General features: G+C 45.1%; 341 protein-coding genes, 4 tRNA genes and 1 riboswitch (2 of these 346 running past the window's edge). Of the genes, 236 read left to right on the top strand and 109 right to left on the bottom strand.

The window, feature by feature from the left end:
• Window positions 1-885 carry the start of a carboxypeptidase-like regulatory domain-containing protein gene (locus GL182_RS12780; protein ID WP_163380051.1) on the bottom strand. The gene continues 1,497 nt to the left of window position 1, outside the view, so only the first 885 of its 2,382 coding nucleotides appear in the window; its start codon is at window positions 883-885; its stop codon lies beyond the left edge, outside the window.
• Between the two features lie 176 nt (window positions 886-1,061).
• On the opposite strand from GL182_RS12780, the gene GL182_RS12775 reads away from it, so the two are divergent.
• Entirely contained in the window at window positions 1,062-1,448 is a 387-nt protein-coding gene (locus tag GL182_RS12775) for a DUF2784 family protein (RefSeq protein ID WP_163380050.1), read from the top strand.
• 621 nt (window positions 1,449-2,069) lie between these two features.
• Here the strand turns inward: GL182_RS12775 and GL182_RS12770 are convergent.
• The 4 genes from GL182_RS12770 to GL182_RS12755 all read right to left on the bottom strand — a co-directional run bounded on the left by GL182_RS12770 (window position 2,070) and on the right by GL182_RS12755 (window position 5,970).
• A complete protein-coding gene (locus GL182_RS12770; RefSeq protein ID WP_163380049.1) occupies window positions 2,070-2,918 on the bottom strand; it encodes a serine hydrolase in 849 nt (282 codons plus the stop codon).
• 13 nt (window positions 2,919-2,931) lie between these two features.
• Window positions 2,932-4,479: an AbgT family transporter gene (locus tag GL182_RS12765; protein WP_163380048.1), complete on the bottom strand. Its 1,548-nt coding sequence runs from the start codon at window positions 4,477-4,479 to the stop codon at window positions 2,932-2,934.
• Window positions 4,480-4,702: 223 nt separating this feature from the next.
• On the bottom strand, window positions 4,703-5,137 hold the full coding sequence (locus GL182_RS12760; protein WP_240469820.1) for a DUF3037 domain-containing protein: 435 nt from the start codon (window positions 5,135-5,137) through the stop codon (window positions 4,703-4,705).
• Complete coding sequence (locus tag GL182_RS12755; protein ID WP_163380047.1) at window positions 5,134-5,970, bottom strand: sulfurtransferase; 837 nt, start codon at window positions 5,968-5,970, stop codon at window positions 5,134-5,136. The genes GL182_RS12760 and GL182_RS12755 overlap by 4 nt, the downstream gene beginning before the upstream one ends.
• Window positions 5,971-6,300: 330 nt before the next feature.
• Between GL182_RS12755 and GL182_RS12750 the strand changes: the two genes are divergently transcribed.
• The 20 genes from GL182_RS12750 (at window position 6,301) to rplT (ending at window position 26,871) form a co-directional block, all read left to right on the top strand.
• Entirely contained in the window at window positions 6,301-7,707 is a 1,407-nt protein-coding gene (locus GL182_RS12750; protein ID WP_163380046.1) for an anthranilate synthase component I family protein, read from the top strand.
• A gap of 25 nt (window positions 7,708-7,732) precedes the next feature.
• Window positions 7,733-8,296: an anthranilate synthase component II gene (locus GL182_RS12745; protein ID WP_163380045.1), complete on the top strand. Its 564-nt coding sequence runs from the start codon at window positions 7,733-7,735 to the stop codon at window positions 8,294-8,296.
• 11 nt (window positions 8,297-8,307) lie between these two features.
• Window positions 8,308-9,318 carry an anthranilate phosphoribosyltransferase gene (gene trpD / locus GL182_RS12740; RefSeq protein ID WP_163380044.1) on the top strand — a complete coding sequence of 337 codons (1,011 nt, stop codon included), beginning with the start codon at window positions 8,308-8,310 and terminating at the stop codon, window positions 9,316-9,318.
• A 2-nt stretch (window positions 9,319-9,320) separates the two neighbouring features.
• A complete protein-coding gene (gene trpC, locus GL182_RS12735) occupies window positions 9,321-10,142 on the top strand; it encodes an indole-3-glycerol phosphate synthase TrpC (RefSeq protein WP_163380043.1) in 822 nt (273 codons plus the stop codon).
• Window positions 10,139-10,792, top strand: a complete 654-nt coding sequence (locus GL182_RS12730; protein WP_163380042.1) for a phosphoribosylanthranilate isomerase — start codon at window positions 10,139-10,141, stop codon at window positions 10,790-10,792. Before trpC ends, GL182_RS12730 begins: the two co-directional genes overlap by 4 nt.
• A 12-nt stretch (window positions 10,793-10,804) precedes the next feature.
• Window positions 10,805-11,983 (top strand): tryptophan synthase subunit beta, encoded by a 1,179-nt coding sequence (gene trpB / locus GL182_RS12725; protein WP_163380041.1) that lies wholly within the window; start codon window positions 10,805-10,807, stop codon window positions 11,981-11,983.
• Between the two features lie 6 nt (window positions 11,984-11,989).
• Entirely contained in the window at window positions 11,990-12,763 is a 774-nt protein-coding gene (gene trpA, locus GL182_RS12720) for a tryptophan synthase subunit alpha (protein WP_163380040.1), read from the top strand.
• The gene (gene aroF, locus GL182_RS12715) at window positions 12,760-13,779 is read left to right on the top strand and encodes a 3-deoxy-7-phosphoheptulonate synthase (RefSeq protein WP_163380039.1); all 1,020 of its coding nucleotides are present in this window, start codon (window positions 12,760-12,762) and stop codon (window positions 13,777-13,779) included. The genes trpA and aroF overlap by 4 nt, the downstream gene beginning before the upstream one ends.
• 127 nt (window positions 13,780-13,906) lie before the next feature.
• On the top strand, window positions 13,907-14,683 hold the full coding sequence (locus GL182_RS12710) for a phenylalanine 4-monooxygenase (protein ID WP_163380038.1): 777 nt from the start codon (window positions 13,907-13,909) through the stop codon (window positions 14,681-14,683).
• A 69-nt stretch (window positions 14,684-14,752) separates the two neighbouring features.
• The gene (locus tag GL182_RS12705) at window positions 14,753-16,339 is read left to right on the top strand and encodes a sialate O-acetylesterase (protein WP_163380037.1); all 1,587 of its coding nucleotides are present in this window, start codon (window positions 14,753-14,755) and stop codon (window positions 16,337-16,339) included.
• A gap of 96 nt (window positions 16,340-16,435) precedes the next feature.
• Window positions 16,436-16,939 carry a DNA topoisomerase IV gene (locus GL182_RS12700; protein ID WP_163380036.1) on the top strand — a complete coding sequence of 168 codons (504 nt, stop codon included), beginning with the start codon at window positions 16,436-16,438 and terminating at the stop codon, window positions 16,937-16,939.
• A gap of 13 nt (window positions 16,940-16,952) precedes the next feature.
• Entirely contained in the window at window positions 16,953-18,851 is a 1,899-nt protein-coding gene (locus GL182_RS12695; RefSeq protein ID WP_163380035.1) for a DNA topoisomerase IV subunit B, read from the top strand.
• Window positions 18,852-18,964: 113 nt separating this feature from the next.
• Complete coding sequence (locus tag GL182_RS12690) at window positions 18,965-19,588, top strand: SatD family protein (protein ID WP_163380034.1); 624 nt, start codon at window positions 18,965-18,967, stop codon at window positions 19,586-19,588.
• A gap of 322 nt (window positions 19,589-19,910) precedes the next feature.
• Window positions 19,911-22,520, top strand: a complete 2,610-nt coding sequence (locus GL182_RS12685) for a DNA gyrase/topoisomerase IV subunit A (RefSeq protein WP_163380033.1) — start codon at window positions 19,911-19,913, stop codon at window positions 22,518-22,520.
• Window positions 22,521-22,802: 282 nt separating this feature from the next.
• Complete coding sequence (locus tag GL182_RS12680; protein ID WP_163380032.1) at window positions 22,803-23,057, top strand: type II toxin-antitoxin system Phd/YefM family antitoxin; 255 nt, start codon at window positions 22,803-22,805, stop codon at window positions 23,055-23,057.
• Window positions 23,054-23,311 carry a Txe/YoeB family addiction module toxin gene (locus tag GL182_RS12675; RefSeq protein ID WP_163380031.1) on the top strand — a complete coding sequence of 86 codons (258 nt, stop codon included), beginning with the start codon at window positions 23,054-23,056 and terminating at the stop codon, window positions 23,309-23,311. Before GL182_RS12680 ends, GL182_RS12675 begins: the two co-directional genes overlap by 4 nt.
• Window positions 23,312-23,622: 311 nt before the next feature.
• Window positions 23,623-25,578 carry a threonine--tRNA ligase gene (gene thrS / locus GL182_RS12670; protein ID WP_163380030.1) on the top strand — a complete coding sequence of 652 codons (1,956 nt, stop codon included), beginning with the start codon at window positions 23,623-23,625 and terminating at the stop codon, window positions 25,576-25,578.
• A gap of 85 nt (window positions 25,579-25,663) precedes the next feature.
• Window positions 25,664-26,215: a translation initiation factor IF-3 gene (gene infC / locus GL182_RS12665; protein WP_163380029.1), complete on the top strand. Its 552-nt coding sequence runs from the start codon at window positions 25,664-25,666 to the stop codon at window positions 26,213-26,215.
• Window positions 26,216-26,236: 21 nt separating this feature from the next.
• Window positions 26,237-26,431, top strand: coding sequence for a 50S ribosomal protein L35 (rpmI, locus tag GL182_RS12660; RefSeq protein WP_073096640.1), 195 nt, complete (start codon window positions 26,237-26,239; stop codon window positions 26,429-26,431).
• A 95-nt stretch (window positions 26,432-26,526) separates the two neighbouring features.
• Complete coding sequence (gene rplT, locus GL182_RS12655) at window positions 26,527-26,871, top strand: 50S ribosomal protein L20 (RefSeq protein ID WP_163380028.1); 345 nt, start codon at window positions 26,527-26,529, stop codon at window positions 26,869-26,871.
• A 292-nt stretch (window positions 26,872-27,163) separates the two neighbouring features.
• Here rplT and GL182_RS12650 read toward each other — a convergent pair.
• Window positions 27,164-27,237, bottom strand: a tRNA-Met gene (locus tag GL182_RS12650).
• Window positions 27,238-27,329: 92 nt separating this feature from the next.
• Between GL182_RS12650 and GL182_RS12645 the strand changes: the two genes are divergently transcribed.
• The 7 genes from GL182_RS12645 to bshB1 all read left to right on the top strand — a co-directional run bounded on the left by GL182_RS12645 (window position 27,330) and on the right by bshB1 (window position 35,321).
• A complete protein-coding gene (locus GL182_RS12645) occupies window positions 27,330-27,731 on the top strand; it encodes an START-like domain-containing protein (protein ID WP_163380027.1) in 402 nt (133 codons plus the stop codon).
• A gap of 77 nt (window positions 27,732-27,808) precedes the next feature.
• On the top strand, window positions 27,809-29,704 hold the full coding sequence (locus GL182_RS12640) for an LptF/LptG family permease (protein WP_163380026.1): 1,896 nt from the start codon (window positions 27,809-27,811) through the stop codon (window positions 29,702-29,704).
• A 62-nt stretch (window positions 29,705-29,766) separates the two neighbouring features.
• A complete protein-coding gene (rpsO, locus tag GL182_RS12635) occupies window positions 29,767-30,042 on the top strand; it encodes a 30S ribosomal protein S15 (RefSeq protein ID WP_163380025.1) in 276 nt (91 codons plus the stop codon).
• A 103-nt stretch (window positions 30,043-30,145) separates the two neighbouring features.
• On the top strand, window positions 30,146-32,281 hold the full coding sequence (gene pnp, locus GL182_RS12630; protein WP_163380024.1) for a polyribonucleotide nucleotidyltransferase: 2,136 nt from the start codon (window positions 30,146-30,148) through the stop codon (window positions 32,279-32,281).
• A gap of 99 nt (window positions 32,282-32,380) precedes the next feature.
• Window positions 32,381-33,244: an RNA polymerase sigma factor RpoD/SigA gene (locus tag GL182_RS12625; protein ID WP_014021150.1), complete on the top strand. Its 864-nt coding sequence runs from the start codon at window positions 32,381-32,383 to the stop codon at window positions 33,242-33,244.
• A 154-nt stretch (window positions 33,245-33,398) separates the two neighbouring features.
• Window positions 33,399-34,337, top strand: a complete 939-nt coding sequence (gene trxB / locus GL182_RS12620; RefSeq protein ID WP_163380023.1) for a thioredoxin-disulfide reductase — start codon at window positions 33,399-33,401, stop codon at window positions 34,335-34,337.
• 267 nt (window positions 34,338-34,604) lie between these two features.
• The gene (bshB1, locus tag GL182_RS12615; RefSeq protein WP_163380022.1) at window positions 34,605-35,321 is read left to right on the top strand and encodes a bacillithiol biosynthesis deacetylase BshB1; all 717 of its coding nucleotides are present in this window, start codon (window positions 34,605-34,607) and stop codon (window positions 35,319-35,321) included.
• A 313-nt stretch (window positions 35,322-35,634) separates the two neighbouring features.
• On the opposite strand, the gene pdxH is transcribed toward bshB1, so the two are convergent.
• Entirely contained in the window at window positions 35,635-36,273 is a 639-nt protein-coding gene (pdxH, locus tag GL182_RS12610; RefSeq protein ID WP_163380021.1) for a pyridoxamine 5'-phosphate oxidase, read from the bottom strand.
• 96 nt (window positions 36,274-36,369) lie between these two features.
• Between pdxH and GL182_RS12605 the strand changes: the two genes are divergently transcribed.
• From GL182_RS12605 to GL182_RS12595, 3 genes are all read left to right on the top strand, one after another.
• Window positions 36,370-36,939 (top strand): YqgE/AlgH family protein, encoded by a 570-nt coding sequence (locus GL182_RS12605; RefSeq protein ID WP_163380020.1) that lies wholly within the window; start codon window positions 36,370-36,372, stop codon window positions 36,937-36,939.
• Window positions 36,940-36,997: 58 nt separating this feature from the next.
• Entirely contained in the window at window positions 36,998-38,881 is a 1,884-nt protein-coding gene (locus GL182_RS12600) for a DUF349 domain-containing protein (protein ID WP_163380019.1), read from the top strand.
• Window positions 38,882-39,030: 149 nt separating this feature from the next.
• A tRNA-Thr gene (locus GL182_RS12595) sits at window positions 39,031-39,103 on the top strand.
• Between the two features lie 133 nt (window positions 39,104-39,236).
• On the opposite strand, the gene GL182_RS12590 is transcribed toward GL182_RS12595, so the two are convergent.
• Complete coding sequence (locus tag GL182_RS12590) at window positions 39,237-40,625, bottom strand: glycine-rich domain-containing protein (protein WP_163380018.1); 1,389 nt, start codon at window positions 40,623-40,625, stop codon at window positions 39,237-39,239.
• Between the two features lie 533 nt (window positions 40,626-41,158).
• Entirely contained in the window at window positions 41,159-41,848 is a 690-nt protein-coding gene (locus GL182_RS12585) for a TVP38/TMEM64 family protein (protein ID WP_163380017.1), read from the bottom strand.
• A gap of 316 nt (window positions 41,849-42,164) precedes the next feature.
• Here GL182_RS12585 and GL182_RS12580 point away from each other — a divergent pair, with 316 nt between their 5' ends.
• Together GL182_RS12580 and GL182_RS12575 are read left to right on the top strand one after the other, a co-directional pair.
• The gene (locus GL182_RS12580) at window positions 42,165-43,463 is read left to right on the top strand and encodes a glycosyl hydrolase family 28 protein (protein ID WP_240469818.1); all 1,299 of its coding nucleotides are present in this window, start codon (window positions 42,165-42,167) and stop codon (window positions 43,461-43,463) included.
• A 151-nt stretch (window positions 43,464-43,614) separates the two neighbouring features.
• A complete protein-coding gene (locus GL182_RS12575) occupies window positions 43,615-44,940 on the top strand; it encodes an amidohydrolase family protein (RefSeq protein WP_163380016.1) in 1,326 nt (441 codons plus the stop codon).
• A gap of 278 nt (window positions 44,941-45,218) precedes the next feature.
• Here GL182_RS12575 and GL182_RS12570 read toward each other — a convergent pair whose 3' ends face one another.
• Window positions 45,219-45,626 (bottom strand): PIN domain-containing protein, encoded by a 408-nt coding sequence (locus GL182_RS12570; RefSeq protein ID WP_205603644.1) that lies wholly within the window; start codon window positions 45,624-45,626, stop codon window positions 45,219-45,221.
• The gene (locus GL182_RS12565) at window positions 45,607-45,798 is read right to left on the bottom strand and encodes a type II toxin-antitoxin system VapB family antitoxin (RefSeq protein WP_163380015.1); all 192 of its coding nucleotides are present in this window, start codon (window positions 45,796-45,798) and stop codon (window positions 45,607-45,609) included. The genes GL182_RS12570 and GL182_RS12565 overlap by 20 nt, the downstream gene beginning before the upstream one ends.
• Before the next feature lie 584 nt (window positions 45,799-46,382).
• On the opposite strand from GL182_RS12565, the gene ggt reads away from it, so the two are divergent.
• Both ggt and GL182_RS12555 read left to right on the top strand, forming a co-directional pair.
• A complete protein-coding gene (gene ggt / locus GL182_RS12560) occupies window positions 46,383-48,044 on the top strand; it encodes a gamma-glutamyltransferase (RefSeq protein WP_163380014.1) in 1,662 nt (553 codons plus the stop codon).
• 808 nt (window positions 48,045-48,852) lie between these two features.
• Window positions 48,853-49,848: a hypothetical protein gene (locus tag GL182_RS12555; protein ID WP_163380013.1), complete on the top strand. Its 996-nt coding sequence runs from the start codon at window positions 48,853-48,855 to the stop codon at window positions 49,846-49,848.
• 166 nt (window positions 49,849-50,014) lie between these two features.
• Here GL182_RS12555 and GL182_RS12550 read toward each other — a convergent pair whose 3' ends face one another.
• The 3 genes from GL182_RS12550 to GL182_RS12540 all read right to left on the bottom strand — a co-directional run bounded on the left by GL182_RS12550 (window position 50,015) and on the right by GL182_RS12540 (window position 51,501).
• Window positions 50,015-50,464 carry an SRPBCC domain-containing protein gene (locus tag GL182_RS12550; protein ID WP_163380012.1) on the bottom strand — a complete coding sequence of 150 codons (450 nt, stop codon included), beginning with the start codon at window positions 50,462-50,464 and terminating at the stop codon, window positions 50,015-50,017.
• Window positions 50,465-50,550: 86 nt separating this feature from the next.
• The gene (locus tag GL182_RS12545; protein WP_163380011.1) at window positions 50,551-51,123 is read right to left on the bottom strand and encodes a Crp/Fnr family transcriptional regulator; all 573 of its coding nucleotides are present in this window, start codon (window positions 51,121-51,123) and stop codon (window positions 50,551-50,553) included.
• A gap of 305 nt (window positions 51,124-51,428) precedes the next feature.
• Window positions 51,429-51,501 (bottom strand) — tRNA-Gln (locus GL182_RS12540).
• Between the two features lie 360 nt (window positions 51,502-51,861).
• Here GL182_RS12540 and GL182_RS12535 point away from each other — a divergent pair.
• The 11 genes from GL182_RS12535 (at window position 51,862) to GL182_RS12485 (ending at window position 64,936) form a co-directional block, all read left to right on the top strand.
• Window positions 51,862-54,615: a TonB-dependent receptor gene (locus tag GL182_RS12535; protein ID WP_163380010.1), complete on the top strand. Its 2,754-nt coding sequence runs from the start codon at window positions 51,862-51,864 to the stop codon at window positions 54,613-54,615.
• A 329-nt stretch (window positions 54,616-54,944) separates the two neighbouring features.
• Window positions 54,945-55,517, top strand: coding sequence for a uracil-DNA glycosylase family protein (locus GL182_RS12530; RefSeq protein ID WP_163380009.1), 573 nt, complete (start codon window positions 54,945-54,947; stop codon window positions 55,515-55,517).
• A 99-nt stretch (window positions 55,518-55,616) separates the two neighbouring features.
• Window positions 55,617-55,811 (top strand): hypothetical protein, encoded by a 195-nt coding sequence (locus GL182_RS12525; RefSeq protein ID WP_163380008.1) that lies wholly within the window; start codon window positions 55,617-55,619, stop codon window positions 55,809-55,811.
• A gap of 96 nt (window positions 55,812-55,907) precedes the next feature.
• Window positions 55,908-57,278: a Gfo/Idh/MocA family protein gene (locus GL182_RS12520; protein ID WP_163380007.1), complete on the top strand. Its 1,371-nt coding sequence runs from the start codon at window positions 55,908-55,910 to the stop codon at window positions 57,276-57,278.
• A 191-nt stretch (window positions 57,279-57,469) separates the two neighbouring features.
• Window positions 57,470-59,257, top strand: a complete 1,788-nt coding sequence (locus GL182_RS12515) for a hypothetical protein (protein ID WP_163380006.1) — start codon at window positions 57,470-57,472, stop codon at window positions 59,255-59,257.
• A gap of 78 nt (window positions 59,258-59,335) precedes the next feature.
• A complete protein-coding gene (locus tag GL182_RS12510) occupies window positions 59,336-60,466 on the top strand; it encodes a hypothetical protein (protein ID WP_163380005.1) in 1,131 nt (376 codons plus the stop codon).
• Between the two features lie 30 nt (window positions 60,467-60,496).
• Window positions 60,497-60,886, top strand: coding sequence for a hypothetical protein (locus tag GL182_RS12505; protein WP_163380004.1), 390 nt, complete (start codon window positions 60,497-60,499; stop codon window positions 60,884-60,886).
• A 334-nt stretch (window positions 60,887-61,220) separates the two neighbouring features.
• On the top strand, window positions 61,221-63,476 hold the full coding sequence (locus tag GL182_RS12500) for a TonB-dependent receptor domain-containing protein (RefSeq protein ID WP_163380003.1): 2,256 nt from the start codon (window positions 61,221-61,223) through the stop codon (window positions 63,474-63,476).
• Window positions 63,477-63,570: 94 nt separating this feature from the next.
• Window positions 63,571-64,059 carry a hemerythrin domain-containing protein gene (locus tag GL182_RS12495; RefSeq protein WP_163380002.1) on the top strand — a complete coding sequence of 163 codons (489 nt, stop codon included), beginning with the start codon at window positions 63,571-63,573 and terminating at the stop codon, window positions 64,057-64,059.
• A 7-nt stretch (window positions 64,060-64,066) separates the two neighbouring features.
• On the top strand, window positions 64,067-64,504 hold the full coding sequence (locus GL182_RS12490; RefSeq protein WP_163380001.1) for an RrF2 family transcriptional regulator: 438 nt from the start codon (window positions 64,067-64,069) through the stop codon (window positions 64,502-64,504).
• Between the two features lie 36 nt (window positions 64,505-64,540).
• Complete coding sequence (locus GL182_RS12485) at window positions 64,541-64,936, top strand: group III truncated hemoglobin (protein ID WP_163380000.1); 396 nt, start codon at window positions 64,541-64,543, stop codon at window positions 64,934-64,936.
• 7 nt (window positions 64,937-64,943) lie between these two features.
• Here GL182_RS12485 and GL182_RS12480 read toward each other — a convergent pair whose 3' ends face one another.
• The 3 genes from GL182_RS12480 to nirK are packed head-to-tail and all read right to left on the bottom strand — an operon-like array spanning window position 64,944 to window position 67,835.
• The gene (locus tag GL182_RS12480; RefSeq protein WP_163379999.1) at window positions 64,944-65,540 is read right to left on the bottom strand and encodes an SCO family protein; all 597 of its coding nucleotides are present in this window, start codon (window positions 65,538-65,540) and stop codon (window positions 64,944-64,946) included.
• A 43-nt stretch (window positions 65,541-65,583) separates the two neighbouring features.
• Window positions 65,584-66,357, bottom strand: a complete 774-nt coding sequence (locus GL182_RS12475) for a formylglycine-generating enzyme family protein (RefSeq protein WP_240469817.1) — start codon at window positions 66,355-66,357, stop codon at window positions 65,584-65,586.
• On the bottom strand, window positions 66,354-67,835 hold the full coding sequence (gene nirK, locus GL182_RS12470) for a copper-containing nitrite reductase (protein ID WP_163379998.1): 1,482 nt from the start codon (window positions 67,833-67,835) through the stop codon (window positions 66,354-66,356). Before nirK ends, GL182_RS12475 begins: the two co-directional genes overlap by 4 nt.
• Window positions 67,836-68,081: 246 nt before the next feature.
• Between nirK and GL182_RS12465 the strand changes: the two genes are divergently transcribed.
• Complete coding sequence (locus GL182_RS12465; protein WP_163379997.1) at window positions 68,082-68,711, top strand: hypothetical protein; 630 nt, start codon at window positions 68,082-68,084, stop codon at window positions 68,709-68,711.
• A gap of 2 nt (window positions 68,712-68,713) precedes the next feature.
• Here the strand turns inward: GL182_RS12465 and ccsA are convergent, their stop codons facing one another.
• The 9 genes from ccsA to GL182_RS12420 form a co-directional block, all read right to left on the bottom strand.
• Complete coding sequence (ccsA, locus tag GL182_RS12460) at window positions 68,714-71,836, bottom strand: cytochrome c biogenesis protein (RefSeq protein WP_163379996.1); 3,123 nt, start codon at window positions 71,834-71,836, stop codon at window positions 68,714-68,716.
• 197 nt (window positions 71,837-72,033) lie between these two features.
• Window positions 72,034-73,356 (bottom strand): alginate export family protein, encoded by a 1,323-nt coding sequence (locus GL182_RS12455; RefSeq protein WP_240469816.1) that lies wholly within the window; start codon window positions 73,354-73,356, stop codon window positions 72,034-72,036.
• Between the two features lie 82 nt (window positions 73,357-73,438).
• Complete coding sequence (nrfA, locus tag GL182_RS12450) at window positions 73,439-74,932, bottom strand: ammonia-forming cytochrome c nitrite reductase (protein ID WP_163379995.1); 1,494 nt, start codon at window positions 74,930-74,932, stop codon at window positions 73,439-73,441.
• A gap of 11 nt (window positions 74,933-74,943) precedes the next feature.
• Window positions 74,944-75,582: a cytochrome c nitrite reductase small subunit gene (gene nrfH / locus GL182_RS12445; RefSeq protein WP_163379994.1), complete on the bottom strand. Its 639-nt coding sequence runs from the start codon at window positions 75,580-75,582 to the stop codon at window positions 74,944-74,946.
• A gap of 659 nt (window positions 75,583-76,241) precedes the next feature.
• Window positions 76,242-77,354, bottom strand: coding sequence for an ATP-grasp domain-containing protein (locus GL182_RS12440; RefSeq protein ID WP_163379993.1), 1,113 nt, complete (start codon window positions 77,352-77,354; stop codon window positions 76,242-76,244).
• A gap of 110 nt (window positions 77,355-77,464) precedes the next feature.
• On the bottom strand, window positions 77,465-78,667 hold the full coding sequence (gene chrA / locus GL182_RS12435) for a chromate efflux transporter (protein ID WP_163379992.1): 1,203 nt from the start codon (window positions 78,665-78,667) through the stop codon (window positions 77,465-77,467).
• 8 nt (window positions 78,668-78,675) lie between these two features.
• Window positions 78,676-79,656, bottom strand: a complete 981-nt coding sequence (locus GL182_RS12430; RefSeq protein WP_163379991.1) for an isopenicillin N synthase family dioxygenase — start codon at window positions 79,654-79,656, stop codon at window positions 78,676-78,678.
• Window positions 79,657-79,823: 167 nt separating this feature from the next.
• On the bottom strand, window positions 79,824-80,510 hold the full coding sequence (gene recO, locus GL182_RS12425; RefSeq protein WP_163379990.1) for a DNA repair protein RecO: 687 nt from the start codon (window positions 80,508-80,510) through the stop codon (window positions 79,824-79,826).
• Between the two features lie 11 nt (window positions 80,511-80,521).
• Entirely contained in the window at window positions 80,522-81,106 is a 585-nt protein-coding gene (locus tag GL182_RS12420) for a thymidine kinase (protein ID WP_163379989.1), read from the bottom strand.
• Window positions 81,107-81,330: 224 nt separating this feature from the next.
• Between GL182_RS12420 and GL182_RS12415 the strand changes: the two genes are divergently transcribed.
• Together GL182_RS12415 and GL182_RS12410 are read left to right on the top strand one after the other, a co-directional pair.
• A complete protein-coding gene (locus GL182_RS12415) occupies window positions 81,331-82,407 on the top strand; it encodes a hypothetical protein (RefSeq protein WP_163379988.1) in 1,077 nt (358 codons plus the stop codon).
• Window positions 82,404-83,093, top strand: a complete 690-nt coding sequence (locus GL182_RS12410) for a hypothetical protein (RefSeq protein ID WP_240469815.1) — start codon at window positions 82,404-82,406, stop codon at window positions 83,091-83,093. Before GL182_RS12415 ends, GL182_RS12410 begins: the two co-directional genes overlap by 4 nt.
• Window positions 83,094-83,109: 16 nt before the next feature.
• On the opposite strand, the gene GL182_RS12405 is transcribed toward GL182_RS12410, so the two are convergent.
• Complete coding sequence (locus GL182_RS12405; RefSeq protein WP_240469814.1) at window positions 83,110-84,969, bottom strand: exo-alpha-sialidase; 1,860 nt, start codon at window positions 84,967-84,969, stop codon at window positions 83,110-83,112.
• A gap of 4 nt (window positions 84,970-84,973) precedes the next feature.
• On the bottom strand, window positions 84,974-86,071 hold the full coding sequence (locus GL182_RS12400) for an acyltransferase family protein (RefSeq protein WP_163379987.1): 1,098 nt from the start codon (window positions 86,069-86,071) through the stop codon (window positions 84,974-84,976).
• Between the two features lie 78 nt (window positions 86,072-86,149).
• Between GL182_RS12400 and GL182_RS12395 the strand changes: the two genes are divergently transcribed.
• The 3 genes from GL182_RS12395 to GL182_RS12385 all read left to right on the top strand — a co-directional run bounded on the left by GL182_RS12395 (window position 86,150) and on the right by GL182_RS12385 (window position 90,771).
• Window positions 86,150-88,777 (top strand): family 20 glycosylhydrolase, encoded by a 2,628-nt coding sequence (locus tag GL182_RS12395; RefSeq protein WP_163379986.1) that lies wholly within the window; start codon window positions 86,150-86,152, stop codon window positions 88,775-88,777.
• Between the two features lie 226 nt (window positions 88,778-89,003).
• Window positions 89,004-90,431, top strand: a complete 1,428-nt coding sequence (locus tag GL182_RS12390) for a sigma-54-dependent transcriptional regulator (protein WP_163379985.1) — start codon at window positions 89,004-89,006, stop codon at window positions 90,429-90,431.
• A 52-nt stretch (window positions 90,432-90,483) separates the two neighbouring features.
• Window positions 90,484-90,771, top strand: a complete 288-nt coding sequence (locus tag GL182_RS12385) for a DUF1989 domain-containing protein (protein WP_240469813.1) — start codon at window positions 90,484-90,486, stop codon at window positions 90,769-90,771.
• Between the two features lie 53 nt (window positions 90,772-90,824).
• On the opposite strand, the gene GL182_RS12380 is transcribed toward GL182_RS12385, so the two are convergent.
• Window positions 90,825-91,175: a hypothetical protein gene (locus GL182_RS12380; protein ID WP_163379984.1), complete on the bottom strand. Its 351-nt coding sequence runs from the start codon at window positions 91,173-91,175 to the stop codon at window positions 90,825-90,827.
• 431 nt (window positions 91,176-91,606) lie between these two features.
• Here GL182_RS12380 and GL182_RS12375 point away from each other — a divergent pair, with 431 nt between their 5' ends.
• The 18 genes from GL182_RS12375 (at window position 91,607) to GL182_RS12285 (ending at window position 121,972) form a co-directional block, all read left to right on the top strand.
• The gene (locus GL182_RS12375; protein ID WP_163379983.1) at window positions 91,607-92,134 is read left to right on the top strand and encodes an RNA polymerase sigma factor; all 528 of its coding nucleotides are present in this window, start codon (window positions 91,607-91,609) and stop codon (window positions 92,132-92,134) included.
• 584 nt (window positions 92,135-92,718) lie between these two features.
• Window positions 92,719-95,940, top strand: coding sequence for a SusC/RagA family TonB-linked outer membrane protein (locus GL182_RS12370; protein ID WP_163379982.1), 3,222 nt, complete (start codon window positions 92,719-92,721; stop codon window positions 95,938-95,940).
• A gap of 17 nt (window positions 95,941-95,957) precedes the next feature.
• The gene (locus tag GL182_RS12365; RefSeq protein ID WP_163379981.1) at window positions 95,958-97,430 is read left to right on the top strand and encodes a RagB/SusD family nutrient uptake outer membrane protein; all 1,473 of its coding nucleotides are present in this window, start codon (window positions 95,958-95,960) and stop codon (window positions 97,428-97,430) included.
• A 22-nt stretch (window positions 97,431-97,452) separates the two neighbouring features.
• A complete protein-coding gene (locus tag GL182_RS12360; protein WP_163379980.1) occupies window positions 97,453-98,586 on the top strand; it encodes a sialidase family protein in 1,134 nt (377 codons plus the stop codon).
• Window positions 98,587-98,593: 7 nt separating this feature from the next.
• On the top strand, window positions 98,594-99,535 hold the full coding sequence (locus GL182_RS12355) for a dihydrodipicolinate synthase family protein (RefSeq protein ID WP_163379979.1): 942 nt from the start codon (window positions 98,594-98,596) through the stop codon (window positions 99,533-99,535).
• A 175-nt stretch (window positions 99,536-99,710) separates the two neighbouring features.
• Window positions 99,711-100,721, top strand: a complete 1,011-nt coding sequence (locus GL182_RS12350; RefSeq protein WP_240469812.1) for a hypothetical protein — start codon at window positions 99,711-99,713, stop codon at window positions 100,719-100,721.
• Between the two features lie 136 nt (window positions 100,722-100,857).
• Window positions 100,858-102,039, top strand: coding sequence for a sialidase family protein (locus tag GL182_RS12345; protein ID WP_163379978.1), 1,182 nt, complete (start codon window positions 100,858-100,860; stop codon window positions 102,037-102,039).
• Between the two features lie 134 nt (window positions 102,040-102,173).
• On the top strand, window positions 102,174-103,565 hold the full coding sequence (locus tag GL182_RS12340; protein WP_163379977.1) for a DNA cytosine methyltransferase: 1,392 nt from the start codon (window positions 102,174-102,176) through the stop codon (window positions 103,563-103,565).
• Window positions 103,507-104,562, top strand: a complete 1,056-nt coding sequence (locus tag GL182_RS12335) for a hypothetical protein (protein ID WP_163379976.1) — start codon at window positions 103,507-103,509, stop codon at window positions 104,560-104,562. Before GL182_RS12340 ends, GL182_RS12335 begins: the two co-directional genes overlap by 59 nt.
• Window positions 104,563-104,618: 56 nt before the next feature.
• Window positions 104,619-106,034, top strand: coding sequence for a hypothetical protein (locus tag GL182_RS12330; protein WP_240469811.1), 1,416 nt, complete (start codon window positions 104,619-104,621; stop codon window positions 106,032-106,034).
• A 119-nt stretch (window positions 106,035-106,153) separates the two neighbouring features.
• Window positions 106,154-107,659, top strand: a complete 1,506-nt coding sequence (locus tag GL182_RS12325) for a hypothetical protein (RefSeq protein WP_205603643.1) — start codon at window positions 106,154-106,156, stop codon at window positions 107,657-107,659.
• Window positions 107,660-107,847: 188 nt separating this feature from the next.
• Window positions 107,848-110,064: a neutral/alkaline non-lysosomal ceramidase N-terminal domain-containing protein gene (locus GL182_RS12320; RefSeq protein WP_240469810.1), complete on the top strand. Its 2,217-nt coding sequence runs from the start codon at window positions 107,848-107,850 to the stop codon at window positions 110,062-110,064.
• Window positions 110,065-110,219: 155 nt separating this feature from the next.
• Entirely contained in the window at window positions 110,220-113,189 is a 2,970-nt protein-coding gene (locus tag GL182_RS12310; protein ID WP_163379974.1) for a PVC-type heme-binding CxxCH protein, read from the top strand.
• A gap of 202 nt (window positions 113,190-113,391) precedes the next feature.
• On the top strand, window positions 113,392-114,546 hold the full coding sequence (locus tag GL182_RS12305; RefSeq protein WP_163379973.1) for a hypothetical protein: 1,155 nt from the start codon (window positions 113,392-113,394) through the stop codon (window positions 114,544-114,546).
• A 1,019-nt stretch (window positions 114,547-115,565) separates the two neighbouring features.
• Window positions 115,566-116,753 carry a hypothetical protein gene (locus tag GL182_RS12300; protein WP_163379972.1) on the top strand — a complete coding sequence of 396 codons (1,188 nt, stop codon included), beginning with the start codon at window positions 115,566-115,568 and terminating at the stop codon, window positions 116,751-116,753.
• Between the two features lie 931 nt (window positions 116,754-117,684).
• Complete coding sequence (locus tag GL182_RS12295) at window positions 117,685-118,875, top strand: hypothetical protein (protein WP_240469809.1); 1,191 nt, start codon at window positions 117,685-117,687, stop codon at window positions 118,873-118,875.
• Between the two features lie 18 nt (window positions 118,876-118,893).
• Window positions 118,894-120,003: a DUF4221 family protein gene (locus GL182_RS12290; protein ID WP_163379971.1), complete on the top strand. Its 1,110-nt coding sequence runs from the start codon at window positions 118,894-118,896 to the stop codon at window positions 120,001-120,003.
• A gap of 826 nt (window positions 120,004-120,829) precedes the next feature.
• On the top strand, window positions 120,830-121,972 hold the full coding sequence (locus GL182_RS12285; protein WP_163379970.1) for a DUF4221 family protein: 1,143 nt from the start codon (window positions 120,830-120,832) through the stop codon (window positions 121,970-121,972).
• A gap of 519 nt (window positions 121,973-122,491) precedes the next feature.
• Here the strand turns inward: GL182_RS12285 and GL182_RS12280 are convergent.
• Window positions 122,492-123,370 carry an AraC family transcriptional regulator gene (locus tag GL182_RS12280; RefSeq protein WP_163379969.1) on the bottom strand — a complete coding sequence of 293 codons (879 nt, stop codon included), beginning with the start codon at window positions 123,368-123,370 and terminating at the stop codon, window positions 122,492-122,494.
• 558 nt (window positions 123,371-123,928) lie between these two features.
• Between GL182_RS12280 and GL182_RS12275 the strand changes: the two genes are divergently transcribed.
• The 21 genes from GL182_RS12275 to GL182_RS12175 all read left to right on the top strand — a co-directional run bounded on the left by GL182_RS12275 (window position 123,929) and on the right by GL182_RS12175 (window position 146,339).
• Window positions 123,929-124,897: a 3-hydroxyacyl-CoA dehydrogenase family protein gene (locus tag GL182_RS12275; protein WP_163379968.1), complete on the top strand. Its 969-nt coding sequence runs from the start codon at window positions 123,929-123,931 to the stop codon at window positions 124,895-124,897.
• A 5-nt stretch (window positions 124,898-124,902) separates the two neighbouring features.
• Window positions 124,903-126,213, top strand: a complete 1,311-nt coding sequence (locus tag GL182_RS12270) for an aspartate aminotransferase family protein (protein WP_163379967.1) — start codon at window positions 124,903-124,905, stop codon at window positions 126,211-126,213.
• 87 nt (window positions 126,214-126,300) lie between these two features.
• Window positions 126,301-127,227 carry a 3-hydroxyacyl-CoA dehydrogenase NAD-binding domain-containing protein gene (locus tag GL182_RS12265; protein WP_163379966.1) on the top strand — a complete coding sequence of 309 codons (927 nt, stop codon included), beginning with the start codon at window positions 126,301-126,303 and terminating at the stop codon, window positions 127,225-127,227.
• Between the two features lie 51 nt (window positions 127,228-127,278).
• Window positions 127,279-128,028, top strand: coding sequence for a phytanoyl-CoA dioxygenase family protein (locus GL182_RS12260; RefSeq protein ID WP_240469808.1), 750 nt, complete (start codon window positions 127,279-127,281; stop codon window positions 128,026-128,028).
• Complete coding sequence (locus tag GL182_RS12255) at window positions 128,028-130,532, top strand: sodium:solute symporter (RefSeq protein WP_163379965.1); 2,505 nt, start codon at window positions 128,028-128,030, stop codon at window positions 130,530-130,532. Before GL182_RS12260 ends, GL182_RS12255 begins: the two co-directional genes overlap by 1 nt.
• Before the next feature lie 11 nt (window positions 130,533-130,543).
• The gene (locus tag GL182_RS12250) at window positions 130,544-131,665 is read left to right on the top strand and encodes a sialidase family protein (RefSeq protein WP_163379964.1); all 1,122 of its coding nucleotides are present in this window, start codon (window positions 130,544-130,546) and stop codon (window positions 131,663-131,665) included.
• A gap of 32 nt (window positions 131,666-131,697) precedes the next feature.
• Window positions 131,698-134,028, top strand: coding sequence for an aminotransferase class III-fold pyridoxal phosphate-dependent enzyme (locus GL182_RS12245; RefSeq protein WP_163379963.1), 2,331 nt, complete (start codon window positions 131,698-131,700; stop codon window positions 134,026-134,028).
• Window positions 134,029-134,304: 276 nt separating this feature from the next.
• A complete protein-coding gene (locus GL182_RS12240; RefSeq protein ID WP_163379962.1) occupies window positions 134,305-134,985 on the top strand; it encodes an SAM-dependent methyltransferase in 681 nt (226 codons plus the stop codon).
• Between the two features lie 240 nt (window positions 134,986-135,225).
• Window positions 135,226-135,516, top strand: coding sequence for a nucleotidyltransferase family protein (locus GL182_RS12235; RefSeq protein WP_162417264.1), 291 nt, complete (start codon window positions 135,226-135,228; stop codon window positions 135,514-135,516).
• Window positions 135,517-135,867: a DUF86 domain-containing protein gene (locus GL182_RS12230; RefSeq protein WP_163379961.1), complete on the top strand. Its 351-nt coding sequence runs from the start codon at window positions 135,517-135,519 to the stop codon at window positions 135,865-135,867.
• A gap of 631 nt (window positions 135,868-136,498) precedes the next feature.
• Window positions 136,499-136,966, top strand: coding sequence for a DUF1569 domain-containing protein (locus tag GL182_RS12225; RefSeq protein WP_240469807.1), 468 nt, complete (start codon window positions 136,499-136,501; stop codon window positions 136,964-136,966).
• A gap of 173 nt (window positions 136,967-137,139) precedes the next feature.
• Window positions 137,140-138,423, top strand: coding sequence for an exo-alpha-sialidase (locus GL182_RS12220; protein WP_163379960.1), 1,284 nt, complete (start codon window positions 137,140-137,142; stop codon window positions 138,421-138,423).
• 62 nt (window positions 138,424-138,485) lie between these two features.
• A complete protein-coding gene (locus tag GL182_RS12215; protein WP_205603641.1) occupies window positions 138,486-138,956 on the top strand; it encodes a GyrI-like domain-containing protein in 471 nt (156 codons plus the stop codon).
• Window positions 138,957-139,140: 184 nt separating this feature from the next.
• Complete coding sequence (locus GL182_RS12210) at window positions 139,141-139,965, top strand: HpcH/HpaI aldolase family protein (protein WP_163379959.1); 825 nt, start codon at window positions 139,141-139,143, stop codon at window positions 139,963-139,965.
• Window positions 139,962-140,918, top strand: a complete 957-nt coding sequence (locus tag GL182_RS12205; protein WP_240469806.1) for an aldo/keto reductase — start codon at window positions 139,962-139,964, stop codon at window positions 140,916-140,918. The genes GL182_RS12210 and GL182_RS12205 overlap by 4 nt, the downstream gene beginning before the upstream one ends.
• 7 nt (window positions 140,919-140,925) lie before the next feature.
• On the top strand, window positions 140,926-141,846 hold the full coding sequence (locus tag GL182_RS12200; RefSeq protein ID WP_163379958.1) for a Gfo/Idh/MocA family oxidoreductase: 921 nt from the start codon (window positions 140,926-140,928) through the stop codon (window positions 141,844-141,846).
• Window position 141,847: 1 nt separating this feature from the next.
• Complete coding sequence (locus GL182_RS12195; protein WP_163379957.1) at window positions 141,848-142,624, top strand: SDR family oxidoreductase; 777 nt, start codon at window positions 141,848-141,850, stop codon at window positions 142,622-142,624.
• A gap of 20 nt (window positions 142,625-142,644) precedes the next feature.
• A complete protein-coding gene (locus GL182_RS12190; RefSeq protein WP_163379956.1) occupies window positions 142,645-143,424 on the top strand; it encodes an SDR family oxidoreductase in 780 nt (259 codons plus the stop codon).
• Window positions 143,425-143,454: 30 nt separating this feature from the next.
• Window positions 143,455-143,844, top strand: a complete 390-nt coding sequence (locus tag GL182_RS12185; RefSeq protein ID WP_163379955.1) for a RidA family protein — start codon at window positions 143,455-143,457, stop codon at window positions 143,842-143,844.
• Window positions 143,841-144,926, top strand: coding sequence for a dipeptidase (locus GL182_RS12180; protein ID WP_163379954.1), 1,086 nt, complete (start codon window positions 143,841-143,843; stop codon window positions 144,924-144,926). Before GL182_RS12185 ends, GL182_RS12180 begins: the two co-directional genes overlap by 4 nt.
• Before the next feature lie 42 nt (window positions 144,927-144,968).
• A complete protein-coding gene (locus tag GL182_RS12175) occupies window positions 144,969-146,339 on the top strand; it encodes a hypothetical protein (protein ID WP_163379953.1) in 1,371 nt (456 codons plus the stop codon).
• 40 nt (window positions 146,340-146,379) lie between these two features.
• On the opposite strand, the gene GL182_RS12170 is transcribed toward GL182_RS12175, so the two are convergent.
• Entirely contained in the window at window positions 146,380-146,805 is a 426-nt protein-coding gene (locus GL182_RS12170) for a c-type cytochrome (protein ID WP_240469805.1), read from the bottom strand.
• Between the two features lie 170 nt (window positions 146,806-146,975).
• Here GL182_RS12170 and GL182_RS12165 point away from each other — a divergent pair, with 170 nt between their 5' ends.
• The 8 genes from GL182_RS12165 (at window position 146,976) to GL182_RS12130 (ending at window position 160,106) form a co-directional block, all read left to right on the top strand.
• Complete coding sequence (locus GL182_RS12165; RefSeq protein ID WP_163379952.1) at window positions 146,976-148,271, top strand: amidohydrolase; 1,296 nt, start codon at window positions 146,976-146,978, stop codon at window positions 148,269-148,271.
• A 591-nt stretch (window positions 148,272-148,862) separates the two neighbouring features.
• The gene (locus tag GL182_RS12160) at window positions 148,863-152,033 is read left to right on the top strand and encodes a SusC/RagA family TonB-linked outer membrane protein (RefSeq protein ID WP_163379951.1); all 3,171 of its coding nucleotides are present in this window, start codon (window positions 148,863-148,865) and stop codon (window positions 152,031-152,033) included.
• A 14-nt stretch (window positions 152,034-152,047) separates the two neighbouring features.
• Window positions 152,048-153,814 carry a RagB/SusD family nutrient uptake outer membrane protein gene (locus GL182_RS12155; protein ID WP_163379950.1) on the top strand — a complete coding sequence of 589 codons (1,767 nt, stop codon included), beginning with the start codon at window positions 152,048-152,050 and terminating at the stop codon, window positions 153,812-153,814.
• Between the two features lie 135 nt (window positions 153,815-153,949).
• Entirely contained in the window at window positions 153,950-155,350 is a 1,401-nt protein-coding gene (locus tag GL182_RS12150; RefSeq protein WP_163379949.1) for a neutral/alkaline non-lysosomal ceramidase N-terminal domain-containing protein, read from the top strand.
• A gap of 24 nt (window positions 155,351-155,374) precedes the next feature.
• Window positions 155,375-156,781 (top strand): neutral/alkaline non-lysosomal ceramidase N-terminal domain-containing protein, encoded by a 1,407-nt coding sequence (locus tag GL182_RS12145; RefSeq protein ID WP_240469804.1) that lies wholly within the window; start codon window positions 155,375-155,377, stop codon window positions 156,779-156,781.
• Window positions 156,782-156,866: 85 nt separating this feature from the next.
• Complete coding sequence (locus tag GL182_RS12140) at window positions 156,867-158,132, top strand: hypothetical protein (RefSeq protein WP_240469803.1); 1,266 nt, start codon at window positions 156,867-156,869, stop codon at window positions 158,130-158,132.
• Window positions 158,133-159,086, top strand: coding sequence for a ribokinase (gene rbsK / locus GL182_RS12135; RefSeq protein WP_240469802.1), 954 nt, complete (start codon window positions 158,133-158,135; stop codon window positions 159,084-159,086).
• An 18-nt stretch (window positions 159,087-159,104) separates the two neighbouring features.
• On the top strand, window positions 159,105-160,106 hold the full coding sequence (locus GL182_RS12130) for a GRP family sugar transporter (RefSeq protein WP_163379947.1): 1,002 nt from the start codon (window positions 159,105-159,107) through the stop codon (window positions 160,104-160,106).
• 308 nt (window positions 160,107-160,414) lie between these two features.
• Here the strand turns inward: GL182_RS12130 and GL182_RS12125 are convergent, their stop codons facing one another.
• Window positions 160,415-161,473 carry a LacI family DNA-binding transcriptional regulator gene (locus GL182_RS12125; protein WP_163379946.1) on the bottom strand — a complete coding sequence of 353 codons (1,059 nt, stop codon included), beginning with the start codon at window positions 161,471-161,473 and terminating at the stop codon, window positions 160,415-160,417.
• A 463-nt stretch (window positions 161,474-161,936) separates the two neighbouring features.
• Entirely contained in the window at window positions 161,937-162,455 is a 519-nt protein-coding gene (locus tag GL182_RS12120; protein WP_163379945.1) for a DinB family protein, read from the bottom strand.
• Window positions 162,456-162,650: 195 nt separating this feature from the next.
• Here GL182_RS12120 and GL182_RS12115 point away from each other — a divergent pair, with 195 nt between their 5' ends.
• The 3 genes from GL182_RS12115 (at window position 162,651) to GL182_RS12105 (ending at window position 164,947) form a co-directional block, all read left to right on the top strand.
• On the top strand, window positions 162,651-163,262 hold the full coding sequence (locus GL182_RS12115; RefSeq protein ID WP_163379944.1) for an RNA polymerase sigma factor: 612 nt from the start codon (window positions 162,651-162,653) through the stop codon (window positions 163,260-163,262).
• Window positions 163,252-164,040, top strand: a complete 789-nt coding sequence (locus GL182_RS12110; protein WP_163379943.1) for a tetratricopeptide repeat protein — start codon at window positions 163,252-163,254, stop codon at window positions 164,038-164,040. The genes GL182_RS12115 and GL182_RS12110 overlap by 11 nt, the downstream gene beginning before the upstream one ends.
• Window positions 164,041-164,161: 121 nt before the next feature.
• Window positions 164,162-164,947, top strand: coding sequence for a hypothetical protein (locus tag GL182_RS12105; RefSeq protein WP_163379942.1), 786 nt, complete (start codon window positions 164,162-164,164; stop codon window positions 164,945-164,947).
• 33 nt (window positions 164,948-164,980) lie between these two features.
• On the opposite strand, the gene GL182_RS12100 is transcribed toward GL182_RS12105, so the two are convergent.
• Together GL182_RS12100 and GL182_RS12095 are read right to left on the bottom strand one after the other, a co-directional pair.
• On the bottom strand, window positions 164,981-167,722 hold the full coding sequence (locus GL182_RS12100) for a CHAT domain-containing protein (RefSeq protein WP_163379941.1): 2,742 nt from the start codon (window positions 167,720-167,722) through the stop codon (window positions 164,981-164,983).
• An 82-nt stretch (window positions 167,723-167,804) separates the two neighbouring features.
• Window positions 167,805-168,704, bottom strand: coding sequence for a hypothetical protein (locus GL182_RS12095; protein ID WP_163379940.1), 900 nt, complete (start codon window positions 168,702-168,704; stop codon window positions 167,805-167,807).
• Between the two features lie 199 nt (window positions 168,705-168,903).
• Between GL182_RS12095 and GL182_RS12090 the strand changes: the two genes are divergently transcribed.
• Window positions 168,904-169,827, top strand: coding sequence for a mechanosensitive ion channel family protein (locus tag GL182_RS12090; protein WP_163379939.1), 924 nt, complete (start codon window positions 168,904-168,906; stop codon window positions 169,825-169,827).
• 69 nt (window positions 169,828-169,896) lie between these two features.
• On the opposite strand, the gene GL182_RS12085 is transcribed toward GL182_RS12090, so the two are convergent.
• A complete protein-coding gene (locus GL182_RS12085; RefSeq protein ID WP_163379938.1) occupies window positions 169,897-170,097 on the bottom strand; it encodes a CsbD family protein in 201 nt (66 codons plus the stop codon).
• 79 nt (window positions 170,098-170,176) lie between these two features.
• On the opposite strand from GL182_RS12085, the gene GL182_RS12080 reads away from it, so the two are divergent.
• Together GL182_RS12080 and GL182_RS12075 are read left to right on the top strand one after the other, a co-directional pair.
• Window positions 170,177-171,256 carry an AI-2E family transporter gene (locus tag GL182_RS12080; protein ID WP_163379937.1) on the top strand — a complete coding sequence of 360 codons (1,080 nt, stop codon included), beginning with the start codon at window positions 170,177-170,179 and terminating at the stop codon, window positions 171,254-171,256.
• Window positions 171,253-172,185: a tetratricopeptide repeat protein gene (locus GL182_RS12075; RefSeq protein WP_163379936.1), complete on the top strand. Its 933-nt coding sequence runs from the start codon at window positions 171,253-171,255 to the stop codon at window positions 172,183-172,185. Before GL182_RS12080 ends, GL182_RS12075 begins: the two co-directional genes overlap by 4 nt.
• 157 nt (window positions 172,186-172,342) lie before the next feature.
• On the opposite strand, the gene GL182_RS12070 is transcribed toward GL182_RS12075, so the two are convergent.
• Together GL182_RS12070 and GL182_RS12065 are read right to left on the bottom strand one after the other, a co-directional pair.
• Complete coding sequence (locus GL182_RS12070; RefSeq protein WP_163379935.1) at window positions 172,343-174,607, bottom strand: aconitate hydratase; 2,265 nt, start codon at window positions 174,605-174,607, stop codon at window positions 172,343-172,345.
• Between the two features lie 121 nt (window positions 174,608-174,728).
• Window positions 174,729-175,793, bottom strand: coding sequence for an acyl-CoA reductase (locus GL182_RS12065; RefSeq protein ID WP_163379934.1), 1,065 nt, complete (start codon window positions 175,791-175,793; stop codon window positions 174,729-174,731).
• Between the two features lie 211 nt (window positions 175,794-176,004).
• On the opposite strand from GL182_RS12065, the gene GL182_RS12060 reads away from it, so the two are divergent.
• The 5 genes from GL182_RS12060 to cas6 all read left to right on the top strand — a co-directional run bounded on the left by GL182_RS12060 (window position 176,005) and on the right by cas6 (window position 180,209).
• Window positions 176,005-176,352, top strand: a complete 348-nt coding sequence (locus GL182_RS12060; protein ID WP_163379933.1) for a 4Fe-4S binding protein — start codon at window positions 176,005-176,007, stop codon at window positions 176,350-176,352.
• A 172-nt stretch (window positions 176,353-176,524) separates the two neighbouring features.
• Entirely contained in the window at window positions 176,525-176,875 is a 351-nt protein-coding gene (locus GL182_RS12055; RefSeq protein WP_163379932.1) for a DUF3276 family protein, read from the top strand.
• A gap of 129 nt (window positions 176,876-177,004) precedes the next feature.
• On the top strand, window positions 177,005-178,096 hold the full coding sequence (locus tag GL182_RS12050) for an AI-2E family transporter (protein ID WP_163379931.1): 1,092 nt from the start codon (window positions 177,005-177,007) through the stop codon (window positions 178,094-178,096).
• Between the two features lie 5 nt (window positions 178,097-178,101).
• Window positions 178,102-179,199 carry a redox-regulated ATPase YchF gene (gene ychF, locus GL182_RS12045; RefSeq protein WP_163379930.1) on the top strand — a complete coding sequence of 366 codons (1,098 nt, stop codon included), beginning with the start codon at window positions 178,102-178,104 and terminating at the stop codon, window positions 179,197-179,199.
• 110 nt (window positions 179,200-179,309) lie between these two features.
• Complete coding sequence (gene cas6, locus GL182_RS12040) at window positions 179,310-180,209, top strand: CRISPR-associated endoribonuclease Cas6 (RefSeq protein ID WP_163379929.1); 900 nt, start codon at window positions 179,310-179,312, stop codon at window positions 180,207-180,209.
• 48 nt (window positions 180,210-180,257) lie between these two features.
• On the opposite strand, the gene GL182_RS12035 is transcribed toward cas6, so the two are convergent.
• The 7 genes from GL182_RS12035 to GL182_RS12005 form a co-directional block, all read right to left on the bottom strand.
• Complete coding sequence (locus GL182_RS12035) at window positions 180,258-181,535, bottom strand: DUF5103 domain-containing protein (RefSeq protein WP_163379928.1); 1,278 nt, start codon at window positions 181,533-181,535, stop codon at window positions 180,258-180,260.
• A gap of 24 nt (window positions 181,536-181,559) precedes the next feature.
• Entirely contained in the window at window positions 181,560-183,485 is a 1,926-nt protein-coding gene (locus GL182_RS12030; protein ID WP_163379927.1) for an ABC-F family ATP-binding cassette domain-containing protein, read from the bottom strand.
• Between the two features lie 79 nt (window positions 183,486-183,564).
• Window positions 183,565-184,467 (bottom strand): aldose 1-epimerase family protein, encoded by a 903-nt coding sequence (locus tag GL182_RS12025; protein ID WP_240469801.1) that lies wholly within the window; start codon window positions 184,465-184,467, stop codon window positions 183,565-183,567.
• Window positions 184,468-184,542: 75 nt separating this feature from the next.
• A tRNA-Leu gene (locus GL182_RS12020) sits at window positions 184,543-184,624 on the bottom strand.
• Between the two features lie 371 nt (window positions 184,625-184,995).
• Complete coding sequence (locus tag GL182_RS12015) at window positions 184,996-185,457, bottom strand: GNAT family N-acetyltransferase (RefSeq protein ID WP_163379926.1); 462 nt, start codon at window positions 185,455-185,457, stop codon at window positions 184,996-184,998.
• Window positions 185,458-185,510: 53 nt separating this feature from the next.
• Complete coding sequence (locus GL182_RS12010) at window positions 185,511-185,996, bottom strand: methylated-DNA--[protein]-cysteine S-methyltransferase (protein ID WP_163379925.1); 486 nt, start codon at window positions 185,994-185,996, stop codon at window positions 185,511-185,513.
• Window positions 185,997-186,264: 268 nt separating this feature from the next.
• Window positions 186,265-186,960 (bottom strand): XRE family transcriptional regulator, encoded by a 696-nt coding sequence (locus GL182_RS12005; protein ID WP_163379924.1) that lies wholly within the window; start codon window positions 186,958-186,960, stop codon window positions 186,265-186,267.
• A gap of 89 nt (window positions 186,961-187,049) precedes the next feature.
• Here GL182_RS12005 and dinB point away from each other — a divergent pair, with 89 nt between their 5' ends.
• Window positions 187,050-188,267: a DNA polymerase IV gene (gene dinB / locus GL182_RS12000; protein WP_163379923.1), complete on the top strand. Its 1,218-nt coding sequence runs from the start codon at window positions 187,050-187,052 to the stop codon at window positions 188,265-188,267.
• Between the two features lie 58 nt (window positions 188,268-188,325).
• Here dinB and GL182_RS11995 read toward each other — a convergent pair whose 3' ends face one another.
• From GL182_RS11995 to GL182_RS11980, 4 genes are all read right to left on the bottom strand, one after another.
• Window positions 188,326-189,759: an NADP-dependent isocitrate dehydrogenase gene (locus GL182_RS11995; RefSeq protein ID WP_163379922.1), complete on the bottom strand. Its 1,434-nt coding sequence runs from the start codon at window positions 189,757-189,759 to the stop codon at window positions 188,326-188,328.
• A gap of 111 nt (window positions 189,760-189,870) precedes the next feature.
• A complete protein-coding gene (locus GL182_RS11990; protein WP_163379921.1) occupies window positions 189,871-190,923 on the bottom strand; it encodes a 2-oxoacid:ferredoxin oxidoreductase subunit beta in 1,053 nt (350 codons plus the stop codon).
• Window positions 190,898-192,763 (bottom strand): 2-oxoacid:acceptor oxidoreductase subunit alpha, encoded by a 1,866-nt coding sequence (locus tag GL182_RS11985; protein WP_163379920.1) that lies wholly within the window; start codon window positions 192,761-192,763, stop codon window positions 190,898-190,900. The genes GL182_RS11990 and GL182_RS11985 overlap by 26 nt, the downstream gene beginning before the upstream one ends.
• Entirely contained in the window at window positions 192,760-194,541 is a 1,782-nt protein-coding gene (locus GL182_RS11980; protein WP_163379919.1) for an FAD-dependent oxidoreductase, read from the bottom strand. Before GL182_RS11980 ends, GL182_RS11985 begins: the two co-directional genes overlap by 4 nt.
• Before the next feature lie 302 nt (window positions 194,542-194,843).
• Here GL182_RS11980 and GL182_RS11975 point away from each other — a divergent pair, with 302 nt between their 5' ends.
• The gene (locus tag GL182_RS11975) at window positions 194,844-195,488 is read left to right on the top strand and encodes a SprT family zinc-dependent metalloprotease (RefSeq protein WP_163379918.1); all 645 of its coding nucleotides are present in this window, start codon (window positions 194,844-194,846) and stop codon (window positions 195,486-195,488) included.
• On the opposite strand, the gene GL182_RS11970 is transcribed toward GL182_RS11975, so the two are convergent.
• From GL182_RS11970 to GL182_RS11960, 3 genes are read right to left on the bottom strand one after another with little or no spacing between them, the layout of a single operon-like run.
• The gene (locus GL182_RS11970; protein ID WP_163379917.1) at window positions 195,485-196,834 is read right to left on the bottom strand and encodes a DNA recombination protein RmuC; all 1,350 of its coding nucleotides are present in this window, start codon (window positions 196,832-196,834) and stop codon (window positions 195,485-195,487) included. The genes GL182_RS11975 and GL182_RS11970 overlap by 4 nt on opposite strands.
• Before the next feature lie 19 nt (window positions 196,835-196,853).
• Window positions 196,854-197,636: a 23S rRNA (guanosine(2251)-2'-O)-methyltransferase RlmB gene (gene rlmB / locus GL182_RS11965; RefSeq protein ID WP_163379916.1), complete on the bottom strand. Its 783-nt coding sequence runs from the start codon at window positions 197,634-197,636 to the stop codon at window positions 196,854-196,856.
• Window positions 197,609-198,832, bottom strand: coding sequence for a GWxTD domain-containing protein (locus GL182_RS11960; RefSeq protein ID WP_240469800.1), 1,224 nt, complete (start codon window positions 198,830-198,832; stop codon window positions 197,609-197,611). Before GL182_RS11960 ends, rlmB begins: the two co-directional genes overlap by 28 nt.
• Window positions 198,833-198,907: 75 nt before the next feature.
• Here GL182_RS11960 and GL182_RS11955 point away from each other — a divergent pair, with 75 nt between their 5' ends.
• Window positions 198,908-199,687 carry a class I SAM-dependent methyltransferase gene (locus GL182_RS11955; protein WP_163379914.1) on the top strand — a complete coding sequence of 260 codons (780 nt, stop codon included), beginning with the start codon at window positions 198,908-198,910 and terminating at the stop codon, window positions 199,685-199,687.
• Between the two features lie 139 nt (window positions 199,688-199,826).
• Here GL182_RS11955 and GL182_RS11950 read toward each other — a convergent pair whose 3' ends face one another.
• Window positions 199,827-202,793: a DUF2723 domain-containing protein gene (locus tag GL182_RS11950; protein ID WP_163379913.1), complete on the bottom strand. Its 2,967-nt coding sequence runs from the start codon at window positions 202,791-202,793 to the stop codon at window positions 199,827-199,829.
• A 384-nt stretch (window positions 202,794-203,177) separates the two neighbouring features.
• Between GL182_RS11950 and GL182_RS11945 the strand changes: the two genes are divergently transcribed.
• The 6 genes from GL182_RS11945 to GL182_RS11920 all read left to right on the top strand — a co-directional run bounded on the left by GL182_RS11945 (window position 203,178) and on the right by GL182_RS11920 (window position 209,198).
• Complete coding sequence (locus GL182_RS11945) at window positions 203,178-204,359, top strand: NAD(P)-dependent oxidoreductase (RefSeq protein ID WP_163379912.1); 1,182 nt, start codon at window positions 203,178-203,180, stop codon at window positions 204,357-204,359.
• 265 nt (window positions 204,360-204,624) lie between these two features.
• Window positions 204,625-205,764: a tol-pal system protein YbgF gene (locus GL182_RS11940; RefSeq protein WP_240469825.1), complete on the top strand. Its 1,140-nt coding sequence runs from the start codon at window positions 204,625-204,627 to the stop codon at window positions 205,762-205,764.
• A gap of 210 nt (window positions 205,765-205,974) precedes the next feature.
• On the top strand, window positions 205,975-206,457 hold the full coding sequence (locus GL182_RS11935) for an Lrp/AsnC family transcriptional regulator (protein WP_163379910.1): 483 nt from the start codon (window positions 205,975-205,977) through the stop codon (window positions 206,455-206,457).
• Between the two features lie 60 nt (window positions 206,458-206,517).
• Window positions 206,518-207,060 (top strand): NUDIX domain-containing protein, encoded by a 543-nt coding sequence (locus GL182_RS11930; protein WP_163379909.1) that lies wholly within the window; start codon window positions 206,518-206,520, stop codon window positions 207,058-207,060.
• A gap of 10 nt (window positions 207,061-207,070) precedes the next feature.
• On the top strand, window positions 207,071-208,435 hold the full coding sequence (locus tag GL182_RS11925; protein ID WP_163379908.1) for an MATE family efflux transporter: 1,365 nt from the start codon (window positions 207,071-207,073) through the stop codon (window positions 208,433-208,435).
• 31 nt (window positions 208,436-208,466) lie between these two features.
• On the top strand, window positions 208,467-209,198 hold the full coding sequence (locus GL182_RS11920; protein WP_163379907.1) for an SDR family NAD(P)-dependent oxidoreductase: 732 nt from the start codon (window positions 208,467-208,469) through the stop codon (window positions 209,196-209,198).
• Here the strand turns inward: GL182_RS11920 and GL182_RS11915 are convergent.
• A complete protein-coding gene (locus GL182_RS11915) occupies window positions 209,185-209,688 on the bottom strand; it encodes a SixA phosphatase family protein (RefSeq protein WP_163379906.1) in 504 nt (167 codons plus the stop codon). The two genes, GL182_RS11920 and GL182_RS11915, sit on opposite strands and share 14 nt — an antisense overlap.
• A 92-nt stretch (window positions 209,689-209,780) precedes the next feature.
• Between GL182_RS11915 and GL182_RS11910 the strand changes: the two genes are divergently transcribed.
• Entirely contained in the window at window positions 209,781-211,916 is a 2,136-nt protein-coding gene (locus GL182_RS11910; protein WP_163379905.1) for a PQQ-binding-like beta-propeller repeat protein, read from the top strand.
• A 3-nt stretch (window positions 211,917-211,919) separates the two neighbouring features.
• On the opposite strand, the gene GL182_RS11905 is transcribed toward GL182_RS11910, so the two are convergent.
• Window positions 211,920-213,383: a PhoPQ-activated pathogenicity-related family protein gene (locus GL182_RS11905; protein WP_163379904.1), complete on the bottom strand. Its 1,464-nt coding sequence runs from the start codon at window positions 213,381-213,383 to the stop codon at window positions 211,920-211,922.
• Between the two features lie 49 nt (window positions 213,384-213,432).
• Entirely contained in the window at window positions 213,433-214,761 is a 1,329-nt protein-coding gene (locus GL182_RS11900; protein WP_240469799.1) for a c-type cytochrome domain-containing protein, read from the bottom strand.
• On the opposite strand from GL182_RS11900, the gene GL182_RS24280 reads away from it, so the two are divergent.
• Complete coding sequence (locus tag GL182_RS24280; RefSeq protein ID WP_240469798.1) at window positions 214,746-214,934, top strand: hypothetical protein; 189 nt, start codon at window positions 214,746-214,748, stop codon at window positions 214,932-214,934. The two genes, GL182_RS11900 and GL182_RS24280, sit on opposite strands and share 16 nt — an antisense overlap.
• A gap of 69 nt (window positions 214,935-215,003) precedes the next feature.
• On the opposite strand, the gene GL182_RS11895 is transcribed toward GL182_RS24280, so the two are convergent.
• From GL182_RS11895 to sucD, 3 genes are all read right to left on the bottom strand, one after another.
• A complete protein-coding gene (locus tag GL182_RS11895) occupies window positions 215,004-216,389 on the bottom strand; it encodes a DUF1552 domain-containing protein (protein WP_163379902.1) in 1,386 nt (461 codons plus the stop codon).
• 80 nt (window positions 216,390-216,469) lie between these two features.
• The gene (locus tag GL182_RS11890; protein ID WP_163379901.1) at window positions 216,470-218,428 is read right to left on the bottom strand and encodes a DUF1592 domain-containing protein; all 1,959 of its coding nucleotides are present in this window, start codon (window positions 218,426-218,428) and stop codon (window positions 216,470-216,472) included.
• A 196-nt stretch (window positions 218,429-218,624) separates the two neighbouring features.
• On the bottom strand, window positions 218,625-219,506 hold the full coding sequence (sucD, locus tag GL182_RS11885) for a succinate--CoA ligase subunit alpha (RefSeq protein ID WP_163379900.1): 882 nt from the start codon (window positions 219,504-219,506) through the stop codon (window positions 218,625-218,627).
• Window positions 219,507-219,638: 132 nt separating this feature from the next.
• Between sucD and GL182_RS11880 the strand changes: the two genes are divergently transcribed.
• The 5 genes from GL182_RS11880 to GL182_RS11860 are packed head-to-tail and all read left to right on the top strand — an operon-like array spanning window position 219,639 to window position 226,596.
• Window positions 219,639-223,070, top strand: a complete 3,432-nt coding sequence (locus GL182_RS11880) for an ATP-binding protein (protein WP_163379899.1) — start codon at window positions 219,639-219,641, stop codon at window positions 223,068-223,070.
• A gap of 39 nt (window positions 223,071-223,109) precedes the next feature.
• Complete coding sequence (locus tag GL182_RS11875; RefSeq protein WP_163379898.1) at window positions 223,110-224,288, top strand: ATP-binding protein; 1,179 nt, start codon at window positions 223,110-223,112, stop codon at window positions 224,286-224,288.
• A gap of 6 nt (window positions 224,289-224,294) precedes the next feature.
• Window positions 224,295-224,933, top strand: a complete 639-nt coding sequence (locus GL182_RS11870) for an ABC transporter ATP-binding protein (RefSeq protein WP_163379897.1) — start codon at window positions 224,295-224,297, stop codon at window positions 224,931-224,933.
• On the top strand, window positions 224,930-226,156 hold the full coding sequence (locus GL182_RS11865) for an ABC transporter permease (RefSeq protein WP_163379896.1): 1,227 nt from the start codon (window positions 224,930-224,932) through the stop codon (window positions 226,154-226,156). The genes GL182_RS11870 and GL182_RS11865 overlap by 4 nt, the downstream gene beginning before the upstream one ends.
• Window positions 226,157-226,164: 8 nt before the next feature.
• A complete protein-coding gene (locus GL182_RS11860) occupies window positions 226,165-226,596 on the top strand; it encodes a hypothetical protein (RefSeq protein ID WP_163379895.1) in 432 nt (143 codons plus the stop codon).
• Between the two features lie 11 nt (window positions 226,597-226,607).
• Here GL182_RS11860 and GL182_RS11855 read toward each other — a convergent pair whose 3' ends face one another.
• Window positions 226,608-227,444, bottom strand: coding sequence for an aminotransferase class IV (locus GL182_RS11855; RefSeq protein ID WP_163379894.1), 837 nt, complete (start codon window positions 227,442-227,444; stop codon window positions 226,608-226,610).
• Between the two features lie 157 nt (window positions 227,445-227,601).
• Between GL182_RS11855 and GL182_RS11850 the strand changes: the two genes are divergently transcribed.
• Window positions 227,602-228,024: a hypothetical protein gene (locus GL182_RS11850; RefSeq protein WP_163379893.1), complete on the top strand. Its 423-nt coding sequence runs from the start codon at window positions 227,602-227,604 to the stop codon at window positions 228,022-228,024.
• On the opposite strand, the gene GL182_RS11845 is transcribed toward GL182_RS11850, so the two are convergent.
• The 3 genes from GL182_RS11845 to GL182_RS11835 are packed head-to-tail and all read right to left on the bottom strand — an operon-like array spanning window position 228,004 to window position 229,700.
• Window positions 228,004-228,441: a c-type cytochrome gene (locus GL182_RS11845; protein WP_240469797.1), complete on the bottom strand. Its 438-nt coding sequence runs from the start codon at window positions 228,439-228,441 to the stop codon at window positions 228,004-228,006. The genes GL182_RS11850 and GL182_RS11845 overlap by 21 nt on opposite strands.
• A gap of 10 nt (window positions 228,442-228,451) precedes the next feature.
• Window positions 228,452-229,129, bottom strand: a complete 678-nt coding sequence (locus tag GL182_RS11840; protein WP_163379891.1) for an SCO family protein — start codon at window positions 229,127-229,129, stop codon at window positions 228,452-228,454.
• Window positions 229,130-229,163: 34 nt separating this feature from the next.
• The gene (locus GL182_RS11835) at window positions 229,164-229,700 is read right to left on the bottom strand and encodes a CopD family protein (RefSeq protein WP_163379890.1); all 537 of its coding nucleotides are present in this window, start codon (window positions 229,698-229,700) and stop codon (window positions 229,164-229,166) included.
• Between the two features lie 49 nt (window positions 229,701-229,749).
• Between GL182_RS11835 and GL182_RS11830 the strand changes: the two genes are divergently transcribed.
• The 4 genes from GL182_RS11830 to GL182_RS24275 all read left to right on the top strand — a co-directional run bounded on the left by GL182_RS11830 (window position 229,750) and on the right by GL182_RS24275 (window position 232,057).
• Window positions 229,750-230,157, top strand: a complete 408-nt coding sequence (locus tag GL182_RS11830; RefSeq protein WP_163379889.1) for a hypothetical protein — start codon at window positions 229,750-229,752, stop codon at window positions 230,155-230,157.
• 3 nt (window positions 230,158-230,160) lie between these two features.
• Entirely contained in the window at window positions 230,161-231,150 is a 990-nt protein-coding gene (gene meaB, locus GL182_RS11825) for a methylmalonyl Co-A mutase-associated GTPase MeaB (RefSeq protein ID WP_240469796.1), read from the top strand.
• A gap of 231 nt (window positions 231,151-231,381) precedes the next feature.
• Complete coding sequence (locus GL182_RS11820; RefSeq protein ID WP_163379888.1) at window positions 231,382-231,624, top strand: UPF0175 family protein; 243 nt, start codon at window positions 231,382-231,384, stop codon at window positions 231,622-231,624.
• Between the two features lie 172 nt (window positions 231,625-231,796).
• A complete protein-coding gene (locus tag GL182_RS24275) occupies window positions 231,797-232,057 on the top strand; it encodes a DUF3368 domain-containing protein (RefSeq protein ID WP_240469795.1) in 261 nt (86 codons plus the stop codon).
• A gap of 28 nt (window positions 232,058-232,085) precedes the next feature.
• Here GL182_RS24275 and dnaA read toward each other — a convergent pair whose 3' ends face one another.
• Entirely contained in the window at window positions 232,086-233,510 is a 1,425-nt protein-coding gene (gene dnaA, locus GL182_RS11810; protein WP_163379887.1) for a chromosomal replication initiator protein DnaA, read from the bottom strand.
• A 286-nt stretch (window positions 233,511-233,796) separates the two neighbouring features.
• Here dnaA and scpA point away from each other — a divergent pair, with 286 nt between their 5' ends.
• The 4 genes from scpA to GL182_RS11790 all read left to right on the top strand — a co-directional run bounded on the left by scpA (window position 233,797) and on the right by GL182_RS11790 (window position 240,114).
• Window positions 233,797-236,919 carry a methylmalonyl-CoA mutase gene (scpA, locus tag GL182_RS11805; protein ID WP_205603640.1) on the top strand — a complete coding sequence of 1,041 codons (3,123 nt, stop codon included), beginning with the start codon at window positions 233,797-233,799 and terminating at the stop codon, window positions 236,917-236,919.
• A gap of 9 nt (window positions 236,920-236,928) precedes the next feature.
• The gene (locus GL182_RS11800; protein WP_163379886.1) at window positions 236,929-238,803 is read left to right on the top strand and encodes a TIGR00341 family protein; all 1,875 of its coding nucleotides are present in this window, start codon (window positions 236,929-236,931) and stop codon (window positions 238,801-238,803) included.
• A gap of 226 nt (window positions 238,804-239,029) precedes the next feature.
• Window positions 239,030-239,467 carry an OsmC family protein gene (locus GL182_RS11795; RefSeq protein WP_163379885.1) on the top strand — a complete coding sequence of 146 codons (438 nt, stop codon included), beginning with the start codon at window positions 239,030-239,032 and terminating at the stop codon, window positions 239,465-239,467.
• A 71-nt stretch (window positions 239,468-239,538) separates the two neighbouring features.
• The gene (locus GL182_RS11790) at window positions 239,539-240,114 is read left to right on the top strand and encodes a CPBP family intramembrane glutamic endopeptidase (protein ID WP_163379884.1); all 576 of its coding nucleotides are present in this window, start codon (window positions 239,539-239,541) and stop codon (window positions 240,112-240,114) included.
• Between the two features lie 385 nt (window positions 240,115-240,499).
• Here the strand turns inward: GL182_RS11790 and GL182_RS11785 are convergent, their stop codons facing one another.
• From GL182_RS11785 to GL182_RS11770, 4 genes are all read right to left on the bottom strand, one after another.
• On the bottom strand, window positions 240,500-242,401 hold the full coding sequence (locus tag GL182_RS11785) for a beta-N-acetylhexosaminidase (RefSeq protein WP_163379883.1): 1,902 nt from the start codon (window positions 242,399-242,401) through the stop codon (window positions 240,500-240,502).
• 162 nt (window positions 242,402-242,563) lie between these two features.
• Window positions 242,564-243,502, bottom strand: a complete 939-nt coding sequence (locus GL182_RS11780; protein WP_205603639.1) for a metallophosphoesterase — start codon at window positions 243,500-243,502, stop codon at window positions 242,564-242,566.
• Between the two features lie 3 nt (window positions 243,503-243,505).
• The gene (locus tag GL182_RS11775; RefSeq protein WP_163379882.1) at window positions 243,506-245,944 is read right to left on the bottom strand and encodes a GumC family protein; all 2,439 of its coding nucleotides are present in this window, start codon (window positions 245,942-245,944) and stop codon (window positions 243,506-243,508) included.
• A 3-nt stretch (window positions 245,945-245,947) separates the two neighbouring features.
• The gene (locus GL182_RS11770) at window positions 245,948-246,799 is read right to left on the bottom strand and encodes a polysaccharide biosynthesis/export family protein (RefSeq protein WP_240469794.1); all 852 of its coding nucleotides are present in this window, start codon (window positions 246,797-246,799) and stop codon (window positions 245,948-245,950) included.
• 570 nt (window positions 246,800-247,369) lie between these two features.
• Here GL182_RS11770 and GL182_RS11765 point away from each other — a divergent pair.
• From GL182_RS11765 to GL182_RS11680, 19 genes are all read left to right on the top strand, one after another.
• On the top strand, window positions 247,370-249,127 hold the full coding sequence (locus GL182_RS11765) for an SLC13 family permease (protein WP_163379881.1): 1,758 nt from the start codon (window positions 247,370-247,372) through the stop codon (window positions 249,125-249,127).
• Between the two features lie 22 nt (window positions 249,128-249,149).
• The gene (gene cysC / locus GL182_RS11760) at window positions 249,150-249,743 is read left to right on the top strand and encodes an adenylyl-sulfate kinase (protein ID WP_163379880.1); all 594 of its coding nucleotides are present in this window, start codon (window positions 249,150-249,152) and stop codon (window positions 249,741-249,743) included.
• A 2-nt stretch (window positions 249,744-249,745) separates the two neighbouring features.
• The gene (cysD, locus tag GL182_RS11755; RefSeq protein WP_163379879.1) at window positions 249,746-250,651 is read left to right on the top strand and encodes a sulfate adenylyltransferase subunit CysD; all 906 of its coding nucleotides are present in this window, start codon (window positions 249,746-249,748) and stop codon (window positions 250,649-250,651) included.
• Between the two features lie 190 nt (window positions 250,652-250,841).
• Window positions 250,842-250,973: a hypothetical protein gene (locus GL182_RS24400; protein WP_262889338.1), complete on the top strand. Its 132-nt coding sequence runs from the start codon at window positions 250,842-250,844 to the stop codon at window positions 250,971-250,973.
• Window positions 250,974-251,251: 278 nt separating this feature from the next.
• Complete coding sequence (gene cysN, locus GL182_RS11750) at window positions 251,252-252,511, top strand: sulfate adenylyltransferase subunit CysN (protein WP_163379878.1); 1,260 nt, start codon at window positions 251,252-251,254, stop codon at window positions 252,509-252,511.
• Window positions 252,512-252,820: 309 nt separating this feature from the next.
• Entirely contained in the window at window positions 252,821-253,579 is a 759-nt protein-coding gene (gene cysQ, locus GL182_RS11745; protein ID WP_205603638.1) for a 3'(2'),5'-bisphosphate nucleotidase CysQ, read from the top strand.
• A gap of 48 nt (window positions 253,580-253,627) precedes the next feature.
• Complete coding sequence (locus GL182_RS11740; protein WP_163379877.1) at window positions 253,628-254,902, top strand: UDP-N-acetylglucosamine 1-carboxyvinyltransferase; 1,275 nt, start codon at window positions 253,628-253,630, stop codon at window positions 254,900-254,902.
• Window positions 254,889-255,425, top strand: a complete 537-nt coding sequence (locus GL182_RS11735; RefSeq protein ID WP_163379876.1) for a serine O-acetyltransferase — start codon at window positions 254,889-254,891, stop codon at window positions 255,423-255,425. Before GL182_RS11740 ends, GL182_RS11735 begins: the two co-directional genes overlap by 14 nt.
• Window positions 255,422-256,714: a flippase gene (locus GL182_RS11730; protein WP_163379875.1), complete on the top strand. Its 1,293-nt coding sequence runs from the start codon at window positions 255,422-255,424 to the stop codon at window positions 256,712-256,714. The genes GL182_RS11735 and GL182_RS11730 overlap by 4 nt, the downstream gene beginning before the upstream one ends.
• An 11-nt stretch (window positions 256,715-256,725) precedes the next feature.
• The gene (gene murB / locus GL182_RS11725; protein ID WP_163379874.1) at window positions 256,726-257,583 is read left to right on the top strand and encodes a UDP-N-acetylmuramate dehydrogenase; all 858 of its coding nucleotides are present in this window, start codon (window positions 256,726-256,728) and stop codon (window positions 257,581-257,583) included.
• A gap of 3 nt (window positions 257,584-257,586) precedes the next feature.
• Complete coding sequence (locus tag GL182_RS11720) at window positions 257,587-258,624, top strand: glycosyltransferase family 2 protein (protein WP_163379873.1); 1,038 nt, start codon at window positions 257,587-257,589, stop codon at window positions 258,622-258,624.
• Window positions 258,608-259,843, top strand: coding sequence for an O-antigen ligase family protein (locus GL182_RS11715; RefSeq protein ID WP_163379872.1), 1,236 nt, complete (start codon window positions 258,608-258,610; stop codon window positions 259,841-259,843). The genes GL182_RS11720 and GL182_RS11715 overlap by 17 nt, the downstream gene beginning before the upstream one ends.
• Window positions 259,830-260,738 carry a sulfotransferase family protein gene (locus GL182_RS11710; protein WP_163379871.1) on the top strand — a complete coding sequence of 303 codons (909 nt, stop codon included), beginning with the start codon at window positions 259,830-259,832 and terminating at the stop codon, window positions 260,736-260,738. Before GL182_RS11715 ends, GL182_RS11710 begins: the two co-directional genes overlap by 14 nt.
• Window positions 260,739-260,755: 17 nt before the next feature.
• Entirely contained in the window at window positions 260,756-261,883 is a 1,128-nt protein-coding gene (locus GL182_RS11705; protein WP_163379870.1) for a glycosyltransferase family 4 protein, read from the top strand.
• A complete protein-coding gene (locus tag GL182_RS11700) occupies window positions 261,880-262,620 on the top strand; it encodes a sulfotransferase family 2 domain-containing protein (protein ID WP_163379869.1) in 741 nt (246 codons plus the stop codon). Before GL182_RS11705 ends, GL182_RS11700 begins: the two co-directional genes overlap by 4 nt.
• Window positions 262,620-263,657: a DUF354 domain-containing protein gene (locus tag GL182_RS11695; protein ID WP_163379868.1), complete on the top strand. Its 1,038-nt coding sequence runs from the start codon at window positions 262,620-262,622 to the stop codon at window positions 263,655-263,657. The genes GL182_RS11700 and GL182_RS11695 overlap by 1 nt, the downstream gene beginning before the upstream one ends.
• 2 nt (window positions 263,658-263,659) lie before the next feature.
• On the top strand, window positions 263,660-264,967 hold the full coding sequence (locus GL182_RS11690; RefSeq protein ID WP_163379867.1) for a UDP-glucose dehydrogenase family protein: 1,308 nt from the start codon (window positions 263,660-263,662) through the stop codon (window positions 264,965-264,967).
• Between the two features lie 1,242 nt (window positions 264,968-266,209).
• Complete coding sequence (locus tag GL182_RS11685) at window positions 266,210-266,461, top strand: hypothetical protein (protein WP_163379866.1); 252 nt, start codon at window positions 266,210-266,212, stop codon at window positions 266,459-266,461.
• Complete coding sequence (locus tag GL182_RS11680) at window positions 266,442-266,846, top strand: type II toxin-antitoxin system VapC family toxin (RefSeq protein ID WP_163379865.1); 405 nt, start codon at window positions 266,442-266,444, stop codon at window positions 266,844-266,846. Before GL182_RS11685 ends, GL182_RS11680 begins: the two co-directional genes overlap by 20 nt.
• Before the next feature lie 647 nt (window positions 266,847-267,493).
• On the opposite strand, the gene GL182_RS11675 is transcribed toward GL182_RS11680, so the two are convergent.
• The 3 genes from GL182_RS11675 to GL182_RS11665 all read right to left on the bottom strand — a co-directional run bounded on the left by GL182_RS11675 (window position 267,494) and on the right by GL182_RS11665 (window position 271,647).
• Complete coding sequence (locus GL182_RS11675; protein WP_163379864.1) at window positions 267,494-268,045, bottom strand: helix-turn-helix domain-containing protein; 552 nt, start codon at window positions 268,043-268,045, stop codon at window positions 267,494-267,496.
• A 12-nt stretch (window positions 268,046-268,057) separates the two neighbouring features.
• A complete protein-coding gene (locus tag GL182_RS11670) occupies window positions 268,058-268,399 on the bottom strand; it encodes a type II toxin-antitoxin system HigB family toxin (RefSeq protein ID WP_163379863.1) in 342 nt (113 codons plus the stop codon).
• A 1,523-nt stretch (window positions 268,400-269,922) separates the two neighbouring features.
• Window positions 269,923-271,647 carry a capsule assembly Wzi family protein gene (locus GL182_RS11665; protein WP_163379862.1) on the bottom strand — a complete coding sequence of 575 codons (1,725 nt, stop codon included), beginning with the start codon at window positions 271,645-271,647 and terminating at the stop codon, window positions 269,923-269,925.
• Between the two features lie 55 nt (window positions 271,648-271,702).
• Here GL182_RS11665 and GL182_RS11660 point away from each other — a divergent pair, with 55 nt between their 5' ends.
• Together GL182_RS11660 and GL182_RS24265 are read left to right on the top strand one after the other, a co-directional pair.
• On the top strand, window positions 271,703-273,637 hold the full coding sequence (locus GL182_RS11660; RefSeq protein ID WP_205603637.1) for a polysaccharide lyase family 8 super-sandwich domain-containing protein: 1,935 nt from the start codon (window positions 271,703-271,705) through the stop codon (window positions 273,635-273,637).
• 1,311 nt (window positions 273,638-274,948) lie between these two features.
• Complete coding sequence (locus GL182_RS24265) at window positions 274,949-296,890, top strand: PKD domain-containing protein (protein WP_163379860.1); 21,942 nt, start codon at window positions 274,949-274,951, stop codon at window positions 296,888-296,890.
• A 486-nt stretch (window positions 296,891-297,376) separates the two neighbouring features.
• Here the strand turns inward: GL182_RS24265 and GL182_RS11650 are convergent, their stop codons facing one another.
• Together GL182_RS11650 and GL182_RS11645 are read right to left on the bottom strand one after the other, a co-directional pair.
• Window positions 297,377-298,762 (bottom strand): undecaprenyl-phosphate glucose phosphotransferase, encoded by a 1,386-nt coding sequence (locus GL182_RS11650; protein WP_163379859.1) that lies wholly within the window; start codon window positions 298,760-298,762, stop codon window positions 297,377-297,379.
• A gap of 160 nt (window positions 298,763-298,922) precedes the next feature.
• Complete coding sequence (locus tag GL182_RS11645; protein WP_163379858.1) at window positions 298,923-299,102, bottom strand: hypothetical protein; 180 nt, start codon at window positions 299,100-299,102, stop codon at window positions 298,923-298,925.
• 123 nt (window positions 299,103-299,225) lie between these two features.
• Here GL182_RS11645 and GL182_RS11640 point away from each other — a divergent pair, with 123 nt between their 5' ends.
• Window positions 299,226-300,605, top strand: coding sequence for an exopolysaccharide biosynthesis polyprenyl glycosylphosphotransferase (locus GL182_RS11640; RefSeq protein ID WP_163379857.1), 1,380 nt, complete (start codon window positions 299,226-299,228; stop codon window positions 300,603-300,605).
• A 210-nt stretch (window positions 300,606-300,815) separates the two neighbouring features.
• Entirely contained in the window at window positions 300,816-302,213 is a 1,398-nt protein-coding gene (locus GL182_RS11635) for a UDP-glucose 6-dehydrogenase (protein WP_163379856.1), read from the top strand.
• Between the two features lie 66 nt (window positions 302,214-302,279).
• Here GL182_RS11635 and GL182_RS11630 read toward each other — a convergent pair whose 3' ends face one another.
• Both GL182_RS11630 and GL182_RS11625 read right to left on the bottom strand, forming a co-directional pair.
• Window positions 302,280-302,648 carry a BlaI/MecI/CopY family transcriptional regulator gene (locus GL182_RS11630; RefSeq protein WP_163379855.1) on the bottom strand — a complete coding sequence of 123 codons (369 nt, stop codon included), beginning with the start codon at window positions 302,646-302,648 and terminating at the stop codon, window positions 302,280-302,282.
• 176 nt (window positions 302,649-302,824) lie between these two features.
• Window positions 302,825-303,577, bottom strand: a complete 753-nt coding sequence (locus GL182_RS11625; RefSeq protein ID WP_163379854.1) for an acyl-CoA desaturase — start codon at window positions 303,575-303,577, stop codon at window positions 302,825-302,827.
• Window positions 303,578-303,758: 181 nt separating this feature from the next.
• Between GL182_RS11625 and GL182_RS11620 the strand changes: the two genes are divergently transcribed.
• The 4 genes from GL182_RS11620 to GL182_RS11605 all read left to right on the top strand — a co-directional run bounded on the left by GL182_RS11620 (window position 303,759) and on the right by GL182_RS11605 (window position 310,531).
• On the top strand, window positions 303,759-304,367 hold the full coding sequence (locus GL182_RS11620; RefSeq protein WP_163379853.1) for an RNA polymerase sigma factor: 609 nt from the start codon (window positions 303,759-303,761) through the stop codon (window positions 304,365-304,367).
• Window positions 304,368-304,492: 125 nt separating this feature from the next.
• Window positions 304,493-305,551, top strand: coding sequence for a FecR family protein (locus tag GL182_RS11615; protein ID WP_163379852.1), 1,059 nt, complete (start codon window positions 304,493-304,495; stop codon window positions 305,549-305,551).
• A gap of 128 nt (window positions 305,552-305,679) precedes the next feature.
• On the top strand, window positions 305,680-308,991 hold the full coding sequence (locus GL182_RS11610; protein ID WP_163379851.1) for a SusC/RagA family TonB-linked outer membrane protein: 3,312 nt from the start codon (window positions 305,680-305,682) through the stop codon (window positions 308,989-308,991).
• 25 nt (window positions 308,992-309,016) lie between these two features.
• Window positions 309,017-310,531, top strand: a complete 1,515-nt coding sequence (locus GL182_RS11605; protein ID WP_163379850.1) for a RagB/SusD family nutrient uptake outer membrane protein — start codon at window positions 309,017-309,019, stop codon at window positions 310,529-310,531.
• Between the two features lie 466 nt (window positions 310,532-310,997).
• Here the strand turns inward: GL182_RS11605 and GL182_RS11600 are convergent, their stop codons facing one another.
• Complete coding sequence (locus GL182_RS11600) at window positions 310,998-312,350, bottom strand: S41 family peptidase (RefSeq protein ID WP_240469793.1); 1,353 nt, start codon at window positions 312,348-312,350, stop codon at window positions 310,998-311,000.
• Between the two features lie 169 nt (window positions 312,351-312,519).
• Between GL182_RS11600 and GL182_RS11595 the strand changes: the two genes are divergently transcribed.
• Both GL182_RS11595 and GL182_RS11590 read left to right on the top strand, forming a co-directional pair.
• A complete protein-coding gene (locus tag GL182_RS11595) occupies window positions 312,520-313,176 on the top strand; it encodes a TetR/AcrR family transcriptional regulator (RefSeq protein ID WP_163379849.1) in 657 nt (218 codons plus the stop codon).
• A gap of 3 nt (window positions 313,177-313,179) precedes the next feature.
• Complete coding sequence (locus GL182_RS11590) at window positions 313,180-314,499, top strand: ABC1 kinase family protein (RefSeq protein ID WP_163379848.1); 1,320 nt, start codon at window positions 313,180-313,182, stop codon at window positions 314,497-314,499.
• Between the two features lie 22 nt (window positions 314,500-314,521).
• On the opposite strand, the gene GL182_RS11585 is transcribed toward GL182_RS11590, so the two are convergent.
• Complete coding sequence (locus GL182_RS11585; RefSeq protein ID WP_163379847.1) at window positions 314,522-315,589, bottom strand: serine hydrolase domain-containing protein; 1,068 nt, start codon at window positions 315,587-315,589, stop codon at window positions 314,522-314,524.
• 186 nt (window positions 315,590-315,775) lie between these two features.
• Between GL182_RS11585 and GL182_RS11580 the strand changes: the two genes are divergently transcribed.
• From GL182_RS11580 to GL182_RS11570, 3 genes are all read left to right on the top strand, one after another.
• The gene (locus GL182_RS11580) at window positions 315,776-317,356 is read left to right on the top strand and encodes a M81 family metallopeptidase (protein WP_163379846.1); all 1,581 of its coding nucleotides are present in this window, start codon (window positions 315,776-315,778) and stop codon (window positions 317,354-317,356) included.
• 216 nt (window positions 317,357-317,572) lie between these two features.
• On the top strand, window positions 317,573-318,145 hold the full coding sequence (locus GL182_RS11575) for a hypothetical protein (protein ID WP_163379845.1): 573 nt from the start codon (window positions 317,573-317,575) through the stop codon (window positions 318,143-318,145).
• On the top strand, window positions 318,145-318,828 hold the full coding sequence (locus GL182_RS11570; RefSeq protein ID WP_163379844.1) for a DUF2490 domain-containing protein: 684 nt from the start codon (window positions 318,145-318,147) through the stop codon (window positions 318,826-318,828). Before GL182_RS11575 ends, GL182_RS11570 begins: the two co-directional genes overlap by 1 nt.
• 52 nt (window positions 318,829-318,880) lie before the next feature.
• Here GL182_RS11570 and GL182_RS11565 read toward each other — a convergent pair whose 3' ends face one another.
• The gene (locus GL182_RS11565) at window positions 318,881-319,342 is read right to left on the bottom strand and encodes a hypothetical protein (protein WP_163379843.1); all 462 of its coding nucleotides are present in this window, start codon (window positions 319,340-319,342) and stop codon (window positions 318,881-318,883) included.
• A gap of 202 nt (window positions 319,343-319,544) precedes the next feature.
• Between GL182_RS11565 and GL182_RS11560 the strand changes: the two genes are divergently transcribed.
• Entirely contained in the window at window positions 319,545-319,748 is a 204-nt protein-coding gene (locus GL182_RS11560; RefSeq protein ID WP_163379716.1) for a hypothetical protein, read from the top strand.
• 56 nt (window positions 319,749-319,804) lie between these two features.
• Here the strand turns inward: GL182_RS11560 and GL182_RS11555 are convergent, their stop codons facing one another.
• Window positions 319,805-321,196, bottom strand: coding sequence for a transglutaminase-like domain-containing protein (locus GL182_RS11555; protein WP_163379842.1), 1,392 nt, complete (start codon window positions 321,194-321,196; stop codon window positions 319,805-319,807).
• Between the two features lie 269 nt (window positions 321,197-321,465).
• Between GL182_RS11555 and GL182_RS11550 the strand changes: the two genes are divergently transcribed.
• The 3 genes from GL182_RS11550 to xylA are packed head-to-tail and all read left to right on the top strand — an operon-like array spanning window position 321,466 to window position 325,978.
• A complete protein-coding gene (locus GL182_RS11550; protein ID WP_163379841.1) occupies window positions 321,466-323,109 on the top strand; it encodes a sodium/sugar symporter in 1,644 nt (547 codons plus the stop codon).
• Window positions 323,110-323,127: 18 nt separating this feature from the next.
• A complete protein-coding gene (locus GL182_RS11545; protein WP_163379840.1) occupies window positions 323,128-324,618 on the top strand; it encodes a xylulokinase in 1,491 nt (496 codons plus the stop codon).
• Between the two features lie 46 nt (window positions 324,619-324,664).
• A complete protein-coding gene (gene xylA, locus GL182_RS11540; RefSeq protein WP_163379839.1) occupies window positions 324,665-325,978 on the top strand; it encodes a xylose isomerase in 1,314 nt (437 codons plus the stop codon).
• A gap of 43 nt (window positions 325,979-326,021) precedes the next feature.
• Here xylA and GL182_RS11535 read toward each other — a convergent pair whose 3' ends face one another.
• Together GL182_RS11535 and GL182_RS11530 are read right to left on the bottom strand one after the other, a co-directional pair.
• Complete coding sequence (locus GL182_RS11535) at window positions 326,022-327,437, bottom strand: tagaturonate reductase (RefSeq protein WP_163379838.1); 1,416 nt, start codon at window positions 327,435-327,437, stop codon at window positions 326,022-326,024.
• 41 nt (window positions 327,438-327,478) lie between these two features.
• Window positions 327,479-328,504, bottom strand: a complete 1,026-nt coding sequence (locus tag GL182_RS11530) for a LacI family DNA-binding transcriptional regulator (RefSeq protein WP_163379837.1) — start codon at window positions 328,502-328,504, stop codon at window positions 327,479-327,481.
• Window positions 328,505-328,765: 261 nt separating this feature from the next.
• On the opposite strand from GL182_RS11530, the gene GL182_RS11525 reads away from it, so the two are divergent.
• The 6 genes from GL182_RS11525 (at window position 328,766) to GL182_RS11500 (ending at window position 337,235) form a co-directional block, all read left to right on the top strand.
• Entirely contained in the window at window positions 328,766-330,178 is a 1,413-nt protein-coding gene (locus tag GL182_RS11525; protein WP_163379836.1) for a putative oxidoreductase C-terminal domain-containing protein, read from the top strand.
• 31 nt (window positions 330,179-330,209) lie between these two features.
• A complete protein-coding gene (locus GL182_RS11520; RefSeq protein WP_163379835.1) occupies window positions 330,210-331,478 on the top strand; it encodes a prolyl oligopeptidase family serine peptidase in 1,269 nt (422 codons plus the stop codon).
• Window positions 331,479-331,489: 11 nt separating this feature from the next.
• Window positions 331,490-332,692, top strand: a complete 1,203-nt coding sequence (locus tag GL182_RS11515) for an alpha/beta hydrolase family protein (RefSeq protein ID WP_240469792.1) — start codon at window positions 331,490-331,492, stop codon at window positions 332,690-332,692.
• Window positions 332,693-332,697: 5 nt separating this feature from the next.
• Window positions 332,698-333,585 (top strand): sugar phosphate isomerase/epimerase family protein, encoded by an 888-nt coding sequence (locus tag GL182_RS11510; protein WP_163379834.1) that lies wholly within the window; start codon window positions 332,698-332,700, stop codon window positions 333,583-333,585.
• Between the two features lie 30 nt (window positions 333,586-333,615).
• Window positions 333,616-334,986 carry a Gfo/Idh/MocA family protein gene (locus GL182_RS11505; RefSeq protein WP_163379833.1) on the top strand — a complete coding sequence of 457 codons (1,371 nt, stop codon included), beginning with the start codon at window positions 333,616-333,618 and terminating at the stop codon, window positions 334,984-334,986.
• Between the two features lie 146 nt (window positions 334,987-335,132).
• Entirely contained in the window at window positions 335,133-337,235 is a 2,103-nt protein-coding gene (locus GL182_RS11500) for an alpha/beta hydrolase family protein (RefSeq protein WP_163379832.1), read from the top strand.
• Window positions 337,236-337,366: 131 nt separating this feature from the next.
• Here GL182_RS11500 and fbaA read toward each other — a convergent pair whose 3' ends face one another.
• Window positions 337,367-338,428, bottom strand: coding sequence for a class II fructose-bisphosphate aldolase (gene fbaA, locus GL182_RS11495; protein ID WP_163379831.1), 1,062 nt, complete (start codon window positions 338,426-338,428; stop codon window positions 337,367-337,369).
• A 197-nt stretch (window positions 338,429-338,625) separates the two neighbouring features.
• Here fbaA and GL182_RS11490 point away from each other — a divergent pair, with 197 nt between their 5' ends.
• Entirely contained in the window at window positions 338,626-339,483 is an 858-nt protein-coding gene (locus GL182_RS11490; protein WP_163379830.1) for an ABC transporter substrate-binding protein, read from the top strand.
• Between the two features lie 151 nt (window positions 339,484-339,634).
• On the opposite strand, the gene GL182_RS11485 is transcribed toward GL182_RS11490, so the two are convergent.
• Window positions 339,635-340,423 (bottom strand): NIPSNAP family protein, encoded by a 789-nt coding sequence (locus GL182_RS11485; RefSeq protein ID WP_163379829.1) that lies wholly within the window; start codon window positions 340,421-340,423, stop codon window positions 339,635-339,637.
• A 172-nt stretch (window positions 340,424-340,595) separates the two neighbouring features.
• Here GL182_RS11485 and GL182_RS11480 point away from each other — a divergent pair, with 172 nt between their 5' ends.
• The 3 genes from GL182_RS11480 to GL182_RS24455 all read left to right on the top strand — a co-directional run bounded on the left by GL182_RS11480 (window position 340,596) and on the right by GL182_RS24455 (window position 343,429).
• Window positions 340,596-341,543: a UDP-glucuronic acid decarboxylase family protein gene (locus tag GL182_RS11480; protein ID WP_163379828.1), complete on the top strand. Its 948-nt coding sequence runs from the start codon at window positions 340,596-340,598 to the stop codon at window positions 341,541-341,543.
• Between the two features lie 274 nt (window positions 341,544-341,817).
• Complete coding sequence (locus GL182_RS11475) at window positions 341,818-342,225, top strand: response regulator transcription factor (protein WP_163379827.1); 408 nt, start codon at window positions 341,818-341,820, stop codon at window positions 342,223-342,225.
• Complete coding sequence (locus GL182_RS24455; protein ID WP_163379826.1) at window positions 342,218-343,429, top strand: sugar transferase; 1,212 nt, start codon at window positions 342,218-342,220, stop codon at window positions 343,427-343,429. Before GL182_RS11475 ends, GL182_RS24455 begins: the two co-directional genes overlap by 8 nt.
• Here the strand turns inward: GL182_RS24455 and GL182_RS11465 are convergent.
• Window positions 343,411-344,649: a glycosyltransferase gene (locus tag GL182_RS11465; RefSeq protein ID WP_163379825.1), complete on the bottom strand. Its 1,239-nt coding sequence runs from the start codon at window positions 344,647-344,649 to the stop codon at window positions 343,411-343,413. The two genes, GL182_RS24455 and GL182_RS11465, sit on opposite strands and share 19 nt — an antisense overlap.
• Before the next feature lie 157 nt (window positions 344,650-344,806).
• Here GL182_RS11465 and GL182_RS11460 point away from each other — a divergent pair, with 157 nt between their 5' ends.
• Window positions 344,807-345,967 (top strand): glycosyltransferase, encoded by a 1,161-nt coding sequence (locus tag GL182_RS11460; protein WP_240469791.1) that lies wholly within the window; start codon window positions 344,807-344,809, stop codon window positions 345,965-345,967.
• A gap of 5 nt (window positions 345,968-345,972) precedes the next feature.
• On the opposite strand, the gene GL182_RS11455 is transcribed toward GL182_RS11460, so the two are convergent.
• Genes GL182_RS11455 through GL182_RS11430 form a run of 6 tightly spaced genes read right to left on the bottom strand, consistent with a single transcriptional unit; the run spans window position 345,973 to window position 353,625 of the window.
• The gene (locus GL182_RS11455) at window positions 345,973-347,307 is read right to left on the bottom strand and encodes an oligosaccharide flippase family protein (RefSeq protein ID WP_163379823.1); all 1,335 of its coding nucleotides are present in this window, start codon (window positions 347,305-347,307) and stop codon (window positions 345,973-345,975) included.
• Window positions 347,304-348,437 carry a glycosyltransferase family 4 protein gene (locus tag GL182_RS11450; protein WP_163379822.1) on the bottom strand — a complete coding sequence of 378 codons (1,134 nt, stop codon included), beginning with the start codon at window positions 348,435-348,437 and terminating at the stop codon, window positions 347,304-347,306. The genes GL182_RS11455 and GL182_RS11450 overlap by 4 nt, the downstream gene beginning before the upstream one ends.
• Window positions 348,434-349,348 carry a glycosyltransferase family 2 protein gene (locus GL182_RS11445; RefSeq protein WP_163379821.1) on the bottom strand — a complete coding sequence of 305 codons (915 nt, stop codon included), beginning with the start codon at window positions 349,346-349,348 and terminating at the stop codon, window positions 348,434-348,436. The genes GL182_RS11450 and GL182_RS11445 overlap by 4 nt, the downstream gene beginning before the upstream one ends.
• Complete coding sequence (locus GL182_RS11440; RefSeq protein WP_163379820.1) at window positions 349,341-350,771, bottom strand: O-antigen ligase family protein; 1,431 nt, start codon at window positions 350,769-350,771, stop codon at window positions 349,341-349,343. Before GL182_RS11440 ends, GL182_RS11445 begins: the two co-directional genes overlap by 8 nt.
• A 9-nt stretch (window positions 350,772-350,780) precedes the next feature.
• Complete coding sequence (locus tag GL182_RS11435; protein WP_163379819.1) at window positions 350,781-352,919, bottom strand: GumC family protein; 2,139 nt, start codon at window positions 352,917-352,919, stop codon at window positions 350,781-350,783.
• Window positions 352,909-353,625: a TolC family protein gene (locus tag GL182_RS11430; protein WP_240469790.1), complete on the bottom strand. Its 717-nt coding sequence runs from the start codon at window positions 353,623-353,625 to the stop codon at window positions 352,909-352,911. Before GL182_RS11430 ends, GL182_RS11435 begins: the two co-directional genes overlap by 11 nt.
• A gap of 213 nt (window positions 353,626-353,838) precedes the next feature.
• On the opposite strand from GL182_RS11430, the gene GL182_RS11425 reads away from it, so the two are divergent.
• Entirely contained in the window at window positions 353,839-354,495 is a 657-nt protein-coding gene (locus GL182_RS11425; RefSeq protein WP_163379817.1) for an acyltransferase, read from the top strand.
• Window positions 354,496-354,544: 49 nt separating this feature from the next.
• Window positions 354,545-355,243: a LytR/AlgR family response regulator transcription factor gene (locus GL182_RS11420; protein ID WP_163379816.1), complete on the top strand. Its 699-nt coding sequence runs from the start codon at window positions 354,545-354,547 to the stop codon at window positions 355,241-355,243.
• A 58-nt stretch (window positions 355,244-355,301) separates the two neighbouring features.
• Here GL182_RS11420 and GL182_RS11415 read toward each other — a convergent pair whose 3' ends face one another.
• Window positions 355,302-359,396 (bottom strand): PAS domain S-box protein, encoded by a 4,095-nt coding sequence (locus GL182_RS11415; RefSeq protein ID WP_163379815.1) that lies wholly within the window; start codon window positions 359,394-359,396, stop codon window positions 355,302-355,304.
• A 237-nt stretch (window positions 359,397-359,633) separates the two neighbouring features.
• Here GL182_RS11415 and GL182_RS11410 point away from each other — a divergent pair, with 237 nt between their 5' ends.
• The 22 genes from GL182_RS11410 (at window position 359,634) to GL182_RS11305 (ending at window position 387,834) form a co-directional block, all read left to right on the top strand.
• Window positions 359,634-360,803, top strand: coding sequence for a glycosyltransferase family 2 protein (locus GL182_RS11410; protein WP_163379814.1), 1,170 nt, complete (start codon window positions 359,634-359,636; stop codon window positions 360,801-360,803).
• Window positions 360,804-361,038: 235 nt separating this feature from the next.
• Complete coding sequence (locus tag GL182_RS11405) at window positions 361,039-361,815, top strand: cupin domain-containing protein (RefSeq protein WP_163379813.1); 777 nt, start codon at window positions 361,039-361,041, stop codon at window positions 361,813-361,815.
• Window positions 361,816-361,944: 129 nt separating this feature from the next.
• Complete coding sequence (locus GL182_RS11400; RefSeq protein ID WP_163379812.1) at window positions 361,945-362,535, top strand: RNA polymerase sigma factor; 591 nt, start codon at window positions 361,945-361,947, stop codon at window positions 362,533-362,535.
• Window positions 362,536-362,677: 142 nt separating this feature from the next.
• The gene (locus GL182_RS11395; protein ID WP_163379811.1) at window positions 362,678-363,664 is read left to right on the top strand and encodes a FecR family protein; all 987 of its coding nucleotides are present in this window, start codon (window positions 362,678-362,680) and stop codon (window positions 363,662-363,664) included.
• Between the two features lie 90 nt (window positions 363,665-363,754).
• On the top strand, window positions 363,755-367,078 hold the full coding sequence (locus GL182_RS11390; protein ID WP_163379810.1) for a SusC/RagA family TonB-linked outer membrane protein: 3,324 nt from the start codon (window positions 363,755-363,757) through the stop codon (window positions 367,076-367,078).
• Between the two features lie 13 nt (window positions 367,079-367,091).
• Window positions 367,092-368,771 (top strand): RagB/SusD family nutrient uptake outer membrane protein, encoded by a 1,680-nt coding sequence (locus tag GL182_RS11385; RefSeq protein ID WP_163379809.1) that lies wholly within the window; start codon window positions 367,092-367,094, stop codon window positions 368,769-368,771.
• Window positions 368,772-368,782: 11 nt separating this feature from the next.
• Window positions 368,783-370,588, top strand: coding sequence for an FAD-dependent oxidoreductase (locus GL182_RS11380; RefSeq protein ID WP_163379808.1), 1,806 nt, complete (start codon window positions 368,783-368,785; stop codon window positions 370,586-370,588).
• A gap of 97 nt (window positions 370,589-370,685) precedes the next feature.
• Window positions 370,686-372,293 carry an FAD-dependent oxidoreductase gene (locus GL182_RS11375; protein ID WP_240469789.1) on the top strand — a complete coding sequence of 536 codons (1,608 nt, stop codon included), beginning with the start codon at window positions 370,686-370,688 and terminating at the stop codon, window positions 372,291-372,293.
• Window positions 372,294-372,433: 140 nt separating this feature from the next.
• Window positions 372,434-374,143, top strand: a complete 1,710-nt coding sequence (locus GL182_RS11370; RefSeq protein WP_163379806.1) for an FAD-dependent oxidoreductase — start codon at window positions 372,434-372,436, stop codon at window positions 374,141-374,143.
• 66 nt (window positions 374,144-374,209) lie between these two features.
• Entirely contained in the window at window positions 374,210-374,452 is a 243-nt protein-coding gene (locus tag GL182_RS11365) for a hypothetical protein (RefSeq protein ID WP_163379805.1), read from the top strand.
• Window positions 374,427-374,663 carry an FAD-dependent oxidoreductase gene (locus GL182_RS11360; RefSeq protein ID WP_163379804.1) on the top strand — a complete coding sequence of 79 codons (237 nt, stop codon included), beginning with the start codon at window positions 374,427-374,429 and terminating at the stop codon, window positions 374,661-374,663. The genes GL182_RS11365 and GL182_RS11360 overlap by 26 nt, the downstream gene beginning before the upstream one ends.
• Before the next feature lie 11 nt (window positions 374,664-374,674).
• Complete coding sequence (locus GL182_RS11355; RefSeq protein WP_163379803.1) at window positions 374,675-376,072, top strand: Gfo/Idh/MocA family protein; 1,398 nt, start codon at window positions 374,675-374,677, stop codon at window positions 376,070-376,072.
• A gap of 39 nt (window positions 376,073-376,111) precedes the next feature.
• A complete protein-coding gene (locus GL182_RS11350; RefSeq protein WP_163379802.1) occupies window positions 376,112-376,855 on the top strand; it encodes a DUF1080 domain-containing protein in 744 nt (247 codons plus the stop codon).
• 79 nt (window positions 376,856-376,934) lie between these two features.
• Window positions 376,935-378,578, top strand: a complete 1,644-nt coding sequence (locus tag GL182_RS11345) for an FAD-dependent oxidoreductase (RefSeq protein ID WP_410492712.1) — start codon at window positions 376,935-376,937, stop codon at window positions 378,576-378,578.
• A gap of 5 nt (window positions 378,579-378,583) precedes the next feature.
• The gene (locus GL182_RS11340; protein WP_163379801.1) at window positions 378,584-380,362 is read left to right on the top strand and encodes an arylsulfatase; all 1,779 of its coding nucleotides are present in this window, start codon (window positions 378,584-378,586) and stop codon (window positions 380,360-380,362) included.
• Between the two features lie 15 nt (window positions 380,363-380,377).
• Entirely contained in the window at window positions 380,378-382,390 is a 2,013-nt protein-coding gene (locus GL182_RS11335; protein ID WP_163379800.1) for an FAD-dependent oxidoreductase, read from the top strand.
• Window positions 382,391-382,773: 383 nt separating this feature from the next.
• Window positions 382,774-384,600, top strand: coding sequence for a DUF885 domain-containing protein (locus GL182_RS11330; RefSeq protein ID WP_163379799.1), 1,827 nt, complete (start codon window positions 382,774-382,776; stop codon window positions 384,598-384,600).
• Between the two features lie 364 nt (window positions 384,601-384,964).
• On the top strand, window positions 384,965-385,288 hold the full coding sequence (locus GL182_RS11325) for a DUF1778 domain-containing protein (protein WP_163379798.1): 324 nt from the start codon (window positions 384,965-384,967) through the stop codon (window positions 385,286-385,288).
• 34 nt (window positions 385,289-385,322) lie between these two features.
• Window positions 385,323-385,742: a GNAT family N-acetyltransferase gene (locus GL182_RS11320; protein ID WP_163379797.1), complete on the top strand. Its 420-nt coding sequence runs from the start codon at window positions 385,323-385,325 to the stop codon at window positions 385,740-385,742.
• 530 nt (window positions 385,743-386,272) lie between these two features.
• On the top strand, window positions 386,273-386,665 hold the full coding sequence (locus GL182_RS11315; protein WP_163379796.1) for an SWIM zinc finger domain-containing protein: 393 nt from the start codon (window positions 386,273-386,275) through the stop codon (window positions 386,663-386,665).
• Window positions 386,666-386,834: 169 nt separating this feature from the next.
• Window positions 386,835-387,143 carry a hypothetical protein gene (locus GL182_RS11310; RefSeq protein WP_163379795.1) on the top strand — a complete coding sequence of 103 codons (309 nt, stop codon included), beginning with the start codon at window positions 386,835-386,837 and terminating at the stop codon, window positions 387,141-387,143.
• Between the two features lie 319 nt (window positions 387,144-387,462).
• On the top strand, window positions 387,463-387,834 hold the full coding sequence (locus GL182_RS11305; RefSeq protein ID WP_163379794.1) for a VOC family protein: 372 nt from the start codon (window positions 387,463-387,465) through the stop codon (window positions 387,832-387,834).
• Between the two features lie 201 nt (window positions 387,835-388,035).
• Here GL182_RS11305 and GL182_RS11300 read toward each other — a convergent pair whose 3' ends face one another.
• Window positions 388,036-389,403, bottom strand: a complete 1,368-nt coding sequence (locus GL182_RS11300) for a sulfatase-like hydrolase/transferase (protein WP_205603636.1) — start codon at window positions 389,401-389,403, stop codon at window positions 388,036-388,038.
• A gap of 83 nt (window positions 389,404-389,486) precedes the next feature.
• Between GL182_RS11300 and GL182_RS11295 the strand changes: the two genes are divergently transcribed.
• The 12 genes from GL182_RS11295 (at window position 389,487) to GL182_RS11240 (ending at window position 409,208) form a co-directional block, all read left to right on the top strand.
• Entirely contained in the window at window positions 389,487-389,828 is a 342-nt protein-coding gene (locus tag GL182_RS11295) for a SusD/RagB family nutrient-binding outer membrane lipoprotein (RefSeq protein WP_163379792.1), read from the top strand.
• Window positions 389,818-390,432, top strand: a complete 615-nt coding sequence (locus GL182_RS11290; RefSeq protein ID WP_163379791.1) for a SusD/RagB family nutrient-binding outer membrane lipoprotein — start codon at window positions 389,818-389,820, stop codon at window positions 390,430-390,432. Before GL182_RS11295 ends, GL182_RS11290 begins: the two co-directional genes overlap by 11 nt.
• Before the next feature lie 204 nt (window positions 390,433-390,636).
• Window positions 390,637-392,193: a sulfatase family protein gene (locus GL182_RS11285; RefSeq protein WP_163379790.1), complete on the top strand. Its 1,557-nt coding sequence runs from the start codon at window positions 390,637-390,639 to the stop codon at window positions 392,191-392,193.
• Between the two features lie 69 nt (window positions 392,194-392,262).
• The gene (locus GL182_RS11280; RefSeq protein ID WP_163379789.1) at window positions 392,263-393,687 is read left to right on the top strand and encodes a putative collagen-binding domain-containing protein; all 1,425 of its coding nucleotides are present in this window, start codon (window positions 392,263-392,265) and stop codon (window positions 393,685-393,687) included.
• Between the two features lie 67 nt (window positions 393,688-393,754).
• The gene (locus tag GL182_RS11275; protein ID WP_163379788.1) at window positions 393,755-395,674 is read left to right on the top strand and encodes a sulfatase-like hydrolase/transferase; all 1,920 of its coding nucleotides are present in this window, start codon (window positions 393,755-393,757) and stop codon (window positions 395,672-395,674) included.
• A gap of 395 nt (window positions 395,675-396,069) precedes the next feature.
• Complete coding sequence (locus GL182_RS11270) at window positions 396,070-397,170, top strand: PAS domain-containing sensor histidine kinase (protein ID WP_163379787.1); 1,101 nt, start codon at window positions 396,070-396,072, stop codon at window positions 397,168-397,170.
• Window positions 397,171-397,732: 562 nt separating this feature from the next.
• Entirely contained in the window at window positions 397,733-400,516 is a 2,784-nt protein-coding gene (locus tag GL182_RS11265; RefSeq protein WP_163379786.1) for a glycosyl hydrolase, read from the top strand.
• 10 nt (window positions 400,517-400,526) lie between these two features.
• The gene (locus GL182_RS11260) at window positions 400,527-402,005 is read left to right on the top strand and encodes a sulfatase (RefSeq protein WP_163379785.1); all 1,479 of its coding nucleotides are present in this window, start codon (window positions 400,527-400,529) and stop codon (window positions 402,003-402,005) included.
• Between the two features lie 78 nt (window positions 402,006-402,083).
• Window positions 402,084-403,688 (top strand): sulfatase, encoded by a 1,605-nt coding sequence (locus GL182_RS11255; protein WP_163379784.1) that lies wholly within the window; start codon window positions 402,084-402,086, stop codon window positions 403,686-403,688.
• Between the two features lie 10 nt (window positions 403,689-403,698).
• The gene (locus GL182_RS11250; RefSeq protein WP_163379783.1) at window positions 403,699-405,126 is read left to right on the top strand and encodes a sulfatase; all 1,428 of its coding nucleotides are present in this window, start codon (window positions 403,699-403,701) and stop codon (window positions 405,124-405,126) included.
• A gap of 142 nt (window positions 405,127-405,268) precedes the next feature.
• Window positions 405,269-407,116, top strand: a complete 1,848-nt coding sequence (locus tag GL182_RS11245; RefSeq protein ID WP_205603635.1) for a family 16 glycoside hydrolase — start codon at window positions 405,269-405,271, stop codon at window positions 407,114-407,116.
• Between the two features lie 49 nt (window positions 407,117-407,165).
• Window positions 407,166-409,208: a plastocyanin/azurin family copper-binding protein gene (locus GL182_RS11240; RefSeq protein WP_163379781.1), complete on the top strand. Its 2,043-nt coding sequence runs from the start codon at window positions 407,166-407,168 to the stop codon at window positions 409,206-409,208.
• A 390-nt stretch (window positions 409,209-409,598) separates the two neighbouring features.
• On the opposite strand, the gene GL182_RS11235 is transcribed toward GL182_RS11240, so the two are convergent.
• The 4 genes from GL182_RS11235 to GL182_RS11220 all read right to left on the bottom strand — a co-directional run bounded on the left by GL182_RS11235 (window position 409,599) and on the right by GL182_RS11220 (window position 414,906).
• Window positions 409,599-410,525, bottom strand: a complete 927-nt coding sequence (locus GL182_RS11235) for a DUF5996 family protein (RefSeq protein WP_163379780.1) — start codon at window positions 410,523-410,525, stop codon at window positions 409,599-409,601.
• A gap of 179 nt (window positions 410,526-410,704) precedes the next feature.
• Window positions 410,705-410,932 (bottom strand): hypothetical protein, encoded by a 228-nt coding sequence (locus tag GL182_RS11230; RefSeq protein ID WP_163379779.1) that lies wholly within the window; start codon window positions 410,930-410,932, stop codon window positions 410,705-410,707.
• A 208-nt stretch (window positions 410,933-411,140) separates the two neighbouring features.
• Window positions 411,141-412,424, bottom strand: coding sequence for a PepSY-associated TM helix domain-containing protein (locus tag GL182_RS11225; protein ID WP_163379778.1), 1,284 nt, complete (start codon window positions 412,422-412,424; stop codon window positions 411,141-411,143).
• A 16-nt stretch (window positions 412,425-412,440) separates the two neighbouring features.
• Entirely contained in the window at window positions 412,441-414,906 is a 2,466-nt protein-coding gene (locus tag GL182_RS11220; RefSeq protein ID WP_240469788.1) for a TonB-dependent receptor, read from the bottom strand.
• A gap of 554 nt (window positions 414,907-415,460) precedes the next feature.
• Between GL182_RS11220 and GL182_RS11215 the strand changes: the two genes are divergently transcribed.
• Window positions 415,461-416,381 carry a ThuA domain-containing protein gene (locus GL182_RS11215; RefSeq protein ID WP_163379777.1) on the top strand — a complete coding sequence of 307 codons (921 nt, stop codon included), beginning with the start codon at window positions 415,461-415,463 and terminating at the stop codon, window positions 416,379-416,381.
• 280 nt (window positions 416,382-416,661) lie between these two features.
• Here the strand turns inward: GL182_RS11215 and GL182_RS11210 are convergent, their stop codons facing one another.
• From GL182_RS11210 to topA, 3 genes are all read right to left on the bottom strand, one after another.
• A complete protein-coding gene (locus tag GL182_RS11210; protein WP_163379776.1) occupies window positions 416,662-417,120 on the bottom strand; it encodes a hypothetical protein in 459 nt (152 codons plus the stop codon).
• 16 nt (window positions 417,121-417,136) lie between these two features.
• On the bottom strand, window positions 417,137-417,379 hold the full coding sequence (locus GL182_RS11205) for a hypothetical protein (RefSeq protein WP_163379775.1): 243 nt from the start codon (window positions 417,377-417,379) through the stop codon (window positions 417,137-417,139).
• A 672-nt stretch (window positions 417,380-418,051) separates the two neighbouring features.
• Window positions 418,052-420,397, bottom strand: coding sequence for a type I DNA topoisomerase (gene topA, locus GL182_RS11200; RefSeq protein ID WP_163379774.1), 2,346 nt, complete (start codon window positions 420,395-420,397; stop codon window positions 418,052-418,054).
• Between the two features lie 168 nt (window positions 420,398-420,565).
• Here topA and GL182_RS11195 point away from each other — a divergent pair, with 168 nt between their 5' ends.
• The 5 genes from GL182_RS11195 to GL182_RS11175 all read left to right on the top strand — a co-directional run bounded on the left by GL182_RS11195 (window position 420,566) and on the right by GL182_RS11175 (window position 426,096).
• The gene (locus GL182_RS11195) at window positions 420,566-421,042 is read left to right on the top strand and encodes a SixA phosphatase family protein (protein WP_163379773.1); all 477 of its coding nucleotides are present in this window, start codon (window positions 420,566-420,568) and stop codon (window positions 421,040-421,042) included.
• Window positions 421,043-421,094: 52 nt separating this feature from the next.
• Window positions 421,095-422,168 (top strand): agmatinase family protein, encoded by a 1,074-nt coding sequence (locus GL182_RS11190; protein ID WP_163379772.1) that lies wholly within the window; start codon window positions 421,095-421,097, stop codon window positions 422,166-422,168.
• Window positions 422,169-422,296: 128 nt separating this feature from the next.
• The gene (locus GL182_RS11185; protein WP_163379771.1) at window positions 422,297-423,691 is read left to right on the top strand and encodes an MATE family efflux transporter; all 1,395 of its coding nucleotides are present in this window, start codon (window positions 422,297-422,299) and stop codon (window positions 423,689-423,691) included.
• A 118-nt stretch (window positions 423,692-423,809) separates the two neighbouring features.
• Window positions 423,810-425,369, top strand: coding sequence for an acyl CoA:acetate/3-ketoacid CoA transferase (locus GL182_RS11180; RefSeq protein ID WP_163379770.1), 1,560 nt, complete (start codon window positions 423,810-423,812; stop codon window positions 425,367-425,369).
• 7 nt (window positions 425,370-425,376) lie between these two features.
• A complete protein-coding gene (locus GL182_RS11175) occupies window positions 425,377-426,096 on the top strand; it encodes an enoyl-CoA hydratase/isomerase family protein (RefSeq protein ID WP_163379769.1) in 720 nt (239 codons plus the stop codon).
• 274 nt (window positions 426,097-426,370) lie between these two features.
• Here GL182_RS11175 and GL182_RS11170 read toward each other — a convergent pair whose 3' ends face one another.
• From GL182_RS11170 to GL182_RS11150, 5 genes are all read right to left on the bottom strand, one after another.
• Window positions 426,371-428,332: a CASTOR/POLLUX-related putative ion channel gene (locus GL182_RS11170; protein ID WP_163379768.1), complete on the bottom strand. Its 1,962-nt coding sequence runs from the start codon at window positions 428,330-428,332 to the stop codon at window positions 426,371-426,373.
• A 206-nt stretch (window positions 428,333-428,538) separates the two neighbouring features.
• A complete protein-coding gene (locus tag GL182_RS11165) occupies window positions 428,539-428,805 on the bottom strand; it encodes a Trm112 family protein (protein WP_163379767.1) in 267 nt (88 codons plus the stop codon).
• A complete protein-coding gene (locus GL182_RS11160) occupies window positions 428,783-429,451 on the bottom strand; it encodes a thiamine phosphate synthase (protein WP_163379766.1) in 669 nt (222 codons plus the stop codon). The genes GL182_RS11165 and GL182_RS11160 overlap by 23 nt, the downstream gene beginning before the upstream one ends.
• Window positions 429,448-430,518 carry an AIR synthase family protein gene (locus GL182_RS11155; protein ID WP_240469787.1) on the bottom strand — a complete coding sequence of 357 codons (1,071 nt, stop codon included), beginning with the start codon at window positions 430,516-430,518 and terminating at the stop codon, window positions 429,448-429,450. Before GL182_RS11155 ends, GL182_RS11160 begins: the two co-directional genes overlap by 4 nt.
• Complete coding sequence (locus tag GL182_RS11150) at window positions 430,505-431,227, bottom strand: class I SAM-dependent methyltransferase (protein WP_163379765.1); 723 nt, start codon at window positions 431,225-431,227, stop codon at window positions 430,505-430,507. The genes GL182_RS11155 and GL182_RS11150 overlap by 14 nt, the downstream gene beginning before the upstream one ends.
• Window positions 431,228-431,295: 68 nt before the next feature.
• A riboswitch (TPP riboswitch) is annotated at window positions 431,296-431,391 on the bottom strand.
• A 161-nt stretch (window positions 431,392-431,552) separates the two neighbouring features.
• Here GL182_RS11150 and GL182_RS11145 point away from each other — a divergent pair.
• A complete protein-coding gene (locus GL182_RS11145; RefSeq protein WP_163379764.1) occupies window positions 431,553-433,472 on the top strand; it encodes an FAD-binding protein in 1,920 nt (639 codons plus the stop codon).
• Here GL182_RS11145 and GL182_RS11140 read toward each other — a convergent pair.
• From GL182_RS11140 to GL182_RS11130, 3 genes are read right to left on the bottom strand one after another with little or no spacing between them, the layout of a single operon-like run.
• On the bottom strand, window positions 433,467-434,423 hold the full coding sequence (locus GL182_RS11140; protein ID WP_163379763.1) for a catalase: 957 nt from the start codon (window positions 434,421-434,423) through the stop codon (window positions 433,467-433,469). The genes GL182_RS11145 and GL182_RS11140 overlap by 6 nt on opposite strands.
• On the bottom strand, window positions 434,416-435,828 hold the full coding sequence (locus tag GL182_RS11135) for a Dyp-type peroxidase (RefSeq protein WP_163379762.1): 1,413 nt from the start codon (window positions 435,826-435,828) through the stop codon (window positions 434,416-434,418). Before GL182_RS11135 ends, GL182_RS11140 begins: the two co-directional genes overlap by 8 nt.
• A 2-nt stretch (window positions 435,829-435,830) precedes the next feature.
• Window positions 435,831-437,150, bottom strand: coding sequence for a peroxidase (locus GL182_RS11130; RefSeq protein WP_163379761.1), 1,320 nt, complete (start codon window positions 437,148-437,150; stop codon window positions 435,831-435,833).
• 186 nt (window positions 437,151-437,336) lie between these two features.
• Here GL182_RS11130 and GL182_RS11125 point away from each other — a divergent pair, with 186 nt between their 5' ends.
• The 4 genes from GL182_RS11125 to GL182_RS11110 all read left to right on the top strand — a co-directional run bounded on the left by GL182_RS11125 (window position 437,337) and on the right by GL182_RS11110 (window position 445,458).
• Window positions 437,337-438,287, top strand: coding sequence for a FecR family protein (locus tag GL182_RS11125; protein WP_163379760.1), 951 nt, complete (start codon window positions 437,337-437,339; stop codon window positions 438,285-438,287).
• A gap of 155 nt (window positions 438,288-438,442) precedes the next feature.
• Entirely contained in the window at window positions 438,443-441,931 is a 3,489-nt protein-coding gene (locus tag GL182_RS11120) for a SusC/RagA family TonB-linked outer membrane protein (RefSeq protein WP_163379759.1), read from the top strand.
• A gap of 17 nt (window positions 441,932-441,948) precedes the next feature.
• A complete protein-coding gene (locus tag GL182_RS11115) occupies window positions 441,949-443,481 on the top strand; it encodes a RagB/SusD family nutrient uptake outer membrane protein (protein ID WP_163379758.1) in 1,533 nt (510 codons plus the stop codon).
• A 384-nt stretch (window positions 443,482-443,865) separates the two neighbouring features.
• Window positions 443,866-445,458: a sulfatase gene (locus GL182_RS11110; protein WP_163379757.1), complete on the top strand. Its 1,593-nt coding sequence runs from the start codon at window positions 443,866-443,868 to the stop codon at window positions 445,456-445,458.
• A 106-nt stretch (window positions 445,459-445,564) separates the two neighbouring features.
• On the opposite strand, the gene GL182_RS11105 is transcribed toward GL182_RS11110, so the two are convergent.
• Both GL182_RS11105 and GL182_RS11100 read right to left on the bottom strand, forming a co-directional pair.
• Window positions 445,565-446,878: a glycosyltransferase gene (locus GL182_RS11105; protein ID WP_163379756.1), complete on the bottom strand. Its 1,314-nt coding sequence runs from the start codon at window positions 446,876-446,878 to the stop codon at window positions 445,565-445,567.
• Between the two features lie 11 nt (window positions 446,879-446,889).
• Window positions 446,890-447,495, bottom strand: coding sequence for a TetR/AcrR family transcriptional regulator (locus GL182_RS11100; protein ID WP_163379755.1), 606 nt, complete (start codon window positions 447,493-447,495; stop codon window positions 446,890-446,892).
• A 132-nt stretch (window positions 447,496-447,627) separates the two neighbouring features.
• Here GL182_RS11100 and GL182_RS11095 point away from each other — a divergent pair, with 132 nt between their 5' ends.
• The 7 genes from GL182_RS11095 to GL182_RS11065 all read left to right on the top strand — a co-directional run.
• On the top strand, window positions 447,628-449,502 hold the full coding sequence (locus GL182_RS11095) for a sulfatase-like hydrolase/transferase (RefSeq protein ID WP_163379754.1): 1,875 nt from the start codon (window positions 447,628-447,630) through the stop codon (window positions 449,500-449,502).
• Between the two features lie 4 nt (window positions 449,503-449,506).
• Window positions 449,507-451,717 carry a metallophosphoesterase family protein gene (locus GL182_RS11090; RefSeq protein ID WP_163379753.1) on the top strand — a complete coding sequence of 737 codons (2,211 nt, stop codon included), beginning with the start codon at window positions 449,507-449,509 and terminating at the stop codon, window positions 451,715-451,717.
• Window positions 451,717-454,431 carry a family 78 glycoside hydrolase catalytic domain gene (locus tag GL182_RS11085; RefSeq protein WP_163379752.1) on the top strand — a complete coding sequence of 905 codons (2,715 nt, stop codon included), beginning with the start codon at window positions 451,717-451,719 and terminating at the stop codon, window positions 454,429-454,431. The genes GL182_RS11090 and GL182_RS11085 overlap by 1 nt, the downstream gene beginning before the upstream one ends.
• Before the next feature lie 471 nt (window positions 454,432-454,902).
• On the top strand, window positions 454,903-455,763 hold the full coding sequence (locus GL182_RS11080) for a hypothetical protein (protein WP_163379751.1): 861 nt from the start codon (window positions 454,903-454,905) through the stop codon (window positions 455,761-455,763).
• 509 nt (window positions 455,764-456,272) lie between these two features.
• Window positions 456,273-456,884, top strand: a complete 612-nt coding sequence (locus GL182_RS11075) for an RNA polymerase sigma factor (protein ID WP_163379750.1) — start codon at window positions 456,273-456,275, stop codon at window positions 456,882-456,884.
• Window positions 456,885-457,701: 817 nt separating this feature from the next.
• Window positions 457,702-458,739 carry a FecR family protein gene (locus GL182_RS11070; protein ID WP_163379749.1) on the top strand — a complete coding sequence of 346 codons (1,038 nt, stop codon included), beginning with the start codon at window positions 457,702-457,704 and terminating at the stop codon, window positions 458,737-458,739.
• Between the two features lie 148 nt (window positions 458,740-458,887).
• A protein-coding gene (locus GL182_RS11065; protein ID WP_163379748.1) for a SusC/RagA family TonB-linked outer membrane protein crosses the window boundary here: on the top strand, window positions 458,888-461,373 show its 5' portion. The gene runs 880 nt beyond the window's last position; 2,486 of the gene's 3,366 nt are visible here — the first part of the coding sequence; the start codon lies at window positions 458,888-458,890; its stop codon lies beyond the right edge, outside the window.

Raw genomic sequence — 461,373 nt, 5'->3', positions numbered from 1 at the left:
CACTTCCTGCATCATGGCGATAGTTGAATAACGATAGTTTAACAGGTAAGATGCCCGCTTTCCTTCTACCAGAGGTCCTTCTGCACCCAGTTCAATTCCATTGAATCCCATTTGTACCAAATACTCCCTCCTGTAGGCATTTCCTTTCCTTAAATTAAGGTCAAATACTCCTGCCGTTGCATTTCCATACGCAGCAGGAAATGCACCCGTGATAAAATCACTTTTATCCAGGAGGTTGCTGTTCAGGATACTTACCGGTCCCCCCGTCGTGCCCATGGCTCCGAAATGGTTGGGATTGGGGATATCTACTCCCTCCAATCGCCACAATACACCTGTGGGTGAATTGCCCCGGATGATGATATCGTTTCGGGAATCATTGGCTCCACTCACACCGGCAAAATTTTGTGCCATACGGGCAGGGTCATTTCTGCTGCCGGCAAATCGATTGGTAGCCTCCATGTCAAATCCCCTGGCAGAAACAGTGGCCATTTCATTTTGTGCTTCCCGGGAGTCTCCCCTGGCCTGAACCACCACTTCCTCCATTTGTTCCAGGTTTTCCTGTAATTGTATGGTCAATACTACTTCCTTCCCGCTGGTAATGGGGATTTCCCGAAGAGTAGTAGATTCATATCCCAGAAAACTGACCCGAATTGTCGCCCTTCCAGCGGGTACCTGCTCCAGCATAAAGCCGCCCTCCAGATCCGTAGCGGTTCCTATCAGAGGGTCAGTATCCAGGATCCTAACCGAAGCACCGGGTAAAGGTGATTGACTTACCATATCCAGTACGGTTCCCCGTACTGTTTGGGTATACGCTTTTTTTTCCTGTGCAGTGGCCCAATGGCTCAGGCTCAACAGCATCATTAATGTAATCAGTTTGTGTCTCATGTCATTTGTGGTTATCATGCAGGCAAAGTAACGGCAGGAGCAGGCTGGGTGAAAATCAAGTTGGACAGACCCGTTTAGATCGGCGATGAATCCGTATATTTCCTGGATGATAGTATCAGGGAGATGTACTGCCCATTTCTGACAGTTCATTTGGTTTGAATAAATCGTAATAAAATATGTTAACCCTTGCTTCGACCTGGTTAATTACCGCTGATTACCTGTTTCTGGTGTTGCATACCACACTTATCGGCTTTAATTTGTTCGGTTGGATGGTGAGAAAGTGGTGTAAAATTCATTTACTGACGATTGGGCTTACTTTTTTGTCCTGGTTCCTGTTGGGGATCTGGTATGGATGGGGTTATTGTTTCCTAACCGATTGGCACTGGCAGGTTTTGAGGCAACTGGGGGAGAAAAATCTACCCAATTCCTATATCAGTTACCTGTTCAGTAGGTTTTTTGGAATGCTTCCTCCTGCCGCCTGGGTGGATTTCTTTACTGTTGCGCTTGCTCTGCTGGCTTTGATCGCTTCGGTTTGGGTTAATTTTTTTAAAACCAAAAGGTGAAAAAGTCTTTGGGTATCAGGAAGTCTAACCAGGGTTAGGTATTGGTTTTTCCGAATATCGGTAAAGACTCAAAAAGCCAAAAAATAGTTGTACCTGAGCAGAATAGGTTTATTCCACGAACAGGGAGCTGTAATGGCCCCTGATTTCAGGTTCATTGAATGAAAAGTGAGGTACCGGAGTTGGATTGATCCAGCAGTTAAAATTGCAATTAATTGCTAAGTACTGATAAACAAGCCTCCTGACAATTCCGACAAGCCTTGGCGCAATGCTGGCAGTGTGCATGCTCATGTTTTTCGCATTCATCGGCACATGCCCCACATAACCTGGTACAAAATTTCAGCAATTCATCCAGAGGACCGAAAGACATGGACATCAGCTTTGCTGTAGTACTGCAGGTTTCCGCACAGGCCCTGTCGGTCCGTATACAGTCCACCATGTGTGAAACATTATCTTCGTCCAAACATGCGTCAGCACAGTGATTACAAGCCATGGCACATTCGTTGAGGATTTTGACTAATTCAGAATTTTTCATGGTAAATACATTTTGAATTTGATTGTTATTAAGTTCAAAACCAAAAATCATGCCTTATTCAAAACCGAGATAAACCCAAAGACAGGCTTTTATCTGCCAAAATCCGTATAGGCTTTTAATGCAATCTTGCCAATGGCGGCCTCTGCCTCTTCCATTGATTGGAAATTTTCCACAAAAACAGACAATATTAATGGTTTATCTCCCAGTATCAAACCTGCGTCACCGCGCACATAATCCAGGGTTCCTGTTTTATGGGCTACAATTGTATCGGTTGGCAAGCGGCTAGGGATCGTACTATTGTCTGCACATCCTTTGAGCCAATGCATGATTTCCTCCTTTGATGCTTCCTTCAGCCATGCGCCATTCCAAAGATTCAAAAGTATTTCGTTGATTTCCTTTGGGCTGGTATAATTTTGTCTTCCCGCCTCAATGGCTTTAAAATCCATCATGAAGCGATTCAGTTGGGTGGCTTTATAACCATGCTTGCTAAGCCATTGTTGAATGTAGTCCATTCCAATTGTTCGAATTAGGATATTGGTTGCAGTGTTGTCGCTGATACGGATCATTTCTTCCGCCAGGTAACGAAAAGTAAGCCTGGAACCTTCCGGAAGGTGCTGCATTTCTCCTGCTCCTCCCACCTTATCAGATGCCTGCAGGGTATAAAGGGAATCCAGGTTGACCGCTTCATTTTCCACTTTCTCCATGAGGGCAATCAAAATGGGGATTTTGATGATGCTGGCAGATGGAATGCTTTTATCGGAATTTTGCTGGAAGAGGATATCTCCAGTTTCATTTTGAACCTGCAGGGAAATCTGCAGGTAATCCGGAAATTGCTCCATAAAATCGGGCCATTCCTCCTGGGCCTGGCAAAACAGGGCAAAACCCGGGAAACTCAGCAACAAGAAAAATAAGGATTTTATACCTGAGGAATTGATCATTATGAAGTAGGGGCTAAATGGCAGGATAGGTATAGGTAGATTGCAGGCCTAAAGGTATGCCTAAAGCCCAGTAAATTAACAGGAATACCGTCCAAATGAGCAGTAAGTACAAAGAATAGGGCAGCATCAGGGATACCAGCGTGCCTATACCGGTTTTCTTAACATATCGTTGACAGAAAATGACTACCAGGGGAAAATAGGGCAGTAAGGGGGTAATGATATTGGAAACCGAATCCCCTACCCGGTAGGCCGCTTGTGTAAGGTCTGGAGATATCCCCAACTGCATCAACATGGGGACAAAAATCGGACTGATCAAAGCCCATTTTGCAGAAGCGGAACCTACCAGAAGGTTTACAAAGGCACTTAAAAAAACAATGCCTACTACTGTCACCTGAGGAGGAAGCTGTAAACTTTGAAGAAAAGAAGCTCCTTTCAGGGCAGTCATTGAACCGATATTGGATTGGGTAAAGGCATCTATAAAGAGAGCACAGAAAAAAGCCATCACGATGTAATTTGCCATGCCTCCCATGGCTTTGCTCATGGAGGCGACCACATCTTTTGAATTTTTGTAATTGCCGGACATGAAACCAAAAATTATTCCGGGAACCCAAAAAACCAGGAAGATCAGTGGTACAATGGATTGCATCAGTGGTGCCGAAATAGAGGTTATTTCTCCCGATACATCCCGCAAGCTAGAGCCATCCGGATAAGCCCAGAAAAACAGCCCTGCCAGGCCCAGGAGCATCACTAGGCTGGCCATTTTAAAAGCTTTTCTTTCTTTCGTTTGCAAGGGTTCCATGGTAGGAACATCTGAAAGGTCCTGGTCTACCGGATTATTCCTGTTTAATCGTGGTTCAATGATACGATCTGTCAGGTACCAGCCCACTCCGATGACGACCACACTGGAAAGTCCCGTAAAAAAAATGTTATTTAAAGGGTTGAGGCTGATATTCGGATCAATGATCCTGGCTGCGGATTGGGTAAAGCCTTGCAGTAGCGGGTCTATAGCGGATGGAATAAAATTGGCACTGAAACCACCCGATACCCCCGCAAAAGTGGCTGCAATCCCTGCCAGGGGATGCCTCCCGGCTGCATAAAAAATGACTCCGCCCAGAGGAATTACCAGTACATATCCGGCATCAGCCGCTGTATGGCTGACGATAGCTACCAAAACCAATATAGGCGTTAGCAGGCTTTTTGGGGTAAAACCCAACAGGTACTTCAAACCGGCTGGAATAAATCCGGAATATTCTGCTACCCCCACACCCAACATGGCCAGCAATACTACACCCAAGGGAGGGAAACTGATGAAAACGGTGATCATACGGGACAGAAAATCCGCCATTTTTTCACCCGTCAGCAGGTTTTGAACAAATAGTTTTTCTCCCGTTCTGGGATCAAGTTCGCCAAAGTCTACCGGTGCCAGCAAAGCGGAAAGCAACCAGGTAAACAACAACAGGAATAAAAATAAAATGGCAGGGTCCGGGAGCTTGTTACCTGCTTTTTCAATAGCATTTAGGAAGCGATCCAGCAGGCTGTTTTTTTGTAAGTTATCGTTCATTTTCTGTTTTATAGAAAACCAAAAATAATAATCTGCGGCACATTTACCGGAGCCTGAGGTAAAAAATTATAAGATAATTCAATCAAGCCGGGTAAGCTATCCTGGTCTTGGAAAAAGGTAGTTCCCGCTAACCCTTGTTTTTTTCATAGTGACCAGAATAAAATTGAGAGGTTAGGTGTGCAGGTTATAAGTAGGGAATGAGTTATAAGCAGCGAATGATAAACTAATAAGTGCCGACGTAGTCCTCGAAAAGGGCTTTAAATGTTTCCTCCAAATTGGGCGAAAGGCCCGAATGTGGTCGGGAGGTTTGAATCATAGAACTTCTTACGGCTGTCAGCCAACGGAAACGTGAAGCGGTATTTTGCGAAGCAATGGGGCTGGCTGCTTTCTCACCTTTACAAATCCGGATAAAGGCATTCAAATGATCTTGTATGGTTTCCGGATCCGCATCCGGATCAAGGGCTTGCAATTTGGTTTTATCCAGGTGGGTGGAGCATTTTAAAAATTGTTGTTGTATGGAGCACAGGATTATTCCGACATTGATAAATTCCTCCTTCTCCACCCGGGGCACTACCCGGACGATGGCGTATTCATACAAGTGCTTTTCTGGCATTTTGTATTGCATGACCTGTACCGTTCGGAGTGCTAATTCATTCATTTTTCTGTGGCCATGGGACGGTTGTTCCTGGACCATTCACTCCAGGAGCCTACATATAATTTGGGGATTTCCATGCCTGCATGGGCTAAAGCAAGTAAAGTATGGCAGGCAGTTACTCCAGACCCACAATGAATGATGGTACGGTCGGCGGATTTTTCCAGTAGGGTTTCATATTTCTTTTTTAATACCTCAGCAGGTAAAAATTTCCCTGACTCATCCAGGTTTTCTGAAAATGGAATATTGACTGCGCCTGGAATATGGCCTGCTACCAGATCTATGGGTTCTGAAATACCCCGGTATCTATTGGTTTCCCGTACATCTATGACCATTTTATTATTGTTCTTAGTCGCTTTTTCTACCTCCTCCATATCTGCCAGAGGTAATTGCCAATCCTTTGCCGGATAGGGAGCAGTGGGTTTGGGACTTTCGTTTTGGTGACAGGTAGGAAGGCCAGCTTTTTCAGCCGCTGCTTTTCCACCATCCAATACCTGCACCTTGTCATGACCCAGGGCCTTAAGCATCCACCAAAACCGTGCAGCAGACATGCCCCCATTTTTGTCGTCATAGACCACTACATGGCTTTCAAGACCTATGCCCAATGCTCCAAGTGTTTTTCCGAATGCATCGGGTTCCGGAAGGGGATGGCGTCCTCCCGCTGAGGCATCCTCCCGGATATGAGACAACTGCTGGTTGAGATCTACGTGTAGGGCACCTTTGAGGTGCCCGGACAGGTACTTTTCCCGGTCAAAGCTGGCATCAATTAATACCAGATTTGGATCTCCCATTAAGTTTAGCAGTTCTTCGGCAGAGATTAGGGGTGCTTTTGATATCATAAAAGGAATAGTTTTAGGTGGTTAAAGGAATAAAAGCTCAAATATAAAGGCAAAAGCTTAGTATTTGCGGTAAATGTTGGAAAAAAGATGTTGCAGAACTCATTTGCTCCTGGAATTTTTCAGCCTTTAAAATAAATCAAAATAACTTTTGAAAATGAAGGGCCTTTTCTATATTTGCCTCAACTTATGAAAAAAACGATTCAAATCTGGTGGTGGCTTACTTACTTCTTTTAGAGGGAGCACAGCTAACCATTGCCCAAATTTGATAAAACAAATATACTTAGGCTTGCTGGACTCCCGGCAAGCCTTTTTTTATGCAAAACTCAGTCGATGAAACCAATTAAAATCAAAACCCGGTACAAAAAATTGCTGGCAGATACCATCACTCCGGTGAGTATTTACCTGCAAATTCGCGACAGGTATAACAATACCATCCTTCTGGAAAGTTCTGATTATCATGGCAATGAAAACAGCTATTCCTATATTTGCTGTGAACCTATGGCTTCTTTTTCTCTGATTAAAGGGGAAATAAGAACCTCGCTGCCAGGTCAGAAGACTTCCTTCAGAAAGCCTGACAAGGAGGAGAAAATAATGGACGCACTCAGGAGCTTTTCCAATAACTTTCAGGAGGATCAGCTAGATTTTAAATTCATCACCAATGGACTTTTTGGCTATATTCAGTATGATGCGGTCAATTATTTTGAGGATATCAGCCTTCGACACACCCAGGACTCGGAAGTTCCCTTGATCCACTATGCTGTTTATAAAAATATGATTGTGGTGGACCATTTCAAAAATGAATTACACATTTTTGAACATTATCTGGAGGGAGAACCTGGTGAATCCGGTATTCCCAAAATAGAAATGATCCTCAACAATAAAAACCTTCCAAGCTATGATTTCCAATTGGAGGGAGAGATAAGTTCCAACTACACCGATCCGGAATTTCTGGACATTCTGGCCCAGGGTAGGGACCATTGCTTCAGGGGAGATGTATTTCAGATCGTGCTTTCCCGCACCTTTTCTACCGGATTTAAGGGGGATGAATTCAATGTTTATAGGGCTTTACGTTCGATCAACCCTTCCCCTTACCTGTTTTATTTTGATTATGGCTCTCACAAAATTTTTGGCAGCAGCCCTGAAGCCCAAATCGTTGTCAAAGGAAGCAAGGCTACCATTTACCCCATTGCCGGGACGTTTAAACGAACCGGAAATGATGAGGCAGATGCCAAATTGGCTGTGAAGTTATATGATGATCCCAAAGAAAATTCAGAACATGTGATGTTGGTGGATCTGGCGAGAAATGACCTCAGTCGATCCTCCGTAAAGGTGAAGGTGGAGGTTTTTAAAGAAATCCAATATTACTCCCATGTCATTCACCTGGTTTCGAAGGTGACGGGAGAACTTCCCGAAGGGGCCAACCCCCTACAGCTGGTAGCCGATACTTTTCCTGCTGGTACCTTATCAGGAGCGCCTAAGTACCGGGCCATGGAATTGATCGATGGCCTGGAAAATTGTTCCCGAAAGTTTTATGGGGGTGCCATCGGGTTTTTAGGGTTCAATGGTGATTTCAACCATGCCATCCTGATCCGGTCTTTTGTGTCTGAAAATAACCGGCTTCGCTTTCAGGCCGGGGCGGGAGTGGTGGCCAAATCTTCCATCGAAAGTGAGTTGCAGGAAGTAAGCAACAAGTTGGAAGCCCTGAGAGTGGCCCTTAAGTCAGCAGAGGGCATTTAGATTTTTACAAGTAAACGATTAACCGATGAAAATACTGGTACTGGACAATTACGATTCTTTCACTTATAATCTGGTCTATATTATCCGGGATCTTGGCTATGCCCCGGATATCTACAGGAATGATAAAATAAGCCTGAAAGAAGTAGATAATTATGATAAAATATTGCTTTCTCCTGGCCCAGGGATTCCCTCCGAGGCAGGAATCATGCCGGAATTGATAAAGGAATATGCTCCATCTAAGGATATCCTCGGCATTTGCCTGGGCCATCAGGCCATTGGAGAGGCCTTTGGAGGAGGGCTGATCAACCTTACTGAGGTAGTACATGGAGTGGCTTCCAAAGTAAGGATACAACCAGACCCCTTGTTTGAAGGGGTTCCGGAGTTTTTTACCGTCGGCAGGTATCACAGTTGGGTCATAGATGAAACGCTGTTTCCGGCAGTATTAGAAGTGATTGCCAAAACACCGGATGGACAGATCATGGCAGTAAGACATAAAAAATACCGGGTGAAAGGCCTGCAGTTTCATCCGGAAAGCATCCTTACCGAACATGGGGTGCAGATTATCAAAAATTGGATTGAAGGAGCTTAAATCAAGTAGCAATGAAAGAGATACTGAATCACCTGATCGAGCATAAAACCCTCAGCAAGGAACAAGCCAAAGGGGTGCTGAAAGAAATGACTGCAGGAGAGGTGAATAATAGCCAAATGGCGGCCTTTCTTACCGTATTTATGATGCGCAGTGTGCGGGTGGAGGAGTTGATGGGTTTTAGGGAGGCCATGCTGGAGCGCTGCATTCCGGTAGAAATTCCTGAATATGATGCCATAGACCTCTGTGGAACAGGGGGCGATGGAAAGGATACCTTTAATATTTCCACCCTGGCTTCCTTTATCGTGGCAGGTGCAGGTCAGCCCGTAGCCAAACATGGCAATGTGGGCGTTTCTTCTGTATGTGGTTCCTCCAACCTGCTGGCTCATTTCGGATATGAGTTTACCAACGACGTAGATAAATTACGGAGCAGCCTGGATCGGGCAGGAATTTGCTTTCTTCATGCTCCCCTTTTCCACCCGGCCATGAAGCATATAGGTCCGGTGAGAAAGGAATTGGGCGTTAAGACCTTTTTCAATATGCTGGGACCCATGGTAAACCCCAGTTTCCCTAAAAAGCAGCTGGTGGGAGTTTTTAGCCTGGAATTGGCCAGGTTATATGGATACTTGTACCAAAACCATGATGTTCGGTTCAGTGTTTTGCATGCCCTGGATGGATATGATGAAATATCCCTGACAGCCGGCTTGAAATGGATTTCCAATCGGGGAGAGCAGGTCTTAAGTCCGGAAGACCTGGGGTTTGAGGTCATTTCTCCGGAGGCTATCAAGGGGGGAAGTACAGTAGAAGAATCTGCTAAAATATTTCTCCACATCCTGGAAGGAAAGGGTAGTGCCGAACAGGAGGCGGTGGTGATCGCCAACGCCGCAGCGGCTTTGCTTACCTCCAAACCGGAATGGACTTATGACAAGGCCAGGGAGACAGCCACAGAGTGCCTGAAAAACGGAAAGGCCTTAAAAGTATTTAAAGAATTGGTAGCCCCCAAAACATCCATAAATATCAGTTGAATATGAATATACTGGATAAAATCATTGCGTTTAAACAATCGGAAATAAAAGAAAGGAAAAGTCTGTACCCTGCCAAGCTACTGGAAAAAAGCCTTTTTTTTGACAGCCAGACGGTGTCGATGAAGCAATATGTGAGGGATCCCGAGAAAACCGGTATCATTGCCGAATTTAAAAGAAAGTCTCCCTCCAAAGGCTGGATCAATCCGACCGCCAGGGTGGAACAGGTTACCATCGGATACATGCAGGCCGGGGCTTCTGCCTTGTCGGTGTTGACAGACCAGGAGTTTTTTGGAGGATCGGAAGAAGACCTGAAGCAAGCCAGAAAATTCAACTATTGCCCCATACTTCGAAAGGACTTTATCGTGGATGAATACCAGCTTATTGAGTCGCGTTCCCTGGGCGCCGATTGCATCCTGCTAATTGCAGCGGCACTGGCTCCAAAGGAATTGTACCGACTGGCCAGGCTCGCCAGGGAGCTGGGTATGGAAGTATTACTGGAAGTGCATGACAAACAGGAACTGGAAGAAAGCCTCAACGAAAACGTTGATTTGGTTGGCGTGAATAATAGAAACCTGAAAACATTTGATGTCAATGTAGAAACTTCACTGGAATTGGTGGAAATAATACCAGGGGAATATGTAAAAATTTCAGAAAGTGGTCTTTCTGATCCGGCTACCCTGGTGCGCTTAAAGAAAGCAGGATTTGATGGCTTCCTTATTGGAGAGAATTTCATGAAAACCATCAGACCCCATCAGGCGGCCTACAATTTCATGCAGCATTTCAGGAAATTACTGGCAGAACAAACCAAAATCACAAAATCATGATCATCAAGGTCTGTGGCATGGCAGATAATGAAAACTTTGAAGGCCTGCAGGAAATAGGTTTGATCGACTGGGTGGGCATGATTTTTTATCCCCCATCCAGGCGGTATGTGCCTGGCTTTGGCCATGCTCCCGAGACCTATCAGAAGTGGAGCTTGCCTAAAGTCGGGGTATTTGTAAATGCCTCCTGCGATACCATTCAATCCACAGTAAAGGCTTATGGTTTGGGAAAGGTTCAGTTGCATGGGGATGAATTACCGCAGCAATTAGAGGAAATCAAACGTCAGCTGGATGTGGAATTGATCAAAGTGTTTCGCATTGGGGCGGACTGGTCATGGAAAGCGTTGGAACCTTACCTGCCCCATGTGGATTATTTTCTTTTTGATACCGACGGGCCCACTTTCGGAGGCACTGGTCACCGTTTCAATTGGGAATTATTGAAACAAAACCCGTTCAACAAACCGTTTTTGCTGAGTGGGGGAATTGGTATTGAACAGGTGGACGAAATACTGGAATTTTATCAATCCCTGCCGGCGATGGAAGGAATTGATATCAATTCCAGATTTGAAGTACGACCAGGGTTAAAAGACCTGAAATTGATTACTGAATTTACCCGGCAGCTTAGAAACAGAGCAATGAAAATAAAAAAATAGATGGAGACACCAATGATAAAAGTAGACGAAAATGGATTTTATGGGCAATTTGGGGGTGCTTTCATCCCTGAAATGCTTTATCCTAATATAGAGGAGCTTCGGGAAAATTACCAACCTATCATGGCTTCCCCAGCTTTTAAAGAAGAGTTTGACAGGCTTTTGAAGGATTATGTCGGCAGGCCGACACCATTGTTTCTTGCAAACCGGCTGTCCGAAAAATATGGGGCAAAGATTTACCTTAAAAGAGAGGACCTCTGTCATACCGGAGCCCATAAGATCAATAATACCGTTGGTCAGATAATTCTGGCAAAAAAATTAAATAAGAAGCGTATCATTGCGGAAACAGGGGCAGGACAGCATGGAGTAGCCACGGCTACTGTATGTGCCCTGATGGGGATGGAATGTACCGTTTATATGGGTGCGGTAGACATGGAAAGACAAAAGCCGAATGTGGAACGCATGCGGATATTGGGAGCGAAGGTGGTACCGGCCAATTCAGGCAGCAAGACCCTGAAGGATGCTACCAATGAAGCCATGCGCCAATGGATCAATAATCCCGTAGATACCCATTACATCATTGGATCTGTTGTGGGCCCGCATCCCTACCCGGAGATGGTGGCCAGGTTTCAGTCCGTCATTTCCGCAGAAATGAAAACCCAGCTAATGGAAAAGGAAGGCAGGGAAAATCCGGATCTGGTGATAGCCTGTGTAGGCGGAGGTAGCAATGCCGCCGGTGCATTTTACCATTATTACAATGAACCGAATGTAAGGTTAATTGCCGTGGAGGCGGCGGGTATGGGGGTGAGTTCTGGTAAGTCAGCGGCTACTACCTTGCTTGGAAAGCCTGGCATCCTTCATGGCAGCCGAACCTTGCTGATGCAGACAGCAGATGGTCAGGTAGTGGAGCCTCACAGCATCTCCGCAGGTCTGGACTATCCCGGTATCGGACCTGTTCATGCCCATCTGTTCGATTCCGGAAGGGGAGAGTTTGTAGCAGTGGAAGATGAGGATGCCATGCAGGCAGGCATAGAGGTAAGCCGTCTGGAAGGCATCATTCCAGCCATAGAATCTGCGCATGCCTTCCATGCCCTGAATCAGATCGAATACAAGTCCACGGATGTGATCGTGATCAACCTCTCAGGTAGAGGTGATAAAGATTTAGAAACTTACATCAAATGGGGAAACTATTAAACTGTTATGAACCGCATAGATAAATTATTTCAAAACAAGAAGGAGTCCATTTTATCCATCTATTTTACTGCCGGTTTCCCCCAACTGGAAGATACCTTGCCCATCATGGAAGCCATAGAAGCTGCCGGGGCGGATATCATTGAAATAGGGGTGCCCTATTCAGATCCCATTGCAGATGGCCCTACCATTCAGGAAAGCAATAACGTGGCGCTGAAAAATGGCATGACTCTTCATCTGTTGTTTGAGCAATTGGAAAAGATGAGGGAAAAGGTAAGTATTCCGGTGATACTGATGGGCTACCTGAATCCAGTTGTCCAGTATGGGATGGAGGATTTTTGTAAAAAATGCAAGGAAGTGGGAGTGGATGGACTTATTTTGCCCGACTTGCCCATGCAGCAATACCTGACCGAATACAAAAGCTGGTTTGATGCGCATGATTTGAGAAATACATTCCTGATTTCACCCCAAACCTCTGAAGCTCGAATCCGGCAGATTGATCAACATACAGATGGCTTCATTTATATGGTTTCTTCTGCCAGTATCACCGGCGCCAAAAAAGCCGTTTCTCCTGAGCAAATAGCCTATTTTGAGCGGATAAAGGCCATGGGGCTGAAAAACCCCAGGCTGATTGGCTTTGGTATTTCAGACAAGGCCTCCTTCAAGACTGCAGCGGCCCATTCGCATGGAGCCATCATTGGTAGCGCATTTATTCATGTACTCCGCGATTCGAAAGACTTGAAAAAAGACATTTACCACTATATTCAAAGTATCCTATCATGATTATTCAGCTAAATCAGGACATCAGTGCCCCCCAAAAGGAGACTTTAATGGAAAAAGTCAACCGGATGGGGTATAAAGTGACAGCAGTCAAAACCCAGGTGGGGGATTACCTGATTGGGATTGGCAAAGCGCCCTTCGATATCAGGAGAATAGGGGTGCTGGATGGGATTCAGGATATCCACATCGTTTCGGATGAATACAAATTGGTGTCCAAAAAATGGAAAGTAAAACCGACCAGAATCGATTTGGGTGACGGCATCGGTTTCGAAGACGGTGATATGGCCATTATTACCGGCCCTTGTTCCATCGAATCGGAGGAGCAGATTGCCAAAGTCATCGCTCACATGAAAGAAAACAAGATCACCATGATGCGTGGAGGGGTATTTAAACCCAGAAGCAGCCCCTATGCTTTCAGGGGGTTGGGAATGGATGGACTTAAATTGTGGTACAAACAGGCCAAAGCTGCAGGAATTAAAATTGTGACTGAAGTCATGCAGGTTTCGCAAATTGAGGAAATGCACGATTACGTGGATGTGTTTCAGGTAGGTGCCAGAAATACCCAGAATTTTAATTTGCTGGATGAATTGGGTAAAGTGGATAAGGCCGTATTGATCAAAAGGGGGATTTCCGGTACCATAGAAGAGCTCCTGCAATCGGCCGAGTATGTTTTTTCCGGTGGAAATGAAAAATTGATCCTCTGTGAAAGGGGAATTCGGACCTATGAAAAGGCCAGCCGGAATACACTGGACCTGAATGCTGTTCCCATCCTGAAATCTAAATCCCATTTGCCAGTGGTCGTGGACCCTTCACATGGGATAGGTATCAGGGAATTTGTTACACAAATGGCCCTGGCCGGGGTCATGGCAGGTGCAGATGGCATCATTTACGAGTCCCATGAAAACCCGGATAAGGCTTACTCCGATGGGCAGCAGACCTTGAATTTTGAGCAAAGTGCCCTTCTGGCCGATCAAATCAGAAAAACCTTTGCCCTGAGAAAAACTTTTGATTTGCTGTAGGGATTTATAAACCGGAGCCATTTTTTTCCGTTGATTTTTAAGGACGGTAGCAGAGATATTCCCGGAAAAGGCCCGAAGGTGGGGAGGGAGATTTTTATGCAAACCAGGAATTTGAAATGGAAAGAAAATGAATAAAAAAAATCCGGAGGAGGTTTTGTTGGATCCCAGGCTTAAAAAACTAAAACAAGTATATGATACCTATACTGAGGAAGATTTTCAGGTTTGGCGCATTCTTTACGAACGTCAGTATAAAAACCTGCCAGGTGCGGCCTCCGAAAAATTCATGAATGGCTTGCAAATGATTGGTTTTTCAGCAGACCATATTGCCAATTTTGAGGAGGCCAACAAAAGGTTGGCAGCTGTTACCGGATGGGCCATTCAGGTCGTTCCGGGATTGATTGATGATGACCTGTTTTTTAGCTTGTTGTATCACCAGCGTTTTCCCGCTTCTACCTGGCTGCGAAAAAAAGAAAACCTCGATTACCTGGAGGAGCCGGACATGTTTCATGATGCCTTTGCCCACCTGCCACTGCTGACCGATCCGGACTATACCCGGTTTTTAAAAGATCTGGCTGGGATTGCTCTCAGGTATATTGATAATCCATTGGCCATCGATCTGCTCTCAAGGATTTATTGGTACACCATTGAATTTGGGTTGATCCGTGAAAGGGGACAGCTGAGGATATATGGAGCGGGTATCCTTAGTTCAGCTGGGGAGACCAAGTTTTGCCTGTCTGACGAACCCCAGCACCTACCCTATGAAGTGGAGACGGTTTTGAATACACCTTACTGGAAAAATAAATTTCAGGACAGGTATTTTATCATTGAAGATTTTGAAGCTTTGTATACTTCCGTGCCCCTGATCGAAGAAAAACTGGCTGAGCTATTGGAAAAAGGTGAATAAATCCGGGGTATTTCGGGTCTTTTTATTTATTCTTGGGGATTCATGTTAAAGGCAAAAATTCACGGTACAATGAGCCCTACACTAAAGAAATATTTTCTCTTACCTCTGCTAATCCTTTTTTGGTGCCAGTTGCAAGCCCGGCAGGATATGGATATTTACCTGGCAATCGGCCAATCAAACATGGCCGGCAGGGCAGAAGTGAAGCCGGAGCTTGCAGATACATTAGCCGGAATTTTCCTGTTTTCCGGAACCGATTGGCTGCCTGCAGCCAATCCCCTGAATCTCTATTCGAGTATAAGAAAGGACAGCAGCATGCAAAAACTAAGTCCTGCCTATGGTTTTGCCCGAAAGATACATGAATACAAGCCCGAAAGAAAAACCGGCCTGCTGGTCAATGCCAAAGGTGGTAGTGCCATTGAGGAGTGGATGCCGGGATCTCATTTTTTTAATGAAATCGTTCAAAGGTCCAGGCAAGCAGCCGAACACGGCACCATAAAGGGGGTCATCTGGCACCAGGGAGAGTCCAATGTTGGAAGAGGAGACCAATACCTGGATCAGATCAGTCGTTTGATAGGGGCCTTGCGGGATAGTCTGGGCTTGCCTGATCTGCCATTTGTAGCCGGGCAGGTGTCGGAGGATAAAATAAGCAGAAAAAAATTCAATGAAATGATCCTTGCATTACCTGATAAAGTGCCCCATACCGCAGTGGTCATGAGCTATGGAACTACCACCTTTGATAGCACCCATTTTGATAGTCCCAGTCAAGTTTTGCTGGGAGAAAGGTACGCCGATAAAATGAAAACACTACTGGACGAAAACGCAGCAAACGAACGCTTTGCCTTCGGCATCATAGCCGACGTACAATATGCAGATGTAGCTACTGCAGGAAAGCGTAACTACCGGGGAACCCTGAGTATTCTCGAACAAACCATTCCCTTTCTGAATGCTCATGACCTGGAATTTTCAGTCAATCTGGGTGACCTGATAGACAGGGATTTTGCAAGTTTTGACAGGCCGCTGGCCATTTTGGAAAAGAGCCGGGCCCCTTTTCATCATGTTTGGGGAAACCATGACTTTTCAGTGGAGGACGAGCTCAAGCAGGAAGTGGGAAAAAGACTGGGGAATGAACAAGGCTATTATGCCTTTGAAAAGGGGAAGCTGGTGTTTCTGGTTTTGAATGGCATGGACATTAGCCTGGAGGGGCATCCCAAAGGGAGTGAAAGGTATAAAATGGCGGAGGCCCTGATGACCGAATTGGAGGCTTCAGGAGCAAATAATGCCAAGCCATGGAACGGTGCCATCGGAAAGGGTCAGCTGCAGTGGTTAATCACTCAGGTCAGGAATGCCGAAAAAGCAGGCAAAAAAGTGGTGGTGTTTTGCCACTACCCCTTATTGCCTGAAAATGGCCTTCACCTGCTCAATAGCCGGGAAATATTGGATGCCATAGGAGCGTCACCTGCACTCCTGGCCTGGTTTTCGGGGCACCATCATGAGGGGAATTATGTGCAGGATGACCATGGGGTCCACCACCTGACATTTGAAGGAATGGTGGAGGCGACAAGTCCTGCACTCGGTGCGGTGGTGACAGTTCATCCAAATAAATTAATCATCCATGGCATTGGCCACGAAGCAGATCGCATACTGGAATTCAGGTGATTAGTTTAATACCTGACCGGTCCTTCGAAAAGGCTCCCGAAATTTACCCTTTTGGTACTGGATTAATTTTTATATTAGCGGTCTAATTGAAAAATCATGTATACCCGTTTTGCCAAAGTGTTTTATTTTCTTTCCATAGGCTTATTCTTGTTCTTTTTGCTGTATGTGTACGCCGCTTTGCCTGAGTTTGCTACCTACGCTGTAAACGAAGCAGGAATGCCCTTAAAGCAAGTGAGCAGAGATGCCTTCTTTTATACCTCTGTAGTTTTCTTTTTGATTTTTAATGTGATGTTGATCATTCCGGCCAAGTTGATAGAAATGAAAATAAATGTTTCCCTGAAACGACTCTTCCCTGTGGGAGATCCCTACAGGGATAAAATGCTTGCCTGGATATATTCCTTTATCGGGATACTCAATGTAGCTTCTGCGGTCCTTGTTTTTTATATCCATAGCCTCAGCAATCAAAATGAAATCAGCAGTTCATCCTATAACTTCTTTTTTTACCTGGCTCCCCTATTGTTGTTGGTTTGGATAGCCGTACTTTTTTATCTTTTGGCCGGAAAAATGAAACAGGTGAAAACGGGTAATATTATTAGTTGAAAATCAGTATTTTATGGCAGCGAACGTTCAATATACAGAAGACAGTATCAAATCCCTGGATTGGAAAGAACATATCCGGCTCAGACCCGGCATGTATATTGGTAAATTGGGGGATGGCAGTGCCCAGGATGATGGTATTTATGTGCTGGTCAAGGAGATACTGGACAATAGTATAGACGAACACATGATGGGTCATGGCAAGACCATCGAAGTAAAAATCAGTGAGCACAAAGTAGAAATCAGGGATTATGGCCGGGGAATTCCCCTGGGGAAGGTGATTGATTGCGTGTCCAAAATCAATACCGGCGGCAAGTACGATTCCGGAGCTTTTCAAAAATCGGTGGGCCTGAATGGGGTTGGTACCAAGGCCGTGAACGCCCTTTCGGAAAATTTTATGGTACAGTCTTTCCGGGAAGGGGAGAGCAAAGTGGCCTTGTTTCAAAAAGGAGAGTTGGTGGAGGACCGAAAGGTCGAAAAGACCTCAGAAAGAAACGGGACAAAAATTGTTTTCTCACCCGATTCCACGGTGTTTAAAAACTACCATTTCATACCCGAATACCTTGAAAATCAGATTTGGAATTATGCTTTCCTGAACTCAGGCCTGACCATTAATTTCAATGGGGTCAAATTTTACTCTCAAAATGGCCTGCTCGATCTGCTTGACAGAAAAGTGGATGAGGATAGCCGCAGGTACCCCATCATTCATTTGAAAGGGACGGACATAGAAATAGCCCTTACCCACTCCAATCAGTACGGAGAGGAGTATTACTCTTTTGTAAACGGGCAATTCACCACCCAGGGAGGTACACACTTGTCTTCTTTTAGGGAATCTATTGTAAAATCGGTCAGGGAGTTTTTCAAGAAGGATTATGATGCTTCGGATATCCGGCAGAGCGTGGTGGCAGCCATCGCTGTAAGGGTGCAGGAGCCGGTGTTTGAGTCCCAGACCAAAACCAAACTGGGCTCTCATAGTGTTGGACCGGACGGGCCTACCTTGAGGACTTTTGTCAATGACTTTGTAAAGGTAGAACTCGACAACTACCTGCACAAGCACCCGGATACGGCCAATGCCCTGCTCAAAAGGATACTGCAATCGGAAAGGGAAAGAAAGGAAATCTCCGGTATCAAGAAGCTGGCCAATGAAAGGGCCAAAAAAGCCAACCTGCACAACAAAAAACTTCGGGACTGCAGGGTACATTACGATGACAATAAAGCAGATGCAGAGCTGAAGGATGGCACCATGCTGTTTATCACAGAGGGAGATTCAGCCTCAGGCTCCATTACCAAATCCCGGAATGTGCAGACCCAGGCCGTTTTTTCCTTGAGAGGGAAGCCTTTGAATTGCTACTCCATGACCAAAAAAGTGGTGTACGAGAATGAGGAATTCAACCTCCTGCAGCATGCGCTTAATATAGAAGATGGGATTGAGGGCTTGCGGTACCGGAAAATCGTAATTGCCACCGATGCCGATGTGGATGGCATGCACATTCGCCTGCTGATCATGACCTATTTCCTGCAGTTTTTTCCGGACCTGGTCAAAAATGGGCACCTGTACATTTTGGATACCCCTTTGTTTAGGGTCCGGAATAAAAAGGAAACCATTTATTGCTACACGGATGAGGAGCGGCAGCGGGCCATTCATAAATTGGGCAAAACAGCTGAAATCACCCGATTTAAGGGTTTGGGTGAAATTTCTCCCAGTGAATTTGGAGCCTTTATCGGGGAAGATATCCGCCTGGAGCCAATTATACTGAATAAGGAAACAAAGATCGCCGACCTGCTGGGATTCTATATGGGCAAAAATACCCCCAACCGGCAAACTTTCATCATCGATAACCTGAAAATAGAAAAAGACATCGTTTTTGATGATCCGGCGGTAAAGACAGTTGAAGAAGAGTCCGAGGCGGTCTGATGACAGGTTGTTGGTTTGAGAAATTGCTGATATTTATTTCACATTTTATGAAATAAATCCATTTATTTCACATTTTATGAAATGAATTCTATTTTTGTAAAAAGTGAAATGATATGAATTATGTTTTGATGGCCGATATTATTGGGAGCAGCGAGTTTTCCAACCTATCTAAATTAGCCAAAACATTTGCAGATTTAGTTAAAAAGTGTAATAATGTTAATGAAGAAGAATTGATTTCTCCACTGACCATTACCTTGGGAGATGAGTTTCAGGGAATAGCTAGAAGCGAGTGTTCATTATATAAAATTATCACCTGGTTAGAAGAAAACAAGTGGAGAGCGAATGAAGAATTACCCCTAAGGTACGCTGTTGAACTGGGAGAAATTGAAACAGAAATAAATACGGAAATAGCCCATGGCATGATGGGGCCTGCTTTGACTAAAGCGAGAGAAAGGTTGAATATGCTGAAGGATGAGGGTGACTTGCTTTCTATTGGAGGGGATATCGAGGATAAAGAGTTGAAGCAAATACATCTTAACCTCTACCTATCTTATTTGAGAAATTGGCATTGGAGAGATAGGGTTTTAATTTCTCACTTGCTGGAGTTGAAAGATTATAAGCTGGTAGCGGAAAAGCTAAAAAAAACCAGGTCATTGGTTTGGAAGAGAAATAAAAGTTTGGGTATGGATAATTACTTTAAATTAAAAAGGTCATTAGAAATCCTCTTGTGTCGATGAACTTTCTTTATTTGCTTCTAGCCATTTATTTGTCTTCCGAATTCTTAGCCTTTTGGGTATTTCTGATGCTCAGAAAGAAATTTATGCAAAGGGGTTTTTCCATTAGACCGATGATTTTGGGGATTTTAGAACGCTTATTTCTATATGTAGGTCTAATGCAGGGTTTTGGCCAATCCCTTATTTTGTTTGGGGCTTTAAAAATAGGTACAAGGCTGAAAAATGAAGAAGATAAAATATCCAATGATTATTTCCTGGTAGGAAATATTATTTCCGTTTTATTGGTATTTTCTACTATTGCTATTTGGAATTATTTGAATAAAACATGAGTGATAACGACATTAACCCCGATAAAGGGGACGAGAGCTTACACGATTCCATCCCCGTCACAGGGATGTACAAGGACTGGTTTCTGGATTATGCCTCCTATGTGATCCTGGAGCGGGCGGTTCCGGCCATAGAAGACGGGCTCAAACCTGTTCAGCGCCGGATCCTTCATGCCATGAAGGAGATGGATGACGGACGCTTTAACAAGGTGGCCAACATTATCGGGCAATCCATGCAATACCATCCCCATGGAGATGCTTCTATTGGAGATGCCATTGTGAACCTGGGGCAAAAGGATTTATTGATCGAAACGCAGGGTAACTGGGGAGATGTGCGTACCGGTGATGGAGCAGCGGCAGCCCGGTACATTGAGGCCAGGTTGTCCAAGTTTGCCCTGGAGGTGGTTTTCAATCCACAGACTACCGAATGGCAGCTGTCCTACGATGGAAGAAAAAAAGAACCCGTCACCCTTCCTGTAAAATTCCCCTTGCTGCTGGCCCAGGGTGTGGAAGGCATAGCCGTGGGCTTAAGTACCAAAATACTTCCCCACAATTTCTGCGAACTGATCGAAGGGTCCATACAAATACTCAAGGGAAAAAAAGCCAACCTGCTCCCTGATTTCAATACCGGGGGCCTGGCAGATTTCTCCGAGTACAATGAGGGGCTGCGGGGAGGAAGGGTAAAGGTCCGTGCCAAAATAGAGGAGGAAGACAGCAAGACCCTGCTGATCAAAGATATCCCCTATGGCACCACTACGAATTCACTGATTGAATCCATTATCAAAGCCAATGATAAAGGCAAGATCAAGATCAAAAAAGTAGTGGACAACACGGCCAAGGACGTGGAGATCATGGTTCAGCTGGCACCGGGGCAGTCACCCAACATGACCATTGATGCCTTGTATGCCTTTACTGATTGTGAGGTCAGCATTTCTCCCAATGCCTGTGTAATCATAGAGGAAAAACCCGTATTCCTGACCGTAAATGAAATCCTGGAATACAATACCAAACAGACCAAAGCCCTTCTGAACAGGGAGCTGGAAATCCGCAAGGGAGAGTTGATGGAAAAGCTGCTTTTTGCTTCTCTGGAAAAGATTTTTATAGAAAACAGGATTTACCGGGACATAGAAGAATGTGAGACCTGGGAGGCCGTCATAGAAACCATAGATAAGGGACTGGAGCCCTTTAAGCCGCAGTTTTACCGGGAAATCACCCGCGACGATATCATCCGGCTGACGGAGATCAAAATCAAGCGGATATCAAAATTTGATACTTTTAAGGCAGATGAACTGATGCGTAAGCTTCAGGAGGAGCTGGAAGAAGTAAACCACCACCTGGAAAACCTCACCGATTATGCCATACAGTATTATAAAAACCTGCTGAGCAAATATGGTAAAGGCAAGGAAAGGAAAACCGAAATCCGCACTTTTGACACCATTGCAGCCAATGTGGTGGCGGCCAACAATGCAAAACTGTATGTAAACCGGGCAGATGGCTTTATTGGATACGGCCTGAAAAAGGACGAGTTTGTCTGTGATTGCTCAGACCTGGATGACATCATTGTTTTCCGGAAGGATGGCGTTTGCCTGGTCTCCAGAATCCAGGACAAGGTATTTGTAGGCAAAGATATCATCCATGTGGCGGTATACCGGAAGGGAGATGAACGCATGGTGTATAACCTGGTGTACCTGGATGGGGCTTCCGGCAGGGCAATGATCAAAAGGTTTCAGGTCCTGAGTGTAACCCGGGACCGGGAATACCCGCTTACCAAAGGTACCAAAGGATCCAAAATATTGTATTTTACAGCCAATGCCAATGGAGAAGCCGAAATCATAACGGTTTACCTGACGGCCGGCAGCAAAGCCCGGATCAAGGTTTTCGATTTTGATTTTAAAGACATAGAAATCAAGGGAAGGGGAGCTCAGGGCAATATACTGACCAGGCATCCTGTCCGGAAAATTCAGCTTAAAATGGAAGGGGTTTCTACCTTGGGTGGACTGAACATCTATTATGACCCTTCTGTGGGCAGACTCAATACCGACGAGCGGGGTGAATTGGTGGGCAACTTCCTGGGGGATGACAAAATCATCGCTTTTTTCAAAGACGGCCATTATGAACTGACTAATTTTGAATTGACCAATCGATTTGATCAGGACAACCTGCTGTTGATTCAAAAATTCGATTCCGAAAGGGTGGTTTCAGCCATCTATTTTGATGGAGCCAGCAAGCAATATTTTATCAAAAGATTCCAGATAGAAACCTCAACCCTCAACAAGAAATTCAATTTTATTTCCGATCACAAAAATTCTCAGCTGACGGTAGTCACCACCGAAAAGCAGCCACAGGTAAAGGTGAAGCTGCAAAAGGGGAAAGAGATCGACGAAAATGTCTACGACATGGACATGCTGATTGATGTGAAGGGTTGGCGGTCAGTTGGCAACCGCCTGAGCAACCATACCGTAAAATCGATTCAACTGCTGGTGTCGGAAAAAAAGAAAACCGGGAATACCGATGAAAACCTTTCTGTTGGCTCCACCGTCAATTTTGACCTGAAGAAGAAAGACGAGGAAGACGATGATGAGGATAAGGAGCAGCTGGGCTTGTTTTAATATGCTTTTTCTTGCGGGGGTTGCGGTGGGTTTTTTCAGAGGTTAGCCACTTGATAAAACAGGTCTATGGATTTTCCTATCGTTGCGTTCTCTGCGTTTTCGTTGCGTTTGCTGCGAAAACTCAATCCCTCCAGTTTCTAGAATCAATACATCCGTATAAACCCAGGTTAACCAAATAGTATATTTTATCTGAATGTTGGCTCATTTGTCAAAAAAACATTCGCCTGGCAACCTGAAATTGTTATAATTGTACACTTTTATGTACATAAAAAATTAAAAAGCATGCTGACTACCACTTTATCCGACTTCAGGAAAAATATTAAAAAGTATCTGGACAGTGTTACAGGTAATTTTGAAACCTTGATTATTAACCGCGGCAAGGATACCGGGGTAGTAATCATTTCCTTGGAGGAGTACAATTCGCTTACAGCAACTCATCATGAATTATCCTCAAAGGCCAACGAAAAGAGGCTTGATGGGGCTATCTCCAAACTTAAATCAGGTTCCTCATTTGAAAAAGGCCTGATAGAGGAATGAAGTTAGTGTTCGTAGATGAACCCTGGGAAGACTACTTGTATTGGCAGCAGACGGATAAAAAAATGCTGAAGCGCATTAATTCCCTGATAAAGGATATTGCACGGAACCCATTTGACGGAATCGGTAAACCCGAGCCACTGAAATACAAATATTCCGGTTTTTGGTCCAGGAGGATTAATGGCGAACATCGACTGATTTATCAGGTGAAATCGGATGAAATTTTGATAGCAAAATGCAGGTTTCATTATGATTAAAAAAATGGGAGGGCATCCTAATTCAGCAATGATTTTGTTTTTCAGCTTTCCCGATTGTCACCCTGTTCTTCAGGCATGCTATTGATGGGCTATAGGCCGGAGCAGCCCTGGCGTGTCTTGGGGTTGTTTTATTTATGGGGTCATCCAGGCATCAGCAAAGACCAGCTAGATTCCAACCAATTCAGCTACCTTTATCCCAATCTCCGGGATAAGCCTGGCTTCCTCTTTTTTTTCCCCTCCCGAATGTGCATATTTGCAGTCCGTTAAAAACACCTGTTTGTAAAGGTGTAGGTTAAACAGAAAGCGAAAAAATGTCGAAATCCGAAAATGAAATCAATGTAACCTTTCCCGACCAGTCGGTCCGGGTTTTTGAAAAGGGAGTCACCGGCCTGGAAATCGCCATGAGCATCAGCGAGGGGCTGGCCCGAAATGTTCTCGCCGCAAAGGTTAACGGCGAAGTATGGGATGCCACCCGTTCGATAAACAAGGACGTCAGTATTTCCCTGCTTACCTGGAACGACAAGGAAGGAAAATCCACCTTTTGGCATTCCTCTGCCCACCTTTTGGCGGAGGCCCTGGAAGCCCTCTACCCCGGTATTAAATTTGGAATCGGCCCTCCGATAGCCCAGGGGTTTTACTATGACGTAGACTTTGGAGAGAAGACTTTGGAAGGGGCTGAATTGGAAAAAATAGAGGCCAAGATGGTGGAACTGGCCCGACAGAAAAACGCTTATGTCCGGCAGGAAATCTCCAAAGAGGAGGCCCTTAATTATTATCAAAACAAAGGTGATGAATACAAACTGGACCTGCTGGAAAGACTGGAGGATGGATCCATTACATTTTACAGGCAAGGAGAATTTACCGACCTCTGCCGGGGACCCCATATACCACACACCGGATTTGTAAAGGCGGTTAAGTTGCTCAATATCGCAGGAGCTTACTGGCGTGGGGATGAAAAGAACAAGATGCTTACCCGGATTTATGGGATTACCTTTCCCAAGGCCAAAGAGCTGAAGGAATACCTGGAAATGCTGGAAGAAGCTAAGAAAAGAGACCACCGCAAGCTGGGCAAGGAATTGGAACTGTTCACCTTTTCGGAAAAGGTAGGAATGGGCCTGCCCCTGTGGCTGCCCAAAGGCACCTTGCTTCGAGAGCGTCTGGTCAGTTTCCTGAAAAAAGAGCAGGATCATTCCGGTTATCAGCAGGTCATTACGCCGCATATCGGTCACAAGGCCCTGTACGAGACTTCCGGGCATTACGAGAAATACGGCAAGGACTCCTTTCAGCCGATCACCACCCCCCACGAGGGGGAGGAGTTTTTGCTGAAACCCATGAACTGTCCCCATCATTGTGAGATTTACAAAAGCAAGCCCCGGTCTTACAAGGACCTGCCGGTCAGGTATGCCGAATTTGGTACCGTATACCGGTACGAGCAAAGCGGGGAACTGCATGGATTGACCCGGGTGCGGGGGTTTACTCAGGATGATGCGCACATCTTTTGCCGGCAGGATCAGGTGAAAGAGGAATTTATCAAGGTCATCGATCTGGTTTTGTACGTATTCAAAGCCCTGGGTTTTGATGATTACACGGCCCAGATTTCGCTGCGGGATCCGGACAATATGGAGAAGTACATAGGAGAAGGGGAAGCATGGAACAAGGCAGAAGCAGCCATCATTGAAGCGGCTTCAGAAAAGGGGCTTCAGACGGTTACTGAACTGGGAGAAGCGGCTTTTTACGGACCCAAGCTAGACTTTATGGTCAAGGATGCTTTGGGAAGGAGCTGGCAGCTGGGCACCATTCAGGTAGATTACCAGTTGCCCGAACGTTTTGAACTGGAGTACACCGGTTCTGATAACCAAAAACACCGGCCTGTAATGATTCACCGGGCACCCTTTGGCTCACTGGAGCGTTTTGTAGCGGTACTGATTGAGCATTGTGCGGGGAATTTCCCGCTTTGGCTGGCCCCTGAGCAGTTGGTGATCCTGCCCATTTCCGAAAAATTTGCTTCCTATGCAGCCAGCGTCAAATCTTTGCTGGGAGACCATGGTATTTCAGGGGAAATTGACAATCGGGATGAGAAAATAGGCCGGAAGATCCGGGATGCAGAAGTGAAAAAGATTCCCTTCATGGTGATCGTAGGCGAAAAGGAGCAGGAAGAAAATGAGCTTTCTCTTCGTAAACATGGCGAAGGCGACATGGGAAGTTTCAAACTTCAGGATTTTGTGGCGTACTTTCAGGGAATCATCAGGGAATCATTGAATAAATAACAGTATAATAATTTGTTGATTTTTAATATTTAAAAAATTATTAGATATTTGCAGATTGAAACTTTAAACAACAACCATAACTATTTTGAGAGGAAAAAGAACGTATACTCCGAGACAAGAGGAACCATATAAGGTAAATTCAAAAATCAGGGCCAGAGAAGTCAGGGTTGTGGGGGATTTTGTAGAGGGGGGCAATGCGGTCATGGCGACGGATAAAGCCATTGCTCTTGCCGAAGAAAACGGACTTGATCTCGTTGAAATTTCTCCTTCCGCAGCACCACCTGTCTGTAAGGTGATTGATTATGCCAAGTTCAAGTACGAACAGAAGAAAAAGCAAAAAGAAATCAAATCCAATGCAGCCAAGACAGTAGTGAAGGAAATACGTTTTGGTCCCAATACGGATGACCATGACTTTGACTTCAAATTAAAGCATGCCATTGGTTTTCTGAAAGATGGGGCGAAAGTCAAGGCCTATGTTCATTTTGTGGGTCGTACCATTGTGTTTAAAGAGCGGGGTGAAATGCTACTGCTGAAATTTGCCCAGGCCCTGGAGGACTATGGACAAGTGGAGCAACTTCCCAAAATGGAAGGCAAGAGGATGAATATCTTTGTGTCTCCCAAAGCAGGTAAAAAATAATTTAACTAATCATATACGGTAATGCCAAAAGTAAAAACTAAGTCAAGTGCCAAGAAAAGGTTCAAGCTTTCTGCCACTGGAAAGATCAGAAGGAAGCATGCTTTCAAAAGCCACATCCTGACCAAGAAATCTACCAAAAGGAAGAGAAATCTTACCAAAATGGGAGAAGTCCATGAGACGGATGAAGGAAGAGTAAGAGCCATGCTCAGGATTTGATTCCCATCAAATTAAACAGGTTAAAAATTCACCAGACCTTTGGTTTATCAAGTCTTTAAAATAGAAAGCACCAAAAGTCAAAAACTAAAACAATCATGCCAAGATCGGTAAACGCAGTTGCTTCAAGAGCAAGGAGAAAAAAAGTATTAAAAGCTACTAAAGGTTACTTCGGAAGAGGTAAAAATGTATGGACAGTAGCCAAGAATAAATATGAAAAAGGCCTTCAGTATGCCTACAGGGACAGGAAGGTCAAGAAAAGAGAATTCAGGGCATTGTGGATCCAAAGGATCAACGCCGGTGCCAGACAATACGGCATCAGCTATTCCCAGTTTATGGGTATGTTGAAAAAATCAAGCATTGATTTGAACAGGAAAGTATTGGCCGATCTGGCCATGAATCATCCGGATGCCTTCAAAGCCATAGTAGAGAAGGTAAAATAAGGATTTTCTGCATGCTATAAATATAAAAGCCCTCTCAGGAGGGCTTTTTTTGTATTCCCTTTCGGACAATAAGCTTTACTTTTTTGAAATTTTCCTTATATTACTTTTCCTTTAGTCTTTTCAATGGGAATGTCTCAAAGAAAAGCTGTTTAGGTTTCATGTCCCTTGTACTAAAACAATAAGTAAAGAGGGCGAAGGATTCGTTATTTGATGCTTTCCTATGGGAAAATTAGAAGCAAACCCCATCATGGTCAATAAAAAAAGGTCTCCGATTGGAGACCTGTATGAAATGTAGCGAGGAGGGGAATTGAACCCCTGACCTCAGGGTTATGAATCCTGCGCTCTAACCATCTGAGCTACCTCGCCGAATGAGAATGCAAATATGTGAGGATAATCCTTGAATTGCAAATAATGGAGAACCTAAAAAAAGACTTTTTATAACCAGAATAACTAAGGCTATGGAGAAAATTAAATTTGTTGCGGATTACCAGATAAATACCTCCAAAAAGATCATTTATCCGTACCTAAGTACGGCCAGCGGTTTATCACAGTGGTTTGCAGACGATGTGGTTATCAATGAAGACAAGGTCTATAACTTTATATACGATGGAGAAAACCACTATGCCAAACCGGTTATCATGCGCACCAATCACCATGTCAAATTTGAGTTTTTCGACCCTTCTGTAGAGGAAGAGGAAAGTTCAGACAACCCCTTTATCGAATTCAAGCTGGAGGAAAATGAATTGACACAAACCTTTTATCTTCGTGTGATTGAGTATGGAGATGCCTATGATGAACAGGAGCAGCGCTCCATTTGGGAGGGCTTAATCGGAAGTCTCAAGGAAATAATCGGTGGATAAGCACTTTAGAATTATCATTTTTAACATAATATGTTCAATTTTGTTTCGTCTTTTAAATGAAGGGAAAAAGGCGTTTCATGAAAAAATTAGATAAACTGATCCTGGGTTCCTTTCTGGGGCCATTTTTACTCACTTTCATCGTAGTGGACTTTATCCTCCTCACGGTGAATATGCTCAAATATTTTGACGAAATATTTGGCAAGGACCTCCCTTTTATGGTTTATATGGAGTTGATTGGTTATTTTGTGATCAGTATCTCTCCCATGGCACTTCCCCTGGCTGTGTTGCTTTCTTCTTTGATGACTTTTGGTAACCTGGGAGAACATTTTGAATTGACGGCCATCAAAAGTAGTGGCATCTCCCTGCTCCGGGCCATGCTTCCTATCGGTATATTTGTCGTTTTTTTAACCGTCTTTGCCTATTTGTCCAATAACTATGTAGTTCCCAGGGTAAACTTAAAAACTTTCAGTTTGCTGTATGACATACGGATGAAGTCGCCTGCGCTCGATATCAAGGAGGGGGTGTTTTACAATGGCATACCGAATTACAGCATAAAGGTCAACCGCAAATTGGATGAGGTAAGGCTGGAAGAGGTACTCATCTATGACCATACACAGGGACAGGGAAACCTTCATGTGATCACCGCAGATTCTGGCAGGATGGAATCCTTTTTCAATGACAGGTACATGATGCTGACCTTATATAATGGAAACAGCTATCAGGAAGGTACCGGGCAAAGAGGGATCAAGGACAAGCCGGTGACTTTCAGCAGGACCAGGTTTGATAAAAACGAAATGGTATTCAGCCTGGACGCATTTGACATGAAAAGAACGCCTGAAAACCTTTGGTCCAACAGTAAATCCATCAAAAATATAGGTGAAATCAGGGTAGACCTGGATTCCATGGACCGGGAGCTTAACCATTGGTATTTTTTTAATTATGCCAATACCGAAGCCTCTTACAACTACTTTGGAAGGACCCGGAAGTTGACACCTCCCAAAGAGATCGTAGACAAAAAGAATGAGTCGGATTCACTGAAAAACTTAAAATATAAAGACGAATACGAAAACCCGGAAAACGGAAGGCCGGTAAATGAAAATGTAGCGACGAACAGAGATACAGTACGAAATGCCTCCGGCCAGGACAGTACTGATCAAAGCACTGCACCATCTGCTGATCCGGATACGACTTTATTGGCTTCAGGCGACACTATTTCTCCGACTGAAAACGGTGCTTCGGTGGATGCCATCGGAGACACACTCAGTAATAACCAGCCTGCTGCGGGGGAAGATTTGATCAGTGATGCTGAAATGAATGAAAGGGACAGCATCAATGACCTGGCTACCCAGCCCGATATGGGCAGGATCAATAAAAATGCAGGAATGGGTAAGGACAAGCCTGAGCCGGCTACCCTTACAGCGGAGCAAAAACAAAAGCTAGACTCCCTGAGGAATACCCCCAGGTACAGGACTTCGGAGGCCACTGTAGGGCTGACGGCTGCCAGAAACATCAAGAATAATTTTACCACCAACCGAACCCGGATTAATGAAGTACAACGCAATTACAGGGTTTTTAAGGTAGCCTGGTACCAGAAATATACCCAGTCTCTGGCCTGTTTTGTGATGTTTATGATAGGCGCTCCATTGGGTGCCATTATCAAAAAAGGAGGCTTGGGCATGCCGGTGTTGATGTCCATTATTTTCTTTATCATGTATTACATGTTGACCATTACTGGAGAAAAGTGGGCCAAAGAAGGCATGTCAGACACTTTTTTTGGTACCTTTTTTTCCAATCTGGCACTGATCCCATTTGGTTTGTTTTTCCTCAGGCAGGCCAGAAAAGATGCCCGGCTTTTTGAGCCGGATTTTTACCAGGCGATATGGGATAAAATAAAAAAAACCATGGTACGAAAGCAATCTCCTACAGCATCCCCCAAAGAGGCAGACAAAAAGTTAAAAGAAGAAGTTTTATAATTTCGAATAAAACAGCTACCTTTGTCTTTGTTTTAAAAAATTTACATCATATTTGACTAAGCATGTATTTAGCGAAAGAAGAGAAAGTAGAACTATTCAAGAATCATGGTCGGTTGAAGTCAGAACAAGATACAGGGTCTCCTGAATCACAAATTGCCCTGTTTACTTACAGGATTACGCATCTGACGGAACACTTAAAGACCAACAAAAAAGATCACTCATCACGAAAAGGTCTTTTGAAGCTGGTAGGTAAGAGAAGGCGATTGCTGAATTACCTGATAAAGACCGACATTGAGAGGTACCGGGCTATCATTGCAGACCTGGGTATCCGTAAATAACAACCACGTGGGGTTCCCTTTTATCAGGGAACCTTACTTTTTTGCTACCTTCTGTTATTAAACCTTACTTTTACAACTATACCTTATTCAGAATCAAAAATTTATGTTACCAAATTCAATTTCAAAAACCATCACCCTGGAAGATGGTAGGGAAATCATCATTGAAACAGGAGCCTTAGCCAAACAGGCAGATGGGGCAGTCATGGTAAAGATGGGTAAATCCATGTTGCTGGCTACCGTAGTTACCAAAAAAGAAGCGGGCGAAGGGGTGGATTTTCTGCCCATGTCTGTAGATTATCAGGAAAAATTTGCTGCCTCCGGAAAGATTCCGGGTGGATTTTTGAAGCGGGAAGGCAGGTTATCCGATTATGAAATACTGATCAGCCGTATGGTTGACCGGGCCATCAGGCCTATTTTCCCGGACGATTATCATGCCGATACCAATATTACCATCACCTTGATGTCCTCAGATGAGGAGGTCCTACCGGATTGTTTGGCAGGACTGGCTGCCTCTGCTGCATTGGCAGTATCAGATATTCCTTTCAACGGTCCCATATCTGAGGTGCGTGTGGCCAAAATAGACGGTTCACTCGTCATTAACCCCAAACCTGCCGACCTGGAAAGGGCCTCTATGGAACTTATCGTGGCCGGATCTGAAGAATTTATCCTGATGGTAGAAGGTGAAGGAGATGAAATCGCTGAGGATGAAATGGTAGAAGCCCTTCAGTTTGCTCATGAAGAACTGAAAAGGCACTGTCAGGTACAGAAGGAACTGACCAAATTGGTTGGAAAAGAAGTGAAAAGAGAATACAGCCACGAAGTCAATGATGAGGCCTTATTCGAAAAGATGAAATCGGAACTGTATGACAAGCTCTATGAGGTGGTCAGCCGGCAGATTGCCAATAAGCAGGAACGTTCTGAATTGACCAAAGCCATCAAAGAGGCCTTTGTGGAAAGTTTGGGAGAGGAGCATGAATACGATGAAGGGTTGATCAGCAGGTACTTTGGTAAAGTTCACAAAGAGGCCGCAAGAAATTTTACGCTGAAGGAGAAGAAAAGGCTGGATGGAAGAAACCCGGACGAAATCCGACCCATTTGGTCCGTGGTAGATTACTTGCCTTCCGCTCACGGATCAGCTGTTTTTACCAGAGGAGAAACCCAATCCATCACCACTTGTACCCTGGGTACGAAGCTGGACGAGCAAATGGTGGATGGAGCCGTACATTCCGGTTACAATAAATTTTATTTGCATTACAATTTCCCCGGATTTTCTACCGGAGAAGTAAAAATCAATCGGGGTCCTGGAAGAAGGGAAGTAGGCCATGGCAACCTGGCCATGAGGGCTTTGAAGAAAGTATTGCCCCCTGATGCCGAAAACCCCTACACCATACGGGTAGTGTCCGATATTCTTGAATCCAACGGTTCATCCTCCATGGCTACGGTTTGCGCCGGCTCCCTGGCATTGATGGATGCGGGAATTCCGATAAAAGCTCCGGTAACGGGTATAGCGATGGGAATGATTTCTGATGCCAAATCGGGAGATTATACCATCCTTTCTGATATCCTCGGTGATGAAGACCATTTGGGAGACATGGATTTTAAAGTGACGGGTACTGCAAAAGGTATTACTGCCTGTCAAATGGACCTTAAAGTAGAGGGACTCGATTATAATGTATTGAAAGAAGCTTTGTACCAGGCCAGAAAGGGACGGTTGCATATTTTGGATGAAATCAACAAAACTTTGGCCGAGCCAAGGGCAGAATTCAAGCCACATGCCCCAAGGTCTTTCAACATGCAAATACCTAAAGAGCTGATCGGAGCGGTCATAGGTCCGGGCGGTAAAGTAATCCAGGAAATTCAAAAAGATACTGGCGCTACCATTATCATTGAAGAAGTGGACAATGTGGGCCGTATCAATGTCTTTTCAAATAATCAGGATGCCATGGACAGTGCTGTTGCGAGGATAAGATCCATCGTGGCCCAACCTGAGATCGGAGAAGTATATACCGGAAAGGTTAAAAACATCATGCCTTTCGGAGCTTTCGTTGAATTCATGCCAGGCAAAGATGGTTTGTTGCATATTTCTGAGATCAAATGGGAGAGGCTCGAATCCATGGATGGAGTACTGGAATCTGGCGAGGAAATTGCTGTAAAACTCATTGATGTGGACAAGAAAACAGGCAAATTCAAGTTATCCAGAAAAGCTTTGTTGCCAAAACCAGAAAAAAAAGACAAATAAGCTGAAAGTTTTCTGAAAATTTAGAACAATTATTAAAAATTGAACTTATTTTCAGGAAACTTCTGTTATGAATGCGTTAAAAATAATAGATACAATTGAATGAGGCAGCTTAAAATCAGTAAACAGATTACCAACAGGGAGAGTCAATCCCTGGATAAATACCTTCAAGAGATAGGTAAGGTAGATCTATTGACAGCAGACGAGGAAGTGGTTTTGGCCAAAAGAATCAGAGAAGGGGATCAACTTGCCCTGGAGAAACTGACCAAAGCCAACTTGCGATTTGTTGTCTCTGTTGCCAAACAATATCAAAATCAGGGGTTATCTCTGGGGGATCTGATCAACGAGGGAAACCTGGGTCTGATCAAGGCCGCCCAGCGTTTTGATGAAACCCGTGGATTTAAATTCATCTCCTATGCAGTATGGTGGATCCGGCAGTCCATCCTTCAGGCTTTGGCGGAACAATCCAGAATTGTAAGGTTGCCTCTGAACAGGGTAGGATCTTTGAATAAGATCAGCAAAACCTTTTCTGAATTGGAGCAGAAGTTTGAGAGAGAACCCTCTCCTGAAGAGTTGGCTGAAGTGCTGGAAGTTACTGCCGGTGAGGTAGTAGACACCATGAAAATTTCCGGCAGACATGTGTCCATGGATGCACCCTTTGTGCAGGGGGAAGAAAACAGCCTCCTGGATGTACTGGAAAATGACGGGGAAATCAAACCTGACGATGGCTTGATGAATGACTCCCTGCGAAAAGAAGTGCAGCGGGCCCTTTCGACCCTGACCCAAAGAGAAGCAGATGTGATCACCCTTTATTTTGGACTGAATGGGGAACACGCCATGACGCTGGAAGAAATTGGAGAGAAATTTAACCTGACCCGTGAGCGGGTCAGGCAGATCAAGGAAAAGGCAATCAGGAGATTGAGACATACCAGCAGGAGTAAAACCCTGAAACCCTATCTGGGTTAAAACTTGCTGAAAAGCGAAATATTGAAAAGGGCAGGTCGCCCTTTTTTTATGTGTATGAAAATTTTATTGAAGTAAATTAAACTTTTTTGTTTTTATATTTTGTTAACATGCCATAACTATTTGAATTTTATAAAATTGATTAATACCTAAAGTAATGAGTCAGGAGACCGAAACAATAAAAGTCCTCATCATAGGGTCAGGACCCGCGGGATATACCGCCGCCATTTATGCATCCAGAGCCGGTTTATCACCGGTATTATATACGGGTATACAGCCCGGAGGGCAGCTTACCATTACCAATGATGTGGAAAATTATCCCGGCTACCCGGACGGGGTAATGGGCCCCCAGATGATGGAAGATTTCAGGAAACAGGCGGAGCGTTTTGGTACGGAAGTCAGGTATGGGGTGGTGACTCAGGTGGATTTCAGTCAGCGACCCTATAAAGTATTGGTGGATGACAGCAAATCCATTCAAGCCGAAACGGTGATCATCTCTACCGGAGCTTCTGCCAAATGGCTGGGGATAGAAAGTGAAACCAGGCTCAATGGAAAGGGCGTTTCTGCCTGTGCCGTTTGCGATGGCTTCTTCTTCAGAGGAAAGGATGTGGCTATCGTCGGGGGAGGGGATACTGCCTGTGAAGAGGCCAGTTACCTGGCAAATATTTGCAGTAAAGTGTACATGCTGGTAAGAAGAGATGAACTTAGGGCTTCCCAAATCATGCAAAAAAGGGTGATGAACAATCCTAAAATCGAAATCCTGTGGAACCATGAAACCGAAGAAATTCTAGGTGAAGAGGAGGTCAATGGCGTAAGGGTGAAAAATAACCAAACCGGAGAAGAAAAACTGCTGGATGTGGCCGCATTTTTTGTAGCCATAGGACATCAGCCCAATACCGATGTTTTTACAGGCCTGATAGATATGGATGAAAATGGGTACATACAAACCAAACCGGGCAGTACCAAGACAAATATTCCAGGCGTTTTTGCCTGCGGAGATGCTCAGGATCACGAATACCGACAGGCGGTAACTGCCGCTGGAACGGGCTGTATGGCCGCTCTGGATGCTGAAAGATTTCTTTCCGCACAGGAGTAGCCCGGCAAATAGCTAAAGTTGTCAAAGCCCTGTAGGCGGTGATTGATGGATCCTTAGATAAAGTTTCCTTCAGGAATACCCAGTAACCACAGGTCAGGTAAAGGAGTTGTGGCTTGTTTTAATTGCCGGTATTGCTCATGGATTGGATGGGGTTGTGGTAAACCAGAATACGCAATAACATGCCATCCAGTTCCCTTTTATTTTAAGAATGAGTAGCTAGAGCCTACCGTACCGGGCAGGTAAAAATGTACTTTTAAAGAATAATTTATGAAATTGGATATATTGGCCATTGCAGCCCATCCGGATGATGTGGAACTGTCTTGTAGCGGGACTTTAGCTTCCCATGTGGAAAAAGGGTATAAAGTAGGTATTCTTGACCTGACCCAGGGAGAGATGGGTACCAGGGGCACACCAGCCCTTCGGTTGGAAGAGGCTGAGCAGGCGGCAAAGATTATGGGCTTGAGTGCCCGTGAAAATTTGGGATTCAAAGATGTTTTTTTTGAAGATGATCAAGCCCACCAGGTAGCCATAGCCAGGATCATCAGGAAATACCGTCCCGAGATGGTACTGGCCAATGCCGTGAGTGACCGCCATCCGGATCATGGAAAGGGCGGAAGTATGGCATCTCATGCCTGCTTTATCAGTGGGCTGAGAAAGGTAGAAACTGAAATGGATGGCAAGCTACAGGAGGCATGGCGGCCCAAAGCCATTTACCATTACATCCAGAACAACTACATCGAACCCGATCTGGTGGTGGATATTTCTTCCCATTGGGAAACCAAAATCAACAGTATCCTGGCTTTCCAGTCCCAGTTTTACAATCCGGAGTCCAAGGAGCCGGAAAGTTTTATCTCCCGGCCCGACTTCCTGGATTTTATCGAGGCCAGAAGCCGGGAAATGGGCCATAAAATCAACGTGAAATATGGAGAGGGATTTACCGTAGAGCGTGTGGCCGGAGTAAAGAATCTTTTTGATTTGTTGTAAACGGTGTAGCATATTACACCGATTTATAATTGTAAAGACGTTTTTGAGGCCTTTTCAAGGGTGGTTCAATACGAAACACCTATTCAAGGTTTTTGGAAAACATGCCGATAGGCCATTTGTAATGGCCTATAGGACCCGTTTTGACTTTTTACATCACCGGAAATAACAGGGAGAAGTTACAAACTTCCCCTGGCACTAAACTTCAATATAGGTGTAGATGGCGACTATGACATTTTTTTCCTCATGGTAAGGCTACGAGCTGATAGCAATGTCAGTTCAAAAAGGACGCAGCTATGAGTTTTTTTGTTACACTTCAGGGTGCCAATCTTTCCATTTTCCATTGATTTTCGGAAGTAGAAAGCGTATACAGGATGCGGTCGTGCAGGCGTGCCGGCCGGCCTTGCCAAAACTCGATTTCAATCGCCATCAAACGGAATCCTCCCCAGGATTCCGGTCGTTTTAAGGTTTCCCTCTCAAACCTTTCCACGGTGAGGGCCAGATTTTTTTCCAAAAATTCCCGGTCAGGGATCACCTGGCTCTGAGGACTGACCCAGGCCCCAATCTGGCTTTCCTTCGGTCTGCTAAGGAAATATTCATCGGATTCCTCTGCCGGTATTTTTGAGACTTGCCCGGATATTCTTACCTGTCTTTCCAGTTCAGGCCAGAAAAATGTCAGGGAAGCAAAAGGATTTTCGGAGAGTTGCCTGCCTTTTTGACTGGTATAATTGGTAAAAAAAACGAAACCCTCGTCTACTCCCTTCAACAAAACAATCCTACCGGCAGGTTTCATGGCTTTATCTACCGTACAAAGGTGCATGGCTGTAGGTTCATTTACCTGTGCAGCGAGCGCATTGGACAACCATAACTTGAATTGTTCTAAAGGGTTGGGATCCATCCCTTTAATATCTAAAGTTTTAGAGGAATATTCCTGTCTTATGTCTGCTAATTTCATTTTTTCAAAATAAATCAGAAAATAAATTTAAGAATATAAATATATTGTATTTAAATTTTTTTCTTTTAAATTAAACCTTCATATAATTGATGATTGATGCATGCACCATCTAACATATCTCCCCAATCAGGAAGCCTGCTCATTTCAGAGCCTTTCCTACAGGATGAAAATTTCGTCCGATCGGTGGTGCTTTTGTGTGAAAACAACGAATTGGGCTCATTTGGTTTGGTATTGAACAAACTTTCTATCTTTAAACTGGATGAGTTGCTGGAAGGGTGTGAGTTGATGGACAAGGAGGTATATGTAGGTGGACCGGTGGAACAAAATACCCTTCATTTTATCTATCAGGGGGAGAAGCAGTTGGAAGATAGCGTTTCCCTGGGAGAAATGCTTTGGTGGGGAGGAAGTTTTACTGAACTGCTCGAAAAAAATAAACTGGGGCTGGTCGATATGACAGATTACCGGTTTTTTATTGGGTATTCGGGTTGGGAAAGTGGCCAATTGAAAGCAGAACTATCAGAGAACACCTGGATTGTCTGTGACAATGCCCAGGCAAAAAATATATTCAAATCCGAACCGGATGATTTGTGGCGGGTGATCTTGAAAAATATGGGAGGTGATTTTCAGGTTTTGGCAAATTATCCCATTGACCCAAGACTTAATTAGCCCAAAATTGCTACTTTTGTTCAGTATGGTTTGATTTACGCAGGAATACTACAATAATATGGATAAGGATAAAGAAATGTCCGAAAAAGAGGACAAGGTTACTGAAGACCTGGTGGACAAGCAGGAATCAGGAGTGCAAGCAGATGAGGATCAAAGAGAGGAAGCTACCGAAAAGACTCCGGTCAATGAGGCTGATGCTGAACAATCGGAAGAGGAGGATCAGGAGGAAGAAGGAGTTGATTATAACAATTACGACAAGCCACAATTGCTCAAGGCCCTGAAGGAAATTGTCAGCCAGCAGCATTTCATCAAAAGTGATGCCCTTGTTCAGGAAATCAAAAACCATTACGAAGAGTATTACCAAAAAGAAAAAGACCTGGCACTGCAGCAATTTATTGCTGAAGGCGGAGAGGAGGAAGGTTTCGATTACAGGGGATTGGATGAAGACAGGGAATTTTTCGCTACTTATCAGCAATTTAAGGATAAAAGACACCAGCAGATAAAGGAATTAGAGCGCTCCAAAGAAAAAAATGCCCAGGAGAAAAATCAGATTCTGGATCGCCTGAGGGGTCTGGTAGATGGTGAGGAAACTACCAATAGCATTGAGACCATAAAAAAAATCCAGGAAGAATGGAAGAGAATAGGTCCTGTTCCCCATAACCAAAACAAGAACCTCTGGGCATCCTACAATGCCCTGATGGACAGGTTTTATGATAACAGGAGCATTTACTTTGAGCTGAAAGAACTGGACCGGAAGAAGAACCTGGAAAGTAAACTGGAGCTATGTGAGAAAGCCGAAGCCCTGTCGGAGCAGGAAGATATCAAAGAAGCCATCAAATCACTCAATGACCTGCATGAAGATTTTAAACACATAGGCCCCGTTCCCAGAGAGGAGCAGGAGGCCTTATGGCAGCGATTCAAAGGAGCCTCGGATGCCATCTATAACAAAAGAAAAGCGTATTACGATAGCCAAAAGGAGGTTTTTAAAGCCAACCAGGATTTAAAAGTAAAATTGATAGAGAAGCTGGATGCCTTTAAAGCATTTAAGGCAGAAAAAATCCGGGATTGGAATACCAAAACCAAAGAAATACTGGCTATTCAAAAGGAATGGGAAGCCATCGGCCCGGTGCCCAGAGAATCCGGAAAGGAAATCAACAAAACATTCTGGGGGCTTTTCAAACAGTTTTTTCAACATAAAAACCAGTTTTTCAAAGAACTTGATGAGGTCAGGCATCAGAACAAGGAAAAGGCTGAAAAGCTGATTGCAGATGCGGAATCACACCTGGAAAGCACAGACTGGAAGGAAACTTCCAATCACCTGATCCAATTACAAAAAGAGTGGAAAGAGCTGGGGCCTCTGCCGGAAAAATTCAGAGACAGTTTGTATGGGAGGTTCAAAAAGGCCTGTGACACGTTTTTCGATAACCGTCGAAGTGCCAATAAGGAGACCAACAAAGCCTTTGAAGAAAACCTGGCGGCTAAGGAAGCGGTTTGTGCGCAGATAACAGCAGAAGCAGCGGATAAGGAGGGCAGCAGCCCCGAAAATCTGGAAGCCCTGATCCAGCAGTACAACGAGATAGGTTTTGTGCCCAGGAAAAACATGAAGGATATATCCGCTAAATTCAATGATGCTGTAAATACCTATCTCAGCCAATTGGATCTGGAAGGAGAAAGCAAAGATGATTTCCTTTTCAGGCTAAACCTGAACAAGCTGCAGGCGGATCCCAATAGCAACAAGGTGCTGAATAAGAAAGAGCATGGCATTAGGAAGCAAATTTCTGATCTTGAAAACAACATCACCCTTTGGCGAAACAACCTGGAGTTTTTTGCTTCCTCGAAAACGGCCGATAAATTGAAAGACCAGTTCGAGGAAAAAATTGACAAAGCAGAGCAGGAAGTGGATAAGTTGAAGAAAAAGCTGTCCATCATCCGGGAATTTTAATTTACTCATGCAGAGTAAAGTAAGTATTTTTTTTAAAATTATTGGGTGAAATTTTGAATTACTAATGGTATAAAATTATATTTGCACTCGCATTTGGGGAAAGCCATCATTCATATTCGCTTTTCCTTGCATGTGAGCATCCTATAAAAGCCTCCTTAGCTCAGCTGGTAGAGCAACTGACTTGTAATCAGTAGGTCGTTGGTTCGATCCCGACAGGAGGCTCTTGATTATCAGGCACTTATAAGAGCAATCTTGTAAGTGCCTTTTTTCATTTTAAAAGCATCTGCATCATCAATGATTTTTTACTTACTTCATTAACTTGTTAATGATTAATCTTCCAAAGCAGCATGTAGAATTATTCCTTTATCACCTTTAGGTACTCTACTTTCTGACCCCATTGGATTTCTATAACCATTAGTCCACCAGGAATTTTTGAGATAAGGCTTGCCAGTTGCTCATTCATTTCGTTTTCGGAATTGACCCTGATTGCTGGAGTGATCAGCTCTGGATGGATAATTCGAAAGGTGATTTGTTCATCGGTATACTGAGTTTTATTAACCAAAGAAATTTTTAGATGTTTCCCTAGCGTCGGATTGGGGTAAGCGCGCCACACGCCATTTGTTATCCCGACCTGTGAAATCTTTATTCCCACCGTTTTACTGTAGGTATAAGCGCCAGAAAAGTCTACCTGCTTTAATCTGTAATAGGCCATGCAGTCAAAAAGAGGGAGATTATCATCAGAAAAGCTGTAATCAGTGAGAAGATCGGAATAACCTACACTCTCTACTTTCCCAATTTTTTCAAAATGCTTTATATTATTAAGCGCACGCTCTACTTCGAAGTGTGAGTTTTCCCATTCCTTAAAAGTACCCCATGTAATAGTACCAATGCGCGTTTTTTCATCAAAGGATGCATTGATGTAGGAATATTCTACAGGAAGTATGATGAGGGTAGCAGAGATGATTACCAGTCCATTTCCGCCGTTCCCACCTCCGGTACCACCACCACCTCCACCGCCGCCGTTTGTGGCATTTGTTGCCGTTCCTGTAGCGCCATTTGTACCACCATCTACTCCAGAACCTTGGGTTTGGAACCGGCTAGAGCTGGCAGATCCTCCGCCACCCCCACCATATCCTAGTAATCCGGCTCCTCCATTCCCTCCGTTAGCTCTGGGCTGACCACGGTTACTTACAGTCCCATTAGATCCATTGCCAGAAGCTCCACCACCACCGCCACCTGCTCTCCTGTTACCACCAGCACTAGCTCCGGCTCCCCCTGGTCTTCCCATGCCTGATTGCTGTCCGCGTCCGCCATTTCCACCTTCACCACCTAGACCGGGGTTTGCGGTATGTGTATCAAAACGTGTAGGTGTTCCGGGGCTACCACCAACACCGTCAGTAATACTACCGGTTCCACCAGCACCAACCGTATAGTTAAATGAATTTTCAGGAGAGGTATCAATGGTAAAAGTCTTTACCTGGCCTCCTCCTCCGCCTCCTGCTCCTTGTCCTCTTCCGCCTCCACCACCCCCTCCTACGATAATTATGGTCAGCACAATCTCGTCTACATATTCACCAGATTGCAGGCTGGTGGATGTGGGAACGGAATACGTGCCGATACCTGGAGTTGAGTCCGTTACCGGTGGAAGGATTTCAAATCTTTGAGCTAGTAAGGTATTTGATGTTGTTAGTACGAGGAATGAAATGATATGGATTAGATAAAACTGTAAAAATTTAATAATCATGTAGGAAGTTCTTTAATTTAAACATTAACCCTTTTTAAGTATTAAAATAATCGTTTTTGTGAATAATTATTTTTTAAAAATAATTTTTTTTTAAAAAAGATCAAACACCTTTAAGGTCTATTTTGTTTATCTAAAGAGACTTTTAATTTAATTTTTGACTGATTTTTTTGAAACTATAACTTTTTAATTAAGTAAAAGAGGTAAAAGTGGAGAAGGGAGTGGCCTGAAAGATTTGTTCACTGGTTCTGCCTCTGGCTTCTTTTGCCTGTGAAATGGGGGATAATCATTTAACCATAAAGGAGATGCATCCCCTCAATTTGTTAGGGGCCAATGGTAGGCAGTTAATCCGATACGGGCAGAGGATCAATATGCCACTAAAGAGTTGTTGATTCGTGGTGACTTTATTTGTCGTTGCTTTGTGCGAATGAAATATTTTTTACTTTCTGCCTATACCCTGCTTCAGCAGATTGGTATTCAGGTTTTGCCAACCCTTTCTTTCCCATATCAGAGAGCTGGAGGAAGTTAATTTACCGTTATTTCTTGTGTTTCCGCTTTCGGTCCCACCAGACATAGGCAATAAAACCAACCAGACTGACCGCTCCAACCCATACCAAGCCGCCTTTCAGCCGATCCGTATTTTCCCCCAGAAAGGCGGTGACAGCCGTAAGCGGGGCTATTCCCAACATGGTGCTGCCGATAAATTTCCAGTAGCCCATGCGCAACATTCCCGCAATGATGCTGATGGCATCGTTGGATAGGAAGGGGGAAACCCGGGTTACAATGACGGCCCAAAAGCCATAGTCTTCCAGAAATTCGGATATTTTCTTTTCTGTTTTTTGGCCAAGGATTTGATCGATTACTGGCGTGCCGAATTTAACTCCTATTCCATAACCGATGGAGGAAGCCGTGAATATCGCCACCAGGATGATCCCTGCCCCGGCCCAGGGTCCGTAGGCAACTACCGTTACGACCATTAATAGAAAGGAGGGAACCACAAACAGAAACATCTGCAAAGTCATGGCAGCCACGATGAGCAGCGGCCCCCAAAAATCAAATTGCTCCACCCAATTGGATATTCTCTCCTCATCATTGCTGCGAAGCACCTCCCAGGCCTCTGAAAAAAATTCCCGAACCGAGTCGTTTAGGAAATAAAGAGCGATCAGGGTTCCAAAAAAAATACTGGAAAGAATATAGGGCCAAACAGCCGGTTTATTTTCGGACATAAAATTAACGATAAAAACAGTTTACGTATTAACATAGATTGTACCGAAAGTACTCATTTCCAGAAAAAAAAGGGAAGATTTCTGTGGAGAAACCTGCGTTTCCGGATTCATCTGCTTTTTTCATTTGTTCCTGCCCTTTTACGGATCCTTGTTTTTTCTATCCGACAATTGCTGATTTTTATTATCCGTCAAAGATGGCTATTTTTCGATTACTTGTAGAAATACCTCCTTTACGGAAATCCGGTATAGGTTCGCATTATTTGCGGAACGATCGTATGAGCTAACTTAATTTTATTCTGTTGAAAAGTACCTCCCTATGTTGACGAGAAACTCTTTTCGTTGGGTAATGTATTGCGGCCTGGCGTTTTTTCTTTTTGGGTTCCAAAACCTTGCTATTGGCAGTGGAGGAATTGGGATACCCCAAACAGTAACCCCCAATGCATTTGAAGGAACGGATACCGAGCGCATTATCCAGGCGATAGAAGCCGCGAAGGAACGTGTCCAAGTGGTACGCATTCCGAAGGAAAATGCCAATGGAACGGCCATATGGATGATTGATAGTGCGCTGTTGTTGCCCAGCAATATGACGCTGATATTGGACAATTGCACCTTGCAACTCTCTGATACAAGCAGGGACAACCTGTTCCGTTCGGACAATGTAGGGGAAGGCATTACTGACCCGGTCTGGAACGAAAATATACGAATTTACGGAATTGGAAATGCGGTACTCAAAGGGGCGGTCAATCCCCGGGCAACGGGTGACGGTGCCAGGACGCTTAGCCTGAATCCACAAGCAGAGCAGGAAAAGGGAAATTGGCGGGTAAGTTATGGAAGTGATGCCGGAAAACCTGGTTTGAAGCAAACGGGCGACTGGCGGAATATCATGGTGTTGATCGGATACGTCCGGGACTTCAATCTAAAAAATGTTCGTTTTGAAAATGCCCATGGCTGGACCATTAGTTTTGAGCGAACGGTGGGAATAGACCTATCCGATGTGACTATTTTCAACGAAGAGTTTGTGACCGTGGATGGGGAGCAATTGATGACGGCGAATAAGGATGGGATTAACCTGAGACAGGGTTGTAAAAACGTTCGGATCGATCATGTCTCCGGTGTAACAGGGGATGATTTTATAGCGCTTTCTAATTTGGATACCGCCCCCGATATTCCCAAGCAAAATGGAGATATCAACGGGAGTATGGTAACAGCCAGTCGCTGGTACGGACCGGAAGATGATATCGAGCAAGTGGTGATTACGAATATCTCCTGTGAAAACCGGTACCGCGCGGTTGCGATACGGGGCAGCGACCGGGCAGGAATCCATCATATCTACATTAGTGGTGTCATTTTTAGGGCCATGGAGGAGCGATATGAAGCCCTGCTGATTGGAGGGAGGGGCTATGGAGAAGAATCGCTACCGGGTAAAATTCATACCATTCAGGCCATGAACATCATGGGAAATGGCCAATCCCTGGTAAGGATACAGGCAAAAGTAGCCAACTGTCATTTTTTAAATGGCATGTATACCGGGGTAAATGAGCGTGCTACCTTGTATGAGGTGGACCCTCGGGAGACGAGTAATGTGACCGAAAACACTTGGTTAAAGGTCAGGTGAGCATTTTGTTTCGAACCGGTGGCTTAACGAAGGACGCTATGGAATAAATACGGGGACCGATCTCCATTTCGGGTCGAGCCCCCCTTCCCCTTGCTTGTTTTGTTCGAAAAGGATGAATACATTTAGAAGATCCAACATAACCAGTTATCAAATGAATGTGAAACCAAAGAAAATGGTGAAATTATCGAACAGTTTTGTTTTTTTGCTGATACTTAATTTTTTAGGCCTTACCCAGCTGGCTGTTGCGCAAAACCCCTCCCTTTTGGAGGTAAACCCACCTGATGGGCCTTCAAATGATCAGGTCAGTGCCATCGTAAATGTGCGCCTGATAGATGGGCTTGGAGGGCCGCCAGTGGAGAAGGCAGTCGTGCTGATCAAAGGCAATCGCATATGGGAAGCAGGTACTGAAGAACAGGTAGCCATTCCGGAAGGAGCTGAAATAATGGATGGTACCGGAATGAGCCTGCTGCCGGGTCTGATGGATTCCCATTTACATAATGTAAACAACAACAAGGCATTACATGCCATTCTTACCAATGGGGTGACGACTGTCAGGGATCCGGGACACCCCTTTCGGTTTTACCAGTCGCTCCACTTTGCCCAGGCCAAAATGCCCCGGGTGTACCTGACAGGAGCCCATCTGGACGGCTATCCGGGGGTCTACCTGGATCAGGCTGCCCTGATAAGAAGTAAGGATCATATCCAAACGCTGATAAAGGACTATGTGAAGCAGGGAGGATCTGGTATTAAAATTTATTTCAGGCTTCCGCTAAAGTATTTCGAGACGGTGATCCAGACGGCTGATTTCTACCACATACCCGTAGTAGCGCATTTGGAGCTGGTAGATGCCGATGATGCCATGATGGCAGGGCTTCAGGGCATCGAACACATCACCTCCTTCGGTACCTCCCTGGCCGATCCAGAAGACGCGAAAGCATTCAGGGAAGGCGTTCAGGCAGATAATAATTACAGAAGGGAAGGCAGGTACCGCCTGTGGTCGAAGATAGATTTGTCCGCTGACCGGGTGAAAGAGGTGCTTGCCCTGGCGGTGAAAAATAAGGTGGTATTGTCACCCACCCTGACCACCTTTGAAAGGCAGGTTGGTGACGAGGAGTACCAGGCAAAGGCCTTCCAAAACATGCTTGATTTCGTCGGCATGGCGCATCAGGCAGGAGTCACGGTGGTTACTGGTTCCCACAATTCCGGTAAATACGCCCAACCCGGCCTTGCCTACCAGCGGGAGATGGAGCTATTGGTTGCTGCCGGTATGACGCCGCTGGAGGCCATTTCCAGCAGTACCCTTTATAACGCCCGTTATTTCCGTACCCAGGACCGTCTGGGCAGTATTGAGCCCGGCAAGCTAGCCGACCTGATCCTGGTGGAAGGCGACCCCTCCGTGGATATCAAAGCCATGTATGCCATCAAAAAAGTCATGCTCAACGGGGAATGGGTGGATAGGGAGGAAGTGGTGGAGTAGGAGGTGACGCAAAAATCCGAGGCAGTGCAATAAATATTTGTCACAGAGGACACAATGAGCCACAGAGGGCGCAAAGGTGAAAGGTTAATTTGGTTCACGCTGAGCGGGGCCTAAGGGTCGTCCCTCTTTTTCTTGCCGACCTTTATTCCGATGCCCGATTATTCCAATATCCGCCTTTTAAAGGAAAGAAGCATGGGGGTGAAGGGCTAGAGATTATTCTGAATAATCAAAAGTGAATGCATTGTTTGAATTATTTTTATATGCATCCTCATGCTCCCTTATGCTATCAGTTCAAAGTTTAAATAATCCTGCATTAATTTAAAATGCTTGTCAAAACTGAAAAGGGATATCCTTTGATGAATTACTTGTTGCAGAATGATCAAATCAGGAATACCGACCTTATTGACACCTTTTTGAAGATTCAAAAGTTGGTATTTTTGGATGAGTTGCCAATCAATGGACAGGGGAATCATTTCTAATTCAAGAAGGTTTTCCAGGATGTCATACCTGCCTTTATGTTCCAAAAAAGGCGATAACTCCGTCAAAATTAACTCGTTGATACATACCAAATCCTCTGTGATCATCCGGTCGAGAATGGGGATATTTCCAGACTTGAAATAGTCAATCCAAACCGAACTATCGACCAAAACCCTGTGACCAGACATCCTATCGCTTTCTAAGGTCATCCAAGTCAATTTCCAGATCAATGGTTCCTTTGTAGGCGATCAATCGTTTTCTTTTTATGCGTGCTATTTGGTCTTCCAATGCCTCTTTTATTAACTGGCTTTTCGTTTTAGCGCCTGTAAGCTCCATCGCTTCTTTAATCAGCTTTTCGGGTATTTCCAAGGTAGTTCTCATAATTTTTGGTGTTTATACGCATAAAAATATATGCTAATATAACCTATTTTATGAAAATTTAAGTTCAAATATAAATAGTGAATAACAGTTGAAAATCATCAACCACCGTCATTGCGAGCGCAGCGAAGCAATCTGATCCGAAGCGAAACCGGAAGTCCTCCGTGGAATGCCCTCCAAAAACGAATGATGGATTCGCACACCGACAGACTGCCGCAGGTGCCGGGGCGATTACGACCATTCGACTGGACTCCGTTTGCACCCTCGCAGTGACGGCATCACCACATCCTCAAATCATGCATCAGTTGTTCATTGCCCCGCTCAGCTTGGTGCAATAAGAAAGACTTTCACGTTTTTTTCCGTGACGATTTGGCTTTTTTTTCATAGCTTAATCTCCGGAAATGCCAAATGAATCCTTTGTACCCTTTTCGATTCGATTAGAGAAGCGATGGGGGCATTTGCGGGCAGTTCCATTCCATTGGTCCGAATAACGGATTTACTAGAGCCGGAAGGGCTAGTTTCGCCAGATGAGGAAATCAAGGTCCTGTTGCAGACCCTTTAACCCGTACCACTAAATACCAAACAAAATGAAAGCGCTCTTTTCACTATTCTTACTACTGACATCGCTCCACTTATCGCAAGCCCAGGACAGGTTGTCGGGCAAGGCCTTTGCCACCCGGTCTGAAGTATTGGCCCGGAATGGAATGGCGGCCACCAATCATCCGCTGGCCACCCAGATTGCCATCGACATCCTCAAGCGCGGAGGGAGTGCCGTGGATGCAGCCATCGCGGCGAATGCTTTTTTGGGATTTGCCGATCCTGGAAACAATGGCATCGGTGGAGATTTATTTGCCATTGTCTGGGATGAGAAAACCCAGCAATTGTATGGTCTCAATGCCAGCGGAAAATCACCGGGCAGCCTAACGGTAGACAAATTTAAAGCCGAGGTCGAAGCGGGTAAAAGCCGTACTACAGGTCCGCTGTCTGTTACAACTCCCGGTGCTGTGGGAGGTTGGTTTGCCTTGCACGAAAAATTTGGACAGTTGGCGTTTAGCGATTTGCTTGAGCCTACTATCAATTACGCCCGGGAAGGTATCCCCGTTTCTTCCGAGGTATCGGATAATTTTTCAACTGTCAATTTGGGGCGGGACAATCCATCCTTTGAGGCAACCTACTTTACGGATGAAGGCAGGCTTCCGCGTTTAGGGGAGCTATTTTCAAATCCGGAACTGGCAAATACCCTGGAAATCATCGCTAACGAGGGAAGGGACGGGTTTTACACGGGAAAAGTCGCCCAAACCATCGCCGATCAGGTACAAGCGGAAGGTGGCTACCTCAGCACAGCAGATCTGGCAAACAACGAGCCCGAGTGGGTTGATCCGGTATCGATCAACTATCGTGGTTACGATATTTGGGAAATGCCACCCAACGGTCAGGGAATGGCGGCCCTTCAGATGCTGAATATCATCAAAGGATTCGACCTGGCCAGCATGGGCTATGGCAGTGCCGCCCATATCCATACCTTTTTAGAAGCCAAAAAGTTGGCCTATGCGGATATGACCACCTACTATGGAGACCCCAATTTCGGCACGATTCCCCTGAAGCGGTTATTATCGGAGGAATATGCAGCAGAACGCAGAAAACTGATTGATCCCGAAAGGGCAGGAACGTTTGAAGAAGGATTAACATCAGGTGACCACACGATCTACCTGACAGTTGCGGATGGGGATGGCAATATGGTCTCCCTGATTCAAAGCAATTCGGCGCTATTTGGTTCCCGAGTGGTTCCGGCCGGATTGGGCTTTGTACTGCAAAACAGGGGTGCCGGATTTATTTTGGAAGAAGGGCATATCAATAACTATGCGCCCGGTAAGCGGCCTTTTCATACCATCATTCCGGCCTTTGTAACCAAGGATAATAAACCCTTTATGAGTTTTGGTCTGATGGGCGGCGATATGCAAACGCAGGGACATGCGCAGATCATCATGAATATCATCGATTTTAAGATGAACCTGCAGGAAGCAGGAGATGCGCCCCGAATTTATCATCGGGACGAAAACCTCAGTAGCGGCGGCACCTTTCTTGAGTCAGGGTTCGATTACGAAGTGATCCGTGACTTGATGGACAAAGGCCATACCCTGCGAATGGGAAAGGGTATCTTTGGCGGGTATCAGGCCATTATGCGTAAAAATGGGGTGTATTACGGGGCTTCAGAATCCAGGAAGGACGGACAGGCAGCGGGGTATTAGAAGTGTATTCCTATGCTGAATTGAAAACGGTAAGCAGTGCCTATCGTTTGCGACAGCGTGGAAGTATTTACGTATTTAAAAATCTCAAGGTAAACGAAATTCCTCTTTTAAAATGGGAGTGGGGGATTTTTTCGAAGGTTTCTAATATTCAAATGACTGATTTATAGATAGGTACGTAATTAAATCCCCCTTGCCCCCTTGTCAAGTGGGAATTGGTATCGATAGGCTTCCATTAGTTATAATCTCTGCATTCCTTCGGGATTAATGGAAATGGCCTGGAGCGTAAAGCAAGGATTTATCTTCATCAGTAGCCTGCAAAAAGTTGGATGGTGACTACCAAAACCGGAAGCGATGGCAAGAATATAGAACGAATGATTTGCCCGTATCCAGACAGAAGCCCCAAAGAAGTGACTTACCCAATCCCGAAGGGATGATAAGATTATAGAAAAAAAATGATCAACCGATAAATTAAATCCCGAAGGGATTATGTGATTTTAGCGAGGAAAACATCCCAGACAAGTGAGTGATAGAAATGCCACCTGGTGGCCATTATAGATAGAACTTTGATCAGTTCTTGCGCTAAACGTGGAGGGCCATCAAGCTTAATCAACTCCCTATCATCAAACCCTAAGCAAAGCCGAACGCGAATCTAATTCAACTTCCCTTAATCTCCAATCATCCCATCTCCAAAACCTAAACGGCGCTAAAGGCGAATCTCCGGCTAATTTTTTCTCCCACTAATGCCTGGATTTTACCTACCTTGTCAAAAAGTCTACAGGTGGAGCTTGATCAGGATATTAAGCATTCGATGCGATGGTTAAAATGGAGGATGAACGGTCTTTTGGCGATCGCCATTTTACTGGACGTGGCGGCCGTTTCGTTTTACCTGCTTTCAGTGATCAAGCCGGAGACGGTACAGCGTTTTTTCCCCCAAAGTATGCCCGAATATGTCAATGGAGTATCGGTGGTACTGGCCTCCCTTTCCGGCGTACTGTTTGTGTACGTGGCCTTTCTGGGGCAGCGCTGGCAGATGCTTTTTCAGCAGCAAGAGATCCGGGATAACCGGAAGGAAATTCGGTTTTCTACCGGTGAACTACGGATCAGAATCGAAACGCTGGCCAATCAGGTGATGCAAATGGATGGCGATGTTATCTGCCAGACATTTTTTCGGATGCTGGACCACTGGTGTATGGTTCGTGATTCTGTCCGCTATACCCCTATCATCAACCGTCCTGACCAGCAGAAAAGCGGTCATTTCGGAAATAAAAGAGTAGCTATCGAAAAAGCCTTCGTTTGCTTTTTTGAGGACCTGATTCATTGGGTGGATGACGAGGAAAGAGGGTGGAGGCAAACGATGGATCTTTCGAAAGAAAAGCAGTTTTATTCCGAAAACGGGTATGCCTGGCAGGCACGCCCCTTCGGTTTGGCGCCTATCGGTGAAGCAGCGAACCTGCGCTTGCTGACCAGCAGCCCACTGACTAAAGATGAGATGGCTTTCCTTATCCGGACAGTACCTACCGGGACGGCCTTTGATGCCTACCTTCGATTGGGTTTCCAGTTGTTTTTCTTCATGATGGATAAAAACCTTTCACATTACCTACCGATCATCGAGGCTGGCATGGGGAGGCACGAGCGTACGTTTTTGTTTTATCAGCTTGCGACACAATTTGAGGGGAAGGAACGTAAAAAAACCAAAGATTGGTTGCAGCAGAATGGGTTTCTTGCCGGAATTCCCACGCAAGAACTCCTGTCACCTGAGCATGGAAGCTTCTTTATCCAATCGGCAGCAGAGGGGCCAAAGTGACGGGTGGCAGATAGCCAACCTTCGTGTGTCCTTCCGCAGCATTTTTTGTCCCGGAAATAGCTTGGATAAGCAAGCCCGTTTCAGATGAAGGTGATGGGGATGTTTATCCAGTCACGGGATGTGGAAAATTCCTGTACCTTCCAAGGGACATTTTGGGGCAGGAAAATCAAACCTCTACCCCCATTTCCTCCACTTGTTCTTTCAGTGCCAGGTTCATATCTTCAAACCCTGCTTTGATCTCTGTATCAAGTTTTTGGGCCATCAAACCTACTAATATTCCTTTGAACTTTTCGCTGTGAATAAAAGTGGTGCTGCCATCTTCATTTGCCAAAAGTTGGAAAATATGTTCACCATCGAAAATACCCGGGAACAAAACATGCCCTAACCAGCGAAATTCACGGTCTTGATCAAATTCCAAAACAGTAGGTTTAAACGTCATGGGCTTGGTGCCTTGCGGGCCCAGAACAACTTTAATATTGTTTCCTTTTTTTACCTCCCCGGTAATAGAACGTACAAAGGGGTTCCAATGTGAATGATTCTCAAAATCTGTCAATACTTGCCAGACTTTTTCCGGGCTTGCATTGATCCGGATCTGGGTTTTGATTTCCTTTTTCATGGTCCTTTATCTTTTGTGATTTTCAATTGATTATAGACCAAAGGTAGGGTGCTATTGCTTGCTTTCTCTTGACAAAAATCAAGAAATTATGAAAGTTGTTTGTTTCGTATGCGGCTAAAGGTTTCCGGACTCATTCCCAGCATGGAAGCAATGTATTGTAAGGGGACCTGGTTGAAAAGAGATGGGTTTTGCTTGAAAAAATCCTGATACCGCTCTTCGGCAGATTTAGAAAGATGATTGTAAACCCGGTTTTCAAGTATGGTGAAACACTTGATGATGAATAACTTCTCAAACTCATGCCATTGGGGTACTTCTTTTAGTATTTTTTGATAATCAGTCCTATCGATACTGAACAGGTCCACATCAGTAAGTGCCTGCATATTCCAACGGGAACTGCCTCCGAACATAAAACTTGAGATCTCGGTGACAAAATATCCCGGGGTGGAAATCCATTGGGTGATTTCTTTGCCATCATCCTGGGTATAGAGGCGAACCATACCTGATTTGATAAAGGAAAGCTGATGGGCCGGCTGTCCCTGCCTCATCAGAAAGGCACCCTTGGGTAGAATTTGCGCTTTAAACTTATCGCATACTACTTTTAGTTCATCCTGTTTAAGAACGCCAAAGTATTCCTTGATATAGTATTCCAGGCTTTCCATAAATGGGCCAAATGGTAATTAATCTTTGAACTACAGCAGACAAAAGTATTGCTTTGCGAGCTGCCATCCAATTTTATTCATGGTAGAACCAGTCCTTCTTGATTGGCGATAGGGGATTACCTTTAATGATAGGGATACCATAGCATAAAAACATTGTCGCAAAAATGTGCCAACACCAATTTCGAATAGTAATGAAGATTCGTAAGCACTCCAAAGAACGGCCTTTAAATGAATCCATGAGTACAAAAACTGCAAAAAAGAACCGGCCCAACTTGGGATTTCTCCTAAATTGGGCCGGTAAATCGTTGGCCGACCAGGGCTCGAACCTGGACTCTTCTGGACCAAAACCAGACGTGTTGCCAGTTACACCATCGGCCAAACTTATCCCCTCTCGCAAAGGTGTCACAAATGTAGCAGGACTTTTTTTTTAATGCAAACCCCATGTATAAGAATTTTCCCCAATCACTTTCAAAAGCCTTATTTTCAGAAGCAAATTTTAATTTTGCCATGCACCTTTGGTCATGATAGTCCCCTTAGGTAGACTTCCTTTATAAAAAAAAGCTTGCTTTTTTGGGTTATTTCTTTCCTGAAACCAGATTTAGTGCCAAAGGCTTAATTGACCACATAAACCTATCATTTTTACTTTAACATAATTGGATTTGGTTGGGATATGATTTGTCACCATTTTTCCAAAATATATTTCGATTGCATCCATACCATTCTGATAATACCACATTCATGAAATTCCATTTACCGTTTTTAACAGTAGCCGTTCTTTTTTTTAACTCAGTTGCACTTTTTGGGCAGCAAACCTATTCCGGGACCATCATCGACAGTCAAACGAAGGAGCCCCTCTTTGGTGCCTATGTTTTCCTGAAGGATGGTCAAGGTGAAACCCTGAGTTCTACCTATACCGACTTTGATGGTAAATTCGAAATCAAAAAGCCGGAAAAAAATGAGTTTTTGGTGGAAGTATCCTTTATCGGGTACCAAACCCTGCAAGAAAATAGGACCGCTCCCCAGGGAAACGATTTGGGTACATTCGAACTGGTAAGTGATGGGCAGGAAATGGAAGCTTTTGAGCTTTCTGCCGATGCGCTTACGGGAGAAGTGAGGGGCGATACGGTCGCTTTCAATGCCAATGCCTTCAAAACCCGGCCTCAGGCAGATGCGGATGAGCTGGTACGGAAAATGCCGGGTGTGGTGATTCAAAACGGTGTAATAGAAGTGCAGGGAGAAGAAGTGATGGAAGTGCTGGTAGATGGCAGGCCTTTTTTCGGAGACAATCCGGCTGCCGCTTTAAAGAACCTTCCGGCACAGGTGGTGCTGAAGATCGAATTTCTGGATCAGAAAAGTGATGAGGCCAGGTTGACCGGATTTGACGACGGAGAAACCACAAAAACCATCAATATCATCACCAAACCGGATATGCGGGCCGGTAGGTTTGGAAAGTTTTATGGGGGATACGGTACGGATAACAATTACATTGCCGGTGGCAACATGAACTTTTTCAATGAGGCCCAGCGCTTATCCATACTTGGATTGAGCAACAATATCAACCAGCAGAACTTCGGGGAGGATGAATTGGGAAATATCGAGGGAGATGACAGTCGCAGAGGCGGCAACGAACTGGCCGTGGGCGAATTGCCGGGAATCACCAATACCAATGCGGTTGGTGTAAACTTTTCTGATGAATACCAGGACGAAAAACTTAAAGTAACCGGTAATTACCTGTTTAACGACCGGGATAATGTATTGAACAGGTCTTCTTCCAGGGAATATATCCTGCCCAATGATAGCCTTCAGATTTATCAGGAAGACAGAAACAATCAGACACGCACGCAAAGTCACCGCATGAGTGCCCGAGTGGATTATAATATCAATGAACGCCATGCACTTATTCTCCGTCCCAGAATAGGTTTGGACTATCGGAAGTCAACCAATATCAGGGATGCCTTTAACCTTTTTGATGCCAACACCCCTATCAGCAGCAACAACAATACCACCACTTCAGAGCGCCAATCATTGAATTTCAGGAATTCCCTGAATTACAGGTATAATTTTACCAAGGAGGGAAGGGCATTGTCTACCTATATCTATACCAGTACCTATGATAGCGACAGCCGGTCAGACATGGTAGCCGTGAACGAAAATTTTCAGACCAGCAATGTAGATTCCCTGATCCAATTCAGAAATAACCTGTACTCTAGTTTTTATTACAGTACAGGGGTAAGTTATTTTGAACCGATTAGTGAGCGGTCCCGGTTGAGAATAGGATATAGGCTGTCCAACAATGCCTCCGATACCGATCAGGAGGTGGAAATTCAGGAAGCTGAAACGGACTTTGTCCGGCTGGACAGTGCCCTGACCAATCGCTTCGAAAATCAATACATGACCCATAGGGGCAGGCTCGGTTACAGTTATAAATCCGAAAAACTCTCTGTATACAGTACAGTCAGTTACGAATCCGCAAACATAGACAGTGATCGCCTATTCCCAGGCTTTGAAAACACCCAAAGAAGCTTTTCCAATGTGCTGCCAAGAGTAGTGGTCAATTACCAACTGGGAGAATTCAGTAACATGCGTGTGGATTACAATACGGATACCGATGCGCCTTCTATCCGGCAGTTGCAGGATGTGATCAGCAATGCCAACCCCCTTCAAATTTCCAATGGTAATCCGGATTTGGTGCAAGAGTACAGCCATCGGCTGTTTACCCGATTCCGGAAGATCAATCCGGAAACCAACCGTTCCCTGATGTTTTTCCTGTATGGCAATATCCGCAATAACTACATCGGAAACGAAACCTTTGTCGCTGCAAAGGATACCCTGATTCAAAAGGATGTCTTGCTCAACCAGGGCGGTCAGTATACCCGGCCGGTAAACCTGGACAATTATTACGTATTCAGGCTGTACGGCAGTTATGGATTTCCGCTGAAATTCATGAAAAGCAACCTGAATATCAATTCTTCCTACACCGTTCGAAACAGGCCGGGGATCATCAATGGGCAGGAAAACTTTAACACCAACTCGACCTTTAGTCAGGGGATCAACCTGAGCAGTAATATCAACGACAGGATCGACTTTAACCTTTCCAGCAGAGGGAGTTTTAATACCGTGAGGAGCAGTCTGCAGGAAGACCTGGAAAACAATTATTATACCCACCGTACACGGGCTGATCTGTTTTGGAACTTCCTGGGAGGGGTGTTTATGGGAGGCAGTGTCAATCACCAGGTATATTCCGGGCTGGGAGAGGGCTTTGACAGGAGCATCATGCTGGTGAACCTGGATTTGGGATACCGAATCCCGCCCAGCAACAAAACAGAAATCAAATTGACGATCTTTGACCTGCTGAACCAGAACGTAAGCATCGACCGAAACGTGACTGATGTGTATGTGGAGGACGTTCGAACCCAGGTGTTGCGACAATTCTTTATGCTTACGGTCACCTATAACCTGAGAAGGTTTGGCGGTTATGACATGGCGCTATAATGGGCAGAAAAAGGCAGGTTAATCGGGTTTCAGGCCAATAGGTGCTTTTCCAGATGACTTTCCAGATAAGCGAGTCACGCATGATTTGCTTATTCTATTTCTGTTATTTCAACTTTGTAAATTTCATGCGGGCAGGATAGTGCAACCATACATGGAATGAAGAGGGCGAGCTTTTGCGTAGCATTCATGATTCCATTTTTTTGAACTTATCTAATAAGCTATCACGTAATTAACAAGTGTTCAATTGATTAATTGCTCCTCAATCTTTTTTCCGACAGGGAAAGAAGTAAGTTTTCTTCCAAAGGAGATATCCTTACATTTGGGCTATCATGAAAGCGCTATTGGAAACCATAAAAGGATGCACCCTCTGTGAGCCCCACCTTCCATTGGGTCCCAATCCGGTACTGGTGGCCAGCAAAAATAGCAAAGTACTGATCATCGGGCAGGCTCCCGGCACCCGGGTGCATGCCACAGGCATCCCCTGGAATGATGCCAGCGGCCGGGAATTAAGGCGCTGGATGGGTGTGGATGCCGGTCTTTTCTACGACCCTGAGATTTTTGGTATTGTGCCCATGGGGTTTTGCTATCCGGGAAAAGGAAAAGGAGGGGACCTGCCTCCCAGACCTGAATGTGCCCCTACCTGGCATGCGGCACTTTTGGAACAAATGCCACATATCCAAATGACCTTATTGATCGGGCAATATGCCCAGAACCATTACCTCGGAAAAGAAAAAGGGAAAAACCTGACCGAGACAGTTCGGAATTTTGAAAGGTACCTCCCGGAATATTTCCCCCTGGTGCATCCATCACCCAGAAATACCATGTGGCAACGAAGGAATCCCTGGTTTGAGGATCAGGTGGTACCTGAATTAAGGAGAAGGCTGTCCCGGCTTATTACCTAAGCAAGCAGGGTAACACAGCTTATATTATCCCCATTTAATTATCTGATCAGTTTCAAAATGAGTAATTTTATTTCAGAAATTGCATAGCCCGGCCAGCCCATGAACCCTATATGTCCCCAAAATAGCCTTACTTATGCGCTGAAATTGGCCTTAGGCATGCTGGTTTTAATGCTTGTTTTGCCTGCCTGTTCGGAGCAGCCACCCCAAGCTGATACAGCCAGTGAAGAAGCAACTGATCCCACCAGGTTCACCTATGAAACCCTAGCGGATGGCCTGGAAATGGATTTGATATAGGTTTCAGGTTGGTTATGGAGTTGGACTGAGGGAATGGATTTTATTAGCAGAGGTATATATTTTTTGTCCGAATAGATAAAAAGCGTATTTTAAGGCATGGAAAATAAACACAGGCGTTCTTTTTTGAAAAAAGCAGGCATAGCAGCTTCTTCGCTGTTGGTAGCCCCCACCATTATTCCCGCATCGGCCTTGGGGAGAAATGGATTTACAGCCCCATCCGACCGGATCAACATGGCATTTATCGGTGCCGGAAATCAGGCGGGTAATGATGTGCAAGGATTTCTTCCTGACCAACGGGTGCAGGTTACGGCCATTTGCGATGTGAATAAAAAGAGCCCCGGTTATTGGAATGGCAAGGTAGCGGGAAGGGAATATATACAACAAGTGGTGGATGAGTATTACTCAGATAAACATGGAACGTCTTACCGCTCTGCAGTTGGCTATACCGATTTCAGGGAGGTTTTGCAAAATAAAGATATTGATGCCGTGGAAGTGGTTACCCCTGACCACTGGCATGCCATTCCTGTGATGATGGCAGCCGCTGCAGGGAAGCACATTTATTGTCAAAAGCCCCTGTCCCTTACGGTGGAAGAGGGCAGGGCGATGAGTGATGCCGTACGGAAATATGGGGTTACTTTCCAGACCGGCAGCCAGCAAAGGTCCAGCCATCATTTCCGAAGGGTTTGTGAATTGGCCAGAAACGGGAGATTGGGAGAATTGCACACAGTTACTTGCGGACTTCCCGGAGGTACTCCTGATTTTGGGAAAACCGGACATTTAACCGAAACCGTCCCGGTGCCGAAGGATTTTGACTACGATATGTGGCTGGGTCCGGCACCGGAAGCTCCCTATAGTCCCTGCCGGACACATGTCAATTACCGCTGGATCATGGATTACTCCGGAGGAAATGTAACAGACTGGGGAGGACATCATCCGGATATTGCCCAGTGGGGGATGGGAACAGACCATACCGGACCAGTGAAAATACAAAATGCCCAGGCGGTCTGGTCCGATCATCCCGTATGGAATACAGCAGTCAGGTTTTATTTTGAATGTGTATACCAAAGCGGCATCAAGCTGATCATTCAGAGTGACAAGGATTTTGGAGTGACTTTCGAAGGAACGGAAGGGTCTGCCTGGGCTACCAGGGGTGACCATAAAATTAATCCGGAAACACTGGCCGATACCAGCATTGGTCCGGATGAGACGGCTCTTTATGTAAGTGAAAACCACTACAGGAATTTTATCGATTGTGTTTTTTCCGGTGAAGAAACGATAGCACCGGCTGAGGTTGGGCACCGGTCCATCAGCCTTGCTCATCTGGGTAATATCGCCATGATGCTCCAGCAGGACCTGGACTGGGATCCGGTAAATGAAAAGTTTAAGGGTAACTTTGCTGCCAATCAATTGCTTTCCAGAAAGATGAGAGAACCGTGGGGTGCTTTATTCAGGGAATATAAGGTGTGATTATCCCCAGTCCAAATTCGTTCAGGCATCGGGTGAAATTCTCCTTTTACATATTGGTTTGCCCCTTCATTTTTATGACAAAAGTCAGTTTTATCCCTGATGCTACATAGCTTTTTCGGTAAAGTTGGGTGATAACTTTGTAGGATAATCATAGCCACAATTGTGGTCCGTTATTTTAGAAATCATCACTTATGTCATCAGTTCATCATTTTCACATTCCAGTAATGGGATTGGGTTTTACAGTAGACTCTCCCATTAAAGTAGCCAAATATGGTATTTCATCTGTAGTTTCCATTATGGATGACCAATTATTGGAGGACATTCGGCGCCGATACAGCCGTGAACTGACCATTCCCTACATTGCCATACATGAGGATGATGATGACAGCCGTGCAAAAAGGGTGGAAGCCTATCTGAATTTATTGCAATATGTGGTAAACAGGGAAATGAGGCACCTACAAAGTCAGGATTTTGTCCTGGATAAGGATATCAACCAGTATTTCGATCTCCTACCCAAAGATCATCCTGCAGCCAGACTTTACCTGATGATGAAGAATGCTGCCGGTTTTAAAAGGCTGGACCTGCAGGAAGAATTAAGAAAACACCTGGTTCCGGGAAGAACCGATGTCAACATCATGACCAAAGTTGACAAAATCAACTATTCCAAGTCAGGAGAAGCACTGGGCAGGGAATATTCCGATGCCTTAGCTGCTTTGCGTGGCTTTGCAAAGAGCAAGCTGGAAGGGGGAGTGGTATTTTCGGCGGGCATGAATCCCGCCTTGTACAGCTATATGGAGGAATTCGATGTATTTTTTCCAGACGAAAACGGAGCCATCAAAAAGCCTGTGATATTGAAAGTGTCTGATTACCGTTCTGCATTAATTCAGGGAAAATTTTTAGCGAAGAAGGGGATTTGGGTATCTGAATTCAGAATTGAGTCGGGTTTGAATTGTGGAGGGCATGCCTTTGCCACAGATGGCCTGCTCGCCGGGCCCATCCTGGATGCCTTTAAAGAGGATCGGAAAGAACTTCGGGATACCCTTTTTCACCTGTGTCAGGAGGCTTTGGAAAAGAAAGGGTTAGCGAAATTGCCGGAAAACAGTCAACCTAAAATCACCTATCAGGGGGGAATTGGGAATGCTGAAGAAAACCAATTTCTGATGGACTATTATCAATTGGATGGAACCGGTTGGGGAAGCCCATTCCTATTGGTTCCGGAAGCCACTAGCGTGGATGAAGACACCTTACAAAGACTTCTGCAAGCAAAAAAATCAGATTTTTACCTGAGTCATGCCTCCCCTTTGGGAATTCCCTTCAATAATCTCAGAAACAGCAGTGCGGAAGAACAGAGAATATCCCGGATTGAAAAAGGCCGGCCAGGAAGTCCTTGTTATAAAAAGTTTCTTTCTTTTAATACAGAATTTACCGAGAAACCCATTTGTACGGCATCACGGCAATACCAGGATTTGAAAATCAAACAGCGTGCAAAAGGAGAAATCAGCGAGGAGGAAATCAATGGGGTATTGGAAAAGGATTGCCTCTGTGAAGGTTTGAGTGCCCCTGCTATTTTAAGTGGAGGAGAGGTGCCCAGGAGGAACCTTAAGGCAGTGACCATTTGTCCGGGTCCCAATCTGGCTTATTTTAAAGGGATATTCAGTTTGAAAGAAATGGTGGACCACATCTATGGAAAAGTCAGCCTTAAACTGGATGCCGAAAGGCCCCATGTGTTTGTCAAAGAGCTTCAGTTGTACATGCAACACCTGAAAACAGAAATCAGTAAAACAGTCACTGAGAATAATAAAAAACAGGAAGCCTACCTGGATAAATTCCGAAAAAACCTCTTTGAAGGAATCGATTACTACCAGGGGTTGGTAACAGTCTTTGCTATGGATGCGGTTTCCGGTATGGAGAAAATTAAATACCAGCTGGATCATTTGAAAATGGAACTGCAGGAATTGACACCGGGTCTGACCAAATAGACGTCTTGTTATGCTTGATCCTGCCTGAACATTTGAAGACTGCAAGCAGTTGTGAAATCATTTTTGGATGATCATGAAATGAAAACGATTCAAGCCTTCTGGATTTTACCATTTATAGTATTTAGCCTGCTTTCAGGAGTTTTGGGTGGTTGGATCCGATTGGGCTTTGTGGCCATTCCGCTGGGAGCAGCAGCTGCGCATCACGGACTGCTGATGGTAGGTTGTTTTCTGGGGGCCTTGATTTCTCTCGAAAGAGCCATGGTCATGAAAAATAAATATGGGTTGGTTGTCCCCTTGTCCAGCGCTTTATCCATGTTTTTTTTGCTTGGAGGGTGGCCAATACTGGGTGCCATTCTACTACTTGCTGCCAGTTTAGGTTTGGTTGTACTCATGTATTTCCAAACCTTAAAAGTTCCGAAAATCTATACCTATATCATCGCTTTGGGAGCAGCAGCCTGGATGCTGGGCAATTTTGCCTATATCTATTCAGATTTTGTACCCATGGCAACCGGCTGGTGGATGGCATTTTTGTTGTTTACCATTTTGGGAGAAAGGATGGAGCTGAATAAATTTTTACCTACTCCTGTTTGGGCGAAATATGTTTTTTATGCTGGTCTGGCAGTGTTTGGCCTTGGCTTGTTGCTTCCCTTTCACCAATGGGGCAACACCGTTTTGGGTGCTGCTTTATTGATTTTGTCCATATGGCTTGTTCGCTTTGATATGGCCAGATTTGCAGCTAAAAAGTCAGGGCAGTTTCGGTATATCGGAATTGGATTGCTTACCGGTTATTTTTGGTTGGCCCTGAATGGCTGGATTCTGGGTTGGATGGAAGGGCACTCCTTCTATTATGACCTGTACCTGCATACCTTTTTTCTTGGATTTACCTTCTCCATGATATGGGCCCATGCACCGATCATTTTTCCTGCAGTCTTTCGCATCAAAGCAGACGTATTCCATCCGGTATTGTGGTGGGGATGGGGGATTTTTCAAATCAGCTTGGCAGCACGAGTAGCTTCTTCCTGGGCTGGATGGACATCCTGGCGTTATTTTTTTGGTACGGTAAATGGGTTTTCCATCCTCGCTCTATTTCTCAGTATGGGCTTGATCGTTTATTTTCGAAGGAAAGTTAATGCATCTATAATCACCGTTGATTTGGCAGGGAAGGCAAAAATTATCAGGTCAGAAGAAAAAATGGTAAGCAGTAAATAAATTAATTGCATAAATTTGACAATGGTTATCATGGTTGCTCGAATCGTTTCATATGCACTTCCATTTTTGCTGGCAGGCTTGATGCTCGTTCAGAGTGCGACCCTGTCCTTGATTCAGCTGGATTTTATATGGAACAGAGAGGCAATTGCAGAAATGTTTTGTATCAATTTGGACAAGCCACAAATGAATTGCCACGGCTTCTGTGAGTTGGGGAGAAGGTTGGAAAAGGCGTCAAATACCGAACTGCCTCAGGACCTTCGTATACCTGAATTTGTTTCCTGGGTTTTTGTTTTTTCTCGCATTTATGCTTTCCAGGCTGCTTTCGTTTCGAAATCGGCCGATCAGTTAGATCACGCTTACCTGGAGCCCGGCAAGTCCAGATTTCTTACCGGGGGGATTTTCCATCCACCCCAATCTTAATTTCTTTTATTTGCTAAAATCAGGTATGGGCAGCTTTGAAAATAGAGGCTGTTCGGCATAACCTATCCCTTGTTTTAAGTCGACAGTGGACAGCAGTTGTGTAGAATCGTGCGTTCCAAAACGATCCTATTTTAGAAGGTACCTTCGCTGCAACTATAGCTATAGTGGTACCAAATGGATGATTTTTACCATGGAGCGAGGCCACGGTGACAAAAGCTACCCGATTCAAAATGCCTGCTGTTTACTTTCGCAATACTTTACCATTTACAGTTCCTAACCAACGGGTCCATGTATCACTCATTTCCCTTTTGGGAAATCCAGAAATCTTTATGTAATGAAACGAATTGTCTTATTATTGCAGCCAGCCATGCTATTGATGGCAGTACTTTCGATTGCCCATGCCCAAGAGGGTAAACCCATCCGTTTTTTTGACGGGGAGGATGGCTCTCCCATTTCAGGCTTAAGTTACAGCTATGGAAACCAGGTAGGGAGCAGTGATTCATCCGGAACGATTTTTCTGCGATTGCAGCAGGAAAGCAGGCTCCGTTTGCAACACCTCCGATACGGCTCCTGGGAGCTCACAGAGGCAGCATTTAACCGGCTTTGGGAAACAGGTAGTGCAAACTGGAATCCGGATTGGATGGAGCTTTCCCCAGTTTCGGTCATTGCCATTGGCAGCCCTCAGGAAAAGGATCAGCAAATTATCTTTTCGTCCCGGGACAAATTGCATCACGACGCAGGAGCTTTGCTGAATGAAAACCCGATGATATCTTCCATTCGGAAAAGTGGCGCTTTTGGTTTTGATCCGGTCATGCGGGGCTTCAAATACGATCAGATAAACGTGGTGGTGGACGGATTGCAAGCTGCCAGCGCAGCCTGCCCCAACCGGATGGACCCGCCCACTTCACAAATAGCCCTAAGCCGCATGCAAAAGGTAGAATTACTCAAAGGGCCACATGCGCTAAGGTACGGAATAGGATTGGGAGGGACGTTAAATTTTATCAGCGAAACTCCCGAATTTGTCGAAAGACCAGAGGCTTATGGTAGGTTTTCCAGCATGTGGGAGCAAAATGGGCAGGTGTGGCGAAGCGAAGCCAAGCTGGGTTGGAGAGCGAATAAGGCAGACATGGGGCTGATAGGTTCCTGGTCCCGTGGCTTGGACTATCTGGACGGTGATGGCAATACCGTGCCTGCATCTTTTATGCGTGGATCTGTAGGGTTTTATGGAGATTTTGCTACCGCTAAGGGAGAAAATTTGTCGGTAAACCTCAACCGGAATTTTGCACGAAACGTGGATTTCCCAAGCTTGTCGATGGATTTAAGGAAAGACGATACCTGGATCGGAAACGCCAGATTTAAGAAGTCCTTCCAGGGGCGGCAGCTCAAGGCCATCACCCAGTCAGTTTACCTTAGCCTGGTAGATCATCTGATGGACAATGGCTTACGAGAGATAAGCCCCCGGATGATGGATGCCCGAACACCTGCCAAAACATCCAACGCCGGCGGAAGGGTGGAAGGAGAATGGCAACCGGGTACCGGTCGCCTGTTTGCCGGCCTGGATTTCCGAAACGAAAAGGCTGCGGGAGTGCGGGAAAGGACATTTCTGATGGGACCCAATGAAGGCAAAACCCTACTGGACAATGCCTGGCAAAAGGCTATGATACAAAAATTCGGGCTTTTTACGGCGTATTCCATTCCCTTGAAAGAAGGGATGCTCAGTATATCCGGCAGGCTGGACATGAACCGGGCTCAGGCCTTGGACCCTACCGTTGAATTCAGGCAGCAATTTGATGAAATTTCTTCCCTGCAAGCCAATCCCGGCATTTCTTTAGGCTGGCAAAAGGACCTGAACGATGCCTGGCAACTCGGTTTCTGGCTGGCACGGGTTAGTAGAAGCGGCAGCCTTACCGAACGGTACATCAATTATTTTCCGGTAGGGTTGGATCCTTACGAACTCCTGGGTAACCCTCAATTGAAACCGGAAACGAACAATCAACTCGACATCAGCCTGCAGCATCAGACCGAACAGTTTTCCATCTCGGTCAGCCTGTTTGGGGCTTACCTGAATGACTACATTACCGGTGTACGGACCGAACTTGCTCCCCGATTGCCCCAGAGTCCCGGCGTCAGGAAGTTTATCAATTTGGAGGAGGCAATAAAAACCGGGATGGAATGGACCATTGAGCACAGGATAGCCCCACAGTGGTCGCAGTCCCTGATGGCTGCCTATACCTATGGTCAGGATCTCCCACATCAGGAAGCACTTCCCGAAATTGCGCCCCTGGATCTGCGCTACTCCTTGCAGGGCAAACACCTGGATGGAAAGTTGACTTCCTTGCTCCGGTGGCGGGCTGTTTCTGCTCAAAAACGTGTGTCTTCCCGCTTTGGAGAACCCACAAGTCCGGGTTTTCATTTATTGGACCTGGAAGCTGCGTACCGCTTGTGGCCGGCCCTCACGGTACGGGCCTCAGTTCACAACCTGCTGGATCAGACCTATTACGAGCACCTGAACCGACCCATTCGTACTCAAGGGGCTCCATTGTACGCTCCAGGACGGAATGTAAGGCTGATGCTGAGTGTTGATTTCTAAAAAAGATAAATAAGTATTTTATTTAGCCTGTAATTTGTCTATATTTGTTTGTGCTTTATTTTGGAAAAAGTCTTGCGGCAAAAAAAGAAATCTCATGCAAAAACCGCTAAAGAGACATGAAGCGTTGGTACCTTTGTCGAGGGACCATCATTTTGGCTTGCTATTGGTTTGGAAGATCAGACAAGGATTGGCCTTTGAAGTAAGCCTTTCGAGAATTTGCAATTACCTGATCTATTATGTTGAGCATCACCTGCTGCCTCATTTTCAATTGGAGGAATTGGGGGTATTTCCGTTTTTGGATGAAAAAGACGAGTTGCGGCAAGAAGCCGAGGAGCAGCATGAAGTGATTCTTGGTATTTTTGAGACCATTAAGAGTGGGGAGGAGGAACATAGTGCGAATCACCTCTATCAATTTGCCGGGAGTTTGGAAGCCCACATTCGGTTTGAAGAGCGAATCCTGTTCGAACACATGCAAGACGTTCTTTCCCCGGATGAAATGCAAAGGTTGGGAGAAAAAATATCGGAAAGTCATCGGTTTGGGGACGAAATTTGGGAGGATGAATTTTGGAAAAAAGATAACTAATAAATAAATGTTTTCAAAAGCTTGTGAGTATGGCATAAGGGCTGTAATCTATATATGGTCTCAGAGCAAAAAAGGAAATAAACTGGGGGTGAAGGATATCTGTAAGGAGATTGATGCTCCCGAGTACTTTACAGCCAAGATCCTGCAGTCCCTGGCCAGGCAGAATATTGTCAGTTCCACCAAAGGACCCAATGGAGGGTTTTATATTGACAACGAACAAGAAAACATGCGGCTAATGGATTTGGTCGTGGCCATTGATGGGGAAAAACTATTTATTGGATGCGGGTTGGGGCTAAAGCAATGTTCGGTAGCTAACCCTTGTCCCATTCATCATGAGTACAAGGCAATCAGGGAGGGACTTGCCAGTCTGCTCAAAGCAAAGACGCTTAGGGATCTGGCTGATGAGGTATCCAGTGGCAAAGCCACCCTGCATTCCATTCTTTAGGACCATTTTCAATTTTAAAGTATAAACTGATCAGTAGTGGAGAAAAGGGAAAAAATAGAAGAAATAGATCAGATCAAAAGTTTGGTGGATGCTTTTTATGGAAAAGTGAAAGCTGATCCCCTGTTGGCACCAATTTTTGAAAATCGGATTAAGGGCGACTGGGACAAACACCTGGATAAAATGTACCGGTTTTGGCAGACGATATTGCTGGAAGAACACACCTATTATGGTAGTCCCTTTACTCCACATGCCAGCATGCCGATAGATGCACAGCATTTTGAACGCTGGTTGGAACTTTTTAAAGCGACAGTCAATGAAAAATTCACCGGTGAGAAAGCAAAGGAGGCCATCTGGCGGGCAGAAAAAATGGCCTTGATGTTTCAGGCCAAATTAAATTATTACCGGGAAAATGAAATTTATCCTTTAAAATAAAACCCCTTTATGGCCCGCTTATTTCGATGATTTTTGTAATGATTTCATCATTTTGCAAGCCCAGTCCCTCTTTTTGGTATTGCAATACTCCCTGCTCATCAAATACACTGATGATGTTGGAATGAGAGAAATCTATAGGATCTATTCTTTTGTATTTTACTGCCAGTATATTGGCAAAATCCCTGACCCCTGATTCCGTCCCTTGTAAAAACAGCCATTGAGCGCCATCCATCTGGTTAACTTTAGCAAATTGCTTTAATTTTTCAGCGCTGTCATTAAGGGGGTCGATACTGACCAAAATATACCTGGGCTGTTGTACGGCAGCCGAAGATGTTTTTTCTTCAATCTGCCGCATATCGGCTACCAACCTGGGGCAGGCGGTTTTACAGGCAGTATAGATCATGACCACCACCAATGGCTGGCCTTTCAGGTCTTTAAATGAAATCTTCTCGCCATCCTGTGTATTCCAATCAGATGGCAGGTGGTAGATGGACATGTCATGCAGTTCCTCCTGCTGCTTGCCTCCTCCCGACACGGGACCGTTGCTGTTGCTGCAGCCAGAAAGCATTCCGGACAGACAACATAATATGATTAATTTTTTCATGGCTTTCAATGGTTAAAAATGGTTTTTACTTTTGAATTAAAGTTTAATCCTTTTCAGATTTTCCGGTTTTGGCACACCTGAAGCCTATGGTTGCCAGGTTATTCCGGGCGTGAAGACTCGACCGCATGGCATAGCGCATAAAGGCCGCATAGTTCATCAGATCATTGGCTCCCAGTGCTCCACTGGCACAGAAGAGGCCCAGGTCAGTGTTGCCATAGTTTCGGGATTCCCCCGTCAGGATAATGGCATTGAAATCTAATGTCCACTCCCAGACCAGGCCGTGCAGGTCGGAAATTCCCCATACGTTCTTTTCCTGATTTCCTACCTTTTGCAAGTAGGTTCTGGGTTTTTCATAACTGCGTAAGATGGCCAGGTTGAACAAACTATCCTCCCTGGCATCTTTCAGTGTAGGACTGGCCATGGCCACATATTCCCACTCATCTACTGTAGGGAGACGTTTGCCCTGACATTCACAATAAGCCTTTGCGGCAAACCAGGAAACATGGTTTACCGGGCTTTTCTTCAGGGATTCTGGAAAGGAGAGATCTCCATCCCAGGATGCCAGGTACCTTTCGTCTGCAAAGAGCCCTTTCACGGCTGATTTTCTCCATTCAGGTTTTTTTTCCACGAAGGAAAGGTACTCCATATGTGTTATCGGTAGGGCATCCAGGTAAAAGTCTGCTACCTGCACCTGGGCCGTGGAGGTGCCGTAAAGCGGGGTGTATACCCCGCCTGTGACCGGCACCATCATTTCATCCTGTGCATGAACGGTAAAAGATACCATCAATAAAACCGGTAGAAGGATCGCTGATTTCATCTTCTGCGGCTTTTCACCATTTCCGGACTGACCAGGGTGCCATTGTTATCCCAGCTATTGTACACATAAGTCAAAACATTGGCTACCTCTTCATCGCTGAGCTGCTGTGCAGGCATGATGCTGTTGTATTTTTTTCCATTGACTTCGATTTCTCCTGAAAGGCCGAAAAGCAGGGCGTCAATGGACCGGTTTACATCTTCATTCAGGTAATCTGACTGGGCAAGAGGAGGAAAGGCATTGGGAATTCCTTCCCCATTGGACTGGTGGCAGGCAAAGCAGGCCTGCATGTACATCTTTTTACCTGCTTCGATCCGATCCGACTTGCTCAGGTCCTTGGGAGCTTCCATTTCCAGTTCACTTTTTGGCATGTTTTGAATGATGCTGCCTTCGGGCAGGTAAATGCCTTCCATGATTTCTCCTGCAAAGACCTGGGGGTTTTCTTCTCCACTTACAGCCAGTACTCCCAAGGCACCTTTGTTGAAAGCTCTGAATATGGAGTGATCCACCAGTACCAGGTTGGAGGGAACATCCGCCACAAATTCCAGTATGGCTGCACCTCCGGCCGGAACCAGGGTAGTTTGCACATTGGTATTGATCTGACTGCCACCTTCCACATAAACCTTATCAAAAATTTCACCGATGACATGGAAGGAGGAAGCGAGGTTGGGTCCTCCATTGCCAAAAAATATCCGGATGCTTTCTCCTGTATTGGCTGTCAATGCATTTTCACCGGAAAGGCCGTTCACACTTCCATTGAATACCACATAGTCAGGATTTTCGTCAATGGCTTTCTGCATATTAAACGGTTGCAAGCCAGGTTGACCAAACTTCCCGTCTGTATAGAAATCACCCTGCATAACATAGAATTCCTTGTCTACCGGGGGTAAACCACCTTCCGGCTCTACCAAGATAAGTCCATACATGCCATTGGCAATGTGCATTCCCACAGGAGCTGTGGCACAGTGGTAAACATATAATCCGGGATTGATGACCTTAAATGAAAACGTTTTCTCCTGGCCTGGTGCTACAAAGGAAGCTTCTGCACCACCACCCTGCCCGGTAACCGCATGCAGGTCAATGTTATGAGGCAATTTATTATCGGGGTGGTTTTTAATTTTAAATTCCACCAGATCGCCTACCCTTGTCCTGACAAAGGAGCCTGGAACGGTTCCTCCAAAAGTCCAATATAAATAAGTCACCCCATCGGACATTTCTGCCTCCTTTTCGATGATTTCCATTTCCATATAGAGCTTTTTTGCAGGTCGGTTTCCGACAGGAGGAGGCACCATGGGAGGGCTTGTCAGCTCAGCCACCTCTTCTCCGAAGATCTTGATCCCGGCATATTCATCCGCACTTTTGGAAAAATATTTTTTCTGATCCTGCTGCCCGGGACTACAGGAAAGTACAGATCCAATGAATAAAAAGATAAAAAGACATTTTAATCTTTTTAATGGGTAAATTTTTTCAGTCGTTTTCATGAGGTTTAAATTTTTTATTTTTTGCCGTTAAAAATGCTTACAGAGCTGATGTTGTCATTATTTTCTAATGTAAAAATAGCTGCGAAAGCACATCCAAAAGCAAACCTTTATTAGTAGGGAATATGACTTTCGTCAGCTAATACTGGTATTGCCGTGTAAAATGCTGCTTACCAAATTATTTACCCACGAATTTTGAACCTTAAAAAATCAAACTTAATTTAAACGAAATTTAAAAGCCTTCAAAACATGACAATTTCACGGTATTTTAATTTATTACTGTTGTCCTTATTGTGTATTCAACCATTCGCCTCCTTTGCCCAATCGGGAAGTTCCCTATTGTTCCGGGAGGATTTTAAAGAGATACCTGCCGAAACGCCGGTAACTCAGGAGCACCTGGCAAACAGGGAACTGAGTTTACATTTATACGGTGCAGCCAAACAGCAGCTGAAGAAAAGTAACCATCCGGAGATCCCGAATGACCCATTCTATATATGGTCTGGTACCTGTGAGGCCAACTGGGCCATGGCGCTTTCCTGGCAGCAGAAAACCATGGATTTGAGCGATAAAGGTAAAATCAGATGGAGAAGCAGGCAGTCCGGTTTCCGGCAACTTCGGGTAGTGCTGCAATTGCCAGATGGTAGTTGGTTTGTGAGCGATGACCATGTTGGAGAAACCAAAGATTGGACCGTTTCGGAATTTGATCTTTCCAGTATGAATTGGCGCAGACTGAATATGGACGACATCATTGAGGGAAAAACAGTGGAGGCTCCTGATCTTTCAAAAGTCCTGAAAATAGGTGTTTCTGACCTGATGAAAGGGGGAGGGACCCCGGCAAGTTCCCGGCTGGACTGGATTGAAGTTTACGGAAAGGAATAGTTTCAAATGACTATTTTATTCCGGTCTTCTTTCTTCCATTGTTTGAAGGTAAGGATGGCCATTATAGAAATAAGCAATAAAATCCCCACCACCACATAAACCCATTTGGGAACCGGTACGGGATCGCCGGCAGCATAGGAATGTAAACCGGAGAGATAATAATTTACCCCAAAAGAGGTCATGATGATGCTTCCGAAGGCCCACAGACTAGCCAGGTTATATACCAAAGCATTTTTCAATGCCGGAACCAGTCTCAGGTGAAGGACAAAAGCATACACGATTACTGAAATCAAGGCCCAGGTTTCTTTGGGGTCCCATGCCCAGTACCTGCCCCAGCTTTCGTTGGCCCAGACCCCGCCCAGGAAGGTTCCGATAGCCAGGAGAAACAGGCCGGAAGTCAGGGCAATTTCATTTACAATATTCAGTTCCAAAAGGCTTTGCCACCACCGTTCTTTGGGAGCTTTAGGTTTAAAAATCATCAAAACAAGTGCCAGTAGTGCCATAATGGCTGCCAATGCCAGGGGCGCATAACTGCTTACAATGATCGCTACATGTATTTTAAGCCAATAGGAATGCAATACAGGCATCAGGTTGGTGATTTCGGGATTGAGCCAATCCAGAAAGCCCACAAACAATAGGGTTCCTGAAAACAACAATCCCAGGGGGATGGTAAATTTAGATTTGCCTGAAAAAATCAAGCTGAAAAAGAGGATACCCCAGGCTACAAAAACCAGCATTTCGAAGCCATCACTCCAGGGAGGATGCTGGGCAATATACCACCTCAGTGCCAGGTGAAAGGTAAACAATAGCCAGCCCGTCCAGGCAAGCAACTGTCCCACTCTCCAGATGTTTTGCATTACTCTGTGTTGCCAAAACAATTGGGAGATACCCAAAAAGAGCATCAGTGTTCCCAGTAACCAGAACGGCCCGAACAAGCGGGCACCCAGGTTCAGTTGGTTGTATAACAATTCAGCCTGGATGAGCCTTTTCGGTGGGTAAACTTCCTTGCCGGCTTCCTTTTGATACAAGGCTATGTACGAGAGGGCATCTTCTGCTTCCTGCCATTCCCCAACCTGCAGTCCTTTTTGTAAACCTGACAAATAAAGTTGTCCGATGTTTTTTACAAACCGGGCATCTTCCTCCGTAAATCCCTGATTGAACTCACTGCTGGTAAACCAGGTATCGTTGGCGTCCAATTTGTTGGGGTAAAGGCGCAGAAAATCGCCTGTCAATAGGGCGTAGAAAATATTAAACCGCTCGTCGATTTTTAATAACGCTTTGTCGGATTCGTTTCTTTCAGCAGGCTTTAGTCGGTTGACGCTTTCTACCATTTCATTGAGCAGATAGGTGCCTTCAGCATTGATAAAACCTCTGAAGCTGATTTTTTCAGCGGGTGAAATATCCAAAACCTCAAAAACTTTCCGGGACTTTTTCCGGTCGATTTTTATTACCGGCACCTTGCTCATCGCCTCCGGATCCAACTGTACAGCCAGAAGAAATTGTTCGGGAGTAATCCTTAAATTACTGGGCTGGGCTTCGATTGAAAAATAACTTTTACCCGTGAGTTTTCTTGAAATTTCCCTGGCAAGGGTATTCAATGGCTTCATTCGGCCATCTATATCCTGCACAATTAATTTACCATAAGCAGCTGCTATTTCTTTGGGTACCAGAACCGATTCCAAAGGCTGAATTTGCTGGGCATGGAGCTGTTGGGAGCATGCGAAAATAAGCAAAACCAAAGGTCCTCGCTTTTTCAATGAGCTAAGCTTTTTGTTGAGCATCTGAAACCTGCTTCCCCTGGCAAACAAGGTGAGGAACATGCCCAAAGCCAAAAGCCCATATCCCAGATAGGTCAGGAGCGTTCCGGGACGATCCTGATTCACGGATAGTATGGTTCCCCGTTCGTCATTGTCATAGGAAGATTGGTAAAACCGGTACCCCCTGTAGTCCAATACATTGTTCATGTAAATCCGAAAGGGGAATTCTTGCCCTTCATCCATGACCATCACTTCTGAGGCATAACTTGAGGGACTTTGGCTACCCGGATACCGGTCCAATTCGAAGGCATTGAGGTACAGTTGGAAGGGTAATTCAATGGCTTTGGGACCATAGGTGAACTGGTAATTTTCTCCCTGAAATGTAAATGGAACCCAGGCAGGTTCCATGGATACCAACTTTATAAAACCCGATTGGAGGGCTTGCTGATCCTTATCAAGAACACTGAAGGCCATATAATCCGGCAAGTCTTTGGCCAGCTCGGGGTTGGGCTCCGGCTGATATTCCAGTCTTACGTTTTCTTCAATTCCCTTGATCATGAACGCCCCTTCGTCCCATTGGTAGAGGCTGCGCAATTGTAAAGGGGCACGCTCCCCTTCATGCAAGACGCCCATCTGCTGGGTACTCATTTCCATGACCTGCAGGTGTACCTGGGTTTGGATATACCATCCTGCTTCCGTTTTACCAATGCAAATGGGGCTCTTGCAGTTTTCCTTGCTGGATAAAACCAGTTTGTCCAAAAGAATTTCATTTCCCTGCTTTAGTTTAAAATCCTCTCTGCCCTGGCCCATGGCTACCGCCATATCAATATAGGTTTCTTCTCCTTTCTCAAACACTTCCCTTGCGCCGGCTATGTACTTCTCCAGGCGTACAGTCAGTTCCGAGCTGGAAGGAAAACTAATTCTGAATTCTTCGGGCTTAAAATTTTGGGCAATGTATTGCAGGGGTTTTTCATATACTTTCCCTTCATTTACTTGCTTCAGCTGAAGGTAATGCGAACTGGTATAGAGGGTACTTGCCGCTTCTCCTTCCCGGATGTGCATGGTTCCTTCTACACTTAAATACCGGGTGATACCTGCGCCAAGAATGATAAGGATAAAGGCCAGATGAAATAGCCCCACGGGCCATCGGTTTCGATGAAACAGCTTGTACTTTCGAATATGATTGATAAAACAAAATGCCAGCCAGACCATCAGAATTTCAAACCACCAGGATTCATAAACCAGGCCTCTGGCTACTTTGGTACCATGGTCATTTTCAATGAAAGTAGCCACACCCATGGACCCGGCAAAAAGCAACAGCAATAACAAGGTTATTTTTGTAGAAAAGAGCAAAGAAAAATATTTCATCTGTTTATAATTTGTCTTTAAGCGGTCAGATGGAATCTTTGACGATTAAAATAATCATTGCCCTGTGTGTTTAATGATGATTTTAATCGTGTCGATTTCATGTGTTTATAATTTGTTTTTTAGCTGTCAGATGGAATCTCGCATGATTGATAATCATCTTACTGTGTGACGTTCTCGTCATGCTCGATTTCATAGGGTCAAAACAATATGCCTATAAATTTATTCGGCATGGTAGGACGAACGATCAACATCAGATAAGCCCAGTTTTGGTTGGTTTTGAGTGATCCGTTAGCTTGTATAAGCTGCTCAAAGGTATCGGAATGAAAAAACTGACTGTAGCCTCCCTGCAGGGAAATGGCCTGATTAAAGACCAAACCAAAGGAAAGGTCTATTTCGGTACCCAATCGTTTATCCATCAATTCTCCTGACACGAAATTCGTGTACACATCCGCATAGCTGGAGAAAAAATGAGCATCAGTTTGGATAAAAAAGGAAGGGTTGAAGTCATGCCGTCCCTTCAGGTATATATCCTTTAAGCCTACATTGTTCTCATGGGTGCCTCCAACATAAAAAAGATCCATGTAGCCATTATATAGGTGGTTGGTTCCATATAAGGGAGAAAAGGATTTGTTTTCCGATAAATCATTGGTCGGGGTACCGCTGAGGATTTCTATTCCCGCAGCAAACCTTAGTTTTTTGCCTTCACTTTCCAGTGGGATTTGCTGGCTGGCCTGTAAATTTACATCAAAACCGTTGGTAGTACGGCCCATACCATCTTTACCCAATTGGTGGTAATAGAATCCGCTCAGCATGGTTTGCTGGAATTGGTATTTGAAGGTGGGTATGCCTATGGTTTGTCTGTGGTATACCCCATCCGCAATCACCGTCCCCACATTATCTCTTTCAACGTATTGCCTGCCATCATTCCAGAACAAAAAAGACAGGTGCAGGTTTTCCCATTTGTTTTCATACCGAAACATTTGGGCATATTTGTACTGGTTGCCTGTGGTGAATAGGTTTCCCGAAAGCCGGGCTTCACTCTGGTTGTACCCGGCGCCGAAATGGATTTTTCGATTTCCCTGTTCCTGTTTGACAAGCGCAAAGTCATGCGCCCTCCCCTGCAATGCCCAATCCAGGTTTCCCAGAAACCTGAAGTTGTCATAATTGAGTTCTTGTCTCCCCAGTTTCACCTTCCAGGTATCACCTATAGGCAATTCTGCATAGGCTTCATGTACAGAAAGAAACGTATCGGAAAGCTTAACCTGAGGGGTATTGCCCCATACCCTGATATCCTGAATGCTCATGTAAAAATCCACCGGTTCCGATTGGTAGCTGGCCTGCAGCCTGGCCCTTTGCGCAATAAATCCGGCCGGGGGCTGTCCCTCCGGTATTAGCCTGCTAAAACCATTCCTGAATTCTGCCCGCTGAATCAATTGACCATCCAGGTTAAACTGGGCCAACAGGGGTTGAGAGATCAGCATAGTACTGATCCCAAGTAGAAAAAATAAAGATTTCTTCATGTAATGGTCTTTTCGTGTTTCAAAATAAGATGGCTGTTATCAATTTAAAATTAAGGTACCTGTTGGTATGGTTGGTTTTGAATTACCTTGAGCTGACGGTTGTTACTTCTTTTTTTTCTTGTCTGGCCTTGCCTTCTTTCAGCCATTCAGGTACTACCTGATCCAGAAAGGTTTCTTTGGCTGCCTTTTCTTCGGCTATATCCAGGCCGATGTATGCCTGAAGCGCATCCTTGTCGGCAAAATCCGGCATGTCTACTTTTTGATTATAACCCATACTTGCCAATAACCTGGCCAGCTCAATCCTGGTATCCTGAATAATGCCTGTAGCAGAGGTGACGATACTACTGGTTTCTAGCGGGGCATGAAAGGCTGCTCCGTGAGAGGCTACGGAATAGTCCCATCGCCATTGCGCATGTCGGATTCCCTGAAGGATATTTTCCATATCCGTTTCTGAGGCTCCTAATTCCCAGGCTTTTGCGGCCTCTATATGGGCCATGGCGATCAGTCTTTGCAGCTTGGAAGTACCGGCTTTGATTTTTCTTTGTCTTTCATACACATCTGTTACCAGGTCTGACTCCTTTTCCCTGTGGCAGACAAAACAGGAGTTTTCAACATTGCTTAAGGGTGAACCTATGTGGTGGTCGGTGAACTTTTGTCCCCCCTCTGATTTATAAGGCATGTGACAATCGGCACAGGATACACCCCTTTTGGCATGTACGCCTAAAGAATAAAGTTCATAATCCGGATGTTGCGCTTTGATCATTCGGGCCTTGCTGAGCGGATGTACCCAATCTGCGAAGTCAATATTGTCATAATATTTTTCCACTGATGCTACATCCATACCATCTTTCCAGGGGAAAGTCAGGTACTGGGCATCTTCTTTACCAGGAATGGACTTGTCAAAATAATATTCCACATGACATTGGGCACAGACCAGTGACCGCATTTCCTGATGGGAGGCTTGATTGACATCCTTACCCATGGCCTCAAAAGCTTCAATGAGCGCCGGCCGGGTGATGGTCAGGTTCATGGTTTCAGGGTTGTGACAATCGGCACATCCTATAGGATTGATGACTTCGGATCCCAAATCCGAAAATTTCTTGCTATAATATTCCGTTACACCAACTTCACTCATCAATCTGGGTACATCGGGGCTTTTACAGGTCCAGCAGGTGCTGGGCATGGGGCCTTCTCCAGCCTCCATGGGAGCCCCTGTCCTCAGGGTTTGTCGAATATCTTCTACCGCATAGGCATGGCCTCGCGGATGGTTGTAGTCCTTACTGAACCCGTAACCCGCCCATAATATTACCATTTCGGGATTTTCTTCCAAAACATCCCTTTTACCACTGGTATTGTACAGGCTACTAAAGGTGGTGTCTGCGGTCTTTTGGTAGGATTGGTGTTGCCTGGGATAATTCAATCCCCAGACAGAATCTCTGGGTTCGATACCTTCTAGTTTGACTTTGGGTTGGTAGGCAAAACGGGCTTCCGTTTTTCGATCCATGATGGTATATGCCAGCATGGCTAAAAGGAATACGATAATCGCAGTAATTCCAAAAAGCATCCAATTTTTCATAACCTGAGTATTTATTTTGGTTCATTCTTTTCTTGCATGGATTCTTTCAGCCATTCTGGGATGATTTCAAGATCAGCCGGTGCATGAGCCCGTATGGGTTCAATTTGGTGTCCGGTAGCTGAAAGGCTTTTTACCCTTCCATGGGGCACATCCCTATGGCATTCCCAACAGGTCCTGTCTGTTCTTTTTTCTTTATGGCTTTCTACAAAACCTACCATTTTGGCATCGGTAACCTGATCTTCATGGCAGCGGATACAATTGTTCTGAATGACCCTGATAGAAGGTCCCAGGGCCTTGATTACTTCAGGCTCAGCCCTCATGGTAAAAACAGAAGCATGGTACAAACCATCTTTGGCTTTGAAGAAATACTTATTGGCAATATTGTCGTGGGGAACATGACAATCATTGCAATGCGCCACTTCCCGGTGGGAACTGTGGTTCCAGGTAATGTATTGGGGTGTCATGATGTGACAGTTGACACATGCCTGTGGATCATCTGACAAATAGGAGGCGGCATTGCTAAGTTTTAAAAGGTAAATGCCCAAACCGAAAATAGCTGCAAGCAAAATGGTAGCTGCTGGTCTCCATTTATGGGGAGGTACCAGGCTATACCTAAAAAGGAATCTTTTAAATCGATGGCCAAAAGACATAAATAAAGTTCTTTTTACATTAAATCAATGCAATTATTTAAAAAGGTTGTTTCACCACCATATATTAATATTCATTATCAGCTTTTTACTATTAATTGTAATTTACAAAAAATTTAAGGTTAGAAAAATAAAAGAATAAAGTAATTTAATTATTTCAAATGGCTTTGGGATCGTTCGAAAGTGTTGCTAATGTCCCGTTTTATATGCTTTATTTCTGGTTGACCCCAAATTACGACCTGACATGGGGTTGAAATCAAAACAATTTCAAAATTTTTCATCCGTTTTTATTGCTATGTGACACATTTTTATTAGGTTTAAGAGAATTTGGAAGTTGATAAAGTTCAAAATAACCCATTTTCCAAAACATTATAGCTGTTAGTCAGTTTAAAATAAACCCAATTTGAAGGATCTGAACAAGATCCTTCTTTTTTTTGGTTAAATTTTAAACCTATTTTTTGAATAAAATCAGAAATTTTTAATATTTCAGTTATTTTTTAAACCAATACGTAAAAAATTTACAAGATGAGAGGAAGGTTTGGTTGATAAACAACAGGTTCAGGTATAAAATCGCTTTTAAATGAATTAAAGCGTGGTTTTTTACAGTAACAATACCCTAAAATAAAAATAATCTTCTTTATTTGCATTCGTTTTTTACCTGATTATCGGATCCGTCTTTTCCAGGCATTGTAAATTTCAGCCAGGGGATCACTTAAAATAAATTTTAAATCGGTATCCTTCCAGTTGAAATCGGCACTTTTTTTAACCGAAAATATTTTTTTTCGCATTTTTATCACTGATACAAAGTCCATGTATCGAATTGGTTGAAATGTAACAGGGGGAAGGTCCTCATCCAGCGCAGCCAAGATATGTAGAAAAGGGAAATTGACTCCTGATAAATGAGAAGCGATCAGGCTGCCCCAGTACCGGGCATTAATCTCAATAATTTTGAAATCTCCCTCCTTTTGGTCGTACCTCAGGTCCACATGTGCTATCCCAGAGAAATTTAGTTTATTAACCAGCTTTTCTACCCCATTATAGACAGCCTCATTTTTGAGAAACTGCACTCCTGCAGCAGCCGCGAACCTATTGCTTCTTTTTAGAAAGCCTTTTTGAATGGTATGGGCAAGAATTTCCCCGTTCTTTGCCAGAAAGCTCATGTCAATATCGTAACCTTCTATAAATTCCTGTACAATATACGTTCCTTGTTTGGGGTCAGATAGGGGTTTGATGGCTTCTACCTCCTCTTTTTTGAATAGCTTGTGAACATTTTTGCCTCCCCAACCGGTTTCCGGCTTGACAATTACCGGATAGGGAAAGGACTGCTGATTTACCTGGTTTAATTCCATTAAATCATTCAGGTATTCGGTTTTGGGTGCAGGTACCCCATGCAATTCGCAAAACTTCGCTAATTTATACTTATTGGTAGCGATAGCCAGCGCGCCTTCCGTTGAAAGGGTAGCCAGCTTGGTATTAGCTTGAAAAACCTTTTTATGGGAAGCGAAAAATCTATAGCTGTCTTCATCTATCGGAAGAATCACATCAATATTTTTTGATTCCACCAGAGCCAAGAGGTCTTTGATATAGGACTCCTTGCCTTTATCAGTTAAAGTAGTAAAGCTTTCCTTATAAAGTGAATACCTGAAGGGACTTTTTGGGTCGAAGGAACAGCCATGCAGCTTTATCTCAGTGAATCCTTTAAGGCACCTGACCACTGCCATGGTGTGCCCGCTTTCTGTGTCCGGGATGAGGACATTAATTAATTTGCGTTTCATAGAAAAAAATTTATTAAACAAAAATAGCCGCCTGAATAAACTATTCATTCAGTTTGAAAACTTAAAATATTTAAGTTTTCCAAATGCTAAAATATCTTTTCAATGGATTTTCAACTGACCAACCATTGATAAGAAATTCCTGCCAACACCCCCATCACAATAATCAAAGGCGAGGGTACTTTGCTGAACTGCAGCAAGGCAAATGTACCAATTATGGCCATGATATTAAAAAGGTTGTTATCCAGGGGTTCAAAAAGCAGGTAAGCTGCTGCAATCAGCATGCCACAGCTTACTGCATTGATTCCTTCAAGTGCGGCCCGTACCGGCCTGTATTTTTTGAGTTCATCCCAAAACCGGATGATAAAGAATATTAAAAATGTGCCGGGAAGAAAAATCCCTGCAGCGGCTATCAAACCACCTGTGATCATTCCTGTAGCACCTAACTCCCGCATAGAAAGGGCTCCAATGTAAGAACTGATGCTAAAGGTGGGGCCTGGAATACTTTGGGAGATGGCGTATCCGGTTAGAAACTCTTCCGAACTCAGGTAGTTTTTAAATTCTACAAATTCGGTATACAGGTAAGGCACCAAAACCTGTCCCCCTCCAAAAATCAAGCTGCCGTTTCGGTAAAAATTTTCAAAAAGCCTGACCGGCAGTAATCGCGTATAGTGACCCAAAATGGCTGCAGCAATCAGCACTCCTGCCCATAGGATAAAGTTTTTCCAGGAAATCTTGATCTTCGACTTTTCCTTGATGACCGGTTGCTTGTTGTAATTGTGGGTGGTGATCAGGCCTCCGATGGCCAGCATGATAGGGAATATGAATGGTGAGTTGTAAAAAAAGGCAACAAATGCTGCGATCATCATTAGCAAGGCCGCTTCAACGGTATGGATCATTTTTTTAATGGTGATCTGAGAAGCGTATATAATGTATCCAATGGCCATGGGTTGAATGAACTTCGCAAAACTCAGGGCCCCATCCGTATTGGCTTGCAGGTGCTCTATTAATAGTGCAGTACCTATCATCAGGCAGGTAGCTGGAAAAATCCAGACCAAAAGTGAAAGATAAGCCAGTGTAGGACCTCCTATTCTGAAACCTATGGCAGATATGGTCTGCGTGGAAGTAGGTCCGGGAAGCACCAGGCATAGGGCATTTAATTCCAGTAAATCCTGTTCTGTGATATAGCCTCTTTTTTTGACCATCAGGTTGATAACCATGGCCAGGAAAACCTGTGGGCCACCAAATGCTGTAAGGGAAAGCACGAGTACATCCTTCAGATAAATGTAATACCGTACCCTCCTGATGGTAGCCATAAAACCATTTATTTTTTCAAACCCAACTCTTTTAGCCTTTCTTCCAAAAACTCTCCCGCTGTGCAATCTTCAAAGGACTTTGGAAAACCAGCACTGACGCAATTTTCCAAACAACTCAGGTCCATCTCTGACCTGGGATGGAGGAAGAATGGAATCGAATACCTGCTGCTGTTCATCTTTTCCCTGGGAGGGTTCACTACCCTGTGGATGGTGGATTTGAGCCTTTTGTTGGTCAATCGCTCCAACATGTCTCCGACATTTACCACCAGTTGATCCGGGAAGGCAGTAATCGGGATCCATTTGCCATCTCTCCTTAAAACCTGCAATCCATCGGCACTTGCACCCATGAGAAGTGTGATCAGGTTGATGTCTCCGTGCTCCGCTGCCCTTACAGCATCTGCTGGTACCTCCTCCGGATTTTCTATCGGGAAGTAGTGAATGGACCGTAAAATAGAGTTGCCATAGGTGACCTTATCATCAAAATAGGTTTCTTCCAGACCCAGGTTCAAGGCGATGGCCCTAAGCATCTGCTTACCTGCATCCTCAATCGTTTTAAATACCTGCAAAGAAATCTCCCTAAATCCCGGTACTTCTGCAGGCCATACGTTATGAGGATAATCTTCCTTGACAATATCGTCATTTGGGATAAGGTCCATAGGTTGGCCCACATGGTAAAACTCTTTCAGGTCTCCAGTATTTCTGCCTTTGGCATGTTCCTTACCCTTTCCGGTATATCCTCTCTGGAAACCTATTTCAGGCTTTTCATATTTTGATTTTACTTCATCAGGTAAGGAAAAGAATTTTTTTATGGCTGCATATAACTCATCTTGCATGGCCTGGTGTAGTCCATGGTTTTTGATGGCTACAAAGCCAATATTTTCATAGGCATCCCCCAAATCCCTTACAAACGCCGCTTTTTTGACCCGGTCGCCGGAAACAAAATCAGCCAGGTCTAGAGAAGGGATTTTATCAAATAATATTTCGCGCATCTACTGGTATATTTGCTGCAAGGTAATTTTTTTATATTTAAAATTAAATACCTTAACCGGTTTTCATCAGGTTGAATAAGGGGTATTACCGTCATTTTGAATAGTAAGTAGTCTTGGTTTATTCCATAGGAAGGGGAATTATACCCTTAAAGTAAAAATCCTGAAATTTACCCCGTCATGCTTCTCAGTATAGCCAGTGATTTGATCTCGCCGAAACCCTCCATATGTATTTTATAAAACAGGAGCCAATCGTCCATCAAAGCACTCTTTATTTTACCGGGAATCGTGAGTTGGTCTTGAGCACCTGAAAGCATGAGCCGGTCAAGGTGACCTTTCTTGTCTTCATAGAGCTTACCTGACTGATTCAGGGGCAGCTGCAGATAGAAATCAGTGGCATCACTGGGCTCAAAGCCCAGGAAACGGGAAGTTTTCATTAGAAATAATAAAATAAATAAACCAGGTTGAAAATCCTCGCTATCCAGGTCTGAAATTTTTTCAAAGAGAAAGTCAAAAAGCTGTTCGTTCTGGTAGTTGTCAAAAATGATTTTCCCCAGGATTTCTCCTATAAACATACTGATGCCGGACCGATAAAAATCAAATGGGATCCGATGGAAAGCTCTGGCCAGTTTAACCTCCGATAACCTGTTGATATTGGCACTTTCTTTTTCATAAACCACCAGATCCAATAAAGTCAGGGGTTGAAAATGGGCCATTTTAGTTTTGGATTTATTGCTTCTTACCCCATTGATCAGATAGGTTTTCAAGCCCAGGTCACGTGTGAAAATTCTGGTTATGATAGACGTTTCCCTGAATTTGGTATACTTGATAACTATTCCGGTGGTTTTTTTTAGCATAATTCCTGATTTTATGACTGATCACCATAAAAACACCGCCTGCACCGGGCCTCATAACTCTCCTTTTCTCCCAGCATTACCTTTGATTTTTCGGAAGATAGCCTGTAGCTGAAGGAGGCAAGGTCACCACATTTCATGCAAATGGCATGTACCTTGGTTACGTATTCTGCAACTGCCAGGAGTTGTGGCATGGGTTCAAAGGGTTTGCCTTCAAAATCCATGTCCAAACCAGCCAGAATCACCCTGACCCCAGACCTTGCCAGTCTTTCGGCTACAGCCACGATTTGTCTATCAAAAAACTGGGTTTCATCAATTCCCACGACATCGCAGTTATCTGCCAATAAAAGGATATCATTGGCAAACTGTACAGGAGTAGAACGGATGATGCTTTCGTTGTGGGAGACCACATTTTTTTCATCATACCTTTTATCTACTGAAGGTTTAAAGATTTCCACTTTTTGTCGGGCAATAATTGCCCGGTTTAACCTGCGGATCAACTCTTCAGTTTTTCCGGAAAACATGGACCCGCAAATGACTTCAATTTGGCCTTTTTGGCCGGCATGACTTTGGTTTCCTAATGGAGGTTCTAAAAACATTGTTTTGCTAAAAGTTGATCGTATGACTTCTCTTTTCAATTTTGAAAAGAGGAGCCTGTGGCCGTAATATGCTTTTGGCCTTCAGCTGGTGAAATTAAGGGTTTTCTTCTTATTTATGAAAATAAAGGATTGGGATTACGGGTTTACCAACAGGAAATCCCTCTTTATATTAAGGATAAAATGCCTAACTTTACTTTTACTTTTAACGGAAAGAAACAAGTCAAATGGCAATTCACAGGATTTTAGATCAAACATACATAGACCGGTATTCGGAAGCATTTTCCAAAAAAGTATGTGGGGAATATTTTACCGACAGGCAATACATGAGTGGTCAGGAAATCATTCAGCTTACGGCAAGCAAGCAGCTGAATTTAATGGCGATCAAGATTCTTTTTGATCGGTGGCAGGAGCAAATGGAAGCCATGGCCCGTAACCCTTATTTTGACTTCAGGGATTATGCCGTTAAGGAAGCCCTGGTTCAATTCATGAATACCTTGTCCAGGGCCATAAAAATTGAAAGGTCAGCTTTTGAGCCTTTGCTAAACGAAGCGGTAAGACTTACCCTGCAACTGGGAGCCGACCCTGTCAGCTTTTTTGAGCAGGAGTGGGACAGCGCCGAAGCCAAACCTGCCGGCTATTTTAAGGACCTGAAAAAATACATCAAATGGCATGCCCCCGCCTGGCAACCCGTAGCATCCTCCCTGGCTGATCATCCGGAAAATTCAGAATGGAAGCAGGAATTGAAAGAAAATTTTGAGAAGAATGCCTCTACATTGGACGCAACCGAGAGTCTGCTTGAACCCTTGAATGAAAAATTACCGATCGATTATAACCAATTATGGGCCAGTAAAACAGTTGCTCCCTGGGAAGTAGATGCCCCTGAACCCGCTGTAGAAAGGGAAGAAAATTCCCAGGAAGCTGAACAGACCGAAAATGAATTGCCTGCAGATATAGAGGAGCCTGATGAGGCTGCAGATGAAACAGCCACCGAAATAGATCCGGCACTTGCATGGGCGAAATTTGAATCTGAGGAATATGCTTTTATGAAAGGGAGTATAACTCACCTGAGAGAGGGTATGGGCATCAATCAACGCATCATGTTTACCAAAAGGCTTTTCCAGGGAAATCAAGACTTGCTGGATCAGACCCTGGATGAATTGAATAGAGCTGAAAGTTTTTTTGATGCTGTGAACCTGCTGAATCAGGGTTTTGTGCATACCCTGAAGTGGGATGTAAATTCTGAGGAAGTTCAGGAATTGCTACAGCTGGTTTTCCGGAAGTTTGATGGGGAGGAGGATTGACACCATTGCAGGCCCATTACCGACAACTGCATGAAAGCTCCCTGAAGAAGATTGCAAAGGAGGGTTTTTCGTATGATGCTGCCTTGCAGGATTCAGGGGATAGCAGGAGGGGATTGACCCTGCTGCTGCGACCCAATGAAAGCTTAAAGGCGGCTTTTGGCAAGTTTCTGGAAGCTGTGAAGGCAGTGGAACCGGATCAATATTTCTATCCAACCTCAGATATGCATGTGACCATCATGCCTATTATTTCTTGCTATTCTGGTTTTAACATGGATGATCTGGAACTTTCCCGGTACTTTTCCCTCATTCGCCATGCCCTTCTTCCGGTCCGGAAAATGACCGTCAGGTTTGAAGGAGTATTGGCTTCAACTTCCTGCCTCATGATCCGGGGTTTTCCGCTTAATGAAGAGCTGGAACATTGCAGGCAAAACCTGAGGGCAGCTTTTGTCCCTACCGACCTGGAGCAATCGTTGGATAAAAGATATAAATTGGTCACCGCACACAGTACAGTGGTCAGATTTCAGCGAGAGGTAAAACAACCGGAAAAGGTTGTGGCGCTACTGGAGCAGTTTGAAGGTTATTTTTTTGGAGAGCAAATTTTTGACCAGGTAGCCTTTGTTTACAATGACTGGTACCAGCGCAACGAAATTGTCAAAACCCTTCAATACTATCCTTTGAATGACTGATTCCTATCCGGGCAGCTTAATCGGAAACTTTCACATTGTCAATATAAAACAAAGCCATGGCATCCTTATCATCTGCTCCTGGAAGGGGAGGCACTGGATCTTCATTGGGAGTCTTTCTGTTGGGAAGGTTTCGGTAAGGACCTGTACGAAAGGAAATCCGCTCCACAGATTTGACGGCTTCGGTTAAGGGTATTTTTTCTGCTACCAATTGTCCGTTCCAGTACAGGTCATAGGATCCAAATGGCTGTGCGTTGATTTCCAGCCTGAGCTTTTGCCAAACTCCGGCTTTCACTTCTCCCATTTTTTGCTCAAGATGCCCTGCCATGTAACTGAGCTGCTTTTCCGGATTGATTTTAATCCTGACTGGCCGGTTTCCATATTGGTCCACCACATCCATTTCAAGGAGCCCGGCATTTTCGGGGGCTACCATCAATTCCCATGATACATGGACTGCTTTTGATTCCTCAAAAACCCTTATGGCACGGGCATAATCGTAAGGATCCTCATCTTTCAGCTCAAGTGCCAGTCCAGGTCCATCCGGAGCTTTTACCACATTCACCGGAGCCCAAAGTGGGGCATAAATGTTCCAATCCGGTACAAGCCCTGCTTCCTCCAATTGGTCAAAATCATCATCCACAGGACCGCCGACCCGATGGCGTATAGGTGTGGGGACTCGACTGACCCACATGTCTTCCTTATTCATGCTGTAGGTTAGCCACATGTCATTTCCGGGAGGCATGCCATTTCCAGGAACGATTCCCCTCACATAGCAAGGCCCAAAATCCTTCCATCTCCCGTAAAATCTTCTGGCAGGCACTTCTCCCTGTACCAGTACCATGTCATCGAAAATGATTCCATCATCAGAACTGATAGCAATTAAGGGGTACCTGTATTCGTCAATATCGATGGGATTATATACCATGGCGAAGCGGCCGTCCCGTGTCTTTTGACCCCAGACTTTGCCGCCAGCCATGGTAAGGGTAGGTGCTCTTACGGAGGGCGTAAAGTTTTCACCCCCATCTGCAGAGAGTGCAGCCATAGAGCGTTTCCAAAGGCCGACAGTTTTGCCATCTTTCCTGGTAAAAAATGAAAAAGCAGATCCACCCCTTTCTCCCTTATAGAAGCCATCCATTCCATTGTCTTCATCCCTCCACTGAAGGGTCATGAGGGTATTGGCCAGCAATTCCTCACAGGCTGCTTTGAAGCCTTCATCGGGAGAGGATTGGTAGAAAGGAAAAGCAGTATTGCTATCATTCCAATGGGTATGGCTGCTGTACCGAATAAAAAAGATGGGACCCAAAGTGCCATCTTTTTTTATTTCCCGTACTACCCGGCCGATACCCCCTTCTTCAAAAGGGTCTTCTGTATGTCCATAAAAAGCCAATGTAAGCAACTTTCCGTTTTTGCTTGTATAAAACCCCATGCGCTGGTGCATCATATAGCCATCATACCCTGCCGGGATTTCTGTTCCCTCTGGCGCCGGGTATGGAGGGAATATCACCTCAGGGGAAGACCATCTCCTGCCGTCTTCAGAAGTGATCAATAAAGTCTGACCCGGGGCAATGTGTTCATCTACCGGATTGCTCAGGTATTGCTGGTAAAATTTACCCTCCCAATAGGCCAGGTTGGAGGCATGGTTATACGTCCATCCATGGCCATCGGCGAGTTCTGGCTGAGACCTGTTTACCCTCAGGGTTTGCCGGCTTTCCACTCCTATGGCATACCGCAACCGTCCCTCATGCCGGTCCGGGTCTATACTGTTCCCTCCTATATACCTGACAGGCTCATGGTGGCTACCGGTTTGTGCCTGCAGGTTGAGGGAAAAACAGCAGAAAAAAACCAACAAAAGGCTTGAGGGGGCAGTAAGGGTATACATGAATTCAGAGTTTGATAAATATTTTTCTTCGGAACAAGATGAAGGCAGGAATGAAATTTATTCCTACAAATAAAAGGGCATAGGATAAGCTCGCCAATTTGGCGGAAATTCCCAAACCTGTGAGGCCATTCATAAAGTGGGTGTTCAGGGACTGTCCACCTATTTCCCATCCATAAAACAGCAAAGACAGGACATCAGCCAGTACGTACACGGTGATGGCATTGGCACCAAAAATGATACCCACACTGGTTCCTTTTTGTTTGCCCAGAATGTCTACCAAAAAATAGCAGGCGCCTAAAGCGATAAATGCCGTTCCACCGGTGACCAGGGTAAAGGAACTGGTCCAGAGGTGCTTGTTGATTGGAAAAACCTGCGCCCAGAGTAAACCCAGCAATACCAGCGGGACTCCTATGGCCATCAAGTAATTGGCTTTGAGCTGTTCATTACTCCTACCGAGTAAAATTTTTCCTGCCAGTAAGCCCAAAATACCCGTGACTATAGCTGGAAGGGTACTGAATAAACCTTCGGGATCCCAGCTGCCTTCCCACATTTTTCCAGGTAAAAGGATGCGGTCTATCCATGCGGCCAGGTTCCGGCCGGGTTCAAGTATTATCAGGCCCTCATCTGGGGTAGGTATCAGGGTCATGGCCAGCCAATAAAGCAATAATATGCTTCCCGCCAGATAGGCTTGTTTTTTCCAGTCTGTGTTTAGAAAAAGGAAAGCACAAACCAAAAATACCAACGCAATCCGTTGTAATACGCCTGCAATGCGCATATCGGTGAAATCAAAAGTGGGGATAAGGTTTAAAAAAACGCCTACAACGAAAATCTTTATTGAACGTACCACGATTTTTTTATACATTCCTTCCTTGGGAAAGCCTTCCTGAAGCCTTTTGGTATAGGCAAAAGCAATGGAAACACCTACGATAAAAAGGAAAAAGGGATAAATGAAATCCGTCATGGTAAGGCCATTCCACGATGCGTGGAGTAAAGGCGGGTATACATGGCTCCAGGATCCGGGGTAATTAACCAGAATCATGGCGGCAATGGTAAACCCTCTTAAGGCATCCAGGGAGATCAATCGGGTAATGGTAGGCTTCATAGAATAAAATTATGTGTTTTTAATAGTCAATTTAATACCAAGAGGGGTAATAATAAGGCTATTTAAATCTTTTGAATTATGAATAAAAGCAATACTTACTTTCTGCTCCTCGGCATTTTTATTTTCTTTACCAGCTGTCAGCAAGAGGAATCCTGGCAAAATACCGTCAATCAGCTTCATTTAGAATGGGAGTTGGTCAGTAACTTTACTGAGGAGGAGGGACAGTTTGAAGCACGCTTTATCATTGAAAATAAGGGAAACGATCCATTGGAAGATGAAGGTTGGGCTTTGTTTTTTAATATGTCTCCCCGGATGATTGTAAGCAGTACCAAGGCAGATATTACCCATATTAATGGAGATTGGTATAAGCTCAGCCCAAGGGAGGGATTTTACCTGGATGCGGGAAAACAAATGGAAATATCCTATACGGGAATAGAGGGTGTCATCAAAGAAACCGATGCGCCTATGGGTCTGTACATGGTGTTTTATGGAGCCGAGGATCAGGAATTGGCGACCATCCCTGTCAGCAACTGGGAAGTAAGGCCTTTTGAAAGAAAGGAGCAACTGCTCAGGGGAGCCATGGATGAAGAAAATACCTACAGCCCCGCCAGCCAATTCAATGCCAATGAAAAAATGGAACCCGTCAGTTCATCGGAACTTTTGCCGATTATACCTTCGCCCTATCATATGGAAAAAGGAGCAGGTACCTTTGAAATTGAATCCGGAATGACCATTGCCTTTCAAGAAGGCCTTGAAAATGAGGCCGCCTACCTGAACGAAAAACTGGAAAGCCTGACGGGTGTGAACCTGGCCAGCAATGCAGGCCAGGGTGGAGAAGCCGCGATTTCCCTTGCTATAGCTGATATCAGAATAGATGGCAAAAAAAAGGAAGCTTACCAGCTGGAAATAAGTGGGGATGGAATCACCATAACTGGGGGCGATGCAGCAGGGGTTTTTTACGGAGTACAAAGCTTGCTGGCACTAATGGGGCCTGAGGTTTATCTGAATGAATCATCACCTGTAGGTTTGCCTTTCGTTTATATAGAAGATGTTCCTCGATTTGGGTTCAGAAGTTTGCATGTTGATGTGGCCAGAAATTTTCAAACCAAAGAAACCATCAGAAAGACATTGGATATGATGGCCCATTACAAACTGAATCATTTCCTTTTTTACACCTCTGAAGATGAAGGTTGGAGGGTTGAAATTCCAGGTTTGCCTGAATTGACAACTGTCGGTGGACAGCGTCAGCATGTGGATGGAATGGATGAGGCAGCGCTGCATCCTGCTTATGGTTCCGGTCCGGAAGCTTATGGGGAGGGCAGTCATGGCAGTGGCTTTTATTCCAGAGAAGAGTTTATAGATATCCTCGAATATGCCAGGGACCGGCACATTACGGTCATTCCGGAGTTAAATTTCCCCGGACATGCCCGTGCTGCCATCAAATCCATGGAGGCCAGGTACCTGAAATATATGAAAGCAGGAGACGAGGCTGCCGCCGAAGAATACCGTCTGATTGATCCCAATGATCAGTCGGAGTACCTTTCGGCACAGGCATACAAGGATAATGTCGTCAGCGTAGTCCGGGAATCTACCTACCGTTTTTATGAAAAGGTAGTGGATGAATTAATGGCTATGTATGCTGAAGCGGGCCTGGAGATGAAAAAAATGCATGCCGGAGGAGATGAAGTACCTGTAGGTTCCTGGACGCAATCACCTATGGTGGCGGAATTGTTGGAGGAGTCTCCGGGGGAGTCATCCTCTACGGAATTATTGCTGGAAGAACTGCCCGATATAGGGGATATGGATAACCTGCAGGCTTTTTTCTTTCGGGAATTACTGACACGATTGGAAAAACGGGGCTTGGAAGTTCATGTGTGGGAAGAAATGGCGTTGAGAAGGAATGAATCCGGCTCCCTGGTTCCCAATCCTGAATTTGTGGGTAGGAAGGTCATACCTTATATATGGAACAATATGTTTGATTACCCGGATTTGGGCTACCAGCTGGCGAACCAGGGTTATGAAGTGGTACTTTGTAATGTGTCAAACTTTTACTTTGACCTGGCCTATTCCAATGATCCTGCAGAACCTGGTTTGTATTGGGCAGGCTTTGTAGATACCAGAAATGCCTGGACATTTGCTCCTTTTGACTGGTTTAAAACCACCTATAAATCAAGTATGGGCAGACCTCTGGATAGGAAAGCAGCATTTGAAGACATGGAACGAATATTTCCCGAGAACGAAGGCAACATCCTGGGCATGGAAGCGCAGCTTTGGGGAGAGACTGTAAAAGGAGGTGACATGGCTGAGTATTACATTTTTCCAAAGCTACTGGGTTTTGCCGAAAGTGCCTGGGCAAAAGAGCGGAATTGGGAAACAGAGGATAACCTGGAAATTATGGATCAGGCGATAGAAAATGGGTGGAATGGCTTTGCCAATACCATCGCTCATAGGGAGTATCCCAAATTATCCCACTGGAATGGGGGCTATTTTTACCGCATTGCCCCTCCGGGAGTGAAGGTTGAAAATGACACCTTACAGGTTAATGTGGATTTTCCTGGTCTTGAATTGCGATACACTACAGATGGCTCCGAACCAGGACCTACTTCCAATCTTTATGAAAGGCCAATCCCTCTTGGCGGACGGGTAAATATCAAGGCATTTGACATGGCAGGAAAGGGAAGTAAAACCGTCACCGTATTTCCCTGATTTACCACTGAAATCTCTATCCTTGCTATTTAATATAATTTGAATCTAACTGAAGAAGAAAAGAGATTTTCCAATAATAGTAAATGGCTTTTTATAATTTAATACCAGCAAGATGTAACTAACCGAGATTATATTGTAACACATTGAGGCATTTTCTTCTCCATCTTTGTATATAATTAATTTGCTCAAGTTGAACGGGCAAAAGGATCCAAAAGCCTTATATGTTATGAAAAAGATATTAGTTGTTGACAATCAAATTTCTACTTGTGAGCTTTTACAAAAATTTCTTTCGCAAAAAAATTTTGAAGTGGAAACCATTACACAGGGAAACCCTGCTCTGAATATCATAAAAAAACGCCATTTTGATATTATTATCAGTGAATATCGCTTACCTGATATAGGAGCCGTGGAATTCTTTGAAAAAGTATTGAAAATTCAGCCTGAAGTATTCATGATTTTCATGAGTCAGGAGGTCAATTTAAAAAATGCTGTTGATCTGATCAAAAGGGGTGCATTCAATTTTCTGACCAAGCCATTGCATCCAGATGAGTTACTCGAAGTGATACAGGACTGCGATAAGCTGAAAACATCCTTTTCCCCGGAAGCATCTTTTGCAAACAAACAACCCAAGTCCCGGGAGAATGGGAAAAATGAGGAATTCGGCTTTGTGGTGGGTGAAAGCAAAGAGGCTTTGGAGATGATCAACCTGATAAAAAGGGTAGGGAGTACTAATTTTACCGTTATAATAGAAGGTGAAACAGGTACAGGGAAAGAAGCCGTGGCCAGGCTTATCCATAAAGTAAGTAGCCGATGCAATAAACCATTTATAGCCGTGGATTGCGGAAGCTTGTCCAAAGAAATTGCAGGAAGTGAGCTTTTTGGTCACGAAAAAGGAGCCTTTACCGGAGCCATTACTAAAAAAACAGGTTTGTTTGAGCTGGCCAATGGAGGCACCATTTTCCTGGATGAAATCGCCAACCTATCCCCGGAAACGCAAATGGGATTGCTCAGGGCACTTCAGGAAAAGCTCATTAGAAAAATCGGAGGGGTTGATGAATTGCCCATCGATGTGAGGGTAATTGCAGCGACCAAAGAAGACCTGATCGTCAAGTCCGGAGCAAACTGTTTTAGGGAGGACCTGTTTTTCAGATTAAGTGAGTTTATTTTGAAAGTCCCCACTTTAAAGCAAAGGATTTCGGACCTACCCCTATTCATTGATCATTTCCTCCAGCAGACGAGCGAGGAATTAAAGATTGAAAAACCCCTGCTTTCAGAGGAAGTAAAAAGGATATTCAATAGGTATGAGTGGCCCGGAAATGTCAGGGAATTGAGAAATGTAATTCGTAGGGCTTGTTTGTTTATCGAAGCGGACAACTGTATTTATCAAAATGCTTTGCCTAAGGGGCTGTTAGATGCGCTTGTACCCATTGAAGAAAATGGACTTTCAAAGGCCAAAAACGAAAGGTATGCTGTAAATAGGCTGGATGAAGGTGCTGACACGGATCTTAAATCAGCGGCCAGACAGGCTGAATTAACCAGAATTATGGAAGTACTGCACAAAGTTGACTTTAATAAAACAAAAGCCGCAAAGATTCTTAACATCCACAGAAAAACCCTATACTCCAAATTAAAAGTTGTAAATTTAGCCTATTAGCGAAGCAGGCCGGCTTTTTTTTGAATAGTAATGATTTGAAACCTTTCAGATATTGTATGATAAGCCCCACTACCATCCCAGCTGCTTTGAAAACCTGGCAAAGAATTTAGCCCAATTTGACATACAGACGGATGACATTCCCACAGCATTCAATATTTTTATGAATGTGCAGGTGGCCCTGGATGGGAGGATTCAAGTGGCCCCTCCAGAAAGTAAAGCGGGTGACTACGTTTTATTTAAAGCCTGCATGTATTTAATCATTGGCCTTACCGCCTGTTCAGCGGAGCAATCCAACAATTATCGCTTCAAACCCATCGCCTACGAGATAAACCCTACTTAATAATTAAACAAAGGAAGGAAAGTGTTTGCAAACCTACTGCCTGCTTGATTGGTTCAACCCATCTCTAGGCTGCTTTTTTGCTGATTTTTCAAATGACTGTGGTACCATTCAGGATCATTTCTTTGAATCAAGCCTATTCCCTCATCCAAATTCGCATCCAGTTCTTCCCGAAAAAGATCATCCTCGGAAAAGGCCTCCTGTAAAATCATTTTCCATTGTTCTTTCACCTGTGTATCGCCTGGTGTAGACCTGAGTTGATCCAACCTGTCGTGTCCGGTGGTCCGGGTCAATTTACATTCTAACCATTCATAAATACTTTCTAGTTTTCCTTTTACTTTTTCATTGCCTGAAGGGTTGTCCAGGTATAGTAATACAATGGGCAAATGTGCTGCTATGGTTTTCATGGATAGTTGGTTTATATGAATCTCTTTCACTTCTGTTGATAAAAAAGACTGATGAATGCATACAGGTTATTTGTATTCAAAAAATGAACCAAAAATTTAATCAATTAAAAAAATCAAACAGAATTCTGAAAAAAGTAATTTTTGTTCCATAATCAGGATTTGTATGGAAAATTAACACAATTTTAAAAAGAACCGGTTTTTAAAATGATATAATCAATCAATAGGTTATTTTTTTGTGATGGTTTTGTTAAATCCTTCATTTCCAACCCCAAATGGATTAGTTAAATTCGCAAATTGAAGATTTATATACGTGATTTGCGCAGAAATTCTAGTTTTAAACCTTGATATTCATAAAAAAATAAGACGGACCAATCCAAATAATATGTTTTGGTCTGTAACCGAAATATTATTACAACTTAAATACTTGGGATATGGAACAACCTGACAAAAAATTACTGGATGGTTTTCGAAACGGAGACCGAAAGGCCTTCGAGAAGATTTACCAATACTACAGGATACCTGTGATCCGTTTCAGTGTTTCCATTATCAAGGATGAACAGGAGGCGGAGAACATTTACCATGAAGTGATCATGAAAATCCTGAAACGAAGAAAAAACATCAAGCCGGAATTGAATTTCAATTCCTATGTGTTTACCTCAGTAAAAAACGAAATATTTGATTACCTGAAGGCCTTGAATAAAAACAACAACCTGAAGGAGCAGTTTTGGGAAAGGATCCATCAGGAGGAAGAAGCGTGCAGTCAGGTAAAGGAGGAGCAGCTGACCAGAATGGAAAGCATTATTCAAAACCTTTCACCAAAAAGGAGGCAGATCCTGGAGATGAATTATTTTGAAAAGAAATCCTATAATGAAATAGCAGATATTCTGATGATTTCAAAAAACACCGTCAAAAACCAATTGGTAAAAGCCAAGTTTATTTTAAGAAGGGAGATGGAATAAATTAATATTTTTAAGTTTACAGGATAACATCAATAATTTTCGGCTGAACTGGACTGGTTTTAAGATCGTTTTATTTGTTGCCTTGGCAAATTATCTGGTCTGTTTTTTCCTCAGACTTCCTCAGCTAAGGATACGGACTTTTTTTTGAATTGCATTGGTATTTATTTTTTGATCCGACCGCTATCAGGAGTAACCAGGAGGGCATGCTGGTGTTTATCTCAAAAAAAGTGGGTGTTTTTCTTTTTTGGCGTCCGGTGCATCGGCTCGCCTTTTTCATTCGTTTTTCACCTTATACCTGACGGACTTTCCGGATGCCAGCCGTTTACTTGCATTGTTGGTAGGGTAAACATGTTGTCAGTAGTAGTGCATGGCTTACTGGTCAAATTGGCCATGGCCTGGTCGGAAAGCCAATCTAAAATTAACGCCTGGAAATTCCTGACACCAATTAATTTTTCCCCATGCTTTCTAGACAAAATGTTACGGTAATATCGTATTGCTATTCAAAAAAAAAGTAGAAGAGTAGGGATGTATCTGATAATATCTTTGGTAGGTAAATGTTAATGTGTCATTTTAATCATTATCCCATGAAGATATTCATACTACTACTGCGGCAATTCGGCTGTTTGGTCACCATTTTGGCCATTTTGCTGACCACTGCTCCGCAGGTTTTTTCCCAAACCAGCAGACAAGTGAAGGGAAAAGTTTCCGATGATTCTGGAGAGACCATCCCTGGAGTAAATGTTTTGGTCAAAGGTACATCCGTTGGTACCATTACTGATATCGACGGAAGTTATGCCATCAATGTTCCCGAAGGAAGTAATACGCTTGTGTTTTCCTTTATTGGTTATGCGACCAAGGAAGTAGAAGTAGGAAATAGCAATACCCTTGACCTGGTTTTATTTCCTTCCCTGTCCGATATGGAGGAAGTGGTGGTGATAGGTTATGGGGAACAATCCAGAGAAACCCTTACCACTTCCATCACTAAGGTAGACGAAAAGGTTCTGGAAAGTGTTCCTTTTCCCAATGCCGCATCGGCACTTCAAGGATCAGTGTCTGGCGTCAGGGTACAAAGTACCTCAGGCCAACCCGGCGCTGCGCCAAGGATCATCGTAAGAGGGGGTACCTCTATCAATAACCCCAATGGAGCCGCACCACTATTTATTGTAGACGGTGTAATCAGACCTGACATGAATGACATTTCAGCAGATGATATAGCTTCGATGCAGGTATTAAAAGATGCAGCAGCCACCTCCATTTATGGAGCCCGGGGATCCAACGGGGTAGTCATCATCACCACCAAAACCGGAAAATCAGGCCAATCTAAGATCTCCTACCGGTATGACCTGACCCTATCAGAACCTGGTAAACTTTACGAAATGGCCAATGCCAGAGATTACCTTACCATGTTTAGATTGGGTCATATCAGGCCTGATAAATTTCCGGATGAAACCGTAAGGTTAGGCCTGCCAAATGGATTTGGAACGGGAAATGACTTGAGTAATAATACCGCATTTACTACGCAATACCTTACACCGGAAAATGAGTACAAGCTAAATGAAGGGTGGGAAAGCATGCCGGATCCGGTAGACCCTTCCCGAACCCTCCTATTTCAGGACAATGACATTCAATCCCTGATCTACCAAACGGGTGTTTCCCATAACCACCATGTGGGGATTCAGGGAGGTACCGAAAAAGCTACTTTTAATGCTGGTCTGGGTTACCTGTCCAATGAAGGAACAGTCGTCACTACCGCTTATGACCGCCTTACTTTCAATTTAAATGGGGAATTAAAAGTAAAGGATAATTTAAGTGTATTTGGCAGGGTCCTCTATACCTATAATACTACCAATACCACCGGTCAATCCACAGCTGTTACTTTCTACCGCTCAGCAGGTCTTGCTCCTACAGCCAAGATTTACTTTGAGGACGGCACCCTGGCACCGGGTACAGCTGCCAATATTGGAAATCCCCTGTATTTTCTCAATAACCGCGTAGCCGAGAGTACGGCGGAAAAATCAACTTTTACTGTTGGAGCGCATTGGGACATTTTGCCAGGCCTGTCTTTCGACCCCCAGTTGTCCATGTACAATGTCAATAATGACAGCTACAATTTTCAACCAGGATTTTTAAATGGTCCCTTGAATTTTGTGGACACCCGAAATGCCAGTGCTTCCAATTATCAGTGGAGGCAAAACCAGGCCGATCTCGTGTTTTCCTATGGAAAGACTTTTGGCGAAAATCACAACCTGGATGCTAAACTTGGTTTTGCCTATTATGACCGCAATATAGCCACCTTAAGTGCTTCCGGAAGAGGTGCTTCAACGGACTTAATTCCTACACTCAATGCTGCCTCTGAACCCACTGCTGTAAACAGTAGTATTACTGATCAGGTGATCCTTGGGTATTTTGCGCGGGTAAATTATGACCTGGGGCAGAAATATTTACTGTCTCTTAATATGCGTTACGATGGTGCTTCTAACCTGGGAGCGGATAACAAATGGGGCTTTTTCCCAGGCATTTCTGCAGGATGGAATCTTCATAGGGAGGATTTTTGGCAAGATGCCCTACCTGAAAATCTTCTACGGATGAAGCTCCGGGCAAGTTATGGTGAAAATGGTAATATCGGTGGATTAGGTGATTTCGCTGCTCAGGGAGCGTATGGGGTTGGAACCAGATATGCAGGGATCTCTGCTATTCAAAATACGGTTATACCCAACCCCAACCTGCAGTGGGAACAATCACGAACGATAGATATTGGTGCGGATTTCAGTTTGTTTAATCAAAGGTTGAACTTTATCGTTGATGTGTACAGAAGGGTCACAGACAATTTGATCACCAGTCTGCCCCTCCCTCAATCTACAGGTTTTTCCAGTGTATTGACCAATTTGGGCAGCTTGGAAAACAGGGGTTTTGAGCTGGAAATGGGGGCCAGCCTGTTGCCGGAGGGCAGTCCGGTGACCTGGGATTTATCGCTAAATGCTTCCAAAGTTAAAAACAAGATCCTCAGGCTTCCACCCAATGGGGTGGAGAATAATCGGGTTGGAGGGGTTTTGGTATGGGATCCCTCACAGGAAGATTATGTGTGGAAAGGAGGGCTTCAGGAAGGCGGTAAACTTGGAGAAATGTATAGTAGAAACCAGTTGGGCATCTACGCCACTGACGAGGAAGCAAGTAATGCCCCAACAGACAATTACATCGTATCCGCTGATAAAACCAAATACGGAGGGGATACCAACTGGCAGGACCTGGATGGCAATGGAATCATTGATAGCAGGGACCAGGTATACATGGGTCAGGAGTTTCCGGTTTGGACAGGGGGGATTACCAATTCCATCAGCTATGGCAACCTGAACCTTTATCTCCGGTTGGATTATACCACAGGGCATACGATTTTTAACTGGGCCAAAATGTTTATTGACACCAATTTATTTGCTGACAACAATATGACCCAGGACAAGGTGGATAATTCCTGGAAAGAACAGGGAGACATTGCCGAATATTCCCGGTTTTACTGGGGAGGTGAAAGGATACAGCGAAACAACTTTAATGGAACGGCGACCTCTGGCAACTCAGTATTTTTTGAGTCCGGGGACTTTCTGGCTGTCAGAGAATTAACGATCAGTTATACCGTCCCTCGTGCCTTGCTTGACCGGATAAAAATCAATGGTCTTAGATTTAATGTCACCGGCAATAATTTGCATTACTTCACTCGCTACAAGGGTCTGAACCCGGAAGAAGGTGGTAGGGATGATGGCCGCTATGCCATACCTAAAAACTTTATTTTCGGAGCCAATATTACGTTTTAATCAAATCATTGAGAGCCATGAAAGGAATAAAAAAATACTTTGCCATTACCCTTTTCCTGATAATGGGGTGGGCATGTACAGAAACACTTGAAGTAAATCCTACCAGTGTCATTACCACCAATTCATTCTGGCAGAGTGAAAATGACGCGGAAGGAGCATTGATGGGCATGTATGTGGAATTAAGAAGCCTTGCACAGGGCCTGCACCAATTGGGGGAACACCGCAGTGAGGTTCTTTCTCCGGGACTTTTCGGAGAAGGGGTCTTTATCCTGCACCGAAATCAAATGAATGCGGATACTCCTGGTCATCCTGACTGGAGCGGGTTTTACCGTGTCATCAATACGGCAAATCTTATGTTGAAATACGTCCCTGATATTACTTTTTCCAACGAATCCAGAAAAAACCTGATGCTTGCCCAGGCGCATGCCATGCGGGCCTATGTCTATTTTGTAATGACCCGTACCTGGGGAGACCTGATTATCAGAGAAGAACCTACTGAGGGATTTGGAGCGGATGTGACACAAAGGGAAAGATCTCCACAGTCACAGGTGTTTCAATTGATCAAGCAGGATATTGAGGAGGCCCTTCAATTATTCCCTGACAATGGATTTACCATTGGAAGGTCTGTATGGTCCAGGCCGGCAACAAATGCGTTAAAAGGAGAAGTTTACCTTTGGACCGCCAGGAGATTGGAGGGAGGAACGGAAGACTTCCAGACTGCATTAGCTGCTTTGGAGGAAGTAGATCAGGCAGATGTGGGATTATTGGATGACTTTCAGGATGTTTTTGACTTCGAAAACAAAGGAAACAGGGAAATTCTCCTGAGCATCCGACACCAGGATTTGGAACCGGGAAATTATTTGTGGTTCATGTGGATCATTGGAGCAGCCGCACCCAGCAATATAGATCAGGAAACCCGGGATAAAATTTTCCCCATAGGGGGAGGGCAGGGACTGATGGTTACTTCCGACCTGGTACGAAATCAATTTGAAGCAGAGGATGCCCGAAGAGATGCCTCCTTTTTTGAAATTTACACCATCAACGAAAACGGGGGCAGGGAATACCTGACCAATATACAGCAGAAATTCCAGGGAACCATCATTGGTGGGAATCGGGTATTCCTGAGCGATCCGATTTTGTACCGTTATGCCGACGTACTGTTGATGAAAGCTGAAGCCAAGAATGCGTTGGGGATGGATCCTGCTGCAGAGATCAACCAAATCAGGCAAAGGGCTTATGGGGATCAGTTCCCAGGTAGGGAATTTGTGGACCAGGGTAAAGAAGCCAACGATGAGGTCATCTTGAAAGAACGTTTGCTGGAGCTTTTACATGAAGGTAAAAGATGGTGGGATCTGGTTCGGTTCGGGAAAGCATTCGAAATGGTACCAGCCCTTCAGGATAGGGAAGGCGAAGACCATTTATTGCTATTTCCCATTTCCAATACCGTGTTGAGTCAGGAACCGCTGGTGGAACAAAACCCTGGGTTTTAAAAATAAAAAAAATAAATAACAGATGATGTATAGTTGGTTAATTACTACTTCTATGGCCATCGGTATACTGCTGATGCAGCCGACCGAAGAAAAAAGCAAGTCGCCACTTCCAAAAGAAAAGAAATCCGTGGAAGTACTTCAGCGATTGGTATCTATTGACAACGTTTGTGCCTGGCCCAATTTGACAAAATTGGAAGATGGTAGCATCCATGCCAGTATATTCAACCAGCCCAGCCATGCCCGGAGAGAGGGAAGTGTGGAAGTTTGGTCTACCAAAGATGGTGGATTGTTTTGGGAAAAAACAGGCGTTCCTGCTGCTCACGACAAAGGTACCAACCGAATGAATGTAGCGGCTGGTTCCAATCAGAATGATGAATTGGTGGTAGTGGCATCAGGCTGGGAATTGAAGCCCGGAGAAACCCCTGATGCTCCCATGGATTTAGTAGGGGTGCTGAGGGCCTGGGTATCCGTCTCGGGAGATGGGGGAAAGAAATGGAAAACCTATAAAAATGGCTTTCCTGAAGCAGAGGCTGGCATGACGGAATTCATACCCTTTGGGGATATATTACCTGCACAGGATGGCAGCCTCAGGCTGCTGGCCTACGCCCAATCCCTGGATAAGGAAATCAATAAGGTATCCCTATTTAGAAGTGATGACCAGGGTAAATCCTGGAACTGGATATCCCATCTTAGCGATGCCAGCGGGCCCACAGCCTTTGCAGGCGGGCATAATGAAACGGCATTTTACCAAACAGGGCCTAAAACCTGGATAGCCGCTGCCAGAAGGTGGAAGGCAGGAGCGGCCATGGATTTATTTATCAGTGAAGATGATGGGGAGAGTTGGAAATATCTTCAACAATTGACAGAGGAAAGGCAGCACCCGGGACATATCACCACCATGGACAACGGAGACTTGCTTTTGACCTACGGAAACAGGATACCTGGGGAGTTTGGAGTAGCGGTTAAATTCAGCTCGGACCAGGGCAAAACCTGGTCAGAAGAGTTCCTGGTAGTGGACGACCTGAAAAGCAGCGATTGTGGGTATCCGTCCAGTGTTCAACTTCCGGATGGGAGCATCATGACGGCTTTTTATTCCAACGGGAATGCCGTGCATGACCGCTACCACATGGGGACTGTTATTTGGAAGAAACCGTAACTTGCTGATGAAACCACTCGGTGCAGAAGAAATTGTAGGTGTTTGGGGTACGGTATTGCTACCTGTTCAGAAAAATGAAGCCATCGATTGGGGGCTGTTAGACGAGGAAATCGCCCTACTGCTGAATACGGGGCTACACGGAATCTACACCAATGGCACAGCCGGAGAATTTTATAACCAGAGCGAATCGGAATTTGATACCCTTAGTGAAAAGGTGGCTGCCGCAGCGGAATTAAAGGGAGTTCCCTTTCAGTTGGGCTGCTCCCACCCCTTGCCATTAGCCGCTCTAGAGCGGGTAAAGAGAGCAAAATCATTGCATCCGGGAGCTTTGCAGGTTGTTTTGCCCGATTGGGTAGCTCCTAACCGTGTTGAACTGTTCCGGTATTTAGAGAAAATGGCCAAAGTAGCTGACCCGGTGGGTTTGGTGCTTTATAATCCGCCCCATGCAAAAAAGTACCTGAAGCCAGCCGATTATCGGGATATTTTATCAGAAGGCTTTCCTATTGTGGGCTGCAAAACAGCCGGTGGGGATGCAAGCTGGTACAAGGAAATGGCCTCCCTTCCCCAACCATTCTCTCATTTTATCCCGGGCCACAAGTTGGCTACCGGTATGCAGCTTGGGGCCAAAGGTTCCTATTCCAATATCGCCTGCCTGCATCCAAAGGCTGCTCTAAAATGGTATGAAAGTATACAGACAAATCCCTCCGAGGCAAAAGAATGGGAAGCTAAACTGGGCCTCTTTTTCCAGGAAGCCATCTTCCCTCTGATCCAAAAGGATGGATATTCTGATACTGCCGTTGATAAGTTTCTGGCAGCCATCGGAGGCTGGTCGGAGATTGGAACCCGCCTCCGCTGGCCCTATCAGGGAGTGCCCATGGAATTAGTCCTGAAAAAAAGGAAGCAACTGGAGGAAATATTCCCGGGTTTTTTACCCCGGATTAGGTATTAGGTTTCGTTATGAAGGCTGAAATTTCAAGAAAATCAGGCAGTTTGGAATCTAGCACCGCTATGGTGAAGTTGAAAACTGCTACGAAGTGCCTGATTTTGAAGTAATTTCAGTCTGCAATAGAATTCCTAATGCATATTCGGGTTTAAATGTTGAATAAATAAGACTACGTAAAACTATGATGAATCACCTGTTTTTAACCCTAATCCTGATCGCATTTAGCATTGAAACTGGTTTTGCCCAGGATGCGGATACGCCCAAAACAACCAAAATCTGGGACCAGGCTCCCCACAATGCCTTTCCGGATATGATCCGGTTTCGGGGAATGTTTTACGTAGCCGTGCGGGAAGGGAATAACCACATGCCGGATAATAGTGGCAGGGTCCGTATCATCCGCTCCAGGGATGGAGAGGAATGGGATAGTGTAGCCTTGTTGGAAAAAGAAGGTATGGACGTTCGTGAAGCCCGACTTTCAGTAACCCCTGAAGGTAAAATCATGGTGTTGACCGCTGTGGGCATTTATGACCAAGGTTACCAGGAGCTTTATCCCATGGTGGCTTTTTCAGACGGGCAGGGTGGTAATTTTTCTACTTTACAACGTACAGAATTAAACATTGAACCAGGGTTGGATTGGATTTGGAGCCTGACCTGGCATAAGGGAATCGGATATGGCGTAATGTATACCATTAACGAGGAGGAAGGTTGGGAAACCCATCTGCTGAGAACCAGGGACGGTATAAAGTTTGAAAAGGTTTCGGGTATAGATACGGGAGGCAACCCGAATGAATCTACGCTTCGGTTTGACGAAAACGATCGGCTTTACGTTCTGGTAAGGAGAGAGTCAGCAGATCAAATGGGTGTCCTGGCAAAAAGCGAGTACCCTTATACTGATTGGAGCTATACCAAACTTACCGTTCGCCTGGGAGGTCCTAACTTTTTGTTTTTCGGAAAAAACAACTTGTTGATCGGTACCCGTGATTACCGGGAGACCGGTGCCAAAACCGTCCTGCACCGAACGGACCTGAAGGGTAATATTGAAAAGACGATAGAATTCCCCAGCGGTGGGGACACCAGCTATCCCGGAATGCTGTATCACAAGAACAAATTATGGCTGGTCTATTATTCCAGTCACGAGGAGAAGACCAGCATTTACCTGTCCAAAATTCCACTGCCCTCGCTTCGCAAATAAGCTGAAATAGTAGAAATAAACGACTCGCACCGGACTGAAGGATAGGGATGTTTTTTTCTTCAGGTCCTTTACCCGGGAGGATAGGGAAATGGCCTTTTCCTCTTTTAGCAAGTATTATAAATAATTGAAAAGCATTATGAGAAAGTATATTTTCGCAACATTGGGCCTATTTCTGGCTCTACTTCCACTTTTTGCACAGCGGTCTTCTACCAGTGAAAGCCCCATGCCTGCAACCAAGATCCGGGATTTGGTCATTTACCAGGATTCCAATTACTACGCTACTTTTCCGTCTATTGTGAGGAAAGCAGACGGAGAATTTCTCCTTTCCTTTCGGCGTGCTCCGGACAGACGGGTAGTCTTTGGCGAAAAGGGCAACAGCCATGTGGATCCCAACAGTTATTTGGTAAGCATGACCTCCAAAGACGGTATTACCTGGGAAGGGGAACCGGATCTGCTCTATGCCCACGATTTTGGGGGGTCACAGGACCCCTGCTTGCTTCAGCTTCGTGATGGGACGCTGCTATGCGCCAGCTATGGATGGGCATTTTTGAATGAGGATGGCCTGGAAAACATTCCCGAACCCCACTTTCAAAACCGCGACGGTTCTGTTTTTTTGGGAGGTTACCTGCTACGGTCCATAGATGGAGGAAGCAAATGGGCCGGACCCATTTATCCGCCACACATCGAGCCGGAAGTCCATCTTAACCCCATGGGAACTCCCATTCCCGCCTACAACAGGGGAGCCATGTACGAAGGGAAAAATGGACGAATCTATTGGGTGGTTGCAGCCAATGACCGGTTAAGTCCCCGGCGAACATCCAATTACCTGCTGGTTTCCGATGATAAGGGGAAAAATTGGGAGCATTTGTCCACTGTTGCCAAAGACGAAGAAGTGGTTTTCAATGAAGCTTCCATCTATGAAACCCCCAAAGGTGACCTGGTGGCTTTTATCCGTACCGCCAATTTCGAAGACCAGGCCGTTATTGCGAGGTCTACAGACGGTGGGAAAAGCTTTGGACAATGGCAGGCTATGGGATTTAAGGGCCACCCCTTGCAGGCAACCAGGTTGCCTGATGACCGGGTGCTTCTGGTCTATGGGTACCGCCATGAACCTTATGGAATAAAAGCTAAGATCTTAAATGCAGAATGTACGGATTTCGCCACTGCCGAGGAAATTGTCCTAAGAGAAGATGGTGGCAACGGGGACATCGGTTATCCCTGGGCAGTGGTCTTGGATGATCACCATGCTTTGGTGACCTATTATTTTAATATGGACAATGGCACCAGACACATTGCCGGAACAGTCATTGGATTTTGATCGGCACCTTACATTTAGAAGGGTTGGACAGGGGATTTGCGTTTCCTTTGTCCGACTTTTTTTTATCTTTGTAGGGGATGAGTCCTATCGGGTCTTTTCAAACAAATCAATCCGGATTAATTCATTGTTCCAATATGTCTCAAATTAATAATTTAGAAGTTAGTGAACCACAACTTAATATTGGATATGGACTAGGGTCTACTGAAGATGAAAAAAAGCCTTTAAAGGTTGCTTCCCTATTTTCTGGCTGCGGAGGTATGGATTTGGGATTTGAGGGAGATTTTTTAGTTCACCGGGATGCAATAAACGAAACAACAAATAAGGATTTTATCACAGGAAATGCTGTTGGTAATTACTTTAGATTAAAACCTACCAGGTTCCAAACAGTTTTTGCCAATGATATATTGCAAGATGCCAGAAATGCCTGGGTAACCTATTTTAGAAAGAAGGGATACCCTGCCAGTGTTTACCACGTTGAAAGTATTGTAGATTTGGTCAAATTACATCGTCAGGGAACTCCTGTTTTTCCGGAGAATGTGGACCTGGTAACAGGTGGGTTTCCTTGTCAGGATTTTAGCTTATCAGGTAAAAGAAAAGGGCTCAGCTCCCATAAAGATCATCATGGAAGAATATTTAAAACTGAAATCCCATCTGTAGAAACCAGAGGCCAACTCTATATGTGGCTAAAAGAGGTAATCGAAATTACCAAGCCAAATGTTTTCATAGCGGAAAATGTAAAAGGACTGGTTAATTTAACTAACGTAAAGGAAATTATTCAACGAGATTTTTCAAGTGCTGACGGAAATGGATACCTGGTTTTGCCTCCCATGGTGTTACATGCAGCCAATTATGGGGTGCCTCAATCCAGAGAGAGGGTTATTTTTATAGGGATAAAAAAGGCTGCCTTGACCGAAAAAGCTTTGGCAGAATTGAACAAACCAATCATTTCTGAGGAATTTAATCCCTATCCGTTTCCTTCCCATGCTTTTTCAGTTAGTGGGACTGGTTTACAGCAACCTGTTCAATTAAATCGGATTTTTGCTGGTTTAGAAGAACCCGAGTTGACCAATGATCCCTCCCAAAAATTTTACTCTAAAGCTAAATTTATGGGAAAGCACTGTCAGGGTCAAACAGAGGTAAAACTTGATGGAATTGGGCCTACAATTAGGTCAGAGCACCACGGGAATATAGAGTTTAGAAGACTTTCGATAGAAAATGGAGGAAAATATCAGGAGGAACTTTCGCTCAAACAACTTAAGGAGAGAAGACTTACTCCCAGGGAATGTGCGCTTATTCAGACTTTCCCACCAGATTATGAATTTGTCATTCCCGGAAAAGGGAAAAAGTTTTTTGTCAGTCCCTCTGCAGCTTATAAATTGATCGGTAATGCAGTGCCTCCTTTAATGGCTTATCATATTGCCAGAAGAATAGAACATATTTGGGAGTTATATTTTAATAAAAAGCCAAATGGTAATTTCAGTAAACCCAAAACCAAATCAACATCAGTTCGAAGCATTGTTGGATGAAACACTTCAAACTCTAAAAACCGAATCAGAAAAAGATGAGGCAGCTTACCTTACTTTTTTGGGAAATAAGCTTGAAAATGTAGTTTATACGATTATGGCTGAGAAGGCAAAAGGGACACCTTTTGAAAATTCAATTGAACTAATTTCTGGTCAAAAATTCCCAGATATAATTGCAAATAAATTCTTTGGGTTGGAGATTAAAACCACGAAACAAAATCACTGGAAAACTACAGGGAATTCAGTTTTGGAAGGTACCAGAGTTGATGGGATTGAAAGGATTTTTATCCTTTTTGGGAAGATGAAATCTCCAATTGAGTTTAGATGCAAACCATATGAAGAATGTCTTTCAGAAATAGTCGTAACCCATTCTCCCAGATACCTCGTGGACATGAATTTATTGAAAGGTAATACAATTTTTGACAAATTGGATACCAGCTATGATGCTCTTAGGGTGTTGCCCAATCCCATAAAGCCAATTTCTGAATATTACAGGCGATTTTTAAAGCCTGGAGAAGAAGTTTGGTGGTTAGATAACGAAGAGCAGAACACATCCGGAGTGATTATTAAATCATGGAATAACCTGCCAAATCAAGAACGGCTTGAGCTTTTGGCTAAAGGGATGATATTCTTTCCAGAGATATTTGGGAAAAAGCCTGATAAGTTCAACCGGTTTGCCATATGGTTAATTAAGAAAAAAAGTATTGTTTGCCCTAATGTGAGGGACCCTTTTACCGCAGGAGGGAAAGGGTCAATTGTTTGGAAAGGGGAATCTATTCAAAAAGTGCCCAGAGTTTTGGTAAACCTAAATAGCTTAATGCCCAATTTAGTAGACTATTTTTCCGAAATTGAAGATGAAGATTTAGTATATTTTTGGGACACCTCATCAGTAGATAATAGGTTTGGTTTTTGGGTAGAACAAGTAGTTAGGAATTCCAAATGGATGGAACTTCCATTTGATTTGGAGAAGTATTTGAACTCCTTTTTTAATAGAACTTAAATATGATTATGCAAAAATATTCCTTTATAAGTATAGGTAAACTCATCTTGTGGTTCTTGATTTTTTTTTCGAAAACTTTCACGGCGCATGCGCAATCCCATGTATTTATTGGCGACAACCGAGAGCTGTTTGTAGACCAATACCTGATCGAATCCCTGGATAATGCGGAGATTACCCTGCAACATCCCGAAGATAAGGGGAAGGTACTGGATTTTGACAAGCCCTGGGAAGGCGCATTCTCTGCTTATGTGACCATCATTGAGGAAGATGGCTTTTTCAGGGCCTATTACAGGGGTGTCCCCACGGCTGGAAAAGATGGCAATAGTGCCGAGGTGACCTGCTATGCCGAATCAAGGGATGGCATACACTGGGAAAAGCCCGACCTGGGCATCTATGAAATAGAAGGCAGCAAAAACAATAACGTAATCCTGGCCAATGAAGCCCCTGTAACGCATAATTTCAGTCCCTTTTTGGACAGCAATCCGGCAGCCAAACCCAATGAAAAATTTAAAGCCCTGGGCGGTACTTCTAAGAGTGGGTTGGTGGCCTTCACCTCTGCAGACGGAAAAAACTGGAAAAAAGTCCGGGAGGAAGCCGTATTTACACAGGGAGTATTTGATTCTCAGAATGTATCCTTTTGGTCGGAGGAAGAGCAGGTGTATGTCTGCTATTTCCGATCCTGGACCGGTAAGGGATACAAGGGGTTCCGCTCGGTAAGCCGTACCACTTCTGAGGATTTTATCCATTGGACAGCCCCCGAGCCTATGGGCTTTGGGAATACTCCCTACGAACACCTGTATACGCAGCAGACCAGCCCCTATTTTCGGGCGCCTCACATCTACCTGGCCATCGGTGCGCGCTTCATGCCCAACCGAAAGGTGGTTTCGGATGCGGAAGCCGAGAGATTGGGAGTGAATCCCAAATATTACAACGACTGCTCCGATGTAATCCTGATGTCCTCAAGGGGAGGCAACCACTATGAAAGGCAATTTATGGAATCCTTTATCCGGCCAGGTATCGGTTTGCAGAACTGGGTTTCCCGGTCCAATTATCCGGCATTGAATGTGGTAAAAACCGGAGAAACCGAAATGTCGATTTATGTGAATCAGGATTATGCCCAGCCATCTGCCCACCTGCGCCGCTATGCCCTGCGTCTGGATGGATTTGCTTCCTTGTCGGCCGGATATGAAGGTGGGGAAATGCTTACGAAACCCTTTACCTTCGAGGGAAAAGCCCTGGAGCTCAATTATTCCACCTCTGCCGCCGGGGAAATCAGGATTGAACTGTTGGATGGAGAGGGGAATAAATTGCCGGGCTATTCCGTGGAGGAAGCCCAGGCTGTTATCGGCAATGAAATTTCCAGGGAAGTATTTTGGAATGGCAGCAGTGATGTATCGGAGTTATCCGGGAAACCGATCAGAATGAGGGTATACTTAAAGGATGCTAATTTGTTTTCCTTTAGGTTTCATTGATCGGATATCGGTGAATTTGTTCTATTCAGAAAGTACTGGTGCTTTTAACTAAAGTTTGGGCCTTTAAGACTGAACTTTTTCAACCCAATTTGTATGCGTTGTTAAACCCGAAATGAAAAATGAAAAAAACATGGATTTGGCTCACCACTCAGGCAAAACTGCCCTATATAAAATCTGATCGAATAGGGCTAATATTGGGAGTAGGCATATGGATGATGGTACATCCGCTAATGAGCCAGGGAAACCGTGATACCAACCGTTTTTTCCAGGCAGGTGCTGCCAAAAGCAATATTACCCCTCCCCTGGGAGAGCCGATCGTCGGAAACTGGGAGGAGCCTCCCGCTGATTATATCCACGATGAAATTTTTGCTCGCTGCCTGGTGCTGGATGACGGAGAATCCCAGTTGGGTTTGGTTTTAGTAGATAATGTAGGGGTAAAACAGGAGGTGTTTGATACAGCCAAAAAGATGATCTTTGAGGCAACAGGTTTACCTCCAGCCCATATTATGATGGCTTCCACCCACACCCATTCGTCCATCAGTGCCGGAGGCACCGGAGAGAAAAGAAGAGCATGGACAGCGGGCGAACCCTTGGACGCTTATCAATCGTTTATGGCATCCAGGATAGCCGACGGCGTGCAAAACGCTTTGAAAAACCTGGAACCAGCCCGGCTCGGCTGGGGGACAGGCAGTGTGCCTCAACATGTTTTTAACAGGAGGTGGAAAATGAAGCCGGGAACACCCATGCCCAACCCTTTGGGAGGGGATGACCTGGCAGTAATGAACCCCGGTGTTGCCCATCCGGACCTTTTGGAACCGGCGGGACCCACAGACCCTGAAGTAGCCTATCTTTCCGTACAGGCCATTGATGGAAGGCCGTTGGCTTTATTGGCCAACTATTCCCTGCATTATGTAGGGGGAGTGCCCAAAGGGCATGTTTCAGCAGATTATTTTGGGATATTTGCCGAAAGGATCCAGGACCATTTGCACGCAAATGGGCAACATCCCCCCTTTGTAGCCATGATGTCCAATGGTACCTCGGGTGATGTGAACAACATCAATTTCAGAGGTCCTTCCGTCCGGCATCCAGCCTATGGTAAGATGAAAGTGGTGGCCGAAGATGTAGTCAGGGAAATCCTGAAAGGCTATTATGATATCGGTTACCAGGATTGGGTGAAATTGGAGGCCAGACAGGACCTTCTTCCGTTGAAGGTTAGAAAACCCGGACCGGAATTGTCGAAATTTGTGAAAGGGGTTTTGGAAAGACCGGAATCGGAAACCGTGCGGCACAGATTGGAAAAAACATACGCTCAAAGGGTGATTCAAATGGAATCCTGGCCAGATGAAATCCAGGTCATCATCCAGGCTTTTAAAATAGGAGATTTGGGCATTGGCGGCATACCATTTGAAACATTTGCAGAGACAGGCCTGGAGATAAAAGAAAGGAGCCCATTCAGTAAAACTTTTACCATCTCATTTGCCAACGGCAGTTTTGGATACCTTCCCAGCCCCCGACAACACCAACTTGGAGGATATGAAACCTGGCTTTCCACCAATAGGGTAGAAGAGGAGGCTTCAGAGAAAATAGTTGGACAATTGTTAAACCTGTTTTCGGCAATGGATTAAAGCCGGATGATAAAGACAACACACCATTTAGCTAAGTCCAGGTGGGTTTAGCATGGAGCAGAATTGTTGGCTATATTGTAAAGCATATTCAAGGTTATACACTTTAAAAGAAAATAATGAGGCAGCCCAGCAAACCCAAAACAAACAAGCACCCTGATTTTATTATGTTCTCAATTCCTGCTTTCAATATGAGAGTACCCATAATTTTTATTATCCTCATGCTATTGGCCCTGGGTAACACGGAGGTCAATGGTCAGCAACAGGAAAAAGATGTAATTCCTGCCATAAAAGTTTTCCGTGCCGGGGCTGCCATAAGCAGCATTACGCCTAAAATCGGCACATCTATCAACGGTGGCATGCAGGACCGCACAACCCTTCATGTCCATGACGACACCCATGCCAGAAGCCTGGTGTTGGATGATGGGCTTACTAAACTGGCCATCGTCACCCTGGATCTATGCATGGCCTATAGAGAGACCATCGATAAGGCCAAGCTGCGGGCCCATGAGTTTACGGCCATTCCTGTTGAGAATATGCTGGTTTCTGCCACCCATACCCATTCTGCAGGAACGGCTTGTTCCGTATTTCAAAGTGATCCGGACCCTGCTTACCTGACCTTTTTGGAGGAAAGGGCCGCCGATGCCATTATCCGGGCTCACAATAACCTCGAACCTGCGAAAATTGGTTGGGGAACAGGTCAGGAACCAGGACAGGTTTTCAACCGCAGGTGGAAAATGAAGCCCGGAGCCGATTTGACCAATCCCTTTGGGGGAGAAGATCAGGTAAGGATGAATCCTGGAATAGGTAACCCTGATTTGCTGGAACCTGCCGGACCCATCGATCCGGAGCTGCCTGTGGTGGCTGTCCAATCCATTGAGGGAAAGCCCATCGCTTTGATGGCCAATTATTCCCTGCATTATGTAGGGGGGACAGGCAATGGAGAAATATCTGCAGATTATTTCGGAATGTTTGCGGATAAAGTCAAACAAATGATCGGGTCTGACCACCAGTCTCCCTCTTTTGTGGCCATGATGTCCAACGGCAGCAGTGGGGACATCAACAATATCAATTTTGGAGGAGAGGCACCTGCACCCATGCCGGCTTATGCCAAAATGGAAACGGTCGCCAATACGCTTGCTGCAGAGGCTTTCAAGGTTTACCAGCATATCCAATTTAAGGATTGGGTACCACTTGCCGTAGTTCAAAAAGAAATTAACCTGGGCGTAAGGAAGCCCGGTGCAGAAGAATTGGAGCGGGCCGAAAAGATCATGTCGGAAGCCAAAGGCCCCAATATGGTTTCCAGGGAAGAAATTTATGCCAGGGAAACTGTTTTGATGAATGATTATCCGGACAGTGAAAGCATCCTTCTCCAGGCGATGCAGTTGGGGGATTTGGCCATTACTGCCATTCCCTGTGAGGTTTTTGTAGAAATAGGTTTGGAAATCAAGGAGAAAAGTCCCTTCAGGCAAACATTCAGTGTTTCCCTTGCCAATGGCTATTATGGGTACCTGCCGACTCCCGAACACCATGCCCTGGGTGGCTATGAAACCTGGAGGGCCAGGTCTAGCTACCTGGAAGTGGATGCCTCCAGGAAGATCACGGATAACCTCCTGGAATTACTGGGGCAATTGAAATCAAGCTCCAACACCTCCAGGTATTCAGAACCTTTGAATGCCAATGATATGAAGCTGGAGGAAACGGTAAAATTATTCAATGGTCAAAACCTGGACGGCTGGTATACCTTTCTGAAAGATAGAGGGAAAAACAATGACCCGAAAAATGTATTTACGGTTAAGGATGGCCTCATTCACATATCCGGAGAAGAATGGGGTTGTATCACTACTGAGGAAGAATATGAAGACTATAAATTGCTCGTTGAATTTAAATGGGGAGGAGGAACCCACGAACCACGCCTGGAGAAAGCAAGAGACAGCGGAGTTTTGCTTCATTCACAGGGGAAGGACGGAAATTACTCGGGTACCTGGATGAATTCCATCGAATGTCAGATCATAGAAGGCGGTACAGGAGATTTTATTGTAGTGGGAGACGGTACGGACCAGTTTGCCATTACATGTCCGGTAGCCCCTGAAAAAGTGGCCGGAGCCTATGTGTATCAGCCCGATGGAGAGCCGGTAACCATCCATGGAGGAAGGGTCAACTGGTTTGGCAGGGACCCTGAGTGGAAGGATGTGATTGATTTTAGAGGGACGAATGATGTGGAAAATCCTGTGGGTGAATGGAATACATTGGAATGCCATGTATTGGATGGAGAAATCACGGTGTACCTGAATGGGGTTTTGGTGAACAGGGCCCTGGAAGTAAAACCCAAAAGAGGGAAAATTCAGATCCAATCCGAAGCGGCGGAAATGTTGGTGAGAAAGGTGGACCTCAGTCCCATTCTATAAAAAGGAATAGGGATTTTTCGAAACCTGGTTGCTGATGGCAGCCAGTCTGAGATTCCCTTGCAAGACATTATTGTAATATGATTTCGATAGTCAAAGATCTATTCTTGAGGTGCCTTTTGTTAGGCTTGGTTCCATTAATTATTTTTTGGGCTTGTATGAGCAAAAATAGGGAAGGGGATCAAAATGGAGAAGTAGTATTTGAGTTGCAAGATGCTCCTGTGAATTCCCCCTTGTATACCTATGCCGATTCGTCTTCACTCAAAGAAGCCATGGCCAAATTTCAGTTGGAGCCGGGATTAAGGATAGAATTAGTGGCCGCAGAACCCCTGGTGGTTGATCCTGCTGCTTTTGCTTTTGATGAGGACGGGGTGATGTATGTGGCCGAAAACAGGGGTTATCCGGACCCTGCTGAAGGCGGAGCACCGGACCAATTGGGAAGAATTGCGAGGCTGGAAGACCGGGATGGGGATGGCAAATATGACCACAGGACTGAATTTGCAACCGGACTCAGCTACCCCAATGGCATCATGGTTTGGCGTGGTGGTGTTTTTGTGACCTGTGCACCGGATATTTTTTACTTTAAAGATACCAATGGGGATGGCATGGCCGATGTGAAAAAGGTGGTGCTCACCGGGTTCAATGCCGATAAAACTGCCCAGATCAGAACCAGCCACCCCACCCTCGGCATGGATGGCTGGGTGTACCTGACCAGTGGTCTGAATGGGGGGAAGGTAACTTCCCCTGAACATCCGGAACGGGACCCGGTTGCTTTTTCGCCCTCGGATGGCCGTTTTCATCCGGAAACCCTGGAGTTCCAGAATACGGGTGGCAGAAGTCAGTTCGGATTGGCTTTTGACGCTTTTGGCAGACGCTTTGGAACTTCCAACAGGCATCCCTTACAGCATGTGGTCATCGAACCCGATTTCCTGGGACGTAATCCCCATCTTTTATTTAACCAAACCATTCAGGACGTGGCCGATGCTGAGGCCAATGCGACGGTATATCCCATAAGTAATGCGGTAACTACAGCCGATTTTATTCCCAAATTAATGGGGCTCTCCCATAAAGGCACCTTTACCTCCGCCTGTGGACCTGTAATTTATAATGGTACCGCATTGGAGGAAGAACATTTGGGAAATGCCTTTATCTGTGAACCTGCCCAAAACCTGGTGCAAAGGCAAACCATCAGCCCTGATAATGTGTCCTTTCGCTCTGTACCAGCCTACGAAAACCGGGAATTTTTGGCTTCAACGGACAGTTGGTTCAATCCGGTATTTCTTGGCCATGGGCCTGATGGGGCACTGTACCTGGCAGATATGCACAGGAAAGTGATCGATCACCCATCCTATGTTCCGGAAACAGCCCGGGGGGAATTGGATTTTGAAAGTGGTAAGGACAAAGGAAGGATTTACCGTATTGTAAAAAAGGAATTTACCCGGGATTCCGACCAAGGTGTAATTCCAATGCGTTCATCATCCAGTACCAGAGATTTGGTATTGGCATTGGGTGCAGCGGATGAATGGGTAAGGTCCACCGCCCACCGACTGCTTTTGGAAAGCCTGGATAACGAGGCTGTACCCAGGTTGACTGAGCTGGCCGAAGAAGGTGATAGGCCGGAAGGAAGGGCAAGAGCGCTGTGGGTGCTTTATGCTATGGAAGCATTACATCCAACAGTACTTCAAAGGGCCTTTAAAGACAGGGAAGCAAGTGTAAGAGAGCAGGCCGTGATACTTTCGGGAAAACTTCTGGAGAGATTCCCGGATTTGATTGAGCTATTGATTACCGCCACCGAAGATGAGGAAATACGGGTCAGGTACCTGTCATCCCTGGAGTTAGGAGCAGGCAAAGGGGAAAAAGTCATCGATGCCCTTGCCAGGGTAGCTGCCCGGGACGGTGACAACCCCTGGTCGCGGGCTGCCATATTGAGTGGGGTGGGGGACCAGCTTTCTGCTTTTTTGAGCACTTTTCGCAAGATGGATACCCTTGATCGGTCCGCTTTTCCATTGATGATGCAAGACCTGGGGGAATTATATGGACATGCTGCCAAAATGGAGGACTGCCAGGTGCTGTTGAAAGACATGGTGACTGCTGAAGGAGCGCTGCAGTGGAGGATGGCCACGGCCTTGGGCTTGCTAAAGGGGTTGGAAGGAAGGGGTGTATTCCAATCCGAAAAAGGGCTTTTACATGCCATGGTAAATCACCCTTCTTCGGACTTGGGCATGGAAGCCATGAAGGACTTTATCGATCAGGTCGCCCTAAAGGCTTTGGAAGAAGAGGGGCCCTTGTCTTCCAAGGTGGTAGCTACCTCACTTATGGGTTATGCACCATTTGAATGGGTTGAAAATGGGTTAAGGAATTTGCTGAAGCCCAATATTGCGGTGGAAATCCAGTTGGAGGCAGTAAAGTCACTGGGGCGCATAAATGATCCTGAGGCGGGCCTAATATTGCTTTCCAAAGACGCCTGGGCGACCTATACCCCCAGGCTAAAATCTGCTGTGATATCGGCAATGGTAGCAAGAAGGCCCACCATGCTGCAGTTACTTGCTGCGATTGAAGCACAGGTGGTGGCTCCGGCAGCGATTCCCTCCATGATCCGGCAGCGGCTGATGAATGAGGCAAATGATACCATAAAAGAAAGGGCTACCCTTCTTTTCAACGAGCTGGAAGGGGGAGGCCGGATGGCTGTATATGAAGATTATCTTGAAGTATTGAATCATCCTGCAGACCCCGGTTTGGGAAAGGTTGTTTTTGAAAAAACCTGTTCTTCCTGTCATGCTTATGCAGGAGAGGGTGGCGAAGTGGGCCCTGACCTTACCGGCGTCAAAAACCAACCTGGTGATGCCTTGCTTCTGCATACCATTGTACCCAATTATGAAGTATTGCCGGCCTATCAGGCCACAACTATCAGCACCAATGATGGGAGAGCTATTGCTGGATGGATCTCTGCCGAATCGGATAACAGCATTACCCTTCGAACAGCTTTTGGCACTGATGAATCCATTTTAAGGTCAAATATTGAATCCATCCAGCATTCAGGGCTTTCTTTGATGCCCGATGGTTTGGAGCAAACCATGACAAAGGAAGATATGGCCAACCTGATTGCTTTTCTAAAGTCAGGTGGGTGATAGCTTTTTCACGGAGAGATCATTTCCATTGTCCAATTTCTTCCCTTGATTTTCCTGCGATTAAAGCCCTTGCTACGAAGCCTGATGCATAATCCGGGTTTAAAAGTATATAATAATAATTTAGTAAAATAACTGATAAAACAATTGTTTAACTTATTTATCAGGTGTATATTTATTACAACTATCTTTAAAACCAATAAGGATGCTAGATAGAATACACAAAGCGGGAGTCTTTATCATTATGGCATTGCCGGTCGTAATTTCCTGTAATACAAGCAGTAAGTCAGAAGAGGAAATGAGTGAAGCTACTACCTATTATTTGGCAAAGGTGGACTCCATCCGTATAAACCGGGAAAATACCGTCAGGTTGCTTGACTATCACCCAATAGAAGATCGTTTTCTGGCCTATGACCAAATTACGGAGGAATTTTTGGTGTTGGATGGAAAAGGAAAGGTTTTGGAAGCAGTTTATCGGATAGGGGAGGGTCCCAATGAGTACAACAGCAGTTTGTTGGCAGCTTCCTTCAATCAGGAAGCAGGAGGCTATTTTCTACAAAGCTCAAGTGAATTTTTGTGGTATAACTCCGATTGGGAAGTGGAAAATAGGATACGATTTGCTTCTGAAGTGGTGATCAGGTTTTATTCAGGTCCTCAGCTAAGGGTTCCTTATTTCCGGTTGCAGGATGCCTCAGACCCCTATTTTTTTACCAATTTTTTCTCAGGAGTCAATAATTCTGCAGGAGGAATGAATGGGGGAGACGGTCCTGATTACCTGATCGAACGCTACAACCCCCGGAAAGGGGGGCTTGAATGGGTCTTTGCCAATGATCCGGAACTGCTGCCGGAAGTAGCGGTAAATCCAGATTCCAAACGGGCAAATCCGGTACAGGTTTTTGCACTGGACAAAGCCGCTAATCGCCTGTACCTGACCTACGATCGGTCAAATACTATTGGAGTTTACGATATGGACCAGGATTTCGGGCTAAAAGAGATGCTGAATTTCGATCATCGGCGTTTTTCTTCCGTCCAAAATGCAAGAAATAAGGCCTTGTTTAATTTTGAGGATGATTTCTATGGAGTACTTTATTTCGAGGGACTTTCCGAAGCGGCCACCGAGGCGAGAAGGGCCAAGGACCCGAATTATTTTCCCTATAGAGATTCCGGTTTGTACCATTTCATTCTCATCCAGGATGGGGTGCAACAAGAGGAGGAGATGGGCTTTCCAGCAGGCTGCGAACCCCATTCTGAGATCCTTTCCTTACCTGGCAAACGACTTTTGTTTAGGGACAAGTATGGAGGAGACGATGAACCTACCTATTCCACTTATTCGGTTTATGAGTTAAAGTCGGAGATTTGAGCGGAATTATATCTTTAAATTTTATGGGGTATTGGTTAAAAAATAAAAATTTGGAGCTCCTCAATTTCCCTCAATAGGATTGGGCTTTAGCCCATTCCCAATTATAGATTTCCAATCCCCTGGCTTTAGCCAAAATTGATGGGAAGAACTCAATAGGTAATTGCCCCATCCACAGGTTGAACTGTAAATTTCGATTTTAGGGTTTGGGGATAAAGTTTTGGCTAAAGCCAATGATGCTGACGAATTCATTATTGCCTACAGCTAAAGCAGTAGGCAATTGATTCAAAGGGTAATGAATCTAAAGTTTTAGAAGGATTTTGGTTTATTAATAAAAATCTGGATTTCCCTCAATCCGACCTCCTCAATAGGAAATAGCCCATTCCAAGAAAATAGCAACCAAATGTTCTGGGCTTTAGCCCAAACTATAGGATCGGGCAAGTGTTGGGTAATCCAGGTTTGGCTAAAGCCAAGGAAGGTGTCAAAATCCCCTATAGCCTCCAGCTAAAGCAGTAGGCAATTGAACCAAAAGAACCCTGGTTCCAAATTATGGCCGAAATCAATGGGCGATCCCTCTTCAATTGGAAATAGCCCATTCCTAAATAATTGCAATCAAAAGTCATGGGCTTTAGCCCAATTTGGGTAAAGGAGAAATGAATGGTAATCCAGGTTTGGCTAAAGCCTGGGTTTTTGGTGCACTCCTGATTGTCTACAGCTATTTGGCAATTGATCTAAAGGGATTGATTCTGAAATTTTAGAAGGGTTTTGGTTTATAAATATATATTCGGACATTCCGAAATCCCAATCCCCCTCAATAGGAATGCGGCTTTAGCCCATTCAAAAAAATTAGGAATTAAAGGTCCTGGGCTTTAGCCCAAATTTCGGATTGGGCAAATTCCAAAATCGGGTTTGGCTCCTAATTTAAGTTTGATTTTAAAATTTTAATTAATAAATTAATAGTTGAATAAATCTCAGGTATCGTAATAGGTCTTACCTTTTCTATGCTGAAAAATTCACCATGCATGAATCGTTTATTGTATCCCTTTTGGATGGTCCTTTTGTTGTTTTCCTGTGATTCTGGAAACAGGGATACCGGGAATAAAGATACCGCATGGTCAGGTACATCCGTCTTCTTTGAAAAACTTGACAGTATTCGGATTAAATACTTAGGCAGTCCCACTTTCCATGACATTGATCCTGTATCCAAAAAGGTGCTTTTTATGGAACATAAGGAGACCTCCCAGGTAATTACGGTAGCTGATTTTGAGGGATCTGTTCTGACATCTTTTTCGAAATGGGGAGACTTTCCCGACACCTACGGAAATTTGTTGGCTTCGCTAAAAATTGCTGGAAATGATTCCTTCATGGTCTATGGATCAAAAGGTTTTTTGACCTATAATTTTGATGGGGAGCTTCAATCTTTGGTGAAACATACTGATAATCCCTATCAGGGGTCTACACGTATCGGATTAGGGTTTGGCATGGAACCGTTAGGAGATGGATACCTTTATATCAATACAGGTAGTAGTGTTAGCTTGCCCAATGGTGGGGAAGATTATGCAGCACTGCATCCATTGGTATTTCTGAATCCCCATACAGGCGAAACCAAGCCGCTTCTTCATTTCCCTAAATCCAGTATTTTTTTGAAGGGAAAGTATTTCTTCCGAAATGCCTGGGCTCCTGCCTTTACGGTTTCAGAGAACAAAATTGCTGTAGTTTTTGGGCTGGAGCCAAGGGTATACATTTTTGATGGAGCTGCCCCTCATCCCTTGCTCGAAGAGATACCACTTGATTTACCTGACTATCGGTTTTCTGAAGGTGAGAATGAGTATTCCTCCGATGTAAGGTTTTTTGGTCAGGCCAGAACTTCCGGGAAAATACTAAACATCAAGTTGATAGATAAATATATCCTTGTTTCCTACTTTCCGGGGTTTAATTCGGCGGATAAGGAGGCTTCTTTTGCCAATTTGACGCCGGAGGAAGCCATTAACTTCTGGAAGGGCATGCGGGAAAAATACCCCTATCGAATGGCTGTTTTCGATGCTTCCGGCAATAGGTTAAGCGATTTTGAACCAAAAGGGCTTATAGCCAGCTCTATGGTTCTTCGAAATGGCCAAATCTGGATGCAGGAAAAACCGGATGAGGAAGTAGAGCGGGATTATTTCCGTTTGTTTCGGGTGGGGCTGAAAATCGATCGGTCTGATCAATGAATCAGGCCTAAGCGATCATTGCATGCAACAACTTAATTATTAGGAATTCAGCCTTGGTCCAAAAACAGTGTGTGCTAGACCTATTTCGGACCTGATTTGGCTAAAGCCAGGGATGTTGGCAAAAACTATATTGCCTACAGCTAAAGCAGTAGGTAATTGATTCAACAGGAATGATTCCAAAATAGCAGAGGGATTTTGGCTTATGAATAAATTTGCAGACTACCGGAATCAGAACCTACCTCAATAGGAAATAGCCCATTCAAAAAAAATTGGAATTAAAGGTCCTGGGCTTTAGCCCAAATATAGGGTAGGACAAATGTAGGGTAATCCAGATTCGGCTAAAGCCAGGGATACGGACAATAATCCGATTGCCTACAGCTATCAGGCAATTGATGATAGGTAAAGCTGGTTCCGGATCATGATGGATCTATCTTTAACCGAGCAACCCTCAATAGGATATAGCCCATTCGTAATTTTAGATTTCCAATCCCCTGGCTTTAGCCAAAATTGCTGGGAAGAACACCAGCAAATCATTAGTCCCTTCAATAGGTAAATGCCCAATTCACAGGTTGAACTGTAAATTTGGATTGTAGGGTTTGGGGATAAAGTTTTGGCTAAAGCCTAGGAAGAAGTCAAAATTCCATATTGCCTCCAGCTAAAGCAGGAGGCAATTGAACCAAAAGAACCCTGATTCCAAATTATGGCCGAAATCAATGGGCGATCACTCTTCAATAGGAAATAGCCCATGCCAAAAAATGTCAATTAAAGTTCATGGGCCTCAGCCCAAATTTCGGATCGGGCAAATCTTAAATCTAATTGGTCTCCTAAGAAAAGTTTGATTTTCAAATTTTAATTAATAAATTAATAGTTGAAATATACCCCAGGTATTAATACAGGTTTTCCTCTGTCCATGCTGAAAAATTCACCGGCTATGCATCGAATCTTTATTCCCTTTTTGTTTGTCGTGTTGTTGTTTTCCTGCGATTCCGGGAAAAAGGATGAAGGTGGTAATAAAAAAAACGAAGGTTCAAATACGGCCGTGTATTTTGAAAAACTGGACAGTATAAAGATTGATTACCTCGGAAATCCTTCCGTCCATGACATTGACCCTAAGTCAGGTACCATTTTGTTTATGGAGCACAGGCAATTTACTGAAGACATCATGGTTGCCAATTTTGAGGGCGAAATTCTCGACTCCTTCTCCAAATTGGGAGATGTCCCTGATGGGTATGGAAAACTGATGTCAACATTAAGAATTCTTGATGACAATACTTTTCTGGTCTATGGATACAATGGTTTTATGACTTATGATTTTTCAGGCAAGCTTTTAAACAGGGTAAAACTCAAAAAATTTCAGCTACCCTATTTTAGAAGGGATGCAATGGGTTTTGGAATGGAAAAATCGGGCAATCGTTATGTATATCCTGACCAAGAGGTACCTGAAGGCATTTCTGAATCTGATACCCGGTTTTACGAGGAAATGGATTTGATGTTTTTGCTTAACCCAGAATCCGGTAGCAGAGAGCCTTTTATCAAGCTTCCTGAAGGCAGTTTATTTCGAAACGGGAAATTCTTTTACATGAATGCCTGGCGGCCAATATTTACAATCGATGATGACCAAATGTATGTGGTGTTTGGGGCCGAACCCGTGATTTATGTTTACAGCTTAACCGAACCCTATTCTTTACTTTCAAGTATACCTTTTGACTTGGACGATTACCGGTATTTCAGGGGTTCAATTGATAATTCCGTCGATCACACCTTAATGTTCACTTCAGGCAATATATTGAATATCAAGAAGATAGATGGATATTTTGTGATCGCCTATTTCCCTGGCTATTCGGATGCAGATAAGGAAGGAGAAAGCGAGAATAAGACCCAGGCAGAAAATTTACTATATAGGGAAAGAATGCTGAAAAAATATGCCAAAAGAATTGCTATTCTGGACGCTGAAGGCCATAGGGTCATTGATTTTGTTCCCGATGGATTGACTCCGGAAAGCATGTTGCTCAGGAATAATGAACTCTGGATGCAAGAAAAACCGGATGAAGAAGTGGAGCGAGATTATTTCCGGTTGTTTCGGTTGGAACTCAGGGTGGAGAATAAGAATAGTATGGATTGATTTTAAAACTAATACAAGATGCGGAATGTATGTTACCTCGCCATTATTTTATTGGTTTCCTGTGAGGGAAAAATGGGCAAAACCGGTTCGGACTACTTTTCCAATCGGCAATTTTCCCTGGACACCGTGATCATTGAACCGGGAGATGAGATTTTATTTCTGAAGCATCAACTATTGAATGCGGACATGGGCACGGACGGAAAGTACTTTTATAATTTCAATGGTGGTGACCATACCCTGGAAAAAATTAATCTGGATGAGTTACGCTTGGAGGAAAAGCTCCCTTTTGAAAAAGAAGGACCGAACGGGACCGGGCCGGGGATAGGGGTGATGAGAATTATCGATGAAAGCCATGTTTCCATAACGGGTATGTATCAGAGCTCCTTATTCTCCATGGAAGGTGAAAAATTAATGACTGTTTATTACGAAAACTTCTCTTTGGCGGATTGGCATAACGGGGGCGACCTGTTAAAGGGAGATAGGGTGTTATTGGACCCCGATACCAAGCGATTATATGGATTGATTCAAGGATATGAGGATAAAAGGTTTGTTTTGGGACTGCTCCATTTGGAGGAATATGAAACTGCCAGAGTTGAGCTAAAAAGCTTTGATAAGGTGCCTGACTATAGCTTTATGTACCACTTGGGGAAGAGTACAATACATCAAACACCAAAAGTGGGGATAGAAAAGTTTGGTAGAAAAGTGATGCTGTGGAATGAAATTACGAATGCTTTGATGTGGTATGACACAGAGATGGATTCTCTGTTTATGAAATCATACGCTAGCCAGCTTACTGCTAACCAAAAAGAGAAAGCGTATAAGAAAGTACATGAAACTCCTGAGGAATTTAAGGTTGAATATGCAAGGTATAAACAAGAGATTAGTTTCATGTCACCCTTTTGGGATAGCGACAGGCAGTGTTTTTATCGGTTTTCCTATGAGGAAAACGAGAGCGAAACAAAGGTATATTTAACCGCATTTGACGAGGATTTAAATCAAATTGGAGAAACGTTAGTCCCGCAATTGACCAAAAAGCCCGAAAGGCATTTTGCCAAGGATGGGGAAATTTGGATGTATGAAAATATGGAAGATGAAATGGGATATGTCAGGTTGGCGATTAGCGAATAGCATTATGAGGTTATCCTGTTTATGAGGGAGCCGAAGCATTTATGGTGTGATTCTTATTTGAGCTTTCAGGGATAAATGGTTTGGCTAAAGCCGGGGACATCGATAAATTCAACATTGCCTCCAGCTAAAGCAGGAGGCAATTGATTCAACAGGAACGATTCCAAAATAGCAGAGGGATTTTGGCTTATAAAAAAATTTGCAGACTCCCGGAATCCGAACCTACTTCAATAGGAATGTGGCTTTAGCCCATTCAAAAAAATTTGGAATTAAAGGTCCTGGGCTTTAGCCCAAATTTGGATAGGACAGGTTTAGGGTAATCCAGATTCGGCTAAAGCCAGGGATGCGGACAATAATCCGATTGCCTACAGCTATCAGGCGATTGATGATAGGTAAAGCGGGTTCCGGATCATGATGGATCTATCTTTAACCGAACAATCCTCAATAGGATTGGGTTTTAGCCCATTCGTAAATTTAGATTTCAAATCCCCTGGCTTTAGCCAAAATTGCTGGGAAGAACACCAGCAAACCATTACCCCCTTCAATAGGTAATTGCTCAATTCACAGGTTGAACTATAAATTTGGATGTTAGGGTTTGGGATAAAGTTTTGGCTAAAGCCAATGATGCTGACGAATTCATTATTGCCTACAGCTAAAGCAGTAGGCAATTGATATAAATATTCAATAGGAAATAGCCAATACCAATTTACCTCTCCATGATTTGGAGTTAAAAATGGTTAAACTAAATCATTTTACTTCCATTATGTGCTTAAAATGAATAGGTTTAGGAAATGTTGCTTTACTTTTATAATAGACACCTTTAAATCCAATGTTCAACAGAACTTTCCTTGGTATTTTACTTATTGTAAGTTTTTCCTGCGGAAAACCACAAGACTCCGCAAACGTTGAAACAATCTCTTACAGGGTTGATTCCGTGGTAGTAGACTCCATGGGGGAGATTTTGTACTTGGAATACCTATTACACGTCTCGGATTACTGTCAGGAAGATGCGTTTCTTTATAACTACAGCGAATTTGACCACAGCATTGAAAAGATAGATCTGGACCGGCTGGAACTCGTGGACAAATTTCCGCTTCAAAAAGAAGGCCCGAATGGTACCGGTTCATGGATCTCCTCGCTCAAAAGTATGGGGAATGGAAAATTGTTCCTGGCCGGGCAATATGCCGGGCATTTCAATTTAGAAGGCAGGCTGGTGAAAAAATTTGATTGGAATAATATTTCCCTCGCACAGGGAGGAATGGATGACAAAGAAAATGTATACCAGCAAAAGGCAAATCCCAGCTTTGATCACCTGGCCTTTGGATTGGTTACTGACCATTCGACCAATAGGATATCATTAAAGAAGCTAAACATAGCGGACACCCTTATTTCCACATTTGAAATTGATCCTAACGAGAATTATAAAAAATACACACTTGGAGATCTGACAACTTATAATAAATGGGATCCCCGGGTCTTTATAACCAGTCAACAGGATAAGGTGATCGTATCCCATGAGTTTTCCAATGATTTTTATGTGTATTCTCCGGAAAACGATGAACTTCAACAAGTGACCTATTCCTCCCAACACACACCAAGCAAGGTAACAATAGCTACCGAAGGTGACTTAATAAATTCAATTGAGGACAGGATCAATGCCCTGGAATCTTATCACGAACAAGTAAGTTTTGGCCCTTTGGTTTTGGATCCGCAAAAGGAAAGATATTATAGGCTTTCTTCCTCAAGAACTTTTGGTGAAGAAAAACGAGAGAGAAGGTTACTCCATGAAACAACTAATATCGATGTATTTCTCAGTGTTTTTGACATGGAATTCAATCTGCTAAGTGAAATGCCAATACCTGAGCTTAATATCAACCCCTCTGCTAAATATTTTGTCAAGGAAGGGATGCTATGGGTTTTTGAAAACATGGACGATGAGATGGGATTTGTTAGGGTGGCGATAAGTGAATGAAATTAGGATATTATCCTGTACCCATTCCACGAGCGAGCCGGAGTATTTATGGTGACATTGGGATTTTTAGTCTTTTGGGATGGATGGTTTGGCTAAAGCCAGAGATTTTGGTGCATTCCCTAGTACCTACAGCTATTAGGCAATTGATTTCATCGGATTGATCCTGAAATTGTAGACGATTTTTCGCAGATAAACCAATATCCAAACCTACCTCAATAGGAATGCGGCTTTAGCCCGTTCAAAAAAAATTAGCAATTAAAGGTCCTGGCCTTTAGCCCAAATTTAGGATAGGACTTTTATCACCACAAACCTGGCCGAATCCGCCTTCCTGAAAAAATTAAATCCGGCATTCTCCATCTGTTCCCCGAGCGTTGTCAATCGCAGCCCGCCCTCTCAATCTCTTTTCTTCAATCTTTTTCAATCTCTTTCCCCTTCAATCTCTTTAACCAAATCAATCTCTCTCCATCTTTCCCCTCAATCCCTTTCAATCTCAAACCCCCAATCCCCAATAAAAGACCATCACGCCACTTCTTGAATATTCACCATCTTCCTGAAATGCGTGGGTGTCATTTTCTTGTATTTTTTAAATTGCCGGTTGAAATTGGCCAGGTTGTTAAAACCACACTCGAAGGCTACTTCTACGATATTCATGTCGGTTTCGGAAAGCATCTTGCAGGCATGGCCAAGCCTCACCGTATGCAGGTATTCCACAAAAGTAATCCGGTATTGCTCCTTGAAAAAATTACAAAAGGTGGTTACCGCCATATTGGCCATGGAAGCCACTTCTGGTAAGGAAATGTCCCTATCGAAATTTTTGTGTATATAAGCTTTTATCTTGTCCAGGCGGTCGGAGCCCTGAATTTCCACCTGGTCCAGGTACCCAGGACTGGCCAGTAATTCATATTCTTTGGTTTGCGAGAGGATATCAAAGATAGAAAACAGACTCGAAAGTCGCTGAATGCCATTCATGTGTATCATGCCTTCCATCAGTGCATTGATTTGTTCCCTTGTTTTTCCTTTAAGGGCCATGCCCCTTTTGGACAGTTTAAGAAAATTTTTGAGGGTTTCCATTTCCGGTATTTTCAGAAAATCTTCTCCAAGGAAATCCTCCTGGAAATGGATTACAATGGCTTCGGCATCATAGTCGGCTTGTCCTTTTACAAATTCGGAGTCATTTACCCAAACATGGGGAAGGTAGGGACCCATGCAAACCAGGTCTCCTTCCTGGAAATAACCAATATGATCGCCCACCATCCTTCTACCCTGGCTTTTGAGAATCAATACCAACTCATATTCAGGGTGATAATGCCAGGGGCAAGGAAAATACTGGCCTTTTTCTTTAAATACGATGAAGGATTTATCAAAATCCTGTGGTAGCCTTACTTCGATCGATTTCATATGATTATAATTTGCTTTTTAAAGGCCATATGGAATCTCGCATGTTTCCCCGAAACCTTTCGGGGAATCCCTCCTTGTGTTGCTTGCGTCATGCTTGTCTGCCCCAGGCAGGCTCGATTTCATAGGGTCTTCCTTTTTTCCTATTAATATAATTTAAAGTATGAATACATAAAAGTGATTGGCAGCTCAAATGAAAAATAGTACCATAAATATAAATAATAGTAACAGTTGCCTAGGGGTTTTTGCCCTACTTTATCTTACATGCATCAGATTAATCTTGCTTGAGGATTAAAGGAATTAAAGCATATTTTGGGTTGAATATGAGTTGATTATGTTCTAAATCAAGTGCAAAAAGGATCGATTAATCCAAAGGAGCAACCGGCGCTGATTTCCAGAATGGGCGTTGGAAACCCGGTAAGGCTTTGAAAAATAGTACCATAATTCTACATAATATGAATAGTAAAATTTACCTGATCCTGATAATTTTGATCTTGTAATTGCCGCACTTAAATTTTATTTCAATAATGAAATTATTTTTAAATCAATGAACTGTGATTGATGATAAATGCAAAATATTTGCCCGAAATTGACACTGGAGTCGTAGGATTGGGATTGATGGGAAGCAGTATAGCCGTTGCCTTATGTATTGCCGGTCATCCTGTAAAGGCAGTGGCACCCGTAAAAGACGAACTGGAAGGAGCAAAGAGAACCACCTTTCATCTTTTGAAGCATGCTGAAGAAAGCGGTTTACTGAATACATCTGTTTCGGAATATTATCGGCACATTCATTTTTCTGAAGATTATAGCATCCTCGAAAATTGCCAATTGGTACAGGAATGTGTAGTAGAAAATCAAACCATCAAAGCAAAAATATACCGGAATATCATTGAACATACCGGTGAAAACACAGTGATATCCAGCAATACATCGGCCATTCCTGTAAGCCTTCTTCAGGAATTGGTCCCCAACCCCGGACGTTTTCTGGGGATTCATTGGGCTGAACCCGCTTATCTTACCCGGTTTATGGAAATCACAAAAGGGGCGAAAACTGATGACAGCCTGGCAAACTGGGTGTATGAGCTGGCTCATTTATGGGGCAAGGAGCCCACATTTCTTCAAAAGGACATCAGGGGATTTGTAACCAACCGCCTGATGTATGCCGTGTACCGGGAAATTTTTCACCTCCTGTCATCGGGAGAGGCCAGCATTGAGGATGCCGATAAGGCATTCCGCTATGATGCAGGTTCCTGGATGACTTTTATGGGTATATTTGAACGGATGGAACAACTTGGCCTGGCTGACTACAGAGAAACATTTAAAAGAATTTTTCCCCAGCTTGGAAACTCACCTGAGGTGCCTGAACGCATGCAGGAGATGGTAAGTATACAAGCCAGGGGAGTACATAATGGTAAAGGGCTATACCCATATAAACAAGGTGAGGGGAAGGCTTGGGAGAAATCCTTTGCAGCATTCAACCGGGAAATATTCCGGATGGCCGCAGCCTGTCAAAAACAAAAAGAATCATAGGACCTATGGAAGAATACAACTATCAACAATCTGCAGCATGGCTGGAAAGGGCAAAAAAAGTATTGGCTTCGGGAGTATCTTCTGAATTCAGAAAGTACAACCATCCCCATGCCCTTTTTTATACCCATGGCAAGGGTAGTAGGGTTTATGACGTGGACGGCAATGAATACCTGGACTTTACCCTGAGCCAGGGGCCATTGATTTTGGGGCACTCCCATCCGGAAGTTTTGGATGCAGTCCATCAGGAATCCCTTCAGGGTCAACTTTTTGCCGGGCAGCATGCCAGGGAAATTGAATTGGCAGAAAAGCTGCAGAAAGTCATTCCCGCTGCCGAGATGATGCGTTTTTGCCTGGACGGGTCGGAAGCAGTACAGACTGCATTGCGGGTAGCCAGGTCCAAGACAGGAAAAAGTAAGTTCCTGAGGTTTGAAGGCCATTACCATGGTTGGTTGGACAACGTTTGCTTCGGGATCTCTACCCCATCACCGGAGGCCATGGGTTCCAGGGAAAGCCCTGTAATGCACCCCTGGAGTCAGGGCTTACCCCCGGGATCAAAGGAGGAAAGTTTCCTCCTGCCCTGGAACGATTTAGATTTGGTTGAGCGACACGTGGCTAAGCACCACCAGGAGTTGGCTGCTATCATTACGGAACCTGTGATGTGTAACAATGGCTGTATTACCCCTGAAGAAGGGTTTCTTCAAGGGCTGAGAGACCTGTGTACCCAATATGGCATAGCCCTTATTTTTGATGAAGTGATTACCGGGTTCAGGTTAGGACTGGGTGGGGCGCAGTCATTTTATGGGGTTACCCCGGATATGGCCGTCTTTGCCAAAGCCATCGCAAGTGGTTACCCCATCAGCGCCATCGTGGGCAAAAAGGAATGGATGGAGGAAATCGCCACAGCCAGGGTGATCCATGCAGGCACCATGAACACCGGAAACCCTACCGTGGCAGCCGCTCTGGCCACGGTTAGCATACTGGAAAGGGAGGATCCTTATCCCAGGATGTTTGCCCTGGGTGAGAGGCTGAGAAAGGGCCTCCGGGAAATAGCCCAAACTACCGGACATCAAATGCTGGTATCGGGCATTGGTCCGGTGGTGCATACCGGATTTACAGATATGGAAAGGGCGGTAGATTTCCGGGATGTGCTCCGCTTCGATAAGGGGAAATTAAAATCCTTTATTGCTGCCTTGCATGACAAGGGCTTACGGGTGATAGGAAGAGGGCTTTGGTACATCAGCGCAGTGCATACGGAAGCGGAAGTAGACGAGGCTCTCGGACTGGTCAAAGAAGTTTTAACCCATCAGGAAAAATGAAATCGAGCATAACGATATCGCCATCCAGTGGGATGACCGTTAAGCATGTGAGATTCCATCTGACCACTTAATACAAATTATAAACACATGAAATACCTCAATTGTAAGGTAGCAGTGGTGGGGGAGGGTAAAATGTTACCTTCCGTGATTTGCTGTCTCCTACAGGCAGGGCATCAGCTCAAATGCTTTTCTTCCGGGAATCCTACCGAAGAGGTAGATAGGCTGTCGGAGATTGCCGGCCTTTCTCCATCGGGTACCTTTGATTGGGAAGAAAATTTTGCCTACCCTACCAGTCTGAAGGGATTTCAGATCGTGGTGGCCTGTACAACAGAAAAGACAGGAGAAAAAGAAAACTACCTGAAGAAAATTGATCATGCGGCGGACCAGAATGCCCTGATCGCCATTAATTCGGAAAGTATCCCTTTGGAGCACCTGCAAAACCAGGTACAGGCACCTTCCAGGCTGCTGGGCGTAAACTGGACCTACCCTGCACACCAAACCTTATTTTTGGAAGTTATCGCCAATCAGCAAACGGATAGTGAGATGCTAGCTGCTTTGATGACCCTTGCCCGTAAAAAATGGGGCAAAGATCCCTACTTGTTGATGGGGGGTAAGGGAATCCGGAGCCGATTGATCGCTGCCATGGCCAGGGAAGCCTTTTACCTGGTGGAAAATGGGTATGTGGAAGTTACAGACATTGATAGGGCCTGCAGAAATGATCCGGGTTATTATCTTCCTTTTTCCGGAAATTGCCGGTACATGGATCTGATGGGTACCTTCATATATGGGGTGGTCATGAAAGACCTCAATCCCGAACTGTCCAATGCCAGGGAGGTGCCCGGCTTTTTTGATGAAATGATCAAGAAAGAAAGGGGGACTGACCAGGGATACCATTCCCATTCTCCCTCCGGGAAGGAGAAACTGGAACATTCCTTTTTGGAATTCAGCAAGGAAATGAGAGCCCTGATGGAAAAGTACCCTTTTCCAAAGGATGGGCGTGGAGCAGAGGAGTAAATTCCCTCCGGGGACAACATTTATCGGTAGTGGTATCAAAAGCAACAAACAATGACCATAGAAATGGATGCTTCGAAAGTTAAAAAATCATTTATTGAAAACGGATATGTTCATTTGCCCGGGTTTCTAAAGCAGGACCAGGTGGCGGAGATCAACGCCAGATTAAAGGACCTGGTGAATACCAAAGTTGCCAATATGCCCTCCGAGCATGTCAAATATGAGGTGAAGGGAGATGCCACTACCCTGAAGATGCTGCAGGACCTTCAGCTATACGATCCCTTTTTTGCGGAGGTCCTCTTTGACAGCACCTTTACAAAGCTGGCTGAACATTTATTGGAAGAAAAAGTCATTGGTAAAACCCTGGAGTACTTTAACAAACCTCCCAAAATAGGCAAAGCCACTCCTCCCCATCAGGACGGGTTTTATTTTATGCTGGACCCCATGAGTGCGGTTACCATGTGGCTGGCACTGGAGGAAGTGGACCAGGAAAACGGCTGGGTAAGTTATGTCCGGGGATCCCATAAAAAGGGAATGAGGGACCATTCGCCCACCCAAACACTGGGGTTTTCACAGGGGATTGCAGATTTTGGCACTCCGGAAGACCTGGAAAACGAGGTATTTTTTCCCGCCAGGCCCGGGGATTTGCTGGTACACCACGCGTTGACCATCCACCGGGCCAGCCCAAACACCAGCAGCCAAAGAAGCCGAAAAGCCATGGGATTGATTTATTTTGGCACATCAGCCAAAGAAGATGTGGCCGCCAAAGCAGCGTATGTTAAAGCATTGAACCAAAGCACCTGATGAAATACAAGAAACCATCCCTTTCCTGCCTGCTTTGCTTATTTCTTTTATTGTTTTTTGGCTGTGACAAAAAAGACAACACCGTCAGTGATGATTTGAGGGAAAAAGCGGTGAAGGAATTGGACCAGGTGATGCAAAGCCAGGAATCCTGGGTGAAGGTGCATGCAGCGGAATATAAAATTTGGTCCGGGTACCGGGAATCGGTCCGGGAGACTTTTCTGGAAGAAAAAAGCAAATGGGAATCCCAGTCCCCTTACCGGATAGGTATTTGGCGGGTTTTGGCCCAATCCGATCCGGCTTCAGAAAAGGAGTATATTGATAAAATTGTAAAGGCTTTTCAGAACAAACAAGGAGCGGACCGGATTCATGCTGCCGAAACCATGGCCAAACTGGGCCATAACCTGAACGAATGGGCACCCGAGGCAACCCAAGAGGTTTTGAAGGGTCCCATCAACTCGCTTTATGTGTACACCCTATGGAGCAGCCTTCAGGGAGAAGATGATATTTCGGCACTAATGGACCTGGCACTGGACAGGCAACTGGATGACCTTCTCCGCATGCAGGCGGCCTATGCCATCAGAAATGAAGAAAATATGATACCCTGGGACGAACTGGCCCGGGAAGCGTTGGCAGTGCCCGATAATTCCCTGGCAAGGGTGTATCTGCTGGCTGCTGCCTATGTTCATGCCCTCGAAAATGAAAGAAATTCCAGTACCTTCCATTCTATCAAGGAGGAATTGCTGGCTTACAAAAACGCTCCCAACAAGGGGGAGCGCATGGAGATGGCCATCGCTTTGGGAAAGGCCGGACAAGCAGGGGATTTACCAGTACTTAAGGACCTGCTGGAAAACAAAAATCCCTTGGAAGAGCCTGTAGCGCCCGAAAATGCAGGCCCTTTAGGTCAAGCGAATGCCGACATCAGGGCCACAGCGGCATACAGTATCTTGACCCTGGACAGGCGGCAGGAGCATACCCTGGCTTTGGCCGACTGGCTGATGGTGATTTTTTACCTGGCAGGAATGGTAGGCATTGGCTATTATTTTTCCAAAAAGAACAAAAATGAAAAGGACTACTATTTGGGCGGGGGCAAAATGAACCCCATAGCCGTCGGGCTGTCGCTGTTTGCGACGCTGTTAAGTTCATTGAGTTACCTTTCCTATCCCGGAGAAATGGTCAAATATGGCCCGGTAATCTTTTCCGGGATTCTGGTCTTTCCATTGATCTATTATGTGGTGGGATGGTTTTTGATTCCCAAATTTATGAAGCTGAGGGTGACCAGTGCCTATGAAATACTGGAGATCAATTTAGGGGTTAGCATCCGGCTGCTGGCCACTTTCTTTTTCCTGTCCCTGAGGTTCCTCTGGATGGGTACCATTATTTTTATCACCGTACATACCGCTATCCTGGCCATATTTGGTTTTGACCCCAAATATACACTGATTATCAGTGTCTTGCTGATGGGTATTACCATATTTTATACCACCCTGGGAGGATTAAAAGCGGTGGTTTTTACTGATGTGATCCAATCCGGGGTGTTAATGGGTGGAGCCATCCTTACCCTTCTGGTGGTGAGCTATACCTTTGGTTCCTTTACCTCCTGGATTCCGGATGAGTGGCTGGGACATTGGGGGGAGTTAAAATTTGGGCTGGACGCCATGGAGCGCCTCACGATCGGCAATGCCCTGCTAACTACCTTTGTCTGGTACGTGGCCTCTTCCGGATCGGACCAGATGTCCATTCAGCGCTTTCTGGCGACGGAAAATGTACAGACCGCCAGGAAAACCTTTGGGGTTTCGCTGATCACCACCTTTGTAGTACAAACCTTGCTGGGCCTGGTGGGCCTGGCCGTACTGGCCTATTTTATTGCCTTTCCCCAATATATGGGACCCGGGGAATCAGTGGCTACCCATGCAGACCAGCTGTTTCCCAAATTTATTCTGGTGGGTTTGCCGGTGGGCATTTCCGGTTTGGTGGCGGCAGGTATTCTGGCAGCGGCCATGTCCAGCCTTTCCTCCGGCCTTAACAGTACCTCTTCCGTGATCTCAGAGGACCTGATCAAAAGGTTTACCAAGAATTACAAAGCCCCAAAAAACCAAATGTCCAGCGTGCGCAACCTTTCTTTCTTTGTCGGGGTCTTTGCTCTGGTGCTTAGCGTTCTGATTAGCAGGGTGGAGGGCAATTTGTACGATGTGATTGTCAAGGTGGTGAATTTATTTGTTTCGCCCCTGTTTGTACTGTTTTTTATGGCCCTTTTTGTCCCTTTTGCCACCGCACGGGGTACTTTTTGGGGTGGAATAGGAAGTGTGGGCATGGCCGTAGCCATTGCCTTTTTTAAGTTTATGGGAATTGAAGTGCTGTTCATCATGCCGGTATCCCTTTTGGTGGGAATGGTTTTGGGAAGCTTTTTTAGTTTTCTGGATGTAAAAGTGCTGGGAAACCCGGAGACCATGGCCAAGCGCAGCCGGGAAGCAGCGATATTCAAGGCTTCTTCAGAAAAGGAATAAAGAACGGGCCAATGAAAATTCTGGAAAAAGGACTTGTATGTGGATTGCCGGAAGCCTCAGGCCTCAAAAGCCTTACCTTTCCCACCATGGAAGTGTTGCCCTCCGGCCGCTGGCTGGCGGGATTCAGGGCAGCCGATAGGAAAAAGGATGGTAAACAGATGCAAGCCATGATGACCTGGTCAGATGATGGGGGCAGGTCCTGGGTGCCGCCATTTGAGCCAGTGCCATTACCGCCCATCGGAGGACGCCCTGGTAATTCTCATAGCCTGTATTTCCTCGCACTGGGTGGTAGCCGGGTGTTGATGGTCATCAATTGGGTAGATGCTTCCGAGCCCGAATCACCCTTTTTTGATCCCCAACATGAAAGCCTGAAAGACACCCGGATTTATTACAGTTTCAGTGAGAATGAGGGCAGGGACTGGTCCGCTCCCCGCCTGATGGATACCGGAAGTGCCGGAGGCCCGGTGCCCTTGACCGGTCCCCCGATGTCCCTGGGCGATGGGACCTTGATTTGCCAGTTTGAAATCAATAAATTCCGCCATGATCCCAAACCATGGCTGCACCGCTCGGCTTGCCTGTTTTCCAAGGACAACAGAAATTCCTGGGGCGACCTGAGTCTGGTTACAAGCGAACCGGGCATGTATTACTGGGACCAGCGGCCTGCAGTACTTCGGGATGGGCAGTCACTGGTCAACTTCTTTTGGACCTTTGATGGGAGGCAGAATCAATATCAAAATATCCACCGGGCAGTAAGCAGGGATGGAGGCAAAAGTTGGAGCCAACCCAAGGATATCGGCATCTATGGACAGCCGGGGAGGCCGGTGGCTTTAAAGGATGGCCGACTGGCCCTGGTGGCCATCGACCGAAGGGAAATGCCGGAAATACACGCCTACATCAGCCGGGATGAAGGGAAGACCTTTGATGAGGCCATGCTGCTGGAAACATTGCCCTCGGAAAGGCAGGACAGCAGGTACATGAAAATGCAGGAAGCCTGGGCAGAAATGTCCCGCTTTTCCATGGGACATCCCCAACTGATGGGTTTGGGAAATGGGCAACTGCTGGCCTATTATTATCAGGGCACCCTTCCGGATAAAACAAGTATCCGGTTCATTAGGGTGGAATTGGGTAAATAATGGATGATTTTGAACCATAAAACGATGGGCAAATGAGCGATGACAAATACAGGGATCAGGAGGGTTATTCCTGGAGCTTTACCACCAAGGACCGGGAAATGGTGGAAAGCCTTGCAGATTTTCTACCGGACAGGGTATGGGACAGTCATGCCCATATTTACCAGACCGGAGACCTGAACCTAAAGGAACCAGGCCTGTGGACGGGTGGTCCGGCCTCGGTAGGCATTCCGGAATGGGCATCAGGGGTGAAACCCTTTTTTCCCGGAGCCCGGCTGCTGGGGGGCTTGTTTTTTCCGGCACCGCTTCCTTTGGCAGATATACACGCATCGAACACTTTTCTCCGGGAGCAGTTGGAGCAGGATCCCCGAAGCAGGGGGCTGGCATTGGTGCGGCCCGAAATGCGGGTGGAAGACCTGGCGGAGACCCTCGCGCATCCACAGGTGGTAGGGCTAAAACCTTACCATGTGTACAGCAGAGAAAAGCCTACTCCGCAAAGCTCCATCAGTGGATTTTTTCCGGAATACTGGTGGCAATGGGCCCATGAGCGGAAGGCGGTGGTCATGATGCACATCATGAAAGACCGGGCCATTACGGATCCTTCCAATCAGGAAACCATCCGCCGCATGTGCTTGCAATATCCCGGTATCCGACTGGTCCTTGCCCATGTGGCCCGTTCTTTCCATGGACCCCATGCTGCCGGGATCTCGGCATTGAAGGACCTGCCCAATGTTTGGTTTGACATGTCAGGAATCTGTGAACCCCAGGCCATGATGTCGGTTTTGCACCATTTTGGTCCTGGCCGGTTGTTGTGGGGAAGTGATTTTCCGGTTTCCTCCCTTCGGGGCAAAGCCATAACGGTGGGTGATGGGTTTATCTGGCTGGACCAGCAGTCCTGTGACTGGGAGAAGGCATGGGCGGAGCCCAGCCTGGTAGGTATCGAATCCCTCAGGGCATTGAAACAGGCCTGTGAATGGATGGGGCTGAACAAAAACGACCGGGAACAAATATTCTGTAATAATGGCATGCGCCTGCTCGGATGCGCAGAAGAAAAGCAGGCGGAGAACCAGGAACTTTACCGTCGGGCCAAAAGCCGGATTCCCGGAGGGGTTCACCTGCTCAGCAAGCGGCCGGAAAACCTGGCGCCCGGGCATTGGCCCCCTTATTTCTGTGAAGCCCGGGGTTGTGAGGTCTGGGACCTGGACGGCAACCATTATTATGACTTTTCCACCCATGCGGTGGGTTCCTGCCTGCTGGGCTATGCCCATCCGGCGGTGAATGAGGCAGTCATGCGGCGCATCAGGATGGGCAATATGAGTTCCCTGAACCCACCCGAGGAGCTGGCATTGGCGGATGAACTTTGTGTGCTACATCCCTGGGCCGATCAGGTCAGGATGGCCCGTGGCGGAGGGGAAGCCTGTGCTGTGGCGGTACGCATTGCCCGGGCGACTACGGGCAGGTCTATTGTGGGGATTTGTGGCTACCATGGCTGGCAGGATTGGTACCTGGCGGCCAACCTGGGGACCTCAGATGCCTTGAAAGGCCACTTGCTTCCCGGCCTGGAACCGGCTGGTGTACCAGAAGAATTGCGGGGCACCGCCTTTACCTTTCGCTATAATGATGTGGATGGGTTCAGGCAATTGATCAAAACCCATGGGCAGCAATTGGCGGCAGTGGTGATGGAGCCGGCAAGGAATCAGGAACCCCTTCCCGGATTTTTGGAGCTGATCCGGGAGGAGACTCAGCGGTTGGGGATTGTCTTGATCTTTGATGAAATCACCGCCGGATGGAGAATGCACCTGGGCGGACTTCACCTGCGGTACAGGGTGGATCCCGACATGGCGATTTTTGCCAAAGCTCTGGGCAATGGCTTTCCTATTGGAGCCGTGATCGGAAGGAAATGGGCCATGGAGGGCGCACATCGTTCCTTTATCAGCAGTACCTATTGGAGCGAAAGCATTGGTCCCGTGGCGGCGCTGGCCACGCTGGGAGAAATGAAAAAACAGGACCTTCCCGGCCGCCTGGCCGAAACAGGTGGCAAGGTTCAGCAGCTATGGAGGGAGCTGGGCCAAAAATGGGGATTGCCCATCGAAGTCACCGGCTTTCCTTGCCTGGCTGGCTTTCGATTTGTTCATCCTGAAGGAGAGCGCCTGCGCACCTTGTTTACCCGAATGATGTTGGCCCAGGGCTTTTTGGCAGGCACGGCCTTTTACCCCTGCCTTGCCCATGGGGAAGTGGAGGTAGAAAAATATGGGCTCGCTTTGGACAAGGTGTTTGCTGCACTTTCAGAAAGCCTGTCCACAGGCAGTTATCGCAATTTACGGGACGAGGAGGTGGCGAAAAGCGGCTTTTCCAGGTTGATTTAAGACCATAAGGGTTAACGGTTTATTTGACGCTATCCTTTTTATAGCCAATCAAAAAACATTAATGTTGCAGCTTTGGGCTGCGGAACCGGGACTTTTGTGAGAATTGTTTCAGAACAGAAAATAGAAAATCATGGGATTCGAAATCAGGAATCAGGAGACTAGCCTATGGATTAATTTGATTAGCTTAGGTGGCTCTGGGAAATAGGGTTTAACTACATCCGCATGAATTAGAAATAATTCAATTTCAGTGTTTACGAAGGTATTAAAGAAAAAACAATGGCATTTGAATTAAAAAATACAGTTCCCTGGGGGCGATCATTAGCGGAGTATAAAAGCATGTTCAACTTAACAGACCTTGACCTTAATAAAAAGATAATAAGTTTTGGGGATGGTCCAGCGAGTTTTAATTACGAAATGACACAACAAAACAAGACGGTTACTTCGCTTGACCCAATTTATCAATTCTCGAAAGATGAATTGAATAGGCAGATTGTGTCAGCAAGGGATACCGTCATGAAGCAAATGATAGAAAATCAAAATAATTTTGTTTGGACTTCGATAAAAGATTTGGAGGAACTGGAACACATTAGGATGCGTGCCATGTCAGATTTTATTGCTGATTTTGAATTGGGAAAAAATCAACATCGGTATGTACATCATGAGCTGCCGGAAACGACAAGTTTTAAAGCGCAAGCCTTTGACCTGGGGTTGAGCTCTCATTTTTTAATCTTGTACTCAAAACTGGGGATTGAATTTCATATAAAATCTATGGCAGAAATGTTGAGAATCTGTAAAGAAATAAGGGTTTTTCCCTTGTTAAATCTGAATGCAAAAAAATCCGAAGTATTAGATGGCATCCTGGAGGAATTTGGAAATGGCTATAGCTGCAGCATTGAATCTGTTAGCTATGAATTTCAAAAAGGAGGAAATAAGATGTTAAGAATACAAAATAAATAGGATAGCCAGTAGGTTTACGTACCAAATAGCCATAGGTGCAGACCCGGTATCAAAAAAATACCCGTTCGCTCTTGATTTTTTATACGAAATCCTTAATTTGACCAATGATAATAGGGGGGATGGTGGACCTAGTACCTATACACGCAAGTCCCCATTCAAGATATAGCTGCCTACAGATGTTGTGCCGCATGCTGAAAAAATCAAATCGCTAAACTTGATACAATTTATTATCTTTGATTTATGATGTCAAAAGGTGAAATATTATTAAAGTTACGGGATCTTAAGCCTACCCTTCAAAGAGATTTTGCCGTGAAAGAGATAGGTCTTTTTGGATCATTTGCGGATGATTCCTTTGATGAAGATAGTGATATTGACTTAATTGTAGAATTGGAGAGGCCAATTGGATGGAAATTTTTTACATTGGAAATATACCTGGAGAAAATTTTTAAACGGAAAATAGATTTGGTTACAAAGAATGCGATTAAAGATCAAATTAGAGATAGCATCTATAAAAAGATTAACTATGTCTAAATGAAAAAAAGGAATCGCAATTACCAAATGTATCTTGAGGATATAATTACCTCGATGGATCGTATTGCTGAATATATAGATGGACTTTCCTTCAATGAATTCAAAAAAGATTATAAAACGGTAGATGCGGTAATCCGAAATTTCGAAGTTATGGGAGAAGCTGCGAAAAATTTACCCATAGAGATCAGGTCCAAATACGAAGATGTTCCCTGGGATGAAATGTACTTGCTCAGGAATAAAGTATCACATGAATATTTTGGGATTGATTATGAGATAATATGGGATGTAGCCACAAATTACCTACCTGAAAATAAATCTCAAATTGAAAGAATAATACAAAGGGGAAAATAAAGCACGAAGGCACAACAAAATTAGATAGAAAATAGGCTAGAAATCAGCAAAATCAAAGGTTTCCGCCCGTATAAGTTTCATCGAAAGCCGAACGAGAATCTCTCCAACCTGCGTACTTTGCATATACTGAATCGCTAGAGGACATATATTCGGGCATTGCATTCCTCTGCGTTCGCCGCGCCTTCGTTGCGGTCTCGGCGTGAAACCCCTTCCGACAACACTTTTCCTTAAAAAACCAGAGGTCGGGAATCGACTTTCACTACCAGGGTTGCTAATCGGTGTCGTTACCAAATTGCAATAAAGGTGGATAAGGATAAAAAAGTAATCGTTCGGGCTTGATTCCTTGTCCGAAATACTTAATTTGACCAATAAAAACAGGTGGAGGGATGCGGACATATACACGCAAACCCATCCCCAGGCATAGTTTTGTACCAATCCATTCAAACCTGAAAGTAATGTTGATCTGAAGGTGGATATTGAGGACAATCCCCTTTATCCTATTCCGACAACTATTTCAATCTAAAATTTCAACTGGTGCAACTGATACAAAGAGAAGTTGATCTATTGAAACAAAAGGCCATAAATAGCTCCTTTTTACAGCAACAAATTGAGAAAAACAAAGTACTGGTGTATGGAAGATTTAAATTTGACCACAATTTTTGATGAAAGGGTACGGGAAGTTTTGGTGTTAAGAATCAGTGCCTTGACCAAAGGCCATAAAGCCCAATGGGGCAAAATGAATGTTTTTCAGATGGTGAAACACAATACCTATTGGAACGGTTGGATTTTGGGCAAAGACAAACATGTCTATAAGCAGGCATGGATGGGCAGACTATTTGGTAAAATGGCTTTGCGGAGCATGATAAAGGATGAAAAGCCCTTGGATAAAAATATCCCTACCTCCGCCCAATTCAAAATAAATGACCCGACGGGTGACCTGGACGCAGAAAAAACAAAATGGATAGCCTTAATCCGGGCTTATGATCAATTTCACAATCCAGCCTTTATCCACGATTTTCTTGGAAAAATGACCAGAGAACAAATTGGAATTCTGGCCTACAAGCATACCGACCACCATTTGAGGCAATTTGGTGTCTAGCAATTATAAACCCATCAATATGAGCACTATCAAATTTGAAGATATCTTGTCCAAACTGTTGACCTAAATCACAGGTGCACTTTAAAGGCTACCAGATAGCCCCGTACAAAAACAGGCTTTCAGGTAATGGATAAATAATGTATTTTAACGTTTCCACCAAAATAACTGAGCTTATGGATCCCAATGAATCCGACAGCAGAAGGGCCTTTCTAAAGGATGGCCTGATCGCAGCCATCACACTCTCAGGCATCGCTCCCCTTGCCCTTTTTGGAGGCCCAGGCAAGTCATCTCCGGGCCAGGACACCTTGAAATATCACCTTGACCTGAAGGTGCCTACCCGCTTGTTTGATGGGGAAAAGTGCTGGGTGCACCCAAGAGCTGGAATCGTTCCCGGAGCTGGAAAAGCAGGGATGCCCAGAATCGTCATGACCCTTAATACACTGGAATTATCGGGGAGTGATGTTTTTAAGGGAATGTTCGGCATGCATTCGGAGGATGGGGGTGCAAGTTGGACCGATCCACAAGCCCTTCCTCCGTTGGCCCCACGGACCGAGCAGCTGGAAGGGGAGGAGCGCCCCGTAGCGGCCAGTGATTTCTGGCCCTCCTGGCATAAAAAAAGCAACACTTTATTGGGCACCGGGCATACCATTGTCTATACCAGGGACTGGAAAGTGGCCCACCCAAGACCCCGGCATACCGCATTTTCTATCTATGATCCCCAGGGAAACCAATGGTCCGACTGGGAAAAATTGGATATGGGAGACGATGAAAAATTTCAAAATGCAGGGGCCGGCTGTGTGCAGCGCTGGGACGAAGTGGATGGAAATATTCTTTTGCCCGTTTATTTTATGCCTCCGGGAAGCAATTCCCAGGTTACGGTAACGCGCTGTGCTTTTGATGGGAAAAAGCTTCGCTTTCTGGAGCAGGGCAATGATTTGTCCATCGCCGATGATAGCAGGGGACTACATGAACCCTCCCTGACACATTTTCAGGGCAAATTCTACCTCACCATTCGGAATGACAATCATGGATTTGTTACCCAAAGTGATGACGGGCTGAATTACGCGCCCATTAAGCTTTGGAAATTTGATGATGGAACGGATTTAGGCAATTACAATACCCAGCAGCATTGGGTGACGCATAGCGAAGGCCTTTACCTTGTTTATACCCGGCGGGGAGCAGGGAATGACCATGTGTTCCGGCACAGGGCACCGCTTTTTATGGCTAGGGTGGATCCCGAAAAGCTGGTGGTGATCCGCAATACCGAACGGATACTGGTTCCGGAAAGAGGAGCCCGCCTGGGCAATTTCGGCGTTACAGCGGTCAGTCCGGAGGAAACCTGGGTGACCGTGTCTGAATGGATGCAGCCTGAGGGCGTAGAAAAACACGGCAGCGATGGCAGTGTCTATGTGGCGAAAATCTGCTGGAACCAGCCCAATGCTTTATTTGGTAATTAAACTCTTTATGTGGCAAGTACTATTGCTATTTAATTTTGGCAAAATTCCTTTAACAAACCACAATGAAATTAGGAGAAAAAATGAAAATTCCCGGATTTAAGCTTCTTGGCCTCCAACTTCCTGAAAAGACGACCAACAAAAATGGAAAGTCAATGGTGGATGGCGGCAATTTGTGGCAAAAGTTCGAAGAAGGCCAATATGTTCGTCAAATTCCTAACAAAATGGAGGATAAAATCTATGCCGTTTATTTTGATTATGAAGGGGATCATTCCCAACCTTTTTCTTACTTTATAGGCTGTAAAGTTCTTTCGCAAACAGTTACGCCGCAGGGGCTACAAAGTCTTGAAGTACCAGAACAGCATTACCTTAAAATAGTTGCCAAAGGGGAAATGCCCGATTGTATGGTCGGTTCATGGGAGCACATCTGGCGTTCTGAAATCAAGAGAGCTTATGGTTTTGACTTTGAAGTGTATGACGAAAGAAGCAAGAACTGGAATGATGCTGAGGTGGATATATTTGTATCTACCGGATAATCGGAAAGACACGTTGGAAGGCTGCTCACCCACCCTCATTCTTTTTATATTTGTCAATCCCTTAATTTGGTATTCAGGCGGTTCACTTGTCCGTACAGGCCATGAAAAATAGTACCATCTTTCCAAATAAAAGTAATAGTTACTGCCTGGCTACTACCTTACATTTGATCAAGCAAAAACCGATATGACTGTTCCCATGAAATCCAGCCTGGTGCTGAAAAAATTACGCTCCGGCGAAAATGTGTCCTGTTTTAAAATAAACCTGGCAGATGCCCGGGTGGTGGAAATGGCGGCCCTTGCCGGATTCGATTGCATTTGGCTGGATCAGGAGCACATCGGCCATGACTGGTCCATCCTTACGGCACAGGTTTGGGCAGCCAAATCCCAGAACAAAGACACCCTGGTAAGGGTGCCCAGGGGCAGCTACAGCGATTATGTCAAACCCCTAGAGCTGGATGCCAGCGGGATCATGGTGCCTCATGTGATGAACGTAGCAGATGCCGAGAAGGTAGTGGCGATGACCCGGTTCCATCCACAGGGGATGCGGGCCATTGATGGAGGCAATGCCGACGGGGCCTACACGGCGGCAGATTTCAAGCAATACCTCAAAGATGCCAATCAGCAACGCTTCATTATCTTGCAAATCGAAGACCCCGAAGCGTTGGAAGAAGTGGAAGGCATCGCCCAGGTGGATGGCTTCGATATGCTTTTTTTCGGACCTGGCGATTTCAGTCAGGCCATAGGAGCACCTGGTGACATGGATCATCCCAAAATTCAGGAGGCCAGGAAAAAGGTGGCCGCCGCAGCCGCCAAACACGGGAAATTTGCAGGGACCACTGGGGGACCAAAGCAATTGGGCATGTTACATGAAATGGGCTATCAGTTTGTAAGTGTGGGAGCGGATGTTGTAGGGCTTACCCAATATTGTAACCAGTTGATTGCTGAAACGAAGGAAGAAAAGGAAGCTCAAAACAGGCCTGATTATTATAACCCCTCCCAAAAACAATGAACAAAAGGCCTTTGGGAAATACCGGCATAGAAGTATCCGAAATTGCATTTGGGGCGGTGGAAATCGGGATGCCTTATGGCTTGGGGGTTAATTCTGCCAAAGACATGCTGAATGAGCGGGAGGCCATCAAATTGTTAAATGATGCCTTGGACCGGGGGATAAATTTTTTTGACACTGCCCGTATGTACGGCAATAGTGAAACCCTCATCGGAAAAGCCTTTGTATCCAAAAGAGACCAGGTAGTACTTGCTTCCAAATGCAGGCACCTCAGGGATGAACAAGGCAACCTACCGGAACCAAAGCAAATTAAAGACAAAATACTGGCCTCATTGGAAGAAAGCCTGGCCTGTCTGCGTACCGATTACCTGGATATTTATATGCTTCACCAGGCAGATATAGAGATCCTGAGACATGAAGAAATCGGCCAAACCTTTCTAGAGCTTAAAGCAAAGGGTATTGTAAAGGCCATAGGTGTCTCTACCTATTCCGTAGAAGAAACGGGCACTGCCATTGACAGCGGGGTTTGGGACCTTATCCAATTACCCTTTAACCTGATGGACCAAAGGCAGGCTGCCATGTTCAATCAGGCCAGGAAAAGTGGGGTGGGCATCATCATCAGGTCGGTATTGCTTAAAGGTTTGTTGAGCGATAGGGGAAAGGACCTGCCTGCACCACTTGCTGAAGTGGAGGCACACATCCAAAAATACGGGACATTGACCCATGGCGGTGAATTTGACCTGCCTGCACTGGCCATCAAGTTCGCTTTGTCATTTCCCGAGGTTTCGGCGGTATTGGTGGGCATTGATAAGGAGACTTACCTGGATCATGCCCTAAAGGCAGCAAATGGTCAATATTTGAACAAGGACGAACGCCAGTTGGCCCGAAGACTGGCCTATCCTCAACCTGAATTCATCAACCTGCCCCATTGGGATAAAATGGGCTGGTTAACCTGATAGATAAATGATTAAAATTGGAATAATCGGTATGAGTCCGGGCAACGCCCATCCCTATTCCTGGTCTGCCATTATCAATGGGACCTTTGACGGAAAGGAGATTGCTGCGCTGGGTTATCCTGCAGTGAGCGATTACCTGATGGCCAACAAGGATACGTTGGGCTTACCGAATGCAAGGGTAACCCACGTGTGGTGCCAGGAAAAAGCAATCAGTAAGAGCATCGCCAAATCTTCCCAAATCGACCAGGTAGTGGAGCGGCTGGAAGACATGATCGGGCAAGTGGATGCCGTGATTTTGGCCAGAGATGATCCGGAAAACCATGTGGCCATGGCCAAAGCCTTTTTGGAGGCCGACATCCCGATATTCATAGACAAGCCCCTGGCATTCAGTAAGGCTGACTTACAGTATTTCAGCAGTCAGCACCGTTCGGGAAAATTCCTGATGTCCTGTTCTTCGATGCGGTATGCCCATGAATGCCGGACCATCAAGACAGAAATCAAATCCCTGGGCCAACTGCACCTGGTCACAGCTGTAGGTAAAAAGGATTGGAAAAAATATGGGGTGCACTTGCTGGAAGCCCTGTTCGCCACCCTGGATGACCCCACGCCATTATGGGTACAACATGTAGGTGAAAAGGACAAAGACATTGTAGTGATCGGTTTTCAGCACGGGCTCAAGGCGACGGTTCACCTGTTCAAGGACATCAGTGGTACTTTTCAGCTTTCCTTTTTTGGATCTGAAGGATGGCGGATAGCAGAAATAAAAAATTCCTACGCCATGTTCCGGGACAACCTGATTGAATTCATCCGGTCGGTGGAGGAGGGGGCTTCCCGATTGGAATTTGAAAAGACCGGGGCGATCATCCGGACAGTAATAGGGGCTTGGGAAAGTTATGAAAATGACGGAAGGGTAATTTCATTGAAATGACATGCATATAAAGGATTTGTTTAATTTAGAAGGAAAGGTCATTGTGGTGACCGGGGGATCCGGTCAATATGGCCAATGCCTGGTAGAAGGGCTGGCAGAGGCCGGAGGAACCGTCATCACCACCTCCAGGAAACTGGAATCGGCGAGGGAAACTGCAGGTATTTTTCGGAAGAGAGGACTGGAAGTACATCCCATGGAACTGGACCAGGGGGATCCTGCCTCCGTACAGGCTTTAAAAGAAGCCCTTTCAAAAGAATTTGGTGGGTTACATGTCCTGGTAAACAATGCGGTTTCCCGGCCCATGAAAGGCTACGGTGCACCCATTGCCCAATTTGCAGCGTCCATGCACATCAATGCCACGGGCATGATGGACCTGGTGCGGGAAATGAGCGATTTGATCATCCGCAGCGGTGGTGGATCTGTCATCAGCATCAGTTCCATGATGGGCATGAAGGGACCCGATCTTTCCAATTACGAAGGAACGGACATGGGCGATTTGCCACCGGATTATTTCTTCCACAATGCCGGACTGATCAATCTCAGCCGCTACCTGGCCAAAATGCATGCCGGTAAAAACATTCGCTTTAACTGTATTTCACCCGGAGGCCTGTTTAACCACCAGCCCAGGCCTTTCCTGGACAATTACTGCAAAAAAGTACCCCTGGGAAGGATGGCCAATAAAGATGACATCAAAGGGCTTGCGGTTTTATTGGCCTCCGAGGCCGGGGCCTACATCAATGGGGAAAATATCCTGATGGATGGGGGCCTCAATGCTTAGACAATAATTCAACAGCTGCAATGAAAGATCAATTCGGATTAAAGGACAAATGGATTTGGCTGATTGGTGGAGCCGGTTACCTGGGAGCTGCCGTAACGAAACGCCTGACCGAATTGGGTGCAAAGGTGATTTGCGCTGACCTGGATAATAAGGCTTTCGAGCTGGCCGAAGCACATGATTTTGCAGGTCAAATGGTTCCCGAAACCCTGGATATAGGCAATGAAAAAGCCCTGATGGAGTTTATTACGAGAAATAGGGAAAAATACGGCCCTCCGGATGGACTGGTAAACCTGTCCTATGCGGCTACCACCAAGAAGTTGGAGGACATATCGGGAGAAGAATTTGACACCGTAAACCATACAGGGCTTACGGCCAATTTCATTTTGGGAAGAGCAGTGGGTAAGGCCATGGCCGCTCATGAAGGAGGAAGCCTGGTGTTTTTTGCCAGCATGTATGGCATGGTGGTACCTGATCCCGGGATGTATGAACCACCCATGAATCCCAACCCCATAGAATATGGCGTGGGCAAGGCAGGCATCATACAGATGACAAGGTACCTGGCCATGCACTTTGGACCTCAAAAGGTGCGCTTCAACTGTATTTCCCCGGGGCCTTTCCCCAATTTGGAGGTAGGGAAGAAAAATCCGGAATTCACGGCAAAGCTTGAAAAGAAAACCTTTTTACAAAGGACAGGCCAGGCTGATGAGATAGCCGGCCCTGTGGCTTTTCTGCTATCCGATGCTTCTGCATACATTACCGGACATAACCTGGTGGTGGATGGAGGCTGGACGAACTGGTAAAATTTTAGTTTAACAAAAAATCAAATGACCATGAAAAAAATCGCACATCCCAAACGCGCTCAGGGATTTGATACCGGAGCTTATTCTGATGCCATCCTGGTAGATGGATTCCTGTTTGTCAGTGGCCAGGCATCGGTGGATTTTGAAACCTCCCAATTCAAGTTAGGCACCATTGAGGAGGAAACCACCCAGACGTTGAATAACATTAAGGCCATCGTAGAAGCTGCCGGAGGCAGTATGGAACACATCGTCAAGTGTACCGTACACCTGGCCGATATCAGTGAATTTGACCGGTACAATAAGGTGTATGCAGCTTATTTCCAAGAAACCAAACCAGCCAGAATTACGGTTCAATCAGTATTGGCAGAGGGGCTTAAGGTAGAAATTGATTGTATTGCCAGGATTCCTGAAGACAGATGAAAAAAAGACTGATCATTGATGCCCACCTGGACCTGGCCATGAATGCCATCGAATGGAACCGGGACCTGCGCCTTCCACTGGCTGAAATCCGGAAATCGGAAATGCACATGCCCGACAAACCGGACCGTGGCAAGGGGACGGTTTGCCTGCCAGAATTGAGGAAAGGTAAAATTGGCATTGTAGTAGCCACCCAACTGGCACGTTATTCCCCGCCTGATTCTTCCCTGGCAGGGTGGAATTCACCCCAGCAGGCATGGGCCATGACCCAGGCACAATTGGCATGGTACCGGGAAATGGAAGCCCTGGGAGAAATGAAACAAATCACCAACCGAACAGAACTCGACCAAATGGTGGACCTGTGGAATGACGATTCCCAAGCGGATACCAGCAAACCTATTGGTTACCTGCTAAATCTCGAAGGAGCGGATTCTCTGGTGGATGTTTCTTACCTGGAAAAAGCGCATGCCTATGGCCTGAGGGCCCTGGGACTTTCTCATTTCGGGCCTGGCAGGTATGCTCCCGGAACCAAAACCGAAGGCCCCATCAGCCCCTTGGGAATGGACCTGCTGAAGGTCATGGAACAATACCAAATGATTCTCGATCTGACCCACCTGACCGACCAGGGGTTTGAGCAAGCCCTGGATAGCTATGGTGGTCCGGTTTGGGCAAGTCACCATAATGTGCGAAAAATTGTACCCAATCAAAGGCAACTGAGCGATGAACAGATTAAACGTTTGGCGGGAAGAGGGGCGGTAATCGGAGGTATGCTGGATTGCTGGGCCATGGACATCCGCTTTATAGATACCATATCCGACCCCTGGCAGCTGGATATCAGGCTGGAGCAGCTGGTAGACCACTGGGATCATATTTGCCAACTTGCGGGTGATTGCCTGCACATTGGCATTGGAAGTGATCTGGATGGAATTTTCGGTACCGAACAGTCACCCTGGGACATGAATTCTATCGCGGACCTTCAGAAATACGAGGAAATTCTGGATAGGAGGGGCTATACCAGTCAGGATATTGACAACATATTTCACGGCAACTGGCTGCGGTTTTTGCGCAATGCCTTGCCCGTATGAATGCTGAACCAGGCAAATTTTTGAACTAACTACTGGTAAATTATGAAAGCAGACTTAACACTGATGGCCGGAGCAGCAAAGGTGGATACCACGCCCCCTCTGGGCACCATCATCAATGGAGATTTTGTCACCCATTATGCCCGGACCATTCATGACTCCCTATTTGCCAAAGCGCTATGGTTGGAGAATGGGAGTGGGAGCTTGGTTTTTGTAGTGGTAGATATCTGTGTCATGGGGCAGGAATTGATTGATGAAGCCAAAGCGATGATCCATGAGCAGCAGGGCCTGGAGCCTGGCCGCATCCTGGTAAGCAGCACGCACACCCATGCTGCAGGAGCTGTGGAAGAAGTACATTTGGTGCAGGCAGACCTGGCCTACCGGAAGTGCCTACCAGAACGGATCGCCCGGGCGGTGTCCCTGGCCAGAGAAAGAAAAAGGCCGGCCCGGCTGGCTTTTGGTTCCGCTCAGGCTCCAGAACATGCCGTTTGCAGGAGGTTTTGGATGCAGGAAGACTATGCCCCCGTCAATCCGGTGAGTGGAAAGCAGGATGCCGTTAAAACCAACCCTTTTGGGGTGGAGAAGCAGATCATCAGCCCTGTATCCAGCCCGGATCCGGAATTGGGTTTTCTGGCCGTTCAGGACTTAAAGGGAGAATGGATCAGCATCCTTGCCAATTATTCCATGCACTATGTGGGCGATTGGGAAAATGGTACCATCACGGCCGATTATTTTGGTACTTTCAGTAAGGCCCTTAAAAAACAACTGGGAGCAAAGGAGGATTTTATAGGGATCCTCAGTAACGGGACCAGTGGAGATATCAATATCTGGGATTTTCTGAAGGAAAAAAATTATCCTGAAGCCCATTTTGCCAAAAGTCAATTGATCGGGGAGGACCTTGCAGCAAAATTAATTGAACAAATCCCTGAGTTGAATTGGGAAACCCAGCCAAAACTAGCATTTCGCTATGAAGTAGTGGAGGTAAAGCGCAGGCTTCCCAATGAAAACGAGCTGGCCGAAGCCAGAGAAAAGGTAGGCAGGGGAGATTATGAAAATTTGCTGCCCAATCAGGAAGGCTGGGAGTACCTTTATGCCCGGGAACAGGTATTATTGGCCGAATTTCCTGCTATCGCCCAATGTCCGGTACAGGTTTTTCATATCGGAGCGGGCAGAATCGGGGCCTTGCCTGGAGAGATATTCGCTGAAACAGGCCTGAAAATTAAGAAGGAAATGAAGGGAAAACCCTATTTCACCGTCTGCCTGGCCAATGGAAACCTGGGGTATGTGCCTCCTTTGCATGAGCTGGAAAGGGGAGGTTATGAGACCTGGCGGTGTAGGATCAGTAACCTGAATGGGCAGGCGGAAAAGATCATGCGTGAAAAAGTGTTGGAATTGACTCAGCTAAGTAAGTCCTAGCAAGCCTTCCTGGAAAACAGGCATCCTGTCGGGAAGGAAATTAAAGCTGATCCAGAGACAGGATATAATAGACCATGGTTTGGGCATCTTCCATTTTTAGGTGTGGGTGTGGGCTCATAACCGGATTTCCCCATGATCCGAAGCCTCCTGAGATGACCTTTCTGGCCAGCATGTCCACATAGGCAGGTTGGACAGGATACCTCTGAGCGATATCCTTAAAAGCAGGTCCCTTGGCTTTGGTATCGGTCCGGTGGCAATCTGCGCATCCCGAATAAGCTATCAATACTTCTCCTTTTGATACCAGCTCATCCGGTATGGGCTCACTTTTTCCCTCGATTTTTCGGATATAGTCTTTTTTTGGTGCATCGTTTTCTTTTTCGGCAGGAAGATCCTTCTCACACCCGGCCAATAGAACCGAAGCCAACAACATGATTTGATAAATGCCTGTACATTTCCTGGTGACCATACACAAATGTATTAAAAAAGATAAAAAAGTCTTAATTTAATTTCCCAAAATTTGACCTAACCGTTATTTTTTTCAGTATAGTATTGGCTGGAATACTGGAATTATTCAATAGATATTGAATATGGAATGGTGAAACTTATTAAATTTGGTTCTACCGAAAACCAATAACGATGGAAAAAGCAATAATAACCCTTTCACTCCTTTTTATGACCACCTTTGCCCGGGGACAATCCGGGATGCAAGAACAGATCAACCAAACGGCACTTGCCCTGGAGGAACAAGTGATAGAATGGAGACGTGATTTTCACCAACACCCCGAACTGGGCAATGAAGAAACCCGGACGGCAGGTATTGTTGCTGCCCATCTGAGGGATCTGGGCATGGAGGTCACCGAAGGAGTGGCGGTAACAGGAGTTATTGGGGTCTTAAAAGGTGGCAAGCCTGGCCCTACCGTAGCCATCAGGGCGGATATGGATGCTTTGCCGGTAACCGAGCGCAATGATTTGCCCTTCAAATCTCAGGTCACCACCAATTACAATGGCCAGGAAACAGGTGTGATGCATGCCTGTGGGCATGATTCCCATGTAGCCATCCTGATGGGCGTTGCGGAGCTGCTGGCAGGCATGCAAGACGAACTGAATGGAACAGTCAAGTTTATCTTTCAGCCTGCCGAGGAGGGGCTGGAAGATAAGACTGTGGAAAGCTGGGGAGCCAAGCAGATGGTAGAAGAAGGAGTAATGGAAGATGTGGATGCCATTTTTGGATTACATATCAATTCCCAGACCCCGGCAGGTGTCATCAAATATAAACCAGGTCCCTCCATGGCTGCCGTGGACAATCTGGAGATATTGGTCAAAGGCAGGCAGGCCCATGGGGCGTATCCCTGGTCTTCCATAGATCCCATTGTGACGGCCTCTCAAATAGTGATGGGATTGCAGACCATTGTAAGCCGAAATGTAAAAATCATCGAAATTCCTGCGATCGTCACCATTGGTGCGATTCACGGTGGGGTACGACACAATATCATTCCGGAAGAAGTGGAAATGATCGGTACAATCAGAACTTACAGTGAGTCCCAGCAAACGCTTATTCACCGACGAATCAGAGAAATAGGGGAAAATATTGCGGAGAGTGCCGGTGCAGCCGCAGAAATCAGTATAAAAAAGATGTACCCTGTAACCCACAATGACCCGGATTTGACAGCATCGATGTTGCCCATCCTGGAAAAGGTAGCGGGCAAAGCCAATGTATGGCTACATGATCCCGTGACCGGAGCAGAGGATTTTAGCTTTTATCAAAAGGAAAAACCCGGGTTGTTTATTTTTCTGGGTGGCATGCCCCCTGAAGGAGATTCGGAAACGGCTCCTTCCCACCATACGCCTGATTTTTACCTGGATGAAAGTGGATTTGTTTTGGGAGTCAGGGCTCTGAGCCAACTGGCCGTAGATTATATGGAATTGAATTAAACTGCGGCCTTACTTTCTGGATTGATGGCTCAATGAATGGTATTGTCTATAAGATAAAGAGAATTGGTTTCCGCCAGTAAATGAAATTTTACACCTAAGAGTTTTGTACCAAATCGTGATTTCTGCTCCCAATTCCGGTAGTTACCGAAGTTAGGTATTCAGGTTAAAAAAGCTTTTTTCAGATAGATTAGAGGTATTTACTTTCAAGTTATTTAAATATAGGAAGGATTAAATTTACTTTTTGCAGTTAAATTCCTTCCAATGGTTTTCCATAGGATCGGACTAGTCACGTAAAGTCCTGGTTTTAATGTAAAATTTGCTGTTTTTAGGGTAACCCTCATTCAAAGTATGTTTTTTGCAGGCTAATCATCAATTTGATATTTAGGATTGACTCAAGTGATATTCATTATTGAAAAAGTTAATTAACCAGCTCAAACCAAAGGTTAATATTTATAATTTTCATCAATTAATAGACACGAAATATTTTGATCTTGTTTTATAAAATTTTATTTTTAAGGTAACGTACACGTAAAGAAGACTATTAAAGCCAAACTAACCTTTTTATTAATTTATCCTTTAACACACTACATTATGAAGAAAATTTACGAATTACAGAACAATCAAAGGGGGAGGTTTCATACCTTCTGGAATTGGTGTAAATCACTAAATCCTCCAAAAGCATTGGTTCTTTCCCTTTTTACATTGGTTTTTTATTGGTTTGCCGTTAATTCTGCCACAGCACAGCAAGGAACGCAGATTACCGGTCAGGTTTTCGATAATTCTACCAAGGAAAGTTTACCTGGCGTCAATATTCTAATCAAAGGGACAGCTCAGGGAACAGTCACTGACATTGATGGTTCCTATTCCATCAGGGTTCCTAGTGAAGATGCCGAATTGATATTTTCATTTGTGGGATATTTGACTCAAGAGGTAAGTGTAGGTAACCAAACCACCATCAATGTGGACCTGGTCGCCGATCAGGCGCAATTGGAGGAAGTGGTGGTAGTAGGATACGGATCGGTGAAGAAAAGTGATCTTACCGGATCTGTAGTAAGGGTAGACCCTGAATCTTTTAAAAACCAAAGCAACGTTCAACTTACCGATATGTTGGCGGGAACGGTGGCAGGCTTTAATGCCAATCAGGGGACTTCGGCTGCTGGAGGAAGTTCGCTGGAAGTAAGGGGACCCACCTCACTAAGTGCAGGTACCGAACCACTGGTGGTTCTGGATGGGGTGATTTTTAATGGTAGCCTTCGGGACATCAATCCCAATGACATTGAATCCGTAGATATCCTTAAAGATGCCAGTTCGGCAGCAGTCTTTGGAGCAAGGGCGGCATCAGGAGTCATTTTGGTGACCACCACCAGAGGTAAAACCGGTACACCCACCATTAATTTCACCACCAAGTTAGGCGTAGCCGGACCGACCAATGATGAATATGCGGTACGTGGTCCAAAAGGGTACCTCGACTTTCGAAGGGATTTTTATAGAACTTTGGGACAGGCCCAGCCGGATTATCATTGGTTCAATCCCAGTGAACTGCCGGAAGGAGTTACCCTCGAACAGTGGAGGGCTTCTAGCAACAATCCTAATCCGGATGATACCAGAGAATGGCTGACCAGGCTGAACTTTTTTCCTAACGAAGTAACGGCCTACCAGGCCGGAGAAACCATCAATTGGAGAGATGAAGTAATGAAGCCTGGCATAAGGCAGGAATATGACCTTAGCATCGGTGGAGGTACAGAAAAAATCAAATACTATTGGTCCCTGGGTTATTTGGATAATGAAGGGATAATTGTGGGAGATAAATTTTCCACGATTCGTTCCAGGGTTAATTTTGATTTTGAGGTGACGGATTGGATGAAAGTGGGATTGAATTCCCAGTTTTCTTCCAGGGATGAAAGTGTGGTTCAGGCCAATTTGGGAGGGATGTATTCGACAAGCCCATACGCGCAAAAGTACGAAGAGGATGGTTCCATAAAGTGGTTCCCTCATGGATACATCGGAGGTCAAAATCCATTGATCAATTACCTGGGACAGGACCGGTTTCATAAAAGAAACAACTTTTTCAATACTTTATTTGCTGAGTTCAAATTGCCGTTTGGGTTCACCTTCAGATCATCTTACCAGCCCAGGATAGAAAGTGTAAGGGATTATAACTATTGGTCACCGGAGACCATTACCGGTGGGCAAACTTACGCAGGAGGCAGGGCCACCAGATTTGAATCCAATACCTATGAGTGGATGGTGGATAACCTGCTTAAATGGAACAGAGAATTTGGAGTGCACAATTTTGACGTCACCTTTTTGTACAATTTGGAAAAGAACAGGATATATAGTTCAAATATGGCCAACCAAAGCTTTCTTCCCAGCTCGATTTTGGGCTACCACGGGATGCAATTTGGTGGAGACCCCACCATAGGAACAGATGACATTACCTATACCGGCGAAGGCTTGATGGGAAGGCTAAATTATACCCTGATGGGTAAATATTTGTTTACAGGCTCGATAAGGAGGGATGGCTTCAGTGCATTTGGCAGGGAAAATCCCAGGGCCATATTTCCGGCATTGGCTTTGGCATGGCAAATTTCAGATGAATCGTTTTACAATTCAAGTTTGATTGATCAGCTTAAAATGAGGTTATCCTGGGGTGTAAATGGAAACAGGGATATCGGTCCTTACTCTTCATTTGCCCAAATGGGAAGCAACCAGTATTTTAACGGTTCCCAGGTGCAAATGGGGATATTCACTTCCACCCTTTCCAATCCGGAACTTTCCTGGGAAGAAACCGAATCCTACAACCTTGGTTTTGATATCGGAATATTGGCCAACCGCATCAACCTGACGTTGGATTATTATGACATGAGTACGGTGAACCTTTTGGTTGATCGCTCCCTGCCTAGGGTGACGGGATTTGAAAATGTGACATCTAATATAGGGGAATTGGCCAACAGGGGTTTTGAAGCCACCTTAGGAGCGGTAAACATCAACAGACCCAATTTCACCTGGAGGTCCAATATCAATTATTCCATGAACCGGAATGAAATCATATCCTTATTTGGTGATACCGGTGAATATACCCTTCAGGGCCAGACCCTCTCCGGTGAAATACCTGATTTTGAAAATGAATGGTTTATCGGTCAGCCAATAGATGTGGTGTGGGATTATGATATTCTGGGTACCTGGCAGGTAGAAGAGGCTCAGGAAGCGGCTGAATATAATCTTGACCCTGGTGACATTAAAGCGGACGATTTGGATGATAACGGCGTTTATGAAGCCTTACAGGACAAAAAATTCATTGGGTTCAGCCAGCCCCGTCACAGGATTGGATTCCGAAATGATATTACTTTTTTAAGGGACTTTACGGCTTCTATCTTTATCCGGGCTGACCTGGGCCACATGAGGGCTTTTCCTCCCTCTGTAGCCGGATGGTCTACCTTTGACAGAATTAATACTGCCAATTACCCCTACTGGACACCAGACAACAGGACCAATGATTACCCCAGATTGAGTGTAAATGACTCTCCTTTTGGTGGTGGCGTCATGCCCTATAAATCAGCCTCCTTTGTAAGGGTCCAGGATCTTTCCCTGTCTTATAATTTACCAAGCGCCATGGCACAAAGGTTTAACATGCAAAATTTAAGAATCTTTGGATCAGTCAGAAACTTGTACACTTTTTCCAGTTGGCCGGGATGGGATCCTGAATCAGGACTTACCCCTATGCCAAGAATTGTCACTGTAGGTTTCAATTTATCACTATAAAATTTACCGAAAAGATGAAACGACATATAAAATTAGTATTTATTTTACCCATGCTTTATTTGGTGATGGCAGCCTGTAATGAGGATTTTTTGGAGCCCCAACCCTTGTCCTTCTTTACCACTGAAAATGTATTTGTGGACCGGGCAGGTTATGAGGCGGTTTTGGTGACCATGAGGAAAGATCTTACCCGCGAGCAAACGGCTCAGAAGAACTTCATGGCCCATCAGTGGGCAGCCTCAGAAGCAGGTGTGCCTTGGCTGCAGATGGATTTTACAGCCCTGACCCCCAACTCGGACAGGTACCAGCAATTTGTTACCCAGATCAATGACATCTTTGAAATGGTGAAAAATGCCAATGTGGTCATCACCAGGATTGATGATCTGGAATGGGTAGATGAGGCAGATCGAAATGAAGTCTTGGCGGAAGCTTATTGGCACCGGTCTTATTGGTATTACAGATTGATTGGGAATTATGGTGATTTACCCTTTTTAAAAGAAGAGGTACGTGGCGTCAGGCTGGATTTCCAGACCCATAGCAGATGGGCCATTCTGGATCAGATTCAGTCTGATATGGAATTTGCCGTGCAACACATGCCTGTATCTGCTGCACCAGGTATTCCAACCAAAGGGGCAGGTGATCATTTGTTGACCAAAATTTACCTGGCCAATATGGAATTTGACAAAGCCATTGAAGCAGCTACCAGAGTGATTGACGGACCTTATTCCCTGATGACGGAGAGGTTTGGGGTGGAAGCGGATGATCCGGCCAAAAATGTGATATGGGATCTTCACCGGCATGCCAACAAAAATATGGGACAGAATACAGAGAACATATTGGCCTTTGTTGACAGATGGGAAGCCCCACCGACGGCAAGGACCCCAGGTCTATTTACTATGAGAGTTTATCATTGTGCCTTTTACCAAGCCTTTGTTAAAGACAAAGACGGTAATCCCGGAACAGTCGACAGTGGTCCCATGTACGATTCCCTGGGACGGGGAAACCCTGATGTGGCTTTAAGCGATTGGCACAGTTATACCATTTGGGAAGAGGGAAATTTTGATTATACGAATACACCTGATTTGAGAAGGGCCGACATCAACTGGTTTGACAGAGAGGAAGTTTATTATAACAATCCTGCCTCCTCCCAATACAGGGAACCTATCGAAAGGGACCAAATGGACATTCCGTCTGAATATTGGGCCAGGATATATCCTATGCCGTTTTATAAAACCTATTCTCCAAATGCTCCGGATCAAACCAGTATTCCCATGGGAAGCAATGGTGACTGGTACATCTTTAGGTTGGCAGAAACCTACCTTCTAAGGGCCGAAGCTTATTATTGGAATGGTGACCAGGCCAGTGCTGCCATGGACCTCAATACCGTAAGGGAAAGGGCCAATGCACCTGCCATAAGCCCGGGGGATGTCACCATCGATTTTATATTTGATGAAAGAGCAAGGGAGTTGTTTGCTGAGGAACCCAGGCAAAATGAACTTAACCGGGTATCCTACATCATGGCCGCAAGGAATGAAGGCGGATATAATCTTGAAACCCTTCATGAAAACAATTATTATTATGACCGGGTAAGAAACCTAAACGATTTTTATGACAGGAGTGATCAAATCATCCTTTTGGGCCAAAGGCCAAGGATCATGCCTTACCATTTTCAGTGGCCCATAGACGACGATATGGTTAATTCCAATACCCTGGGAAGGATCAATCAGAACCTGGGTTACACCGGATCATCTAATAATGTTCCTCCATTAGAAGTGGTGGAGTAATTGTTTTGGTCCGCTAAGTACTTCCCCCACTGCTGTTAATCATTTGGTTACGCAGGCAGTGGGGGAATTTTACAAATTTCAAATAGCACCATAGTTTCATCGACCCTTTTTAGGTACCTAAAACACCTGTAGAAAATGAAAAAGATGCCCTCTTTATTTACGCTTTACTTTATTTGGTCCCTGGGTATGTTGGTAAGCAGTAACAACGCCTTTTCCAGGCAGGATCATTCAGGATGGAAAGCAAGCGTGTCGAAAGTAGACATAACCCCTTATGAATCCATGTGGATGGCGGGATACGCTTCCAGGGACCATCCCTCCGAAGGAGTAAGACATGCCATTTGGGCTAAAGCCCTTATATTGGAAGATGGCTCTGGAAACAGGGCAGTTATGGTGACTACAGACCTGGTGGGTATCCGCCAGAAATTGTCCCGGCAGATTCGTGACCGGCTGATGAGTCAATACGGGCTGTCCAAAGATCAGGTCATACTCAACAGTTCGCATACCCATACCGGTCCCGAAACCGATTACGACAGGTATCAATTCCAATTGGATAAGTCAGAATTGGATAAAATCAAAAGATATGCTGAAGATCTGGAGAATAAAATTCTGGACTTGGTGGGCAATACCATGAAATCGCTTAGCCCGGTTCAATTTTATGCTGAGAATGGGCTGACCCGGTTTCAGGTAAACCGAAGAAATAATAATGAAGCCAGTTTAAACCATCAAACTGATTTGAATGGACCTAATGATTATGCTGTCCCGGTCATAAAAGTGACTGACGATAAGGGAAAAATGATCGCCCTACTATTTGGATATGCTTGTCATCCCACCGTATTGTCTGACTATCAAATCTCGGGTGACTATGCTGGGTTTGCGCAATTAGAATTGGAGAAGTACTTTCCAGGAACCATTGCCCTTTTCTTTCAGGGAGCTGGTGCTGACCAGAATCCCTTACCCCGGCGTTCTGTTGCCCTGGCCCAACAATATGGGAAAGAATTGGCCGCTGCTGTGGAAAGGGTGCTAGGGGAGGAAATGACTCCTTTGGAGGGGGAGTTATCTACTGCTTATTCTGAAATTGACCTTACTTTTGCCAGGCCTACACCAAGCAGAGAGGAGTTGGTGCACATTACTGGGGAGGCTTCTGATTATCCCGAATACCTGAAACAAAATGCAAAGGTTTTAATTGCCAAACTGGATAGCGGAGAATCCCTAATTACTTCCTACCCCTATCCGGTTCAGGCGTGGAAATTAGGTGATCAGGCCATTTTTTCTTTTGGTGGGGAGTTGTTGATCGGGTATTCCATTGCATTAAAGAAGATTTTTGGTCAGGATATTTTTGTGATGGGTTATTCCAATGATGTAATGGCCTATATTCCTACCAGGACCGTGTTAGAGGAGGGGGGGTATGAAGGTACGCGATCCCCTATTTTCACTACGCCCTGGGCGTTTGATATTGAAGATCGGATTATTGGGGAAGCTTTGAAAGTTGCAGAAAAGGTGGGTATCCAGCCCCAGGAAATTTCGGTTAAAAATTAAATATCATTTAAAAAAAACCACATCATGCATACCTGTTTATCTTCTATTTTCTCAATGGTGGCGCTGCTGCTTTTTGGATTTACTGCCGGGCAAGCCAGGGCTGTTGAAAGTCAGTTTACCACGCAATGGAAAGCTGGAGTTTCCAGGATTGACATCACACCGGAAGAGCCTATTTGGCTGGCCGGGTATGGTGGCAGGGATCGTCCTTTTGAAGAGGTAATCCATCCCATTTGGATCAAGGCCCTTGCCCTGGAAGATGCCTCCGGAAAGCAGGCCGTATTGATCACAGCAGACCTTTTGGCCATGCCAAAGGCACTTTCAGACAGGATCAGGGGCGGGTTGCAAGAAAAGCATGGACTAAGCAAGGCACAGATCATTATCAACAGTTCCCATAGTCATTCCGGCCCGGTTTTGGAGAATTCGCTTTCCGATATTTACCCCATTAATGAAGCCCAAAAACTGCAGGTAAGCCGTTATTCGGATGCCCTGGTAGATAAGATGTTTCGATTGGTGGAGGATGCTTTCGCTTCGCTTCAACCAGCGCATTTGTTTGTGGAAAATGGCCTCAGCAGGTTTCAGGTCAATCGCAGAAATAATGTAGAAAATGCATTGGAATCAGTTACTGAATTGAAAGGGCCCAATGATTACGCCGTGCCCGTAATCAAAGTTACCAATCAAACCGGCGATATCCTTGCCATTGCTTTTGGATATGCCTGTCATCCTACGGTGCTTGGGGACTACAGGATTTCAGGGGATTACCCGGGTTTTGCACAGATTGAACTGGAGAAAAATTACCCTGGATCCGTGGCTTTATTTTTTCAGGGCGCAGGGGCAGATCAAAATCCCCTTCCAAGAAGGACGGTATTTCTTGCCCAACAATATGGCAAAAGTTTGGCTGCTGCCGTAGAAAGGGTTTTAAGTGAAGAAATGAGACCGTTGGAGGCAAGTATTCAAACCGCTTATTCCGAAGTAGATCTTGCTCTTGCCAAACCGCCAGCTATGGAATCCCTTTCGAAGTTTATTGCTACTTCTTCGGGCTACCAGAAAAGATGGGCTACCCGAATGAAGGAAGAGAGAAGCAAAGGTTTGGAAACGATGAAATCATATCCTTTTCCTGTTCAGGTATGGAAGTTGGGGGACCAGCCCATAATCACTTTAGGAGGCGAAACCGTCGTAGGATATGCTGTTGAGCTGAAAAAAATTTTTGGACAGCAGCTTTTTGTAATGGGCTATTCCAATGATGTGATGGCTTATATCCCCACTGCAACCATCCTTAGAGAAGGGGGTTATGAGGGTGCTTCTTCCCAAATGGTATATGGCTTGCCCAGTACCTGGGCCTCAAACATAGAAATTGATATCCTGCACGAGTGTATTCGACTCGCCGGGCAGGTGGGGGTTCCCCGGTTAGAAGCTAATTTGATACCTGATTAATTCATTTGAATTTCCATCCTATTTTTACGCAATGAGCAGAAGTAAACCGACCCCTGATCAGAATAAAAATAAATCTGGTAAACATTTGGAAGCAGAAAAATACTTTTCAGGATTCCATCTGGCCCACGACACCTATAATGCCATTACCCGTGCAAGTGATGGCAATATTTATTATATTTTGTCTTCTGAATCCCTGGAAAGAGGTGGCCAATTTTATGTGTATAAGCCCGGTGAGGACAAAATTGAATTTTTAGGTGATCTGACCGAATTGTGTGGAGAGCAGCATTTGAAAGCTGTCCCACAAGGGAAAAGTCACGTAGAATTCTATGAAAGTAAAGGAAAGTTGTATTTCAGCACACATGTGGGTTTTTATGAACTGATAGATGGCATGGACAGGTTGCCTGAAAACCCACCTGCAGGTTATGAAAAATATCCTGGTGGGCATATTTTGTCCTATGACCTGCATACCAAAGAAGTGAATGATTTGCTTTTGGTGCCCGGGGGAGAGGGGGTAGTATCGATGACCATGGACCGTGAAAGAGGGCAAATTTACGGAATTACCTGGCCTACCGGTCGTTTCTTCCATTACGATACCGAAACCCATGCTTTTCATGACCTTGGATTGATTTCAGCACTTGGTGAAGCAGGCAAATCGGGAAAGGATTTCAGAACACTTTGCCGTTCCCTGTTTGTAGACCCCAGAGATGGCAAGGCCTATTTTTCTACTGCTGAAGGGGGGATTTATAGTTATGATTTCCAACAAAAAGCCATAAGTTTGTTGGAGGGGGTGAACCTTCGTTTGGATTATTTTGGCCAGTATGATCCCTGCAGGCCGGGCAGTATGGCTTACAACTGGAGAAAGGTTTTCTGGCATGATGGTGAGAAGGTTGCTTTTGGCGTTCATGGCAATTCCGGCTACTTGTTCCGGTTTGACCCTTTGAAACGGAATATAGAGATCCTGGAAAGGATTGTTTCCGGGCCTTCCCGAAGCAGTGGCATGTTTGACCTATTTAGTTACGGGTATTTGGGTTTTGGCCATTGTGAAGAAAACGATACCATATATTACCTGACCGGAGGTCCTATCTACGAAGATGGTAAATTGGTTCGAGGCCTTGAAAAAATAGCAAAAGGAGCAGCCAAAGGACTGGAAAATTTACATCTTGTTACCTATCAGATTTCCGATCAGCATTATATTGATCACGGCCCTGTATTTTATGCAGACGGAGGCATACCCACCTATGTCAATTCCATCGCCCTGGGAAAAAATGGGTATATTTATACCCTTGCCAGAATGGAACACAATGGAAAAATCATTCAGGATTTAATTAAAATAAAAGATCCACAGGGTTAAATGGAATTAAATGATGGAAACAAAGATAGGTACAATATGGACAAACGGTATAGCCTATTGGTGGTAGGCAGTTCTAATACAGATATGGTGGTGCAGACAGACCATTTTCCCGAACCGGGTGAGACCCTTTTGGGGGGCGATTTTTTCATGAATCCCGGGGGAAAGGGAGCCAACCAGGCTGTAGCTGCGGCAAGGTTGGGTGGTAATGTTGCCTTCATTGCCAAAGTAGGCAGGGACATTTTTGGAAAAGAAACCATAGAAAACCTCCTGAAAGAGGGCATCCATACAGCGGGGATGTCCATGGATGACCATCTTCCCTCCGGAGTCGCACAGATCACTGTAGACAAGAAGGGGGAGAATTGTATTGTGGTGGCCAGCGGTGCCAATATGGCCTTATCGGCGGATGATATAGACCTGCATTTCAGCCTTGTCCAACAGGCTGAAATCATCCTGCTCCAACTTGAAATACCCATGGAGACGGTAAGTCACGTGACGAGGCTTGGTCATGAGGCAGGTAAAAAGATCATACTCAATCCTGCTCCGGCACAAGTCCTTTCCGATGAACTTTATCCCAGGCTTTACGCCATTACGCCCAATGAATCAGAAGCCACCCTGCTGAGTAGAGTACAGGTAAATGATGAATCTTCTGCAGCCCGGGCGGCGATGTTTTTTCACCATCAGGGGGTCAAGGTGGTGGTCATCACTTTAGGTGCCCAGGGGGCATATTTATCTTCAGAGGCATATCAAGGGATCGTTCCGGCACCTGCTGTTGCGGTAGTGGATACGACAGCTGCAGGAGATACTTTTAACGGAGCCTTGGCTGTGGGCATTTCGAAGGGAATGGGTGTCAAAGAAGCGGTTGAATTCGCCAATAGAGCAGCAGCTCTTTCAGTAACCAAAAAAGGAGCCCAATCCTCTGTGCCCAGGCTTTCAGAAATAGCATCTTCTAAATAAACAATTAAACCCAATCCCATGTTTGTCATTGAAACGTATTCCCTGGCCGTAGTTTTCTGTTTTGTGACCATGTTTTGCTGGGGTTCTTGGGCCAATACCCAGAAACTCGCCGCGGATAACTGGCGATTTGAATTGTTTTATTGGGACTATGTAATAGGGATTTTCCTGCTTTCCCTGTTGTTTGGCCTTACCATGGGCAGCACAGGTACAATGGGCCGGCCATTTTTGGAGGACCTCCAGCAAGCCACCTTACCCAATTATTTTAAAGCTTTTGTGGGAGGCGTAATTTTTAACCTGGCCAATATTCTCATCGTAGCGGCTATTGCCATTGCAGGGATGTCTGTATCTTTTCCCATAGGCATTGGGCTGGCGTTGGTCTTGGGTGTGATCATCAATTATATCTCGGAGCAAAAAGGCGATCCGGTATTGCTTTTTCTAGGGGTAGGCCTGGTCACCTCTGCGATTGTCCTGGATGCAATGGCGTACAGGCAAATCAGTAAGGACAGTGCAAAAAATCCTGCCAAAGGGATTAAACTGGCTTTGTTGGGGGGTGTTTTGATGTCTCTGTTTTACTTCTTTGTTCAGCAATCCATGTCTTTGAATTTTAACAGTCCTTTGGCAGGAAAATTCACTCCGTATGCTGCTGTTTTTGTTTTTTCATTAGGCATTTTGATCAGTAATTTTTTGTTCAATACCATTTTAATGAAGCGGCCTATAGAAGGAAGCCCGATTGGCTATGGAGAATACTTCAAGGGCAAATGGTCCATTCATGGTGTAGGAATTTTAGGAGGTATCATCTGGTGTATCGGGATGTCTTTTAGTATCATTGCTTCCGAACAGGCGGGTCCTGCCATTTCCTATGGTTTAGGGCAGGGAGCTACGCTCGTTGCAGCTTTGTGGGGCGTTTTTATATGGAAAGAGTTTAAAGGTGCCTCCCGGAAAGTACATTTCTGGCTGGCGGCCATGTTTGCCTGTTTCATCACCGGTTTGTTATTGATCATTTATGCCGGAGTAGGATAAATTTATTCCTGGTTTAAGGAATAAATTTAATGAAAGGGTTGATTGGTCCTGGTACAAACCTCGCTGGTATCCTGGTCATTTGGAAGTGATAGGATGGCCACAGCCCGCCTTCTCTGATCCGCCCTGCTTCAGGTGTTCAATTTCTTGGTCAACAAAGGCCATCGTACATGGCTTACGGGGAGTAGCAGCTGCTTAAAATTTACCGGTACGGAATTTTCCCTGATCCATGGGTTTGAGGATTATTGCGTTTGCAAAAAAGGGCAATAGTGTCCAGCAAAAACCCTCTGAATGGTGGATTCCGGCCTTGGTTAGCGGTAAAAATCCTGGTTTTCCCTGGTGACAATATCGATGGGCATGTAATAGATTTTATCCACTGGTAATTTGAGGGCAAGGTGATGATATAGGCTCATAAGTCCCTTGTATCCTTGTTCTTCGGGCTTGTGACAAATTAAAAAATCAATCAAGCCATTTTTTAAATAATTTTGATTTTCTTTTGAAAAATCATAACCAACAAGGTGTATCCCGGAAATTTTTCTTGATTCAAGGAACTGAGCTACAGAGAAAACCCTTGAGTTGGTTACGAAAATAACCTCTATGTCCGGATTTTGGACAAAAGCCTTTTCCAGGTTTAAAAATACCGACTTTTTTTCAGTGTTTTTAATTTCCAATTTAACCAATTGGTGATTTACATCATTTTCAAAAAAATAGTTTTTAAAACCCTCTTCAATTTTGGAGTAATTATAACTGCTGCTTTCCTTGGATATGTTGACAAATAAAATCTTGCAGGTACGATGCATTCCGAAAGCACATAGCCGTGCACCGAGGAATCCACTTTCAAAAAGCGGAGGGCCAATATAGGTAAGGCTTTCCTTTACCTCAATATTGCTATCTATAAAGACAAAGGGTATCGCCTTTTCCTGACAATAGTCTATGAATTTAATGGATTCCTGGACAAAAGAGGGAGCCATTAAAACTCCATCATAGCGTTTTCGCTGTTTTATTTTTTCGGCTGACCGAATAAAGGAATTTTTATTGTTCAGGTCAAAGAAAAAAAAATCTACAGAGATGCCATACCGACTGATTTCTTCTGCTGCTCTATTGATTCCCTTGAGCGGCGTATCCCAAAAATCGGTTCTATCTGAGCCTCTTGGAATCAATATAGCAAGGTGATATACCTTTCCTGAAGCCAACCTGCTGGCTAAAATATTAGGCCGGTAATTCAATTCCTCGATGATATCCTCAATTTTGGATTTGGTATTGGCGGATACACCGGAACGGTTATGAAGGACCCTGTCAACGGTAGCAATGGAAACACCAGCCAATCTGGCAATTTCTTTAACCCCTGTCACCTTCCTTTTTTTCTTCATTACTGTTTGAAACTGGTAAATTAAATCAATGTTGTCGTCATTTACTATTTCCGTTTCCGGACAACGTACTAATTTAGAAAATTTAAAACCCTCTTGTTCAGTTTTGGTGGGTTTTTAGATATTTTAAATAATGCCCCTAAAGGGGATAAAGTCAGTAATGGTTAGTTATGGTAGTCTCTATGAAATAGATCGATAAAACAAGTTCCGAAGGAAAATAAAAATAGCTTTCCGAACCATAGATAAAAGTGGCTTAGAACAGGAGGGATAAACAAAATTTCTCGTTTAAGCCAGCTAATAATGAAAGGTCAAAAAATGAATAAAAAAATGAGACAGTTTATAACTACTTCCCATTTTTTACTTTAAGGTGAACGTGAAGAAAAATTTTTTCAACGAACGGGCCCGTGGGGGTAAAATACCGATCAGACCTTGTCGGAGGATTGATTATTATTTGAGCTGGTTACATTCAAAGCCCTCTGAATGCCGGCGGTTGAATGCCATTTGCCCTGATATAAGAAATGGCCGCTCCCCTGTGGTGGGTGGTGTGGTCATCTACCAGGCCTACCATCTGGCGGCGGGTAATTTTACCGGCAAATGAGTCTATTTCTTCATCCATTTCCTGCTGACTGAGAGAAGCAATGGTTTTTTTTCCATAGTTATAGCACTGATTGATGAAGGTGCTCATTTCTTCTTTGGTTTGAGGCTTCGCTTCATGATCAAAGCCCATTTCTTCACCTAATAAAAAGCCCTGGCATATGGAAGCCATGGCACCGCCAATATGCGTGATCTGTTCTTTAAACGACATGGCTGAATCATGGGGCTTGTAATCCAGTAGTTCATTAGGCATGGTTTCTATGGCTTCCAGGGTGAAGGCCCGGCTGCTTTCCCATTTGGCCATAAATTCCTCCATATTGGTCTGGGCATTTGCGCTGATGGCGCCTAACAAGAGAAAAAGAAGGATAAGGGTAAATTTGTAGTTTTTCATTGGTTTTTATTTTAAGGTTTCATTAAAGTTCGGAATAATAAAACTAAAATGCATCATTCTTACTTTAATAAAAGTTAAAAAGTAAGATTTTACCGGACCGGAAAAGGTGGTTTTCATCCGATGGAGAAATTTTTCCTTTTTTCCTTCATTGAGGTTACAATGATTAACTTTGGTACCACTAAAAGATGGTAATTCATGAATAAAGGCAAGGTTTGGACAGACCAGGAAATCCTGGACGAGATTTCCGGAGCCAATCAGATAAACGAAGCAGTCCGGCAAATTTATTTAGGCTATTATGAAATTCTGGAAAATTATGTGTTACAAAATAATGGGAGTGAAGCAGATGCTGCAGATACCATACAAGAGACCATGCTGGTATTTCTGAATCTGATCGAAACCGGTAAATACAGGGAGGAAGCGAGTATCAAGTCTGTTTTGTATGGGATCAACCGAAACTTATGGTTAACAACTTTGAGGAAACGAAAAAGCAGAGAAAACAGGCATGGTATCTATGAAAAGGAACAAGTACAGGTAGATTACGATGTTAGTAAGTCCCTGGCAGAAATAGAAGGATATCAATTGATCATGGCCTTATTTGAAAAACTGGGAGAAAAATGTAAACGTATCCTTACCCTGTTTTATTACGAAGACTTTTCCATGAAAGAGATCGCAGAAGCAGAGGAATTCAGCAGTGAGCAGGTGGTGCGGAATAAGAAATTTAAATGCATGAAGCAATTAACAGATCAACTTGAGGGTAACAGGAATTTATACGAAATGGTAAGAAATGCACTGAAAGATGGAAAATAGGTTTGACGATCAAAAAATATTGGATTACCTGGATGGGGTTTTAGAAGAAGGGGAAAAAAGGCTATTTGAAAATGAATTGGAAAATAATTCCGATCTTCAGGAAAGGCTTGACTTGCTTTTATTCACCATCAATGCAATCAAACTGAAAGGGTATAAGCATACCATCAGGCAGGTACAACAGGATTTTATTCAAGAAAAATTAGAAAATAAGAAGTTTACGCCTTTTGCTACCCCAAAACTTGAAAGGAAAAAAATACCCCTTCTTTTTTGGGGTAAAGTAGCGGCAGCTGTTTCCCTTCTGGTATTGTTTGGATTTATATTTTATTTGTTACGTACAGATGGACCTTCCCTATATGAAGGCAAATATATTTCATACGAAATTGCAACTGAAAGGGGATTTTCTGAGCAGGAAAACCATTTGGAACCGCTCTTCTTACAGGGAGAATTTAGACAAATGTTTCAGGCTATCGCTGCTCGTGATGCCGAGCAGTTAAGTGCAAAGGAGCTGCTATTGTTAGGAAATGCAGCCCTTGAACTAGATTCAGCCACTGCTTCATTGACCTATTTGCGAAAACTGGATGAAAACAATAAAAACTCAGGGACGGATAGTTTTCAGGATGAGGCGGACTTTTTTCTTGCCCTTACCTATTTAAAACTTAAAGATTATCAGGCGGCTTATCAGCTGGTGGATAAAATCAGGTCAGATGAGCGGCATAAATACAGGGGTAATTTCTCTGGTCTTGATCAGCTTAGCATCAGGATAAGAACCCTTTTTTGATATCGGAGGGAGATATTTTTTTACAAACTAATAAGGTATTTTTTTTGCACCTTTTTAAGTCCAACTGGTTACAAATGGCTGTCCGGTTGCAACAAAGAAAAAACTAAACAACTTAATTAACATGAAGAAAACAAAAAATTTATCCAGACTACTGATATTTGCCATAACTGCCTACATGTACACAGCCTGTACTTCAGAAAACGATATGGTACCCGGTACAGGAGAAGGCACAGTGGGAATGCTCTTTAAACTGCAACCTGCTGGTGGGGCGGTGGCTGCCAATGCCAGAGTGGCCAATGCAGGTTTAAGTTTTACAGACGGTTTTATCCAAATCAAGGAACTGGAGTTGGACCTGGAGGGAAACTTTAATCGGGATGGACTTGTCTCCGGCGGCAGTTTCGATGATGATGGAGACGATGATAATGAAAGCGAATGGGAATATGAAGTAAAATTCAATGAAATCAAAAAGGTAGGTTTTGACCAGTTTAATAACGAAACGGATTTTTTTATCAATATTCCTGAGGGCGAATATGAGGAAATTGAAATGGAAATAGATTTGATTGATTACCGGAATGAACCATCCATTCTTTTGAACGGAACCTATACCGATGGGGAAGGAGAGGAAATTCCTTTCAGGTTTGAATTATTCGGTGATGACATCGATTTTGAGGTAGAAATAGAAGCAGATGATGACCGGTATTTTGTGGTGGACAGGGTGAATAATCCCCTCATCCTTTTTGAGCTGGTTCCCGAAAGGTGGTTTTCATCCATCAGTTCTTTGGAATTGGAAAACGCAGACATTGATGACGGATTCATGGTATTCAGTGAAACAAGCAACAGGTCGATTTTCCGGAAAGTTCGAGACAGGATAGCTGCAGATGCTGAGATTGAGATAGAGCTTGATTGATATTAGCTTAATCACTCATAACAAAGAGGGCGTTTAAAGCCCTCTTTTTTTCTTCCAAAACCAAATAAAACCAGCTGCAACCAGAACCAGCAAAAGAAAACTTAGCGTTATTCCTGCCGATTGCCTGGATGTTGCATCAAAAGTATTGCCGATGAAAACCATATTTGCCCAAAAATAGGGATGGTGATACTGTGCCATTTTAGTATCTTTTAGCAAGGTTTTTTTTGCCAGTTGCAAGGCTTCGGGATAAGTGTTACCCTGATTTACCTTGTCATAAAAAACCTCACTCAGGTAGGCTGTCACCTTATCATTGGCTTTCCAGATGCTGCTGATAATATTGTCACAACCTGCATAGGAAAAGCCACGAGAAAGGCTGATCAAGCCTTCTCCATTCATCACCTGACCCTGGTGGGTGTCACAGGCACTTAAAAAAACCAGGGAAGCCTGCCGCAAATCCAATTGATACAATTCCTCTGCATAGAGCAAGTGATTTTCCTGGGAAGGAGAGAATACTATAAACCCTTCCTCCGGGGATTCTGGATTTGACAAGGCATGTGTGGCAAGATGGATAATGGAAGCATTTTCTGAATGGGCCAAAAACTCCTGTTTTGTGGCGGCAGTCCCAAGAAATATCCTGCCTTCCAGTAATTCCATCTCTGAAGCAGCTGCAGGAAGAGGAGCAAAATCATTGGTTTCCGGTAATCCGGTAGCTGCTGAAAATGGGGCAAAACCGATGGCTTTCTCTTTATCGGAATTGATCCGGCTTGTATCCATTTGAAGTAATTTCCCTGAATACTGGTAAGTAATCGCATGATTTTCCACCAGGTAGTTTCCTTCAGGGTCTGCCAGCATTTCAAAGGGAACATGTACAAGCATTTGATCCGGGAGGATGATCCAATTTGAGTGTTTTTTTAGATCAGGATACGCCTCGCCCAACATTTGATCAAATGCCTGAATGGTAACCTGCTCTAGCTCTTGTCGGTTGTTTCCTCTGGAGGAGATTAGCTCCTGGTTCATGCTTTTTATTGTTTCTGTAAGCGGTCCTTTTTCAATAATTGCCGACAAATACAAATCATCCTCGGAGAGCATAAAGCAAAAAATGACATCATTGGCCACAAAATAGGACAGTAACACTTGGTGACCGCTTTGTAAGAAGTTTTGAAGTTTTTGAATCCTTATCCTTTCCGTATTTAACTTTTGATCGAAGAAGGATGAAAAATCATTGTAGGAGGCATATAAACGGCTTAATGCCAATTTGCTGTCCCGGACTTGCGCTTCCAGATCTTCCAGCTTATTGGGATCCTGAACCTCCCTTATTTTTTGATTGGCCCTGGTTAATTGAAATTTTAAAATTTTCTCTTCCTGAAGAAGGGCAAGAGGAATACCTGAATTTGCCTTGATTTTTCCCTCATTTCTCGCCAGTTCCAATGCAGTAGCTTTGCTTTCTTCTGCCCATATAAATCCCCTAACCAAATGCTTTTGATCTTTTGTAAGCTGATATAATGCTATAGAAGCGGATACTGCTTCTTCGTATGCCTTGCGAATGGACTCCCCCAGAAATATCCGCGCATCCTGATTGTCATATAAATTGTTCAGATAAAAAACCAGATCAAAGGCTACCTGGTAGGTGTCGAAGGACAATTGATACGTGGGCATATCATTGTTTTCTTTGGCCAGCACCATGGTGCTTTTAGCTTTCAAAACCAGGCTTTCAAAAATATCCGTCATTCCCCAATTGATGTTACCGGGAGAGGGGTTTTTCCAAATGTCTTCTTCAGAAAACACCCCGTCAAACTGTAATATGGCTTTATGAAATGCCTCTGCTGCCATCTGGTACTCCTTTTTTTCCATCCAGGACCTTCCTATTATTTGGTAGGTCTTCCCCTTGTGATAATCCAAAGCAACCTGACTGGGCTGAAAGTTTTTTCTTTTTTCTTCGTCCAGACCGGGGATCAGCAATTCAAGGGACTTGTCTGCCTGACCCTTAAGCAAATGGATCTCTGCGTTGATGTTTTGGTTCGGCAGGCTATTTCGACTTGCCTGCTCCGCTATGCTGTCCAGGTAGTAGCGTGCTGAATCTGGATTTTGGTTTTTGATATAGAGTGAGGCGAGTTTGCTCAACACCTCGTCCCGGTCAATACCCAGGTTCAATGCCTCCTGATACAAGGTAACTGCCTTATCAAATACTTTCAAGTTGGCCCATGCAGCAGCTTCATTTGTCAAAAAGCTAAATATCGCATATTCGGTAGCTGCTGATGGTTCTGGATTGGATTTTTCTGTTACGATGGACCTGGCTTTAGAAAAATAATTTGTGGCTTGGGCATAATTCCCTGACTCATAGTAAATCACCCCCAATGAGTTATACAGCCTGCCGGTTTCCTGCTTGTCCTTTTTCGCATCCAATTTTTTTTCTGCCTGATTGAGGTAATGGATACTGCTATCTGCCTGATTCAAGAGAAAAAATGACTCCCCCATGTATAAATAGGGGTTAAATAACAGGCTGTCATTTGCTTCATTTTGTTCAATGAATTTCAGCCCCCGGCGCAAGATTTCAATACTTTTTTGCGGTTGGTTTTGGATCAGGTATAAGGTGCCTAATTTCTCATAAACGTCGGCCGATTGGGAAGGTGTTAAAGCGTTGGTTGGGAATTGAGATTTAATTTCTTCCAACAGCTGAATAGCGGTGCTGTCACTTTGATCCGTGGGGTATTCGGCATAAAAATAGTTCAATGCCCGCTCATACTTTTTATCCAGCGAGCTTTCCTGCCCAAACAAAAGCGGGGTAAAACAATTGCAGCAGCATAAAATTATAAAAAACTGTTTTTTTATCATTGGCACAAGGGGGTATCCTGGTAGTTTACCGCGAAAAGCGGGAAACTACCACAAGATACGGTGGTCTTGGCCTTCTTGTTCTGGGAGGATCAAAATTTGTTCTTAAATTATTCGAAAAAGGCTTGATAGATAAAATTTGGTCTTGTTTTGCCTGGATTTCATCAATCAGGATTTGGGGTACATCTTCCATCGTTTCGTAATAAAAGAATTTTAAGTCAATGGCATTCAAAGCTTGCATGCTGCCATCATTTAGCCGGTAGTAAAGCTTGACATCTTTTTCAATTCCATTTTCCGGTTGGGTACCAAAAAAGTTATTCTGAAGTGTCTCCTGAAGTTTAATGACTCCGGTGGAATTACCGATGATGAGCCCCTGATCGGCTAAGCGCTCTCCTCCAGGACCGGCTGCATCAAATTCACAATCCTCGTCATCATCATCATCATCGTCGTCGTCATCATCGTCGTCATCATCATCATCATCATCTTCACATGGGGGTAAGGTAGCCGGCGATCCGTTAAAAACAGGTTGAACGCTCGTTTCTCCCTGGTCCAACACGTAAAGGCCATCTAAATAGTTGATACCTGCAATAGTCAATTCGATATGGCAGCTATTGTTGCCCTGAGCAAAAGAAACCCTGTACTTTAACCCTGTCTCACTTTGGTTGATGTCAATAATGCCTGTTTCAGGATCTATGGCCAGGCCTTCTGGTTGAGAGGAAAACAATCCTGGTCCTTCGATTCCCAGGGGACTGATGGTGTTATCGCCTGTATCATTGATGAAAAATAAAGTGTCACCATAACTCAACGACTGGCAGTCTGCTTCAAAAGTATCATCTGAAGTGCCATTGACATTTCTGTCCAGGTTACAGGAAGACAATATCAAAAGAAAAACGAGTACTTCAATAATCGTGTTATTCTTATTTGGCATTTTTCGTTTTTCTATTAGTTGCATCGAATATAAAAATTGTAACGGAAAATAAGGTAAAATTAACTGATTTTTCGGTAGTCAAATCAACCCGTTTAATAACTTTTGTCAGATTTGGGGTAATCAGGAACTTAATTTTTTTTATTACCTTTCTTTTTAAAACATTAAATCTTACTTCTCATATACCAAGAACCAATAGAATATGGACACTTCTAAACTCATACAGACATTGTTGGAAAAACTCGAGAATTGGCTTACCTCTTTTGTTGAGTACCTTCCAAACATGGTTTCTGCACTTGTTATTTTTATGCTATTTTTATTTTTGTCCCGGTTTGCTGAGCGGTTTTCCAAAAAACAATTGCTAAATATTCACCTGGATGAAACCATCAGTGGATTTTTAAGCAGATTGATTTTTCTAGCCATTTTGGTTGGAGGAGTTATGATGTGCCTTTCCATATTGAACCTTACGGGTACAGTCACTTCCATATTAGCCGGGCTGGGTATTATCGGTCTGGCACTGGGTTTTGCTTTTCAGGATACCGCTGCAAATTTTATGTCAGGGATTTATATCACTTTTCAGCAGCCCTATGCCATAGGGGATGTGATAGAAACCCATGATGGGATCATGGGCAATGTGGTGGATATCAATTTGCGTGTGACCAAAGTAAAAACTTTTGATGGGCCAATGGTTTATGTACCTAACCGGTTTCTTTTTCAGGAAAACTTCACCAATTATACGGAGGAGGGCAGAAGGCGGATCAGGGTAGATGTGGGGGTGAGCTATGGTGAAGACCTGGAAAAAGTAGAGCGTATTGCACTTGAAGCCGCCAGAGATGTACCTGGAAGAATTGGCGATGAAGATGTCAGCCTTTTCTGGAAAGGTTTTGGAGATAGTTCTATAGACTTTTCGGTAAATATCTGGCTGGAATATTCCAGAGAAAACCGCGCTTATATAAGTGCCAAAAATCAGGCCATTAAAAACATCAAAAAGGCCTTTGATGACAATGATATCATGATCCCATTCCCCATCCGTACCCTCGATTTTGGCATAAAGGGAGGGGTGCAGCTCCATGAGCAAGTGGATAAATCAGAAAAAATCAGATCTATGGGAACAAGTAAGGGTTAGGTAAAAAAGACAAAAGCACCGGATTTAAAATCCGGCGCTTTTGTTCAATTATTGAATTTAGATTAAGGTTTATCTTTTCTCGTCTTCAGAGAAAATCATTTTCTTAATTTCTTCTTTCGCTGCACCGGTCTTTTGCTGCAACCTGCCAATCAACTGTTCTTCCTGACCTTCAGCATATGCCAGGTCATCGTCCGTCAACTCTCCATATTTGGCCCTTAATTTGCCCTTTAATTCATTCCAGTTGCCTTTAATTTTTAATTGGGTAGACATAATTTTATTGGTTTTAGTGAAAAATTATTTTCTTATTTGTTTATAAATTATACAATAACTGTTCCAAAACTAAAAAAATATGGCAGAATTGAAACTTCCTGGTCATTTAAGGGCGCTCACCATTTTGTTATTATTAATCGTTATTGTGTTTATTCTAATCATTGGTAGAAGCCTTTTGATACCACTCATGTTGGGGGGGTACATTGCCATGCTGCTGATACCTGCCTGCACCTGGATGGAAACCAAAAAATTTCCCCGCCCGCTTTCGGCGCTGGTAGCCCTGCTGACTTCCCTTTCCGCCATTGTAGGCCTGATTGTACTGGTTATCCTGCAGGTGAGGAGTTTTTCCAGAGACTTTGAAGATGTTACCGGCAGGCTAAACAACTACCTGGCGGACCTGGATCAGGTCGCTACTGATTTATTCGGAGCAAATCTGGGGATTAAGAACGGAATAGATAAATCCCAACTGTTCGAGTTATTGGAGTCTAACAGTGAAACGGTGTCGAATTTTTTATTGTCTACTATTGGCTCCTTATCGGGTGTCGTCTTGTTGCCTGTATTTATATTTTTTATGTTGATCTATCGGGACCATTTGGGGAATTTTATAGCCAGGCTTTTTGATAGGGAAGATGAAGGAAATGTAAAATCAAAAATCCGGGACCTCCGAAAAGTAGTTCAATACTACATCATAGGGATGATCAAGGTAATGGGGATTCTGGCCGTTCTCAATACAGCAGCTTTGTACGCCATAGGTGTGAAGCATGCCATTTTTTTCGGGCTTTTTGCAGCCTTGCTTAATATTATACCTTACCTGGGTCCTTTTCTGGGTGCGATATTACCTTTTATTTTTTCTTTTTTGACCATGGATAGCCTGTTTTATCCCCTGATGGTTGTCATTACCTTTACGGTGATACAATTGATTGAAAGTAATTTTCTTACCCCAAAAATTGTAGGGGGGAATGTCAACCTGAATGCCTTGGTGACTTTCCTGGGTTTATTGTTGGGGGGAGCCATTTGGGGAGTAATTGGTATGATCCTCATCATTCCCACTTTAGCCATCCTAAAAAGGATTTTTGAACTTAAGGACAGCACCAAACCCTTCGCTTATTTGTTTGGTGAAGAAGAAATCAAGCCAATATTTAAAAAGGGAAAGAAATGAATCAAATGCCATATGTTCTTTTTGCCTGGATACTGCTGGGAGTAATTTCATGCGATTCTGCAGATGACAAAAAGGGAAGGTTTTTATTAAAAGGCAATAACGAATTAAGGGAAGGAAATTCCAAAGGGGCGATTGCCTATTATGATGAGGCCATTGCCATTGATCCTGAGTTTAAGGACGCTTACTTTAATCGGGCTATGGCCTTGCACAGACAGTTAAAATTTCCAGATGCCATTGCGGATTACAGTCGGGCCATTGACCTGGACAGAAACTATAGGGAAGCGCAGGTTCAAAGGGCAATGGCGTACCTGGATTTTGGCGAAAATTATAAAGCCCTGGAAGATACCAGGACCTTATTGTCCATGGATGAGAAAGATAAGCAGGCTCATTTCATACAGGGATTGACCTGGACAGCCCTGAAAGAATATTCGGAGGCTAAGGAAGCCTTTGATAAAGCCCTGGAGCTGGATCCCAATAACGTGGAGCTTTACATTAATCTGGCTACCGTCAATTATCATTTGGAAGAATGGGAGCAGGTAAAAAGAAATTTATCGCTGGCAAAAAATATGGATCCTGGCCACAGCATGATCTATAACCTGGAATCTCTGGTTTATTTTGAAGAAGGAGAATATCAAAGGGCGCTGGAGCAGGTGGATAAAGCCATCGGGTTGGAAAAGGACGACCCTTATTACTACAACAACAGGGGCCTGTACCAGTTGTACCTGGGTAATCTGGAGGAAGGTTTGAAAGATATTAATTTTAGTTTGAAGCAGAATAGTAGAAACCTGTACGCCCTCAGAAATAAAGGTATCTATTACTACAAAAAGGGAGAAAAGGAACTCGCAGAACGGTTTCTCAGGGAGGTGTCTGAAAAGGACCCCTCGATCAAATTATTGGACCAATACCTGACTGACCAGTCTTCAGAATAATCCGGCATTTCAATGACAATTGTTTGTGTCAACCTCTGAACGCCGGCAGCAAACCCTTCGGGGCACAAAAAATCCCCTCTCCACTAATGGGCAATAAAAAAGGTCATGGGTATCATCCATGACCTTTTGTTCCTTCATAAGCCAAAAAAGGTACACCTTAAATGGCATTGTCTTTTACCAGATTGAGGGCTGATCCAGCTTTAAACCACCTGATCTGTCCTGCATTATAGGTATGATTGACCTTGATTTCATCTTTGCTGCCATCAGGGTGGTTGCATACTACTACCAGGGGCTTACCGGGAGCAAAGCTGTCCAAACCGATAATATCCAGGGAGTCATCCTCCTGAATCAGGTCATAATCTGCCGGATTGTCAAAGGTCAAAGCCAACATTCCCTGCTTCTTAAGATTGGTTTCGTGTATCCTGGCAAAGGATTTTACCAGAATAGCACGGACCCCCAGGAATCTTGGTTCCATGGCAGCATGTTCCCTGGACGAACCTTCACCATAATTTTCATCCCCAACGACCATGCTGCCGATGTTGTGCAGCTTGTATTGACGCTGTACGGCAGGCACTTCTCCATAGCTGCCGTCCAACTGGTTTTTTACTTTATTAGTGGCATCATTGAAGAAATTGACCGCACCGATCAGAAGGTTGTTGGAAATATTATCCAGGTGTCCCCGGTACCTTAACCAGGGACCGGCCATGGAGATATGATCCGTAGTACATTTTCCCTTTGCCTTGATCAATAGCTTAAGCCCCTTCAGGTCTGTTCCTTCCCAGGGTTGAAAGGGTTCTAATAGCTGCAGCCGCTCTGAGTCAGGGGCTACTTTTACCTCTACTTCCGAACCGTCGGCAGCGGGCTCCTGATAACCGGCATCTTCCACCGCAAAACCTTTGACAGGGAGTTCCAGACCAGCAGGTTCTTCCAGTTTTACCTGTTTGCCTTCTTCGTTGGTCAGGGTATCCGTCATGGGGTTAAAGGTAAGGTCTCCGGCAATGGCCATGGCTGTAACCACCTCAGGGGAAGCTACGAAAGAATGTGTATTTGGATTACCATCGGCTCTTTTGGCAAAATTCCGGTTAAACGAGGTGATAATGGAATTTTTTTCCTGCTTTTCAGCACCATGCCTGGCCCACTGCCCTATACAAGGTCCGCAGGCATTGGCCAATACCACTCCTCCCATGTTTTCAAAGATTCCGAGGAATCCATCTCTTTCTACAGTAAATCGAACTTGTTCGGATCCGGGGGTAATGGTATATTCTGACTTGGCTTTCAGCTTTTTATCTACCGCCTGCTGGGCCAGGGAAGCTGCCCTGGAGATGTCTTCATAGGAAGAATTGGTGCAAGAACCAATCAATCCTACTTCCAGCTTTTGCGGCCAGTTATTTTCCTTAACGGCAGCTGCGAACTTCGACAAAGGCCAGGCCAGGTCCGGAGTAAAAGGGCCATTGACATGGGGTTCCAGTTCTGAAAGATTGATTTCGATGATTTCGTTAAAATATGCTTCCGGGTTTGCATATACCTCAGGATCTCCTGTCAGGTGTTCCCTGATGCTATTGGCCAGGTCGGCAACGTCCGATCTGTCGGTACCCCGAAGATAGGCTTCCGATTTCTCATCATACCCGAAAATAGAGGTTGTGGCACCGATTTCGGCCCCCATATTACAGATGGTGCCTTTTCCGGTAGCCGAAAGTGAGCGGGCACCTTCTCCAAAATATTCTACGATGCAGCCCGTGCCTCCTTTTACGGTGAGGATACCCGCTACTTTAAGAATTACATCTTTTGCTGAGGTCCATCCGGAAAGTTTACCGGTAAGCTTGACTCCTATGAGTTTGGGAAACTTAAGTTCCCAGGGGAGTCCGGCCATGACATCACAGGCATCTGCTCCGCCCACTCCTATGGCCACCATGCCCAAACCTCCGGCATTTGGCGTATGAGAATCGGTCCCGATCATCATTCCTCCGGGAAAGGCATAGTTTTCCAGCACCACCTGATGGATGATACCTGCCCCTGGTTTCCAAAAGCCCAGGCCATATTTATTGGATACGGATGAAAGAAAATCGTAGACTTCCCGGTTTTTATCCTTTGCTTTGGCCAGATCGGGGTTTGCCCCCACTTCAGCCTGTATGAGGTGGTCACAGTGTACGGTGGAGGGTACAGCTACCTTTGACCTGCCTGCCTGCATGAATTGAAGCAGGGCCATTTGTGCCGTAGCATCCTGCATGGCCACGCGGTCAGGTTTAAAGTCTACATAAGAGACTCCCCTTTCGTGTTTTTCACTGGCTTCTCCTTCGGAAAGATGGGCATAAAGGATCTTCTCAGTGAGGGTGAGCGGTCTGCCTTCTGCTTTCCTTGCTGCGGCTATACGCCCGGGAAATGCAGCGTAAACCGACTTGATCATATCTATATCAAAAACCATCGATAATGAAGTTATACTGTTGATTGTAGAAAATTCAATTGAGCGGCAAAGATAAGAAAACCAGCCATTATCCGGCTATTTTGCACTATTTATATGCTTATTTATAAAGGATTTAAAAAGTTCAGCCTTGTTTTTGAGGACCTTCTGCATACCTCAGGATTTCCTGATCCAGGTTCAAAAGAAATTTTAATGTGTCCACCTTATCAGCGTAATCGGACACCTCCGGACACTGGGCGCTTCCAAAAGGTGTACTTCCATCAAACCAGCCTTCTCGGGAAACAACACACTGTATTTTGTTTTCTTTCTCCTTTAATTGTTTCTGTAGCCGGGTCAAATCGGTATATAGCTCAAAATACACCACAGATATAGGGGACACCAATTCATTGCTCTCAACCAGCAACAAGTGTCCATTGTCGAAATGTGGGCTTCGGTTGACCAGGTATTTGGATTTATTATATTCGTAATTGTTCAGGTATTTGTGGTGATCGATTAACTGATGGGCCGGATCCATGCCTTTCAGAAAAGCCTGTAAAGTTTTCTGATTGCTGACATATATTTTGGATACATTTCGGCAGCCGAGTCCATAGTACTGGAAAATATCCCTGGAGAGTAAGTTCCAGTCCTCCTGGGATTCGTTCCCGTCCAGAATAGCTATAGAAGTACGGTTTTTACGGATGATATGTGGGTACCTGCCAAAGTAATAATCAAAATAGCGGGCGGTATTATCGCTGCCGGTGGCAATATAAGCATCCATCCCATTGAGCCTTTCCTCAAATGAAATGGCTTGGCCCAGCTCAATGGAGACTTCCGATAGCAGAGCGACCAGCCAGGGGATCAGTATATTGTCTGAGGAGGACAGTTTAATTTTAGCCTGGTGACCAGCTATTAGTACACATAGCAAGTCATGGAATCCCACCCCAGGGATATTGCCGGCCATTATAATGCCTATATTTTTAGGTTTAAAAGATTTTGGATCAGGGAATTCATATTGCCCCAGCCATTGCCGGAGTTTTTCAGGATACAGGTAATTGACAATGCCTTCCAGCGCAAGTTCCGATTGTTTAGGTGTAAACCAGCTGTTTTGGTTGCGTATTCGGTCAAATAAATTATTTTTTTCCTCTTGAGTGGTGTTTTTTATGCGTTGCTGCCAGTTTGAGAGGTGGATTAATCTTTGGTTCACATTCATGGGAAGGACTCTGGCTAGATGGATTTGCGATAATAATTGGTCGAAATGGACACAAAGATAAAAAAATGTCCCGAAAGGAAAGCTAACTCTCAGAGGTAATAGTTAGTATAGCAATTAATGTATAGGGTATATTTTACCTAAAGTGGAATTATTTTCCTTGTTAGATTGTATTTTGGTTAGTAGTTTTGCAAACAAACAAAAAAGAAGAAAAATGGCAATCATGATAACCGATGAGTGCATCAATTGTGGTGCATGCGAACCAGAATGTCCAAATACCGCCATTTACGAAGGAGGTATCGAATGGACCTGGGGCGGAGGTACGGAGTTAAAGGAAGTCACTTTAGACGATGGAACGGTAGTGAGCGGGGATGAGAAGCAGGAGCCGGTTTCCGATGAGTTTTATTATATTGTAACGCAGAAATGCACAGAGTGTACGGGATTTCATGAGGAACCTCAATGTGCGGCAGTTTGCCCGGTAGACTGTTGTGTAGACGATCCGGACCACAGGGAATCGGAGGAAGAGTTGATGGCCAAAAAGCAATTCATGCACGGAGAATAAGTTGATACTTAGATTATACCATCTTTTGTACTCATAAAATTGTCTTTTCCAATAGGTAATTTGAACAATATCCCAGATTTTGGAAAAAAAAACGGGCAATAACTTGAATTTGATAGTTGAATTGATTTAACTTGGCACTAAATTCTTTTTTACAAAAATAAATGTTCGGATAGTGGAAAATAACAAAGATTACGAAAGAGATGAGATTTTCACCAAAAGGGTAAAGGCTGGAAAAAGGACCTATTTTTTTGATGTGAAATCTACCCGGTCCAATGATTACTATTTGACCATAACGGAGAGCAAGAGGAAAATCAAGGATGATAATTTTTTCTACGAGAAACATAAAATATTCTTGTACAAGGAAGACTTCGCCAAGTTTGTGGAAGCCCTACAGGATGCGGTAGACCATGTGAAGAATGACCTGATGGCTGATTTTGATTTTTCTCAGTTTGATACAGAGCCGGAACCTTCTGAAACCAACAATGAAAACAATAAATTTGGTGACGATCTGAAGTGGGATTGATTGACCTTTGAGCAGTTTTATTATCGGGAAAGGCTGAACAGGTAAGTTTATAGGATAACGAATCAGGATAATGGATCTGTATTGGGCAGGTACATGAGCCGGATTCGTTTTTTTTGTTATTTTTGATTCATGGTCAAGGTATTCCTCACAGCGGTAATTGTAACCACTCTCGTATTTTTGGTCGGCTGGTATTTTTCTGACATCAGTTTGTACTTTGTTTTATCCATGGTATTGGCAGCAGCCCTCCGGCCATTGACCAATAAAATCAACAACTTGTATGTTCTGGGACAGCACATTCCTCGCGGCATTGCCATCTTTCTCTCTTTTTTGGCGATATTGTCTGTGGGGTTTTTATTGGTACTTTTATTTACGCCCCTTATTCGCTCACAAATTGAATTGTTAAGAGATTTGGACATCAATTACCTGTATGACCAAATTCAGCGACCTATAGATAATTTTGAAGCCATATTGATCCAGTTAAACCTGATCAACAATGAACCCGGATACCTGATTGATCTGGTCAAGGAAAACCTGATCAGCAGTCTTAATGAAGTAAATGTTCAGGGATTTGTCAATAGGGTTATATCAGCCACCAGCACGTTTTTTATAGGAATCCTTGCAGTGGGCTTTATTACTTTTTTTCTGCTTCTGGAGAATGGTTTGCTCCGCAGAAATTTAATGAACTTCATTCCCAATAAATATTTTGAGCTATCTGTAGCTACTTTTCACAAAGTAGAACGATTGCTTTCCAATTACCTCCTGGGATTATTGATACAGATGTCCGTTATTTTTTCCATAGCTTCCATAGGCTTAACCATTGCAAATATTGAGTATGCCATGACCATAGCTGTTTTCGCAGCAGTGGCCAATCTCATCCCCTATGCCGGGCCAATCCTGGGGGCAACTTTTGGTGTACTGGTAGGCCTGTCTACCGGGGAATTCAATGCAGCCAGTGAGATATATTTTTTCCTGATAAAGATTCTGGCAGTATTTTCGGTGGTTCAATTGAGCGATAATGTGATTTTACAGCCTTTTATTTTTTCTAAATCTGTAAAAGCACACCCGCTTGAAATATTTGTGATTATCTTTGTGGGAGCAAAAATTGCAGGGGTATTGGGAATGATCTTTGCCATACCGGTTTATACCATTTTCAGGGTTTCAATCAAAGAATTATACAAAGGGTATAAAGAATACAGAATATTTAAAATAGATAAGATTTAACATTCATGGGACTAAAATGTGGAATTGTTGGTTTGCCCAACGTGGGGAAATCAACATTATTCAATGCGATATCGAGTGCAAAAGCTGAAGCAGCAAATTTCCCTTTTTGTACCATAGAACCCAATGTCGGGGTAGTGACCGTTCCCGACGGAAGATTGCAGATTTTAGAAGGCCTGGTAAATCCACAGAAGGTTATTCCTACGGTCATTGAATTCGTGGACATAGCAGGCCTGGTAAAAGGGGCCAGCAAGGGAGAGGGTCTGGGCAATAAGTTTCTGGCAAATATCAGAGAAGTGGATGCCATCATCCATGTGATCAGGTGTTTTGAGGATCCCAACGTTGTTCACGTGGCAGGTTCAGTGGATCCGGTATTCGATAAGGAGGTTATCGACACGGAATTGCAGCTAAAAGATCTGGAATCTGTGGATAAGAAAATCCTCCGGCTGGAAAAAGTGGCTAAAAGTGGAGATGTTAAAGCAAAAAAGGCCATGGAAAGCCTGCATAAATTCAAGGATGCTTTGAAAGCCGGACAGAATGCCAGGGCGGTAGATGCCGATGAGGACGACCTGGAAGCCATCAGGGATATCCACCTGTTGACGATCAAGCCTGTACTTTATGTGGCCAATGTAGACGAGGGAAGCATCCAAACCGGAAATGCTCATGTGGAGCAACTCCAGAAGGAGGTGGCAAATGAAAATGCGGAGGTGATCTTGTTGTGTGCAGCATTGGAAGCGCAAATTGCGGAGTTTGATGATGAGGAGGAGAAAGAAATGTTTTTGGGAGAATACGGCTTGAAGGAAAGCGGTTTGAACCGATTGATTGCCGCTGCGTATAGGTTATTGAATTTAATCACCTACTTTACGGCCGGCGTTCAGGAAGTCAGGGCCTGGACCATCAAAAAAGGTTGGAAAGCCCCGGCAGCTGCAGGAGTGATTCATACGGATTTTGAAAAGGGTTTTATCAAGGCAGAGGTGATCAAATTGAAGGATTATCAGCAGTTCAAAACAGAGGCAACTTGCCGTGAAAACGGGAAAATTGCAGTTGAAGGTAAAGAATATGTAGTTTGTGACGGAGATATCATGCATTTTCGGTTTAATGTATAAACAAATTCAAATATTATTGTTAAGTTTGTTGCAACTTATTTACCCATAAATTAGTTTATTCTGTTAGATTGATGTATTTAATAATTGTTTAACTTTTCATTTTTAACGTCGTGAGAATTAGATTAATATTTTCCTTAAAGAACAAAGGTGCTTACTTGCCTTTTCACCACCAGTACATCTTGGCCCAATTTCTCAAAGGCTTGATTGTTAAAGGTGGACAAGAAGAGTTTTTTAACTACAATTACTTTAACTTCTCTGGTTTGAAAGGTCAAACCAAGGTTAGTAGGAGTGGGTTGCACTATTATTCCAGCTTAGTTACCCTTGTCGTATCCGCTCCGGATGAAGCGTTTATCGATTACCTGTTGGAGCAAGTGTTTAAAACCCCCAAAATTGAGTTGGGAAATTTGATTTTGTCTCCAGAGTACACAGAAAAGGAGATTGAACCACCACTTGAAACCTCCAATAAGTTTGTTTGTATTTCTCCACTTGTCTTGCTGACACCCACTTTTGATGACGAGTCCGGAAAAAGGTTTATCAATCCGGATACAGACGAATTTTCAGATTTATTGTATGAATCCACCCTGACCAGGATGGAGAAATCTGGTTGGTACGATCAGGAACAGATGGAATCTTTTTACAAGTTCCAGGTAGTTCCTGACATGAATTATGTCAATAAATTGCGGGAGCAACAGAAAAAATTTGCAAGAATTTATTCTGTCTATGATATGGATGTGAAATATGAAGTAAGGGGATACACCCTTCCTTTTACCTTGTATGCCGCTGGAGAAGTACAGGATTTTGTCTTCAAATGCGGTTTGGGGGCCTTTACCCACAAAGGCTTCGGCATGCTTGATCTGGCCAATAATATGCCCAGCCAACGTACCGAGCCTTATAAATTTAAAAGAGAAGGTTTTGTCCCCTATCGGTCACAATCTCATGAGCCCAGAAAAAATGACGAAAGGGCGGATGAGGGAAACGGTAGTACCGAAACAGAAGAAGAAAATGATTGAAATAAAAAAACCCGGATACATTCCGGGTTTTTTTATTTCAATTTATTTTTAAAACCTCCGCTTATTCGGATTGAGTATGGTGTAACCGATCAATTCGTCATACCGTGAGCCCATGTCACGGTAATAGAAAAAAACCTCATACTCGTTTTCGGTCTGAAAATGGTTGCCTTCAAAAGGCTCCATGTCCCAGTCGGTATCACTGCGGAGCCCATACTGGAAATCATACCAACCCTGTTTTAAGAAAAGAGTCGCCTGATACTTTCCCGATGGCTGGTCGTAGACCATCTTGGCATTTGGATTTTTGCCCCAGTTACTCAAGGCACCCAAAACAAACGGGGCCGAGGGAAGCTCTTCCGTTTCCAGATTAAAAGTGAGTAAGACATACTCGCTTTCCAGTTCATGATTTTGCCTTTCCACATTAAAAATGCCAAACTGACCATTAATGTCCAGGTATTCCAGGTAGCCCTGACCCCTTCTGCTTTGATCCACGCCTGCCTCAGCAAATACCGCATCTTCTTCCATACTGATGGAAGCAATGTTTCTACCTCTGGTTCGTACATATCGCAGGTCTACAAACCGAAATTCGTTGCCTGCTTCAAAAGTATTGCTGCCATCAAACAGTTGGTATTGCAACTGCTTCAGGTCTTCCCGCATGTTGTTGTATTTCAATCCCACAATCGCATTGTCCCACCGTTGGTTTTGTCGGATCACCAAAAGGGTATTGTTTAGGGGATCCATAAGTTCCCGGTTACTGTAATTAACGTTTACGTTGATTTGCTGGGCAGTCCTACGGTCTTCATTTTTGCTGGGTGGTACCACGGAAGCTCCCAGGGCTACCTGGTTGTCATATACCATAAACCTCCTGGTCAACAGGGGTTTGGACTCATCCCGGCCCCGGTAAACCTTGATGATGTAATTTCCACTGCGGTTGACCCGGGGTATTTGAAAAGTATAGTGGATATACGGCACCCTGGTGTTGATGCTGTAATCATAGGTATCCACATTGTATTCGTTGTATTGCTCCAGATAATCGGCATCCCGCAGGCCGGAGCGGGTCCAGTCTGCATTGCAATGAATGATTTTGGCCGAATACCTGTCCGATTCATAGGCAATATCGTCAAATTGAAGGACCAAAGGCACGGGACTTTTCAAGGCAATAACCGGAGAGGTCATCTGTGCCGCGAAATCATCCGAAGCGGGAAATAACTGCACTGTCTGGATATTGTCCTCAAAAACCCGATTTTCATACACTTCCTGCGCCTGAATACTGGAAGACGACAAAAGCAGGCAGATAAAGGGAATCAAGCAAAGAAGAAAAGTTTTCATGTCAGAAGAATAAATGATTGGCGTTCAGGATCCCTGCAGGCTTTCAATCTGTTCCGCCAATGCCTCCCATTCCTTATTGAGTTTTACTTCGTCCTGCCGGACCAGGGAATAGGAAGCATTGAGCTCCTGCATTTGGGTTTCATCTCCATAAACGGAAGGATCAGCCATTTGATTTTCCAGGGCCAGTTTTTTCTTTTCCAGCCTGGTAATTTCTTCCTCCAGTTTTTCCAAGGCTTTTTCCTTTTCTCGGATAACCGTTTTTCTGGCAGGATCTTTTCCGTTGTCAGCAGCTTTTGCTACTGGAGGAGGGGTTTCTTTCTTAGGAGAAGCGGCTGGTACCGTATCTTGTTTTTGTGGTTGCTGGGAACGCCAGTAAACATACTCATCATATGTGCCAGGGTATTCCTTGATTTGATGGTCTTCGATGTACCAAATTTTGTTGGCTACTCCCTGTATAAATAACCTGTCATGGGACACGGTGACAAAGGTGCCTTCATACTGCTGTAGCGCCTGGGTAAGGATGTTCACGGATTGAATGTCCAGGTGGTTGGTAGGCTCATCCAAAAGCAGGAAGTTGGCTTCAGAGATCAGCGTTTTGGCCAGGGCAACCCTGGATTTTTCACCACCCGAAAGTACTTTTATCTTTTTGAAAACATCTTCATTGGTAAAAAGAAAGCAGCCCAGTACATTCCGGAGTTCAGTTTCCGTTTTTTTGCTGCCTTCCTGCGCCAATTCCTGAAGGATTTCATTGTTGATACCCAGGGCTTCCAGCTGGTGTTGTGCAAAGAAGGATTTGATCACATTGTAGCCATCTTCCCTGTGGCCCTGAATGGGCTCAGAGCCATCGATGATTCTGAGCACAGTAGATTTTCCTTTTCCATTGGCACCGATCAGGGCGATTTTATCTCCCCTTTCGATGCGGGCGTGGGCATTGTCCAGGATTTTCAGGTCACCAAAAGATTTAGAGACGCCGTCCAGCACCACCACATCTCTGCCTGATTTTTGCGAAAATTTGAATTTGAAATTTACAGATACCTCATCCCTTACCACTTCAGAAACCCTGTCCATTCTGTCCAGCGCCTTGACCCGGGATTGTACCTGATTGGATTTGGTGGCCTTGGCACGGAAGCGTTCGATAAAGCGTTCTGTTTGCTTGATCATCTGCTGCTGGTTTTCATAGGCATTCTGTTGAATTTCTTCCCGGGCTACCTTCTCTTTTTTGTAAAATGCGTAGTTTCCAGCATAGCTGGTCAGGTTCCCCTGAGAAACTTCCACCGTAGTTTCACTACAATTGTTCAAAAACGTCTGGTCGTGAGATACCACAACAACGGCTCCCTCGTATGATTTCAGGTAATTTTCGACCCATTGAATAGAGGGTAAATCCAGGTGGTTGGTAGGCTCATCAAGCATCAGCAGGGAGGGTTTTTCCAATAGCAGCTTGGCCAGCATGACCCGCATTCTCCAGCCACCTGAAAAAGTTTTCAAGGGCCGGTTCAGGTCTGCCGTTTGAAACCCAATCCCTTCCAGCACTTCTTCGGCTTTGGCTTTGATCGTATAGCCTTCATGGGCTTCAAATCTTTCCTGTAAATGAGCCAGCTTTTCGATGACTTGTTCGGAATAGTCCGTTTCCATTTGTTTGAGCACCGCATCAATCTCCTCCTGTAGGGCCAGGGTCTCTTTAAACGCTTCCAATGCCACGTCCAGGATGCTATCCTCAGATTGATAAGAAAGCAGGTCCTGGTTTAGAAAGCCAATGCTGCAATCTTTCGCCTTTTGGATTTCACCGCCGCTGGGTTGAATGTCCCCATAGATGATTTTTAGCAAGGTGGATTTACCAGAACCGTTTATACCTACCAAACCAATTTTGTCCCTGGGCTTGATGTGTAGGGAAGCATTTTCATAAAGGGGTCTCCCCCCAATGTAATAAGAGAGATTATTGATGGATAACATGCCGCAAAATTAAGAAAACAAAGTGGTTTTTAGCAGGAAAGGAAAAACGATTTTATGACGCAGCTGTAATTAGCTGCTTTTACCCCAGGAGTTCCACCTGGAAAGCCGCCTCATGTAGCTCCCCGGGAGAAAGGGGGATGATTCCTAATTTATTTTTGAGTTCACCATCATGCCCTACGGTATCAGCAATACCATTCCAGGGCTCTATACAAATAAAACCGGCATTTTCCCCCTTGGTCCAAAGTCCCAACCAGCGGAAATCGGAAAATTGCATGGCATAGCCTTTACCTGTCTTTTGGCTGCGGATACGAATGGAAGTAAGCGGATCGACATCAAAGATCAAGGCATCATTCCTGAACAGGTCCTGCTGTAACTGCAGCTTTCCCTGATCCAGGGGAAGTGATTTCCGGTCTGCGGCAATCAAGCCGTTTTCCAGAAAATAAATGGGTAGGGAGTACAGTTTTTCAAGACCAAAATCCAACTCATAATCCTCAAAGTCTTCTTTTTCGGGGAGTAGGGGACATCGGAATCCCGGATGGGCACCTATACTGAACAACAGCTCCTTCTCCGCAGAGGGGTTGCTCACCCGGTAGTTCACCTGCAGACCTTTGTCTGTAAGGGTATAGCCGATAGTCAATTCAAAATCAAATGGGAAAAGGTTCAGGCTCTCCGTATCTGCTTTCAGCATCAAAGAAAGACTGTGTTCGGATTGTTCCAGCAAGTGGAAGTTGCGGTCCCGGGCAAAGCCATGTTGTTTCAGGGTATAGCTTTGATGGTCATACCGGAAGCGATCGTCTTTTAACCTGCCCACAATGGGGAAGAGTACCGGCGCATGCCTGCCCCATACCGCCGGATCTGCTTGCCAGAGGTGTTCCAGTCCTTTGTATTTCAGGCTAATACACTCGGCACCCAGACTGGATATCCGGGCTTCAAGGTTCCCGTTTTTTAAGGTATAAATGGCTGTTTCTGTCATGGATGGCATGTGAAGTGAAATGGAAGTAATTTTGTAAAAAAACTGTTCAAAAAAAAACCTTTCCTGAAAAAAGGAAAGGTCATGTGCGCACGAGAAGATTCGAACTTCCACACCCGAAGGCACCACCCCCTCAAGATGGCGTGTCTACCAGTTTCACCACGTGCGCAGTTTGGAGAGGCAAAAGTAGATATATAATGGCATCAGTGCAAACAAAAGCGGAGAGAAATTAACAAAGCCCGCCTGATGATTTTTCTGCGTTACCCATTTCAGCAGATCTGCTTCTATAAACTACCTGACAAAGAAGGTCCTCTGGATTTTGCGACTCGCTTGTATAAAGCGAATTTGGTTAAAATCACCTCCTACATTTTATTCTCATTAGGCTGCTCCATACTTATCGTTCATCCCCTCATCGAAGAAGAGGTAGTTCAGGTAGGTGGCTGGGACAGTGTTCTGCTTCTGCTTGCCATTAGCGTACCGCCAACAGCTATTTGAGAATGGAGGGAAAAAAGATAAATAAGCCGGTGATAGGGTAGCCACCTACAACAAATACTCCATTTTTATATCGCAACGCTGGTAGGTACCCGGCTCCATGGGGATTTCCCTGAAACCCAGGCTTCGGTACAGGGCAATGGCCGGGACAAGGATAGAGTTGCTGTAAAGCAGGACTTTCTCTGCACCCTGCTTCTTAGACCAGTCCAGGGCAGCCTTTCCCAGCATCCATCCGATCTTTTGCCCCCGTGCTTTGGGAAGCACCCCCATTTTGATCAGCTCATATTGCCGGTTGCCCCCGTTTTTCAGGCCTACAGTACCCACGATTTCTCCCTTCCATTCGGCAAAGAGCACTTCCCCGCCCTGGTTGATAAGGGTTTCCTGAGGGTTTTGCAGCTGGGCTTTGTCAAAAGGCTCCATGGCAAAGTATTTTTCTATCCATTCCCGGTTGATGGATAGAAAATAGGGGGCCAGGCTTTCGCTGAAAGGGTGGATGCTTACCTTTTCCATAACCAAAAATAAGGAAGCGGAGGAGTAAAATAAAATGTTTTCCGGAAATGAATTTAAAAACCAAGGTCAAATTGATTGCCCGGCTTGTCTTTGGCTTCCAGCTGCAGTAATTTGAGCTTTCTCCACAGTCCTCCTGCATATCCTGTCAATTCTCCCGTGCTGGCGATGATCCGGTGACAGGGAATGACGACCAGCAGGGGGTTGGCGCCAATGGCTGCCCCTACTGCCCGGACAGCAGTGGGTTTGGCCAGTTCCCTGGCGATATCATGGTAGGAGACCGTATGGCCGAAGGGGACTTTGTTTACTTCCATCCAAACCAGTTTCTGGAATTCTGTTCCCCCAATGCCTACAGGGATATCAAATATTTTCAGTTCACCTTTAAAGTATGCTTTCAACTGGGCCATGATGTCCAGAAAGAAGGGTTTGTCGGCATTCTCCGATGCCTTATCATCCGTAAACCGACAGGATAAAAGAAAACCATCTTCGGCGATGAGCCGGATATTTCCTAAGGGGGACGCCATTACCACTGTTTCTTTCATATCCTCTTCAACTTTAAAACCAAAAACAAGGTTTGACCTAAACTGATGTGCAGTGAGCCACTGCCGCTATTCCAATGAGATATTCTTTGTTTACCCCTTTTAAAATAAAAATACATGCGACTACCGGCTCATGATCAGAATGGCGCCGGTAAAAGGGTAAACATTTTAACAGGTTTCGGCAGAAAATGTTGCCGGTAATTGTACTATCGATGGGCTATCGATGGTGTAAAGGTAGGTTTAATTTCAGTTTCTACCAACTATTTGCACATTATACCAGCATCATGCGGTATTTCCATACTTCCCGAACGGTATCTGCCGCTACTTCGAAAGGTTTGTAGAGGGGATTGCTGGAGCAGAGCAGCAGTTTCCTTTTTTCATTTAATTGGTTGTAGGCCAGTTTGAAAGTGACGCCATCCTGTGCTGTGACGATGACGTATTTCTCTCCATCCCTGATTCGGGTCCAGTCGTCCATGTATTCGCAGATGATCCAGGCTCCGTCTGGAATGGGCTCCATGGAATCTCCATCTACCTGAAAAACCCGGTGTTTTTTGTCCTCTGGTAGAAAGGGAAGGTGAAATCTGGGCAGGTCTCCAATGAAATCCGGATCTGAGAACCCAGCCAGATAGCTGGCCCGGGCCTTCTGGGAAACCACCTCTATCAGTTCCCTTCCCGATGCATCTACTGTGGTGGCCAGGATACGCAGGTCGCGTCCCTTTAGGTAGCGACTGGTCTCGAGAATTTCCCGCAGCTTGTGATCCGGGTATTTTGCCAGGTTTTCCTTCAGCATCAGGTCAACAGATACTTCCAGGTATTCACAGATTTTTACCAGTGTATCCAGTGGAGGACTGACGTTCAACTCATATCCGGCCAGTTTGGAGCGACTGATGTCCAAGCCTTCGGCCATAATGGATTGGGTCAACCCTTTTCTTTTGCGCAGCAGTTTGATATTCGCATGCAGGTACATAGATAAATTTTTTAAAGCTATGGATGAGTAAATATAAAACATTATGTTTAAATTATAAACAAAAAATTGTCAATAATATTAACATTTCAATGCTCGTAAGGAAAGGGGAGGAGGATAGGGGAAATAAGCGGAATATTGTGCACCTGGACCTGGACAGTTTTTTTGTATCTGTGGAACGGCTGCATGACCGCAGGCTTAATGGCAAGCCCATTCTGATTGGAGGCTCAGGGGACCGGGGAGTGGTGGCTTCCTGCAGCTATGAGGCCAGGCAATTTGGAATACACTCGGCCATGCCCATGCGGACAGCCCGGCAGCTTTGTCCGGAAGCACTGTTGGTTCGCGGAGATTTTTCCCGCTACAGCCAGAAATCCCATGAAATCACCGAGATTATCCGAGCGAATGTGCCGCTGTTCGAAAAGTCATCCATAGATGAGTTTTATGTAGACTATACAGGGATGGACCAGTTTTTCGGCTGCTTTAAAATGGCTCGGGAGCTGCGGCAGAAGATCATGCAGCAGAGCGGGCTTCCCATCTCCCTGGGGCTTTCGGAAAACAAGACCGTGTCCAAAGTAGCTACCGGTGAGGCCAAACCCAACAATGAAAAACAGGTGCCTCATGGAGAGGAACGGCCTTTTCTGGCACCACTGTCGGTGCGGAAAATCCCCATGATTGGTAAGCAAACAGCCCATACCCTGTTCAATATGGGGGTGAAGCGCATCCATACGTTGCAGGGCATGCCGGCAGAACTACTGGAGTCGGCCTTTGGAAAAAATGGGCTGCTGATCTGGGACAAGGCCAATGGGATTGACCGTTCGCCGATCATTCCATATACGGAAGCCAAATCCATTTCCTCGGAAAATACTTTTGAGACGGACACCATTGATACAGGCTTGCTGCAGGCCACCCTGACAGCCATGACCGAGCAGCTGGCAGGCAAGTTGCGGCAGCAGCAAAAACTCGCTTCCACGGTAGCAGTGAAGATTCGCTATTCCGATTTTGACACCCATACCGTACAGCAACGGGTACCTTTTACGGCTGCAGATCACATGTTGCTACCGGTAGTAAAGGCCCTTTTTCAGCGGTTGTACCAGCGTCGCATGCTGATCCGATTGATTGGAGTGCGTTTCAGTGGATTGGTACATGGCCATTACCAGATCAATTTATTTGAGGATACAGAGGAACGCATATCGCTGTACCAGGCCATGGACCGGATCAACGGGAAGTATGGTAACAAAACCGTTTGCCGGGCAGTGGGCATGCAGGTGGGACGCAGGCGTTTCAATCCCTTTAATGGGAAGGAAAGCTGAACAATTATTGGTAAATCATACCCACCGCCGCCCGGGTTGACTGGCGGTGGGTATCTGGCTATTGCCCCTGACCCAGGGAGTAGGCCCGCTGCCCATCGAAGGTGTAGAGGTTTTCGGTTTTGATCACATCTACATCATTTTGGATGGCCTGAATCAACAGTTCGGCAATCAATTGATTGGCACCGGTCTGGTTTTCTACCAATTCGAAGCGGCACCTCCAGTGGTCTGTGCAAAAGGTCTCTTCAAAGCCTTCCGGCCATACTTTTACTCCCCGGTTGGTGATCATCTTCAGCTGAAATCCGGGATGCAATTCCCGGATTTTTGCAGCGAGTATATCAGGATCGCTGCCTTTCCAGTCAATAAAAAGATCTACCCCCTGGAGCTGTTTTTTGCCTGCGGCTTTTCGCTGGTAGGCAGGAATGCGGATTTGTACTTCTTTGGCATAAGAGACAGGCTTGAGTTCTTTGGGTAGTTTCCCCAGCCTTTCAATTACTGCACGGGCAAAATCCCTGGTACCGACTTTCTCCTTGCTCAGCCCGGGTCGAAAGATATCCTCGGTGTGTATGCCTTCTTCCAGGGTACAGGACCAGGCATTTTTGATGGTTTCTGCCGTTTCCGGCTGGCCGATGTGGTTGAGCATCATGATGGCTGCCCGCAAAAGGCCGGAGGGGTTGGCCAGATCCTTGCCTGCCAGAGGGGGAGCAGATCCATGGATGGCTTCAAACATGGCGCATTTTTCACCGATATTGGCCGATCCCGCCAGTCCTACAGATCCTGATAGCTGGGCAGTAATGTCTGAAACCACATCCCCGTAAAGATTGGGCATGACCAGCACATCAAACATTTCCGGACTATCCGCCAACCGGGCCGCTCCGATGTCTATGATCCAGTTGTCTGCTTCAATGTCCGGGTATTCGGCAGCTATTTCCCGGAATACCTGGTGGAAAAGCCCATCGGTCAGTTTCATGATATTGTCTTTCGTGAAGCAACTCACTTTTTTTCTTTGGTAGAGCCGGGCATATTCAAAGGCATATCGGACAATGCGCTCACAACCGGGTCGGCTGATCAGTTTCAGGCATTGTACCACTTCATCGGTTTGTTGGTGCTCAATTCCTGCATAGAGGTCTTCTTCATTTTCCCTGATCACTACCAGATCCATCTCCGGATGCCTGGTAGGAACATAAGGATAAAAACTTTTACAAGGCCTTACATTGGCAAAAAGGCCCATACTTTTCCTCAATGTCACGTTGAGGCTTTTGTAGCCTCCTCCTTGTGGAGTGGTAATGGGAGCTTTTAAAAATACCTTGTTGCGGCGGATGCTTTCCCAGGCATTTTTGTTAATGCCACTGCTATTGCCGGAGAGGTAAACCTGCTCTCCGATCTCTATGGGATCCCATTGGATTTTTGCTCCTGATGCCTGAAGTACCTGTAAAGTGGCCTCCATGATTTCCGGGCCGATGCCGTCGCCCATTGCTACCGTGATTTTCTGCATGTGTCTTTGTTTTTGTTCCGGCACAAAAGTAAAAACACATTAACATAAATTTTTATTTATATTTATAATACTAAGCATTAATAAAATTTATGAAAATACGGTCGTGATGATTTATCGAAAGCCTGCGTTGATGGTCTGCAGTTGCTCTTCCCCCGGACAGAGGGCTTTCTCTGCTAGCGTATTGAAGGCCCTGTCTGTAGTGTTCAGGATATCATGCAGGTCACCAAACACAGTATTGATGTACAGCAGGCCGGTCAATATTTCGTTTTTTGCCCGCGCCTGCTGCAGTGCATTGACGGCAGAAAGCCGGTCTTCGGGATCCCACTCCGGAGCCAGTTTGTGCAATCGCATGGTGGTGCCATCGTGTAAAGTAACAGCTGTATCCGTTCCTGCTGCATAGGATGCATTGATGGCCTCCCTTTCAGGAACAAAATCCAGCGTACCCGTAGCATGCATGTGTTCCCGGACATAATCGTAGGATTTGGTGGAGCCCGGATTGTTGTTAAACGTCACGCAGGGAGACATCACATTGATAAATGCCAGTCCCTTGTGTTGGATGGCTGCCTTGATCAGGGGTACCAATTGCTGCTTGTCTCCACTAAAGCTCTGCGCAACAAAGGTCGCCCCAAGTTCCACGGCCAGGCTGGCCAGGTCTACCGGCTGAAAGGGATTGATGTGTCCCGATTTGCTGGCCGATCCCACATCAGCTGTGGCCGAGTCTTGTCCTTTGGTGAGGCCATAACAGCCGTTGTTCATGACGATATATACCATGTTCAGGTTTCTGCGGATGACATGGACAAACTGTCCCATGCCGATGGAGGCGGTATCCCCATCTCCGGAAACCCCAAAATACACCATGTCTTTATTGGCCAGGTTAGCACCGGTGGCTACCGATGGCATGCGTCCATGTACCGAATTAAATCCGTGAGAATTACCCAGAAAATAGGCCGGCGTTTTGGAAGAGCAGCCGATGCCCGATATTTTGGCCACCAGGTGGGGTTCTATGGACAACTCAAAGCAGGCCTGCACGATGGTGGCACTGATGCTGTCGTGACCACAGCCTGCACAAAGGGTGGAAATGGTGCCCTCGTATTCTTTAAGGGTATACCCAATTTTGTTTTTGGGCAGTTTTGGGTGTCTAAATAAGGGTTTCAGATAAGTCATGGGGCACGGCGTTTTTTTGCTTCAAATAATCGGAAATCTGCAAGGCAATGTGATCGGCAGTAATGGGCATGCCATCGTAATTCAGCACGGATACCAATTTCTTTGGGTTCATTTGCATTTCATTGATGATCAGGCTTCGGAGCTGACCATCCCGGTTTTGTTCGATGATGAATACCAGCTTGTGGGAGCGGATAAAGGCTTCTGTTTCAGTTCCGAATGGAAATGCTTTGATGCGGATGGCATCCAATTGGACTTCTTTTTCTTCCAGGATTTCTTTTGCCTCCTCTGATGAATAGGTGGAGGTACCAAAAAAGAGCATGCCTATTTCGCTTTGATTGCTTTCCTGGTAAAACTGGGCTGTGGGTACGATTTTTTTAGCGGTTTCCCATTTGGTCTGCAGCCGGTCCATATTGCGTTGGTAGGCTGCGCTGTCTTCTGTATAGACTGCATATTCATCCCTGGAAGTTCCCCTGGTAGTAAAGGCACCTTTGGATGGGTGGGTACCGGGGTAGGTCCGGTAGGGGATACCATCTCCCTCATTGTCCAGGTACCGGCCATACCGGCCCATGGCGTCCAATTCTTCCTTATTCAGGACTTTGCCCCGGTCATATTTTCGGCTTTCGTCCCATTGGAAGGGGGCACTCATGTGATCGTTCATGCCCAGATCCAGATCAGTCATCAGGATTACCGGTGTTTGCAGTCGGTCAGCCAGGTCAAAACAAGCTGCTGTCATCCGGAAACATTCTTCCGGAGAAGCGGGAAACAGCAAAGGGTGCCGGGTATCCCCATGAGAGGCATAGGCCGCCAGTGTGATGTCGGATTGCTGGGTACGGGTAGGCATGCCTGTGCTGGGTCCTGCCCGCTGTACATCTATCAATACGGCCGGAACTTCCGCAAAGTAGGCCAGGCCTATGAATTCGTTCATCAGGGAAACCCCGGGTCCACTGGTAGCAGTAAGCGCTCTGGCCCCGTTCCAATTCGCTCCGATGACCATACCCATGGCGGCCAGCTCATCTTCTGCCTGTACCACGGCATAAAGGTGTTTCCCGGTATCTGGGTCCAGCCGGTATTGGGAAGCAAATTTTTCAAACGCTTCCGCCACAGAGGTAGAAGGCGTGATGGGATACCAGGCCATTACCGTTGCTCCTCCATAGACAGCACCCAGACCGCAGGCTGTGTTGCCATCTACCATAATTTTATCCCTGACCAGGTCCCTTCTTTCCAGGTAAAAATCCAGGGGGTAGTCAAAATGATCCCGGACATAATTCATGCCCAGTTTCAGGGCAGTGATATTGGGGGCAATGAGTTTTTCTTTTCCTGCAAATTGTTCCCTGAGCAGGGTTTCCAACACCTCAAACTCGATCTGCAGCAGCACGGACAGGGCACCTACATAAATGATGTTTTTGAACAGCTGCCGCTGTCGGGGATTACTGAAATTTTCGTTGGCCAGTTCCATCATGGGGATGCCCAGGTAATGGATGTCTTCCCGTATCAGGTCGGGAGCCAGCTTTTTGGTGCTGTCGTAGACCAGATAGCCGCCTGTCCGTACACTTTCAATATCCTGCTTCATGCTCTGGGCATTGACAGCCACCAGCAGGTCAATGCCTTCCCTGCGACCCAGATACCCTTTTTCACTTACCCTCACCTCGTACCAGGTGGGTAATCCCTGTATATTGGAGGGGAAGATGTTTTTGGGTGTCACCGGTATGCCCATCCTGAAGATGGCTTTGGCAAAAAGAAAATTGGCACTGGCCGAACCGGTACCATTCACATTGGCAAAGCGGGCGACAAAATTGTTTATCCGGGCTCTGGGCCTGGAAATGGCTTGCTGCATGCTCATATGTTTTCTGCTTTGGTTACGCTATAGAAAAATTGCTGCATGTCCCAGGCGGAGGTGGGGCAGCGTTCCGCACAGAGTCCGCAGTGAAGACAGACATCCTCATCTTTGACCATCACCCGGCCGGTTTTCAAGGTTTCCGAAACCAGGATGTCCTGTGATTTATCCGTTGCTGGTACCAACAAGTTTTGCCTTAATTGGTCCTCATCTTCCTCATTTGCGGTGAATGTAATACAAGAGGTGGGGCATATGTCCATGCAGGCATCGCATTCTATGCAACGGTCAGCAGTAAATTCCGTCTGTACATCACAATTCAAACAGCGTTGGGCTTCTTTGTAACCCGTGGGCAAATCAAATCCCAGCTCTACTTCTTTTCTCCGGTCCAGCAAGGTGATGGATTTTTCTGCCTGGGGTACCAGGTAGCGTTGATCAATGGTCACCGGACTGTCATAACTCCATTCGTGGATGCCCATTTTGGTGCTAAAAAGTTTGGTATAGGGAGCAGGTCTTTGGCTGATGTCTTTTCCCTGACAAAACAAATGCATGGATACCGCAGCCTGGTGTCCATGGGCTACGGCAGTGATTACATTTTCCGGGCCGAAGGCAGCATCCCCTCCGAAAAACACCTTGGGATGGGTGGACTGAAAAGTGACCTTATCCACTTCAGGCATGTCCCATTCATTAAATTTGAGCCCTAAATCCCTTTCTATCCAGGGGAAGCTGTTTTCCTGACCAATGGCGATCAAAACCTCGTCTGCCTCAATGAACACGTCAGGTTCTCCGGTAGGAATCAATTTTCGTTTGCCGCTATCGTCATATACTGCTTTTACCCGTTGAAATTTCATTCCGATGAGTTTTCCGTTCTCAACTTCAAAGCTCAGCGGCACATGGTTATCAAATATTTCAATGTCCTCATGCATGGCATCTTCTTTTTCCCAGGGGGAAGCTTTCATGTCTTTGAATGGACTTCTGACCACCACCTTGACACTTTCGCCGCCCAGCCTTCTGGAAGTCCGGCAACAATCCATGGCAGTGTTTCCTCCTCCCAGGACGATCACCTTTTTACCTATTTTGTCGATATGCTCAAAGGCCACTCCTGCCAGCCACTCTATCCCGATGTGGATGTGCTCATCTCCCTCTTTCCTGCCGGGTAATTTGGGCAGGTCACGTCCCCTGGGGGCACCAGTACCTACAAATACCGCATCATAATCTTTCTCCAGCACTTCTTTCAGGCTTTCCACATAAGTCATGAACTGGGTATGAATGCCCAGGTTCAGTATGTACCCCACTTCTTCATTCAATACTTCTTCGGGCAGGCGAAAAGCAGGGATTTGGCTGCGCATCATGCCTCCGCCGGCGATCTGCTCATCGAAGAGGTGGATTTCATAACCCAAGGGGGCCAGATCCCGGGCAACGCTGAGAGAGGCGGGGCCTCCTCCGATCAGGGCAATCTTTTTGCCATTTGACGGGAAGGGTGCCTGAGGCATCAGGGACTGTACGTCTCCCTTGTTATCTGCAGCTACCCGCTTTAACCGGCAAATGGCCACGGGTTCTTCTTCCACCCGACCCCTGCGGCAGGCAGGTTCACAGGGCCTGTCGCAGGTTCGGCCAAGAATCCCAGGGAATACATTGGATTCCCAATTGATCATGTAGGCTTCAGTGTATTTTTCTGCTGCGATTTTGCGGATGTATTCCGGCACAGGGGTGTGGGCAGGACAGGCATATTGGCAGTCCACCACTTTGTGGTAATACTCCGGGTCACGGGTATCGGTAGGTTTCATGGCATTTTGGGTTTTGGGTCCTTCAGATTTGGACTATACTTGTTATTGCCGAATAATTTTATAAAATAAAGTCAGCTATGCAAACGATTGTCTAAATAATTTTTATTTATCGTTTTATTTGGCAGTTCTAATCCACTTTGAACCAGTGACGGGCGTATTGATTCTTTTTTTCAGACCGAATTTATTTACAGATTGGTAGTTCAGGCCTCATCAGTTTCAATCATAGCCAACCCACTTTTTCAGGGATGGGGTTTTATCGATTCATTTTAAACTGCTATTTTTGACCGGTTAATTCTTAGCTAATGACCAAAGCAGACTGGAATAAAATATTGGATAGCCGGGTGCCGGAAAAGGCCATTCCCTATTGCTTCGCCCTCTGGGAAGAAGAGCCCTTTCACTTTGAGATCACCAGGTCCAGGATCTCCAAATTGGGTGATTTCCGATATAGGAAGGGACAAAAAATCCAAAAGATCACCATCAATCATGATTTGAATCCCTACCAGTTTTTGATCACTTTTGTGCATGAAGTAGCCCATCACCGCGTATTTAGTAAATACCAGGGGGATGGAATCAAACCTCATGGGCCGGAATGGAAGCAGTCTTTTCGTTTTTTGATGGCTCCTTTGCTACATAAAAATATTTTCCCCATGGATGTATTGATCCCGCTTCGCCTGTACATGAGTAATCCCAAAGCAAGTACCGGGGCCGACTTTTTTTTAATGAAGGAGCTGAAGAAGTATGATAGGCATCCTGCTGCATACACTGGGGTGTTATTGGGCGACCTGAAGCCGGGAGCTCAATTTGGTTTGAGGGCCAGGATTTTTGAAAAGCTGGAGACCAAAAGGTCCAGGGTATTGTGCCGGGAATTGGCCACAGGCAGAAGATACCTGATTTCCAGGCATGCGGAGGTGGTAGAAAAAGCCGGTGAGGGGGAATTTCCTTTTTAGTTTTTTCCGGAATCGGCGATTTGCTGCCGGGCGTTGATACCCAGGTTTTTCAATTTTTCAGCCTGTGAGACCAGGTTGCCTTTTCCCGTTTTCAGCTGTTTTAAGGCCGAATGGTAGCTGTCCTGAGATTTTTCAAGGTGTTTGCCTATGTCTTCCAGATTCCCTAAAAAGGAGGCAAACTTATCGTACATGCGACCGCCTCTATCTGCAATTTCCAGCGCATTTTTGGATTGATCGTCCCGTATCCACAGGTCTTTGATCATTTTCAGTGCAGCAATCAGGTTGCTACTGCTGATCAGCAATACCCGCTTTTTATAGGCATATTCCCAAAGTTGGGAATCAGCCTGCAGGGCCACGATATAGGCTGCTTCCAGGGGCACAAACATGATGACAAAGTCCAGGGCCCTGGCGTAGGCCTCATATTGTTTGCCCGATAATTGGTCAATGTGGGTCTTAACGGCCTTCACGTGCATTTCCAGCGCACTTTTTTGTTCGGGTTCTGCAGTGGCACTGCTGTATTTCTCGTACGCCAGTAGGGATACTTTAGCATCTATGATGACCTTCTTGTTGTCCGGATAATGAACGATCACATCAGGCTGCATTTTTTTTCCATCCAGCCCCAGTAAGGGATGGCCTGCATCGTCTTTTAAAAATCCCTGTACGCTGTAATGCCTGTCTCTTTCCAGGCCTGAATTTTGCAGGATGGTCTCCAGGATGGCTTCACCCCAGTTGCCCCTGATTTTGGCATTGCCCTTCAGGGCATTGGTGAGGTTTCTGGCTTCCTGGCTGATCTGCTGGTTGAGTTCGGCCAGCTCCTTTACTTTTCGCTCCAGGGAAAAACGCTCTTTGGATTCCATGGAATAGGTTTCCTGTACCTGTTTTTTAAATGCCTCCAGGTCTTTTCCCAGCGGGCTCAGAATCCTTTCGATGTTTTCCTGGTTCTGTAAGGAGAATTTCACAGATTTCTCCTCCATGATTTTATTGGCCAGGAGTTCAAATTCCTGATGAAATTTTTTCCCCATCTTTTCGAGTTCCTGCTCCTGAAAAGCCAGCTTTTCGCCGAGATAGTGCAGCTGGGACTCCAATTTGTTTTTGTCCAGTCCCAATTGGTACTTTTCCCTTTCCAATCTTGTGATGACGGCTGTTTGGCTATCGTTTTGGTTGAGTTGCCGGTTCAGGTTATCGCGGAGCAGTTGCCGGGTTTCTTTCAGGCTGTCTCTTTCCATGGTCAAGTCCCTGACATGTTCCTGCAGGGCAGAGCTTTTTTTAAAGCTCTGATAGCTGGTGAAGGCCATTGCTGCCAGGGCAATTCCCATGATGATCAAGGCTACCGATTCTATTCCCATAAGCAGTATTTGTTGTTATTCAGGCAGGTTTATTTCTCTGCCGGACAGCTTCATAGATGACGATGCCGGTAGCTACCGATACATTCAGACTTTCTATTTTTCCCATGACAGGTATTTTTACAAATTCATCACACAGCTCCATGAGCTCTTCAGATATTCCGTCCTCCTCTGAACCCACTACCAGGACGGTGGGCAGCGTTAGGTCTGCCTCGTACATTGCCCGGTCTGTTTTTTCGGTAACCCCCACCACGTTGAGGCCTGATTTCTTCAGGTCTTTCAAGGCATAATACAGATTTCTTTCCCGGCTAACTGGTATAAAATTCAAAGCCCCTGCTGAAGTTTTGACGGCATCGGAATTGATTTGGGCACTGCTTTTTTCGGGGATGACAATGGCATGAACACCCGCCACCTCAGCAGTTCTGGCAATGGCCCCGAAGTTCCTGACATCAGTCACCCGGTCCAGCATCAGGATGAGGGGCGCTACGCCGCTGGTGTAGCAGCCATCTACCACATTGTCCAGAGACGCATAGGCAATCGATGAAATATAGGCCACGACTCCCTGGTGATTTTTCCTTGTGATGCGGTTCAGCTTGCTTTCTGGTACCTTGGTGACAGGTATTTTTTTTTCCCTGGCAGTACCCAGTAATTCCTTTAACAAGTCACCTTTCAATTCCTTGTTGACCAAAATTTTATCTATCTGCTGGTCCGCATTAAAAGCCTCCATAATGGGCCTGATGCCAAAGAGGTAATCTTTTTGGTTGTCATTTCTGTCGATCAGAAAACCATCCTTCCGTTTCTCCATGCTGTAATGTTTTTGAACCAAATCGGCTGGTAGGCTCTGGATCGGTTCAAGGTGTAATAATTGGGGGTTAAAATATTTTTTATGCGGGCAAAGGTAAAGGTAATTTTTGAATTTGAATCCTGCGACTGGTATACCCAGGTTTCTTTGTCCCTATCAAAGTAAACTTCCTGCGGAGGACCCATAATGATAAAGATCATGCCCCGGTCGGTGGCCCAGCCTTCCTTAAAATCTGTAAAGAGTATGTTGGCAAATTCCACTTGCCGGAAATATTCCTTGATCAATTCCTTGGCCGTTTCTTCGTCCCGGGTCATTCGGATCCAGTATTCGTCCAGGGCTGTTTTTTTATTTTCTGCCGCCAGCAGCGTTTCATGTTCCTTGCGGGTGGATATATAAGTGACCATTTGGATCATTTCTTCCCAGGTTGCCACCCTGGGAAAGGTCTGGCTGGCAGTTTTAATCATCAGCCCCGAAGATGAACTGGTATCAGCCTGTATGTAATAGTAACCGGATTTTTCAAATGGAACAGGTACATTGACCAGAAAACTTCCGTCATCCACCACTTCTGTTTCCCTGGGTATTTCCGGTGTGTTGGTCTCCATCGGAGGTAAGGGCAGGGGGAATTCCCGCGGATAATAGTAACGGTACAGGTTTACTCCCTGCTCACTTTTAAATAAGAGGGATTCTTCCACATTCAAAAAATTCTGGTCAAAGGGTATGTCATTTCCAAAATAGGCACCAAAACCCGGTTGATCCGGCACATAGGGGCTGATCAGGTCAGCATGGTAGACGTATTCGTCTTCCTGCCGGGTATCGAGGGCCCTGAATATCACATAAGCTTCCTCCTGATCTGCGGGTATTTCCACCGTTTCCTCAAAGTAGAAATGCCTGTCGGTGTCGGCTTTCAGCAAGTCCCTGTCCAGCGCGATCACCTGCTCATCAGCGATGGTTTGCTGAAAACCATTGACAATGGTATAGCTAAATAGGTAATTGTCGAAATCAGGGTCTTCTTCAATTTTTTCTGCAACCATTTGCAGGGTAAAAGTTCTTTCTGCGGTTTTTATGGGGATCACTTTAAGCGAAATCCGGGAGTACCTGGAGTACCTCAGGTTTTGGTTGATACTTTGCAGGTTGTTTTGTGCATGGACCGAAAGCGATAAAAAGCATAAAACGGCCAGACACCCAATTATTTTTTTCATGTGCAACGACTTTATTGTTTCCATAGTTGGTTTTAAAAATTAACCTTAATTTTGTTGAAAATAATAAAATTTTAAATGGCTACCTATACAACGGAAATTACTTCCGATAAGTTGATCAGTGACAACCCCATACATCAACGGCTTTTGAAAGCCTACATTGTCGCCAGGGATTATGTTTCTGGTGATTTGTTGGAAATTGGCTGTGGTGAGGGAAGGGGAGTGGAAGTTTTGGGCCCCCTGCTCAATCATTACCATGGCCTGGATAAAATCGGCGAGATACTGGAGACCCTTCGGAAGCAACACCCGGGTTTTGTTTTTGAGCAGGCCCTTTTGCCACCCATGCCGGGCCTGAAAAACGATACGTTTGATTGGGTGGTCAGTTTTCAGGTAATCGAACATATTCAGGATGATTTGCTGTACCTGCAGGAGATCTATAGGGTACTGAAACCAGGTGGTTGTGCCCTGATTTCAACGCCGAATATCCGGTTTTCCCTTTCCAGGAATCCCTGGCATATCCGGGAATATACGCCGGCTCAGCTTAGGGATTTGTGCCTAAAGGTGTTTGATAAGGTAGAAGCAAAAGGAATAGGTGGAAATGAGAAGGTATGGAAATACCATGAAGCCAATAGAATTTCGGTAGAGAAAATAACCAGATGGGATTTTCTCAACCTGCAGTACCGCCTTCCGGCAGGACTTTTGAAAATTCCCTATGAAATTCTCAACCGGTTTAACCGCAACAAATTGCATCAAAAGCAGGGTAAATCGGTGGAAGAAATTATGCACACAGATTACCTGTTAATGGATGATCCCGAAGAAGCCCTGGATTTGTTTTATGTCCTGCATAAAAAAGAATAAACAGGGTATTGATTCCGGCTCTATTGTCCCATTCAGGCATTTTAATAAGCAAAGGAGAAGTCAATCGACTTCTCCTTTGCTTATTTTTTTTTGTGATTTTACTTTTGGCTGACCAGCTTCTGCCATTTACATTTATTCCTTATCGTCTTTGCATCTGCTGGCCCATGGAGCCAAACAGCCTTTCAAACTCCTGCTGAAGCTGATTCGCTTTTTCTTCAAAACCCTGTTCCTTTAAAAGCGGAATAAAATACCGAAGCATTTCCATGGAAATGGAGGCCTCCCTGTCCATGGCGCGCCCGGTTTCCTCGTAGAAATCCAGCATTTCAACTGATCGGGAGGACATTTCATTGATGATGTGCATGGCCTCATCTTCCATACCCAATTCAAATAACAGGGGAACAGCCTGTCCGCTGGCCAGGTCATAGGGGATGGCCTCATGAGGGAATTTCTCCAGGCTCAGGCGCATGATGTCCTCGGCTCTTTCCAAATCCGCTTCGTCCAATAGGGCGATGGTAATGCTATTCAATACGCTTCGGTGATTAGAGGTAAACCTTCTGAACTCATCATCAAAATAATTGGAAGGGTTATTCATCCCCCTAAAGGCAAATTTTTCCATGACATTGGTATAGGCCAGATCTGTATTGATCAACTCTTCCTGGTTATCCGGTTTTTGAACAGGTAATAGCCGGTAGGTAAGGCCTTCCATTACTACATTTTCGCTGATGTCAAAACCTACGGAGGCCAATGAAGTATTATTGAAATAAATCGGCCTTTCCCAGTTATTGGTAGCGATCAGATCCAGAAGCATCAAATTGCCTTTGGTTACATAATTTCCCTTCAGTCGGATATTGATTCCCGGAACCCTTAAATCTCTGAACTGCTCAGGAACGATGTTCAGATCCTCTATTTTTTCCTGTTCAATGGATAGGGAAAGGTTTCTTGAGGGGACGGTGTTGATGTTACCTGACCTGCTGGACGAAAGTTTGAGTAATTCACTGTTATTTTTAAGCAGCTTGAGATAATCGGGCAGGGATAAGCTTTCCAGCCTGTCTGTAATATACAAAACGTCATTGGTACCCTTTTTAAAGTTGTCGTACTGAAGGGTGAAGTCCAGGGCAGCAGATTCATTGACCGGCCGGGTCATCTGCTTGACATACCAATCCGTATCGAAATAACTCAGTACAACCACCCGGACATCAGTTCTGAAACCTTCTACTTCCTGTACATACCAGAGTGGAAAAGTGTCATTATCGCCTCCGGTAAATAATATGGCATTGGGTGCACAGGATGCCAGGAAATTCCGGGCAGAATCCACAGAAAAGAAGCGATCTGACCGGTCATGATCATTCCAGTTTTCGCTAGCCATTAGCAGGGGCACGGGCAGGGTGATTAAAGTAGCATACAAGCCCGCCAGCACCAGGTCTTTCTTCATCCGGCTCAGCTGCCTGCTGATGGCCAGCACGCTGAAGCCAATCCAGATGGCAAAGGCATAAAATGATCCTACATATATATAATCCCTTTCCCTGGGTTCTACCGGAGGAGAGTTCAGGTATAACACCAATACTACTCCCATCATCAGAAATAGCATCAGGGTCAGCCAGAATGATTTCGGATCGTGTTTGGCTTGAAAAAACATTCCGATCAGGCCCAGAAGCAGGGGCAGCATCAGGTAATTGTTATGTCCCTTGTTATTTTTTATGTATTCCGGAAAGTCGGTGCTGATACTTGTCCATATGCTTAAAAACGGTGCATCACTAAAGTCACTTTCCCGGCCGCTGAAGTTCCACATAAAATACCTCCAATACATGTGCCCCAGCTGATGATCCAGCATGAAATAAATATTATCAAAAAAAGTAGGATCTTCTCCATCTCTCAGGCCAAGTTTGGATTGGTAGATTTGTTTGTGCCTGGGCTGGGTAGAATAAATCCTGGGTAGTATGGTGGTTTTTTCCGGGTCGTAAGTGTTTTCCAATTGGTAGTCGACAATTTCGTATTTTTCCTCTCCCTTGGCATATACGGGAGCACCTTCTACCTGGTCGATTACTTCTGCAGTGAAATATTGACCATGTAGCAATGGCCGGTATCCATATTGTTCTCTTTTAAGGTAACTGACAAAGCTGATGATATCTTTGGGATCATTTTCATTGATGACGGGTTCCGCATTGGCCCGGATAACAATTAGCGCATAGGAGCCATAACCGATAAGAATGAAGGTAAGGCATAACAATACGGTATTCAGGATTACTTTCTTTTGTTTGTAAGCATACACCAGGGCATAGACCAGAGCCCCCAGAAAAACAATGGAGAAAAAAACAATACCTGCCCCGAAAGGAAGGCCCAGGCTGTTGACAAAAAATATTTCCATTGATCCGGCGATGCTTGGAAGGCCGGGGATGATGATATTATTGATGATTACCAATGCAATTCCTCCCAAAGCAAAGGCAATGATTCCACCTTTCAGGGTATGGTTTTTGTACTTCTTAAAATATACGACCAATGCCAGGGCAGGAAGTGTAACCAGGTTTAGCAGGTGAACCCCTATGGATAAGCCAACCAGATAGGCAATGAAAATCATGTATTGATTTTCTGCCCGGGGATCCTTTATGACATCCCACTTGAGGAATGCCCAGATGACAATGGCTGTAAAAAATGAGGACATGGCATATACCTCGGCTTCTACTGCAGAAAACCAAAAACTATCAGAGAAAGTATAGGCTAAAGCTCCGACCAGTCCGGCACCCATGAGTTTATAGGTCTGCTCCTTCGTCGGTTCACCGTCCCCAATTGAAAGCAATTTTCTACCTAAAAGGGTAATGGTCCAGAAAAGAAATAAAATGGTAAAAGCTGAAAATAAAGCACTACCCACATTCATCCAATAGGCGATGGCCAGGCTATCCCCAAAGGAAAAAAAGCTGAACATCCGGTAAATCAAAAGAAAGAAAGGAGCTCCGGGAGGATGTGGCACCTGCAATTTGTAAGCAACAGCAATGAATTCCCCAGGGTCCCAGAAACTGGCGGTCTCTTCTATGGTGAGTAGATAGGTGATGAACGCAATCAAAAAGGCGGTCCAACCTGTTATATTGTTCAACCTGGCATATTTTGGCATGAGATCGGATTATTTTTGAAAAGCGAAATTAAAAAAATTATCAGGAATTATGGTTGAATTAACTTTTTTTAAATAACCATTACCTGGCTTTGATGCCCTATTCCATGCTTTTTTCAGCTGTTGAAAATTAATTATATTTTTTTTAATTAATATTTAAACAAAATATAATTTTTTGAAACGGGTGTTTTAAGCAGGTTAATTAAAATAAAATAGCATTCAACGGTTCAAAATCGAAGAGATTACCTGATTCCTGCTTATTCTGTTGGGATATAAATTGGGGGGTTTTAAAATATTTTTTATGTATTTTAAATACAATAAAATGGTTTTTAGATTTTTTTACCTATCTTTACATCGTCTTGAAAAAACAGCATAAAAATTTTTAATATGAAATCACAAAACGGCAAAAAATTAAGAATTGGTATCGCAGGAACCGGCGGTATCGGCAGAGGGCTGGCAAAGTTGATTGCCAGAAGAGATGATATGGTCATCTCAAAGATTCTGACCAGAAGGAAGGGTAAAATTGAGGACCTGGGCGTAGGTCAGGATTTCCTCACTACCGAACCTGAAAGGCTTTTTGAATCTTCAGACTTGATTGTGGTAAGTACCGGGGACACGTTGTATTCTACTCGTGTGATCCATAGTGCTTTTGAGTACGGATTACCGGTAGTGACCATGGATGCAGATACACAGGTTGTCACCGGATCCTGGTTGTCTAAAAGAGGGGTGATCACGGAAGCAAACGGGGATCAGCCTGGTTGTCTGGCAGCGCTTAATCAGGAAATCATTCAAATGGGATTTGATCCTTTGGTATATGGTAACATCAAAGGCTTTCTGAATAAGAATCCATCCCTGGAGGACATGTTGTTTTGGGGACAGAAGCAGGGTTATAGTCTGAGTTCGGTTACCTCCTTTACTGACGGGACCAAGCTTCAAATTGAGCAGGCTCTGATAGCCAATGGCCTTGGTTTGGATATTGTGCAGCAGGGTTTGGTAGGTTATGAAACCTCTGATTTTGAAAAAGGAGCCTTTGCGCTGGCTGAAATTGCGCAAAATGAGAAAAAAGTAATCAGTGATTACATTATTTCCAGAGAATCGCCTCCCGGGGTGTTTATTGCCGCCACACATCAGGAGGACCTTGCCGCTGAGCTCAAAACCTATAAAATGGGAGATGGACCTTTTTATTTATTGTATAAGCCCATGCATCTCTGCTTTTTTGAGATTCCAAATACCATTTTGAATCTGGTAAACCATGATGAAATATTGCTGGATAATGGTGCTACACCATCAGTAAGCGTAGGTGCCATCGCAAAAAAGGATCTTTCTGCAGGTTCTGTCATTGACAAAGGTATTGGCGGAATGGAAGTCAGGGGAGAGGCTTTGAAAATTGAAGATGCCATGACCCATGTACCCATAGGTTTGCTCAGCAATGTTGAGTTGAAGAGAAATATTGAACAAGGTGAATTGATTACTTTTGATGATATCCATATTCCGGATTCCCTGGCATTGACTGCCTGGAAAAGCACATTGACAGACCTATCCTTAAAGAAGGAGTCTGTCAGAAGGTAAGCTGTTAATTTTTTTATCTTATTGCTGTTTACAGATCCATTGGCCAGGATCGCATCTGATGTGGTTTTGGTCTAATGGGTCTGTTTTTTCGTTTAATGTGCAAAGCCTGTAAAAGCAAATTTCGCAGCACAATCGAAATTAATTATAGAACATTATTGTTTTGTTTTTCGTGTAGTGATTTTGACCTGAAAAATAGCGAGAATTGAAGAATAGAATTATAGGTTACCTGTTTATTTGCTGGGCTTTTCTGATACCCGGTCTACCCTTGCTGGCTCAAATGGAAGCCATGACTCAAATTGGGGAGCGAGAAAGTGAATATTTATTACTCGACAAAGGGCTTCAGTTCAGGATCACCGATGCGGTAAACAGCATGTACAATTTTGATTTTGAAAATGCTGAGAGGGGATTTGAAGTGATGCGTTACAGTTATCCCGATCATCCCCTGCCTTACTTTTTGATGGGGCTCAGCCAATGGTGGAAAATTGCCGTGGCAACGGAGAATGAATCTCATGATGCACTTTTCTTGCGTTACATGGACCTTACCATTGACAAGGCAGAAGCCATTTTGGATCGTGAACCGGACAATAAGGAAGCTGCTTTTTTTCTGGCAGGGGCTTATGGTTTTCAGGGTCGATTGCACAGTGAGAGAAAAAATTGGACCAGTGCTACTTTTGCAGGAAAGAATGCATTGAAATACATGGAATTGAGCAGGGGAGAGGAAGAATTGAACCCGGAGCTATTGCTCGGAGACGCCCTGTTCAACTATTTTTCAGTTTGGATACCGGATAATTACCCCCTGCTCAGACCGGTGATGTTGCTTTTTCCCAAAGGTGATCAGCAGCTCGGCCTCAAACAATTGGAGGAAGTTTCTGAAAATGCTTTTTATGCCCGGGTGGAGGCGCAGTATTTTCTCTTTCGTTTGTATGCATCCGAGGAGAAAAAACCTTTTAAAGCCCTGGAAATCACCGCTTATTTGCATGAAAAGTACCCCAATAACCCTTATTTTCACCGGTTTTTTGCCCGTCAGTTGTATGCTGTAGGCAGGGGCAAGGAAGCCATGGAGGTTTCCTTGGAAGTCCTGAAACGCATCGCAGATGGATGGACCGGATATGAAGCCAATAGCGGCAGGTATGCTTCCTTTTTTGCGGCACAGTATTTTGATAAAATGGGACAATATGAGGCGGCTAAAAAGCATTACCTGCAAACAGTTACTTTTGGGAATGAACTGGAATCGCAGGAAAGCGGTTATTACCTTTTTGCCCTCGTTCAGTTGGGAAAAATCAATCTTGGTCAGGGCAATAGAGCAGAGGCCAGGAGATATTTCGAAGCTGTAAAAAGTAATGCCAAAAGAAAACATCCTGCTCACAAAGAAGCCAGAACATTTTTAAAAAAGAATAAACTTTGACCGGTACTAAACTGTTATTGATAGGCTTATTCGAGAGGAAGTTTATCTTTTCTCAGGAATGACAAAACAGTAAGAGCAATTATTTTAATTAAATTGACAATTTAATAACAATATTTCGTCCACGCTTGCGTTTTTTTCGTAAATGTCTTTAAAATAAATATAAATTGGATTACCTTTGTACCACATATAATTCGGTAAATTCTTTACAATATGGATAATAGCATAAAAGTGAAATTTGACAAAATCGACCGTAAAATTTTAGAGATCCTTCAAGCGAATGCAAAAATAACCAATGCACAGCTTTCAAAAGATATAGGTTTATCTCCTGCTCCTACCCTGGAAAGGGTGAAAAAGCTGGAGCAATCTGGCATTATCAAAAGCTACCACGCCAAGTTGGACCCTGAAAAAATAGGTTTGGGAGTAAGTACTTTCGTACTGGTAGGCCTTATCGGGCATAATAAGGCGAATATAGACGCCTTTATGAAAGAAATTGACCAGATTCCTGAAGTGATTGAATGCCATCACATTACAGGGACTGGTGATTTCATCCTGAAGATCATCTCTAAAGACATCAATTCCTATCAGAAATTGATGTTGGAGAAAGTCAGTGAAATCAAAGAAGTAGACTCCATGCAATCCATGGTCATTCTTTCTACCTTTAAGGACAGCAAGGTATTGCCCATCCCTGCATAAATCACATTCATTCATTTCAAATTCTTTGAAGGGTGGCTTGATGTCACCCTTTTTTTTATAATGAAAAATCCCTGGACAAAAATTTCGGAAAAGAAGGTGTATGATAATCCCTGGATTAAGGTGTCAGAACATCAGGTGATTACTCCCAGGCAAAAGGAAGGCATCTACGGTAAGGTGTCTTTCAAAAATATGGCCATAGGTATAGTGCCGCTGGACAAAGATCTGCATACCTGGTTGGTGGGCCAATACCGCTATACCCTGGATGAATATTCATGGGAGATCCCTATGGGAGGAGGACCGCTTGATGAGGATGCTTTGCTAAGTGCCAAAAGAGAATTGAAGGAGGAGACAGGGCTAACGGCTGAAAAATGGACTGAGATTATGAAAATCCATACATCCAATTCGGTCACAGATGAGGTAGGTTTCGTTTTTATTGCCGAAGACCTGCAGGAGGGCGAAACAGCGTTTGATGACACAGAAGACCTGAAGATTTGGCGCTTACCGTTTGCTGAGGTGTTGCAAATGGTGATGAAAGGACAAATCACGGATGGTATAAGTATAGCAGCAGTTTTAAAAACGGCCATTATTTTAAAGCAAGTATAGTTATTGATTCATGAATTTGAGTGCATTTAAAGCAGATTTTGCCTTTACTTTTCGTCTGGCATATCCTGTGATGCTTAGCCAATTGGGTCAGGTAATGGTGGGTGTGGCAGATAATGTCATGGTGGGAAGGCTGGGTGCAACTCCATTAGCTGCTGCATCCCTGGCCAATAGCATTTTCTTTCTGATCCTAATGTTTGGTATTGGCATTTCGATGGCCGTGACACCCATGGTGGCTGCAGCTGACGGAGAGGGGAAAAAGGGGAGAATTGGCAGGTTGTTGAATCATGGCATGGTTATCAATGGTTTTTCCGCCTTCGTGTTGTTTCTATTCATTCTTGGTATTTCTTCGGGCTTAAAATTTCTGAAACAACCCGAGGAAGTGGTAGTACTCGCTATTCCCTACCTGCTGATCATCGCATTTTCTCTGGTTCCTTTCATGTTTTTCCAGACCTATAAGCAATTTATTGAAGGGCTATCCCAGACCAAGCAAGCCATGTATATCACAGTAATCTTCAACCTGCTCAACATAGGGCTGAACTGGCTGTTAATTTATGGCAATTGGGGCTTTCCTGAGTTGGGTTTAAATGGGGCTGGTTGGGCTACCTTGATCTCCAGGATTTTGATGGCATGGGTCATCTACCTATATGTAACCCGTTCCGGGAGGTATAAAAAACTTCTTCAAGCCTTCAACGCAAAAAACATCAGGTTTTCAATCATAAAGAAAATGGTACAGATAGGCATTCCTACCGGATTGCAATTTGTATTTGAAGTGGGAGCTTTCAGTACAGCAGCCATCATGATGGGTTGGATAGGAGTCAATGCCCTGGCTGCCCACCAGATTGCCATTAACCTGGCATCCATAAGTTACATGATGGCTTCGGGTTTGTCTGCGGCTGCCATGGTCAGGGTGGGGAACCAGCTGGGAAAACGGGATATATCAAAACTGAGAACGGTAGGCTTTTCCATTTTTGGGATGGTGGCGATCTTTATGTTGTCTTTCGCTATCGTTTTTCTGTTGACAAGAAACCAACTTCCCCTGCTTTATATCAATGACGTACAGGTGGTGGAAATGGCAGCAAGCCTATTGGTGATTGCCGCTTTTTTCCAATTGTCAGATGGCCTCCAGGTGGTTGGTTTAGGTGCATTGAGGGGGCTTTCAGATGTAAAAGTACCCACACTGGTCACCCTGGTGGCTTATTGGGTGATTGGGCTTCCCTTGGGTTATTTCCTGGCATTTGGCTTGGGATGGGAGGAAATGGGAATTTGGTCCGGACTTTTGATCGGGTTAACCCTGACGGCCATCATGTTGATTTATAGGTTTCATGCCTTAAGTTTGCGCTTGTACCGACAATCACAAAGGAAACCAGCCACCTAAATGGCTGAATCATAAAAAAAACAATTTTGCTATGGATTACAACAACTGTTACATCATCACTGGAGCAAGTAAGGGCCTGGGAAAAGCCCTGAGCGACCAGTTGAAGGCCAATGAAAACAACCTGGTGATTGGAATTGCCCGATCCGTGCTTAAATCAGAGAAGAATTTTACCGGCATAAGTCTTGACCTGGGGGATGTGGAATCGCTGATTAAAAAATTGGATGAAATACTGCCGGATTCGCCATTCAAAAAAGTTGTTTTGATCAATAATGCAGGTTGGATCGGTGAAATCGCCCATACAGGATATATCTCACCCCAATCCATTCAGGATATCTATCAGATAAATGTGATTGCCCCGGCTTTACTGATGAACGCTTTTATGAAAAAATATGACCAGCTTCCGGCTGAGAAATTGATCATCAATATCAGTTCAGGAGCTGCTGGCAAAGTGACCGATGGCTGGTCCGGGTACAGTGCCTCTAAAGCCGCTCTCAATCAAATGACAGCCATTGCCCAGCAGGAGTCTGATTTGAGAAACAGGGGCTTCAGGTTGTTTGCCCTTTCTCCGGGAATCATCGATACTCCCATGCAGGAGACCATTCGCTCCGCCTCTGAGGAGAATTTTAGCAGCCTTTCAAAATTTAAATCCTTCAAATCTGAGGGTGCCCTCAGCACAGCGGAAGAAGTCGCTCTTAAAGTACAATTTTTGATCGATAACCATCAGGAGTTTAACGGTGTATTACAGGATGTCAGAAAATTTTAGGGGAACTGTTTTTGGGAAAATCATATAACCAGAAGGAAGCATTTTCCCTGGAAAGCTTACTCCAGCTGTTGGTGGCAAAAGTAAATCCGAAAACAGCTGCGGTGGGCAGGTTGTCCAGGCTTTCTCCCAAATGGTTGATCAAATCTGTAAATCCGGGATTATGGCCAAAAATAAACAAGGTGTTTACCCTGTCAGAGGCATGGCGGACCACTTCTAAAATATCACTAACTGAAGCATGGTAGAGTTCTGCAGTCTTTTCGAAAATAACATCCTCCTTGCGGAAAGTTTCCAGATAAACTTCTGCCGTCTGCAAAGCCCGTAAAGCATCGGAAGAAATGATTTGTTCCGGATAAATGTGGTTGGTTTTTATTCTTTTGGCCATGAGCGGGGCATCCCGCCATCCTCTTTTGGCCAGAGGTCGTTCATGATCATTTAATCCGGGTTCGTCCCTGGAAGATTTGGCATGCCGGCAAATCAGTAGTTTTTTCATCTTTATCAGTTATTTAATTCAGCCATTTCTTTCTGTTCATGTTGCTTTGATCAAATTTGATATATTTGTCAGGAACAATTGACCTAATTTAGATGAATATTTTGAATATACGCAATGCATCTTTTTGGATGTTTACCGTTATGGTTCTGATTTCCTGTAAGCAGCAGCCGGCAGGCCAGCCGCAGGATATGGAGGACTGGTCTTCCTACCTCGGAAGCAAAGGCAGTTCCCAATATACTGTCCTGGACCAAATCACCAGAGAAAATGTATCCTCCCTGAAGCTGGCCTGGAAATACCAAACGGGAGACCTGAAGGAGAAAGGGAATACCCAGATTCAATGTAATCCATTGATCATCAGTGGCGTGTTATACGGAACCAGCCCTACCCTGAAGGCCTTTGCCCTGGATGCTGCTACCGGAGAAGCGCTATGGGATTTTGATCCCCATGAAGACCATGAAATAGGAGGAAGTGTCAACAGGGGATTGATGTACTGGGAATCAGAGGATACGGGCAGGGTGTTTTATGCTGCGGGTCCCTATTTGTTTGCCCTGGATGCTGAGACAGGGAAATTGATTCCTGAATTCGGGGATGGCGGTAAGGTGTCTTTAAAGGAGGGATTGGGAGATTGGGCTCAGGAACTGTACGTGATTTCTTCTACTCCCGGAGTCATTTATCAGGACAAACTGATCATTGGCACAAGGGTGTCTGAAAGTTCAGATGCTGCTCCCGGCTATATCAGGGCTTTTAATGTTTTGAGCGGGGAGTTGGAATGGATTTTCCACACCATTCCCCAGCCAGGAGAGTTTGGCCATGAAACATGGCCGGAAAATGCCTATCAATCCTCGGGAGGGGCCAATAGCTGGGCAGGAATGAGCCTGGATGAGGAAATGGGTCTGGTTTTCGTTCCTACCGGATCGGCAGCTTTTGATTTCTGGGGGGGTAATAGATTGGGAGATAACCTGTTTGCCAATACCCTGTTGGCCCTTGACGCCAATACCGGGAAAAGGATATGGCATTACCAAACGGTAAGGCATGACGTATGGGACAGGGATTTGCCAGCTCCTCCCAATTTGGTGACCATTAAGAAGGATGGCAGGGAAATTAGTGCCGTGGCACAAATTACAAAGACAGGCCGGGTGTTTATATTTGACAGGGAGACGGGTGAACCCGTTTATCCCATAGAAGAGGTAGCTGTACCTCCTTCCGGTCTGCAGGGAGAGGAAGTGGCGCCTTCACAACCCCTTCCGACTATCCCTCCCCCATTTTCCAGGCAGGTTTTCACAGCGGAAGAGATCACAGATATTTCTCCGGAAGCCACTGCCTATGTCAGGGAAAAAATCCAGGGGCTAAACTATGGGCATACTTTTGCACCTCCCAGTACGGAAGGAACCGTAATTTTCCCCGGTTTTGATGGAGGAGGTGAGTGGGGTGGAGCAGCCTATGATCCGGAATCAGGGATGCTTTATGTGAATGCGAATGAAATGCCCTGGATCCTGACAATGGTTCCTACTTCCACCGGGGAAGTTACTGCGGGTAAATCTGCTTATTTTACACATTGTGGAATGTGCCACGGTCCGGATCTGGCCGGGGATAATTCAGGGGCATTCCCTTCCCTAAGAAATATTGGAAACCGCCTTGGTCGGGAAGAGATCGCTGCAGTGATGGCCAAAGGCAGGGGAAGGATGCCTGCTTTTCAACAAGTAAAAACCGAAAGCAGGGAAGCCATTATCGATTTTCTCCTACAACCCGATGAAAGCCAGGATGATCACCTGATAGGAGCTGAATCCAACGAGGATGCTGTTCCTTATACTACTACCGGATACAACCGTTTTTTTGATCAGGAAGGTTATCCCGCAGTAAAGCCGCCCTGGGGCACATTGAATGCGATTGATCTGAACAGGGGGAGTATTGCCTGGTCAGTACCCCTGGGAGAATTTCCTGAATTGACTGCCAGAGGAATACCCCAGACGGGCACCGAAAATTACGGAGGACCGGTAGTAACTGCCGGTGGATTAGTTTTTATCGGGGCTTCCAAGGATGAATATTTCCGGGTATTTGACAAGGATACCGGGGAAGAACTGTGGAAGTATAAGTTGCCGGCCGGAGGCTACGCTACCCCGGCTGTCTATGCCGTAAATGGCAAACAGTATGTGGTAATTGCTGCTGGCGGTGGCAAAATGGGGACACCCTCAGGAGATTACTACCTGGCTTTTACCCTGGCTGAATAAGGCTTATTCTATCGGAGTACCTTGGGGAGACTCAGGAACAAAGGGCTCATAAGGATAGGCTTCCGGGAGGACTTTTATGCCACTGGTAAACTTTAAAGGAGTATTCCCCGCATAGGTCAATTCTACAAAATGCCCACGCCAGCCCTTTTCGGGAGATTGAATGGGGATATTATAATTTCCGTCAGCGGAAACCGGGACATTGCTGGCGGTCCAGGCAGGACCCAGCTCATCTATTCTGAAATCTCGTTTTTCAGGATTGGTAGCGGTCCATAATTTAATGGCAACCGGGGGGTTTTCAGGATCAATTTGCAGGGAAATCTCTTCGTCGCTGATGTCCCAGTGGTAATCAGGTCGCTTTTGGTCCGAAATGATATGGGCGTAGAATCCCAATAATACCTGTGCTGCATCCGATTTATCCAATGAATGACCGGTATTGGGAATATAGGCCAGGTGTTTTTCTCCCGGCAATTCGTCCCAGTAAAACTTCCAGCTATCAGGAAGGAAAAACTGGTCTCCGGATGCATTTATAAGTAATTTGGGGATTTCGGCATAGGCATCCAGGAAATGATAGGGTTCTACTATTTCAGTAAGCCGCTGAAATTCGCGGCTGTCCATCCAGTTAAAAATACCTTCTTCTGTATAGTCATCCACTGCCGGTGCCCAAAAACCATAGGTTTGCCAATGATGCTTAAAGGAAGGTGTTAAGTTCAGCATATCAATAACAAGTGGTGCCATACCCACTACCCGATCGTCCACAGCAGCGGTGGTCCAGGTAGTCCATCCTCTTTTAGAACCACCGGCTATCACGTATTTTTCTAATCTCAGCCCCAATTCCTGTCCGGTAAAATCCACCACAGCATCCATGGCTGAAACCACTGCCTTTGTCATGGGAAACCTGGCCAACCAGATAGCTGCTTCGTCTGTAGCGCCTCTTTCCATAAACTCCCTCCAGCCATAGGCAATCAACCCGTCTTCTGTCCTTTTTTCCAGGGTATCTCCTACATAGCGCACCGGCTGATAGGGGATATTATGGACTTTAATGGCTGGAGAGCCCGTAGCCATTGCTGCTTGCAGAATGAGCTCATCCGGCTTTTGAGGCAGTTTGGATTGGCTACTCCCACCTGTGACCATCAGCAATGAGGTGTCGTGGTGAAGGCTGTCTGGAATGACAAAGGACACCCAATGCCACCAATGGGTGGAGTCGACTTCAGCAGTTGTCAGCCATTCCTGGGAAACCATTTTCAGGACATAATAGGAATATCCTTCAGCCTGCGACTCGAGGACCAACTCGTAATCAAATGCTTCCTGGTCCTCTGCTACATAGGCTTTAAGCAAGTCTATGCCCCTGACCTCTGAGGGTTTGTTTTCAGGTTTTCTGTCGGTTTGACAGCTAGATAACAACAAAAATATCAGAACTGTATTTAAATAAAGTCCTGCTTTGGCTGATAGGTGGTGTTTGTGAAGCATAAGGTGTCGTTTTACGATAATAATACCCATAAGTTGGATAAAAAGGCCACTAATTTGATGGCCCCTCTTCTAAAATAATGGCTATTTCCGGTTTGTGTTTTTGAAAAGCAGCTACTATTTCTTTTTTTACAGGTGTACCAAACAGGTAGACTTTTTTCAGGCTTTTGAATTCCAGGAGATGTAACAGGTGGGCATCTTCCATTGGCGTAAATGACAGGTTCAAAACTTCCAGATAGGGCAGGTCTTTCAAATAGGGTAGGCCTTCTCCGGAAATGGCCGTTTTTTGTAATACCAACTCCCGCAATTGACTCATTTTTGCCAGATAAAACAGGTCATCGTCGCTCACATTAGTGGATGCCAGGGATATCCGGGAAAAATAGGGGAAATAGGGTGAAAAGGCTTGTAATTCCTCTGTACCAAAAGGGGGAGGAGGAAATTTCATTTTCATTTCAAAATATTTTTCATTCACCTGCCTGTCCGGAGCCACTGTAACCCCAAAATTGGAGGCAATGCTTTCCAGTTCTTTTTGTGCCGCTTCAAATGCTGCTTTTTCTTCCAGAATTTTAAATTGCGCTTGTTGGATATCAGGCATCATTTCTTCCAGTTTGGTCATAATAACATCGTCTTCAATTTCACCCTGCTTGATTTCCTGAGAGGCCCCTTTTTCTATCCAGAAGGTGAGCACGGCAAGCTCGTTTTCCGTCAATCCGGGTTTTCCTTCCGGTGGCATCCGGTCATCATGTTCCTCGGGAAGCTGAATCCTCACCATCAATTCTGAGCCTTCGGGGTTTCCGGGAACTACGGCTTTCTGACCGCTTTTACCTTCAGCCAATAAAGCTTCATGGCTGTCCAGCAACAGGTCCCCCTTGGACTTGTTTTCATTGTGGCAATTGACACATTTGGTTTCCAGAACAGTGGCGACGATGTCTTCATACAAGAGCATGTCTTCCGGATTTTTTTGTTCCATTTTGGGAGGAAACAGGCTTACCAATGGTTCGGAAAGGTAGTCTGATCCATGTGTCAGGGATCCACCCATATGGCTGGTATAAGCCAGTGAGAAATTGGTCAGGCCCAGAAAAAGAAAAAAAATTAATCCGGGAGGTCTGCCTTTGGTGCTCATCCATTCATAGCAGATGAAACTGAGCGTAATCCCCCCTCCGGTAATGAGGGCGCCATAAAAGTGGTTTTTGGCCAAAGCTCCGGTATAGGTGTCTGAAATAAAAAGCAGGTATCCTGCCATTATGGCTGCCAGGGTAAAGAGTACTGAGCTTCCCAATAATGAGCGAATTATTACCGGCTTTTCAAAATGGGGATTCAATCTCCCCACCAATACAAAAGTAGTAGTCAGGAGAATCAGCACGATTGGAAAATGAAGCATCAGGGGATGAAATCTCCCTAAAAAAATCAATAATGGATTTTGTGTGGATGTTTCAAACGGCAAGAACAATAAAAACAGGTAAAGGCCAAGCGGCAAAAGAAGGAATGGCAGGCCTTTCTTTTGGAATAAAACTGCTTTTTGCTCTTGGGTGGGGTGCTTATGTTTATCCATAAAATTCCTGGTAGCAGGACCTGCTGATCCTGACAACTATTACTGTTTTGAGGTACATTGATTGTTAAAAATCAGGCCATGATGGAAGGTAAAAGCCCGGTACTGTCTGCAAAAGATTCTTTTTCTATGCCCACCGCTTGCATCCAGGTGGTATACAGGTTGGCCAGTGGGGTGTTTTCGTCAAAAATCAGGTTTTGGCCGGATTTTATTTTTCTACCTCCATGTCCTCCCACAAGTATGGGTAAATCTCTGGGGGAGTGCCGGTTACCATCTCTTAACCCGGAGGCAAACATAACCAGCGAGTTGTCCAGCAAGGTACCGTTTCCTTCTTTGATTGATTTCAGTTTATCCAAAAAGTAGGCATATTGTTCCAGGTGCCATTTGGTGATCCGATCATATTGATCCATTTTATCAGGATGGTTCATGTGGTGGGAAATGGAATGATGTGCGCCATTCACCCCTTCCAGAAATGAAAAATTCCTGTTGCTTACCGAATTGCCAAACATAAAAGTAGCCACCCTGCTGGCATCGCTCCACAGTGCCAGTGCCATGATATCAAACATCAGCCTGGTTTTCTCCGTGACGTCAACACCTGCATAGACTTCTACATATTCATCAATATTTTGATTTACCCGTACAAGCTCCTTTTTGATATCGGGAGTAATTTTACTGGAAAAATCTTTTATGTTGGACTGGTTGTTGATCCTTTTTTCTATGGACCTGATGGATTCTAGGTATTCTTCAAGCTTATCCTGATCGGATCGCCCCAGGTTGTTTTTCAGTGATTTGGCATCGGTCAATACCGCATCCAGTATGCTACTTTTGTAGGGGTTTTCCGTTGCATTGTTACCCGGGACAAAGGATTTAAACAGCCTGTCAAACGCCAGTCTGGGATCAATTTCTTTGGACAGTGGAGTAGTGGCATTTTTCCAGGAAATGCTGCTGGCATACAGGCGGGTGAATCCCACATTGATGTCCACGCCGGTTTTGATGCGGTCCAATCCATATTCCAGAGAAGGGAAAAGGGTTTCATTTTTGTAATGATTGGCAATCAGCTGATCCACTGATATGCCTCCGCTATTGATGTTATCCCCTGCCGTTTTTTGAATGGGCATACAAGTCAATAGATTGGCCGTTTTGGCATAATGTCCATCTGCTCCCTGGAAGATGGCATTTTTGTTCATCAACTGACCCAATACCAGTATGTCGTCTTTCAGGTGACTAAGGGGAGAAAGGGTCGGCGAAAGCTGAAAGTTTTTACCAATGCCTTGTGGGGTCCAGCGTCCAGGATGAACACCATTGGGCATAAACATAAAAGCAGAGCGGACAGGAAAGCCATCATTGCTGTAGGTGTTCAGGCTCAGCGGAGATGCCATTGCCTCCATAAAAGGAAGGGCGATGGCTGCGCCTACACCCTTTAACATTTTTCTTCTGGATATTTGCCACTTTTTACTCATGGATGCTCTCGTTTTCTGGTCTTGCTTTGGTAAGTAAATTATTCATTTTTTATCATGCAAAGCAATGATTATCAAATATTTTAATCTATTTCATTGACCTTTTTCTGAAAATCCTTGATTTTCATCCGAAAGGGATAACTTTTAACCAATGCCGCAATAAAGGTGTCCGGGTTAAAGTCATTCTCCATCAGCACAGCAGACAGGTCTCTGATGGCCATTTCATCAGTAAAGGTCATGCCCCGTCCAATAGCGAAGGAGAGCGATTTTTTAGATATATTCCTCGCAAATTTCTCTTTTTCACCCAACAACAGCTTCTTCAGTTCAGCTGGACCCTCAAAGGTTTCGCCGGAAGCCAACACCCCAGAAGGATCAATGGGTGTATTACCGTAACTTTCTCTCCATTTACCATCTGCGTCAAAGTTTTCCAGGCCCAGACCCAAAGGATCCATTTTTTCATGGCAGGACTGGCAGGCGGGATCAGATCGGTGCCTTTCCAGGAGTGCTTTTAAGCCCAGGTCTTCGTGCAGCCCCTCATCCTCCGGCAATTCAGCCACATCCGGGGGGGGCGGGGGCGGGGAGGTCCCTAATATTTCTTCCAAAACCCATTTTCCTCGGAGCACTGGGCTGGTACGGGTAGGTAGTGAGGTAACGGCCTGAACACTTCCCATTCCCAAGAATCCTCCTCTATTTTGATTGGCCAGGTTTACTTTTCTAAAATCCTCACCTTCCACGTCATTTATGCCATAATAGCTGGCCAAATCTTCATTTAGAAATGAATAATCACTGGAAATCAGGTCGAGGAAATTCTTCCTTTCGGTGAGTACATGGTGAAAAAATGCGGTCGTCTCCTTAAACATGGCTTCTCTAATGTTCTGGGTGAATTGAGGGAAACGTGCAAGTTCTGCCAATGGCGCATTGGGATCTTTTAATTTATTGATGCCCAGCCATTGGCTGACAAAAGATTCCGCAAAACGAATAGATTTCGGATCTTCCAGCATTCTGCTGACTTGACTTTCTAACACTCCGGGTTCCTGCAGCTTTCCCTGGACTGCGAGTTGGAATAATTCGTCGTCCGGCATGCTGCACCATAAAAAGAAGGAGAGCCGGTTGGCCAATTCAAAATCACTTAATGGTACCGGTTCGTTAACCACAGGTTCTTCTTCCATTTTGTATAAAAAGGAAGGGGAAATTAAAATGGCTTTAAATACCTCTGCTACAGATCTGTTGAATCTTTGGGGATCTGTTTGTTCTGGCATGGTTTGGTAAACCTGCTTGAAGAGCTTGATGAAATTTTCTTTTTCATCCACCTTTATCAATCTTCTGAATGCTTTGCTGGCAAAGGGGAAAATCACTTCTTCTGCGGCTGCCTCCGGTGGATTTACTGGTTTGAAATCTGAAATAAATTTGGGCATCAACCAGTTGATGAACCGTTGCCATAGGTTTTGCCGGTAATGAATCGGGACCAGTTGCTGCCATTTTTGCGGAACATCAAATACATTGGAAATAATTTCTTCTGCCGCATCATAATACCTTTCCATTTTCAATGGAGTGAAAAATAATGATCCTCCCTGATTATCAAATCCACCTCCTCCAGAACCATCTGCTGGAAACCTTCCTGTAGCATCATAGGAAATACCTGTCAAATCAAAGATGGTATATTCGTATTCGGTATGGCTCAATCTTCGGATGATTACCTTTCCGGGAGTTTTCTTTTCCAGGGATTTAATCAAAATACCGTTGATGCCTTCTACCAAAACATGGTAATCTTCATCATTTAGCGCCGGTTTGCTGGAAGGGGGCATTTCTTTGGTTTTGACCATGTCTACTACCTTCAGCCAGAGCTGCCCTTCTTTTACTATTCGCCCCTCTTCTTCATATCTTTCCAGGTTTACCCCTCCCTTGGGATTGCCCACATTATGGCAGTTGTAACAATGTTTGCGAAGTACCGGTATGATTTCCGTGGAATAATCCAGGGTTTCCTGTGCAGATACAGGATTCAGGATTGATATAGAAAAAACGAGGAAAAGAAATGATTTCATCGCAGGGATATATGTTATTTGGGTATTTGCTATCAGATGAAATGAAAGTAAAGGAAAAATTCTGATTTTTCCAATACTATTTTGATAGATGGTAATCCCATCACTTTCTTCCCACTAAAAAGTGAAAGACAAAAAAAAAGAAACCCTGGGGTTTCCTTTTCATGCCATGTACATTCTATTTTTCTGAGGAATAAAATCAGGCATCCACGCCCAGCGCTTTTGCCATAACTTCTCCAATTTCGGCCGGAGATTCAGCTACGTAAATCCCATTTTCCTTCATGATCCGCATTTTAGCCATTGCTGTATCATCCTTACCTCCGATAATGGCGCCAGCATGCCCCATTCTTCGGCCTGCCGGGGCGGTTTGCCCAGCAATAAAGCCGACCACCGGTTTTTTATTTCCATTTTCCTTGATCCACTTAGCGGCCTCAGCTTCATAGTTACCTCCGATTTCTCCAATCATTACGATGGCATCTGTCTCCGGGTCTTCCATCAGCATTTGCACGGCTTCCTTGGTGGAAGTACCGATGATGGGATCTCCGCCAATTCCAATGGCGGTAGAAACGCCAAGACCGGCTTTGGTGATCTGATCCGCAGCTTCATAAGTAAGGGTTCCAGATTTGGACACTACACCTACCCGTCCCGGCTTGAAAACAAATCCGGGCATGATGCCTACCTTAGCCTCACCCGGGGTGATTACTCCGGGACAGTTGGGCCCGATTAAAACAGCACCCTTCCTTTTTACGAAAGGTTTGGCTTTCATCATGTCCTTGACAGGAATTCCTTCTGTAATGGTAATGATGGTTTTGATTCCTGCGTCTGCTGCTTCCATAATGGCATCTGCTGCAAAAGCCGGAGGTACAAAAATGATGGTAGTGTCCGCTCCCTTTGATTTGACAGCATCTTCTACAGTATTGAAAACAGGTTTTCCCAGGTGGGTGGTCCCCCCTTTTCCCGGCGTCACACCGCCAACCACATTGGTGCCATATTCGATCATCTGTTGGGCATGAAATGAACCCTCAGTGCCGGTGAAGCCCTGAACAATTACTTTAGAATTTTTATTTACCAGTACGCTCATATATCTACTTTATAATTAATTCGGTACAAAAATAGAAGATAAAGAGCGATCACAAAAAGAATTGGCAAACATTATCAATTTAATTTAGAGTATTGATAACTTTTTATATTTTTAGGACCAGTTTGACAAGATATGAACAAATTAATCTCTTTAATTTTTCTGCTTTTGGTCCAGGGATTGGCTTGGGGTCAAACTTATAAATTTAACAAGCAAGTCAAGGGTTTCGGTCATATTCCTAACCAGATCAATTCCCTTTCTCAGGACAAACGGGGTTTTGTTTGGGTTTCCAGCAACCGGGGCGTTCAATATTCCGATGGCATTACCCCACTTAGCCTTCCGGACAGCATTCAAGGAGTATTTTCCGCTCATCAGAAAGTCTGGGTGGATGAAGAAGGTATGGTATGGGTATATCAAAGTGCAGGGAAACCTTTGGTGTACCATTTCAATTTGGAAAAATGGAGGAAGGAAGATAAGCTGGTAGCATCGGTAGATACGGCAACATTTTTCAGTGATATGCATTTCTTCACTTTGGGTGCTGCTGAAAACCAACAAAAATTTTTGGTATTGCCGGATAGAATAATTTATCAGAAAAAGCCTGAAAAAGAAGCGGTTGCTTTAATGACCAAAGGTATGGGAGCATATTATTCTCATTTCGTCTCTGAAACCGACACCTTGTTTTTCTTCGGGAAGGGTGTTTACCGGCTGGAAAATGAGCGGCTTCAACCCCAGGAAAGTTTTTTTCAGGCTAAGAATGAAGAACCAATCGTGAAAATGATTTTTTTGGAGGAAAGGGAATCCTTTTTTTATTTAACCAAAGATGCCTTGTACCAGGGAGATGCTGCTGGAAATCCCATCGATACGCTGTATCAGGATTTCAGGGAGGAGATGATTGGGTCAAATGATGCCTTTGACCTTTTTTATAAGCATGATAAACTGTATTTTTATTTCAATTCTCAGCTCTATCAGTACAACCTGGCTACCAAACGACGATTTGAACTTTCTGCCTATGATGATTTGAGGGTCAATCAGGTCAATACAGCCATGGTGGACAGGGAAGGGATTATCTGGGTGGGCACCTTTCGGGGTTTGGCCAATCTGGCAAGTACCAGATTTCAGAATTTTGACCAGAGGACGGGCATTCCAAATCCGGATGTATCAGCTGCCATCAAATATGACAGGCAGAAATACCTGGCAGGTTTTGAAAATGGCATTCAGGTCTGGAATGGCTCCCGACCGGTAAAAACCCACATTTTTTCAGATGGGAATTCCCCTACCAGACGAGAGCGGGTTTTGAATTTTAGTCAGGATGAAAATGCGAATGTTTGGTTTTCTGCCTATGAATATGGATTGGGTTTCTTTAATGCCGGCACCATGGATTACCAGATTTTTCAGCTACCCAATCAGGAAATTGTAACTTATGTACTCGCTAAAGATGGCCATTTATGGGTTGCAGGGGAAGATAGAATTTACACCGCAAAACTTCCCAGGCAGGGAGTTGCCCCCAAACTGGAAGTGTTTGATTTAGGATTGCCGGAAAATGTATCGCTGGGATTTATCCGGAAATTTGGGCAGCTAAAAAACGGAAAATGGATCGTTTTTGTATCGGATAGCCCCTCTCCCAATCAGGAAATCATGGCGTATGGTGACCTGATCAAGGTAAAGGGGTACGACTACCTGGAGAGAAATGATACCTTGTTTTTGGGGACAGAAAAAGGTTACTTTTCCTATGATAATGGTGAGCTGGTTCCGGCACTTTTGCATGGGCAGATAATAAATCATCCGGTTTATGCGATTTTAGAAGATGACAAGGGGTACGTTTGGTTAGGTACTGACTCAGGTGTTATCCTTCATGAAAAGGACCGTTTGCGGTTATTTGATGAAAATACCGGCCTGATTGGGAATGATGTTGGCAGAGGGGCATTGGTACTGGCGGATAAGGGAAGGGTGTTTATTGGTACCCAAAATGGGGTGTCGGTGTATTATCCTGAGGAAGACCTGAGTTACCCTTCCAGCCCTTTGGTAAACCTGAATAAAGTGGCCGTGGTGGATGCAGAGCCTGTAGAAACTGATTTTCTGACCATTCCCTATCAGCTGAATAATATCGTGTGTGCGTTCAGTGCTGCCAGCTTCCTCAATTCCCCAAACCTGATGGTATATTACCGATTAGAGGGATTTCATTCGGAATGGCAAAAAGTGGAGAATCCAAGAAGCAACGAATTGTATTTCAATAACCTCCCCCCCGGAAACTATCGGTTGGCCATGAAGGCCTCCCTGGTAGGGTATCCTGAATCTGAGACCGTTTATTCCTCAGAATTTCAAATTGACAATCCCTATTATTTCCAGGTATGGTTTATTCTTTTGGTCATTGCTTTTTTGATTGCGCTGGGGTATGGTATCAATACATTCTACAGACAGGCAAAGCACCAGGGGGTATTAAAAAATTCCTTAAACCAAAAAACCATTGAAATTGAAAACAGGGAAGACCGGTTTCGGAATGTCTGGAATAGTTCACAGGATGGTTTATTGCTATCTGTTTTGGGAGGGCAGGTAATAGCGGCTAACCCCAATCTTTGCAGAATGGCATCGGTGACCGAAAAATCCTTACAGACCTATGGACTGGGCCATCTTTTCTCCGATCCTGCTTATTACATTACGATTCGCAACCAAATTAAAGGAGACATTCAAAATATTGATGGCAATGGATTTACCTGCGAGTTGGAGATGCCTTTTCGCTCAGGGAAAAAAGAGATAGAGTTGTTCATTACCAGAATGAAGGAAGATTATGATGGGAAGCCGCTTTATTTGAATGTTTTTCGGGATGTATCGAGTAAGAAGGCCTATGAACAGGGATTGAAAATAGCCAGGGATAAGGCAGAGGAAGTCAGTCAGTTAAAGAGTAACATTATTTCCAACATGAGTCATGAGGTCAGAACCCCCCTCAATGGTATATTGGGAAGTGCAGAGCACCTGATACAAAATAGAACAGGAGATGATGATTTGCAGGGCCATTTGGAAATCATCAGGGAAAGTGGAGAAAGATTGCTCCATACCATGACAAATATCCTGGACCTTTCCCTGATCGAGTCAGATAGAGTCGATTTGATGCTTGAAAATACCAACATCAATGATTTTATTTCAAAAATATTGCTTAAACATAAATCTGCCGGAATAAAAAAAGGTATCTTAGTCTCGACAAAATTTATCACCAAACCTTTTTTTGCAAAGGTGGAAAGGAGATGTTTGGAAATAATTGTGAATAATACGGTCGGTAATTCAATAAAATATTCCGAAAAGGGAATGATTCAAATACGGGTGGAAAAAGTTGAAAAACAGTTGGTACTCCATGTACAGGATGAAGGGGTGGGAATCAGTCAGGATTATTTGGTGAAATTGTTTTACCCGTTTGAGCAGGAAAGTAAGGGTTTTAACCGTAAATTTGAAGGGTCAGGAATAGGGTTGGCCATTACCAGGCATTTAGTTGAACGCCTGGGTGGTCATATTCAGGTTGAAAGTGAAAAGGATAAGGGTACATTGGTGAAAATTTCTCTTCCTTTAGATGATTGATGCCCTATGGAGATCCGTGATTTTAATAATTTTGTAAGTATGTTTTCTCTTAAAATATTAATTACCGAAGACGATACCGTTTCGGCACTTTTGCTCAAAAAAGCCTTGGAAAAGAATCACCACCAAATCATTGGAATGGCCGATTCAGGAGAAATGGCTCTGGAAATTTTGAAAAACAACCGGGCGGATATCGTCATGATGGATATCAACCTTTCCGGTAAACTGGATGGTATCAAAACCACTGAAATCATCAATGAAAAATACAACATTCCCGTGGTTTACCTTACGGCAAGTTCTGATTCGGAAACCTTACAAAAAGTAGCCGTTACCAATCCAAGTGCTTATGTAATCAAGCCATTTAATATCAGGGAGCTCAATATGGTCATAGAACTGGCCATATTTAAAGACAAAAAGGAAAAAGAGCTGCAGAACCTGAACAATGAGCTGGAAGAAAAAGTAAGGAAAAGAACAGCTGACCTGAATGAAGCCAATAAGGAATTGCAGAAAGCGCTGGAAAAGGAAAGGGAATTGAGTGAATTAAAATCCAGGATTGTCCAAAATGTTTCTCACGGTTTTAAAACACCCCTCACCTCTATATTGAGTTCTGCACAGTTGCTGAAAATGTATGCTGAAAAAGACCATCCTCACAAGGTCAAAATCGTAAAACATGCTACAAAAATAGAAAATTCCGTCAGAAACCTGAACAGCCTGCTGACCAGTGTCTTGTTTTTCGGAAAAGCAGATGCCGATAAAATGAATTATAAGCCTGTACGGATCTACACTTCCGCTTTTCTTAATGAGGTGGTAGACATGGTTAAGGCAGGGATTGACAATGATGTGAAAATCGTGACGTCATTTGAAAAATTACCCAAAATGATCACCTCCGATATGGATTTGCTCTACCAGATCCTGGAAAATCTGCTTTCCAATGCAGTTAAATATTCTAAAGATGGGGGGAAAGTGACTTTTAAGGTCCATCACGAAGATGACTTACTCAAGCTATCGATCAAAGATGAGGGGATTGGGATTTCGGATGCGGAACAATCTCAGCTTTTTGATCGTTTCTTCAGAGGTAAAAACGTAGGCTTGAGGGAAGGCTCTGGTCTGGGTCTCTCTATTGTCAAGAAATGCATTGAAGTAATCGGAGGAAAGATCAGTTTTATCAGCAAAGTAAACAAGGGTACCGAATTCAATCTGGAAATTCCTGCAAAAAAATAAGTTTTAATGATTGCCACCAAGTCTATTCAATTTTCCTATGAAGGGATTCCGGCCTTCGAAATTCCGGATTTGGAAATAAGGGGAGGTGAGGCCTTGTTGGTTTTAGGTAAGTCAGGCAGTGGGAAAACGACACTTTTGAATATACTGGGTGGACTACTTGCTCCCAGAAAGGGAGAAATCCTGGTGGATGGCCTGTCATTGTATTCCCTGAAAGGGCAAAAACTGGATAAATTCAGAGGTAAAAACATTGGTATCGTTTTTCAAAAACCTCATATCCTGGCTCCACTATCCGTTGCCGAAAATATCGCACTACCACATTTTTTTAGTAAAAGTGAGGCAAATGATAAGGTAGACCACTACCTGAAAGAGCTGGGAATCATGGATAAAAAACATGCCAAAATCAATACCCTGAGTGAAGGAGAAGCGCAGCGCGTTTCCATCGCCCGCGCCCTGGTCAACGAACCTAAAATTATTCTGGCAGACGAGCCTACAGCCAGTTTGGATGATGAGAATGCCAGGATTGTTGTCCAATTGTTAAAATCCCAGGCCGCAAAGCTTGGGGCTGCCTTGCTCATTGTCACCCACGATCAGCGCATCAAAAGCGAAATTAACCAGAGCATAACACTAAAGCGGAAGGACCTATGAGTATGTTGAAGCTTAGCTGGAAATACCTGCTGGCCAAACCCTGGAATACGACCTTGAACATCCTGCTATTGGCTTTGGGCTTATCCATCATTACTGTGCTGATTCTGATTCAGGATCAATTCGAAAACAAAATGAACAGGGATGCAGCCGGAATAGACCTCGTGATTGGGGCCAAGGGTAGTCCCCTGCAACTGGTGCTTTCTTCTGTCTATCACATTGATTTCCCAACAGGTAACATTCCTTTGGATGAGGCCAGGGGCATTTCCAGAAACAGGTTGATCAAAAATACCATTCCTCTCGGCTTGGGGGATAACTACCAGGGCTTTCGAATAGTGGGTACCAACCATGATTATTTAGACCTGTACGAGGTTACCTTTGCTGCCGGGGAGGCCTGGAACAAAGCTTTTGACGTGGTATTGGGCAGTCGGGTAGCGCAAAAATCAGGATTTGAAGTGGGAGATGTCTTTGTAGGATCTCATGGCATAGAAGCTGCCAGCCACGAACACGATGAACACCCCTACAGAGTGGTGGGTATTTTGGCCCCTTCCGATAAGATAGTCGACCAATTGATCCTGACCAGCATAGAATCGGTATGGTATGCCCACGATGAGGAGCATGATCATGGTAAAATGGAGGAAGAAGTAGCCAAAACCGGTTTTCCGGAGGTAGTAGCTGATGAGGAGCGAGAACTGACCACACTACTGGTTCAATACAGAAATCCGATTGCCGCCGTTCAATTGCCCCGTCTGGTAAACAGCAGAAGTGCCTTGCAGGCAGCTTCTCCATCTTTCGAGATCTCAAGGCTTTTTGAATTATTGGGCGTTGGTATTTCTCTGGTGCAGGGTTTAGCCCTGATTATTGTACTCATTGCTGGTTTAGGCATATTTATTGCGCTTTACAATTCCCTCAAAGAAAGAAAATATGATTTGGCAGTAATGCGGGCCATTGGAGCTTCCAGGGAACAGCTCTTTGTATTGATCATTTTGGAGGGTGTCTTGCTTACGTTTCTTGGGGCAGTAACAGGACTGCTGATCGGACACTTTTTCCTTTATATTTTGGTTATGACTAATGAGCAAGGTGCCTTATCCGGACTAAGTGCTGGGGTGTTCCTGACTCAGGAATGGTGGATTTTGGCTTATGCGCTTGGGGTAGGGATACTTGCCTCACTTATACCGGCCTGGAATGCTTACCGCACCGACATTGCAAACCAACTAACAAAATAAAAAAAAAGATGATAAAGAGATATTTGATCGTTCTGTTTGCCTTTTTTTCCTTTACTGCCATGGCCCAACAGGGCAGCGTATGGAAGGATCTATCCAATGTAACTTATGAAATTGGAGAAGATGAATTCGGTGAATTATACCTGCCCGTTTTCGACGAAAAAATCAAAAAATTGCAGGGGGAAGAAATTACTGCAGAAGGTTATATCATTCCATTTGAAGGGATGTTTAAGCCAGAGCACATTATTCTTTCCTCTCTGCCATTGGCGGAGTGCTTTTTCTGCGGCTCAGGCGGACCAGAAACGGTCATGGAGGTCATGCTCAAAGATCCCATCAAATACACCTCAAAAAAAGTACAGGTAAAGGGCAAACTGGAACTCAATGCCAAGGATCCTGAAAAGTTGATGTATATCCTAAAGGATGCCATGCTGGTCTCTCCCTGATTTTAGAAGGATTAATTCCTCTTTACAGCCCCTGCATTTTCGATTTCCATGGTCAGGAAGTCAGTCATAAGTTTCCTGGTGTGTGGACCTGGTTTTCCATGGCCTACTTGTACCTCATCAATCCGGGTTATGGGAAGGATTCTTTTGGTGGTGGAACTGATGAAAACTTCATCCGCATTCAATAAGTCTTCCAGACTGAAATCAGAGAGGCTTATATTACCGGCCAGTTCCATGACTTTCTTACGGGTAATGCCCCATAAAATATCCCGCTGAGGGGTATAAATTTGCCCCTGTTTTACGAGAAAAATATTGCTTCTTGAGCTTTCGGAAACCCTGCCATCGTGGTGGTAAACCACATCCTCAGCCCCCTGGGATTTCCAATCCAGGCTAAGCCAGCAGGGATAGGTATAGTTGGTAGTTTTGATGGCCGGCAGGGGTCGGACGTAGTCTACACTCAGCAGTTTTACCCCATTTTTGTACTTCTCCTGTGAAGGCAGCATCAGAGGCTCACAAAAGATAAAAAGCTGTCCACGAGCTGGGAGAAAATGGTTGGCAGATATTCCTCCTGTCAAAACCATCCGTATGCCACCGTCTTTGTGGTCGTTTTTTTCTATAAGCTGGTAGATGATGTCCCTCAATTCATCCCTGCTGTAATCCAGTGGAAGTCCGGCTTTCTCTGCCGAAAGCGTGAACCTTTTCAGGTAATCTTCCAGGAATAGGGGATGAGTGCCCACCGTCCTGAAAAAATCGAATATGGCATAGCCGCGGATCAATCCGATATCCAGGGGATGTAGGCTGGCCTCTTTGCTGTCTGTGATGGTGTCATTGGCAAAACAATATGGCTTCATTTATTATCCTGATTATATTTACTTTAACTTTATTGATATAATATTACCTTTACAATGAAATTATATTAGTTTTTATTTTTTTATGAGGTTTATTTTATTCAAATTTACCACTGATTTAGACTTATATTATCACCCAAACCCAATTTTAACATTAGACATGAAATTAATACCTTTTGTGCTATCGATGCTATTTATTAGCCTTTTATTTTCCTGTGGAACCGAAAATGATGAAAATGAGGTGTTAAAAGAGCAGGTAATCGCCATCCACGACGAAGTAATGCCTGAAATCGGTAATCTAAAAAGCCAGCAGTCAAAGTTGGTTGAAAAAGCCAATGCGCTGGAGAATGAAGCAGATGAATCCTCATATAGGGAGGAATTGAACAAAGCAGCCCAGTCCTGCGAATCAGCCTATGACAATATGTTTGTTTGGATGAGGCAATTTGAAAGCGAATATGATGACATGACTGAGGAAGAAACCAGGGCATATTTGCAGGAGCAACTTCAAATGGTGGAAAAAGTAAAAGCCGATATACTTACTGCGCTGAGTACAGCCGATTCCCTATTGCAAGTCGGGGCCTGAGGTATTTTTCAATGCATCGTTGACTTGTTCTGTTCCAATCAGACCTTTCTGATTTCCCCATACATTATAAATGTAGGTACTTATTTGGGCGATTTCTATGGAGGTAAGGTGCTGGTTTCCTGGCATGGGTTGATTATAGGTGATACCATTTACCAGGATTTCACCCTTAATCCCATGCTTGATCAAGCGGATGGTACGGCCGACATCTGTCAGCATGTAATCTGCTCCTTTTAAAGGGGGAATAAGCCTTGCCAGACCGCTACCATCTTCCTGATGACAGTTGCTGCAATATTGCAGGTAAAGCTGCTGCCCCTGAATGGCGTACTGTTTGGTTTTCAGGTCTTCGATCTCATTGATGCCTGCATTTTGGGTTTGCTTCCGATCATTACAGGCATATCCGGCCAAAAGTACTGCCATAAGCAAGCACTTAGCGCATACTGATCTCATCGCTTTCATTCAGTAACTTGGGGATGTCCTTTATCAGTTGGTTTACTTGTGTGGCTTTTGTTCCATCGTATACACCTCTGATTCTGCCTTGGGTATCGATCAAAAGAAAGGCCCCGCTGTGCAGAAAACCGCCAGGTTCATTTTTATCGGACATGGCAGTAGTCAAATAGGACGTTTGACCGATTTCAAATATTTTTTCCTGATCACCGGTTAGAAAATTCCAGGTATCGGCATTTTCTATCCCTAGTCTGGCAGCATAGTCTTTTAACAGGGCCACAGTGTCGTATTCCGGATCAATGGTATGGCTGAGTATTTTGAAATTGGGCTGGTCTTTAAATTCCTCATAAACCCTGAGCATTTCTTTTTTCATCACAGGACAAATGGTAGGGCATGAAGTGAAAAAAAAGTCGGCTACATAAATCTTGCCGGCTACATCCCTATGGGTCACCGTATCACCTTCCTGATTGACAAATTGAAAATCGGCTATCTTATGGTAAACAGTATCTGCCTTAAGCTCTCCATTCACGGTAGTTTCTTCCACATGTCTGTTGCCCAATATGGGCAGTTTTTCACCGGAAGAATGATTGGGTTGGCAAGAAACGGAAACCCATATCAGGGCCACCAAAAGGGACCCCATAAGCAGGCGAGAAGTTTTCATTTTTTTTTAAAGTTAGTACACCTGGGGGGCGGCATTAGTTCCCTTCCCGGACTTTTTTGTACCATTTGGTGGCCAGCATCAGGCTGACTGCCAGTAGGACCAATCCAAGCATTCCCCAAAACATGTTGAGCAGGCTTTTCAGTACGATCAGGAATACAATGGCAAAGAGGAGTAAGGTAGCCCCTTCATTCCACAAGCGGAGTTTTGAACTGCTCCATTTGGCCTGTCCTTTTTGAAGTGCTTTATATAGGAAATGACACCGGATATGGTAGGCATAGAGCAAAGCCACAAACCCCAGTTTGGCATGCATAAATGGCAGTTGAAGGTAAGCAGGGCGGTACAGCAAAACCCATGTGCCAAAAATCAGGGTCAAGACGGCTGAGGGCCAGGTGATGATGTTCCATAACCGGTTTGCCATCAGATCGAGTTGTGGTTTAAGGATGGCCTTTTCCGGTTCAGGGCGCTCCAGTGCCTCTGTCTGGTAAATAAAAAGTCGCACAATGTAAAACAAGCCTGCAAACCAGGTAACTACGAAAATTATGTGCAGTGCTTTGATGTATTCGAATGCCATTGTCAATATTTTGGGCTAAATTAAGGGTTTCACATGGTATAATAATAAAATGAAAACAAATTATTGGTTTTACCTGATAGCGACTGTAGTGGGTATATTGGTGCTGGTAATGGTGTATGACAGCCTCAGCCAGCCGGGTGTGGCAGACCTTAAAGGTGATTACCGGGAGCTAGCGAAATTTAGAAATGAAAATAATACCGGTCCTGTAGTCCGGGTCTTTGCCGTTTATACGGGTGAAAGGCTTTGGGAGGACATGCGTGCGTACGGAGATTTTATGCCCCATACCAAATACGGGAATACCCGGGTCTTTTTCTTCGATCAGGAGCTGGAGGATATCCGCCTTTCCCCGGAACCTCCTCATTTTGATGCCAGATACAGAAGTGCATGCCTGGCAAAATATGAAAAATCAGCCATGGGGCAGGTTAGTTTTCAGCAGTTTCCCTTTGACAAACCTTAAGGCATGCTGGCAAAAAGATTCTCAGTGAGACAATATGTAGAAGGGATACGTGAGGGGAACAGGTCTGTGCTCAGCAGGGGTATCAGTCTGGTAGAAAGTGAATTGGAGAGCGATCGGACCTTGGCCAATGAGCTTATTCAATGCCTCCTGCCCTATACCGGAAAAGCACTCAGAATTGGAGTTTCGGGCATTCCGGGAGTAGGAAAAAGCACCTTTATCAATAGCTTTGGAGGACTGTTGATTGCCAAAGGGCATCATCCCGCAGTACTTACAGTAGACCCCAGCAGTAGTAAAACCAAAGGGAGTATTTTGGCCGATAAGACCAGAATGGAGACGCTGAGCCACCATCCCAATGCCTATGTCCGTCCTTCTCCTGCAGGCCCCAGCCTGGGGGGCATAAGTGCCAAAACAAGGGAGACCATGCTTTTGTGTGAAGCTGCCGGGTTTGACAGGATTCTGGTTGAAACGGTAGGTGTGGGTCAATCAGAAACAGCGGTAAAGCAAATGGTAGATGTTTTTCTGCTGCTCCTGATCACCGGTGCCGGGGATGAGCTACAGGGAATTAAAAGGGGCATCATGGAATGGGCAGATATCTTTGTTATCAATAAGGCAGATGGTACCAATACTGCTGAAGCTGATAAAATGAAACAAACCCTTCAAACTGTACTACACCTGATCCATCCAACCGAAAGAGGATGGGAGCCTGCTGTCAAAACCTGTTCTTCGCTCAATGGAAAGGGTATGGATGATTTGCTGGAAAGCTTGGAGAGCCTGGTTTTTAAATTGAAGGAGAATGGCCATTTTGAACAAACAAGAATAACCCAGCAACACCAATGGCTGGAAGATCACATTGCTTTTTTGCTGCAGAAAAAATTCAATGAAGACAAAGCTGTGGAAAAGGCAAAGCAAAGCGCAATGAAAGATCTGAATCAGGAAAAAAGTAACCCTATCCGGCTGGCAGAAGACTTGGTTCGTTTATTTTTTGAAAAATGATCAGTGCGACCTGATTTTCATATATTACTTTTTTCCTTTGGGTTGGCAATGGTCATGCCTTGACTATCATGAAATCTTTTAAAGATGCTGGCGATGGAAAATTGGATTGCTCTAAAAAAAAATATTACTGTTGCATTTTCGGGTTTAAATAGTGAGGGGCATTCATGCCTTATTTGACAAAAACTTTCCGGAGGGTTTTAGCGTAGTAACAAAAAAAGTATCTTTATTATCATGAGGACCATAACAATAGCATTTCCTGATTCAGTTGATCTTAATGATCAGGAGGTAAAAACGGTTTTTGCAGCGAAACTATATGAGATAGGGAAATTGTCCTTGGGGCAGGCAGCAGGACTTGCGGGCTACCCAAAAGAAACTTTTATGGAGATGTTGGGAAATTATGGTGTGTCTTTTTTCAATTATCCCCCGAGCGACTTAGATGAGGATTTAAAGCATGCAGCAAACCATAGTCTCTGACGCAAGTTGTTTAATACTTTTAGATAAGTTGGGTGAACTGAGTTTACTAAATAGGATTTTTGGTCAGATTCTCATTACGAATACCGTAGCTGCTGAATTTAAAAAACGACTTCCGGATTGGATTCTGATAAAGTATCCTTCCCCTGATCTTTAAATTGGTCTGAAGGAGTTTTTGGATCCCGGGGAAGCTTCTTCCATTGGTTTAGCGGCATCATTTGATAATGCTTTACTTATTATAGATGAAGGGAAAGGACGAAAAGTTGCTAAAGAATTAGGGATATCGATTACCGGTTCGTTGGGAATACTTATACTAGCGAAGAAAAAAAGACTAGTCCCCTTGATCAAACCAATAATTGAAAAGATACAGAAAACTAATTTTCGGCTGAGTGAAGCTTTAATTGAAAAGGTTCTGGAGCTTGCGGAAGAAGGTTAAACTGGTTAGTTTATTTTTTGAAAAATCATCAGTACGACCTGATTTTGAATTGCTTCTTTTGTTCCTGAATGGCATTCCTGAAGTTGGTGTCTGTTTCCATCAGGTCATTGACTGATTGCACGGCGTGTATCACGGTGCTGTGATCCCTTCCTCCAAAATGATAACCAATGGATTTCAGGGAGTGGTTGGTAAACTCCTTGCTGAAATACATGGCCACCTGCCGGGCAATAACGATTTCTTTTTTTCTGGTTTTGGCCTTGAGTTCTTCCACCTTGATGCCATAATACTCGGAACAGGATTTTTGGATGTATTCAATGCTGACCTCTGTTTCTATGTCTTTGACAATGTTTTTCATGATGGTCTTGGCCAGGTCAAGGCTTATTTCCACCCGATTCAGGGAGGCATGGGCGATCAGGGAGATCATCACTCCCTCCAGCTCACGCACATTGGTGTCCACCGTGTAAGCCAGGTATTCAATTACATTATTGGGGATGGTGATGCCTTCCGACTGCATTTTTTTCCTGATAATGGCAATCCGGGTTTCAAAATCCGGCATTTGTAAATCTGCAGTCAGCCCCCATTTAAAGCGGGAAAGTAATCTTTCTTCCAGTCCCATTAAATCCTTGGGTGCACAATCAGAGGTCATGATGATTTGCTTCTTGTTCTGGTGCAGGTGGTTAAAAATATGGAAAAACATTTCCTGTGTCCTGCCCTTACCTGCCAGAAACTGTATGTCATCAATGATCAACACATCCACCTGCATGTAGAAATTGGTGAAGGATTTGATATTACCATCCTTGATGCCATCCATAAATTGGTTGACGAATTTCTCAGATGATACATACAGGACAAATTTATCTTCGGGACCGTTTTTGATTTCATTGCCTATGGCCTGCACCAGGTGGGTCTTGCCCAGTCCTACACCACCATATACCATCAGCGGATTGAAAGAAGTGATCCCGGGCTTATTGGCTACCGCAAAGCCTGCAGATCTGGCAAGTCGGTTGCAATCGCCCTCTATAAAAGAACTGAAAGTATAATTTGAACTCAGGTTGGATTGCAGCGTGGTTTCCTCATCCAGGCTGGACAGGTCAAAAGGGCTGTTGGCAGCCGCCAGCACTTCTTTTTTCTTTTTCCCAGCTGGACTGCTCACTCCCTGTGGATAGCTGACCATGTAGGGTTGGTTTTGGGAATTGCCCTTATCCACGACCACGGCATATTCAAGCCGGCCATTGGCACCGATCACGGTTTTGATGGCCAGTTTCAGTACATCTACATAATTGTCCTCCAACCATTCATAGAAAAACTGGCTGGGAACCTGAATGGTAAGGACGGAACCTTCTATTCTGGCAGGTGAAATGGGCTTAAACCAGGTAGAAAAACTCTGTTCGTTGACGTGTTTTTCGATTACCCGCAAACATTCAGTCCATATAGCCGTTGCTTCTGAATTCATTGAATTTCATTTAATCGAAAGTAGAAAAAACTTGAATACTCCTTAACAGGGGGAAACAAAATTGTGGAAAAATATCTTAAATAAAAAATGCCAATTTACTTGACTTTTTTACTTTATGGGAAAGCAGTTTGTTCAGGCGGTTTTTATTTTTTATATATTTGAAAAGTGAAATAAGTCCTTTGTTTTACACCTATGCCTGGATGAACGGTTTTGTTTGGGAAGTGATTTAGGTTTATTTTTGGAAAAGGCCCTGAAATCAGGTATCCTGATTTGTATTTTTAATGTTATGGTATATTCCTTCCCCAAAACCAATAAAGCCAACTGGAAATCCACCCTCGAAAAGGAAGGCTTGTCTCCTGAGGGTATCAGGTACCGACTTTCCGATGGCACAAGTTTTGACCCCTACTATACTCCTGAAGAATTGTCGGATGAAGGGCAGGAGAGGAGCTCTGAATTTGAAACAAGCCTTTGCCTGATGGCCGTAGAAAATGCAGATGATGCTCAGGCCGCAGAAACCATTCATCAGGCTTTTGCCCTTGGCGCAGAGGGGTTGGTATTGGTACTTGATGGAAAAGAAGACCTTACCATCAGACTGGATAAAGTCATTCCGGATGCCATCCATTTTTGGTTGCTCCCTACAGGAGATCCCCTGCCCCTGTTGCAACGATTTCTGGCCTGGTACCGGGAGCAGGGAGTTGATCCTGGTTTTCTTAAGGGAGGGGTGATTTTAGACGGTGGGGACAAATACTTTACCGATCCAAATAGAAGATTGGCCTACCTGGAAATGGCTGATGACTATCCTCAATTTCAGGTTTTAGGCTTTATGGATCAGACAGGAAAAGCGGATAATGGCACCCTTTTTCATCATTGCAGGAATTGGCTGGATGGCTTGAAGGCTCCTCTTGAAGGAGAAATGGCCAGGACAATTATGGAAAACATCGCTTGGGTGACACCGGTTGGTGACAGACTCTTAAATGAAATAGCCAGAATCAGTGCGGCCATAAGTTGTTTTTCCCGCCTTTATCAATCCCTGTTTCCGGATTCCCTCCCCTGTAAGCTGCCGGTAATGGCTATAGTAGCAACAGACAAAAACTCCGCCAGGGCGTCCTATATTCAGCAAACGGCCCGGTCCTGGGCTGCCATGCTGGTTCCTGTAAGGGCCTTGTGGATAAAACCTTTTAGCGAATTGGGACAGCCTGCCAGCAAACAGGTGCTGCAAACGGCTTTTAATATTGGCCTTATTTTGAAGGAGGAAGCTCAGTTGCAGGATCCCGGGGGGAGCTGGCAGGGAAGCTATTTTCTGGAAAAATTAAAGGCAGGAATAATGGCTGCCACCGATGGCAAAATCCGCACCTTGTTTCCGGAAATACAGCAGATTCCTCAGAAGGGGCACAGATCTACGGAAAAATCACGCGATTTTCCTCATACAGGTTTCGGGGCTGGGGAGCCACCCTATCTCCGGGGACCCTATGCGAGCATGTACCTCAAACGGCCATGGACCATTCGGCAGTACGCCGGATTCTCTACGGCCGGGGAGTCCAATGCTTTCTACAAAAAAAACCTGCAGGCCGGACAAAAAGGCCTTTCGGTAGCCTTTGACCTTCCGACCCACAGGGGATACGATGCAGATCATCCCCGGGTAGTGGGAGATGTGGGTAAAGCCGGGGTGGCCATTTCCACTGTAGCAGACATGAAGCGCCTTTTCGATGGCATTCCTTTGGATCAGGTTTCAGTTTCCATGACCATGAACGGTGCCGTCATTCCCATTCTGGCATTTTTTGTGGTTACCGCTGAGGAACAGGGAGTAGCACTTGAGGACCTTACCGGAACCATTCAAAATGATATCCTCAAGGAGTTTATGGTGAGGAATACCTATATCTACCCTCCTGAGCCATCCATGCGGATAGTTGGGGATATTTTTGTGTACCTTTCTAAATGCATGCCCCGGTTCAATTCCATTTCTATATCAGGTTATCACATGCATGAGGCTGGTGCCACAGCAGATCTGGAGTTGGCCTACACCTTGGCAGACGGCCTGGCCTATGTCAGAAAAGGTTTGGAGCTGGGATTGGCTGTGGATGAATTTGCTCCGCGGCTTTCCTTTTTTTGGGCCATTGGCATGAATCATTGGGAAGAAATCGCCAAACTCAGGGCAGGCAGGTTGCTCTGGGCAGAGTTCATGCAACAGTTTCAGCCCAAAAATCCAAAATCCCTGATGTTGAGGGCTCATTGCCAGACCTCGGGTTGGTCGCTGACCCAGCAGTACCCCTACCATAACATTTGCAGAACTACCATTGAAGCCATATCCGCTGTTCTGGGCCATACCCAATCCCTGCATACCAATGCCTTTGACGAGGCCATTGCCTTGCCGACCCCTGCCTCGGCCAAAACGGCCCGTGATACCCAACTCTACCTGCAACAGGAAACCGACCTGAGCCAGGTGGTTGATGCCATGGGTGGATCAGGTAAACTGGAATCCCTGACCCATGCCCTGGTGGAGCAGGCCAAAGCCCATCTGGAAGAAATTGACAGTCATGGAGGCATGGTAGCTGCGCTTGAAAAAGGAATTCCTAAGTTGAGGATAGAAGCAGCTGCAGCCCGGAAACAAGCCAGAATTGACAGCGGGGAAGAAATTATCATTGGACTCAACCGGCAGCAAGGTGAAAGGCAGCCTTATGATTTTGAAATATTGGAAGTGGACAATGACCAGGTAAGGGCCAGTCAGGTGGCAAAAATTCAAGCGATTAAAGCCGGCAGGAACCAGTCGGCGGTTACCCAATGCCTCCTGGCCATTTCTGAAGCGGCTGAAAAAAACAGCGGAAACCTATTGGAGCTGGCTGTGGAGGCTGCCAGAGAAAGGGCTACATTGGGAGAAATTTCCCAGGCAATGGAAAAAGTCTATGGGCGCTACAAGGCAGTGCACAAAACAGTGAGCGGAACGTATTTAAAAGGCATGAAAGATAATTCCAAAGTAAAGGAAGCCCTGTTAAAGTCAGATGAATTTGCCCGGCTAGAGGGTAGGAGACCCAGAATTCTGGTGGCCAAAATCGGGCAGGACGGGCATGACAGGGGAGCCCGGATCATCGCCAGTGGCTTTGCAGATCTGGGATTTGATGTGGATGTGGGGCCGCTATTTCAGACTCCTGAAGAGGTGGCTCGTCAAGCCATGGAAAATGATGTACATGTAGTGGGCGTGTCCTCCCTGGCAGGGGGACACAAAAGCCTGTTGCCCGCTTTGATCAATGCTTTAAAGGCGGAAGGCAGGGCTGACATAGCGGTAGTGGCCGGGGGAGTAATTCCTGACCAGGACCATGATTTTCTTTACAAAAAAGGGGTTTTAGCCATTTTTGGACCGGGAACACCTTTGGCCGAAGCGGCTATCAAACTTTTGGCTGCTTTAATAAAATAAGCACTGAGCATGAAAAGTATAATCTTATTGTATGATCCCGAAGCAGAAGCGCTGGTAGCGGAAACCATCATCCCCAAATTGGGGGCAGATTTAAAACTCAAGCTACCGTTCAAAACCGAATTGACGGTGGAGCTTGGGAAAGATGACTTTGTGGTTACCTATCTCTCGGATGAACAGCTGAAGGAACTGTTTCCTATTGCTTTGGAGCATGAATGGCGCATTGCCCTGCTCCCTCATCCCGGACTGGTTCACGGGAGGCAGGGTTTTGGCATAGACAATGACCTGGACGACTGTCTGGAGCGGGTGCTGGAGGCAGAAGAAACCCGAAACATAGACCTGCTTACCCTAAATGGCAGACCTGTTTTCAATACGGTAATCATAGGTGAGTCCCTGAGTCTGATGAGCGGTTCTGTGGCAAAAAATGGATGGGAGCGGTTCTGGAAAAAGATGGGTTATTTTTTTAAGTTGTTCTGGATTGCAAAATCCCACAGGTACATACTGGAAGCCTCGGAAAAGGAAAAGCTGGATACGGCGGCTATCGGCATGGTGATCGTGCAACATGGCAAAAGTAACCTCCTCAGTAGAAAGGTATTGAAGGATTCTTATATCAACGATGGGAAGATGCATGCCATGATTCTGGCTCCCAAGAGTATTTCGGGTTTGCTGTGGTTTGGATTGGATAGTTTTTTCCGTAAAAAGGGAAGGTCAGGTCTGCCCCCCTTTGCCGCCCATATCAAAACCTCGGTGCTATCCATATGCAGTGATGATGCCATAGAATATGCGCAGGACGGTATATTATTGAGCGCAAAGAAGCTGGAACTAAAGGTGAGCCCTAAAGCACTGAAAATGTTGCCAGGCAAGCACCTGGACATGGAGGGAAAGGTTTCTCAGGAGGATGTTTTTAAAGTAAAGGTATTGCCAAGGGGAGAGGTGAGGGATGAATTGCTGAAGAGGAAACTTCCCCTTATCCACCATGCTTCCACTGAAGAGTTCAAAGAACTGTTTTCCAGCCTGCGCGCCAGTGCCCGGACCAGCAACAGCTACCTGGTTTTGATGTTACTGTCTACCTTTATTGCTACCCTGGGACTTTTTGGCAACTCATCCCCCGTCATCATTGGAGCGATGATACTTGCCCCCCTGATGGCTCCCATTATTTCCCTTTCTATGGGTGTATTGCGCCAGGACAAGAACCTGATCCTTAACAGTGCCAAATCCATAGGCTGGGGCATGCTGTTGGGTTATCTTTGCGCCATGCTGATTACCTGGCTTACTCCCCTGAATATTTCCAACGAGGAAATCATGGCCAGGGTGAGGCCCAATTTATTGGATTTGGGCATAGCGGTGGGTTCAGGCATCGCAGGGGCATATGCCAGTGCCAAGGAGGAAATAGCCAAAACCCTGGCTGGAGTAGCCATTGCGGTTGCCCTGGTACCACCTTTGGCCGTTTCTGGCATCGGCCTGGGTTGGATGGATTGGAGCATTTTCCAGGGAGCCCTGCTCTTGTTGCTGACCAACCTGGCAGGTATGGTCATGGCGGCTGCCTTGACCTTTCTGTTTTTGGGATTCAGTCCTTTCCGTCTGGCCAGAAAGGGGATCGCCTACTCCCTCATAGTAGTGGGGGTTGTCAGTTTACCCCTGTTTTTTGGGTTTATGGATATGGTCCGGGAGAAAGATGTGATCTCCAAACTGGATGGCTATCAGATAGAGGGTACCGTTTTGCGGGATATCACGGTCCGTGGAATCAACCCGGTCAGGCTGGCCGTGAAAATTGTTACCGAGGGCAACCTGGATGAAACCAGGTTAAAGTCCATAAAAAATGAAATTGAGGAAATATTGGGGGAAGAAGTGGAATTGGAAGTAACCATAGGGGTGAAGGTTTTTTGACCAGGTACCTGGATTCAGGCTATCCTTGATGGATGATAAGGGGAAAGAATCCTTTCGGAAGGTAGCAGCACCAGCCGACGCAGTTAAAACAATACCAAAGGAAGACGGGTTTATTAATAGGTTGAATGGTCAGCGGTATGATGACAGAAGTTAATTTAGTTATTTTAACAGATAATTGATACCTTGAATAAGTTTTAATCTATTAACCCATCAACAAAATATAAAAATGAAAAGGAAAGCAACAGCAATTTGGAAAGGAACAGGATTGGAAGGAACTGGTACCTTGTCTTCCCCCAGTGGTTTTTTTGACAAATCTCCCTATAGTGCAAAAACCAGATTTGAAAACGAGGACGGTACCCAGGGAACCAACCCTGAGGAAATGATCGCCGCAGCACATGCGGGATGTTTCAACATGGCACTGAGTTTTCAAATTGCAGGTAAAGATTTAAAGGCAGACGAATTGAATACTACTGCTACCGTAACTTTGGAAAAGGATGATGCCGGCTTTTCCATTACAGGAATTGTACTGGACCTTAAAGGAAAGGTGTCTGGAATGGACGAGTCCCAATTCAAGGAACTGGCTGAGGTAGCCAAAGAAAACTGTCCCATAAGCAAAGCATTAAGTGCTGTACCCATTTCTTTGAATATCACCTTTTCCTCTTAAAAGGGGGGTTTTTAATTGATTTTTAAGTGCCGGGATGTCTTTTCCGGCACTTTTTCTGTTTATTTCGACACATGAATCGAAAAATGTGGCTTTTGGGCTGGATTACCCTTTTCGGCTTTGGCTTTGCCGGCATGGCTTTGGTATTTTTTTTTCAGGGACAATCCATGGCGGATTTATGGAGAGGACATTGGTATTTTCCATGGCAATTACTGGCAGGAGCGTTGACAGGGTTCCTGGGAGCCCATTTGTCCAAGTGGCTTATCCAAAGGTCTTTTTTTGAGAAGGAAAAGTTTCGTTACCGGAAATTGATCAATCATTGGTCCTGGTCGGCTAAAGGAATTGTATTCATTTCTATCTGTGCAGGAGTAGGAGAGGAAATGTTTTTCCGTGCCGGCTTACAACCTTTGTTGGGCTTATGGCCCACTGCTGTCGGCTTTGTTCTTATCCATGGCTACCTGAACCCTCTCAATTGGCGCATCAGTATTTATGGCCTGCTGATGGTGGGGCTGATTGGCTTTTTTGGTTTTTTGTATGAGGAGGCAGGAATTGTAGCCGCCATGACTGCCCATGCCGTTTTTGATGCAGTATTGCTGTTTTGGATGACAGCTGGAGGGGAGACTATGGGACGAAGTGAGGGGGAGACATAGGGAACAGGTGACCTAGAGTCCATGCTCCTTGGGATTTGCAATCCCGAGGACAGATAAAGGGGATTTGCAATCCCCGTAAGGTGTGCGTCGCAAATACCGCGCACAGTATCCGTAACGTGCCCGTCAGCAGGATTACAAATCCTGCCTTATCTGTGGATTCGGAATTACAAATTCCGAACAGCCGTGCTCCTTGGGATTTGTAATCCCGAGGACAGATAAAGGGGATTTGCAATCCCCATGACGTGTGCGTAAAAGCAGGATTACAAATCCTGCCTTATCTGGGGTTCGGAATTACAAATTCCGAACAGCGCGTTTCCGAACAGCTGTGCTCCTTGGGATTTGTAATCCCCATAACTTACACGCAAACAGGACTACAAATCCGGCATCATTCAAGTGGAACCTGAAATTCATTGCTGCTTCTGCCTCCGGGGGTGACTGTCACATACCTGAGAGTAAGCGGTTTCTGCTCCGCCCCGGGTATAGGAGTCAGAAATGGCCCGGCGTACAATAGACCTGTCTGGTCAGCCTTATGTCCGTCAAGGGTATAATACACCCGGGCTCCCGCCACCAGGGGCTTTATTGCTACCTTATGCCGGCCGCTTTCAGCATCCTTACTGATCTGAACATCAGCTTCCGGAATCCGGAAAAATACTCCTTTTTCTTCCAGATCCAATAAGCGGAAGGGCAGGCGTTCATGGATAAATGACTGGTAGTCCTTTTCCTCCCTGCTTTTCCAGGCTACTTCTGCCAGTGCCAGCGCCCGGGGGAAAAGGTGGTATTCCATTTTATTGTTGGTAGCCAGGTATTCGGTCCAGAGGTTGGCCTGAACACCCAGCACATGTTTCCCTTCCTCAGCTGTCAGGTCCGCAGGTATGGGGTTGTATGCATAAACCTTTTCCAGTGGCAAAAAGCCGCCGATAGCCAGGGGTTCGGTACTTTTGTCTTCCGACTGGTAATGATCAAAATACAGGTGACTGTTAGGGGTCATGATCACATCATGTCCCATTTTTGCCGCCGCAATCCCCCCTTTTTCTCCCCTCCAGCTCATGACCGTTGCATTGGGGGCTAATCCACCCTCCAGGATTTCATCCCAGCCAATCAATTTCCTGCCGTTTTCATTCAAAAATTGCTCGATCCTTCGAATAAAAAAGCTCTGCAGCTCGTGTTCATCGGCCAACTTTTCTTTTTTGATTACTTTTTGGGCAAGGGCAGAGGTTTCCCAGTGGTCTTTGGGGACTTCATCTCCTCCGATATGGATGTATTCCCCTGGGAAGATATCCATGACCTCAGTCAGGACGTCCTCCAGAAACTGATAGGCCTGATTCGTAGGCCCATAAATATTGTAGTGGACCCCCCAGTATCCTGGTACCTGACTGCTGATATCGTTGTCCAGGGGCTCCCCCTTATCATTGAGGGCAGCGATGGTACCCTTGCCCTCATTTTTGTTGACATCAAAGCTACCCAGCTCAGGATAGGCGGCCAGCACGGCAGAGCTGTGTCCGGGAAGTTCAATTTCCGGAATAATGGTAATCTTTCGGTCAGCGGCATATTGGACGATGGACCTGGCCTCTTCCTGGCTGTAATAGCCTCCATGGGGCTCCCCATCGTAAATGAAGGGTTGGAAATCATAGTATTGGCCGATAATGGTAGAATCCCTCCGGGCACCAATGGCGGTTAACTTGGGATATTTTTTGATCTCCAGGCGCCAGCCCTGATCATCGGTCAGGTGCCAGTGCATGGTATTGAATTTCAGCTGGGACATCAGGTCCAGGACCTTCATGATCTGTTGGCTACTGAAATAATGCCGTGAAACGTCCAGCATGATCCCCCTATAGCCGAAGGCTGGGGCATCGGCAATTTCAACCTGCGGCAACATGACTTCCGGTCCCCTTATTTCCAGCAATTGGATCAGGGATTGAAGGCCATAAAACAACCCTTTACCAGCCCCCTTAATGTATACTCCCTTGTCTTTTACGCTCAGGGTATAGGCTTCCTCCTGCTCACCGACCTGCGCTTCATCCAGGTGAATAACCGGCCCCTCAGCTGATGCCTGGTGTTGGATAGTCAGCTGGAAACCTGCTTTGGCTTCCAGCAATTCATTAAAAATGGCTGCGGATTTCCTGGCATCGGCGGTGGCTGCCTGAATAATGGTGCCGGGCTCCAGGACCCAATGCCCCTCAGCCCTGGTCATGGTCTTTGGCTGGGGTACGATGCTTTTGGTTTGGGCAAAAATAAGGTTTCCCAATAGCAGCAAAAGGGTGAGGGTAAGGTAAAATACTTTTCTCATATCAATGGTTTACGGATGCTGGTCCAATAAGATCTAATTAAAATTTTTATTAATCAATGCACAAGATATATAAAAAATTTTGAATAATAAATACTTTGTTTGTGCTCCTTGGGATTTGTAATCCCCGGTACGTTCCCGTAAATCAGTATTCCAAATCCTCCTTCAATTCCCTGCTACATAAAAAGGGTCAATCAAAAACAAATGGGGGTTTTCCGGGGATACCTGTATCCGCACGGCATGCATGTCCCGATCACCAAATACCTGAACAGCAGTAAAGTTGGTTAGGGTCCTGCCCGTATCGTCCCGAAGGGGTTGGTCTATCATAAACCGGTGGTTGTCTCCATACAGGAGCAGCACCGGCTTGCCATACGCCATCACTTCTTCCCGCAAGAGGTGTACAAAACTGGCATGGCCGTTACGTTCATCCCGGCTGTTATAATTAAGTCCGGCATGCAGGACCAGCACCAAACCGCGGCTATCAGTCTCCCTGGCCTGTTCAAAAAGTTGTTTCAACCAGAAGTTATTCGCCAGCTCTCGCTCGTAAAACTCATCGTTCAGTGCCGCTGAATCCAGTTTGAAATTGTTATTGGAACCGATGACGTGCAAGGTGCCAAAGGTAACTCCGGCCATTTGCCAGCGGGCATTTTCCGGGAACTTTTCAAAGCCCTCCAGGCTGTTCTGCCTTTCCAGAGGCATGGGGTTTTTGCCCTGGCTTTGTGGGGTAGCAAAAAACAATTGCCGCAGTTTATCCAGCCTTTCCTCCGGCTCAAAGCTTCCGCAGGCTTCCCGGTGGCAATCCGTCCATTCATTGTCCCCCGGGGTATAGACCAAAGGCTGATCAAAAGTATCGAAATAGCCTTTTATTTTTTCAAAATACGCATCCGAGCAAGGGGTGCTGCCGGATTTGATGTCTCCCACATGCAAAGTCAGGGCAGGACCTTCACCATTGATTTGCTGAATCAAGCGTTCAAATCGCTCAAAATCCTCAGGCAGGTGATAGGGCACATCCCCGATGGCCATAAAGGTAATGTCTTTCGGCCCACAGCCATTCAGGCAAGCGACCAACAGCAGTATCCAACCAAATTGCAGGCAGCTTCTCATGCTTTAAACCGATATAGGTAACCATTTTCTCCACCATGCCCTGGAAGGCATCTCCTCATGGTAACCGTAACCTTTGCTGCCATAGCCATAGCCTCCACCATAGCCATATTTACCATAACCTCCATATTTGGATTTATTGACCACCCCATTCATGACGGCATATAATTTCTTGACACCGTTTTGTTCCTGAAGGGAGTTGATGTAGTCGCAGGCGCTTTTCTCAGAAAATTCCTGCCGCAGGATCATCAGGTTAATTTGAGAATATTTGAATATTTCCAGGGTTTCCGAAACCAGCCCCACCGGGGGGCAGTCCAGAATTACGATATCGTAGGCTTCGCGGATCTCTTCCATCAGGTAGGAAAACCGGTCCTGGAGCATCAATTCGGCAGGGTTGGGGGGAATGGGACCGGAAAGCAAAATGTCCAGGTTTTCCTTTACTTCCTGGTGCACCAGAGGTTTCCAGTCAGTTTCACTTTTCAGGTAGGTACTTACTCCCCGGTCATTGGACAGGTCAAAATCATCGGCTATCCGGGGTTTTCTAAGGTCCAGGCCTACCAATAAGACTTTTTTGCCCGAAAGGGCATACACCGCTGCCAGGTTGATGGAGCAGAAGGTCTTTCCTTCGCCGGAAATGGAGGAGGAAAGTCCGATCATCAATTTGTTTTTGCCCATGCTCAGGTAGCTCATATTGGCCCGCAGGTTTCTGAAAGCCTCGGTAATCACCGATTTGGGATTGCTGTGGACCACCAGGTTGGTTTTGGCGGTACTGTAACCGATCAATCCGATCAGGGGCACCCGCAATTTTTTCTCCACTTCGTGTGGGTCCCGGATCTTGGTATTGAACAAGTCCCGAAGGGTAATAAAACCTACCGGTAGGATGATGCCAAAAAGGATCCCGATCAGGTAATTGATATTTTTTCGGGGGAATACCGGCACAGACGCGGACCTTGCAGCATCCAGGATATTATTGGACGGGTAATTGGAGGCCCTGGTGATTTCTGCCTCTGCTCTTTTTTCGAGCAAATACACATAGATGTTCTCATTAATCGTAAACTGCCGCTGAATGCCCAGCAGGTTTCGCTCCGTGCTGGGCAGCCGGTTGATTTCCCGTTCTACCTGGCGGATCCGGTCATTGAGCTCGGAAAGCTTCGTTTCTGCATTGGATATGGCATTTCGCAAGTTTTCCGAAAGGGCATTCTGGGTATTTTTTATCTTGGAGTTAACCTCCCGAACCGCAGGGGTCTCATCAGAAAAGCTGGCGGTCAGCCTGACTTTTTCACTTTGCAATTCTGCCAGTGAAATCACCAGGGCATTGAGCAATGGATCCTGGATTCCGATAAAAGATGGGGCGACCAGGTCATTGAGTTCCTCTTCTCCCAGGTAAGTAGCCATGGACCGGTAGTAGGATAGGGAAAGGTCCATTTGGGCCTTTTGTTCTTCCAGTTCTGCCAGCCGCTGAAAGATCAGGGTGCCTTCTTCTGTCAGGTTAAACACACTGTTTGCACTGCGGTAGTTTTCCAGTCTGTCCTCGATAAAGGAAAGGGAATCCGAAATCCCCGAAAGTTGCCCCTCGATAAAATTGATGGTATTGGTTGCGGTACGGTTTTTTTCGTTGAGCTCCCGGGCCAGGTAATCCTCCATCAGTTGGTTCAGGAAGTTTTCTCCCTTTCTTCGGTTGTTCAATTCTATTTCAAGGTTCAGGACTGTGGAGGTTCGATTCAGTGGACTTACCTCCAGGGAAGACCGGAATTCATTGGTTAAAGCTCCGGTATCTTTCAGGTTAAAATAAACCTTTTCACCTTTATCCATACTTATATTGGAAATACTGAACTTAAAGCTTGTGCCGGTGAGCAGTTCATCAAAGCTGTATATACCTTCCTCAATTTCTACATTTTCTATTCTGGTTTTGAAGTTGGGATCTTTTGGGGAAAACAATAGGAACTCATCCTCCTCAATGCTCAGCTCAAATTGACCATCACCCAGATTCTCTACGGCAAAACTACCATAGATAATCTGGGGATGCTGCCAGTCTACTTCGACCAGCAGGGGGGAAGTAAGGTATATTTCCTCCGGACCGAAAAAACCATCCCTGGAGTAAGTGACATTCAGGTTGAGCTTTTCCAGCGCCTCATACACCAGCGAAAAACTGGTCAGTATGCCCATTTCATTTTCCACATTGTTTTTGGGTACATTCAAGCCTGCCTGTTCAAACAAACCCGATCCCAACATGCCGGAATCCTCATCTTTGATGATTACCGAGGATTGTACCTTATAGACCGGGGTTACCAGTTGGTTAAAGGCAAAAGCCAGAAAAAAACCAATGAATGCACAAAAAGCAATTACCTTCCAGTACCTCAGGTATTTAAACAATATTTCTTTCAGATCTATTTCCTCTTCTTCCATAGGATTTTGCTGAAAAGGATGGGATGCAGGTTGCTCCATGTTTTAGTTTAAAATTAAATTAAGGATCAAAGCCGCTGCGGTTACAGATGTAACGAGTAAGGAGATAGATTGGGCCAGGTTTTCTCCTGATCCCAGTTCGCGGATCCGCATGGGCTCGGCATACAACTGGTCATTGGGCTGAATAAAATAGTAGGGACTGTTGACCAGGTTCCGGTCATTGAGATTGACCCGATGCAATTTGGTTCCCTCCGGATATTGCCGGATCAATAGGATCTCATCCCTTTTGGCCGACACATTCAGGTCCCCGGATAGGGATATGGCTTCCAATATGGTCATCCGGTCCTGCAATACCACGTATTTGTTCGGTCTCCTGAACTCCCCCAGGGTGCTGAAGCGAATCCCCCCCAGTTTGACCCGCACATAATAGTCATCATTGGTCATGTATTTCTTCAAATCCTCATGCACTTTGGTTTTGATTTCTTTTAGGGTCATGTCCATTACAAATACTTCTCCCAACAAGGGTAATTCTATATTGCCCTCCTTATCCACGGTATGACCTGTAAGGTAAAAAATATCCCCTCCGGAGGATTCCGCATTTCTGCCTGCCTGCATCATGTTTTGACCGCCGGAAATATTGAACAACTCATTCATTTCCGGATCTACGGTCTGAATTTTCACGTCCAGTACATCATTGTATTGTACCTGATATTCTGTGGTGGTATATCCGATCAGGGCGTCCTCGGGTATCGGTTCATTTCCTTCCAGGTTCTGCAAATAAATCAGCTTTTCATTGGACACACAGGAAAAAAACTGAAGTGCCAGTAAAAATAAAAAAAGGCTTCTATTCAGACCAAAGGTGCTGATACTGGGGTAAAGGACTTGCCGGGGTTTCAATAGAATGATTCGTTAATTTGAAATGCTGATTGGATTTATAAAGTCGATCTGAAAAGCTCAAAATCAGGTCAAAGTAAATTGATTAATTCTTTTCAAACAAGGAAAAATAAAAATCCATCGTTCAGTTTTCCGACTAGTCATTAAAGGCTGCTGCAAATTCCCTGCTTTATAGACAACAGAACAAGAGCAAACAGGATTTAAAATACATAAAATAAGATATAAAATACATAAAAATATATTTTAAATATTTACATTCAGATTTTAAGCTAAATTTTATTTGGAAAATACAAATTTTAATCATTTAAATTTTGCTTAAAATTTTGAAATAAATTACTACCCCACTACTTTTAGCCTTTCAATAAACCTGTACCTGAAAGGCGCTCCGGGCTACTCCTACACTGGTGGTCCTCTGGATGCCTTTATATCCTTCATAACCTAACTCAACCAATGCCCCTTTGAAGCGTGTGAAGGGTTCATTTGGTTTTTTTTTGAATGGTGTAATTGTATGCTCCGGTCCTTTAATAATGGGACTCACCGGGCGAAGCTGTGCCTGATTTCTTTAACCCTTTGATGTTTTCCCCCAGCCTGATTACCCTGTTTATTGTTGCAGGATTGGTATTTGTATTGTACAGAGACCTGCTCAGACCGTCTTTTGCATTTTTGGGGGCGGTTTTTTTGTTGCTCCTCCTGCAAATCATCCGGCCCGAGGAATTTTTGATGGGCCTGGCCAACAAACAGATCATTGTGATTTTTTTGTTGATCGGACTCACGGCCGGCATACAGAAAAATATAGGAACAGGTTTTTTCTTCCGGCTTTTCAGCCAAAAACTAAAGCCGGGTGTATTCCGCATGCGCCTGATGCTGCTGGTAGGGAGTCTCTCTGCCGTGCTGAATAATACACCGGTGGTAGCCTTTATGATCCCCTACGTAAAAGAGTGGACCAAAACCAATAACTATCCGGCTTCAAAATTCTTGATCCCACTTTCTTTTTCTACTATCCTTGGAGGTATGATCACGGTAGTAGGTACCTCTACCAACCTGGTACTAAACGGACTGATCAGCCAGTATGGGCTTCCCCTGCTGGGCTTTGAGGATTTCCTTTACCTGGGCTTGCTGGTCACATTCTTTGGCATCATTTACCTCAGCCTGGCTTCTGCCCACCTGCTGCCTGCCCGGGAAGAAAACAAAAGCGAAATCATCGATCACCTGAATGAGTACCTGGTAGAAACCTACCTGCCGCAGGGATCCAAAATGCATGGCAAAACCGTCAAGGAAGCCGGACTCAGAAAGTTGAAGGAGATTTTTCTGGCGGAAATCAAGAGAGGAAGCCTGGAAATATCACCGGTAGGTCCCAATGAGCTTTTGCAGGAGGGAGACAAGCTTTTTTTTACCGGAAATTCGGAGGCCATACTCCAATTGATTCAGGAGGAAAACGGACTCAGCCTTCCGGAAGATGGCTATGTTTCCAATTATGGCTTTTTTCAATTGACCGAAGCGGTGGTGCCGGCCTCCTCCGCTTTGATCGGTGAAAAAATCAAGGACAGCGATTTCCGCAACCGGTACCAGGCCTCCATCATTTCCATTCACCGAAATGGTACCCAACTGAAAGGCAACATAGGCGAGACCAAGGTGCAGGCAGGTGACCTTTTCCTGATGCTGACCGGTAAGGAAGATAACCGGAACGAGTACCTCAAAGATTTGATTATCATTACCCTAAGGGGAGAAATCAGTCAGGACAAGGGCTTGTTCAAGCGCTTGCCCTCCCTGCTGGCATTGGCCATATTGTTTACCGGCATTATAGGCTGGGTAGATCTTTTTATGGCAGCTTTTGCCGGAATCCTTACCCTCTATATATTTAAAGTGTTAAATTTGCAGACTTTACGAAAGGCAGTGGACCTGGACCTGTTGTTGATCCTGGTCTGTTCCCTTTCTCTGGGAGTAGCTTTAAACAATTCCGGAGCGGCCAATCAGTTGGTAAATGGCTTGCTTTACCTCAGTGATGGTACGGAGGTAATGCTTGCTTTGGTCCTGTTGTTTGTCATGACCCTGGTGCTGACCAGTCTGATCACCAATGCGGCAGCGGTTTCCATCATGTTTCCCATTGCCATGGAGCTTGGTAACCAGCTGGAGCAGCCATTGGTCCCTTTCTTTGTGGCCATAGCCTTTGGGGCGTCCGGGGATTTCATGACGCCTATAGGGTATCAAACCAATTTGATGGTCATGGGGCCTGGAAATTACAAGTTTAAAGATTACTTTAAAATCGGCTTTCCGCTTACCCTGATTTACAGTACCGTGGTGCTTTTGTTTATTCAATGGTATTACCTTTAAGTCGTATTCAGTATAAAATCGCATGCAGGAAAACATACACCCATCCGAATTTAAAGTCACCCGGGAGCTCCGGCAGCAGGCCCTGGGGCAGCAGGCCAGGCTGATCTGGTTTACCGGCCTGTCCGGCTCGGGCAAGTCCACCCTGGCCAATGCCACAGAGCAGGCCCTGCACCGCCTGGGATACCATACGTACCTGCTGGATGGAGACAATATCCGTACGGGGCTGAACAAAGACCTGGGCTTCAGCAAGGTTGACCGGGTAGAAAACATACGCAGAATCGCTGCCGTGAGTCAGCTGATGATGGATGCCGGCCTGATCGTATTATCGGCATTTATTTCCCCCTATATTTCTGACAGGGAAATGATCCGGGAGTTGGTGGGTGAAGATCAGTTTCTGGAAATCCATGTGGACTGTCCGCTGAAAATCTGTGAGGAAAGAGATGTAAAAGGCCTGTATCAAAAGGCCCGGCAAGGTCTGATCAAGGATTTTACAGGCATCGATTCCCCCTATGAAGCTCCTGAATCTCCTTTTTTAGTGATCAAAACGGCAGAAGTCACCGCTGAGAAGGCAGTAGAACAATTGATGGAAGCATTAGATAAAAAAATTAAAATATAATTATGGCACAATACTATTTATCCCACCTGGAGGAACTGGAAGCAGAAGCGATTTTTGTTATCCGGGAGGTGGTCTCCCAATTTGAGAAACCTGCCCTTTTGTTTTCAGGTGGCAAGGACAGTATCGTACTGGCTCACCTGTCCAAAAAGGCGTTTTATCCTTCCCGCATCCCCTTTCCCCTGATCCATATCGATACGGGACATAACTTTCCCGAGACCATCGCTTTCAGGGACCAGCTGGTAAATGACCTGGGCGTCCAACTGATCGTTGGCTCGGTACAGCAGAGCATCAATGAAGGCAAGGTGAGGGAGGAGACCGGTGTCAATGCTAGTCGCAATGCCCTGCAGACGGTGACCCTACTGGATACCCTTGAAAAATTCAAAATTGATGCCGCCATGGGAGGTGCAAGAAGGGACGAAGAGAAAGCCCGTGCCAAGGAGCGCTTCTTTTCCCACCGCGATGAATTTGGTCAGTGGGATCCCAAAAACCAAAGGCCTGAGCTTTGGAACCTGTTTAACGGCAAAAAGCACATGGGAGAGCATTTCAGGATTTTCCCCATTTCAAACTGGACAGAAATGGATGTCTGGCAATACATCCAAAACCAAAACATCGGTTTGCCTTCCCTGTACTTTTCCCATCAGCGGGAATGTGTGGTCAGGGACGGTGTCATCCTGGCCAAATCGGATTTCATTCAGTTGAAGCCCGAAGAAGAAGTGAAGACCATGACCGTGCGGTACCGTACCTGCGGGGATATGCCCATCACGGGAGCGGTGGAATCGGATGCCGATGACCTGGAAAAAATCATTGCCGAAGTAGCTACCACTCGAACCACCGAAAGGGGTACCCGGGCAGACGACAAAAGAGGCGAAACCGCCATGGAGGACAGGAAGAAGAGTGGGTATTTCTAGGAGAGGATGTGATGATGTGATTTCTCCGGTCCCTGAGCGGAGCCGAAGGGAGCGGAGTCGAAGGTATGATTTGATGATGTGATGATGATGCCGTCACTGCGAGGGTGCAGACGGAGTCCAATCGAATGATCGTAATTGCTCGGGCACCCGCGGCAGTCTGTCGGATTACGAATCCGTCATTCGTTTACTGATGGTATTCTACGAGGTACTTAGAGAGGGGGGGACTCAGGGACTGAGAGACATAGGGACGAAGAGAAGAGAAAAATTTCCTTACCGGTCCCTGAGCGGAGTCGAAGGGAGCGGAGCCGAAGGCATGTTGTGATGATTTGATGGTGCATTGGTACGATTGATTAACCCTTAACTACAAGAGTTGATCTCATCGCCAGCCCAACTGCCAGACAGCCCGGTTGAACAACCTGGCCAGTTACCAATCACTTTAACCCTTAACAAACAGGGTTAAAGCCATGGTTATGGCGTACTGCCAGACAGCACGGCTGATCAGGCCATTCAGCGACCCTTAACCTTTGTGTCCTCTGTGGTTCTTTGAGTCCTTTGTGACTAAAAAAATACGAGACTGAAATAAGAAATAAAATAAAAAGCATGAGCATACAAGAAACCAATCAACTCCTACGATTTACAACTGCCGGATCGGTGGATGATGGGAAAAGTACCCTGATCGGCAGGCTTTTATTTGATTCCAAATCTATTTTTGAAGATCAGATCGCCGCAGTAAAAACCTCCAGTGAGAAAAAAGGCTTTGACTATGTGGACCTTTCTTTGTTGACCGACGGCCTCAAGTCGGAAAGGGAGCAAGGCATTACCATCGATGTGGCTTACCGCTATTTTGCGACACCCAAACGTAAATTTATCATTGCCGATACCCCGGGGCACATCCAATATACCCGAAACATGGTTACCGGAGCTTCCACCGCCAACCTGGCCATTATCCTGATTGATGCGAGAAAGGGCTTGCTGGAACAAACCTACAGGCATTCCTTTATAGCTTCCCTGCTGAAAATCCCTCATGTGATCGTCTGTGTCAATAAGATGGACCTGGTGGATTATGACGAAGCGGTCTTCGAAAAGATCATCAAAGACTACAAGGACTTTGCCAGCAAAATGGAAATCAAAGACGTTCATTTTGTACCTATTTCCGCTTTGAAGGGAGACAATGTGGTGGACCGGTCTAAGAACATGGACTGGTACGAAGGTCCCACCCTTTTGTACCTGCTGGAAAATGTGCATATCGCTTCCGACCTGAACCATATCGATTGCCGTTTTCCCGTGCAGATGGTAATCCGCCCCCATACCCACGAACACCAGGATTTCAGGGGTTATGCCGGCAGGATTGAAGGGGGGATTTTTAAACCCGGGGACGATGTGAAGGTATTGCCTACCGGCTTTACCTCCAAAATCAAAAGCATAGAACTGAACGGGCAAGCCATAAGTGAGGCTTTTTCTCCCATGTCAGTGACCATGACCCTGGAGGATGAACTGGACATCAGCAGGGGAGACATGCTGGTGCGGCCCAATAATGTCCCGACAGTGGCGCAGGATTTGGATGTCATGGTTTGCTGGATGAGCCAGCAAAAACTGGCAGGACGGACCAAATTGCTGGTCAAGCATACCACCAAAGAGTGTCAGGCCATGGTAAAGGATATCCTGTACCGGGTGGATGTCAATACCCTTCACCGGGAAGAAGGGGTACATGAAATTGGTATGAATGACATTGCCCGGATAAGCCTGCGCACTGCCCAGCCCTTGTTTATGGATGCCTACCGCCGCAACCGCCAGACCGGTTCCATCATCCTCATCGACCCCAATACCAACGAAACCGTCGCTGCAGGGATGGTGATTTAATGAGCGAGTGACCTATCGTTTTCGGTCCCAGAGGTGCCTGAGCCTGTCGAAGGCAGCGGAGTCGAGGGGAGTGGAAGACTTAGAGACGAAGAGAGGGAGAGAATTAGAGGCTTAGGGACGGAGTGACTTAGAGAGATTGAGACTTGGAGACTTAGAGAAGGGGATACGGAGTGACCGAGAGAGAGGAAGACTAAAGATGTCCCTTAGTCTCTCAGTCCCTTCGTCCCCCAGTCTCTTAGTCCCTTAATCTCTCAGTAGTCCCTTCGTCTCTCACTCAGTCTCTTTATTGAATACATAGACTAGAAATATATGATCGACATACCAAAATTAACTATCCTTGCCATCGAGGCCGCCAAGGCAGCAGGTGGGGAAATCCTCAAGATTTACCATTCTGCTGACTTTGGGGTAGAGATGAAAAGTGATGATTCCCCGTTGACACTGGCCGATAAGGCCGCCCATGAAGTGATCATGGCCTACCTGAAGGAAACCGCCTACCCGGTCCTTTCCGAGGAGGGCAAGGACATTCCCTATGCCGAGCGCAAAGACTGGGACTACTTCTGGATGGTGGACCCCCTGGACGGTACCAAGGAATTTATCAAAAAGAACGGAGAATTTACCGTCAACATCGCCCTGATCCACCGGGATACGCCCGTGATGGGCGTGGTGTATGCCCCGGTGCTGGATATCATGTACTGGGGAAATGCCGAAGAAGGAGCCTGGAAGCAGGAAGGGCAGGAAGCCCCCCTGCCGCTGAAGCAGCCGGAAGACAAAACCGTGCGGGCCATTGTGGCCAGCCGTTCCCACCTGAGTCCCGAGACGCAGGAAGTGATCGATCGCTACCCGGGTGCGGAAGTCATCAGCATGGGGTCTTCCCTGAAATTCATGCTGCTGGCCGAGGGCAAGGCCCAGCTCTATCCGCGTTTTGCACCCACCATGGAATGGGATACGGCGGCTGCACACGGCGTATTGCTGGCCCTGGGTTATACGGTAAAGAAAACCGATGAAGACAGCCCTTTAATTTATAACAAGGAAAACCTACTGAACCCCTGGTTTATCTGCGAAGCCTGAACCAGTCCCTTTTTAACCACGGATTACAACTTCTAACAGCTAATGAACATGTCTATTCAACAAAGCATTGCCCGGGAAAAGGAATTGGTCTACCGGGTTCATCCCTCCCGCCTGGAAGGGGAGGTTACCGTAAGTGGTGCCAAGAATAGCGCCCTGCGTTTGCTGGCCGCCTCCATTCTGACCGATGAAAAAGTGCAATTGACCAATTACCCTGAGCAATTGAGAGATGCGGTTATTCATGTGGAAATGCTTCGGGTGCTGGGGAAAACCTGTACCGTCAGCAGGGATGAAATCCAGATTTCTCAAGACAAAGCTCTGGCTACCAAACTGGACTGGCAGGAACGATCCATACGCAATACCCTGCTTATCCTGGGAGCCTTACTGGCCAAATATGGAGAGGGGGCCGTTCCCTTGCCCGGAGGCTGTAAACTGGGAGAGCGGAAATACGACCTGCACGTGTTGGTTTTTGAGTCATTGGGAGCTGAAGTATGGGAAGACGACACCTTTCTGTATGCCCGAACCAACAAACGATTAAAGGGCAATGACATACACCTGAGCCTTCGCTCTACGGGAGCCACTGAAAATGCCATTATCTGCGGGTCCCTGGCGGAAGGCACTACCACCGTATGGAATCCACATGTGAGACCGGAAATCCTGGATCTGATCCGCATGCTTCGGCAGATGGGTGCGGGTATTACCGTTTATGGGCAGGAGAAAATTGAGATCCGTGGCGTGGAGAAATTAAATGGTGTCAATTATAGGGTATTGCCGGACAATATGGAAGCCCTTACCTGGTTGGTGGCCGCCACCGTTACCGGGGGGGACCTGACCATTCGTGATTTTCCTTTTAAGGACCTGGAGGTACCCCTGGTTTTCCTCAGGGAAAGCGGCGCACAATTTTACAGCAACGAGGAGGCACTGGTGGTCCGCGGGGGCACACCCTTTCCTTTGGAAATAAGCACCGGCCCCTATCCCGGTATCAACTCAGACATGCAGCCTATCCTGGCTTTGTACGGGGCCATGGCACAGGGAGAAACCCGTATTATTGACCTGCGCTTTCCGGGAAGGTATGCCTATGCTGAGGAACTTGAAAAAATGGGCGTGGCCTATGAGACCAAGGGCAACATGCTGATCATTCACGGAGGCAATGCCCTGAAGGGAGCGGAAGTTCGTGCCTCCGACTTACGAGCCGGTGCCGCGCTTCTGATTGCCGGATTTGTAGCAACTGGCGAAACCATTATCAGAGATGCCTGGCAGATCGAGCGGGGCTATAACCGCATGACCGAGAAACTGAAAGCCATAGGCGGAAATGTACGATTTTAGGATGAGCCGGTCGGAATTACTGGAGCTGATTCGCTCCGATGCAGGAGCTGAAAAGGGAAAATTTTTCTTAAAAGTGGCCAAAAAGCTGCTGATAAGTAACTCCTTCAAATTGATACTCAATTACCGCTTGGGGTATTTTTTTCAGACCAGAGGAAATGCCTGGTTATGTAAGCTGTTAAAGCACAGGCAAATCAAACGCCATTCCTGCCAGATTTCCTATAAAGCGAAAATTGGTAAAAAAATATCCTTTCCACATCCTATAGCAATTGTTATTGGTGATGGTGTACAAATTGCGGACAGGGTCAAAATCTGGCAGCAAGTCACTATAGGTTCTCATGGAAAAGCTGGAACCGACCTTCAGTATCCAAAAATCGGATCAGGTGTTCGTATATTTACCGGCGCTGTCGTTATCGGAGATGTGCAATTGGGGGAAAATAGCACAGTAGGAGCCTTGTCCCTTGTAACCCGTGATGTGGCACCCAACAGTACGGTAGCAGGCGCTCCTGCTAAACCCATCCGATGAGTAAATTTATCTCCGATTTTCTAGCCGTATTTAAAAGCAAAGCTTTTAATATTATCCTGGCACTTCTGACTGGGATAATCTATGCAAGGGTTTTGGGACCAGAAGGCAGCGGTATACTGGCCGGAGTAATTATTTACCCCACCTTGTTTGTTTCCTTTGCTACCCTGGGCCTGCGCCAGGCAGCCGTTTATTATGTAGGCAAGGAGATCAAGCCCGTAGATACGGTTTTTTCCACCATCATTACGGTATGGCTGTTTACCTCTGGCTTTGCCGTGGTGTCCTGTATTTACCTGCTGCAATACCTGGCCGGCAATGAATACAGTCCTCTGATGATAGGCCTGGCGGTGGCCGCCATTCCTTTTGAAATCTTCAAGGATTATTCCTCGGGCATTTTACTGGGAAAAAACAATATCAAAAAATTTGCCACCATCACCTGGCTGCCCAGCCTTTTTCGCCTGACAGGAGCCTTGCTATTTGTCTGGTGGCTGGGCTGGGGAGTGGCAGGAGCCTTAATCGCTCCCTTGCTGGCCATGATGCTGATGGCGGGACTGATGTTTTATTTTCTGAAGCCTTACCTCTCCTTTACATTTAGCTTCGACTGGGAGCTAAGCAAAAGCATGCTGCAGATGGGCATCGTATTTGCGATTGCCCTTTTTGTAATCAACCTCAACTACAAAGTAGATCAGATCCTGCTGGAAAGACTTTCCTCTGCCTACGAATTGGGCATATATGAGAAAGGGGTGACTTTGGTAGAAAAAGTCTGGCAAATTCCCATGCTGCTGGGAACCATTATTTTTGCCGGATCCGCCAATGCAAAAGATAGCAAAGTTTATTCCCTTAAGGTAGCCAAACTACTTCGGGTGTCCCTACTGGTCACTGCTGCTGTATTGCTGGTGGTGGCGCTGGCGGCACCGTTGATAGTGACGGGATTTTACGGCCGGGATTTTCTTCCTTCGGGGAGGGTCATTCAATTCCTGGCACTGGGTATCCTATTTATGGTTTGTTTTAAGGTGTTGAATATGGACCTGGCGGGTAGGGGAAAACCCTGGCTTTCTTTACAGGCCATGGGACCCGCAGTGCTGGTAAATATAGTTCTTAACTATCTTTTGATTCCGGAATACGGAGCCATGGGTGTGGCACTGGCTTCGGCCATCAGCTATACCCTGGCCGCTTTCCTGTTTGTGGGTATATATTCCCGAAATACGGGCCTGACCCTGAAGAATATTTTTGCTTTTCAGCGTTCGGATTTCGAGGTATTGGAGCAAAAAATCAGAAAAAAAATACGTTAATCGTTTTTCCCATGCGCATTATCAAGCAATGTGATCTTACTTTATACAATTCCTACCGGATAGCGTCCCGCTGCCGGGAGGCCTATTTTCCGGAGACTGAGGCAGATATTGTGCGCTTTTTTTCAGATCCGGCTCCTTATTGCCTGCTGGGCAGCGGACACAATGTGATCCTGTCCAGAGATTGGTACGATACCCGCTTTCTGATCTTTAATGGTAATTTTAATGCCTTGGAAGGGAACCCCGAAACCGGGGAAATCGTGGCCGAGTCCGGTATCAGCATGCTGGAAATCAGCGAGCAGGCCCTGGAATTGGGTTTGAGTGGCATGGAAATTTTTTACGACATTCCCAGTTCCCTGGGAGGGGCAGTGGTGATGAACGCCGGGGCCAGTGGGGAGGAGATCAAGGATGTACTGGTCAAGGTACGCTACCTGGACCTGGCAGATAGGCAGGTAAAGGAGATCCGGCAGGAGGATATGGGTTTTGAGTACCGCAACAGCTTCTTTCAGCGGCATACCGATAAGGTAGTGCTGAAGGTATGGCTGCGCCTGCGTCCTGCGGATAAAGCCGCTATCCGAGCGAAGATGGACCGGATCAGGGATCAACGCTGGGCCAAGCAGCCCCGCAACTATCCCAATGCCGGCTCCGTTTTCAAGCGACCCAAAGGCCATTACGTAGGTGCCCTGATGGACGAGCTGGGGCTTAAAGGCTATACCGTCGGTGGGGCTCAAATCTCCGAAAAACACGGGGGATTTATAGTCAATGTGGCCAATGCCAGCGGGCAGGATATCCTGGAGATCATAGCCCATGTAAAAAATAAAGTAAAGGAGCGCTACGATGTGGAGCTGGAAGTAGAACAGCGAATTATTTAAACGATGGAAGCAGAAAAGAATCAACCTTTGGTGTCGGTAATTACCGGCTATTACAACCGGGAAAACCTGGTAGACGAGTCGATCCAAAGCCTGCTGGATCAGACCTACCCCAATCTGGAAATCATTATTTTTGACGATTGTTCCACCGACAATACCTTAAAGGAGCTCCAGAAATTCGAATCTGATCCCAGAATTCAAATTATTGCTCATAAACAAAACCAAGGATTTACCCGGGCATTGATCCATGCCATTCAGCAGTCTAAGGGAGAGTTTATTGCCATCCACGGATCGGGAGACTATTCGTACCCGGAGAGGGTTGGGAAGCAAGTAGCTGCTTTATTGGAAAACGAAAAATATTCTATTGTTGGATGTGAGGATGAAAAAGTTTTTAAAGACGGTACGATTTCAGTGACGGCAAGGTGGCCGCCCCGTAATTTTTACAATAGTATGATACGGAAGGGCAAGCGTCCTTTAAATGGCTCTCATATTATGGTTAAAAGGAATTATTATGAAATGGTAGGGGGATACAGGGAGTTTTTTACCTATGCTCAGGATTCAGATCTTTTATGTAGATTGTCTTTGGTTTCGGACTATACTTTGGTTCCGCAAGTATTATACCGACAATGGAGGCATGTGGAAGGCTCTGTTTCAGGGGATCCTATAAAAAGGATTAAACAAATTTTTTACATGGAGCTTGGTGTAGAGTGTATGAAAATGAGAAAAAAACTCGGTTACGACCATATCGATATGTTAGGTAAAGAATCATTTTTAGCATTTAAAGGGAATAAAAATCTTACAGACAAACTCTCAACTCATGCGATTAAACTTTATAATGATAATAGGAAAAAGGAGTTTTTTTATTTGGTCAGGATAATTGATAATTTACCACAAACTGCCCAATCAACATATTTGAAGCTACTTTCAAAAAAAATAATATCGGCAAAACTAAATAATTCAATATATGGAAGGGCAAAATCTGTAAATAGAAACTCCTTTGTAAAATGGCTAAAACTTAAATTTTTTAATGTCAATAAAGTTTAATTACCGGATTCTCGTTTTGTCATCTGTTCCGATCTTAAATGGGATCTCTGATATTACAGCTCATTTTTTTTCTTCAGGATTACATACAGGTCATGTAAGAGGAGTTATTTTGATATTTTTGTTTGTTTTGGGCTATACCAAATACAAAAATATACTAACAAACCATCTGATCCTTTGCCTTACCGCTTACCTTTTTATTTTAGTTCTTTTTTCTCAAAACCTAACTGGATCATTTGACATTTATTTGAAATTTATAACCTCAATCAATATGTTCTTATTTGGTTATAATTTTTTGTATAATAAAGAAGATTTTAAAAAGGTTTTTAACGCAATATTACTAACCTTTAGTTTAATAATTTTTTATTTAGCGTCGGCACAGGTTATTCCAGGATTGGGAGAGGCTTCCTATTCGAACGTCTATTTGCCAGCTATGGGGGACGGAAGTGGTACAGGTGTATATGTTTTAAATTCCTTGGCCTATTACTCCCTGCTACTTCCATTGGCTTTTTATGAAATTGATTTTTCAAAGTTTAAAAAGTTGCTCTTTTTAATTATTACCCTAGCTACATTGGTTTTATTGGTACTAGTATTTAGAAGGTCTGCGCTATTGGCTTATGTTTTGGGACTGTCCTTAATATTTCTCTTTAATTTCAAAAACAGGAAGTTTGCGGGGTTTTTTATCGTTATTATTGCCTTAGTGGTGGTGTTCTCCCCGATACTTTATGAAAATTTTTTGATTCGTCTCGAAGAAAGAGGTGGCGTGGAGGTAATGACCAGTGATACCTACAGTAGAGGCTATGATTTGCAGATGGCATGGGAAGTGTTCAAAGAGGGGAGTGCCAGAGAAATAATGATTGGTGATTACTCGCAAATTTTTAAGCATACCAGAATAGGATGGATCCTTCCATGGAGACAAGTACATAATGATTTTGCGGCAATTTTTCTAGGATCGGGTCTTGTTGGGCTTTTACTTTTTATTCTAATTCATTATTCGATTTTAAGATATAATTATCGGATCTTTAAAAATTATAAATACAGGTGGAGGAAAGTCCTCTTTGGTACCATTTTAGCTCTATTATTAGCTACTACCATTCAATCTTTTGCTAACCAATATTGGACCATTTCTTCTTTATCTACTGTTTTTTTCCTTTTAGGTATACTTACCAAGTACAATCTTATTTTAAAGAAAAATTTTAAAATCGGAAATGACAAAGCCTAATTTATTTATTATTGGCAGCGCAAAATGCGGAACGACCACGCTTTATTCTTATCTTCAAAAATCTAAGGAAATCTTTTTTTCTATTCAAAAGGAACCCCACTACTTTTTGAGGGAAGTGCATGACTTAAAATATCAAGGCCCTGACGATGACTTTTTCTTTGAAAAATACCCCAAAACGCTTACCGAATACGAAAAGCTTTTTTCCGACGCAAAAGGCTACGCCTGGGTAGGGGAAGCCTCAACCATGTACATGTATTATTCTCAGGTGGCCCAAAAATTATTCGACTATAATCCGGAAGCTAAAATCATAGGAATTGTGCGCAATCCCATTCAAAGAGCTTATTCCCATTACCTGCATCACGTACGAGAACAAACGGTTTCAGCGCCTTCTTTTTATGATGCGCTTAAGGAAGAACTAGGTGGGAAACGGGACTCCTGGGCACCCCAGCGGAAATTTATCGACATGAGTATGTATGGTAGACAGTTACAGGCTTATTTCGACCTGTTTCCAAGAGATCAGATTTTAATTCTGAAGTTTGAGGACCTTATGAAAAATCCCAATGAATTTTTGGGTAAGGTTTCCGAATTCCTAGGCGTGGAAAATGTTTTTCAGGATATTAAAGTAGACAAACACAATGCTTCCGGAGTTCCAAAATTTGGCATGTTACATACAGTTTACATAAAAAGTTTGCGTTTTATGCGCAGGACTTTTCCATTTTTGACGCATTCTCCTCTTTCAAAAATCCGTAAGAAGTTCGATAACTACTATCGGAATCTGTTTTTGTCCAAGCCTAAAATGGATCAGAAAAGTGCTGATTTGTTGAAGCCTGTTTTTAGGAAAGATATTATGCAACTGGAAAAATTGACCGGACTGGATTTAAAAGACTGGTATTAACGTGTGATTTTTAGGAAATGAAAATATTGTTTCTTTGTAATAGCTACCCTACACGCGCCAATCCCTTCAATCAGCTTTTTATCAAGAAGATGGTGGATGAAATGAAGCGACAAGGTGGCAAGGTTAAGGTAGGTTTTAATGTCGTTTTTTATTTTTGGGGAAATGCCAATAAAGTCAAAAACCCTCTCGCCACGGTTATCAAGTATTTCTTTTACGTATTCAGCCATATTCCTTTTCTTCTTAGGAATCTGAAAAATACAGATGTGTTGTTTCCCCAGGGGATTTTGCTATCTACCCTGCTGGCAGTGTGGGTAAAACGATTTACCGGATTGCCGGTGGTAGCCTATGTGCATGGGGGAGACCTTAATCGAAACCTGAAGGGCAAGGGGATGGGAAATCGCCTGATCCGGTATTCCTTGGATCGGTCTGATTGGGTGATTGCCAATAGTCAGGACATTTATAAAAAAGTGAAACAAGTATCAGCAAATCCAAATGTGCGCATCATTTCCCCTGGAGTAGATTTATCGGTAATGAAACCCCTTGATGGCCTGGATGAACTCAAAAAGCAGTATGCTGTTTCAGACGACAAAGTTGTTTTTCTTTGCGCCGGAAATGCCATCCCACGAAAGGGGATGGATGTAATGTTGGATGCCGTACTGTCGCTGGAAGAGTCTATTCAACAAAAAATACAAGTGATCCTTCTTACAGATGGTCCCTTGAAACGCAACTACCAATCTTTTGTAGAAAGCAATGGGCTTTCAGAAGTGATTCATATCCGCTCCAAGGTGCCTCCGGACGTACTGAATATTTACAACAATTTGGCCGACGTGTTTGTGTTTCCTTCACGGGAAGAACCACTTGGCCTGGTAGGATTGGAAGCCATGGCAGGCAATGCATTGGTGGTAGGTACGGCTGTCGGAGGCATCAAAGAATTTGTCATACCTGGCCAAACTGGATTTCTTTTCGAAAAAGATAACGTTAAGGAGCTGGCTAATCTAATCAGGCATCTGTCCCAAAACCTTTCGGAATATGATTCCTATTACCCGCGTATTCGGGAGATGGTGGAGCAACATTCCCTCAGCAGCAGCGCCGAAAAATTAATGGCGTTATTTTCTCAATTAGCTACTAAAAAAGTCAAGGCATGATCATCAGTCATACCCATAAATTTGTTTTTGTCTGCCTGCCCCGCACCGGTACCACGGCCATTCGAAAGGAATTGTGTGAAAAATACGGGGGAGAACCCATTTTGTACAAACACGCTTCCTACGATGTGTTTCTTAGACAGGCCAGCGCCGAAGAAAAAAACTACAAGGTCATCGCTTCTTCCCGGAATCCCCTGGATAGAACCGTCAGCCTGTTCTTTAAGTATAAGTCTAACCACGATGGCATTCAAAGTCAACAAATCAAGGAGGTAGGTCATAAAAACTGGCTGCAAAGAAGCCTGATTTCACTGGCCAACCGCCTGCTGGCCAACCGGGCTTCGGCGGTCAGTGGCAAGGACCTGAGTTTTCAGGAGTTTTTCAAACAATTTTACCAGCAACCCTACAGTGACTGGCATGCCATCTACTGGGACCGCTACGATTACGTGATCCGCTTTGAAAAACTTTCCGAGGATTTTCTGGCCGCTTTGCGCGCCGTAGGCATCGAGCCCCTACGGGACTTGCCGGTGGTGAACAAGACCAAAAAAGAGGGTAAATCTTTTGAGGAATACTATACGCCGTCTATTATCCCACAGGCCCAGCGCGTTTTTTACCATGCCCTGAAGCGCTACGACTATGCCTTTCCAGACTTCTGGCCTTCTTATCGTCCTAGCTTGAAGGATAACCTCAGCTACCATACCACCTTTCAGTTTCGTAAATTGTATTGGAAATATATCCGCTAATGCCAAAAACCAATCCAAAAATCCTGATCGATATCAAGCATCCCGCGCAGCTCAACCTGTTCAAGCACCTGGCTGAAAGCCTGAAGAACAAAGGCTGGGAGGTAACGGTCTGCTACCTGCAGCGGGGCAAATTGCCCCAGATCATTGCCCGGGAATACGCCGGTTTTCACACCCTTCCCGTAGGCAGCAGCAAGGGTACCAAATGGTCCATCCTTTGGCAGGGAAACGTGCAGCGGGTCAGCAGTTTTTTAAAACTGATCCGTAAAAATCACTATGACATCTGCGTGGCGGCCAGCTCGGCACCGCTGGCCCTGGCTTGCAGGCTTAGCGGCACGCCGGTGATCCAGTTTTATGACGATCCCGAGCGCCAACGCATCAATGCCATCAATGCCCGGCTCTCCGACCGGATCTTCTTTCCGCCCATTGTGGAGGAAAGCGAGAAAGTAGGAATTTTTAACTGCCTGAAGGAATGGAGCTACCTGAGTCCGGCCCGATTTACTCCGGACCCAAGCGTCACCGATGCCTATGGACTGGCTCCCTATTCCTATGTATTTGTGCGGGAGGTAAGCAACCAGTCCTTTAACTATTACGACCAGAAGGCCGATATTGTCGGCAGCTTTGCCGCTAAAATTCCGGCCGATGTGCCGGTATTGCTGTCCCTGGAAGACAAAGCCAAGGCCCATCTGTATCCGGAGCATTGGGTGCAGCTACAGGAGCCGGTTGGGGATATCCATTCCCTGATGTTTCATGCCCGCCTGGTGCTTTCCTCCGGCGACAGCATGGCCAGGGAAGGGGCCATGTTGGGAACACCCAGCATTTACTGCGGGGTGCGGGAGATGAGGGCCAATGCCTACCTGATGCAGGAAGGAGGGCCGCTTTCCCAGCATCCCGAAGAGGCCGCCCTGGAGCCGGTACGGCAAGCCATCTCCCGGCCGGTGGATAAGCAAAAGCAGCAAGAGGTTCGCCAGGACTTGCTGGCAAAATGGGACGACATGATCGCCTTTATGGAAGAAAAAATCAATCATTATAAAAAATAAGCATGAAGATTTCAATATTTGGCTTGGGATATGTGGGCTGCGTCAGTTTGGGTTGCCTGGCCAAAAACGGGCATCAGCTCATCGGTGTGGACATCAATGCCCTGAAAGTGGACCTGATCAATCAGGGCAAACCCACCATAGTGGAAAAGGACATCGACCAGATCATCCGGGAAGGGCATTCCGCCGGCCGGATTGCTGCCACCCAACAGGCGGCAGAAGCTGTGGTCGCTTCGGATATCAGCATCATTTGCGTGGGTACGCCTTCCTCCCCGCAGGGACACCTGAACCTGGATTACATATACAAAACGGCCGAACAGATAGGAGAAGCCCTGAAAGGCAAGGACAGTTTCCATACCGTGGTGATCCGCAGCACGGTTTTGCCGGGGACCAACCGAAAGTTCGGAGAGGTCATGGCCGCTGTATCCGGCAAGGAGCGTGGCAAGGACTTTTCCGTGGTATCGAATCCGGAATTTTTAAGGGAAGGCACGGCCGTCAAAGACTACTACCATCCGGCCATTACCGTGATCGGAGGGGATCACGAGGGAGCACTGGAACAAGTTTCCTCCCTGTACCGTGACCTGGATGCCCCCATCGAAATTACTGCCATCGAAGTGGCCGAAATCATCAAGTACGTGAACAATAGTTTCCATGCCCTGAAAATCACCTTTGCCAACGAGGTAGGAAACATTTCCAAGGCCCTGGGCATTGATTCCCATCAGGTAATGGAGCTGTTTTGCAAGGACACGCACCTGAACATTTCCCCGGCCTATTTCAAGCCGGGCTTTGCCTATGGAGGCTCCTGCCTGCCCAAGGACCTGAAAGGCCTGGTTACCCTGGGGCATGATCAGTATGTCGCCACCCCGGTGCTTAGCGGCGTACACGAGTCCAACGAATACCAGAAGCGTACGGCCTATGAATTGATTGCCCGTACCGGCAAGCGGAACATTTGTTTTGTGGGCCTGTCCTTTAAGGAGGGAACCGATGACCTGCGCTACAGCCCCTCGGTGGATTTGGCGGAAAAATTGATCGGCAAGGGTTTCCGCATCTCCATTTACGATCCCAATGTAAGGCTTTCCAAGCTGGTGGGCGCCAATAGGTCTTTTATTGACGAGCACCTGCCGCATTTGTCGGACTTGATTGCAGAGGACCTGGATACCGCCTTGGCTGAAGCAGAAGTGGTGCTGATCAATCACCGCAATTTTGACGCCGCCCCTCATAAGGAAAAGCTGGCCCAAAAGGATGCCGTAGTAGACCTGGTCCGCATTCCCGAACTGGAAGACCTGCCGAATTACAGTGGATTGTGCTGGTAGGAAGTGAGGAGACTTTGTGATTTAGAGAAGGAGAGACTGAGAGAGGGGGACTGAGGGACTAAGTGGCTGAGAGATTATGGGATGATGGGATGGTTTGATGATTTTATGGTAGGGTGATACAATTGTTTAACCCCTAACTTCCAGGTTGAGACGAAGGGACTAAGAGACAGGGGTCGCACATAAAAATTTAGTCTCAAAGAGCACAGAGAGCCTCGAAGGGCACGAAGGGACTGAGAGACCTAGTGACTGAGGGACTTAGAGACAGGGGGATGATACGGTTTGGTGGCTTAATTGTTTAACTGGTTAATTGGTTAACTGATGGGAATTCGTTCGATTGACCAATCCCGTAGTTTATGTTTAAATACGAAGCCAATTTCTAAGCCGGCCTATCTTCGTCAAAAACGAAAATCTATGTCGATTTAAAACAAACTTAATTTCCGGGAAGAAACATTGACCATCTCTAACTGCTATTCGATGCCGAAGCCTGAAGGGCTTCAACAACAATAACCCCGTGCGAAACCCGGGGTTTAGGTAACAATCTATACTTCCGGCAACCCCGGAGTGGGTTCAACATGGTCTTGCGAATACGGAATGCCACCTGGTAAAGGTTCAACCCCTTTCGGGGTTGGTGCTTCTTTGTTAGCTTTTTTCCGTGGGCTGCACCCACGGTTATTGTTGTTCAGGCCCTTCAGGCCTGGAATCTATTGTTACTATCGGTAACTCCCCCCTTCCTGGTATGGTGGTTTAATTGGTTAACTGATGGGAAATCGTTCGGAATAAACAAATTACCGATTTAGCAAATTTGTATTCGTCCTGAAAAACATATCTGCCTTGAGCCCTGAAGGGGCCTTAGCTCCCAGCGATGGGTGGAGCCCATCGCAAATAACATCCTATTTTGGCTCAGCTCTGAAGGAGCGGGATATTTTCCTGTATTCGTAAACGCCCGGGCATATAACCCTTAACGAAGTGACTTAGAGACTTAGGGATAGTGAGACTGAGAGAGGAAGGATGACGTAATTAAAAAAATAGTCACAAAGGACACGAAGAACCTCGAAGGACAAAAAGGTTTGATTTGAGGGTTGAATCCAAAGTTACCTCAACTGCCAGGATCAGCCCAGCCCGTATCGATCCACCTTTATTAGAAGCGGAAATGAGTAATTTAACTTGCTTTATTTCAGTAAATTCGGGCTTGGAATACTGATTTTTGATCATTATATTGTGCTATATTTGAGAATTTAAGACATGATGATCAGTACAAAGCAGTTAAAGGAAAAGCTAAAAGAAAGAATTGATGGCCTTTCTGAGGACAAGCTTAGGCATATAGAAGCGTATTTGGAGTCTCTGGAATCAAGAAATAAAAAAGGAGAACTTTTAACCTTTGCAGGGGCCTGGGGTGATCTCGATGATGAAACTTTCAACGAGTTTACAACTCATTTAAAAGAAAGAAGGAAATCAGATAGGGCAAGATTCTTTGATGAAACCAGCTTTGATTGATACAGACATTGTTTCCTATTTTTTGAAAGGAAACGACAAAGTTAATTTTAGGTTCGACGAATACCTTAAACACTTTCAAAGCATAAATATTAGTATTATTACTTATTATGAAGTAATTAGTGGTCTGGCTTTTAAAAATGCTGAAAAGCAATTTTTGATTTTTGAACAATTTTGCTCAGCCGCCAACATGCTTTACCTAACCAAAGATTCGATTTGGAAATCTGCAGAGATCTATTCGCAACAGAGAATCAAAGGAGAGCCCATTGATGATATAGATATTTTAATTGCGGGAATTGCAATCTCAAATGGGTTAAATTTGGTAACCAATAACCTTCGGCATTTTGGCAAAATAGAAGGTCTTGATGTTGAAAATTGGAATGACTAAAACCCCGGATGCTACTCCTTCTTCGTCAAAAATAAATCAATTAAACAAATAACTGATTAAGCGATTTAGCAAATTTGTATTCGTCCTGAATAACCAATTTGCCTTGAGCCCTGAAGGGGCCTTAGCTCCCAGCGATGGGTGGAGCCCATCGTAAATAACATCCTATATTGGCTCAGCTCTGAAGGAGCGGGATATTTTCCTGTATTCGTAAACACCCGGGCATATAACCCTTAACGAAGTGACTTAGAGACTTAGGGATAGTGAGGCTGAGAGACGAAGGATGACGTAATTAAAAAAATAGTCACAAAGGACACGAAGAACCTCGAAGGACACAAAGGTTTGATTTGAGGATAGTATGGTGGTTTAAGTGGACAGGCTTTGACGAAAAAAGATACCAAAAAAGTCAAGGCACAAAAATCCTTCTCTCCGCAATCCTCCCGCACCCTCCTGAGAAAATTCAGGACAGGCTCGGTTTTGTGCTGGCCCACCCGCATTTCTCAACTGTAAACATTCAACGGGCCTCCAACAATTAACCGATTAACCAAATAACCGATGAAACACTTTAACCCTTATCCACCAGCTCTGACCACAACACCAGCCCAGCTGCCAGCCAGTCCGTACCCAAAAAACCTCTAGTCAAGATCTCCTCAAACCATTTCGGTGCTTTTTAGTTTGAGCTTTGGTTTATTTAATTTTCTGATCGATTCGCTTACTTTTATTTTTGTTTCAGGTTGTAAAAAAGTTGGAATCAAAACACTTAGCTTAATTCCCAATACCTGGTGAATAATCACCAAATCCTTTAATGTAAATTGAGATACGCCATTTATCAATTCGCTCATGTAAGATTTGGGATGATCGAGAATTGAACCTAAATCTTGCTGGGTCAGCTCATAGGCTTTGAGTTTCTTTCGAATCGCCTCTTTTCGCTTTTGGATGAATTTTTGCTCCATATTCACCGTATTTTCTGCCTGGTCAGATTCGGCTACTTGTGAATCAGTGATTTTTTCAAAATCAGACCATTCCCGGTCTTCGTAACCTTTAATCAAATCCCGAAGTTTTTTTCTCAGCGGTATTAAATCCGGATTTTCATCAATCATCAATCGCAATTGGCGTTCAAATAAAGATGCTTTTTCCAAATCATATTCATTTTCTAAGCTTTCTATTTTCTCAATTTCCCTAATGTCAAGAATATCTTTCATGGTTACCTATTTTTAAATCCAGTTGTTATCTCTCAACCATTTTTTAATTACATTCCGATTGTTTTTAAAAATCAATTCGTAATCGTCATGGTTACCAGCCCAAACAATCGTAGCTTCTCCGGTTTCTTCAAATTCAATCAATACCAATGTGCGGTGTACATGGATATTGAAGAAATAAAATTCGCCCCCATACACACCATCAGCATCAGGTCTTTTTGCTATCAAATCAAGGGGAGATTTCCAATGGCTATCTTCAATTTCAGAAATCAATTCCTGAACAGCTTTAACCAATTTAATGTTGCCTCGATTTTTCCGGATCAATTTACCCAGGATGTGTTTATTAATAATTCTCAAGTCATTTTTGCTGTAATCCTCCTAGGTGAAAGGTAATAAAAAGTTCGGAAAAAATCGTAACATTTAATCATTTATTCTAGCTTTAAAATAAGGGAGCGTCACAGCGCACACAAAGAGAGCGGGGGAGACTGAGAGCCGGATGAGACGTACATTTATCTTTTGTCACGGAGGACACAGAGAGCCTCGAAGGGCACGAAGGGACTGAGAGACCTAGTGACTGAGGGACTTAGAGACAAGGGGATGGTATGATTTGGTGGCTTAATTGTTTAACTGGTTAATTGGTTAACTGATGGGAAATCGTTCGGTTGTTTGTTTTCGTACTTGGTTTTTTAATTCGAACATTATCTCGTCACTTCAAACCAGTCTTCAAAAACGAGTCTCTCAACAATTAACCGATTAACCAAATAACCGATTAAACATTTTAACCCTTAACCGAGAGCGGGGGAGACATAGTGACTGAGAGACAGAGGGATGTTATGGTTTGGTGGCTTAATTGTTTAACTGATGGGAAATCGTCCGATTCACCAACCTCGTAATTTATGTTTAAATACGAAGCCAATTTCTAAGCCTACCTATCTTCGTCAAAAACGAAAATCAATGTCGATTTAAAACAAACTTAATTTCCGGGAAGAAACATTGACCATCTCTAACTGCTATTCGATGCCGAAGCCTGAAGGGCTTCAACAACAATAACCCCGTTCGAAACCCGGGGTTTAGGTAACAATCTATACTTCCAGCAACCCCGGAGTGGGTTGAACATGGTCTTGCGAATACGGAATGCCACCTGGTAAAGGTTCAACCCCTTTCGGGGTTGGTGCTTCTTTGTTAGCTTTTTTTCCGTGGGCTGCACCCACGGTTATTTTTGTTCAGGCCCTTCAGGCCTGGAATCTATTGTTACTATCGGTAACTCCCCTCTTCCTGGTATGATGGTTTAATTGGTTAACTGATGGGAAATCGTTCGGATTAAACAAATAACCGGTTAAGCGATTAAGCAAATTTGTATTCGTCCTGAATAACCAATTTGCCTTGAGCCCTGAAGGGGCGGAAGCTCCCAGCGATGGGTGGAGCCCATCGCAAATAACATCTTATTTTGGCTCAGCTCTGAAGGAGCGGGATATTTTCCTGTATTCGTAAACACCCAGGCATATAACCCTTAACGAAGTGACTTAGAGACTTAGGGATAGTGAGGCTGAGAGACGAAGGATGACGTAATTAAAAAAATAGTCACAAAGGACACGAAGAACCTCGAAGGACACAAAGGTTTGATTTGAGGATAGTATGGTGGTTTAATTGGACTGGATTTGACGAAAAAAGATACCAAAAAAGTCAAGGCACAAAAATCCTTCTCTCCGCAATCCTCCCGCACCCTCCTGAGAAAATTCAGGACAGGCTCGGTTTTGTGCTGGCCCACTCGCTTTTCTCAACTGTAAACATTCAACGAGTCTCTCAGCAATTAACCGATTAACCAAATAACCGATTAAACACCTTTGTGTGCTTTGTGACCCTAAATTATTTAAATTTTTTCAAAACAAATAGGCAACATTGAAATCAAGCAGTAAACTCGTTTTTTTCCGGGTTTCGGGAAAAAGCTGGCCGGCTTCCATTTCTGTATTGTAAAACTGGTAATTCATGGAGCGGATCAGCTTGGTCTCCAGGGTGAATACCAGGTTTTGGTAGGTATCTGAGGCAGCCAGTCCCAGGGCCAGATCCACCCAGGGTTTGACCGCCAGCCCATCGTAATAGGCAAATTGGTAAAAATTTTGTTCCCTGGCCAGCCGCTCCAGAGAGAGTTGGTACTTTTTCATGCCTTTCAGCAGGCTCAATTCAATGGTAGCAAAATTGCCACTGCTGCCCAGACCTGAGCCCAGCACCATTCCCCGGTGGGTCAGGCCATGTCTCACCTGGTTGTTGTCAAACAGCCCCAATCCAAAATTCGGTCTTCCTCTCCAGCGCACATTGTTGTTAATGGATATCTGCGTCTGGGTCATTTCAGCCCGTACCCCCAGCCAATAGGTGTTGGGTAGGGGCAGGTACTTGCTCATGCCCAGGGTATAGCCCCGCGAATGTTCGGGGTTCATCACCACATCCCTCCAGTTGAAGCCATGGTCGTTTCTGATGTACTCAAAGTACAGCTCAAAACGGGATTCCGGAAAGACCCACCTGGCAAAGCCCGAAAGGTTCTGATCCTCCCTGAGTTCTATGTTTTCAATATTGCCTTCTCCATCTTTGGGAAAGGGGGCAAACAGGGGGAAGTAGGCCCTTAAATTGCTGCGCATGTCTTCCCGGTAAACCTGAAAGGTACGCGTAAGTCCGACAGATAGTCCGGAAATCCATTTGGGAGAATAGGTCAGCGAGAGCCCTGTAAAGTAGCGCCAGCTGTCATTGTCTTTGGGGGAAAAGATGTCGGCATAGGCTGCGTCACTGTAAATGGGCAGCTCAGAGCCACTCAGGGTACCTACAAAATACTGCCCTTCAAAATTTCCCAGGAAGGTTTTGACCGGTTTGCTGCTTTCCAGGGTAAAACGGGGGAATCCCGGGGCATTGTCACTGAAGAGCAAGGCATTGAACTGTCCCGGCCCGAACCAGATATTTTCGGTACTGAGACCGGCAGCGAAGCTGCCAAAATGGTATTTGAGATGGGAGTTTCCCGGCAGCAAGCGGAAAATGGCCCCCTCCCCATGCCGGGTAGGCATGTCTATCCCGTTGATTCCCCTGTTTCGGCGTTGGAAAAAGGGGCGGGGTGCGGCTTCCGGATACTCTTCAAAAGGCAGGTTTTGGGCATAATGTATTTGAGGGTAAAGCTGTATGCTCCAGTTGCCGATGCTGGCATGGGCACCCAGATGGATCAGCCCCTGGTATCCCTGTGCCGGCACCAGACCTCCCCCTCCCCATCCGTAGGGGTGGCCCGCATTGATGCGGGAATGCCACTGCAAAGGCAGGGCTTGTATGTCCCAGTCACCTACCTGAGGAAGAAAGGCCAGGGAATCGGGGCGGTAACCTGGCATTCTGTCCTGTAAGAAGGGCTCCTGGTTTTCACCCATTATTTTTTGCAGGTTCAATGGTTGGTACATGAAGCTAAGCTCCGTGTCCAGGTTGCCCATTACCTGCTCCCTCCTCAGGTATTCAGGAAGCAGGGGAAAACTTACGGGCAGCTGCTGGGAAAAGCCATCCACTATCAGGGCTGTAGCCGCCAGGAAGCTCAGGCATAACAAGCGGTAAAACCGAAAGGGTGCTGAAAAAGGCTTCATTATTTGTTGGTATTGGTTTTGCAGTAAAATTTTAACAATATTCCAAAAAAAAAGAATGAATACAATGAAATTTACCATTTTAAGCGGTTTGATTTTACTTTTTGTTCAATTTCATGGACTGGCTCAGGTGAATGTTCCATTGGACAGGTACCGGACTTTATTATTGGAGGACAAGGTGAGTGATCGCCTCTTTGCCATCATACAGCGGGAATGGGAGCCTGAAACCGCTTGCTGGGCGGATGTGGATTATGAGGATCAGGCCCGCACCGGTTGGAAAACAGCCCTTCACCTCAAGCGCATCAAACAATTGGCAAAAGTTTATGCAGACCGGGAGGGTTCTCATTTCAGGGAGCAGGAGCTTGCCGCTCAGGTAGAAAAGGCCTTGCGTTATTGGCTGGACCAGGATTTCAGAAACCCCAATTGGTTTCAAAATGATATAGCCGTCCCCTCGGGATTGAGGGACATTTATGTATTGATGGGGGAGGAGCTGGATGAGGAGCTAAGGGCCCGCATCCGGCAGCGCCTTGCTGAAAGGGAATATAAAAGCAGTTCAGGCAGCAACCTGGTTTGGCTGGCCGACATCAAGTTGCATCTGGGGTTTTTCACACAGGATGAGGCTTTGATTAGGGAAAGCCTGGATTTGATTGGCGGAGAACTGAAAACAGGGGCTTTCGAGGGTGGTATTCAGCCCGATTTCAGCTTTTTATTTCACAAAAACCGACTGCAGATGTATGCCTATGGATATGGGCTGCTGAGTACGGTTTCCAGGATTGCCTGGCAGGTACAGGGAACGGAATGGGCTTTGGCACCGGAAAAAATAGCACTACTGGGAGATTTTGTGTTGCAGGGATGGCAATGGATGGCACGCGGGCCCTATACCATTCCCGGAACCATGGACAGGGCTTCTTCCCGCAAGAGTGCCCTGACCAAACCTAGAATACCCTTGATCTTGGAGCAGATGCAGGAAACTGACCCGGACCGAAAGCAGGAGTACCGGCGCATGGACCGGGCCCAGCAGGATCCGGAGACTTTTGACCTGCAAGGCATCCGGAATTTTCCCTATGCGGACCTGCTGGTCAGCCACCGATCAGAAGGGAGTGTTTTTATCAAAATGCTTTCTGACCGGAACCTGCCTACCGAGTCCATCAACAGCGAAAACCTGCAGGGGAAATTTTTAAATGCAGGCAATACCTATTTTTTAAAAACCGGTAAAGAGTACACCAATTTACTGCCTTTTTGGGATTGGGACCTGTTGCCCGGTTTTACCTATGTGGAAGGAGCAGCCAGGATTAGAAGAGGGAGTTTTACCGGATCTATGGTGGACAACAAAGAGCGGGGCAGCCTGTCTGTCATGGACTATGCCTTGCTTGATGGTGAAAAGGAATTGTTGTACAGGGCCAGGAAAGCCTGGTTTGTCCACGGGGACCTGATGCTGGCACTGATAGCGCCCCTAAAGTTGAAGGAGGGACAAATCAGCCAGACAGCACTGGACCAGAGCCGTTGGCAGGGGGAAGCTTTCTGGGAAGGGGAGTGGAATAAAACCGGGGGGCAGGGTAGCCCTGATGAAGCATGGGTGATGCATGGAGGATTTGCCTATTATTCTCCGGGCGGCAAGCAGCAATTGCACTGGCAAAACAAAAAGGTCAGTGCTTCCTGGGCAGCTATCAACAACCGCTATCGCCATGAATCTGAAAAACAGGAACAGGTGTTTTTGCCGCTTTTGAGCAGTACCGGAGAGGCCCAGAGCTATGCGGTGCTTTCTGTCCATTCGCCCTCGGCAGCGGCTGAATTTTTTACCAGGAAGCCCTGGAAGGTAATTCAAAATGATTCCTTTGCCCAGGCGGTGTTATTTGAAGAAAATCTTTTAATGGTAGCTATTTATCAGAAAGATTACACCTTCAAATATGGAGACTGGGAGGTACCGGCCCGTGAGCCAGGTCTTTGGATATTGGATCAGGATAAAATACAATCCGCCCAGCCCATGCCTTGATGCGTGCAAATCTGCTGAAATCTGAAAAAAAACCAGACCAAACCCTGGAAAAGGCAAAATACCCGAGAGATGGGTGCAGCCAATCGCTAAGGAGTCGAATATATTCCGCCCCTACAGGGCTTGGGATGGCTTTATGAATGCCTTTCACAGGGCTTCACCCTGTGTTTTGGTGTTTTGCCCCTACAGGGCTGGGATTCATCTTAAACCGTTGAGGTCTCGAAGACCTCGACGGTTTTAACGGCTAGTTCAATCACCCATTCCCATTTCATCCAGCCCTTTAAAATCGAAGGGTATGCCATCCAATACCAGGCGTTAATTTATTAGATTTTAGATATTTATCCATTGGCTTTATGTATGCCTTTCACAGGGCTTCACCCTGTGTTTTGATATCTGGCCCCTACAGGGCTGGGGTTCTCATAAACTGGATTGAGTAAAAAGTTTTGCCCTTACAGCGCTAGGGTTGGCGTAATCAGCTGCTGCCACAGGGCTTCACCCTGTGTTTTGGTGTTTTGCCCCTACAGGGCTGGGATTCATCTTAAACCGTTGAGGTCTTCGAGACCTCGACGGTTTCAACCGCTGATTCAATCACCCATTTCCATTTCAACCAGCCCTGTAAAATCGAAGGGTATGCCATCCAATACCAGGCGTTAAATTATTAGATCTTAGATATTTATCCATTCAACTAAGCCCTGCAGGAGCAAAATACCATAGCGATGGGTGCAGCCCATCGCCAAAGGAGTCACTATCGTATAGAGCAGCCCTGATGGGGCGGGATATTTTTCCCGTGAATACGGATTTTGCTAAAGGGACCCTGATGGCTTTTCCCATATTGGGAAAGCCGTAAATCACAGTAAAATGTTTTTTTAGTTATATTTATTGAGCTGGTTAAAAATTTATATTATTTCTTCCCAGAAGAAAAAATTATTGCTCTTTGTAGCTTTCTTAAAAATTTTAATCAAAAAAACTAGTCTCAAACAAGAAAAAATTTTTTCATTTTTTTTACGAATTTAATTTATGGTGGTTAGTTACTCATTAAAACCTTTTATTTTTTATTTTATATAAATATTTTAATAATAATTAATTTTTTTTCAAAAAAATAAATGTGTATAAACTTCCACAAAATGTAGTCAAAAGCCGCACAAATATATTTTTAAATAAAAAAATTTGTTTTTTAAATACACATAACCGTTTTTTGAAATTCGAGTATACTTAGTTTACCGGATGAATTGCATTTCCTGGTGTCATGCCGAAGTGCAATCCAATTCAGTGAAATCAGGTACTCAGGAATTAGTATTAAACCATTTTGTACACATGAAGCACCTTTACTTGCTCAAAGCGCTCTGTTTTTTGCTGTTATTTTTTAACACCACAGGGACGCAATCGAATGTTGCCTATTCAGTCCTTCCTGACCGGGGAGAGGATTCCGTTGATAGGCTTGTCAGTTCCGGAAACCCGGAGGCCATTGACCTCTTTTCGGACAATCTCCATTTTCGGGAAGCCCCCTGCCCGGGTATCAGTCCACTGGACTGTGACCAGATCCAGGTGGGGCTGCCGGTAAACCTTGATTTTTCTACCGATCAGGGTGGGCTTTCCGAATCAGGATTCACCATGGTCCTGGAGCCCAGTGCTCCGTTGGGAACCCCCTCTGATGCCGATGTGCCAGGCTATGAGCCTTCGCTGATCAGCAGAGATGCCAACGGCCTGAGCATTACCAGTACCAAGGGCATATTTTACAGCCAGCCTTCAGGCAGTCCCTCCAGCAACAATACCAATTCCCAGGTCAATGCCCTGGGTACTGGTCTGGAAGTACCTGCAGGCAAGTTCAGCGTTTCCACTACCATGATCAATCCCGATTTTGGAGTGAGTGACGGAAACAGCTCCCAACAGGCTGGAATTTGGCTGGGTAAGGATGAAGACCATTATGTGAAACTGGTGGTGGTGAAAAACGGCACTCCCAACCAGCGGAAAATCCAGCTGCAGGTGGAAAATATGGACAATACCACCCAACAGACGGCATTTTTAGAAATCAATACAACCAGCCTGGGCACCGATACCGGGCCCATAAGCCTCAGACTTGAGTTTGACCCTGTCGCCAATTCGGTGCAGGGTTTTTACCGTTTGGGAGCAGGTGAGGAAATTTTGGTAAGTGGCCCCGAGGGCGATAGCCGGGCAGTACCTGCTGACTACCTATCAGGAGACAGCTATGCTGGAATTTTTACCAGCCACAGAAATGCTGCGGCCAGTGAGCCCATCACGGTGTTGTTCGAAGATTTTTCCATCGAGGCCGATCCGGTGGTGGATCCGGACCTGATCAGCATACCCTACCGCATGAACGTGGCTGGATTTGACTATACCAAGGATGGTGATCTCTTTGTTGCAGAAAACACGGATTACCTGGTGGAAACCAGCGAAACTCAGACTTCACTGGGGGTCTATTCACCATATCTCGTAGATGGAGGCCATCAGGACCTGTATATCCCCAGAAGATTTGGTGAAAACTTTAGTTACAACTTCCCCGTTGCCAACGGAGACTATACCGTGCGTGTACACATGGTAGAGAATTTCCAGGAGGCGCCTGGAGCCAGAGAATTTGACATCATCATGGAAGGGGAAGTGGTACAGGATGACCTGGACCTTTTTGCGGTTTATGGCAGAGGGGTGCTCGGTATTACTCAAAACAATGTAACTGTTACTGATGGGGAACTGAATATGCAGTTTCTAGCTTCAGCAAACAATGCCCTGATTCAGGCCATTGAAATTTTACCCCTGACGGCCAGCTCAGACAAAGACATATTCAATTTCACCCTGCCGGAGCAAGTGGATAATGCCACTGTAGATCAGCAGGAGGGCACCATCGAGCTTACCGTGGTTTCAGGTACGGATATCAGTACCCTGACGCCTACCTTTAGCCTTTCAGACCTGGCCAGCTCAGTCCCCGCATCCGGTGAAGAGCAGGACTTCAGCAGCCCTGTGACCTATACCGTTACTGCCGAAGACGGCAGCCAAAAAGCCTGGACCGTCACGGTTACTGCTTTACCAGCTGATTTTTCATTTATTGAAAACTTCGACAGCTATGGTACCGGCAACCTGCATGAGATTGCCCCGGGCCAATGGCTGAAAGAAAATGATGGAGATGCTGCCATTCCGGTGCTGAACGAAGGTTTAACCCCAAATACCAGTCATTCTCTGGATTTTTCACTGGGGAATCATGCCCATGATCTGATCCCGCTGACGGATAATCCGGTAAGCCTTACCCCCAATGTGCCTTTTTACTTTGCCACCTATTTCAATATCAGTGGTTTTGGTTCAGGTGCCGGTGACAGGATCAGGACAGCAATCAGGATAGATGAAGCATCCTCTGCTACTCCATGGGTCAGGTTGCAAATGGCAAAGGGAGGTTCCACCGGATTGATTGCCCGCCTGGGACTGGGTGCACCTGGATCTGATAATGGTACTGCGGAAGTAGCTTTTGACGAAACCATACAATTCCTCGTCAAAGGGGTATGGGACGGCGCATCCAACATCACCTACGAATGGACCATTGATCCTCAATTGACAGAGGGAGCCAATAGCTGGACCAGTGCAGGTGCACAGACGGTATCCGGAACGCCTAAAATAGGCCGGCTATTCATCAGCTCTGCTTCCACCAACGATGCCAGAATCGGGCCGGTCCGTTTGAGTACTGACTACAATGAAGTAGTAACTGAAGAAATTGAGGAGGAAAGTTTAAGTTCAGAAAACAATATCCAGGGTATTTCCCTGGCCGGTCTGGATACTCCCGGAGCAATAGACGAAGAAAATGCCACGGTAACCCTTAACGTACCTTTCGGTACGGATGTAACGGCTCTTGCCCCTGAATTCACCCTATCCGAAGGAGCGAGTGCTTCCCCTGAAAGCGGGCAGGCACAGGATTTCACCAATCCGGTGGTTTACACGGTGACGGCAGCAGATGGTAGCGAGCAGGAATGGACCGTGACAGTGGCCGTAGCAGATGGGTTTGCCGCAAGGATCAATTTCCAGGACCGCACGTCTACACCTCCTTCCGACTACCTGGTAGATTATGGCAAGCAGTTTGGCCATGCCTCAGTTACGTTTGAAGAAACGGATTATGCTTATGGCTGGAAGTTGAAATCTGACGGCACACCAATTGATGCTTCGGATGAAGCAGCCAATAACGGCCCTGGAGTAGGCAGAAACCGCATAGAAGGTACCTACGCCTCCGCTACCGATCAGGAGAAACTGGAAGGTACGCTGGTCCATTTTCAGGGTGATAACATTTTGAATGCCACTGGTGGCGTTCAATCCTGGTCTGGACAACCCAGAGGTAACGAATTGATCTGGGAAATGGAAATTCCCAATGGAACATATGAAGTAACGGTTGGCCTGGGAGATGCAGGAACCGATCTGGATAGCCGCCACAGTGCCACTGTGGAGGGATATACTGCCATTGCGGCCTTTGTGCCGGAAGCAGGAGAAACCAGAACCGGAACCATTACGGTGGAAGTGACCGACGGACTCCTGACCATCACCGGGCTTGGAGGATACAACAGTAAAATCACCTACCTGGACATAACGGCCAGCAGCGGCACCGCTGCCAGTGGGCAATTGAGCTTTGAGCCGGCAGCGGTAAATAACAGCTTGGAGCCGGGTGAAGCAGGTACCTTCAGTAGCAGCCTGAGTGGAGCTGGCGCAGGAAGCATCGGTCTGGTGATTGATGACAACATCAATGCCGAAGACAAATTGATCACCGGCAGCAACGATTGGTTGACTTTGCCGGAGACCGCAGCGGCTGGTGCAATTGATTTTGATATGGATGCTTCCTCTCTCAGCGATGGGGAAAGCAGAAACAATATGATAATTGCCACTGCAGAGGGATTTGCACCGGCATTGCTGGAGGCAAGTCTTACCGTTTCCACTACCCTGAGCGATGAGAAGTCCTTGCTGACTTTTGAATTGCCAGGTGATATCGGGGAAAGTACGGTAGATGCCACCAATTTTGCAGTGAATGTAGAAGTGCCGTTTGGCACGGATGTAGCGGCTCTGGCCCCTGAATTCACCCTATCCGAAGGAGCGAGTGCTTCCCCTGAAAGCGGGCAGGCACAGGATTTCACCAATCCGGTGGTTTACACGGTGACGGCAGCAGATGGCAGCGAGCAGGAATGGACCGTAACAGTGGCCGTAGCAGATGGTTTTGCCGCAAGGATTAATTTCCAGGACCGCACGTCTACTCCTCCTGCCGGCTACCTGGTAGATTATGGCAAGCAGTTTGGAAATGCCTCAATTACGTTTGAAGAAACGGATTATGCTTATGGCTGGAAGTTGAAATCTGACGGCACACCAATTGATGCTTCGGATGAAGCAGCCAATAACGGCCCTGGAGTAGGCAGAAACCGCATAGAAGGTACCTACGCCTCCGCTACCGATCAGGAGAAACTGGAAGGTACGCTGGTCCATTTTCAGGGTGATAACATTTTGAATGCCACGGGCGGCGTACAGTCCTGGTCTGGACAACCCAGAGGCAACGAATTGATCTGGGAAATGGAAATTCCCAATGGAACATATGAAGTAACAGTTGGCCTGGGAGATGCAGGAACCGATCTGGATAGCCGCCACAGTGCCACTGTGGAGGGATATACTGCCATTGCGGCCTTTGTGCCGGAAGCAGGAGAAACCAGAACCGGAACCATTACGGTGGAAGTGACCGACGGACTCCTGACCATCACCGGGCTTGGAGGATACAACAGTAAAATCACCTACCTGGACATAACGGCCAGCAGCGGCACCGCTGCCAGTGGGCAATTGAGCTTTGAGCCGGCAGCGGTAAATAACAGCCTGGAGCCGGGTGAAGCAGGTACCTTCAGTAGCAGCCTGAGTGGAGCTGGCGCAGGAAGCATCGGTCTGGTGATTGATGACAACATCAATGCCGAAGACAAATTGATCACCGGCAGCAACGATTGGTTGACCTTGCCGGAGAGCGCAGCGGCTGGCCCCATTGATTTTGCTATGGATGCTTCCTCTCTCAACGATGGGGAAAGCAGAAACAATACGATAATTGCCACTGCAGAGGGATTTGCACCGGCATTGCTGGAGGCAAGTCTTACCGTTTCCACTACCCTGAGCGATGAGAAGTCCTTGCTGACTTTTGAATTGCCAGGTGATATCGGGGAAAGTACGGTAGATGCCACCAATTTTGCAGTGAATGTAGAAGTGCCGTTTGGTACGGATGTAGCGGCTCTTGCCCCTGAATTTACCCTATCCGAAGGAGCCAGTGCTTCCCCTGAAAGCGGGCAGGTACAGGATTTCACCAATCCGGTGGTTTACACGGTGACGGCAGAAGATGGCAGCGAGCAGGAATGGACCGTGACGGTGGCCGTAGCAGACCCGCTACCTTGTTCGCCTTGGAGTTTACTGGACTGTGACGGCATACCCAAAGCCCTTCCTTTGCGATTGGAATTTGATGGTACTGAAGGTGGATTGGAAGATGGTAGCGGTGTTGGTACCGGATTTACCATGGTTGACCCGCATAGCGAGGAGCGACTGGCAGCTGATTTACCGGTTACCTATGAAAATGTCATTGGCTACGAGCCATCAAAAATAGCCATCAATGGAGGCAACCTTACCTTAACCGCCTCCAAAGGCATTGCTTACCTGAGCCCTGGCCCAACTTCCAATACCAATACACAGGTGAATAGCCTGGGTGTAGGAATTACCGATCTCAGCCAGCCATTGGTGATAGAAACCCAATTGCTGAATATCACCACCGGGGGCAATGCAGCCCAGTCCGGTATTTGGTTTGGCCTGGACGAAGATAATTTTGTCAAGCTGAATGTCAATGCAGACAATGTGGAGATCCGAAGGGAGCTGAACGCCCTTTCCGAAAACGGACCCAGCTCTCCCGACCAGATTCAGGTCAACGATGTAGGAGTAGCGGGGCAGGATGTGACCCTCAGGTTGGTGATCGATCCACTGGATATGAGTATCAAAGGGTATTATGCCATTGGCGAAGGAGACTTTGTACAGCTGAGCAAAACAGGACTGGATGAAATGGTATTGCCTCAGGCTTATCTGGACGGCATTACCGTAGGTGCCAATGAGGGAATTGCCTTTGCAGGGATTTATTCTACCTACAGAAATGGCAGTACACCTTTCGATGCAGACTTTGCCTATTTCTCGGCTGAGCAGGAGAGTCCTGAATTGAGTTTGGGCTTTTCTTCTTCACAGTTGACTTTTACCGGGGAGGAAGGCACCGCCATTGCTTCTCAGGTGGTAGATTTGATAGCCAGCTTTGGAACGCCTGAAGTCGTGCTATCTGATGATCCTGATTCCGGCGAATGGCTGATTCTTCCCGGCAGTCCCGCACTGGGAACCCTGGAGTTTGGGGTGAAGGAAGATTTGCCAGCAGGTAGTTATTCCACAACTGTTATTGCCATCGATCAGCCGGATCTGGGATATACCAATGCAGAGATTAGCATCAGCCTGGAGATCACGGAAGCTACTGGTGATCCTGGTACCCCTGATTTTGATGTAAACATCAATTTCTCTGATCCGGAAACCGCTGCCCCATCCGGCTATTCGAGGGATGCAGGTGATGGTTTTGGAGATAGGGGCAACGGCTTCAGTTATGGCTGGCTGGATGCAACTGATGATTCACCTGCAGACCTTACCCTGAACGGTAGAAACCGTGAAGTAGCAGGGGTCACTGTTTTGGAGAATACCCTATCCCACATGCAATACGGGGATGTTTCAGACAATGCAGCCAATGGTTATTTGCCGGATGCCAAATGGGAAATTGAAGTACCCAATGGCACCTACAATGTAACTGTTGGTGCCGGAGACCCATCTGTGGACGGTTCAGTAGATGATACTCCCTCCCATACGGTAAATGTAGAAGGGGTGAATGCGATTGATGCCTTTGTTCCTACGGGCAATGAAGGCGCAGCTACCCGATTTACCACCGGTACAGTTGTGGTAAGCGTAGCGGATGGCCGGCTGACCCTTGATCCTGGGGATGGTTTCAATACCAAGATCAACTATGTACAGATCAGTGCTACTGATGGGTCGGGAGTACAAACGCCAAAAGTTCTGGGAGTAAACCCTGCTGATGGTGCCATCAATGTGCCAGTCAGTACCAGTGTTTCTGCCAACAACCTGTTCCTGCCCAATCCTGATGAGAATGGACTGACCAGTTTGGACAACAGTACCATTACCAGCAGTACAGTAAAACTTTTCAAGCAGGGCAGCAATACGCCAATAGGAGCAAGTGTAAATGGTACAGGAGGAGGCGATGCCATTAATCTGGTACCGTCCTTGCCTTTGGAAGCCAATACTACTTATGTTTTTGAAGTAGATGGAGTAAAAGACCTGACCGGCGAAACCTTTGAATTCTTTACTTCCTCTTTCACCACTGGTGCAGGGGGAAGCACAGGGCCGGTTACCGACCTGGACAACGTTTCCTTTACCAAGGAGGGTGCTGTGGCTTCTGGGGCCAAGTACACCACGCTGACCATAGGTCCTGATGATAAATTATATGGTTTGACCCTCGGAGGCGATATCCATCGATGGACCATCAATGCAGATGGAACACTTTCCGGAAAACAAACCCTGAGCGGCTGGAAGAATGACTATGGGGGAAGAACAGCGGTAGGGCTGGAATTTGATCCGGCTGCTACAGCAGAAAACCTTATCGCTTATGTATCACATAACTCTTCCGGACTGAGCAATGCTCCAGACTGGGATGGAAAACTTTCCAGACTTACCGGTGCCAACCTGGAAAATGAGGAATTGCTGGTGACCAACCTGCCTCGATCCCTGAGAGATCACCTCACCAATAGCATTGCCTTCAGACCCGGAGAGCCGAACATGCTGTATTTCAACCAGGGAAGTAACAGTGCCGGTGGTGCACCTGACGGTGCCTGGGGTAACAGGGAAGAAAGCCTGCTTTCGGCGGCCACATTGAAACTGGACCTGTCCAAATTGCCCGGCAGCCTTCCGCTGGATGTCATGACCAGCAGAAATCAGGAAGCCATCAACAATGTGGATGTCAACTCCCCAACTCTGGATGGCATGTATAATCCATATTATGTGGACGCACCGCTGACCTTGTTTGCTACGGGTGTGAGAAATGCCTATGATCTGGTTTGGCATTCCAATGGACAATTATATGTACCTGCCAATGGTACTGCAGGAGGTAGCAATTCGCCTGCTTCTGTCAGTGGAACCAGAAGGCCTGATGGCAGCATCTACGATCATTCCAACCCGGATTTCCCTTCCATTCCTGCCGCCAATAACAATAATGTGCAAAGGGATTGGCTGTTCCGGGTGAACCCTTCTTCCGGATTGGGCTATTATGGACATCCCAATCCTTTCCGCGGAGAGTTTGTCATGAACCGTGGAGATGAAGATGTAGATAATTATAATGGCGTGGATCCGGATGTTAATTACCGGGGAGCGGCCTTTGATTTTGAATTCAACAAATCGCCCAATGGCGTAATCGAATACCGCAGCAATGCTGAAAATGGCAACCTGACCGGAGCCCTTTTGGTGGTGCGCTACAGTGGAAGCAGTGATATCATTGCCCTGGTACCGGACGGTCCCAACGGAGATATTGCTACCTTCAAGGAAGGTATTCCTGGATTTACCGGATTCGGTGATCCACTGGACCTGATAGAAGATGTCAATACCGGAAATATATACGTTTCGGATTATGCCGAAAGTAAGATTGTGTTGCTCAAGCCAAGTAACCAGGCTGCACCTGCTCCATCCATTGCGGTGAGCAAGGAGGATGTCAGCGGGGATGCCATTACTGGCGAGTCCGTTTACGCTGAGGAAATCTTGTTGTCCAACCTGGGCAATGCCCCTCTGGAGGGAATTACTGCCGAAATCACCGGCACCCACAGCGATCAATTCGCTGTTTCCGGACTTCCCACCTCAGTAGCTTCACAAAACTCCTCTTCCTTTACCGTAACCTTTGACCCCACTACTAACGGACCAAAATTTGCCCAGCTTACCCTTTCCGGGAATGGGGCAGATCCTGTTCAGATCAGTTTAAGTGGATTGGGTAAAACAGGTAACGGAGGAAGCAATGAGCCTTCCCTGCAATGGATTCTGGATACCCAGCTGGGACAGGGTCTGATCGATGTAGGAGATACCGATCCGGCTACCAATGTGATCAACCTGCCTGCCGGACAGTCTTACAATAACCTGTTGGGTGAGGAACTGGATATCCAGTTTTTCCAGCGGGCAACAGATGCACCGGTAGAAATTGAGGTACTGGGCATATTTGGCCCGCAAGATGACAATCCCATAGTAGGCTTTGGCTGGTACAACAGTACGGACGGTGGATCCACGCAGGAACTTTTCACTGCACAGAATTCCATAGAAGGAAATGGACAAACCCTTAATCCGGTTATCAATGGGGATACTTCCTTTGATCCCGGAACGGGCAGCTTTGGCTTCTATAACCGTTGGCCATTCTTCGGAAATCGATTCCTGTACAGTGAAGATGCCCTGAATACCTTTAGCGGAGCCATTCCTCACCATATCAGGGTATATGCCCTGCCAGGAGAGTCCAATGCCTATGTCATTGCCACAGAAGAACATATCAGTGGATTTGATTACCAGGACATTGTGGTCATTGCAAGAAATGTGAGGCCATTTGATGGAGAAACCACAGGATGCTCGCCTATTAGTTTGCTGGATTGTGATGAGCTGGAAGTTGGCTTACCATTTAGTCTGCAGTTTAGCGGAGACGAAGGTGGATTGGGCAGTACCGGCTTTACCATGGCAGACAACCCTTCTGCCCGTCTGGAAATAGATGGACCGGTGGCTTATCCGAATGTACCTGGATACGAACCTGGAAGACTCAACCTGACAGGAGGAAATCTGGAGGTAAATGCCGCAAACGGAATCGCCTACAGAACCAACGGCAGCACGAATACTACCAGTACCGAGGTTAATTCCCAAATCAATACACTTGGTGTAGGAATGGATGCTGACGGACAAGGTAATTTCAGTATTCGTACTACCATTTTAAACCCTTACAGTGATGGGTCCGATAATTCCGAACAAGCAGGAATTTGGTTTGGATTGAATGAAGACAACTTTGTAAAACTGGTTGTAGCCAATGGTGGAAAAGTAGAGATTCTGAGAGAGATCAATGGATTGGCTCCAGCAGACGTTGCGAATAATATACAGGCAAACGGTGTTTCGGCCATTCATAGCAGTGCGGTCACCTTGCGATTGTATGTTGATGTAGAAAACAACCTGCTTACCGGTTACTATAGCCTCAATGGAGGAGCAGAGGTTGAATTGGGTTCAGTAGCGCTTCCAGCGGTTTACCTGAATGGTAACCCTGCGCATAATGACCTTACTTTTGCCGGTATTTTTGCCAGCAAACGAAGGGAAGAGGTTGCCGAAGTGAATTACACCTTTAGTGAATTCTCTGTCACGCCAGACCAATTGCCTGAGACGGATTTTGATCCGGTCAGGATCAACTTCTCCAGACCGATCGATGACATTCCGGCAGGATATATCCGGGATAGTGGTGCTCCTTATGGTGACCGTGGAGAAGGCAGGACTTATGGCTGGTTGACCACCAATGGTCAATCCGGACTCAATCTGGCTGACAATACCCGAAACAGGGATTTGCCAGGAGTAAGCCTGCTTCAAAACACCATAATCCACATGCAGTATGGTGCTGTAGGTGGAACAAACGGTGTAAATACCGAGGGTATATGGGAAATGGAGGTACCAAATGGTACCTACGAAGTAACCATAGGTGTAGGTGATCCGGAAGTGGACGGACAGGAAGGAACCATCCCGTCACATACCATCAATGTAGAAGGTGTGAATGCAGTAAGTGATTTCGTGCCCACAGGAGCTGACGGTGATCCCAGCAGGATGACCAGTGCAACGGTTACCGTGAATGTGTTGGATGGAAGATTGACCATCGATGCCGAGGGTGGATTTAATACTAAAATCCATGCCTTGGAAATTGTTCAAACCTCAGGTTCTGATATTCCGGTATTCACCAATGTGACCCCTGCGAATAACGCCAACAACGTATCTCTGAATGACCTGCAAGTCAACGTGGAGGTCATCACACCGGATGGATACGAGCTGGACAAGGCTACCCTCGCCGGAAATGTGAACTTGTATGAGTTGACCGAAGATGGAGAGGTAATGGTGCCTAGCAATTCCAACGATACAGCGGGAGGCGATGCCATTACCCTGACGCCTTCAGACCAGCTGAAGGAAAACACCACTTATGTGTTCCGTATTACCGGTGTAGAAGCCAACCGACTGGGAGACCTTTCCGACAGGCTGACCTTCAATACCTTTGAATCCAGGTTTACAACCGGATCAGAGGATGATTTGCCCGTACCGGTAAGAGATCTGGAAGGAGTGGCCTTTACGGCTGTTCAGGGCGGTACCGAATTGGGAGATGGAACCACCAATGAAAGGTTCTCCAGCCTGGTCATCGGTCCTGATGGCAAGTTATATGCCAGTACCGTAGGTGACTTCCAGGGAGACGGAGAGATCTTCAGATGGGATATAGAAGCAGATGGAACCTTAAGCAATCTGGAAGTATTGACACCAGCGCTAAGTGGCTCTCCACATCCGGAGACCGGAGTCAATGCAGGAGACGACAGGTTGATCATTGGATTGACATTTGATCCGGCATCTACTGCGGACAACCTGATCGCTTATGTAACCCATAGTGCAGCTTCGCTGTCGAATGGCCCTGCCTGGGATGGCAAGCTTACCAGATTGTCCGGTCCGGATCTTTCCACCGTACAGGATCTGGTCATTCATTTGCCAAGATCTACCAAAGATCACCTGACCAATAGCGTCACTTTCGATGAAAGCGGCATGCTGTACATCGCTCAGGGAAGCAATTCGGCAGGAGGAGCACCCGATCCGGCATGGAACAACCGTCCGGAAAGATTACTTGCAGCCGCAGTGCTGAAGGTAGACCTGAATAAATTACCGGCTAACCTGCCGCTAAGTGTGTACACCACGGATGATATCGCAGTAATCAATGCCGCTCCGGCAAACGGACTGTTGATGGGGGATGGATCTACCTATAACCCTTATTCTGCAGATTCGCCAGTGACCATTTTTGCCACAGGTATCCGAAATGCGTACGATTTGATCTGGCACTCCAATGGCTGGCTATATGTACCAACCAATGGAACTGCCGGCAACAATAACAATTCGCCGAATTCTCCATCTACCGAAGATTATTCCCTGGCCAGGAGAATTGACGGATTGACCAGTATTCCGGATGCACCCGCCCTTGTAGGTGGTGAAACGCAGAAGGATTGGCTGTTCAAAACCCAGGGAGGCAGTTATCATGGCCACCCCAACCCTTACAGGGGAGAATTTATCCTGAACCATGGTGGCTTGCCATACAGTGGTGTGCCAGGTCAGGAGACCGAACCTTACAGGGATGTGGCCAAATATCCTTCTACATTAGGACCGGATCCAAACTACAGAACCCCAGCCTACGACTTTGGAAACAACAAGTCTCCTAACGGGGTGATTGAGTACAAGAGTGATGCCTTCGAAGGCAAGCTGCAGGGACTGTTGATGGTAGTAAGATTCAGTGGACAGGATGATATATTCGTGATGGAGCCAAACAACAATGGTAACATCGGTGAGGTGTACAACCAGATTCCCGGTTTGCGGGGATTTGATGATCCCTTGGATTTGGTAGAAGACCCCAAAACAGGAAACATTTATATTTCTGAATACGACAGGGATAACAATGGTATACCCAGACTGACCTTATTGCGGGCGGCTATTCCGGCCAGCTTGAAACCAGAATTGGTGGCAGAACCTGAGGAGCTGCTATTTGAAACCACCAACAATACGGCTGGTGATCAATCCCAGAGCAAGACTGTACTCGTGACCAATGAAGGCAACGAAAGCGTGACCATCACTGGAGTAACGGTAGCCGGTCCATTTGCAGATCAGTACGATGAAGTGAGTCCTTCAGGCAGCATTTCACTTGCGCCCGGAGAGGATGTCACTTACAATGTGACCTACGCTCCGGATCTCAATACCAGTAACCTGGGTTACCAGGAGGCAGTATTGGAAATTGCTACTGATAATCCGGATCAGCCGGTATTTGAAGTAGGCCTGCATGCCTTGAAGAAAACAGGCTATGAAGGTGGAAACGAGCCTCCTCTACAGGATGTGGTAGATGCATTGGGAATAGGCATTGATGTGGGATGGACCAGTCTGTCCGATGGTACACAACCTGTACTAAAAGGGGAGGAAGTGCTGGTACAACAATGGGTGAAAGCCGGTCCTGGTCAGGTAAATATCATACCTGTGGGCAGGTACTCTCCAAATGAAGGAATACCTTTTGGCTGGTACACCAGAGATGAAGCGGTTGCCCTGAATGAGGTAGGTGTGATGTCCGGTGTCTTTGGACAGCACCAGACCCTCTATCCGGATATCTCTGAGGGAACAGATAACTTTGATCCTCAAGGAGCAGTGTTTGGTGTTTACGTAACATCAAATGTATTTGGCAGAACCAATTACACCGAGGATGATTTGAATACTGACGGAGTTGAAAGAAGGGTGAGGACTTACCCTGTAAAAGACAGGGAAGGCAACCTGGTGGAAAACAGTTACCTGATCAATTTTGAAGATGCTTCTAACGGTGATTACCAGGATTACATGTTTGTCATAGACAATGTCATTCCTTTCGAGGATGGTACCTTGCGCTTGAATTTTGATCCGGAAGTATTGAGCTTAAACGGTACAGTCAATGACAGTGATCCAATTACTCAGGAAATTACCCTGAATGCCAATGGTGGATTGACTGCCGGGGAAGTTAGCCTTAGCAGTTCAGATCCAAGGCTTACCTTGCCGGAGACTTTCGAATTGGGTACCCCATTTGAAATCAACTTTGACAAGGCCGGCCTGGCCATAGGAAACTATACGGTTACGCTTACAGCAGAGGCCTCCAATTATGTAGAGGCGGTGCTTGAACTTCGGGTGAACATCACCCAGGAAGCCGTATATGTGTATCAGTTCAACTTCCAGACACCAGAGCAGGTGTCAGTATCTCCTGAGGGATATATTGATGACCTGGGTGCGCCTTACGGATTACAGACTACCGATTTGGGACAACTGAATTTCGGTTGGGTGAATCCGGGATCCGATACGCCGGCAGATGCCAGTGTCAATGGTAGAAACCGAAACACGGCTGCGGATGAAGATCCCTTGCTGAATACCTTTACCATCATCGGTCACAGGACCACCGCTACCTATCCGCAGAGGGATTGGCTGGTGGATCTACCCAATGGATTGTACAATGTAAACATCAGTGTGGGTGATCCGGATTTCACGGACAGTTACCATGCATTGGATGTAAATGGTGTCCGGGTGGTAGACTTCGACCAGGAAAATAATAATCCTGAGAATCTGGTATTCTTTGAAAATACCGAGTTGGTTGAGGTGACTGAAGGAAAGCTAAGGTTGAGCCTGGCTGCAGCAGGCGTCAATGCCAAGCCGAATTACATACGCATCGCACCGATCAATACGGCGGCGCTTCCACCAACTTTGAGTGCCGTATTCGATGGACTTGAAGCAGAAGAAGGTGTCTACAGGGGACCTTTGTCCATCGCTGTAGAGGCTGCTGATCAAAGCGAAAGTGGAGAAATTGTAAGGCTGGAGTACAGCATAGACGGAGGATCTTTCATAGATTATGAGTCAGCTATTGAACTGAGTGAAGCCGGGGATTATCAAATATTGATAGAAGCTGAGGACGGCAATGGCAATGTGACTTCCAGAAATTATTCCTTTATTATAGAAGAGCCTTCCGGTGCCCTGGTGGAGCTGGAAAACATGACCAAAGTACCGGGTACGGACAGGGGCTTCCCTGCAGAAGATTACTTTACCTTCTACAGGATTGAAAATACCGGTTCTACAGGAGCAAGGTTCCACGATGGCAACGTCATGAGACTGAACAATACCGGAACCGAGCCATTGGTGATAGATGAGATCAATATTTCAGATGAAAACCGTTTCATTTACAATATTGTGCCTCAGGGAATAGCGTCTACTACCTTGCCTTTGGTTATTCAGCCAGGAGAATCAAGAGACCTGTCCCTGACATTTATTGGTGTAAACGGCAACAACACCACCATGATGAAGGAGAGCATTGAAATTGTCAGTAATGCTGACAATGGCATCAAGGCTGTAGCGACCCTGCATGGTGGATATGTACCGGTACCGGAAGGTGGAAAAGAAATCGATGCCCAGCAGGTATTTGATTCCTTTGGTTTCAAAACCAGCATGTTGAGCATTGTAAATGATGAAGGCACCATAGATCCGCCAAATAACATATCTTACAGGCCAAGTTCCAACTACCCGGATCCTGCAAATATTGATGCAGGTTACGAAGGGGACATGATTCTGTCCGATAACTTTGTACAGGCAGATCCTACCAAACCGGTAATTGGCATACAATTGTCTGCCCTTCACGGAGGACCTTCCAGTAATGGATCCCGTTTGGTAGAAGTAAACGGGACCGGTACAGTTGGTGGCATGAGCTTTAGCCATCAGGCTGACTGGTACCAAACCTTACTGCCAAAAGCAGGTGATAACGAAACCATAAACTTTGATGTAGCCAATAGTATCAATCAGGCCTTCCGTATTTCGGTTGCCGGTTACCTCTCCAGTGGAGGCAATAACATCAATGGTGATCGGCCGGATTTACTGGGGCTGAGAATTTACAAGGCGATTGACAGTGATGGTAACATCATACCGAATGAATACATCGTCCTTCAGGATTTTGTGCAGAATGGTTGCGGGGCAGGTTCTGCCAATTGCGACTGGAATGACAATACCTTCTACTTTATCAACATCAGGCCTGAAGCTGAACCCACAGCGGAAGCCATTGAGGATTATCTGGTAGATATTGGAGATTCCTTCAGCACAGATCTTTCAGGTTCTTTTGATAAAGGCTACCCTGGAAACAAACTGGAATATGCTGTAGCACTTTCTGGTGGAGCAGCAGCCCCAGGCTGGTTGACCATCAATTCCCAGGGAGTATTGTCAGGAACAGTACCGGATGACGAAGAAAATAATTACAATCTGGTAATCACGGCAACAGACCTGAATGGCCTTACCGCAGATGCTGAAATGAATTTGATCATCAACAAGGCACCTGTGGTAGTATTGGATGCGGATGTAACAGAAGGCAGGGTGCCCCTAACGGTGGCGTTCAGCAGTGAGAATTCTACCGACGAAGGCGAGATTGTAAGCTATGCCTGGGACTTTGGAGATGGAAACGGTTCTGAAGATCCCAATCCAACGCATGTGTTTAACAGCATTGGAGAATTTACTGTAGAACTTACCCTGACCGATGACCGTGGACTGGAAAGTTCGGCCACACAATTGATTGAGGTGGTGGATCTGGAAGGACCACTTGCGGTAGCTGATGCTGATGTTCAGCAAGGGCTGGCACCATTGACAGTACAGTTTGATGGTACCCAATCCGAATCCAATACCAATATAGTGGAATACCTCTGGGATTTTGATGATGACAACACAGCCACAACGGTTAGTCCTGCACATACCTTTACTGCGCCGGGAAGTTATACGGTAACACTGACTATCACCGATGATAACGGAGCAACAGATGAGGCTACCCTTCAGATCGAAGTGCAGGAAAATTTACCTCCTGTAGCTGTACCTGATGCCAGTGTAACCACAGGAGATGCACCACTCACCGTGGCTTTTAGTGGGGATGATAGCAGTGATGACCAGGGTGATGTGACTTACTTGTGGGATTTTGGAAATGGAGACACTTCTACCGAAGCAAATCCTGACTACACCTTTACAGAACCGGGAACATACGATGTAACCCTGACGGTTACAGATGGAAGTGGAAATGAAGATGTACAACAGATTCAGGTGGTCGTTAATGATCCCGGCCAGCAGCCATCCCTGGAAATCAGGGTGAACGCAGGTGGTCCGGAACTGACCTTTGAAGGAAATGTGTTTGAAGCTGACAATTATTTTGAGGGTGGAAAAACTTATTCCAATACCAGTGCTTCCGTACCCGCCTTGTACCAGACCGAGCGTAGCTCTACACCAAAAGTATTTGGTTATAATGTACCGGTAGCCAATGGAACCTATGAAGTCATCCTGCATTTTGCAGAGATCTTTCATGGTGCTACCGGTGGCGGTGGAAGTGGAACGGCTGGCCAGCGGGTCTTTGACGTAAGCATCGAAGGAGAGCTGTTGCTGGATAATTTCGATATCAATGCGGAAGTAGGACCTCAGACACCCACTACACGAACTTATGAAGTAGAGGTGACCGACGGGGAATTGAACATGGATTTCTCTGCCCTTTCTGAAGACGGTGGAACAGATCAACCCAAATTGGCAGCATTTGAAATAATAAGTATTGCTGAAGAGCCGGTTGTTCCCGACTTCTCCTTGTACCTGAATACAGGTGGAACGGAAGATGTAAGCTATGAAGGTAAAACCTTTGTTGGGGATGTAAACCTCCCAATCTATTATGATACAGATCATACTTACACCAATGTAGCGGCAAGTACAGATGCCCTGTTCCAAACAGAAAGAGGATCCGGAGCCAACCTGGCACCATTGACCTTGAGTGTAGCAGTTCCAAACGGTACCTATTCCGTCAGCACGTACCATAATGAATTGTATTTTGGTAAAGTAGTAAGCGGTAGCGCCGGAAGCAGGGTATTTGATATCCTGATGGAAGGCCAGCTGGTGAAAGATGACCTGGACCTCTTCCTGGAATCTGGAAATGAGCCGGTAAAATTGACTTTCCCGGATATTGAAGTCACGGATGGCTTATTGGAGATCACATTGGATCCAAGTGCCAACCGACCAAGTATTTCTGGTATTGCCATAGAAGGTGCTACCTCGGCCAACGAGCCTCCAGTAGCTGTAGCAGAAGCAGATGTGAGCTCAGGTTTTGCACCATTGACGGTCAACTTTACCGGAGAAAACAGCAGCGATGCAGAAGGAGATGTAAGTTATGAATGGGACTTTGGAACGGGAATCACCTCTACCGAAGCCAATCCGACTTCTACTTTCGAGTCAGCAGGAGATTACGAAGTGACGCTGACGGTTACCGATGAATTGGGAAGCACCAACACTTCCACGCTGGATATCGCTGTTGCGGCCAATGAGCCTCCTTTAGCTGTAGCAGAAGCAGATGTGAGCTCAGGTTTTGCGCCATTGACGGTCAACTTTACCGGAGAAAACAGCAGCGATGCAGAAGGCGATGTAAGTTATGAATGGGACTTTGGAACGGGAATCACCTCTACTGAAGCCAACCCGACTTACACCTTTGAGTCTGCTGGTGATTACGAAGTGACGCTAACGGTTACCGATGAATTGGGAAGCACCAACACTTCCACGCTGGATATCGCTGTTGCGGCCAATGAGCCTCCAGTAGCTGTAGCAGAAGCAGATGTGACTGAAGGTTTTGCGCCATTGACGGTCAACTTTACCGGAGAAAGCAGCAGCGATGCGGAAGGAGATGTAAGTTATGAATGGGACTTTGGAACGGGAATTACCTCTACCGAAGCCAATCCGACTTATACTTTCGAGTCAGCAGGAGATTACGAAGTAACGCTGACGGTAACCGATGAGTTGGGTGCTACCCATACGGCCACACTGAACATAGTAGTGACAGCCAATGAGGCTCCTGTAGCTGTAGCAGAAGCAGATGTGAACTCTGGTGCTGCGCCATTGGAGGTTAACTTTACCGGAGAGAATAGCAGTGATGCAGAAGGCGAAGTGAGTTATGAATGGGACTTTGGAACGGGAATCACCTCAACTGAAGCCAACCCGACTTACACCTTTGAGTCTGCTGGTGATTATGAAGTGACCCTAACGGTAAGCGATGATGCGGGCGAAACGAATACGGCCACACTGAGTATTACCGTAATTGCCAATCAGGCACCGGTTGCTGTGGCAAGCGCCAATGTAACTTCAGGAAGTTTGCCTCTGACGGTAAACTTTACAGGAGATGGAAGCAGTGATGCCGAGGGACCGGTTAGTTACCAATGGGATTTTGGTAATGGATTTACCTCTACACAGCCCAATCCAACCTTTACGTTCAATCAGGAAGGTACCTATCTGGTAAGCCTGAAAGTGACAGATGCATTCGGGTTGGAAGATACTGATGACATACAAATAACAGTTGGTTCAGTGGTTGGCGTCCCGGATGACCCATCGTTCGAGCTAAGGGTAAATGCCGGAGGGCCTGCAATGAGTCATGAAGGAAGGGATTTTGAAGCCGATACGTATTTCATCGATGGCAAATCCTACACCAATAGCAATGCGGAAGTACCTGCCTTGTACCAGACAGAGCGAAGCTCTTCCCCGCAGGTGTTTGATTATGCAGTACCTGTACCGGATGGTACTTACCAGGTGACCCTGCACTTTGCAGAGATCTACTGGGGTGCCAATGGAGGAGCAGATCAAAGTGCCGGTAAGCGGGTATTCGATGTAAACCTTGAAGGAGTGCTGGTATTGGATAACCTCAATATCAACGAGGAGGTAGGACCCCAGACTCCCTTAACGAAAACCTTTGAAGTGGAGGTAACAGACGGGGAGTTAAACATGAACTTCTCTTCCCTGTCCTCAGTGGGCGGATCAAATCAACCTAAGTTGTCAGCTTTTGAAATCGTAGGAGAGCAGGAGAACGAAGCTCCGGTGGCCGTTGCCACGGCTTCGGCAAGTTCCGGAGTCTCTCCGCTGACGGTGAACTTTACAGGTGATGACAGCAGTGATGCTGAAGGTGCTGTCAGCTACCTCTGGGACTTTGGCACGGGAGATACCTCCACAGCAGCCAATCCGGTCTATACCTTTACCAGTGCCGGCACCTTTGAAGTGAGCCTGACGGTAACCGATGAGGCGGGAATGACAGATACGGCAGTCCTTGAAATAGAAGTAGAGGAGCCTGTAGTCATCCCGGATGACCCATCGTTCGAGCTAAGGGTAAATGCCGGAGGGCCTGCATTGAGTCATGAAGGAAGGGATTTTGAAGCCGATATTTATTTCATCGATGGCAAATCCTACACCAATAGCAATGCGGAAGTACCTGCCTTGTACCAGACAGAGCGAAGCTCTTCCCCGCAGGTGTTTGATTACGCAGTACCTGTACCGGATGGTACTTACCAGGTGACCCTGCACTTTGCAGAGATCTACTGGGGAGCCAATGGAGGAACAGATCAAAGTGCCGGTAAGCGGGTATTCGATGTAAACCTTGAAGGAGTGCTGGTATTGGATAACCTCAATATCAACGAGGAGGTAGGACCACAGACTCCATTAACGAAAACCTTTGAAGTGGAGGTAACAGACGGGGAGTTAAACATGAACTTCTCTTCCCTGTCCTCAGTGGGCGGATCAAATCAACCTAAGTTGTCAGCTTTTGAAATCGTAGGTGAGCAGGAAAACGAAGCTCCGGTGGCCATTGCCACGGCTTCGGCAAGTTCCGGAGTCTCTCCGCTGACGGTGAACTTTACAGGTGATGACAGCAGTGATGCTGAAGGTGCTGTCAGCTACCTCTGGGACTTCGGCACGGGAGATACCTCCACAGCAGCCAATCCGGTCCATACCTTTACCAGTGCCGGCACCTTTGAAGTGAGCCTGACGGTAACCGATGAGGCGGGAATTACAGATACGGCAGTCCTTGAAATAGAAGTAGAGGAGCCTGTAGTCATCCCGGATGACCCATCGTTCGAACTCCGTGTAAATGCCGGAGGTCCGGCCTTGAGCCATGAAGGCAGGGATTTTGTGGCCGACACCTACTTCATTGAAGGTAAGGCTTACACCAACAGCAATGCGGAAGTACCTGCCTTGTACCAGTCAGAGCGAAGTTCTCCGCCGAAGGTATTTGATTATGCAGTACCTGTACCGAATGGTACTTACCAGGTGACCCTGCACTTTGCAGAGATCTACTGGGGAGCTACCGGAGGAGGACCCGAAGGAACGCGCAACAGGGCCTTTGATGTGACCCTTGAAGGAGAGCTGGTACTGGATGACCTGGACATCAATGCGGAGGTAGGACCGGAGACCTTATTGATAGAAACCTTTGAAGTAGAAGTGACCGATGGAGAGTTGAACATGAACTTCACCTCATTGTCCTCACTGGGAGGAGCAGATCAGCCTAAATTGTCAGCCTTTGAGATTATTGGTCAGCAGAATGATCCGGATTTTACCCTCTACCTGAATACAGGAAGTGCGGATGATGTAAGTTTCGAAGGAAAGACCTTTAAAGGAGATATTAATCTTCCGGAATACTACGATTCGGACCATACGTTTACCAATACAGCTGCCAGCGAAGAACCGCTTTATCAGTCTGAGAGAGGTTCTGATGATGGGCTGCTGCCGTTGAGCCTGGCTGTTTCGGTGCCGAATGGTACATACACCGTAAGTACCTACCACAATGAGCTGTTCTTTGAAGGTGGTGCCGGTAACAGGGTGTTTGATATCCTGATCGAGGGTGAATTGGTGAAAGATGACCTGGACTTGTTCCTTGAATCAGAAAACAATCCTGTTAAACTTACCTTTGAGAACATAGTGGTAAGCGATGGGGAATTGAATCTTGATTTCCCAGTCTCTGCCAACAGACCAACGCTTTCCGGTTTGGCCATTGAAGGATTCAGTTCTGCCGGAGCCAGGGTAAAAGCAGTCAGCACACCAATGCTGGTAGCCAGCCCCATGGAAGGAGAAGGTCCTTTATTGGTAAGTTTCTCCGGAGATTTACTGGGAACAGCCGACCCTGAACTCAGTTACTATTGGAACTTCGGAGATGGCAATGTTTCCAAGGAAAAGAATCCTAAGCATACATTTGCAGAGGCAGGAGACTATGAAGTGGAGGTGCGCATCAGTAAATTTGGTATACCACTACTTACTGAAACCATTTCAATATCGGTTTGGAATGAACTGGCTGACCTGGAGGCAGAAGAGGCGGAGGAGAGTCCACTTGATATCAGGATGTATCCTAATCCAGCTTCTACTTTTGTAAACTTAAGTATTGATCATGAAACCGAGCGAATTGCTGAAGTAAGGATCTTTGATCTTCGAGGAAGGCTGGTAGACATTTACGAGCCGGGAGATGAGATTAGCAGTAAAACCTATGAAATACCAGTAAATGATCTGGCCGCTGGAGTGTACTTCGTAAGTACCGTCACCCATACCGGCGCCAGGGACATGCAAAGGTTGATTGTAGTGCACTAGTGCTTGCTTATTTGACTAGATTAAAAAAGAGGAATCCTGAATGGATTCCTCTTTTTTTTGTTGTGTCTGTAAAAGGAGATTATTTGCGGAAGGTTTGGGAAAGTTTAATGGTCAGGCTTCAATGACTTCCTGTATTCGGTAAGCAGGCCATAGGATAAAAGTGATGGCTTTCACTCATACATGAAGTTGCCGGACCCGAGTTGGGTATCCCTACTGAAAAAAGTATATTGTTGAACCCAGACTATGGATCAGGAATCGTAATAGATAGGCCAATGCATATTTGGGGTTGAAGGCAGGTGGGTTTTTATCTGAAAGTAAAACAGAAGTGGCAGATCGGATCAACCGTACTTTCTAAGGGGATTTGTCCAACCTTAAAATTAAGGTGAAGCTTAGGTTTAAGCGGTTCCATTTATAGGAAAAATTCCCTTTGTTTTATATTAGGGATGAGTACCCCAAGTTGTCCAAATTTTAAAAATACAATTCGGGTTAGAATGCTTTTTGATGGGTTTTTTTTCCAAAAATGGTAAGCCAGATGATTTTAAAATCCAACCAGATGCTCCAATTTTCGAGGTACCAGAGATCGTGTTTGGTTCTTTCTTTTCGTTGTTCTTCCGTTTCAGTAGGCCCTCTCCATCCATTTACCTGAGCCCAGCCGGTAATTCCGGGTTTCAGGTAATGGCGTATCATATAACCGCTTACTTCTTCCTGCATTTTTTGGTTCAGGTAACTTCTGTGTGGCCTTGGGCCAACCACTGACATATCTCCCTTTAATACATTGTAAAACTGGGGCAGTTCGTCCAGGCTGTATTTTCTCAAAAACCGACCAATTTTTGTGATTCTGGGGTCTTTGGCTACAGTTGATTGGGTACCATTCTTCTGGTCATCGCAGTGTACCATGGAACGAAATTTATAGACTTTGATGGCTTTCCCGGAGCGCCCCACCCTAATAGGTTTATAGAATATAGGGCCTGGGCTTTCTTGCTGGATTTTGAAAGCGATCCATAAAAAAAGTGGAGAAAGTAAAACCATCACTCCCAGAGAGAAAAAAATATCAAAAACCCTTTTAAAAAAAGAGGCATAAATTTCATCCAGCGATATCTGTCGGACATTGAGTACATCCAATTCCCCATACCTGGTAATTTTAAATGGCCCACCAAAAAGCCCATAATAATCCGGTACATATTTTACCCTGATGCCATGATAATCAGCTGCTTTTATGGCAATTTTAATTTTTGATGAAGAGTGGTAGGGGAGGGCTATGATGACTTCATCTACCTGATAGAATTCTATCAGGTGGTGGATTTGAGATAAATTTCCAATGATTTTTTTTTCTGGTACAGTGACCTTTTCATCATCTGCATAAACAAAACCTGAAATAGCATATCCCAAATCCGGATTTGATTTAAAATAATGGTCCATTTTTGCGGCTACTTGCCCCACACCTATGATGATGGTATTTCTGATATTGATACCTTTTCGTCTCAAATTACTGATGAGCTTGATTAGAAAAATATTTACCAGAAGACTGATTACCGGAAACCCGATAACAAATGCCATTACCAGGTTTCTGTCTTTATCATAAACACGGGTGACCAGATAGGCTATTGAAATGATACCTAAAAGAATAAAATATGATTTGATGTAGTTGACGAGCCGGTACCTGATGCTGTTATGCAGGTGGATAAAATAAAGCCTTCTGAAATAGCCTATTCCTATCCAAAGTACCATGATGGATAACAAAACAACCCATTCCAACCTGCCTGGAAAAACGGTTGGCCCAAAGAAAAATTGACTGGTTAAAAAGCATCCTATTAAAAGAAATAAGTCTACTGCGAAATAGAGAAAGGCTAGTTGTTGGTCGGATTTGGTCATGACAACCTGAAAAGATGAGTATTTTTTTATTAAATAAATATAGCAAATCATTTTGTTTTTGAAAGAGGAATAAAGGGTACTTTTGATTAATTCCCCGGATAAAGGCGGGAGGGTAAAGCTTAGAAGATTGAAAAAGGTTCATTGTTAGCTGTTTATGAGATTAGGAAATAATGCGGATGTGCATTGGATTAAAAATTATTGTGATTTTTTTTCTTTTTTCTCTGTAAATGGTTTCAAAATGAGCAGCCGCATCATGTTTCAAGTCCATCAATTTTACTGGTAGAAAGTGACTTAATAATCCTTTAGTTTTTTTCACGATTCCATTTTTGATTAATCCCATTTTGAAGAAAAAATTTTTAATTATGATTAAAAATTAAATTTTTATAATAAATTTGCCTTCTCTTTTACCTGATATTTGTACTAAACCCAAAAGGCAGGTAATTTTTAAACCCAGGTTTGGAAAATGATTAAATCAGATCAAAAGCTTTCATTGTTATACAAAATCACTGATATTTTTACTTTGGCGGTGGTGTTCCTGTCAGTAAGAAAGTTTTTTGTAGCTGGTCCCATTGCCCGCGATGATTATCAGGTATTGGGACTCTACCTGGTTTTTTGGTTGACGATAGCATTTGTTCAACGGTTATATTTCATCCACCTGCACAACCGGCACTACTTGCGGTTTATCAATTATTGCAAGAGCCTTTTTATTTTTTCAGCCCTAATGGCCATGGTGTTTTTGTTGTTTAATTTTCCGGTTTATGCCAGGGAAATGGCTTTTATATTTTTGGCTTGCTTTTCTCTATTGGGCTTGCTTAATAATTTTCTGGTATTGAATGCCGTAAAAGCCTATCGGAAAAGAGGTAAAAACCTACGCCATATAATCATTGTAGGTACTGGTGAGACGGCCAGAAAAATTGGAAATTATTACACAGAGAATATTGATTTTGGGCATAAGGTAAAAGGTTATATACACGCCTGCCCTGGTGTAGCTCCTTCAGACCTGCAGGTATTGGGTAATCTGGGCCACCTGGATGATTTTATCAGGAATAATAAGGTGCATGAGCTCATTATAGCCATACCACATGATAACGTAGACATTACGAAAAGTGTCATTATGATTGCTGACTTTTATGGCCTGAGAGTTAGGTACCTGCCCGATTATCAGGCCCTTATAGGTTCGTCTTATAAATTTTCAATGTATGGGGACAATTTGTTGTTAAATGTTCGTCAACTTTCCCTTGATCAATTATACCTTTCCTGGCTGAAAAGGACATTTGATATTCTCTTTTCTCTTCTGGTGTTGTTTTTTCTATTTCCTTTATTTGTAGCTTTGGCTTTGGCTATTAAATTTGAAAGCAGGGGACCTGTATTTTATTGTCCCAAGCGGATTGGCCAATATGGAAAACCTTTCAAAGTCTACAAATTCAGGTCGATGTTTCAAAATGACAGTGTAAACAATGGGATTCAATCTACCATAAAAAACGATCCCCGCATTACTCCTTTGGGTAAGATCCTCAGGAAGTATAGCCTTGACGAGCTTCCGCAGTTTATAAACGTACTTATTGGGGATATGTCTGTGGTAGGCCCTCGTCCACACCGTGAATTTTTAGAAGGAGAATTTCAGAAAGCAATTAATAATTATAAGGTAAGACATTACCTGAAGCCAGGGATAACTGGTTGGGCCCAGGTCAATGGCTGGAGAGGACCAACAGAGACCTTTGAGCAGAAAAAAGAGCGGACCCTGCACGACCTTTGGTATTTGGAAAACTGGTCTTTTTGGCTTGACATCAAAATCATATTCTTGACCTTGTTCGGCAAAAAAACCCACGCAGTGGCCTATTGACCGGATTTTAATTGTATATGGTTTTGATGAAAGGGGAATTTTTTACTTTCCAATCCAATCAAAAAGTAGGGTTTGTTTTTGATAATCGTCTTAATGGTTTATTTTTGAAATCTTAAATAAAACTAGTCCGGTTTTAGGCCAATGATTTATTTTTATTCCCCTTAATTTTGTCTTATTATCTAGTAATCTACTGTTTTTAAACCATAAAAAATGAAAATTCAGAATATATGTTGTATAGGTGCCGGCTATGTTGGAGGCCCAACCATGGCTGTGATTGCCAGGAAATGTCCTGACATAAAGGTTACCGTAGTAGACATCAATGAAGCCCGAATTGCAGCTTGGAACGATGAGAATGTAGAAAATATTCCGGTTTATGAGCCAGGCTTGTCTGCTGTAGTAGCGGAGGCTCGCGGACGAAATCTATTCTTTTCTACTGATGTGGATAAGGCCATAGATGAAGCCGAAATGATTTTTATTTCTGTCAATACGCCTACAAAAACCTATGGGGAAGGGAAAGGTCAGGCTGCTGACCTGAAATGGATTGAATTGTGTGCCCGTCAAATTGCAGGAGTAGCCAAGGGAGATAAAATTGTAGTGGAGAAGTCTACCCTTCCCGTCCGTACGGCCAGTACGCTGAAAGATATTTTAACACATACAGGCAATGGGTTGAATTTCCAAATCCTGTCCAACCCGGAATTTTTGGCTGAAGGTACAGCAGTAGACGATCTGATGGACCCGGATCGGGTACTTATTGGGGGAGATCAGACCGATGAGGGAAAAATAGCCATACAGGCTCTTGTAGATGTGTATGCGAGGTGGGTGCCCAAAGAGAGGATATTGACCACGAATGTTTGGTCTTCTGAATTGTCAAAATTGACAGCCAACGCCTATTTGGCTCAAAGGGTATCCTCCATCAATGCGCTTTCTGAGCTTTGTGAACATACGGAAGCAGATGTAAATGAAGTAGCCAAAGCGATTGGTACCGATTCCCGCATTGGTCCCAAATTTCTGAAGGCTTCCGTAGGTTTTGGTGGCTCCTGCTTTCAAAAAGATATTTTGAACCTGGTCTATATTTCGAGGACCTATGGCTTACATGAAGTAGCAGACTATTGGGAACAGGTGATTATCATGAATGATCATCAGAAAAGACGGTTTGCTAAGAAAATCATCAGAAATCTGTACAATACCGTTAGTGGGAAAAAAATTGCTTTTTTGGGTTGGGCTTTTAAAAAAGACACCAATGATACCAGAGAGTCAGCTGCTATTTATGTTGCCGACCACCTTTTGAATGAACAATCCCATATTGAGGTGTATGATCCGAAGGTGAACAAACAGCAGATTTTTTCTGATTTAGATTATCTCGGTTCGCGAAGCCCTGAGGAGAACAGAACCAACCTGACGGTTGGAAAAGATCCCTACAAGGTCTGTGAGGGCTCACATGCGGTAGCTATTCTTACGGAATGGGATGAGTTTAAAACCTATGATTGGCAAAAAATCTATGATGGTATGTTAAAACCTGCCCATGTTTTTGATGGAAGGAACCTATTGGATAAGGAAGCTTTGAAGGCCATTGGTTTTCAAGTACACGCTATAGGTACTGCAGATTGAAAATAACATAGGATGGACAAAAAAAGGGAGAATTGAAAAATTCTCCCTTTTTTTAATCAACTCTTTTTATTTGCCTTTGACATCGTCCTTCACCTCGTTCATGATTTTTTCCACCGCCTTTACATCAAGCTTTTCATCTTTTGCGAAAAAAGATGCCAACTTGGCAAAAGAACCACTAAAATAACCTGAAAGCAGGTTGTTTATGGTGAAACTCCTGTATTCATCTTTCGACACAATGGGATAATACTCATGAGACTTTCCATAGGCATTGTGTTTGACAAAACCTTTCCTTTCCAATATCCGTATAATCGTCGATACCGTGTTATAGGCTGGTTTGGGCTCACTCATTTTTTCCAGGACATCCTTGACAAAACCTTTCTCAATGTCCCAAAGAATCTGCATGATCTGTTCTTCTGCTCTTGTTAACTCTCTCATATTTTTAATTAAGTAGGTGATTTTCCATGAACTTAACCATTTAGTTTTTTAATTGCAAAACATTTATTAAAAAAAATATTTTTTAGTAGGAATTATTCAAAAAAAAGTATTTATAATTAAAATTACCTTTCTGCAGGTCAAGTATAGAAAAGGCTGCCGGTTTCAGCAGCCTTTTTTTATGCAGCAGGTTTCATTTTTATTATTCCTGAAGCATGCAGCAGTTTGATAAGCGGATAGGTTGGATCAAATTCAAACCATTTGACTGCAAAATTCACTCGTTTTGGAAGGCGGTGGTGATTGTTTTGAAACAATTCCCCAAGCATCAGGAAATCCAGAAAGATAGAGTTTTTGGAATGGTCGTTATTGTCAAAATTCGCATAACCATATTTATGCCCACTCCAATTGACTATGGCACCATGAACAGGACCCATCATGAAATGAATAGGCAATAAAAAATACATCCACCAATGGGTGCCGGCCAATTCGAAAACGCTGATGGACAGTACGTAAATTAAAACGTAAATCAATCCCCAGCCCAGTCTTATGCCCATGGTATCGGCAAATCGATCAAATCGATTCCAATCCGGAACGTCCTTGGAAAACCTTTCTTCAGGTTTTACTTTGAATGTGAAATGTTCATTGTAGATTTTTTTTGTTTTCCACATCATGGTAAACAGGTTTTCTGTATGGTGTGGGCTATGGGGATCATTAGGCGTATCGCTGTATGCATGGTGCATCCGGTGCAGGATGGCATAAGCCCTGGGAGACAAATACGAACTACCCTGAGCAATCCAGGTAAAGACGTAAAAGAATTTTTCCCAGAATTTACTCATGATAAACATTTGGTGTGCTGCATATCGGTGCAGGAAAAAACTTTGACAAAACAAAGAGAAATACCAATGCATTAGAAATAGAAGTAGTAGAATCACTAGCTGTAAAATTTGTTGATAATAATTACTGTAAATTTAAATCCAATTTTTTTTTTAAGGGCACCCAAAACAAGATTTTTTATAAAAGGTGATTTAATTCATCTTAATGGATATTGGCGGAAGGGGTATATGGTACCTATTTTTTTATTTGTTAACATAATGGATTACATTTAAGTTTAAAATGAATAAACCCAAAAAATATACCGATCTAGCTGAGGACAAAGATTTGGGCCTCCATAGGCCAAAACCGGTTTCAGAAGAGACTGACGCTGACTTATGGAACCAATTCAGGCAAGGCAGTGAAACTGCCTTTATCAAAATCTATGAACAGCATTTCGAGCAACTTTTTAACTATGGGTACAGGCTTTCCGGTCAGCCCCAGCTTACGGAAGACTGCATTCAGGACGTTTTTATTAAAATTAGGCTCAAAAGAGCAGGTTTGGGAGATACCAATTGCATCAAATTTTACCTGATGAAATGCCTGAAAAGAAAGTTGGTCCGGGAAATGGGAAAATCCAAAAAGACCATCGCATGCCTGGGTCATGAGCCCTTCTTCATCATTTATTCTCATGAGCAGGTATTGATAGATCAGCAAATTCATGAAGAACAGGCGCTACAGCTGAATCAGGCATTGGAAAAGCTATCAGGAAGAAAAAAAGAAGCCCTTTATTATTTTTACTTTGAAAGCCTGCCTTACCACCAAATCAGTGAATTAATGGGTTTGTCCCATGTTAAATCCGCCAGAAACCTTGTCTATCAGGCCATTGCTACCTTAAAATCGGCACTTTAACTATTGTTCGGCAAGTAGAAAACGTATTTTTTTGAATACCCAAAATAAAATTTTCGTGATTTTTTTTTCTAATTATGATGTCATTTTCATTCCCTGTGCCTTATAGCTATGAAAGTCTTTAAAACATGGAAAAGCAAAAGGACATCACTTTTCTTTTATTAACAGATCCGGAGTTTGTTCGCTGGGTTCGCAAGCCCAATGGGGAGTTGGATACTTACTGGAAAAATTGGATGCTTGCCCATCCTGATAAAGTAGAGCAAGTAAAGAAGGCCAGGGAAATTATTGTCGGGTTGCAGCTAAAGCAAACAGGCTTGGAAAATACCAATAAATACAAGGTGTTGCAGCAAATTCTGGCCACTGAAAAAGCTGAGACAGGGACTTCAGGTAAAGTTGCCACCTTGCAAAGAAATCCATTTTTTTGGCTCCTTTTGGGGCAGTGGACCAAAGTAGCTGCCATTCTTGTATTGACACTGATGTCTATTTTTGTGCTAAGCAGGATGTCCCTTAACCCGCCGGTAGTGGTTGCTCCTGAAAAACCGGATACGCCCCTGTTGACCAAAGTGACCCAATTTGGAGAAAAGCTAAATTTCAAACTACCGGACGGCTCATCTGTCTGGTTAAATTCAGGAAGTGAATTGATTTTTCCGGAAAAATTCGACTCTCTGGAGAGAAGGGTCAGTCTGATTGGAGAAGGATTTTTTGATGTTCACCAGGATTCCAGTCGCACATTCAGGGTTGTATCCGGAGATCTGATTACTGACGCTATTGGGACCTCCTTTAATGTCAAATACTCCGAAAAAGATGAGTTGGCCGTTTCTCTGGTCAGCGGAAAAATCAAGGTTAATCATGATAGCCTGGAGCATGGTCTGTTTTTAGAACCCGGGGAGCAACTCCGATATAGGGATTCAAGCAATAGTTTTGAGTTGACTTCTTTTTCTCCAGAAAACATTACCGGTTGGAAAGATGGGCTGCTTCAATTTACAGATGCGGGGTTCGATGAAGTGATCGGTCAACTGGAACGCTGGTATGGGGTTAAAATATCCATTTCTGGAAAACCGGGCCATTCCTGGCGACTCAGCGGGAAGTATAAAAATCAAAATCTCGATTTGGTTTTGGACAGAATGGCTTATATAGAAAAATTCGAATACAGTATTATTGGTAAAAATGTAAACCTAAAATTTTAATTCTATGATAGAAATCCAGTGAAGAATGGGACCTTAGTTCCTGAAATGGTCCGGGATGGAAAGTCATTGGGGAATGCACCATCACCGAACCAGGCTTAATGAATGTTTCAATAAACCTTTTACAAATTATGAAATTTAAATTACAAAAGACAATCTATATGTTGTCACGCTACTTCCTTTATGGATTTTCCCTGCAACTCCTGGTATTGAACCTGGTTTTGGCAGGGAATGTTAGTGCCCAATTGGAAACCATTGATAAGGTTTGGGTCAATTTAAGTCAAAATGAAATGACTTTGGGTAAGTTTTTCAGCCAAATCGAATCCAAAACACCCTATACCTTCTCCTATGACCAAAAAGATGTGGATCCGGAAAAGAGGGTAATGTTGACAGATCAGCGAGCCAGCGTGGAAGCGATGCTCCAGGAAGTGGCCGTGCAAACTTCCCTTGGTTTTCGGCAGGTCAATGATCAGATTGACGTAAGAAAGGTAAACAAGGTATCCGCTAACGTAGAAACATTGGTGGAAATCACCATTAGTGGAGTAGTAAAGGATGAGGAGGGAGAACCCCTGCCTGGAGCTACCGTCTCTGTACAGGGTACTTCTACGGGTACGGTTACCGATCTGGACGGGAGCTATTCCCTGACAGTTCCGGATGATGCGGTGTTGGTCTTTTCTTACATAGGATACGACAGCCAAACAGTGACCGTGGGCAACCAGACCACCATCAATATTACCATGAGCATGGACGAGTCCTCTCTGGAAGAAGTAGTGGTAGTGGGATATGGAACACAGAAAAGGAGTGATCTGACAGGAGCCGTTTCCTCGGTAAAAAGCGAGCAACTAACCGCCTACCCGGCAATTGATGCGGTTCAGGCCCTTCAGGGCCGGGCTGCGGGTGTACAGATCCAGGCCAATAACGGTGCCCCCGGCGCAAGCCTTAAAGTTCGGATCAGGGGAGGTACTTCCATTAACGCCAGCAGTGATCCTATTTTTGTAGTGGATGGATTTATTGGTGCTGCCATGCCACCTCCGGAAGACATCGCGTCCATTGAAGTACTTAAGGATGCGTCTGCTACTGCGATCTACGGATCCAGAGGCGCAAACGGAGTGATCATGGTGACGACCAAAAGGGGGAAAAATGGTGCTGCCAAAATCGAGTTCAACACTTCCTACTCCATGCAAAACGAAATTAATCGATTGGATTTGCTGAATGCAGAACAATTCAATGATTACATTTCCGATGCCAGGCCCAATATTGAGCCAGCGGGTGGAGATACCGACTGGCAGGATCAGATTTTTCAGACAGGAGGCATTCAAAATTACCAGCTTTCTATAAGTGGAGGTACAGATAATGTCAATTATTACGTTTCTGGAGCCTATTTCGACCAAAAAGGGGTGATCATCAATTCGGATTTCAACCGATTCAGCATCACCAGTAACCTGGATATACAGGCTTCTGAGAAGCTCAAATTGGGTGTGAACCTGTTTGCCAGAAGAAGTAGCAGCGACGGGGTCCGAACACAGGAAGGTTCCGGTGGCCTTACGCCGGGTGTGGTAGCTTCCGCATTCAAGTTTGAACCCGACCAACCCATTTACAGGGAAGATGGAACCTTTACCGTTGCCCGCTTGAATGATCCGCACGACAATCCCTATGCGGTGGCCACCCAATTGATCAATGAAAATGTAAACGATCGGTTTCAGGGCAATTTCTTTGCAGAATACGACCTGTCTGACGACCTGAAATTCAGGACTACTTTCGGTGCCACTGCCAATGCCAGTCGTACAGGATTGTATTCTCCCACAACGGTAACAGAAGGAAGAAATGTAGGTGGGGACGCACGGATAAATGCCGCCAGGAATACCCTTCTTCTGAATGAAAATTACCTGACCTATACCAAGAATTTCGCCGGTAACCATACCTTTTCTGCCATGGCAGGGTACTCCTATCAATCATCAGAAAATGAAAATTGGGGAGCAAGAGGTACTTCTTTTATAACGGATGCCTTTTCATTCTGGAATCTTGGTTCCGCTGCGGTGTGGCAAACTCCAAATTCAGGTCTTACCGATTGGAGGATTTCTTCTTTCTATGGTCGCTTGAATTATTCCCTGGGTGACAAATACCTGGTAACATTCAATGCCCGTTATGATGGCTCCTCTACCTTCTCAAGGAATAACAAATGGGCCTTTTTTCCTTCCGGTGCCATTGCCTGGAACATGAAAAACGAGCGGTTTCTGGAATCCTCGGATCTGTTAAGTTTCTGGAAGTGGAGGGTAAGTTACGGTATTACAGGAAATCAGGCGATTTCTCCCTACCAGACCTTGGCTAGATTTTCACCGGTATTCACGGTGATCGACGGTGTTCCTGTCAACGCAGTTCGGCCTACTACTGTAGCCAACGATAACCTTACCTGGGAGACCACCGCTCAACTGAATATAGGTACGGATATCGGATTCTGGGATGACCGGGTGACTTTGTCTGCGGAATACTACCGCATGGTCACCTCTGACCTGTTGTTTGCTGTTCAATTGCCTCAGTATTCAGGCTATACCAATCAATTGAGAAACATCGGTGAGGTGGAAAACAAAGGAGTGGAATTAACCCTGGGATCAAGAAATTTGGTGGGTGCTTTCCAATGGGATATGGACATCAATTTCTCCAGAAACCGGAATACCGTATTATCCCTTCCTGAGGGTACCGACATACAGTATGGATCCGGACCGGGACATATGGTAGGACTGGGTACCACTCAGCTGCTCAAAGAGGGGTCTCCTGTTGGAAGCTTCTTTGGATGGGTTTATGATGGGGTATACCAGGAAGGAGAGGATTTTCTTCCTGGTGGAGGATTTGAACAAACGCCGGGAGGTGAAAGATTCAGAGACCTGAACGGAGATGGCACCTTAAACAGTGACGACAGGGAGATTATTGGGAATCCCCATCCTGATTTCTTCTGGGGATGGAACCATGATTTCCGGTACCGTAACTTTGACCTGAATATTTTCTTCCAGGGCTCCTTTGGAAATGATATTCTGAGTTACACCCTGATGGAGTTGGATTTAATGTCTGGTATCAACAACGCTACCACAGCGGCTTTGAACAGGTGGACACCTACCAATACACAAACAGATATTCCCCGAGCCTTTAATGGCAGGACCAGGAGGGTTTCGACCCGTTGGATTTATGATGGGACCTTTACCAGATTGAAAAATCTTTCCCTGGGCTACAATTTTCCCAAGGCGATGGTGGACAGGTTGAACCTTTCCAGATTAAGGGTATATGTCAGTGCTCAAAACGTGTTGACCTTTACCGAATATGAAGGTTACGATCCCGAGGTCAATTACCGTTCCGGTGGTGCTACGGACGGAAACCGAAACCTGGGACTGGATTATGGAAGTTATCCCAATGCGAAGAACTACACCGTGGGAATAAATGTAGGATTTTAAAATAGCCACCAAAACAGAAATAACCATGAAAACGAAAATATATAAATCTTTGGTTTTGGCCATGACCTGCTGGATGGCAGGCTGTACCGATCTGGAAGAAAAGCCGGTAGGATTATTGGCTCCGGAGAGTTTGTTTAATTCTGCCAATGATGTAGAAACGGCAATATTCGGCGCTTACGGCTGGATGGCCTCTGAGAGGTTGTACGGAAGGCAATTTGTAACTGCGCTGATGCTGCGGGGAGATATGGTAGATATTGGTGATCGTGGCACCCCTGCCGAGCGGCAGCAGGTGAATGATTTCAATATGGATGACAACAACGGGATGGTCAGGTCTTTTTGGCCTTATTGGTACCAGACCATCAGTGCAGCCAATGCAGCCATATCCGGAGCCGAAAGCCTTGATCTTCAAGAAGATGTCAACAACAGATTGGTAGCAGAAGCCAGGTTTGTCCGTGCTTTTAGTTACTATCATTTGGTAAGGGTTTTTGGTGATGTCCCCTATATCGATTATTTCATCAATGACCCGGAAGCGGTTAAAGATATCTCCAAAACCAGTTCTTCAGAAGTTTACCAGGGAATAGTAGCCGATTTGGAATTTGCCAAACAGTGGCTACCAGATAACCAGCCCAACGATGTCCGGTCCAGACCTACCAAGGGTACGGCTGCATCTTACCTGGCCTCGGTGCACCTTACGCTGGCCGACTACCCCAAAGCCTATGAGGAAGCCAAGTGGGTAATCGACAATAAAGGTAGGTTTGGGTATGAATTGGAAGCCGATTACCAGGACCTTTTCCGTGCAGAGATGGCTGATAATTTGACAGAACACATCTTTTCCCTGGACTTTTTAGGCCAGCAGAATGGAGGAGGCGGAGCCAATGACGACCTCATGCCACCGATGACCGGCATCCGGGGTGCCGATGAGCTGGGATGGAGCGTTTGTGTTCCTTCCATGAACGTCTACAATACCTGGGATGACCGCGATTACAGAAAGGAAGTTAGCTTCCAGCCCGAAGCACTTACCAATGGCGTGCTAGAACCCTATACTGAATTTGCGAATACGCAAAGGCCTCACATTGCCAAATACAGGAGGTTCCCCGGGAATAGCAATTCTGATGGAAGGTATTCAGATCATAACTATGCAGCCATGCGCTATGCGGAGGTTTTGCTGATCGCAGCGGAGGCAGCTGCCGAAGTAAATAATGGACCTACGGCAGAGGCAATTGGTTACGTTAATGCCATTAGAGAACGGGCCAGGAATGCGGCAGGTACCCAAAATGCTTTTCCTGAAGATGTTTCCGCAGGTATGGATCAGGAAAGTTTTATTGACCTGGTGCTGGATGAGCGAAGGTTGGAATTGTCCTTCGAATACAAACGGTGGTATGACATCAAAAGAAGGCAATTGGGACAGCAGGTTTTTGTCGGGGCAGAAAGCCTGGAACCTCATCCCAATTTCGATTCTAACCGGGATTACCTGATGCCACTACCCAGAATCGAATTGGATGTAAATCCCAACCTGGGACCGCAGAATCCGGGTTACTGAGTTCTGGTTTCAGATAAAATAAAAAAGGCGGTGGAAATTTTCACCGCCTTTTTTATTTCCAATCTGTAATTCCTTATTAAACCCGAATTAGCCTATCTATTACGACCTTAAACTGCTTCAAAATCAGCCGCTAGGTTGCCGTTTTCGATTTCACCAAAGCGATGCGATGCCTCAATATCCAAACTGTTTGATTTTCTTGCAGTTTCAGCTCTCATTACGATTCCTAATGCATAGTCCGGGTTAAAGACCATCATCAGGATATGTGCGGTATGGTAATGGAAAGCCGAACAGGTATCATTATACCGGACAAAGCAAAAGTGGAACCGTAAGGCACGCACACAGGCTAAAAATCAGCCTCCCTCAAAATCAGGATTCCTGATCTGCTTATTTCAGATCTGCTTCAATGAAAAAATGCTTGTCAAAACCTGCGGAATCACCGATAATTATTTAAATCCCCCAAAGTTTATCAATAAACGGGAAACTCCTTTTTCAACCCGTCGAAATCATCGATCATCTGCCATTTGTCCTCTGGTATCCTTAGCCTTGCATTGGCAGTGGCAGGTCCATATTGAACGTAAGTGAGGGCACTGGCGAGTCTGAACTCCTTGATATCACCCCAATTGGCAGAAGGGTCGTCTGCTGCCGGAATGTCTACAGGGAAACCATCAAAGTACTCGGCATTGCCTGCTGCATTGGCAATGGCAAAGGTAATGGGTACCAATTCAACGTCGTTTTGAGCCAGCACGGTATTAAATTGGGAAAGGGGAAATGATCCTACCGGCTTGCCATAAGTTCTTTGTCCTACCAATACCACATCCATATAAGGTTTCAGGCAATTAATCATCAATTCGCTGGCGGAGGCAGATCCCCTGGAAGTGATAACAATCAGTCTATCCAGGGCGATATCCCTGCTTTTTTCAAACCTGTAAACTTCGTTGAGGTTGCTTTTCTCTTCATTTAAGGCATTGGTATACATCAACTCACCGTCTGCAGCAGCTGGGATCAGTCCATTCATGATTTGCTCAGCCACATCTACGGATCCCCCACCATTGTACCTTAAGTCTAATATAAGTTCTTCAATACCAGCAGCCTCAAAATAGTCCAGGGTTTCTTCCACTTCTGTGCTTCGGTTGGGACTTAATCCGGCAGTGGCTTTGAAACTATTGTACACCCAATACCCGGTTTTTTTACCACCGGTTTCGATTACATTCTTATACAAGACAGAATTCGCCTGGTAATCTGCCTTGGTATTACTGCGCGTAGTGGTGCTCCCATCTGGTAACCTGAAAGTAAATGAATTGGAAACGCCTGGCCGGTTTTCACCCAGTTCAAAGTTATAGCCACCTGCTCTGCGGTAATCAGCTATCGGCTTCCCATTGATTTCAATGATCTCCCAACCCCTTTGCCAGCCATCTTTACCTGCAGGAGATTCTTCGTAGACAAAGGACACATAGAGTCTGTCATCTTCTCCCAGGGCAAAGCCAAAGCCATGACCGGCATTCTGGCCTGTAAAGGCCTTATTGAATTCCTCTCTGGTGGTAAGGTAAGACCAACGGTCCAATTGCAGGTACATCAAATCAAACAAGAGTTCATCATTGGTGCGGTAACGATTTACATCCAGGGAAACGGGTAATTGATCGTTCCAATAATACCACTCCTGCATGCTTTCGTAAATGGCCTCTTTTACCAGATTTGGGTTTTGAGGCATTTCCACTACATCGTCCTTACAGGAAACAAGCGTTAAGGCCATTCCCAGAAGAATGACAAAAACCAACTTTTTAATATTCATCAACATGTCCATTCTGCTTAAACTTCTCATTAGTAACGAATTCAAAGTTCATTTGGATGCACAAATTCCAAACAAATCTATCTTGAGGATAAATTTCCCCGACCCGAATATAGGAATTGGGAAAATTATTTCTACAATTTTACAAACCTCTTGGCATCGGTTATTGTTACATCTATGCAGTATAAAAAAAGATTAGGAGATGACAGAAAAGACAAAAAGTCAAAAGACAGATAAACATAAAATCATAGACGGGTATATCCAGCACATCCTGGAAAACGGCAGAGAACCCGTTTCTATTTATAAGTTTGCCAAAGATTTAAAAATGCAGGAGGCTGCATTTTATGACCATTTCAGCACTTTCGACGCCATCAAGAAAGCCGTTTGGGAAATGGTTTTCGATCAGACGTTAACCAATCTGGAAGAGCAGGACGTCTATAAAAGCTATAGTGCAAGAGAGAAGCTCCTCGGATTTTTCTTCACCTGGATTGAAGAATTAAAAAAAAGGAGGTCCTACCTGCTTACCGTATATGGCAAGGACCTGTTAAAAGATAAAAATTTCCCTCTGGAGATGAAGGGCTTCAAGTCCAATTTCAAGGACTTTGTCAGTGAAATTATCATGGAAGGCAAGGAGACGGATGAAATTGCCGAAAGACCTTATATAACAGATCGTTACGATGAGGCCCTTTGGCTTCAGGTGATGTTTGTGTTCAGGTTTTGGTTGAAGGATGATTCTCCCGCTTTTGAAAAAACAGACGCTGCCATAGAAAAATCAGTTAACCTGGCTTTTGATTTGATGGGTAAATCCGCAGTGGATAGTTTTGTGGATTTTGCGAAATTTTTATTTCAATCCAGATAGGTCATGACAGAAAAACTAAAAGAGCAGCAAAGCATCCCTGTGTCCAAGGTGCAAAGGGCAGCAAAATTTATCAGTACCGGGGCAAGGGTAGGGGGAAATTACATGAAGCATTATGCTAAAAAGGTGGTAAATCCCTCCATGAACAGAGACGATCTGGATAAAAACAATGCCTCTGATATCTATAACTCATTAAGCGAATTGAAGGGGAGTGCCTTAAAAGTGGCACAAATGATGGCCATGGATAAGAACATGCTGCCCAGGGCCTATCAGGACAAATTTACCATGGCCCAATACAGTGCTCCTCCCTTGTCCTATCCGTTGGTTGTGAAAACTTTCCAGCAGCATTTCAAGAAAGGTCCTGAAACCATTTTTGATACCTTTACATTATCTGCGGTGAATGCAGCTTCTATCGGTCAGGTCCATCAGGCAACGAAAGAAGGTAAAGTTTATGCAGTAAAAATCCAATATCCCGGTGTTGCCTCCAGTGTACGCTCAGACTTGAAATTGGTAAAGCCCTTTGCCTTGCGCCTTTTGAATATGAATGAAAGGGAGCTGGATCATTACATGGAGGAAGTGGAGGAGAAACTTCTGGAGGAAACAGACTATGAATTGGAAGTGCGGCGCAGTAAGGAAATTTCTGAGGCATGTTCCCATATTGCCGATTTGCAGTTTCCGGAATATTACGAAGATTTAAGCGGCCCAAGAGTCATTACCATGGATTGGATGGAAGGGCTTCACCTGAGGGAATGGCTGGCGACCAATCCGGATCAGACTGCGAAAAACCGGATCGGGCAGGCTCTCTGGGATTTTTATCATCACCAGGTTCACGAGCTGAAGCAGGTTCATGCCGATCCACATCCTGGAAATTTCATCATTCAGGAAGGTGGCCAACTGGCCGTGATTGATTTTGGTTGCGTGAAGGTGATTCCCGAAGATTTCTATACCGGATACTTTTCATTGATTAAAAAAGATCTTTTGATCAATGAAGATGAACTCAATCAGATCTTTTATGGCCTGGAATTTATCACTGACAAAGATACAGCCGAGGAAAAAACCTACTTTAAAAATATTTTCAAGGAGATGATATCCCTATTGGGTAAGCCCTTTCATGTAGCCCATTTTGATTTTGCAGATGATGGTTATTTTCAGCAAATTTTTGCCCTGGGGGATAAAATATCCAATGACAAGATGTTCAGGAAATCCAAGCAGGCCAGGGGTTCCAGGCATGGACTGTATATCAACCGGACGTATTTTGGCTTATATAACCTGCTGAATCAATTGCAGGCCTCGGTAGATACTACCAAACCGGAATGGTTAAAGTAAATGGTGATAAATCCTGTGATTATTACAGGCTTGAGATGATTCTACTGGCCAGTTTGTAGGGCAGGTAGGGGTCTTTGGACTGGTTTACGGTGCCTGTCAGGAAGAGTTTGCGTTCAGGAACATATAGGGCAAAGGCACCGGATAGACCGGTATGTCCTATTATTTCAGGAGATTTCCGGAAAGGTAAGGTATACCGGGGTCTCTCGAACCGGGTTATCCCCAGCCCATACGAGAGGTGCTTGATCATGGGTTTCCAATCTTGAATGGTATCCAATTCTGCCAGGGGAAACAGTTGTCCATGAAAAAAAGCTTTGAGAAAGGTCATGCTGTCTTTTGAAGTACTTACCATGCCTCCTACTGGTCCGAATGAGCTCATGGCCAAGGGTATTTCTAAGGCCCTTTCCTGAAAATAAAATGGTACCGGTGTTCGGTCATATACATCCTTGTAGACGTAGGTTTCATTCATTGACAGGGGCTGCAATTGAAAAGTTGTCAAAGCTTCTTCCAGACTTTGATGGGTGATTTTTTGAACTATTTTTCCGAGAAGTTGAAAATTAGAATCCGCATAAAACACCCGCCTACCTTCACCGGGCTTGAATGGGGGTTTTAACTTCTTAATGGCTTTAAGCCAATCGTTTGACTTCCAGGATTGATCTTTACCGGAAAAAAGGTCTTCTCTCAGGCTTTTCCCCCCACTAAACGAAAATTGAAAATAATCGGGAAGCCCTGAAAGGTGAGAAAGCAAATGTCTTATCGTAATTTTAGGGGTAAAATCCTGCCCCTGAATGATGCACAGGCCCTGATAGGCTTCTTCTTCAAGGAATTGGGATAGGGGATCATCTAAATTCACCTTGCCTCTTACCTTTAACTTTAGTATCAGCGCCAAAAGATGAAGTTTGGCCACGCTGGTAATAAAATAAGGCTGTCCTATGGAAAGGTTTCCAACAGCACCGGTCCAGGAAAGCGGATCTTTTTTTTCTCTGAACAGGGATAAAATGATTCCTTGTAATTTTTCCTGCTTGGAAAATGCTTTCAATTGATTCTGCCAGGCAGTAAAAATCCTTTGGTTGCTTTCACTGGAAGATATCATTTAATGTAAGGATTAGGTATTAAAGGTAAGAAATTTTTTGAGAGTTTAATTTACAAAAGCTTGCAGGAATACCAGAAAAATTAGATGAGGAATATCCTGTATTATTGGCTGAATTTCATTTAATTTGAATCCTACCCAAAAGAGCCCTGCCTTATTCCAAAATTGTTCAAACCAGATTATTGATTTATGAATATGACCAATCACCTTTATTCCAGAATTTTAGTTGTCTTGTTTCTGTGTTTTGCCGCAAGCTGCGGGAGCAGGGAAGGGCAGGTATCGGAGGAGCTTCCCCGTGTTGCCATTGCCGGTTTAGCCATTGAGTCCAGTACCTTCTCCCCGGCGGTTACCGAAGAGGAAGCCTTTTTGGCAAGACGGGGAGAGGAGATTTTTTCTTATTACCCCTTCATGCAGGAGGATTCTTCGAACAGACAAAGGGCCCATTGGTTTCCCACCTTGAGAGGACATGCCATACCGGGAGGGATTGTTTCCCGGGAAGCCTATGAATCTCTGGTAGGCGAAACGCTCGATCGGCTCAAAGAAAATTTACCCTATGATGGATTGTTTTTTGACATCCACGGAGCCATGAGTGTGGTGGGATTGGATGATCCGGAAGGAGATTTTATTGAAAGGGTAAGGGATGTAGTTGGTAAAGAAACCCTGATTTCTACCAGCATGGATTTGCATGGAAACGTATCCAGGCGACTTGCGGCCCATTCGGACCTGATTACCTGTTACCGTATGGCTCCCCATGAAGACGCTTTAGAGTCCAAAAAGCGGGCTGTTGATAACCTGCTGGAAAGACTGGAAACAGGAAAAGGCAAGCCCCCCTATAAAGCCTGGATTCCTGTTCCCATACTTTTGCCGGGAGAAAAAACAAGTACAAGGGTAGATCCGGGGAAGAGTCTTTACGCAGAGGTTTATCCCGCCGCTGATCAGGAGGGGGTGGTAGATGCCGCCATCTGGGTAGGATATGCCTGGGCTGATGAGCCAAGAAATCATGCTGTAGTCATGGTGACCGGAGATGATCAGGATAAAGTGAAGCAAACAGCAGAGCAACTGGCGCAAAGCTTTTGGGATAAGCGCAATGAATTTGAGTTCATCGCTCCTACAGCAAGTCTGAAGGAAAGTTTGGATATGGCCGTCGAAAGCGATAAAAAACCATTTATGATCAGTGATATGGGAGATAATCCTACTGCAGGAGGAGCCGGAGATGTGACCTGGACCTTGAGGGAAATACTGGACAGGCCTGAATTCAAATCGGAGGATGGACCATCCCTGATTTACGCATCCATACCGGGTCCTGAATTGGTGGAAGCTGCAATAAGCGCAGGAGTAGGAGAGCAGGTAGAGGCCCATGTGGGAGCAGCCGTCGATGACCGGTTTTCTCCACCTGTTCTATTATCGGGTACGGTAAAAGCAATTACCCATGGGGATAGAAATGCGGAAACTGAAGTAGTTGTGGCTGTAGGCAGTGTGCAGGTGATCGTTACCAAAAAACGAAAACCTTACCACAGGGAAAGTGATTTTACCAATCTGGGATTAAATCCCCGTGAAGCGGATATAGTAGTAGTCAAAATCGGTTACCTGGTGCCAGAGCTTTATGATATGCGTGCAGATTGGATCATGGCCCTTACCCCTGGAGGAGTGGACCAGGACCTGGAACGCCTGGAGTTTAAAAGAATCAACAGGCCTATGTTTCCATTCGATAAGGACATGGAAACGCCTGACCTGAGTGCCCGATTCATTCCCTTGTCTCATGAATATTGATACTGCCAAACGCTGCCTATCTGTCCCGTTTTTGTTGAAATTCAACGAACAACCAGCATTGACTATAGAAACCTGAAATGTTTCGGCCTTTTTCAATCACTTGAATATAGCATTGTGTTGGGGATTTTCGTTATTGAATACCTACCGACTGCATCACACATGATGGTATATCATTTGAAGTAGTATGGCTAAGGATAATTATTGAAAGTATATAAAATGGGTTGGAGAATCGTTTGTGTTTTCTTGGTATGGGTTCCCCTTGCTGTTTATGGGCAGGAAAAGGTAGAGCGCGAATATCGTGTTAAGGAGAAAGAAGTGCCTGCAGAGGCCAGAGAATGGCTGGATGATGCTTTTGAAGGTCGTAAAAGGGTGAAATGGTTTAGGGAAGAAACCTCAGGAAAAAGTAGTTTTGAGGCTAAATTTACATGGGAAGAAGCAGCTTACAGTGTGGAGTTTGACCTTTCAGGATCAGTGGAAGACATTGAAATACAAAAAAACTGGGAAGACCTGTCAGGAAAGCTGAGGGAAAACCTGGGGGCCTATTTTGATGAAAATTACAGCAAATGGAGGATCGAAAAAATTCAGTTACAATATAGTGGTTCTCCTGATGATCTGGAAGATTTCATGGATGAGGATGAAGAGGAGGGAATCCTGACCAGGTATGAAATAGAGTATTATGGAGAGGGAGGTGATGGTAAGCATTTATGGGAAGGTACCTTTGACAAGGATGGCCATTTAATCGATAAAAGAGTCATTATTATTCCACCGGCAGATAATTTATTTTTTTAATGATAAGAATTGTTTGGATCATTTTATTGGCCTTGCCTCTGGAGTTGATGGGGCAGGGGAGGATAACTAATTTCGGGCTGTTTCCGGAATTTCAACTTGGATTTAGCGCAGCAGAAAACCTTAAGATAACAGGGAAAATTGAAAGTCAGCATGGATTGGTAGACAAGGTATCGCAGGAGCGGGCAGATTGGGCTTACTACCACAACCAAACTGATTTTCAGGGATTCGTTGGTACCTCTCTGAATCCTTTTGTTGCGATCACGGGCGGTTACCAGTACCGCCTGGAGTCCGGAAGTGACAACAGTCATCGGGCCATTCAGCAAATCTCTTTTTTACAAAGAAAAGGTACTTACCAAATGGGACACAGGTTCCGGGCAGATCAGACTTTTGCCCCGGATGAGCCGGTAGAATACAGGCTGAGGTATCAGATCTCCATTGAAATACCCATAGAAGGGCAAAGTCTTGATCCGGGCGAATTTTATCTGGTATTTAGCGATGAACCCATATACAGCATCCAATCAGGAGAAAGTGGCCTGGAAAACAGGTTGGTAGCTGCACTAGGCCACCTATCGAAAGGAAAGCAGAAATTTCAGGCCGGAATAGATTACAGGACCGACCGGTTTTTTGATGCTGACCTCAGACAGCGAACCTGGTTTAAATTTGGATGGTACCTTAGTTTATAAGCCTGCCTGGGCTCGTTCCTCCTATCAAAATTGAAAGGTAATTTTTTTATTGTTAATAAACGTCCAGAATTTTATAAGTCCGATTGTTTAAGCTGAATGTATCCCCTTTCTTTTTACCCTGCATCTCTTTATAGATAGGTGCTTTTTGGGAAATCCCAAAAAGCGATTCTCCTTCTACCTCAAAGTTTTCGATGCTCACACTTGGAAAAAAGGTCATTTTGTCCGTATGGACTACTGCCCCTAAAGTGACCTCATCAAAGATGTTGTTTGCCGTTTTCATCTGCTTTAAAAAGTCCAGTTCCTCAACAACAAAGTTCAGCTCATCTGCCATTCTGTTGATGACAATAGCACTTTCATCTTCCTGACCTTGCTGATCATATTCGAATTTGTCACCCTGGGCTTGCTGCTCTCCATCTCTCAATTCCTTGATTCGGGTTCTAAAATCAGAAACTATGGCTTCCTGATATTTGATGGCTTGCTCCATCACTTTCTTTTTGAAGGCTTTTTTATCCATTTTTTAAGATTATCGTGAAAAATGATCGTTGTAGAGGATTTTTGTTGATTTCCTGTTTACAAACTTTAAAGTACGCACAATTAGTTCACTGTCCAAATAAAAGGTAATTATGGTTTGTTTCAAAAGTTAGTGCAGCAACAAATTTGTTTTTTTATTAAAAGTGTTAACTTTAACCTTACTTAAAAACCATAACGAGAGAAATATGAAATTCTTAAAAAGTTTAAAATCCACCGCATTATTGATGGTATTGATGGCATTCTTCTTTTCTGCTACCATTAGTTCCTGTGGCAACAAAAAGACGGATGATACAGAAGAATCAGCTGAACATCCTGAGGGAGAGCATCCTGAAGGAAACAGCGAAGCTGAAGATGAGCACCCCAGCGATGGAGGTGAGCATCCCGAATAAAATATAGGTTTTAAAAACCCACAGAAGGCTCATTTCGATGCTTCTGTGGGGATTTTTTAATTGTTTCTTGAAAAGGTAAATGTAGTCTGCGCTACTGCCGATTGTCCATCTATTTCCAATAGGGGGTAGGCCAGAAAATTAATGGGGCCTGAAGCTGGTCCCGGATTCAGTTCCAGATCTCTACCCCGGCTAAACTCTATGCGATTAGCAGGATGCCGGCCAAAATAATAGGTAGCCAGTGCGGTATACTTATTACCTTCACTAATGTCCACAGGCCACCATTTTCCTTCAGCATAAAACTCCGCCCAACAATGATACCCGTCTATTCCCCCTTCATTCCTATCAGAAGGGATGGCTGCACCGATTGAAAAACGGGCAGGGATGCCTACAGATCTCGCCAGAGAAATGAACAAGGAATGAAATTCGGTGCAATTCCCTGTTTTTGCATCACAGGCATAAACGGCATCACCTTTTCCATATTCACCTGATTTGGCATACCGCATATTGTCAATGATATAATCGTATATGGCCCTGGCTTGCATGAGGTGGCTGTCTTTGTTTTTTTCACCGATAGCCTCCATGGCTATTTCCCGGAACCTTCTGTCCACAGGCATGAGTCGATTGGATGCCAGGTACCGGTCGGCTACCTTTTCCTGTGATGCATAGGGACCCTTCTCCTTTCGCTTTACCTTATAGATCAATGCCACTTCTTTACCACTATCTTCCGGACCCAGCTCCAGGTACAGGATCTGATTATGGTTGACTTTGTCTTCAATCATCCGGTGATTTCCCGGTACTTCCATGGATACCAATTCTACTTCCTGAAAGTCATCGGTCAATGCCATGGGAATCCACATTTCTGCTTCGTTTTCCAGGGATGGAAGCGTGGCTTTATAGTTGAAAACAAACTGATCTTCTCCTTCTATTACCCCAAGCAATTCATTGGTAGCCTCTTCAATGGGTAACTTAAACCAGGTTTTGTCTTGCTTTTGTTTCCAGCTGTAAAATGGTTTGCCATTGAGTTTGTGAACGGATGTAGCGGTTACATCCATGGCGCCTGGTTCTCCCTCCATAAAAAAATCTACATCATAGACATCTCCATTCACATCGGCCAGGTCTACACAAGCAAAGTGGCTTTGGGGGCCCAGATTAGAAAGGTACTCGGTGTGCACCCGGACCAGCTGTAAGCGTAGCAATTTATCCCCGTCTTTTACAACGAAATAACCATCATTTTCTTCGGTTTTGGAATCGATGTATGCTTTTATCCCTTTTTCTATATCGGCTATATCAACCTTTGGGCGGGATATTTCCTTATTTTCCTTCTCGGAGTTGACTTGCTTTTCATTGGATTGACAGGAAAAAACAATGAATAATCCAAAAATCAAAAGGGATTGGGTCAAAAGGAAGTTGCATTTTCCTTTAAGGAAGTGGAATAGTTTGACTTTCATGTATATTCGAAGTGGTTGTTGATTTTTCCAAAGATAAAATATATCCATGGAGGAACAAGAAATTGGGATTGATTTTGAAAACCTATTTGATTTTTACACGGGTTTATTTTCCCTCAGTAATTATCCCTGTGGTACAAGTACGATCCCGGATGGTGACTTTCTAATTAATTTTATTTTATCAAAACCTTATTTGACTATATTGCACCTTTGTTTTTGATTGTAAAACCAAGTGAATTGACAAAAGACCGAACCCATTAATCCACACATTCATGAATTTCACCACTTTAGACCTTATCATCTTTATAGGTTACTGTATTTTAATTCTCATGATGGGATACCTGGTGTCCCGGGAGAAAAAGGGACACATCAAAGATTCCAACGATTATTTTCTGGCCAGTAAGGCCCTTCCCTGGTGGGCAGTGGGGGCTTCATTAATTGCGTCCAATATTTCTGCAGAGCAGTTTATCGGTATGTCGGGATCTGGTTTTGCCCTTGGGCTGGCCATTTCCACCTATGAGTGGATGGCTGCAGCCACGCTGATTATTGTAGCCATCTTTTTCCTGCCGATTTACCTGAAAGAAGGGATCAGTACCATGCCTCAATTTTTATTGAAGCGATACGATAGCAGGGTAAGAACGGTAATGGCAGTATTCTGGCTTTTGGTATATGTATTTGTTAACCTGACCTCTGTGCTGTACCTCGGCGCATTGAGTCTGGAAACCATCCTGGGTGTTCCCCTGATTTACGGTATCGCCGGGCTGGCGCTTTTTGCCATGTTGTATTCTATCTACGGAGGTTTAAAAGCTGTGGCCTGGACCGATGTGGTGCAGGTTTTCTTTCTGGTCATGGGCGGCCTGGCCACCACCTACCTGGCCCTCTCGATAGTTGGTTCCGGTGATGTTTTCGCTGGTTTTGCTTCCCTATTGAAGGAGGCTCCTTCCCACTTCAATATGATTATCAATAAAGGCGAAATGATGATACCTGATGGTGCCGGAGGCCAAAGAGATGCTTACCTGGACTTACCAGGGATCAGTGTGTTGATTGGTGGAATGTGGGTGATCAACCTGAATTACTGGGGTTTTAATCAGTACATTACCCAGAGGGCATTGGCAGCCAAATCATTAAACGAAGCTCAAAAAGGAATGGTTTTCGCAGGTTTTCTCAAGTTGGTTATGCCCTTGATTGTAGTGATCCCGGGGATAGCCGCCTTTGTAATCGTCAACCAGGGTCTGGATTCCTCTTTTATTTCATCCATGACTGATCCTGATTCCGGAATCATTAAGTCTGACAGGGCTTACCCCACTTTACTGCAACTTTTGCCCTCCGGCTTGAAAGGCCTGGCTTTTGCCGCTTTGACTGCTGCCATCGTTTCATCTCTGGCATCCATGGCCAACAGTACCTCCACCATTTTTACACTAGACATTTATAAAAATTTCTTTGACCAAAATGCCTCTGAAAACAAACAGGTTAGGGTAGGGAGATTGACCGCCATCATTGCTTTTCTGGTAGCCGGTATAGTAGCCCCAGCATTGAGTGAATTGGATCAGGCTTTTCAGTATATCCAGGAGTATACTGGTTTTGTTTCCCCCGGGGTATTTGCCATTTTTATTTTTGGTTTTTTCTGGAAAAAAACAACATCCAATGCGGCACTTACTGCCGCAGCTTTGACCATACCCTTGTCAGCAGCATTTAAATTTCTGACTCCTGAGCTGCCGTTTATTGACCGGATGGGGCTGGTATTTCTTATCATTGCCGGCTTGATCATTGTGATCAGCCTGATGGATGGAAAAGGAAAAGACCATCCCAAAGGCATTGAAATAACCAAAGAGCTTTTTGTTACCAGCACCAAGTTTAAAATAGGCGCCATCCTGATATCAGGGATCATTGCTGCACTATACATTGTTTTCTGGTAATTTCACAAATTTAAAAACATGAGACGACTACTGATTGGATACGATGTGGGAAGTTCTTCTGTGAAAGCCACCCTGCTTGATGCAGATTCGGGCAAGGTGGTAGCTTCAGTTGGGTTGCCCAAAGAAGAAATGGGCATAGAGGCCCCAAAACCGGATTGGGCGGAACAGGATCCCGAAACCTGGTGGGATTACATCAAAGCTACGAGTAAGGAGCTGATCAAAAAGGGAGAAGTTAAGCCTGGAGAAGTCAAGGCCATTGGAATATCCTACCAGATGCATGGCCTGGTGATGGTAGATAAGCAACTGTCCGTCATCAGACCAGCCATCATCTGGTGTGACAGCAGGGCGGTAGAGATAGGTAATAAGGCATTTGACGATTTAGGCGGTGATTATTGCCTGAAAAACCTTTTGAACTCCCCCGGAAATTTTACGGCCTCCAAGCTTAAATGGGTGAAAGAAAATGAACCTGCGAAGTTTGAAAAGATACATAAAATCATGCTTCCTGGCGATTTTATCGCCATGAAGCTAACAGGAGAGATCCTCACCTCAGAGACAGGATTATCTGAAGGCGTATTTTGGGATTTTCCCAAAAATGGACTGGCGGATAAACTCCTGGACTATTATGGCATTGATGCAGCCACCTTGCCAAAGGTGGTTCCCTCCTTTGGCCATCAGGGAGACTTATTGCCTGAGATAGCGAGGGAATTGGGTTTGGAAGCGGGTATTCCGGTAACCTACAGGTCAGGAGATCAGCCCAATAATGCCTTTTCCCTGAACGTGCTGGAAGAGGGAGAGCTGGCCACCACTGCTGGTACATCCGGGACGGTCTATGGGGTCAGTACCCAGCCTGTGTATGATCCGAAATCCAGGGTCAATACCTTTGTTCATGTAAACCATACCGCTGCCAATCCCCGGTATGGAGTCCTGCTATGTGTCAATGGAACAGGAATACTGAATAGCTGGCTCAAAAAGCTGTTGGGGCCGCAGGTTGAGGACTACGAACAAATGAATCAATGGGCAGCAGAGGTTCCCATTGGAGCAGAGGGACTGAGTTTTATTCCATTTGGAAACGGAGCGGAAAGAATCATGGAAAACAAGCAGGTAGGAGCACATTTGGCCGGGTTAAACCTGCTGAAACACGATAAAAGACATGTGCTCCGGGCAGGGCAGGAAGGGATCGTTTCGGCGCTTACCTATGGTTTTAACATCATGAAGCAAATGGGACTTAACCTAAGGACGGTAAAAGCCGGCAAGGCCAATATGTTTTTAAGTCCGCTGTTCCGGGAAGCCTTTGTCAATATGAATGACGTTGCATTGGAATTATACGATACAGACGGTGCTCAGGGTGCAGCCAGAGGAGCGGGAATTGGTGCAGGCATATACACTGGTGCCAGGGAGGCCTTTCAAGGCCTTGAAAAAATACAGGTTTTCGAACCTGAAAAGCATAAGCAGGAAAGTTACCAGGCAAGCTACCGGCAGTGGGAAAATAGCCTGCAACAGGTCAAATAAATAGTAGAAACCAAAAGTTATTTTAAATACCTAAATACAAAATAATATGTCAAAATCATTTTTCCCAAAAATCGATAAAATCAAATTTGAAGGCAGGGATTCAAAAAACCCTTTGGCATTCAGGTTTTATGACGAAAACCGAATCATTGGTGGAAAAAGCATGAAAGATCACTTTCGCTTTGCCATAGCCTATTGGCACAGCTTCTGCGGCACCGGCAATGATCCGTTCGGTCCCGGCACACTCATCAGGGAATGGGATAAGGCTTCAGATCCTATCCAACGGGCCAGGGATAAAATGGATGCAGCTTTTGAATTTATTGGTAAAATAGGAGCCCCCTTTTATTGTTTTCATGATGTGGATCTGATCGACGAGGGAGAAGACCTGGCTACCTATGAAAAGCACATGCAGTCCATTGTAGATTATGCCAGGCAAAAACAAAAGGAAACCGGCATCAAATTACTGTGGGGTACTGCCAATGTATTCAGCCATCCCCGCTACATGAACGGGGCAGCTACCAACCCCGATTTCAATGTGGTAAGCCGGGCGGCCACACAGGTAAAAAATGCCATTGATGCTACCATTGCCCTGGGTGGTGAGAATTACGTTTTCTGGGGCGGAAGAGAAGGATACATGTCCCTGTTGAATACAGACATGAAAAGGGAAACCGAGCATTTGGCACAGTTTCTCAGCATGGCCAGAGATTATGGCAGGAAACAGGGCTTTAAAGGCACCTTCCTGATCGAGCCGAAACCCATGGAGCCTACCAAGCATCAGTACGACTATGATGCCGCCACGGTCATTGGATTTTTGAGACATTTTGGCCTGGATAAGGATTTCAAACTTAACCTGGAAGTGAATCATGCCACCCTGGCCGGACATACTTTCCAACATGAATTACAGGTGGCCCAAGATGCCGGCTTGCTGGGCAGCATTGATGCAAACCGGGGAGATTACCAAAATGGTTGGGATACCGATCAGTTTGCCATCAATTTACAGGAACTGACAGAGTCCATGCTGGTGCTTCTGCAAGGACCTGGTTTTACTACCGGAGGGGTGAATTTTGATGCGAAACTCAGAAGAAACTCTACAGATCTGGAAGATTTATTTCATGCTCATGTGGGCAGTATGGATGCCTTCGCCAGAAGCCTGATTATTGCCAACGATATCATGGAAAAATCCGATTATCAGCTCTTGAGAAAAAGGAGGTACAGCTCCTTCGATAGCGGAAAAGGGAAGGATTTTGAAACCGGTAAGCTGGGACTTGAGGCCTTGAGAGACCATGCCGTCAGCATCGGTGAACCTGAAATGATCAGCGGTAAACAGGAGATGTATGAAAATATCCTGAATCAATACATCTGATGATTTCTCGAAAAAAAAGGCTTTGAAACTCAAAGCCTTTTTTTTACCTTTTTTCTTGTTCCAACAGCAAGGTCACTTCTTTTATCAGGGCCTGACTCAGACCTGGAATAAGGTTGAGGTCCTGGTCCCAGAATTCAATTTTTGAAAGCACACTGCTTACCACCTCTTCCGTGGGCTTGATTTTCCAGAGTTGGTCAAAATAATGCAGGATTTCCTGCTTGTCTTTTAATGGAATGGCTTCCCCCTTATAATGTCCCCTGTAAAAAACAATCAAAGCTGCAAAGGCTTCGCAAAGGTGTTTTGGCAACTGGTTTTCTTTTTTAATGTAATCCAGCAAGGAAGGAAGTACCCTGACTTTCCATTTGGAAATGGAGTTTAGGGAAATATCACTGAGCTTATGCTTGATAAATGGATTTCTAAACCGGTCCAAAACCGCTTCAGCAAAAGGCTTCAGGATATCCTCCGGTAAATCCACGGAAGGAATGATTTCTTCAAAAATGGTTTTTTCGATAAAATCGCTTGTTTCGCCATCATCCATGGCTTCTTTTACCAATCGAATACCTTTGAGATAGGCAACGGGTACCAAACAGGTATGTGCCCCATTCAATATCCGAACTTTCCTGGTCCTGAAAGGTGAAAGATCAGAGACGAATTTCACATTAAGCCCGAGTTTGTCTGCCGGAAATTTCTCTGCCAGCTCTTCGGTGCCTTCAATGGCCCAGAAATGAAAGGGTTCGGCCATTACCATTTGTTCATCCCTGTAGCCCAGGCTTTCTTGTATTTTATTGGCAGCATCCAGTGGAAAACCAGGTACTATTCTATCTACCAGTGTATTGCAGAAGGTGTTGTGTTTGACCAGCCAGTCTTCAAAGGTGCCTGGCAAATTCCATAGATCCACATAGCGCAGGATATTTTCCTTTAGTTTTTGGCCATTGTTTTCCACCAATTCACAAGGCAAAATGAACAGGCCTTTTTCAGGATCTCCATCAAAATGCCTGAATCGCTGAAAGAGTAGCGCAGTGAGTTTTCCCGGAAAGGATTCGGGAGTAATGGTCCAGTCTTTGTCTTTTTCCTCAAAATAGATACCGGCCTCCGTGGTATTGGAGAAAATAAAGGTCAGTTCCGGACTATTTGCCAGCTCCAGAAAAGCCTTGTAGTCGATGTATGGATTAATGGCACCTCTCACACAACTGATCAATTGATTTTCCTCTACGGTTTTTCCTTTGTAAAAACCCCTGACAATCAGATGATAAAGGCCTTCCTGTTCATTGATTCCCCGGGCAGGTTTTCTACTGTGTACCTGCACCATTTGTATGTCCCCGTTAAATCCAGTTTGATCATTGAGAACTTGTACCATCCAATCCGCAAACCCCCTTAAAAAGTTTCCTGTTCCGAATTGAACAATTTTCAAGGGTCTTGTAGCTGTATTCGCTGTGTTTTTTCTGTTTAATGGTTTCATTTTTTACTATATAGACTAATTAGGGTTATTATTTTTGCGCATTACAATCTCCGGGAAGAGTCCCTGATAATCAGGTTGGCATCCAGGACTTTTTTTACTTTAGGCTTGTTTCTCTGGTCCGCATTAATCATTTCGAAAAACAATGCCGCGGCACTTTGTCCCATATCAATGGCTTTTTGATCCACAGTACTGAGCGTAGGCTCAGTAAAGGCAGTGAAAGGCTCGTTACTGAAACCGACCAAGCCTACCTCCTGTGGAATTTTTACATTGATTCGTTTCAATTCCTGCAAAGCTCCTACGATGGCATAATCACTGGCAGAAAAAATGGCATCGAATCCCAGGTTATTATCCAGCAGTTGGAGGGTGCTCTTTTGCCCACCATCCAATTGCATGTTGCTTTCAACTACTAATCTTGGATCAAAATTTATACCATTGTCAATAAGGGCTTGCTCATATCCTCTAAGCCTTTCCTGATAAATTCTGATTTTCATATGGCTGGTAAAATGGGCAATGTGCCGGTAACCCTGTTCGATCAGGTGGGTAGTAGCCTGATACGCAGACAGGTAATCGTTGATGATCACCTGATTGGCTTTCAGTTCATCTGTGGTTCGGTCAAAAAATACCAGGGGGATCCCTTTTTGCAGTACGGCTTCAAAATGCTCGAAAGTATGGGTGTTTTTCCCTAAGGAAACCATGATTCCATCTACCCTGGCATCCAGAAGGGCCTCTATGGTTTCTACTTCTTTATTGTAATCATCGTAGGACTGGCTGATCATCACTTTATAATCGAGGGCATTGGCATGTTCCTCAATGCCGCGGACTATGGAGGAAAAGAAATTCCTGTTGATCGTAGGTACAATGATACCAATCAACTTGCTTTTACCATGGCGTAGAGCGGCCGCTATCCTATTGGGTTTATAATTGATGGCCTTCGCTGCATCCAACACCATTTTCTTCGTTGTCTCACTGATCCTGGGGTGGTTGTTCAGGGCCCTGGATACGGTAGAGGCGGTAACACCAATTTCCAAAGCAATATCATGAATGGTGATTTTTTCTTTCTTTCTCATTTAGTTGTTATGGAAACAGAATATTGGCCACCATGGCTTTCGGGCCATTTAAAATGAATGATAAGGAAATATTCCAGCAAATGCAATCGATTGCGCTAATATATGTTTTATTCTTTTGCTTTATTCTTTATATTTAATTCCTTGTTGTTCCATCAGGACCTAATATCAGAAGTATGCCAAGTCCTGTATCAATCAAAACAATTTTAAATATCGTATTTAAATAATTTAACTAATTATTATCCAATTAATAAATTTATTCATATGAAAATCAATAGTAAATTTTGGTCACCTGTGGCTGCATCAATTTTACTTTTAGGCGTGTCATGTTCCAACGAAAAAATGGAGGAGGAAGAAGTGAAAACAACCTTTACCGGAGAAAAGAACGAAATCAAACTGCTTACCCTGGATCCGGGGCATTTTCATGCCCACCTTGTAAAAAAGTCCATGTATGATCAGGTGGATCCAAAAGTTCATGTTTATGCGCCCGATGGCCCGGAATTGAAGGCCTACCTGCAGGCCATAGAAAATTACAATACCCGTACGGATGATCCTACCAGCTGGGAGCTGGAGGTATACAAAGGGGATGATTTTCTGGAAAAAATGCTCAGGGAAAAGAAGGGTAATGTGATGGTTACTGCAGGAAACAACCAGGAGAAGACGGCCAATATCAAGGCCACTGTAGAAGCTGGCCTTCATGTGTTGGCAGATAAACCCATGGCCATTGATGTTGCGGGCTTTGAAATGCTCAAAGAATCGTTTGACCTGGCCAAACAAAACGATGTGTTGCTTTTCGATATCATGACTGAAAGGTTTGAAATATCCACCATTATGCAAAGGGAGTTTTCCATGATCCCTGAGGTGTTTGGGGAACTGGTGACAGGAAGCCTGGAAGATCCGGCCATCACCAAAGAAAGCGTGCACCATTTTTACAAGCAGGTATCCGGCAGTCCCTTGATAAGGCCTGCCTGGTTTTATGATGTGAGCCAGCAAGGTAACGGTATTGTTGATGTAACCACCCACCTGGTTGATTTGGTTCAATGGGAAAGTTTTCCCGGAGAAATCATCGATTATGAAAACGATATCGAGATGATCAATGCCAGAAGGTGGACCACTGACCTGACGCTGGATCAATTTGCCCGGTCTACGGGTTTAAACGAGTACCCTGATTATTTGGGATCAGTAGTTGAAGACGATATTTTAAAGGTCTATGGTAACGGAGAGATCAATTATAAGATCAATGATGTACATGCCAAGGTATCTGTTATCTGGAACTATGTAGCTCCTGAAGGTTCAGCAGACACCCATTATTCTATCATGCGCGGTAGCAAATCCAATTTGGTGATTCGGCAGGATGCGGAAGAAAATTACATAACAGAACTGTACATTGAGCCGGTAGAGGGCGTGGATTTGGAGGATTTTGAAGAAACCCTTCAGGATCAGGTGGAGAAACTGTCAGCAAAATATGAAGGTTTGGGAGTGGCAAAGGTAGCCGGTAAGTCCGCCTGGCGCATAGAGATCCCGGAGGCTTTCAGGACCAGCCACGAAGACCACTTCAGAGAAGTTACAGAGCGATACATCGAATACCTGACAGACGGTAAATTGCCCGATTGGGAAGTACCAAACATGTTGGCAAAATATTATGTAACCACCAAAGCACTGGAAATGGCGCAATAAACCTTCCGGCTGCTTTACCAAATTTAAACTCATGGAAAACAACAGGAGATCGTTTATCAAACAGGCCGGATTGGCAGGATTTGGCCTGGCCTCTGGCATACCGGTACCAGAGGCTCTTTCGCTTGGTAGTTCAAATAAATACACAGAAATGACTACAAATGATAAAAGCATCATCGGTCCCTATGGGCCCTGGGTGGATGGTCTGATGAAAGATTCCCTACCGAAATTCTCATTTCGGAATGCCGCTTTCAGGGATGTGGATCAATGGAGGGAACTGGCCCTTGAAAAAGCCAGGGAACGGTTGGGTATTCCTGATTTGGGACCGCTCCCGGAGGTGAAAATTCACGATTCTCATGTGTATGATGGCCTGGAAATTGAATCTGTTTCCTGGCAGCTTCCTTACGGCAGACCCACCCGTGCCCTGGTGCTTAAACCGGAAGGCGCTTCTGGTAAATTACCTGCCATTCTTGCCTTTCATGACCATGGCGGCAACAAGTATTTTGGATTGCGTAAAATCACCAAAACCGGTAAGGGTCAGCATGAGTTGATGAGCGAACACCAGGACCACTATTATGAAGGCACCGCATGGGCCAATGAGATCGCCAAAAGAGGTTATGTGGTGATGGTGTCTGATGCGTTTACCTTTGCCAGCAGGAGGGTTTGGATGGAGGATGTGCCGGAGAGCCAAAGATCAGGACTGAACGACAAGGATCCTGAAAATCCCGAACACATCTCCGCTTACAATGATTGGGCCGGGAGGCATGAACATGTGATGGCCAAGTCGCTTTTTTGCGGAGGGACCACCTGGCCGGGAGTTTTCTTTGCCGAAGATAAAGTAGCATTGGACTTGCTATTGTCCAGGCCGGATGTGGATGAAGAAAGGGTAGGTTGTGGAGGTTTATCGGGCGGAGGACTCCGGACGGTCATGATGGCTGGATTAGACCATAGGATCAAATGTGCTGTCTGTGTTGGTTTCATGAGTACATGGACAGATTTTATTTTAAACAAATCCTATACCCATACCTGGATGACTTATATTCCAAGGTTGCCGGAGGAGCTTGATTTTCCAGAAATATTGGGACTCAGGGTACCTCTTCCGACGCTGGTATTGAATGATGAGGATGATCAGTTGTATACCCTTCCGGAAATGAAGAAAGCCGATAATATCCTGGCCAGCGTTTTTGAAAAAGCCGGATACCGCAACCATTACAAGGCATCCTATTACCCTGGTCCGCATAAGTTTGATGTACCCATGCAGCAGGAAGCCTTTTCCTGGTGGGATAAATGGCTTAAAGCTTAAAATAATTCTATATGAAAATTAAAATGAATCCCCAACCGATGGCATGGCTTGGCCTCGCTCTTATTTTACTACTAAGCCCGCGTTGTGAATTGCAAGCCCAATCGGCAGATGAATCCGATATGCTTTGTGTGGGGGCGCACTGGACAGAAGAAGAAGGTGCAAGTTTCCTTCAAATGATGCGCTCTGAGTATACCAGCGAAAAGGCCTGGGATAAAAGGGCCAAAGCCATTCGTAAGCAAATCTTAAAAGGAACAGGCCTGGACAAAATGCCTGAAAAAGGACCGATGAACCCCATCATGGGAGAAGTCAGGGAGTATGATGGGTATAAAGTTCAAAATGTAGCTTTCGAAAGTTTACCCGGAGTATTTGTCACCGGAAGCCTGTACATGCCAGCCGAATCCGACGGTAAAGCACCCGGTATCCTGAGTCCCCATGGCCATTGGGATAAGGAGGGGGATGTAGGCCGTTACCGGGCTGATGCCCAAAAGCGGTTTGCTTCCATGGCCAGAATGGGCGCCATGGTCTGGGCTTATGATGCCGTAGGCTATGGTCAGCAAAAAGAACAGGGTTGGGATCACCGGGAAGATGGGGAAGTCCTGAAACTTCAATTGTGGAACAGTATCCGGGGAGTGGATTTTATCCTGTCTATGGGGGCAGACCCTGAGCGCTTGGCCGTAACAGGGGCTTCCGGGGGTGCTACCCAAACATTCCTTTTGGCTGCTGTGGACGACAGGATTGATGTGGTCGTACCTGTGGTCATGGTCTCTGCACATTTCTTTGGAGGTTGTGTGTGTGAAAGTGGCATGCCCATACATAAAACCAAAAATTTCCAAACGAATAATGTAGAAATTGCGGGAGTGATAGCCCCAAAGCCACTTTTACTGGTATCTGTTGGTGGGGACTGGACCAAAAATACACCCCAGGTAGAATACCCTCACCTGCAATACATCTATGGGCTCAAAGGCCGGCAAGAAAGGGTACAAAACATTCATATCCCAGAGGATAACCATGGTTATGACGATAAAAAACGCCAGGCGGTCTATCCTTTTCTGGCCAGGTACCTGGGATTGGACCTCTCCAAAGCCTTGTATGAAGATGGCAGGCTAAGAGAAGAAAAAGTAGTAGTGGAGGAGCAGGAGGCTTTATACCCCTTTAATGAAGAACAGCCTTTTCCTGAGGATGGGATCACTTCCATATTTAACATTAACTGGTAAGCGTAATGAATGAAAACCAAAATGACAGAAGAGAATTCCTGAAGAAAAGCATGCTATCCAGCCTTTTTCTGGGGACCATGGGTAGCTTGTCCACCTCGGTTGCCCTGCCAAAGGTATCCAAGATGGATTTTGGTCTGGTCACCTATCTTTGGGGTAAGGACTGGTCTTTACCCGAATTGATCAGCAATTGTGAAAAAACGGGATACAAAGGAGTAGAATTGCGGACCGAGCATGCCCATGGGGTGGAGGCCCATTTGAGCCAGACCAAAAGGGATGATGTAAGAAAAAGGTTTGAAGACAGTCCCGTTACTTGTGTGGGCTATGGTAGCAATTTTGAGTACCACAGTTCTGATCCGGCATTGGTTGTAGAAAATATCAGGCAGACCAAGGCTTATATAAAGCTTTGTCATGATATTGGAGCCACAGGGATCAAGGTTAAGCCCAATACGCTTCCTGAAGGGGTTTCCAGGGAAAAGACCATTGCCCAAATCGCTAAATCCTTCAGCGAGGTTGGGGAATTTGGTGCTGATCACGGACAATTGGTCCGGGTGGAAGTACATGGCAGGATTACCCAGCAACTTCCCGTGATGAAAGCCATATTTGACCAGGTAACTTCTTCCAATGTACGCATTTGCTGGAACAGCAATGATACGGATTTGGTGGATCCTGGCCTGGAAGCCAATTTTGATATGGTGAAGGAGTGGTTGGGAGACACGACTCATGTAAGGGCTTTTGATGAAAACGATTATCCTTACCAGGACCTTTTCCGCTTGTTGGACAAAGCCAACTACCAGGGGTGGATTTTATTGGAGGCCCACAGCAATCCTGCGGATAAAGTGGCCTCCATGATGGCCCAAAAGCAAATGTTTGAAAAGTTTATTGCCAATTTATAACAGTCGATCAATTAAAAACCAAAAAGAATAATGACCGAAAGAAGAGAATTTATTAAAAAGAGTTTGATGGGTAGTGCCGGAGTGGCTTTAGCGGGCATGAGCATGAGTGCCAAATCCTATGGAAACATCATGGGCGCCAACGACAGGATGCACCTGGCGATAATTGGGATCAGAGGACAAGGTACCAACCACATCAACCAGTTTTGCAAACTGAAGGAGAGCCGCAACGTGGTGATCAAGACCTTATGCGACGTGGATGAAAATACCTGGGCAGAGAAGGTAAAATTGGTCAACGATAGGGTGGGAGATACACCTGGTACAGAGTATGACATGCGCAGGGTTTTTGAAGATCCGGAAGTGGATGCCTTATCCTTTGCTACGCCCAATCATTGGCACGCTTTGGGCACCATATGGGCCTGTCAGGCAGGGAAACATGTGTATGTCGAAAAGCCTGCCAGTCACAATGTCTTCGAAGGGAGAAAAATGATCGAAGCGGCCAGAAAATATGACCGCATCGTACAGGTGGGTTTCCAAAACCGCTCCATTAAAAATGTGATGGAAGCCATGAAGTTTTTGCATGATGGAAACATTGGAGAGGTATACATGGCCAGGGGACTTTGTTACAAACCCAGAAATTCTTTTGGTATAGCCAGAGACAGTACCCCTCCGGAGGGTCTGCATTATGATTTATGGCTAGGACCTGCACCCTATAGGGCATATAATGAGAAAAAAGGGCACTACAACTGGCATTGGCACTGGGATACCGGCAATGGTGATACCGGAAACCAGGGACCCCACCAATTTGATGTAGCCAGGTGGGGATTAAACAAAAATGAACATCCTGTTTCGGTATTCTCATCAGGGGATATTTATGGTATTTCTCCTCAGGAATGTTCTCAGGAAACGCCCAACACCCAAACTTCTGTTTTTAAATATGATGATGGAAAAATGTTGGAATTTGAAACCCGGGGCAGGTATACCCATGGGGAGTCCAGCCTGGACATCAAAATCGGGAACATGTTTTATGGAACCGATGGATACCTGGAATTGAATGGCAGTACCTGGAAAGCTTTCAGACAGGATGAAAAAGAGCCTTTTGCCAGCTCCCAGGAGGCAGCACCACAGGACTCAGGTTCCAATGTACTGGCAGCCCCGGGAGGTGCAGAACATTATGCCAACTTCCTGGATGCTGTCAGGGATGGTAAAAAAGAAAGCCTGAATTGTGATATCATGGAAGGGTACTACTCCTCAGCTCTCCCATTGATGGCCAATATTTCCTATCGGCTGGGAAGGGGATTGAAGTTTATGGGTGATTATGAAAAATTTGCCAATGATACGGAGGCAGATACCATGCTGACCAGACCCAGCAGACCGCCTTATGTGGTTCCTGATCAGGTATAGTTTACCTAAGATTTCCTGATTCAGCCTATTGAAAGCAGTTTTCTGCAGGATTAAAATAACGATAAGACTTATTTGACTTTTGTGGTTCAAGAGAAAAATAAGTCTTATTTTTTACCTCTATATTTATGTCAATAAATCCCCATACCATGTTTAAATTCCTTTTTTTGACCACATTAGCACTTGTCTTCTGGTTTTTACCTGCCCAGGCACAGGAAGATTTAAAAGTCATCCAACCCCAATGGGTCAGCTTCACAGATGGGCCCAATGCTTTATACAGGTACCAGACCCGACAGGCTTTTGCCTTGTTGGAAGCCCGGGAAAAGGCCCTGGAAAAGGTACAAACACAAGCAGATTGGGAAGACTGGCAAGTCCAAATCAAGTCCAGGTTACAAGAGGTAGTAGGTCCTTTTCCAGAGAAGACGCCTTTGGAAGCCGAAATAACGCGGAGGGTACAAAAGGAAGGTTTTCGCATGGAGCATATCGTCTTTCAATCCCAACCCGGCTTTTTTGTAAGTGGCAGCCTCTTTTTACCGGATGATTTACCAGGGAAGGCACCTGCCATCATTTACTGTTCGGGACATGCCCTGGAATCTTACAGGAGCTCCACCTACCAACACGTGATACTTAACCTGGTCAAAAAGGGATTTATCGTATTCGCATTTGATCCGGTAGGGCAGGGAGAGCGGTTGGAATACTTTGACCCGGCGACCAATGAACCTACCATTGGCGGGCCCACCAAACAACACTCCTATCCTGGTGCCCAGGCATTTATTGCCGGTACTTCTCAGGCAAAATACATGATATGGGATGGTATCCGGGCAGTGGATTATCTGGTTAGTCGCAGTGAAGTGGATCAAAACAGAATAGGTATTACGGGTCGATCCGGAGGAGGAACCCAGTCGGCTTATATTGCTGCTTTTGACAGCCGCATCTATGCGTCTGCTCCGGAAAATTACATTACCAATTTCAGGCGCTTACTGCTCACCCATGGTCCTCAGGATGCCGAACAAAATTTTTACAGGGGTATTGCTGCCGGACTAGACCAGCCTGACCTGTTGCTGGTAAGAGCACCCCAACCCAACCTGATGATCACCACAACGCGGGATATTTTCAACATCGCCGGAGCCCGGGAGACAAGGCAGCAAGTGCAAAGAATCTACGATGCCTATGGTCACTCAGATAGGTTTGACATGGTGGAGGATGATGATGGGCATGCTTCCACCCTAAAAAACAGAGAGGCCATGTATGCCTTTTTTCAAAAACACCTGGATTTACCCGGATCTTTCAAAGACCAGAACATAGATACACTGACCCGTGAGGAGCTACAGGTCACCCCGACCGGGCAGGTGCTCAGCAGCTATAAGGGCAAAACCATCCATGAACTCAACCAGGAATTTGCTCCTGATAAGGTTGCCGGTAGCCTGGCCGAACGGGTAAACCATTCAAGAGTACTTTCAGGCTATCGGGAGCCCGGCGAGGATGTGGAAACCATGATGACGGGTAGATTTCAAAGAGAGGGGTATACCGTAGAAAAGCATTTGATGAAAGGTGAAGGGGATTATTGGGTTCCTTTTCTCTTGATGAAACCCGATATCACGACATCCAAAGCCGTAGTTTATTTGGATCCCGATGGGAAAGAAACTGATGCGGGAAGAGGAGGTACCATGGAGGAACTGGTGAAGGCAGGTCATATGGTCCTGGCACCAGACCTGCTGAATACCGGGGAGATGGGTAATGGGGGATTTACAGGGGATTCAAATTTCCAGGGAGAATCTTATAACCTTTGGTTTGGGAGTATCCTGATCGGACGAAGTATTGTAGGGCTTCATGCGGGGGATGTCAATCGGCTGGTTAAGGTATTGCAGGAGTCCCAGGGAGCCGATGAAATTAAAAGCCTTGCCAAAGGTCAGATGGCGGCAGTATTGCTGCATGCGGCCAATTACAATCCGGATATTGCTTCTATAGCCCTGATTGACCCCATGGTTGCCTACAAAACCCTGGTGGAACAGGAAAATTATGATCCTGCCAATGTAGCATATACAGTGGCAGGTGCATTGCCCTACTATGATTTACCAGATCTTCTGAAAAATCTTGCCAATAGAAATCCACTGGTTCTGGAAAGTGAATCAGCGGAAGAAATGGCATTGCCAGGGTGGTCGGAAAGCCTGCCGGCTAGCCAGAAAATGTCCAGACAAGTGTCGGATCCCATAGAAAGGAGTGCCTATTTACAGCAATGGCTGAACCCTTGATTGGAAATGGCATTGATCTGATATTTGAGAAAGAATAAAAAAATCAGGCCAATCGTTTGGCTCAGTCTTTCCTAAACCAAAAAAAGCTACCCGATTGGGGTAGCTTTTTTTTACGTCAGAGAATCTGGTATTTAATTCCTATTGATGGCATTGAGCATGTCAAAAGCCAGTTCAAGTCTTTTTCCGAAATTTTCTTCGCCCTTCCTCAGCCATACCCGGGGGTCATAAGATTTTTTATTGGGGTTATCTGCTCCCTCTGGGTTTCCGAGTTGGGTTTGAAGATAGCCTTCTTTTTCATGATAATACTTCAAAACACCCTCCCAAAAGGCCCACTGAAGATCGGTATCGATATTCATTTTGATGGAACCATAGCTATTGGCTTCTCTGATCTCTTCCACAGTGGAACCGGATCCACCATGGAAAACGAAATTGACAGGTTTGCCTATGGTACCAAATTTTTCATTGATAAAGTCCTGGGAATTCTTCAGGATTTTCGGCTTAAGGGAAACATTTCCTGGTTTGTACACCCCATGTACATTTCCAAAGGCTGCTGCTACGGTAAACAGGTCATTCACTTTTTTCAGTTCTGCATAGGCATAAGCAACTTCCTCTGGTTGGGTGTAAAGTTTAGAACTGTCTACTTCGGTATTATCCACCCCGTCTTCTTCTCCACCTGTGACACCCAGTTCAATCTCAATCGCCATCTTTAATTTGGCAAATTCCTTGAAATATTTTACTGAAATCTCAATATTTTCTTCCAAAGGTTCTTCGGACAGGTCCAACATATGGGAACTGAACAATGGTTTCTTAAAAGCCTCATAGTAGGCTTTGCCTTCTTCTAGCAGTCCATCTATCCAGGGCAGCAGTTTTTTTGCTGCATGATCGGTGTGCAAAATGACCGGAACTCCATATACTTCTGCCATTTTTTGTACGTGCATGGCACCGGATACACCACCGGCAATGGAAGCCTGTTGTTTGTCGTTGGGAAGACCTTTTCCTGCGAAAAATTGCGCCCCCCCGTTTGAAAACTGAATCATTACCGGTGAATTCACCTTCTTAGCCGTTTCTAATACCGCATTGACGGTATTGCTATTGATGCAGTTTACAGCGGGCATCGCAAATTCGCTTTCCTTGGCGTATGCTATCAGGTCTTTAAGCTCTTCACCATACTTTACTCCAGGTTTGAATTTCATATTGAATGATTTACGGTTGAATTAATTGTTGATTTCCCTTTTAAGGGTTTAAATGGTAACTAGAATTCAAAGATATGAATACCGCTGAACAATTGCCTTATAAATTGGCTGAAAAAAACCATTTGACCGAAGAAAGCAAGTATAGGTAGCCTCCTATAATCGGTTAGAAACTATAAAATTTCCTTATATCTTTGTTTATGGAAAAAATCAGCATTACAGGTGTACCAGAGCATTTTAATTTCCCCTGGCAGCAGCTGGTGGCAGCACAACCTTTTTTGGACAGTGATGTACAGCTGGTGTGGGAAAATGAATCGAGGGGATCAGGAGCCATGAACAGGGCATTACGGGAGGGTAACACTGACCTGGCCATTGTGCTCACGGAAAGTTTTGTCAAAGACAAAATTGAAGGTAATCCTGGCAAAATCATCGGTTTTCATGTCGATTCCCCATTGGAATGGGGTATCCATGTGCCGGCAAAATCCGATTTGACCCAGGTATCGGATTTGAAAAATGTCCCTTTTTTGGTCAGTAGAATGGGGTCTGGCTCCCATTTAATGACCTATTTACTGGCTCAAAAAGAGGGTTGGGATGCCGGCGAAATGGATTTTGAAATCACGGGTAACCTGGATGGTGCCATCAAGGCTTTTAAAAAAAACAGCCCCAAGGCATTTTTATGGGAGAAGTATACTACCAAGCCGCTTGTAGATAAAGGTTTATTCAGAAGGATAGGAGAAATCCCCACTCCCTGGCCTTGTTTTGTCATGGTGGCTTCTGAAAACATGCTCAAGGAAAATAAAACACTGGCCTTGCAAATCAGGGATGCAGTCTATGCCATTAATTTATCCATTATGCAGGACAAAGAGGCACATGTAAAACCCATCAGTGATCGGTACCAGCTTGAACTGGCAGACGTAAAGGAGTGGATTTCGCAAACCAACTGGACGACCAACAGCGAGGTTTCAAAGGCTCATTTGGTAAAGACCATGGAAATATTGGGGGATTTGAAACTGATTCATAAAAAAATAAGCCCTGAAGCATTTGTGGTAACGGAATAGCCATAAAAAAAGACCAGCCATGACAGAAATGGCTGGTCTTTTTTATGTTTTTTTACCTGGTTTAATCCGGATTATGTATTAGGTTTCGTTATGGAGGCTGATTTTGAAGTAATTTCAGTCTGCAATAGTATTCCTAATGCATATTTCAGGTTTAAAAGTCTGAATAATCAGTTGGTCGTAATAGACGGGTGACATTTTTGGAGACCGTATTGCGGTATTCCTCCAGATCTTTCATGGCTTCCCAATCCGGGTCAACCCTAAACGCATCCCAATGTGCATCACGTTCTTCCATGTTTTCAAATGTAGTCAGGTACATTAAATTGGGCATGGTGCCACCTGCAAGGGTTTCTGCATAAAAGACAGGATTAAAATCCAATTTATCAAAAATATCGATTTCACCACTGTTAAACATTTTTACCTTTTGCCGGTAGAGTCTTTCGGTAGCCGCTTCATAACTTCTCAATTCGTAAACCCGCTGGCTTTTGGGAGCGGTGAGGTTTGGCGTATTCATTCTGGGGTTTCCGGTAAAAGCTTGTAGCAGCCGGCTCTCTATCCTGGCAAACGGGGCATTGTCATGGGCAGCATAAATATAATCTCTTCCGGCATTCTGATAAGTTTGGTCTTTGTCCAACTTGCTTTGGAACTGGAAATAGGCTTTTGAATTTTTAAAAGGAAGAAATACATATATTTTTTCTCCCGCATCCTCCTCGGAGGGGAGTGGTTTAAATACGCCTACCTCACTGACTCCTGCCCGGTGAGCGGCAGGAATAAAGGCAGATTTCAGGTATTCGTCTACCATTTTCTCCTGAGCATCATTGGCTATATGGTAAATTTTAAGCTCATACAAGTCTCTTTTACCATCCTGAGCAATGGAAAGGAAGCTGAGGGAAAAAGTGAAAAGAAATACCAGAGAGGTAATGATAAGTTTATTTTGGTTCATGTTAAATGTAATTTGGATGGGATACCAGATTCTAGAAATAAAATTTTGGTCAAAAGTAAGTAATTTCAAATTACTTTAAAAAAATATTATACCAATGGGAAATATATTGTTATTTTTGGTTTTTAAATTTAAACACCCACGAGCTAGTTTTTAAATCAATTATTTAAAAAAAATGAAAAGGATTTTAGTAACCGGCGGAGCTGGATTTTTAGGCAGCCACCTTTGTGATAAACTTTTGAGTGAGGGGAATGAAGTCTTGTGTGCCGACAATCTTTTTACCGGAAGGAGGAGAAATATCCACCATTTGCTGGACAATAAAAATTTTGAATTCCTAAGGCATGATGTTACCCTTCCGCTATATGTAGAAGTAGATGAAATTTACAATCTGGCATGCCCTGCCAGTCCCGTTCACTACCAATTTGACCCTGTACAAACCACCAAGACCAGCGTATTGGGTGCCATTAACATGCTTGGTCTTGCCAAGAGGTTGAAAGTCAGGATATTGCAAGCAAGTACCAGCGAGGTATATGGCGATCCGGAAATTCATCCTCAACCAGAATCTTACAAGGGAAGTGTGAGCGTAACCGGACCAAGGGCCTGTTATGACGAAGGCAAGAGGTGTGCGGAGACCTTGTTTTTTGATTATCACAGGCAGCAAAAGCTGAGCATCAAGGTGATGCGTATTTTTAATACCTATGGCCCCAGGATGCACCCTTCTGATGGACGGGTAGTAAGCAATTTTATTGTGCAGGCATTGAAAGGGGAGGACATTACGATTTTTGGAGACGGGAAACAGACCCGCAGTTTCGGCTATGTGAGTGATCTGATCCGGGGAATGCACTTATTGATGAACAGCCGTGAGGGGTTTATTGGACCTGTCAATATTGGTAACCCAGTGGAATTTACCATGCTGGAACTGGCTGAAAACGTATTGGAACTTACCGGATCCAAAAGCAAGTTGAAATTTCTTCCTCTCCCACAGGATGACCCCATGCAGCGGAAACCTATGATAGATCTGGCCAGGAAGGAATTGGGATGGGAACCTAAAGTTCAATTGAAGGAAGGCCTGATAGAAACGATCAGCTATTTTGAACAGGTATTGAAAGAAGGCGGGTATTGATTCAAAATCCATAGATACATGAAGGCATGGTTTCCGATGGTGGAAACCATGCCTTTTTGGTTTTTACGCATGTAGTGCCGTTTGTTTTTTTAAACCCAATAATTAGTTTTTTAAATATTAAATTTTGTATTTTATTAAAAATCCATATTTTAACTATACAAATTGTAAAAATATTTTATTTTAAATTAAAAATAAATAACAAAACCTTTTTTTATTTGCCTAGACCTATTTACCTTTAGCTACATTTAAGTATCACCTTTAAGTACTTGTAGCCATGAAAAGCAGGTATAGATTATTTGCCATTGATGATGAGCCTTCCGTTTTGTTGATCATCCAGCATTATTTCAAGGAAAAGTTTGAAGTAAACGTTTTTAACAAGCCTGCAGATGCCATTGCTACCATGCATGAAGGTAACCTGCCGGATATCATCATTTGTGATTTGAACATGCCTGATATCAACGGGACCGAATTCGTTGAATTTATTCGTTCTAGCGGATTTTTTTCAGAGATACCATTGATCGTCCTATCCGCAACAGAATCATCTGAGAAAAAGATTGATATTTTAAATCTGGGAGCTGATGATTTTATGGTAAAACCTTTCAATCCCAAAGAACTTGAAGCAAGGATCAACTCCATCTTGAGGAGAGCTGGAAAACTTGCCATGGAATCTGTTCATGAGTAATACCACCCGTAAAATTGCGTTGATTTCCGAAAGTCAACAGTTAATTGATTCGGTTGGTCAGGCTTTGGGAGGGGGCTTTGAAATAGTCACTTTTTCCAATGGGATAATATTTTATAACCAACTTACCACTTCTCCCGAAAAATTTTGTTTGGTGCTAAGCGATGCCTCCTTGCAGGATGTTCATGGTCTCCCTTTAAAAAAGACATTGCAAAATTTGGGTTTTGGAAAGCTACCCTTCTTTCTTATTGTGGAAAAGTTCAACAGGGAAGATGTGCTCAAAGCCATTTCCAAAGGAGTTTCCGATTTGTTTGTCAAACCTATCAACAAGAAAAAACTTAACACCCGACTGGCCTTTCAAATCAAGCATCCCATACAAACCATTAAAGAAAGTGAGATAAGCGAGGTAAAGCCTTATAAAATCCCTTTGATAAAGAGGTTGATGGATGTTTTGATCTCTGGATTGATTTTGATTGCCTTGTCCCCATTATTTTTAATCGTAGCCATTTTAATCAAACTTGAATCAAGAGGACCTGTATTTTATTATTCCTATCGTGTAGGAACAGGATATACCATATTTAAATTTTACAAATTCAGATCCATGGATCCGGATGCAGATGGCAAGCTCCAACAGCTGAAGCACCTGAATCAATATAATCAACCGGAGGAATCAATAGTTGAAGGCAATAATAGGAGCCAAGCTGATCCTGGTTCTCTGGCTGTAAAAGAGCTTTGTGAATTTTGTGAACAGGCGGGGGGCGGTTGCTTGCAGCCGCTCTATGATGATAACCAAATGGTTTGTGAAAAAATCATTCTGGCAAAGAAGAACAGCAATAAAGATGCGGCTTTTATCAAGATCAAAGATGATCCCAGAGTTACCAGAATTGGAAAATTTATCCGAAATACCAGCATTGACGAGTTGCCACAGCTATGGAATGTACTGAAGGGTGATATGTCATTGGTAGGGAACCGGCCACTGCCCTTGTATGAGGCTGAAAAAATCACCACAGATAAATATGCCCTGCGCTTTTTAGGGCCGGCAGGAATTACAGGTCTATGGCAGGTAGAAAAAAGGGGGAGAGGTGAAATGTCCGAAGAGGAGCGGCTTAGCCTGGATAACGATTACGTTAAAAACTTCTCTGTTTGGTTCGATATCAAAATTTTGCTGCGTACCATTCCAGCGCTTTTTCAAAGCGAAAATGTCTGATTCAGCAAATCCCAAAACTGGCTTACCCTTCCTTCCCAGGTGTTTTTAGAGGCCTCAGCATATCTTTTTTCAGCTTTTTCGGGATTGTCACCCGCAATCTCCTGCTTCACTGCCAGGGCAAAAGCGGTGGGGTCATTTTCAAGCCTTATCAGAGGAAAGAAGGACTGTATGTCTTCGGAGAAGGGAGTAGCCACGGTGGGCTTACCTGATGCCAGGTATTCATTGATTTTTAGCGGGTAGATACTTTTGGTCACCTCGTTGCATAGAAAAGGTAAAATCAAAGCATCAAAATGTGCCAGGTAGCCGGGCAACTGCTCTATTTTTTTTGGCCCCGTAAAGTACAGGTTGGGGATTTTATCCAGGTCAATATTGGTGCTTCCCTGATGGTTTCTTGGGCCAACCATGACCAGGCTGATGTCCGGGTTTGCCACGCAAATCTCAGCAATCAGGTCGTAATTCAGGCGATGGCAAATGTTGCCGGTATATCCAATGATCGGTGAAGGAATATTTTTCAAATCAGCGGGTTTAGGCAATTCGCTATTATAGGCAGATTTGAACAAATTAAAGTCGGCCGCATTGGGAAAATAAGCCACCTGTTTATTAGAGAGCCGCTGCAGGTCTTTCTGTAGTTGCCGGGAGGTGGCCAGACTTATATCTGCTACCTGTATGGCTTGAATTTCATTTTCAGCCCCATGTTTTCTCAAATAGGGCTCCAGTGCACGGATATTGTCTCTGGATTGATACACAACCGCCCTGGGTTTAAAATTTACTGGCAGTTTGCTCAGATAAAGTGGGTTGAAGGAATTAAAGAATAGGAATTCTTCTGAATTCAATATTTTAAGTCCCTTTTGGATACTTTTGGCCAGCCTGCGGTCATTCCATCCTGCCAGAAAATCATATATCAATCCTTTTGGCAGCCAATTGATCGGGAGCATCAGGGGAGGGGTCAGCGCAAACAAATACGGGCTGTATTCCGGTAAGGGTTTTAAGCAGTTTTTACCCCTAAGCAAGGCAGATTGCCTGATCTTTACCGCTTTCTTTTTTCTTTCTCTAAAAAAATCTAAAATTGTAAAAGGATAATCCACATAAAGGACCACCTGCTCTCTTGAAAAGGTCTTGGCCAGCGACCAGGAAGCGGAAGAAAAATCTCCATCCCAGCGTGACATACTGGTCATGACTACAGGCAGGCCCTTCAGACTGGAAATAGAAAAATTATTCATTCAGGCTGTTATTTTCTTAAAATTCTAAAAGGATTCCACTTTGGAAACCTTAAATTTAGGTTAAAAATAACCATTAATTTTTGATGCCTTGGTACTGTTTGAAATAATTACCTGGATTTGCTGTTTTTATCTTTTGTTTCCACTGATCAGTGCGATTATGGCAGTTTTCAGAAATGATAAGATGAATCCTGAACCTGAATTTGCAACCGATTTTGCCTGTGTGATCACCCTCTATAAAGAAAGTGAGATTGCCTGGCCGCTGGTACGTTCTTTACTGAAGCAGGATTATCCCCATTTTCACATTTACCTGGTAGCTGATGGGCTGAAGGAGCCCCTGAATGCACCGGTTACTGATGCAAGGTTAACCATTCTGCAACCAGACAATTTTTTACATAGCAAGGTGTCCTCTCTGGATCTGGCCTTGCGTTCGATGAAAGAAAATCATCGCCATGTGGTGGTTTTTGATCCGGATAACCTGGTTCCTGCGCACTTTTTAAGGGTAGTTAACCAGTATCACGCCATGGGATTTAAGGCAGTGCAGGGAAAAAGAATTGCAAAGAATATTACAGGAACCTATGCTGCGTTGGATGCATTGGGCGAGTATTATTATGATTTTGCGGTTAGAAATGTGCCCTATTTATTGGGCTCTTCTTCCACCATTGCAGGCTCAGGAATGTCCATGGAAAGGGAGATTTACAGGGCCAATATCTCCAACGAATTGCTTGTCCTGAAAGAAAAGGGAGTAGTAGTAGCCGAGGACAAATCCCTGCAACTGCAACTGGTGGGGCATGGGCATCGCATAGCCTATGCCGGTGCAGCGATTATATTCGATGAAAAAGTCACAGCAGCCCAGCAGATTGGAAGGCAGAGAGGCAGGTGGCTCAACAGTTACTTTGCCCAGCTTCCATTGTCTTTAAGGCTATTATTGAAGGGAATCACCAGAGCAGATTGGAACAGGATTTATTTTGCCATCATGGTATCTATGCCTCCCATGGTGATGTTGGTAGGAGCAGCCCTCCTTCTGGCTACCCTGGCTTTGTGGGTCAAATGGACTTATTTTTTCCTTATTATGGGCTGTTTAAGCTTATTTGCATTGGGTTTTTTGGCCATTCTAACCTTTAATAAGACGCCTTACAAAGTTTTAAAAGCGATTCCAAAGATTCCGCTTTTCGTCTGGGGGCAATTGTCAGGCATGCTACACATCAGGAAAGCCAGTAAGGATTTTATGGCCACTACCCACAATGAAGTCATGGATATTGAGCCTTTATGGGAGCAGCGTAAAGGGGAGTTTCAGCACTTGAAGCAACGATGGAAATGAAAGGCCTACCTTCGTTTTCTGATCCTGCTTCTGATTTCTTTCAGGGTCCGGGGATAGTTTTTCGCTGCCTGAACCCAACAAGCCCAGATCCGGATGTCGATGTATCGTGACAAGATAAAATGTTTGATTAAGGCCGTGATAAAAACGGCAATCACCAAACCGTAAGCTGCTCCCAGTAGCCCCATCCAATGGATAAAAAGCCAGCTTAATCCTGCACCGTATATAAATGTCCCGAAGACCATGATCATATTAAAAAAGGGCTTGCCAATGGCATCCAGAAAAACCCCGGACTGCCTGTCGAAGGGTTTGATCAGAGCCAGGAAAGCGATGATCCTTAAAAAGGGCACTGCATTCAAGTAGGTTTCTCCGGCAATGATTAGGATGATGTAGTGGGCAAAAACAAGGCAAAATATCCAAAACGGTACTGTCAGGGCCAGCATCATCCCCAGGGTTTTTTCATATAACTTCCCGACCTCTTCCGAACTCTTTTTGTCATGGGCTTCGGCCGCTTTGGGGTAGCTGATAGAGGCAATGGAGTTGACAGGAATCTCCACCATGTTCATCACCCTGCCGGCTGTATTGGCCGTGGCCACCTGAACCGGCGAAAGGAGGGCGCCAAGTAAAAATTTATCCAGGCTGTTGGTGAGCATGGAAATAAGGTTGGTGCCAAAAACGAATTTCCCGAAATGGAATAACTTAATGAGCCAATAGGAACTGGCTATCCACCGGAGCGCAAAATACTTTCTCACCTGATAGGCGGACATTAGGGAAGCCAGTAAAAAGGCGCCGTTTTGGTACCAGGCCAGCGCAATCAGGTCCAGGTCCAGGAATTTCAGGTAAGCCATAAGAATTACCAGAAAAAAAGGCAGGCTTTTACTGATACCGGCAAAAAAGTAGGCTTTGAAATTAAAGCTGGCCTGCATCAATATCAGGTTATGGGTATGAAATATCAACAGGGGAATCACCCAGGAATAGATTTTTAATATTTTGGATAGGCCCGGTGCATTCAATATATTTTCCAGCGGTAGAGCAAACAGCCAGATAAGCATGAATATCAACAAGCTTAGCGCCGTATTCAACCAAATGGATGCGGTCTGAATCTTACCCTGTACAGCATCCTTTTTCCCTACGAAAAATTTGATCAAACCATTTTGTACAAAGCCGTTTCTGGCCATATCAATGATGGATATGATCGTGATCAGCAAAACCCAAATTCCAAATTCGTCCGGTGAGAAGAGGCGGATCAGCAGCATGAAGCCTATAAAGCCCAGGAAAAAATCCACCGCCCGGTGCATCATGGTGTAAACCCCACTGCTTAGCCAGTAATTTTTATCGCTCATTTGGATTCCAGCGTTTGAATATAGGCGAGTAATGTTTTTTCTGCTCCTTTTCGGTAATCAAATAGTGGAGGCCTTTTATAGCCGTTTTCTATCAACTTTTGCCGGTGTTCCCGGCTTTTAAGAAGTTTTTCTATCCCTTCACTCAAAGTCTCAGGCTCAAAAGGATCGATGAGCAGGGCAGCTTCTCCGGCAACTTCCGGCATGGAGGAGGTATTGGATGTAATGACAGGACAGCCACAGGCCATGGCTTCCAGTATTGGAAGACCAAAACTTTCCCTGAGGGAAGGGTATAGAAAAAGCAATGCCTGGCTATAAATGGCCGGCAGGTCTTCATTGGGAATATAACCTGTCAAGTGGATTTTGTTGATCAGCTGGGGAGCACCCATCGTTGCCAGCATGGATACCAATACCTCTTTGCCAAAGTCGGGCATGACCAAATCTGGAAAATCTACCTTTTTCGCCTCCAGCAGGGCAAGGCTTTGCAATACCCCTTTCAGGTTTTTTTTGGGGTCTGTATTGCCCAGGAATAGGATAAAGGTGTCGGGCAAGCCGTATTTTTCCTGAATGATTTCCATCCTTTCGGGGCTTTCCCTTTTGAAATGCCCGGCCACCCCATTGTAAATCACCTTTACCTTGTTTTTATCCATACCAAAATGGCTCACTATTCTTTCTTGCTCGTAATGAGAAACAGTAAAAAGGTAGCTGGCTTTTTTTACTACTCCGGGCACATTCCAGCGGCGGTAGAGGTTCCCAAGGCGTTGGTACCAGGAGCCCTCTTTAAAGTTTAACTGCTCCAAATAGATGATGTCGTGCAGGGTAATGAGCAATTTGGTGCGGCAGAAAAATGGTGCGGTATTGCTGGTACAATGCAAAAGATCCAGGCGGTATGCTTTCACTGCTTTGGCCAAATGGTACTGCTCCCAGATGGGATAGGGAGAAGGGGACAGGGGTACGATGGTAAAATTTTCAGTGGGGGTAATGGGAGAGGGATCTTCTGCTTCATTGATGAATATAAAATACTCGTTTTTGGTATCCATTTGTTGCAGGTTTCTGATAAGCGCAACGGCCACCATGTCCATCCCATGCCTTTTTTTTCTAAAAATCCGTTGTGCTTCTATGCCTATTCTCATGATTGCTGTTTTAGTGTAGGGTTATCCCGTATGTTTTTCATGAACAACCCATCTGAAAAACCCTTGAAATATTGCTTGAAATGAGCCCATTCTGCATTCAGGGCAAATACCAACAGGTTTTTTGGAAGCGCAATCAGCAGGTAATAGGCAGCTGTAAAAAAAAACAGGGGCCAGTTCACATTTCTGCGTAAAAATAACCACCGATTGCGACTCATATAATAGGTTTTCAACAGGGAGTTTTTGCCCACGCTCATGGATTCTTTGTGCAAGATATAGCTTCCTGGTTCGTACCAGATTTCATAACCGGCCTTTTTAATGCGCTCACAATAATCCATCTCTTCGTAGTAAAGAAAATAGAGTTCGGCCATCATGCCTATTTGCTTAACCACAGCTTTTGGTATAAACATGGCCGCACCATGTGCCAGTTGGGTGACTTCTGCCTTTTGGTATTGTCCCTTGTCCTTTTCCTGGTAGCCTTTACCTTTTCCACGCCCGGTGACAGGGTTTATCGCAGTGAATCCGGCATATTGTATGGTATCAGGTGCATCATGGTACAGGATTTTAGGACAGACCAATCCGGCATTTTCTTCCCGCTGAATACGTCGGAGCAACACCTCCAGGATGTCCGGGGCTACTTCCGTATCATTATTGATCAGAAAGAAATAGTCACCGGTTGCCTTTTCCATTCCCCGGTTATTTCCCCCGGCAAATCCCTCATTCACCGGATTTTTAATCAGGGTGGTGCCGGGGAATCGTTTCAATATCTCATCCGGGTTCTCTGTTGAAGCATTGTCAACGACGATGATTTCTACATGGGGGTAGGTTACTTTTTGAAAGGAAGCCAAAAAGTCCAGGGTATGTACCAGGCCATTGAAGTTAATGGTGATGACAGAAATAAGCGGTTTACTCATTTTTTTTCAGTTGGTTGGTGCTTTCCCGATCCAGCTCTTCAGCCAGGAAAAAATAGGCCCAGGACATGTACAGGATCAAACCGGTAGGCATCTGTCCAAGTAAAGGATTTCCGATGGACGCTGCTGCAATGCCCACATAACCGGCAAACAAGGCCAGTAATTTTTGCCTTAATGAAGGATTCTTGACTTTCCATATTTTAAACAAGGCCATCAAGCCAATATAGGCCAGGATGGATGCATGCAAAACCAGGCCTACGATTCCCATTTCTGCCCATATTTTAATGAACCAGCTATCATTGGGTGTCTCTGCCAGAAAAGTACCGGGACTGAATCTTTGGCCCCAGAAACCAGAAGTACCTATACCTCCTCCAAAAGGCCTTGATTTCAGGTATTCAGCAAATTTTGCCTGGTTGGACAACCTCACATTGAGAGAAGCGTCATTGGGGTCAAGGGCCGATCTCAGCCTCCTTACCTGGTAATTGTCGTTGCCAATGGTGGTGAATTTCAGGAACAGAAAGATCATGGCCAGACAAGCCAGACCCAATGCCATTAATTTAAAGTTTTTGGAAGCAAAAAGATAGGCCAGTGTTCCTGCCACCGGGACCATTAAGGCCCCTCTGGTTCCGCTCATGATCATCAGGTAGAAAAACAGCAGGGCACAAAAAGCGAATATCAGGCGCTTTTTTACCGAAAAAGGGCCCAAAGCCAAAACCAAAGCAATCATGGCCGCATGAGCAATTCCAGCTCCAAATTGACCGGCATCTGAAAAGAAGCTGAAAACCCTCAGGTTGCCAAAAAGTACATGGGTGGATCTGGAGCCCGCATCCAGCCAACGATTTTCTGCCGCATCCAATCCTATATAATACTGCCTCAAACCCCAAAAGGAAGCCAGGATGGAAAAAAAGAGGATGATTTTTATCAACCGGTTCAGATCTTTTACCTTATGGGCATATAGCAAGGTCAGGGGTACCGTCAGCATCATGTACAATGCTGTTCCCCGGACAGCATATGCCCAGGCACTAAGACTTCTGGCTTCGGGATTGAACAGTTCGGCGATGTTATACATCATCCACAGTAGGGTGACAGCAAAAAGACTGTTTTTCAAGTAATTAAAATCTGTTTTAACCTTTGTATGAAACAAGGCACTAATCATCACTGCGACCAGGGCAAAATCAACCGATAAGCCCAGAGGGAGACTGGGAATATATCGGCTGGCGCCAATGGCAACAAAGGCAAACACCAATGCAATTGTCAGGGCTTTATCAGGATGGCTCATCATGAAGTAAAACAGCGCTGCGGCAAGGGGCAACATGATCAGGGCTCCAATTCCCAAAAACCCAGTATATGCCACGCCCAGGCTGATCAATAGTGACAGGATGAGTCCTGTGAGGGGTAACAGTATTTGAGGACGGGAATATTCCATAATTTGATTTCAGGAAAGCAGTTTTTTTACTTTCAAACGAATTAAGGACCTTTTCTTTGGGATTTCACCGATGATGTCTTCCAGTTCGTCACTTTTCATTCGATTGAGCCAGATCAGGTGAGGGATTTCCACCATTTCTTTAAGGTTATTGAGTAAATGTAGGTCCGCCTGGGTCCATTTACGTTCAGCGTCCAGGACCATTACCAAAGCATTTGCCTGATTGATCAGGGAATAGTTCAGGGGTGATGCTGTCAAATTGGGCATTTCCCATAAGATGAATTCTTTATCGGTTTGTGATATTTTGTTTTCCCAATAAGCTTCAAAATTGTCATGTATGCTTGTCAAATCAGGGTAGGGCATGGTGGCACAGGGCATTCGGTCCGTGTCTGGTTGCATCCCCCAATAGACTACATCCTTGTTCTGGCGGTTTAGTTCTTGTACCAGATTTTTGATCAAAAAGGTTTTGCCCTCATCGGGTTTCAAACTATAAAACAGGATGATTTTTTTACCAGCTTTGGGCAGGTATTTGTTGAGCTGATTATAGCATTGAATGATTTGTTTTTGGGTCAATTTTTCCCGGATCACTGCTCTTTCCATCCGATTTTCATCCACCCAGGCTCCTGCCACCTTTAAACCGGTTACCTTTTCTGCATTAGGGCCAGATTTAATGGTGTTGTCCAGAAAAAAGGTTAGGAAAACCAGGGAGAGCATGATGAAACCTGTCGCTATCCCTCCTCCTAATGTCAATAATGCCCTTTTGGAAGGCAGGGGGGTTTTAGGGAAAAATGGCTCGTCGATCAGTCTTTGAGAAGAAGACATTTCCAGGTCATATTTTTTTAAATATGCCATATTCAATCCGTGTAAAATGGAGAGGTATTGCTCCTCATTCACGCTGACCTCCCTTTCCAGTTTTTTCAATTCCGCTCCAAGTGGGGCAAATTCTTCAATTTTATCAGACAGGTAAACTTTCCTGTTTTGCATCACATCCAGCGCTTGTTTTTGCTCCTCAAATGAAATTTTCAGCCGCAGCCATTCTTCCAATATGGTTTCCCGCTGCAAGCCATTCAGGGAATTACTATTTTTAAACAATTCGGTGGATGCATCCTCAATCTGGGCTTTAAGGTTGCTTATTTCACTTTCCAGCATGGCTATACGAGATGATTTTTCCTGCTGCAAGAGCAGGCCTTGCATTTCCATGTTTTTGGATACAATATAATCCTGAAGTTGCCCAATTTGCTGTATGATTACCTGGCGTTTATCAAAATTTTCGAACATGCCTTCTATTTCATTCAGGTTATATTCGGTACCCGAAATCAACCGTTTGGACCTTTCTTCATCCTGTTCATGTTCTAATTTGGCAATATCCAGGTATTTGCCTTGCTCATAATAATTCAATATCCGGTTTTCGGTCATGAAGGATTTGAGGTTCTCTTCCGCCGCTCTCAATTTATCCTGGGCAATTACCAGTTGATTCTGAAAATAAGTAATGGAGTTGATGTTTTCCATTTCCTTCATACCCGAATACCTGCTCATGAAGCCATCGGTAATTAACCGAAGGGTATGGTAGCAAATCCCGGGATCATTGGTTCTGTAAGCGATTTCCATCATATCGCTGGAGGCTTTTCGACTGACGTACAATCGCTCAATGATTCTACTGATGGCATAATGGTCATGTTCACGCAAAAGGTATTCTATAGGAGAATCTTCATACCTTAAATAATGACTTTGAATCCTGGCAAAGGTTTCTTTTTCGTTACCCGGTACGGCCAAATCATTCCAAAGTGTTTGAGAAACGTGTGATTTCAACTCATTCAGGGAGTTTTCACCAATTATTTCTTTATCTGACTGGGAGAGGGACAGGTGTTGGGCGAGCAGTCTCAGAGCGGCTTCTTCAATCGTTTGCCTTGATTTGACCAGCAGGGTAAGGTTGTCAAACAGGTTGTTTGAGGTGTAAAAATCCATCCGCACCACTCCACCGTCTGTGGCTCCCTGATTGGTAGTAGGATTGGTAAATACGATGGTTTTGCTTTCATATTCCCTGGGCATGTTACTGGTCAAAAGGAAGACCCCTACTGCTACCAAGATGGGGGGTATTGTGATCCAGAATTTATGCTTCCAAAGGAGCAGAATGAATTGTTTAATTGTCATTTTTATGTATAATATTAGCTAAAGGTAGTCCGATCAATACTTCTAGTTTTTGAGAGGCTACAAAAAAATTACTTCTTGCATTTTCGTATTCAGATTGAGCGATGGTGTGGATCTCCGCATTTCTCATGTAGCTGGATGCATCCAGGTTACCCAGATTAAATTCCATTTCCATCTGTTGCAGATTTGTTCGGGCTTTTTCCTGCATCTGGTATCTGATTTGCATCAGCCGGTGGGCTAGCAATAAGTTATTGTATTCTTCTATGACTTGCTCTGCAATGACCAATTCCATTTCACGGGTTTTAAAAAAAGTTGCCTCCATTTCATTTTGCTGCAATTTGATTCGGCTCCCTCTGTTGAAAATTTCGGAAAAGGGGATGCTTAAGTTTGCCCCGGCCCTATAGCCATTTGCGATGTTCGATAGGTCGCCCGCCTGTGAACCCGTGGTCAGAATGGCCTGATTGCCATAACCGTAGTCAATATATACCCGGAATAAATCGGCCCAGGATTTTTTGGCCAGTTTTACCCTTTCTTCAGCAGATCCGATCAGGGCTTCATTGAGTTTGATGGTAGGGTGATTAGATTGGGCTATACGGATGATGCTGTCCAGACTAGGAAGCTGATCTTCCAGGGGACCATTCAATTCAATGCTCTCCAGAATATTGGATTCATCCTGAGCTTGCACTTTTCCCCCAGTGAAAAAAATCATAGAGGCTATAATGAAAGGTAAGAACGTATAGATTGATGATTTTTTAAACACGAATTTCATTTATTTATATATCAATGACAAAAATACCTTTACATAAAATAATTTACGGTTTTCTCCTTATTTTTAAAATAAAAGTAACAAAAATTTTAATTTATCCTTTTTTTTTGAATTTAAATTTTCACCCCATATATTCATTAATTATTTAAAAGTTGGATGATTAAGCGTACTATTGACGAAAAATTGAGTCAAAAAAGTGAAGCTGTTTTTGGCAGAGAGGCCATAGGTTTGGGAGAAAATATAAAGCTCTACATCCTACTTGCTAAAGAGTTGTTTCAGGGTTTTTTCAGGCTCCTGAATGCCGCATTCAGGCTTAGGAATTGCAAGGAAGTAGGTAAATGGGTAACGGTAAGGGGAGCTTTACGCGTAGAGGGGGCTGGCAAAATAAAAATTGGCAATTATTGCAAACTATGGTCCCATATGGGTACCACCCAGTTATTTGCAGATAGGGGAGCCTTGCTGGAAATAGGGGAAGGTACTTTTGTGAATACCGCTTGTATCCTTTCGGCAAGTGAGCATATTTTCATTGGTAAAAACTGCCAGATTGCCAATCAGGTTATCATCATGGATGGAGATTTTCATGGAGTGGATATCAGGTCTGCCAAAGGAAAATCCGGGGCTATCTTTATTGAAGACGATGTATGGCTGGCTACCAGGTCAATGGTGCTGAAAGGGGTAAGGATAGGAAAAGGGGCGACAGTAGCTGCCGGAGCGGTAGTGACCAAAGATGTAGCCCCTTATACGTTGGTAGGAGGGGTTCCCGCAAAAACAATACGGAAACTAGAGCATGACCCAACCATTCTTACAGATTAAATGTGTCAATTAATGTGTTAACAATTCTACCGTTAAAATCGAGAATGATATGATCCGTTGCGTAATCATAGACGATGATGCTGCCAGCATTGAGGTCCTTGCCCACTATATATCCAAAACCAAGACTTTGGACCTTAAGGCTAAGTTTACCGACTCCATTGAAGGTTTAAATTTTCTAGTGGAAAATAAAGGTAATATTGATTTGATATTTCTGGACATAGAAATGCCCGAAATGAATGGCTTTGAGATTCTAAAGCACAGTCAATATGATGGGGCTTTGATCGTTATTTCAGCCAATAATGAAAATGCCATTTCAGCTTTTGAGACCAAGGCCTGTTTTTATTTACAAAAGCCTTTTGCTTATGCCCAATTCCTTAAAGGCATAGACAAGTGTAAGGAAGCGGAGGTACGAATTGACCCCAATTCCTACTCCAAGGACTTTATCTTTGTAAAGGATGATCGGTTGTATAAAAAAATTCTCTTTGCAGAAATAAGTTACTGTGAAGGAAAAGGAGATTATATCAGTCTGAAATGTAAATCTCAGACCTATACCATTAAATCCACCATTTCAAATTTTTTAGACAAGTTATCAGGCAACCCGGAATTTGTTCAGGTGCATCGGTCTTATGTCATCAACCTACATTATTTAACAGATTTTGATAGTGATACGGCCGTAGTAGACGGTAAAATCATCCCCATAGGTGCCAAGTATAAGGAGCAGCTAAAAAACAGTGTTAACTTTTTGTAGCCCCTTTAGGCGCTATGGTTTTTGAGATTTTTTTCGTAACAAAGGGTTTTATAATGGTTTAGGGATCGATGTATTGGTTGATCAACTTTTTAACAGTTTCAATTTCTTTAGAAAATTCATCCAACAGGTCCTTCCATTCATCAGACTGGAAGGAATCCATTTCCTCGAATTTCAATGCCATTTCAAACAATTCGTCTAACCCAGCCGTTAGCGCAGAACCCTTTAATTTATGCCCCTCGCTATTTAATGCCTGTAGGTTTTTATCCTTATAATGCCTAATCAAAAGCTTCTCAGATTGATCCAGTTCTTTTAGGGTTAATTGCAACACATCTTTGATTACTTTTGGCTCATCTCCAAGGTATTCTTTGACCTTATCTATATCAAAGTGGTTTTTTTGTTGGTCAACCCTATTCTGTTTACCTTCGTTTTCAGGGGCTGCAGCCGCCACAGCCGGAGTTACGTTTTGATCTGGTTTTAACCATTTTTCAAAAATCTGGATAATATTTTTTTCAACAATCGGTTTGGCGACAAAGTCAACCATACCAGAATCCATGCATTTTTCTCTTTCCCCCTTTACGTTTCCGGCCGTAATGGCCACGATGGGTATGTGCTCGAGCTCGGGAATGGCTTTAATTTTTCTAGTGGCTTCATGTCCGCTCATGACCGGCATCTGGATGTCCATCAGGATGATGTCAGGCAGGAATTTCTGAGCCATTTCATAAGCGGTTTTTCCATCAGTAGCTTCCAAAATTCTTGTGTTGGGAGATACTTTAAGTACAATCGTTTTGGCCAGAAACATGTTGATAGCATTGTCTTCTGCGATCAGCACGGTTAAATTATGATTTAAGGATACTTCCTGATTTGCCTGGCTCGGGTCCTTTTTAACGGGCTTTTTCCTAGGATTGAGTTGGGCCAGGCTTTCGTAAAGCGCATTTATTTTTATGGGTTTGGATAATTTGATGGGAATAGAAAGTTCTTTACATTTTTTATAGATATAATCGTCATCAGCCGAACTGTGTAAAAGCATGATGGGTGAGGAGGCCTTATCTTTCGGGAAATTCTCCCTGATTTTCTTAACTGTCTCAAGTCCATCCATGTAGGGCATGTTAAGGTCCATCAATACCACGTCGTAATCTCCATTGTTTTCTATTTTCTGTAGGGCATCAAAACCGTTCACAGCTTCTTCCATCAGGATATTTTTCAGGGAAAACATTTCCTTCAAAATCAACCGGTTGTTCTCATTGTCATCTACCACCAACACCTTTTGAATAAAGCTGGTATCCGATTTTTTGATGGTATTTCCATTTTCTGTTTTGAGGTTGATGTCGAAATAAAACCTGCTACCTTCCTCCAATTTACTTTCCAATCGTAGTTCAGAGCCCATCATGGCCAAAAGCTTATTGGAAATGGTCAATCCCAGGCCGGTACCGCTATATTTTTTGGTAGTGGACCCATCTTCCTGTGAAAAAGCATCAAAAATTTTCTTTTGGTTTTCTTCAGAGATTCCAATACCGGTATCCCTCACCTCAAATCTAACCAATCGTTGCGTTTTATCCTGCTGGGAGAGGGTATGTATCCTCAGCTCTATCTCACCTTCATTGGTAAATTTCACCGCATTGCCCAGAAGGTTTATCAGGATTTGTTTGAGCCGGATATCATCTATAAAGATAAATCTGGGCAAGTCCTTTTCCAGGTTGAGCAACATTTCAATACCCTTCTTTTGGGCCTGATAGGAAACCACGTCCGTAGCCTGTCCCGCCAATTCGAAAATGTCAGCCTTGTTAATATCCAGTTCAAGCTTACCTGCTTCAATTTTAGAAAAGTCCAGAATGTCATTGATGATATTCAACAAGGTATTGGCAGACTGGTTGACAATCCCGATGTACTGGTTTTGAACTTCAGTAAGGCTTGTTTTCAGCAAAAGATCCGTAAATCCGATGATACCGTTAAGTGGTGTCCTGATTTCATGACTCATATTGGCCAGAAACTCTGATTTTGCCAGGCTGGCCTTTTCAGCAATTTCCTTTGATTCGATGAGGTTTTTTTCAAGAATATTCCTATCAATGGCATTGGAGATACTGTTGGCAAAACTCTTTAGCAGGGAAATTTCAGCCTGTGACCATACCCGTTCTAATTTACAGTCATCATATCCAATGAATCCCCAAAAACCTTCCTCGGTAAATATCGGAATGGATAATATGGATTTGATGTTCTGGTTGGTTAAGAATTCACGGGTGGAGGAATCTTCTGGCATTTGGGACAAAATGGCAAAGAAAATCTCATTGTTTTCCATGGGAGCTACAAATTCCCCGAAAAAATTGATGGGTACATTTTGTAGGTCTGGGTTGTTTATTTGAGGTTGTACCTCATCAGAACTCCATTCAAACCTTTGTGAGGTGAGCCTGGTTCCATCTGCATCCAGGCTGTTTTCCCAGTAATAAACCCTGTCTACATCTGCAGCTTTTCCGATTAATTCCAGGCTATTTGAGATGGCCTCGTAAAGATTTCTATTGGATAGTAACTCGTCAGTTGCTCTTGAAATTGCAGAAAGCATTTGTTCTTTTTGTATCAGTTGATTTTCTCTCGTCACTGCTTCATTGATGTCTTGTATGGTTCCAAAAAGGTAAAGGCATTCTCCTTCCTCTATGTGGGCCTCTCCTATGGTTCTAACCCAGATTTCATTTCCTTTTGCGGTGATTATTTTTAATTTTTCATCCCAGGCTTTTCCATAATCCCGTGCAAGTCCAAAAAGCTCCTCCATCCTATCCCTGTAAAAGCCTTCCTTATAAAAATGGAAGGCATTTTCCAAACTTGGATTAAAATCAGCGTCCACTTCAAAAATCGTCTTGGTGATATCCGTCCAACTCAGGAATTTTTTTCCAGTATCATATTTCCATCCGCCTATTTTTGCCATCATATGGGTTTGGCTGAGCAATTCCTTGGCATTTTGGATGGACCTTTCTAATCTTAGTCTTTCGGTTATGTCTATGGAATTTCCGATTACATAGCTGTTACCCCGGTAGTCTTTTTCAAGCGTGTTGCTATATAACCAGACTTTTAAGCTTCCGTTGGTCTGTCTGGTGGTCATCAAGCCCTGTGCTTTTCCATCCTGAAGCAATTCTCTGAAATAGGCGTCAATTTCTGCATGATACCGCTTCGGTATGATGTCCCATAATTTTTTAGACAGCATCTCTTCCACTGTATATCCCAATAGCCTTGCCCCATAGTTATTGAAGCTTAAAAAATGGCCATCAAGGTCATGGGTCAGCATCAGGCCCTGGCTGTTTTCGAAAAATGAACGAAACTTTTCTTCACTGGAAAGAAGCCTTTCTTCTTTTTCCTTTTCCTCACTAATGTCCCTGCCAATGGCGAAAATCCATTTGTTTTTTAAGTCACCGGTGGCTGTCCAGGCAAATGTCTTATAACCTCCTTTATGGGTTTTTAGCCGATGGCTAAAACTGGTGGTAGTTTCCCCCTTGATCAGTTTGTTGATCTCTACCATGGTGCCATCCACATCCTCCGGATGAATATAATCCGACATGGGCTTTTCTGAAAGTTCCTCCTCCCCGTAGCCCAGTAATGTTTTGAAAGCCTTGTTCACCTTAATAAACTTTCCATCAAACCTGATCACAGTGATTAAATCCAGCGAGATGCTCAAAGCTTTACTCAAAAGCCGATCCTCGAAATTTTCGGTTTTCGCCTTTATTTGCTCCAGAATCTGCCGGTTCAATAAATCTAAATTTTCTGATACCAGGCAATTGGCCGCAGGAACCTTTGTACCCATTACCACCAATAGGCCTAAAATCTTTTCTTTTTCGATAATTATTGGCTGGGCAGCCAGATAATTGGCCGGTGAGTATTTCTTTTTTAAAAAAACACTCTGAACCAAGTCGTTGTCATGTTGAAGGTCTATTACCTCATGAAAATCCTTAACCGAATTTAAAAATTCATGAAATGCGTCAGTTTCAGGAATAGGGGTTTCATTATTTTCCCCGGAATAAGATTTGACCCATATTCCGCTGGTATCAAAAAAAACCAAAAAAGCCTGCTCACAGCCAGTCAGCCTTTCGGCCAAAAGTAGGATTTTTTCAAAGTTCTCGTTTTGCAAACCTCGACCTGGATAAAAATCAGCAACCTGATAAGATTTTTTCATATCTTTTTAAAGAGTTGTCCCTGCTCATTTAGACCCTATTGCGAAAATAGTCCGTTAATACACCCTGAAAATGAATGGTCAAAACCTTGACTAGTAGAAATAAATCAAATGTGAATATTGTTTATAAAAAAACAAAAATTTTTAATTGATTAAAATTTGCTTTTAAAGCATTCCACTTATGTTTACAAATTCGATAATTTAATTATAAATTCAAATTTGTAAACCTAAATAAATCTTATGCCTGAAGTAATATTTTGGCTGGCCATCGCCATAGTTGCCTATACTTTTTTGGGTTATGGCTTGATTCTTTATCTTTTAGTAAAAATAAAAATGTTGATTTTTCCTGAGGAAGATAAGGTGAATGAAACTTTTGTTCCGCAAGTAAGCCTGGTGATCCCTTGTTATAATGAAGCAGATATCATCAGGGAAAAAGTTCAGAATTGTCTTTCATTGGATTATCCAGCAGAAAATCTGGAAATATTTTTTATCACTGATGGATCAACCGATAATTTCAGGGAAGTGCTGGCCGATTATCCTGAGGTAAGCTTATTACATAAGGATCGCCGGGCCGGCAAAACTGCCGCAGAAAACAGGGCGATGGAAATCATCAAAACCCCTTTTGTGATTTTTACTGATGCCAATACCCTGCTCAATGAAGCAGCAATCAGGAATATTGTCCGGCATTTTCAGTTCGAAAATGTAGGTTGTGTTTCCGGGGAAAAGCGGGTAATGATGGAGGAAACAGAAGAAGCCAGTGCGGCAGGTGAAGGCATGTATTGGAAATATGAATCGTTCCTGAAGAAGCTGGATTCTGCATTGTACTCGGCTGTTGGTGCAGCCGGCGAGTTGGTAGCCTTTAGATCCTCCCAATATGAGACTTTGCCGGAAGATACCATTCTCGATGATTTCATGCAGTCCTTATTGATTGCTTCCAAGGGTTATAAGATCGTATATGAACCCGAAGCCTATGCCATGGAGACGGCTTCGGATTCCATAAAGGAGGAACTCAAAAGAAAGATAAGGATCAGTGCGGGTGGATGGCAGTCCATGCAAAGGCTGTTTTTTAAAATTACTCCAATCAACCATCCGGTTTTATTTTTTCAATATCTATCCCATAGGGTATTGAGGTGGACCATTACTCCGTTTTTGTTGATCCTGATCTTTTTTCTAAACATCCTGTTGTGGCCGCTGGGATGGATTTATCAATTGTTGATGATAGCTCAGGTAGTGTTTTATTTTGCTGCTTTTATCGGCTATCTTCTGGAAGATAGAAAAATAAAGGTCAAATTACTTTTCATTCCTTTTTATTTTTGCCTGATGAATTATGCTGTCATTGCGGGATTGCTCCGTTTTTTAAGGGGTACCCAAAAAAGTACCTGGGAAAAAGCCAGGCGCAGGTCAAATTAATCTCAAATTGCCCGTTTTGAAACAGGTAGCCCTGTCGGACCTGACAGGTTCGATATCCTGCGAAAATTAAGGCGTTTAATAAGAGATGCTTTGAAGCCAAGGCCATCTGAATGTCCCCTTGCGTCTTGTAGGTTTGGGAATTACGTGGCTGAGTGGAAAAAATAATTGCTTTAAAACCCAAATAGTTTTACATTTCCCAAAGCTTTCAATTAACCAAATAAACCCAACTTGTACCGTGAAAAAATGGCTCTTTTATGTATGTATATTGGCTTTGAACACTGGAATGGCACAGCGGCTGCCTCATCCATCGGCCGTATTTGAATGGAAAATGATGCCTGCTACCCTTGAGGGAGTAGGGGAAGAGCGGAAACTGATGGATTGGCCTACTGAGACCCTGGACAACTTCCGCATCGTCCATTATACCCTGCAGGATTCGGAAACCATGGACCTGAATACCAGCTCAGAGCACCTGGTGCTGGTGGGGGAGGGGCTGCTCTCCCTGGATATGAGTGGAGAAAAAGCCATGCTCGGCCCAAGAAGTGTGGGCTGGATTCCTGCCGATAGGCAACTGAAGATAGCGGTTGGAAATAAAGAAAAGGCTTCCTTTTTTATCATTGAATGGGAGGCAGAAAAAGTGGCAGATGAGCTGGCACCCAAGGATACCTATCCCTTGCTTTTTGATTATGATGAAATGACATTCCGTCAGAATGCGAGAGGTGGTAGGAGGGATGTGATGCAGGCCCCTACTGAGACACTTAGAGAGTTGGAAATGCACATAACGACGCTGAAAGAAGGGGAAAAAAGCCACGATCCCCATGTTCATGCTGATGAAGAGATCATTTTGGTCTTGCAGGGGGAAGTGGAGGAGTTGATCAATGGTACACCCTACCGCCTGGGAGCGGGTTCGGTTATTTACCTGGCGGCCTTTGACCCGCATGGCATCCGCAATGTAGGGAAAGGTAGCTGCGAGTATTATGCCATCCGTTGGATCACAGATAAAACAGGAAAGTAAGCTTTTGCGGGCGATTCTCTCAAACAGGAATTTTTTTATTCATTATAAAAAAAGGTATATTGTGAAGGCAAACCTTACCTACTTATGTCGCCTGATTACTACCGAACCAAACCCAAATAACTATTGATCATGGGATTGCTGGAAAATCTTACGGACGAAGCATTACTCATTAGCCTTAGACAAGGGGATGTCAAGGCATTCGATGAATTATACCTCAGGTATGCCAAAAAACTCATGGCCTTTTCATTGACCTTTTTCACCGATCAGCATCTGGCAGAAGAAGCGGTGCAGGAAATATTTGTAAGGATTTGGGAGAGGAGGAAAAAGCTGGATGAATCAAAATCTTTCAAAAGTTACCTTTTCCAGGCTGTAAAATTCTATATGTACAACCATATCAGGGACAGGAAAAAGGAATGTTGTCTGGAAACCGCTGCTATTGAACAAATACCTGTAGCGCAGGACCCGGAAGCTACATTGGCCTATCAGGAGTTGGAAGAACTGGCATTGGAGATGATTGGCCGGTTGCCCAAAGTGCAGCAGGAGGTGTTTAAATTGAACAAATTTAAGGGAATGAACAGTGATCAGATTGCGCTGCAGATGAACCTTTCCAAAAGAACCATTGAACACCACCTGTACCTGGCATCGAAATCTCTCAGAAAGGGCTTACTGCATCATCCATCTTTTTCATGGCTGATTTTCACAGGTATATATTTTTTATAATAGTATTAAATGGTTTTTATATAAAATTTAATTTTGAGAAATTTACTTAAACATATTTTTTAACTTAATTTAATTATTTTTTACCATTCATTAAGTAAATGGGTTTACTTGTGTTTTATACTTACAAAATACCATAAACCCAGTGGAAAAAGACCTGCTCATCAAATTTTTAAATGGAACAGCCAGTGCTGCAGAACGCAAGCAGGTAATGGTATGGCTGGAGCAGGACGATGCCAGGGAAAAATTTGATCGTTTCCTTCGTGACCATTGGAAGCAAGTGGAACCCAATTCAATGGATAATACAGATTATCCATTGCTGCTGGAAAAGATTCACTCCAGAATTTTTCCCGGCTCCAAAATCAGACCATTAAGACCCTGGCTTAAGTATTGGAAAGTTGCAGCCAGCCTGCTGTTGGTTATAGCTAGTGCTTATTTTTTAATGCAGGCTATGGATTACAAGGACCCCGATCCTGTACTTGCAGAAAGAATAATGGAGAGAAGTACCGGGGAAGGTGAAAAACTGCGACTTACCCTTCCCGATGATACTAAAATCACCCTGAATGCCAATTCATCAATTTCATTTTCATCTTTATATGGGGTAGAAGAACGGAAGGTCCGTTTATCCGGGGAGGCTTTTTTTGAGATAGCCAAAGACTCCCTGAGGCCTTTCCGGGTGGAAGCTGATGGGATGATTACCAGGGCTTTGGGTACCAGGTTTAATGCCTATGCCAGATCCGGGGACGTTGCAGTAGCCCTTACGGAGGGCAGGGTTGCTGTGGATGGAGCCCAAACTTCAGTAGAATTAGAACCGGGACAATTGGCCAGATTGGTCAAGAACGATGCTTCACCGGAGCTAAGGGTGGAGAAATTTGACCTGGAATCAGTCACCGGCTGGAAAGAAAATATACTTGTTTTTGACCGAAAGCCCTTAATAATTATTTTGGAAGATTTGGAAAGATGGTATGGGGTAGCAATGAAAATTGACCCCGGGATCAATGTGAACCGCCGGGTGATTGGCACTTTCCGCAACAAAAACCTGAACGACGTACTTACCGGCCTGGGCTTTTCTCTGGGCTTTGAATTCAGCATCAATCAAAAAGAAGTTATCTTAAATAAGAACAGCCTATGAAACAAAAAATGCAGGACAAAACCTCCATCGCCAAATGAATTGCTTTGCCCTGCTGACTTTAAAGTGTAAAACTCAAAATCCTTTAAAATTATGAAAAGAAAATTACTGTACCTAATCAAAATGGTATCGAAAAACCTATTGTATGGTTTGGTTCTTCAATGTTTGTTGATGACTACATTGATGGCACATGAGATCAGTGCCCAGATCAAACCCATTGATGAGTCCTATATTCGCCTGAAAAAGGAGGAATGGAGACTTGAGGAAATCTTCCGGGTAGTGGAAGAAAATACGGACTATCATTTCGTCTTACCTGAGGATATTCTGGAAAATAACTCCCTGTTGGAACTTAAAAGTAAAAAGCAATCCGTCAATGAATTGTTGTTGGATGTTGCACTTGGAGCTAACCTGAAATTCAAGCAGGTGGACAATTCCATTTATGTTGCGCCGGGAAACCAGGCCCTGGATTCACCCATAGAAATTGTAATAGATGAACGCCCTGTCAGTGGGAGGGTACTGGATCCCAATGGTGAGGGTATTCCCGGTGCGACTGTGCTGGTGGAAGGAACCAATATCGGTACAGCTACGGATATTGACGGTAATTTTAACCTGGAAGTACCTGATGATGCTGTTTTGGTAATTTCTTTTATCGGGTACGAATCCCAGCGAATAGAATTGGGCAACCAAAATGAAATCACTGTAACCATGGAGGAAGACTTATCCTCACTGGATGAAATTGTGGTCGTGGGATATGGAACACAGAAAAAGGTGAACCTTACCGGGGCAGTAAGCACGGTAACTTCGGAAGACATTGTCAATCAGCCGGTAGGACAAACCTCCATGGCATTGCAGGGAATCGCGCCAGGAGTGACCATCACCCAGAGAAGTGGACAGCCCGGATCAGATGGAGGGGCTATCCGAATCAGGGGCTTGGGTACCTTGGGTGACTCCAATCCCCTGATCATGGTGGATGGGGTAGAAACCAACCTGAACAATGTAGACCCGAATGAAATAGAAAATATTTCTATATTGAAAGATGCCTCTTCGGCGGCCATCTATGGTGCTCGTGCAGCCAATGGGGTGGTGCTGATTACCACCAAAAGAGGTGTGGAAGGCGTAAGGGTGAATTATAACATGTATGCCGGTTTCCAGGTCCCCACCCGCATGCCGGAAATCGTAGGAGCCCTGGATCACATGGAACTGGCCAATGAAGCTTTTACCAATGTGGGCAATGACCCCCAATACTCTGAACAATTCCTTGCCGATTACCGGGCGGGTATGCCCTCAGACCGGTATCCGGACACCGATTGGCAGGCCCTGACCCTAAAGAATACGGCCTTCATGCAAAACCACAATGTGAGCATCAATGCAGGTAGTGAAAAAGCCAAGATTTTTGGATCCATCAGTTACCTGGACCAGGACGGGATCATCCCCAATACAGATTTTAACCGGTTTAACATCAGGCTCAACTCTGATGTCAATGTTTCGGATAGGCTGACCCTGTCTACAGATATATTTTTACGCAGGGCTTACCAGCGGGAACCCTCCTCCGGCACCGGGTACGTATTCCACTGGATGCGCCGGATTCCGGCCAATGAAGTGGGACTTCTCTCCAATGGTCGCTATGGAGAAGGTTGGAATGGGGATCATCCACTGGCCAGAGCAAAAGATGGTGGGCTACGGACAGTAGAAAGTCTGGATGCCATTCTTAACTTTCGCCTGGATTACAAAATTACCGATTGGCTGTCCGCTGAGCTGATGTATGCCCCCAAATTCTGGAACCCACATACCAAAAGCTTCTCCAATATTACCCAAACCTATGCCAGGGATGGAGAGACTCCTACGCATTTTGTGCCCCAGAGAAATTCCCTAACAGAAAGGTATGACCGGGAATGGTACAACAACATCCGGGCTATTGTTACCATGGACAAAACGTTCAATGAGGTACACACGCTGGGTGTTACAGCCGGTTACCAGCAGGAAGACCAGACCAATAAATGGATCTCTGCTTACCGGGAAGTATTCCCACTACCACAATACCAGCAGATCAACGCAGGTAACCGGGCCAATGAACAAACGGGAGGGGCCGCATCCCATTGGGCTTTACAATCTGTTTTCGGCAGGGTGACTTACAATTATGATGAAAGGTATTTACTGGAAGGAAATGTACGTAGAGACGCTTCTTCCCGTTTTGCTGAAGGCAACCGGGTAGGGGTATTCCCTTCCTTTTCTGCCGGATGGAGAATCTCGGAAGAAAGTTTCATGCAGGGCACTTCCAGTATCATAGACCAGTTGAAGTTGAGGGCAAGCTGGGGGCAGTTGGGTAACCAAAATATTGGTTTATACCCCTTTGCCGCCTTCATGTCCCTGGGAGGAGGAGCACAGGACTACGTGTTTGACGGGGCCAATGCTCCGGGAGCGGCCTTGAATAGCATGGCCAATTCCTCCATCCAATGGGAGCTGACAGAAACCACCGACATCGGATTGGATTTTAACCTCTGGGGCAAGCTGGATGTAGCGGCGGACTATTACATGAGAAGAACAAAAGACATCTTGCTGGCATTGAATATTCCGCAGACCATTGGCCTTAGTGCACCTTTTCAGAATGCTGGGGAGGTGAAAAACAACGGCTATGAATTGATGGTCAATTACCGCAACAAGGTAGGAGACCTGAATTACAGCATCATGGTCAACTATTCCGACGTAAGGAATGAAATTGTTGACATGCGGGGTATAGAAAATACCGGCCTGACCGTAAACAGGGAAGGTTACCCCATCGGTTCCTTTTTCGGATACATTTCCGAAGGTTTGTTTCAAAGTCAGGAGGAAGTGGACAATCATGCCGACCAATTTGGGAATGTAGCACCCGGAGACATCAAATACCGGGATGTAGATGGAGATGGCATGATCAATGACCGGGATCTGGCCGTAATAGGTAGCCCTATTCCCAGACATACCTTTGGTCTTAGATTGAACGCTGATTACAAGGGCTTTGATTTCTCTTTGTTTTTGCAGGGAGTTGGTAAAGCAGATGGTTACATGTTTGGGCAGGGAATCATGCCTTTTTATCTGGGAGGAACGGTACAGGAGCAGCACAAAGACCGCTGGACACCCGATAATACGGATGCATCCTTTCCCCGATTGGCCTGGAACCAAACCAACAACGAACAGAACTCCAGCTTTTGGATGCGTAATGCGGCTTATTTGAGAGGACAGAATGTGCAGTTGGGTTATTCCCTTCCTGAAAATGTCCTTGATATACTGAATATTCAGCGGGCACGTATCTACCTGAGCGGTAGAAACCTGTTTACCATTACGGATTTTTATGAAGGATATGATCCCGAAGCACCGGTCAGTAATGGAGGTTGGTACCCGCAGATGACTACCTATACCATGGGCTTGAATGTTAACTTCTAAACAGCAGGAACCAATGAAAAATCTATTTAAATATATACTAATACTACCCGTTCTATTCTTCTCAGCGGCATGTGAAGATGAATTTCTGGAGCGGATGCCACTGGATTCTCCATCCAGTGAGACCTATTTTGAAAATGAAACGGAACTGGAAATGGCCGTTACTGGGGTATATAACCGCCTCTGGTACTGGCCTGCAGGAATCGCCTGGTTTTTATCCTTTGATTTTGCCTCGGATGATGGCTGGGACCGAAATGGAAGCCCGCTTCAAGCCTTGGGAAGAGGTGAACAAAATGCAGACAATGGTTTTACCAATGGCTTCTGGTCCCACTTCTACCGGGCTATCAACCGTACCAATTTTATCACCTCCCGTGGTAGCCACCTGCGCGATGAAATGGATCCGTCTAAATATGACAGGCTGGTAGGGGAAGCCAGATTTATCAGGGCGTATTTCTATGCCTACCTGGCAGAATTATATGGAGATGTTCCCTTGGTGACGAATACGCTTACGCTGGAGGAATCGCAAACTCCCAGGTCTCCAAAATCGGAAGTAATCGATTTTGTAATGAGTGAACTCAACGAGATAAAGGACTACTTACCTATGGATGCCTCGGATAAGGGCAGGATTACGCAGGGAACAGTTCTGGCGATGATGTCCCGGGTAGCCCTTTGGAACGAGCGTTGGGAGGAGGCTGCTTCAGCTGCCAAAGAACTTATGGATTCAGAAGCCTATACTGTAGATCCGGATTACGAGGGCATGTTTACCTTCGCCGGGGACAATTCCCCTGAGGTAATTACCCGGATACAGTACCTGAGAGGGGTGCAAACACACAATATGCCCAGAAACTTCTGGTCACGGATGGCATTGGGTCATTCCAATAAAAAACCGCCGCAGGATATGGTGGATACCTATGATTGTATAGATGGATTGCCCATCGATGAATCGCCCCTGTACGATCCGCAAAATCCTTTTGAAAACCGGGATCCCCGATTGGATTATACCCTGGTGGTACCCGGCTCCCGCCTGGTAAACTGGATATTTGAAACCCACAGTGACAGTACCATGACCTGGGAATTCAGAGGGGATGATTCGGTAAGGGTAGAAAATATAGAGGCACAGCATGCCTATGCCTCCTTTACAGGATACCTGTACCGCAAGCATGTGGATCTGGCCAATTATCCCACAGATGTGGGCTCTACGGATCAGAACCTGACCATTTTCAGATTAGGGGAAGTGTTGCTGAATTATGCCGAAGCCAAGGTGGAATTAAACCAGCTGGATGAAAGTGTTTATGAGGCCATCAATGCCTTGAGACAAAGGGAATCGGTTCAGATGCCGGTCATAGAAAGTGGTAAAACTCAAGAGGAATTGAGAAACCTGGTTCGCAAGGAAAGAAGACATGAGCTAGGCATAGAAGGATTCCGGTATTTTGATATCAGAAGATGGGGAATTGCCGAGGATGTGATGCCGGGACCTTACCGGGGCAGGGTAAATCGGTACGGAGAAGGTGGCTGGCTTGATGAGCCTCCGATGATAGACCCTATTGGCACGCCAAGCTATGACCATATCAGCAATGCAGATGAAATGGTGGTGGTAGAGACCCGCGATTTCAATCCTAGCAGGGATTACCTGTGGCCCATTCCACGGATAGAGTTGGAAACCAATACAGCATTGACCCAGAATCCGGGTTATTGATACCGGAGCTGATGCTGAAAATTGATGATTTCAGGGATTCCTACCCCAAACGTTTGGGGCAGGAATCCCTTCCCTTAGCTATTAATGTTGCCCAGGGAAAAGGGGCAAAGAAAAGTCTTGCCTTTTTGCTCCCGATATTCCTCTTTACCATTCTTTGCATTTGTTACTCTCCTAAGGTTTTCTCTCAGGTTAGCCGGCATGATTTGGTGGTTTATGGAGGGACTTCCGCTGGCATCACTGCCGCAATTCAGGCAGCCAGAATGGGTAAGCAAGTAGTGTTGATTGAACCTGAAAATAGATTGGGAGGGCTCACCACAGGTGGTCTGGGACAAACGGATATCGGAAACAAGCAAGCGATAGGAGGAATAGCCAGGGAATTTTACCGAAATATAAAGCTGTACTACGATCAGCCTGAAAACTGGATATGGCAGGAAAAGAAAAATTACAAAGGAGTGGCCTATTCCCGTTCTGAGGATGGAGAAGAGACCATGTGGACCTTTGAGCCGTCTGCTGCCTTGCATGTTTTTGAGGAAATGATAAGGAAGGAAAACGGAATTGATATCGTATTTGGGGAGCGACTGGAAAGAAAAATGGGTGTAAATATGGATAACCAATTCATTACTTCTCTGACGATGGAAAGCGGAAAGCAATACTATGGAAAAGTATTTATTGATGCCACTTACGAAGGGGACCTGATGGCTGCGGCTGGTGTAAGCTATTCTATAGGCAGAGAAGCGAATAGTCAATATGGTGAAAGCCTCAATGGTGTTCAGGCAAATGCCTATGGAGTCACCTTACGCGGAAGACCAGCAAAGAATGGCAGGAACCACAATTTTGTGGACGGTGTGGATCCATACATTGTTCCGGGTGATCCGGATTCCGGTTTACTACCATTTATTTCGCCTTTGGGACCGGGGATTGATGGAAGTGGGGACGCAAAAATTCAGGCGTATTGTTTTCGGATGACCCTTACTGATCATCCTGAAAACAGGATTCCCTTTGAAAAGCCCGAAACCTATGATGAGGCAAACTATGAGCTGCTTTTTCGGAATTACGAAGCGGCCAACGATGTACAGACCATGTATGATTATGGAGTGCCTTACCTTCCCTGGGCCAATTCGGCCATGCCCAACCGGAAGACAGATACCAATAACAAACATGGCTTTTCGACCGATTTTATCGGACAAAATTACGCCTATCCTGAGGGAACGTATGAAGAAAGGGAGAAAATCGTCGAAGCCCACAGAGAATACCAAAAGGGCCTGATGTGGACCCTTGCCTATCATCCCAGAATACCTGAAATCGTCCGGGAGGAAGTATCTAAATGGGGAACCTGCAAGGATGAATACAGCAGGGAGGATGGTTGGCCAGAGCAACTCTATATTCGGGAAGCCCGCAGGATGCTGAGTGATTATGTCATGACCCAAGGCCATTGTGAAGGACTTGAAGTAGCAGCGGATCCGATAGCATTGGCCGCCTATGGTATGGATTCTCACCATGTTCAGCGATTTGTAGATGCCAATGGCTTTGTGAAAAACGAAGGAAATGTAGAAGGAAGTGTGGCAGGGCCCTATCCGATAAGTTACCGATCCATTGTTCCAAAGAAAGAAGAAGGGAAGAATCTCCTGGTACCTGTATGCCTGAGTGCTACCCATATTGCTTTTGGTTCCATCCGGATGGAACCTGTATTTATGGTTTTGGGCCAGTCGGCCGGTATGGCCGCTGTCCTGGCGATGGATGCCAATAGCAGCGTACAAGATGTCCCTTACGGAATGTTAAGAAATGAATTAATTACCTATCGGCAGCGCTTGGAGTAATTACCGATAAGTAGCAAATTTAAAAACCCAAACTAACATGCACTATTTGATTTTATCTTTATTATTCCTGCTAATGATTGGTAATGTCCAACCAACAATGGCCCAAACAGAATCCTATGATCTGGTCATTTACGGCGGTACTTCGGCGGGCGTTGCCGCAGCCATTCAGGCATCCCGTTTGGACAAATCGGTAGTCCTGATCGAACCTTCTTCCCGTTTGGGGGGATTGACTACCGGAGGCCTTGGCCAGACAGATATTGGCAACAAACAAGCCATTGGAGGTATTGCCAGGGAATTTTACCAAAACATCAGAAAGCACTATGAAAACCCTGTCCATTGGAAATGGCAATCCAGGCAGGAGTACCAGGACGGGGGCCAAACCCGCACAGCCGAAGGAGAAGATGCCATGTGGACTTTCGAACCATCTGCAGCTTTGGAAGTATATCATCAGATGATCGATGCAGAAAATATTGACATTGTGTACAATGAGCGGCTGGACAGGTCCGTACGGGGTGTGACCAAATCAGGACCGAAAATTCAATCCATTACCATGGAAAGCGGCAAAACTTTTTCAGGAAAAATGTTTATGGACGCTACCTATGAAGGGGACCTGATGGCCACCGCTGGCGTAAGTTATACCGTAGGTAGGGAAAGCAACGATGAATATGCGGAAACCGTGAATGGTGTTCAGGCCAATCATTGGAGCATTACCCTGGAGGGAAAGCTTTCCAAAAATGCTGCCAACCATAATTTTGTACCAGGGGTGGATCCATATGTGGAAAAAGGTAATCCTGAAAGCGGTTTATTACCTTATATCATTGAAGGGAGCCCTGGAATTGACGGTACAGGGGATAAGAAAGTTCAGGCTTATGGCTTTCGAATGTGCCTTACAGACCATCCTGATAACAGGATACCTTTCGAAAAGCCTCCGGGATATGACGAACTCAATTACGAATTGCTTTTCAGGAACTATGAAGCTGGGGAAACCAGACTGCCCTGGATCAATTCTGCCATGCCCAACCGCAAGACAGATACCAATAACAACCATGGTTTTTCAACCGATTTTACCGGTCAGAATCACGATTATCCGGAAGCTTCTTACGAAGAAAGGGAAAAAATTGTGAAGGCACATCGTCAGTATCAAAAGGGCTTGATGTGGAGCCTGGCATACCACCCCAGAATGCCGGAAAAAATCCGGAATGTGGTATCCCAATGGGGTACCTGTAAAGATGAGTTTGAACGGGAAGATGGTTGGCAAAACCAACTGTATATACGGGAAGCCAGGAGGATGGTCAGTGATTATGTGATGACACAGCACCATTGTGAAGGACTGGAGATCGCTGAAGATGCTGTGGGTCTGGCAGCTTATGGCATGGATTCCCACAATATCCAACGGTATGTAGACCACAATGGATATGTACAAAATGAGGGTAACGTGCAGGCATCTGTCCAGGGACCCTATCCTATCAGCTATCAATCCATCATCCCCAAAAAAGGGGAAGCCAATAACCTGTTTGTTCCTGTATGCCTGAGCGCTACCCATATTGGATTTGGATCTATCCGCATGGAACCGGTATTTATGGTATTGGGCCAGTCTGCTGCCATTGCGGCTTCCCTTTCCATAGATCATGACTTGATCGTTCAGGAGCTGCCTTATGAACAATTAAAATCAGCATTGATCGCCCAAAAGCAGCGGTTGGATTAGTGAAAATTCCTTAAATTCCATTCTTTAAAATAAAAAATCATGAAATCGACACGATTAAAATTATCATTAAACACACAGGGCAATGATTATTTTAATCGTCAAAGATTCCATCTGACCATTAAAAATCAAATTATAAACACATGAATAATTACTTATTGACCTTATGTTTTGTTTTTTCTTTCCTGTCCCTTCCACCGGTTCAGGGACAAAACCAATCTTTTGATATCGTTATCTACGGCGGCACTTCCGCCGGAGTAGCCGCTGCTATCCAAAGCTCCCGTATGGGTAAATCTGTAGTCCTCATCGAGCCTTCTGCTCATGTGGGGGGGCTTACTACCGGCGGCCTGGGGGCTACCGATATTGGTAACAAACAGGCCATTGGAGGAATTTCCAGGGAGTTTTATCAAGGGATCAAAAGCTACTACGACAATCCCGACAACTGGAACTGGCAGGAACGGTCCGACTATTTTACCCGGCCGGATCAGGGGAGGTCCAAAGAAGGAGAAGACGCCATGTGGACCTTTGAGCCCTCCGCTGCCAAAGCGGTTTACGAGCAAATGATGGCTGCAGAAAAAATCACCCTGGTTACCGGTAAGCGCCTGGATCGTTCTACTGGGGTGAAAAGTCAAAATAACCGGATCAGCTCCATCACCATGGAAAGTGGAGAAACCTTTTCGGGCAAAATATTTATGGATGCTACTTATGAAGGAGACCTGATGGCGGCAGCAGGGGTGAGTTACATGGTCGGTAGAGAAGCCAACAGCGAATTTGGAGAAACCCTTAATGGTGTTCAGGCCAATTATTACAACCGGACCCTGAAAAACAATGTCTCTCGAAATGCCATTCACCATAATTTCATTCCCGGAGTGGATCCCTATGTGGAGAAAGGAAACCCTTCCAGTGGATTGTTGCCCTTTATCATTGAGGGAGGCCCGGGAATAGATGGTTCGGCTGATGATAAACTTCAGGCCTATTGTTTCCGAATGACCCTGACCGATCATCCGGACAACCGGATTCCCTTTGAAAAGCCCGACAACTACAAAGAATTGGAATACGAGTTGTTGTTCAGAAATTACGAGGCAGCTACCGGACTGCTGGAAGAAATGTATCATTACGGTGATCCCCTGGTACCCTGGATCAATACCCCTATGCCCAACAGAAAGACCGATACCAATAACCAGAAAGGATTTTCTACTGACTTTGTAGGTCAAAATCACGGTTTTGCTGATGCCAGTTATGAAGAGCGGGAGGCCATTGCACAGCGCCACCTGGAATACCAGCAAGGCCTGATGTGGACACTGGCTTACCACCCCCGCATTCCTCAAAAAGTAAGGGATGTGGTATCCAAATGGGGAATGGCAAAGGATGAGTTTGAAGCACGAAACGGATGGACACCCCAACTCTATATCCGTGAAGCAAGGAGAATGCGCAGCGATTATGTGGTCACCCAACGGGATTGTGAAGGACTGGAGCCACCGGTAGCCGACGTGGTGGGTTTGGCGGCCTATGGCATGGATTCCCATATGGTTCAGCGTTATGTGGACCACAATGGCTACGTGCAGAATGAAGGCAACTTTGAAGCCCATGTGCCGGAACCCTACCCCATTCCTTACCGCGCCATTGTACCCAGAAAAGGTGAAAAAGAAAATTTAATTGTTCCCGTTTGCGTAAGTTCCACCCATGTGGCCTTTGGGTCAATCCGGATGGAACCGGTATTTATGGTGTTGGGCCAATCTGCTGCTACGGCCGCCGCACTGGCCATTGACCAAAATATACCGGTGCAAGAAGTACCGTACGGGGATTTGAAAGATAAGCTGCTGAATGACAATCAGATTTTAGCCCATGAATAACCCATTGGTTAACCAAATCAGAAGCCATTCCTAATTGGAAGGTGGAGGCAGATAAAACAAGGAATATTGGAAAGGAGAGATTTTATAGGACTTGTATCAACAGGGGGAATAGCTACTTCCGCTTTCCCCTTGTTTTCTACTTTTGGAAATCCGGTAAAATCGGATGATGTAGGTGGAGAAATGAAAGCAGATATAATCGTTGCCGGAGGAGGCTTGGGAGGTTTTGCTGCAGCCATGGCCGCTTCCCTTTCAGATCCCATTGGGAGCCCTGCTACCCATTCGGATGGAAAACCTGATTCCTGCCAGTAAAAATATTGGAACCACCCATATTACCAATGGCTGTTACCGCCTGGCACCAGTAGAATGGAGTATTGGTGAGGCAGTTGGTTTGTTGATTGCGTTTGCAAAAAATAAAAAAATATCCCCCAGGAAAGTAAGGGCCAACAGTAAATTATTAACTGAATTTCAAAATTTCATCCGGTCTCAGGGGATCCAAACCCAATGGCCGGAAAATACCTAAACGTTGAACACATGAAGTATGTAACGGATAACACCAGGAGATCATTTATCAAAAAACTCAGTGCCTCTGCCGTGGTGGCCACAGGAGTACCCCTGGCTACTGCCTCTCCAAAAGTGGCCGTTTCAATTTTGGAGAAAGGAAGAAGAAAAAAAAGGACGGCCAATGACCGCATTAGGATTGCGGTCATCGGAACCGGTGGCATGGGTATAGGGGATGTGAATACCGCACTCATGGTGGAAGGTGTAGAAGTGGTGGCTGCCTGTGACCTTTACGATGGGAGGCTTGTCCGTGCAAAAGAGCTATGGGGAAAGGACCTGTTTACCACCAAAGATTACCGTGAAATCCTGGAAAGATCCGATGTGGACGCCGTGATCAATGCCACCACAGACCATTGGCACCAAAAAATATGTTTGGATGCCATGGAAAAGGGGAAGCACGTCTATTGTGAAAAACCCATGGTCCAAAAATCCGAAGACGGTCATGCCATCATCGCCATGCAAAAAAAGACCGGTAAGGTATTTCAGGTGGGGAGTCAATACGTAAGTTCCATCATACATGCCAAGGCAAAGGAGCTGATTGCCGCCGGGGAAATTGGAGAGATCAACTTTGCGGAGGCTCAAATTGATCGGCACAGTGCCAGAGGGGCCTGGCAATATACCGTTCCGCTGGATGCTTCTCCCCAGACAGTAGACTGGGATACCTACCTGGGGCAGGCACCTGACCGGCCCTGGGATCCACTCCGGTTTTTTCGGTGGAGAAATTACCGCGATTATGGAACCGGGGTGGCCGGTGACCTGTATGTACACATGCTTTCCATGCTTCACTTTGTAACCGGATCTAAAGGGCCAAACCGGGTTGTGGCCACAGGGGGCCTGCGATACTGGAAAGATGGCCGGGATGTACCGGACTTGCATTTGGGCTTATTCGATTACCCCGAATCCTCAGAACACCCTGCCTTTAACCTGGCTTTAAGAACCAATCTGGTCAGTGGAGGAGGCGATAATTTTCTATTTCGGATCGTTGGGTCGGAGGGTGATATTTCCATTGGCTTTACCGGCCTTACCTTACGCAAAACTCCCTTTCCCAAAGACCCCGGGATGTCCCTCAACAGTTTTCCCGAAGCCATGCAGGAAGCCATAAGAGCAGATCACCAAAAAAAATACCCAGCTACAGCCTCTCTGGTAGGCCCCTCCGAGTTTGAATTCAAGGTTCCTTCCGATTACAAGGGAGATCGATACGAACACTTTGTCAATTTCTTTGACTCCATCCGGACGGGAAAACCTGTAGTAGAGGATGCGGTATTCGGACTTCGGGCATCCGGACCCACAGAAGCAGGGAATATCAGTTATTTTGAGAAAAAAATCATGGGCTGGGATCCGGAGAAGATGGAGCTTGTACATCAGGTTTAACCCTTTGGATAGGATTCATTTACCCATACATTTGACTTTATGCAACTAGAGAAATTTATTTATATTGTCCTCATCTTCCTTACCATAAGTGCTTGCGGGTCAGGTGACAGAAAGGAAAAAGAGATGCCGGAGGTAGCTGTTACAGCCGGGCCGGAAGTACCTAACAGGCTGACTGAGGCCGAAAAAGCGGAAGAATGGGAGTTATTGTTTGATGGTGTCTCAACCCAAGGCTGGCATGGCTACCTGGGAGCAGCAACCACAGACTGGAAGGTAAAAGATGGCGTGTTGTACACGGATGGCGGAAGTGGGGACCTGGTAACGGATGAGCTGTTTTCGGACTTTGAACTTAAGGTGGACTGGAAAATTGAAACCCATGGAAATAGTGGGATTTTTTATTTTGTAGTTGAATCCCCTGAATATCCCAGAATCCATCATACAGGGCCTGAATTTCAGATTATCGATGATGAAAATTATCCGCAGGAATTGCAGGATAATCAAAAAACCGGTGCGAATTCAGATGTGTTGGCGCCTTCCTCCATGGAAGCCCGTGCTCCGGGTAACTGGAACAGGACCCGTATTGTATCCCGGGCAGGTAAAATGGAACATTGGCTGAATGGCAAGCAAATACTTGCATTCGATGCCAACTCACCGGAATGGAGAAGCGCAGTAGCAGCGAGTAAATTTTCAGCCTTTGACTATGCCATGCAATTGTATGGTAAAATTGGCCTGCAGGATCATGGTGGTCCGGTATGGTTTAAAAATATCAAGATCAGAAAGTTATAATACCAAAATAGTACCCATTAAATCCCAAAAAATGATGAAAATGTTAGATAATTTAGGAAATCTTTTCCTGGCCTTTTTTATGTTGCTGGCTTTTATGGCCTGTAGCCCTGCTGAGGATCAGGAAGAAATCACAGATGTAATCGTATACGGAGGTACTTCCGGAGCAGTAACAGCGGCCATTCAGGCCAAGAAGATGGGAAAAACCGTGATTATGGTTTCCCCGGATACCCACCTGGGAGGTCTTACTGCCGGAGGCCTGGGTTGGACCGATACGGGAAAGAAGGAAGTGATCGGTGGGCTTTCCAGGGAATTTTACCAGCGAGTATATGACAAATACCAGGAAGATGATGCCTGGAAATGGGAAGATCAGGCTGATTTTGGCAATCAGGGCCAGGGAACTCCGGCTATTGACGGGGAATTTCGTACCATGTGGATTTTTGAACCCCACGTGGCTGAGGAAGTATACGATGAGTGGGTAGAGGAATTGGACATAGAAGTGTTGCGTGACGAATGGCTGGACCGGGAAAGCGGTGTTACGGTGGAAGATGGAAAAATAACCGCTATCCGTACCCTCAGCGGAAAAGAGTTCAAAGGCAAAATGTTTGTCGATGCCACCTATGAAGGAGATTTGATGGCAGCTGCCGGTGTAAGTTACCACGTGGGCAGGGAAGCCAACAGTGTCTATGACGAAGAATGGAACGGTGTACAGACCGGAGTTTACCACCACAAACACCACTTTAAAGTACTGGACCAACCCATTGACCCCTATTGGACGAAGGGAGACCCTTCCTCCGGCCTGTTGCCACGAATAAGTGCGGAAGACCCGGGAATCAAAGGGGAGGGCGACAACAAAGTTCAGGCGTATTGCTTCCGTACCTGCATGTCCAACCATCCGGATAATCGGGTTCCTTTTCCCCGGCCTGAAAATTACGATTCCACCCAGTATGAGCTCCTGGTCCGCATATTTGATGCAGGCTGGAGGGAATGGTTTGGAAAATTTGACATGATCCCGAATCGAAAAACCGATACCAATAACCATGGTCCCTTCAGTTCGGATAATATTGGCATGAACTACGATTATCCTGAAGCCAGCTATGAACGCAGAAAGGAAATCATCAAAGAGCACGAGGATTACCAAAAAGGCCTGCTGTATTTTGTAGGCAATGACCCCAGGGTGCCGAAGGAAACCCAGGAGGAATTTCAGAAATGGGGATTGGCCAAAGATGAGTTTACCGATAATGGCAACTGGCCGCATCAGATTTATGTCAGAGAGGCACGCCGCATGATCGGTAAATACGTGATGACGGAAAATGAATTGTTGCAAAAGAAACCCACCCCTGAATCGGTAGGAATGGGTTCTTACACCATCGATTCCCACAATATACAGCGGTATGTAGATGAGAATGGCCATGTGCACAATGAAGGGGATATAGGTGTTCCGCTGCCACAGCCTTATGAAATTGCTTTCGGTTCCCTGGTGCCAAAGAAGGAGGAGATTCAAAACCTGGTGGTGCCTGTGGCTGTTTCTGCAAGCCATATTGCTTTCGGGTCTATCCGGATGGAGCCGGTATTTATGATATTGGGTCAATCCGCCACCACGGCAGCTGTGATGGCCATGGAGCAGGGAATCCCCGTACAAGACCTTTCCTATGAGGATTTGAAGGCAAAATTGCTGGAGGATGGACAAGTCCTTACCTTAGAAGACAGGATTGCATCTAACTAGTGTTTATGGTTTCTCTGAGAAAGCCTTTTTTCTTTCTTTTCCTGAGCCTTCTGTGCTGCCTGGGCTGTCAAAAGCCTGTGCAGCAGGATCGCTCCGCAGTTCCCAATGTGGTCATCTTTTTATCAGATGATCAGGGTTGGGGGGATTTGAGTCACAGCGGAAACACCAACCTATCCACGCCAAATATCGATCAGCTGGCGCAAAACGGGTTGAATTTTGACCGCTTTTATGTGGCCCCTGTTTGTTCTCCTACCCGGGCTGAATTGCTAACCGGAAGGTACCACCTGAGGGGAGGGGTTAGTGGCACATCAGCAGGCGAGGAAAGGCTGGATTTGGACGAAACCACTTTTGCTGAGTTGTTCCAACAAGCAGGATATGCTACGGGTGCCTTTGGTAAATGGCACAATGGCACGCAGCATCCCTATCATCCCAATTCAAGGGGTTTTGACTATTTTTATGGTTTTTGCTCCGGTCATTGGGGAGATTATTTCAGTCCACCACTGGAGGAAAACGGAAAAATGGTACAGGGAGAAGGCTATGTAGTGGATGACTTTACCACAAAGGCCATCGAATTCATTGAAAATAACCGGGAATCCCCATTTCTGGTCTATCTGCCCTACAATACCCCCCATTCACCCATGCAGGTTCCGGACCAATGGTGGGAAAAATTGGAGACAAGGGAATTGGAAAAGGTCTTGCCGGAAGATCGAAATGAAGACCTTCCATTCACCAAGGCAGCCCTTGCCATGTGTGAAAATATAGATTGGAATGTGGGAAGGGTGATGGATAAGTTAAAGGAGCTGGACCTGGAAGAGCATACCATTGTGATTTACCTCAGCGATAATGGCCCCAACAGTTTTCGCTGGAATGGAGACATGAAGGGCAGGAAAGGATCTACTGATGAGGGTGGTGTTCGCAGTCCCTTTTTTATTCAATGGCCCGGAAGGATTCCTCAGGGGAAGACCATTACAGAGATTGCTGGGGCCATCGACATCCTGCCGACCCTGGTGGATTTGGCTGGTTTAGAACCTTTATTCCCTAAGCCACTGGACGGTAAAAGCCTGCTACCGCTCATGCTGGAGGACAATCCGTCCTGGGATGACCGGATGATTTTCAGTCATTGGAATGGAAATACCAGTGTCCGGTCCCAGCAGTACCGCCTGGACAAGGAGGCCAAACTTTATGATATGGTAAATGATCCGGGACAATCTACGGATATCGCTGGTGAATATCCGGAACTTGCCCAACAGCTTGTTCAGGCGAAAATAAGCTGGGACCAGGAAATGGCTGCGGAGTTGGATGGGAAGGACAGGCCATTTACCTTGGGATACCCGGGCGCTTCTATCACCCAAATGCCCGCCCGGGATGGAATAGCTCATGGCAATATACAGCGCAGCAACCGGTTTCCCAACGATTCATTTTTCACCAACTGGACCAGTACAACAGATAAAATCACCTGGGATGTGGATGTCATGGAAGCGGGTGAATTTGAGGTGGAATTGTATTACACCTGTAGCGAACAGAATCTGGGTTCCAGGATCCAATTATCAGTCGGGGATAATCAGGTGCAAGCACAGGTATTGGAGGCGCATGACCCTCCCATCCGTGGTATGGAAAACGACCGGGTGGAAAGAATGGAATCCTATGTGAAAGATTTTAAACCCATGAACCTGGGAAGGATCAATTTAAATAAAGGAAGGTCCGAGATGGTATTGGAAGCCCTGGAGATCCCGGGTGATCAGGTCATGGATGTCCGGCTTTTGCTATTTAAAAGTATGAATTAACCTAAAACCAAAATCATGAAAAATCCAATTGTATCTCTTTGTTTTGTCTTCGTTTGGCTGACCTTTTCCTGTTCTACTGAAAAAGAGACTGAGGTAGAAAATTATGATGTAGTGGTATATGGAGCGAATTCAGCCGGAATCATGGCCGCTTACACGGCGAAAACCATGGGTAAATCGGTAGTGCTGATTGAGCCCAGCCATCATTTAGGCGGCTTGACCACCGGCGGATTGGGATATACGGATATCGGAAATAAATATGCCGTGACCGGTTTGTCCAGGGATTTTTACAGGAGGCTGGGCGACCATTATGGCAAATTTGAACAATGGATTTTTGAACCCAGTGTGGCCAAAAAAACCTTTCAGGATTACCTGGACAGGGCGGGAATAGAAGTGCAATATGATTATCGTGTCATAGGTGTCAATAAAGAAGATGGATTTATCCTGGAAATTGAGTTGGAAAAGTCCGGCAATCCTTCCGCTGATCGCCGGTATGTGGCAGGGGAAATGGTAATTGATGCTACCTATGAGGGAGACCTGATGGCTTTGTCAGGGGTTAGTTATGCCATTGGAAGAGAGGCCAATTCCATGTATGGTGAAACCTATAATGGGGTGCAACTGATGACCGGGCACCAGTTTCCGGATGGCATAGATCCTTACAAAACACCGGGTGATCCTTCCAGCGGATTGTTGTGGGGCATCAGTGAGGATGAATTGCAGCCGGATGGCACAGGGGATGATAAGATTCAGGCTTACAATTACCGCATTTGTCTGACCAATGATCCGGCCAACAGGGTTGAAATTACCGAGCCTGAGGGCTATGATCCTTCCATGTTTGACCTGCTGGTCCGGCTTTTTGAAGCCCAGCCCGACCGGCAGAGCCTCAACAACTATTTTATCTGGAGCCACATGCCGAACAACAAAACGGATATTAACAACAGGGGTGGTTTTTCTACCGATATGATAGGCATGAACCACGAATATCCGGAGGCAGATTATGAGCGCAGACAGGAAATCATCGATGCCCATACCCATTACACCAAATCGCTGCTTTATTTCTACAAAACAGATCCACGCGTGCCGGCAGCCATACAAGAGCAGATCCAGGAATGGGGATATCCCAAAGACGAATACCTGGACAACGACCACTGGACCCCACAGCTTTATGTACGGGAAGTGAGGAGAATGATAGGTGAATATGTGATGACTCAGGCCAATTGTGTAGGAGAAGAAGTGGTGGAGGATGGCATAGGTATGGCGGCCTATACCATGGACTCCCACAATATTCAGCGGATTGTGATCGAAAAGGATGGTAAGAAAATGGTCAAAAATGAAGGTAATGTGGAGATCGGTGGTTTTGGACCCTATCCCATTGCTTACCGCTCCCTTATTCCCAAAAGTGAAGAAGCTAAAAACCTATTTGTACCGGCAGCCATGTCAGCCAGTCATATTGCCTTTGGTTCCATTCGTATGGAGCCGGTATTTATGGTATTGGGTCAGGCCTCTGCCGTGGCCGCCAGTATGGCCATTGATGAGGGACAGGCCGTACAGGAAGTAGATGTGCCAGCCCTTCAGGAGGAACTGAAATCCAACCCCCTGGCAGACGGGAGCACGGCAGACATATTGGTAGACAATGACGATGAAGCACAAGTGAGCCTGTCCGGAGATTGGGAAAAGATGAGCAGGGGAGGCTATGGTCCCAGTTTTTTATTTGCAGGCAGTGCCGGCAATAATTCTGCCCGTTTTAGCCCAAGCATTAAGGATGCAGGAAAATATGGCGTATACGTTTATTTTTCCCGCGTAGCCGATGCCAGCTCTCAAACCAACATTTTGCTTGGAGATGGATTTGAGGAGCATGAAATGGTGATCAGGGAAGAAGATGTCCGGGTAGAGGGGCAGACCTCCGGAGAATGGGTGCACCTGGGAGATTTTGGTTTCAAACCCAATACCTCGCCTTTTGTGGAAGTGTCCAATAAGAATGCTGATGGCAATGTGGTGGCCGATGCGGTGCTGTGGGTGCCGGTGAGGTGATGTCTCGTCACTGCGAGGGTGCGTTTTGGGACAAAAAATGGTCGCATCACTCGTCGCACCCGCGGCAGTCTGTCGGTGTACGTTTGCGCTATTCGTTTTTTTACTTGCTTTCTACAGAGGACTTGCGGTTTCGCTTCGAATCAGATTGCTTCGCTGGCGCTCGCAATGACGGTTATTGATGATGTGTAGATATGATGATTTGATGATGTGATGATAGGTCTCTTCCGGTGCCTGAGCGGAGTCGAAGGCAGCGGCATAAAAGATGCCTGGAGGAGGGGACCCTCGTTCATGGATGCCAGTGGGAATTTCAACCTTATTGTTTATTGAAAAAATACTGTAATTTTGAACCGTATCCACCTACTAAATACCACTAACCAATGAACATGTCCAAGCCACTTTCTCTGCTGTTATTTTCCATTGTAACCCTCTTTTTTCAGTGCAGCCCTGGAGTTGAGGAAAAAGAAGACCTTAGCAGTGAATTAAACGAATGGCTGGATGTACAGTATGAAGCATGGCTGCAGCAAAGCCCCCTTCAGCTGACCGCCCAGGGTCGAAAAGACTTGTATGACCAAATTGATGACATGAGTGAAGAGGCTGCAGATGAAAAACTGGCCTGGCTGGAGGGTAGTGTGACCAAAATGCAGGAGAAATTCTCCAAAGATCAACTCAATCCGGAAGCGCAGGTTTCTTTTGATTTATGGCAATACCAGTATGAGGTGGCCAAAGAAGAAGCTGAATTCAGGCAATATCCTTATATTTTTCATCAAATGGGTGGGGTCCATACCGGTCTGCCCAATACCCTGATCAATTACCATAAGGTAGACGAACCGACAGACATAGAGGCACTGATCAGTAGAATTGGAGAAACAGGCAGGGCCATCCGGCAACTGTTGGAACGGGCAAAAAAACAGGCAGATGCGGGTATCCAACCCCCACGATTTGCCTATGAGATTGTGATACCACAGGCGGAGGCACTTATACAGGGGCAACCTTTCGAATCAGGCGAGGAGGGATCACCGCTATGGAACGACGCCAATACCAAAATTGATAGTCTGAAATCGGCCAATAGAATCGATGAAAGTCAGGCGGAAGCTTTTCGGGAATCAGTCGATAAAGCACTGAAAGAGCAATTTAAGCCCGCCTATGAGGAGTTGATCGCCTGGCTAAAATCTCAATTGCCCGGGTTGGAAGAAAAACCTACCGGTGTCAGCAGGCATCCCAAAGGGGAGGCCTATTACCAACACATGTTGAAGGTTTCCACCACTACCGACCTCTCTGCAGATGAAATCCACCAAATCGGACTGGAAGAAGTGGACCGGATCAAAGAGGAAATGCTGGAAATCAAAGAAAAAGTAGGTTTTCAGGGGAGCCTGGAAGCATTCTTTGAGTTTGTCAATACCGATGAGCAGTTTTTCTATCCCAATACGGATCAGGGAAGGCAGGCCTACCTGGACGATTCGAAAGCCTTTCTGGATGCCATCACGGAAAAACTTCCTGATTATTTTGGGCTGTTGCCCAAAGCGGAATTGCAGGTCAGGCGAGTGGAAGCCTTCCGGGAGCAGGATGGCGCACCGCAGCATTATTCGAAAGGAACCCCTGATGGCTCACGGAAGGGAACGTATTATGCCCACCTGTCCGATATGAGCGCCATGCCCAAATCTACCATGGAAGGTGTGGCCTATCATGAAGGGAATCCAGGCCACCACATGCAGGTTTCCATTGCCCAGGAGCTGACCGGTATCCCTAAATTCCGGACCCAAATGGGTTTCAATGCCTATGTGGAAGGCTGGGCACTTTATTCTGAAATTCTGGCCAAGGAAATGGGAGGCTATGAAAACCCCTATTATGACTTTGGCCGGTTGGTCAACGAAATCTGGCGGGCCATCCGCCTGGTGGTAGATACCGGGCTGCATGCCAAAGGCTGGACAGAGGACGAGGCCATCCGGTATTTTTCCGAAAATTCCTCCATTTCTCAGGGGGCCATCAAGGCCGAAGTACGGCGCTACATGGTCATTCCGGGGCAGGCCACAGGCTATAAAATCGGGATGCTTAAAATACAGGAGCTCCGGGCTATGGCGGAGGAGGAGTTGGGTGAGCAGTTTGACCTGGCCGGATTCCATGACATCGTCCTTGGGGGAGGTGCCCTTCCGCTGGAAATTCTGGAAGAAGAAGTGAAGCGATGGATCGAAGGGGTGAAAAAGGGTGCTTAATTTGAAGGAAGTGCCTACTCTTCCCTCTTCAAATTTAAATTTACCCATCCCTTGCAATTCCAGCTCATTTTGAAATTCCTCAACTATTTTTTTTGAAAATAATTTTTTTGTACGGTGAAAAAGCGTACGTTTGTAAAGCTAATACGAATTGGACTAAAGGTCAAAGGCAATTAAAAGAAAAAAGGCTAAAAAAAATTCAACTAAGGAAAAATCAAAATTAAAACCGCAAATAAGAAGTTAGAAAGGCAAAGAGAAAAGATAATATTTATCAAAAGAAAAGCCAGGCAACAAAATCACAGCAAAAAATACTGAAAGACTAAATTTTGAATTCAGATAAAATCAGATAATATTAAAATCATTAGATATGGCAACTCAAGTTAATGACAGAATTGATGTTCGTGTTAGCACAGAACAGAAAGAGCTTTTTAAAAGGGCTTCGGTGATTAGCGGGTTCAAGAATCTGACTGAATTCGTTGTACATTGTGTGTACAAGGAATCCAAAAGTTTATTGATTGAAGAAAGTCAAATTTTGAAGAGTGAAGAGGATAAACGTATTTTCTTTAATGCATTGCTGAATCCCCCTAGTCCCAATGCACAATTGAAAAAGGCTCGCTTAAATTATTTGAAATTTAAAAGCGAACAATTCGATGAAAATTTGCAAGCTGGGGAAATCCCACAAAAAGAATGAGTTTGATTGTGGCAAGAGGTCACTTAATGATTATTTGGCAAAAATAGCCAAACAGGATATTGAAAAAAATGTGGCCGTCTGCTACATCCTGGAAGGAGAAGAAAATAAGGTAATTGGATATTACACACTATCCTCAGGTTCTATTTCCAAAGAGGAAATCCCAGATAATTTATCTAAAAAATTGCCCCGATATTCCGATATTCCTTTCGCAGCGATCGGAAGATTAGCCGTAGATTTAAATTACCAGGGTAAAGGTCTTGGAGCTTATTTGTTGATTGAAGCATTTACTGAAATCACAAAAGTATCAGAAGTCTTGGGAATTGCCGGAGTTTTTGTCGATCCAATAGATGATGATGCAATTAAATTCTATGCGCTTTTTGGTTTTATAAAACTAAATTCCTCAGACAGAATGTTTCTTCCTATGGCAACTATCCGGGAGCTTTTGAAGGATTAAAAGCAGAAGCAATTCCTTAAAAATGCCATCCAGCATTACCTGGATGGCATTTTTGCTTCTTTTTAAAGCGAAAAAAATTATTTAAAACTGCTTGTAATTCAAGATATTACCTAGACTGAGTTCAAATTATTAATTTTAACCAGGTAGTAGCTGGCACTGAGTCACCAGATCTCAAATATTTGTAACATTTCTGCACCGCAATTTTTTGTGTTAAATGATCCAGATAGACAATTGAAAAGCTACAAGCCTGTTTGACGAAGTGCTTTGACAAAATTTCGTTTACCCTATAAAAGGTCCCTTAAGCCTGAAATAAATGGAATTTGATTATGGGTTTTCCCTGCAATTCTCTCTAAATTTGGTTGGATCAACCAGATAGAAAAAACATTCCCTATACTATGGCAACCACCACCAAAGCCAAAAAGGGCAATTCGAAAAGCCGGAAAAAGAAACTTGAAGTTCCTTACCACAGAAAGCCGGATAATCTCAGCCTGGATCAGTGGTAAGCTGCCATTAGAAAGCGGTTTGCCCAAATGCAGCACTTCAACATTGAAAATGTGGGTGGGGAACCTGTATTTTCAGATTTCGAGGTGTATAACCCCCAAAGCGAAAACTCTTATAAGGTGGCTATCCGGAGTAACCTGAAACAAATCCAGGAAGGACAAAACCAAAACTTTTGTTCCTGCTATGATTTCAAGACCAATGGGTTGGGTACCTGCAAGCATATCGAATCGGTATTGCTTCATATTCACAAGAAAAGGGAACTGAAAAAAATATTTACCAGGGAAACTTTTAACCCACCATACAGCTCAGTCTATTTAAAATACAGTCCTCAGCAAAGAACTGTCAGGCTAAGGATAGGGAGCCACAATGCCAAAAATTTGGAAAGCTTTAGGAAATTGTTTTTTATAAAGACGGCGTATTAAAAGACAGTTCTTTCGATAATTTTGATACGTTTATGGCCGGGGCAAGGGATATCGACCCCGGTTTCAGTTGTTACGGAGATGCCCTTTCCTATATTATCACCATTCGGGATAAGCGCAGTAGAATGGATTGGGTGAAGAGGAATAAAATTTAGGTTTTAATGGAAGGCAGATGGGTTTATTTGATGATACTGAAACTGAAATGACTTCATCGCAGGCCCTTCATTCTCAAACTGAGCAACAAACGCAAATGGCCGGTGGTGGCCCCCCCGATTGGCTCAAACAAATGGCCCAGGCATTTTCTAACCCCCAAATGGCTAGCCATTTGGCAAAGACCTTTACCGAAAAGAACCACCAAACCGAAGAGACCTATTTTAAGATTCCTGTGGAAAACGAAAAGGTAGTAGAGAACATGCTCAGCAGTTTGGGACAATTATTCAAAGCAATGGATTTGGGTAAAGCTGAGAATGATAAACATTGAATTAGCATCCCCGGTCTTTAGTAAAGATAGGTTATTATTTCACAAATAAGGAAAGACCATCGGGATTTTAGAAAGCCCAAAGGTCAGTATGTTCGATAACCGTTGAGGTCTTCGAGACCTCGACGGTTTTATTCGTAAACGCTACTGGTCAGCCCTTATGGTTATGGAAACCCCAAAGGTCAATAACAACTGAAGTCATTGGGACCTCGAAGGAATATCACTTTAAAAATCAGCCTGGAAATTCCATTTGAAAAGTAAAATCACAAAATTGATTTGCAGGTAAAAATTCCTTTAACCTTTCAACGTAAAAACCGATACCATGAATTTAGGTGCTTTCTCTATCAGTTTGAATGTAAAAGACCTCAGAACCTCCCGGGATTTTTATGAAAAGCTGGGATTTTCTGTATTCGGAGGTGACCTGGACAAAAATTACCTGATCATGAAGAACGGCAATGCGCTGGTCGGTCTCTTTCAGGGCATGTTTGAAAACGACCTCCTTACCTTCAATCCGGGCTGGGATGAAAATGCCCAAAAGCTAAAGCAATTTGACGATATCCGAAGCATACAAAAAAAACTTAAGGAAGAAGGTGTTTCCCTGGTAACCGAAGCCGATGAAAGCAGTTCCGGGCCAGGCAGCTTTGTGGTCATGGATCCTGATGGCAATGCCATTCTGGTGGATCAGCATGTTTAGGAAGCTTACATTTCCTCATTACAATCAGATGATGTATTAAGAATCGTTATAGTCCGTGCCTGTTATCGGGAAGGAAGTAAAGCAGCGGATAGCGGAGGTAAATAAAGATAAACCTTATTTGCTAATGTCAATAACCATTGAGGTCTTCGGGACCTCGACGGTTTTAATCGTGTACGTTAAGAAAGAAAGGACCTTTACCTGTCATTTGTCCATTTCCTGCTCCCAGCTATCTTTCAGCTGACTTAGCTCCCGGAAGATTTCCGGAAAATCTGCTTTCCGGTCTCGGCTTTCGGAAAGGTCATGGTCAAGGTTATACAGGGCAAGGGACTCTTTCTCCCGGTCTTCCAGTAGTTTCCAGGGACCTTTTCTCACTGCAATGGCTTCCGGGGTTCTCCAGAAGAGGGTCCTGTCGGGCACTTTTCCTCTTTCGGTCAGGACCGGCAGCAAGCTTTGCCCATCCAGGCGATCCGGTCCCTCGGAATCAGGAAAGGGCTGTCCGGTCAACTCCAGAAAGGTAGGTAAAAGATCAAAGGATGCCAGGGTTTCGTGATTTTGGCTACCTGCCGGAATTTTTCCGGGCCACCAGGCAATGGCCGGCACCCGGTGTCCTCCTTCGTAGAGATCCGATTTTTCACCTCGCAGCTGGCCATTGGATCCCACAGATGGCCAGGTTTCGCCCTGGTAATTCAGGTATTGGCCATTATCCGAGGTAAAAAATACCAGGGTATTTTTATCCAGTCCTTCCGCCTTGAGGCAGGCAACCAGTTTGCCGAGGTTCCTGTCCAGTGATTCGATCATGCTTATCAGCGTTTCCGGGACTTCTTCGGGTGGATGTGGTCCCAACTTACTGGCTGCTCCCGGTAGGCTGGAGGTATAGTCGGTTCCCTCTTTCCGTATTTCCAGGTGCTCATCTTCCGGAGATTGCCAGGGAAAATGGACGCCCAGGTGAGCCAGGTAAAGGAAAAACGGTTGCTTTTTGTTTTCTGCTATAAATTGAATCCCGTTGTCAGTGATGACATCCGTGGTATATCCTTCCTGAAAGGACAGCTTTTCGTTTTGCCACCAGTCCGGAAAGCCGTAGCGATCCAATTTGGAAAAGTAATCCCCATCACCCGAAGTCAGGCCACGGAAGGTGTCAAAACCAAAATTCCGGGGATTGGCATCCGGGTGGTTGCCCAGGTGCCATTTGCCAAAAAATGCCGTGGCATAGCCAGATTTCTTCAGGTAATCGGCTATTGTGGGTGTTGAATACAGGTCCTCGCTGGCAATTCCTTTAATGGCCCCTAGCCCTTTTTGTTGCCAATCCCCGGGAAGGGGATCCTCTATGCCGAGCCGTTGCTGGTACCTTCCGGTCAATAAAGCTGCCCGGGTAGGGGAACACATGGCTCCGTTACTGTGAAAATCGGTAAACAACATGCCTTCCCTGGCCAGTTGGTTCAGGTGGGGAGTATGGGCAATTCCGCCGTAAAAGCCCCCCACATCCCCATAACCCAGGTCATCTGCCAGTATGATGATGATATTGGGAGGGCTGGTTTCACCGATATTGGTATTAAGGGGTCCTAGCGTCAAATGCCACCAGATAAGCATTATGTTCAGTAAAATGTGCATCCTCATTTTTAGTAAGTCTACTTAGATACTTTAAACCTTTTCAATTGGGCCATTTTTGGGTTGATCAACTGTTTTTATTGATCATTTGGGATCAAAATGATGATTTTTCGATTGGCTGGTGTTGGGTAATTTCCAATACCGGAAATTCTGAATTTTCTTCCAGGGCCACATCCGAAATCAATGAAATTTTGTCTAATCCAACTAACTATCCCATCGTATCTGCCAACGATGACAACATCACCTTCCGAAAACATGCATTGGGTACGCTTATCGGAGCCAATGATTTTCAGGGTGGCCTGGAAGAACGGGAGGGCAATGTGGCAGTCAAAGTGATTTTGGAGCACATGCTCGATAACGAAGATCCTCGTCTCACTTATGTTTTTTGAATTGGGTGAAGGTGCAGAGGGAGAATATATTGGATTGGATCCAGTTTTAAGTTCTTCCTTTCAGACCGAATTGATCGGATCAAATACCATGGCCATCTACAACAGGACTATCTTGAGCCGTAATCAGTACTTTCCTGGTATGTTGATCAACGCCAGCCAGATTCATTTTATGGCTGCCGAATATTATCTGAAAGCAGGTCAGGATGCCCAGGCCAAAGAACATTATGAAAGTGGGGTCAGGGAATCCATTCATTATTATGATATACTGCGAGATATGAGTAATAACTTGATTTCTCCCGAGCCAATGCCGATCACAGAAGCTGGCATCGATACCTATTTGGCCGATGCAGATATCAGTTGGGATGCGGCGACTGGGCATATGGAGAAGATGAGGCTTATCGCTGAACAAAAATGGCTTCATTTCAACGTGGTGCAGCCCAACGAAAACTGGGCTGAATTGAGACGAATAGAAATGCCGGATTTGGTGTTTTGGGAAGACCAATCCAATCAGCAAAGCCTTCCCCCAGCAGGTGGATTTATCCTGGTTCAGAGCAAACCTACAATACGGAAAATTACCAGCAGGTACAGGCCAATGACAATCTGAACCGAACCTTGTTCTGGGATAATTTAAAGAAGACATCATCACTCAATCATAAAAGGGCATCCAAAGGGTGCCCTTTTTTATTGCTGCTTACCGGACCAAAATTAGTCTGGTCAAAAGCGAAAAGACAAATGCGTTAGAAAAGGATTTCATAAAATTTTTATATCTTGTTTTTTTATTTTACTGAATTTCAACATGAACTTACCTATGGCTCGTATTAATCCTGCATTCACCCTGTTTATTGCTTTACTGCTATTCACTTCGTTTGGCTGCCAGACTGAAAATAAAACTGAAGCTGTCAGTACCCAAAAGCCCAATATCGTCATCATTTATATGGATGATTTGGGCTATGGGGATGTAAGTGCCTATGAGGCGGGTACGCTGGAGACTCCCAATATGGATTTCCTGGCCAATGGGGGAATGAAGTTCACCAATGGTTATGCCTCTTCGGCTACCTGTTCCCCCAGCCGGTATGCTTTGATGACCGGTACCTATCCCTGGAGAAACAAAGATGCCAAAATATTGCCCGGAACCGCTCCCTTATTGATAGGAACGGATGAACTAACCATCCCCGGAATGCTGAAAAACAAAGGCTATGCCACCGCAGTAGTGGGGAAATGGCATATGGGATTGGGCGACGGCCAGGTGGATTGGAATGAGCGGGTAAGCCCGGGGCCAAATGAAGTCGGTTTTGACTATTCCTATATCATGGCTGCCACACAGGACCGGGTACCTACCGTCTACCTGGAAAATGGCCTGGTTCAGGGTTTGGACCCAAACGACCCCATAGAGATCAATTACCAGGAAAATTTTGAAGGTGAACCTACCGGAAAAGATAACCCCGAAATGCTGACCATGAAATGGCACCATGGCCACAATAGCAGCATTGTCAATGGAATTCCCCGCATCGGATTTATGAAAGGTGGTGAAAATGCCAAATGGGTGGATGAAGACATGGCGGACCATTTTCTGGAAAAAGCGAAAGCCTATGTGCAGGAAGAAAGGGATCAGCCGTTTTTCCTCTTTTATGCCATGCAGCAGCCCCATGTACCGCGTACACCCCACCCCCGATTTGCAGGAAAATCAGGTATGGGACCCAGAGGAGATGTGATCCTGGAAGCCGATTGGTGCGTTGGGGAATTTATGAATACGCTTGAGGAAGAGGGATTGCTGGAAAATACCCTTGTGATTTTTACCAGTGACAATGGACCGGTGCTCAATGATGGATATTACGATGATGCAGTCGAGAAATTAGGCGATCATACGCCCTGGGGACCTCTGAGGGGAGGCAAATACAGTCTGTTCGAAGCAGGAACAAGGGTACCTTTCATCAGCTATTGGAAGGGTACCATTGAGCCTGGTCAATCTGATGCCATGATTAGTCAGATAGATCTTTTGAATTCCCTGGCTTCATTGACAGGTAGCGGGGAGAAAAGTTCAGACGGGCAGGATTTTTCTGCTACCTTGTTGGGAAAGGCTGATCAGGGCAGGGAATCACTGGTATTGGAAGCCACTACACGTACCGCATTCCGGAAAGAAAATTGGGTACTTATCCCTCCTTATAACGGCCCTTCTGTCAACGAAAATGTGAATATTGAACTGGGGAATGACAAGGGTTTTCAATTGTATGACTTGAACAATGATTTGGGGCAGCAGCGAAACCTGGCAGAAGAAAATCCGGAAAAACTAAAATCAATGCTGGCAGATTTTATCTCGATCAGGGGCGAAGAATTTGTTGATACAGAAGCCCTGGAACTGAAATAAATAGCCCTTGGGGAACGCATACCAGTTCTTCTTAGACATGAATTCCAGTAATAATAAAACAATACAAGAATGAAAAAATTACAGGTAGTAGGATTTATTGGTATTTCACTGGTAGTATTTGCCTGTCAAAGTAACCCAAGCGGGAACCAGGAATCAGCTGAACAAAAAGAGGGAGACACTTCCGGTAGCATCCGGCCCTGGTCCGAAAACCCGGCTTATTGGGAATATAAGGGAGAGCCTGTACTGCTATTGGGGGCAACGGATAATGACAATTTGTTTCAGCATCCCAACCTGAAATCCCATTTGGACAGCCTTCAGGCCATAGGAGGCAATTATATCCGCAATACCATGAGCGACCGGGATCCGGGAGACTTAAAGGCATTTGCTACCAATGAGGCAGGAAAGTATGACCTGGATCTATGGCATGAGGTTTATTGGCAGCAGTTTGATAGCTTGCTGCATTGGACGGCACAAAGGGACATCATCGTCCAAATAGAAATCTGGGATCGTTTTGACCATTCCAGACAGGAGTGGCTCACGGACCCCTTTCACCCGGCCAATAACATCAATTATAGTTACGAAGAAGCCCGGCTGGACAGCCTGTATCCCAATCATCCGGGGGCAAACGAGCAACCATTCTTTTATACCGTTCCCGCTTTGGATGATAACCCGCTAGTCTTGAAATATCAACAATCTTTCGTACGCAAACTTCTGGACCATACCCTGGGCCATGATCATGTACTGTATTGCATTGACAATGAGACCAAAGGAGAAGACGAGTGGGCCATATACTGGGCGGATTTCATAAAAAAAGAAGCGGGTGACAAAGAAATCATGCTTACCCAGATGTGGGATGACTGGGATATCAAATCCGACATGCACAGGCGAACCCTTGACCACCCCGAACGCTATGACTACATTGACATGTCCCAAAACAGTCACAATACAGGGCAGCTCAACTGGGACAATGCCCGCTTTATTTTTGACTACATCCAATCCAATCCCAGGCCGGTCAATAGCACCAAGATTTATGGCAGCGAGACCAGCCCCTGGACCAATAGAGAAATCGATGAGCAGCACGCGGTAGAAACCTTTTTCAGAAACATCATTGGTGGTTTTGCTTCCAGCAGGTTTCACCGGCCTCCAGCAGGTTTGGGCCTGAGTGCTTCCTCTATTGATGCATTAAAGGCTTTGAGAAAAGTAGAGGAAAAACTGAAGTTTTGGGAGTTGAGTCCCCGCATGGATTTACTGTCCGAAAAAGAAGAAAATGAAGCGTATTGCGCAGCAAAAGAAGGAGAAAAATACCTGGTTTACTTTCCTCAGGGAGGAGAGGTAATGTTGGATTTAAGCAGTTTGACAGGTAATGCTTCCCTTCAGTGGCTTTCTGTTACTGGTGCGGAATGGCTCTCAGCATCGGAAGTTTCAGGTGGTGAAGCAATACAGTTACGCAGTCCGGTGGATACAGGGGCCATTGCCGTATTGGTGAAAGAGTAAAACGGTATGGTTGGTTTATCCAGTCAAAGACAAAACCATAACAAATTGACTATAATAAATACAGGAAATGAACAGGTATAAAATTTTTGGAAAATGCGGTTTTTTCTACCCTTTATTACTGGTCTTTATTCTTGGGGTATTTAATTGTGGGCATGATGTAAATGCTCAGGACCGGCCAAATATACTATGGATTTCTCATGAAGACCTGAGTCCTATTTATGGTTGCTATGGGGATAGCCTGGCCAGGACCCCTGCCATTGATCAGTTGGCAGAAAGAAGTATCAGGTTCAACAAGGCTTTTTCCAATGCACCCATTTGTGCCCCGGCCCGATCTACGTTGATTACGGGCATGTATGCCATTTCTCTGGGCTCCCAGCACCTGCGATCCGAGACCCCTGTACCCGAATCCATGAAAATTTTGCCTGAGGTAATGCGGGAGTCAGGCTATTACACCAGCAACAATGTGAAAACGGATTATAATTTCAGTCATGAGGGAAGATGGGACGAAAGCAGCAGTACCGCCCACTGGAGAAACCGGCCGGAAGGCAAGCCCTTTTTCAGTGTTTTTAACTTTATGATCACCCATGAAGGCCCCACCAATGCCTTAAGGAAATCAGATACCGAATCATTGACAGCGTTTACAGACCCTGATCGGGTAAGGCTTCCTCCGTATTTGCCAGACAGTCCTAAAATGAGAGAGATCTGGGCACATATGTATGATTTACTCGCTGTCTTTGATCGGGGAGTGGCAAGGCTACTGTCTCAATTGGAAGAAGACGGCCTGTTGGAAGAAACCATCATTTTCGTTTTTTCAGATCATGGACATGGGCTGCCAGGGCACAAACGCTGGCTGAATAATGCCGGATTACAGGTCCCTTTTGTCCTGCACGTACCCGAAAAGTACCAGCATTTGGTCAGTCATATCCGCGGAGCTGAAACCGATATCAAGGTGGGCTTTGTGGATTTTGCGCCCACGGTGATTAGTCTGGCAGGAGCTAAGGTGCCTGAAATGATGGAAGGGAAGCCATTTTTAGGCCAAGAGGCGGTGGAAAAGGAATATGTTTTCGGTTACCGGGACAGGGCTGATGATTGTTATGAGGTTTCCCGTTCCGTATATGACGGCCGGTATTTGTATATCAGACATTTTATGCCACAGTTGCCTTACTACCAAAATGCTTTGATCTTTAATAAAGGCGGGAGTTATGAAGAAATCAACCGGATCAGGGATCGGGGACAGTTGCCGGATGCGGCACAAAGGATGTTTGCAGCCAAGGAAGTAGAACTGCTTTATGATTTGGAAAATGATCCAATGGAACAAACCAACCTGATTGACAGACCTGAGTTTGCCGGCTTGATTCAAAAGCTCACCGGTGAATTGGATGAGTGGATGATACGGAACCGGGATACCGGCCTGATCACGGAAGGAATAATGATGCAGGAGGCCAGAACCAAAAATAGTAGTGTGTATGAAGTGGCCCGCTCTTACTCCAAAGAAGAATTTGAGAAGATACTGGAAGCAGCTAAAATGGTAGGAAAAGTGTCAGGATTAGAAGAACTGGAACCTTATTTTAAAGCCGGGGATGCTGCCCAAAGATTTTGGTCCTTGATCGCATTGGATGCCTATGAGGGTACCATTGAACCCGTGATGCCGGAATTGAAGGAATTGATGCAGGACGAAGTACCTGCAGTTGCCATTAAAGCAGCTGAGGTAATGGTGAAGCGGGGAAATGATCCCCTTGCCTTTACCGTTTTGGAAAACATGCTAAAATTACCTGATGAAGTTCAGGTCCTGCAGGCGGCCATTAGCGTGCGGCAGTTAGGGGAGAAGGCAGCTCCACTTTTACCGGTTATTCAGAATGAAATATTTCCCAAATATGCAGGAGATATTTGGGGAAGGTACAAAAGCTGGAGTTATCCCATGTTTATCGGAATGGCCCTGGATCAAACCCAGATCATTTGTGGTATTGGCATAGATACACACAAGTGATGGTTTAATATAAGGCATACATCAGTTGGTCAGACCCCATTTATTGGAAATTATAAAAGCAGTACGAAGTCCGTAGCTTGTAAAAGAAAAAGAATTGGTTTTGATTTTAAAATTGGGACTTCTTAAAGCTCGGGCTCTTGCTTATGAATTAATAGGGTAAAAAAATCATTTTAAACCTAAAAAATTGAATTATACCACATAGATAAGCGAAAAGTGGTTTTTTATTTTAAAAAAGTTGATCTTTTATAATGGCCTTTTATCAAATTTAACACGTAATATAACAGATTGCTTAAATTATTTGATATTTTTATTGCCGGAAACAGCATGTATTTGAAACAAAAGTGTTTTTGCATTTATTTCAAAAATATTTTTTCCGGTTCAATTTTTAATCAGCTATGGATTGTCACTCAAAAAATGGGAATATCTATGAAACGACTTCGTTTAACATGGAGTTGTTTTTTGAATTGTCACTGGACTTATTTGGTGTGGCAGGTTTTGATGGTTATTTTAAGCGCATCAATCCGGCACTAAAAAAAGTACTGGGGTATCCGGATGAAATCTTATACGGCAGGCCCATCAATTCATTTGTTCATCAGGAGGATTTGGAGGCTACGGTGGAAACCCGGAATTATATCATATCAGATGGAACTCCCCTGCTAAATTTTGAAAACAGGTACATTACCCATTCAGGCGATATCATTTGGCTGTCCTGGACCTCTGTACCAGCCAAGGAAGAAGGGCTAATCTATGCGGTAGCCAAAAACATTACCCATAAAAAGAAACTGGAGGCGGATAGAAATGCGCTCATTGCCAAACTCACCCAGTCCAATGAAAAATTGAAAGAACTTACTTTCACGACCTCTCATGATTTGCGGTCACCGGTCAATAACCTGCTTTCCATTTTCAGTATTTTAGAAGAATCAAGGATGGAGCCTTCTGAAATACTTGAGTTTATTGAATTGATGAAGCATTCTACTGCGGGCCTGAAAAACACCCTCGACACCTATGTGGACAACCTGAGTCAGAAGGACGTCCTGACTGTACTGGTTGAACAGCTCGATCTCCATGAAGTCATGGGCAAGGTAAAAAACTCCATTAAATCACTGATTGAAATCTCCAACACCAAAATAATGGCTGATTTTTCTGCAACGGATCAGGTGAAATTCAATGGAGCCTATTTGGAAAGTATATTCTTGAATATGTTTACCAACTCCATTAAATATGCCAAGCCTGGCAGCCATGCCATTATCATGGTTTCGACTAGGATTAGCAATGGTTCCACACAGTTGGTTTTTGAGGATAATGGCATAGGTTTCGATATGGAGCGCATAGGCGATAAGATTTTCGGTTTCAGGGAAACCTTCCATAACAATGCAGACAGCAAAGGTATAGGTTTATATTTGGTCCATAACCATGTCACCTCCCTGGGTGGGAAAATCGATATTGAAAGTGAACCCAATAATGGCACAAGATTTATTATTACTTTCAGGAAGTAATCCAATATAAACCCACCAGGTAACTGGTAATTACTATTTGGGGGAAGATGGCTTCGACTCCGCTCAGCTACCTTTCGACTCCGCTCAGCCACCTTTGGACTCCACTTAGCCACGCTTCGACTCCGGTCAGCCACCTTTCGACTTAGGTCAGTCACCCTTCGGTTTTACGCAGTCATATTTCGATTTTGCCCTGCCAACCCTTCGGTTTCGATTTGTCCTTATTCTCATCCAATGGATACATTGTTGACCTCCCGCAATGCGCATTTGTGCTTTGATGTACGCTCAATGGTTAAATTTTTTTAGTTGATTCCAGTCTTGAAAACGTGTTAAAATACCATGCTTATTTGCTAAGATGGTGGAAGATTAATCAGGTACTTCAGCTTACTTTTACCGTTCTAAGATCATTTACTTCAATCCCTTGGGTCCAAAAATTTCAAACTTGTTCAAAATTGAATTAACCGGCAGGAAAATGGTCGTGATGCTGTTCTTTCTGTTAGTATTAATTTTTCATTTTTCATTTTTGGCCTGTTCACCGGCCGAAACAAAGCCGGAAACCCTTCTTATGGAAGAGACCTTCCTTAGTCCGCCTAATGAATACAGACCTCTTGCCTTGTGGACCTGGATGAATGGGCATATCGACACAGTAAAACTAGGTTACGAATTAGAAGAAATAAAAGATAAAGGTTTGAGGGGAGCTATTATCTGGGATATTGGTTCGCTTATCAACCCGGATGATATGATTCCTGAAGGCCCTGCCTTTCTGGGCCCTGAATCACTCCATTACCTATCCCTGGCTTTAGACAAAAGCCATTCACTGGGCCTCGACCTGGGTATCAGTTCCGCCAGTAGCTGGAACTCCGGCGGAGAATGGGTAGCCACATCGGATGGGAGTAAATCACTATTAAGTTCATCTGAATCGGTAGAAGGGCCCTCCAAAATCAGATTGGCTGTTCAAAAGCCGGAATTACCCAGTGGTCCAGCTGAAAATTGTGATAAGGTTACGGTAGTGGCTATACCTCAAAATCCGGAAAAGAAGTATGTTCCGGAAGAAATCATTCTATTTTCAGAAATGGAGCAGGATGGCGAAGCAGTGGAATTCACTGTGCCGGAAGGCCGTTGGGAAATACTTACTTTTTTTAGTTGCAACACCATGCAGCCTTTGGTGGTCCCTAGTCCAAACTCAAAGGGTTTAATTATTGACCATTTGAGCAGGCAGGCCACGGAAAATCATTTTGATGCATTTTTTTCCAGGCTAGACCAGATCAGTACCGAGGAAAAACAAATGAAGTTTATTTTTCTTGACAGCTATGAGGTCTGGCAAATGCTGGACTGGACACCGGGGTTTTTGCAGGAATTTGAAAACAGGTACGGTTATGATCCCAGGCCTTTTCTTCCATTACTTCACGGATTTCATCATGCCGATTCCCTGATTCAGGTCAGGTTTGAAGCCGATTACAGGCGCATGGTAAGTGATTTGCTGATCGAGAATCACTATGCTCAAACGGTAGAAATAGCCGATGAAAAGGGTATGCAAACGCTCACAGAGGCTGGCCACGGGGGAAGTCCAAGGGTAGAGCCATTAAAAGCCCTGGGGCATTCCCATATCCCCATGGGGGAATTCTGGAACCGGCAGCGGCACTGGGTAACCAAAGAAGCTGCCAGTGCTGCCCATATTTATGGAAAGGAGGTAGTGGCTGCAGAGTCACTTACAGGCTGGAATCACTGGCAACACGGACCCACCGATTTTAAGCAACTAATCGATATAGCTTTTTGTGAGGGGCTGAACCAGATCGTATTTCACACCTTCTCCCATAACCCGGAAATAGCCGGTAAGCCCGGATTTGTATATCATGCCGGAGAACATGTCAATGTCAATGCTACCTGGTGGGAGATGGCGAAGCCATTTATGGATTATATTGCCAGAAGCTCTTATTTGTTGCGACAAGGTAATTTTGTGGCAGATGTGCTTTTGTATTACGGTGATGATGCTCCCAACCTGGTGCCTCCCAAACGGCTGGACCCCAACTATACCCCGGATATGCCCGGCCTGTTTCCGGATTATTTTGACGATGACACCAAATGTCCGCATTGTGGAAGAACAAAGCCCGTTCATCCCGGGAAATTACCGGGCTATGAGTACGATTACATCAATGAAGAAGTGATCCGAACCAGACTGAATACTGAGAACGGGCAACTGGTGTTGCCGGAAGGGCAGACCTACAAGCTATTGGTGCTTCCTGACCGCAAGGACATTTCCCTCGAGGTATTGAAGCGGCTGGAGCAACTGATTTCCAGTGGAGCGGTAGTTGTTGGCAGAAAGCCTGAAAGAGCTACATCCCTGAAGGGCTATCCGGATTGTGATGATGAGGTAAAGGAAATGGCCGATAAGATTTGGGGAGGCATAGATGGGGAGTCCGTTTTTTCGAATACCTACGGAAAAGGCACTGTCTACTGGGGGAAATCAGCTAAAGAAGTGCTGGAGGAGCTTTCTATTACTCCTGACTTTGAGGTGAAAGGAATTGATAACCACGACCTGCACATTGATTTTGTGCACAGGCAAACGAAAAAGGAAGACATTTACTTCGTTTCCAATAGCAGTGAAAAGCAGGAAAAAATCAACATCAAATTCCGGGTCGATGGAAACAGTGTACCTGAAATATGGGGTCCTGCATCAGGAATGGTGCAAAGAGATATAAAATTTTCAAAAGTGACAGGAGGTATACAAGTTGAATTGGTTCTGGATCCACTGGCATCAAGGTTTGTGGTGTTCCGGCAAACTGCAAGCAAAGGAAAAGATACGGGCATTTCTACCGACTTGCAATTTGGTTTTACCAAAGGAATTGGAAATGAAACAGCCGGGACCATGGATATTTCTACGCAGTGGTCCCTTGGTTTTAATCCTGATTGGGGTGGTCCTGAGGTTTTGCAAATGGAGAAACTCGTCAGTTGGACTGAGTTGGAGGAGGAAGGGGCACAATTTTATTCCGGAACAGCCACTTACTCCAGGGATTTTACGGTGGATGACGAAATGCTGTCTGCCGATACAGAAGCTTTTGTCGCTTTTGAAGCCGTTCAGGAAATGGCCCAGGTGGTTGTAAATGGCAATGATTGTGGCATAGCCTGGTTACCTCCCTATACCGTCCGCATTACTCCTTTCCTGAAAACCGGATCCAATACCATCACCGTTCGAGTCTGCAATGCCTGGAACAATCGGATTGTGGGAGATGTCAGGAATTCAGATAAAAAGCCCTATACCCAAACTAACGCAAAAGTAAAATTCAATCAGGATTCCCCCTTATTGCCTTCCGGCTTGATGGGCAAATCAGAGATTATTTTCATTAATTAAAGACAGGCACATGAATTTACGCACGTACCAGAAAATCCTTTTCCCCATTTTTGTATGTATCGCTTTTTGCGGCACTATTGCAGCGCAGCAAAAAAAGCCAAATATCATTTATATTTTAGCGGATCAAATGCGGGCATCGGCTCCGGGCTATGCTGGCGACGCCAATGTAAATACCCCTAACCTGGACAAACTGGCTCAGGAGAGCTATAATTTTCGCAATGCCGTATCCGTGATGCCGGTGTGCACACCTTACCGGGCAGCTCTGATGACCGGCAAGTACCCCACCACCACCGGAATGTTTTTAAATGACCTGCACCTGCCCCTGTCAGAATACGGATTAGGGGATGCCCTGGCAGATCGGGGATACATCACTGGATATATCGGTAAATGGCACCTGGACGGCCATGGCAGGCATTCATTTATCCCTCCCAACAGGCGCAGGGGATTTGAGTACTGGAAAGTGGCTGAATGCGACCATAATTACAATCACTCTCATTATTATGCGGGAAATTCCGATGAAAAGCTTTATTGGGAGGGCTATGATACCTATGCCCAAACCAGGGATGCGCAGCAATACATAGCAAATCAGGTGGGAAAAGAAAAACCCTTTGCCTTGTTTATTTCCTATGGCACCCCTCACTTTCCGCACCATACCGCTCCGGAGGAGTTGAAGAAAAACTATCCCCTGGAGGATATCGTCCTTCCGGACAACGTACCAGCATCTATGGTGGAGGACCTTAAAATTGAAGCACAGGGTTATTATGCCCATTGTGAGGCTTTGGATATCAGCATTGGGAAATTACTTTCCAGCCTGGAAGAATTGGGAGTCAGCGAAAATACCCTGATCGTATTTACTTCAGACCATGGTGAAATGATGGGGGCTCACGGGGTACGGGCAAAGGCCAAACAGGTGGCACTGGCGGAAGCATCCAGGGTACCCTTTTTAATTCGGTACCCTGACTTGCATGGTAAAACCGGAAGAACAGTAGAAACCCCCATTACCACCCCGGATATTTTCCCTACCATCTTTGGTATGCTGGATCTGCCCATTCCTTCTTCCTATGAAGGAGACGATCTCTCTGAGCTAATTACCGAAAATACGGAAATCAAAGACCATGCAGTGCTGTACATGAAGCTGTCTCCCTGGGGAGTAGGAGGGGAGTATGACAAGGAATACAGGGCCGTCAAAACCTCCCGCTATACCTATGCCCGCGATCTGGACGGGCCCTGGTTATTATTTGATGATACAAAGGATCCGTTGCAGATGCACAACCTTGCAGGGGATCCATCCCACAAAGCTTTAGTGGATAAACTGGATCAGCAACTCTGGAAATTACTGGGTAAGATTGGGGATGAATTTAAACCTGCCCAATGGTACATAGATAGGTGGAATCTTGAGCCGGCAGCACACGGAAGTATTCCTTACAGCAATGACGGCCAGGACCAGGAAAACCCGCAATCTCCCAGTCTGACTAAGGTAACGCATTGAGCTGCTTTTTAAATCAAAATAGTAGGCAGGGTTAAATTCCTTTGCTAAATTGACATGATAGAAAAAACTGAATAATCCATGAAAAAATTGCTCTTACCTGTATTTGTTTTAAGCTGGCTGATGTTTTCCTGCCAGGAAGATGAAACCGAACAACAACCCAATATTCTTTTTATCATGACCGATGACCATACCCAGCAGGCCATTCATGCCTACGAAAAAGGCTTGTTGGATAGTGTTTATTTTCCCAATATGGACCGCCTGGTCAAAGAAGGGGCAATCTTCAAAAACAGTTTTGTTACCAATTCCATATGTGCCCCCAGCAGGGCAGTATTGTTGACAGGAAAATACAGCCACTTGAACGGAAAAGTGGATAATGTGGGTCCTTTTGACTGGGACCAGAGGATATATCCCAAACTATTACAGGAAGCAGGCTATGAGACCGCATTGATTGGGAAGATCCACCTGGGTGGAAAGCCACAAGGCTATAATTTTTCCATGACCCTGCCAGGTCAGGGAAGTTACTACAATCCGGAATTTATCAAAAACGGTGAGGAAGAAGTGAAATTTGAAGGCCACTGCGAGGCCCTGATTCCTCAATTTGTAGTGGATTGGATAGAAAATGATTGGGACAGGAGCAAACCTTTTGCCATCAACTACCACACCAAAGCCCCACACCGGGACTGGATGCCGGAAGAAAAATACCTGTCCTACCTGGAGGATAAGGAATTTGACTTTCCCGATAATTTCTTTGACGATTATGAAGGCAGGGGGACTGCTGCCCGGGAGCAGGAAATGGAAATTGTCGATAACATGTATTGGGGTTGGGATATGAAATTTGAAGCAAATCCCTTCACCGGAGAACCCAGCCGCCTGGCAGCGCCCTTTGCCCGCATGACGGAGGAACAAATGGCAGCCTGGAATGAAGTATATGGGCCGGCAAATGAAAAATTCCTAAAAGAATTTGCCCCTGGTGATGAACGCATCACGGAGGTTCCCGATAGAGAAGGACTTGCCAAATTTATGTTTCACAGATACCTCAGGGATTACCTGAAAGTAGTCAAGTCGGTGGATGATGGCATAGGTGAGGTGCTGGACTACCTGGAAGAGCAGGGTATTTTGGACAACACAGTAGTGGTGTATACCTCAGACCAGGGTTTTTATCTGGGAGAGCATGGCTGGTATGACAAGCGATTCATGTATGAACCCTCCTTGAGTACCCCTTTGATGGTGAGGTATCCAAAAGAAATTGAACCCGGTACAGTAGTGGATGAGATGGTATTGAACCTGGACCATGCGCCTACCATCCTGGACTATGCCGGTCTTGAAAAACCCAATGACATGCAGGGAGAATCCTGGAGATCCATTGCAGCCGGAAAGGATATTCCCTGGCGGGATGCCATTTATTACCACTATTATGAGTATCCGGGACCTCACAATGTAAAAAGGCATTATGGCGTCAGGACCGACAGGTATAAGTTGATTCATTTTTACCATGACATTGATGAATGGGAAATGTATGACCTGGAAAATGATCCTGACGAAATGAATAGTATCTATGATGATCCGGAATATGCGGAGGTTCAGGAAATGCTTCATAGCCGACTGGAGGAACTTCGGGAGCAATATGGAGACTCGGATGCATTGAATCAGCAATTTATTGACCGAAGTTTGTCCAGAAATTAAAGACATGAGGATGCATTTTGATAAAAAGCACGGTGTTTCTTTTTGGTATTTAAAAGCAGTAGCAGTCCTTTTTCTGGGTGCAGTTGGTTGGAGTTGCCAGGCTCCGGAAAAAGAAAAAGCTATAGCAAGTGAACCACCAAATATTATCTTTATCCTGACCGATGACCAGCGTTGGGATGCCCTGGGTTTTGCTGGGAATGAGATCATCCATACGCCTCATATGGATAAGCTGGCAGGCGAAGGGTTGTATTTTGAAAATGCTTTTGTCACCACGCCCATTTGTGCCGCCAGCCGGGCTTCTCTCTTTACGGGATTATATGAGCGGACCCATGATTTTACGTTTGGCAAGCCACCGCTACAGGATGCCTACATGGACAATAGCTATCCAAAGTTGCTCAAAGATGCCGGTTACCGTACCGGCTTTGTGGGCAAGTTTGGGGTAAAGGTAAGTGAGGGCATGGAGGATTCCCTTTTTAGCCATTGGGATAAAACTTTTTGGCCCTATTTGAAAGAAGTAGATGGCAAAGAGGTACACCTTGCCGATACCAACGGCGACCTGGCCATTGATTTTATCCGGTCATCCGGGGATCAACCCTTCTGTCTTTCTCTCTCCTTTTGGTCCCCACATGCAGATGATGGGGCGGAAGAACAATATTTTTGGCCGGCCTACACGGATGACTTATACCGGGATGTGGACATTCCGGTGCCGGCAACCGCCGATCCTTCCTTTTATGATAGCCTACCTGATTTCCTACAAAATACCATGAACAGGGAAAGGTGGTATTGGCGCTATGATACCCCGGAAAAGCACCAGAAAATGGTAAAGGGCTATTACCGGATGATCAGTACCGTGGACAGCGTTTTGTCACGAATCAGGGTCTCGCTGGAAGAGGAAGGAATGGCCGATAATACGGTCATCATTTTTATGGGCGACAATGGCTATTTTACGGGTGAAAGGGGCTATGCCGGAAAATGGTTGTTGCATGAACATTCCATCCGGGTTCCCTTGATGATTTACGATCCCCGGCAGCCGGAAGAAAACCGGAAAAAGACCCATTCGGAAATGGTAACCAATCTGGATGTATCCGCCACCATATTATCACTGGCTGGAATAGATATCCCCGAAAGCTATTCGGGTAAAAGTCTGACCAACTTTTATGAGGGGACACCAGGGGATTGGCGATCCGGTGTATTCCTGGAACATCGGCTGGAAAACAATGAAAAACTGTTGAAAACAGAGGGGTACAGGGATGATGAATATAAATTTATCCGGTATGACGATAGTGATTTGATAGAATTATACCACCATAAGACCGATTTTAATGAGGTCAATAACCTGGCCCTGGATGCCAGGTATACTGAAAAAGTGGCCTATTATTCAGACAAGTGTGATTCCGCTATCCATGAATTACTACAGCAAAGGGTAACGAATCAATGAAACCAGCATCTAAAATCGGCAAGCTCGGGTTAAAATGGACCGGTCAGCAAGCAGGTAATAAACCCTTCTTTTTATATTTTACCTTTCCTTGATACCAGGTTCCCAATTATTCCAAATGAGAAATACGAACAATTTACTTAATATGATCTGTAGCTTAAAATTTAGAAAACTTCTTTTACCCCTGTGCTTTGTTTTTTTGGGTAACCTTTCTGCACAAGAGGTTATTGTGATCAATGATTGGAACCAATTTGGGGACATCCCCGCAACCTGGGAATTGGTAGGAGGGGTGACGGCTGATTGGGAGCAGGAGGATTTTTTGTCAACAAGTCCTGGTACGGGTATTCTGGTGAATCCGCCAAAACCGAAAAACGGTCCACATTTGATTTCAGGATTTGAACATGGGGATATGGAATTGGAGCTTGAGTTTATGGTGCCCAAGGGATCCAATTCAGGAATTTACCTCCAGGGGCGTTATGAAATACAGATTTTTGATAGTTGGGGAAAAATCAATCCCAATTCCGGAGATGCCGGAGGGATTTACCAGCGCTGGGATGAAGAAAAAAAGCAGGGCTTTGAAGGAAAACCGCCCCGTACCAATGCGAGTAAAGCACCTGGTTTGTGGCAGCAGGTAAAAATCGATTTTGAAGCGCCAAGATTTGATGCTTCAGGCAAAAAAATTAAAAACGCAAAGTTTAACCAGGTGTATTTGAACGGGGTATTGATCCATGAAAATGTGGAAGTGACCGGACCTACCCGATCTGCACTGTTTGAGGATGAAAAACCACTGGGCCCCATCATGATACAGGGAGACCATGGTCCGGTAGCCATCAGAAATATCCGGTATGAGATTTTTGGAAAACCGGTTCCACCCATTAAAGACCTGCAATATGCTTACTACAAAGGTAAATTTCAATCTGTGGAGGAATTTCAGGACAATACTCCGGACCGAACTGGTCCATTGAATCAAATCACCTGGGACCTGGGCCATGGAATTCTTGATTTTGCTTATGAATACTCCGGAAATCTGGAAATTCCGGAGTCCGGAAATTATACTTTTTCACTGAACGCCTTTGGCAAAACCAGCCTGGAGGTAAACGGAGAAAATATTCTTCCGGATGAAGTGCAATTTCCCGGCGATGGCCCCAGGAGCAAAACAGTAAGCTTGGAGCAGGGTTCCATTCCCTTTAAACTGGTTTTTTATAAGAATAATTATCCGGGAAGAAGACCCCAACTTGGTTTTTTTATGGCAGGACCAGGTATCAAAAGTAGTCCTTTGCACGAGCCTAATTCCTACCTGGATCACCAGATCCAAAAACCATTTTATCTGGAGCCGACCACCGAGCCTTTGATTCAAAGAGGATTTTTTCAGCATGGAGAGGGAGTAAGAACGCACACGGTAAGTGTGGGAGAGCCGGCCGGACCAAATTTTACTTATGACCTGCAGCAAGGATCACTATTAAGTGTTTGGAAGGGTGGTTTTCTGGATACTGCGCCCATGTGGCGGCAGAGAGGGCAAACCCAATTGATGGTGCCAAATGGAGCGTTGGTCGAATTGGAAGGAGGCCCTTCCATTGCCAGACTTGATCAGGACAACAGTCCCTGGCCGGATTCCCTCAGCAGTGAGTTGTTCCTGATTAAGGGCTACGATTTAAATCGGGACCGAAGGCCCACTTTCAAGTATGTATTTGGGGAAATAGCCGTGGAAGACCTGGTGGTACCGGAAATGAATGGCAAAGCTTTGACCCGCACGATCAGGTATAGTCAGCCCCAAAAAACTCCTGGAGTATGGGCAAAGGTAATTGCTGCGGAAACCATTGAGGATAGAGGAGATGGTATTTACCTGATCAATGAGGGCCAGTTTTATGTCAAATTGCCTGATACCAACCAACAAAAAGCGCATTTAAGAGCGACTTCCTCGGGAAAGGAACTATTGGTTCCCTTTTCCACCAGCCAGGAGAATGGTGAAATCAAATACAGTATCATTTGGTAGGGAAATCCTACAGGTAGTTACCAAGACGAAATTATCGAAAAATAAGGGTATGAAAATATATAGTTATAGATTTTTGAACATTTTAACAGTTGCTTCTTTACTATGGCTGTCACTTCCTGTAGCAGCTCAGCAAGCGACAGAACAGTCGGATCCTGCTCCCAGGGAGCAGGTTTATTACACCATTGTAGATATTCCCATTCCAGATGGGATAGAGCTGGAGGTGGGTGGATTGGCTGTAATTCCTGATGGAAGCCTGGGAGTGGCCACCCGTAGGGGAGAAATTTGGTTAATAGAGAATCCGTATATGACTGGAACGAGGACTCCCCGGTTTGACCGTTTTGCTACCGGATTACATGAACCCCTGGGCCTGGCCTACCATGATGGAAGCTTATACGCCAGCCAACGCTCAGAACTTACCAAACTGACGGATAAGAATGGAGACCGGCAAGCTGATGCCTATGAGACGGTCGTATCCTGGCCCCTTTCGGGCAACTATCACGAATATTCCTATGGTCCCTTGTTCACCCCTGAGGGGGACATGCTTGTAAACCTGAATTTGGGTTGGATAGGACATGGCGCCAGCCTGGCAAAATGGAGGGGCTGGATGATGAAGGTGTCACCAGAGGGTAACATGGTACCGCTGGCTTCAGGCATGAGGTCTCCTGCGGGTATGGGATATAATGCAGCTGGGGATGTTTTTTATGCCGAAAACCAGGGAGATTGGGTTGGGTCAGGAAGGATCACCCATGTGGAAACCGGTGATTTTGTAGGGAACCCCGAAGGGCTGGTATGGAGTCATTTGGAAGGATCTCCTGTGAAACTGAAGCCCGAAGACATACCCGATACCGGAGATCCCATGTCAAAAGTCGCTGCAGAGATTCCTGGTTTCAAAACGCCGGCAGTTTGGTTGCCACACGGGCTGATGGGGATTTCTACCTCTGATATTCTTTTGGATCAAACAGGTGGCAACTTTGGGCCGTTTACCGATCAACTATTTGTCGGTGACCAGGGCCATAGCAAGATTGTGAGGGTTTACCTGGAAAAGGTCAATGGAGTCTATCAAGGCGTAGCCTTCCCTTTTAGAGAAGGTTTTTCTTCCGGTATATTGCGCATGGTATGGGGAAATGATGCCTCCATGTTTGTGGGAATGACCAGCAGGGGCTGGAGTTCTACCGGAAAGGAACCATTTGGTTTGCAAAGATTGGTATGGACAGGGAGAGTACCTTTTGAAATAAAAACCGTAAAAGCCCAACCGGATGGATTTGAATTGGAATTCACCCTTCCCGTGGATGCTGATGCAGCAGGAAGTACAGATTCCTATCAACTTTCCAGTTTCAATTACAAGTATCACCACAATTACGGAAGTCCGGTAATCGAGCTGGAGGAGTTGGCGCTAAAGGCAGCTCTGGTCTCTGAGGACAGGCTGAAAGTGAGATTGGTGGTGGATGGCCTGAAGGAAGGATATATCCATGAAATCAATGCTTCAGGAATCAAATCAGGGGAGAAAATGGATCTATTGCATGACGTTGGGTATTACACCCTGAATCAAATTCCTTCAGGGGAGAAAGCGAATCTTTCGGAGATAAGGAAGGCTGCTGCCAATCCACATGCTGCTCATCAGAATACCGCCGTGGCAGCCTCCAATACCGCCGGCACAACTGGAGCAGCCACCAATACTTCAAAAAGAATGACGGAAATGCCTGATACCTGGACCAATGGGCCAGACCAAAGTATCGTGATGGGCACTTTGCCCGGCTTGAAATATGATGTGGAACTTATCGAAATAAAGGCAGGCAGCAAGGTCAAGGTCACCTTCAATAACAACGACGATATGTTGCATAACCTGGTGTTTGCCATGCCAGGCACGGCCATAGAAGTGGGAGAGGCGGCCTTAGAGATGGGCTTGGAAGGCTCTCAAAAAAACTACATACCCGACTCCGACAAGGTGCTATTCCATACCAATATCCTCTCTCCGGAAACTTCAGAAACCATCTATTTTGAAGCTCCGGCTGAACCCGGTGAGTATGCTTATGTGTGTACTTTCCCGGGGCACGCCTATGTTATGCAGGGAGTGATGAGGGTTATCAAATAATGGATATGGCTGGTTTTACATTTGTATTTTGATGGTTTATCCGATTGATCAAAGTAAAATCATCAGGTACTTTCCGACCTTTCCCCGGGAGGTTTTCAATCCGGATTATGTATTAGGTTTCGTTGTAAAGGCTGAAATTGCAAGAAAATCTGGCAGTTTGGAAACTAGCACCGCTATGGTGGGGTTGAAAACTGCAACGATTGACTGATTTTGAAGGAATTTCAGTTTGCAATGGAATTCCTAATGCATATTCGGGTTCAACTCGTTTGAGATGATCCCGGAAATGGCGGGCTAAACCAAAAAACACAATCTAATTGAATTTGTCTTTCAGGAGGATTAGTCCCAGCCATTGGTGATAATTTATCATCGAACCCAGTCCATAATCATGTATCAGCCCGGATACCTTTCCAGCTCAGCTCGGTTCCACCCTGAGGTGACAGCGGCTGCCTGGTAAGTACTTTGCAGAAAATCCCAGAGCATTCCCTCCGGATCTTTCGATTGTTGCACGTCATCGTACTTCAGCATAAATTCCCCCATCTCAGCACTATAAAAAGCTTCTTTGGGAAGTACCTCCTGTTCCGCAAAACGGGGACCTGCCGGATAGGCATAGGAATAAAAGATGGCCGAGGGAAAATCTTTTGATCCCGGCCAAAAGCCAGCACTACTTACTTCTTTGGAATAGGCTTCCTGCATGACCTCTAATGGCATGTTGGGCGCTCCTCCCGGGTGTAGCGGTGCAGGACTTCCGGAAAAACGGGTAACAGCCAGATCAAAGGCTCCCCAAAACAGGTGGACCGGACTGCATTTACCGATAAACTCACTTCTGAATCGGCTAAAAACAGCCTGTACTTTGGCCATGGCCTGCCAGAGCGTCCGGGCAGCCTTGGGATCATAGGATTTGTTAATGGTATTTTCTTTGAAGGGAATGGCGGTCTCCAGTTCATTGGGACTTCCATGGATGGCTACATGGATTCCCAGATTGGAAAGTTTCTGGAATAGTTCCTCGTAAAAGTCAGCTACCGTTATGGGGCGGAGATCCAGACTCAAACTGGCTCCATGAGCACAGGAAACGTAAAGTTTATGTTGCATAAAATCAAAATCGATCTGAAAAAAGCCGCCCTGGTAGGGAATGCCTTGGGTAGTTAATCCATGGGGACTCAGGTACAGGGTGGTATGCCAGGAATGGTTTTGCCAGGGCATGGTTCGCAGCCGGATTTTGCCTACAATCTGAATCCACTGGTGGAGGGTTTCCAGGGTGTCCTGTATTTTTCCGAATTCCAATTCAGGCCAGGGTAGGGATATATCTTTTGATTCCATGGGTTTTTATTTTAATTAAAAGGTTTTTGTAGCATGGATCAATACAATATAAATTTTTATAAAAAAGTCAGGTCAATTTTATCCGTTTAAAAAACATTAAGTTATATATAGATCAAATCTAAATATACATGCAAAAATAAACTCCGTAGTGAAAGTTCAACCACAGAGTTTTTTACTACTTATGCGTTTGCAAACTGATTGCATCCAAATCCTGCGCCTGTAATAAATTCTATTGATTTGGTATTTTGATCGATAGGTTTTCCATCATTTAATACCGGAATGATGTAATCCGGATCCATTTTTGACTCCAGGTGACTTAATTTATTGCATTCACCATAATTTTCTTTGTTGGCGACCACAGGAGCCTTGGGTTCCCAGTGGTTACAATTTGAACAAACTTGATCCATAACATGTATATTTTTTGGTTACACTATATATACTACAACGATAATTAAATGTTTCCTTTATTAAAAAAAATGCTATAGTTTATAATTAAACTAAATTAAACTGTTCTTTAGATCATCCCTGCAATGTATATATATAGGTATTTAATTGAACTAAATGGTTTATCTTGTACCATAAAACGCCATATTAATAAACCCACCGCCCCATATCCTATTTCTGAGATGTTTTCCGCAGCCTGAAAACAAAAATGTACCAGGTAAGCCAACTGATCAATCCCAGCAGCAGACCGACAAACACCAGTGGTTGCCAGGAAAGGGAGTAGCGTAAAATCATAAAGGAATACATGAAGCCGCTTACAATCAGGGCAAGGCCCAAGTTGATGTATTTCCAGCTGCCCATGGGTTTGACGTTTGTCTTTTTTACTTGCCGTTTCAAGGCAATCCAAATGCCTGTGAGTACCAGAGAGGAAAGGGAAAGGCCGGCAAAAAACCAGAGGATTTTGGTGGTTAAACCTCCCCAATCACCAAAATGAAGGGGATCTGCGATATCATTCAGGTACATTACGGTGGGGATTTCCTCAGCTTTCTGTACCATTACGGGCTGATAGGATAGAGGGTCCAGGTATACCCGGTTGGCCCTGTTTCTGACTAGGGGCACATGACTTGTTCCCCGAAAATAAATAGGCTTGCTAACCTCATTGGTAGGCACAATGCCCCTGATTTGTAAACCAGGAATGGACTCCTGAGCGATCTGCGCTGCCTTGTCGTAATCCAGCTGATAGGAAAAAGCGACCGGACCGGAAGGGTCTGGCAGCTCATTTTCTAATTTTGGCGGAATTGGATTGGATATTTCGGATACTTTGCCCAGGTTGGTTCTTTCTACAAAATACCAAATACCCGTAAGGGAAAACAGGATGGCAAAGGGCACCGACCAAAGACCAACCAATCTGTGCAGGCTGCGAAAGAACATCAGTTTTCCATTTCCGGACTTCAACTCAAAAAGTTTATTCCACCATTTTTTGTAAAACATGAGTGCGGTTATAAGGGAGATGGCCAGGAAAAAGGCAAATACCAACACCATGAAATAGCCTATCTGGTAAAAGGGCATGAAGAGGTAATAGTGGAAATCACGAAAAAAACGCTGAAAGGTAACGGTAGTATCCCCCCTGACCTCTCCAGTATGTGCATCCACAAAAACATAGTGGCGCTGCCCCTGCTTGTTTACATAGACAATGTCATTCAAATACGGTTCTTTGGGCATTACCCAATAGCTGATGGCCCCATCGGGATAGGCCTTTTGCACAGCATCCACCAGCTGATTATAAGACACCCTTTCCCCATTGCCTGTGGCACGCATGCCAGGGTAAAACAGCCAGTCCATCTCATTGCTCAGGGTGGCCAGGGTACCGGAAAAGCATACTATAAAGAATAGTATGCTTAACTTGATCCCTATCCAGCTATGGATCTGAAAAAGCGTTTTTTTATTCAGTTTCACCAATAGCTGCTGTTTATTAAAAGGTATAAGAGACGGTAGTCATGATATTCCTGGGACTTCCGGGAAAGGCACGAATTACATCATAACCGCCCACCCAATGGGTCTCATTGAACAGGTTATTGACATTGATCTGGAATTGGACTTTGTTTAATTTGTAGTATAAGGCGGTGTCAAAAATTTCGTAGGATGGGAAAACATCCGGTTCGGAAGCCGATACAATAGATCCATACCGTTCGGACACATGGTTATAACCCAGACCAATACCCAGGTCTTTAAAGGAGCCCTTTTCAAAGATGTATTTGGTCCAGAGGTTTGCAGTATTTCGGGGAGCATTGGGTTTTTGTCTACCGATCACTCCCTCTATGTCTGCTTCAGTGATTTTGGCATCGTTAAAGGCATAGCCTGCGACGATGGACCAGTTGGGCAGGATATTACCGCTTACATTCAATTCAACTCCCCGGGACTGTTCTTCTCCAATTTGTTCCAATCTTTCAGGATTATTGGGATCATTTGCATTGTAAAGTCCTCCTCTTTCCACAATTTGATAAAGGGATAAGGTGGCACTCAAACGCTTGTTGAACCACTCTGATTTGGTTCCTATTTCCATCATTTCGCTGGTAAGGGGGTCAAAGGGGCCTCCTGCCTCCGGGTTAATAAAGGAAGCTGCAGATTGTGGCTGGTAGCCCTGCACCCAGGTTCCATACAGGTTGGTACTGGGATGGAGGCTGTAAACCAAACCTACCCTGGGAAGCAAAGCCTGCTGATCCACCACCTGTTCTCCCGGGCTGTTGTAATTCAGGTAATCGGTGAAATATTCCTGACGTAAACCGAGCAGAACCTTCAATGGACCTATTTCCGATTGATTCTGCAGGTAAAGTCCATGGGATTCCTGCATAAACTGATTGTATGTTACCTGATTATAAATGTATTTGCTCATGTCCCGCATGCCGTTGGCAATGGGGGAGGTGAGGTCAAAATGAGCTACGTTGGTGACGGGATTGCCGTTGTTATCGAGAACAAAATTGGCAGCATTAGCCGGGTTGTACACATTGGATGCTGTGCCATCCTGCATCAGGTAGGAGCGTGCCTCCAGCTGTGATCCTCCAGGAAGTTGTTCCTGCCGGAAGTAATCGTGTCCTACAAGCAAGGTGTTTTGTACAGCGCCAGCATTATAATCCACATTCAGGTAATTGTTGATAGAGTTGTTGTTCCAGGATCTTTTACGGATAAAAACCCGCATGGCAACCTGGGTCTCATCAAATGAGCCGTCCCCCAGGGAAGCAAAACGGTTGGATGTCCGGTGCTCCAGCAGGTCCTCATTGTAGCTGGACAATTGGTAAGTACTGTTAAAACTCACCCGGTCAGAAAATTGGTGCCGCAGGGAAAGGGTAGCATTTATAGTGGTCTCATCCAGGTAATCATTGATAGCACTCAATGACGTGGTAATGGGTGTGGAAAAAAGATTTCTGTTACCAAAGGCAGCCTGACCTCTGTCCAGACGCCCTTTCGAATCCTGATAGACAATGTCAAAATTCAGGCTGGTATGATCAGTAGGTAAAAAGGCAAAGGAGGGAGCTATCACCAGGTTTCTGCTGAACTGCAGGTCCCTGAAGCCATCTGAATTTTCAAATCCAAGGTTAAGCCGGTAAAGTAATTTCTTGTCCTCAGTCATGGTCCCGGTGAAATCTGCCAGGGTTCTGAGGGTATTGAAGCTGCCCACGGTAGTAGATATGGATTTCCTGGATTCTGCCAGGGGCTTTTTGGTTACCCGGTTAATGGATCCTCCCGGAGATGCATTTCCGAATAATGCCGATGCAGGTCCTTTGATCACTTCCACCCGTTCAATATGAGGAACCAGCTGTGGTTTCCAAAAACTGGTAAAAGTGCGCATGCCATTCAATAGGGTTCCAAAATTTCGCTGACCCTGTACCCTGAACCCCCGAATGGAAATATCATTGTAGAAAGAGAATTGATTTACCCCTGCCACATTTTTGACCACATCATTTACCGTAAATGCCACCTGGTCCAGCATTAGTTCCTTAGTGACAAAGTTGATCGAGGAGGGGACATCTTTGATGAGTGATGCTGTTTTGGTGGCAGAAAAAGTTTCCTTATTGTCGTAGCTTATTTCCCGTCTACCTGTGATCTCGACAGTTTGTAGCCCAAATAGTCCTTCCGATAACACCACATTCAGGCTTAATTCCTGGCCGGCAGCAAGGGTAACTTGTCTGCTTTCGGTTTCATAGCCTAGAGAGGAAAACAGCAGGTTGTAGCGGCGTGGGGCCAGATTGTCAATGGCAAATCTCCCTGCTGCATCCGTGATGCCACCCTGGGCCGTGCCTTCCATGGCGACAGTAACAAATTCCACCGGATTGCCGGCGGTATTGGTGACCACACCGGTAATGGTTCCTGTCTGCGCCAATAAGGCATTTGATGCCAACATTAACTGAATAGTAAATAGCAGGAGTATATGTTTCATCATTTTGATTTATTTAGATTAATTTAAAATAATAGCAAATTTGTAACTTAATTCAAAAAAGTAAAAATTATTTAGATTAAATCCAGATTGATTTTTTCTATGGATTTATATACCTAATAAATTGGTTTTTAAAAATGGGCTGACTTTGAAAAAAGAAGAGATACAGGTATTAGCCGGATGGGTCATATATTTACCTATTTTTCTTCTAACCCTGTGTTGAATGGCAGTCGGTTTAATTTTGTTTGTAATCTTGAATTTGCAGGGAATAGATGAATACTAAATATAAAGGCATCTAAATAGGCCCGGCTCGCCGGACAGGAGGCCAAGCCATGGTTTTTGACCGTTGAAATTAAAATAATGCCGGAACCGGCTTTTATTCATTGGAACGGTCAATTTTTTACCCTATCTTCACTTTTCAAGTGATGCCTGGTGAGAATAAAAACGGCGTTGAGAGGCTTGCTGATAAGTTTTCGGACAAAATTCACCTGTCTTTTCATTCCATCACCTTCAGACATGAATTACTAACAGAATATATACTGATTAACCAATCAATAGCAATGAAAAAAATTATTTACACCTTACTTTTCTTTCTTTTTACAGGCAGTATGTTCGCTCAGAGCCAAAAAGATTTCCCGGTAACGGAGGAATGGCTGGAAAAAATAGAAGCGCTGGTGCCTTCTGAACCAAGGGTGCAGGCACCGGTAAGGAAAATCATGGTTTTTTCCCAACACACCGGATTTTACCATTGGATCATTCCCCACAATGATGAAATGCTGAAAATCCTGGCAAAGAAAACAGGTGCTTTTGAGATTACCATTGCCCGGGACATTGATAGTTTCGATAAGAAAAACCTGAAGCAGTACGATGCGGTAATCCTGAATAACTCCAATCCATCCGGCCCCGACCGGGATCTTTTCGCAGACCTTTTGAAGAAAAATTCCAGTTTGGGAGAGGCCCGTATAGCTGAGTTATCCGCAGCATATGAAGGCAACTTGATGGACTATGTGGCCAAAGGTGGGGGTTTGTTCATCATGCATGGAGCGATCACCGTACAAAACAATTCCCAAAAGTTCAGTGCCATGGTAGGCGGTAGCTTTGACTATCATCCCAAGCAGCAGGAAATGCACCTGAAAGAGGTTGACTCAGGTCATCCCCTAGTCCAGGCCTTCAACGGAGAGGGTTTTACCCATATAGATGAACCCTACTTTTTTAAAAATGCTTATTTTGACTACAATTTTCGTCCGCTATTGTACATCGAAGCCGATAAGCTGGAAGGTAAGAGAGCGGAAGTAGATAACAATACCATTTATGTTGCCTGGATCAAAAGGCATGGTAAAGGCCGGGTCTTTTACAGTTCTCCTTCCCACAACGCCCAAAGTATGGACCAACCGGAGCTGCTTCAGTTTTTCCTGGATGGCCTCCAATACGTAGTGGGTGACTTGCCGGCAGATGATAGTCCGATGGATAAACCAGAATAGGTTTTAGCTTTATCTATGACAAACTGAACTGCGGACAAAATCAAATTCCGCAGTTCTCCCCTTTTTCCTATTTGCCAGGCGGTCAGATTTTCCTACCTGATAAATTATTTTTTACCGGATAGCGTATAGGCTATTTCATTGGATTGTGTAAACAGTTGTATTTGTCTTTTTACCTGTGGACAAAGATAGTACACAAGACGCATATCCATCACTCAAGCTGATTGAAGCTTTCCGGATGACTGATGTGTAAATCATAGGTATTAATCATAATTACATCCCATCATTTACTTTCAAGTATTTTTTTGATGTTTATCAAGTCTTTTGTATTGGCTTTCTTCATCTTTGTTGCCATAAGTGGAGCAAAAATTTTTGAAAAACCAGTTGGATTACCCTGGTTGCGCAGGCTCATTTTTGTTGCCTTGTCATCAATGGAGGTCCAGGTGTATGTGGTCTGCATTGGAAATGGTCCCTCTGTTGTCCGCATGACCAATTTATTTCCAGGAATTAACTCAGTAAATTCATACGTGTATGTAAGTTTTCTTCCTAAGAAATGCGCCACAAAGGCAACTTGAGAACCTACTGCAATTCCAGCTGCTATCCCATTACCGAACAGTATTGTTGACACACCCTGACCAAGATTGGCTTTACGTCTATGTTTGAATAGATAAATTAAAAGGAAAATCCCTCCCAGGACTAATCCCCCATATTTTGCATAAGAAATGAGTATTTCGATATCCAAACCTTATTTCTATTAATCACCAGTTTCGTTCAACTTGATTTTGTTGTTTGGAACCAGGTGTTTGTTTTTGGTGTTTTCGAGGGTTATCATGACTTCCGGTGTTATAGGAAACAACACCTCCAATTATCCCCCCAATTGACGCTCCTATTAAAGTGCCAATGGGTCCAAAGAAACTTCCAACAACTGCACCTCCCGTTGCCCCGGAAATTGCACTTCCCGTTGTATTCATGTGGTTAATATGTTCGTTGACATCACTCATATTTTATTTAATCTGTTACCTCTTTTAACGTCCAAAATTATGAAATGATTTTCTAAGCCGATACAAGGAATCGAGGATGAAGAAAACCTCACGCACTGGGATGATTGTCGTGGCAAGATTCTCCCGATTAAGGATCGGGACAGGCTATGCAGCCATTTAAAAACAAATTATGAACAAATGTATGTTAAATTTTTAAGCTCAAATACTAATTATCCAAAGCCCTAATGCAATAAATTGTAGCGTAAATCCAAAGAAAATAACTTTTATCCTTGGCCAAATGTAGCAGGCCCAACCCAGACTGGAACAGTGTTAGTCCAATTGTTTCATAGCAAATGTAGTGCTGTAGAGAATGAATATACATAAAAATTATGATCGTTCCAATAGGTTAAATCCTAGTCCCAGGTATGTCGGTCGATTGTCCTTGATTTTTGTTCCCTTGGGTGCATCAAGACTTCGTCGGCACAGGCAGGAGGCATTGGCAAGTCGTAATTCCCTCCCATTTTCCAAAGAGCTGGTTTGGAGTGGTAGCGTTGAGACCGCATCTCAAAATCCAGTGAAAGTGGTGGATCGTTAAAAAATAAATCCTTTGAATCATTTTGGCGATAAAATGGAAGAAGTGAAGCTGGGTATAGTTTCCCTTCTTCCACATTAATTACCTGCATCGTCCTAATATCACTTCTTCGCCTTCTTCTTCCCGGTAGCAGCTTTTTTGGGTTTGGCTTTGCCCTTTTTAGCATCACCCTGACTTTCTATAATCTCTGCAACCTCGGAAAAGGTAAGCTTCTCTGCTTCCTTGTCTTTGGGGATCTTATAATTGTCCCTGCCTTTTTTGATATAGGGTCCCCAGCGACCAAGCAGGACTTGGACCTCCGGATCTTCGTCGAAGGACTTGATGTGCTTCTTGGCATCGGCCTCCCGTTTGGCTTTGATCAAGGCTATGGCTTCTTCTTCATTGACGGAATGAGGATCATATTCCTTGCCCAGAGATACAAATTTGCCGTCATGCCGGATATAGGGTCCAAAACGGCCTATGGCTGCCACAATTTTTTTATCCTCAAAAAAGCCCACATCTCTGGGCAGCTTGAAGAGTTCCAGGGCATCTTCCAGCGTAATGCTTTCGATAAACTGCCCTTTGCGCAGGCTGGCAAATTGCTTTTCTTCATCTTCCTGTTCACCGATTTGTACCAATGGTCCGAATTTTCCCAGCCGGGCGATAACCGTTTTGCCCGTTTTGGGATCTACTCCGAGCTCCTTGGAGCTATTCACATCTGTGCGTTTGATATTTTCGGTCTGCTCCACCTTGGAGTGGAAGGCTCCGTAAAAATTCTGGATCATTTCTTCCCAGGCCTGTCCCCCCTGGGCGATGTGGTCAAATTCTTTTTCCACCTTGGCGGTAAAGGAAAAGTCAATCACGTTGGGGAAGTGCTCTACCAGAAAATCATTGACCACCATGGCAATATTGGTGGGGAAAAGTTTATTTTTTTCCGTGCCGGTAGTTTCGGTTTTTTCTGCTTCTTCGAAATGGCCATCTTGGATACGCATTTCCATATATTTTCTTGGCGTTCCCTCTCTGGATTCCTTGAGCACATAGTTACGCTTCTGAATGGTAGAGATGGTTGGCGCATAGGTGGACGGTCGTCCTATGCCCATTTCCTCCAGTTTTTTTACCAGCGATGCTTCGGTATACCGGGCAGCAGGACGGGTGAAAGATTGTCTGCCTTTCATTTCGATCAGGTCCAGAACTTGCCCTTCCTTTAATGGAGGAAGCAGGCCTTTGGCAGTTGATTCTTCTTCCTCTTCTTCATCTGTGCTTTCCAGATAGACTTTCAGAAACCCCTGAAATTTGATCACTTCCCCGCTGGCACTCAGGGTTTGGTCTGCATTGGAAATGGCAATGGAAACATTTGTTTTTTCCAGCTGGGCGTCTGCCATCTGGGAGGCTATGGCCCGCTTCCAGATGAGTTCGTATAAGCGCTGTTCATTTCGGTCTTTCCCGGCTTCAGTCACTGAAAAGTCAGTGGGGCGAATGGCTTCGTGAGCTTCCTGGGCCCCTTCAGATTTGGAAGTGAATTTTCTTTTGTGGTGGTATTCCTTCCCAAAGGCTCCTTTGATTTCTTTTTCTGCACTTGTGAGCGCATCTTCGGACAGGTTTACACTGTCGGTACGCATATAGGTGATCTTTCCGGACTCGTAAAGTTTCTGGGCGATGTTCATGGTCTGTGCCACCGAAAAATAAAGCTTCCTACTGGCTTCCTGCTGAAGGGTGGAAGTGGTAAAGGGAGCAGCAGGGCTTTTCTTCGCCGGCTTGGTTTCCAAAGATTTAATGGAAAATTCTGCTTCCAGGCACTTTTTAAGAAAAATTTCGGCTTCCTCTTTACTATCAAATTTTTTCGGTAATTCTGCTTGCAATTGTTTCCCTTCCACATCGAAAAGGGCGGTGATCTTAAAGGAAGAAGTAGCTTTGAATTTTTCTATTTCCCTTTCCCGATCTACAATAAAGCGGACGGCAACAGACTGCACCCTTCCGGCAGATAGACCTGCTTTGATTTTTTTCCACAGTACAGGGGATAGCTCAAATCCCACCAGGCGATCCAAAATCCGCCTTGCCTGCTGGGCGTTGACGAGGTCCAGGTCTATTTTTCTGGGTGATTCCAGGGCTTTGATAATGGCAGATTTGGTGATTTCCCGGAATACTATTCTTTTGGTATTTTCATCTTTAAGGTCAAGCACTTCCTTTAAATGCCAGGAAATGGCTTCTCCCTCCCGGTCATCGTCACTTGCCAGGAAGATGGTCTCAGCCTCCTTTACCAGTTTTTTTAATTCCCTGATTACTTCCTTTTTATCTGGGCTGACCTCATAGGTAGGTTTGAATTTATTTTTAATGTCGATGGCATTTTCCCCTTTGGGCAGGTCCCGCACATGCCCGTAGCTGGAAGTGACCTTGAAGTCTTTTCCCAGGTAACCTTCTATGGTCTTGGCTTTTGCTGGTGACTCGACAATGACTAAATTCTTTGGCATGGTTTGCTTGTTTAGAGATAAAAATACTAAGGAGCAGGAATTATCCCCTTATTATGGCCTAAAAATAGATGTCATATAATTCTCTTCCAAATATTCAACCAAAGCAATTTTTTTTGCCGGCATAATTTCAAGATATTTAATTTTCATTTCAGATATCAATTTTGGTTTATGGTAAAGGAACTTTTACTCGCCCGACATGGTGCAGCCACCTCTCCCGACATCAGTGCTATCGATGCAGATCGGAAACTGACACCATCGGGAATCCAACAAGTGGAAAGGCTTGGACACATGCTGGGTATCAATGGACAGAAATGTCAATTGCTGGTGCATAGCCCTGCCTTGCGATGCCGCCTGACAGCTGAAATACTTGGCAAGTACCTGAAGCCAGCCAACCGGCTGGTCATACCTTCTATTTACCGGGCCGGGCGGGACGAATTACTTGCTATTATCAATGCGTTTTCTAAAACATCAGATCATGTGTTGCTCGTAGGACATAACCCGGCTATCAGCATGATTGCTTCCTATCTAACAGGAGAGGGACATCTAATGTTTTCTCCGGGCATGATGGCCCGGCTTCATTTTCAAGATATGGGATGGGATATGTTGTCAGGAAATACCGGTACCCTGGAGGAGATACTTCAGTAGTCTGGCTTTATCCTACAGCTTTTATTTTACATTTCACCAATTCAATCAAGACATGAGTAATAAACAAAAAAATGACCCATTCACGGATTTTGATCCCAATGGCATAGGGATTTCCGGTAAATTATTTGGACTTCCCTTTGAACCGGTAAACAGTGAGGTGGTCATTCTTCCCGTTCCCTGGGAAGTGACGGTTTCCTATCATTCAGGAACGGCCCAGGGCCCGGAAGCCATTCTGGCAGCCTCCCAACAGGTGGATCTTTTTCAGGAAGACATCAAAGATGCATGGAAGCTGGGTGTCTGCCTATTGCCAATTGATGAAAACCTGCAGGCAGACAATAACAAGTACCGCCTGCTTGCGGGCAATTATATTCAATGGCTGGCGGAAGGAGCTTTGGAAATTCATGGGGAGCGATTTGCGGCCGTTCCGGATATCATCAACAGGGCTTGTGAAGAAATGAACGATTGGGTATACCAACAGGCCCGCAACTACCTGAAAGAAGGAAAGGTTTTTGGACTTTTGGGAGGAGACCACAGCACCCCTTTGGGAGCTATCCGTGCCTTGGCTGACCATCATTCCACTTTCGGAATACTGCAAATAGATGCCCATGCAGACTTGCGATCGGCTTACGAGGGATTTGACTATTCACACGCCTCCATAGCCCATAATTTTCTGAAAATCCCCCAGGTAGACCGTTTGGTTCAGGTAGGTATCCGGGATTATTGCGAGGAAGAATGGACGGTGATCCATTCAGATGAAAGGATTCGGCTATTTTCCGATAGCCAATTGAAAGCGCAATTGTTTGAAGGCAGAACCTGGATATCCATTTGCCAGGAGATGGTGGCCAATTTACCCGAAAAGGTTTACTTGACCATTGACATTGATGGGTTAAACCCCGCCCTTTGCCCCCATACGGGCACTCCTGTTCCCGGAGGCCTGGATTTTCAGCAGCTGGATTACCTACTCAAAACATTGGTGAAATCCGGGAGGCAAGTGATTGGTTTCGATCTGGTAGAGGTAGCTCCCGGGCCGGAAAAAAGTGATTGGGATGCGAATGTTGGGGCCAGGGTACTTTACCGCATGGTCAACCTGGCGGCCGTTTCTCAGGGCAAGTTAAACTGGTTGTAGGTTTTCTAATCAAACTTTTCCAAAGTTTGAAACTTTGGAAAAGTTTCGGTTTACCTGAAAAATTTCCCGTACGGGAAAAAGAAATTATTGTCCGCATTTTTCCGATATTTGCAGTTTGATTTTTCCTGATGAAGAAGCGCACTCCATTTTGGCAATTATTATCGGAATCTATCCGCGGCAATGAGCAGGACTACACAAGGATCCCTATCAAATCGGGGATCGTCCTGTTGGCCGTTCCCATGATCCTGGAAATGATCATGGAGTCCCTATTTGCTGTGGTGGATATATTTTTTGTGGGTCGGCTTGGGGAACATGCCGTCGCCACGGTGGGGTTGACAGAGGCTGTGCTGACGATCATTTATTCATTGGGGGTCGGGATCAGCATGGCCGGTACGGCCATGGTGGCGAGGAGATTCGGAGAAAAAAAATTCCAGCGGGCAGGTACCGTTGCCTTCCAGTTGCTCCTGGTAGGTATATTGGCATCTCTACTCCTGGGAGCAGGGGGCTTTATCTATGCCGGGGAGATCCTTTCGCTGATGGGTGCAGAGGACCAGGTTCTGGAAACGGGAAAGACCTATACGGAAATCATTTTCCTGGGCAATACGGCCATCATGCTGCTTTTTCTGATCAATGGCATATTCAGGGGTGCCGGAGCAGCCCATCTGGCCATGAGGGCCCTGTGGATATCCAATGGGTTGAATATTGTATTGGATCCGCTGTTGATTTTCGGATTGGGTTCTTTTGAAGGTTTTGGACTGGTGGGAGCTGCCTGGGCCACCACCCTTGGACGAAGTGTCGGGGTTGTGTACCAATTGTATCATTTGTTCAATGGCAGGCACCGGCTGGTCATAAACCGGACAAACCTGCGGGTTCGATGGGAGACCCTGAAAAAAATCATTCACATTTCTGCCGGAGGAATGGGGCAATTTTTAGTGGATTCAGCAGCCTGGATAGTACTCACAAGGATTGCGTCTGAATTTGGGAGTGCAGCAGTAGCGGGCTATACCATTGCTTTTCGGGTCCTCTTGTTTAGTCTGATGCCGGCCTGGGGCCTTTCAGCTGCTGCTGCTACCCTGGTAGGACAGAACCTGGGAGCAGGAAAAGCCTTTCGGGCCGAGATTTCTACATTCCTGACAGCCCGGTATAACTTTATCTTTCTGGCAGCAGTCACCTTGGTTTACCTTTTGTTTGCAGATAACCTGGCAGGATTTTTTGCCCTGGAAGAGGAGGTCCGTAACGTTGCAGCCTCAGGGTTAAAAATCACGGTACTGGGATATATTTTTTATGCCGTAGGCATGGTGATGGTGCAGGCCTTTAACGGGGCAGGAGATACCAAAACACCCGCCTACATCAATATCGGCGTGTTTTGGCTGTTGGAAATTCCACTGGCATATGCCCTGGCCATCACTTATGGTCTGGAAACCAAAGGCATATTTATCAGTATAGCCATTTGCCATTCACTCCATGCCATGATTGCCTTGTGGTTTTTCAGAAAGGGAAACTGGAAATTCGCAAAAGCCTGACAGAGGATGGCAGCAACGGTAGGGAGGTGCAATGACCTGGAATGTAAAAAAACAGGAGGAAAGGGCTGTCCTTCCTTCGCTTTTCTGTTATATTAAAGCTTCAATATACCCAAATGATATGAATCGATTTCCACAAATCATCTCTGCCGATGCGGCCGCTCAATTGATTAAGGATGGGCAGACCATTTGCATAGGCGGAGGAGGTGCCGGGCACAATATTCCCGATGAATTACTAAAGGCCATTGGCCGTCGTTACCTGCAATCGCAATCTCCCTCAAACCTGACCATCATCCACCCTTGTGGTCTGGGGGATTCGGATCAGTTGGGACTGAATCATTTGGCCCATGTAGGTTTGCCTAAAAGGGTAATCGGCGGATTTTTCGGCAATGCGCCCAAAATGGTAAGTCTGACCCGGAACAATGACATCGAAGCTTATAATTTTCCCCAGGGGGTATTGAGTCACCTGATGCGGACTACCGCAGGAGGAGAAAAAGGATTGCTGACCAAGACCGGTCTACATACCTTTGTGGATCCCAGGTTGGATGGAGGTAAGATCAATACCAGAGCCGGTGAGGAGCTAGTGGAATTGGTGGAGATTTCGGGTGACTTTTACCTTTTTTACCGGGCGCATCCCATTGATGTGGCCTTGATTCGGGGAACCAGCCTGGACCAAAATGGCAACCTGTCCATGGAAGGGGAAGTGGGTAGTTTTGCCATGCTTTCCGAAGCTCAGGCGGCTAAGGTCAACAAGGGGATTGTGATTGCCCAGGTAAAATCCATCCGCAGGGACCACTGTACACCTGCCATGCAGGTCAAAGTCCCGGGTGCATGGATTGATTATGTGGTGGAAGTACCTGATCAGCCCATGACCTACCTGACCACTTATGATGCCTCACTTATTCGCAAGGATGCACCCGTTACCGAAGAGGAAAGTTTGCGGCTGTCCGGTATTAAAAGGATTATCAGCAGGAGGGGGGCCAGGGAATTGTTCCCGGGTGCTTTTGTCAATCTGGGGTATGGCATGTCTGACGGTATACCCATAGTTGCCAGGCAGGAAGGTATATTTGATCAACTTACCTTTATGATTGAACAAGGTCCTTTGGGAGGTATCCCTACTACAGGCTTGAATTTTGGTGCCATGTACCAGCCGGATGCCATATTGGATGATGGTTACCAATTCGATTTTTTTCATGGTGGTGGATTGGACATGGCCTTTTTAGGCTTTGCACAGGTGGATCAATCGGGTAATGTGAATTCCAGCAAGTTTGGAGATAAAATTACAGGATGTGGGGGATTTATAGACATTTCCCAACACAGCAAAAAGGTAGTGTTTTGTGGAAGCTTTGCCGCCAAAGCCGATGTGGAGTGGAGTGAAGAAGGCATTAAAATCAGGGACCCCGGTAAATTCAAGAAATTTGTCCCTGAGGTGGAGCAGGTAACCTTTAGTGGAAAATATGCCTTTGAAAAGGGGCAGGAGGTCTATTACCTGACAGAAAGAGCCGTATTCAAATTGACGGCGGATGGCTTGTTACTAACGGAAATTGCACCGGGAGCAAGGCTGGAAGCAGATATCCTTGACATGATGGATTTCGTGCCTGCCATTGCTGAAAACCTTAAAACCATGGACCAGAGTATTTTCGAAGAGGACAGGCTCCATTTACCTGGTTTTACAACTTAAACTGACCATGAAAACTGCTAGCATAGAAAATTACAAAGAAGGGCAAACCCAATTTATTGTGTTTAACCGGCCGGAAAAATATAACTGTTTTGGCCTGCCGGAACTGGATGCCATTCAACAAATCCTAAAGCGTGCCGAGAATGATGAAGAAATCAGGTCAGTAGCATTTAGGGGAAAGGGGGACAAAGCCTTTTCGACCGGAGCAGACCTCAACCAGTTTACCGCTTTGGATCAAAAAGGCTTGATCCATTGGATTAAAACCGGGCATGAAGTATTCAATGCGGTGGCAGCTTTCCCAAAACCTACCCTGGCGCTGATACAGGGCTATGCCCTTGGGGGAGGATTGGAACTTGCGCTTGCCTGCGATTTCAGACTGGCTGGTCCCGGGGCTGTGTTTGGAAGTCCGGAGCTTCGGCACGGTTGGCTGCCGGGATGGGGAGGGATTCACCGGTTAAACCAACTGATAGGCGAAGCCAATGCAAAAGAGCTGGTTTTTTTGGCAGAAAAACTGGATGCTGATGCAGCCTTGAACCTGGGTCTTGTCAACAGGGTTTTTCCAAAGGAAAGGTGGCAGGAAGAAACCACTGCATGGTTAGCAAAACTGAATCAGTTGGACCCTGATGCATTTAAAATGGCCAAGGCAGTGTTTTCTACCCATACCAAAACAGGAGATCAAAGCATTTGGTACGATGTGCTCAGTACGCTCTATTCCCGATCGAAGGAGTAAGCTTTTGATGTAGCAGGAAGGGATAGGTTTTTTTTGCTGTGCGGTAAAAAAAACTACCGGTATATGAGAGGACCGGTAGTTGAGTTAGGTTCAATAGGTAAGGATAAGATAAAATTTTTATTTTCCTCACTTTCTTGTGTCAAATGTATCGTCTTCCTTTCTAAAAGAAGGTACGCATATGTAACCAATAAGGGTATAAAATGTTAATACCGACCATATCTTGCCAAATGGAAGGCTTTTTCTTTTTTTGGGGAGCAAAAAATACCGCTGTAAATCAATAAAAGGTAGTCAGTACTACCAGCCGGTCTTTTTCTGAGAGATTTATTTCATGACCTTTGGCCGGGTTTAACAACAGGTGGTTTCCTGCTTCGTCTTCCCGATCCAGGTAGACGCCCAGCACGGTTTCCCCATGAGCGCTAGCCAGTGATTCGAGTTCAAAAAAGCGTATTTTCCCAAGAGAAACCCCGTATTCCATGAGGTCCCGGAAAATAATTTCTGCCCCTCCAACAGTGAAAAGTTCATTGTAGATACTATTGAGTTCCTGCTGCAGGGCAATTCCTGCCAGCAAATGGCTCAATACCATGGGACTGATGATGACTTCACTCTGAAAACGTTTGATGAGCGATTCGTTGCTGGGGTCTGACAATTCAATCAACACAGACGGTCTTTTATTGGCTTTCTCCAGCACCTCTTCGAGTAATACATAGCCTACCATGGTCCTGGCATCTGCCTCCTCTTCCTCTTCAAGTCGGTCACTACTTACCAGCAGTATGTGGTCAAAGGTTTCAGCTTCAATTTTTCTGATTTCAGATTCCCGGATAAAATCTGCTACCACATGTTCCACCCTTACCCGGTTGTTGTCCTCTTCTAAGAATGCCAGGTCCTTTTCCCTTTCTGATACGGGACGCAGGGTGATAAGTCGGATAAAATAATTCTCATCTTCATAGGTACCCAATTCCCTGATAAGGGAAGGTACATGTTCATTCCATCCCAAAATCAAAATCCGGTTGGGGCTTTGCTGTTCTTCCACAGGCAGCAGGCCGACAAACGGGGCAGGCGCTTCCTTTGTTGCAACCCTATCCCTTCGCCAAACCAAATCTGTAGAACTTCTGGCTAGCAGGACCAGAAGATCTCCATCTTCCAGTACCTTTTCATCAGGCAGGTTTAGGTGAGGAGCAAAATTGTCCCCATCTGTTTTGATTATGCCCAACACCACCGCTTTGGTAAATGCTTTTTTTAAAAGACCTATGGGTTGGCCAATTAATTCAGGAAATGCCTGTGAAAACAAATTGCTATCATCCACCTGTGAGAGGATTTCATTGTAGACTTCCGAAAGCCCCGGATGCCGGATGTTTTGGGCCATTAGCCTGCTGATGATGGTGTTACTGCCCACGACTTCCAGCGGACCTGTGTAGGACCTGCGGGCGGCATTGATCTTGTTTTCGTCTTGTATTTCTGCTACTACATAAGGCAGCTTGTGGTAGTTTTGGGCATTGGCCTCAGCATTTAATGAAAGCAGGCATTTGATGGTTTCTATATCAGGATTGATCAGTTCCTTTCTTCCATATGCCAAACTGGGGATAATGATACAAGACGCATTCAGGCTATCCACCCGGCGCAGGTGTTCCCGGTCTATGGCCAGCCCGGTTCGCAATACAATTTCATGGGCCCGGCTTCCGATCATGGGATGGTCTTTTAGTTCCTGCATTTGAAAAGGACTGACCTCTTCTGAGAGGATGATCAACCGTAACTTTTTGGTATCGTATTTTTCCAGAAACCGCCTGATTCTACCCACAGACTGGAAAATTTCAGCTGCAATGTGAATGGTCCTGTTTGACCAACCCAGAATTAAAATGTGGTTGTTGGCTGTTACCGGAGTCAGACCCTGTTCCAAATGCCTGATTTTCCGATTCATCCAGGTGGTGATAACTGCCACCAGTGAGCCCAGAAAGACCACATAGCCGGCTACCGTTATCAGGGTTGAAATAAATCTTCGCCAATTGCCTTCATCGTCGCCCAGGTACCCGGGGTCACTAAGCCGTAAAAAAGCCCACCATACGGATTCACCAAAAGTAGCCGTGGGTGCCCCCGATGGCATGACCAATATTCCCCCTATGATGGATATCAGTCCGATCAGTGCTGCCACCAGCAATAACTGAAAATGGGCTCCCTTTACCAATTGCCTTTCCAGGGTGAAGATAATTTTCTGCCGGATCCTGGGTCTTTTTATATGCATGCTGGTTTTTTAAAAAGCAAAACTTTCCCAATTTAGCCATTTCAATAGAATTAGCTAAGGATTTTTTCATTCCTTCAGGGAGTAAATGATAAGCTGATGATGGAACTGAAAAATCACTTGCTGTTGACCTGATTTTGCCCCATGTACTTACCGGTAGGTTCGGGTAGAAAATTTCACAGGTGAAATAGAGCATTACGAATCAGGTTCTATTCAATTAACCTGAAATCCTTTACCTTCTTGCCCTCAAGGTTCTTTTGCCATTTTTCGAACAAGGGCTTCTCCATGTCCATCTCCCTGTACGCATCCGGGCTCATGATCGGAATACCTTTGACAATGGGATATATCCGTGTGCAATGGGGGCAATGCAACCAGCCCTCCAGGATTTTTCCTTCTGTATCTTCAGAAACCCGGGTCAGTGTCAAATCTGAATGGTCAAATGGGCAACACAATTTATTGATGGTGGCTATTTTCATTAAATGGAGTGTTTTGTAATTTAAGTAAATAGGCTTCTATGGCCTTGCAGGGATCGGCTGCCTGCATGATGCCTGAAATGACAGCTACTCCTGAATGGGATAGCTCATTTAGTTTTGACAAGTTATGCAGGTTGATTCCACCGGCCAGAAAAAGGGGGAGCTTGCTGGATTTTTGGGTTTTCCGTATTGTTTCAAAGGAAACCAAATCACAACTATTGGCAGTAGCTGAGGGAAAAACAGAGCAAAAGGAAAGGTAATCAAAGCCTTTTTCTTCTGCCTGGTTAATGAGGTCCTGGTCATTGTTACAGGTGATTCCGAAAAGGGTGTCTTCAGGCAGATTCTTTCTGATGGCCTCCAGGTTTTCCGGGATTTGATCAAAATGCACCCCATCTGAACCCGTATCCTTTATCCATTTCCAACGGTTATTGACCAATACGGGAAAAGGGTGTGGGCGAACCAGCCGACAGACCTTCCGGATAAACTTTTGGCCATCCTGGGATGGTCTGAAATGGTCCCATACCTGAAGAGCAATGATGGGGTACCGCCCGATCTTTTCCAGTACATCGAAAAGTTCGTTTTCCGGCTTTGATGCGGGATCGATTATCAGGTAAATCCCTTTTTCTGTTTGAAGGTTTAGTTTTTTCATTTCCAGCCTTGTTTGTATGCGTTCGAAAAAGCGGCCCAGTAAGGATCGGTTTTTTGGTAATCAAGTGGCCGGGATGAGCCATCATCCTCCAGCAGCACCATCCCCCCGGAGTTTTCGGTTAATTCACCTACAACAGTACAGCGGATTCCTTTTGCTCTTATCCGGTCATGAATAAGCCGAACCCTGGATTTATCACAGCTGATGATCATAGAACCCGCACCGATACATCGCATGGGGTCGAGATCAAATAGGTTGCAAATGGCTTGTTGGACCGGACCTACCGGGACCTTATCTTTCTCCAGGCGTACCCCACAGCCTGAAGCAGCAGCCAGCTCATAGATAGCTCCTGATATGCCTCCTTCCGTTACATCATGCATGGCAGTCACTACCTTTTCCCCAGGGCTGCCTGCAGCAGCCAGGGCCTCCTCCAGAGAGGAGGTGTTATAAAAGGATGCACAGGCTTTTTGGTAAGTTTCATTTCCCAGTTTATCCTTGATGGTTTTCGGAAAACTCATGGCCAGGATAGCTGAGGAGGACAAAGCGGCGGTTTTGGTAACCAGGAGCACATCTCCAGGGCGGGCTTGGTTGGCCGTCAGGGCCTGGTCTTTGGGGAGGATGCTTATGAAAGTTCCCCCTCCGGCTATGGTCGAGTTTTGCCCCTCAACAAAACCGGTATGTCCACCAGTGATGGCCATGCCAATGTTCTGGCAGTAATGATGGATATGCTCCCAGTAAATTTTGAAATCATCCCTGGAGAAACCAGCTGGCAAATTCAGTACAAACTGGCCATATTGCGGCGCAAAACCTGTGGTGGCCATGTCATTGGCCATTAATTGCACAGACAGCCAGGCCGATTCCTGTAATCCAAGCGTTGGAATCAAGGACAAGGGATCGCTGGTCAATGCCATGACCTGTTGTCCCGGTAGTTCCACAAGGGATACGTCCCTGCCAAAGCCGGGTTTTACCAAAACCTCTTCCCTGTAGGCCCCACATCGTGAGGCGATAAAGTCTTCCAACAAAGACTCATCTATTTTACCCAGTTGATCAGCCATTTTATTCGACATCATGAAGTTGAACATATAAACCAAAAAAATCCCCGTAGGGCAGCCCCCATTGCTGGACCGGAAACCATTTGGGCAAGCCGGTGCAGGACCATTCTATGGAATAAGTTCTTCCCTTTAAGGCCTCCTGGATGATTTGTATAAGTTTGTCCGGGGTATAAAAGGTAGCTGTCACATAAAAGGGGTTTTTTCCGAATAGCTGCTGAACCCTCCTGCGCAGCACTTTGGGGGAGTTTCTGTTCATCATGCCCATGGCGATTCCGTATTTGCCCACCCGGGCCGCTTCCCTGATTACCTTTACAGGGTCCTTGTAGTATTCAAAAGTAGTAATAAAAGCAAGGGCATCGAACGTATGGTCTTTAAAGGGCATGTGGTGGGAATCTGCCATCACCAGGTCTCCCTCAAAAAGGTGGATTGCCTGGGAAAGCATCAGGGGAGAGATGTCTCCACCGGAGGCTTCAATACCAATTTCTTGCCACCATCGGGTAAACCGGGTGGTACCACATCCGAATTCCAAGAGGGTTTTGATTCTGCTGTCTTTGGATACCAACTGTTCCATAACCTTTTTCTGCCAGATTTCCGCCCTTTTGTACCGCCCTTCGTACCACAATTCATAGGTATCGGTGTGCTTGCGGTTAAAAAACCATTCCGGCCGGTTTTGCCAGTTTTGCTTGTTTTGAGGTATCAGTCCGCCAGTCGTTTTTTCAAGTTCCATATTGTCTTTGTCTGTAAATAAAAATTCCATTCTCGGCAATACCAGGGAATGGAGCTACAAATTACAATTGGAATTCTGGCTTGCATCCCTACGTTGGCATTATCCAAATCAGGTTTCGGGTTTGATCTCAGCCGGAATAAATTCCAGCACCCCGTGCGTTTATTTCTTTGGTCAAATGTATTCAATTCTTCCATCAATTCAAAAAAGCAAGCCTTTCCGCCCTATATGTCAGGACAGACCTCAGAAAAGATCACCAAATTAATTTTAATGTTTTCAAAAAATTCCCATATATTCATAACTTGTTGAAATAAAAACCATTAACTTCATGACTGCCCTATCAAAATTTATATCCTGGAAAAAAGGGAATACCATTGTCTCATGGGTCCTTATCCGATTGGTGTTTCAGGTTATTTTTAACCGGGAAAATGTGCCCAGGCACATAGAATTGTTGGATGATACCTTGACAGATCATTGCTCCAGGATCAAAAGAAACCGTTGGGTAAGCGTTATTAATTTCATGATACGGCCCAGATTTGTGCGCAGGCTGGTGGAAAACCGTCTTAACAGGAACATGGACAGTCATGAAAAGGTGGTATTGTCTTTGGATAAGGAGTTGACCCGTGAAGATTTTTTTCCAAAAGAAAAGAATAAAAGAAGGAAATGGGCCAACTGGTTTGGTAACCACTTTTCAGAACCCCTGCAATTTTTTGTACCAGGAAATGGAGAATATAAGAACTTTTCACCTCAGGATCCCAGGTGCGGCACCTACGATTATTCCGGCCTCGAAGAGGTTTGTTCTTTGGTCAGGTTGGCCGAAAAAAATGGCCGTAAGATCCGGGCCATAGGTTCCGGGCATGCCCTGACTGCTGTTGCCCAATGTGAAGACTATTTGGTTTGCACCCAGGACATGAACATGACCCAAAGGCCGGCCAGGGAATGGATCAAGGAAGCATTTCGGGATGGATTTGAGGTAGAGGTGAACTTTGGCAATCAAAAAAATACGGAAACCCACTATTTGTTTGAGACCGGTGGCGGCACCAAGATCAGGCATTTGATTCAGGCCCTTACCCATCACCAACTGGCTTTGATCAACCAGGGGGGCTCCAGTATTCAATCCATTACCGGAGCCATTGCCACTTCTACCCATGGTTCCGGCATTGGTATAGGTCCGGTTTCTGCCTTTGCCAAGTCCATGACCATAGTAGGTAAGGGGGGGAAAGTGTACCGTGTAGAGCCCCGGGATGGCATCACTGATCCAGAGGCATTTCAAAAGGACGAAAGGAATAAAAAGCATGGAATCACACTGATACAGGATGATGAAAAATTCAATGCGGTAATGGTGGGCATTGGATCTGTAGGGATTGTTTTTTCTATGATATTGGAAGCCCAGCCGGATTACCGGCTTTTCGAAGAAAGGATTTTGCGGAATTGGGAAGATGTCAAAAAAGAGATGATGCAGGAAGGCATGTACCACTATATCAATGCTCACCGGCATTTTGAGGTACTGATCAACCCCTACCGGGATATGGAATCTCCTACGGAAGATGGTAAAAAGAGAAAATGTCTGGTCACTACCCGAAATTACAGTGAAAAAGAACCGGGTGGTCACCATGCCGGGAGGGAAAGGAATTACATATCTTCTTTTATTTCCGGCATAGCCATTTCCGGCAGGCTTTCTCCCTGGGTGTTTAATAAAAACCACCTATCTATACCGAGAATGACGAATAACTCCCTTAAAAGGCTGGTGGATCACAAGGATGATGCCGGTGGAGGGTTTGAAGACCAGGCCAGAAATGTATTGGACCAGGGGCTGGGTGAATTAAAGTTTTATGGGTATGCCATAGAATTTGGATTTCCTCTGGACAAGGTGTTTGAAGCAGTAGATTTGATCATTAAAAATTGTGAAGCTTCTCAGGAATACGATCAATTATTGGCTGCCCCTTTTGCTTTGAGATTTGTCAAGAAGTGTCCTGCCCATTTATCCATGATGAACCAATCGGACATGTGCATGATCGAACTGGTCAGTGTCAAGGATGTTACCGGTAGTTATCCCTTGTTTATGCGTTTGGAAAGGGCATTGCTGGAGTTGGGTGCAGTTCCTCACTGGGGGCTTTCCGTGGAGCCCTGGCACCGTCAAATGGTTGAAAAAGCCTTTCCCAGGTTCAGGGATTGGGAAAAGGAGCAGGAGTTTTTTGGAGGCAGTACTTTTTGTAATGCCTTTCTGGACAGGATTCAGCACTCATAGTGATTTCCGAAAAGCGGCCAATTCCTTGTAAACCCTTCTTCTGGCCCGGTTGATGCCGCCCACTGGCGCATGGGCTTTTAGTCCTATCCAGGGAGAAAATTCCATTTTTTCACCCAGGTGTACCCTTTCTTCGGTATCAAAATCCTGCTTTGGAATGTTCAGGCTGGCAACCGGGACCAGGTCGGCTTTCCAGACTTTGGAGGTATTCTCCAGGGGCTGATCTTTTTCGTTTTTGTGGATTTGTACATTCAGGGTAAAGGCATGTTCCCTTTTTTGGCAATCTTCCCTGAGCTGCTCCTTGAGAAAATCCTCCGAACGGGGCTCTTCCAGGCTGTAACCCAAAGCCGGATTGTTAGGGGTCAAAACAAATTTCACAAAATGGTCCGGCCCGTGTTTGAAAGCACCACCGGAGAAATAGGTCTGGGAAAGCAGGTTATCGTGTTTGGCCGCATATTTAAGGGTAAGAAAAATACTGCGCCAATGTGCGGGGTTAATGGCAAAGCGCAGCTGCTCCCAAAGGCCAAATAGTACTGCACGGATAGCCTTTCTATACAAGCGGATGGTCCATGTAGAAAGGATGGGGCTTGTGGTCATTAAAATATTTTGAGTGGCAAATCCGATAGGGTCTTCCTCTATCATTTCCCCTTCCACCTGCAGTATTTTTATGGCCAATCCTCTGCCAGACGCTGGTTTGTCAGATTGTATTTTTGGAGGGGCATTGGAAAGCCGGATCCAGACATCATATTGTTTGGCTTCTTTGAAGAGACCTACCTGCAGTGCCTGGGGAATATCATTGTAAATCGTAAGTGTTCCCTTGAGGAGGCCATGCATTTTGGGGTGAAAATTTCTCAGTATTTTTCCATCCGGATACTGTCGGCTCAGGTATGCTTTCATCACCCGGATCAATTCCTGAATGTCTTTTTCTTCTCTTGGTGTATAGGTGTCATTCATGGTCAGCAATGTATTGGAGTGCCCTGATGCCGGGTAAAAAGAAATAGGCACCGCCTTTTATGGTGGTAAAATTTGGTAATTTGTCCAGTTTTCTCCTTACCGGGTAGGCGGGAATACTGAATTCGTCCGTTTTCCGGGATTCACTCTGGTAATGGTTGCCAATGATGGGATCAGCATCATTCTCCAGGCCTCCGAATTTGTGAAAGTTCACCCAGTTGTTTTGTACAAATTCAAATTGTCTGCGAATATCAGTTACCAGGCATATAAAATGGAGTCCACGCTCCTGGGTATCGGCTATACTATCCAGCATGTCTTCAGGATTTAATTCCGGGGTAACCGGTGGTCCATAGGGCCTTCCTTTTCTGATCATGCGGTGTTTGGCAGCCATTTCAGTGGAGTCTTTCTGACTTTTTTCGGTAACCAAGTGATCCCTTGGATTGGTTCTCCGGATATGGGAGCCGATGGGACATTTTAATCCGTCTTTATCTGCCTGCCAAAACCCAAAATCATTTGTTTCGGAAAGGTTGGGGTCCGGCTGCACGGGACATAGGGTCAAAGGAGAGCCATCAGGCCACCTGCCCACCATTTTGCTGGCAAGGGCAATGGCAGAAATTTTATCCTTGCTTTGCGCTTTCATGTATTGCCAGAATACATGTACTTTTTGTTCCATTTGTCTGAAAACAAGGTAGGTGCCGTTTTTTCCCAGATCTTTTAGAGATTCATTATCAGGATGATAGGGTAGCCTATCCTGTTTGTCCAATGCCTGCGGTACCGTAGGGCTTGGGGCATATTCCTCATAAAGGTTTTTATAACCCATGATAAATTCTCCTGCCGGAAAGGTGACTGCCTGTTCATCCGGTTCTTTATGTAACAATTCCCAGATTAAGGGTCTGGAGATATCATCCCGGAAGCCAAAATGTTCTTTCTGACCATGCAGCATTCCGGTGGGTAAGGCATGCAACATGACTATACCGCAGGAGTCCGTCAATACCTTGATTTCGGACAAGGTTCGATCCAGTTTTTCCAGGTCTTTACCGAAGACCATCAACATGAAGTGCAGGTTGTTTTCACCCCAGGACCAGTTGTGGGGAGCATTTTCACCGGTGTCTCCCAGGATAAACTGCCGCTGTTTTTCCGTCATTCCTTCTTTGAATTCCCTGCAGAAACTATCCAGAACAGGACCAGGAAGATTCAAAAAAGCCATGCCTTCGTAGGTAAAGGCGATTTGCAGGGCCTGCTCCTCAGGTTTTTCGGTGGCAGCTGTGATTTTGGGAAGGATTTCTTTTAAAAAATTACCTGCTTGGGCAGGGTCGGTAAAGCTATACAGCAGGTAGCTGGCGCTGCTGAGGTTGCCATGTCCCCTGATCAATAATCCCTGAATGTCTTCCTTTTCGAGTATCGTCATTTTTATAAAGTTAGCAGCCAGTCCTTGATTGCTGCATCATCCATTTTTTTGTTCAGGCCCTCCCGAAAAGCCCTGTTTCTTTTTAAATTTTCCACACTCAGGTCATGTTGGGAGGCATACCAGAATTGGGTCACCTTTTGGTGCGCTCTTACTCCCTTCATGTAGTTGCTGCGGTGGTTGTATTGCTTGTGTACCAGCCAACGGGTTGCCGGGAAACCAAAAGCATGGCTGAAAATAACGGCCATGTTCATGGACCTCCTTTCGCTGTCTACAAAGTCATGGGCGTATGCCTCGGAGAGGTTATCAAAATTGGCGATGAATACCAACCTTTTGCCCTTGTCCATCTGAAGCCATCTTGCGGTATGTACTGTGGGGATATAGGCAAAGTAAGCCACCAATCCCACGAGTTTTAAGGTAATCCCAAGAAAAACACGGCGTATCCAGCCGCGTTTTAATGGAGCGATTACCGTCATTTCATTGATTACCGGATTGGTTTCGAGCGCCACTATTTCCCGCACCTTTTCATCCGATAGTTCCTGGCTGGGTTCATGGGGTATATTTTCGTTGAGGCGCAAAAGCAAAAACAGCAAAAGCAGCAGCAGGAGGAATAAGGGAAAGATACAAGCCAGGATTTTCAATACCAGTACATCCAGAAAAATACAAAGTACCAGGGAAACCAGGGAGCTCAACATCACCAAACCAAATAAGCCAAGCGGCCACAGCATCTGGATTTTATTCCTCAGGGTGTAGGGGATTTTTTTGCCAGCCCAGGACAACTGAGGATGTTTCCGGACAAAGGATTCGATGTTGTCTTTTACTTCTTTTGGGGAGGCAGGTTGAGCTTCATCAGCCAATTCTCTGGTATATTTCCAAACCTCAGCTTTGAGTTGCTTTTCCCTGACTACCTCCCGGGTACTGATAAATTTGAAACCCGAATAAAAGGTATTGGGAATGCTTTTGCGTTTCAAAAAAGCAACCAATCCCGATTCATCCAGCTCATTTTTGGGGTATTCCGGGCTTTGGCTAAACACCTGTTTGATCTGAGGCGCCAGAAAGGTGGCCAATTCCCGTATGTGCTTCGATTTGCTTCCCACATAACTGCTCATCAGGATGATCCGGGCAGGAAGTTTTTCTCTACCTGCATAGGTTTGGACAGGTAAAGTCAGCCAACTGATAAAAAAAGTACCGGGCAAAGACTTATTGTATTTTTCCTGATAAATGTTGAGGTCCTTCCGGTACTCAAAAAGCAAACCATTTACATAAGGTATTTTTTCCTCATTCAGGGTAACGGTTACGGTAAGGCCTTTATGGACAGTGGACATAGGCTGATAAAACTTTTACTCAATATAAAAAATTTTGTCTGCCATTCGCAACCCCATAGGATAAATTTCTTTGTTAATACCTACCAATACGCTATGATTATTTTAAAAAAAAATAATTTTTTTCAACCAAAAATAGCTGATCCTATTGGCTTGGGGTACTTAGAGGAGTAAAGGCAAAAACCTGAAATGAAATCAAGTCAAATAAAACGGTATTTTGAATCCTGGCTAAAGGAGAAAACGGGGAAAAAGGGTCGGCATGATTCGCGGCAGTTGTTTGATAAGCTGGCCAGATTGGGAAAGGACCCTGATGCGGAAGCCATTCGTCAGTCAAAGCTCAGCGTCTGGAAGGGTTTGGAGGAGCGCAGGGCAAGGCAACTGAGAAACACCTACTGGCTTCAAGGATTTAGCAAATATGCCGCTGTATTTTTGCTTTTGGGGCTTTCGGGTTGGATTTACTGGCAGCTGGCTTTTTCTTCTGTTGATTCGCCTGCAATGAAGACCAAGCAAACCCTGGAGGGCATGCGTTCTACCATTACGCTAAGTGATGGGAGCAGGGTCAGGTTAAATGAAAACAGTGAATTCGAGTTTCCAGAGACTTTTTCAGGAGACCAGAGATTGGTCAAATTGGAGGGAGAGGCATTTTTTGATATTACACCAAATCCCGATAAGCCATTTATAGTTCAAACCGGAAATGCTGAAATTGAAGTTTTGGGAACTTCCTTTAACATCAATACCGATCAGGCTACAGAGGTTACCGTGACCAGTGGAAAGGTAAAAGTAGCCGACAGGCATTCCCTGGAGCAGGCTTTCCTACACCCGGGGCAGCAGGCAGTTGTAGACGGTAAAGCCATTGCCATCCATGAGGTAAACCCGGAATATTTTATCGGTTGGCATACCCGGAGTTTGTCCTTCGAGGAAGAACCGGTGGAAAAAGTATTTGAAATTCTGGAAAGAGCCTATGGGGTAGAGATTAACACTACATTTTCAGGCAAAAGACCCCAATGCCTGATAACAGGGACCTATGAAGGTGAAAGGATTGAGACTATTTTGAGGGGAATGAAGCACCTACTTGAATTTGATTATCAAACGGATATCCGTACAAAAACCATATCGATTAACATTATTCAATGCAAATAAAATCCATGCCTATGAGAAAGACGAAATAAGCAAAAAATGATCCGGCCACTGCGGCAACAGTACCGGATCAGGCTCAAATTCCAATCAAATTAACAAACTCAAAAGAATTTAAAGCACTTAAAATTATGCAAATTAATTTACTTAAACTATTGATCATGGCATCAAAGAAGCTATTGTATGCCTTCCTGATTCAGGTGATTGCCATGCAATTTATACTGGCCACACCTTCTAATAGTCAAAATCTGGAGGATGTCGGGATAAGTATTCAGGCCAATTCCCAGAGTCTGAAGGAAATCTTAGAAGTTATAGAAGAAAAGACAGTCTTTAGCTTTACCTATAACCAAAAAGTAGCCAGGCACAATAAACGAATTTCTTTTAATTACCAAGACAGTAATGTAAAGGAGGTACTTCAACATTTGGCACAAATTACGGATTTTGAATTCAAAAGGTTAAACAAAACAATATACGTAGCACCAGGAGATAAATCTTCAGGCCCCTCGGAAGTGATGATAGAGGAAGGAGAAAATGAAGCAGACGAGGATGAGGTAACCATTTCCGGAACAGTAACCGATGAAAATGGGGAACCTCTGCCTGGAGCAACTATATCAGTCCAGGGTAGTTCTACCGGTACCGTTACGGATCTGGATGGTACTTATTCATTAAATGTACCGGAAGGTGCAACCATTGTTTTTTCCTTTATCGGATACCAATCCCAGAGTTATACCATTGAAAACCAAACCACAATTGACGTACAAATGGTTCAGGACGAATCTTCTCTGGAAGAGGTGGTTGTAATTGGTTATGGTACCCGGGAGAAGAAAGATTTGACCGGAGCAGTCACGCAGATCGATTCTGAGGAAATCACGAAAACAGCAAGCATGACACCTGAACTGGCGATGCAGGGAAAAATGGCAGGAGTATTTGTTTCGAATCCCGGTTCAGACCCCAATGCACGGCCCTCCATTCGGATTCGGGGAGTAAGTACCCTGGGTTATAATGACCCTCTTTATGTAATTGACGGTGTTCCTTTGGTAGAGGGCGGGGCTGCATCCGGAGATGCACGGTCGCAAGACCAAAGAGGAGATGTCAATGTTTTTAATCTTATCAACCCCAATGACATCGAATCCATTTCGGTATTAAAGGATGCTTCGGCCACTGCCATTTATGGTGTTCGGGCGTCAAATGGGGTCATTCTAATTACCACCAAGAGGGGGGCAAAAGGGAAACCCAAAGTCAGCATTTCGTCTAGATATGGGGTTCAAAATGTCAGGAATGATTGGGAGGTAATGAATACCAATGATTACGTCGACACCTATCTGGAGGCTTTAAACAATAACCCGGCAGCTTCACCTGATCCTAATTTTTTCCAATTTTATGATAGCAGTTCACCAGAATATCTGGGGAATAGCCCCTATTATACCGATCAATGGCTTGAGGCAACACGGGTAAAAAACGCAGTGATTCAAGACCACAATGTATCCATTACCGGAGGCAATGAGATGTCCAATTATGCCGTAGGGGCTGGGTTTTCGGGGCAGGAAAATGCCATGTATACCAGCACCTTCAACAGGTACTCAGCCTATGTCAATTCTGATCACCAGGTAGCCAGCTGGTTAAAAGTTGGTGAATCTTTTCGTTTTGTCTATTCTCAAACAGCAGAGGATGGAGGGGCAGGCTTAAATACCGCTTTTTCTGCTCCATGGCAACCATTGTATGATCCTTCCGGATTTAGGGGATATGCCGCCCCAGGCCGGATTGTAGGAGATTCTTTTTTAAGTAACGGGTATGGCGGTGCCACCAGAAATAATTTCCTGGCCATAGCAGATTTGAATACCGTGCAAAGAGACATGATACGAAATATTGGATCGTTTTATGCGGAAGCCAGTCCCATCGATGGCCTACGATTGCGGGGCACGTTTAGCTTTGACCAATTTACCAATACACAGCAGCGGTTTTTTGACCAGAGAAGGGGGATTTTTGAGGCAAACCAGGGGACACCCTATTCGGGAGAAGGAAATACCTATCGCAGGAGAATTAACGAGAATATCAATATTGTAAAAGAATTTTTGATCGGATACAACAAAAGTTTTGGCGAACACCGTATAGATTTGATTCTTAATGCTATGGACCAGCAGGTACAATGGAATAATACGCAGTTGGCGGCTGATCAGAATTCACCTCTTCCAGGTTGGGATCAGCGCCGGATCGAAGAAGGATGGGCAAGGGAAAACAAAGCCGTGCTTTATGAGCGTTCTCCATCTGGTCTACAAGGATACATGGGAAGGCTAAGCTATAGTTTCGCAAGCAAATACTACCTGGACGCTACTGTAAGAAAAGATGGTACTTCCAAATTTGGCCCTGGTTACAAATGGGGAACGTTTCCCAGTTTCGGCGCTGCCTGGAGATTGTCATCAGAAAACTTTATGAACCAGGGTTTCATTGATGACCTTAAACTTCGTGTGGGATGGGGTCAGACCGGAAATCAGGAAACACGTGATTTTGCCTTTTTGTCCCTGGTAAATTTCAACCCGGTCTATGCCCTGGGCTCAGGCGGAAGTGCTGCCGGCGATGGGATTATACAATCCGCCGCCGCCTTGGGTGACTTTCCTATTGTAGATATGAGTTGGGAGACCGTCACGACAACCAATATAGGATTGGATGCCATGTTGTTGAGCAACAGGCTCTCCCTTACTGTTGAATATTACCAAAGATACACAGATGGAATCCTCCAGGCCATCAATATCCCACAGGTAATTGGCGCACTGTCTCAGCCGGTTGTCAATCTTGCAAATGTGGATAATCGAGGTTTTGAACTCCAGGGAAATTTTCAGGATAAGGTAGGGGATATTAGTTATTCAATAGGAGCCAACCTCACTACCGTAAGAAACAGGGTTTCCAACCTCTACCAGGGCAGACCCTCTGGAGGAAATTCCAATCGAATTGAAGAAGGCAGGCCGATTAATTTTTTGTGGGGTTACCGGACTGATGGAATATTTCAAACCGAAGAACAGGTAGAATCCTGGTTGGAAGAAAATGAAGATCCGGGATATCAGGCACAAAAATCTCCCGGTGATATTCGATTTGTAGATATTCAGGGACCTCCTGGTGAGGAAGATGGGGAAAATGCTTTTTTTAGCCCAAATCCCGATGGCAGGATTGACGCCTTTGACCAAACCTATATTGGAAAGTCAATTCCTGGATATTATTATGGAATCAACCTGGGACTCAATTATAAAAACTTCGATTTTAGCATTGACTTTAGGGGTTTGGGTGATATGCAGCGAATATTCACCAACGGACTGCAGAGTGTAGGTGCCGGAGGAGGAAATTACCTGGTAGATTACCTGGATCGTTGGACAGCTACCAACCCATCGAATACGATTCCAAGGGCAATTACCGAAGATCCGTCCGGAAACAATAGAATTGCAGACCGACATGTAGCCAATGCCGGATTTTTTAGATTTCAAAATTTTCAATTGGGTTATAATGTTTCGGGAAACTTGTTGTCAAGGCTTGGAGTGAGCAATCTTAGAGCTTACCTGATGGGGCAGAACCTTCTCGTATTCAGTCCTTTTCCCGGACTAGATCCCGAGAATGATACCACCCCGACGACTTTTATTTTGGGCGTAAACCTTGGATTTTAATAAAAACCGAAATCAAAATGAAAAAGATAAAATATATCATCAGTTTATTCATCATCACGGGATTGGCATTTCTTTCCTGTGATGATTCAACCATAGAATTAGATCCCATTGGGGATACTGAGGCTGGTTTTTTCCAGACGGAAGACCAAATGACCCAGGCTGTACTAGGAACCTATCAAAAATTAACTTTCTTTTATACATTCAGGGGAGGCCCTAATAACTTTTTGCAGGCCATATGGCAGCTGCCAGGTGACGATCTGACTACAGAAGCCAACCACCCTCACGAGTTTTTCTCCGGACTCAATGGGAATAACGGGCAATTAAATGCTTTTTATAGATTTTCTTACCAATTGATAGCACGCGCCAATACTTTAATGCAAAAAATAGAAGAAAATGGATCGATTGCCTATGAAAATCAACCCGAACTGATGGATTACCATCGTGGAGAGGTGTTGTTTTTAAGGGCCTGGATGTATTTCAAGCTTTGGAATACCTATGGTACAGCACCTTTGGTTAGGGAAAGAATTGTAGCGTTAGAGAATGCTTTCCCTCCCAATTCTCAAGGCACTGAGCTATTGGATCAGGCTATCCAGGATTTGGAGGTAGCAGCGCAAATTTTACCCGAGGCCTGGGATGATGCCAATAAGGGAAGAGTGACCCGCAATTCAGCCTTGGGGCTTAGGGGAAAAGCATTGGTATTCAGGGGTACAGTGACAGGAAGCAATGCTGATTTTACCAGTGCGATTCAGGATTTTGATGCCATCTCCGGAGTTTCTTTGACTTCCAATTATGGAGATAATTTCAATGCGGCCATGGAAAACAACGAGGAATCTCTTTTCGAATTTCAGGCCAATAATCAGGCTGGCATCAACAATGTTTTTTTGGATAATGATAGCTTTGCAGTGGTGGGTGACATTGGCGCCTACTACGGGCATTTTGTCAGAAGACCAACCTGGGTGGGAAATACCGTATATTCTGCAACCTCCTCGTTAATGGATGAGTTTGAATCGGGAGACCCCAGAATCAATTACATTTTTGATCCGGAACCCGGATTGGTTACCAATGTAGTTAAATACATCAAGGATGGAAATTGGACCAACAATCCGGGTGGAGCCAATGGTTCCAGTCGAAATAATCCAAGGATTCTAAGGTATGCAGACATATTGCTGTTGAAGGCTGAGGCTACCGTTCGCTCTGGGGGTAATTTGGCGGAAGCCGTTGCCCTTTTGAATCAAATCAGGGAAAGGGCAAGGATGTCAGGAGAAATTGACATGTCAGAAGTACCCTCAGATTATACACTTACCGGAGAAACTGAAGCCACTGTATTGGAATGGATATTCAAAGAAAGAAGGATGGAACTCGCCTGTGAGGAAGGTCACCGGTGGTATGATTTGAGAAGGAGGCATTTGGCTGGAGAAATTGATTTGACAACCTGGGATTTCGACAGCAAAAGAATCGATCTTGAATTTGAAGATTTCCATGTCAATTTTCCTTTACCAGAAATTGAGGTGATCGAGAACGAAAACATGAACCAAAACGCCGGTTATTAAAAAATAAATATCAAACCTATTGAATCAAATTATTGCAAAGATCCCGGTATTATTAGGTGATAATCACCTCTTTTACCGGGGTTTTTCTTTTTGGCCTTTTCTGAAACAGGCGGAAGTGTGTCCAATGAATGAAGGTGAAAATGGCCATCAAAATCCCATAAAGCAAATCATTCATTTTATTCCCGAAATAGTAAGGGAATTGGATCCAACTGTTATTTGATTTTTATATAATTCATTTTGGCAACCCATTGGTGATTATATGGGATCGATCTTCTGGTAGAAAGCAATGAATTCCTTAAAAAATTTTAATTATTGATGCATTAAGGTTTAATTTGTATGAATTGTTGCCTTCAGACAGAACTAATAATCATTAATTCAATATCCATGACATTTAAAAATATGTTGCCCCTGTTTGCTGCCTTGCTGATGGTCTCCTGTCAGCAGGAGCAGGCGGAGCAAGCTGAAAAACAAAAACCCAATATCCTGTTTATCCTGGCCGATGACCTGGGATACCACGATTTAAGCTGCATGGGCAGCGATTATTATGAGACACCAAATATCGATAGGATAGCCAATGAAGGTATGGTATTCACCAATGGTTATGCCACCTGCCAGGTTTGCAGCCCCTCCCGGGCCAGCCTGATGTCTGGAAAATTTCCAGCCAGGCATGGCATTACGGATTGGATAGGTGCCAAAACCGGGGAAGCCTGGCGGGAAGCAGGGAGATTCAATAAATTACTTCCCCCGGAAAATAAAGATCATTTGGAACATGAATACACTACCCTTCCTGAAGCCATGAAGGAAGCGGGTTATACGACCTTTTTTGCCGGGAAATGGCACCTGGGAGGGGAAGGTTCGTACCCGGAAGACCACGGTTTCGATATCAATCAGGGGGGATTTGAACAAGGAGGCCCCTATACAGGAGGCTATTATTCACCTTTCAATAATCCCAAAATGGAGGATCATGAAGATGAAGTAGGAATGAGCCTGTCCATGAAACTGGCAAAGGAAACGGCCAAATTTATCACTGATAATAAAGACACCACTTTTTTTGCCTATCTATCCTTTTATGCGGTGCATTCGCCCATTCAGACCTCCAAAGAGAAATGGTCCAAATACCGGCAAAAGGCCGAAGAGGCAGGCATTGCAGAAACGGGGTTTAAAATGGCACACTTTCTTCCTATCCGGCAGGAGCAGGACAATCCGGTTTACGCCGGACTGGTAGAAACCATGGATGATGCCGTTGGGCATGTATTGCAAACCCTTGACGAACTAGGCCTGGATGACAATACCATCGTCATTTTCACTTCTGACAATGGAGGCGTTTCAGCAGGTGATGCCTTTGCCACTTCCAATCTCCCGTTGCGTGGCGGAAAAGGGTATCAGTATGAGGGGGGTATTCTGGAGCCTTATTTTATCAAAACCCCCTTTCTGGACAATGCAGGAAAAACGTCAGATGCCCCGGTGACAGGAACGGATTTTTACCCTACCCTGCTGGAATTGATAGGTGCTGAATTAAAACCTGAAGAACATGCCGATGGGGTCAGCCTGGTTCCGCTGCTTACCGGAGGAACCATCGAGGAAAGACCCCTGATCTGGCATTATCCCCATTATGGCAATCAGGGGGGGGAACCCTCTTCCATTATCCGGCGGGGAGAATGGAAGCTGATCCATTATTATGAAGATGGAAGGGAAGAATTGTACAACCTGGAGGAGGATTTGGAAGAAAACCATGATGTGGCTGCCGAAAACTCCGAATTGGCCGGTAGGTTGAGTGAACAGCTATTTGCCTACCTGGACGAAGTAGGGGCCTTATACCCCAAAAAAGACCCCATGTACGATCCGGCGAAGGAACAAGAGTACCTGGACAGGGTAAGAAATGTCCGTATGCCCGCTCTGGAAAAGCAGCGGATGGAATTCCTGTCCAGGGATTTTGATCCGGGCAATCAATGGTGGGGCAGTGATGTGGGGAATTGATCGGATCTCCAGGCACTTGGAAATTTATAGGTAATGCCTTAATCCTGAGTATTGGGTAACAGGCTGAATTCCTCCTCCCGTTGCTGAGGTTGAAAACCAAAATACTTTATCCACTTCCCGGGACATTGGATAGCTGACTGGCTTTAGCCGATCTCTGTTGGAAAGGCTTCGCCAGTTGCTCCAATTCCCTAATTCCCATGTCCCTGGATGCCGTTGCCCCTATTTCAGCCTGAAAAGCCCTGGTTTTTTCGGTATAGGTATTTGTAGAAAGCATTTGTTTGATGGCCCTTTGAATGGTACCCTTATCGGATTTGGTTGAAAGCCTGATGCCACAACCATGATAAGCGATTTTTGCGGCATTGTCATGTTGGTCCCGGCCCATGGGGATCACTATCAGGGGTAATCCGTTGGCCAGGGCCCTCATGATGGTTCCATGACCCCCATGGGTAATAACCAGATTGGCTTCAGGAAATACCCGGGAATGGGGAGCTGAACGAATAACTTTAATTTTTTCAGGTACCCTGATGTCATGCAGGTCGATGGCCCATCCAATGGTTACCAATCCCCGTACCGGGAGTTCGGCCAAAGCCTGTATACATCGCTTTACAATACCTGCCTGATTTTGGAAGGTAGTAGAAAAACTGACCACTACCAATGGCTTGTTGTCTCCCTGCTCCCATGGAGTTTCCCATGCTTCCACCCAATCCGGATCATCCAGAACCGGGCCGGTATAACGCACATTAGTGGGAGCGGGATCCAATGGGAAATCAAAACTTTTAAGCGTTTGAATCATTCTCAGATCTGCCTGATGAATCATGGAAATAAGGTCATCTAACTTATTCAACCCCAAATCCTGCCGGATAGCATTGATTTGGGAAAGGTGACTGTTAAATACTTTTGAAAAAATCCTACCCAGTAACCGGTCCCTTATTTTTTCCAATGTCCCTTTTCCCGGAATCAATCCCATTACACCCGGGGGACGGTTTTTTCCCGGAAGGTATTCCGGCATGTGAAATAACAGTACCCCTGGGATATTCAGGCATTCTCCAGCTATCAAAGCAGGAAACAATAAACAATCCACGACCAAAACATCTGCTTTTGTTTGCTTCAGGGCTTCGACGGTTTCTTGTACCGTAGTTTTTGCAGGCCCGAAGATGATGTTTTTAAATACAGTTGGTTTTTTTAAGGTGGAATCATTCCAATCCTGGCAAATATCTTCGTTTCTGTCTTCTCTTGTAAAATGTTCTTTAAATGGGATGAAATTGAACCCCAAAAATTTTACAGCCGTTTTCAGGCAGGGTTCCGTCAATACATTTACTTCATGGCCCCTGCTTTGAAGCCTTTTTGCAAGTCCGAAAACCGGTGGAATATTACCACCTCCATCTACAGTGAGAAAAAGGAAATTAATTTTATCTTTCATAATGCTGGAGTTTATGTTTTTCCCTGTTGAATTAATCCTTCAACCAGGGATTTGAAAACGACAAATGTGGCTTCCCGACTTTTGTTTAAATCTCTTCGGAGCAGTTTCCACAAGTAAAATTCTGTTGCGGTAATAAAGGATAGTAATTTTTGTTCATAATCCGGGTTCTCAGGGTCCGGCAGGAAAGGAGCAAAAATCTTTTCGCACCATTCCCTGTGATAAGCCCTTCCGCTATCCAGTATTTTTTTGGCTATGGGTAATTCTTGTTCAATGGCGAGTGTCCTGATAGCGGCATCGCCAATGCGCTCATAATCCCGGACCAGAATGGTCAGGGCCTGCAGGTAATCTCCTTCAATCGCAGTTTCCCTTTCTTTTTTAATGTTGGATACATCCTTTTCTATGCTCGCCTCAATCAAACCTTCCTTAGATCCGAATTTCCGCAGGATGGTTCTGACGGTAACCCCGGCATCTCGGGCCACCATATCCAGTGTGATTTCATGAATGGATAGTTGCTCCCAAAGTGCGAATATGGATTGCATGATGCGTTTATCATTAGCGGATGCCATTTTAGTCCTGGTATCCATATTGTAGTTTCGCTTGGGTTTTTTCTTATTCATGTCATGAATATAGACATTAAATAAATTAATGTCAACATAGGTGACATTAAAATCAGGATTCGAATAAATTTAATTATTCAACTTTTTGGTTTATTTTAGAAATTGAATAAAAAATATTTACCCCAACCCAAAATGAAAAATCTAATCGTTGTATTTGGCCTGTTTGTATTAATTTCTTGTAATTCCACCCAGGAAGAGCTTCCCCCTCCCAATATTTTATGGATTACCAGCGAAGACAATAGCCCGTTTGCAGGCTGTTATGGCGATGAGTTTGCCACTACCCCCAATATGGATGCCCTGGCTGCTGAAGGATTTTTATATACGCATGCCTATGCCAATGTGCCGGTTTGTGCCCCAGCCAGAAATACCATTTTGACAGGAATTTATGCTACTGCGGGTGGTCACCAGCACATGAGGAGTTATTATGATAAATCCGACCTGATACAACCTTACCCCAGGATGTTGCGTGGGGCAGGGTATTATTGTACCAATAACGTCAAGGAAGATTATAACATTAACCCTGACCAAAATCAGGATTTTTGGGATGAATCCAGTAATCAGGCCCATTATAAAAACAGGCCTGAGGGCAAACCCTTTTTCGCAGTTTTCAACACCACGATTTCCCACGAAAGCTCCATTCATCAATCCACTCCTACTGAGGAGCTGCGCCACCGTCCGGAAGATGTCACTTTGCCTCCTTATCATCCGGATACGCCGGAGATGCGCCACGATTGGGCCCAGTATTACGATAAAATCGAAGATATGGATAAAAGGATTGGGGAGTTGCTCCAGGAGCTTGAGGAAAGTGGACAGGCAGAGAATACCATCGTATTTTATTATGGAGACCATGGGGGCGTATTGGCAAGGAGTAAAAGGTATGTGTATGAGACGGGTACCCGTGTACCCTTCATTGTCAGGATTCCAGAGAAATACAAGCACCTCTATCCTGCCGAACAGCCGGGAAATGAAGTCAACCGCCTGATCAGTTTTGTGGACCTGGTGCCTACCGTGTTGAGTCTAATCGGAGAAGAAATACCCGAATACTTACAAGGGAAAGCCTTTCTCGGAGAACAAAAAACAGAAGATCCCGAATATGCCTTTATGTTCCGCGGAAGGATGGATGAACGCTATGATATGAGCCGTTCGGCCCGGGATAATCAATACCGATATATACGCAACTATATTCCCTACAGGGTATACGGACAGTTTTTGGAATACCTCTGGCGTGCTCCTTCCATTCAATCCTGGGAAGCTGCCTATAAAGCAGGAGAGTGCAATGAGATCCAGTCCATATTTTGGAATACCAAGCCAGCAGAGGAGCTTTATGATACGGAAAATGACCCCTGGGAAGTCAATAACCTGGCAGATGATCCCCAGTACGAAGATGTACTTAAAAGAATGCGTGCTGCTACCAAAGACTGGATGCTGGAAATAAAGGATTCCGGATTTATTCCGGAGGCTGAATTGATAGACCGGACGGAAGGAACTACTACCTACGATTACATGCGGGAATCCGGTCTGGAGCTGAACGATTTGATAGATGGTGCAAACCTGGCTTCAGATCCTCAAAGGGGAGACATTCCCTTTCTTAAAGAGATGCTGAATGAGGATGAGGCTGCGATCCGGTATTGGGGAGCCACAGGCTTGTTGATCCTGGGGCAGGAGGCTGAGGAAGCCGTTGAAGCCTTGAAAAGTGCCCTGGCAGATTCCTCCCCAAATGTGAAGGTGGTGGCAGCAGAAGCCTTGTATCAGCTGGGGCACGAGGAGGAGGGACTCAGGGCCTTGTATGAAGTATTGGAGACCCCCAATTCTTTTGCGAGGACCCATGCATTGAATGCCATTGACAGCATAGAAGATGAGGCTGCTGCTACCCAACAGGCAGTCCTGGATATGATTGGGATGGTAGGGGATTTTAACCGGCAACATTATGACCTCAGGGCAGCAAAGGGCTTGCTGACCAAGTGGAACGTAGATCCCATGGACCATGGCTATGATATGAATTGGTAGCGCGATGAAAAGGAGGTCATTCATTACCACAATAGGGACTGGGGCTTCCGTTTTTTTAGCTGGAGCAGGTCCTACCCAAATGGATCCGAATTCCATGGAGCCATATGTTTACCCGAGTCCGGATCAATTTGATGATGTTCTCAACCAGAAGGGGGAATTCATGCTTCGGCTGGAGGTAAAGGCCGTAGACAGTTTGGAACCTGCCAGGGTAGTAATGGAATTTCATATACCCCGAGGCAACATTGGAAAAGTACGTGATTTTCCATTTGCCAATGAAAGTGCAATTGTGGATCAAGAAAACAGTAGGTTTGAATTGAAGGTTGGAAAAGCTTTCCCTTATATATTTGCTTTTTGGTTAAATGAGCCCAGGCCCAGCACATTATTTTCTTTTTCATTCAATGGAAATGTGGAACAATTTACTTTAGCACAGCTGCTTGATGAGCAGGAGCTCTCCTTTCAGCAGCAGGGGATATCTGTAAGTTGTAATTACCTGTTAGATAAAGAAATAGGCAAGCTGAATCTGGAAAAAATAGGAATTTCAGGCGCAACCGACTCGTTTTCCATAGCCATTCTGGCCGACCCTCAGGGAGGGAATCCTGTCACGCCAAAGGCCCATCCTACGCGGATGAAAATCCACAATGCATTCATCGAAGACAGCGTCAACAGAATAAATGACCTGAATCCCAGTCCGGTACTTTCCCTGGTATTGGGAGATATTGTGGATAATCAGGGAGAGAAATCTCATTTTAAGGCCATGCATGATTACCTCAAAAAAATACAAACGCCCATCCTTTATGCAGTAGGTAACCACGAAACCCGCTATCAGGCAACATTTAAACCAGGTTATCACATGGCTGAATTCAACCATTATTTCAGTGCCCAAAAAGCCATGAATGGGATGGAATGGTTGCTCTATAGTTTTGATTTAGGTGACTGGCATTTTATTGTTTGGCCGGACCCCCTGCGCGCTGATTTTTTTGAAACCCATCCCCATTACTTTGATTGGCTGGAGGAGGACCTGCACGAAAACCGGGACAAACCCACTGTGTTCTTGCAACATGTGCCCGCCCACCCCATAGGGATAGATCCTTTGATCAATTATGCAGAATCTGTTGCTGTGAAGCGCATGGTTTTGGACAGATTGGCTACTCATGGTAATGTCAGGTTTATATTTAGCGGGCATGTGAATATCCCCATTAAAGCCTCTTTTAAGACAGCTGTGAGCTACAAGGGCATGAAAATGATCAACCTGCCCGCAGCCGGCTACCGGCCAAGGGCCTTCGGGGAAGAAGAGCTGCACGGAGGACCTTCTCAGGGAGTTTTGATTTTTGAAATTCAAGGTAAGGAAGCCAAAGCCTATTTCAAGACGGTGACCGAAGAAGTTTATCCCTATCCGGAGGAATTGCCGGAATTCAATGAATCGGCCTATCCCCTGTGGTTGAATTACAAGTGGCAGTTGGACGCTGATGAAGAGATAAAAAACGGAAATTTCGCTCAGGGGCTGTCTCATTGGCACCCTAGATTTGTGTACAGGGAAGATGACCATCCCTCCAATCGCATGGAGGTGAAAAGATTCCAGGGTTACCAGGCCTTATACCTGCGCAGCGAAAAAAGAAAATACCACATTCCCGGCCAGGACAGGTTGCCCCAAACCATTAACCATGTTTGTCAGGGACTGCTGCTGGATGCTGCGCCAAAGATGATCGCCCTGGATTATTGCCTGGACAAGCAATCCGTAAACCTTACAAATGCCTGGGCAGGTGGCTATATCTGGCTGGAAGGATTCCAGGGAAGTGTCAAGCTTTTAAATATGGCTTATTGGGTGGGTAAGGGAACCTCCCAGCTTATCGACAGGTTTACCGATCAAAAGGAAATACCCTTTCTTCACTTTCAGTTGGATGACCAAATGGAGCATTGGCAGCAGGTGCAGCTCAATTGGTTTTCGGATTATCAGCATCAGGGGCTGGACATTTCCCAATTGGACCGGTTGGTGATCAACCTGGGTACCTGGCATGTAAACGATGGCAACAGCCCGGGTTTCGGTATTTACTTTAGCCAGGTGAGGGTACCCAAACAGGTTCGGGAATCCACCGTCAATCAAAGAAGAATCAAACCCATGCCCGATGAAAAAATGTGGTGGATGAATAAGTACGAGCCATTTGTTCACATTGCGGGAGAGCACCGGTATATCATGTCTACAGGTAAAAAGCATTGATGATGAAGATTAAGTTAATTCCATTCTTACTGTTTCTCACACTTCTGAACGCCTGTCAAAAGGATAGCAGCTTTGAAGTTCACCAACTATCTACCAATCACCTGGAAAAGCCTTTGGGATTGGAAGAGAAGCCTGTTTTTAGCTGGCAAATAAGTGCAGAAAGTGGTTTCAGGCAGGATGCCTTCCGGATTTTGGTGGGTAGCAGTACCGATAAGCTGGAAGAGGGGAAGGCAGATCTTTGGGATTCCGGCAAAATCCACGCTTCCCAATCTGTGGGCCAGGTTTATCAGGGTAAAACTCTGGAGCCAGGGGTAAGGTATTATTGGAAGGTAATGGTATGGAATCCCCAGGATCAGCTTGCAGAAAGTCAGTCTTCCTGGTTTGAAATGGGTTTGACGGAGGACAGCAACTGGGAGGCACCATGGATTTCCCATGTAGAGGAAGGTAGGGAAGTCCCGCCCCTCACACCAGCACCTTACTTTCGCAAAACCTTTGAATTGTCGGAAGAAATCCAATCAGCGAGGCTGTATATTGCTGGTTTGGGATATCATGAGGCGCTGATCAACGGGCAAAAAGTGGGTGACCATGTCCTGGATCCCGCCCTGACACGGTATGATAAAAGGGTGAAGTATGTGGTCCATGATGTCACTCATTTACTTCAAAAAGGTGAAAATGCCATTGGAGTGGTTTTAGGAAATGGTTGGTACAACCAACACACCCGGGAAGCCTGGGATTTTGATCAGGCACCCTGGCGGGCCTCCCCCGCGCTCAGGCTGCAGTTGAAAGTGGTGGATGCAGCAGGAAGAGAACGCTGGATCTACTCAAACAGAGACTGGAAATACAGCCTGGATGGCCCCATAATCTTTGACGGGGTGCACAATGGGGAATCCTATGATGCCCGAAAGGAAATGCAGGGATGGGCTGCCCCGGGATTTTCAGGTGATTCCTGGAATGATGCCGTAGAAATTTCCGGTCCGCAAGGTAAGATGTCTGCTCAGGTGATGCCTCCTATTCGGGTGACCGGCAGGCTGGACCCCAAATCTAGTTGGGAAGTAAACGACAGCACGTTAATGCTGGATTTCGGTCAAAACCTTACCGGCTGGGCCAATATCCGGGTAGATGGACCGGCAGGCTCAGGTGTGAAAATGCGGTATGGCGAACGCATCTATCCCGATAGCACGCTGGATGTGGAGGAACTCAGCCGCTTTATCTGGACCGGAGATACCCAGACCGACAGGTACTACCTCAAAGGAGAGGGGGAAGAATCCTGGCATCCCGTATTTACCTACCAGGGTTTTCAGTATGTGGAGGTGACAAAAAGTGATCTGGAGGTGGAACTATTGGATATACAGGCCGATGTGGTCCACACGGATCTTGCTGAAAGGGGTTATTTCAGAAGTTCGAATGACATGTTCAATCAGCTGCAGGAAAATTTTCGCTGGTCTTTTTTGGGTAATTATCATGGGTATCCCACCGATTGTCCCCACCGGGAGAAAATGGGATGGTCCGGAGATGCCCTGTTGGTGGCTGAAACCGGATTGTATAATTTTGGCCTGAGCCGGGCTTACCTGAAGTGGATAGATGACTTTCTGGACGAGCAGCGGCCAAATGGAGATCTTCCCGGTATCATCCCCACCAGTGGCTGGGGCTATACCTATAACCAGGGTGAAGATCCGGAACGTGGGTACGGACCGCAGTGGGAAGGGGCGTTCCTGGAAGTTCCCTGGCAACTCTATCGGTTTACCGGCGATTCTACCATAATCAGGAATTACTACCCGGCGTTCAAAAAATATGTGGATTACCTGAATGCGCATGCCGATGGATACCTCTTGAATTTTGGCATTGATGACCACAAACAGCTGGAGAACAAGACGCAGGGACCTTTCCTGGCATCCGCCTTTTTCTACTATTTCAGCAACATACTTTCGCAAATGGCAGGGATTGCCGGAGAGGAACAGGACAGGCAGACCTATTCCGATATGGCAAGCAAGATTAGAGAAGCCTTTCATATCAAGTACTATCATCCGCAAAGTGGTATTTTCGATCACGGCGGGCAGACTGCTCAGGCTGTTCCCCTATTCGTAGGCCTGGTAGTAAAAGATCAGGAAGCCGCGGTACTGGCCACGCTTCTGGAAGCCATTCAGGAAAAACAGGGGCATATCAATGCCGGGGTAGTGGGTACTAAGGCCCTGATTCAGGTGTTGATGCGTTTCGGGCATTCCGAATTGCTTTATGAAATGGCCGACAAACGCACCTATCCGGGCTGGGGCTACTGGGTGGATGAATTGGGAGCCAGCACGCTTTTTCAGAACTGGGACGGATCCCAATCCAGAAATCACATCATGTTTGGGACGATAGGGGATTTCTTTTACAAGGGGCTAGGCGGCATTCAGCCAACGGATGAAGCGGCTGGATTCAAGCGGATACTACTAAAGCCATCTTTTCCCGATGACCTGGAATGGGTGGAAGCCGGGCATCAATCCCCCTACGGTTGGATCCGGTCCCATTGGAAGAGGGAAGGGGAGCGCATCCGTTGGGAAGTAGAAGTGCCGGGCAATTCATCGGCCGAAATTCGTTTGCCGGCGGAGCTGACAGATGAATTGCGACTGAACGGGAAACAGGTAGCCGCTACCGATCTGGTCAGTGGGGCCGATACTGCCGGACCTTACATCGGTTTATTGGTGGCTAGTGGCAGGCATGTGCTGGAGTTTTGACGGCTTTGGGCAACTAGATATTCTCCAAATTAAAATGCCATGGTTTTAATTCAATCAGCATGGATTTTGTGTCTGCTATTTGGGAATGTTTCAGCGAATAAAATTATACGATAAAATGGAAAGAAGTCACATGTATTGAGATATTGTCGCATCAAATGCGCAATGATATCCCAATATTTCTGCTTCAAACGGGGTGTATATTCAAGTTATGACTTTTTCATATTAAAATTTAGAATAATTAGTTGTTTTTATTAAATTAATAAGATATTTTAGATCCACTTTTAGTATTTTTTGATAGTCGCAGGTACTGCAACCTATAAGCTCATACAAGCTTTTGCAGTTTTTGATAAGATCATTATCTTATTTAACTCCTATAAAACTCAACTTCTATTTTTAACTACCCTGCTATTGCTATCATCGGATGCCTAAAAGATGTCACTAGAGTAGGCAAAACTTTTAACTATTTCACCTATGAAAACCAACATTTCAATTGTTTTTGCGTTTTGCATCCTCGTGTCTTGTCAAGAGGATCTGCATGTAAATCGTCCCGGTTTGGATCTTTCGAATGCCTCTGAACGATTCGAACAAATGTACACCGAGGGGCTGGATGTTGCCATTCGGACTTTAGACGAAACGTTAAGGAAAGAGGGTAATGGTATATTTCTGGATAAACCATCTTTGCAGGCGAATACATTTCATCATTGGCGAAACAACTTTTTTTACGCTGAAAGTTTTGATGCCCAGGCGTTTTTATCAGAAAACCTGGAGGACATCAGTGGGAGAAATGTTATTATTGACCCTAACACCTCTGAATTTGTGGAAATCCTGGAAAAGGCGTATAGTGGCCCGCAATTGATGGTCCTTAAGGGCTTTCTGGATGAATTATTTTTAACAGATGATTACATGGAGGCGAAAATTTTGGCTAAAAATTTTCATAATAATTTGAGCGATAGTAATTTATCCATCGAGGAAAAGCTGGAACTACATGCCATAGGTTCCGGAGTTTATGCCCTGGCTGACTTCTTGGAAAATGGAGGGATGGACAGGTTTGGAGAACAAATGGCTGTGCTGGCTAAAGGATCAGGGTATTCTTCTAATTTACGCTGTAGAGTAGACATGAGGGCAGTATGGGGAAGTGCTGTTATCAATGGTGGTTATGGGGCTGTCCGGGGAGGCTTAATTGGATGTGCAGGAGGCACTGTTGTATTTCCTTTATTGGGGACTGCCTCTGGTTGTGTAGGAGGTGCTGTTATGGGTGGAGCAGTGGGTTTTATCGAAGGAGCAATAGCTGGGGTTGCCGGTTCATTATTATATTCTTGCTGGAGGGCGTAAACAAATGAAATCGAGCATCACGCAAGCGACACAAAGAAGGATGATTATAAACCATGCGAGATTCTCCCGATTTAATATCGGGACAGGCTATTTGACCGTTAAAAAAACAATTAGAAACAGATGAAAACCAATAAGTGGAAAGAACATTCAATATCATTGATTTTCGGATTATTAGGTGCATTTACCTTGATGAAAGTTAATCCATTGGCGTCTGTGGATCCGACTAGTTTTGGGTTCTATTGGGCTCTATTTACGGGTTTATTTGTCTCCTTTTCCGTTGCCTGGACCGTTAAAAAATTCCAGAATAAGCCGAAAGAATAGATCAGGCGGCAAACAATAGTAAAAGTAGGCGATCACTTTCCGGAAAGTGATCGCCTTCCTTTAAAAGCTTGCATGTCGTGTTACATAAGGTTATAGGTTGAAATCGGAAAATGAGCTATTTTAATTGGTAAAAATTAGGAAATGCCTTATTAATGGGTAAATTTATCCTGTAATTACCAATAAACCCTATGATGCCTCGCTCTCAATTCAACGTTTCGAAGCAGTTCCCTGATGAAAGAAACAAAACCCGGTCTGCGGATAAAATTCCGGATGCCACCCTTTGGGATCAATTCCGGAATGGCAGCGATGCGGCTTTTATTGAGATTTACGAACAGTATTTTGATAGACTTTTTGCCTATGGCATGCGATTGACTGGAGATGAATCTCTGAGCAAAGACGGCATTCAGGAGTTGTTTTTCGATTTAAAAAACCTCCGAAAGAAGTTGGGGCCTACGGATCATATCCGGTTTTATTTATTGAAATGCCTTAAACGAAAGCTTTATCGGCAACAGAGCAGATGGGAGCAACGCCGGGCGGATTTGTCGGAGAAGGAAGGGTTCGGGTTTGAGTTGTCCCACGAGCAGATACTGATAGATCAGCAGCTGGATGCCGAGAGGATGGAAGAGCTCAACCAGGCCATTGCCGAACTAAGTCCCAGAAAGAAAGAAATCATCTATTATTTTTTTTACGAGGATCTTTCCTATGCCGAGATCCGGGAATTGATGGGAATGGACAGCGACCATACCACCCGTAACCTGATGTACAAGGCACTGGCCTTTTTGCGGAAAACCTTGCGGTAATCTTTCTCGATCAGATCCTTTAAAAAGACTCCTAAAACCGAGATACCCGTTTCAGTTTTTTGTCACGAAAGGACTCAAAGAACCACAAAGCGCACAGAGGCTTATTTTAAAATGCTTCGTGTCCTTTGTGCATCGTTCGTGCGCTTTGTGTCAAAAAATCTCGGAATACGATGCGTTATTCTTTGTCACAGAGGACTCAAAGAACCACAGAGGACTAAGTTTTTAAATTTACCTTACTCGTCATTGCGAGCGCAGCGAAGCAATCTGATTCGAAGCGGGCACCCAAGAAATTTGTGGAATGATAATAAATAAGGTAGTACGGATACATATTCCGACAGACTGCCGCGGGAGCGTTGAGCGTTTTCCGTAGGTTTATTTATCCAAAAACGCTCCCTCGCAGTGACGAAGACTGCTCATACCGACCAAAAACACCGTCATTGCGAGCGCAGCGCAGCAATCTGATTCGAAGCGAAATCGCAAGTCCTCCGTAGATGGCAAATAGAAAACGACCAACGCAAACGTACACCGACAGACTGCCGCGGGTGCAGGAGCGGATACCGCCATACGATTTGACTCCACCTGCACCCTCACAGTGACGCCATTATCACATCACCACATCACCACATCATCTCTTCGTCTCTTCGTCTCTAAGTCTCTGAGTCTCTCAGTCCCCCAGTCTCTAAGTCTTTATGTCCAAAATTTTTGGAATGCGACAGGACATTTTTTCAATGCTGCAATATTTATTAAAAAAAGTAAATTTTTTAGGTGTTGTTTTGGGGACTGCTGGTATTTACAGTAAAGAAGGAAATAATACGGCATGAAAACCAAAGAGGATTTTTTGACTGACCCGGAATTTATTGCCTGGGTAAAGCAGCCTAACCAGCAATTGGACAGCTATTGGTCCAAATGGATGGTGGCCAACCCGGGACAGGTGGGGGAGTTAAAAAAAGCCAGGGAAATTTTACTCCGGGTCCGGTATCCGGAGCACAAAGCTCCCGAAGGGGCCCGGGAGGCTATCTTGCAGGAATTACTTCGTGAACCAAAACAGCAAAAGGAGATTGAAAAATCCGCTTTGAAAAAGGACCATTCGTTCCGTTGGCAACCCCTGGGGCAAATGCATCGCATCGCAGCCATCCTACTCCTTTCTTTTGGATTGGCCTGGTGGCTATCGCCTATGCCCACCGATACGGCACCCGGGGCAGCGGCTAATGAAACCGTTTGGATCGAAAAGAGCACCCAGCCGGGAGAAAAATTGCAGTTGACCTTGGGTGATGGTAGTCGGATTTGGCTGAATGCCAATAGTTGCCTCTTCTTTCCGGAGCGGTTTGACTCCCTGGAGCGAAATGTTAGGCTGATAGGAGAGGCCTATTTTGAGGTGGAGAAGGACAGTTTACGGCCCTTTCGGGTAGAAACCAATGGGTTGGTGACCACCGTATTGGGTACCACCTTCAATATCCGCAACCTAGAGGGGTCCAACATTGATATTTCCCTGGTTTCCGGGTCGGTGAAAGTAACAGAAAAAGCCCTGGCCGATCCGGTTTGGCTGGAGCCGGGCGAGGCCCTGCATCACGATGGACAGACGGGAAGAAACAAAGTAAGTAATTTTGATTCGAATGTGGTGCTGGCCTGGAGGGACGGTTGGATCCGGTTTGACCGGGCCTCACTGGAAGAGGTTATGCAAACACTGGAAAACTGGTACGGGGTAGCGTTCCACGTGCAAGGTTCGAAACCCGTCGCCTGGGAGTTTTCGGGGGATTACAAGGAACAGAGCCTGGAAGATGTATTGCGTAGTATGGCTTACATACAGGGCTTCCAATTCAATATAGAAGAAAAAGTTGTTCACATAAAATTGTAAAAGTATGGTAATGATACACGCTCCATAAAAAAACCGGCTGGTAAAAACCAACCGGCTCAGGACTGGTCTGATGATGGTGTACATTGGGGAATGGGGCCATCAAAAGACCAGGCTTATTGAAATCAAATTCCAATAAACATCCAAAATTATGAAAAATAAATTACTAAAGGCAATACTCATGTTGTCCAAAGGCTTTTTATATGGCTTAATTTTACAAATGCTGCTGGTCAATTTTGCCAGTATCATGCAGGCAAAAGGCCAATACAAGCGCATTGAGGAAGTCACCATCCGCTTATCGGCTTCTTCAATGAATGTCCGGCAATTTTTTAACGAAATAGAAGGGAAAACACCATTTAAGTTTGCTTACGACAATAAAAAGCTGAACAAATCCCAGCGTATTCAATTTGACACGGAATCAGGCACGGTAGAAGACCGCCTCAAAACAGCCAGTCAACAGTTAAAATTGGGTTTTCGCCAGATGAACCATACCATCGATGTTGTCCCTACGGAACAACCGAAGGTTCAGGTTATGTCTGATGTGGAGCTAAGGCCCATCACCGGAACGGTGGTAGATGAAAATGGGAATCCCATTCCGGGTGCTACCATTCTGATAGAAGGCACCAATACGGGTACAGCCACGGACATAGAGGGCCAATTCAGCCTGGATGCGGAGGAAGGAGCGGTATTGTTGGTTTCCTTTATCGGTTATGAATCTCAGCGGATTACGGTAGGAAACCAAAGCAGCTTGTCCATTACCCTGATGGAGGATCAATCTTCGTTAGAGGAAGTAGTGGTGGTGGGGTATGGAACGCAGAAAAAAGCTGATATTACTGGTTCTGTTTCATCGGTATCAGAAGACCTTCTACAATCCAGACCTGTGGCCAATTTTGAAGATGCATTGCAGGGAAGGGCCAGTGGCGTCCAGGTGAGGCAAACAGGAGGAGACCTCAATGGAAAATTTTCTATCAACATCAGAGGGATTGGATCTGTAACAGGTAGTAATGATCCCTTAATCGTAGTGGATGGTGTACCGCTTTTCAGTTCGGATTTTTCTACCATCAATCCAAAAGACATCACAGCCATAGATATTCTTAAAGATGCCTCAGCAACGGCAATATACGGGGCAAGAGCTGCCAATGGCGTAGTCATCATCACGACCAAAAAGGGTCAGGCAGGTAAAACTCAATTCACCTTCAATGCAGATATTGGCTTAGAAGAAATCACCCGAAGGTTTGATGTAATGAGTTCACAGGAGCAAAGGGCTTTGTTTGTAGAAGCTTTTAAAAATTCAAACCGGAATATTTCCGTATATGATGATCCTGGTCACCCTTCCTGGCAGGTAGATAACGATTGGCAGGAACTGGGAACTCAGACAGGGGTAAGGCAAAATTACAATCTTGGTTTTAGCGGAGGATCTGAAAAAACCCAATTTTCAGGATCTGTTTCCTATCTGGACAGGAAAGGGACGCTCATTAACTCTGATTTAAAAACCTGGTTTTTAAGATTGAATGTAAGTTCTGAAATCAATAAGTGGTTAAAGGTATCTACGAATATGACCGGAAGCCATCAAAAACAGAATGTTCAGAATAATGATAACTGGGGATCCACCGGATACCGAAGTTTGGCTTTTCAACATTCCTACACGCCAGCATATGATGATAATGGCAATTTGACCGCCATCAATACAACTGCTGCCCCTTATTTTGGTGCCAATGATAATCCTTTGATAGATCTCTTGTTGCCTACCCGGGAGGAAGATGTAACCCGATTAATGGGAAACACCAGGTTTGATTTCAAGCCCATGGATGATCTAACCATTTCGGCTAATGTTGGAGGGGATTTGATATTGGGCAGTGGCTATACTTACATGCCGGTTTACCAAATTGGGAGATTCACGCGCCCGGAAGGAAGCGTTACTGTGCCCAATAGACAGGAAATCAATTGGGTATCCGATGTTACCGCAAATTATGAGAAAAGAATAAATAGCCATGATTTTAAATTATTAGCTGGATTTTCTGCCCAGCAGTTTATCTTTAATAACAATTCAATATCAGGTTCAGGAACGGTCAATAATTCCTTAAATCAACTCTCGAACCAGATTAACTTCAATGCCAATGGATCAAAGGTAAGTTCCGGATTAATTTCCTCCTTTTTCAGGGCAAACTATTCCTATAATGATAAATTACTATTAACAGGAACAGTAAGGCGGGATGGCTCCTCAAAATTTGGTCCCTCCACAAGGTTTGGCGTTTTTCCGTCCGGATCCATCGCCTGGAGGGTATCAGAAGAGGAGTTCCTTAAATCCTCCAATTTTATTGATGACCTTAAAATAAGAACCAGTTATGGACTTACAGGAAATCAAGAAATTGGGAATTTTGCATTCCTAACCCGGGCTGCATCCACTCCCTATGTATTTGGAAACAGTCTGGTCATCGGAAATTCTCCCCAAAATATAGGAAATCCATTTTTACAATGGGAAAGTACAAAACAATTTGATGCAGGGATTGACATTTCCATTTTGGAGGGAAGGATTTATGCTACCGCAGATTATTATAATCGTGTTTCCCAGGATTTATTGGTTTCAACTCCCATTCCTCTAACGGCAGGGGTTGCACAGGATCCTGTTGTGAATTT

The sequence above is a fragment of the Cyclobacterium sp. SYSU L10401 genome, from assembly GCF_010993705.1.
Lineage (GTDB): Bacteria > Bacteroidota > Bacteroidia > Cytophagales > Cyclobacteriaceae > Cyclobacterium.
The sequence above is the reverse complement of the archived record's forward strand: the minus strand, read 5'-3'. Positions and strand labels throughout refer to the sequence as shown.

Bases quoted from the DNA above. Each gene is read 5' to 3' on its own strand.
- GL182_RS12775 (WP_163380050.1), top strand. From the start codon at position 1,062: ATGTTAACCCTTGCTTCGACCTGGTTAATTACCGCTGATTACCTGTTT.
- GL182_RS12770 (WP_163380049.1), bottom strand. From the start codon at position 2,918: ATGATCAATTCCTCAGGTATAAAATCCTTATTTTTCTTGTTGCTGAGT.
- GL182_RS12765 (WP_163380048.1), bottom strand. From the start codon at position 4,479: ATGAACGATAACTTACAAAAAAACAGCCTGCTGGATCGCTTCCTAAAT.
- GL182_RS12760 (WP_240469820.1), bottom strand. From the start codon at position 5,137: ATGAATGAATTAGCACTCCGAACGGTACAGGTCATGCAATACAAAATG.
- GL182_RS12755 (WP_163380047.1), bottom strand. From the start codon at position 5,970: ATGATATCAAAAGCACCCCTAATCTCTGCCGAAGAACTGCTAAACTTA.
- GL182_RS12750 (WP_163380046.1), top strand. From the start codon at position 6,301: ATGAAACCAATTAAAATCAAAACCCGGTACAAAAAATTGCTGGCAGAT.
- GL182_RS12745 (WP_163380045.1), top strand. From the start codon at position 7,733: ATGAAAATACTGGTACTGGACAATTACGATTCTTTCACTTATAATCTG.
- trpD (WP_163380044.1), top strand. From the start codon at position 8,308: ATGAAAGAGATACTGAATCACCTGATCGAGCATAAAACCCTCAGCAAG.
- trpC (WP_163380043.1), top strand. From the start codon at position 9,321: ATGAATATACTGGATAAAATCATTGCGTTTAAACAATCGGAAATAAAA.
- GL182_RS12730 (WP_163380042.1), top strand. From the start codon at position 10,139: ATGATCATCAAGGTCTGTGGCATGGCAGATAATGAAAACTTTGAAGGC.
- trpB (WP_163380041.1), top strand. From the start codon at position 10,805: ATGATAAAAGTAGACGAAAATGGATTTTATGGGCAATTTGGGGGTGCT.
- trpA (WP_163380040.1), top strand. From the start codon at position 11,990: ATGAACCGCATAGATAAATTATTTCAAAACAAGAAGGAGTCCATTTTA.
- aroF (WP_163380039.1), top strand. From the start codon at position 12,760: ATGATTATTCAGCTAAATCAGGACATCAGTGCCCCCCAAAAGGAGACT.
- GL182_RS12710 (WP_163380038.1), top strand. From the start codon at position 13,907: ATGAATAAAAAAAATCCGGAGGAGGTTTTGTTGGATCCCAGGCTTAAA.
- GL182_RS12705 (WP_163380037.1), top strand. From the start codon at position 14,753: ATGAGCCCTACACTAAAGAAATATTTTCTCTTACCTCTGCTAATCCTT.
- GL182_RS12700 (WP_163380036.1), top strand. From the start codon at position 16,436: ATGTATACCCGTTTTGCCAAAGTGTTTTATTTTCTTTCCATAGGCTTA.
- GL182_RS12695 (WP_163380035.1), top strand. From the start codon at position 16,953: ATGGCAGCGAACGTTCAATATACAGAAGACAGTATCAAATCCCTGGAT.
- GL182_RS12690 (WP_163380034.1), top strand. From the start codon at position 18,965: ATGAATTATGTTTTGATGGCCGATATTATTGGGAGCAGCGAGTTTTCC.
- GL182_RS12685 (WP_163380033.1), top strand. From the start codon at position 19,911: ATGAGTGATAACGACATTAACCCCGATAAAGGGGACGAGAGCTTACAC.
- GL182_RS12680 (WP_163380032.1), top strand. From the start codon at position 22,803: ATGCTGACTACCACTTTATCCGACTTCAGGAAAAATATTAAAAAGTAT.
- GL182_RS12675 (WP_163380031.1), top strand. From the start codon at position 23,054: ATGAAGTTAGTGTTCGTAGATGAACCCTGGGAAGACTACTTGTATTGG.
- thrS (WP_163380030.1), top strand. From the start codon at position 23,623: ATGTCGAAATCCGAAAATGAAATCAATGTAACCTTTCCCGACCAGTCG.
- rpmI (WP_073096640.1), top strand. From the start codon at position 26,237: ATGCCAAAAGTAAAAACTAAGTCAAGTGCCAAGAAAAGGTTCAAGCTT.
- rplT (WP_163380028.1), top strand. From the start codon at position 26,527: ATGCCAAGATCGGTAAACGCAGTTGCTTCAAGAGCAAGGAGAAAAAAA.
- GL182_RS12645 (WP_163380027.1), top strand. From the start codon at position 27,330: ATGGAGAAAATTAAATTTGTTGCGGATTACCAGATAAATACCTCCAAA.
- GL182_RS12640 (WP_163380026.1), top strand. From the start codon at position 27,809: ATGAAAAAATTAGATAAACTGATCCTGGGTTCCTTTCTGGGGCCATTT.
- rpsO (WP_163380025.1), top strand. From the start codon at position 29,767: ATGTATTTAGCGAAAGAAGAGAAAGTAGAACTATTCAAGAATCATGGT.
- pnp (WP_163380024.1), top strand. From the start codon at position 30,146: ATGTTACCAAATTCAATTTCAAAAACCATCACCCTGGAAGATGGTAGG.
- GL182_RS12625 (WP_014021150.1), top strand. From the start codon at position 32,381: ATGAGGCAGCTTAAAATCAGTAAACAGATTACCAACAGGGAGAGTCAA.
- trxB (WP_163380023.1), top strand. From the start codon at position 33,399: ATGAGTCAGGAGACCGAAACAATAAAAGTCCTCATCATAGGGTCAGGA.
- bshB1 (WP_163380022.1), top strand. From the start codon at position 34,605: ATGAAATTGGATATATTGGCCATTGCAGCCCATCCGGATGATGTGGAA.
- pdxH (WP_163380021.1), bottom strand. From the start codon at position 36,273: ATGAAATTAGCAGACATAAGACAGGAATATTCCTCTAAAACTTTAGAT.
- GL182_RS12605 (WP_163380020.1), top strand. From the start codon at position 36,370: ATGCATGCACCATCTAACATATCTCCCCAATCAGGAAGCCTGCTCATT.
- GL182_RS12600 (WP_163380019.1), top strand. From the start codon at position 36,998: ATGGATAAGGATAAAGAAATGTCCGAAAAAGAGGACAAGGTTACTGAA.
- GL182_RS12590 (WP_163380018.1), bottom strand. From the start codon at position 40,625: ATGATTATTAAATTTTTACAGTTTTATCTAATCCATATCATTTCATTC.
- GL182_RS12585 (WP_163380017.1), bottom strand. From the start codon at position 41,848: ATGTCCGAAAATAAACCGGCTGTTTGGCCCTATATTCTTTCCAGTATT.
- GL182_RS12580 (WP_240469818.1), top strand. From the start codon at position 42,165: ATGTTGACGAGAAACTCTTTTCGTTGGGTAATGTATTGCGGCCTGGCG.
- GL182_RS12575 (WP_163380016.1), top strand. From the start codon at position 43,615: ATGAATGTGAAACCAAAGAAAATGGTGAAATTATCGAACAGTTTTGTT.
- GL182_RS12570 (WP_205603644.1), bottom strand. From the start codon at position 45,626: ATGACCTTAGAAAGCGATAGGATGTCTGGTCACAGGGTTTTGGTCGAT.
- GL182_RS12565 (WP_163380015.1), bottom strand. From the start codon at position 45,798: ATGAGAACTACCTTGGAAATACCCGAAAAGCTGATTAAAGAAGCGATG.
- ggt (WP_163380014.1), top strand. From the start codon at position 46,383: ATGAAAGCGCTCTTTTCACTATTCTTACTACTGACATCGCTCCACTTA.
- GL182_RS12555 (WP_163380013.1), top strand. From the start codon at position 48,853: ATGCGATGGTTAAAATGGAGGATGAACGGTCTTTTGGCGATCGCCATT.
- GL182_RS12550 (WP_163380012.1), bottom strand. From the start codon at position 50,464: ATGAAAAAGGAAATCAAAACCCAGATCCGGATCAATGCAAGCCCGGAA.
- GL182_RS12545 (WP_163380011.1), bottom strand. From the start codon at position 51,123: ATGGAAAGCCTGGAATACTATATCAAGGAATACTTTGGCGTTCTTAAA.
- GL182_RS12535 (WP_163380010.1), top strand. From the start codon at position 51,862: ATGAAATTCCATTTACCGTTTTTAACAGTAGCCGTTCTTTTTTTTAAC.
- GL182_RS12530 (WP_163380009.1), top strand. From the start codon at position 54,945: ATGAAAGCGCTATTGGAAACCATAAAAGGATGCACCCTCTGTGAGCCC.
- GL182_RS12525 (WP_163380008.1), top strand. From the start codon at position 55,617: ATGAACCCTATATGTCCCCAAAATAGCCTTACTTATGCGCTGAAATTG.
- GL182_RS12520 (WP_163380007.1), top strand. From the start codon at position 55,908: ATGGAAAATAAACACAGGCGTTCTTTTTTGAAAAAAGCAGGCATAGCA.
- GL182_RS12515 (WP_163380006.1), top strand. From the start codon at position 57,470: ATGTCATCAGTTCATCATTTTCACATTCCAGTAATGGGATTGGGTTTT.
- GL182_RS12510 (WP_163380005.1), top strand. From the start codon at position 59,336: ATGAAAACGATTCAAGCCTTCTGGATTTTACCATTTATAGTATTTAGC.
- GL182_RS12505 (WP_163380004.1), top strand. From the start codon at position 60,497: ATGGTTGCTCGAATCGTTTCATATGCACTTCCATTTTTGCTGGCAGGC.
- GL182_RS12500 (WP_163380003.1), top strand. From the start codon at position 61,221: ATGAAACGAATTGTCTTATTATTGCAGCCAGCCATGCTATTGATGGCA.
- GL182_RS12495 (WP_163380002.1), top strand. From the start codon at position 63,571: ATGCAAAAACCGCTAAAGAGACATGAAGCGTTGGTACCTTTGTCGAGG.
- GL182_RS12490 (WP_163380001.1), top strand. From the start codon at position 64,067: ATGTTTTCAAAAGCTTGTGAGTATGGCATAAGGGCTGTAATCTATATA.
- GL182_RS12480 (WP_163379999.1), bottom strand. From the start codon at position 65,540: ATGAAAAAATTAATCATATTATGTTGTCTGTCCGGAATGCTTTCTGGC.
- GL182_RS12475 (WP_240469817.1), bottom strand. From the start codon at position 66,357: ATGAAATCAGCGATCCTTCTACCGGTTTTATTGATGGTATCTTTTACC.
- nirK (WP_163379998.1), bottom strand. From the start codon at position 67,835: ATGAAAACGACTGAAAAAATTTACCCATTAAAAAGATTAAAATGTCTT.
- GL182_RS12465 (WP_163379997.1), top strand. From the start codon at position 68,082: ATGACAATTTCACGGTATTTTAATTTATTACTGTTGTCCTTATTGTGT.
- ccsA (WP_163379996.1), bottom strand. From the start codon at position 71,836: ATGAAATATTTTTCTTTGCTCTTTTCTACAAAAATAACCTTGTTATTG.
- GL182_RS12455 (WP_240469816.1), bottom strand. From the start codon at position 73,356: ATGAAGAAATCTTTATTTTTTCTACTTGGGATCAGTACTATGCTGATC.
- nrfA (WP_163379995.1), bottom strand. From the start codon at position 74,932: ATGAAAAATTGGATGCTTTTTGGAATTACTGCGATTATCGTATTCCTT.
- nrfH (WP_163379994.1), bottom strand. From the start codon at position 75,582: ATGTCTTTTGGCCATCGATTTAAAAGATTCCTTTTTAGGTATAGCCTG.
- GL182_RS12440 (WP_163379993.1), bottom strand. From the start codon at position 77,354: ATGAAACGCAAATTAATTAATGTCCTCATCCCGGACACAGAAAGCGGG.
- chrA (WP_163379992.1), bottom strand. From the start codon at position 78,667: ATGGCTACCATCAGGAGGGTACGGTATTACATTTATCTGAAGGATGTA.
- GL182_RS12430 (WP_163379991.1), bottom strand. From the start codon at position 79,656: ATGCGCGAAATATTATTTGATAAAATCCCTTCTCTAGACCTGGCTGAT.
- recO (WP_163379990.1), bottom strand. From the start codon at position 80,510: ATGCTAAAAAAAACCACCGGAATAGTTATCAAGTATACCAAATTCAGG.
- GL182_RS12420 (WP_163379989.1), bottom strand. From the start codon at position 81,106: ATGTTTTTAGAACCTCCATTAGGAAACCAAAGTCATGCCGGCCAAAAA.
- GL182_RS12415 (WP_163379988.1), top strand. From the start codon at position 81,331: ATGGCAATTCACAGGATTTTAGATCAAACATACATAGACCGGTATTCG.
- GL182_RS12405 (WP_240469814.1), bottom strand. From the start codon at position 84,969: ATGTATACCCTTACTGCCCCCTCAAGCCTTTTGTTGGTTTTTTTCTGC.
- GL182_RS12400 (WP_163379987.1), bottom strand. From the start codon at position 86,071: ATGAAGCCTACCATTACCCGATTGATCTCCCTGGATGCCTTAAGAGGG.
- GL182_RS12395 (WP_163379986.1), top strand. From the start codon at position 86,150: ATGAATAAAAGCAATACTTACTTTCTGCTCCTCGGCATTTTTATTTTC.
- GL182_RS12390 (WP_163379985.1), top strand. From the start codon at position 89,004: ATGAAAAAGATATTAGTTGTTGACAATCAAATTTCTACTTGTGAGCTT.
- GL182_RS12380 (WP_163379984.1), bottom strand. From the start codon at position 91,175: ATGAAAACCATAGCAGCACATTTGCCCATTGTATTACTATACCTGGAC.
- GL182_RS12375 (WP_163379983.1), top strand. From the start codon at position 91,607: ATGGAACAACCTGACAAAAAATTACTGGATGGTTTTCGAAACGGAGAC.
- GL182_RS12370 (WP_163379982.1), top strand. From the start codon at position 92,719: ATGAAGATATTCATACTACTACTGCGGCAATTCGGCTGTTTGGTCACC.
- GL182_RS12365 (WP_163379981.1), top strand. From the start codon at position 95,958: ATGAAAGGAATAAAAAAATACTTTGCCATTACCCTTTTCCTGATAATG.
- GL182_RS12360 (WP_163379980.1), top strand. From the start codon at position 97,453: ATGATGTATAGTTGGTTAATTACTACTTCTATGGCCATCGGTATACTG.
- GL182_RS12355 (WP_163379979.1), top strand. From the start codon at position 98,594: ATGAAACCACTCGGTGCAGAAGAAATTGTAGGTGTTTGGGGTACGGTA.
- GL182_RS12350 (WP_240469812.1), top strand. From the start codon at position 99,711: ATGATGAATCACCTGTTTTTAACCCTAATCCTGATCGCATTTAGCATT.
- GL182_RS12345 (WP_163379978.1), top strand. From the start codon at position 100,858: ATGAGAAAGTATATTTTCGCAACATTGGGCCTATTTCTGGCTCTACTT.
- GL182_RS12340 (WP_163379977.1), top strand. From the start codon at position 102,174: ATGTCTCAAATTAATAATTTAGAAGTTAGTGAACCACAACTTAATATT.
- GL182_RS12335 (WP_163379976.1), top strand. From the start codon at position 103,507: ATGGTAATTTCAGTAAACCCAAAACCAAATCAACATCAGTTCGAAGCA.
- GL182_RS12325 (WP_205603643.1), top strand. From the start codon at position 106,154: ATGAAAAAAACATGGATTTGGCTCACCACTCAGGCAAAACTGCCCTAT.
- GL182_RS12320 (WP_240469810.1), top strand. From the start codon at position 107,848: ATGAGAGTACCCATAATTTTTATTATCCTCATGCTATTGGCCCTGGGT.
- GL182_RS12310 (WP_163379974.1), top strand. From the start codon at position 110,220: ATGAGCAAAAATAGGGAAGGGGATCAAAATGGAGAAGTAGTATTTGAG.
- GL182_RS12305 (WP_163379973.1), top strand. From the start codon at position 113,392: ATGCTAGATAGAATACACAAAGCGGGAGTCTTTATCATTATGGCATTG.
- GL182_RS12300 (WP_163379972.1), top strand. From the start codon at position 115,566: ATGAATCGTTTATTGTATCCCTTTTGGATGGTCCTTTTGTTGTTTTCC.
- GL182_RS12295 (WP_240469809.1), top strand. From the start codon at position 117,685: ATGCATCGAATCTTTATTCCCTTTTTGTTTGTCGTGTTGTTGTTTTCC.
- GL182_RS12290 (WP_163379971.1), top strand. From the start codon at position 118,894: ATGCGGAATGTATGTTACCTCGCCATTATTTTATTGGTTTCCTGTGAG.
- GL182_RS12285 (WP_163379970.1), top strand. From the start codon at position 120,830: ATGTTCAACAGAACTTTCCTTGGTATTTTACTTATTGTAAGTTTTTCC.
- GL182_RS12280 (WP_163379969.1), bottom strand. From the start codon at position 123,370: ATGAAATCGATCGAAGTAAGGCTACCACAGGATTTTGATAAATCCTTC.
- GL182_RS12275 (WP_163379968.1), top strand. From the start codon at position 123,929: ATGATAAATGCAAAATATTTGCCCGAAATTGACACTGGAGTCGTAGGA.
- GL182_RS12270 (WP_163379967.1), top strand. From the start codon at position 124,903: ATGGAAGAATACAACTATCAACAATCTGCAGCATGGCTGGAAAGGGCA.
- GL182_RS12265 (WP_163379966.1), top strand. From the start codon at position 126,301: ATGAAATACCTCAATTGTAAGGTAGCAGTGGTGGGGGAGGGTAAAATG.
- GL182_RS12260 (WP_240469808.1), top strand. From the start codon at position 127,279: ATGACCATAGAAATGGATGCTTCGAAAGTTAAAAAATCATTTATTGAA.
- GL182_RS12255 (WP_163379965.1), top strand. From the start codon at position 128,028: ATGAAATACAAGAAACCATCCCTTTCCTGCCTGCTTTGCTTATTTCTT.
- GL182_RS12250 (WP_163379964.1), top strand. From the start codon at position 130,544: ATGAAAATTCTGGAAAAAGGACTTGTATGTGGATTGCCGGAAGCCTCA.
- GL182_RS12245 (WP_163379963.1), top strand. From the start codon at position 131,698: ATGAGCGATGACAAATACAGGGATCAGGAGGGTTATTCCTGGAGCTTT.
- GL182_RS12240 (WP_163379962.1), top strand. From the start codon at position 134,305: ATGGCATTTGAATTAAAAAATACAGTTCCCTGGGGGCGATCATTAGCG.
- GL182_RS12235 (WP_162417264.1), top strand. From the start codon at position 135,226: ATGATGTCAAAAGGTGAAATATTATTAAAGTTACGGGATCTTAAGCCT.
- GL182_RS12230 (WP_163379961.1), top strand. From the start codon at position 135,517: ATGAAAAAAAGGAATCGCAATTACCAAATGTATCTTGAGGATATAATT.
- GL182_RS12225 (WP_240469807.1), top strand. From the start codon at position 136,499: ATGGAAGATTTAAATTTGACCACAATTTTTGATGAAAGGGTACGGGAA.
- GL182_RS12220 (WP_163379960.1), top strand. From the start codon at position 137,140: ATGGATCCCAATGAATCCGACAGCAGAAGGGCCTTTCTAAAGGATGGC.
- GL182_RS12215 (WP_205603641.1), top strand. From the start codon at position 138,486: ATGAAATTAGGAGAAAAAATGAAAATTCCCGGATTTAAGCTTCTTGGC.
- GL182_RS12210 (WP_163379959.1), top strand. From the start codon at position 139,141: ATGACTGTTCCCATGAAATCCAGCCTGGTGCTGAAAAAATTACGCTCC.
- GL182_RS12205 (WP_240469806.1), top strand. From the start codon at position 139,962: ATGAACAAAAGGCCTTTGGGAAATACCGGCATAGAAGTATCCGAAATT.
- GL182_RS12200 (WP_163379958.1), top strand. From the start codon at position 140,926: ATGATTAAAATTGGAATAATCGGTATGAGTCCGGGCAACGCCCATCCC.
- GL182_RS12195 (WP_163379957.1), top strand. From the start codon at position 141,848: ATGCATATAAAGGATTTGTTTAATTTAGAAGGAAAGGTCATTGTGGTG.
- GL182_RS12190 (WP_163379956.1), top strand. From the start codon at position 142,645: ATGAAAGATCAATTCGGATTAAAGGACAAATGGATTTGGCTGATTGGT.
- GL182_RS12185 (WP_163379955.1), top strand. From the start codon at position 143,455: ATGAAAAAAATCGCACATCCCAAACGCGCTCAGGGATTTGATACCGGA.
- GL182_RS12180 (WP_163379954.1), top strand. From the start codon at position 143,841: ATGAAAAAAAGACTGATCATTGATGCCCACCTGGACCTGGCCATGAAT.
- GL182_RS12175 (WP_163379953.1), top strand. From the start codon at position 144,969: ATGAAAGCAGACTTAACACTGATGGCCGGAGCAGCAAAGGTGGATACC.
- GL182_RS12170 (WP_240469805.1), bottom strand. From the start codon at position 146,805: ATGGTCACCAGGAAATGTACAGGCATTTATCAAATCATGTTGTTGGCT.
- GL182_RS12165 (WP_163379952.1), top strand. From the start codon at position 146,976: ATGGAAAAAGCAATAATAACCCTTTCACTCCTTTTTATGACCACCTTT.
- GL182_RS12160 (WP_163379951.1), top strand. From the start codon at position 148,863: ATGAAGAAAATTTACGAATTACAGAACAATCAAAGGGGGAGGTTTCAT.
- GL182_RS12155 (WP_163379950.1), top strand. From the start codon at position 152,048: ATGAAACGACATATAAAATTAGTATTTATTTTACCCATGCTTTATTTG.
- GL182_RS12150 (WP_163379949.1), top strand. From the start codon at position 153,950: ATGAAAAAGATGCCCTCTTTATTTACGCTTTACTTTATTTGGTCCCTG.
- GL182_RS12145 (WP_240469804.1), top strand. From the start codon at position 155,375: ATGCATACCTGTTTATCTTCTATTTTCTCAATGGTGGCGCTGCTGCTT.
- rbsK (WP_240469802.1), top strand. From the start codon at position 158,133: ATGGAATTAAATGATGGAAACAAAGATAGGTACAATATGGACAAACGG.
- GL182_RS12130 (WP_163379947.1), top strand. From the start codon at position 159,105: ATGTTTGTCATTGAAACGTATTCCCTGGCCGTAGTTTTCTGTTTTGTG.
- GL182_RS12125 (WP_163379946.1), bottom strand. From the start codon at position 161,473: ATGAAGAAAAAAAGGAAGGTGACAGGGGTTAAAGAAATTGCCAGATTG.
- GL182_RS12120 (WP_163379945.1), bottom strand. From the start codon at position 162,455: ATGAAAAACTACAAATTTACCCTTATCCTTCTTTTTCTCTTGTTAGGC.
- GL182_RS12115 (WP_163379944.1), top strand. From the start codon at position 162,651: ATGAATAAAGGCAAGGTTTGGACAGACCAGGAAATCCTGGACGAGATT.
- GL182_RS12110 (WP_163379943.1), top strand. From the start codon at position 163,252: ATGGAAAATAGGTTTGACGATCAAAAAATATTGGATTACCTGGATGGG.
- GL182_RS12105 (WP_163379942.1), top strand. From the start codon at position 164,162: ATGAAGAAAACAAAAAATTTATCCAGACTACTGATATTTGCCATAACT.
- GL182_RS12095 (WP_163379940.1), bottom strand. From the start codon at position 168,704: ATGCCAAATAAGAATAACACGATTATTGAAGTACTCGTTTTTCTTTTG.
- GL182_RS12090 (WP_163379939.1), top strand. From the start codon at position 168,904: ATGGACACTTCTAAACTCATACAGACATTGTTGGAAAAACTCGAGAAT.
- GL182_RS12085 (WP_163379938.1), bottom strand. From the start codon at position 170,097: ATGTCTACCCAATTAAAAATTAAAGGCAACTGGAATGAATTAAAGGGC.
- GL182_RS12080 (WP_163379937.1), top strand. From the start codon at position 170,177: ATGGCAGAATTGAAACTTCCTGGTCATTTAAGGGCGCTCACCATTTTG.
- GL182_RS12075 (WP_163379936.1), top strand. From the start codon at position 171,253: ATGAATCAAATGCCATATGTTCTTTTTGCCTGGATACTGCTGGGAGTA.
- GL182_RS12070 (WP_163379935.1), bottom strand. From the start codon at position 174,607: ATGGTTTTTGATATAGATATGATCAAGTCGGTTTACGCTGCATTTCCC.
- GL182_RS12065 (WP_163379934.1), bottom strand. From the start codon at position 175,793: ATGAATGTGAACCAAAGATTAATCCACCTCTCAAACTGGCAGCAACGC.
- GL182_RS12060 (WP_163379933.1), top strand. From the start codon at position 176,005: ATGGCAATCATGATAACCGATGAGTGCATCAATTGTGGTGCATGCGAA.
- GL182_RS12050 (WP_163379931.1), top strand. From the start codon at position 177,005: ATGGTCAAGGTATTCCTCACAGCGGTAATTGTAACCACTCTCGTATTT.
- ychF (WP_163379930.1), top strand. From the start codon at position 178,102: ATGGGACTAAAATGTGGAATTGTTGGTTTGCCCAACGTGGGGAAATCA.
- GL182_RS12035 (WP_163379928.1), bottom strand. From the start codon at position 181,535: ATGAAAACTTTTCTTCTTTGCTTGATTCCCTTTATCTGCCTGCTTTTG.
- GL182_RS12030 (WP_163379927.1), bottom strand. From the start codon at position 183,485: ATGTTATCCATCAATAATCTCTCTTATTACATTGGGGGGAGACCCCTT.
- GL182_RS12025 (WP_240469801.1), bottom strand. From the start codon at position 184,467: ATGCCATCCATGACAGAAACAGCCATTTATACCTTAAAAAACGGGAAC.
- GL182_RS12015 (WP_163379926.1), bottom strand. From the start codon at position 185,457: ATGGAAAAGGTAAGCATCCACCCTTTCAGCGAAAGCCTGGCCCCCTAT.
- GL182_RS12010 (WP_163379925.1), bottom strand. From the start codon at position 185,996: ATGAAAGAAACAGTGGTAATGGCGTCCCCCTTAGGAAATATCCGGCTC.
- GL182_RS12005 (WP_163379924.1), bottom strand. From the start codon at position 186,960: ATGTACCTGCATGCGAATATCAAACTGCTGCGCAAAAGAAAAGGGTTG.
- dinB (WP_163379923.1), top strand. From the start codon at position 187,050: ATGCTCGTAAGGAAAGGGGAGGAGGATAGGGGAAATAAGCGGAATATT.
- GL182_RS11995 (WP_163379922.1), bottom strand. From the start codon at position 189,759: ATGCAGAAAATCACGGTAGCAATGGGCGACGGCATCGGCCCGGAAATC.
- GL182_RS11990 (WP_163379921.1), bottom strand. From the start codon at position 190,923: ATGACTTATCTGAAACCCTTATTTAGACACCCAAAACTGCCCAAAAAC.
- GL182_RS11985 (WP_163379920.1), bottom strand. From the start codon at position 192,763: ATGAGCATGCAGCAAGCCATTTCCAGGCCCAGAGCCCGGATAAACAAT.
- GL182_RS11980 (WP_163379919.1), bottom strand. From the start codon at position 194,541: ATGAAACCTACCGATACCCGTGACCCGGAGTATTACCACAAAGTGGTG.
- GL182_RS11975 (WP_163379918.1), top strand. From the start codon at position 194,844: ATGACCAAAGCAGACTGGAATAAAATATTGGATAGCCGGGTGCCGGAA.
- GL182_RS11970 (WP_163379917.1), bottom strand. From the start codon at position 196,834: ATGGGAATAGAATCGGTAGCCTTGATCATCATGGGAATTGCCCTGGCA.
- rlmB (WP_163379916.1), bottom strand. From the start codon at position 197,636: ATGGAGAAACGGAAGGATGGTTTTCTGATCGACAGAAATGACAACCAA.
- GL182_RS11960 (WP_240469800.1), bottom strand. From the start codon at position 198,832: ATGAAAAAAATAATTGGGTGTCTGGCCGTTTTATGCTTTTTATCGCTT.
- GL182_RS11955 (WP_163379914.1), top strand. From the start codon at position 198,908: ATGGCTACCTATACAACGGAAATTACTTCCGATAAGTTGATCAGTGAC.
- GL182_RS11950 (WP_163379913.1), bottom strand. From the start codon at position 202,793: ATGCCAAAATATGCCAGGTTGAACAATATAACAGGTTGGACCGCCTTT.
- GL182_RS11945 (WP_163379912.1), top strand. From the start codon at position 203,178: ATGAAATCACAAAACGGCAAAAAATTAAGAATTGGTATCGCAGGAACC.
- GL182_RS11935 (WP_163379910.1), top strand. From the start codon at position 205,975: ATGGATAATAGCATAAAAGTGAAATTTGACAAAATCGACCGTAAAATT.
- GL182_RS11930 (WP_163379909.1), top strand. From the start codon at position 206,518: ATGAAAAATCCCTGGACAAAAATTTCGGAAAAGAAGGTGTATGATAAT.
- GL182_RS11925 (WP_163379908.1), top strand. From the start codon at position 207,071: ATGAATTTGAGTGCATTTAAAGCAGATTTTGCCTTTACTTTTCGTCTG.
- GL182_RS11920 (WP_163379907.1), top strand. From the start codon at position 208,467: ATGGATTACAACAACTGTTACATCATCACTGGAGCAAGTAAGGGCCTG.
- GL182_RS11915 (WP_163379906.1), bottom strand. From the start codon at position 209,688: ATGAAAAAACTACTGATTTGCCGGCATGCCAAATCTTCCAGGGACGAA.
- GL182_RS11910 (WP_163379905.1), top strand. From the start codon at position 209,781: ATGAATATTTTGAATATACGCAATGCATCTTTTTGGATGTTTACCGTT.
- GL182_RS11905 (WP_163379904.1), bottom strand. From the start codon at position 213,383: ATGCTTCACAAACACCACCTATCAGCCAAAGCAGGACTTTATTTAAAT.
- GL182_RS11900 (WP_240469799.1), bottom strand. From the start codon at position 214,761: ATGCTTCATTTTCCAATCGTGCTGATTCTCCTGACTACTACTTTTGTA.
- GL182_RS11895 (WP_163379902.1), bottom strand. From the start codon at position 216,389: ATGAGTAAAAAGTGGCAAATATCCAGAAGAAAAATGTTAAAGGGTGTA.
- GL182_RS11890 (WP_163379901.1), bottom strand. From the start codon at position 218,428: ATGAAATCATTTCTTTTCCTCGTTTTTTCTATATCAATCCTGAATCCT.
- sucD (WP_163379900.1), bottom strand. From the start codon at position 219,506: ATGAGCGTACTGGTAAATAAAAATTCTAAAGTAATTGTTCAGGGCTTC.
- GL182_RS11880 (WP_163379899.1), top strand. From the start codon at position 219,639: ATGAACAAATTAATCTCTTTAATTTTTCTGCTTTTGGTCCAGGGATTG.
- GL182_RS11875 (WP_163379898.1), top strand. From the start codon at position 223,110: ATGTTTTCTCTTAAAATATTAATTACCGAAGACGATACCGTTTCGGCA.
- GL182_RS11870 (WP_163379897.1), top strand. From the start codon at position 224,295: ATGATTGCCACCAAGTCTATTCAATTTTCCTATGAAGGGATTCCGGCC.
- GL182_RS11865 (WP_163379896.1), top strand. From the start codon at position 224,930: ATGAGTATGTTGAAGCTTAGCTGGAAATACCTGCTGGCCAAACCCTGG.
- GL182_RS11860 (WP_163379895.1), top strand. From the start codon at position 226,165: ATGATAAAGAGATATTTGATCGTTCTGTTTGCCTTTTTTTCCTTTACT.
- GL182_RS11855 (WP_163379894.1), bottom strand. From the start codon at position 227,444: ATGAAGCCATATTGTTTTGCCAATGACACCATCACAGACAGCAAAGAG.
- GL182_RS11850 (WP_163379893.1), top strand. From the start codon at position 227,602: ATGAAATTAATACCTTTTGTGCTATCGATGCTATTTATTAGCCTTTTA.
- GL182_RS11845 (WP_240469797.1), bottom strand. From the start codon at position 228,441: ATGGCAGTACTTTTGGCCGGATATGCCTGTAATGATCGGAAGCAAACC.
- GL182_RS11840 (WP_163379891.1), bottom strand. From the start codon at position 229,129: ATGAAAACTTCTCGCCTGCTTATGGGGTCCCTTTTGGTGGCCCTGATA.
- GL182_RS11835 (WP_163379890.1), bottom strand. From the start codon at position 229,700: ATGGCATTCGAATACATCAAAGCACTGCACATAATTTTCGTAGTTACC.
- GL182_RS11830 (WP_163379889.1), top strand. From the start codon at position 229,750: ATGAAAACAAATTATTGGTTTTACCTGATAGCGACTGTAGTGGGTATA.
- meaB (WP_240469796.1), top strand. From the start codon at position 230,161: ATGCTGGCAAAAAGATTCTCAGTGAGACAATATGTAGAAGGGATACGT.
- GL182_RS11820 (WP_163379888.1), top strand. From the start codon at position 231,382: ATGAGGACCATAACAATAGCATTTCCTGATTCAGTTGATCTTAATGAT.
- dnaA (WP_163379887.1), bottom strand. From the start codon at position 233,510: ATGAATTCAGAAGCAACGGCTATATGGACTGAATGTTTGCGGGTAATC.
- scpA (WP_205603640.1), top strand. From the start codon at position 233,797: ATGGTATATTCCTTCCCCAAAACCAATAAAGCCAACTGGAAATCCACC.
- GL182_RS11800 (WP_163379886.1), top strand. From the start codon at position 236,929: ATGAAAAGTATAATCTTATTGTATGATCCCGAAGCAGAAGCGCTGGTA.
- GL182_RS11795 (WP_163379885.1), top strand. From the start codon at position 239,030: ATGAAAAGGAAAGCAACAGCAATTTGGAAAGGAACAGGATTGGAAGGA.
- GL182_RS11790 (WP_163379884.1), top strand. From the start codon at position 239,539: ATGAATCGAAAAATGTGGCTTTTGGGCTGGATTACCCTTTTCGGCTTT.
- GL182_RS11785 (WP_163379883.1), bottom strand. From the start codon at position 242,401: ATGAGAAAAGTATTTTACCTTACCCTCACCCTTTTGCTGCTATTGGGA.
- GL182_RS11780 (WP_205603639.1), bottom strand. From the start codon at position 243,502: ATGAGAAGCTGCCTGCAATTTGGTTGGATACTGCTGTTGGTCGCTTGC.
- GL182_RS11775 (WP_163379882.1), bottom strand. From the start codon at position 245,944: ATGGAGCAACCTGCATCCCATCCTTTTCAGCAAAATCCTATGGAAGAA.
- GL182_RS11765 (WP_163379881.1), top strand. From the start codon at position 247,370: ATGTTTTCCCCCAGCCTGATTACCCTGTTTATTGTTGCAGGATTGGTA.
- cysC (WP_163379880.1), top strand. From the start codon at position 249,150: ATGCAGGAAAACATACACCCATCCGAATTTAAAGTCACCCGGGAGCTC.
- cysD (WP_163379879.1), top strand. From the start codon at position 249,746: ATGGCACAATACTATTTATCCCACCTGGAGGAACTGGAAGCAGAAGCG.
- GL182_RS24400 (WP_262889338.1), top strand. From the start codon at position 250,842: ATGGTATTCTACGAGGTACTTAGAGAGGGGGGGACTCAGGGACTGAGA.
- cysN (WP_163379878.1), top strand. From the start codon at position 251,252: ATGAGCATACAAGAAACCAATCAACTCCTACGATTTACAACTGCCGGA.
- cysQ (WP_205603638.1), top strand. From the start codon at position 252,821: ATGATCGACATACCAAAATTAACTATCCTTGCCATCGAGGCCGCCAAG.
- GL182_RS11740 (WP_163379877.1), top strand. From the start codon at position 253,628: ATGTCTATTCAACAAAGCATTGCCCGGGAAAAGGAATTGGTCTACCGG.
- GL182_RS11735 (WP_163379876.1), top strand. From the start codon at position 254,889: ATGTACGATTTTAGGATGAGCCGGTCGGAATTACTGGAGCTGATTCGC.
- GL182_RS11730 (WP_163379875.1), top strand. From the start codon at position 255,422: ATGAGTAAATTTATCTCCGATTTTCTAGCCGTATTTAAAAGCAAAGCT.
- murB (WP_163379874.1), top strand. From the start codon at position 256,726: ATGCGCATTATCAAGCAATGTGATCTTACTTTATACAATTCCTACCGG.
- GL182_RS11720 (WP_163379873.1), top strand. From the start codon at position 257,587: ATGGAAGCAGAAAAGAATCAACCTTTGGTGTCGGTAATTACCGGCTAT.
- GL182_RS11715 (WP_163379872.1), top strand. From the start codon at position 258,608: ATGTCAATAAAGTTTAATTACCGGATTCTCGTTTTGTCATCTGTTCCG.
- GL182_RS11710 (WP_163379871.1), top strand. From the start codon at position 259,830: ATGACAAAGCCTAATTTATTTATTATTGGCAGCGCAAAATGCGGAACG.
- GL182_RS11705 (WP_163379870.1), top strand. From the start codon at position 260,756: ATGAAAATATTGTTTCTTTGTAATAGCTACCCTACACGCGCCAATCCC.
- GL182_RS11700 (WP_163379869.1), top strand. From the start codon at position 261,880: ATGATCATCAGTCATACCCATAAATTTGTTTTTGTCTGCCTGCCCCGC.
- GL182_RS11695 (WP_163379868.1), top strand. From the start codon at position 262,620: ATGCCAAAAACCAATCCAAAAATCCTGATCGATATCAAGCATCCCGCG.
- GL182_RS11690 (WP_163379867.1), top strand. From the start codon at position 263,660: ATGAAGATTTCAATATTTGGCTTGGGATATGTGGGCTGCGTCAGTTTG.
- GL182_RS11685 (WP_163379866.1), top strand. From the start codon at position 266,210: ATGATGATCAGTACAAAGCAGTTAAAGGAAAAGCTAAAAGAAAGAATT.
- GL182_RS11680 (WP_163379865.1), top strand. From the start codon at position 266,442: ATGAAACCAGCTTTGATTGATACAGACATTGTTTCCTATTTTTTGAAA.
- GL182_RS11675 (WP_163379864.1), bottom strand. From the start codon at position 268,045: ATGAAAGATATTCTTGACATTAGGGAAATTGAGAAAATAGAAAGCTTA.
- GL182_RS11665 (WP_163379862.1), bottom strand. From the start codon at position 271,647: ATGAAGCCTTTTTCAGCACCCTTTCGGTTTTACCGCTTGTTATGCCTG.
- GL182_RS11660 (WP_205603637.1), top strand. From the start codon at position 271,703: ATGAATACAATGAAATTTACCATTTTAAGCGGTTTGATTTTACTTTTT.
- GL182_RS24265 (WP_163379860.1), top strand. From the start codon at position 274,949: ATGAAGCACCTTTACTTGCTCAAAGCGCTCTGTTTTTTGCTGTTATTT.
- GL182_RS11650 (WP_163379859.1), bottom strand. From the start codon at position 298,762: ATGACCAAATCCGACCAACAACTAGCCTTTCTCTATTTCGCAGTAGAC.
- GL182_RS11645 (WP_163379858.1), bottom strand. From the start codon at position 299,102: ATGGGATTAATCAAAAATGGAATCGTGAAAAAAACTAAAGGATTATTA.
- GL182_RS11640 (WP_163379857.1), top strand. From the start codon at position 299,226: ATGATTAAATCAGATCAAAAGCTTTCATTGTTATACAAAATCACTGAT.
- GL182_RS11635 (WP_163379856.1), top strand. From the start codon at position 300,816: ATGAAAATTCAGAATATATGTTGTATAGGTGCCGGCTATGTTGGAGGC.
- GL182_RS11630 (WP_163379855.1), bottom strand. From the start codon at position 302,648: ATGAGAGAGTTAACAAGAGCAGAAGAACAGATCATGCAGATTCTTTGG.
- GL182_RS11620 (WP_163379853.1), top strand. From the start codon at position 303,759: ATGAATAAACCCAAAAAATATACCGATCTAGCTGAGGACAAAGATTTG.
- GL182_RS11615 (WP_163379852.1), top strand. From the start codon at position 304,493: ATGGAAAAGCAAAAGGACATCACTTTTCTTTTATTAACAGATCCGGAG.
- GL182_RS11610 (WP_163379851.1), top strand. From the start codon at position 305,680: ATGAAATTTAAATTACAAAAGACAATCTATATGTTGTCACGCTACTTC.
- GL182_RS11605 (WP_163379850.1), top strand. From the start codon at position 309,017: ATGAAAACGAAAATATATAAATCTTTGGTTTTGGCCATGACCTGCTGG.
- GL182_RS11600 (WP_240469793.1), bottom strand. From the start codon at position 312,350: ATGAGAAGTTTAAGCAGAATGGACATGTTGATGAATATTAAAAAGTTG.
- GL182_RS11595 (WP_163379849.1), top strand. From the start codon at position 312,520: ATGACAGAAAAGACAAAAAGTCAAAAGACAGATAAACATAAAATCATA.
- GL182_RS11590 (WP_163379848.1), top strand. From the start codon at position 313,180: ATGACAGAAAAACTAAAAGAGCAGCAAAGCATCCCTGTGTCCAAGGTG.
- GL182_RS11585 (WP_163379847.1), bottom strand. From the start codon at position 315,589: ATGATATCTTCCAGTGAAAGCAACCAAAGGATTTTTACTGCCTGGCAG.
- GL182_RS11580 (WP_163379846.1), top strand. From the start codon at position 315,776: ATGAATATGACCAATCACCTTTATTCCAGAATTTTAGTTGTCTTGTTT.
- GL182_RS11575 (WP_163379845.1), top strand. From the start codon at position 317,573: ATGGGTTGGAGAATCGTTTGTGTTTTCTTGGTATGGGTTCCCCTTGCT.
- GL182_RS11570 (WP_163379844.1), top strand. From the start codon at position 318,145: ATGATAAGAATTGTTTGGATCATTTTATTGGCCTTGCCTCTGGAGTTG.
- GL182_RS11565 (WP_163379843.1), bottom strand. From the start codon at position 319,342: ATGGATAAAAAAGCCTTCAAAAAGAAAGTGATGGAGCAAGCCATCAAA.
- GL182_RS11560 (WP_163379716.1), top strand. From the start codon at position 319,545: ATGAAATTCTTAAAAAGTTTAAAATCCACCGCATTATTGATGGTATTG.
- GL182_RS11555 (WP_163379842.1), bottom strand. From the start codon at position 321,196: ATGAAAGTCAAACTATTCCACTTCCTTAAAGGAAAATGCAACTTCCTT.
- GL182_RS11550 (WP_163379841.1), top strand. From the start codon at position 321,466: ATGAATTTCACCACTTTAGACCTTATCATCTTTATAGGTTACTGTATT.
- GL182_RS11545 (WP_163379840.1), top strand. From the start codon at position 323,128: ATGAGACGACTACTGATTGGATACGATGTGGGAAGTTCTTCTGTGAAA.
- xylA (WP_163379839.1), top strand. From the start codon at position 324,665: ATGTCAAAATCATTTTTCCCAAAAATCGATAAAATCAAATTTGAAGGC.
- GL182_RS11535 (WP_163379838.1), bottom strand. From the start codon at position 327,437: ATGAAACCATTAAACAGAAAAAACACAGCGAATACAGCTACAAGACCC.
- GL182_RS11530 (WP_163379837.1), bottom strand. From the start codon at position 328,504: ATGAGAAAGAAAGAAAAAATCACCATTCATGATATTGCTTTGGAAATT.
- GL182_RS11525 (WP_163379836.1), top strand. From the start codon at position 328,766: ATGAAAATCAATAGTAAATTTTGGTCACCTGTGGCTGCATCAATTTTA.
- GL182_RS11520 (WP_163379835.1), top strand. From the start codon at position 330,210: ATGGAAAACAACAGGAGATCGTTTATCAAACAGGCCGGATTGGCAGGA.
- GL182_RS11515 (WP_240469792.1), top strand. From the start codon at position 331,490: ATGAAAATTAAAATGAATCCCCAACCGATGGCATGGCTTGGCCTCGCT.
- GL182_RS11510 (WP_163379834.1), top strand. From the start codon at position 332,698: ATGAATGAAAACCAAAATGACAGAAGAGAATTCCTGAAGAAAAGCATG.
- GL182_RS11505 (WP_163379833.1), top strand. From the start codon at position 333,616: ATGACCGAAAGAAGAGAATTTATTAAAAAGAGTTTGATGGGTAGTGCC.
- GL182_RS11500 (WP_163379832.1), top strand. From the start codon at position 335,133: ATGTTTAAATTCCTTTTTTTGACCACATTAGCACTTGTCTTCTGGTTT.
- fbaA (WP_163379831.1), bottom strand. From the start codon at position 338,428: ATGAAATTCAAACCTGGAGTAAAGTATGGTGAAGAGCTTAAAGACCTG.
- GL182_RS11490 (WP_163379830.1), top strand. From the start codon at position 338,626: ATGGAAAAAATCAGCATTACAGGTGTACCAGAGCATTTTAATTTCCCC.
- GL182_RS11485 (WP_163379829.1), bottom strand. From the start codon at position 340,423: ATGAACCAAAATAAACTTATCATTACCTCTCTGGTATTTCTTTTCACT.
- GL182_RS11480 (WP_163379828.1), top strand. From the start codon at position 340,596: ATGAAAAGGATTTTAGTAACCGGCGGAGCTGGATTTTTAGGCAGCCAC.
- GL182_RS11475 (WP_163379827.1), top strand. From the start codon at position 341,818: ATGAAAAGCAGGTATAGATTATTTGCCATTGATGATGAGCCTTCCGTT.
- GL182_RS24455 (WP_163379826.1), top strand. From the start codon at position 342,218: ATGAGTAATACCACCCGTAAAATTGCGTTGATTTCCGAAAGTCAACAG.
- GL182_RS11465 (WP_163379825.1), bottom strand. From the start codon at position 344,649: ATGAATAATTTTTCTATTTCCAGTCTGAAGGGCCTGCCTGTAGTCATG.
- GL182_RS11460 (WP_240469791.1), top strand. From the start codon at position 344,807: ATGGCAGTTTTCAGAAATGATAAGATGAATCCTGAACCTGAATTTGCA.
- GL182_RS11455 (WP_163379823.1), bottom strand. From the start codon at position 347,307: ATGAGCGATAAAAATTACTGGCTAAGCAGTGGGGTTTACACCATGATG.
- GL182_RS11450 (WP_163379822.1), bottom strand. From the start codon at position 348,437: ATGAGAATAGGCATAGAAGCACAACGGATTTTTAGAAAAAAAAGGCAT.
- GL182_RS11445 (WP_163379821.1), bottom strand. From the start codon at position 349,348: ATGAGTAAACCGCTTATTTCTGTCATCACCATTAACTTCAATGGCCTG.
- GL182_RS11440 (WP_163379820.1), bottom strand. From the start codon at position 350,771: ATGGAATATTCCCGTCCTCAAATACTGTTACCCCTCACAGGACTCATC.
- GL182_RS11435 (WP_163379819.1), bottom strand. From the start codon at position 352,919: ATGACAATTAAACAATTCATTCTGCTCCTTTGGAAGCATAAATTCTGG.
- GL182_RS11430 (WP_240469790.1), bottom strand. From the start codon at position 353,625: ATGATTTTTTTCACTGGGGGAAAAGTGCAAGCTCAGGATGAATCCAAT.
- GL182_RS11425 (WP_163379817.1), top strand. From the start codon at position 353,839: ATGATTAAGCGTACTATTGACGAAAAATTGAGTCAAAAAAGTGAAGCT.
- GL182_RS11420 (WP_163379816.1), top strand. From the start codon at position 354,545: ATGATCCGTTGCGTAATCATAGACGATGATGCTGCCAGCATTGAGGTC.
- GL182_RS11415 (WP_163379815.1), bottom strand. From the start codon at position 359,396: ATGAAAAAATCTTATCAGGTTGCTGATTTTTATCCAGGTCGAGGTTTG.
- GL182_RS11410 (WP_163379814.1), top strand. From the start codon at position 359,634: ATGCCTGAAGTAATATTTTGGCTGGCCATCGCCATAGTTGCCTATACT.
- GL182_RS11400 (WP_163379812.1), top strand. From the start codon at position 361,945: ATGGGATTGCTGGAAAATCTTACGGACGAAGCATTACTCATTAGCCTT.
- GL182_RS11390 (WP_163379810.1), top strand. From the start codon at position 363,755: ATGAAAAGAAAATTACTGTACCTAATCAAAATGGTATCGAAAAACCTA.
- GL182_RS11385 (WP_163379809.1), top strand. From the start codon at position 367,092: ATGAAAAATCTATTTAAATATATACTAATACTACCCGTTCTATTCTTC.
- GL182_RS11380 (WP_163379808.1), top strand. From the start codon at position 368,783: ATGCTGAAAATTGATGATTTCAGGGATTCCTACCCCAAACGTTTGGGG.
- GL182_RS11375 (WP_240469789.1), top strand. From the start codon at position 370,686: ATGGCCCAAACAGAATCCTATGATCTGGTCATTTACGGCGGTACTTCG.
- GL182_RS11370 (WP_163379806.1), top strand. From the start codon at position 372,434: ATGAATAATTACTTATTGACCTTATGTTTTGTTTTTTCTTTCCTGTCC.
- GL182_RS11360 (WP_163379804.1), top strand. From the start codon at position 374,427: ATGGAAAACCTGATTCCTGCCAGTAAAAATATTGGAACCACCCATATT.
- GL182_RS11355 (WP_163379803.1), top strand. From the start codon at position 374,675: ATGAAGTATGTAACGGATAACACCAGGAGATCATTTATCAAAAAACTC.
- GL182_RS11350 (WP_163379802.1), top strand. From the start codon at position 376,112: ATGCAACTAGAGAAATTTATTTATATTGTCCTCATCTTCCTTACCATA.
- GL182_RS11345 (WP_410492712.1), top strand. From the start codon at position 376,935: ATGTTGCTGGCTTTTATGGCCTGTAGCCCTGCTGAGGATCAGGAAGAA.
- GL182_RS11340 (WP_163379801.1), top strand. From the start codon at position 378,584: ATGGTTTCTCTGAGAAAGCCTTTTTTCTTTCTTTTCCTGAGCCTTCTG.
- GL182_RS11335 (WP_163379800.1), top strand. From the start codon at position 380,378: ATGAAAAATCCAATTGTATCTCTTTGTTTTGTCTTCGTTTGGCTGACC.
- GL182_RS11330 (WP_163379799.1), top strand. From the start codon at position 382,774: ATGTCCAAGCCACTTTCTCTGCTGTTATTTTCCATTGTAACCCTCTTT.
- GL182_RS11325 (WP_163379798.1), top strand. From the start codon at position 384,965: ATGGCAACTCAAGTTAATGACAGAATTGATGTTCGTGTTAGCACAGAA.
- GL182_RS11315 (WP_163379796.1), top strand. From the start codon at position 386,273: ATGCAGCACTTCAACATTGAAAATGTGGGTGGGGAACCTGTATTTTCA.
- GL182_RS11310 (WP_163379795.1), top strand. From the start codon at position 386,835: ATGGGTTTATTTGATGATACTGAAACTGAAATGACTTCATCGCAGGCC.
- GL182_RS11305 (WP_163379794.1), top strand. From the start codon at position 387,463: ATGAATTTAGGTGCTTTCTCTATCAGTTTGAATGTAAAAGACCTCAGA.
- GL182_RS11290 (WP_163379791.1), top strand. From the start codon at position 389,818: ATGTTTTTTGAATTGGGTGAAGGTGCAGAGGGAGAATATATTGGATTG.
- GL182_RS11285 (WP_163379790.1), top strand. From the start codon at position 390,637: ATGGCTCGTATTAATCCTGCATTCACCCTGTTTATTGCTTTACTGCTA.
- GL182_RS11280 (WP_163379789.1), top strand. From the start codon at position 392,263: ATGAAAAAATTACAGGTAGTAGGATTTATTGGTATTTCACTGGTAGTA.
- GL182_RS11275 (WP_163379788.1), top strand. From the start codon at position 393,755: ATGAACAGGTATAAAATTTTTGGAAAATGCGGTTTTTTCTACCCTTTA.
- GL182_RS11270 (WP_163379787.1), top strand. From the start codon at position 396,070: ATGGATTGTCACTCAAAAAATGGGAATATCTATGAAACGACTTCGTTT.
- GL182_RS11265 (WP_163379786.1), top strand. From the start codon at position 397,733: ATGGAAGAGACCTTCCTTAGTCCGCCTAATGAATACAGACCTCTTGCC.
- GL182_RS11260 (WP_163379785.1), top strand. From the start codon at position 400,527: ATGAATTTACGCACGTACCAGAAAATCCTTTTCCCCATTTTTGTATGT.
- GL182_RS11255 (WP_163379784.1), top strand. From the start codon at position 402,084: ATGAAAAAATTGCTCTTACCTGTATTTGTTTTAAGCTGGCTGATGTTT.
- GL182_RS11250 (WP_163379783.1), top strand. From the start codon at position 403,699: ATGCATTTTGATAAAAAGCACGGTGTTTCTTTTTGGTATTTAAAAGCA.
- GL182_RS11245 (WP_205603635.1), top strand. From the start codon at position 405,269: ATGATCTGTAGCTTAAAATTTAGAAAACTTCTTTTACCCCTGTGCTTT.
- GL182_RS11240 (WP_163379781.1), top strand. From the start codon at position 407,166: ATGAAAATATATAGTTATAGATTTTTGAACATTTTAACAGTTGCTTCT.
- GL182_RS11235 (WP_163379780.1), bottom strand. From the start codon at position 410,525: ATGGAATCAAAAGATATATCCCTACCCTGGCCTGAATTGGAATTCGGA.
- GL182_RS11230 (WP_163379779.1), bottom strand. From the start codon at position 410,932: ATGGATCAAGTTTGTTCAAATTGTAACCACTGGGAACCCAAGGCTCCT.
- GL182_RS11220 (WP_240469788.1), bottom strand. From the start codon at position 414,906: ATGATGAAACATATACTCCTGCTATTTACTATTCAGTTAATGTTGGCA.
- GL182_RS11215 (WP_163379777.1), top strand. From the start codon at position 415,461: ATGAAAAAAATTATTTACACCTTACTTTTCTTTCTTTTTACAGGCAGT.
- GL182_RS11205 (WP_163379775.1), bottom strand. From the start codon at position 417,379: ATGAGTGATGTCAACGAACATATTAACCACATGAATACAACGGGAAGT.
- topA (WP_163379774.1), bottom strand. From the start codon at position 420,397: ATGCCAAAGAATTTAGTCATTGTCGAGTCACCAGCAAAAGCCAAGACC.
- GL182_RS11195 (WP_163379773.1), top strand. From the start codon at position 420,566: ATGGTAAAGGAACTTTTACTCGCCCGACATGGTGCAGCCACCTCTCCC.
- GL182_RS11190 (WP_163379772.1), top strand. From the start codon at position 421,095: ATGAGTAATAAACAAAAAAATGACCCATTCACGGATTTTGATCCCAAT.
- GL182_RS11185 (WP_163379771.1), top strand. From the start codon at position 422,297: ATGAAGAAGCGCACTCCATTTTGGCAATTATTATCGGAATCTATCCGC.
- GL182_RS11180 (WP_163379770.1), top strand. From the start codon at position 423,810: ATGAATCGATTTCCACAAATCATCTCTGCCGATGCGGCCGCTCAATTG.
- GL182_RS11175 (WP_163379769.1), top strand. From the start codon at position 425,377: ATGAAAACTGCTAGCATAGAAAATTACAAAGAAGGGCAAACCCAATTT.
- GL182_RS11170 (WP_163379768.1), bottom strand. From the start codon at position 428,332: ATGCATATAAAAAGACCCAGGATCCGGCAGAAAATTATCTTCACCCTG.
- GL182_RS11165 (WP_163379767.1), bottom strand. From the start codon at position 428,805: ATGAAAATAGCCACCATCAATAAATTGTGTTGCCCATTTGACCATTCA.
- GL182_RS11160 (WP_163379766.1), bottom strand. From the start codon at position 429,451: ATGAAAAAACTAAACCTTCAAACAGAAAAAGGGATTTACCTGATAATC.
- GL182_RS11155 (WP_240469787.1), bottom strand. From the start codon at position 430,518: ATGATGTCGAATAAAATGGCTGATCAACTGGGTAAAATAGATGAGTCT.
- GL182_RS11150 (WP_163379765.1), bottom strand. From the start codon at position 431,227: ATGGAACTTGAAAAAACGACTGGCGGACTGATACCTCAAAACAAGCAA.
- GL182_RS11145 (WP_163379764.1), top strand. From the start codon at position 431,553: ATGACTGCCCTATCAAAATTTATATCCTGGAAAAAAGGGAATACCATT.
- GL182_RS11140 (WP_163379763.1), bottom strand. From the start codon at position 434,423: ATGAATGACACCTATACACCAAGAGAAGAAAAAGACATTCAGGAATTG.
- GL182_RS11135 (WP_163379762.1), bottom strand. From the start codon at position 435,828: ATGACGATACTCGAAAAGGAAGACATTCAGGGATTATTGATCAGGGGA.
- GL182_RS11130 (WP_163379761.1), bottom strand. From the start codon at position 437,150: ATGTCCACTGTCCATAAAGGCCTTACCGTAACCGTTACCCTGAATGAG.
- GL182_RS11125 (WP_163379760.1), top strand. From the start codon at position 437,337: ATGAAATCAAGTCAAATAAAACGGTATTTTGAATCCTGGCTAAAGGAG.
- GL182_RS11120 (WP_163379759.1), top strand. From the start codon at position 438,443: ATGGCATCAAAGAAGCTATTGTATGCCTTCCTGATTCAGGTGATTGCC.
- GL182_RS11115 (WP_163379758.1), top strand. From the start codon at position 441,949: ATGAAAAAGATAAAATATATCATCAGTTTATTCATCATCACGGGATTG.
- GL182_RS11110 (WP_163379757.1), top strand. From the start codon at position 443,866: ATGACATTTAAAAATATGTTGCCCCTGTTTGCTGCCTTGCTGATGGTC.
- GL182_RS11105 (WP_163379756.1), bottom strand. From the start codon at position 446,878: ATGAAAGATAAAATTAATTTCCTTTTTCTCACTGTAGATGGAGGTGGT.
- GL182_RS11100 (WP_163379755.1), bottom strand. From the start codon at position 447,495: ATGAATAAGAAAAAACCCAAGCGAAACTACAATATGGATACCAGGACT.
- GL182_RS11095 (WP_163379754.1), top strand. From the start codon at position 447,628: ATGAAAAATCTAATCGTTGTATTTGGCCTGTTTGTATTAATTTCTTGT.
- GL182_RS11090 (WP_163379753.1), top strand. From the start codon at position 449,507: ATGAAAAGGAGGTCATTCATTACCACAATAGGGACTGGGGCTTCCGTT.
- GL182_RS11085 (WP_163379752.1), top strand. From the start codon at position 451,717: ATGATGAAGATTAAGTTAATTCCATTCTTACTGTTTCTCACACTTCTG.
- GL182_RS11080 (WP_163379751.1), top strand. From the start codon at position 454,903: ATGAAAACCAACATTTCAATTGTTTTTGCGTTTTGCATCCTCGTGTCT.
- GL182_RS11075 (WP_163379750.1), top strand. From the start codon at position 456,273: ATGATGCCTCGCTCTCAATTCAACGTTTCGAAGCAGTTCCCTGATGAA.
- GL182_RS11070 (WP_163379749.1), top strand. From the start codon at position 457,702: ATGAAAACCAAAGAGGATTTTTTGACTGACCCGGAATTTATTGCCTGG.